Raw genomic sequence first — 451,195 nt, 5'->3', positions numbered from 1 at the left:
CAGCTCCTGGCCGTCGATGGCTTCGACGGTCCGGTCCGCGTCAGGCAGCGTGACTCACTGCCCAGCCCATCTCACCGCGTGAGGCGATGTTCCGGGCTGCGTCGACGTCGGCGTGCTCAGCGAAACCGCACGACGTACACGAGAAGGTGGCCTGGTCAGGCCGGTTGCGCTGGTCCACATGCCCACAGTGCGAGCACTGCTGTGAGGTGTAGGCCGCATCCACGACAATCACCGCCGCTCCTGCCCGGACCGCCTTGTAGGCGATGAAAGCTCCGAGCTGGTGGAAACTCCAGGAGTGCAGCGTGACCCGCTGGGGCTTGCGAAGCCGTACCCGTTCGCGGATGCCCTGGAGATCCTCCAGAGCGATCCCGCGCCCGGTGCGTTCTGCCTCGGTCACGATGCTTTTGGCGATGATGTGGTTGACATTCGCGGCGAAGCGAGCCTCGCTACGACGCCGCCGTTTCAGCAGCCGCTTGGCAGACTTGGTCTGCTTGGCCTACAGGCGGCGGCGGAGTCGGCGATTACGGTGGCGGACCGCGTTCAGGCCCTTGCCGCAATGACGGACCCATCGGAGGTGGTAGCGATGTTGGCGATACCCAGATCCACCCCCGACGAAGCCGTCCGGTTCCGATAGCGGCTGGTCGGCCACCTCGACCGTGGCATGCAGCAACCACATCCCGTCCCGGCAGATCAGATCCACTCACCGCGTCGATGGGCGGCCAGCAGTGCCAGTTGCTGCGCCGAGCCGGTGAAGGCCACCCCTTTCAGCCGCCCGGCAGTCGTCCAGATCGACACCGTCCGCGCATCATGCTGCCAGGACAGGCACCGGTCGTCATACGGCTGGGCCGCCAGCGATCGGAAGGAGATCGGCTGGGCTTCGATTTTGACCCGACGCGGCGATCCGGGCTTGCCCAGGTTCCCGGCGGCCAGGTTGGCGTGCAGGGTGCGATAGGCGTCGCACACCTTCTTGATCACATGCTGGGCGGCCAGCCCGAACTCGGCCTTGATCTGGTCGTAGGTGTGCCTGCGCAGGTCGAAGTTGCGGAAACAGTGTTGCTGGAACGCCAGTGTCGCGACCAGATTCGCCGCTCGGTTGGCGGCGTCCAGGGTGGCTTCCAGCGCCGCCGCCTGCTGCGGCGTCGGCAGGAGCTTCACCTGCACCACCAGTTTCACCATCGAACACACTAACATTAGGTCCATGTCACCGCGTTGGGAACCCAACCCCGATATCCGGCGGGACCGTCGCGTGGTTTACAGCCTGCATGCGCATTTGGTCTTCACACCCAAGTAACGGCGCAAGGTGTTCACCGACGAGATCCTGCGCCGCTGCGAAGACATCATGATCGAGGTGTGCGACAGCTTCGGTGCCACGCTGGTGGAGTTCAACGGCGAGCACGACCATGTCCACCTGCTGGTGCACTATCCGCCCAAGGTGGCGCTCTCGACTCTGGTCAACTCTCTCAAGGGCGTCTCGGCGCGGCTGCTGCGCAAGGAGTTTCCGGTCCACATCCGTCGGTATCTGTGGGACGGCCGCGTCCTGCGGCGGAGCACCCCTGTCGATCATCAAGGAGTACATCGACAACCAGAAGCGGCCAGACTGAGCTACCCACAGAGACCGGGCCTGGGGGCCCTCCCGCGCCCTCGTTTCCTCCCGGGCGCAAACGCCCGGGGTTCCACGCCAGATCACGCTGAAAACGGGCAGCCAGCGTCCGACAATCGTCGGCGGACAGGATGGGCGCGGCGGCCGAAATCTCCGCCGCCATTCCCTGCGGCGGATCCTGCTCAGCCGAGTCGCTGAGCAGGCTGGCGAGCCTGTCGGTCGCGGCCACCAGGGTCTCGTTCGTGGCGGAACCTGTTTGGGGCGGCTGGTCGGCCTCGCCGCGGGGAACATCGGCTGCGGACTTTGACGGGGAAGGCGTGGGCATCGGAGCCCCAAGGAGCGCGCGCCGCCGTCGACCGCGCCACCGCCTACGGCGTGGCGTGCGAGCTGATCAGGGGCGATCAGGTGGACGACGACAATGGGAGCCCCTGCGATGCCGAGCACCTGTATGACGTCCTGGTGTCGCTGCCCGACGAAGGCTACGAGGAACCGTCCTGCCCCGTGCACGCCGCGGTCGCGGTGCGCACCATCCCCGGCGCCACGAGCCGGCCGAACCCCACCGCCCGCTACGGAGACGGCCTCCACTCATGACCAGCGCCGAGCGAGCGGTGCGCGAGGACCAGGCGGCCACTCCGGACCACCGTGGTGGCGTGGAAGACCCGTCACCGACATCAAAGAGCCGGCGGGCCTCCACCTCGGCCCTTGGCAGCCCGACAACCAGGCGCGATGCGGAGTGCGGCACGAGCCACTAGCGCCGGTGGCCACTGTGGTGTTCCACCTCGTTGGTGACGCGGAGGCCGGGCGTTCGGACTCCGCGTCATTGAGCCTCTTCACGGATTGCAATTAAGAGGCTCCCGACACAGAACCCGAATAACCTAGGCGCTTATTCAGGCGCATTCTATTAAGAAATTAATGGTTGCCAATCATCGCTTATCGCGCTATTCTTATTCGTGCGGCAACCATGCTGACCAGGCAGTACATCAAAGATCCCCGCGCTCGCCGGTCATGTCGCAGGCCGCCGCCAAAGCCTCCAGTTCACACCCTTTGGCAGGGAGAGATTGCCATGACCACGTATCGACTTGGGCTGCCATCTGAACTGAAACGCGCACTGGAATACGCGTTGCCTCGACAGAACGGGACCTACTCGCCGACTGTTCGCGTGACGCCGCGCGACCGCACCGGGCGTAAATGTGCCGCGTGGGCGGCCGACCACTACGAGGTGCACGCCTTCTACACCACGACCGACCTCGCCTCGCTGGACCAGCTGGAGAAAGCCCTCAGCGACAGGCCAGGGGTCTACGCGACGACCCAAGTGCTGCGCAACCAAGACCGTAACGAGGTAACGAATCAGGCAGACCCCGCAACAAGCGCCTCGTTAGCATTGCACCATGTTGTCCAGTCTTGACGGGGAATACTCATCGCTTGGGCAGCGCGTACAGGCCGCTCGTGACCGCGCGTTCGTGGGGCGGGAGGAGGAACTGGGGTTCTTCCGTTCAGCGCTGGGCACGGACGCCTCCTTCGGGGTGTTGTACGTGCACGGTCCTGGCGGCATCGGCAAGTCGGCGCTGCTGCGGCGCTTCGCCACCGAGGCGGCGGCGGCCGGGCGGCGGGTGGTGACCCTGGACGGCCAGGCCGTGGACCCCTCCCCCGCCGCGTTCCAGGCCGAGGCGGGCGAGGTGCTGACGGGCGAGCGCGTGGTCCTGCTCGTCGACACCTTCGAGCGCTGCCAGGGCCTGGAGGGCTGGCTGCGCGAGCGCTTCCTGCCGGGGGTGCCGGTCGGCGCGCTGATCGTCGTGGCCGGGCGGAACCCTCCTGACCCGCTCTGGCAGGCCGATCCCGGCTGGGCGGAGGTGCTGCGGGTGCTGCCGCTGCGCCCGCTCGCGCGTCGCGAGGGGATGGCGCTGATCGAGGCCCGGGGGGTGGCGTCCGAGCTGCGCGAGCCGCTGCTCGAGTTCGCCGGCGGGCATCCGCTGGCGCTCTGCCTGGGTGCGGTGGTGGCGGCCAAGGACCAGGGGGCCCTCGCGCGCTGGACGCTGCGCCCTGACGTGGCCGAGACGCTGCTGGAGCAGCTCGTCGGCGAGGTGCCCTCGGCCGCGCACCGGCACGCGCTCGAGGTGTGCGCGCACGCCCACACGACCACCGAGGAGCTGCTGCGCGCCGCCTTGCCGCAGGACGCGGCGCCGCTGTTCGAGTGGCTGCGCAAGCTGCCGTTCATCGAAACCGGCAGGCACGGAGTGTTCCCGCACGACGTGGTCCGCGACGCGCTGGAGGCGGACCTGCGCTGGCGCGACCCCGAGGGCTACGCGGACATGCACCGCCGCATCCACTCCCATCTGGCCGAGCAGGTGCGCGTGGCCGGTGACCAGGACGCGCTCACGGCCATGGGCTCGCTGTTCTACCTGCACCGCCACGACGGGGAGACCTCGCACTTCCAGGGCTGGTGTGGCGACGGCGAGGTGCATGAGGTCGCCTTCCACCCCGACGACAGGGACCAGGTGCTGCGGATGGCGGCGGAGGCGGAGGGCGAGAGGTCCGCGGCCGACGCCGCCTTCTGGATGAGCCGGCAGCCGGAGGCGTTCTGGGTGCACCGCGACACGGAGACCGGCGAGCCGGTCGGCCTGATGTCGTGGGTGCGGGTGAGCGAGCCCGGCGCGGAGGAGCTGGCGGCGGACGTGCTGCTGCGCTCCGCGTGGGCGCACGTCCAGGCCACCGCGCCGCTGCGCCCCGGGGAGTACATCGCCCTGGCCCGCGCCTGGGTCCTGCCCGCGTACCGGGGCACCTCGCCGGCGATGGACCTCGTCCAGTGGCGCGCGGTCAGCGAGTGCCTGCGAGCGGACCAGCTGGCCTGGACGTTCATCGCGATGCGGGACCCTGACTCCTGGCGGCGCTACCTGCGCCACCACGACATGCACGACCTCGCCGTCCGCCCGCGCCGGGGCGAGGAGACGTACGGCCTGTTCGCCCACGACTGGCGGGCCACGACGGCCGAGACGTGGCTGGCGCGGATGAGCCGGCGGGCCCCTGCCGGGCCGCGGGAGGCGCCGGCCGCCGCACGGCGGCCGGACCTGGTGGTGCTGTCACGGCCCGAGTTCGACACCGCCGTACGCGAGGCGATGCGGAATTTGTCCCGCCCGGCCGCGCTCGCCGGGAACCCGCTGGCCCGCAGCAGGCTCGTCGCCGGCCACGCCGCGCCGGACCCGGCCCAGGCGCTGCGGGGACTGCTGGAACAGGCGGTGGAGCAGGTGCGGGACGATCCGCGGGCGGCCCGCTACCACCAGGCCGTGGTCACGACCTATCTGAGCCGCGTGCCCACCCAGGAGGCCGCCGCCGAGCGACTCGGCCTGCCGATCAGTACCTACCGGCGCCATCTCGCGGTCGGTCTGGAGCGGGTGGCGGAGAGTCTGTGGCATCGCGAGGTGTACGAGGCGGCGGGCCGGCCAGGCGCTTGAACAGCGGGGCGACGGGCCGTTCCACGTAGCGGTGCACGATCCAGGCGGCCAGCAACATCACCGCGACCAGCCCGGCCAGCAGCGCGTACCTGTCGACCGAATCCGCCAGCCGGTTGATCAAGATGGAGCCGACGTGGGCGTGCAGCAGGTAGAGCGGGTAGGTCAGCGCTCCCGCGGTCACCAGCCAGGGCCTGGCCAGCGGCCTGAGCAGGCGTAGCGCGATCAGCGTCATGACCAGGAAGACGGCGACCACCACCAGGGTGATCACCACGGGGTCGTACTCCACCGAGTAGCGGCGCCCGACCGCGTCGGCGTACCCGATGGCCCGGTAGACGGCGTTGCCCAGGCACAGCGGGAGGATCAGCGCGATCTGCCAGTTCAGCCCGAACGCGTGCAGCAGGTACAGCGCCATCCCGGCGATGAAGTAGTGCGAGAACTCCGACTGCAGCACCAGGTCAGCGATCGGCGGCAGCAGCCCGGCCTCAAACAGGAAGGTCAGGGCGAGCCAGCCCCACATCCCGGCCAGGACCCGGTTCTTGGTCATCCCGACGAAGGTCAGGACGGCGATGAGGAAGTAGAACCGCATCTCCGCCCAGAGCGTCCAGTAGACGACGTCGACGTTGGCCACGTTCGGCACGGCCTGGAACATGGTCAGGTTGACCAGCACCTGACCCGCCGAGATGTCGAACATGCCGGCGCCGAGCGTCACCGTGACCAGCGTGGTGACGGCGATCCCCACCCAGTACGCCGGGTAGAGCCGTGCCAGCCTGGACACGGCGAACCGGCGGGGGCTCCTGCCCCACGCGCTCATCAGCACCACGAACCCGCTGATCAGGAAGAACAGGTCCACGCCGAGATAGCCGTACTGCGTCCAGCCCGCCATCTCGGGGTACGCCACGGTGGTGATCTTGCCCGCCGGCGCCGAGAAGGTGTAGTGGAACAGCACCACGCACAGCGCGGCCACCAGCCGTAATCCGTCGAGCTCGTACAGCCTGTCGCTTCGCCGGCGTTTGCTGACGTACGTCCTTGTTCTCCCCCTGATCACGTGGGCCAGGATGGTACCGATCGGCGCTCGGTTCCCAGTCCGTTCCGCTGTCATTCAGCGCTCACATCGCGCAGCGGTTTGCTCACTTTGAGACCGTTTGTGCGAGGAGGTTCAGCACCCGCCGGGGGAATCGGCGGCGCCTGGTCAGTGTGAGCGTCTACGGGCGGTCAGCGCTCTTGATAGGTGGTGTGGTCGAAAGTGGCCCGGCAGCCCTCACCCGCGATGTCCTGCACCCACAGGCCCACGAAGGCGCCGGTGAAGCCGAAGGCGCGGACCAGGCCGCCGATGACCTCGTCGGCGTGCTCGTCGGACAGGATCGTGGCGTCCAGGTCCGCGGGGACCGCCCGCAGGCCGCCGCCCGCGTCGTAGGAGAAGCGCAGGACGGGCCCGTCCAGCTCCGCCCTGAGCGTGACGCGCCCGCGGACCCCGGCGTCGGTGAACACCACCGTGCGGGCCTTCCACGCTAATCAGTCATGAAACTTTCACCGTTGTTTGACAGCGGGAAAGCGCTTACCTATGTTCTGGTTGTTCGCTCACACGTATGCCATTCACGTACGTGGACGAGTGCTCGCTGGGGGGACGCCGAGTCGCGGGTCGAACAGACCCGCCTGGTCCAGCAAGGAGCTCAATCGTGCGACAGAGAATCAACGGCAGGACGGTCGCGGTCATCGCCGCCGCCGTCGCCATGACGGGGACGGCCGTGGCCGGCGTCTCCGTCGCCTCAGCCGCTTCGGCCGCTCCCGCGCCGGGAGCGTACACCGTGGTGAACAACGGCAGCGGGTTGTGCCTCACCGTGCCGGGAGGAAGCTCGTCCGACGGCGTGCAGCTCACGCAGAGCGGGTGCGGCGGCGCGGCGCAGACCTTCAACGTGGTCGCCGACGGCGGCGGCTACCTGCTCAAGCCCGCCCACAGCGGCAGGTGTGCGGGCGTGAAGGACGCCAGCACCTCCGCGGGCAAGGCCGTCCAGCAGGAGGGCTGCTCCGGGGCGGCCTCCCAGAGGTGGAACCTCACCGAGTCGGGATCCGCCTACCGCGTGGTCAACGCCAACGGCGGCAAGTGCCTCAACATCAAGGACAACTCCACCTCCGCCGGCGCCCTGGTGCAGACGAACTCCTGTGACTCGGTGGCGACCAAGCAGTGGCGGCTCGTCCCCTCAGGCTCCCAGCCGACGGACCCGCCGACGACGCCGCCGCCGGGCAACCCGACCGGCCTGGTCGGCTGGGCCACGCAGGGCGGCGGCACCTCGGGCGGCGGCAACGCCTCGCCCGTCACGGTCACCAGCGCCTCCGCGCTGACCAGCGCGCTGTCCGGGACGAACGCGGCCGTGGTCCGGGTGTCCGGCACGATCTCCTGCTCCGGCCTGATCCGCGTCGGCTCGAACAAGACCCTGCTGGGCAACACCGGCGCGACGATCGCGGGCTGCGGGCTCAACATCGCCGAGGCCTCCAACGTGATCGTCCGCAACCTGTCCTTCAGGGGCTGGAACGACGACGCCATCAACGTGCAGTACTCGACCCGCGTGTGGATCGACCACAACTCCTTCAGTGACGGCTACGACGGCGCCGTGGACGTCAAGCGCGCCAGCGACTACGTCACGATCTCCTGGAACAGGGTGTCGAACCACGACAAGACCATGCTGCTGGGCCACGACGACGGCAACGGCAGCGAGGACCGTGGGCACCTGCGGGTGACCTACCACCACAACTGGTTCGACGGCACCAACCAGCGCCACCCGCGGGTCCGCTTCGGCAACCCGGTGCACGTCTACAACAACCTCTACTCCAGCGTCGGCGGCTACGGCGTCGCCTCCACCGAAGGCGCGGGCGTCCTGGTCGAGGGCAACTACTTCGAGAACACCGACGACCCCTACCACCTCGGTGAGGGCGACTCCGGGCCGGGCACCCTGGTGGCCCGCAACAACCACTTCGTCAACTCCGGCACGGGCCAGACGGGCGGCAGCGTCGCCTCCATCCCGTACTCCTACTCGCTCGACGGCGCCTCCAGCGTCAAGTCCATCGTGACGGCGGGAGCCGGCGCCGGCCGGATCTCCGTCTGACCTGAACCGCCCCCGGTGACCGGGCCCCCGCCAGGGCCCGGTCATCGGCATGGCGCGTCACCTCGGGCAGAGCATCCCGATGCCGCAGACGACCACGAGCCGCCCCGGGGTGACGCACTTGAGCGTGTACGGTTTCCCGGTCGGCAGGGTGAACAGCGTCAGCGGCGCGTCGTCGGGCACGCATCCGCCGAGGTCCCTGATCGTCTGCCCGCCGGGAATGCCGGGCATCTCGCCGGACCCGTCCAGCACGAGCCAGCCGAGCGGGACGACGACCGCCGATGCGGACTTCCCACCGCCGGGCGGGCGGCCCATCACCCGCGCGCCGGCCTTCGCGGCGAGGGCGGGAAACCGCGATCCGGTCCCGTCGTGGGAGTGGCGGTCGTGGGAGTGGGGCCCGTGCGAGTGGAGCGCGTGCGAGTGGAGCGGCGTGGGGAGCTTCGCGGGGCGGTCGCCGTACTCGTGTGCCTTGGCCCGCATCGTGAGAGCCTCCTGCGCGGGGCGGCAGGCCGGCGGGTCGGTGCGGGACCTGAGCAGACCGAGAGTGGTCAGCAGGAGGAAGAGGGCGGCGATGACGCTCGACGCCTCGTCCGCTGACGCCGGGCCTCTCGCGACGAACGTGACGATCAGATAGACAAGCGCGCCGAGGGCCAGGGCGCTGGATATGACTTTCCTCGTACGGATGGACTTCCTGTTGTCGGGCATCCCTGGGCCTCGGCTTCTCTCGATATCCGGTCGCTCGTGAGAGCTTGTGTGTGGTTGTGACGCCGCTATTCCGGGTTTCGCCGACTGCCTCGCTGTCACGATTCCGCAACGTTGAAAATTCTACGAGTAATGGCCGAGGGTATTTGAGGATATTTCGGATTTGGGGATGAAAAGTCGGGGTCGACTTGCGTGGTCATATGCCATTTCTTTACCGAGTGGCTGCTACGCCAAAGGCAGGCCGCGCCGTCCTGGGGGGACGGATGACGTACGGCGGGGTGTTGTCCCGGGGGCTCCAGCACATCGGATCGGGCGCGGAAAACCGGCGGGATGGTGGAGTGCTCCCGCCACCTCGGCCGCACTGCTTGTGATCTTGACCGATTTCTCCAGTCCGACCTCGATGAACGTGCGCGCACCGAATCCCGCCGGGATCAACCCCCCGATCCCCATGCGCCATCATCGGCTCCGCCGCGATACGGCCATGAGGTCAAACTGGCGGCAATTCCGCGCCCCTCAAAGGACAGATCCGATGCGCGCGCCATAGGCGGCTCCATGGCATTCGAGGGCGGTGCACCCGAATCGCCCTGAGTTGGCGGGTAATGCCGGCCCCTCCCGAAAGCCGGAGTCGATCTACTCCCGCGTCGACTGGCGGATCGCGCCGGGCGAGCGATACGCCGGCGGCCGATCGCGGGCCACCCGTAGCCCCTGCGCCGTGTGGGCATGCGCGAAAGGTGGCGGCGGGTCCAGCCGCTTACCGTATCGGGCCGTTCATCAAGAATCTCACGTCACGAGCTGAATGCTATTCATAAAACTTCACTGCGGGATTGGCAGAAGAATAGCGCCGACTACGGCGAGCATGAGAAGCGTAGCTCCATGTGATGAAGAACTCCGTGTTCATTCCCGCGGAAATCGCCAGAGCAATCAGACCGGACCTCGTCTTTTGCCTCCGCCAGATGTCTGCCTCCATCCCTCCCTCATAACGTGAATGTGATCGCGACTTCGGCCTCGCCGGAGTTCAAGACCCGCAAGGAGTGTCCGATCATGGTCAACCTCAAGCTCAAGAGTTCTCTTACCGCGGGCGCCTTGGTGCTCTCGGCCTTCGTCGCCCCAGCGGCGATCTCGGTTGGGCCCGCCAACGCCCAGCCCATGGCCCAGAAGTCCGCTACACAGACGGTCGACTATCCGCTGCACCCCTGCAGGTTCCACAAGAACCCCCCGCGGTGCCGCGCTAGAGGCCACGGCGGCGGACACGGCAACATCCGCATCACCAACCAGCAGCAGCAGCAACAGCAGCAGCAGCAACAGCAGCAACAGCAGCAGCAGCAGCAGCAACAGCAGCAACAGCAACAGCAGCAACAGCAACAGCAGCAACAGCAACAGCAACAGCAGCAGCAACAGCAACAGCAACAGCAGCAACAGCAACAGCAACAGCAGAACTAAGAACAACGTCGAAGGTGGCGGGCTGACCAACCCGCAGTAGCGAGCAGCCTGCCATCTGCGCCGCCCGGCTCGCGAAGGGCCGGAGTGTTCTGAGATGAGCCCGCGCCAGTGGGTCAGGGGGCCGCACCGATACCCGGTGACGGCCCTTCGGGCTGTCCGGGAAGGATCATGACCGGCGGACGCGAGTGGACTTCACTTCGTGGCGTCCACCGAAGCGCGGGCACTGTGCCGGTGCGGGTGACCGGGGGCGCAACCGGCCGCGCCCAGGCTGTCGGCGCGCTTCGACCCCGTACCCGCGGCCACGGAAGCACCGTGAACGTGAAGCTTCGTCCCTATGGCGCCGTCTGCCGAAGAGGTCCGGTCTGATCACCCTGGTGTAAGGGGCGCGTTCCCGGTCGTCACGACCGGGTATGGGACGACCGTAACCAGCAGAAAGGGATCGCTGATGAGCGGCATCGGGGACTGGGCGAAGAAGGCCGAAGATCTGGCCAAGGAGCATCCGGACCAGGCCGACCAGGCGGCCGACCGCGCGGAGCGACTCGCCAACGAGCGGACGGGCGGCAAGTACGAGGAGCAGATCGGCAAGGGGGCGGACGCGGCCCAGCGCCGCTACGGCGGCGGTGAGGACGAGCAGCAGCAAGCCGAGCAGGCCGGTGAGCAGAGCGCCGACCAGGGCGGCGGCCAGGGCGGCGAGCAGGGCGGCGGAGGCCAGGGCGGCGAGGGCTGACGGCACCCGGCTCCCTCCTCCCCACGGCCCAGCCTCGGCCGTGACACCGGGGAACTCAGTTGACGGAGGCCGGCGCCGGGGCCGGCGCCTGCACTCTGCCCTGGTACGGGTCGGCGCGGCTGAGCGCGCTGCGGCTGATGTCGGTCACGGCGGCGTCGGTGAACTCGTCGCCGAGCGGGATGCCCAGGGCGGCGAACAGGTCGCGGGCCTCGGCCACGGTGGGCGTGGCGCTCAGCGGTGTCGCCCGCTCCACCGGCAGCAGCCTCGTCTGGTCCAGGCTGGTTTCCAGCTCCACGCTCCAGGAGTTGTAGTGCGGGCTGTCGCGCGGGATGGCCAGCCCGGGAAACTCGGGCCCGCGCTGGGTGATCACCAGGTTGTGCGAGGTGAGGTCGAGCCGGAACAGCGAGATCGTGTCCGACAATCCGATCTTCAGATCCAGCAACTGGCTGTTGCGCTGCCGGTACCAGCAGGCGGCCAGGATCGTCGCGTACACGTCCTTACGGGTCCCGAGCGTGGTCCAGGACTTCTCCTCCGAGCCGTCGTCGGACAGGTTGCAGTGCAGTGCCGTGTATCGGGCGCACAACAGCTCGTCGGTGGGGTCCAGAAGTTCGAGCAGGAAGCGGAGCCTGCTGCGGGTGCGCTTGGCCCGCTCGATGCACTCGGGCAGGGTGACGGCCCTGATGTAGGTGCCCGTGCCGCCCTTGAACAGCCACAGGTTGCTGCCCGCCCGCGCCTCGGCCAGTAAGCGCGAGATTGCCGCCCCGTTGAGCGACTTCACCGAATCTCCACTGGACAGCAACCGCCACATCGCGTCGGTGGTGTGCGACAGGCCGGCGATCTGACCGGCCGTACGCGCCTGCCTGGACCTGTCCCTGATCCACACGAACGCCAGTAGGGCCAGCACCGGCAGGATGAGCTTGTCGGACTGGCCGTCCTGGAGCACCTCCAGCAGGTCGAGCACGCTCACGGCCGCGGCGACGAGGAGTACGACGCCGAGATCCAGGTTGGACAGTGCGGTGCGTAGCCGTTGCAACACGATCGCCATGATTGTCGTTTAACGGCTCCCACGCCGGGCGTCAAGCGATTGCCCGGGATCAAGCGGCGTATCCGCGCGAATTCACGAATCGGCGACGTCACGTATCTATGTCGAGGTCACCGCCTCTGAAGAGTTGACATCGTCGACGAGCGAAGGTGATCACGATGGCCGGCAACAACGGCGTCGACTACCTTTTCACCACGCAGCACCCGCTGGGCCCCATCGGCATCTCCGACTCGGTGAGCACGCCCGTGCTGAAGGCCCTGTACGACACCCGCGTCCAGTTGCACCTGCGGTCGGAGAGCAACCCGCCGACCTTCATCGTGGGCCGGCGCGGCTCGGGGAAGACGGCGCTGCTGCTGTCGCGGGAGTTGAAGCCCAAGAACCTGTCCGTACGGCTCAGCGCGCAGGGTGTCTTCTCCGGGATGCAGTCGGCGACCCGGCGGATCGGCCAGTCGATGATCCTCCCGGTGGAGGGCGTGGCCCAGCTGTGGGAGATGTTGCTGTGGGCGCCGATCATCACCCGTCTGGTCCTGTCCGACCCGCCGCACAAGGACGATCCGCCGCGCGCGTTCCAGATCCTGTGGGAGGAGACGGCGACGCTGCGCCGGGAGGTGAACGGCTCCGCCCGGCCGGACGACGACGCGCTGGACTTCGCCATGCTGCGGTTGATCGAACACGTGGACCACAGCGGCGTCGTGCCGAGCCTGGGGACTCTCCGGCGCGGCTTCAGGCTGGCGGACCGGCCCTGGAGCCAGGTGATCGAAGCGGCGCGAGAGGTCATCAAGGCCCGGGGCACCCCTGTCTTCGTGCTGATCGACTCCCTTGAGCACATCGGCGAGCACGTCGACGACATCAGAAGCATCCTGCAGGGCCTCTTCCACCTGGTCGGCCAGCTCGGGATGCGCATCGGCCCGTCCCACGTGCGCATCCAGTGCTGCTTCCCCAGCGAGCTGTGGCCGATGCTGGACCGCGTCTCCGCCAATCCCATCAAGGACTTCAGCGGCCGGATGGTGCTGCGGTGGCACTGGCAGGACCTGCTCAGCGCGGTGGGCATGCGGCTGCGCATGTTCCTCGAACGGCACTACCCGGAGGAGGCCAGGGGCATCGGCGCGGACGACCACGAGAGGCTGCTCGCGCGCGTGCTCCCGCCGAGCCTGGTCAGTGCGGGCGGGGTCCCGGAGAACACGGTGGCGTACATCCTCCGGCACACGCAGCTCCTGCCTCGCCAGGTGCTCTACATCTTCAACGAGGCGCTGCACACGGCGATCGCGAGGACCGGCTGCCCGCGCATCCGCGTCGACGACGTCCTGGTGGCGGTCGCGGAGGCCGAGGCCACGCTCTGTCCCGAGGTCTTCTCGGCGCACAACTTCCGCCACCCCCACGCGCACGACGTCGCCCGGCGCCTCATCCCGCACCTGCCGTTCCGGTTCGACGACGGCTATCTGCACCGCATGTTCAACCAGGCGGGCATCAGGAAGGAGTTCGGCCTCGACTACGTGCACACCCGCGAGATGCTCACCGACGTGGGAATCCTCGGCCGGTTCGTGAGCGAGACCGAGCGCTATCTCCGCGCGGAGTTCGTGTACGCCGCGGAGGGCCAGATGATCCTTTCCCCCGACGAGCAGTACTGCCTGCATCCGCTGTTCGTCCGGCAGTACAACAGCCGGGACGCCCTGCCGTCGGCCTCGGCCGTCAAGCCGGTCTACCCGTCGGGCACACCGGAGCGAATGATATGACCATCCCGCCGCGCACTTCCCGCTACCGGTACGTCGCCGCCGCCGGTGACGGCCACGACGAGATCGGCATCGCGCTGTCGGGCGGCGGCGTCAGGGCCGCCTGTCTCGGCCTCGGGGCACTCCAGGTCGCTGAAGAGTCCGGCGTGCTCGCCCGCACCGGCTACGTCTCGGCCGTCTCCGGCGGCAGCTACACCGCCACGGCCTTCCTCACGGCGCGAGCGCAGAGGCGGCGGAACCGGTGGCCCGAAGGGGCGGTGCCGCCGTGGAGCCGAGGCTCGCCCGAGGAGGAGCACCTGCGCAGAAACCTCCGTTATCTGGGGGAGGACGCGTCCGACCACTTCCTGGCCCTGTCGCGCTATCTGCTCACCCTGCTGGTGAACCTGGTGCCGATCGCCGCCGTCATCGTCCTGGCGGGATGCGCGCTCGGCGCCGCCTATGGCGCGTTTCACCTCCTCACGCCCGGCGGCGACGTGCTCCATGCCCGCCTGGTCGAGCAGCGGTGGATCGCCGTGGCCGGCGTCGCGGTGGCGGGCGTGCTGCTGGAGGCGCGGTTCGGCTGGGCGGAACGCCTGTCCCGGCGGGTGATCCTCGCCCTGGTGGCCGCGTTGGCGCTGCCGGACGCCGTGGCCCTCACCACCCGGCTCCTCGACGCCAGCACGTTCGACTCGTCGGCGGGCGTGCGACTGGCCGGGCTGGTCGTCCTGCTGGCCGCCGTCGCCATCGGAGTGTTCCGATCGCAGTGGAGCTTCTCGTCCAGCCCGATCCGCCAGGTGCTCCTGAGGCTCCTCCGCCTGCTGTTCTCGGCGTCCATGGCCGCGGTCCTGGTGCTGCCCCTGCTGCTCATGATCGGGCAGGCCAGCCAGTTGCCCCCTGCCACGACGGCCGTGGTCGCCGCCGTGGCGGCCCTGCTCCTGCTGCTCTTCGCGCTGACCGTGCACGCCAACCGCACCTCGCTCCACCACACGTACTCGCGCCGCCTCGACCGCGCCTATCTGGTGCGGACCGGTGACGACGGCATGGCGCCGGTGCGCCTCTCGCAGGTGACGCTCGCGGACACGCACGCCGAAGGGCTGCCCCGCCTGCTCGTGTGCGCCTCGGTCAACCTGCGCGCGGTCGAGTCCGCCGAAGGCGAGGGCTGCGCGTCTTTCGTCTTCTCGGCGGACTACGTGGGCAGTGCCGCCATCGGCGAGGCCTCGCCCGACGTCGCGCAGTCGCTGAAGGCGGCGACCCTGGTGGCCGCCTCGGGAGCCGCCGTCGCGCCCAACATGGGCCGCTACACCGGCCAGGCCAGCCGGATCGCCCTGGCGCTGACCAACCTGAGGCTGGGCCTCTGGCTGCCGAACCCCGTGTTCACGCGCCCGCCGAACCGGCTGGAGGAGCACCTGCCCCGCCGGCTGGTCGACGGCTGGTACGAGCCCGGCCCCCTGTCCACCTGGCGTGAGACGGTCGGCGACCTGTCCGCACGGCACCGTTACGTCTTCATCTCCGACGGCGGGCACTGGGACAACTCCGGCGTCGTCGAACTCCTGCGGCGGCGCTGCCGCACCGTCTTCGCCGTGGACGCCTCCGTGGACGAGCACCGCGTGGGGAACCTGCTGCGCCTGATCGCCCTGGCACGGGCCGAGCTCGGGATCGAGTTCGACGCGGACGGTCGGCTGCTGGACTCCCGCGCCCCGGTCGTGAAGATCAGGTTCAGCTACCCGGACGACACCCGGGACAGCCTCGCGGGCTGCCTCATCCTGCTGCGCACCCACATCGCCGTGGACATGCCGAGCGACCTCGTCGCGCTGGACATGGACCGGGCGGCCTTTCCGCGCCACTCGACGCTCAACCAGTTCCTGTGCGCGCGGGACGTCGACGCGTACATCGCCCTGGGGCGCTGGCTCTTCCAGCGCGGGCTCGACGCGGCGGACCTGCTCCCGGCGAGAACGCAGGCCGCGTAGGGCGGTGTCACCCGTCGTGGTTCGCCGGCCGCCAGGCCATCCAGTCGATGCGGACCCGCTCGCGCCGTGCCGGATCCACCTTCACCGGCACCACCGCGCCGGGCACCACCATCCCCATCGGGATGCGCGGCAGCGACTGCCGGTGCACGACCCGGTAGGCGGGCCCGTCGGCGGGTTGCACGGCCAGGCCGAAGCCGACGACGGGCTGACCGTTGACGGTCATGCCGGTGTCGCTCATCGTCTCGATCACCGCCTGCGCGGGCAGGCCGGTGGCCAGCAGTCGCCGGGCGTTCCGCGACATGATCAGGAACGGCAGCCCGACACATGCCAGGATCAGCGTCGTCCCGCCGATGATCAGCACCGCCATCAGGATGCCCTGCCCCATGCCCACCGCTGCTCCCGGTCTTCTCCGAGTGAATGTTCTCGGAAGCAGTTGTAGCCACCGGCCATTGCACGCCGCTTGATCGCCGATTGCACGACTTTCCGGCGGATCAGGGCAGGGCGGGATTCATCGGGTGGCGTACGAGCCGCGCTTGCAGTGGCTGTCACCACCCACCCGGAACGTCCAGTTCGGGGCGCGGAAGGCGTGCCGGTCGCCGACCAGGCAGCGCCGGGCGTACTTGTCGCCCCGCGAGTCCGTGCCCGCTCCGGCGCGACGCACATCGTCCGTCGCGCTCATGATGTCGTCCCACTCGCCGCCCCGGGTGAACATGTTCCACTCGGTCTCGGCCGCCCTTTCGGAAACCTCCCCGATCACGCCGCTGTCGTTGAGGTCGATCTCCTTGCGCAGGAAGGTCAGCATGCAGCGGCCGGTGCGTTCGCGGTTGCCGCCGTTCTGGGCGGCGCAGAGGTCGCGCAGCTGCCAGGCGATCTGGTAGGTCGGCTTCTCGTAGATGTAGATGCGCACCCTGCGCACCGTGTAGTCCACTTCGAACTGGCGATCCTTCTTGATGACGCAGCCGCCAGCGGAGATCACCACGGCGGTCGCCAGAAGGACCGATCCGCAGAGTCTCCCCAGTCTTGCGAGTGGCACCATGTGACTCGCCTCGCTTGATCGGAATGCCTCGGTCGTGCGTTGCCGGTGGAGCGCCCCCCATTATTCGCTCTGACCACGTCCGGTCAAGAGCCGGTCAGGGGACTGTGACGGATCGCAGGGTGACCTGGCCGAGGAGCGGGTTCAGCAGGTCGGCCTGCGACTGGCCGGCAGGGACGATCACGTCGAGGGCCTTGGGGACGCCGCCCGGGTCGGACGCGCAGAGCGGGGCTGTCCCGCCGGGGGCGCAGACGCCGAACTGGTACGGCTCCGGCGTGGCGGTGAAGCCCCTGGCCTGGTCGGCGCTGAAGCCGTCCTGGCCGGTGAGCACCACCGCGAAGCGCCAACCAGGCCCCGGGCTGCCGAAGGCGGCCCTGGGCAGCGCGATGGTGATGGTGCGGGTGGCGCCGGACGCGCGGACCGCGGCGCCGGCCCGGGCGGTGCCGGCGGCGGTCACCCAGACGGGGGCGGCGAAGCCCTGCGCCTCCACCCGCTGCGTCCAGGCGTCCTGCTCGGCGATGCGGTAGTTGCGCTGGGGGAAGGCCGGCTCGGTCGAGCGCTGCGCCACGGCCGGGTCCTGGACGTAGACGTCGAGGAGTTGGGCGCCCATCTGGTTGCCGAACGTGGGCGTGAGGTCGCGCAGCTCGGCGCGCAGGTAGACGGTGGTGGCGTCGGTGATGACCTGGAACCTGCGCAGGTCGAAGGCGCCCGGCTGGAAGTCGGCGGCCGTCGGGTAGGCGTAGGTCCCGGGGCCGTCGTCGTCGCCGTCGGGATCGGCGACGTCGAGCACGGTCGTGGCTCCGGCGATGTCGCCGACGACGGTGCGCCTGGCGTACGCGGTGCGGCCGCCGGCGGTGGCGGTCACGGTGAGCGCGACCTCGCCGAACGAGACCGGCGCCTCGGCGGTGAAGGCGCCGGTGGAGCCGGCCCGCACCGAGATCAGCTGGGCGGGGGCGCCGGTGTCGGTGGGGGCGGCCGCGATGTCGACGCGGGCGCCGGGCGTGGTGGTGCCTTCGACGGTGACCGAGGCGCCGGTGGGGGTGGCGCCGTCGGCGGGGGCGGTCACGGTGAGCGGCGCGGCCTGCGGCATGCCGTGGTCGGCGTAGCGGCGCCGGACGAGGTCGGGCTGTTCGAGCGGGCGGCCGGCGGCCAGCGACAGGATGAGCCGCACCTGCTGGGCCTGGGCCCAGGACAGCGGTGACGCCGAGCCGGTGGGCCCGCCGGTCCGCAGGCCGATCGAGGCGGTGGCCGGGTCGGCGCCGTAGGGGGAGGCGGGCAGGTCCGGGTTCTCCCAGGCCTGCTCGGGGATCAGGCCGGTGCCCGAGGACATGGCGTGCATCGCCGCCAGCAGCGATCCGGCGGTGCGGGGGTCGCGGGTCTGCAGGGCGTGCTCGGCCCGCTCGCCGGACAGGACGGGCCACAGGTGGCCGGAGCCGGAGTTCGTGGTGGGCCACGGGCTGCCCGACGGCGCGCAGGAGGTGGGGTCGGGCTCGTAACACTCGCCGTAGCCGTCCTCGGTGCCCCCGGTGTCGGAGCCGTAGCGGTACCAGCCGGGCCCGTTCGGAGTCGTACGGCGCAGCACGCGGTCCACGACGGGCAGGCTGGCGAGCACGTCGGGGTCGTCGGGAGGCAGGATGCCGAGCCGGGTGAGCTCCAGGAAGCCCGCGTCCACCACCCGGCGCTGGTCCTCGGTCGGGCCGCCGTTGCCGAGGTTGTAGGAGGTGGCCGCGTCGGGGTCGCCGGCACGTGACAGACGCAGGAAGTAGCGGGGGGCGTACGGGCCGGTCGTGGTGACCGTCCAGGCCTTGACCGAGCGGGCGAAGTGGTCGGCGGTGGCCCGGTAGAGCCTGGCCCGGCCCTGGTCGCCCTGCCCGGCCGCGATCTCCGCGCCCGCGACGAGGCCGGCGATCTCGGCGGCGATCGTGGAGGGGGAGTGGCCCGACTGCTCCTCCCAGCGCTCGACGCCGAAGGCCGGCCCGTGCGCCACCAGGAAGTCGGCCGCCGCGCGCACCCGCTCCCAGAGCTCGCCGCCGAGCCCGGACTGGTAGGCCATGAGAATCGGGTACGCGGTCTCGTCGAGCTGGTCGCCGCCGGAGTCGGGGGCGAGCCTGCCGTTGAGCAGGGAGTTGCGCGGCATCCGGCCGTCGGGCAGCTGCTGGCGTTCCAGCAGGAAGCGGGTCGTGGCGCGGGCGGTCGCCAGATCCCCGGCGGTGAGGAAGGCGGTGAACGTCTCGTAGAGGTCGCGGGCGAACACCTCGCGGTAGGACCCGAAGTAGACCGCCTTGCCGCCGATCTCGGTGCCCGCGCCGACCGCCTGACCCCACGGGCTGCCGAGCGAGGCGACGACGGCCCCGGGGAACGTCTTGTCCTCGCTGGCCTTCAGCACGTTCGCCGAGAGCCGGTAGCGGTCGCCCAGCGGGCCGGGCGGCCTGCGCAACCCGGCGTCGTAGGCGGCCCAGCCGGCCTCGTACCGGGCGCGGGTGGCCGCGAACGGGTGGCCGGCGGCCTCGCCCGCGGTGCGCAGCGCGGCGGCCGCGGTGCGGCCGAAGCCGAGCGCGAACGTCACCTCGCCCCGCCCGTCGAGCGGCAGCCGGGCCGTGGCGACCACGTTGCCGTCCGGGGCGGAGGTGTACGGGGTCAGCGCCCGGTCGGCGTCGAGCTGGGCGGCGCCGTCGCCTGGCGTGCCCGCGTAGGCGACGCTCGCCTCCGGCAGCCGCCGCTCCGCGCGCAGCGCCAGATGGGTGGGGACGGCGTAGTCGCGGTTGGGCGCGGAGGTTTCGGTGTTCGGGTCGGAGATCACCGGGGCGCCGGTCTGACCGTCGACCACGCCGCTGTCGGCGCCGCCGTTGGCCGGGCCGCCACCGCCGTTGCCGTTCACGCTCGCGTCCAGCCGCACGTACAGGCGCAGCCCGGCGGGCCGCAGGCGGGTGCGCACCACCACCGCGTCCCTGCCCGGGTCGGTGAGGTAGGTGGTGGTCAGCTCGTAGCGGCCGTTCCTGCTGGTGGAGGTGACGGTGCAGGTCATCCCGGAGCGGTCGGTGCGCACGGTGTAGGTGGTGTCGCGGGACTGCAGCTCGGTGAACGTGCTGCCGTCGGTGACGGCGAACTGCATGGTCTCGACGTTGGTGTTGTCGATGGTCGGCTCGTACACGTCGGACAGGACGCCGCCCGCGACGGTGTACCAGACCTTGGAGGTCCTGCCGGTCGCCGTGCCCACGCAGTCCTTGCGCGCCAGGCCGAAGTGCGAGGGGGCGCCCGGCCCCGATGGCGCGGGCGCCGCGCCCAGCGCGGGCGCGGCGGGGACCCCGGCCAGCGCGGCGGCGACGAGCAGGGCGAGTGCGAACTGTCGAACCGTGGACATGCGAAGCTCCCTGGGAACCGCACGCGCCCCGTCATCGTGCACCTCGTTGCAGAGAAGACCAGCCCCGCCTCCCTGTCAACCCCGGTGACTCCCCGGGCGGCCTCAGCGGCCCGCCGGGGTGATGCCGGAGATCTGCTCGGCGAGCGCGGCCAGACGCGCCAGCGAGGAGGCCGCGGCGGCGTCCGGGACGGCGACGATGACGTGGTCGATGCCCGCCTCGGCGAGCTCGCCGCAGCGCTGGACGCTCTCGCCGACGCTCTGCCCGTCGGGGACGCGCATGTGCAGCGTCTTCTCGATCTCCTCGTACGGCCTGCCGGCGCGCTCGCAGTGCGCCCGCAGCACGCCGAGCTTGTGCCCGATGTCGGCGCCGTACAGGAGGTTGCAGGCGTCGGCGTGCTCGGCGACGAGGCGCAGCGTCTTCTTCTCGCCGCTGCCGCCGATCAGGATCCGCGGGCGTGCCTGCGGCGAGTTGAGGGTCCGCCCCAGCCGGTAGTGCCTGCCCTCGTACGGCCCGTCCTGCTCGCTCCACATCCGCTTGGCGATCAGCAGCGTCTCCTCCAGCCGCTCGAACCGCTCGGCCGTCGGAGGGAAGGGGAGGCCGAGCCCGCGGGCCTCCTCCTCGTGCCAGCCGGCGCCGATGCCGAGCACGGCCCGGCCGCCGGAGAGCGCGTCAAGGGTGCTGACCTGCTTCACCAGCAGGCCGGGCGGGCGGTAGACGGCGCCGGTGACGAGGGCGCCCAGGGTGACGCGGCCGGTGAGGGCGGCGGCGTAGGACAGCGCGCCGTACGCCTCCAGCATCGGCTCCTCCGCGGCGCCGAAGTTGGGGATCTGGAAGAAGTGGTCCATGACCCACAGGCTGTGCAGCCCCGCCTCGTCGGCGCCGCGGGCGACGTCCGCGAACCTTCCGGCGATGGCGGCGTCGCCGCCGGGCCAGGTGAAGCTGGGGCAGGTCAGGCCGAGTTTCATCGAGTGCTCCTCAAGGGGGTGCCGTTGACGTGCGGGCATGAAAAAACCCTCTCGGCCGGATTTCTGCATCCACGGCCGAGAGGGCAAGGTATGAACTGATTATCTCATGGTCTTGGAGGCGGTTCCCCGCGCCAGGAGTGGCCAGAACATTACGTAATCGAAACATCACTCCGGGTATCGATCACTGTGGACGAAATGATCGAATCACAGGAGGACGCCATGTACCGACACGCCGTCACCGCACTCGCCGTCACCGCCACCAGCATGCTGCTGATGACCGGGCCCGTGGCCGCCGAGCCGCTCCGGGACGACCTCCGATGCACCATGCACACCCTCGACCCCGGCTGGGCGCCCGCCTGGCCGGCGATCGACGCCCTCGGCATCAGGGAGGCCCTCGAGCGGTCGTCCGGCACGGTTCGGGTGTGCGTGGGCTCCTCGACGGGACAGACGCTCGAACGCCTCGGCATCACTACGGACCTGCCCGGCCGCTGAGCGCACTCCACGTGCTGCCGGACGACGGCGCGCAGCGCGGGTTCGCGTCGCAGGCCGCACCCGCGCTGGACCGGCTCGTCACGGCGGCTGGATCCTTTGGTGACCCATGACGGGACGAAGGTTCGACGCGGGCGCGAGGAGGCGGCACCTAACGTCGCGAGCATGACCGACACCCGTACCCCGCCCACCACCGCTCGCGTCCACGAGGTGGACGCGCTGCGCGGCTTCGCGCTGGCGGGCATCCTCGTGGCGAACATCGGCTTCCTCGCCGACCCCGCGCACACGCTGGAGATTGCCAAGTCGGCACCCGACGGACCGGTGGCCTTCGTCGTGACCGCCCTGTTCCTGACCAAGTTCTACGTCATCTTCTCGTTCCTGTTCGGCTACTCGTTCACACTCCAGATGCGCGCCGCGGACAGGGAGGGAGCCGACGTCGGAGCCCGCACCTTACGCCGGTGCCTGGCGCTGATCGCGCTCGGCGTCGTCCACGGGCTCCTGTTCTGGGTCGGCGACATCCTCACCCTGTACGGCGCGCTGGGCCTGATCCTGATGGCCCTGCGGAACATCAGGCCCAGGACGGCCGTCATCACCGGCTCGGTCATCGTCGCCGTCCTGACCGTGGTCTGGTCGCTCCTGGCCCTGCTGACCACCCTCGACCCCGCCGCCTCCCAGGCGGCCGTGGTGGACCCGGCGGCGGGCGCCCGTGCGCTGGCACTGGCGACCGGCGGACCGCTGGACTTCCTCAGGCTCCAGCTGGAGCTGTACCCGACGCTCGCGGGGTCGGTCTGGCTCTTCCAGGGACCGACGGCCATGGCGATGTTCCTGTTCGGGCTGGCGGCGGGCAAGAGCAGGCTCCTGGAGGAGCCCGAGCGTTGGTCCCGCCTGCTTCCCCGCGTCCAGTGGCTGGGCTTCGGCATCGGCGTCCCGGCCGGCGTCTTCTACGCCTGGACGGCCGGCGCTCCCGGAGCCCTGGAGTCCGCGGGCATCGCGCTGAACACCGTCACCTCGCTGGCGCTCGCCGCCGCCTACGTGGCCACCCTGCTGCGGGCGGTCAGGCGCTTCCCCGCCGTCGGGCGGGCCCTCGCACCGGCGGGCCGGGCGGCCGCCTCCAACTACATCGGGCAGTCGGTGCTCGCCTGCCTCGTCTTCACCGGCTACGGCCTCGCCCTGGCCGGCAGCCTGCCGCCGATCGCCGTGATGGGCATCGCCGCCGCGGTCTACACGCTCCTGCTGTGGCTCAGCGCCCGATGGCTGCGCACCCACCGTCACGGGCCCGTGGAGTACGTGCTGCGCCGTGTGACGAACGGGGCCCCTCCCGCGCCGAGGACGCCCGGCGCGACGCGCTGACCCGCGGCAGGTGTTAGCCCAGGATGATCCTGGGCACCAAGCCGCCATGACACCTCCCGCTGTAGTGCGCAGGCTCGTGGTGATGGGCAACCCGGCGGCCGGCGGCGTCGACGGGCGGACGCGCGAGACCGTCCTCGACGCGCTGGCGGACGAGGCCGACGTGCTGTCCTGCGATGTGGAGCGGCCCGGCGACATGGAGCGCGTCCTGGGCGAGCACGCCGACCGGGTGCCGGTCGTCCTCGGCGGTGACGGCACGGTGCACGCGGTGGTGACCGCGCTGCTGGCAAGGGATGAGCTCGCCACCCGGCCGATCGGGCTGGTCCCGCTGGGCACCGGCAACGACCTGGCGCGCGCCCTCGGCATCCCGCTGGACCCGCGCGAGGCGGCGCTGGCCGTGGCGCGCGGCCGGGAGCGGACGCTGGACCTGATCATGGACGGCGAGGGCGGGGTCGTCGTCAACGCCGTGCACGTGGGTGTCGGCGCCCGCGCCTCTGAGCAGGCGGCCGCGCTCAAGCCGGTGCTGCGCCGGGCCGCCTACGCGGTGGGCGCCATGATCGCCGGGCTGCGCAGCCGGGGGTGGCGGCTGCGCGTGCAGGTGGACAACGAGCTCATCAGCGACGGCCGCAGGCGGATCCTCATGGTGGGCGTCGGCAACGGCGTCTCGATCGGCGGCGGGACCCCGCTGGCCCCCCGCGCGCGGCCTGACGACGGCCTGGCGGACGTCGTGGTCTCCTTCGCCGTGTCACCGCTGGCGCGGCTCGCGTTCGGAGTGCGGCTGCGGAGCGGCAAGCACCCCGAACGCGGAGACGTCCTCACCGTCAGGGGCAGCACGATCACCGTCGAGGGCGAGCCCGCCCCGGCGAACGCCGACGGCGAGCTCTCCCCGCCCGCTCCCCGCCGCACGTGGACGCTGCACCCCGCCGCCTGGCGTGTCATCGTGCCGGACGCGGAGCCCCAGGCGACGCCCGGCTGACGCCTTACAGCGGCGCCCGCGGTCCCAGGAGAGTTAATGCCGACGCAACCTCCCCGATCACCATGCGGTAACAGTCCGTAGCCAGACTGCACCGCATGAGCGATGCACCCTACGGGCACCACCTGCAGCGTCACGTGCGTTCCTGGCGGAGGGAGATCCTGGAGCTCGCCGCGCTGTTCTTCGCGGTGGGCGTGGCGCACCTCCTGGCCACCCTCCTCGGACACCAGCAGCCGGGCCCCGTCGTGCTGGTCGGACTCGGCGTGGCCCTGATCACCGGCGCCGCGATCCACAAGCGGCTCGGCCTGCGCAGGCCCCGGCGGGCCGCGCCCATGCCGGTCGGCGGCGGCAGCGGGGCGCCGATGGCCCTGTGGCGCATCCGGATGAGGGTGGTGGAACGCCCGGGCCGCCTGGCGGCGGTGGCGGCCGCGTTCGGCCGCCTGCGCTGCAACATCCTGGCCCTGCACATAGCCCCGACCGGCGGCAGCGCCATCACCCCGGCCGGCTGCGACGCCCTGGACGAGTTCGTCATCGAGGCGCCCAGGGACCTGGCTCTCGGCGTGCTGGGCGCCGCCCTGTCCGGGGCCGGCGGGCACGACGTGGTCATCGTCCCGGCGCACGTCAAGGACCTGACCGATCCGGCGGTGCAGGCGCTGGTGCTGGCGCAGCGGGTCGGCGCCGATCCCGACCGGCTGCCCGAGGCCATGGCCGAGCTGCTGCGCGTATCCGAGATCGAATGGCGGCGTCCCGGCGACACCGTGGACGAGGGCGCCGAGCTCAACACCACCATGGTGATCTCCGTGAACCCGGACCGGGCCTTGCTGCTCAGACGGCGCGGGCTGCCCTTCACCCCCACCGAGGCGGCCAGGGCGGCGGCCCTCACCGCCGCCGCCAGGCACGCCCGCTACAGCGCCGCCTGATCCCGAAAGATCACCGCGCCCCCTGGCAACCGGCCATCCGATGGATCAGAGTGGATACCGCCCGCCATCCATCCGGGGAAACCACTCAGGGGGTCACGTGCACGAGTCGACGGCGCTGCCGCTCTACATGCGGAGGACGGGGTTCGATCCGGCTCCGGAGCTGGGAGCCCTGCGCGAAGACGAGCAGATCAGTCGCATCAGCACGCCGTTCGGCGTGGACGCCTGGCTGGTGACCCGCCACGCGGACGTGCGCGCGGTGCTGGGCGACGCCGAGCGGTTCAAGATCGCCCAGCGGGGCATCGGGCAGCTGCCGGGGGCGCCGGAGATGACCGAGGAGGAGCTCGCCGCGCTGCGGGCGGGCAACCTGCTCGGCTGCGACCCGCCCGAGCACACCCGGCTGCGCCGGATGCTGACGCCGGAGTTCACGATCCGCCGGATGCGCCGGCTGGAGCCGCGGATCAACGACATCGTGCGCGAGCACCTGGACGCGATGGAGAGCGCAGGCTCGCCCGCGGACCTGGTGAGCTCCTTCGCGCTGCCGATCCCGTCGCTGGTCATCTGCGAGTTGCTGGGCGTGCCGTACGCGGACCGGGCGGGCTTCCAGCATCGCACCACCCGCATGCTCGACATGTCGGCGCCGATCGAGGAGCGGGTGGGGCTGCAGCTGGAGTCGCGCGCCTACATGGCCGAGCTGGTGGCCCGCCAGCGGGCCGAGCCCGGCGAGGACCTGCTCGGCATGCTGGTGCGCGAGCACGGCGACGACCTGTCGACGAACGAGCTCATCGGCATCGGTGGCCTGCTGCTGCTCGCCGGGCACGAGACGACCTCCAACATGCTCTCGCTGGGCACGCTGGCCCTGCTGCGCCACCCCGGCCAGCTGGAGCTCCTCAGGAAGGAGCCCGAGCGGGTCGACGCCGCGATCGAGGAGCTGCTGCGCTGGCTGAGCATCGTCCACTCCGGCACCTTCAAGGTGACCACCACCGAGGTCGAGCTCGCCGGGCGCACGCTCGGGCCGGGCGAGCTGGTGGCGTGCGCGCTCCCGGCCGCCAACCGCGACCCGAGGCTCCTGCCCGACCCGGACAGGCTGGACCTCACCCGAGGCGAGCCCGGCCACGTGGCCTTCGGCCACGGCGTGCACCACTGCCTGGGCGCGCCGCTGGCCCGGATGGAGATGCGGATCGCGTTCCCGGCGCTGCTCCAGCGCTTCCCGGGGCTGCGCACGACGGAAAGCGAGCCGCAGTTCCGCTCGTTCAACATCGTGTACGGCCTGGCGACGCTGGAGGTGGCCTGGTAGACCGGGCGATACGACGCGGTGGACTCGCGCCGGACGCCGGCTTCGGCGTGCTCGTGGCCGGAGTCCGCGACGCCCTGACGGCCTCTGTCACGACCCCTGGTCCGGCGCCGGGGTGATGGGAAAGTTGTGGCGGAAGACATTGGCCGGGTCGTACACCGCCTTGATGCGCCGGAGCCGCTCCAGGGTGGCAGGCGGGAACGCCTTGGCCAGCAGCGTGTCGTCGGCGTGGGTCTCGAAGCTGAGGTAGACGGCGTCCACGCCGAGCCGCTCCCACGCCCGCTCGGCGCGTTCCCGGCGCGACTCGCGCAGCACCACGTTCAGGGAGAAGTTCTGGGTGCGATGGGCGTAGGCGGTGGCGTCGGGGGCGGTGTCGTTGACCGCGCCGCCGACCGAGCGCACCTGGATCATGGTGACGTCGCCGTCGGCGAACATGGTGGCCAGCAGCGTGGCGGTGGCGCCGTCGAGGTGGCCGACCAGCGCGGAGTGGGTGCGGAGCAGCGACTGGCCGTGGTGGGCGTTGTGGTGTGGTGCGACGATCGCCGCGTACGGGGTGAGCTGGGCCTGCTGCTGCAGCACAGGCCCCAGCTGCAGGAACGGCTCCAGCGCCGCGACGGCGGCGTCGGCGTCGTCGCCGGCCCACGTGACCAGGGTCTGCGCCAGCGCGGATGCGCCGGCCTGACCGGGGAACACCGTCAGGAACGCCGTCAGCGGTCGCGGGCTCTCCTCGACCAGGCGTCCCCACTTCTCCAGGAAGGCGGCGGTGTCGGAGGCGTCGTGCACGAAGGCGGCGAAGACGACATCGCTCACCTCGGCGGCCTCGATGTCGAAGGAGGTGACGACGCCCATGTTGCCGCCCGCGCCGCGCAGCGCCCAGAACAGGTCCGGGTGGCTGCCGGCGTCGGCGCGGACGATCCTGCCGTCGGCCAGCACCACCTCGGCGGCCCGGACATGGTCGAGGGTCAGCCCGTAGGAGCGGGCCAGGAAGCCCTGCCCGCCGGCGGTCGCCAGGCCGCCCACGCCCACGTCGCCGTAGTCGCCGGAGCTGATGGCCAGCCCGTGCGGCGCCAGCGCCTGCGCCACGTCTCCCCAGCGGGCGCCGGCGCCGACGCGCACCAGCCGCCGCTCGCGGTCGATCACCTCGACGCCGTCGATCGCGCCGACGTCGACGACGATGCCGCCGTCGTTGGTGGAGCGCCCGCTGATGCCGTGCCCGCCGCTGCGCACCGACAGCGGTACGTCCTGCGTACGAGCGAACGTCAGAGCCTCGGCCACCTGCTCGGGCGTGGTGACACGGAGCACCAGGCCGGGGGAGCCGCGCCAGATGTAGGACGAGCGCACGCTCTCGTACGCGCGGTCGCCGGGCTCGACCGCGACGGCGGCCAGTGAGGCGGGAAGCGTGTCGTAGTCGATGCCCGGCCGGCGCAGCGCGAGCGCGCGAGCCGGGCGCGCCGTCCCGGCCGCGGTGCCGGTCGCGGTGCCGGTCGCGGTGCCGGTCGCGGTGCCGGTCGCGGTGCCGGGCGAGCTCTGGGGGCGGACGCGCTCGGCGGCGACGGCCTCGCGCAGCGCGGGGGCGACCTCCTGGGCGAAGGTCTGGATGGCCCGCGGGTCGTCGGAGCCGAGGATGAAGGTGGAGACGCCGTCCTGCAGCACGAAGGGCAGCAACTGCTCCGCCCAGGTGGCCATCGGGCCCTGCGGCAGCTCGCCCCCCATGATGTTGAGCAGGCGTCGGATCTCGCGCGGGTCGCGCCCCGCCTCGGCGGCAGCCTCATCAATGATCTTGTTGCCCGCGCCGATGTCCTCGGGACGGGCGTAGCCGAGGCTCGGCAGCCATCCGTCGGCCTTCGCGCCGACCAGGCGCAGCATGCGCGGCTTGTACGCGCCGAGCCAGATCGGCACCTCGTGCGCGGGGGCGGGGCCGCGCTTGGCTCCCCTGACGGAGTAGTAGGCTCCGTCGACCTTCAGCACGCCGCGCTCATCGGCGTCCCACACACCGCGGATCACGTCGATGGCCTCGCCCAGCGCGTCCACCGCCTGGCCGGGGGTGAGCCGCCGGCCGCCCATCGCCTCGATCGCGTCCCAGAACCCGCCTGCTCCCAGGCCGAGCTCGATCCGCCCGCCGGACAGCAGGTCCAGGCTGGCCACCGACCGGGCCAGCACGGCGGGGGGCCGCAGCGGCAGGTTGATCACGTTGCCTGACAGGTGGATGCGCTCGGTCCTGGCGGCCACCCAGCTCAGCAGCGTCCAGGTGTCCAGGAAGCCCGGCTGGTAGGGGTGGTCCTGGAAGGTGACCAGATCCAGCCCGGCCTCCTCGCTCATGCGGGCGAGCTCGACGGCCAGGTCGGGCCGGCGGTTCTGCGGGGTGATGAACGACCCGAACCGCAGATCGTGGCCATAGTCGGGCATGGGGGTCCTCCGGCAGAGATGGTAGATATGTCAACCATAACCCCTTTGGGTGATGCGTCAACCAAGTAGGTGACATATCAACAATTGGTGACGTACGCTGCGAAGATGACCCACCACCGACCGGCTACCCCGCCCCCTTCAGCGCGACGGGCCCCCACCGCGGCCCCCGAGGTGCTGGGCGCGCAGGGTGCGGCCGCCGTCCCGCGACCTGCGGAGCTGGACGCCTGGCGGCGTCACACCACCGTCCACGCGCAGCTCGCGGCTCACCTCGCCCGCGAGCTCACCCGCGCCACCGGCCTCTCCGAGGCCGACCACCAGATCCTCGACGCGCTGCTGGACGCGCCGAGCAACCGGATGCGGGCGCTGGAGCTGCGCTGGACCCTGCAGTGGGAGAAGAGCCGCCTGTCCCACCAGGTGGCCAGGATGGCCGCGCGCGGCCTGCTCGAACGCGTCGCCTGCACCAAGGACGGGCGGGGCGCGGACATCTCGCTCACGGCCGCCGGCCGGGAGGCCGCCGCCCGCGCGCGGGAGGTCAGGGAGGAGTCCGTACGCCGCCTCGTCCTGGAGTCCCTCGGCCCGGAGCGCCTGGCCCGCCTCGCCGAGGCCGCCGACCTGCTGGCGGAGCGGCTCGACCGCGCGGCCGAGGGAGACCCGGCCTGCCAGGAGGCCCGCGCGGCCCTCTACGGCGACGAAGGCGGGTGACAGACCGCGCACGTGCGCGCGGGCCGGACAGGACGGGACACAGGTGAGCCGGGGACGCAGGGCGGCTCCTGCGTCGTGGGCGCGAAAGTGTCGGTGGGCTCATGTTGAATCGTCGTCATGGAGACGGATGCGCGCGGTGGGCTGTTCTGGGATGTGCAGGCCGGGCACGTTCCGCCGCCGCCTGCCGCCGAGACGCTCGGCTGGGAGCTGGTGGCGGTGGACCCTGACAAGGGCACCATCGAGGTGGCGTTCGAGGCGAGCGATCGCTTCACCAATCCGGTGGGCGTGATCCAGGGCGGGTTCCTCGCCGCGATGCTCGACGACACGCTGGGCCCCGCGCTGGTGGCGACCTTGCCCGCGGGCCGGTTCGCGCCCACCCTGGACCTGCACGTCCAGTTCCTGCGCCCGGCCAGGCCAGGCAGGCTCGTGGGCCGGGGCAGGGTGGTCAGGCGCGGCAGGCAGGTGTGCTTCATGGCCGGCGAGCTGCTGGGCCCCGACGGCGAGCCCGTGGCCGTGGCGACCGCGACGGCGCACATCCAGGAGATCCGCTAGCGCAGGCCCAGCTCGGCCGCGGCCGGCATCAGGGCCGACGTGACGTTCTCGGCCCCGGTTGCGCGGGCCGCGAATCGCCGGCGTGGACTCGGCCGACGACGGGCTGTCTCCTCGGCGGACGGGACGAGTCGCGTTCGCTCGTGAACGATTCGCCTCAAGGTCACCCGGCTGCTCTCCGAACGGGGAATCAAGGTGTCACCGGCGTGCGTCGAGCCTGACGAGACGCTCGGGCTGGAGTTCGCGACGACCACTCAGGCGGGCAGATCCGTGGGCGTCCATCGACGGCACGGTGTACTCGTCGAAGACGCCCCCGTAGATCGGCGCGGCGAAGGCGGGGCGGGTGGCGGCGTCGTATCCCGTCGCGGCGTGGATCGTGAGCAGCCCGCCCGCGGAGAAGCCCGTCATGCCGACGCGCCCCGGGTCGACGCCCCAGGCGGAGGCTCGCTCGCGGACGGCCCGGAGCGCCTGTAAGCCGTCGTCCCTGGCCACGCGCGACTGCGCCTTGACGGCGTCCATGATGCGGGACGACGACGCCAGGCGCCTGAACGGTCACGAGACCTTCCTCCAGGAGATCCCGGCCGCCAGGATGGTCAGGCTGGATCGCCTCCTGCGCGGAGTCCTCCCACAGCGGGATGATCTCATTCATGCCTGCTTCCTCCGGTCAGGTGTGGACGAGGGTCACTGTCCCCGCCTCGCCGTCGACGATGACCTGCTGACCGTTCCGCAGCCGCTCGGTCGCCGCGCCGGTGCCGAGCACGGCCGGGATGCCGTACTCGCGCGCCACGATCGAGCTGTGGCTGAGCGGGCCGCCGACATCGGTGACGACCGCGGACGCGAGCGCGAACAGGGGCGTCCACGCGGGGGTGGTGATCCGCGCGACCAGCACGTCTCCCTGGCGCATCTGCGCGAACTCGTCGGAGCCGTGGATGATCCGCACGGGGGCGCTGACCCGTCCGGGGCTGCCGGGCACGCCCTTGATGACGTCGGCGGATCCGTCGTCGCGGTGCCCGGGCAGCAGCCGGGAGAAGTCGATGCCCAGGATCTTCATGCCGCCGCCGTCCGGGAGCGCGTGCGGCGGCGCGACGGCTCGCTGCGCCCGCCACGTGGCCCTGCGCTCGGCCACGACGGCGCGCCAGTCCACCGGGGTACGGCCCGCGGAGTCCAGCGCCTCGGCCGCGTCCTCCAGCTCGTCCATCCGCAGCCAGAACACGTCGTCCTCATCGGCGACCGCCTCCGCGACGACGAGCCGCCGGCCGATCTCGTGCAGCGCGCGGCGTGCGGCCGGCCAGCCCAGACCCACGTCGGCCAGGGCGTCCTCGCGTAGCGGCGCCATCTTCTGCGCCCAGCGCAGCACCCATCGGGCGAACGCCGTCCGCAGGCCGCGGCGGGTGTGCAGCCGGCGTGTGGCCAGCTCACGCTGCTCCCGTGCCGCCCGTTGCCGCTCATGGGGGTCGGGCGCCTCGCCGGTCAGGTAGAAGCGCACCGTCCGCAGCAGCGGCGCCGGATCCTCCACCGGCAGCGGCTTGGCGAAGTCGAGGTCGTACACCGTGTCGCCGAACTCGGCCAGGTGTGCGGCGAACCGGCCGGCGAACTCCTCCGGTTCCTCCACCGGGCCGTGCGCCACCCGCTCGGCCAGCCCGGGCTGTTCGCGCCCCCAGCGTGCCAGATCGTAGAGGGACTTGTCCGCCCGCATCGGCTTGCTGTCGAAACCCAGCAGGAACGTCAGCGCCGGCGGGTCTCCCGGGCGCCTGACGAGCTTGTACACCGAGGTGAAGAGCGACTCGCTGATGTAGGCGGCGGGCAGGACGCCGCCCTGGACGGCCGCGTAGTAGCGGGCCGCCTCCTCGACGATCTCGCGGGCTCCCGCGAACAGTTCGCCCGCCGGCGCGGATCCCGTGTCGACCGCACCCCGCCTGGCAGCGACATCCGCGTAGGCCGCGTGGGCTCGCTCCCACCGCTGCGCCGCGGCGCGCAGCCCCCGGGGCAGCGTGACGATCAGGAACAGCGGCTGCGCCACCATCATCCGGGCCAGCATGCCGGGCGTGTAGGTGATGTTGTAGTAGGCGTACCCGCCGATGACGGCGAACGGCTCCTCGAAGTACGGCAGGCCGATGCTCTTGTACCCCTCCACGGTGGCTCGCTTCCAGGCGCCGAGGCCCAGCGTGGCGAAGAGCGGGGAGAGCGGTTCCGGCAGCAGCTCCGTGACGCTGCCCCGCACGTACCGGCCCTTCGGGTCGGGCAGCTCCCACGCGGGCGCGGGGCCGGGCAGGGCGGTGATGGGACGTGCCTGGAGGATGTGCAGGCGGCCGTCGTGCCTGGCCCATTCGATGTCCATCGGCCGGTCGTACAGCTCCTCGATCGCGACGGCGAGGCGGGCGAGCTCGGCCGCCTGCGGCGCATCGAGGACCGGCCGCTCGCGCAGCTCCGCGGGCACCGGCTCCTCGCGGGTTCCGGCAGGCGTGCGGACCGTCATGACCTGCTTGTCGCTGATCTCCTGCCGGACGATCGAGCCGTCGGCCTTCGCGACGACGATCGTGTCGGGGGTGACCTGCCCGCCGACGACCGACTCGCCCAACCCCCAGGCCGCGTTGACCATCACCCGGTCGCGGGCGCCGGTCAGCGGGTCGGCGGTGAAGAGCACGCCGGCCGCGTCGGCCGGCACCAGCTCCTGGACCACGACCGCCAGGCCGAGGTCGCCGGAGTCGATCCCCTGACGTGCGCGGTAGCCGATGGCGCGGGCCGTCCACAAGGACGCCCAGCAGCGCTTCACCGCATCCAGGACCGGGGAGCGGCCGCGGATGTTGAGGTAGGTCTCCTGCTGCCCCGCGAAGGACATCTCCGGCAGGTCCTCCGCGGTCGCGGAGGACCGGACGGCCACCGCGAGGTCGCCGCCCAGCTCGGCGTAGGCGGCGCCGACAGCCTGCGCCACCTCGTCCGGCACGGGCTGCTCGGCGAAGAGCGCGGCGATCTTCTCGGCCGCGCTTTCGCAGGTCTCGGGCCGGTCGGGGGAGGCTGCCGCGGCGATCTCGACGATGCGCTCCCGCAGGCCGTGCGCGGCGACGAAGTGGCGGTAGGCGGCCGTCGTCACGTGGAAGCCCGGCGGCACCGGCAGCCCGGCCGCGGCCAGGCGCGCCAGCGAGGCGCCCTTGCCCCCGGCCCGCTCCAAGGTGGCGCGGGCGTCGTCCAGGGCTAATACGAGAGGCTCGTCCATCATGATCGCTCACCTTCCTGTCGGCTCAGCGCGGCGGAGAGAGCGGTGCGAACCTCGTCCAATCCGCCCAGCAGTACGGCCCTGCCGTTCGCGAGGTCGGCGCCGTCCGGCGGCGCCAGGGCGCGGTCGAGCAGGTCCGCCAGCGTCTCCAGCAGCTCGTCCGACGTCGGCTGATCGGGGTCGGCCTGCGCCGCCCGCTCTGCCACGAAGGTGCGCCGCAGGGCCGGGGTGAGCGCGTCGAGGATGAACGCCACGGCTCGGATGTCGACGTCCCGGCGCATGGTGCCCGCCTGCTGCATCATCTGGAGGAACCCGCGCATGCCGAAGGTGCTCGGCCGCCTCCCGAACAGGTTCGCGGGCTTGCGGAGGTACTTGCCGAAGACCTCCGGGTCTCTCGCGGCGATCGCGGAGGTCAGCGGCAGCGTCTTCAGCACGTGGACCATCGCCCGGTAGACGCTGGCCACGTCGCCGCCGCGCGGATCGGCCTCCACCTGCTCGCGCCAGGTCTCGACGTAGCGGTCCAGCTCGCGGACCAGGACCGCCTCGACCAGCTCGTCCTTGGACTTGAAGTGCAGGTAGACCAGCCCTCGGTGGAGGGCTACGGCCTCGGCGACGTCGCCCATCGTCAGCTTGTTGTAGCCGAGGCGGAGCAGCAGGTCGGCCGTCGCGTCCAGGATCGCCTGCTCGCGTTCGTGCTCGTTGACGACCATTTTGTCATTTTGACATGACTCGATAATTTGTCAAACGGCACGGCGCGGGTGCCGGTCTCACTGCGCGGATGGGTTCCCCGCCGGTGGGGGGACCATCGTCCGGAGGAGGAGCGTCGCGGTGTCGTCGGTGCGATGTTGGACGGCGGACGCCGGGCCGATGAGAGTTTCGGCGAGATCCTGCAGGGGCTGGTCGGCATGCCGGGTGAGGCGTGCGGCGAGCTCCGCGATGGCGTCGCCGATGTCGACGCCCGGTGTTTCGACGAGGCCGTCCGTGTAGAGGATCAGGAGGCTGTCGGGCGGCAGGGGGTGCTCGGTGGTCGGATACTCGGCGTTGGAATCGATGCCGAGCAGCAGGCCCGGAGGTGAGTCGACGATGCGGGCCTGCTCGCCGGGGGAGCGGAGCAGGGGAGGGGGGTGGCCGGCGCTGGCCACGCACATGGTGTGCCGGCGCAGGTCGAGACTGATGTACAGGCAACTCGTGAACCGGTTGGGAGCCAGGTCGATGATCAGCCGGTTGGCGTGGTGGAGGACCTCCCCTGGCGACGAGCCCGCGCGCGCGTAGGCCTGGATGGCCGTACGTACCTGTCCCATGAGGGCGGCGGCCGTGATGTCGTGGCCCTGGACGTCCCCGATGACGGCCGCGGCGACCGAGTCATCCAGCTGGATGAGGTCGAAGAAGTCGCCGCCGATGTCCATGCCGTGCGTGGCGGGCAGATAGCATGCGGCCACCTCCAGACCCGGGATCTCGGGCAGCTCGCGGGGGAGCAGGCTGCTCTGCAGAGTCTGCGCGAACTGGTGCTTGACGTCATACAGGTGGGCGCGCTCGAGCGCCTGGGCGGCCAGCCCGGCCAGCGAGGTGAGCGTGGCGCGCTCGTCGATGGTGAAGTGGTGGGGGCGGTCGAAGGCGAGCGTCAACGTGCCCATGGGCCTGCCGGACGTGATCAGCGGCAGGAAGGCCCAGGCGGACATGTTGTCGTAGCGGATCGCGTCCGGCCAGGACTGCTTCATCTCGTGCCAGGTGGCGAAGAACAGGGATTTGCCGGTGTCCATGGGGATAGTGCTGGGTGTCGGCGCGGACACCGGTCGGCCGTCGAAGTGGTCGATGCTCTCCTGGCTGTAGCCGCGCGCGCCGACGACCCGCATCCGCCCGCCCTCGGCGTGCAGGACGGCTATCGCCTGGACGTTGAAGACGGGCATGACCTGGTCGGCGACGATGTCGATCACTTCCTGCACGGTGGCGGCCTGGCTGAGGGCCGTCGTGAGATGCAGCATGTCGTGGAGCCCGCTTGACCCGTTCCGCCTGTCCGCGCTCGCGAGCGGATCCGGCATCAGGTGCCCCGGATCGCGGGCCATCGTGCTCGGAGTGACGCGGACGCTGATGCCGAAGGGCGCGGGATAGAGCTGGAAGGCCAGCCACTGCCCGTCGGGACGCTCGGCCGTGAAACTGGTGACCTCGTGACTGATGACCGCGGCGCGGTAGCGATCTTCGCAGACCGGCTTGTTCAGCCACGGGAGATATTCCCATGGGCGCTCGCCCAGCAGTTCGGACGCGTCGTCGTCGAGGAGTTCGGCGGCCGGCGCGGTGAGGAAGGTGATGCGGCCGTCGACGTCCATCGCGAAGTAGCCCTCGGGCAGGCCGTTGAGGCAGTCAAGTGCGGCCATGCCCGCGTCGGGGTCGACCTGCCGGCTCCGGTACGGAGACAGGATGCGGGGCCGGTCCCGAGGCCTCAGGGGGCGCCCCATCTGATCCGCCTCCTCCAGAACAGCGGCCATCCGCCGGCAGGTTCGCTGGATGACGTCGAGCTTGTGCTGGGTGAGCTGGGGGGTGTGCTCCCCCGGCCACAGCAGCAGCAGCGCGCCCCAGTCGGTGGAGCCGGTGTGGATCGGGGCGGCCGCGGCCGAGAAATGGTAGGGGACGACGAGAGCCGCTCCCGGAAAACTGCGGGCCAGGTCCTCCTGGTCCGCCAGCCACACCAGACGCCGCTCGCGCACCGCCACGGCCACCGGAACGCTGCCGTTACCCCTGACTCTCGCCCAGGCCCGGGCGATCATGGTCGGGAATCCCAGCTCCGCCTCCATGACCAGGAGTTCCCTGTCCTCGCCGAGCAGATAGAGCGCGCCGATGTGCGCTCCGGCGTCGTTGATGGCCTCGATCAGCAGGTCATGCAGGTCTGCCACATCTCGCTTCGGAGCTGCGAACGCAGCGGTCTCGCGCCGCACGCGCTAACTCGCCTCGCTTCCGACACAAGACCGGACTGAACCCCCAAAGACACTCATAAAGGAAGAATACGCATGGACATTAATAGAGAGGCATTCCGTAGGTTATAGCGGACTCAAGCCCTTTATGCCCAGGGCCGCCGACGTCCCGTTCCAGAACGCAAGCGGAGGTGCCCACCGCTTCGGGGATGACCGTCCGCAGTCGAGCGGCCCAGGCCCGCGCGAGCCTGGGCCGCCCTCGTGCGGGCGTCAGCCCAGGCCGTCGCGCATCGCGGTGATCAGCTCGCCGTTGGCGGTGTCACCGCTGAGTTCCCAGAAGAACGCGCCCCCCAGGCCCTGGTTCTTCGAGTAGCCCATCTTGCCGCCGATCGTGCTCGGCGTGTCGTAGCTCCACCACTGGTTGCCGCAGTGGGCGTACGCGGTGCCCGCGACGGTGCCGGTGGCGGGGCAGCGGGTCTTGAGCACCTTGTAGTCCTCGTTGCCCTGCTCGTAGGTGCCCGGCGCCGGCCCCGTCGCCGTACCGCCCGGCGCGGACTGGGTGACCCCGGTCCAGCCCCGGCCGTAGAAGCCGATGCCGAGCAGCAGCTTGCTCGCCGGAACACCCTTGCTCTTGAGCTTCTGGATGGCGTTGTCGGAGTAGAAGCCCGCGGTCGGGATGCCGCTGTAGGAGGTGAGCGGCGAGTGCGGGGCGGTCGGGCCCTGCGCCGCCCACGCGCCGAAGAAGTCGTAGGTCATCACGTTGTACCAGTCGAGGTGCTGCGCCGCGCCGCCGTAGTCGGCCGCGTCGATCTTGCCGCCGCTGGTGCCGTCCGCGGTGATCGCGGCGGTGACCAGGTTGCCGGAGCCGAAGCGGGTGCGCAGCGCCGACATGAGGTTCCGGAACGCGGCCGGGCCGCTGGTGTCGCAGGACAGGCCGCAGGCGTTCGGGTACTCCCAGTCGATGTCGATGCCGTCGAAGACGTCCGCCCAGCGCGGGTCCTCCACCAGGCGGTAGCAGGACTCGGCGAAGGCCGCCGGGTTCTGCGCGGCCTGGCCGAAGCCGCCGGACCAGGTCCAGCCACCGAAGGAGAACAGCACCTTGAGGTTCGGGTACTTCTGCTTGAGCTTGCGGAGCTGATTGAAGTTGCCGCGCAGCGCGCCCGCGTCCCAGGTGTCGGCGACGCCGTCCACGCTCTCCGCCGCGCTGTAGAAACGGTCATAGTCGGCGTAGCTGTCGCCGATCGCGCACTGGCCGTTCTGTACGTTGCCGAAGGCGTAGTTGATGTGTGTCAGCTTGGCCGCGGAGCCGCTCGTGTCGATGTTCTTGACGTGATAGGCGCGCTGGTAGACGCCCCACTGGACGAAGTAGCCGAGGACCTTGTTCCCGCCCCCTCCTCCGCCGCCGGTGGTGGTGGCGGTGGTGGCGGTGCTGTTGGCGGAGCGGTTGCCGGCGGCGTCGCGGGCGCGGACGGTGTAGGTGTAGGCGGTGTTGGCGTTCAGGCCGGTGTCGGTGTGGGTGGTGCCGGTGACGGTGGTGATGAGGGTGCCGCCGCGGTAGATCTCGTAGCCGGTGACGCCGACGTTGTCGGTGGAGGCGTTCCAGGCGAGTGAGACGCTGCTGGCGGTGACGTCGGTGGAGCGCAGGTTGCCGGGGACCGAGGGCGCGGTGGTGTCGCCGCCTCCGCCGCCGGTGGTGGTGGCGGTGGTGGCGGTGCTGTTGGCGGAGCGGTTGCCGGCGGCGTCGCGGGCGCGGACGGTGTAGGTGTAGGCGGTGTTGGCGTTCAGGCCGGTGTCGGTGTGGGTGGTGCCGGTGACGGTGGTGATGAGGGTGCCGCCGCGGTAGATCTCGTAGCCGGTGACGCCGACGTTGTCGGTGGAGGCGTTCCAGGCGAGTGAGACGCTGCTGGCGGTGACGTCGGTGGAGCGCAGGTTGCCGGGGACCGAGGGCGCGGTGGTGTCGCCGCCTCCGCCGCCGGTGGGCTGCCAGAGCGCCGGGACGTTGGGCGGCTCCCAGCCGGGCTGCGAGGTGTGGCTCTGGCGGCACTCGTACTCGACGCCGTTGTAGGTGACGCGGGTGCCCGTCGGGTAGGCGGTCCACGGGGCCCAGGCGGCGAAGGCGGCCACGGAGGCTGTGGACGTGGCGCCGTACGCGCCGGGTGGGACGGTGACCGCCGCGGTGAGCGGCAGGAGTAACGCCGCCAGGCCTGCGAGGACCTTGCTCAGGATGGTGTGTCTCATGGCTGCTCCGGCATCCGGTTGGGGGGTGTGGGGGGTGGGATGGGAGACGTGCGAAACAACTCTTAGGAAAGTTTCCTTTTAGTTGTACCCTCGACCGTAACCGCTGCCTTTGACAGCGTCAATGAGCCGGCGGCGGCGCGTGCCGGTCGGGGGATCTCAAGGTGCAAGGTGCCGTCAAACGGGCGTGTCCGTGGCCCATGGGACGAACGGCCTGGTAGAAGGTGGACCCCGGAGGTGGCGGGGAGAGGTGTGGGGGAGTAGGCCGGAGCCCGGGCGGGTCATCCTGTCGACCTGGATATTCGTGGTCGCGCTCGTCGCCGTCACCGTGGTCGTGGTCTGGCTCGACGCCACCCTGGGCACGGCGGTGGGGCTGGTGCCGCTGCTGATCTTCCTACCGGCGATCGTCGCGGCGCTGGGGACGGTGACACAGACGGTCATCGCGTCGGTGTGGGTGCTCCTCGTGGTGGCCGCGTCCGCCGCCTACCTCGGAGGCGCCGGCCTGAGCGAGAACCTGGGCGCGATCGGATTCACGGCCGCGTTCGGGGTGCTGAGCGCGTTGGGGTGCCGCTACCGGATCCGCCGCGAGGAGGAGATCCACCGGCTGCGCTCGGCGGCCGCCGCCCTTCAGCGCCAGATCGTGCGCCCGCTGCCGCTGCGCACCGGGGAGGTGATCGTGGACGGCCTCTACCAGCCGGTGGAGGAGGACACCATGGTCGGCGGCGACATGTACGAGGTGACGGCGTCCCCGTACGGGACCCGGGTGCTCATCGCCGACGTGCAGGGCAAAGGGCTGCCGGCCATCGGGACCGCGTTCGCCGTCCTCGGCGCGTTCAGGGAGGCGGCCTACAGGGAGAGCACGCTCGCCGGCGTCGTGGACGCGCTGGAGGTCGCCGTGGTCAGGCACAACTCGATCGCCCAGCACACGGGCGAGCCCGAGCGCTTCGTCACCGCGCTCGTGCTCGACATCGGCCCCGGGCAGGGGGTCCAGGCGGTCAACTGCGGGCACATCGAGCCGTACCTGCTCTACGACAGCCACGCCGGGCAGGTGAGCCTCGGCGAGCCCGGAGTGCCGCTCGGCCTGGCCGGGCTATCCGCGGAGCCGCGCGCCGGCGCCTGGTTCGCGTTCCCGCCGATGGGAACGCTCCTGCTGTGCACCGACGGCGTCACCGAGGCCCGCGCTCCCGGCGGGTCCTTCTATCCGTTGGAGGAACGGCTGCGCGGATGGGCCGACGTCCCGGCCGGCAGGCTCGCCGGGACATTGAGCGCCGACCTGCGGGAATGGACGGGAGACACCCCGCCGGACGACATCGCCGTCCTCATTCTGCACAGGACTCAGCCCGTCACGGCGCCCGAGCACCTTGGCGCGCACGCCTACGATCCCGGGCCGTAACAGGGCCCGGAACCGCGGCGGGCTCGACGAGCTCATGGATCGACGCTCGTCGTCACATCCGCGCCACGCATGCGCCGAGCCTTCGACGCCCCAGGGCCGCGAGGGCCTCAAAGCTTGAAGAGCTTGGGGTAGGGGGCGATGATGCGATGCGTCTCGGTGCCGAAGTCGACGAGCACGGCGATGTCCTCTTCGACTCCGATGACCAGGCCGAGCCCGTACTTGTCGTGGCTGACCTTGTCCTGCACTACGAACTGGGTAAGTGGTGGCGGGGGCACCTCGGGAACGTTGAAGGGACTTCCTGGCAGGGGGCGCCGGGCTGCGGCTCTTCTGGGTTTCACTGCTTCTAGTATGCTCCCACTTCGCCACAAGTTTGGCCTGAGGGTGTCTACGGTGCGGCTGCTTTCTTGTGACTCTCCTGGGTAGGAGGGTCGCATGACGAAGCTCATGGAGAAGGTGCGCGCGTACATGCGCAGCCCGCAAGGTAAGCAGAATATCGAGAAGGCCAAGCGGATGGCCAGCGACCCGCAGAACCAGCAGAAGGCGCGGCGCTTCCTGGACAAGTTCCGCTCTCGGCGTCACTGACCCCGCCCACACCCCTCAGACCCGCTCTGACTTGGGCTTTCTCTTCTTGTGACAGGTACTCGGCGGTGCCAGACTGGACCTGACGAGGGGGGACGTCATGATCGAGGTCAAGAGCATCGACAAGCCGGACGAGCGCCGGGACTTCCCGATGGGTCACCTGGAGGTGTGCGAGCTCAGCGGGCTCAGCTTCGGCGTCGCCACGTTCGAGCCCGGCTGGCGCTGGTCGGAGTCGGTCAAGCCGATCGCGGGCACTGAGTCCTGCATGGTCCACCACAACGGATTCGTCGTCAGGGGCCGCCTGCACATCCGGATGGACGACGGCACCGAAGCCGAGGTCGGCCCCGGCGAGGTCTTCGTGGCCCCGCCAGGACACGACGCCTGGGTCGTCGGCGACGAGCAGGCCCTGGTGTTCGACTTCGCGGGCGGCGCCGCCGAGTACGCCAAGGCCAAGGAGTCCTAGAGACACGCACGCCGCCGGGATCGCCGCCGCCACCCTGGCGACGTGCGCTCATTTCGGTGCGTCGAGATCCACCACGATCGGCGCGTGGTCGGACGGGCCCTTGCCCTTGCGCGCCTCGCGATCCACATATGCCGAGCGGACGCTGCCGGCGACACCGGCGCCCGCGTAGACGAGGTCGATCCGCATGCCCTTGTTCTGATGGAACATCCCCGCGCGGTAGTCCCAGTACGTGAACGGATGCGGCCCCTTCATGGGCTTCGGCACGACGTCGTGCAGCCCGAGTGCCCTCAGCCCGGCCAGAGCCTGGCGTTCGGCGGGCGTGACGTGGGTGGAGCCGACGAACAGGCTCGGATCCCACACGTCGGCGTCGGTCGGCGCCACGTTGTAGTCGCCGCAGGCCACCAGCGCGCGCCCCTCCCTCAGCTCGGCTGCCAGCGCCCGCGTGAACGCCTCGAACCAGGCCAGCTTGTAGGCGTAGTGCGGCGAGTCCACCGTGCGCCCGTTCGGCGCGTACAGCGACCACACCCGCAGCCCGCCGCAGGTCGCGCCGATCGCGCGCGGCTCGGGCGCCGCGCCGGAGGCTCCGTTCAGCGCGTCGAACCCCGGCTCGCCGGGGAAGCCGAGGGCCACCTCGCCCAGCCCCACCCTGGACAGCACCGCGACGCCGTTCCACCGGCCGTCGCCGTGGGCGGCGGCGCTGTAGCCGAGCTCGCCGACCTCCTGAGAGGGGAACTTCGCGGCGGCGCACTTGGTCTCCTGAAGGCAGACGACGTCCGGCTCCGCCTCGGCCAGCCAGTCGAGCAGCCGGGGCAGCCGTGCCTTCACCGAGTTCACGTTCCAGGTCGCCAGGCGCATCCCCCCAGCCTGCCCCATGGCGCCCGTCACGCACCTGATCCGCGAGTGACCGGCCGGACCGGCTGACACGAAGACGCCCGCACCACCGGGGTGCGGGCGCCTTAGGGTGACCGACTCCTAGCTCTTGGCCTCCGCCGGGGCGTGCCCGTGCGTGGCCGCGGTGCGCGCGGCGCCCGTGGCCGCCGTGGCCGCGGTGCCGATCGTGCCGGTGTCGAAGGCGTAGGTCGCCACCAGGGTCGCGACCGCGTCGGAGTTCACGTCCAGCGCCTTAGCGCTGATGTTCTTGATGGTGTCGCAGGCGCTGTGGTAGCAGGGGTCGAGGGGGATGCCCGCGGTGCCTCCGAAGATCGCGGCCTCCGCCTCGGTCTTGAGCACCTCGGCGCCGGTGAACAGGCCGCCCGCCGGTATGCCGGCGGCGATGAACGCCCCGTAGTCCGAGCGGCCGGTGAACGCGGTCGCCGTGAACGGCAGGCCGCGACCGGCGTAGAACTTCTCGAAGTCCTCCTCGATCTGCGCCGAGCCCTCCGGCCCGGCGGTGCCGAAGGCGTCACCGTCGCCGTCGTAGATGCCGAAGGTGTAGTTCGGCGAGGCGATCATGTCGAAGTTCAGGTAGAGGGTGATCTTCTCTCGCTCCTCGGCGGACAGCGAGTCCACGTAGTGCTGCGAGCCGAGCAGGCCGAACTCCTCGGCGCCCCAGAAGGCGAAGCGCACCTGGTTCTTCGGCTTGGTCTTGGCGAACTGGAGTGCCACCTCCAGGATGCCGGCGCTGCCCGAGCCGTTGTCGTTGATGCCCGGCCCCTCCTGGACGCTGTCCAGGTGCGCGCCGGCCATGACGACGTTGTTCGGGTCGCCCTTCCTGCTCTCGGCGATCACGTTGTACGTGGTCCTGGTCTCGGAGATCGGGTCCCAGTTCATCGTGACGGAGGTGCCCGCCGCGGCCGCGAGGTCCTGGCCGACGGCGAAGCTGGTGAAGAACGACGGGATCGTCACGCCGGGGCCGCCGAGCACCGGGTTCAGGTCGACCTCGGTGCGGCCCTCCTGGCCCTCGTTGAACACGATCGCGCCGGAGGCTCCCGCGGCCATGGCGTTGTCCACCTTGACGCGGAAGTTGCAGGTGCCGCGCTGCATGAGGGCGACACGGCCGGCCACGAACCCCTCGAAGTCGCTCGCCTCACAGCCCGAGGTGGAGCTGTTCGGCGCGCCGGGCGGCAGCACCAGGTCCACTGCCTGGATCTGGCCGCTCACCGAACCCGCCGGCGAGTCGCCCATGGCGACGTAGTCGCTGAAGAAGCCGTACGTGTACGTCTTGGGATCCGGGCTGGTCCGCTGGAGCGCCGGCGGGGTGCGATACCCCTCGAACAGGAACTCGAACGGCTGGACGGTCACCTTGTACCCGACGGCCCTTAGCCTCCAGGCCACATAGTCCCGGGAGGCGTCGAAGCCCCGGGTGCCGGACACGCGGGTCCCGTCGTGGGCGTTCGCGATGGCCTGGAACACCTTGAGGTGCGTGTTGACGTTCTTGCCCGAGACGGCCTTGACCAGCTTGCGGACGGAGTCGTGGTTCGGGTGGGCGCTTGCCGTGCCGGTGAAGGCGCCACTGGACAGCGCCAGAGCGGCGACGACCGCGCCGAGCACGCCCTTACGGAGGCGGGAACGCATGATTGCTCCTCGGAACATGGGGGGTGACCCGGGTCAAAGTGCGCGCGTTCCCCGAACGTATTGATAAATCCGGCACTTCAGAAAGACGAGGGATGTCTCTGTTGCGTCACGGACTCGGAACGTCCGTGGTGGGGCGGAAATCCGGCGAACTTCTCATCCAAATGCCGGCTTCCTCCGAACCATCGGAGAAAGCCGGTTGTCCAACTTCTTGGAACGGTCCCGGCGACGCGGGACCGGCAGGGGGACAGGGCGCACCGGGGGCGGTGCACGAGGGGGATCGATGAGAAGCGGCGTGCGGCCGCGCCCTCTGGCGCGGCACGGATCACAGCGTGGATCAGAGCACGGGGCACAGCGTGGATCGGAGCACGGATCAGAGCACGGGGCAGCGGGTGGACCAGGGAGGCCGGGATCCGGGGATGGATCAGGCCGAGGGGCCGGCGGGGGAGCAGGCAGGGGATCAAGGCGAGGGCTGGTGCTGGTGATGGCCGGCCTGATGGCCGCGGCATGCGGCACTGGCCAGGCACCCGGCACCACCTCGACACCCGGCACCACCCGAACGGCGGACTCCGCCGCGGACGGCCGGGCGGCGTTCCAGGCGAGTCCGGAGGCGGTCGGCACGGCCCTCGACGCGGCGCGGAACCCGTCCGGAGCGATATCTCAAGCGACGTCCCCAGCGACGTCCCCAGCGATGTCCCCAGCGACGTCGAAGGCGGTGTCCACAGCGGTGTCCGATGCGCTGGGCGGGTCCGCCGCGGTCGACTGCCGCCGGGTCAAGTGCGTGGCCCTCACCTTCGACGACGGTCCGGGGCCGTACACCGGCCCGCTGCTGCGCCGGCTCGCGGCCCACCGCGCCCGCGCCACCTTCTTCGTCGTGGGCCGGAACGCAGCCGCGAACCCGGGCCTCCTGCGGCGTGCCGTCGCGGCAGGGCACGAGATCGGCAGTCACACCTGGTCGCACCGCGACCTGACCACGCTGCCCGCGGCCGAGGTTCGGGCCGAGCTGGCCCGCACCGACCGAGCGGTCAAGGCGGCGACCGGTCTGGTGCCCAAGCTGGTCCGGCCGCCGTACGGAGCGCTCAACACCGCCGTCCGGCTGCAGACGTCACGGCCCATGGTCCTGTGGAGCGCCGACACCCTGGACTGGAAGTACCGGGACAGCGCCAGAGTGGCACGCAGGGCCATCAACGGGGCGCGCCCCGGCGGCATCCTCCTGTTCCACGACATCCACCCGACCACCGTGCAGGCGATCCCGGCCGTGCTGAAGACTCTGTCCGCGCGCGGCTACCGTTTCGTCACCGTCAGCCGGCTGTTCGGCGGCAGGACGCCGCGGCTCGCCTACAGCGCGACGGTCCCCGGCACGGCGAAGACCTGAGCCTCACACCTCAGGCGGCGTGTCCCGGGTCCACGAGCCGAGCACCAGCAGCGTCTTGGTGCCGGTGACGTCGCCGGCGCGGCGCAACCGGTCGATGACCTGCTGCAGGTGGCCGAGGTCGCGCACCCGGACGTGGATGAGCGCGTCCGGGTCGCCCGCGATCGTGAACACCTCCTGCACCTCCGGCACGCCGGCCGTGGTGCGGACGATGTCGCTGACCGGGGTGGTACCGGGGTAGCGCAGCTCGGTGAAGGCCTCGATGCCCCAGCCGAGCCTGGCGTAGTCGATCTGGACCGTGAACCCGGTGATCACGCCGATGTCGCGCAGCCGGTCCACGCGCCGCTTGACGGCGGCCACCGACAGGCCCACCTTGTCCGCCATCTCGGAGAAGGTCCTGCGTCCGTCCTCGCGCAGGAGCCGCAGCACGTGATGATCGATCTCGTCCACGTCCGGCATGCCAAACCCTCCTATGCGCCGCAAAACATCTCGGCTATTCATGCCACAGTCTCAAAAACTTTGCGTCTTTGTCCGATCTGGTCGTCTGATACTTGCGCATCGCCGTGCCGCGTTGCTGTGCTGGGGTCCCCCCACGAAGCCAGGAGGTTCGCGTGAGCGTGACTCCCGTGTCGCTGGACGACCGCTACACGGCCACCGACGGCCGCGTGCTGATGTCCGGAATCCAGGCCCTGGTCCGCCTGACCCTGGAGCAGCGCCGCCTCGACGAGCGGCGCGGCCTCGACACCCGGGTCTTCGTCTCCGGCTATCAGGGCTCCCCGCTGGGCGGGGTCGACCTGGAGATGGGCCGGGCGGCGCGCTTCCTCGACCCCGCCGGAGTGGTGTTCCAGCCCGGCCTCAACGAGGAGCTGGCCGCCACCTCCGTCGCCGGCACCCAGCTGCTCGGCCAGCTCCCCGGCAAGCGCCACGACGGGGTGACGGGCTTCTGGTACGGCAAGAACCCGGGCCTGGACCGGGCCGCCGACGCCATCCGGCACGGCAACGTGGCCGGCACCGCCGCGCTCGGCGGAGCCGTGGCGTGGATCGGCGACGACCCGGGCAGCAAGTCCTCGACCGTGCCCAGCTCCTGCGAGCCGATGTGCCAGAGCCTGTCCATGCCGCTGCTCGCGCCCGGCTCGGTGGCGGAGATCATCGAGTTCGGGCTGCACGCGGTGGCCCTGTCACGCGCCACCGGCCTGTGGACCGGCCTGAAGATCGTCGCGGACATCGCGGACGCGTCGGCCACCGTGGATCTCGGCCCGCTGGGTGACGGCGTCCCGCTGCCCGGCCACGCCGACCGCGGCGCGTCCCCGGTCCTGGTCGGCCCGGCCTCGCTGGACGCCGAGCACGACATGCTCACCCGCAGGCTCGACCTGGCCCGCGCCTACGCCCGCGCGCACGGACTCAACCGGGTGATCTCCACCGCGCCGCAGGCCACCCTGGGCATCCTGGCCTCCGGCACCGGCTTCGCCGTGGTCCTGCGGGCGCTGGCCGACCTCGGCCTGGACGAGCCCGCGATGGACGCGCTCGGGCTGAGGCTGATCAGGCTCGCCATGCCGTTCCCGCTCGACGCCGGAGACCTGGCCGCCATGACCGGCGACCTCGACCGGGTCCTCGTCGTGGAGGACAAGGTGCCGTTCCTGGAGGGTCAGCTGAAGCAGGCACTCTACGGCGGGCCGCGCACCCCCGTCGTGAGCGGCCGCGACCTGCTCACCGCCCGCGGCACCCTCGGCGCCGAGGACGTGGCCAAGGCACTGGCCGCCTGCGTCGGCGCCGACCGCCTGCCCCGCCAGGCCGTCCAGCTGTCACCCGCCAAGCCCGCCCGCCGCATGCTGCCGATGGTGGCCGCGCGGACCCCGTACTTCTGCTCAGGTTGCCCGCACAACTCCTCCACCCGCACCGCGGACAGCACGCTGGTCGGCGTCGGGATCGGCTGCCACGCCATGATCGCGCTGGACGGCGACGGGCGCGGCACCCAGGTCGGCATCACCCAGATGGGCGGCGAAGGCGCTCAGTGGATCGGCCTGACGAGCTTCACCGGCGACCGTCACTTCGTGCAGAACCTCGGCGACGGCACCTTCCACCACTCCGGCTCGCTCGCGGTCCGGGCCGCCGTCGCCGCCGGGGTGCCGATCACGTACAAGCTGCTCTACAACGACGCCGTGGCCATGACCGGCGGCCAGCGTGCCGAAGGCCGCCTGGACGTGCCCGCGCTGACGCGGGCACTGGCAGTCGAGGGGGTACGGCGCATCATCGTCACGACCCCCGAGCCGGAGACGTACCGGGGGGTCCGGCTCGCGGAGATCGCCACCGTGCGGCACCGCGACGACCTCGCCGAGGCCGAGCGGGAACTCGCCGAGCTGGACGGGGTGACCGTGCTCATCCACGACGACCGGTGCGCGGCCGAGGAGCGGCGGCTGCGCAAGCGCGGCAAACTGCCCACTCCGGTGGCCAAGGTCGTGGTGAACGAGCGCGTCTGCGAAGGTTGCGGCGACTGCGGCGAGGCCTCCACGTGCCTGTCGGTGCAGCCCGTCGAGACCGAGTACGGCCGCAAGACCCGCATCCACCAGGCGTCCTGCAACTCCGACCTGAGCTGCCTCAAGGGCGACTGCCCGTCGTTCCTGCTCGTCGAGCCCGGCACCCGGCGCGCGCGCCCGGTGCCAGAGCTGCCCAGCGCGTTGCCCGTCGAACTGCCCGAGCCCGTCAGCAGGCTGGACGCGGACTCGACGCTCATCAGGATGCCCGGCATCGGCGGCACCGGTGTCGTCACCGTCTCGCAGATCCTGCAGATGGCCGCCCACCTCGACGGCCTGCACGCGGCCGGGCTGGAGCAGACGGGGCTGGCGCAGAAGGGCGGCCCGGTGGTCAGCGACGTGCGCGTCTCGCGGCGGCCGGTCGCCGGCTCGGTGCGCGCCTCCCTGGGCACCGCCGACGTGCTGATCGGCTTCGACCTGCTCGGCGCCGCCGCCGACGGCAACCTGGCCGTCGCCTCGCCCGCCCGCACCGTCGCCGTCGTCAACACCTCCGTAGTCCCCACCGCCGCGATGGTGACCGGCCGCGCCGCCATGCCGGGCTCGCCCGCCGACGCGATCGTGCGCGTCGAGTCGGCCACCCGGGGCGCCGACAACCTCTACCTCGACGCCCACAGCCTGTCCGAGGCGCTCTTCGCCGACCACATGCCGGCCAACATGCTGCTGGTCGGCGCGGCCTACCAGCACGGCTGCCTGCCTGTCTCGGCCGACTCCATCGAGGAGGCGATCCGGCTCAACAGGGCCGCCGTCGAGCAGAACCTCAGCGCCTTCCGCTGGGGCCGCGCCGTCGTGGTCGACCGCCAGGCCGTGCTCGACGCCGTCACCCCGGACGCGACGCGGGCCGAACCGGCCGGGCTGGAGGAGGCGGTGGCCATCCGCACCGCCGACCTGACCGGCTACCAGAACGCCGCCTACGCGCGTACGTACGCCGAGGATGTGAGCCACGTGACGGCGCTCGCCGCCGAACGCGCGGGACAGGAGGCCGGGACCCGGATCGCCCTCGCCTACGCCAGGAGCCTGCACCGGCTCATGGCCTACAAGGACGAGTACGAGGTCGCCCGGCTGCACCTGGACCCGCAGGAGCAGGCCAGGCGGGAGCGCGAGTTCGGGGCCGACGCCGTGGTGTCGGTGCTGCTGCACCCGCCGGTGCTGCGGGCCATGGGCATGAAGCGCAAGATCAGGCTGCGCCGCTCGGCCGGGGTGCTCTTCCGCGGGCTGCGCGCCGCCCGGGTGCTGCGCGGCACCGCGCTGGACGTGTTCGGCTACGCGAGGGTACGCCGGGTCGAGCGCGAGCTGGTCACCGAATACGGTGATCTGATGCGCGACGCACTCACCAGGCTCACCCCCGGCACCGCCGACGCGGTCGCCGAGCTCGCGGCCCTGCCGGAGCAGATCCGCGGGTATGAGGACATCAAGCTCGCCCGCGTCGCCGAGTGGCGCGAGCGGGCCGGGGCCGCACTCGCGCGCCTGGACGAACCCGCCGCGCACCCCGCCTGACCCCGCCCGAGGAGTGACCGTGACCGTTGATCGCCTGCTGCCCGGCCAGGACGCCGAGGACCTCATCGAGCTGACCCGTGAGATCGCCGACAAGGAGCTCGCGCGCCGGGTCGACGAGCACGAGCGCGCCGAGACCTACCCCGAGGGCCTGTTCGCGACCCTGGGCGCGGCCGGGCTGCTCGGCCTGCCGTACCCGGAGGAGCTCGGCGGCGGCGGCCAGCCGTACGAGGTCTACCTGCAGGTGATCGAGGAACTGGCCGCGCGGTGGGCGGCCGTGGCGGTCGCGACCAGCGTGCACACCCTGGCCTGCTTCCCGGTGGCCACCTATGGCACGCCCGAGCAGCGCGAACGCTGGCTGCCCGACATGCTCGCCGGGCGGCTCGTCGGCGGCTACAGCCTGTCGGAGCCGCAGGCGGGCTCCGACGCCGCGGCGCTCACCTGCAAGGCCGAACGGGTCGAGAACGGCTACCGCGTCACCGGCGCCAAGGCGTGGATCACCCACGGCGGCAAGGCCGACTTCTACGCCCTGTTCGCCCGCACCGGAGAGGGCAGCCGCGGCGTCTCCTGCTTCCTGGCCCCCGGCGCCGCCGATGGCCTCACGTTCGGCCGGCCCGAGGAGAAGATGGGCCTGCACGCGATCCCCACCACCAGCGCCCACTGGGAGGGCGCGATCATCGACGCCGACCGGCTGCTCGGCGAGGAGGGGCAGGGGTTGCAGATCGCGTTCAGCGCCCTGGACTCCGGCAGGCTCGGCATCGCCGCCTGCGCCACCGGCCTCGCCCAGGCCGCGCTCGACGAGGCGGTCGCCTACGCCAAGGAACGCCGTACGTTCGGCAAGAAGATCATCGACCATCAGGGGCTGGGCTTCCTGCTCGCGGACATGGCCGCCGGCGTCGACTGCGCCCGCGCCACCTACCTGGACGCGGCCCGCCGCCGCGACGCCGGCCTGCCCTACAGCAGGCAGGCCAGCGTGGCCAAGCTGGTGGCCACCGACACCGCGATGAAGGTCACCACCGACGCGGTGCAGGTCTTCGGCGGCTACGGGTACACGCGGGAGTTCAGGGTCGAGCGCTACATGCGCGAGGCCAAGATCATGCAGATCTTCGAGGGTACGAACCAGATTCAGCGGCTCGTCATCAGCCGCCACCTCGCCAAGTAGCGTCTGACTATGTGAAAAGCCCGCTTGCCTGTGTGCCAGGGGGCGGGGTGTCCTTGAAGATCGATTGATCACTGTTCCGTCCCGGTTCCGTGACCGGCCTGGACCACGGCGCTTCCCGCTTGGCCAGGCGCTCCAGGGAAAGCACGTCGGAGGCGATTCGGCGTTTGCGGCCACCACCCAGAGGTAAAGGCTCCCCTATACTTGAGGCGTGCAGGACGAGTGGAGCATCTATGTCACCGACGAGGTTGATGCCTGGATCAGCAGCCTTGATCCAGGGTCGCATCGGCTCGTCATCGATGCGCTCGATCGGCTCGCGGAGAACGGTCCAGCGCTGGGCAGGCCACTCGTGGGCAAGGTGAACGGCTCGCGCATCGCCAACCTGAAGGAACTGCGCCCCCGGTCCACCCGACGTAGCGCACTTCGACTGCTGTTCGTCTTCGACCCAAGACGGGACGCCATCATCCTTGTCGCCGCAGACAAGATCGAGGCGAGCCCCAGCGACCCTAACCGCTGGTATGAGGAGGCCGTACCGCACGCGGAGGGGCTGTACGAAAATTACCTGAAGGAGCGCGCAGAAGCGGAGGGGCAGAACCAATGACGACATTCAAGAAGTGGAACCGCGCCAAGCATGTTGAGCAGGCCGGAGGGGAGGAAGCCCTTGCCGAGACCCGGCGCATGGTCGACGATTTCATCGATGCTTGGCAGCTCGCCCAGCGCCGCAAGAGCGCCGCTCTGACGCAGAACGAGGTGGCTGCCTCGATGGGTGTGACGAAGGCGCGTGTCTCGCAGATCGAACGTGGTGAAGTCTCGTCAGTGGATGTGGTCGCCCGCTATGTGGAGGCCATCGGCGGGCATCTTGAGCTCACCGCCAGCTTCCCTGGTGGCACCTACCGGCTACACGCCGGCAGGATGAGGAAGACGTGTAAGCGCCACTTCAAGTTCCTGGGCTCGCGTACCAAGCCGCGCACCACTGACGCCTGATAGCTAGCCCAGCGAAGGAACCGGTCGGCCGGCACAGCCATGTCCAGGCTTTGATGCGGCCGGACGCTATGTACCGGGCCACCCACACGTCCAACTCCATTTGAAACGCGGCCAGATTTCAAACGGACAGGCATCATCGCTGGCAGCCGGTGCACGATCGCGTTTATCCCGGCAGATCCGATCGAACAACACCACACCGCCATGGCCGAACCGCGCGGTGAACTGCTTACCGTTATCCGTCAGCACCTCAACCGGCGCCCCGAACGCCCGCAGCGCCTCCACGAAGGCCAGACACACCGCCCGGCCGGTGGCCCGCACCACCGCCTTGGCGATCACGCAAAACCGGGAATGGTCATCGACGCCGGTGACCACCTTCACCTCACGCTCATCGGCCAGCAACACCCCGCCGACGATGTCCAGCTGCCATAACTCCATCGGCGCCTCACGCTGCCAGCGCCGATAGCCCCGCTTGCGCCGCCCCGCCCCCGGCTCGATCAGCCCGTGACGCACCAGCGCCCGATACACCCCCATCCGCGACGGCGGCGGATCCACCCCGCGCAGGCCGGCCTCATGCGCCAACCGGACCGGACCCCACCGCGGATGCTGACGCCGCAGCTCACACACCAGCACCTCCACCTGCGCACTCATCTGCGACGGAAACGAATGCGGCCGCCGCGAGCGATCCACCAGAGCGCCCAGCCCCGACTCCCGATAACGCGACACCCAGCCCGACAACGTCTGCCGCGCCACCCCGACTTCACGGGCGACCTCGGTCACCGAACCGCCGGCCAGCACCGCCAGCACAGCCCGATGCCGCTGCTCAACCACGGACATATCCACCAGGGCCAATCCCGGCCTCCCTGGGCGCGGCCCATAACCCGCGGACGACATGGCTGAGGTCGCGCGAAGGTTGACGACAACCGTGACGACAACGTGGGCCACCACGGACGCACGATGGCAGCCTCACACCACCGCTGACCTCGTTCGAGGGTACGGGCGCCAGGGCGCTCGGTCCGTCTGAAAAGCGGACGGTTGTGCTGGTCGCGGAGGAGGTTATCTCCGCATGAAAGGGACGTCGTAGGCAGGCGACTGGCCGTTCATCAACTCGGTTAGGTCACCATCGGTGAGTGCGAAGTCGAAGGTCTTGCCTGCTTGCCGCGGATCCCAGCCGTGACAGAGCGCCATGCGTACGGTCGCCGTCACAAGCGCCGGCCGAATGGTGATCGTCCGCTCTCCCCACCACGCGTCCGGCCGGGAGCAGGGAAGCGACGCCAGGAGTACGCGACCCGGCGCATCGGCTAGTTCCACCGCGAACGTCATCGGGCCCCAACTGTTCCCCTGGCAGTACGTAGGCCTACGACGGACGCGCCAGCGGAAGATGGTGCCGTCGACGGTGATGAACCGGGAACCCTTCTTCGGGATCGCCATGAAGCAACCTCCTGCTCTGTTCCGTCGCCGTTCCGTGGGATGGCCGAGAGCAGCGAGAAACGACGAGAGCCAGCCGCAACCGTAACCCCTGCTCAGGCTCTTGATCGACAGGTTTCTGCAGGTGGCCACGGAGAGTATCGGAGAACATGCAGATCTTCGAGGGCACCAATCAGATCCAGCGCCTGGTCATCAGTAGGCATCTGGCCAAGTAGCTCCTGACGTGCGGAAGCTCTGCCTGCTCGTCAAGATCGGAGTCCGCGCCGACGGCCGCAGAGAACTCATCGCGCTGGCCGACGGCCATCGCGAGTCGATCGAGTCGTGGGCCGACCTGCTGCGCTCGGCGTGGCATGCGCGCCCCGGTGCCGGCCGTCGGCGACGGGGCGTTGGGGTTCGGGGGCGCGCTGCGGGAAGTGTTTCCCGAGGCCCGGAAGCGGAGATGCTGGTTTCACAAGATCGCGAACGCGCTCTCGGCGCTGCCGAAATCGGCGCACCCTCGGCCAAGAAGCACCTGGCCGAGATCTGGAACGCCGAGGACGAGACCTGGCAGCATCTGCGCACCACCAACCCGATCGCGTCCACCTTCGCCACGGGCCGGCATCGCACCAAGGTCACCAAAGGGCGGTCCCGAGCCGCCGGCCTGGCCATGGCCTTCAAAACTCATTGAGTCCGCCCAGGCCCGCTGGCGCGCGGTCAACGCACCCCACCTCGTCGCCCTCGTCCGCGCCGGAGCCCGCCTCGAACGAGGCGTCCTCGTTGAACGCGAGCCGGCGACCGCCGCCTGACGTACGGTGCTCAACAGAGACACCGTGAGAGAGGCAGCAATGGACCAAGGCACCCGCGGCGAACTCATCAGTCGGCTGGCCGAGGCGATCAGATCCGTCACGACCGCGCACCCGCTGCGGGTCGCCATCGACGGGCCGCCCGCCGCCGGCAAGACCACGCTGGCCGACGAGCTCGCCGTCGTCCTGCGCGCGCAGAACCGCGACGTCATCCGCGCGACCATCGACGACTTCCTCTTCCCCCGTGCACAGCGCTACCGACGCGGCCAGTACTCGGCCGAAGGCTGCTACTTCGACGCCCACGACCACGCCGCGCTGTGCCGGGTCCTGCTCGATCCGCTGGGCCCAGGCGGAGACCGAAGGTTCCAACACACGGTCTACGACAGAGACACCGACACCCCATCGTCCCCGCCGGCCACGACCGCCCCCGCAGACGCCGTACTGCTCTTCGACGGCGTCTTCCTCCTGCGCCCAGAACTCATCGACCGGTGGGACCTGCGGATCTTCGTGTCCGTCCCATTCGAGCAGACGGTAGATCGCGCCCGGGACCGAGGCGCAGCGCTGGCCGGATCCACCGCCGAAATCGAACGGTCCTGGCGCAACCGCTATATCCCCTCCCAACAGCTCTACTTCGCCACAGCCCGCCCAACCGACCACGCCGACATCATCGTGTACAACGATCAGCTCCAACGGCCGACCTGGGAAGTCCGACCACCCTCATCGATGCACATGATCTGACAATTGCTCCGCATACCCACCCTTAGCCGTCATGACGTGACGTCCACTTTCCGACAGACTGGTCATGTGATCAGCGCCGCCAAGGGCCTCGTGAGCAGCGGTATCTCCAGTACGTTCGACTGCTGGCTGGCGTTCACCGACATCACCACAGTGCGCCAGTCGTACGGTGGCGACGTCATGAAACGCAGGTAAGGAAGGCAGACTCAATGGCCACGCTCAGGACCAGCCTGAGGAGTAGAGCACTCGCAGTGGTTTGCGTCTCACTGGTAGTTGCGGGATGCAGCACGTCGGAGTGGCGGAAAGTCAAGAACGTGACGCTGTCACCCGATGGGAGGACGCTGACCATGCAGGTTGTGTTCAGCCGCCCTTCTTCGAGTCCCGAGCCGTGCGAGCGTGTGGCCGACACCATGGTGGAAGAATCCGCATCCACGGTCGTCATCGGTGTCCTGGTAGAGGAGGACATCTGTGATCGGCCGTGGCCTTGGGAAGAGCCGACGTACAGCTTGTTGATCGGATACCAGCATCCAGTAGAACTCCGGCTGAAGGCACCACTGGGCGACCGGGCGGTAGTGAATACCGCAACCGAGAAACCTGTCGCGGTCACTGTGCAGTCCGGATAGGCGTGACGGTCATGCAAGTGGCAGGCCCGCGGTTCGCCGCGGGCCTGCCAGGTATCTGGCATCGGCGATTTACCCACCCTCGCTACCTTCAACAAACGATCGTTTTATGAAGGGCCTTGAGAACCGCTGCCGACCGCGATCGTGACTTCTGTCTGGACGCGTCCGTTGTAGGACGTGGTTGATTGAGTCGCCGGTCACTGTGCAGGCGAGGTCTCTTGACGGAAGTGCGTCGTGGAGTTTTCCTATCTTCATAGGAAAATAGAACTGGAGTGGGCGATGTTCGCGTTCCGTCTGGAGAGTCACTCCGGTGTCCCGCCTTACCTGCAGCTGGTTCACCAGGTCCGGCAGGCACTGCTTCTGGGCTATCTGCGGCAGGGCGATCAGCTGCCGCGCATCCGCGAGGCGGTCGAGCAGCTGGCCATCAACCCCAACACGGTGTCCAAGGCCTACCAGCAGCTGGAGCAGGAGGGCCTGGTGACCCCCAGGCCGGGTCTGGGCACCTTCGTCACCGGCGCCCCGCGGGTGACGGTGACGCCGGCCCTCTACACGGCCCTGCGCCGCGACCTGGAGAGATGGCTGCGCGGCGCCTACGCGGTGGGCCTTGACCAGGAGGCGGTCACCGCCCTTTTCTCGACCGCCCGCCGCGAGCTGGGCGAGGAGGAGGTTGTGGCGTGAACCCCCTGCTGGAGACCGTACGGCTCGGCAAGCGCTACCGGTCGGCCTGGGCGCTGCGCGACTGCAACCTCTCGCTGCCGGCAGGGCGGGTGATCGCGCTCGTCGGCCCGAACGGCGCGGGCAAGACGACGCTCCTGCGGCTGGTCACGGGGCTGCTGCGGCCCACCGAGGGCACGGTCGCGGTCTTCGGCGAGCCAGCGGTCCCCGCCTCCCCACTGACCGGCTTTGTCGCCCAGGACCACCCCCTCTATCAGCGCTTCAGCGTCCGCGACCTGCTGCGGATGGGGCACGCGCTCAACGTCGGCTGGGATCAGCACCTGGCCGAACGGCGACTCGCGGGCCTGGGCATTCCGCTCGAGCGCCGCGCGGGGACGCTCTCCGGTGGCCAGCAGGCCCAGGTCGCCCTCACCCTAGCCCTGGCGAAGCGGCCGAAACTGCTGGTCCTGGACGAGCCGGTGGCCAGCCTCGACCCGCTGGCCCGGCGCGAGTTCATGGCCGGCCTGATGGCGTCCGTGGCGGAGGAGGAGCTCACGGTGCTGCTGTCCTCCCACGTGGTGGCCGAACTGGAACGGGTCTGCGACTACCTCGTCGTGATCACCGGCGGCCGGGTCAAGATCGCGGGCGACATCGACGACCTGCTCGCCGCGCACCGGGTGCTGACCGGCCCCTGCTCGGCGCAGGTCCCGCTGACCGGCGTGGTCCACGCCACCCGCGGCGACCGGCACGCCCACCTGGTGCTCCGCACCGGCGGCGGCCCGATCCTGCCCGGCTGGGAAGCCCACCCGATCGGTCTGGAAGAGCTCGTCCTGTCCTACCTGCAAAGCGAGGAGCCATGATCTGGCTCACCTGGCGCCAGCATCGGGGCGAGGTCATCGGCGTCGCCACCCTGCTCGGCGTGCTCGGCGTCCTCGCGCTGGTCACCGGGATCCCCATGCGCGCCGCCGACGCGCCCTGCCTGCAGGCGACCGAGGCGTGCGAGCACACCTTTCGAACCTTCCGCGAGCAGTACGGCGTGCTGCCCCTGGAAATCGCCACATGGCTGCAGATCGTGGCCGTCCTGGCGGGCGTTCTGATCGGCGCGCCCCTGCTGGCCCGCGAGTACGAGCACGGCACCTGGCAGCTGGCCTGGACCCAGGGCGTGTCGCGGACCCGGTGGCTGAGTGTCAAGCTCATCCTCGTCCTGGGGTTCATGGCGGCGGCCGGGCTGGTGCTCAGCCTGGTGATGGGATGGTGGCTCGATCCGGTGATCCCGGTGGGATTCCATCCCGACCGGTTCAACTTCGCGGCGCCGGTCTATCCCAGTTACATCCTGCTGGCCGTGGCGATGGGCGTGTTCTTCGGGGCGTTCATCCGACGGACCGTCCCCGCCATGGCCGCGACGTTCGCCGTATTCCTCCCGCTGCGGCTGGGCGTCGAATCCGGGCTGCGGCCCTCCTACCGTGCGCCGCTATCGGGGGATAGCGGCGGCTGGGCCAGCGGTAACTGGGTGCTGGAGCGGCTGTTCGTGGACTCGGCGGGCCGGCCGCTCACCCGGTCCGCGGAGGAGCAGCTGCTCAACCTAGCCAGCGATGGAGACCTCGAGGCGGTCGCGCGGCGGCTCGGTTTCCGGCAGTCCACCACCTACCACCCGGCCAGCCGGTTCTGGGAGTTCCAGTTCATCGAAGCAGCGATCTTCGGTGGGCTGGCCCTCGCCCTGACCGCCCTGATCGTGTGGCGAGTCCGCCGCGGCTGAGCGAGGTAAACGCCAGAATTGACTGGTCAGCGCACCAGCTGGTCGAGCACCTCGGCTGGAACCGATGCTACTTCTCATCGACATTTCTGGCCCGCGAACACCACAGGCGCTGTCCAGACTGACCGTCAAGCGCTGCTACTACTCGCCGACGAAATCACACCGACCGGGAGCCGAAGTCGTACACGACGTACTGGGCACACGTGTATCTGAGCCGGGAGCGCGCCCAGGCCGGAGTCGAGCTCTTCGCTGAGCGCGGCGGTCATGGTGCGGTGCGGTGGGAGGAACACTCGCCGGTGTTGTACGCCTACTCAGTCACCGACACCAGGCAACTGCTCTACCGGGTGGTCCCGCTGACAGTGCGCCAGGACAACGATCCCGAGCCGTGACGTGCTGTTCCGCGCCGCAGGTCGCCAGCCCTGGAAGTGACCTGCGGCTCCGCTCACGCCCGGCTGGCTGGTTGCCTGTCGGCGGCCGGGGGCCGGGGACACGCAATGTGAACAGCCCATATGACCCTGAGTAAAAGAGGCACGCGGCTTGAGCTGGGGATTATCTCGAACGTGCGTGCCAATGCCCTAGCTGTAGGGCATCATTGGCCTGCGGACTACTACATGTTGTGGTTCGTGCAGTCCCAGCGGTGACGTTCTGCGACCGTGTAGCGGTTCAGGGCCGAACCGGGCTGGTGTTTGGAAGGAGTTCCACACTTGACCCAACTCCGCTCGACTTCCGCAGCAGCACAGGACCGCCGCCTGGTGCAGACGGCCGTCAAGGGCCCGACTGCCGACTCCCAGGACGCCGTCTTCCTGCCCATGGAACACGACGCCGCCCAAGAGTTCCGCCGGGAGCACTCCGGCATGGATTCCTGGTGCGGGACGGTCAACGGGTGCGGGCGCCAGCTCTTCACCCGCATCAGCGGCGAGAAGATCCCGCACTTCTTTCACCGGGGCGAGAGCGAGGCGCAGTGCCGCCGAGCGCAGAAGAACCGGGCCGGCTCGACCGGTCGAATTGCTGTACAGCGACCGGGTGCTACAACCGCGCCTTACGTGATCATACGGCGGCGACCCGCATTCACCGCTTCACCAGTGGAAACCCCGCTTCCCTGTGCGGGGCGGCGGGGTTCGCTGTCTTGAGATCGTCCGCGCCGTCAAGCACCTCCTGGAGCTTGGCGGGTGTCCTCCTCCGCGTCGGCCGGGTCTGTCGGATGCGCCGGATCGGCGGCCTGTTCGTGCGAGGCCGGCACCAGGATCTCTTCGGTGTCCTTGTTACGAGTCACCCAGAGGTAGACCAGCGCGCCGACGAACAGCACGATCGAGGTCCACTGGTTGATCCGCAGTCCCAGGAACGTCACCGCGTGGTCCACCCCGCCGACCGGGTCGATCCGCAGTCCCTCGATCCAGAACCGCCCCAGCGTGTAGCCGGCGACGTAGAGGGCGAACAGGCGGCCGTGGCGCAGCGTGAACCGCCTGCCGGCCAGGATCAGCGCGACACCGAGCGCCACGGTCCACAGCGACTCGTACAGGAACGTCGGGTGGTAGAGCACGCCCGGCTCGCCCCCGTGCGCCTGGTCGATCTCCAGGCCCCACGGCAACGTGGTCGGACTGCCGTACAGCTCCTGGTTGAACCAGTTGCCCCAGCGGGCGATCGCCTGCCCGAACGCGATGCCGGGTGCGACCGTGTCGGCCACGACGCTGAGGGACAGTCCCCGGCGGCGGCAGGCCAGCCACACGCCAACGCCTCCCAGAGCGACCGCGCCCCAGATGCTGAGCCCGCCTTCCCAGATGAACAGCGCCTGGTAGGGCTCCTTGATCGCGCGCGGGCCGAAGTAGGTCTGCCAGTCGACGATGACGTGGTAGAGGCGGGCGCCGATCAGGCCGAAGATCACCGCAGGAACCGCGATGTCGTTGATCGTGCCTTTCTCGCCGCCCCGGGCGCGCCAGCGGCGCTCGCTGAGCCAGATGCCGACGACGATTCCGACAATGAAGCACAATGCGTAAGCCCGGATCGGGATGAATCCGAGATGCCAGACGCCCTCGGAAGGGCTGGGAATCAAGGCGAGGGGCATGTCGGTGACGGTATCGGATGCGAGCATGCTTTACCGCGTGCGTGACCTGATTGTGCGATTCCCGCATGCTCGGGCTCGGGCGGGTGACGGTGGCCAGAAACGAATATGTCAATCACACGGCCCAAGTGTTCCGCTACGAACCGATGCAGAACGGAACGTTGCTTCTCGGCAAGCATCACGCGCCGGGTGAACTTCAACCGCCGTCTGCTCCCGCTCGCCAAGGAACGTGCCGCCGAGGGCGATCTGGTCTCGCGAAGCCTGGTCGCGCAGACCCGGCCTCACCGCTGGGTCAACGCCAAGGGCTGGTTCTACAGCACGGGGCGCCTGTGGACCGCCGGCCTGCCCAAGGGGAAGACGTGGGCGCGGCGCGGCAGGAGCAGCGCTGGAGCCACCGCCTTCGGGGAGCAGATCATCAACATCTTCGAGACCGCGACGCTCAAGGCGCTGCTTGCCGATGCCGATGAAAGGAAGTACGACCTGCCGAATCCCTCTGCCAAAACCGCCGATCTCAAGCGGACCGGATTCTACAAAGGAACCACCACGTTCGCCGAACTGTACGGGCTCTCACCCACATTCCGTAAGGTGGCTGGGAAACGACCAGACGCGAGTTACGCGAAAACGGTCGTGAGATGGTACATCGCCTTCGACAGGCGAGGTCTCCCCTTCCAGGTCAGCTCGGACTGGAGCACCCAGGGACAGAGAAAGCCGCACAGTGAGGCAGGCGCCGCCACCGAAATCCAGGCCTGGGGTCCAGCCACGATCATCGCGGAACCCGGACCGGGTCAGGTCGCCGTCGTTCGCGCTCCCGCCGGGGGCCTGCCCGAGTTCGACGACATGGTGGAAGTGATCAAGGCAGAGGCTCCGACGGGGACCAGGCAGTGAGGGTCTTACGCAACCCCGGCCGGCAGTCCTTGCTCGTGCTCGTCCGCCTGCGTGAAGGCGAGACGCGGGGGCATTCTGCGCCGGCTGGAGGCCACCGGCGTGATAGGCGTCGCCGACGAGGTGGGGCCAGGTCACGGAGGCGTCAGGAGGTTGCGGACCGCCGTCGGCCACCGTTTGTCCCAGTGCTCGCCGTACGTACGCCGGTAATCCGCGTCGATGATGTTCTCGCGGACGGCGGCGCGGCCGGCCCGGTCGCCGAGGCTGTGCTGCTCCTCCGCCGTCAGCGGACGCTGGTGTGCCTGCGTCCGGGCGTCGTTCTCCTGCCTGACCGCGTCGTTGTAGGCCCAACGGTAATCGGTTTCGATGACCTGCTGCCCCCGGGCGGCCGCCAGTTGCTCGCGCATCTCGGATGCCTTCACCTCCCCTTCGACCTCCTCGTCGATGGACGCGTCGATGAACGCCTCGCGTCCCATCAGGATCGGGTCGGGGCCGCCCTGGTTGCGGGCGTGGTTCACCTCGTGGATGAAGGTCTCGGCGAGTTCCTCCGGCGATCGGCCTGACACGCCGATCCGCAGGACGTCGAGGTTGTCCTGGAAGTCGCCGAGCCCGACGAGGTCCGGGGAGTCGTTCAGGTCGCCGCCCTGGAAGAGCACCGTGATGCCGTGGTCCCGCACCCAGGCGAGCGCCTCCCGGCCGGCCGGGGTCTCGCTCAGCACCTCCTCGGTCTTCCGGCGCGCCTCCTCGTCGGAGGCAGCGAGCCCGTAGTGCCTCCAGTAGCCGCTGGCCGGCAGTCCGACGAACGCCACGGGCGCCGCGATACGTAACAGCGAGAGGGTGGCCATGGCCCGGCGCAGGGTCCCCTTGACCACGTCGAGGACATGGTGGCGGACCTGCGTGAGCATGCTCTGCAGCGCCTTCCTGATGCCCACCAGCCGGGAGGCCCACATGAAGTACCCCACGGGGCCGGAGACCAGGGCGGCGATCGCCGACACGACGAGCGTCGCCAGCATGAAGAGGACGACGGCCTTCCATGCCACCCTGAGGACGACGACGGCCATGGTGCCGGCGCCGGTGAGCAGCGCGGCGTCGCTTCCCGCCGCGAGATGCTGTTTGGGCCCGTCCTCGTCGTCCCACATCTTCTTGAACGCCGCGACGTCAGCGCCTCGGTTGGCCGACCACACTCGCTGAACCGCCGGCTCGATCCGGCCGGCCCCCTTGCGCAGCTCGACGCCGAGGTCGACCCAGGCCCTCCCGCTCCGCATCCGGGTGTCCTCGTCGTCGTCGGGCCACGGGGCGACATCCTTGATGAAGCCGTACATCTTCGCCAGATCAGCGGGCAGTTCCAACGCCGGTCACACTCTCGCGGCAGGGGGCAGGACGGGCACCGCGGCCTCGGCGGCATCGCCGGCCAGCCTGTGGGTGCGGGAGGATACGGTGACGCCATCAGCGATGCCGGCCAACCTCTGCACCAGAGACTCGTACGCCTGCGACGCCTGCTCGACGAAGCCCGCGTACTCCAGGTCGAAGTCGTCGCCAGGTGCCTGGACGTCGCTCACGGGATGGCCGGGTGCCGCGGCGAGCGTCTGCCTGAACAGCCCGTCCAGCGTGTCGACCGTCTTCAGGATGTCGTTCGAGGCCGTACGCAGGCTGTCGTGGTCGACCGCCAGGACACGGCCGTCAACACTGTCGTCAGGATGAGGCACGAATCTGATCTTATCGGTTTAGGGGTGGCCGAAACAGGCGTATCAAGGTTCACTGCCCCTTGCCGGGTGGCCCGGAGACGGGCATACGCATCAACGGACCTGTGAGTAACAGTGCCTCCGAGGAGCCCGCAGGAGCTCGCAGCGAAGTGATCCACCGACCGCGGCCAACGCCGTGGGGGCCGCGGACGGTGGGTTCTGCTCACCTCCGTTTGGGAACGCCTCCGCACAGGTAGGTGGACTCCTCCAGCAACTGCGGTGTCATCGTGATCCCGGTGAGGCGCTCGGCCAGGACGAACGCCGGCCCTTCGTGGGGGTCGGCGGAGCCCATCCGCCATGGCGACCCGGAGAACGCGCCGTGTGGGTCGGCCGCGGCAGGTAGAGGCGCTCGGCGCGCATCCATAATCGGTCGGGGCCGGACTGTTCGCCGGTCGCTGCGGCGACGTCGTGAGGTCCAGGCCGGGACGGACCACCGTACGGGGCCGCCCCCGGCCTACTGGCCATTGGTTCTCTTACCCGGGCGGCTGCCGCCTCTGTGAAGTTCAGCAGGGCGCGGCGGGCCTTTCCCTCCGGTCCGCCTCATCGGCGGCGAGTGGGATTTCCTCGGTAAGTTTCAGCGCGGCGGACGCGAGTTCGCCCAAGGGCGACTCATCCCGGGCCGCGATGAACGCCTGGCTTCGCACGGTCTTCCTGCTCGCGGTGCCAGGATCGTCTTGCCCGCCCTCTGGGGGTGCCTTTGTGGAGCTGCGGGCAGCGTCATCAGTATGAATGGTGGAAAGCGGGCAAAGGTCATCATCGGCACCGTCTTCGCCGGCTCGGCCCTGCTTACGGGCTGCGGAAGCGTCGACACTCAGTCCAGTGCCGTCAAGGCAGTGCCCGCAGTGGGCGCCATCCCCGGCCTCATGTCACCGTCAGGGCCACCCGGCGGAATGGCGAGCATCGAGAAGGCCGGCACCGCGGCCCTGAACTCCGTCGAGGGCTCCACACTGCTCTCGCTCCAGTCGGAGAACGACGGCAAGCTCTGGGGGGTTCAGCTGGCCGGACCCGACGGCACGGAGCGGCTGCTGGAAGTGGACGCGTCAGGAAAGGTGGTCTCCGACCCCAGGGTCAAGGACACCGGCACGGACGAGAAGTCCAGGGTCATGGGCATCATCAAGGACTCCAAGCTCACCTACAAGGACGCGGCGCAGAAGGTGCAGTCCTCGGTGCCGGAGGGCAAGATCACCCATCTGAGCCAGGACAGGTACGGCAACGACCTGCTCGTCTGGGATGCCGACGTCGTCACTCCGGATGGCACCTGGCACGGGGTCAAGGTCGACGCCAAGGACGGCACCGTGACCAAGAACGGATAGAGGAGCACCCCGAACGGCGATGAGAACACAGAGAGCCCCTGGGCCGAGGTCCGAAGGGCTCCTGTGAAACCCGTGCTAGTGAGCCGCCTCGTACTTCTCCACCACGGTGGCGGCGATGCGGCCCCGCTCGCTCACTGCTAGGCCGTTCTCCTTCGCCCATCTGCGGATGTCGGCAGACTGCTCCCGGCTCATGGCTCTTGTCCGGCCGCTGACGGCTGCGCGCCGGCCGCGGCCGGCGCGCTCGGCACGCACCGCGCGGGCCTTGTTGATGAAGGGGGCGAGTGCCTTCTCCAACTTGTCCCTGTTCTTGCCCGACAGGTCGATCTCGTAGTCCGTGCCGTCGATAGCGAACGACGTGGTCTTCTCAGCCTCGCTGCCGTCGATGTCGTCAATGAAAATCTCTTGGATCTGCTTAGCCATGCTGGTGCTCCGAATGCATTAGGTTGCTGCGGGTACTGTAGCGCCTTTCCAAGGCGCGTCAAATCATCAAGAGTTTCTTGCCCTCGAAACGAAAGGCCCGAACTGTCTCCTAGTCATGAAATCGCTTACCCGGGAGTCGACTTTCGGGGCGCGCCGCCATGGCGAACTGCGCCGGACCGTGGCCCGAGATCAATAGGGGGGTGGTGTACGGCGTCGCCCGTGGGGGACGGCACCGGCGCTGACCAGGAGTCTTCGGCCGTCACGGGCAAGTCGGCGAGTGGCCGGAAGACCTTCCGCCCCCGGCGCTGACTTCGGCTCTCGAAGGTCCGTTGCCCACCAAGCCGCGGCGTGCTGTCCGTAGATCTGGGGACAAAGCCGATTGCGCATGCGGAACTGCGCGCGGGATGGCGAGAACAACTCGGCGGCCACGTGAGTCGCCCCTTCTTGCTCCTGTCGCCGGAGCCTTTGTTCTCGATCATTTCTCTGGCGGTCGTATGCGAGAACGCCATTTGGTAACGAGCCGCCGTCACTCTCCCGGGGGCCGGATGCCCGAGGCGGCGCGGGCGAGGCAACCCGCGACAAGCGCGTTCCCGATCGGGTGGCACTCGCGACGTGACGGCCCTTCCCCGGTCACCATCCGTACGTGATGATCAGGTCCACGACCTGACGACGAAAGGGGACGGACGATGGCGGACGGCACGCGTGGTGATCTCGTGGTGGACATGTCGGTGTCCACGGACGGGTACGTGATCGCGCCGGGGACGGCCTTGAGCGGCGGCCGCGGGCACAGGTGTTCGCGGACCGCGACCGCCATGAGCCTCACCTACCGGGTGCGCGGCCGGTGAACGCCATGTGGGAGACGGTTCCCCGGCTGCTCGCGGAGAACCGCTACGCCGTGCTCGGCACCGCCGACCGCCACGGGCTGCCCTGGGCCACTCCCGTGTTCTTCGCCGCACACGCCACCGACCACATCGTGTGGGTGTCGGCGCCGGACAGCAGGCACTCGCGCAACCTCGCCGAACGCCCCGAGCTGGCGATCACGGTGTTCGACTCCCACGCGCCGGTCGGCGGTGCCGAGGCGCTCTATCTCGAGGCGGTCGCCGGGCCCGCCGACGATGCCGGTGCGGCCCTCGCACTGCTCAATGCCCGTCTGCCCGCCGGCCGCGAGCTCACCGGCGACGACCTCGCGCCTTCCGGACGGCTGCTGGCCTACCGCGCCGACGTGTCGCGGCACTTCGTCCTGATCCGGGGCCGGGACCCGCGGTTCGACAACGTCACCGACGCGCGGCTTCTCGTCACACCCGGCAGTCCAGCCGATTAGCCTGCTCGGGCCGCCCGGCGGCCGGGGCCTCGGCCGCCGGACGGGCATGCCTGACGGGCGCCGTGCCGGGAGGGCGGCCACCCTTCCCATGGATTCGTGACCTTCTTGTGATCTTAATGAGGTGCGAGGGCTCGTTTTTTGGGGCATTCTTGATATCGAAGTCCAGCAGAGGGCTTCTGCCTCACGTTGCACGTGGCGTGCCTCTGCCTGGGCTTTTTTCCATGGGCGGGCCGCCTGCGAAATATTTGGAGCATCACATGGCCGTCCTGGATCTCGCACTCGAGCAGATGACCGCAGAAGAGCTTCTGGCCGAGATGGTCAAGCCGGAGACCTCCCAGCTGCTGCAGGCACGTATCCGTGAGCGCCTGGTGGAGATGTACGACGGCCTCGTGGCCGACGTCACCCGCCGCTACCGCTACCGCGGCGAAGCCATCGAGGACCTGCGCCAGGCCGCGTACGTCGGCCTGATGAAGGCCATCAACGGCTTCGACGCCGAGCTCGGTCACGAGTTCCGCGGCTACGCCATGATCACCATGATCGGTGAGGTCAAGCGCCACTTCCGCGACCGCACCTGGGCCATCAGGGTCCCGCGCGTCTATCAGGAACGCCGCATCGAGCTCAACAAGGCCACCTCCGAGCTGACGCAGACGCTCGGACACTCGCCGACCGTCGCCGACCTGGCGGCCAAGATGGGCATCTCCCAAGAGGACGTGCTCCTCACCCTCGAAGCGTCCACCGCCTACAGCGCGCTGTCCCTGGACGCGCCCGTCGGCGACGGCGAGGACGCCGCCGAGCTGAGCGACTTCCTGCCGGCCCAGGACGAGTCGCTGGACACCATGCTCGACAGGCACGCCGTCAAGCCGCTCATCGACGCCCTGCCGACCAGGGAGAAGAACATCCTGCTGATGCGCTTCTACGGCAACATGACCCAGGCCGAGATCGCCGCCGAGTTCGGCATCTCGCAGATGCACGTCTCGCGCATCCTGCGCTCCGTGCTCACCAAGCTGCGGACCTCGCTGTCGGACTGACCCGGAACAGCCTGGAGGACGCCTCCTGACCGGTGAGCCGGTCAGGAGCCGTCCACCGCCAGGGGCCGTGCGCGACCTCCTCCGGCGACGACGCGCGGGATGCCGGTGGGCCCCGCCCCGGCGGCCATCATGGCCCAAGAAGCCGCCACCGCGAGCGTCCAAGACTCTCGGCTGTCAAGGCCGCCGAACGGGTCACCCCCGAGCAGGCCGCCGAGCTCCGGCCGATCGTCGCGGAGATGCGCGCCGCCGTCGAGGCCAACGACCTCGACCGGTATTCCGACCTGAACGCGGCGCTGCATGGCAAGGTGCGCGAGATCGCCGCCCATCGCACCTCGGCGTCGATCATCGAACGGCTGGGGGCGCAGGTGGTGCGGCACCAGTTCAGGGCCCGGCAGGCCGGACGGCCCGCGGTGTCGCTGCCGCAGCACGAGCTGATCGTCGCAGGCGACCCGCAGGCGGCCCAGACGGCCATGCATCAGCACCTGCGCAGCGTCGCCAGGGCCCTGGAGGCGACCAGCGGCTGACCCCCGCTCATCGGTGCCGCTCCATGCCTCGACCGGTGGTTGCCCCTGCTCATCGGCGACGCTCCGCGCCTCGATCGATGCCGTGCTCTGCCCGCGGGGATTGCGGATGAAAGCGTTGACAATCGCGGCGCCGCGATCCTAGCGTCGGCGCGTGACCTCGGCGAAGGAGCCTCGATGACGTCCGCTCCTACCTTGCTGGTAGTCAGTGCCCACGCGGGCGACTTCGTCTGGCGGGCGGGTGGCGCGATCGCGCTCGCGGGTCTGCGCGGTGAGCGTGCCAAGGTGGTGTGCCTCAGCTTCGGCGAACGAGGTGAGTCGGCGCGGGCGTGGCGTGCGGGGCGCACGCTGGACGAGATCAAGGCGATGCGCCGCGAGGAGGCGGAGAGCGCCGCCGCGACGCTCGGCGCCGAGATCGAGTTCATGGACGCCGGCGACTATCCGCTGGTGGAGAGCTCCGCGCTGGTGGACCGGCTGGTCCGGGTCTATCGGGAGATCCAGCCGACCGTGGTGCTGACGCATCCGCTCGCGGACCCGTACAACGGGGATCATCCCGCGGCGGCCCGTATGGCGCTGCAGGCGCGCGTACTGGCGCAGGCCGCCGGCTACGACGCGCCGGGCGAGCCGCTCGGCGCGCCACCCGTGTTCTTCTTCGAGCCGCACCAGCCCGAGCAGTGCGACTTCAAGCCGGAGGTGCTGCTCGACATCACCGAGGTCTTCGGCGCCAAGCGGGCGGCGATGGAGTGCCTGCGTGCCCAGCAGCACATGTGGGACTACTACACCGACCTGGCCAAGCGGCGTGGGGTGCAACTCCGCCGAAACGCGGGGCCCAATCTCGGCCTGCCGCACGACACGATGGCGGAGGCGTACATGCGGCCGTACCCGCAGGTCACCGATGTGCTCGCGTGAAGGCCGCGCCCGCGTGACGAGGTAAGCCCTTTCCCGGGAGCCGTTTCGGTGGAAAAGCAGCGGGCATAAGCGCCCACACGGAGCGCCAGTTTTCCGCCCGAACGAGACAGCTCGCCGTGAACTCGACATCCCACCTCATCACCGCCGACGAACTGCGCGGCCTCGCGCAGGACGTCCTCGCCGCGGCCGGCACACCCTCCGAGACGGCCGCGTTGGTCGCCGCGTCCCTGGTCGACGCGGACCTGGCCGGGCACGGCTCGCACGGGGTCCGGCGGCTGACGCCGTACCTCGACCTGATCGAGTCGGGCATGATCGTGCCGGCGGCTCGCCCGGAGGTCGTGTCCCGCCGCGGAGCCACCGCCGTCGTGTCGGGGCGGTGCGGTTTCGGGCAGGCCGCCGCCCGCCTGGCCGCCGCCGAGGCGGCCGACCTCGCGGCCGCCCACGGCGTGGGCGTGGTGGCCATCAGCGAGTGCAACCATGTCGGCCGGCTCGGCGAGTACGCCGAGACGCTGGCCCGGCAGGGACTGATCGCGCAGATCGCCGGCAACGCGGACCCGACCGTGGCCCCGTACGGCGGGAGCCGGAGGATGCTCGGCACCAACCCCATGGCCTGGGCCGCGCCACGGGCGGGCGGCGCGGCCGTGGTCATGGACTGGGCGACCGCCGCCATGGCCGAGGGCAAGCTGGCCCTGCTGCGCGCCGCCGGCGAGGCGGCGCCCGAAGGCGTGCTCGTGGACGCCGGAGGGCAGGCTTCCACCGACCCCGCGGACTTCTACCGGGGCGGGGCGCTGCTGCCGTTCGGCGGGCACAAGGGCTACGGCCTGAGCGTGCTCGTCGAGTTGGTCGGCGGGCTGCTCACGGGAACCGGCGTGGCCTGCTCGCCGGCCTACGACGGCACGTTCGGCACAGTGATCACCGCGCTCGACGTCTCGGCGTTCGTCCCCCTGGACTCCTACGTCGCCCAGGCCGAGTCCTTCTGCCGGGCGCTGCGCGAGTCCGGCCCCGGCGTGGTCGTGCCGGGGGAGCCCGAGGCGGAGTCGCGCCGGACGCGGCTGGCGGAGGGGATCCCGGTGCCGATCGCGGTGTGGGCCGGACTGGCCGGGCTGGCATCAAGACTCGGCGTTCCGTGGCCCGACTCGTCCCCGGGAGGTTAGATGGCCGCCACACCCGAGCTGAAGCGCGTCGTTCTGGGCGCGCTCGTCGGCACTGCACTGGAATGGTATGACTTCTTCATCTACGGAACCGCCGCCGCCCTGGTGTTCAACCAGCTCTTCTTCACCGACGCCGATCCGGCCGCGGGCACGATCGCCGCATTCGCCACCTTCGGCGTGGGCTTCGTGGTCCGGCCGTTCGGCGGTGTCCTGTTCGGTCACCTCGGCGACAGGATCGGCCGCCGCTCCACGCTGATCATCACCACCGTGATCATGGGGGTTTCCACGGGGCTGATCGGCCTGCTGCCCACCTATCCCGCCATCGGGGTGTGGGCGCCGATCCTGCTCACGCTGCTGCGGGTCTGCCAGGGCCTGGGCGCGGGCGCGGAGTTCGGGGGCGCGGCGACGCTGCTGGCCGAGCACGCCCCGCAGAGCAGGCGCGGCTACTACGCCTCCTTCGCCCAGACCGGCGTGCAGATCGGCCTGGTGCTCGGCACGTCGGCGTTCCTGCTCGTGCAGCTGCTGCCCGAGCCGGACGTCACCTCCTGGGGCTGGCGGGTGCCGTTCCTGATGAGCTTCGCGCTCATCGGGGTGGCGCTGTACGTGCGACTGCGGGTCGCCGAGTCGCCGGTGTTCAGGGAGATGGAGCGCAGCCGCGAGATCGTCAAGCTGCCGATCAGGGACGCGCTCGCCCGCTACCCGCGCAGCTTCCTCGTCGGCGTCGGCGCGCACATCTGCGACACCGCGGTCGTCTACACGCTGGCCACGTTCAGCGTCGCCTACGCCACCGCCGAGCTCGGCCTGAGCAGCCACACCGCGCTGCTCGGCGTGATCTTCTTCGGGCTGACCGTCATCGTGCTGCAGCCGGTCTACGGCGCGCTGTCGGACCGGATCGGCCGTCGCCCGCTCAACCTCTTCAGCGTGGTGTTCGTGGCGGCGTTCGCCTACCCGTACTTCCTCCTGGTCGACACCGGCGTGCCCTGGGTGGTGTGGCTGGCCATGATGATCATGGGAGCGGGCGGCTTCGCCCCCCAGGTGGCCGTGCAGCCGGTGTTCTACGCCGAGCTGTTCGGCGCGCGGGTCCGCTACACGGGGTTCGCCGCCTCCCGGGAGGTGGGCGCCGCGCTCGCCGGCTTCTCGCCGCTGATCGGCGCGGCGCTCGCGGCCCGGCTGGACGGCGAGCCGTGGCTGGTCGCGGCGTTCCTGATCGGCACCGCGGTGATCTCGTTCGCGGCGTTCTACGCCTCGCGCGAGACCAAGGACATGGACATCGCGGCCCTCGACCCGTCGCAGCGGCGAATGGTGGAGGACTAGAGCCCTTGGAGGGACGTATGGACATGCGGGGGAAGGTGGCCGTGGTCACCGGCGGCGGCACCGGCATCGGCGCGGCCGTCGCAGAGAGCCTGGCCAGAAAGGGCGCGGCGGCGGTCGTGGTCAACTACTCGCGTTCGGCCGGGGAGGCCGAGGAGACCGTCGGCCGCCTGAGGAGCCTGGGCTGCAAGGCCGAGGCGGTGGCCGCGGACGTGTCGGACGACGCCGCCGTGCGCCGGCTGGCCGAGCGGGTCCGTGCCGACTACGGCGGAGCGGACCTGCTGGTGTGCAACGCGGGGATGACCAGGTGGGTCCCGTTCCCCGACCTGGAGGCGCTCACCGACGAGGTGTGGGAGCAGGTCCTGAACGTCAACCTGATGGGCGCCTTCTACTGCGCCCGCGCCTTCGCGCCCGACCTGCGGGCCGCGCGCGGCGCGATCGTCAACGTCGCCTCCATCGCCGGGCACCGCGCCATCGGCTCGTCGCTCGCCTACGGCGTGAGCAAGGCGGCCCTGCTCCAGCTCACCCGCGGCCTGGCCGTCGCGCTCGCGCCCGAGGTCAGGGTCAACGCCGTGTCGCCCGGCACGGTGGAGACCCGCTGGCACGTGGACCGCCTGGGCGAGCAGGGGTTCGCCGACATGACCGCGAAGGAACAGACCAGGGTGCCGCTGCGCCGCACGGCGCAGCCCGAGCACATCGCCCAGATGGTCACCGCGCTGCTGGAGGCCGACATGGTGACGGGGGAGACTCTCATCGGCGACGGCGGAAAGCACCTGGCCTACTGATGCGGCTCTCGCGCCGGGCCCTGGCCGCCGTACCCGAGGCGGCCAGGCCCCGGCTCGGCCCGGCCGGGCTGCGCACCGGCCTGGTCCACCTGGGCATCGGCGCCTTCCACCGCGCCCACCAGGCGGTCTACACCGAGGACGCCGGCGATCCGGCCTTCGGCGTGTGCGGGGTCACCATGCGCAGCATGGCCGCCGCCGAGCTGCTCGGGCCGCAGGACCACCTCTACTCGGTACTCGAACGCGACGGCGAGCACGCCTCGATCCGCGTGATCGGCGTGCTGACCGAGGTTGTCGGCCCGGAGACCGGGATCATCAGGATCGCCGACCCGGCGGTCCGCGTGATCACCATGACCGTGACCGAGCCCGGCTACCGCCACGACCCCGCCACGGGGCGGCTGCGCGCGAGCGACCCCGAGGTGGCGGCGGACCTGGCGGGACGGCCGCCGCTGACCGCCGTGGGGCGGCTGGTCGCGGGGCTGCGAGCCCGCCGCGCCGCCGACGCCGGGCCGGTCACCGTCATGAGCTGCGACAACCTGGTGGGCGGCGGGAGGCTGCTGGCCGGGCTGGTGGCCGAGCACTGCCGGCTCGGCCGCGAGGAGGACCTGCTCGCCTGGATCGGATCGAACGTCGCCTTCCCGTCCTCCATGGTGGACCGGATCGTGCCCGCCGCCACCGCCGCGGACAGGGCCGCCGCCTCCCGGCTGCTCGGCGTGGCGGACCGGGCGGCGCTGGCCACCGAGCCGTTCCGGCAGTGGGTGATCGAGGACTCCTTCGCCGCCGGCCGGCCGCCCTGGGAGCAGGCGGGGGCGGTCGTCGTGGGCGACGTCGCGCCGTACGAGACCATGAAGTTGCGCCTGCTCAACGGGGTCCACTCGCTGCTGGGCCACCTCGGCGTGCTCGCCGGGCTCGGCACGGTCGACGAGGCGGTGGCCCGTCCCGACCTCGCCGAGGTGGCACGCCGCTACCTGGAGTACGACGCCGCGCCCACCGTCGGCCCGCCGCCCGGCGTGGACCTGGCCGCCTACCGCGTCCGGCTGCTGTCCCGCCTGGCCAACCCGGCGCTGCGCCACCCGCTCGCGCAGATAGCGGCCGACGGCACGCACAAGCTGCCGCAGCGGCTGCTCCCGGTGATCCGCGCCCGCCTCGCCCGGGGCGCCGAGCCCCGCTGGGCGGCGCTCGGGGTGGCGGCCTGGATGCGGTGCGTCTCGGCCGGACACGCCGACGACGGCGCGCCGCTGCCCGTCACGGACCCGGCGGCTGAGCGGCTGCGCATGCCGCAGGCCCCGCCGGCACAGGTGGTGGACCGGCTGCTGGGCCTGCTCGGGCGGGATCTGCCGGACTCGGGAGAGCTGCGCGCGCTGCTGGTGGACTGGCTCGCCCGGCTGGCCGCCGACGGCGCCCTCGCGACCGTCCGTGCGGCCGTCTGCGAGCAGCCACGCCCGTGAGCGGGTGCTACGGCAGGGTTTGACGAGGAGGTCCGGCGATTTTCTTCATACAGAAGAAAATTCTGACGAAATGCTCCTGGAGATCTGGACGGGCTGCTTTACCTGGGTCACAATCCGATCGTCAATTGAAGATCGTGGAGATGCCGCACGAGCGCGAGCCCGCGCGGCGTCCCAGCTCGGGACGGCGAGGGCGGATGCACGTAGCTCGTGGGCTGGTCGTAGTGATGTTGGCGGTCGCGATGGCGGCGACGCCTATCGATCATCCGGATGCCGTCGCCGCAGCGCGACAATCGGAGCCGGTCCCAGAGCAGCAGGGTGGGGAACCCACCGAGGCGTCGGCTCTCGCCGCCGCCCGTCGCACCAGGCAGCAGGTCGAGGTGGACGCGCTGCGCACCGAGACGCGCCAGGTGTTCGCCAGGCCGGACGGCACTCTCGTACTCGAGCAGCATGTGCGCCCCGTCCGCGTGCGCCAGCAGGGCCGGTGGGTGAACGTCGACCCGACGCTGCGGCCGCGGCCCGACGGCTCGATCGCGCCCGTCGCGACGGCGGTCGACCTGAGCTTCTCGGGCGGCGGCGACGGTTCGCCGCTCGCCCGCATGGCGCGCGGCGGCAAGGCGCTGGAGCTGGGCTGGCAGGGCACGCTGCCCAAGCCGGTGCTGGCCGGCGACACCGCCACCTACGCCGAGGTGCTGCCGGGTGTGGACCTCCAGGTCAAGGCGGACGTGGACGGCTTCTCCCACCTCCTGGTCGTCAAGACCCGCGAGGCGGCCGCGAACAAGGCGCTGACCGAGCTGAACTACCCGCTGTCGACCAGAAACCTGAGGATGAAGTCCACCAAGGGCGGCAACCTCGAAGCCGTCGACGGGAACGGCGGGACGGTCTTCACGGCCTCGCCGCCGTTGATGTGGGACTCCTCCGGCGCTCCGGCCGCGCGGACGCTCGCCGCCGAGGAGGTCGCTCCGCCGGATGCCCGCAACGAGCTGATGGGCGTGGAGCTCGCCGGGAAGCAGCTCAGGCTCAAGCCGCACCGCGGCATGCTGGAGGACCCGGGCACGCGCTTCCCGGTCTACATCGACCCGTTCTTCTCGGCGGCCCGCGGCTCGTGGACGGCCGTCTGGAACATCCACCCGACCTCCAACTTCCTGAACGCCAGCGACATCGCCCGGGTGGGGAAGGTCGACAGCCAGAAGAACCGGTCGTTCTTCCAGATGAACACCGGCTCGACCATCCACGGCAAGCAGATCATCAACGCGACGCTGCGCACGTACGAGACGTGGTCCTACTCGTGCAGCGCGCGCAAGGTAGAGGCCTGGGCGACCAACACGATCAGCAAGAGCACCACCTGGAACAACCAGCCCGCGTGGGTGAGGCTCCTCGACACGAAGAACGTGGCCAAGGGCTGGGGGAGCTCCTGCCTGCCGGGCGGGGTCGAGTTCAACGTCACCTCGCAGGTCGTGGACGCCGCCGCGAAGAAGTGGCCGAACATCACGATCGGGCTCAGGGCCACGAGCGAGACGGACAACTACGGCTGGAAGAAGTTCAAGAACAATCCCAGCCTGGTGATCGAGTACAACTCGCTGCCCACCGCGCCGGTCGCCGCGGACGCCTGGTCGGACCCGGGAGGCGGCTGCGTCTCGGGCGACGCCCGGCCGATCGTCAGCAGCCCGACCCCCAAGCTCTGGGCCAGGCTGCGTGACGCCGACAACTCGGTCAAGGGCCGGTTCGAGTGGTGGAACGCCGAGACGAAGGTCGGCGAGTACGTCACAGCGCTGGGTTCGACCGGCAGCGCCTACCCCGCGGTCGTCCCGGCGGGCGCCTTCGCCGACGGCTCGGTGATCCGCTGGCGGGTCCGGGCGGAGGACGGCAGGGCCTCCAGCGCGTGGAGCCCGTGGTGCGAGGCGTCCGTCGACGCCTCCGCGCCGGGCATCGAGCCGGGTGTCACCTCGCCCGAATACGCCGAGAACGGCTGGAACGACGGCGTCGGCAGGGCCGGCTCCTTCACCTTCACCTCCAACGGCGTCGCCGACATCGCCTCCTACGTCTACGGGCTGGACACCACGCCGAAGCAGGAGGTGGCGGCAGGCGGCGCGGACGGGTCGGCGACGATCCGGCTCACCCCGCGCCACGACGGCCCGAACGTGCTGTCGGTGCGCGCCAAGGACCGAGCGGGGCACCAGGGGCCGATCCGCTCGTATGTGTTCAACGTCAACAGCGGCAGCGGGCCCGACGGGCACTGGGCGCTCGACGACGGGCAGGGCACGGTGGCCGTCGACCGGGCGGGCACCCGTCACGCGACCTTGCAGGGCGCGGCCTCCTGGGCCTCCGGAAGGACCGGCCCGGGACTGCGGTTCGCCGGCGGGCACGCGCAGACCGGCGGGCCCGTCGTGTCCACCCTGCACAACTTCACGGTGGCCGCCTGGGTGCGGCTGACCAGCGTCACCGCGGCGGCTACCGCGGTCGGCCAGGACGGCGGCCGGGCGGGCGGCTTCGCCCTGCAGTACTCCAAGGCGGACAACCGCTGGGCGTTGAGCCGGGCGACCGCGGACGCGGACGGGGCGCCGTCCGTGCGGGCGCTGTCGGCGGCCGCGCCGAAGCTCGGCGAGTGGACACATCTCGCCGGCGTCTATGACGCCGCCGCGAGGGACCTGTCCCTGTACGTCAACGGCCGCCGGGAGTCGGCGGTCGCGTTCACCCAGCCGTGGGAGGCGTCCGGGCCGCTGGCGATCGGCAGGGGGAAGGCCGCTGGAGCGGGGGCCGAGTTCTGGTCCGGTGACGTCGACGACGTCCGCGTGCACGGCCGGGCGATGTTCGACGACGAGGTCGCCGACCTGGTGAACAGCGCCGCGACGCTGGTCGGGCACTGGAAGCTGGACGAGGACGGCGGTGTGAGCGCCGCCGACTCCTCCGGCCGGGCCACGCCGGCGACGGTGGCCGGTGGCGCGCTCTGGAGCGACGCCTGGCTGGACGGCGGGCTCGCGCTCGACGGCGTCGACGGCCACGCCCAGACCTCCGCCCCGGCGGTCAACACCTCAGCCGGGTTCACCGTCTCCGCCTGGACGCAGCTCGACTACCTGCCCACCCGCGACGCCGCCGTCGTCTCCCAGGTGGGCAGCAGGGCCGGCGGCTTCCAGCTCGGCTACGACAAGGAGAAGGGGCGGTGGGCCCTCGGGATGGCCACCGCCGACACCGACACCGCCGCGGTGGCGCGGACGCGTTCCGACGCCGTCCCCGCGCCGTTCGAGTGGGCCCATGTGGCGGGGGTCTACGACCCCCTGCAGGGCGAGCTGCGCGTGTACGTCAACGGCGGGCTGTCGGAGAGCACCATCACAGACCACGTGAGCGCGTGGAACGCCATCGGCCCGCTGCAACTGGGCCGGACCAAGACCGCGGGCGTCTTCACCGGCTACTGGCCGGGGACCGTCGACGACGTTCGCACATACGACGGCGTGCTCAGCGCCGAGCGGATCTCCCAACTAGCCGCCCAGTAATCCCCCCACCCCCCACTGGGAGAAATTCATGGATTCGCCAGAGTTAGATCCCCCGGAGACCTACTGGAATCGTTTTCAGTCGCCTGTCCGAGAGTCGCCGTGGCCCCGGCGGCTGGCGACGATGCTGGCCGTCATCGTGGTGGTGCCGCTGGTGCAGGCCCTGCCCGCGACGGCCGCCCCGCGCACGGCCCCGGAGGTGCAGAAGGAGACCCCGGTCCGCGGCCAGCCGGTCAAGATGCTGCCCAAGGCGGCCGATCCGGCGGAGAAACAGGCCTGGAAGGCGCCACCGGGCGTCGCCTGGCCGAAACCGCAGGCCGTCGAGTTGGGCGGCGCGCAGGCCAGGACCCTGAGCGCGGACTTCCCCGTACGCCTGGCCGAGCAGAAGGGGGTGAAGGCGGCGGAGTCCGGCCCGGTCCGCGTCGAGCTGCTCGACAGTGCGAAGCTGCTCGGCCTGGCCATGCGGGTGTCGCCCGGGCAGGGAGTGGCCGCCAAGGGCGGCACCACCCGGCTGGAGATCGACTACTCCGCCTTCCGGCATGCCTTCGGCGGCGACTACGGCGCCAGGCTGCGGATGGTGCGCCTGGAAGAGTGCGCGCTCACCGCCGCCGCGACGGCCTGCCCGCAACCGGAGCCGGTACCCTCCGACAACGACGCCAAGGCCGGCACGCTCACCGCCGACGTCGCGCTGTCCGGGCTGTACGCGCTGGCCGCGGCGCCTTCCGGACCGTCGGGAGACCACGCGGCGACCTCCCTCGCCCCGTCGGCGAGCTGGAGCGTCGGCGCCCAGTCCGGCGACTTCACCTGGAGCTACGACATACGCGTGCCGCCCGCGCTGGGTGGCGAGGAGCCTGAGCTGTCGCTCGGCTACTCCTCCCAGAGCGTGGACGGCCGCACCGCCTCGACCAACAACCAGCCGTCCTGGGCGGGCGAGGGCTTCGAGCTGAACCCCGGCGGCTACATCGAGCGGCGCTACAAGTCCTGCATGCTCGACGGCAAGAAGACCGGCGACCTGTGCTGGGACCAGGAGAACGCCACGCTGTCCCTCGGCGGCTCGGCCGTCGAGCTGGTCAAGGACGCCACGACCAAGCAGTGGCGGCCCAAGCGCGATGACGGAACCCGCGTCGAGTACCTCAAGGGCGCCGTCAACGGAGACAACGACGGCGAGTACTGGCGCGTCACCGCCGACGACGGCACCCAGTACACCTTCGGGCTCAACCGCCTGCCCGGATGGGCCACGGGCAAGCCGGAGACCAGGTCCACCTGGACCGCGCCGGTGTTCGGCAACAACAGCGGCGAGCCCTGCTACTCCAGCACCCCGGCCAACGCCTGGTGCCAGCAGGCCTACCGGTGGAACCTCGACCTGTCCGTCGACACCCACGGCAACGCCACCACCTACTGGTACGCCACCGAGAAGAACTTCTACGGGCGCAACATGAAGCCCGAGCTCGGCACCGAGTACGTGCGCGGCGGCCACCTCACCCGCATCGACTACGGCTACCTGAAGGGCGAGCTGTTCACCCGGTCGCCGGCGGCCCGCGTCGTCCTGGACGTCGCCGAGCGGTGCGTGCCCAGCGGGGCCATCACCTGCGCCGCCGACCAGCTCAAGAAGGAGACCGCGAGCCACTGGCCCGACGTCCCCTTCGACCAGATCTGCAACTCGGGCGAGAAGTGCACCAACCGGCTGTCGCCGACCTTCTTCTCGCGCAAGCGGCTGGCCAAGGTCACCACCCAGATCCTGAACACCGACACGGCCAAGTGCTCCGGCCAGCCGTACTGCGCCGTCGACTCCTGGACGCTGGGGCACTCCTTCCCGGCGACGGGCGACGGCCTCAGCCCCTCGCTGTGGCTGGCCTCCCTCCAGCAGAGCGGCCACGTGGGCGGCACCCTCACCCTGCCCAAGATCACATTCGCCGGGACCCAGCTCCCCAACCGGGTCGACTCGGACGAGGGCCGCGCGCCGCTGGTGAAGTGGCGGGTCCAGTCGGTGCACAACGAGACCGGCGGCGAGCTGCGGGTCAACTACGCCCCGGCCGACTGCAAGCCGGGAGACGTGCCGGCCGCCGACCGCAACGCCCGCCTCTGCTTCCCGCAGCGATGGGCGCCGGAGAACGAGGGCGAGGTCACGGACTGGTTCCACAAGTACCTGGTCAAGCAGACGGTGGAGATCGACCGGGTCGCCGCGTCGCCCTCGGTGATCACCGACTACGAGTATCTGGACGGCGCGGCCTGGCACTACGCCGACAACATCCTGGTCAAGCCCGAGCACCGCACCTGGTCGGACTGGCGCGGGTTCGGCCGGGTCCGGATCCGGGAGGGCGACGGTCAGGACACCAAGCGGACCCTCACCGAGTTCAGGTACTTCCGCGGGATGAACGGCGACCGCCTGGCCGACGGCTCCAAGCGCAGCGCGCAGGTCGAGGACAGCGAGGGCCGCAAGCTCGACGACCACGACCAGTTCGCCGGATTCGAGCGTGAGGAGATCCTCTACAACGGCGACGGCGGCGCGATCGCGGCCGCGACGACCGAGGAGCCGTGGTCGCTCAAGACGGCCGAGTCCACCCAGGGCGGGGTCACCAAGACCGCGCACATCGTCGAGCCCAAGTCCATGGTCACCCGCACCGCCCTGGACGGCGGCAAGTGGCGGCGCACCGGAGAGGAGCGCGGCTACGACGAGTACGGCCTGCTCAGCCAGATCGACGACAAGGGCGACCTGACGACGGCGGACGACGACCAGTGCACCCGCTACACCTACGCCCGCAACGGGACCGCCTGGATGCTGGACTACGCCAGCAGGATCCAGAAGGTCGCCACGGGATGCGCCACCGGCGCGGCGAAGCTGGCCGCCGAGACCGTCATCTCCGACGAGCGGGTGCACTACGACGGAAAGCCGTACGGCGAGGCGCCCGTCAGGGGCGACGTCACCACGGTCCAGGAACTCGTGTCCGGCGACGGCTCGACCGTCAACGACGCGGTCCGTACCTACGACACCTACGGCCGGGTGATCACCGAGACCGACGCGGTGGGCACCCAGGTCACCACCGCCTACTCGCCCGCCTCGGGCGCCCCGGCGACCGAGGTCAGGGAGACCAACCCGCTCGGGCACGTGGACCGCACGTTCCTCGAACCGGCCTGGGGCGAGCCCGTGGCCGAGATCGACGCCAACAACCGGCGCGCCGACATGGAGTACGACGCGCTCGGCCGCCTGGTCAAGGTGTGGCAGAGCGACCGCAGCAAGGCGGCCGGGCAGTCGCCGAGCACGGAGTACTCCTACGTGACGCGCACCGACGGCCCCAGCGTCGTCACCTCCAAGACGCTGCGGGCGGACGGCGGCTACACCGTCAGCCACGAGCTGTTCGACGGCCTGTCGCGGCCCCGCCAGACCCAGGAGCCGGCACCGCGCGACGACCAGACGCAGGATCCCGCGCTGCGGGACGGGCGTACCGTCACCGACACCTTCTACAACTCGCTCGGCGAGGTGGCCAAGAACAACGGCGGCTACTTCAGCCCGGGCGAGCCGTCCACCACGCTGCTCGGCGTGGCCGACACCGACGTCCCCAGCCAGATCGCCGCCGTCTACGACGGGACCGGTGAGCTGACCGCCCAGGTTCTCAAGGTCAAGGGCGCCGAGAAGTGGCGCGTCACGGCCGAGACCAAGGGCGACCGGGTGGACATCACCGCCCCGCCCGGAGGCACCGCCACCACCCGCATCGGCGACGCCGAGGACCGGCTCGTCGAGCTGCGGCAGTACAAGGCGGCCACGCCGACAGGCGAGTACGAGGCGACCAAGTACGCCTACGACCACGCCGGCCGGCTGGCCAGCGTGACCGACCACGCGGGCAACGTGTGGCGCTACGCCTACGACATGCGCGACCGGGAGATCAGGACCGAGGACCCGGACAAGGGCGTCACGACGTTCACCTACAACGACGCCGACGAGATCGCCACCACCACCGACGCGCGCGGCAAGACCCTGGCGTACGTCTACGACGACCTGGGCCGCAAGCGGGAGCTGCGCGAGGGCTCCACGAGCGGCACCCTGCTCGCCGAGTGGAAGTACGACGCGCTGGCCAAGGGACACCTGAACGCCAGCATCCGCTACGTGGACGGCCAGGCGTACAAGGCGGAGATCAACGCGATCGACGCCGAGTACCGCACCCTCCGGCAGACCGTCACCGTCCCCGCGCGGGAAGGCAAGCTGGCCGGGTCGTACGTGCTCAACACCCGCTACACCCTCGACGACCAGGTCCAGTCCGTGAGCTTCCCGGCTGCGGGCGGGCTGGCGGAGGAGTCGGTCGTCTACACCCACGACGAGCTCAGCCAGCCGGTCAAGGTGACCGGCCTGTCGTCGTACGTCACCGCGACCCGCTACTCCAAGATGGGCGAGACGCTCCAGCACGAGCTGAGCACGGGCGGGAAGAAGGCCTGGCTCACCTACACCCACGACGAGAGCACCCGCCGGCTGTCCCGGACCCGGCTGGACCGGGACGGCGCCCCGTCGGCCGACCTGGACCTCAACTACACCTACGACCCGGCCGGCAACATCACCAGGATCACCGACCTGGGCGGCGGCCAGTCGCAGGACACCCAGTGCTTCACCTACGACCATCTGCGCCGCCTGACCTCGGCGTGGACGGCCACCGACGCCTGCGCGAGCGGCACACCGCAGTCGGACAAGATCGGCGGCGTCGCCCCGTACGCGACGAGCTACGCCTACGACTCCACCGGCAACAGGACGAAGGAGACACAGCACGCGTGGGGCGGGCGCGCGGAGTCCGTACGCTCCTACACCTATCCCAAGCCCGGCGAGAAGCAGCCGCACGCGGTCCAGACGGCCGGGGCGGACGCCTTCGGCTACGACGAGGTGGGCAACACCACCCGGCGCAAGATCGGGACCGCCGACCAGACCCTGGTCTGGGACGTCGAGGGCAACCTCGCGTCGGTGACCGAGGCGGGCAAGGTCACGTCGTTCGTGTACGACGCCGACGGCGACCGGCTCATCCGCAAGACGCCGACGGACGCGACGCTCTACATCGACGACATGGAGCTGCGGCTCGACTACGCCAAGGACGTCGTCGAGTGCACCCGCTACTACACCATCGGCGGCGAGCCGGTGGCGGTGCGCACGCCGGACAACGAGGTGTACTTCCTGGCCTCCGACCACCAGGGCACCGCGCAGGCGGCGGTCAAGGCGAGCAACGGTGACCTGGCCGTACGCAGGACGACGCCGTTCGGCCAGGATCGCGGCACGGCGCCGGCGTGGTGGCCGGGCCAGCGCGGCTTCGTCGGCGGCGGGCAGGACGCGACCACCGGGCTCGTCCACCTCGGCGCCCGCGAGTACGACGCGCGCAACGGGCGGTTCCTGTCCGTCGACCCCGTCATCGACGAGGCCGATCCGCAACAGCTCAACGGCTACGCCTACGCCAACAACAGCCCCGTCAGCATGAGCGACCCGGACGGGCAGCTCGTCTGGTTCGTGGTCGGGATCGCGGCCAGGATCGCGGCCCGGGCGATAGCCAAGAGGCTCGCCCAGGCGGCGGCCAGGCGGGCCGCCCTCGCGCTGGCCAGGAAGCGGGCCGCCGCGCTGGCCAGGCGGAAGGCGGCGGAGCTGGCCAAGCGCAGGGCCATCGCCAAGGCCAAGAAGAAGGCCGCGGAGCTGGCCAAGAGGAAGAAGGCCGAGCTGGCCAAGCGCAAGAAGGCCGAGGAGGCGAAGAAGAAGGCCGAGGAGGCCAGGAAGAAGGCGGCGGAGGCGGCGCGCAAGCGCAGGGCCGCGGCTGCCGCGCGTCAGGCCAGGAAATCCGCGAGAAAGGCCCGGGCGGCCGCGAGCAGGGCACGGAGCAGACGCGTCGGCCGGGCCCCGACCAGGGCGGTCCGCCAACGGCCCGCACACCGGCCGACCAGCCACCGGGCGGCCCAGCGTCAGTCGCCGCCCAAGACCGGCCGCGCACCTGTGAGGCAGGGGCAGGTGTACGGCAACAACGGCCAGGTGCAGCAGACCAGATCCGTCACCGTGTACCGCGACGGGAGGATGTATCCGGACGGGCGCCCGCCCTCCGGCATGCCGCGGCCGAACGGGTCGGGCCAGGGCGTCAAGAAGGACTACAAGCCTGAGGCCCTGGAGCCGCCCGAGACGAGGTCGGGCACGATCGCCAACACCGGGTTCAGCAGCGTCCGGTGGTTCGACAAGAGCGGGCTGGACGACTTCCTAGGAGGCTTCTTCTAGCGCCGCCCGGCACGCCGGCGCGGGGCCTCGGCCCCGCGCCGGCGCGTGTTGGGTCTTGTCCGTTCGGTCAAGTCGGCTTTCAATGATCTCCATACCACTGCCCTAGGAGGAGCCGATGCGCGGCTTGCGTGCGGGCGTAGTCGTCCTGACGATGGTTCTCACGACATTCCTGATGTCGGGCCCCTCCATCCCGGAGGTCGCCGGCCCGGCCGATCCGGAGCCGGTCTCGCTGGTCACGCTCTCGGTGCCGGACCAGGCGGCGATGGAGCGGCTGGTCGCCTCCGGCGCCGACCTCACCGAGCGGGTGCGGTCGCAGCCGGACGGGAGCATCCAGGTCGACGCCGTCGTCACCGCGACCCAGCTCACCGCGCTCCGGCAGTTGGGCGCGACCCTGGCGGCCGAAACGCCGCAACGCCGCCGGACCCCGCCGGCCACCGCGGCGAAGGACCAGATCGTCGTCGAGCGGGCGGTCTGGTTCAAGTCGCGCGACGGATACTTCCTGTCCGTGGAGGCGTCCAGCAACGCCGGGGCCGCCGCCACGCTCAGCGTGACCTGGAAGGGCAGGCACGGATCCACCGGCCAGGTGGCGATGGTGCCGTACGTCGACGCGGGGGCGTACCTGGGCCACCAGCTCAGCACGCCGGTGCCGGCGGAGAGCCAGCCGCAGTGGGTCACCATCACCTCGGCCGGCGGCGGCAAGGCGGAGGCCCGCGTCAAGGAGTGGCCCGACGGCGAGCGGCCGGACCGCAACCGTCCCGGCTACCAGAAGGACTTCGTCAGCCAGTACATGCCTCCCGGGCAGCTCAACGACCGCGTCAAGGCGCTGCACCAGCGCTTCCCCTCGCTCACCGACATCATCGAGCTGCCGAACCTGACCAACGGCTACCGGCGGCACGCCCAGGCCCTGATCGGCACCCCGCCAGGCGCCGCCGTCGTGGTCACCTCCACCGCCTACGGCTCCGAGGGCGGCAACGACCTGTCCGTCGAACTCGTCACCCCCGGCGCGCCCGGCCGGGAGCTGCAGGTGACGGTGAACGGCAAGCAGATCACCGTCAGCCTGGCCACCGACGGCTCCGGCGCCCCCACCAGCACCGCGGCCCAGGTCGTCGCGGCGATCAACGCGACCGCGGGCACCGGCGTCACCGCCTCGACCTACCGGGCCGACGCGGGAGCCGGCGTCATGGCGCCCGCGCCGCTCGCCCAGCTCAGCGACTTCCTCCAGGCGCCGGCCGACGTCTCCCGCGCGCCCATGCGGGTGCTGGCCCTGCGCATCGGCACGCACCGCGACGGCTCGCGGACCGGCGTGCTCGCCTACGCCCAGGAACACGCCAGGGAGTGGGTGACGCCACTGGTCACCATCGAGGCGGCCGAGCGGCTGCTGCGCAACTATCAGCGCGACCCGGCGACGCGCAGGCTGCTGCAGCGCACGGACATCTTCATCGTGCCGACGGTCAACCCCGACGGCGCCAACTACAGCTTCTACGACTTCAACTCCCAGCGTAAGAACATGACCAACCACTGCCCCGCCCAGCAGTCCGACCCGGCGCTGCGCAACACCTGGGGCGTGGACGTCAACCGCAACTACGCCGTCGGATCGCTGTCCGACGGCTACTTCGGCGCCTCCGCCAACTGTCAGAGCGGCACCTTCGCCGGCCCGGCCGAGCATTCCGAGCCCGAGAGCCGCAACGTCGTCTGGCTGGCGCAGAAGTACCGCAACATCAAGTTCGCGATGAACGTGCACAGCTACGGCGGCTACTTCATGTGGCCGCCGGGAGCCTACAAGCTCGACGGCCGCGTCACCCTGCCCCGGCCCACGGCCCAGCAGGAGGCGTACTTCCTGCGCTCGGCCCGCACGATCGAGGAGGCCATCGCCGCCGAGCGCGGCACCGTCACCTGGCCGCAGCAGACGGGCCCGGTGACCGACGTCCTCTACTCGGCCGCGGGCAACTCCGCCGACGAGCTCTGGTACGACTTCGGCATCTTCGGATGGGACTTCGAGGTCGGCAGCGACCTGTGGAACCCCGAGACGCAGGCGTGGGAGGGAGTGGGCTTCCAGCCGCCGTTCAGCGAGGGGCACGAGGAGGCGATGGAGTTCGCCTCCGGCCTCATCTCGCTGATCGGCGTCGCGGCCGACTATCGGGACCGCTAGCCGGCGGGTGCCCCGAGATATTCGGCGATCGCGGCGGTCGCCGGGATGACCGTGGGCAGCGGCGGGCGGCTGAAGTAGCCCGGCTTGTGGGTGCGCAGCAGCAGCTCGCCGCTGCGCTCCCACTGGAAGCCCTTCCTGTTGAGCAGCCCGGCGAACACCTCGCCCGCCTTCGCGAGGTCCCGGGCGGCCAGCCGCTGGATCGGCACCGGCGAGACCTCCTCGCCGCGGAGGTAGGTGGACAGCAGCTCGCGGTAGTCGCGCTTGACGACCAGGCGCGGATCGGCGAACAGCTCCTCCAGCCTGCCGAAGTCCGCGTAGAAGCCGAGCCCGCCGACCTCGTCGAAGATCAGCGCCACGGTCTCGGCCGACGTCACCCGCTCGGGCAGCTCCAGCGGCTGCGGCGCGGGCCCGCCGAGCCGGGCCGCCTGGTGCGCCAGATAGCCCCGCATCGCCAGGGCGACGTCGTCGCCGAGCAGGACCGCCAGATCGGCGCCGAAGTAGCCGACGAAGCATCGCCGCTGCGCCCGCTGCAGCTCGCGGGCCTCCTCCAGCAGCACGGGGTTGCGGAAGACCCAGTCCGGATGCTCCAGCGCGATGCGGGCGGCCACGGGCGCCAGCGTGTCGCCCGCCTCGGCGGGGTGCACCGCCGGGGTGCCGCTGATCAGCCAGTCCGCGCCGAGCGGGATCAGCCTGCCGACGACGTACATGCCCGGTGCGAGCGGCTCGAAGGCGCTCTCGCCGAGGTTGGAGAAGGCCCGGTAGACCAGCTCGTCGACGAGGTTGAACAGCAGCACCGCCCCTCCGTCGACCACGCGCACCTCGAAGACGCCCTCCACCACGGTCTTCCAGCTCAGCAGCAGCTCGACGTCGGCCCGGTCGAGCCCCGCCCGCTCGGCCACGAAGCGGTCCACGACCGTCTCGCCGGAGGGCAGCCGGTGCTGGTGGGCGAAGAAGTCGACGGGCAGGAACGCGGCGGCCTCGTCGGCGGGCGGGCCGCCCGCGTAGAACCGGCCGAGCACGGTGCTCAACTCGGCCCCGAACCTGCCCGACGTGGCGAAGTGGACCAGCTCTGCCTTGAGCTCCACGGCCCGCGCTAGCTTGCTCATCATCACTCCTCGTGTCCGGAGTGACACTATCCGTCCGAGCTGCGCTCGCGGAGCGGTTCGCTCGATGTCGCCTGCCGGGTCACCTGTTGAGCGCGGAGTGGCGGCGGCTGTAGGCGAAGTAGATGATCAGGCCGAGCACGAACCAGGCGGCGAAGCGGAGCCAGGTCAGCGGGTCCAGGAAGGTGATCAGCCAGATCGAGAAGATCACGCCGATGGCCGGCACCACCGGCATGCCGGGCGTGCGGAACTGCCGGGGCAGGTCCGGCTGGCGATAGCGGAGCACGATCACGGCCACGCACACCACCACGAAGGCCAGCAGGATCCCGATGTTGGTCAGCTCGGCCGCCTCCCGGATGGGCAGGAACCCGGCGATCACCGCCGAGGCGATGCCGACGATCCAGGTGACGCGCGAGGGCACCCGCCGGACGGGATGCAGCTTGGCGAACCACAGCGGCAGCAGCCCGTCCCTGCTCATGGAGAACCACACCCGGGTGACACCGAGCATGAAGGTGAACATCACGGTCAGGATGCCGATGATGGCGCCCACGGCGATCACCGACGCGAGCCCTGACAGCCCGACCGACGCGAAGGCCGAGGAGAACCCGCTCTCCGGGTCGATCTCCCGGTAGTTCTGCATGCCGGTGAGCACGAGCGTGGCGAGCACGTACAGGATCATCGAGATGACCAGCGAGTACATGATGGCCCTGGGCATGTGCCGCATGGCGTCCTTGGACTCCTCGGCGGCGGTGCTCATCGCGTCGTAGCCGAAGACGGCGAAGAACACGGTGGCGGCGCCGGTGATGGCCCCGCCGACGCCGAAGGGGAAGAACGGCGTGTAGTTGGCCGTGTTGATGTAGAAGAAGCCGACCACGATCACCAGCAGCACCACGGCGACCTTGATGCCGACCACGATGGTCTCGAACCTGGCCGCGGTCCGGATGCCGAGGTTCAGCAGGAAGGCGATCAGCAGGCACAGCACCACTGCGAACAGGTCCACCACGTGCCCCTCGCCGGTGCCGGGCGCGCCGAGCATCCAGGCGGGCAGGGCGAAGCCCAGCTCCTGCACCAGGAAGCCGAAGTAGCCGGAGATGCCGATGCCCACGACCGCGACGATGGCGGTGTACTCCAGCAGCAGGTCCCAGCCGATGAACCAGCCCACGATCTCCCCGAGGACCGCGTAGCCGTAGGTGTAGGCCGACCCCGCCTTCGGGATCATGCCGGCGAACTCGGCGTAGGAGAAGGCCGCCGCCGCGCTCGCCACCCCGGCGATGAGGAACGACACCAGGACGGCCGGCCCCGCCGTCTGGTTGGCGACCGCGCCGGCCAGGGCGAAGATGCCCGCGCCGATGATGCCGCCGATGCCGATCGCGGTGAGCTGCCACAGTCCGAGCGTGCGTGACAGCTCGCCCTCGTGCTCCGCCGCGATCTGTTCCACCGGCTTGCGGCGGAATATGCCCCCTGAAGAAGCCACCACAGCCTCCTGACACCCCGTTGATTCCAGACCAGGCCCTTTCCCACCTGCGGCTTTCCTATGCGGAGGAAGGTGCTCGGCGTGACGCCTTGATCACGCTCCGATGCGGCCTTAGCCTCGTGCTGCCGGTGATCGGATGCGCTCAGATGGGGGATGGCCCATGTCAAGGACCGGGATCTCGTTGGCGGTGGCCGTCCTCGTGGCGGCCGCGCTCACGCCGGCCACCACGGCTCTGTCCCGGACGGCTCGCGGCGCGGTGGCGTGCCCGCTGGTGTTCGGGCACGGCGGCTACCCGAAGGATCCCGGCGCCACCACGAAGGACCAGATCCGCCAGGCCAACAACCCCCGGGCCGTCAACGACATGCGGGCGTGGGGCGCCGACGGGGTCGAAGCGGACGTCCAGCTCACCCGCAACGGCACCAAGGCGGTGATGTGGCACAACATCACCACCAACGGCCTCACCGGCGGCAACCGCAAGATCACCGACCTGTGGTGGACGGCCGGCGCCGACAACCTCAGTGCCCGGCGGATCTCCCGCGGCCCCTACTCCGGCGAGCGCGTGCACACCCTGCGCGAGTGGCTGGACCACGTCAGGTTCACCGGCCTCATCGCCCTGCTGGAGATCAAGCCCCAGGCCAGGGCCGCGCTCAGCAGTGCCGCCCACGGGGCGGCCGCCTGGCGGGAGATCTCGGCCCCGATCCTCGAACGGCAGGCCTCCCAGCGGATCATGGTCTACTCGACGGACGCGTGGATCCAGGGCGAGCTCGACAGGCGCCACCCGGCGCTGCTCAAGGGCCCGGCCGCCAGATGGGCCGACAGCGCCGCCTGGGACGAGCCGGCACCCGACTGGAGCCTCAACGTGGCGCGCTGGCAGAGCGTGCTGGGCCAGGCGCCACCGAGCGTGATGACCAACTACACCGCCGACTACCGGCGCTGGCTGAGCGGCAGGTGCACCTGAGCGGGCACGTGTGAAACCCCGCCTCGGTGGTAGCGAGTAAGACGAGGACCCACACGGGGACAGGGGGACACCATGGCCCAGCTCCTGACCGACGACGAGGTCGACACCGCGCTGGTGGCTCTGGAGGGCTGGCGGCACGTCGACGACGCCCTGGTCCGGGACATCCCGATCACCCCGGACAACTACCGCTGGCTGAGCGAGGCGGTGATGAACGAGGCCAAGGCCCTCGACCACCACCCCGACATCGAGCGCACCGGCGGGGGCATCCGCTTCCGCCTGTCCACCCACAGCGCGGGCGGGGTGACGGACAAGGACGTCGAGCTGGCCGCGCACATCGACCAGGTCGTCGACGGCGCCGCCCGGGACCGCGGCTGACGCTCTCGTCAGGCCAGCACCCTGACGATGCCGGTGAACAGGCGTGGCATGGCCCGCGCCGCGGGCACCACCAGCCGGGCGGTGCCGGGACGGCGGGCGGCCTGCACCAGCGCTCCCGTCAGCAGCCGGTGCGTCCGAGACAGCCGCTGCCACGCGCCCTCGTAGTCCTGCGGCCGATCCCGGCTCAGGCACCGGGCCAGGATCTCGGCCGAGCGCACGGCGAGCGAGACGCCCTCGCCGGTGAGCGCGTCCACGTAACCGGCGGCGTCGCCGACCAGCAGCACCCGCCCCGCGCGCCGCGCCCGGACATGCTGGCGCAGCGGCCCGGCGCCCAGCACCGGGGTGACGGCAGGGCCGCGCAGGCGCTCCGACAGGCCGCGGAACGCGCTCAGGTGCTCCTCGAAGCCGCGCCGCACCGAACTCAGGACCGCCACCCCGACCAGGTCGTCCCCCACCGGCGTGACGTACGCCTCGCCGCTGCCCGACCAGTGCACCTCGACGAAGTCGGTCCACGGCGCGATCCGGTAGTGCCGGCGCTGGCCGTACCGTCGCACCCCGCGCGCGGGCAGGTCGAGCCCGAGCGAGCGGCGCAGCGGCGAGTGCAGGCCGTCGGCGGCGACCAGCCAGCGCGCCCGCAGCCCGGCCGCCGTCACGCTCCGGCCGTCCTGCACGGCCTGGGTGACGCGGCCGGTGATCGTCTTGACGCCGAGCTCGGCGGCGCGCTGGGAGAGCGCGGCGTGCAGGAGCGTGCGGCGCACGCCGAGTCCCGGTTCGCGCCGGAAGGTGGCCCGCGCCTCGCGAACCTCGTCGAGGTAGTGGATGCCGCGCAGCGGGTGGCCCGGGACCGTCACGCCGATCGCCGCCAGCGCCGCGACGCCGCCCGGCATGATCCCCTCGCCGCACGCCTTGTCCACGGGGGTGGCGCGCGGCTCGACGACGACCGCCTCCATCCCGACCAGCGCCGCGTGGATGGCGGTGGCCAGGCCCGCGGGGCCGCCTCCCGCGACGAGAACGTCGATCACGGCCCGGTGGCCAGGCTGAGCGCCGCGTTCTCGCAGCGGATGCGCACCACCAGCAGCGCGGCGTTGAGCACCGTGAACACCAGCGCGGTGACCCAGGCGGTGTGCGTCAGCGGCAGCGCGAACCCCTCCACCACCACCGCCACGTAGTTGGGGTGGCGCAGCCAGCGCAGGCGGTAGGGGCCGCCGGTCACCAGCGGCAGGCCGGGCACCACGATGACCTGCGTGTTCCAGCGCGGGCCGAGCGCGGTGATGCACCACCAGCGCAGCGCCTGGGCGGCGACGACCAGCGCGAGCATCGGCCAGCCGAGCCAGGGCAGGAACGGCCTGTCCGCCAGGGCGACCTCCAGCGGCGCGCCGATCAGCAGGCCGGTGTGCAGGGCCACCATCCACGGATAGTGGCCCTGGCCGGTCACCACACCGCCCCGCGCCATGCTCCACGCGGCGTTGCGGCGGGCGACGACCAGCTCGGCGAGCCGTTCCAGGCCGACGAGCAGGACGAGGACGAGATACCAGGTCATGGGGCGGTCACCAGCGCAACAGGACGAGTTCGGAGCAGAAACCGGGGCCCATCGCGATGAGCAGCCCCCAGGTGCCCGGCTCGGGCGGCCGGGTCGCGAGCGTCTCGCCCAGCACGTGCAGGACCGACGCCGACGACAGGTTGCCGTTGTCGGCCAGCGAGCGCCAGGTGACGTCCAGCGCCCCGGCCGGCAGGTCGAGGACGTCCGACACGGCCTCCAGCACCTTCGGGCCGCCGGGATGGCACACCCACGCCGTCACCTCATCCGCGGCCACGCCGTGGTCGGCCAGGAAGCCGTGCACGTCGTCGGCCAGATACTGCCGCACGACCGAGGGGACGCTCGCGTCCAGCAGCACCCGGAATCCGCTGTCGCCGACCTGCCAGCCCATGACGTGCTCGGAGCCGGGATAGAGGTGCCCGCGCGTGGCCACCACGGTGGGGCCGCGCCGCATGCGGCCGTCACCGCAGGCCACCACCGCCGCGGAGCCGTCACCGAACAGCGCGCTGGCGACCAGGTTGGCCGGTGACGAGTCGCCGCGCTGCACGGTCAGCGAGCACAGCTCCACCGACAGCAGCACGGCCACATGGTCGGGCCAGCCGCGCAGATAGTCGTGCACCCTGGCGATGCCTGCGGCCCCCGCGACGCACCCCAGGCCGAAGATGGGCAGCCGTTTGACGTCGGGCCGCAGGCCCAGCGCGGCGGCCAGCCGGGCGTCGATCGACGGCGCCGCGATGCCGGTCACCGAGGTGAACATGATCATGTCCACGTCCTCCGGGGCGAACCCGGCCGCGTCCAGGGCGGCCTTGACGCTTTCGATCCCGAGCTCCACCGCGGTGGAGACGAAGGCGTCGTTGGCCGCGCCGAAACCGTTGAGCTTGTCGTAGCGCTCGATCGGCAGGGCGAGGTTGCGGTACTCGACGCGGGCACTGCGGTGCAGGCGGTCGAGCAGGCGCCGGTCGGTGCCCTCCGGAAGGCAGATGCGCGCAGCCATGTCGGTGAGCTGGGACTGCGCGTACCGGTTAGGAGGGAACGCGCAGCGGACTGCGGCGATATGGCTCACGGGGGCTCCCAGCGCAATTAGCCGACAACTCTCACTCCCCGCACGCTTCCCATCCACAAGGTCGCTTAAGCCACGGGCGGCGCGTGAGTATTCGCAGCAGCGCTCGCCGTGCCTACGATCGTTGCTGTGACCGACACGGGATACCGGCCCGCCCATCTGCTCGCCGACTTCGGCCGGACGATCGGCGGCCTGGCACGCGGCTGCCATCCGGGCCCGACCGTCGCGGTCACCGCCCTGGTCACCGCGCTGGCCGCCGCGGCCGGGCGTGACACGGCCGGATGCGCCCTGGTGGCCGCCGCGGTCCTGGCCGGGCAGCTGTCGATCGGCTGGTGCAACGACGCGGTCGACGCCGGGCGCGACGCGGCGGCCGGGCGCACGGCCAAGCCGATCGTGGCGGGCACGGTGAGCGCGCGCACCGTGTGGATCGCCGCGGCCGTCGCGCTGGCGTGCTGCGTGCCGCTGTCCCTCGCCTCCGGCCCCCTCGCGGGCGGCGTCCACCTGGTGGGGGTGCTGGCCGCCTGGGGCTACGACTTCGGGCTGAAGGCCACGGTCCTGTCGTGGGCGCCCTACGCGGTCGGGTTCGGCAGCCTGCCCGCCTTCGTGACGCTGGGACTGCCGGGCGCGCCGTGGCCGGCGTGGTGGGCGGTCCTGGCGGCGGCGCTGCTGGGAGTGGGCGCGCACCTGGCGAACGTGCTGCCCGACATCGCGGGCGACCTGGCCACCGGCGTGCGCGGGCTGCCGCAGCGGCTCGGCGCGGCTCGCGTCAGGGCGCTGATCCCGGTGCCGTTGCTGGCCGCCACCTGCCTGCTCGTGTTCGGCCGCGCGGAGCCCGGGGCCGCCGGCTGGACGGCGCTGGCCGCCGCCTCGGTCCTGGCGGCCGCGGGGGTGCTGCTGGCGGGCAGGTCGTCGCGGGCGCCGTTCGTGACGGCCGTCGCCGTGGCCGCCGTCGACGTGATCCTGCTGCTGGCCAACGGCGCCTCGCTCACCGCCTGAGACCGTGCAGGGTGTCGCGCAGCCACCGCGCCCCGACCGCGAGCGCCAGCGGCGGCGGCACCGTGCCGGCCCCCAGCCCCACCTCCACCAGCAGGTCGAACACCTCCTTGCGGTGTGCGGCGGTACCGATCGCCGCGTCGATGAACCCCGTCGACTGGGCCAGGCGGGCCAGCACGTCGGTGGTGCGCAGATGCCGGCCGAGGGCCCGGCGCAGCTTGCGCCGGTAGAGCGGCAGCGGGTCGTCCGGCGCCTCGACGGCCGACTCGCCGGCGAGCCGCCCCGACAGCAGCGCGTAGTAGATGCCCTCGCCGGTGAGCGGGTTGATCAGGCTCGCCGCGTCCCCGGCGAGCATCACCCGCCCCGCGCCCGGCCGTGGCCGGCCCGTCGACAGCGGCAGGTGATGGGCGCGCAGGTCGCGGGCGGGCAGGTCGGGCAGCAGCTCGGCGAGCCTGCCGTGCAGCACCTGTCGTCCCGGTGAGCCGGTGGCGTGCAGCCGGGGCAGCAGCATCCCGAAACCGACGTTGGCGGTCCCGTCACCGATCGGGAACGACCACGCGTAGGCCGGCCAGCCTGCCTTCTGCATGGCGATGAGCTGGACGTCGTCGGCCTCCGGCACGTCGGCGTAGCCGCGCACCGCGATGGCGGTGTGCCGGGAGGCGCTGGCGGGCAGGCCGATCAGCCGCCGCGCCGCCGAGTTGGCCCCGTCGGCGGCGACCACGGCGCGGGCCCGCAGCCGCCCGTCGATGACGACCACCGGCCCGTGCGGGTCGAGCGCCTTGACCCGGTGGCGGCGCACCTCCACGCCCCTGGCCCGCGCGGCCTCGACCAGCCGGGCGTCGAACACCATCCTCGGCACGACGTGGTTGGGCCGCGACACGTCGGCCGAGACCCGGACGCCGCTGGGGGAGACGACCGACAGGCGGGGCGTGGGCCGGTAGTCGTCGATCAGGCCGGGCACCCCCAGCCGGGCGAGCTCGTCACGCCCGTGCGCCGCGATGCCGTCGCCGCAGGCCTTGTCACGGGGGAAGTCCGCCTTGTCCAGCAGCAGCACGCGCAGGCCGGGCCGCAGCTGCAGGGCGCGCAGCGCCGCCGCCGAGCCCGCCGGCCCGGCGCCCACGACCACCAGATCCCACACGTCGTCCATGGCAAGGACTGTGCCACGCGGGACTCCGGCGAAAACGCCTCGCGCCGCAGCGGTATGGCGTCGATCACCCTCGATGTGCGGAGCAGTGCGCCACGCCGTCGCGGCAGCAGCCGTCGTGTACTACCATCCGTTTCACGGCGGTTGTTCTCCCGCCGGACCTCCTGAGCGGGTCCCCACGCGACCCGCCGACCGCGGAGGCAAAGGGGACGTACGAGCCTCGAGCACAGCAGTCCGCAGGCCGGCGATCTTCCGCGGCCGCCCGAGGCTGCGGGCGTGGGCCGGGCCGGGGCGAAGGCCGCCAGGAGAGTCGCCATGACCAGCAAGAAGCAGCTCAAGGCCCGCATCCGCGAGCGGATGGCCAAGACGGGCGAGAGCTACACCACGGCCCGCACCCACATCGTGGGACGGGCCGCCACCCCTTCGGACGCGGGCTGGCGATTCGCCGGTGGCCGCAGCCCGGCCAGCGCCGCCATCACCTCCATCCTGGTCAACCAGGGCGTGACCGTCAGCGAGCCGCTGGTGTTCCTGGCGGGAGGCGGCATCGGCGCCGGGTACATCCTCTGGGAGTTCAGGCACGACCACAGCCGCCACGTGGTCATGGGCTTCAGCAACCAGTGGCAGTACTACCACCGCTCGATGGACAGGACGCTCACCCGCCTCGGCGTGCCGTTCGAGCAGCACACCACGGGCGGAGCCAAGGCCGCCGCAGCCAGGCTCGCCGCCGAGCTGGACGCCGGGCGGCCGTGCGTGATCCTGCCCGACCGCTATCACCTCGGCTACTGGGGACTGCCCGCCACCCTGGACGGGCACGGCGGCCATCCCGTGGTCGCCTACAGGCGTGACGAGAGCGGCGTCTACCTCGACGACCGGGGGCACGCGGCGATCCACATCCCGCACGGCACCCTCGACGCCGCGCGTGCCCGGGTCGGCTCGTACAAGAACGTGCTGCACGTGCTGGGCGAGGCCACCCTGGACGAGGCGGCGCTCGCGGGCGCCGCGCGGGACGGGCTCCGCGACTGCGCCGAGCACCTGTCGTCGCCGTCGGACTCGTTCTCGCTGCCCGCCTGGCGCAAATGGGCGCGGCTGCTCGTCGACACCCGACATGCCAAGGCGTGGTCGAAGGTCTTCGCGGACGGGCGCGGCCTGACCGGCGCGCTGCTGTCCATCTGGGAGGGCGCCGAGCCGGTGGGCATGGACGGCGGCAACCTGCGCGACCTGTTCGCCGACGGCCTGGACGAGTCCGCCGACCTGCTGTCCGAACCAGGCCTGGCCGAGCTGGCGGGGCGATTCCGGGAGATCCACTCCATGTGGCACGACCTCGCCGAGGCCGCGCTGCCGGCGGACGTCCCGGAGTTCGCCCGGATCCGCGACCTGACAGCGGAGATCAAGGAGGGGGTCATGGCGGACGGCACCGCGGCCGCCGGCCGCACGGCAGAAGCCGCCGGCACGCTGTGGCGGGTACGCGCCGCCGCCGACGCCTCCTTCCCCGCGGGCGATCCGGCCACCCTCTTCGCCGACCTCGGCAAGCGGATGGGCGCCATCTACGAGGCGGAGCGCGCCGCGATCGCACGGCTGGCGACCCTGACGCGGTAGCCCCTGGGCGCCGCCGGGCGCGGGAGCGCCCGGCGGTGTCACGTGCCGGCGAAGCCGTCCAGCTCGCGGATGGCCTGCTCGATGTCCGCGGGCAGGCCCTGACGCAGCAACTTCGCATACAGCCCGTCACCCGCCGCCGCGCCGCGCAAGATGTCGTCGACTCGGGCGCCCATGCGTGCCTGGATCTCCCTGATGATCATCGTGAGGTCCCCGCCCCACCCGTACGCGTCGAGGAACAGCCGCAGCCACCTGGCGGAGCGCGTCCTCCAGCCGGGTCCACGCGGGCCACACCAGGCGCTCGCCCATGGTCTCGCCCTCCAGATGGGTGAGCACCTCGCGGCGCCGGACCGTCGCGCCCACGCGGACCGCGCCTCCGTCGTTGCCCCCTTCGAGCCGGCTCTCCACCGCCCACCGCCCATCTCCGCCACCCGGCCCGACATTCCACCCGGGCCCGCGGAAAGTCCAGCCATCGTCGGCCTGGCGCGGCGGAAGCGGACGAACGTCAAGGCCGGGGAGAGCACGCCTCGCGCCGGTCATGCGCGCGGGCGCCGATCGTGGGGGCCCGGAGTGATCCCCGCCGCCACCCGACGGCGGCGGGGAGCCGAGTCACTGCACCATGATCTTGCTGAGCGACACGAAGCCGCCGAGGTTCCCGGGCGTGCCGGCGGCGGTCGTGGAGGTGAGGTTGACGGTCAGGTCGTACGTCCCCGCCGTCAGCTGGCCCTGCATCGGCACGCCGGCGGTGTAGGCGCCGGTGCCGGGGGTGAAGGCGACCTCGATCGGAGTGGCCGGGTGTGTGGTCTCCCCGCCTCCCTGGCGATCGGCGACCACCTGCACGTGCCACTTCCCGGTGAGCCACGCGATCAGCTCGCCGGTGAGTTCCCAGGTCACGTCGATCTTCCAGGCGTCGCCCGCGCGGACGATCGTGGCCGGCTGCGCGCCGGGATCGACGACGTCGGCGCTGAGGGCGCCGGTGAGCTGGTCGGCGGGTACTTTGAGAGGCTGGAACTGGCCGGTTGTCGCCATGGTTGCGCTCCTTCGTGAAGAACGGACAGGAGGAAGGAGGCGCCGGCGGGCCGCCAGATACATCGAGGGCGCGAGGTTCAGCCCGCGCCGAAGCAGGTGAACGTCGACAGTTCACCCTCGGCCGCGGCCGCCAGCGCCGCGGCAGGCGGCTCTCCTGAGCTGAGCCGCAGGTGGTAGGCGGTCATCACGGTGGCGGCGACCTCGTCGGGGACGCGCGTCAGGCTCGACACGACGGTGGAGCTGCCGCTGTAGAGCAGCGCGGCGGTGAATCCGAGCACTTCGTCGCCGGGCCGGACCAGGGCCTGTCCCGCGTCGCACGCCGACAGGACGACGTGCCCCGGCGCTCGTTCCAGCCCCTGGATGTCGTAGGCCATGAGCGGCCCGTCGCCCAGATCCAGCCTGGAGAACAGCACGTTGTCCCGCTCGTGGTGACCGTGCGCGGCCAGGTGCGCGAGCGGCGCGCCGTCCAGCAGGCCCAGGGTCGCCTCCACCGTGGCCTGTTCGCCGGTGAGGCTGCGGCCGGCCGGATACAGCCGGGCGATCTGCTCGATCTCGGACCTGGCGTGGATCAGCCCGGGGCCCGCGACCAGCACCGGCACGCCCGCACCGGCGACGCGGCGGCCGCGCTGGGCGCTGAGCCACGCCAGCGCGGAGGGGGCGACCACGAGCGGCCGCCCGCGCAGACCGGGCAGCAGCCCCCAGGGGACGGCGGACATGGCCATGGTCGGCACGATCACCAGCGGCCGCCTGTCCCCGATCAGGGCGCTGACGGGGGCGATCAGCGCGTCGTTCAACGTGGCCATCTGGGTGCGCACGGACGCCTCGATCACCTGCCGCAGCCTGGCCGGCCGGGTCCGCCCGGCCAGCACGCCCAGGTCGGCGCCGAGCCGCCTGGTCGCCTCCGCCACGAGCTCGTACGGACCCAGCGGCTGGAGCCGGACCGTGCCGTCGCGCAGGACGAGGGCGAGCACCCGGCCGTCCACGCAGAGCAGGCTGACCATCACCAGCCCGGCGCTGTCCAGCTCGGCTTCGACCTGTGCCGTGGTGGCCGCCGCGGTGCCGCCGTCCGCTCCGGACTGCTGCCAGCTCTTCTCCTTGATGAGCCGTTCGAGCTGCCGGCAGCGCTCTCGCAGCACGGGGTGGCGGCGGCTCTCCTCCGGGTGGGTGCGGATGCGCTGCCGCAGGTGCCGCAACTCGACGAGCGCCTCGACGGTCTGCTCGTCGTGGGCGGGCCGTACCCGCCGGTGCCGGAACGCCTGCGCTCGCGACCGCTCCGACCATCGGAAGACCAGCCGGGGCGAGCCGTTCGCGAGCGCGGCCGACATGCCGGTGCGGGCCAGCTCGGCGCCGAGCGCCGCCACCCCCGTCTGGAGGTCGAGGCTGCCCATCCGGGTCCGGTGGGTGCGAATCAGGGCCAGCCCGCCGCGCAGCCGCTCCAGCCCCTGGCCGCGCCGCCCCGCCGCGATGGCGCGCTCCGCCTCGGTGAGGTGGTGCATCAGGCGCAGTTCGAGCGGGATCCGGCGCCGGGAGCCCGCCGGCGCCTGGCCTGCCCCGCCGGCCGCCAGCCTGCAACGGGCCGCGACGAGGGCCGCCATTTCGGCCTCGTCGCGCAGACCGAGGCCGGCCAGCCTGGCCGCCAGCTCGTCCGCCCTGCCGGCCAGGCCGGGCCGACCGGCGGCGAAGTCGCATCTGAGCAGCATGAGTTCCGCGCTGGCCAGCCAGGACGTGGTCCTCCTACGCCGGAACCCGCCTGCCGCCCTGCGCGCCCAGGCACGCGCCTCCGCCATCTCTCCCGCGTCGAACGCGGCTCGTGCCCGGGCGAGCTCCGCCTCCGCGTAGTCCTGGACGAGCCGCTGGCGGCGGAACAGCGTCAGGTTCTCGTCCAAGATGCGGCCCGCCTCCGCGCACAGCCCGGCCGCCAGCAGCGCCCGCGCCTGGTCCAGCGCGAGCACGGGCAGGAATCCCGGGATCACCCTGGTGTACTGCTCCCGCACCTGGGCGAAGACGGCCAGCGCGGCGGGGATGTCGCCCAGCAGGAAGTCGCAGTAGCCATGGTTGTGCAGTGCCTTGGCCGCGATGATCTCCTGGCCGAGCCCGGTCGCGAGCTCCCTGCTGCGCCGCGCGTCGTCCCTGGCGAGGCCCACCCGGCCGGTCGACAGGTGGATGACCGTCCGGTTGAGCAGGATCCTGGCCAGCTCGACCCTGTCCTGGTCGGCCAGGAGCGGCACGGCCAGGTCGAGCTGATCGAGAGCCTCCAGCTGCCTGCCGAGCCGCAGGAGCACGAGCCCGCGCTGGGCGTGGACGTATCCGAGACCGCTGCCGGGCATCCGGCGCTGGGCCACGTCGAGCAGGTCGAGGCCGGCCTCGCTGTGCCCCTGCTCGGCTTCGGCGTGCGCCAGGCTGGTCAGCACCCTGGCCAGCAGCATGTCGGGCTCTCCGGCGGGCCGGTCCGGCTGCCAGCCGAGCACGGCCAGGCTTCGCCTCAGGCGGCGCGCGGCCACGGCCGGGCGTCCCGCCGAGGTCGCGGCGACGGCCTCCAGACGCAGCGTGTCCGCGCGGGCGCGTCGCGCGGCGTCGTCTGTGTCCACGCCCACCAATGTCCGCCATCACCGCTCGCCTGCAAAGGTCACAGGTCGATGGAGGGCGTCACCGCCAGCGCCGCGTCGTCCGCGCCCCGCACGACGAACTGGGCCAGCCCCTGGCTCACGCCGTCGAAGGCGAACCTGCCCTGATCGTCGGCCCTGGCCGTGCTGGACGCCGCCGCCGTGCGCAGCTCGACCCGGTGACCGGCGGGCGGGGCCAGCCAGCCGTCGATCCTGATGGCGCCGCCGTCCAGCGGAGTGACGTCGATCATGATGGTGAGGTTGTCGCTGTCGAAGGTGATGGTGCGGCTGCGCTCCCCGCCGCGGACTCCGGCGAGCTGTTCCTCCTCTTCGAAGACCCGGAACACGTCGAAGGCGTCGGAGTCGACCGCCAGGGCGAACCGGATGTTCGCCACCAGGTCGGCGGGAACGGGATCCACTTGGGAGTAGAGCCGGTTGATCTCGTCCAGCAGGAGGATGTCCTCCAGGTCGAGGGGCGCGGAGTCCGCGCCGTCTTCCGACGGTGTCATGGCGAGCTCCACTGGGGGTCCTGGCTCAGCTGGGCACGGAGCTTGGTCAGGCAGCGACCCCTGGTCGGGCCGATGCTGCCCTTCGGCATGCCGAGCGCCGCCGCCACCGCGTCGTAGTCGGGACGCCGGACGAACGCGATGATCCGCAGCAGGTCGCGGCAGCGCCGCGGCAGCCGCTCGACCGCCGTCCACAGCGCCCGCCGCCGCTCGTCCAGCACGACCGCCTCGTCCGGCTGGTCCTCGGGGTCCGGGATCTCGTCGAGCAGCTCGCTTCCCGGCAGGTCCTCCCGGTTGCCGCCCGAGCTCACCCGCCACGCCTCCCTGCGTGCCGCGGTGATCAGCCATTCGATGAGCGCCCCGGGTGACCTGATGGAATGCAGGTGGCGGACCAGGGTCAACCACGTGGTCTGCACGACGTCCTGGGCAAGGTGGTAGTCGAGGCCCTGCGCGCGGACCGCGTGCCACAGCATGGGCGTCAGCTCGGCCACGATCTCGTCCAGCGCCTCCCGCCGGCCGCCGGCCGCCTGTTCGAGCAGGGTGGCCAGCCGGGACCGCCGTTCGGAGCCCCGGCTGGAGACGGGCACGCTGCCCGGCGACACGTCGGTCACGACCCGCCGTCCCTGAAATCGCTCTGCATGCTCTCTACGACCGTTCTCGCTCGTTTCACCGCCTCCTGCGGGCTGGGCCGGTCGTGCGTGAGCGTCCCCGTCTCCATCAGGCGCCTGGCGATCTCCGCCGCCACGACGGGGGTGGCGAAGGACGTGCCGTGCCAGACTCCCCACCCGGAGTGGAAGTTGTCGGCGTCCAGCGACGATCTCTCCGGTGACTTCTCGACGGCCCCCGCGGGAACGACGATGTCCGCGCCGAACGATCCGTTCAGATCGCGCGGCAGGGTGCTGACCACCATGGCGCCGCCGGCGAACCACTCGACCCAGCTGTTGTAGTTGCTGAACGTCTCCGCCCGATCGCCGAGCTCCACGTGCCGCCCTCAGCGGAGCAGGGACCGTACGGCCTGTTCAGAGCGGCCGACCACCGCCGTCCCGTCGTCGGCCGTGATGATCGGCCGCTGGATCAGGACCGGGTTCGCCGCCAGCGCGTCGATCCAGCGGTCGCGGTCGTCGCGTGGCCAGGCGTCCATGCCGAGCTCGGCGGCCCTGGGCTCGCCGGTCCGGGTGATGTCCCACGGTTCGAGGCCCAGCCTGGCCAGCACCGCACGGATCTCGCCGCCGGTCGGCGGGTCGTCCAGGTAGCGGCGCACGGTGTAGGCGGCGGCCTCGGCGTCGAGGATCGACAGGGCCGAGCGGCACTTCGAGCAGTCCGGGTTGATCCAGATCTCCATGGCTTCCATCGTTCCCTACGGGCCGCTCAGCCCAGGCCCAGGGCGGTGATCAGGACGAGGACGAGCGTGGCGACGGCGAACAGGCCGTGGCCTACGACGGCCACGACCGGAATGCCTCGTTCGGGCGGCGTGGGCGCTGTGGCGGCGCGGGCCCGGTAGGACGGGATCCAGCGGGCCAGCATGACGAAGCCCAGCAGGGCGACCGGCAGCAGGATGACCAGTGCGGCCCAGGCCAGCGCGGGTGCGCCGACGACGAGGTAGGCGATCCATACGAGCAGGCCGGTGGCGGCGAGCAGGAAGTGCCCGAAGATCACCGGAGGGGGGAACCGGGTGGGGGCGCTCTCCTCGCGGCGGAGCCCGCCCCGGGAGATCCAGACGCCCAGCATGTAGAAGCCGCCGAGGGCGGCGAGTACCCAGGTGACGAGCGCGGCGATGTCCATGGTGTGCCTCTCTTCGTGATGCGGCGAGTCGTGGTCAGGCGCCGAAGCCCTTGGCCTGGGTGGCCTCGTCGGCGACCCGCACGCCGTAGCGGTAGGCGAGTTTCCCGCCCAGGGACCCCGAGACGGCCAGCGCGGCCAGGCTGATCGCCGACAGGGCGAGCGGGCCCCAGCCGACCGGCTCGGACGGCTCGCCGCCGGAGGCGCGCCAGGCCCAGGAGACTCCGTACGCGACGGTGATCGCCAGGTTCAGGCTCAGGTGCGCCAGTCCCGTGCGGAACGCCGCGGTGCCGGGCTGGATGCCGAGGAAGTCGAGAAAGCCGGTCATGGCCGCCGCCACGGCTCCGATCACTCCTACCGCGATCAGCCAGACCGAGCCCTTGACCAGGAAGGCGGAATCGTCGACGACGTGGGAGGCGACGTCGAAGACCAGGCTGGTGACCCAGGCGCCGATCGGCACGGTCACCAGGATCGGATGCAGCGGATGCCCGTACGGCCCGGCGAGGACCGTCGTCGGACGCTTGGCGCGATGCAGCGGACCAGACATGGGCCCACCTCCCTATTTCACTAACGAGTCTTAGTGAAATAGGGGAAGTCCGTCAATACCCAGGGGTTCAGCCCATGAGATTGGGTGTTAACCTCGACGGTATGTCCGAGCATGACGCCACCGTCGAAGCCGTCGCGGCGCTCGGCGACGACCTCCGGCGCCGCATGTACGACTTCATCCGGCGCTCGGACCGGCCGGTGACGCGGGACGAGGCGGCGCAGAGCGTGGGCATCTCCCGCAAGCTCGCGGCCTTCCACCTCGACAAGCTGGTCACGGTGGGGCTGCTGTCGGCCGGCTACGCCCAGCCGCCCGGCCTGCGCCGGGTGGGCCGCGCGCCCAAGGTCTACGAGCCCACCGACCTGCAGGTCCGGCTCAGCATCCCGCCGCGCGAGCACGGCCTGCTCGCCGACATCCTGCTGCAGGCCGTACGAGCGCAGAGCCCCGGAGAGAGCGGCCGGGACGCCGCCCTCCGGGTGGCCGCCGAGCGCGGCCAGAGCCTCGGCCGGGCCGAGCGCGAGCAGCTCAAACCCGGCCGGCTCGGCGCCGAGCGGGCCCTGACCTGCGCCGGGCAGATGCTCGAACGCCACGGCTTCGAGCCCGCACGCGCCACCCCGACCCTGATGCGGCTGCGCAACTGCCCGTTCCACCCGATGGCCGCCAGGGACCCCGACCTGGTCTGCGGGATCAACCACGCCTTCCTGTCCGGCTTCCTCGACGGCCTGGGCGCCACCACGCTGGACGCCACCCTGGCCCCGCGACCGGGCGCGTGCTGCGTCGAGCTCGGCCGGAGGTAGGGACCCTGCTGCTAGCGCGCGGTCTGCAGAAACTCCCGCAGGGTGACCGGCGGACGCCCGCCGATGCGTTCGATGCTCTCGGTGACCCCGTAGAGCGGGTGGTGGCCGGCCCCGATGAAGCGGAAGATCGCCCACAGGTGGGACAGGTGCTCGACGGCGTACGGATCGCGGTAGATCTCCAGCGCCCGCGCCTCCCACTCCTCGGGCGGCAGATCCACGTACGCCACGCCCATGGCGTCGGCCACCTCGCCGATGCTCGCCATCTGCCCCGTCACCAGGCACACCGGATCGGCCGGCCCGGGATCCAGCAGGAGTCCGGCCGCCACCCGGGCGACGTCGGCCGCCGCGACGAGCGGGATCAGCGTGTCCCCGGAGCCCAGCGGGAGGGCCAGCTCGCGGCGGTCCCCGGCGGCGGCCGCCACGACGGCCAGGTTCTCGAAGAACACCGCCGCCCGCAGGTGCACCGCGCCCACCCCGGCCCAGTCGAAGACCTGCTCAGACACCCAGTGCCGGCGCATCCGCGGCGTGCCCGCCTCCGGGGAGGCGTCGAGCTGCGACACCTCGACGACGCGCTCCACGCCTTCCTCCCGGGCCGCGGCCGCGAACGCGCCCGTGGCGTCCAGCAGGCCGGCCGTCACCGGGTAGGTGAAGAAGGCCCGCCGGACACCCCGTACGGCGGGCCGCACCGAGGAGATCTCACGCAGGTCGCCGACGACCACCTCCGCTCCGAGCTTGCGCAGCTCCTCGGCCCGGTGGTCGTCGGAGTGCACGAAGGCGCGCACCGCCTCGCCGCGCTCCAGCAGCAGGTCCACGACCGTCCGGCCGGTCGATCCCTGCGGCCCTCCGGCCGCGCCCGTGACGAGGATCATCGCTCCGCCCTTCCTGGCAGGTTGACGGTGAAGAGCCCGAGCCGTTCCAGGTCGCGCAGGTACGGCTCGGCGGGGAATGCCTCGGCCGGGCTGAAGACGCCGGCGTTCTCGGGACCCCGGCCGTCGGCCAGGCGGACGGCGGCCTCCACCGAGGCGATCGCGCTGGCCCGCCACAGGTCGTGCCCGCTCACCTGACCCGCGGCGCCGCCCTCGGCGGTGATCGCCTGGACGGCCACGGTGAAGTCGGACCCGGCCCTGGTGGCGGCGTCGACGTGCTCACTGGTGAACGCCTGCTCCTCCTCGAAGGTGTGCGCGGTGAGCTGGGCCTCCACCCGCCGGGCCCGGACGTGGCGGGGGATGGTCACGACGTCGGAGGAGGGGATGGGGGCGATCATCGTGCGCGGGCCGAGGGGTGGCGGGAAGGGGAAGACGGCGTTGCGCGGCTCGACGTAGCCGACCTGGAAGGCGCCGTCGGTGTAGGTGATCCGGCGGGTGTCGGCGAACAGCAGCTCCGCGGTCCTCCTGGCCCCGGTGGTCAGCCGCCATCCGGTCACCGCGTAGGCGACGGTCACCCGGTCGACGCCGGTCAGGCCGCCGGCCACGGCTCCGGCCAGCAGGTCGCCCAGGCCGCCGTAGAAGCTCATCGCGGTGATCATGACGATGCCGGCGCGCTCGGCCCGCTCGGGCATGGCGTCGAACATCCATGCGGTGTGGTGCTGCTCCAGGCCGTGGTCGACGTAGTGGCAGCCGGCGTCGGCGGCTGCCTGGGCGACGGGCCGGCCGGTCTCGGTGAAGGGGCCGGCGCAGTGGACCAGGGCGGACGCCTGCTCCGCGAGCGTGCGCAGCGCCGCATGGTCGTCCAGGGCGGCCTGGTGGACCCGGGCTCCGCCGAGCTCGTCGGCGAGCGCTTTGAGCGCCCCACCGTCGCGGCCGGCCAGGATGACCTCCCGGCCGCGGGCTCGCAGCTCGGCTGCGACCAGGCGTCCGGTGTGGCCGGTGGCGCCGTAGATGGCGATGGGTGGTGATGACACGACTCACCTCGATGTTCCATACTGTCGGTATGTAACTTGTCTTCGAAGTTATATACTGCGAGTATGTAAGTCAATGGGGGACCGATGAGCCGCCGCACCCAGACCGAGCGCTCGGACACGACCACCGCGCTGCTGACCGGCGCCGCGCAGCGGCTGTTCGGCGGCAACGGCTACGCGGCCACTTCGATCGACGCGGTCGCCGCGGCCGCCGGGGTCACCAAAGGAGCCGTCTATCACCACTTCGACGGCAAGCAGGCGCTGTTCCGGGCGGTGTTCGTGGGCGAACTGGAGGAGATCGCCGCCACGCTGGAGCGGGTCGCCTTCGAGGAGAGCGACTCGTGGTCAGCCCTGCGCCGCGGCTGCCGCACCTTCCTGGAGCACTGCCTGGACCCCGGTTTCCGGCAGATCGTCCTCCTGGACGGGCCGTCCGTCCTCGGCTGGGAGACTGTCCGCGAGATCGAGTACGGTCACACGCTGCGCGTGCTCCTCGACGGGATGCGCCTGGCACACGCGGAGGGCCTGGTCGCCGACGGCAACCTGCCCGCCCGCGCCCAACTGGTCTTCGGCGCCCTGTGCGAAGGAGGAATGCTGCTGGCCAGGTCGGCCGATCCGGCGGCCGACCTGCCCGAGATCGCCGCGGAGGCGGATCGCCTGCTGAGCTCGCTGCTGGTCTAGATCCGGCTCCGGGGAGTGCGGGTCATGTCCGCCAGACGACGTACGAGATCCGCAGCGGCGCGTCGCCCACCGGAACGGCGCGGGGATCGCGCAGCGGTTGTACGACAGTAAGGGCCGGGAGTACGAAGCCAGTTCGGAGGCGGCCATTTATCTGGACGAGTCGAAAAGCCTCTACGAGAGGATCAACCCTGGTAACTCGGTGAAGGGCGTCGTGCTCTACGACGTGCCGAAGGGGACGCGGCCGGCTCGTATCGAGTTGCACGACTCGATTTTCTCCGAGGGGGTCAGGGTGAACCTCCGTTGGAAGGGCGCGAGGCCGGGTCACACCGAAGGAGCCCGTCAGCGCAGGCTCCACCAGAGGGCCACCTTGCCGAGCTGCGCGGCAGGCCCCTCGGCGAGGACGCGTACGGTCTCGCCGTCGAGGCCGGCCATGACCAGCCGGGAGGTCCTGGCGCCGGTGACCGTGGCGAGGAAGTGGCGGTCGTCCAGCCAGCCGTTGAACGTCGTGCCGTCCGCCAGCGGGACGACGGCCTTCCTGGCGCCGGTGACGGCGTCCCACAGGCAGACGTCCCGGGACGTCTCGGTGCAGGTGGTGGCGAACACCGTGCCGGCTCTCGTCGTGCTGACGCTCGCCTTGACCAGGGTGCCCTTGTCCCGGAACGAGCGCAGCACCGAGCCGTCCAGGCCGACGAACCTGATCGTGCCGTCCCGCCCCTGGGTCATCAGCGTCGAGGCGTCCGCTCCCCACAGGTATCCGCTCTCGCCGCCGAAGTCCGTACGGCGCGTTCGCACGGACTTGGTCGCCGGATCGACGGTCACGAACCCGAGGGTCTCCCCGGACTCCTCGCTCCTCCAGAGCGTCAGGAGCAGGGAGGCGCCGTCGGCGGACCAGGCCATGGTCGGCGTGTCGCCGGGCTTGTCCGCGGTGCGGAGCTCCACGTCCTCGCCGGTGGCGCGGGTGACGAGCCTGAGCGTGTTGTAGTCGCTGCGGGCCAGGTTGGTGGAGGACGTGGCGGCCACGTACAGGCCGCGTGGCGACACCACGGGCGTCTGGAAGTTGCCGAAGTAGGTGAATTCACCGGTCCTGGGATCGCGGACGTAGGCGGGGAAGCCCGCATCCGGCTCGACCCCTCCGTAGGCGGAGGTGACCCAGAGCGGATCGGCGGGATTCTCGTGCACCTTGATCTTCGTGCCGGGGATCGTCGCCGTCGTCGTGGCGGTCGAGCTCATCGGCCGCCGGCTCGGCTCGGCGCTCTGCGGGGTGGCGGGCGGGCCGGACACCGGGGGATCGGCCGTACGTCCCAGGTGGATCGCGACGGCCGCACCCACCAGCAGGACCGCGGCGGCGCCCGCGGCGATCGGCCAGAGCCGTCGCGCCCGCCGGGCGGGCGGCACGGTGGTCACGGCGGGGGGTGCGGCGGACCTGCTGCCTTCGGCGAGCAGCCGCTGCGGCTGGACCGGATGCCCCAGCAGCGTGAGCAGCGCGGCGGACGCCGCCGGCCGGGCGGCGGGATCCTTGGCCAGGCAGCCGGCCACCACCTCGCGCAGGTCGCCGCGCAGGTCGCCGAGCTCGGGTTCGGCGGTCAGGACGCGGTTGAGCAGAGCGGGCAGGTCGCCGGAGCCGAAGGGCGGGGCGCCGGTCGCGGCGCAGACGACCGTGGCTGCCCAGGAGAACAGGTCGGCGGGCGGCCCGCCGCCACCCGCGAACTGCTCGGGCGCCATGTACGGTGGCGTGCCCGTCAGGTCGTCCTGTGGCTCCGCGGTGTCGAGCGCGCGCGAGATGCCGAAGTCGATCACCCGCGGGCCCTCCCGGCCGAGCAGGACGTTGCCCGGTTTGAAGTCCCGGTGCACGACGCCCGCCTGATGGATGGCGGCGAGCGCGGTCAGGCTGCCGATCGCCAGGCGGCGCAGCTCCGCCTGCCGCAGCGGGCCACGCTCGGCGAGCACCCGGGCGAGGGAGGGCCCGTCGACGAACTCGCTGATGACGTACGGCACGCCGTCGAGCTCGCCGGTCGCCAGCACGCTCGCCGTGCAGAACGCCTTGACCCGCCGCGCCAGCTCGATCTCCTTGGTGAACCCGGCCCGGGCGTCCGCCTCCAGCGCGCGCGTCAGCACCTTGATCGCGACCCGCTCGCCGCCCGGCGACTCGCCCAGGTAGACGACGCCCTGGCCGCCCTCGCCGAGCCTGCCCACCACGCGGTACGACGCGACCTGGGCGGGATCGTCCCGGAGGAGCGGCCGGGGGTCCACCGTCATGGCGCCTTGGCCGCGAACTGCCGGCGGCTGAGGTCCATGGCGACGTCCGCGATCACCCGCTGGGTCTTGCCCAGGAAGTCCACGACCTTGATCTCGGCCCTGCCCTTCTTCTTGGCGGGCTCCTCGATCAGCACGTGGTCGTCGCTGAACCAGCCGAGCAGACGGGCCCCGTCGTCGATGCCCTCGATGGTGGCCTTGCGGTCGCCGCTGACCGTGTCCCAGACGCACACGTCATCGCCGTTCGGGCAGAGCGTGATGAACTGCTTGCCGGAGGGGGAGTACCAGTCGACGTCGCGGGGGGTGCCCACCCAGTGCCTGCTGTGGATCACCTTTCCTGACATGTCGTAGGTGTCGATGCCGCGTCTCTTGCTGCTGCTGAAACCCCGGGCGATCGATCCGTCGGGGGCGAAGGTGAAGGGCAGGCTGGCCGCGTCCTCGTACTGCGTGAGCACGACCGTGGCCTTGCGCGCGGCCACGTCGACGACGGCGTAGCCGGTGATCCGCTCCCGCTTCTTGTCCATGACCGACATCAGCAGTCGCCGGCCGTCTCGCGACCAGGTGGGGAACCAGGTCTCCTCAGGTTTCCTGACCGTGAGGACGCTGAAGGTCTCCCCGGTGGTGATGTTGTGGAAGCGCACCGAGTCCATGTCGGAGTTCTGGAACTTCAGCCACGGGTTGAGCGCCGCCCACGTGCCGTCCGGTGAGACGCGGGGCTCCTCGGCCAGGCCGATCTCCCTGAACCGGCCGGTCCGGTCTCTGGCGAACGTCTTGAACGGCCTCTTCGCCTGGAGGTAGGCGGCCAGCCGGACGGGATCGGCGGCGTTCTCGTGCAACGTGGCGCCGATGTCGGCGAGCTCGACCTCGCCGTCCGCCTTGGGCGCGACGCTCGCCATCGGCGCGGTCGTGGTGGAGGGCGTGACCTGGGGTGCGGCGGTGATGACCGAGCCGCTCGCGGTCGAGCCGGTGGGGGAGGGGCGGGTCGCGGACGGGCCGGCCGCCAGGATCCGCTCCGGGCCGAGCGTGTAGACGCCGGTGCCCGCCAGCAGTGCCCCGGCGGCGAACGCCGCCACGGCGATCAGCACGCCGCGGCCCCGCCGCACGGGCGGGCCGGGCGGCTCCTGCGCCACCGGCGGCGGGACGTACGGCGGCGGGGCGGCGGGCGGGAGCAGCCGGCCGGTCAGGAAGCGGGTCTCACCGACCAGCCGCAGCAGCACGTCGCTGGACGTGGGTCGCCGCGCCGGGTCCTTGGCCAGGCACGTCACGATCAGGCTCTGAAGGTCTCCCAGGTCGGGCAGGTCGGGCTCGGCGTTGGCGATCCGGTTGACGGTGCTCGCCATGGAGCCGCCGTCGAAGGGGGAGGCGCCCGTCGCGGCGGACACCACGGTCGCGGCCCACGAGAACACGTCCGCCGGCGGCGCGGGCTCGGCGCCGGCGAGCCGTTCAGGCGCGGTGAACGCGGGCACCTCCACCCGGCGGGTCGTCGTCTCCGCGGTGGCCGCCATCGCGCGGGCGACACCGACGTTGATCACCCTGGGCCCGTCGGGGCCGAGCACCACATTGCCCGGCCGGACGTCCCCGTGCACGGTTCGCGCCTGGTGGATGGCCACCAGCGCGGTCACCGTCCCGACCGCGAGCCGGTGCAGCGCCGCGCCCCGCAGCCGGGTGCCCTCCGCGGTGACCGCCTCCAGCGTGGGGCCGTCGATGTACTCGCTCACCACGTACGGCCGGCCGTCCATCGTCCCTGACCCGAGCATCTGGGCCGAGCAGAAGGCGGAGACGTCCTGGATGGGCTCGATCAGCTTCAGGAACCGTTCCCGGTCGACGTGCGGGTGCAGCAGCTTCACCACGACCGGCTCGCCCGCGGTCCCCGGCTCCGCTTCGGGGTGCTCCCCGACGAAGACGTCCGGGCCCAGCCGGCCGACAAGACGGTACGATCCCACATGGGTGGGATCTCCCTCGCGCAGTGGTTCGAACTCCGGCATCCCGGTTTCTCCTCCCGGCGCTTCCCCGGACCGTAGATCACCAATTATGGGTACATAGCGGGTCGAGGTGTATGGCCTTTCGTGCCACGAGGTGCTGGCAGGCTGGTGGCCATGCGATTCGGGGTGCGCCAGTTCGAGCTGGCCTTGATGCATCGGATGCGCGACCTCAACGCGCAGCGGGTGGAGGACGCGCTCCACGACCTCGGCGCGTCCCGGGCCGAGGTGCGCGCCGCGCACACCCAGTGGACGCGGATGGCCCACTCGGTCAGGGCCCCGAAAGGGCTGGCGGCGCTGCGGACGATCCTCGGCCCGCCGCCGTACCGGGGGACGCAACCGTTCGGGAGTCTGACCTGCGACGTGGCTCGCTGGGTGCTGCCGTCCTGGCCGGAGCTGGAGTTCGAGGCGCTGCTCGGCCCCGGCGGCGAGGTCTGGAACCAGTGGTTCGTCCGCCCGGGCGGCAGCAGGACGCTGACCTTCGCGGAGCTGACTCCCTGGAAGTGCGTCGTCGCCGATGTCGGCACGAGTTTCCCCGGAGCCTCCCAGTGCGAGGGCCTGGCCCCGCACCACTGGGCGGTCGACTTCGTCCACGACGGCACGGCCCGCCGCGCCCTCTTCGTGTACGGGCTCTACCAGCGGCTCGACCCGGAGCCTCCGGTCAGACGGTGACGAAGTCCGCGATGACCACCGTGGCGTCCTCCTTCGGCTCCACGGCGGCCATCTCGTCGTACAACCTGTCCAGGCAGACGGCGGGGGAGGACCCGTCGGTGAGGAGCTCCGTCAGGCGCGGCACGCCGATGGCCCGGGTGACTCCGTCCGTGACGATCACGACGCGGTCGCCGGCGCGCAGCGGCACGGTGCCGATGTGGGGATCGAGGGCGGACGCCAGGCCGATTCCGCGCAGCGACGTGCCGTCGTCGAAGGTGTGCGCGGTGGTGAGCGGCCGGGGCTTCGCGCCTTTCGGGCAGTGCCAGATGGCGCCGTCCCCGACGTGCGCGAAGCGCAGGCACGGGCGCTCGCCCGGCTCAAGGATGATCAGGTCCAGGGTGCTGACCAGGCCGGACATCGCCGGGGTGCTCGCGGCGGCGGTGCGCACGGCGCGGTGCGCCGCCTGGGCGCAGCCGTCCATGTCCGCCTCCCGCCGCACCGTGTGCTGCGGCCGGGCGGCGACCACGGCGCCCAGCGCCAGGGCGGCGGCAGCCTGGCCGAGATCCCTGCCGCCCGCGCCGTCGGCCGTCGCGATCAGCCGCTCCTGGATGACGTACGCGTCGGACGGCTGGCCGTGCGAGCCCTCGTACGTGCCGCCCACCGCCACCAGCCGCGGCCGCGCCGTCGGCAGCCCGGGCGGCCAGGCCCCGCGCCGGCCGTGCACCGCCATCGCCGACAGGCAGCTGATCAGGATCGTGACCACGATGAAGGTCATGAGCCCCCCTTTCGTCGCGTTCATCGCGACACCTGACCAGTGAACGCCCCTGCGCGGCGATGCGACTGACGGCCGATCGACCGTCATGCCGCGCGGGCCGCGGGCGGCCAGGGTGTGGAACTGCGGTGAACACCGCAGGAGAGCCGGCCCGAGGGAAACAGCCATGCGACCCATGACCCCGTCCGCCGACACGACCGCAAGCCCTGCTGTGTGCGCTATCGTGAGCCCCGTCCTGGGCTCTCATCGCGGGCGGACGGCGCATGGCTCAGCTCGGCTCCACGCGTTACGACTCGGCGGCCAGGCAGTTGGAATCAGCCGTCGCGCGCACCGCTGCGGCCACGCGCGGCGTGATGGGCCTGGTGGCGGCCGTCGCCGCGATCCTTGGCGCCGTCGTGCCGGTCTCCCTTCTGTGGCTGGCGCCCATGCTGGCGCTCGACCTCGCGTTGACCGCGCTGTTCCTCCGCCTCGCCTGGCGCGGGAGGCCGCTGCGCACCGGGCTGGTGGCCGGTGATGCGGCCGTCACCGTCGCGCTGTGCCTCGCGCAGCGCCACCTCGTGGCAGGAGAGGCGCTCGAAGGCGGGGCGAGCTGGATCGCAGGGCTGGTCACGATGAGCATCATCCTGTCCGGCGTCGCCTGGACGCCCAGGGTCGCGATCCCGGCCGGGCTGGTCGTCGCGGGGGCGTACCTGGCGGGGACGCGGCTCGCGGCCCCGCACCTGGACGTGTACGGCGCCCTGGGGATCCATCTCGTGCAGATCGTCTCGATCACGGTGCTGATGACGCTGCTGCGCCGCTCCGCCGCCTCGGCGGACGCCTTCCTGAGGCGGAGCGCCCGCGCCCAGATCGGGCTCATGGTGGAGCGGCTGCGCCGCGAGGACGAGCTGAACCAGGTCGGCAGCATCCACGAGACGTCGCTGCACACCCTGACGATGGTCGGCCTGGGCACCTATGACAGGCCGTCGCCCACCCTGCGCGCCCAGGTGGCCAAGGACCTGGCTGCGCTGGAGAAGCTGCGCGACACGCCCGGCGCCGACTCCGCCCCCATCGCCCTGGACATCCTGCTGGAGGAGGTGGCCGGGCGGGCGACAGGCCTGGAGGTCCGCAGGAACCTGACGCCGGAGACGGTCCCCGGTGACGTCGCCGAGCGTTTCGCCCGCGCCGTCACCGAGGCGCTGGCGAACATCGCCCTGCATGCCGGCGTGCGCGAGGCCGAACTGGTCTCCAGCAGGCGCGCCGGCGAGATCCGGGTGGAGATAGCGGACGAGGGCGGCGGGTTCGACCAGGACCGGCTGCCGCCGGACCGGTTCGGCGTGCGCGGATCGATACTCGACACGATGCGCTCCCTGCCGAACGGCGGCGCCGAGATCTCCTCCGGCGGCCAGGGCACCCGGGTGAGCTTGTGGTGGCGGCCGTGACCGACGACATCGAGCAGGTGGCGCAGCGCTACATCCGCTACACCGCGATCGGCGCCGTGGTGATCACCGTCGCCTGGCACCTCGGCTACGACCTCACCGTCACGATCACCGGCTGGCCCGACTTCCGCTGGCCGGAGGCGGCGGCGGTGGCCTGGATCGCGCACGCCGCGATAGCGGCGATCGCCGCGGTGTCGCTGGTGCGCACCTCGCACGGGCCGGCCAGGGTACGGGAGCTCGTCGTCGCCGCGCTGGCCGTGGACGTCGCGGTGATCCTGGCCTGCCACCCCGCGGACCTGCTCGGCCCCATCGACTGGGGCTGGGGATCGGTGGGCTGGCTCGGTGTGGTCCTGCTGTGGAACCGGCCCCGCTGGCGGGCCGAGCTGATCGCCTTCCTCGCCGCCAACGCCGCCATCATGCTGGCGGCGATGACCGTGACCGGCACGCTCGACCGCGTCTCCGTCGCCAAGTACCTGGTGGTCATCGCCGGCGGTGCCACCCTGCAGCTCGGGTACATGGCGGGCTGCCACACCCTGCGCTCCCGCGCCGAGGACGCCGTGCTGCTGGCCCGCAGGCTCACCGCCGACGAGGGCTGGCGGGAGTCCGCCCGCGGGATCCACGCCGACCGGATCCGCCGCTACACCGCGATCCGCGAGGTGGCGGAGTCGCTGCTCCAGCAGCTCGCCGACGGCGCCGACCCGGGCGATCCGCGGGTGCGCGAGGACTGCACGGCGGGGGCCATGCGGCTGCGCCGCCTCATCACCGAGCGGGAGGACCTGCCCGACGAGCTCGTGTCGGCGCTGCGCGAGCGCATCGACGCGGCCGAGCGGCGCAAGGTCCTGGTGACGGTGCCGCCGTTCGGGACGAACCTGCCCGCCCTGCCGGAGGGCGTACGGGAGGACCTGCTCCGAGCGCCGATCCTCGCGCTGGACGGCGCCAAGTCGCGGGCCCGGGTCACCGTGTCCGCGATGTCCGCCATGGTGAGCGTGGCCGTCGTGGCCGACAACGACGACCTGCCCATCAGCGCGACCCCGGTACGCGAGTCCAGCGGGGTCGTCGTCACCTATCAGCGGCAGGAAGGGGAGGTATGGGTCAACAGCATCTGGCAGGACGGGTGACGGTCGCCCTGGTGGAGGACCACCAGGTGGTGGTGGACGGCGTCAGGTCGTGGTTCGGCCCGCCGGGGCCGGTGGAGCTGGTCGCCCATGGGCCCACCGTCGAGTCCGTCCTCGGCACGGACGCCGACGTGCTGCTGCTCGATCTCAACCTCAACGGCACCATGATCATCGACCGGGTCGCCGAGCTGTGCGGGGCCGGGCAGCGGGTCGTCGTCTTCTCCGAGCACGAGGAGCCCGAGACGGTGCGCGTGGTGCTGGACGCGGGGGCGTCGGCGTTCATCGGCAAGGGCCGGGCGACGCGGGAGTCCTGCCTGGAGACCATCCTGGAGGTGGCCGCCGACCGGCCGAGCGTGACGCCGCCGATGGCACAGGCGATCGCGACGGACGAGAGCCCGCACCGGCCGCAGCTGTCGGACAAGGAGCGGGCCGCGCTGCTGTTCTGGTTCCAGTCCATGTCCAAGGCGTCGGTGGCGGCGCGGATGGGGATCAAGGAGCGGACCGTGCGCCAGTACATCGACCGGGCCCGGATCAAGTACGCCGCGGCCGGGCGGCCGGCACCCACCAAGGAGAAGCTGCTCATCTGCGCCATCCAGGACGGGCTCATCAGTCCCGACGAGGTGACCGTCTACACGTCTCTGGCCGCCGAGGTCAGCGACGAGGCCACATCGCGTTGAAGCGCTCCGACGTGGCCCGGTAGGCCTGCTCCTCGACCGGATCGATGTCGACCAGGCGCAGCGGGACGAGCTCGTCGCGCCCGCCGGAGGCGTACAGCCGCCCGGCATGCCAGGCCGCGGCCGCGCGCTGACCCTGGGTGGGGGCCAGCGCCTGCCACAGCCGCCGCGACGCGGCCAGCGCCACGCCGTCCGCGAGGGGGCCGGGCAGCACCGCTCCGCGGCATTCGGCTTCCCGCAGGATCAGCAGCAACTCCTCCAGCCGCGCCATCGCCTGCGCCAGGTCCTCTCCGAGATCGGGCACCAGGACCGCGCGGGGGCCGAAGTCGATCATGCGGCGGCCTTGCGCGGGGGCGTCACAACCGTGACCCCACGCCGCCCCCGGCACGCCGGGCGGCCACCTCGAAGAGCAGATCCTCCTGCCCGGGGCGGCAGACGAGCTGCAGCCCGACCGGCAGCCCGCCGACCGTCCCGGCGGGCACGGTGAGCGCGGGCAGGCCGACCACGTTCCACGGGCTGGTCAGCGCGAGCAGGGCGGCGCGGACGCCGACGGGCTCGCCGTCCACCTCCGTCTCGCGCAGGCCGAGGAGCGGGGCGGTGATCGGCACGGCCGGCAGCGCGAGCACGTCATGCCGGTCGAACAGAGCACGGACGGCCTCCGCGAGCCGGGGGCGCTCGCTCGTCGCCCGGACGTACCGCCATCCGGGCAGCAGCGCGGCGGCGCGCAGGCGTTCGAGCACCTCCGGATCGAACAGCTCGGGGGCCTCGGCCAGGCGCGCGGCGTGCACGGCCGCCGTCTCGCAGCTCTGGATGGTGAGGTACGTCTCCCGCATGTCCTCGGCGACCCCCGGAGGGAGGTGAAGCTCCTCCAGCGGCCCGATCGCCGCGGCCACGACGTGGGTCACCCGCGGGTCGCAGGGGCCGAACCCGGCGGGATCGAGCCAGGCCACCCGCGCCGGGCGGGCGTCCTCACCCGTGCCGGCGATCTCTCCCGTGCCGGCCGCGGTCAGGCAGCGGTAGGCGAGCAGGCAGTCCCGCTCGTCGCCGGCGAGGACGCCGACGTGGTCGAAGCTCTGCGACAGGGGGAAGACGCCGTCCACCGGGATCGCGCCGTACGCGGGCTTGAAGCCGGCGACCCCGCACAGCGCGGCGGGGATGCGCACCGAGCCGCCGGTGTCGGTGCCGAGCGCCAGCGGGACCAGCCCCGCCGCGACGGCCGCCGCGCTGCCGCCGCTGGAGCCGCCCGACATGCGCGCCGGGTCCCACGGGTTGCGCGACGGGCCGTTGGCGGAGCGGTCGCCGGTGGGGCCGTAGGCGAACTCGTGGGTCGTGGTCTTGCCGACGATGACCGCGCCGGCCCGGCGCAGCCGCGCCACGCACTCGGCGTCGGCGGCGGGGACGTGGCCGGCGAAGTGCCGCGACCCCATGGTGGCGGGCATGCCGGCAACCATGATCAGGTCCTTCACCGCGACCGGCACGCCGTGCAGCGGCCCCCGGTCGGTGCCGCCGGCCAGCTCCGCGTCAGCCTGGCGCGCCGCGGCCAGCGCCGCGCCGGGGTCGACGGTCACGAACGCGTTGAGCGCCGGATCGGGCTCGGCGATGGCGCCGAGCGCCTGCTCGGTCAGCGTGGTGGCCGTAGCGCGCCCCGCACGCAGCTCACCTGCGAGCTCGGTGATGGTGCGGCCGGCGAAGGGGCCCGGGGGGATCGGCGGCATGGTGTGCTAGCCCGGCTCGGGCAGGTGCTCCTGAGCCCAGCGCGCGATCTGCTCCAGCGCCGGCATGAGGGCCTGGCCGGCATCGGTCAGCGCGTAGGAGACCGAGACGGGCGGCCCCGCGTCCACGGCGCGCACGATCAAACCCTGCCTGGCCAGCTCCGCCAGGCGATCGGACAGCACGGAGTCGCTGACCCCGTCGATCGCCCGGGACAGCTCCCGGAAGCCGGCCGGCCCCGACTTGAGGCTCCCGAGCACGACGCCGCTCCAGCGCTTGCCGAGGAGGGAGAAGGCCCGTGTCAGCGCGGCGTCACCGCGCGCGCATTCGTCCACCTCGGTGCGGGGGGAGGTTGTGGCCATGCCTGCACACTAGCAGATTCACTGTCGCTTTGATTTTCGAAGTGCCTATGATAAATGTTGCAGCACTTAGATTACTAGCGAGGAGCTCTCATGATCGAAAGTGCTGGCCCGCGCCCGAGGGTCGTGGTTCTGGGCGGCGGATACGGCGGGTTCAAGGTGGCCAAGGGGCTCGACGACGTCGCCGACGTGACGCTCGTCGACCCCTCCGACGCGTTCATGCACAACGTCGCGGCGTGGCGTGCGCTTGTGGAGCCGGAGTGGCTTGACCGGATCTTCATGCCCTACAGCCGGCTCCTGGCCAACGGGCGCTTCCTGCGCGACAGCGCCGTGTCCGTCGAAGGGCGGAAGGTCACCCTCGCCTCGGGCGCCGAGCTCGAGCCCGACTACCTGATCCTGGCCACCGGATCGTCCTACCCCTTCCCCGCGAAGGTCGACGAGCCGGACATCGCGACCGCCCGGGCCAGGTTCCGGGAAGCGCACGAGGTCCTCGTCGACGCCCAGCGGGTGCTCCTGATCGGCGCCGGCCCGGCAGGCCTCGAACTCGCCGGCGAGATCAAGGCGTTCTACCCCGGCAAGCACGTCACCCTCGCCGACGTCGCACCGGACATCCTGCCCGGCCCGTACGACCAGGCGCTGCGCGACGAGCTCCGCCGCCAGCTCGACGAGCTCGGCGTCGAGCTCAAGCTCGGCAGCCCGCTGCGCGAGCTGCCGAGCGCGCCCCCGGCCACCGCCGCCCCGATCGCGATCGCCACCGAGGCGGGCGACAAGCTGACCGCCGATGTCTGGTATCGCTGCTTCGGCGTCACGCCCCACACCGGCTACCTGCGCGGCTCGCTCGCCGACGCGCGCGACGCCAAGGGCTACGTCCGCGTCGACGAGTACCTGCGCGTCCGGGGCCAGGACCGCGTCTTCGCCATCGGCGACATCGCCGACGCCGACCGCAACATGGCCGCCTTCGCGGGCTCGCAGGCCGACCTCCTGGCCGCCAACATCAGCGCGCTGATCACCGGGGAGGGGGAGCCCGCCGCCTACGAGCGGTGGCCCACCTTGATCGTCGTCCCGCTCGGCCCCGAGGGCGGCGCCGGCCAGCTCCCCGGCCAGGACGCCATCGCCGGCCCCGATGTCGTCGCCGACCTCAAGGGCCGGGCTCTGCTGGTCGATTCCAACGCCGAGCTGTTCGACGCCCCCGAGGCCGGCTAGAGGAGCTCGTCGATCGTGATGGGCAGCGAGCGGATCCGCCTGCCCGTCGCGTGGTGGACGGCGTTGGCGATGGCCGCAGCCATGCCGACGAGGCCGATCTCGCCGACGCCCTTCACCCCGATGGGGTTGTACCGGTCGGGCGTGCCGACGAAGATCACCTCCAGGTCGGGCACGTCGGCGTTGACGGGGATCAGGTAGTCGCCGAAGGTCGCGTTGGCGATCCGCCCGGTTCCCGCGTCGGTGACCGTCTCCTCGAACATGGCCATGCCGATGCCGCCGACCGTGCCGCCGATGATCTGGCTGGTGGCGGTCTTCTCGTTCAGGATCCGGCCGCCGTCGATCACCGACACGACCCTGGCCACCCGGAGCAGGCCGAGCTCGGGATCGATGCGGACCTCCACGAACCTGGCGCCGAAGGAGCCCGCGGGCGCCATCCCGACCTCCTCGGGCTCGGGCGGGGCGCTGGCCCCGTCGGCGGTCAGCTCCGCCAGCCCGTGCGCGGCGAGGATGCCGGTGAAGGACTCACCGCGCTCCGGCGTACCCGAACGGTGGATGCGCCCACCGGCGACGGTGACGTCGCCGACGGCGCACCCCGCGAGAGGCGAGGTGGGATCGTCGGCGACCGTGTCCAGGAACGCCCCGACGAGGTTGCGGCAGGCCGCGTGCACGGCGCTGCCCAGCGCCGCGGTGAGCCCGGACCCGCCCGCCTGGGCTCCCGGCGGCATGTCGGTGTCACCGAGATCGAAGGTCACGTACTCCGGATCCAGCCCGAGCAGCTCGGCCGACAGTTGCGTCATCACCGTGTACGTGCCCGTGCCGATGTCGGTCACGGCGCTGCGCACCAGTGCCGTCCCGTCCTTGCGCAGGGTCGCCCGCGCCTGGCAGGGCGCCTGATACCAGAAGAAGGAGATCCCGGCCAGGCCGTACCCGACCAGCCAGTCGCCGTCGCGCATCGAACCTGGCAGCGGCGTGCGGCGCGACCAGCCGAACCGCTCGGCGCCGACCTCGAAGCACTCGCGCAGGGCCTTGCTCGACCACGGCAGGCCGAGCTGCGGGTGGTTCTCGGCGTAGTTGCGCAGCCGCAGCTCCAGCGGGTCGATGCCGAGGGCGTAGGACAGCTCGTCCATGGCCGACTCCAGCGCGAAGTTCCCCTGCGCCTCGCCCGGCGCCCGCATCGAGTTGACCCACGGGATGTTGAGCCGCACCTGCCGGTCACGGGTGGAGACGTCCGGGCACGCGTACGCCGTGGCCGACCCCGAGGCGCACGCTTCGAGGTTGTTGCCCTCCATCTGCAGGGTGGAGACGCTCTCGTGGTCGAGCGCGACCAGTCGGCCGTCACGGGTGGCCCCGAGCTTGACCTGCTGCGTCGTGGCCGGGCGGTGCCCGATGCCGGTGAACATCTCCGGGCGGGTCAGCACGAGTTTCACCGGCCGCAGCACGGTACGCGCGGCCAGCGCCGTCAGCGTGACGTGCGGCCACAGGCGCAGTCCGGCGCCGAAGCCGCCGCCGACGAAGGGCGCCAGCACCCGTACGGCGCTCTCCGGGATCCCGAAGATCCGGGACAGGGACGAGCGCAGGGAGGTGGGCCACTGGGTCGAGTCGTGCACGGTGAGGGTGTCGCCCTCCCACACGGCGACGGTGGCGAACAGGCCGAGCGGGTTGTTGGTGTTCTCGGCGGTGGTGTAGGTCGCCTCGACGGTGACCTCCGCGGCGGCCAGTGCGGCCTGCGCGTCGCCGCGCCGGTTGTCCATGCCCCACGGATCGTTGATCCACTCCGCCCGGGGGTCGTGGATGTCCATGACCGGGTCGGCGGGCTCGTACTCCGCGGTGATCTGCCGGGCCGCGGCCGTCGCCTGCTCCGGGGTGCCGGCCACCACCACGGCCAGATACTGGCCGTAGTGCAGGATCCGGTCATCCTGCAACGGCGGCGGCGGCGTGGACAGGAGCGATTCGCCGCCCTGCTCGAGCGTGGGCGCGTTCTCGTGGGTGATGACGGCCAGCACGCCGGGCGCCGCCCGGGCCGCACGGGTGTCGAGCCGGCTGATCCGCCCGGCCGCGATGGTGCTGCGCACGAGCGCGGCGTGTGCCAGGTTCGGGAAGCTCACGTCGTTGGGATAGTGCGCGGTGCCGGTGACCTTCAGCGGGCCGTCCACCCGGTCCATTCCCGCGCCGATCACTTTGGCCTGCTCGACCAGTGTCATGACGCTCCTCCCGCGGCGATCCGCAGGGCGCGCACCAGGGTGCGCTTGGCCAGCTCGACCTTGAAGGCGGTGCCCGGCACGGTGAACGGGTCCCGCACCGCAGCCTCGGCAGCCGCCGCGAAGCTCTCCTGGCCGGCCGGGGCGCCGAGGAGTATCTCCTCGGCCGCGTCGGCGCGCCAGGGGATCGTCCCGACTCCGCCCAGTGCGACGCGGGCCGCGCCGATCACACCGTCCTCCAGCCGCAGGGCCACGGCCGCGGAGGCGAGCGCGAACTCGTAGGAGACCCGGTCGCGGACCTTGAGGTAGGTCGAGCGGGTGCCCGCCGGGAGCAGCGGGATCTCCACCGCGGTGATCAGCTCGCCGTGCGCCAGCACGTTCTCCACGTCCGGCCTGTCGCCGGGAGTGAGGTAGAACTCCGTCAGCGGGACGGTCCGCCCGCCGTCGTGGCCCAGCAGGTGGACGACCGCGTCCAGCGCCACGAGCGGCACCGCCATGTCGGAGGCGTGCGTGGCGATGCACCGCTCACTCGCGCCCAGGATGGCGTGCATCCGGGCGGCCCCTGTCACCGCGGCGCACCCCGTGCCGGGGCGGCGCTTGTTGCACGCGGGGACCGTCGGGTCGCGGAAGTAGCGGCAGCGGGTCCGCTGGAGCAGGTTGCCGCCGATGGTCGCCATGTTCCGTAGCTGGACGGAGGCGCCCGCCAGCAGCGCCTCGCGCAGGAAGGGCGCCCGCTCGGTCACGGCCGGGTCCGCGGCCAGCTCCTCCATCGTGACCAGCGCGCCCACCCGCAACGTGTCGCCGCCGCCGGTGATGCCGCCCAGCGGCAACCGGGTGATGTCGATCAGCCGTTCGGGCTCCAGGACCCCGTCCTTCATCAGATCCAGCTGGGTCGTGCCGCCCGCGAGATAGGAGGCGGCCGGATCGGCGGTCACCGCCGCCACCGCCTGGTCGACCTCGGCGGGCTGGACGTAGACGAACTCACGCATCGCCGCCTCCCGCGACCTCGCGGATGGCCGCGACGATGTTCGGATAGGCGCCGCACCGGCACAGGTTGCCGCTCATGAACTCGCGGATGTCGGTGTCCGACCCGGCACGGCCCTCCGCCATCAGGCACACGGCCGACATGATCTGGCCGGAGGTGCAGTAACCGCACTGGAAGGCGTCGTGGCGGACGAACGCCTCCTGCACCGGGTGCAGGCCGCCATCGGCTGACAGGCCTTCGACGGTGGTGATCGCGCGGCCCTCGCACTGCGCGGCGAGTGTCAGGCAGGACAGGATCCGCTTGCCGTCCGCCATCACGGTGCAAGCGCCACAGGCGCCCTGGTCGCAGCCCTTCTTGGTGCCCGTCAGGTCCAGCGCGTCACGCAGCGCGTCCAGAAGCGTCACGCGTGCGTCGACGTCGAGCCGGTGTTCGATGCCGTTGACGTTCAGAGTCACCGAGACCGTTGGCACGTGATCGTGAACCGCCTGTGGTGAGCGAGCCATGAACCCCCCGTTTCCGGTCCGCGACCAGCGTCGCGGCCTCTCCCGGGGGGAGCCGGCTTGTACCGCTCAACCCTAGCAACTTGTCCGGAACGCGCGAGATGTGCCTGGCCTGGTCACGGCGCCGGCCAGTGCAGGCCGCGGTCGGCGCGCAGCAGGACGAGCTGACCGTCGCCGGTGTACGCGGCGGACGACACCCCCGGGTACGTCTTCAGCGTCCGGCCGCCTCCATCGACCAGTTCCGCGCCGCCGCCGTGCGCTATGACGAAACGATCGCGGACCGGGTCCGCCCTGACGTGCGCCTCCGCCCGCACCTCCCGAGCCCACGTCTGTGCCCCGGTGCCGTCGACGCCCCGGACGGCCGTGAACGGCGTGCCCCGCTCGTCCTTCCAGCGGGCGATGAGCACGGCGCTGCCCCTGCCGGCCGCGCATTCTGCGGCCACCTCCAGATCTGTCCTGATCGGTACGGCCCGGCCACGCCCCGAGAGCAGCCGGGGCGCGTCCCCCACCAGCACGGCCCTCTCACCGCCGGCGGCCGTGCAGGCCCCCCAGGTCCGCCCGGCGCGCAGCCCGCCCGGCAGCCGCCGCCAGCCGCGCCGGTCGTGCCGGAACCAGAGCACCTCGTCCCCGGCCACCGCGAGCGCGGTCGTGCCGCCCGGGTCCTCGCTCCAGACCACCTCGGCCGCGTCGTCCACCGGCACCCCCGCCGGTTCGCCGTCCGGCCGGATCAGCCGGAGCCGCCCCGCCCCGCCGGCGGGTCCTTCGGCGATCACGGCGTCCCGGGAGGTGCGGGCCGACAGGACCCGGCGGACCGACGAGGTGGACGGGGCGGAGGTGGACGGGGCAGTGGTGGACGGGGCGGCGGCGAACGGCCTGGGGCCCGCCGGGGTCGCATGCCAGGGGCGAGGGTCCGGCCCCGTCCAGGCGCCCGAGAAGACCGCGTCCGGGCAGCGCGCCAGGCAGACGGGCACCGCGCCACTGTGGAAGGCGGCCCGGTCCTGCCATACCTGCCGGCCGGTCCTGGTGAGCCCGAAGAACGACTCCGCCGCCGTATCGAGCACCACCACCCCCTCGGCGGACGCGGCGACCAGCACCGGCGCGATCTCGGGCACCGGCGGCGGTGGGGCGGTGGCACAGGCGGTGGCCGCCAGCGCGGCGCCCAGCAGGATGATCGTGATCCTTGACATCGGGACCTCCTCGACAGGCCGGATGCCGGGCCCGCGGGCCCGGCATCCGTCCACGATCAGATGCTGTTGGTACGGCCGGAGCAGCTCGGGTCCTGGCCGCGGCGGTCGAAGATGAACTTGAAGTCCGCGTGCACCTTGGCCCGGCGCGGGACCGCCTCGTTCAACGAGATCCCGCCGGAGCCCTTCTTGATGTTGTCCCCCGACACCCAGCGCCAGAGCGTCCTGTCGGCCCGGCCCTTGAGGTCCTCGCGGATGCGCAGGGTGACGTTGTTCCTGTTCCGGAGCCCGGGACCGGCCAGATACCAGTTCATCCGGTTGAAGATGTCGTTGCGGCCCCTGGTGTAGTAGTAGGCCTTGAGGTTGCCGTAGTTGCCGCGGGCGGCCCGGCAGCCGCCGCTCAGGTTCGCCATCGCCACACCTGCGGAGGTGGTGCCGGCGTCCGTGGCCGCGCCGGCGGTGGCCGAGCCGCCGGCGACCGTCAGGCCCCCGAGTGCGACCATCGCCACGGTGCCCGCGGTGATCATGTGCCTTCGCATCACTGTGCCGTTCCTTCCGGATCTCGTCCCGCTGTTTGCGGGGCTGTCGAGATCCAGGTCTAACGGCCGGATTATTGTTCGGCAGGCCCCCTCACCTGAGAAAACAAAAAACCACCGCAGACTGTGCTCAACGCGATGATGTACGGCGCAAGACCCGGAAAGGGCCGAAAGCAGGGCGGGGTCCTGGGCTTCCACCCGTTCCAGGACATGTCCGGGAACGGCGTCGCACCCCTCAGCCGATGCGGGTGGCGGTGGCCGAAGCCTGGCCGGGGTAGTCGGCGCCGGGGACGGGCGCGACCGTCGAGCTCGTGCACGGCTCTGTTCGCGGAGCGCAGTCGTGGTAGTCGCCGGGCGCGGCGGGGGAGGCGGGCGCCTGGCAGGGGGCGGCGGATCGGCGACGTTCCTGAGCTGTTCACCGCAACGTCAGGAATTGAACACGATCAGCGCATGGATCGTCACGGGTTATGAGCATCCGCGCTGAATCCTGCCCGGGGGGCGCGCCGCCCGGGCAGGATTCGGATCATGGGACTTCCGGCAGCGGCAGCCGGGTCACAGGTCGGTGGCGATGATCCGCTCGATGTTCCGTTCGGCGAGCGCCGTGATGGTGACGAACGGGTTGACCGTGGCGTTGCCGGGGATCAGCGAGCCGTCGATGACGTACAGGCCCGGATAGGCCGTCAGGCGGCCGTAGTTGTCGGTGGCCTTGTTCAGCACCGCGCCGCCGAGCGGGTGGTAGGTGAGGTGGTCGCCCCAGATCTTGTAGACGCCGAACAGGTCCGTCCGGTAGATCGTCCCCTCCTTCGCGTTGATCTTGTCGAAGATCGTCTTGGCCATCGTGATGGACGGCTGCTTCCAGGAGGTCTGCCAGTTCAGGTCGACCCTGCCCGTCGCGGCGTTCCAGGAGAACTGGGCGCGGTTCGGGTTCCGGGTGATCGACAGGTAGAACGAGGCGAAGGTCTCGATTCCGGTGGGCAGCGGCGCGACCTCGGCGAACGCGCCGCCCGCGGCCCAGTTGTCGATGCCGGAGCAGGGGATGGTCGACTGCTGGCTGCCCGTCGGGTCCCACAGGTGGTTGGCCCGGCCGCACATGACGTTGCCGTTGTCGCCCCAGCCCTTGCCGATCTCGTTGTTCAGGGCGGGCAGCGCGCCGGTGGCCTTCAGCTTGACCAGCAGCTTGCTGGTGCCGACGCTGCCGGCGGCGAAGAACACCCGGTCCGCGGTCACGGTCTTGGTGGCCGTGGTGTCGCCGGTGGTGTTGAGCTGCGCGATGACGACCGTGTAGCGCCCGCCCGACGCCGGGGCGACCGAGGTGACCTGGTGCAGCGCCGAGATGGTGACCCTGCCGGTGGCCATGGCCTGGGCGAGGTACGTCTTCTGCAGGGACTTCTTGCCGTGGTTGTTGCCGTAGAGGATCTCGCCGGCCAGCGCCGACTTGGTGGCGGTGCCGGCCGCCTCCCGCTTCATGTAGTCCCAGTCGTACACGTCGGGCACGAAGACGAACGGGAAGCCGGACCGCTGGGCGTGCTTACGGCCGACCCGCGAGTACTGGTAGTAGGGGGTGGACTCGAACCAGGCCGGGTCGATGGTGCCGACGCCGAGCCCGGCGTTGGCGCGCGGGTAGTAGGCGGCGTACATCTCGTCGGCGTTCACCGACGGGAGGACGGCGGCGAAGTTCTCGCGCTTGGGGGTGACCGCCATGCCGCCGTTGACCAGCGAACCGCCGCCGACGCCGCGGCCCTGGTAGACCGTGATGCCGCCGAACTCCTCGGCGTCCAGGACGCCGGTGTAGCGGGGGATGTTCCTGTCGATGGGGAAGCCGAGGAAGTAGTTGAGCGGCGCCTTGGTCCTGGTGCGCAGCCAGTAGGAGCGCTGGTCCGGCGCCAGGGTGCTGCAGAAGATCTTGCCGTCGGAGCCGGGGGTGTCCCAGGCCATGCCCATCTCGATCATGTGTACGTCGACGCCGGCCTGGGCGAGACGCAGGGCGGCGACGGCGCCGCCGTATCCGGTGCCGATCACCAGTGCCGGGACGTGGGCGCCGGAGGCGATGGGGCCGGCCGCGGCCCGGGCCGCGTCGGCGCGGCCCGTGAGGGCGACGAGTCCCAGAATGGAACCGGTTCCGGTGATCAGTCCGCGGCGCGAGATACCTACGGGGACGGGGGGATTGTCACTCATGCGATCTTCCTCACTCTGGACGAAATGAGAACGGGTTCTGCATGTTGCTCGCGCCATGAGTCACTAACGAATCAGGTCCGGTGGAACGGTCAGCTGGAGGGTGAGGAACCGCTGGGCAGCTTGCACACGGTGTCGAGGCCCAGCACATGGTTGAGCCTGCCGAACGCCAGCCAGGAGCCGATGCTCATGCTCAGCTCCACGATCTCGAGCTGGGTGTAGTGAGCGGTCATTCGTGTCCAGAACTCGTCGTCCAGCCCGTGATGATCGAGGGCGTACCGCTCGGCGTACTCGGCGGCCAGCCGAGTGCGGTCGTCGAAGGCATCGCTGGTCCGCCACCCGGCCACCGCGTCGGCGAACTCCTCCTCGACCCGCTGGCCATCCCGTTCGGTCCGCCAGTCGAGGCAGAAGGCGCAGCCGTTGATCTGCGCGATCCGCAGTCGCGCGGCCTCGAACTCGCGGAGCCCGAGAGTCGTGTGGGCGTACACCGCCAGGGAGAACTTCGAGGCGGCGATCCCGATGCCGGGGACCATCTCGCCCCACACGTACTCGATCGCGTCCTTGCCCTCGGGGATGTCGATGTTCATGGCCGCTTCCCTCCGAGTCTGCCGACCGCGGGGCGCAGCGGGACGTCGAGCGCGTCGTAGAGCCCGGGCTCGGCGTCCACGAGCCAGCCGATGGCGCTCACCAGCCGGGCGACCGCGGTGGCGTTCCCGCCCGCGGACCGGTTGCCGCCCTCGTCGGTGGCCTCGACCGTGACCTCGATGCGCGGGCGGCCTTCGATGATCACCCGGTGCGCCCCGTCGCCGTCGGGCGGGGCCGGCCAGTCCGGCGCGCAGGACGGGTGGATGCGGGTGACGTGCTCGATGACGATGCGGGGCTCGCCCTCGACGATGCCCTGCACCTCGAAGCGCACCGCCCCCTGGGTGCCGGCCACGAACTCGCCCATCGACCGGGTGGTCACCGTGCTCTCGAGCGGGCGCCGGTCCACGGTCTCGCGGATCTCGTCCAGCTCGACGCCGAGCGCTCTGGCCATCAGCCGCACCTGCCCGCCCCACACCATGGTCGGGACCGTGGGCGCGATCATCGGCGGCTCGTAGTCCATCGGCTGGCCCATGCCGACCAGGTAGCGGACGGAGTCGGGCTGGTCGTAGGTGGTGTAGTCGAAGATCTCCTGGCAGCGGATCACGTCCACGACGGTGCCGAGCCCGCTGATCAGCAGCGGCAGCACGTCGTTGCCCCAGCCGGGGTCGACGCCGGAGACGAACAGCGAGCCACCGCCGTCCGCGATGGCGGCGAGCACCGGCTCCCGCAGCTCCTTCGGGGCGTTGAGCTGGTCGTAGAGCGCGTACAGGGAAGGGGTGACGACCACGGCGCCGACCCGGATCGCCCTGATGACGTCGGCGAGCGCCTCGTCGGGGCGGATGTCGCCGGACGCCGCGTACACCACGGCCCGGGGGCCGGTGGCGAGCACCGCGTCGATGTCGTCGGTCGCCGTGACCCCCAGATCGTGGCCGAGCTCACCGAGCTCGCCCGCGTCGCGGCCGACCTTGTCAGGGTTGTGGACGAGCACGGCGGCGAGTTTCAGTGCCGGGTGGGCTTCGACGGCACGGATGGCCGCGCGGCCGATGTTGCCGGTACCCCAGACAACCGTGGGCATCATGGCCGGAGCGTAGCAAGCGCTTGGTTTGGTGTACAGGGTCTTCACAGGTCGGGATCACCACTTTTGCGGACCGGGTGTACCCCCAGGTCGTCTCGGGTGGCCGATAGGGTGGCGGCGATGCTCTCGCGCCGGGCGAGAGCGTGGCGGTGGGGCCGCCATCCCCGGGTCGCCGAGGTGAGGCGCGGCCGGCGCGCCGCCGACGGTCCCTGCCGGAGTCCTGGTAGGAGGGGCGTGTGCGAGAGCCCGTCGACGCCGACGTGGACCTGAGGGTTCCGGCTGATCGGGCCGAGTTGCGGCCGAGCGCCTGGCCGGTGCTCGGCGCCATCTCCGCAGGAGGCGTGCTCGGGGCGCTGGCCCGCCACGGGGTCTCGGTGGCGTTGCCGCACCAGCCCGGCGCGTTCGCCTGGTCGACCTTCCTGGTCAACGTCTCGGGATGTCTGCTGATCGGCGTGCTCATGGTGCTGGTCGGCGAGGTGTGGACCGGTCGGCGGCTGCTGCGGCCGTTCCTGGGGGTCGGGGTGCTGGGCGGCTACACCACCTTCTCCACCTACGCCGTCGACGTCCAGCAGGCGATGGCCGCCGGCCGGGCCGGGGCCGCGCTCGCCTATCTGGCCGCCACGCTGGTCGCCGCCATGCTGGCGGTGTGGGCGGGAGCGAGCCTCACCGCCCGGGCCGTCGGAGCCGTCCGCGCGCGAAGGCGGCGGCCGGCCGCGGATGGGGGAGACGGGTGACCGTGCTGCTCGTCGCCGTCGGCGCCGCCATCGGTGCGCCGCTGCGCTATCTGACCGACCGGCTCGTCCAGTCCCGCCACGACTCGATGTTCCCCTGGGGCACCCTGACGGTGAACGTGGCCGGGTCACTGCTGCTGGGGCTGCTGGCCGGCCTGCCCGCCGATCCGGCGCTGACCGCGCTCGCCGGCACCGGCTTCTGCGGGGCGCTCACCACCTACTCCACCTTCAGCTACGAGACCCTGCGGCTGGCCCAGGAGGGCGCCCGCTTCTACGCGTTCGCCAACGTCGTCGTGGGTGTCGTCGGCGGGCTCGGCGCCGCCATGACCGGCCTGCTCCTGGCCGCGGCCATCACCGCCTGACTGGGACACCGGTCTGTCATGGTTTGGGCGGAGCCAGGTGGGTGACTACCGTACTTATGATCATCCGAACTTGGCGAGGATGGACCCGCGCGTCCGACGCCGAAGCGTACGAGGCCTACCTGATGCGCACCGGGTTCGCCGAATACACCGCCACGCCCGGCAACCGTGGCGCCTACTTCACCCGGCGGGAGGCGGGCGACCGGACCGAGTTCTTCCTGATCTCCCTGTGGGAGTCGTGGGAGGCCGTCGAGGCGTTCGCCGGCACGCCGGTGTCCACGGCCGTCTTCTATCCCGAGGACGACGACTACCTCGTCGACAAGGAGCTGACCGTGGACCACTACGAGGTGTTCGCCCGCACCTGACGCCGCCCGGGGCTCAGCCCAGGCCGGCGCCGATCGCCGTCATGATCGGGATGGACAGGACCGTGGTCAGCAGGACGGCACTGCGGGCCAGCCGCCTGCCGGTGTCGTAGTTCACCGCGTAGACGTAGATGTTCTGCGCGGTCGGAAGCGCGGCGAACAGGGTGGCGGCCAGCAGCGCCGTTCCGTCCAGGCCCAGCAGGAAGCGGGCGGTCACGTACGCGATCACCGGCTGGACGAAGGCCTTGAGCACCACCGCGAGGACGATGTCCCTGCCGACGCCGTCCTCCTCGGCAGGCGTGGCCGCCCGGCGGGAGCCGTACAGGCTGAGACCGTACGCCAGCAGCGCGACAGGCACGGCCGCGCCGCCGAGCAGGTCGATCGGGCGCATCACCAGGACCGGGAGGCGCACCTCGGTGAGCGCGCACGCGAGCCCGAGCAGCGTGGCGACCGTGAGCGGGTTGCGCAGCGGGCGCACCAGCGCCGCCCGCATCGACCGGCCTCCCTTGTCGAGGATCAGGAAGGCGATCGGCGTGATCACCACCAGCTGGAAGAGCAGGATCGGGGCCACGAGGGCGCCGTCGCCGAGCACGTACATCGCGATGGGCACGCCGAGATTGCCGGCGTTGACGTAGGACGAGGCGAGCGCGCCGATCGTCGCCTCCCGGCGGTTCCGCCGCCACACCAGCATCGCCACCAGGACGAACACCACCTGGGTGCACGCCACCGCGACGACCTCGGTCAGCAGCACCGGCGAGAACAGCACGCCCAGGTCCGCCCTGGACACGGTGGCGAACATCAGGGCGGGCGTCGCGACGAAGAACGCCAGCCGCGAAAGGACCAGTTCGTCGGCGGCGCGCAGCAGTCCCGTCATGCCGATGAGGTAGCCGAGCAGCGCGACGGACACCAGAGCGGCGAACGCCGCGACAACCCCCGACACCTGCTGACCTCCCAATTCGGGCATTCAGGAGCGTATCGGGTCCGGTCTCGGACCGTGACGGGGCATCCCGTATCCGGTGATCTCGCCACGTACATGATCTTCGTCGGGTACGCTCCGTCGCCTGTCCCAACTGGAGGAGCGCTCGCGATGAAGAACACGACCCGTGGCCGCGGCGTCATGGCCGCTCTCGTCCTGACCGCCGTGACGGCGGCCTGCACCACGACCGCCGAGCCGCCGGCGAAGCGGGCCCTGGAGAAGACGACCATCAAGGTGGGCGTCGTGGCGAGCGCCGACGCCGCCCCGCTGTTCATCGCCCAGCGCAAGGGCTACTTCGCGCAGGAGGGCCTGACGGTCGAGCCGGTGGTCTTGCAGGGCGCCGCCGTGGCGGCGCCGGAGGTCCTGAAAGGCGGGCTGGACCTCGGGCAGACCGACTACGTCGTCAACTTCCTGGCCAGCTCGCGCGGCATGGACATGAAGATCGTCGGGAACCTGTACCGGGCCGGCCAGGACACCTTCGCTCTCATGGTCGAAGCGGATTCCCCCATCCGGTCCCTGGCCGATCTCAAGGGCAAGGAGATCGCGGTCAACACGCTCAACAGCCTCGGCACGCTCATCCTGGAGGACTCCGGTTTGAAGACGCGCGACGTCAGGCTCATCGAGATGCCCTACCCCGACATGGAGGCCCGGCTGACCGGCCGGGAGATCGACGCCGCACTGGTGGCCGAGCCGTTCGTCACCATGGGCGAGCAGCATGGCAGCGTGCGCGAACTCGCCGGCACCGTCTCCAGCCGGATCAAGGACCTGCCGGTCGGCGGCTGGATGGCGGCCGGCGGGTGGAGCAGGACCAACCCCGGGACGCTGGCGGCCTTCCAGCGGGCGATCGAGAAGGCCCAGCGCGTCGCCGCGAGCGACCGCAAGGAGGTCGAGGCGGTGCTGCCGACGTACCTGAAGATCGACGCCGGCACGGCGGCGAAGACCTCCCTCGGGGCCTACCCCGCCGGCCCGGACCCCCAAGGGCTCCAGCGGGTCGCCGACATCGTGCACGAGCACGGATACGTCGACGCCCCCGTGGACATCCGGAGCCTCACGGGCTGACCGGCCCTCGATGCGGTGGAGCGGGGCGGTGCCGTGGCGAAAATACGATGGCCGACGGGCACCACGCCGCCACTCGGCGCACCAGGGCCCGGCAGCGGAGAGAGGCACCATGGCGGCGGAGTTCGAGCTCGACGACTACATCCTCGTGCAGGACGGCAGGGTTCTCGAGATCTTCCACCGCGACGTGTCGGAGAGCACGCGCTTTCACGTGGCGTTCGTCGGGATCGACGTGCAGCCGCGCGGCGAGGAGTACAAGGTCCGCATCGGTCGCAGGCACGGGGAGGACATGATCGTCGACGGCATCCGGCTGACCATGGACCAGGAGCGGTTCGCGAGGTTCCGCGAGTTCATCGCCGGAGCCATCGCGGCCCGTGACCTGACCGGCTGAGACTCACGAGATGGCGGCCGTCCGCCGGGAGAGCCCGGCGGACGGCCGCACGCGCGGGTCAGCACCTGTTGATCTGCGAGTTCACCAGGGTGATGGCGCGGATGACGATGTTGGAGCCGCAGGGGTTCTCGGTGATGACGGAGTTCGTCAGCGTGAGGTTCTGCAGGGTGATGTTCGCTGACACGGGGAACTCGCTGCGAGAGGCGATGCGCACGTCGGATCCGTTCACGCTGCCGCTCTGGGCGGCGATCGTGACGTTGTAGCAGTTCTCGATCAGGATGGAGTTGCTGCCCGTCTGCGCGATGTCCACGCGGTCGATGACGGCGCCGCCGCTCTCCGAGACGCAGAAGACCCCGCGGCCGCCTCCTCGCGCGATGACGTTGCCGACCCGGACGTTGGTCGGGTAGGCGCTGCCGATCCGGCCGTTGCGGTTGGCCATCCGGAACGCCGCGTAGCCGGTGCCCGTCCCGGCGCCCTGGGCGTCGACCGTGCCGACGGTGGCGTTGATCGTGTCGTTGAACAGCAGCCCGGACTCGCCGGTGTTGCGGGCGGTGACCGTGCCGATGGTGATCCCGTCCACGCCGTACGTCTCGACGCCGTGGCTGCCGCCGCCGGAGGCGTAGACGCTGTCGATGCGCACGTTGCGGGTCCGTACGTTGCGGTTGCTGTGGTTGTCGATGCGGATGCCGAGCCCGGCCGAGCCGAGCCGCAGGTCGATCTGCCCCAGCGTGATGTTGGTGCCGTTGCGCACGAAGACCCCGAAGTAGGGCGAGCCGGTCAGGTTGAGCCGGGTCACCTCGACGTCCGTGACGTTCTGCGCGCGCACGGCCGCGTTGTTGGCGCTGATCGTGCCGGTCACGTTGATCGTGCCGCACACTTCGAGCGTCGTGTAGCTGGGCAGGTCGAGCGACTGGTTGGCGTTCATCGAGCCCGAGCCGCGGACGATCACCTTCTGCTTGGCGGTGCGGCCGGAGGTGAGGCTGCCGACGGCCCGGCGCATGGCCTCGATCATGCTGCTGCCGGTGTAGAGGGGGGTGCTCCCGTTCCTGGCGGTCCACGTTCCGCCGTTCAGCACCGCTTCGGCGTTGAAGGAGCCGTTGCCGCACTCGCCCGGGGTGGACCCGCCGTTCAGCTTGACCAGCTGCCACTGCTGGTTGGCGCCGCCCAGGTCGTCCCACTGGGAGATCCGCGCGCCGTCGGCGGTGGACCACTCCCACACCTCCAGCGCCTTGCCGCTGTGCCGGTTGATCAGCCGTACGTGTCCGCCGTCGGAGTCGGCCAGCCGGAACTGCTGGTTGGCGCCGTTCGCGTCGCTCCACTGCACTACTTCGGCCCCGCCCTCGGTGGACCACTCGTAGATGTCCAGCACCTTGCCGCTGTGCCGGGATCTGAGCCGGTAGTAGCCGTCGCCGGAGCTGACGAACTGCCACTGCTGCGCGTTGCCGTCGTTGCGGGCCCACTGCACGATGGGCGCGGCGTCGGCGGTGGCGAAGTTGTACAGGTCCAGGGCTTTGCCGCTGTGCCTGTTGACCAGGACGTACCAGGCATTGGTGTCCACGGTCGCCGCCTGCGCCGCCGGCGGCTGCGCGACGACGGCGCCCGTCATGGCCAGGAGCGCGGCGGCCAGCACGGCGAGCAGCCGGCGCCATCGGCTCGCATGGGGTGGGGAAGTCAAGGCACTCTCCTTAGGTAAGCGCTTTCCCGACCGCCGGGCCTCCGTCGTCCTGGAAATTAGTTGGGGGTATGGCCAAACTCGCGGCGGGATCGTCCCTGCTGCAGCCTTGATGACACGGTCAAGATCCGCCGTCAAGTCGCACGTGGACTCGCGCCTGCCGACCTGCGGAGTCGCATGAAACGTTCACGCACGGCGCTACTCGGCTCCCGCGGGGACGCGGCGGTGCCGTGAGCTCGCGGCGGCGGACGCGGGCCCGGCCAACGTGGCGAGCAGCAGCAGGAGAGCCGACTGGCCGAGCATGCCGGGCGCGAGCGGCGGTGCGCTGCCCACGGTCTTGGTCAACGCCTGCCAGTACCCTGCGATGCCCGGGTCGGGCGAGCCCATGGCGACATTGGCCGAGACGTGCGCGTACACCCCGAAGGCGGACGCCAGCAGCACCACCACCGCGATCACCCGCACCGCGGTGATCAGCCCGGGGGAGTCCCTGAGCAGCAGGAGAAGGACGGCGACGGCGAGCAGCGCGAGCGCGACCCACGGGATCAGCTGCTGCGGGCTGCGCCAGTGCCGCTCGGCGAAGAGCTCGAACGCGGCGCCGAGGATGCCGACCGCCGTCAGTGCGGCCAGCGCGCGCCGCATGAACACCGCGTTCATGGCGTGACCGTCGCGAGTGTCACATTCATCGTCACTGCTTCCACTTCGTCTCGGAATGTACGGGCCTGCGACGCCCATGGTCGCCGGGCGGTGTGAAAGCGATCTCTGTGAAAGATGAATGTCAGCTGAGAAGTGCGGCCTGTCCGTATCCGTCGAATGGGCTCTGCGCATCACCCGCTGAGATATTTCCATGTATACCCAGTAGGAAATATTGACTTTGTCTCCACGGGCTCGTAGGTTCGATCACATGAGCCAGGGCCTCTACCTGACCAGGCGCCCGCACGTGGACTTCGGCCACGTCGCCAGCGCACAGTGTCGCTGATCACGAACAGAGCAGTTCTCCGTCCTGGCGTGGCCGAAGGAGCCCATGCCCCCATGCCTCCTCCAGAGGACCCATTCGTGATCAAGATCAGACATGTCCTTCTCGCCGTGCTCCTGGCCGCCGTCGCGGCCGGTTGCGGCTCGGCCCAAGGATCCACCGGTACAGAGGTGAAGGAGCTGCGCTATCAGGGCAGCGTCGGCGCCGTCACCTACCCCGAGCTCGCCGAGGATCTCGGCTACCTCGGCGACCTCGAACTGAAGTGGTTCGGCAACACCACATCGGGGCCGCAGGACATCCAGTCGGCCGCGACCGGTCAGACCGACTTCGGCGGCGCGTTCGACGGCGCCATCATCAAGCTCAGGGCGGCCAAGGCCCCCATCAAGGCCGTCATCGGCTACTACGGCTCCGACGAGGAGTCGTTCATCGGCTACTACGTGAGCGAGGGCAGTCCGATCAGGACGGCCCGCGACCTCATCGGCAAGAAGATCGGCGTCAACACCCTCGGCGCGCACCACGAGGCCGTCATCAAGGAGTACCTGAAGCGGGAGGGGCTGACCCCGGCGGAGATCGAGCAGGTCCAGCTCGTGGTGACCCCGCCGGTCAGCACCGAGCAGGCGCTGCGCCAGGGACAACTCGACGTCGCCGGGCTCGGCGGGGTCCTCAAGGACAAGGCCCTGGAGCGGGGCGGGCTGCGGCCGCTGTTCACCGACATCGGGCTGCTCGGCCCGTTCACCGCCGGATCCATCGTGCTGCGCGAGGACTTCATCGCTGCCAACCCCACCACGACCAGGACGTTCGTGGCCGCACTCGGCAAGGCCATCGAGTGGGCGCAGACCCGTCCCCGCGAGGAGGTCGTCGCCAGGTTCGAGCAGATCATCGCCAAGCGCGGCCGCAAGGAGAGCGCGGACACGGTCCGTTACTGGAAGAGCACCGGCATCGCCGGCAAGGGCGGCGTCATAGCCGACCGGGAGTTCCAGACGTGGATCGACTGGCTCCAGCGCGAGGGCGAGATCCGGCCCGGCCAGGTCAAGCCGGCCGATCTCTACACCAACGAGTACAACCCCTATGCCGGCGGGAGCGGGTCATGAGTGTCAAGATCGATATCAGGAACGTGCGCAAGGAGTTCCGGATCAGGGACACCCGCGAGCCGTTCACCGCGCTGGCCGGCACCGACCTCGACGTGCGCGAGGGGGAGTTCCTCACGCTGGTGGGGCCGAGCGGCTGCGGCAAGTCCACGCTGCTCGACCTGATCGGCGGGCTGACCGAGCCGTCCGGCGGCGAGATCCTCATCGACGGGATGCCCGTCTCCGGCCCGGGGCTCGACCGGGGGGTCGTCTTCCAGCAGTACGCGCTGTTCCCGTGGCGCACGGCCCGCGCCAACGTCGAGTTCGGGCTGGAGGCCAAGGGCGTGCCGCGGGCCGAGCGCGCCGAACGGGCCCGGCACCACCTGGACCTCGTGGGCCTCGGCGGGTTCGAGGAACGCTACCCGCACGAGCTGTCCGGCGGCATGCGCCAGCGGGTGGCGATCGCCCGCAGCCTGGCGTTCGACCCGGACGTGCTGCTGATGGACGAGCCGTTCGCCGCGCTGGACGCGCAGCCCCGCGAGTCCCTGCAGGAGGAGCTGCTGCGCATCTGGGAGAAGACCGGCAAGACCGTCGTCTTCATCACGCACGGCATCGACGAGGCCGTCTACCTCGGCCAGCGGGTCGCGGTGATGACCTCCAGGCCCGGCCGGATCAAGGAGATCGTCGAGGTGGACTTCGACACCCGCGAGGGTGACCTGCGGGCCGCCCCGGCCTTCGGCGAGTACCGCCACCACGTGTGGACGCTGCTGCGCGACGAGGTCGCCGCGGCCCGGGAGCAGGAGCGGAAGGTGGCGGTCGGCCATGGCTGACGAGCGACGCGGCGCGATGCTCACCACCCGCGAGCCTGACGAGCTGCCCGGCGACGTGCACTGGTACGACCTGCCGGAGGACGAACCGGAGCCCGAGGAGGTCGCGGCGCCGCGCGGAAGGCGTTTGAGAGCCGCCGGCCGCGTGTTCACCAGATCCGCGGCGATCCTGCTGCTGCTGGCCGCCTGGGAGGTGCTGCCCCGGCTCGGCGTCGTCGACCCGGTGTTCGTGCCGCCGCTGTCGGAGAACCTGGCCGCCGGCGCCGACCTGCTGGTCAGCGGCCGCCTGCCCGAGGACCTCCAGGCGTCCCTGGTCCGTTCACTGTCCGGGTTCGCGCTGGCCCTCCTGCTGGCCATCCCGCTCGGCCTGCTGATCGGCTGGTACCGGCCGATGGCCGACGCCCTCACCCCGCTGCTGGAGGTGTTCCGCAACACCTCGGCGGTGGCGCTGCTGCCGGTGTTCACGCTGATCCTCGGCATCGGCGAGACCACGAAGGTCACGTTCGTGCTGTACGCGTGCTCCTGGCCGATCCTGCTCAACACCATCAGCGGGGTGAGGACCGTCGAGCCGCTGCTCATCAAGTCGGCCAGGTCCATGGGGCTCAAGCCGTACCGGCTCTTCCAGAAGGTGATCCTGCCCGCGTCCGTCCCCGCGATCTTCACCGGTGTGCGGCTGGCCGGCGCGTACTCGATCCTCGTCCTGCTGTTCGCCGAGATGGTCGGCGCCAAGGCGGGCCTCGGCTACCTCATCCTGGACGCCCAGTCCAACTTCCGCATCCCCGACATGTACGCCGGGATCATCACGATCTCCGCGCTCGGCCTGCTGTTCAACCTGCTCCTGATCGGCGTCGAACGCCGCTTCTCCACCTGGAGGACCACATGACGAGGAAGCTTCACCTCAATGCCTTCCTGATGGGGGTCGGCCATCACGAGGCCGCGTGGCGGCACCCCCTGACCGAGCCCGCCCGCGTCACCGACGTCCGCCACTACCAGGAGCTCGCCAGGATCGCCGAGCTCGGCAAGCTCGACTCGGTCTTCCTCGCCGACGGCGTGGCCCTGCGCGGCGACGTCCGGCACAACGCGCTCGGCGGGCTGGAGCCGCTCACCCTGCTGTCCGCCCTGGCCGCCGTGACCGACCACATCGGCCTGATCGCCACCGTGTCGACCACGTACAACGAGCCGTTCCACGTGGCCCGCAAGTTCGCCTCGCTCGACCACATCAGCGGCGGCCGGGCCGGCTGGAACATCGTCACCTCCGCCAGCGAGGCCGAAGCGCACAACTTCGGCCTCGAACTGCCCGCGCACGCAGCCCGCTACCGCAGGGCCACCGAGTTCCTGGAGGTCGTGGGCAAGCTGTGGGACAGCTGGGAGGACGACGCGATCGTGGGCGACCGCGCGCTCGGCCACTACGCCGACGCCCGCAAGATCCACCCGGTCGAGCACGCGGGAGAGCACTTCGCGGTCCGTGGCCCGCTGAACGCGCCCCGATCGCCGCAGGGGCACCCACTGCTGGTCCAGGCGGGCTCGTCGGAGGACGGCAAGGAGTTCGCCGCCCGCTACGCCGAGGCGGTCTTCACCGCCCAGCAGACGCTGGAGGAGGGGCAGGAGTTCTACACCGACATCAAGCGCCGCCTGGCCCGTTACGGCCGCGAGCCCGGCGAGCTGCTCGTGCTGCCGGGCATCTCACCGATCATCGGCTCCACCGAGCGGGAGGCGCTCCGCCTGGAGAAGGAGCTCGAAGAGCTCATCATCCCCGCGTACGGCCTCACCCAGCTCTCCCACATGACCGGCATCGAGCTGACCGAGGACGACCTGGACCGGCCGTTGCCCGAGGTGCCGGTCGAGACCGAGGGCGCGCAGAGCCGCCGCAAGCTCGTCGTCGACCTGGCCCGGCGCGAGAACCTCACCGTCAGGCAGTTGCTCAACCGCCTGGCCGGAGGGCGCGGCCACCGCGTGGTGGCCGGCACCCCCGAGCGGATCGCCGACGAGATCCAGGAGTGGTTCGAGACCGGCGCCGCCGACGGCTTCAACATCATGCCGCCGATCCTGCCCGGCGGCCTGGCCGACTTCGTGGCCCACGTCGTGCCGGAGCTGCAGGTCAGGGGCCTGTTCCGGCACGAGTACGAGGGCCGCACGCTGCGCGAGAACTACGGGCTGGCCAGGCCCGGCTCCCGCTACGCCGGCGCCGAGCTGGTGGAGGTGGCCCGGCGGCACCTCGGGTGCATCAGCAGTCTTTCGACTACCGACACAAGGATGGTGCACCAGTGAGCATCGTCACGCTGGTCGGCAACCCGCGCGAGGGCTCCAGGACCAGGGCCGTCGCCGTCGCGGCCGCCGAAGCCGTCGGTAGCCGGGTCGGGTACGAGGGGCCGTACGACGCCGTCGACCTGTCGGCGCTCGGGCCGCACGTGCTCTCTCCCACCCCGTCGGCCGACGTGGAGGTGGCGCTGGAGCTGGTCACCGAGGCGAGCGTGCTGGTGGTGGCCAGCCCCACGTACAAGGGCACCTACACCGGCCTGCTCAAGGCGTTCCTGGACCGGCTGCGCCCTGACGCGCTGGCCGGGAGGGTGGCGCTGCCGCTGCTGGTCATGGGGGACCCGGCCCACTCCCTGGCCGTCGAGGTGCACCTGCGGCCCCTGCTGGTGGAGCTGGGCGCCACCGTGCCCACCCCCGGCCTGGCCGTGCTCGAGTCCCAGATCCCGCGCCTGGAGGAGGTCCTGGCCGCCTGGGCCGTCCGGGTGGCTCCCCAGGTGGCCTCGGTTCTCGGGGCGGGGGTGACCTCGTAGCGGAGCCCTGACCCGGGTGCACGTCACCTCGCCGAGTCCGCCCGCCTGGGGCCGTCTGCCCAGGCGGGCGAACTGCTGGAACGGGTCCAGCTCGGAGCCGCGCGGATGTGAGGCGGGCGAGGCCTCCCGAGGCCCCGCCCGCTCGCCTGGGGCCGTCAGGCGACGACGAGGTGATCGGTGAAGCCGGGGTTGACGAACAGCGCCCGCTCGCCGGTCTCGGGATGGACCCGCACCACCGGCACAGAGCGCGCTCGCCTGCCGTCTCAGGTCGACGTGGAGGCGAGCCACCAGAAGCTCGCTGCTCTTCATGCTTAGATCTTCCGCAAAATTCCCCACAATTACAATAGGAAATACAGGTATTTATGGTCTGTCAGCCGATGCGGAGCGGAAGCGCGCGCGGGCCGCGGACCTGGCCGGTGGACCAGGTCACCGCCGCCGGATCGGCCAGGCCGAACACCGGGAACCGCTCAAGCCACACCTCAAGAGCGATCCGGAGCTCCATGCGAGCCAGGTGCGAGCCCACGCAGCGGTGGATCCCGAGGCCGAACGCGGCGTGCCGGTTGACCTCGCGGTCGATGACCACCTCGCCCGCCCGGTCGAACTGCGCCGAGTCACGGTTGGCCGCCGGGAACGACAGCAGCACCCAGTCGTCGGCCTTCATCTCGACGCCGCGCCAGCGCATGTCCTCCTTCACCAGCCGCGCCATCGTGACCGGCGCGTACGCCCGCAGGAGCTCCTCCATCGCGGTCGGCAGCAGCGCCGGCTCGGCGACCAGGCGCTCGCGGTCACCCGGGGTCTTCGCCAGGTGCCACAGCGAGGCGCCGATCGCGCTCCAGGTCGTGTCGATGCCGGCGATGAGCAGCAGCGCCATCGTGCCGGCCACGTGCGACGGCGCCAGCTTGTTGCCGTAGAGCTCGGCGTCGACGAGGTAGGTCGTGAGGTCGTCGCGCGGGTTGTCGACGTGGTCGCGGATCTGCGCGAGCAGGTAGTCGAACAGCTCCGTCATCCGCGCCACACGCTCGTCCGGCGGCAGGTTGACGCCTTCGAGCACGTTCTCGATGAAGGTGCGGAAGCGTGGTCCGTCCTCGGGCGGGAAGCCGAGCATGCCGGCGATGACCCGCGCCGGGATGTGCTGCGCGTAGTCGCGGGCGGCGTCGACGACATCGCGCCCGTCGAGCTCGTCGATGAGCGAGTGGCACAGCGCTCGGGTCGCCGGCTCCAGCCTGCCGACCGCGTTCTTGGTGAAGGCGGGCAGCAGCAGCTTGCGCGCGTCGTGGTGGAACGGCGGGTCGGAGGAGATCGGCGGGGTGCCGCCCACCGGCGCCAGCTCGCGTGGCGGCCGGAAGTTGCTCATGATGATCGACCGCGAGGAGAAGTGCTCGGTGTCGTAGGCGATCGCCGCGACGTCCTCGTAGAGGGTCGGTAACCACCCGCCGCCGAACCGGTCGGTGTGCGCGATCGGGCAGCGCTGCCGCAGGTCGTCCTGGATGCGGTAGGGGTCGGCGGCCCACTCGGGTTCGAGGTGGGAGAAGTCGCTGGCCCAGTCCGAGACCGGGCCGGTGATGATCTCGCTGCGCGTGCCGAGGGCCTGGTCGTCCTCCGACTCCCGGAAGTCCTCGGTGAAGCGGTCGTCGACGGCCATGTCACGCCTCCTTGGGGATGTTGATCGGTGCTTTCCTCTGTGCGTCGATGTCGGCGGGAGCGAGGCCGGTGACCAGGCGGGTGAGCAGCGCCGACCACTCCCCGTCGTCGACCGCGTGCAGGTCGGGGGTGACCAGAGCGCTGCCCATGGCGAGCAGGAGGCAGAAGTGGACGAGCGCGTTCGGGGACACCGCCGGGTCGAGCTCGCCGTCGGCCTGGCCGAGCCGCACGACCTCGGCGATCCAGTCGGCGCGCTCACCGACGTAGTCGCGCATCGGCCCGGCGACGTCCTCGTCGCGCCGGGCGGCGACCAGCGCCTCGACGATGAGGTAGCCACAGGGATCGCGGCGGCGGGGGAGCCGGCGGCCGATGAACAGCAGCAGATCTGTGATCGGCTGGTCGTGGTCGGTGGCGAACAGGTCGGCGAGCAGCCGCCGGCCGTGCGTGCGCAGCGCGGCCACGAGCAGGTCCGCCTTCGAGCCGAAGTGCGAATAGAGCGCGCCGTTGCTCACGCCCGCGGCCGAGGCGATGTCGGCGACGCGCGTGCCGTCGTAGCCGCGTGCGGCGAAGGCGTCGGCGGCCGCGCGCAGCAGCCGCTCACGAGTCTCGGCGGCGGTGACGCCTGCGATTCGCCCCATATGCGAATTAAAAGATTGTTCATTTGATTCGTCAAGAGCGTTCTTCGCCTCGGATACCCTGCATGGGTATATTGGGTCTGTCGAACAGGAGGAGCGGGAGATGTCCGAGCACCACGGCGGCCACGGCGAGCACCATGCGCCGGGGAAGGCGACCTGGGGCATGGCCGCCTCGGCGACGCTGCACTGCCTCACCGGATGCGCCATCGGGGAGGTGCTCGGCCTGGTGATCGCCACGGCCCTGGGGTGGGCCACCGTGCCGTCCATCGCCCTGGCCGTCGTGCTGGCGTTCTTCTTCGGCTATCTGCTCACCCTGATCCCGCTGCGGCGGGCCGGGGTGGACTGGCGCCGCGCCATCAGGCTGGCGCTGGCCGCGGACACGGTGTCGATCCTCGTGATGGAGATCGTGGACAACGGCGTGATGCTGGTCGTGCCCGGGGCCATGGACGCGGGGCTCGCCTCGGCCCTGTTCTGGGGTGCGCTGGCCTTCTCCCTGCTGGTGGCCTTCCTGGTCACCGCCCCGGTCAACAAGTGGATCATGGGCAGGGGCAAGGGGCACGCCGTCATCCACGCCTACCATCACTGAGCCTGCTGTCCTGTTTGCACTCTTTATCCCGTTTTGGTATCTTTGGGGCATTCTGCAGCGAACCGTCTACACATTCGTTGCCTTTTCATTGCCCGGACCGCGCGTCTGCCGAGGTCTCCTCGCAGACCGGCGCGCGGCCGCCTAGTCCGCATCTCGCGGAGCCGGGGACCCAATCTCTTGGGGTGAATCGGACGCCGCCGCGCCCGTAGGGCACTTTCCAGCCCGAACCCGTCAGCTAACCCGGTAGGCGGCATGGAAGCAAGGAGCAAGCCCTTCATGCCCAAGCACCTCGCCAACCGCCTGAGTCACGCCTTGGTCGGCGCCGCCCTCGCCGCGGGCGCCGTGACCGCCGGCACCGGCGCCGCACAGGCCGCCCCCCAGTCCGTGCCCGCCGTCTCGCCCGCCGTCTCGCCCGCCGTCCCGTCCGCCGTCCCGTCCGCCGTGAGCGCCCCGGCGGTGCGCGCCCCCGCCGCCTACCTGGTCGACGCCACGACCGGCCAGGTCCAGTTCAGCAAGCAGGCAGACCTCCGCAGGCCGGTGGCCAGCATCACCAAGGTGATGACCGCCTACACCGTGCTGAAGCAGGCCAAGCCGACGGACGAGGTCGAGGTCACGCCGGCGGATGTGCGCTACGCCTCCAAGGGCGGCGCCTCGATCGCCTACCTGCGTGCCGGGGACCGGCTCACCGTCAAGGACCTGCTGTACGCCCTGATGCTGCCGTCGGGCGCGGACGCCGCCCACGCGCTCGCCCGCACGTACGGCCCGGGAGTCGACACGTTCGTCGACAAGATGAACGCCACCGCGCGCGAGCTCGGCATGAAGGACACGCTGTACGTCAACGCCGACGGGATGCCCACCTACGGCGGCGGCTACTCCACCGCGCGCGACCAGGTGCGGCTCGCCCAGGCGGCGCTGGACGACGCCACGATCAAGAAGATCACCTCCACCCGCTACCACTCCGTCCCCCAGACGGCGGAGCACCGCGCCTACTCGTGGCAGAACACCAACCGCCTGCTCGGCACGGAGGGCGCCATCGGCGTGAAGACCGGCCACACCCGCGCCGCCGGCTACACCCTCGCCTTCGCCGCCGACCGTGACGGCGACCGGCTGGTCGGCGTCATCCTCGGGGAGACGAGCTCCAGCCGCCGCTTCGAGAGCGCTCAGGCGCTCCTCGACTGGGCGGCGGCCAGCAGGCAGCGCTGACGGCGGCGCGGTCCCCTTCGGCGCGGTCCTTCTGCTGCGCGTCCCCATCGGGGAGCATGGGCAAGCATGACCATCCGCTACGAGCCGGCCATCGATCTGGACCGGGTCATCGCGATCGACATGCACACCCACATCGAGACCGACCATGACCGCCGGCACTTCGCGCTGGACGACGAGCTGCTGGCGGCGTCGGCGAAGTACTTCCGGTCGGACGACGACCGCACCCCCACCGTCGACGAGGTGGCGGCCTACTACCGCGAGCGGCGGCTGGCCGCCGTGGTCTTCACCGTGGACGCCTCGACCGGCATGAACCACCCCGCGCTGTCCAGCGAGGAGATCGCCGAACGCGCAGCCGGGCACGCCGACGTGCTCATCCCCTTCGGATCCGTCGACCCCCTACGCGGCCCCGCCGCCGTCGGTCAGGCCCGGCGGCTCGCCGAGGAGTACGGGGTCCGCGGCTTCAAGTTCCACCCCAGCCTCCAGGCGTTCGAACCGAACGATCAGGCCCACTACCCGTTGTACGCGGCGCTGGAGGAGCTGGGCGTCATCGCGCTGTTCCACACCGGCCAGACCGGGATCGGCGGCGGGCTGCCGGGAGGGCGTGGCATCAAGCTCCGCTATTCGGACCCGATGCTGCTGGACGACGTCGCCGCCGACTTCCCCGGACTTGACATCGTCATGGCGCATCCCTCCGTGCCCTGGGTCGACTCGGCGATCTCCATCGCGACCCACAAGTCCAACGTCTACATCGACCTCAGCGGCTGGTCCCCGAAGTATTTCCCGCCCCAGCTCGTGCGCCAGGCGGGCTCCCTGCTCAGGCACAAGGTGCTGTTCGGTTCCGACTTCCCCGTGCTCAGCCCGGACCGATGGATGGCCGCCTTCGCCGACCTCGATCTCAAGGACGAGGTCCGCCCGCTGATCATGAAGGAGAACGCGGCCCGGCTGCTCCGGCTCTGATACGCCCTCGGAACACGGACGGGCCGGCTCACAGGTCGTCCGAGCCGCCCGTGCCCCACCAGCCGCGACGGGCGGCGAGCAGGCCGGCCTGGAAGCGGGTGCGCGCGCCGAGCCTGTCCATCAGCTCGCTGACCCGCCGGTGCACCGTACGCAGGCTCACCCCGAGCTGGCGCGCGACGGCCTCGTCCTTGAGCCCGGCCGCCAGCAGCGTGAACAGCTCCGGATCCGGCAGATCCGCCTGGCCGGAGGAGGGGGCGGCAGGCAGCGGCAGCGCCGATCGCCACAGCACCTCGAAGAGCGAGACCAGCGCGTCGAGCAGAGACGAGGAGTGCACAATGACCGCGCTGTCCGCGTGCGCCGCCGCATCGGTACTCAGCGGCAGGATCGCGGTCCCCCTGCACGACCCGCGCCACGCCGCTCACCTCACCCGCGGGTGAGCTGCGCGGGCTGGGCACGGACCGGCGTCACGGCGACCACCTGCGGGTGGCCGACGGCGCCGGGCAACTGTACGACTCGCGCGACGGCGGGCGCACGTGGCGGCCCGTCGGCGTGCCCGCCTGGCCGCAGAGCGAGACCCTCATGATCTACACCGCGGTCTTCGACCCGTACGACCTGGACCACGTGGTGCTCGGAGGGTCGGACACCGGCGCTCGCGTCACCTTCGACGGCGGGCGCACATGGGCCGCCGCCACCGGACTGAGCGCGAGCGGCGGCAGGACCAACGTGTTCAGTGCCGTGATCTCCCCGGCCGCGCCGAACGTCGTGTACGCGATGGGGCTCGACCTCGCGGAGCTGGAGGCGGGCGTGCCGTCCGGCGGCTGGCACCTCTACAGGTCGCACGACGGGGGCCGGCGCTTCACCCCCGTGGTCGACCAGGGCGGCGACATCACCCTGCCCAACGGGCCGCTGCTCGCCGCGCACCCGACGGACCCCGGCGTGCTGTATTTCGTGTGGGGAACCGGGTGGTCGGGGATCGGCACAAACATCTACACCTACGACTCCCGTCGCGACCGGGTCACCACGAGGCACAACTCCTACGACCGGGTCACCGCCATCGCCTTCAACCCCTCGGCGCCCCGGGTCATGTACGTGGGGGTGGCCGAGGAGGTGTAGCCACGCCAGGGAGCGTGGTCAGCCGCGGCCCATCTGGTCGGCCGGGGGAGAGGTGCTCCACGGTGACGCCCGTCTCGGTGAACGTGCGCGTCACCGTGCCCGAGGTGTAGACCCACAGGATCCGCAGCGGAGTCCGCCCGACATTGCGGAACAGGTGCGGGATGGGCGAGGGGATGTACGTGGTGTCGAAGCGTCCCAGCCGGGTCACGGCGAGGCGGGCTTCGTCAAGGAGCTCCGGCGGCTGCTGCGCGTCGAGCACGGCGTGCCGCCGGAGCGCCTGTCCATCTCGGGTTACTGGCGAGCGGGTGAGGACGAGGACCGCTGGCAGGTCACCAATCGCGACTGGAGCCGCCAGGTCGAGGCGGAGCAGGAAGCGGTGTGAACCGCGTGCGCGGCCACGGAGACGGTCACGCGTAGGCCTTCACTTCCAGCAGCCCGACCGATCCCTGGCCGCTCTGCAACACGGCTCGCAGCCTGGTCGTGTCCACGCCGGCGAACGAGACACGGTTGTAGGTGTTGACCGCGGTCGGATAGCTGCCGGGGATGTCCACGTAGGCGGTGCCGTTCCAGTACTGCAACTTCCATGACGCCGGTACGCGCACCCCGCCGTTGTCATCGAAGAAGTAGACCTCGGCCGAGCTGATCCGCTGGGCGGCCGGCCAGGTCAGCTGCGCCCACTGCGAACCGGTCTGGGGCCAGGTGCCCCATCGGGGGTTGGTGGTGTCGTTGGAGCCGGGCGGGTCGATGCCGTCGTTCACCGCGGCCACGGACTCCCACGGCGAGGTGTAGGACGCGGAAGGGGTCGCGGCCGTGGCCAGGTTGGTGCTCGGGACGCCCCCTACGGAGAGCTGGAAGGTCCTGGTGACCGGGGTGCTCAGCCTGTCGTAGTCCCTCAGCTCGACGGTGAAGCCGAAGGTGCCGGCCGTGGTGGGCGTGCCGGTGATCGCGCCGGTGAAGCGATCGAGGCTGAGTCCGCCGGGCAGCGAGCCCGATGTCACCCTCCAGTCGTAGAAGGGGACTCCGCCCCTGGCCGCCAGCGTCTGCTGGTAGGCGACGCCCGGCGCCGCCTGGGGCAGGGAGGTGGTGGTGATGGACGGCCTGAGGAACGGCGTCAGGTTGCGGTTCAGCGTCCATCCCGCGTTCTCGGCCACCAGCAGGGCGAGCTTCGTGAGCATCCATCTGCGGGTCGGGAACATGTGGTTCCAGCCGCCGCTCTGCCCGCTGATGCGGTCCCAGGAGCGCTGGTCGCCGGGAATGTGGTAGCCACCGGTGTCGAGGGGAACGGGGTAGCCCTGGTAGGCGATGACGTCGGGGTCGTTGCCGCCGTTGGCCACGTAGTTGCGCATTCCGGCCCAGTCGGAGTGGTAGGCGACGGCATGACCGTACTCGTGCATGACCAGCCCGTGCACGTCGAGAACGGAGCCCTGGATCTCCGTCCTGTACCAGTCCTCGTCGGCCAGAGAGGTGAAGAGCTGCTTTCCCGCCTCGTCGTATTCGAAGATCATCGAGGTGGACCGGTGGAGCGGGCCCGCGACCTGCTGGCCGTTTCGGGTGTGGTATCTGCCGTTCGCCGCGGGATAACCGGTGGAATAGGGCGTCTGAATGCCTCTGAAGAACACGTACATGCCGTTGTACGCGGTGTTGTTGGTGACCGAGATGGTGTTCTGCCAGTCGTTGCCGGGGAGGTGGTTCGTCTCCGCGCCGGCCGCCACGGTGTCGAAGGGCTGGAGGTCGAAGAACCTGAACCAGTCCTTGACCGCCTCTTCCGCCGTGGTCCTGAAGGCCGGGTCGGTGAAGTAGCCGGTGATGTTGTCGTGGCGGTAGTCGAAGGTGACCGGAACGGCCGGCTGGAGAGCGGTCCGTTCGTCCTGCTGGACCCTGATGGGCATGGACTGCTCGGTCGTGGCGCCGGTCGACTCCCGGACGGTCATCCTCAGGGTGTGGAGCTCGTCCACGCCCGGACCGCGTTTGGAATGAATGGCCAGGCGGAAGACCTTCTGCTCGGCGGCGTTGGCGAAGGTCAGCGTCTTCGTCGCGCCGGTGGCGGTGAGCCGGCTGGGCAGGTCCATCATCAGGCGGGACGTGCCCTCGGCCTTGAGGTCGATGGTCACGGGATAGCGCGCGTCCGCCGGGGGCCTGACGGTGAGCTCGGCGTACGGATTGGCGAGGTAGCCCTGCCAGTCCACCAGCTTGACGCCGTAGCCGTTGACGTTCCGGCCGAACATGTCGATGACCTGCGCCGGAAGCGCGGCATGCGCCGGCCGGACGATGACGCACAAGGAGATCAGCATGACGGCCGCGATGGCGAGTCGTTTCACGTACAGCACCTTTCTCTCGTCGAAGACGGGGGCGTGCCCGAGCGGGCACGCCCCTCCAGCGCGTCAGGTTCCGTAGGCCTTGACCTCCAGGAGGCCGACGGAACTGGTGCCGGTGCCGGTCAGCAGCACCCGCAACCGGGTGGTGCTGGTGGCGGTGAAAGTGACGGTGTTGTAGGCGTTCTTGGTCAGCGTGTACGCGCTCGCGCCGGGCACGTCCACGTACGCGCTGCCGTTCCAGTACTGCAGCCTCCACGACGCCGGCATGTCGATGCCCTGGTCGTCGTCGAAGAAGTACACCTCGGCCCGGTTCACGGTGCGGGCCGAGGACCAGGTCAGATCCATCCACTGCTGGCCGGTCTCCGGCCAGCAGCCCCAGCGCGGGTTGGCGGTGTCGTTCGACGACGTCGGGTCGATCCCGTCGTTGACGGCGGCCACGCTCTCCCAGGCTGAGGTGTACGACGCCGACGGCGTGGCCGACTGCGCCAGGTTGGCGGGCGGCTGGACCCCGCCCCGGTTGTGGATCTTGATTTCGGTGAGCCCGGTCCTGGCGCCGGAGGCGGCCGTGGCCAGCACGCGCACGCGCTGCGCGGTGACGGCCGGGAACCGCACCACGTTGTAGTTGGCCCGCGGCGTCGCCGGCGACTTGGCCTGGCTCGGCGCGCTGACCCACGCGCTGCCGTTGTGGTACTGGATGTCGTACGAGGCCGGCGCCCGGTAGGTGCCGCTCGCCGGGCGGCTGTCCTTGAAGTAGAGCCGCACCTCGTTCAGCGTGCGGGCCGAGCCGAGGTTCAGCTCGTACCAGTCCTGACCCGCGGTGGTGCCGCCCCAGAACGGCTCGTTGATCGGGAACCCGTCGACGGCGCCCGCGGTGTTGCTGCCGGAGGCCGTCGTGGAGGCCGTGGCGGTGGCGCCGGTGGCGAGGTTGGCGAGGCCGGCGGTCAGATCGACGCCTGCCTTGGCGAGCATGTCGACCATGCGGGCGCCGGTGTGGCTCACCTGGGCCGGTGCCTGCAGGCCTGAGACGGCCACGTGGTGGGTGACCGTGCCGGTGGTGGTGACGGCGCCGGTGGCCGGGTCCCAGGTGAACGGCACCAGCGACGACACCGTGGCCGCCCGGCTGCCGTTGACGTAGATCGAGTAGCCCTCGGGCACGCCGGGGTAGCGCACCACGCCGTCGGCCGGGTCGTCCCAGACGATGGTCAGGTCGGCGTTGCGGTAGCGCAGGTTGTTGACGGTGAAGTGGGTCCAGCCGATGCCGATGGGGGAGAGCTCCACCTTGGCGTCGTTGCGCGGCCGCAGCCCGGCGACGTCCTCGATGACGGTCCAGTTGCCGCTGCCCAGGATGTTGTGGTGGATCCAGGAGCGGTAGGCGATCGAGGAGCCGTTCCAGTCGGCCCAGAACTCGTTGGCGTCCGGCCACTGCGTGTTGCCGCCGACGTACTGCGCCCAGACGTTCCAGTAGAGCAGCTTCTTGTAGTCGGTCGCGCTCATCCACTCGTTCGGGTAGTCGCGCAGCACCTTGGAGTAGAGCCGGAACTGGACGGTGGAGTTGATGGTCGAGAAGTTGTTGGAGCCGGGGTTGCCGGCGGCTGCCGCGGCCGCCTTGTCCACCTGGTTGGCGGTGTAGAAGGGGAAGATCGGGTAGTGCGCCGGGTCGTCGTAGAGGCGCAGGGCCTGCCGGTAGGCGGCCGTGTTCGGGATCGCGCCGACCGCGAACGGGTAGTAGTTGTTGATCTCCTTCCACGGCACCCATTCGTTCGTGGACTTGAGGCGGTGCTCGAAGAGCTGGCGGCCCGGGTTCCACAGCACGCCGACGATCGCGTTCTGGATCTGGGTGGCGAGCGTGCGCATCTCGGTGGCCTTGGCCGTGTTGCCGATCGCCTCGTAGGCCTGGGCGGCGGCGAGCGCGCCGCTGTACTGGTAGGCGGCCTCGGCCCGGTCCATCCGGCCGTTCTTCCAGTGGAAGGAGACGGCGTCGGCGTCGTTGCCGGTCAGGGCGCCCCAGTCGTACTCGATGAGCTTGTTGTTGTCGGTGTCGTAGTACGCGAGCTGGCCCTTGACGTCCTGCTCGGCGTAGCGGGCCAGGTTGCCGGCGATGGCCGGCTGGCCGCCGTGCAACTGGTAGCTCTTCCAGGCGGCCTCGGCGATGTACTGGGTGTAGCTGTTGGACCAGTTCTCCGGGTCGCCGGGATTGTCGAGGAAGCGGCCGTTCTTGGAGGTCTGGCCGACGCTCAGCCAGTCGCCGTAGGCGTAGATCGGGTCACGCAGGTACTTGAGGTCGTCGATGTGCATGGGCTGGGTCAGCGCGATCGCGTTGTTGTAGCCCAGGACGCCCTCGGTCGAGGTGGGGAACTGGAACGTCTGCCCGGGGATGTCCGCGTCCAGGTGATTGAAGCGCATCAGCCACCAGCGGTAGTAGATGTTCTTCTTGATGGCCGGCTCGGGCACGTCGATGTAGGGGACGTTCTCGGCCCACCAGCGGTTGTACGCGCGCACGTGGGTGGCGAACGCGGTAGCGGCCGAGTAGCCGGCGTAGGCGTCGTACTCCGTGCGGGAGGCCGGGATCTCATTGGTGACGAAGCCCATGACGACCTTGACCGTCGCCGTGGCGCCGGCGGCGATCGTGACCGAGCGATTGAGGCCGCCGCTGGAGACCGTGCAGCCGTCGCAGGTGAGCCTCGGGTAGAGCGTGGTCAGATTGTTGTAGGCGTTGACCTGACCGGTCAGCTCGCTGCCGCTGCCCGATGCGGCGTAGGGCGAGGTGGCGCGCACCTGCAGCGTCGTCGAGCCGGAGCCGCCGTTGGTGATGGCCAGGTTGGCCACGGCCACGTTGTTGTCGGTGATGAACTTCGTCTGGTTGACGGTGATCGAGCCGCTGGTGTGCCGGCTCTTCCAGTGGCTGGGGGCCTGCCAGCGGGAGCTCACCTGCTCGGTGAACGTGCCGGGCGTGACGGCGACGGTGAAGGCGTTGTTGTTGCTGATGCTCTCCCAGTACGCGGCCTGCCCGGCGAACCCGAGCGTGCCCGGCGTGTGCGTCTTCATGAACAGCGCCCGGCCGCGCGACATGAGCCAGGTGCCCGCCGGGTCGTTGCCGGGACGGGCCAGCAGCCGGTCCATCCAGAAATCCGTGCCGGAGCTCTCGGCGTCGTAGATGGCCCGCATCATGTCGCCGGTCGTGTACGCCCCGGGCGGCGCCGGGACGGCGGGGCCGTTGAAGGTCGGGAAGCCGATGGTCTGGTCCGCGTGCGCCGGCGCGCCGGCGGCGAGTAAGCCCGCGACGAGCAGCAGGGCCATGACGATTCTTCTCATGCCAGTGCCATCCATTCGAGGACGCCGGTGGAGTGGGTGGGCTTGGAGGTGATGTTCAGCCGCAGGCGCGTGGTGCTGACCGCGGGGAACGTCGAGACGTTGTACGTGTGCGCGGCCACGCCGCACCCGCCCGGCAGGTTCACGTACGCGGTGCCGTTCCAGTACTGGAGCTGGCAGGAGGCCGGCAGGTCGATGCCCAGGTCGTCGTCGAACCAGTAGGTGGCGACCCTGGAGACGCTCCTGGCCGTGGGCCAGCGGTATTCGAGCCACTCGGTGCCCCGGTGGTCCCAGTTGCCGTAGGCGCCGTGGCTGTGGTCGGCGGAGCTGGTGGGCACGTACCCGTCGTTGACGGCGGCGAGGGTCTCCCACGGGGAGACGTACGACGTCGAGGCGGTGGCGCTGGTGGCGTGGTTCGTGCCGGCCGGTGGCTGGCCGCCGCCGCTGCCGCCGGTCTGCACGACCTTCTGCATCGTGCCGTCGGCGTTGAAGTAGAGCTTGTCGACGGTGACCGAGCGGCGGAAGTTGCCCCCGCCGGGGCTGTTCGCGTTGTGGTAGACCATGTACCACTGCCCCTTGAACTCGACGATCGCCGGGTGGTTGGTGGTCGAGGTGACCTGGTCGAGGACGACCCCGCGGTGGGTCCACGGGCCCAGCGGGTTGCTCGCCGTGGCATAGCGGATGCACGCGTATCCGGGCGCGGAGCAGGCCGAGTCGTTGGCCGCGTAGGCGAGGTAGTAGACCCCGGCGCGCTTGAACATCCAGGGGGCCTCCCAGAAGTTCGTCACGCCGCTCGGGGTGATCACCGAGCCGACGGTCGAGGTCATGCCGGCGTTGAGCCTGACGGCGCGCAGGCCGTAGTAGGAGCCCCAGTACATGTAGACCTGGCCGTCGTCATCGGTGAAGACGGTCGGATCGATGTTGAGCGGCGAGCTGCCGGGGGTGCTGTCGCTGATCAGCGGGCCGCCCTTGGCGTCGGTGAACGGGCCGAGCGGGCTGTTGCCGACGGCCACGCCGATGTCCATCCAGCCGGCGCCGTTGCCGTTGACGGGGACGTACCAGTAGTAGCGCCCGTCGGCGCCGCGCTCGACCTCGCCGGCCCAGGCGTCGGCGCCCGCCCAGGAGAAGTTGGACAGGGAGAGCCTGGCGCCCTGGTCGGTGAAGGTGGTGGCGTCGGATGAGGTGAAGACGTGCCAGTCGCGCATGACGAAGTTGGTGCCGCCGGGCGGGGCCTCGTCATGGCCGGTGTACAGGTAGAGGGTGTCACCTGCGACCAGCGCGGCCGGGTCGGCCGTGTAGATCGCGGTAGTGATCGGCGGCCCCGCGAGTGCGGGCCGGGCGCTGCTGAGGAGGAGCATGAGGGCCGCGGCTACGGCCGATAACCACCGTTTCTTCATGAGGGCTCCCTGATTCTGTTAGCGCTAACATCTCCGGGCGGGAGATGGTTTTGACCGATTTCTAGTGCTGTGTCTCTTCTGTCGATCGCCGGCTGGGGCGCCCAGGTGTCGGCTCGCGGCGTAAGGCAGATCTAAAAGGTTTTCGGAAGCAAAACTCAGGTGTTGAGCTCTGTCAAGAGTCCCTTGACCACGCAACGTGGCAGCGTAGGGGAATGATCGGCGCAAATGAGCTCACCGCACGATCTATAACATTGTCATAACGAAGAAAAGGTTTTCGAAAACTGGGCCACCAAGGGCCGTTGGGCAACCTGCGCAACTGTTTTCCCGGTGCGGCCTCGCGGGACACGGCTATTGACCCGGTGATGTATCACATCCTACATTGCGACTGAGAAAACCTATTCTCAGCTTCTAGGAGCACGATGTCTGAGTTCGGTGACCGCGTCCGCGGTCCCCTCGCACCTTCCGCCGGGGCGCAGCGCCCGCTGAGCGTCGACGACGTCGACATCGAGGGAGGTCCGCTGGGGCGCTGGCAGCGGATCAATCGGGACGCCAGCATCCCGCTCGGCCTGGACCGGATGGAGCGGTCGGGGGCGGTGCCCAACCTGAGGCTGGCCGCGGGTGAGGGGAGCGGGTCCTTCCGGGGCTACCGTTTCCAGGACTCGGACCTGTACAAGCAGCTGGAGGCGGTCGCCTGGGAGCACTGCCGGCAGCCCGGCGACGCCTACCGCGCCTTCATCGACGAGTCGGCCGCGCTGCTGTCCCGGGCGCAGCGCCCGGACGGTTATCTGAACTCGCACTACCAGACGGTGAAGCCGGACAAGATCTTCGCCGAGCTCGAGTACAGCCACGAGATGTACTGCGCCGGCCACCTGTTCCAGGCGGCGGTGGCCGCGGCGAGGGCGGGTTGCGGCGACGCGCTCCTGGCCGTCGCCCGCCGGTTCGCCGACCTCCTGGTAAACAGGTTTCTCACCGGCGGCGACGACGGCATCGACGGGCACGCCGAGGTCGAGACGGCCCTGGTCGAGCTCTACCGGCTCACCCAGGAGCGGTCCTACCTGGAGCTCGCGCGCAAGCTGGTCGACAACCGGGGCAAGGGGCTCATCGCCGACAGCGGCATGGGTCCGCTCTACGCCCAGGACCACCTGCCGGTCCGTGAGGCCGACACCGCGGTCGGGCATGCCGTGCGCCAGCTCTACCTGGAAGCGGGCATCGTCGACCTCTATCTGGAGACGGGCGACGAGTCGCTGCTGGAGTGCTCGGTGGGCCGCTGGGAGGACATGGTCGCCACCAAGACCTCCATCACCGGCGGCCACGGCTCGCGACACGACGGTGAGGCGTTCGGCGAGCGTTACGAGCTCCCGCCCGACCGCTCCTACAACGAGAGCTGCGCGGCCATCGCGAGCATCCACTGGAACTGGCGGTTGCTGCTCGCCACCGGTCAGGGCCGCTACGCCGACCTGATCGAGCGCACCCTCTACAACGCGTTCGCCGCGTCCACGTCCGCCGACGGCACCCGGTTCTTCTACGTGAACCCCCTGCAGCGCCGCGCCGACCTGTTCGAGGACGCCTACCTGGGCCGGCGCCGGGAGTGGTTCGCGTGCGCCTGCTGCCCGCCGAACATCATGCGGCTGGTCTCCTCGCTCGGCCACTACGTCGCCACCACCGATGCCGAGGGGCTGTCGGTGCACCAGTACGTGCCGGGAATTATCCGGGCCGGCGGCGTCACGCTCGCCGTCGAGACCGACTACCCGTGGGACGGGCGCGTGCGGTTCACCGTGCGGAGCGCGCCGGGCACCGAATGGACGCTCAAACTGCGCGTGCCCGCCTGGAGCGCTTCCGGGGAACTCATCCCGAACGCGGACGGATACGCCGAGATCCGCCGCGCCTGGAAGCCGGGCGACACCTACGTTCTCGACCTGGACATGTCACCCCGGCTGACCCTGCCGCACCGCAGGATCGACGCGCTGCGAGGGTGCGCGGCCATCGAGCGCGGCCCGCTCGTCTACTGCTTCGAGCAGGCCGACCAGGACGCCGACATCGAGGACCTGGCGCTCACTCCGGGCACGCGGCTGCGTGCCGTCGAGCGCGATCTGCCCGGCATCGGCAGGACCGTGCAGATCGAGGCGGACGCCGTCCGGCTGCCCGCCGCACCACCGCACGGCCTGCCCTACGCCACCGCCCCCACCGACCTCCCGGCCGGCACCCCCGCCACCGCCACGGCCGTCCCCTACCACCAGTGGGACAACCGCGACGGCGGCGTCATGCGGGTCTGGATACCCCTCGCGTAAGGAAGACGCACATGAAGAGAAGAGACCTGTTCAGGATGGGTGGGCTGGCCGCCCTGGGCGCGGCCGCGGCGGCCTGTGGCTCGGGGGGCGAGACCAAGGCGGCTCGGCAGCTGCAGTTCATGTACTGGGGCTCCACGTTCGAGAAGACGGCCGTCGAGAAGATGCTCCAGGCCTTCGAGCAGCAGAAGCCGGGGATCGACGTCAAGCCGCTCTTCACCCCCGACGAGTACGACGTCAAGCTCAACACCCTGGTGGCCGGCGGCCGGATGCCGGACCTCGGCTACGTGCCGATGTCGATGTCGTTCCGGCTGGCCGAGCAGGGCAAGCTGGTCAACCTCTTCCCGTACCTGAAGAAGTATCCGCAGCTCGCCGGCTATCTGCCGGACGCCTACCTGTGGTACGGGCCGGACAAGCTGCACGGGGTCTCCACCGCGAACGAGATCGAGCTGCTGTGGTACAGCAAGGCGGCGATCGCCGAGGCGGGCATCACGCCACCGCCGGCGGTGGCCGCCTCGGCCTGGTCGTGGGACCAGCTCGTGGAGAACGCCTACAAGCTGACCATCGATCAGAACGGCAGGCATCCCGACGAGTCCGGGTTCGACCCCAAGCAGGTCCGGCAGTTCGGCATCTCCATCAGCGTCACCTACGCGGCGGCGTGGTACGGGTTCTTACGCAGCAACGGCGCCGACTTCGCCGACGAGGCGGGCAGGAAGTGCCTGCTGGACAGCCCCGAGGCGATCCGGGTGTTCCAGAACCTGCAGGACCTGGTGTACAAGCACCGCGTCGCCCCCGGCCCCGGCCAGCTCGCCGCGACCGGCGACGACGTGCCGGGGACCAACATCCTGCTCAAGACCAAGCGGGTGGCCATGGTGGTCGACGGGCACTGGGCGCTGCTCGACATGAACGCGAGCAAGGTCGACTACGGCATCGGCGTGCTGCCGAAGTACGGCGAGCCCTTCACCACCTCGCAGGTGGCGGGCGCGTCCTCGGTGTTCGCCGGGACCAAGCACGTGGAGGAGGCGGTGGAGCTGTTCGCCTTCCACATCGACCCGCGCCACGTCGACCTGTACGAGCAGGGGCTGTGGATGCCCCAGGAGAAGAAGTACTACGAGGACCAGGCGGCCATCGACTCCTGGACCAAGAACGACGGCCATCCGCCGGAGTTCAGGACGGCCGTCGTCGACTACGCGCGCGAGCATGGCGTGCCCGACCTGCGCAACCGGGTGAAGAACCTCTCGGCGATCTCCAGCGACGTCCTCACCCCCGCCCTGCAGGAGATCGAGTCCGGCAAGCAGCCCGCCGCCGCGATCCTCAAGGCGGTCACCCCGAAGATCACCGGCATGCTGCAGGGCTGGCACCACACCCAGGAGATGTGAGATGCCCGGCATGTCCGGCCAGCGCCGCATGGAGCGGCGCTGGGGCCTGCTCATGGCGGTCCCCGCCATCCTCGGATTCGCGATCTTCACGGCCGGTCCGATGGTCGCCTCCTTCGCGTTCAGCCTGACGGACTGGCAGGTCGGCGGCACGCCCTCGTTCGTGGGGCTGAGCAACTACACCGAGATGGCCGGCGACGAGCTGTTCTGGAAGTCGCTCGGCGCCACCACCTACTACACGCTCGGCGCGGTCCCGCTCGTCCTGATCGTGTCCTTCGCGGTCGCCATGCTGCTCAACCAGAAGGTGCGCGGCCTGCCCCTGTGGCGGACCATCTTCTACCTGCCGACGCTCGTGCCGGCGATCGCCAACGTGGTCCTGTGGATCTGGATCTTCAATCCCGACTTCGGGCTGCTCAACTCGCTGCTGCGCCAGGCCGGGCTGCCGACCGGACAGTGGATCTACGACGAGGCGACGGCCATCCCGTCGCTGATCATCATGAGCACGTGGGGCTTCGGCAACACCATGGTGATCTTCCTGGCCGGCCTGCAGGGAGTGCCGAGACACCTGTACGAGGCCGTGTCGATCGACGGCGGCGGCCCGCTGCGGCGCTTCTGGCATGTGACGCTGCCCATGATGACGCCGACCATCTTCTACAACCTGGTGGTCGGCGTGGTCGGCACGTTCCAGGTGTTCAACCAGGCATATGTGATGACCGAGGGCGGACCGAACAACGCCACCCTCTTCTACGTCTACTACCTGTTCCGCAAGGCTTTCAGAGAGAGCGAGATGGGCTACGCCAGCGCGCTCGCCTGGGTGCTCTTCATGATCATTATGGTGATCACGTTCCTGATGTTCAGGAACGCCCGCCGCTGGGTCTACTACGAGATGGCAGGTGCCCGATGACCGCTGTCACGGCGCCGCCGCGCGAGCCGCGCACCGGGCGCGTCGCTCCCACGGCGGGTCTGCGCCGGCCGCGGAGGTACGGCAAGGCGCTGCTGTATCTCGCGCTCGTCGCCGGGGCCGTGCCGACCCTGCTGCCCTTCGTCTGGCTGGTGCGCAGCGCGCTGATGCAGGACGCCCAGATGTTCGTCGCGCCGCCCGAGTGGATCCCTTCGCCGGTCCAGTGGTCCAACTTCGGTGAGGCGCTCACCGCTCAGCCGTTCTGGCTGTACTTCGTCAACACGGTGGTCATCGCCGTCATCAGCGTGCTGGGGACGGTGCTCACCTGCTCGATCGCCGCCTTCAGCTTCTCCCGGCTGCGCTGGCGGGGCCGGAACATCGCCTTCGCGGTCCTGCTGAGCGGGGTGATGCTCCCGTACGCCGTGACACTCATCCCGACCTTCGTCATGTGGCAGGAGCTCGGCGCGCTCGACTCCATCATCCCGCTCACCGTGCCGAGCTGGTTCGCCGGAGCGGGAGGCGGGGTGTTCAACGTCTTCCTGCTGCGTCAGTTCTTCCTGACGATCCCGTTCGAGCTGGACGAGGCCGCCTACATCGACGGGGCGTCGCCGTGGCGGGTCTTCTGGACGATCGTCATGCCGCTGTCGAAGCCGGCGATCGTCGTGGTGACCATCTTCACCTTCATCGGAACCTGGAACGACTTCCTCGGGCCGCTGCTCTATCTCAACGACGAGGAGAAATACACGCTCTCCCTCGGTCTGGCCTCGTTCCAGAGCATCTTCATCACCCAGTGGGGCTATCTGATGGCCGCCTCCGCCGCCGTCATCGTCCCGATCATCGCGCTGTTCTTCTTCCTGCAGCGCTACTTCATCGAAGGCGTCACCCTCACCGGCGTCAAGAACTGAGCCCGCGGCTCAGGTGCTGCGTCTGGTCGAGGCGCGCGGAACCAGGGTGGCGGGCACGGTCAGCACGCCGCCCGCGGTCGGCCTGCCGGCGATGGCGTCGAGCAGATGGCGGGCGGCGATGCGGCCGATCTCGCCGAGGTTCATGTCGACGGTGGTCAGCGGCGGGCGGCAGCCGAGTGCCATCGGCTCCCAGTTGTCGAAGCCGACCAGAGCCACGTCGTCGGGGACTCTCCTGCCTCGCTCGCGCAGCGTCTCGGCGACCCCACGAGCGATCTGGTCGCTGCCGCAGAAGATCGCGTCCACCTCGGGAGCGGCGTGCAGGAGGATGTCGGCCCCCTGGCGCCCCCATTCTTCGCTCCACTGGCCGAAGAGGATCTCGCCGGCGGGTTCCCGGCCCGCCTCGGCGAGCGCGGTGTGCAGGCCGATCGCCCGCTCGCGTGCCGCCTGGAACCCTTCGGGGCCGGTGATGTGCCCGATGCGGGTGCGGCCGGTCGCCAGCAGGTGGCGGGTGGCGAGGGCCCCGCCGCCCTGGTCGTCGGGGATGATGGAGAAGTCCGACTCGTCGGTGGACTGGGTCATCGCGTAGACGACCGGGACCGGCAGGCGGCGGCCTATGCTCGGGCGCGGCTCGGTGCGGCGGCCGGTGACGATGATCCCCTCGACGCGCCGGGCGAGCAGCCGCTCCAGATAGTGGCGCTCCCTGATGGGATCGTCCCTGGTGTCGCAGAGGAACACCGAGATCTGCCCGGAGCCCAGGGCGTCCTCCGCGCCCAGCATCACCGGGATGCTGAACCGTCCGTAGCTGTCGCTCGTGACGAGGCCGACCGCGTGGGTCCTGCCTGCCAGCAGTCCCTGGGCCAGGGGATTGGGCCGGAAACCGAGACGTTCGGCGGCGGCGAACACCCGGTCGCGGGTCTCGTCCCGCATCCGGCCGCGGCCGTTCAGCGCCTTGGACGCGGTGCCGATGGAGACGGCCGCGGCGGCCGCGACGTCCCTGATCGTGGCCGGTTTCGCCGCCTGCTCCGAAGGGTCGGCCAATCGTCGGTCCTTTCCCGCCGGCTTCAGGGTGAAGCACACGAGCAGCTCAACACCAGTGCTGTATGACACCCTATATCTCGTTTGCGCAAACCTATTCCCCGCAGTTCGGCGGCCCTGGACGAATTAACTCTATATAGATAGAGTTAATTTATGACCCGTTCCAGACGGCCGTCCGCGCAGACGGTGGCGGTGATGCTCACCCTTGCCGAGCGGCCTGCCGAATGGCGCCACGGCTACGAACTGTGCCGTCAGCTCGGCATCAAGGCCGGCTCGATGTATCCGATCCTCATCCGGCTCGCCGATCGGGGCCTGCTCGAAACCTCCTGGGAGAGCGAGCCCCCCGCCGGCCGCCCGCCCCGGCACCTCTACCGGCTCACCGGCCCCGGCCTGCAGATGGCCGGCGCCCTGGCCGCGCCGGCCGATCCCGTGCCGGCGCGCCCACGACTGGACCCGCTGGCGGGGAGCGCGTGATGGGCGAAGGACCCTACCCGACGGTCATCGGCATCGCGGTGGTCTTCCTGCTGTTCGCGCCCTCGCGGCCTGGTTCGCGGTCGGCTACGTCCTGCCTGAGATGCGCGTCTTCGCGCTGACCTTCACCGCGCTGCTCGGCCTGGCCGCGGTGTGGACGATGGCGCGCGCGCAGCCCGTCGTCCGGCGTACCCCGTACGCGCTGATCGTGGCCGGCGTGGTGGGATGCGTCGCGCTCGCCGTGTACCTCGTCCTGGTCGAGCGGACCGCGGCGATCGCCCTCGGAGCCGGCGACGAGATCCTTTTCGCCGTCGTGCTGGCCGCGTGCGCGGCGGTGGCGCTCATGCCGCCCCGCTGGCTGATCGCCGACCGCCCGTCGCTGTGGTTCGGCCTCGGCGGCGCGCTGGCCCTCGGGCTCGCGCTGGCGGGGGAGGCCGTCCGCGGCGGCGACACCACCCAGGGCGTCGCGCTCTTCCTCCTCCTCGGCCCGCCGGCGATCCTCTTCACCTGCTCGGCCATCGCCGCGACGGCCGGCCGGTCGGTCCGCGCCGGACTCCAGGCCGCCGTGTGGGCGACGGTGGCGGGCACCCTGGTGCTGTTCGTCGTGGGCGTGTTCGCCTGGCTGTACGTGAGCCACACCTACGGGCGGACGCTCCTGGACGGAGAATCGCTCAAGCATCTGCCCGACGGCATGAGCCTCACCGAATCCATCTGGTTGCTGACCATCCTGCCCCTGTGGGGCCTGCCCTTCGGCCTCCTCGGCGCGACCTGGCGCCACCGCCGCCACACCGGATTCCCGGCACCGGAGCCGGCGCGCGGCAGCTGAGACGCCGATTCCCCGGGGTCGCGCCCTGTGGCAGAGTCGCGGCATGACGCGGCCTTCCATCTTCGAGTTCGCGGGCGGCGAGCAGGCGTTCCTGGCCTTGGCCGCCGCCCACCACCGGCGATGCCTGCTCGACCCGGTGCTGAACCACCCGTTCTCCCGGGGCACGCATCCCGAGCACGTGCGGCGGCTGGCCGGCTACTGGGGTGAGGTGTTCGGCGGGCCCGGCGGCTGTTCGGGGACCGGCGACGATCATTCGGCGATGCTCCGCCTCCATGCGGGCAACGGCATGGAGGACGACCTGGGAAAACGTTTCCTTGACTGCTTCCTGGGGGCGATCGACGACGCCGGGCTGCCCGGCGATCCGGACCTGCGCGCCGCCCTGCGCGCGTACATGACGTGGGCCGTGCGGGAGGTGCTCTCCTACTCGCCGCACGACGCCCGGGTCCCGACCGGCCTGCCGGTGCCGCGCTGGTCCTGGGACGGGCTCGAAGGGGGGCGTTGAGAATGCCTGGCATCGAGTTGCGCAACGTCTTCCAGGTCACCGCCCCGCCGTCCGCGGTGCTCGCCCATCTGAGCGAGCCGTCCAGCTATGTCGGCCTGTCGCCGCTGGTGGTCGCGGTGCGGGAGGTGCGGCGCGAGCCCGGCCAGACCCGGTTCGTGTCGGTGGAGCGGTTCCGGTTCTTCGGCTTTCTCAGATACGACAACCTGATCGAGGTGACGCTCCGTCCCACCGGGGAGGGCGTCGAGGGGGAGGTGGACAGTCCGGGCGGGGTGCGGCTCGGCTACCGGTTCGGGCTGGCCGCCCACGGTGCGGGGACGCGGGTCGAGGACGTCCTGACGGTGCATGCGACGTTCGGCCCGGTCCTGCGGTACGCCGCCCGCAAGGCGCGGGAGGTCCAGCTCGCCCGCGCGGGCGTCCTCGCGGACCGCGCCCGCACCCTGTGAAAGGGGTCCCACCGCCAGGCCTGCTCGCCGGCGGTCGAGCCGTCAGTACGGCTCGCGCCGCCGTGAGACGTGCCACCTCGTCACCGTCGGAGTCGCCGCCTGAGACCGCGTCGGCCCATGCAGCCGAGGACGCTCGCGCTCTCCTCGGCCTCCGCCGAGAGCGGGTGGATCCAGGTCATCGGTGTAGCCTGTCCGCGTGTCGAACCTGCCCCAGCCGACCAGCACGGACTTGCTGGTGTTGCACACCCTTCGCTGCGTCGGGTTCACCAGCCTCGCCCGGGTCTCCGAGGCTGCCGGACTCTCCGAGTCCGACGTCGAATCCGAGCTGATCGATCTCGCCGTGGCGGGTCTCGTCACGCACGTGTCGGGCGACTTCGGCGGATGGGGCCTCACCGAGGCAGGGCATGCCGCCGATGCCGAGCGGATCTCCGACGAGCTGGACACGGCCGGCGCCCGGGCGGCGGTGACGGCCGCCTTCGACGAGTTCCTCGTGCTCAACCCGGAGCTGCTCGATCTGTGCGGGGCCTGGCAGCTGCGATCCGTCGACGGTGTAGCGACGCTCAACGACCACACGGACTCGGCCTACGATTCCCGGGTCCTGGACCGGCTCACCGACCTCCACCGGCGTGCCGATGCCGTCTGCGCGGACCTGGCCGCGGTGGTGCTCCGGTTCGAGCGGTATCGGATGCGGCTCACCGGCGCGCTCATACGCGCCAGGTCCGGGGCGCTCGACTACGTGACGGACAGCACCGCCTCCTACCACAGCGTGTGGTTCCAGCTTCACGAAGACCTGCTCGTCACCCTGGGCATCCCGCGACACTGACGCGTCCCGGCGCGCGACGTCCCTCATGAAGCGGTCGCCACCGCGTAGGCGGCGCCCCGGCCCTGGGCGTCGGCGAAGATCCTGCCCGCCCGGACGCGCACCGCGGCCTCGGTGGCGTCGTCGACGTCCGCGAGGCCGACGGCCGACGCGATGGCGGCGCGGTCGTCGAGGACGAGCTGGAGCCCCGGCCAGGCGTCCGGCGCGGACACCCGTCGCAGGCTCTCCACCAGGTCGCCGACCCTGAGCCGCACCAGACGACCGATCTCGGCGGGATCGCTCGTCACCACGGCCACGGTGATCCGGTCGCCGGGCCGGGCGGCGCGGACCGCCTCCTCGGCGGCCTCCAGCCGGCCGGCGCCGAGCACCGCGATCACCCCGTCGGCGTCGAATCCGGCCTCCCGATCGTTGATCAGATCCGGCAACTCCGGCGGCGGCTCCCAGGCGCGCCGGACAGGTCGGGCGGGAGCGACGAAGGGCAGGTGCGGCGGGTCCCACGTGTCGGCGAGATCGAGGCCGACCAGGTGCCGGCAGGCGCATGCCACGTCGAAGGGGTCACCGAATCCGGGCGCCGTGTCCGCCAGGTGGCCGGCTCCGCTCAGCAGCGTGAGGACCAGCTCGGCCAGCCGGACCCGCCGCGTGTCGTGCGGCGGGTGCGACTCCAGCGCGAGCCCGAGCAGCAGCGCCTCCAGTCTGGTGACCTGCGCCAGCGCGGTGCGACCCGGCTCGTCGTCGAACACCCCGGCCAGCGAGCGCAGCTGCAGCTTGCCGCCGGCGGGCGTGTCGCCGGTCAAGGGCAGCCGTTCGAGCCAGACCCGCGCGAACGCGCTCACCGTCTCTGCGAGGCCGGGTGGCGACTGGGCCTCAGCCACGTCCGGGTGCTCGATCGAGTCGACCAGGACCGCCAGGTAGAGGGCGCGCTTGCTCGGGAAGTTCGAGTAGACCGCGCCACGGGTCAGCTCGGCCCGCTCCGCGATCCGGTCGACCTTGGCGTCGGCGTATCCGCGCTGGGCGAACTCCTCCTGCGCTGCGGCCAGCACGGCCGCTCGGGTGCGTTCCTGCTGCTGTGCGCGGGTCAGCCTGGCCATGGGCGCCCTTCCGATCGGCATTCAGATGTTCTTATCATCTGAATGATACAGGGTTGTGACCTTCGGGCTCGCTTGCCTCCCGCGGTTGGAGGCTGGCATCCTTCGTCGCATGATCGAGAGAATCGAGTCCGCCGTCCGCCGGTGAGCGAGACGACCGAGCCCCAGCCGCTCGGACCCCAGATCACCCTCTTCGACCACGCACTGCGCCTGCACCGCCAGAGCCCGGACGCGCCCCTCGCCCGCGAGGGCGAGCCGTATCCCGACGAAGACCCGCACCGCCGCCGGACCGGTCCGCGGACGCCGGAGGATCCACGGTCCCAGGGCGCGGACGTGGCCGCCGTCCTGGACGCGCACTTCGCCGGTGACGCACCGCCCAGCGAGCTCGCCGACGCCTTCCACGACGTCCACGTCCCGATCCAGCACAACGAGCACATCGCCGCCGCGGCTCTGCGCGCGGACCGGCAGCGGGTCCAGCGGACCGGCCGATGGCTGGTCCGGCACGGCACCGACCGGTGCTCGGTCATCGTGGGGCTGGCGCTGCTGGCCGCCGACTGGGCCGAGGAGGACACCGAGCTGATCCGGACGATCGGGCTGCTGTCCAACCGCTTCGGCCCGCTGGCAGCCAAGGCCCTGCGCCGCCGGGGCGGCGGCGAGGCGCTGTTGTGGCTGGCCCAGAGGGTGGCCGGCTGGGGCCGGGTCTACGTCGTCGAGGAGCTCTGCGGGTGGGGCCTGAGCGACGCGGCGCGCGCGTGGCTGCTGCGTCATTCCTGCGACGGCCACTTCCTCAACGGCTACTTCGCGGGCAAGGTCGCCACGGCCGCTCACCTGCACGAGGCGATCATCGGTCCGGACGTCGACGACGCCCTGGTCGACCACACCAGCCGGCTGCTGGGGTCCATGGCCGACTGCGCCGGGATGGGCCTGACCCTGGCGGGCTACCCGCCGGCCCGCGCGGTCCTGGAGGCGCACGCCGGTCACCTCGCCCGCCAGAGCCCGACCGTGGGCAGGTACGTCAGCGCCGCGGTGCTCGCCGATCGGCTGGCGAGCAATCCGCCGGAGCGGGCCGGCTGCACCTCCGGGCAACGCGATCGCCTCGTGCGGCACTACCTCGCGGTGCTCGACAGTGAGCAGTGGTGCCGGACGGCGCGGGCGGACCTCGACCGGGACGACGACTTCCACGCCTGGGTGGCCGCCGACGTGGCGGCGCGGCTGCGGCTTCGGGCCTTCACAGGGGGGAGACGTGAGCCGCACCCGCCGTCCGATCACGGGCCGTGATAGGGAGGCCGCCCCTGTGGCCATGGCTCGCGCCTGCCTCTGTTGCGCGTCAGGCCCCAGCCGATGAGCAGCCCGAAGCCGACGACGAGGGCCACGAGTGCGGGCACGCGCAGAAACTTCCGGATGAACTCGCACCGAGACACCGTCGAGATGCCGTTTCCGAGGAAGGGCTCGACCGGGTCGTCACCGGAGGGGATGAAGCTCGATCCGCACCGCTGGTCCTGGGCGGTCAGCGGCATGAAGCCGGCTCCCAGCCCCAGGGCGAGCGCGAGCAACGCCAGGACGAGCAGTACGCGGGGCAGTGACAACAGGGCCTCCGGAACGGGAGCGGCGGTGCGGCTACCTGGTCACATCCTCCCGTCCGAGAGGTGCTCCTGGAACAGCCCTCCGCATCGGGAAACCGGGCTGCCCCGACGCCGCCTCCTGGCGTTGATCATCGTGGCCGGATGGGGCCGGGGGCGTCCGGACGGCCTGGCTGACGCCGGTCGGGCGGGCGCGGTCCGCAAATGTGTTGGCACGGTACCGGTTCACGTCTAGTCACCTAACTCACTAGTACGTACATTAGAGAGTCATGTCCCCCGTACCGGCCCTCAACAGGCCCTACCCACCCTGGTCGGCACTCCGCGAGCCGTGTCCCGCTCCGGCCGTACCCGCTGAAAGGAAGAACTGATGGCCTCGTTCCTGACCGGGTTGATCGGCTCGGGCATCGGCCCCTCGCTGAGCCCGCCGTTGCACGAGCGGGAGGCCGCTCACCACGGGCTGCACTACGTCTACCGGCTGCTCGACACCGACCGCCTCGGGCTGGACGTGGGGGAGCTGGTACGCACCGCCCGCCGCTTCGGCTACGACGGGCTCAACATCACCCACCCGTGCAAGCAGAGCGTCATCCCGCATCTGGACGACCTGTCGCCGGACGCCCGCATGCTGGGGGCGGTCAACACGGTGGTCTTCGACGGCGAGCGCGCCACCGGCCACAACACCGACTGGACGGGCTTCGCCGAGTCGTTCGCCCGGGGGCTGCCCGACGCTCCTACCCGCCGGGTCGTTCAGCTCGGCGCCGGGGGAGCGGGGGCGGCGGTCGCCCACGCGCTGCTCACCCTGGGCGCCGATCGGATCACCGTGGTCGATGAGGACCTGGCGCGCGCCGCCGCCCTGGCCGCGGAGCTGAGCGGGCGTTTCGGCCCCGGGCGCGCGCGGCACGCGACCCCCGCGGAGCTGCCCGAGCTGCTGGCCGAGGCCGACGGCCTGGCGCACGCGACCCCGACAGGGATGGCCCATCATCCGGGACTGCCGCTGCCCGCGTCGCTGCTGCATCCGGGCCTGTGGGTGGCCGACATCGTCTACCGGCCACTGGAGACGGAGCTGCTGAAGCAGGCGCGGGCACTGGGCTGCCGGACGCTGGACGGCGGCGGCATGGTCGTCTTCCAGGCCGTGCACGCCTTCCGCCTGTTCACCGGCCGGGAGCCGGACGCCGAGCGGATGCTCGCCCACTTGACCGACCTCGTGGCCGTCTGAAGGAGGAGCCGTGCGTAAGTCCATCGCCACCGTCTCGGTGAGCGGCACGCTGACCGAGAAGCTCGCGGCCATCGCCACCGCCGGGTTCGACGGGGTGGAGATCTTCGACAACGACCTGCTGACCTGTCCGCTGCCGCCGGAGCGCATCCGGGAACAGGCTGCCGACCTGGGCTTGTCGATCGATCTCTACCAGCCGTTCCGCGACTTCGAGGCGGTGCCCGCCGACCTGCTCGCGCGCAACCTGCGCCGGGCGGAGCGCAAGTTCGAGGTCATGGAGCGGCTGGGCGCGGACCTGCTGCTGGTCTGCTCGAACGTCTCGCCGCACGCGATCGGCGACGACGAGCTGGCCGCCGCGCAGCTGCGGATGCTGGCCGAGCGGGCCGCCCAGCATGGCGTGCGCATCGCGTACGAGGCTCTCGCGTGGGGGCGGCACGTCGACGAGTATCTGCACGCCTGGCGGATCGTCCGCATGGCGGACCACCCCAGCCTGGGCGTCTGCTTGGACAGCTTCCACATCCTGTCGCGCGGCTCCGACCCGATCGGCATCGAGGCGATCCCCGGCGAGAAGATCTTCTTCCTGCAACTGGCGGACGCGCCGTTGCTGGCCATGGACGTGCTGCAGTGGAGCCGGCACTACCGCTGCTTCCCCGGCCAGGGCGGCTTCGACGTGGCCGGGCTGGTCGGCCACGTGCTCAACGCGGGGTATGCCGGGCCGCTGTCGCTGGAGGTGTTCAACGACCACTTCCGGCAGGCCGACACCGGGCGCACCGCACGTGACGGCATGCGCTCGCTCATCGCTCTGGAGGCCTCCCTGGGCGGCGGCGCGCATCCGGCGATCCCGACCGGGTTCGCCTTCGCCGAGCTGGCCGACACCGGGGCGCTCGGCGAGGTGCTGGGCGCGCTCGGCTTCGCCCGCACCGGGACCCATCCCACGAAACCGGTCGAGCTGTGGGAGCAGGGCGGCGCACGGCTGCTGCTGAACGCCACCGGCACGACCCCCGCGCTGGTGGCGATCGGGCTGGACAGTCCCGACCCGGCGGGCGCGGTCAAGCACGCCGAGTCGCTGCTGTCGCCCGTCCTGCCGCGCGAGCGCGCGCCGGAGGAGGCGCCCCTGGACGCGGTGGCCGCCCCGGACGGAACCGAGATCTTCTTCAGCCACAGCGCCTGGCTGTCCGACTTCGCGCCGGACCGGCGGATCCCGGGGGAGGTCACCGGCATCGACCATGTGGCGCTGACGCAGCCGTGGCACCACTTCGACGAGGCGGCGCTGTTCTACCGCAGTGTGCTCGGTCTGCGCCCGCAGGAGAGCCTGGAGCTGCCCGACCCGTACGGGCTGCTGCGCAGCAAGGCCATGTCGGCGCCCGACGGGGTGGTCCGCATGGTGCTGAACATCGCCCAGGTCGGCGGCGGCGACGTCCCGTGGCAGCATGTCGCGCTGGCCTGCGACGACATCATGGCCGTGGCCCGCAGGCTGCGCGAGGAGCATCCCGACCTGCTCCTGCCCGTCCCCGCCAACTACTACGACGACCTGGAGGCCCGCCACGAGGTCGATCCCGAGCTGCGCCGCCTCGGCGTGCTGTACGACCGGGACGAGCAGGGCGGCGAGTTCCTGCACCTGTACACGGTCACCGTGGGGCGCGTCTTCTTCGAGCTCGTCCAGCGGATCGGCGGATACGAGGGCTACGGCGCCGTCAACGCCCCCATCCGGCTCGCCGTACAGCATGCGCGCAGTAACTAAGATGACCGCGTGACCATCCCCGCCTCCTCCCACCCCGGTGCCGCCGACCGCCGGCGGGACGCCGACCGCACCAAGGCGGAGATCCTTGAGGTGGCGCAGCAGGAGTTCGCGCGCCACGGATACGCGGGCGCGCGGGTGGACGAGATCGCCGCCCGCATGCGCACCACCAAACGGATGATCTACTACTACTTCGGGAGCAAGGAGCGGCTCTACATCGCCGTGCTGGAGAAGGCCTACGCCGAGGTCCGCGAGGTCGAGCGCACGGTCGACGTGCAGCACCTGGCCCCGGTCGAGGCCATCCGCACGCTGGCCGAGCTGACCTTCGACCACCACGACGCGCACCGCGACTTCATCAAGCTCGTCGCGATCGAGAACGTCCACCAGGCCGAGCACATCCGCAAGTCCGAGGTGCTGGCCAACCTGGGCACGCCGGTGCTCGACGTCATCTCGCGCATCCTCGACGCCGGGCAGGCGTCCGGCGACTTCGTGACCGAGGCCGACGCGATCGACGTGCACATGATGATCAGCGCGTTCTGCTTCTTCCGGGTGGCCAACCAGCACACGTTCGGCGCGCTGTTCGGGCGTGACATGACCGCGCCCGAGCACCGCGCCAGGCTCCGCCTGATGGTGGGCGAGATGATCGTCGCCTACCTGCGCGGCGAGGGCTCCCGGAGCTGATCACCGGAGGCGAGGTAACCGATCGGCAACAGCCTTGTAATGTACGAACCAGTGAGTTAGTTTCCTGTCACTGTGCTACCCCCCACTTCCCCCGTGAGGAGCATATCGTGACGGTGCAGGGCAAACCTCGTAAAGCGGCCATTGCGGCATGGATCGGTAGTGCTTTGGAGTACTACGACTTCTTCATCTATGGCACCGCGGCCGCGCTGGTCTTCAGCAAGATCTTCTTCCCGTCCAGTTCGCCCGCGACCGGAACGCTCCTGGCGCTGGCCACCTTCGGCGTCGGCTACCTGGCCAGGCCGGTGGGCGCGTTCGTACTCGGCCACGTGGGCGACAAGTTCGGCCGCAAGAAGGTCCTGGTCACCACCCTGGTCATGATGGGCGCCTCGACCTTCCTCGTCGGCTGCCTGCCCACCTACGACCAGGTCGGCCTGCTCGCGCCGATCATGCTCGTCGTGCTGCGCCTGCTGCAGGGCTTCTCCGTGTCGGGGGAGCAGGCGGGAGCCAACTCCATGACGCTGGAGCACGCCCCCGAGCAGCGCCGGGCCTACTACACCAGCTTCACGCTCAACGGCACCCAGGCCGGCCAGATCATCGCCACCGCCATCTTCCTGCCGATCGCCGCGCTGCCCGAGGAGGACCTGCTCAGCTGGGGCTGGCGGGTGCCGTTCTGGCTGAGCATCGCGGTGGCCGTGGTCGGCCTGGTCATCCGGCGCACGCTGGAGGAGACGCCCGCCTTCGAGCAGGAGGTGGCCACCGACACCGTGGCGAAGATGCCGCTGGCCGTGCTCTTCCGCGAGCAGTGGCGCGACGTGCTCCGGGTGGTCGTGGCCGCGGTCATCGCCTCGGTCAGCACGATCTTCACCGTCCACGGCCTGTCCTACGCCGTCAACACCATGGGGCTGGAACGCGGGCCGATGCTGTGGGTGGGCGTCCTCGCCAACGTCGCGGCGGTGATCACCATCCCGCTGTGGGGCCGGCTGTCGGACCGGGTCGGCCGCAAGCCGATCTTCGTCGGCGGGTCGCTCGGCTGCGCGGCGCTGATGTTCGCCTACCTGTGGTCGATCTCCATCGGCAGCTACGCCCTGATCTTCGTGACCGGCATCGTGATGTTCGGCATCGTGCACAGCGCCACCAGCGGCGTCTGGCCCTCCTTCTACGGCGAGATGTTCACCACCAGGGTCCGGCTGTCGGGCATGGCGATCGGCACCCAGATCGGCTTCGCCATCGCCGGGTTCGCGCCGACCGTCGCGACCGCGGTGGCCGGCACGGGCCAGGAGAGCTGGCTCGGCGTCTCCCTCATCACCGCGGTGCTGTGCCTGGTCAACGTGGCCGCCGTGGCGACCGCCAAGGAGACCTACAAGGTGCCGACGGAGCAGCTCGGCCGCAAGGCGCCGGTGACGGCGTGACCGACTTCCGCGTGTACGCCATCCGGTACGCCGAGCGCGACGCCCGGCGCGGTGAGCACTTCCACGGCTACGACTCCCGGGGAGGGGAGCCGCATCCCACGGCCTACTACGTCTGGCTGGCCGTCGGCGACGAGCACACCGTCGTCATCGACACCGGCATCAGCCGGGCCCGCGCCGAGCGGGCCGAGGGGCTGCGTTACCTCGCCTCCCCGGTGGAGGCGCTGGCCCGGCTGGGCGTGACGGCGGACTCCGTCGGCCACGTGGTGCTGACCCACCTGCACTACGACCACACCGGCACGGCCAGGGAGTTCACCGCCGCCCGCTACGTCCTGCAGCAGGCCGAGCTCGACTACTGGACCGGCCCCTGGGCCCGGCGCATCGCGGGTGAGAGATGGCTGCTGAACGAGGAGGACCTCGCGCACCTGCAGGCCGCCCGCGCGGACGGCCGCATGCTCGTGGCCGACGGCGACGCCTGCGTGGTCCCCGGCGTGAGCGTGCACCTGGTCGGCGGCCACACCGCCGGCATGCAGGTGGTCTGCGTCCGCACCGCCCGCGGTCACGTCGTGCTGGCCTCCGACGCCAGCCACTTCTACGACAACATCGAAGGCGACCGCCCGTTCCCGATCCTGCACAGCATGACCGGCATGTACGGGGCCTTCGACCGGATCAAGGAGCTGGCCGACGGGCCCCACCTGGTGGTCGCCGGCCACGACCCGGAGGTCCTCGACCGGTTCCCGCTGCTGGAGCCCGACGTCGCCGTGATCGCGGGCTAGCCCGGCAGGACCTCGATCTTGCCGGTGGGCCGGGGGCTGTGGCTGTCGTTGAAGAAGTACTCGCCCGGCTTGGTGAAGGTGTACTGGAAGGACTCGCCCGGCTTCAGCCTGATGTCGAACAATCCCTCGAAGAACTGGGTGGCGCCGTGGACGTGCACGTTGTCCGCGGGGTTGACGAAGGTGACCGTGGTGCCCGCGGGGACGCGCAGGTGGGTCGGCGCCATGGCGTTCACGGCCGTGGACTCGACCGTGCCCACCTGCCCGTCGGCGTAGACGCGGGCGAGCACGACGGTGTTGTTCACGGCGCTGCCGTCCACCGGGCCGCCGGAGACGGGCCGCCGGACGACCGGCGCGGGCGGGGTGGCGGCCGGCGGCACGGTGCCGCCGAGCTTGAAGACCCACAGGTGGTCGCCCCGAGGGGCCGAGTTGCCGTACGGGATGCCGGTGCCGCCCGCGTACACCGCGATGTACTGCTCCCCGTCGATCTCGTAGGCGATGGGGCTGCTGCTAACGGCGGCCCCGGTCTGCCAGCGCCACAGCTCGCGCCCGTCGCGGGCGTCCAGGCAGAGCAGGTTGCCGTCGGGCTGGCCGATGAACAGCAGGTCGGAGGCGGTGGTGAGGATGCCGTTTCCGTGCGCCAGCGAGTACGGCAGGTTCTTCTTCCAGCGGACCCGGTTGGTGCTCGGGTCGACCGCCACGACGCCGCCCGTCTGATACTCGCCGGGCGGCCGCAGCCCGTTGGACGACTCGGTCAGCGAGTGCGCCGCGGCCACGTAGCCGAAGCCCGTGTACACCAGCCGGGTGCTGTGGCTGTAGGACTGGTGGTTCCAGTCGGCACCGCCGCCGTGCCCGGGGATGGTGAGGATGGGCTCGTCCCAGTGCGGGGTGTACAGCGAGCCGATCGTGTAGTTGGGGACGGCCCGGTGCGGGGCGCCCGGGATGTCCGTGCCGAGCGGCTGCCACACCGGCTTGAGCTCGGTCCAGCCGCCCTGGCGCGGGAAGGGCTGGGTGGGCCAGGTCTTCTGCCGGGGCTCCTGCGGCACGGGCACCTCGTCGATGCCCAGCGGGGCCGAGCCGTCGGTGCGGTCGAGGATGTAGTACATGCCCGTCTTGCTGCCGTACACGACGAGCTTGCGCGTCCGGCCGCGGACGCGCGCGTCGACCAGGACGGGAGCCATGACGTTGTCCATGTCCCAGATGTCATGGTGGATCGACTGGAAGTGCCAGCGGTAGGCGCCGGTTTTGAGGTCCATCGCGACGATCGAGTTGGCGAACAGGTTCTGGCCGCCGCGCTCGGAGCCGTCCTGGGAGGAGCGGCTGCCCCGGGCGTTGCCGAAGGTCCAGTAGACGAGTCCGAGGTCGGCGTCGATGGCGCAGTGCATCCACGGCGTCGCCCCGCCGGTCTGCCAGGACTCGCCCTCCCAGGTGTCGTTGCCGAACTCACCGGGGCCCGGGATGCCCCAGAAGTGCCAGAGCAGGTCGCCGGTCCCGGCGTCGAAGGCGAGCGCGGCGCCGCGCGGGCCGTCGTTGGTGCCGCAGTAGAGCATGCCGTCGTGGTAGGTGACCGCGACCTTCTCCAGGTTGCCGTAGCCGTTGTGCTGCCGCTCCCAGATCACCTGACCGGTCTTCTGGTCGAGGGCGATCAGCCAGTTCTCGTTGGCGCAGGTGAATACCCTGCCCGCGCCGACCGCCACGCCCCGCCTGGTGACAGCGCCGCGGGTCTGCTCGTACTTCCACCTGGTGGCGCCGGTACGGCCGTCCACCGCGACGACGTTGCCCAGCGCCGACTCGACGTAGAGCACGCCGTCCACGGCCACGGCCGTGCTCTGGCTGTTGCCCGCCATGAGTCCGCCCTCGATGTGGTTGACCCAGGCACCTCTCAGCCGCCTGATGTTGCCGCGGTGCAGGCCGCGCAGGCCGCTGTAGTTCTGGTTCGCCAGGTTTCCGCCGATCTTGGGGAAGTCGCGGCCGGACCGGCCGGTCGTGGCGGCCGCCGCCTCCGCGGTGCCGGAGAGCGCGACAGCGGCGACGGCACCCATGAGTAACTCTCGTCGACGAACCATGACCATCTCCCTCACAAGTCCACCAGGTGGACGGTTGAATCCGGCTGATGGACGCACCTTAGATCGTGTATCGGTGCACGTCAATGGACCTTTCAGTCCACCAGGCGGACCTCAATGGGTCGTCACAGGCCGAGGTAGATGCGCCGGACCTGAGGGTTGTCGCGCAGCTCGGCCGAGGTGCCCGTGGCCGCGATCTCGCCGTTCTCCATGACCAGGCAGGTGCTGGTGACGTCGAAGGTGAGCTTGGCGTTCTGCTCGACGAGCAGGATGGCCAGGCCGTCGGCGTTGAGCCGGTTGAGCACCCCGGCGATCTCGGCGACGAGGATCGGCGACAGGCCCATGGACGGCTCGTCCAGCAGCATCACCTTGGGCCGGCACATCAGCGCCCGGCCCACCGCCAGCATCTGCTGCTGGCCGCCGGACAACGCCCCGGCCAGCCGGAGACGCATCTCGGACAGGACGGGGAACAGGTCGTACACCTCGTCGATGGGGGTGTGTTTCCAGCTGCTCGTGTAGGCGCCGAGCAGGAGGTTCTTCTCGACGCTGAGGCCGGGGAAGACGTGCCTGCCCTCCGGGACGTAGCCGATGCCGTGCCGCACCAGGGTGTGCGCGGGCGCGCGGAGCAGGTCGTGCTCGCCGAAGCGGATGGCGGTGGCCCGGCGCGGGGCGAGGCCCATGACGGCCTTGAGCGTGGACGTCTTGCCCGCGCCGTTGGCGCCGATGATGCCGAGCGACTGGCCCGGCTCCACGGTGAAGGACACGTCATGTGCCGCCCGGACGCCGCCGTAGTGAACCGACAGGCCTTCCACGGTCAGTGTCGTCATCGGGTCGCCTCCTCGATGGCGGCCTCGGCGGCGGCCTCGGTGGGTGCCGTCATCGAGTCGCCGAGATAGGCGGCGACCACGTCCGGATGCACGGCCACCTCGGCCGGTGGGCCGTCGGCGATGACCTTGCCACCTGACAGCACGGTGACCTGCTCGCACAGTGACATGACCAGCCCCATGTTGTGCTCGATGATGACGACGGTGACGCCGGAGTCCCTGATGGACCGGACGATCTCGCCGAGCTGGCGCACCTCCTCCCCGTTGAGGCCGGCGGCGGGCTCGTCGAGCAGCAGCAGGGTGGGGGACATGGCCATGGCGCGGGCCAGCTCGATGCGGCGCTGGATCCCGTACGGGAGCGAGCGCGGCTCGGCGCCGGCGACGTCGGCGAGCCCGAAGCGCTCGATCAGCTCCTCGGCCCGCGCGCGCAGCCGCCGCTCGTAGCCCAGCACCTTCCACGGCAGGATCGGATAGCGCCAGATCCAGGCCGTCCGGGTACGGTCCAGGCCGACCAGGATGTTCTCGCGCACGCTGAGGTCCTCGAACAGGCGCAGGTTCTGGAAGGTCCTGGCTACGCCTCGCTGGGACAGCCGGTACGGCGCCTCCCCGGTGACATCGTGGCCGCCCAGCAGCACCGACCCCTGGGTGGCCGTGTAGAAGCCGCTGATCACGTTGAACAGCGTGGTCTTGCCCGAGCCGTTCGGGCCGACGATGCCGCGGATCTGTCCCGTGGGCACGGTGAGGGAGACCGTGTCGAGCGCGATCAGGCCCTTGAACCGCTTCGTGACGTTCCTGACGTCCAGCGCGTCCCCCTCCGCGGCGGCAGGCGCGCTGTCGTAGGGCAGGAACGGGCCGAGCTGGGCGCGTGAGCCGCTGCCGCGCCGGCGCAGCAGCAGCCGGAGCTGTTCGGGCAGGCCCGCCAGGCCCTTGGGCGCGAACACCACCACGAGCACGACCACGAGGCCGTAGCCGAGCTGGGCGTAGCCGGAGGCGTCCAGCAGCGCCTCCCTGACCATGGCCAGCCCGATGGCGCCGATGACGCAGCCGACGATGCTCGCCCGGCCGCCGATGATCACCATGGCGAGCAGGAGGAACATGTTCGCGATGTTGAACGACTCCGGCGCGACGAAGCGGATGAGCCCGGCGTACAGCACGCCCGCGACACCGCCGTACAGGCCGGACAGCACGAAGGCGGTCATGCGCAGCAGCGGGATCTCCGCCCCCAGCGCGCCCGCGGCGAGGTCGTCGTCGCGCATGGCGCGCAGCCTGCGTCCCAGCGGCGAGCGGGTGACGAACAGCGCGAACGCCAGCGAGACGACGAAGACGAGCAGCTCGACGTAGTAGAAGAGGTAGCCGCTGGACAGGTCGATGCCGAACATCGGCGGTACCGGGATGTCGCTGATGCCTTCGGCCCGGCCGGCGATGGTGGAGTTGGTGACCCAGTTGGTGAAGGCCAGCGCCAGGCCGAGCGTGACGATGCCCAGATAGTGCGACTGCATGCGCAGCGCGGGGATGCCGACCAGGATGCCGAACACCACGGCCGCCACCACCGCCAGCACCGCGGCCGTCCAGAAGCCGAGGCCGGCCTGCGTGGTGAGGATGGCGACGGTGTAGGCGCCGACGCCGAAGAAGGCGACCTGGGCCAGGTTGATCTGCCCGGCCACGCCCATGGTCAGGCCGAGGCCGATGGCCAGGATGGCGAAGATGATGGCGACGTCGATGACATGGATGGAGTAGCCGCCCAGGCCGTAGGGGAGCAGCCAGGCGGCCAGGGCCACGGGGACGAGCCAGGCCAGACGTTTCATGCGCGGTTCACCGTGGCCTCTCCGAAGATGCCGGTCGGGCGGATCATGACCACCAGGGCGAAGACCAGGAACGTGACCAGCTCCGAATACTCCTGGAAGTTGCCGGCCGCGAAGGAGTCGAGCAGCCCGAAGGCCAGGCCGCCGACGATCGCGCCCGGCATGCTGCCGAACCCGCCGAGCATGGCGGCGGCGAAACCCTTGATGCCCAGCGTCCCGCCCATCGTCGGGTTGACGTACAGCATCGGCCCGATCAGGCTGCCCGCCAGCGCGGCCAGGCCCGCGCCGATGGCGAAGGCCAGGGCGTTGCTGCGGCCGACGTGGATGCCGACCGCGGTGGCCGCCTGGTGGTCCATGGCGACCGCCTGCATGGCCGCGCCCCGCTTGGTGCGCTGCAGGAACAGCGCCAGCAGACCTGTCGCGGCGGCGGCGATGGCGATCACCATCAGGCTGTAGGTGGGGATGCGCACGCCGGCGAGGTCGATCGGCGCGGTCGCGACCGGGGAGGGCACCGCGTGGCCGGTGGCTCCCCAGACGAGCACCGCCCCCGCCTCCAGGACGGCGCCGAAGCCGATCGTGCCGATCAGCATCAGGGTGAAGTCCTTGTTCTCCAGCGGGCGCAGGAACCGCTCGATCACCAGGCCGATGAGGCCGGTGACCACGATGGCCACGACGATCGCGACCGCGAACGGGAGCTGCGTGGCCAGGTAGAACGTGGAGGCGGCGTACGCGCCGATCATCACGACGCTGCCATGGGCGAAGTTGACCAGGCCCATGGTGCGGTAGACGATCGAGAAACCCATCGCCACCAGCGCGTACACCGCCCCGAACGTTATCCCGCCGATCAGGGTCTGAAGGAATACCTGCACGTCAGCTCGCGGCCTCGGGAACGACCTTGCCGTCCTTGACCAGGCCGATCTTGGTCTCGTGGATGCCGACGCCGTTGGCGTCGTAGTTGTAGTTGCCCAGCAGCCCGGCGCGCTTGACGCCGCGGATGGCGTCGGCCAGCTTCTGCCCGCCTTCGCCCTTGGTCTGCTTGAGCGCCTCGATGAGAATCGACGCGCCGTCGTAGGCCTTGGCGACGTGCATGCGGGCCTCCTCGTTGTAGGCGGCCTTGTACTTGGCGGCGAAGGCCTTGATCTCCTCGCTGGCGTCGTTGCTCAGGTACGGCGAGCTGACCGCGGAGCCCTCGGCGTTCTCCTGTCCTGCAGTGGCGGCGTACACGTCGGTGCCCATGGGAGCGCCGCCGGCGAAGATCGCCTTGATGCCGAGCTCGCGCGACTGCTTGGCGATCAGCCCGGACTGGACCTCCTCGGCGCCGATGAACAGCACCTCCGGGTCCTCCTCGCGGATCTTGGCGAGGTTGGAGTTGAAGTCCTTCTGGTCGGGGGTGACGATCTCGTCCGCGACCGGGGTGACGTTCCTCGACTTGAGCGCGGCCAGGAAGGCGTCGTGCTCGCCGCTGCCGTAGGCGCCGTTGTTGCTGATCAGGGCGATCTTCTTGTGTCCCTTGTCGTCCACCAGGTACTGCGCCAGCGTCTCGTCGAAGGTGACACTGGTCGGCGCGTTGAGGAACAGGAACGGGCTCTTCAGGTCGGCGAGCTTGGGCGACTGGCCCGAGGTGATGTTCGGGATCTTGGCGTCCTTGAGGATGGGCGCCATGGCCAGGGTCACGGCGCTCTCCGCGGTGCCGAGCATGGCGACGTAGCCCTCGCTGGAGATCTTCCTGGCCACGTTGGTGCCGACGGTGGGGTCGCCCTGGCTGTCGAAGAGGTCGAGCTTGATCTGCCGCCCGCCGATGCCGCCGGCCTTGTTGGCCTCGTCGATGGCGAGCTTGACGCCCTTGTGCTCCCATTGGCCGAGCGAGCTGAGCTGGCCACTCTGGGCGTTCACGTTGGCGATCTTGATGGGTCCGGTGGCGCCGGCTCCGGACTCGGCCTGCTGGCCGGGAGGGGCGCAGGCGGCGAGGGCTATCAACGCCGCTGCGGCGATGGAGAATCTCGCGAAAAACACGGTTCACCTCGTGGGGGGATAGGTGATGCCTAATTCACGGACTAGTACGTTCGTTATAACGTCAGGATGAAGTGGAGGGAATATCAAACGTGCAACGTTTCCGCCGGATCAGTCGACGAAGATTCCCTGGTAGATGTCCTTGATGTTCCAGTGGCCGGGGGTGGGGACCGGTTCGTTCACCATCGGGACGTCGATCACAGCGGGACGCCGGGTCGCGACGGCCGCGCGTAGAGCCACGCCGAGCTCGGCGGGGGTGGTGACGGTGTGGCCGTCGGCGCCGCACGCCTCGGCGAACGCGGCGAAGTCGGGGCTGTAGGGCCGCCCGGCAGGATCGGTGAAGTCGCAGCCGTGGCTACGGCCGAAGTGGGCGGACTGCAGGTCGGAGATGGTCCCGTGGGACCTGTTGTTCATCACGACGAAGACGACGGGCGCGCCCTGCTCGACCGCGAGGGGCACGGCCGGGAGCTGTGCGCTCATGCCGCCGTCGCCGACGAGCGCGACCACGGTCGCGCCGGGCCGGGCGAGCTGGACACCCACGGCGGCGGCGGGCCCGAAGCCCATGGTGGAGGCGCCGCCCGGGGTGATGAACCGGCCATCGGGCGGCAGCTCGTAGCACTGGGCGACGCCGTTCTTGTTCCAGCCGACGTCGGTGACCAGGATCGCGTCGGCGGGGATCGAGGAGCGCAGGTCGGCCAGGATGCGCTCGGGCCGCAGGGGGAAGTCGTCACTGCGGCCGCGCTCCGCACTCGCCGCGAACAGCTCCGACCTGGCCTCGAAGATCTGCTTGCGCAGCTCGGGCCGGCTGCGCGGCGCGTGGGCCGCGGCGGCGCCGGCCAGGGCCTCGACGGCGAGTCCCACGTCGGCGACCGCGCCGATCTCCGCCGGATAGTTGCGGCCGATCTCGGCCGGGTCGATGTCGATCTGGATGAGCGTGCTCGCGGAGAAGTCCCAGGTGAAGCGGGAGTCCCAGGAGCTGGCGTCCGTCTCGGCGAAGCGCGTGGCGAGGGCCAGCACGACGTCGGACTCGCGCGCGTAGGTGTTCGTCAGGTCCAGCCCCCAGAAGCCGGTCATGCCCAGCACCAGGGGGTGGGCGTCCGGGACGGTGCCCTTGGCCATGAGCGAGTGGGCTATCGGGATGTCCAGGTGCTCGGCCAGCGAGATCAGGGCCTCGGCGTCCTCCCGCAGGCCGCCGCCGACGTAGATCAGCGGCCGCTCGGCGGCGGCCAGCTTCGCCGCGATGAGCTCCGCGGTGGCCTCGGGCAGGCCGGGGGGCGCCGCGTGGCTGATCGCCGGAGAGGGGGCGGCGGGCCGGGAGAAGACGTCCATCGGCACGTTGACCAGCACCGCCCCGGGACGGCCGGAGGTCGCCGTCCAGAACGCGCGCTCCACGGCCCGGCCCAGGTCCTGCGACCGTTGCACGTTCCAGACCCGTTTGGCGAAGGGGCGGAAGATCGACGCCTGGTCGGCGTCGGCGTGCAGGTTCACCTCCTGGTGCGGGTGGCGGCCGTGGAAGTAGGAGGGGATGTCCCCGGAGATCACCACCAGGGGCACCGAGTCGAGCGCGGCGGTCATGACGCCGGTGGCGGCGTTGGTCAGGCCCGGTCCGACGTGGACCAGCAGCACGCCGGGTTTGCCGGACAGGCGGGCGTAGCCGTCGGCGGCGTGCGCGGCGGCCTGCTCGTGGCGGGCGATGACGAACCGGATGCGGCTGCCGGCCAGCGCGTCGAGCACCGCGATGTTCGTGTGCCCGCAGGTGCCGAAGACGTACTCGACGCCGAGTTCCTCCAGTTGCGCGACGAGCGCGTGGGCGGCCGTGGTCATCGCTCTCCCCAGATGGTCAGCCCTTTGAGCATGAGGGTCTTGGTCACGGTGAAGTCCTCGATCATCCAGCGGGGCGACTCCCGGCCGATGCCGGAGTCCTTCACGCCCCCGAAGGGGACGTGGTCGAGGCGGAAGTTGGAGGAGCCGTTGACGACGAGGCCGCCGACCTCCAGCTCGCGCCAGGCGGTCACGATGCGGCGCACGTCGTGGGTGAACAGCCCGGCCTGCAGTCCGTACGTGCTGCGGTTGCACTCCGTGAGGACCTCGTCGAAGTCGTCGTAGGGGAGTACGGCGACCAGCGCGCCGAAGACCTCCTCGCGGACGACCTTGGCGTCGCGCGGTGGCGCGACGACGACGGTGGGGGCCATGACCGATCCGGTGCGGCCGCCGCCCGTGGTGACGGTGGCGCCCGCCCTGGCCGCCTCGGCGCTCCAGCGGACCACCCGCTCGGCGGCGTCGTCGTCCACCATGGAGCCGACGTCGGTCGCCGGGTCCATCGGGTCGCCCACGATCAGCGCCTTCACCTCGGCGGTCAGCGCGTCGGCGAACTCGTCGAACCGGCTCCGCTGGACGTAGACGCGCTGGACCGAGATGCAACTCTGGCCCGAATTGCTGTAGCCGGTGCGGGCGCACGCGCGCGCCGCCTCGGCGATGTCGGCGTCCTCGCAGACGATGGTCGCGGCGTTGCCGCCGAGCTCCAGCAGCACCCGTTTCGGCCCGGCGGCGTGGGCGACGGCATGTCCGGCCGTGACGCCGCCGGTGAAGCTCACCACGGCGATCTCCGGAGCGGCACATAGCCGTGCTCCCACGTCGCCGCCCCCGTGCAGGATCTGCACCGCCTCAACCGGCATCCCCGCGTCGAGGAGCAGCTCGACCAGCGCCGTGGAGACGGCCGGGGCCTGGGGCGGAGGCTTGACGATCGTGGTGTTGCCCGCGGCGAACGACGCGGCGAGCTTGTGCGCCAGCAGGTTCGCGGGCGCGTTGAACGGCGTGATCGCCAGCACGGGCCCGGCGGGGGCGCGCTGGGTGAGCGCGGTGTTGCCGACGCCGCGGGCCCAGCCCGCCACCGGCAGCACCTCGCCGCCGATCGCCCTTGCCTCGGCCGCTGCGACGGACAGGGTGTCGGCCACCCGCAACACCTCGCCGCGCCCGTCCTTGAGCGGTTTGCCCAGCTCGACCGCCAGCAGGCGGGCCAGCTCGTCGCCGCGTGCGGTGATCGCGGTGGCGGCGCGTTCCAGGATGCCGGCACGCGTGGCGGGGGCCAGTCGTGCGACGTCCTTGGCCGCCTGCCTGGCGTAGGTGAGTGCCGCTGTGATGTCGTGATCCTGTGCGGTTCGCGCCCGGCTGACGGGCTGCCGTAAGAAGGGGCCGATGCGTTCGGTGTGCGGGCCTTCGGTCACCCACTCGCCGGCGACCAGGCACGCCGCTTCGTGGATTGCGTTCATGGTGGCTCCCAGTGATCCGCCCAGCGGTTCTGATAAACCGCACTGTGGATTGCCTCACGGTATGAGGGGCGCGAACGTTCTGGCAAGAGGGCAATCCAATCCGCTTGATGGAGCATATGGACCGCCAAGCGGACTCGGTGTTAGCGTACGAACCGCAGCAGGCAGACCTTCGACCCACTAGCGAGGACCCGTGAGCTCGAACATTCCCGCAGCGCCCGGGGACAGTGGTGGCGTGCGCAGCGTCCAGCGGGCGTTCGACATCCTGTCGCTGCTCACCGAGGATCGGCGGACGCTGACGATCCGGGAGGTCGTCGACGAGACGGGACTGGCCAAGACCACGGCGCTGCGCCTGCTGCAGACCCTGGAGCACATGGGGCTGCTGTGGTCCACGCCGAAGGGATACGCGGCGGGCCCGGCCCTGTGGCGCTGGGCGCACCTGGCCCGCTCGGCGTGGGAGCTGCCGCCCGAGACCGTCCAGCTCATGCGCGAGCTGGGCGCGCGTCATCGGGAGACCGTCAACCTCTACGTCGCCAGGGACGTGCACCGCATCTGCATCGCCCAGCAGGAGAGCCCGCAGCCGCTCCGCCACGTCGTGCGGGTCGGCGACGAGCTGCCCCTGTGGGCGGGCGCTTCCTCGAAGGTCCTGCTCAAGGACGCCCCGCCGCGGCTGCTCGCGCGGGTGGCACGTTCCGCTCCGCACGGCGAGGCGCACCTGGCGACGCTGCGGGAGTGGATCGACCAGGCGGCTCGCGACGGTTACGCGGTCAGCCACGGCGAGCGCGAGCCCGGCCTCTCGGCCGTCGCCGTCCCGGTGACCAGCGGCTCGCGGGCGACCGTGGCGGCGCTGACACTGAGCGGCCCGACGGTCCGCTTCACCGCGGACCGCGTCCAGGAATTCGCCGCGGACCTGCGCGAGGCAGCCAAGCGCATGTCGGAGCGCGGGTTCGACCATCCGCTGACTTGACTCTATGGAGCGTGAATGCAGCAGTTGCCACTGGACGGCGTCAAGGTCGTGGACCTGACCAACGTTCTGGCCGGGCCGTACTGCAGTTACCAGCTCATGCTGTTCGGCGCCGACGTGGTCAAGGTCGAGATGCCCGGCGCCGGGGATCTCGCCCGGCGCCTCGGCTCCGACCCTGAGCTCAACCAGGAGCGTATGGGCGCCTCCTTCCTGGCCCAGAACGCCGGCAAGAAGTCGGTCGAGCTCGACCTGAAGGACCCGGCGGGCCGGGCCGCCTTCGAGTCCATGGTCTCCGGCGCCGACGTGCTGCTGGAGAACTTCAGAGCGGGGGTGCTGGCCAGGCTCGGCTACGACTGGGACCGTCTGCGCGCGCTCAACCCGCGCCTGGTGTACTGCGCGATCTCGGGCTTCGGCCAGAGCGGTCCGATGAGCAAGGCGCCCGCCTACGACCAGATCATCCAGGGCTTGTCCGGCATGATGAGCGTCACCGGCACCCCCGACACCGTCCCGTTGCGGGTCGGGTTCCCCATCTGCGACACGGTCGGCGGGCTGATGGCCGCGCTGGCGATCTCCGCCGCCCTGGCCGGGCGGCACCGGAGCGGGCGTGGCTGCTTCCTGGACCTGTCCATGCTGGAGGCGTCCATCTCCGCGATGGGCTGGACCGTTTCCAACTACCTGATCAGCGGCGACGAGCCGGAGCCGATGGGCGACCAGAACGCCACCGCCGCCCCCTCGGGCACGTTCGAGACGGCCGACGGGCCGCTGAACATCGCCGCCAACCAGCAGGGCCAGTTCGAGACGCTGTGCCGCGTCATCGGGCGGCCGGACCTGCCCGCCGATCCCAGGTTCGCCGAGCGCGAGTCGCGCAAGCGACACCGCCAGGCCCTCAACCACGAGCTCAACCAGGCGCTGCGCGCCAAGACCGCGCGGGAGTGGGAGGAGATGCTCTCCGCCGGGGGCGTGCCCGCCGCCCGCATCCTCACCGTCGCGCAGGCGCTCGAGCTCGACCAGCTGCGCAGTCGCGGCTTCCTGGCGGAGGTGCCGTTCGCGGGGGCCGGCGATCGCCACGTCACCGTCGTCGGGAACGGCGTCGTCGTCGACGGCGAGGCCCTGCGCCCGCACGGGCCGGCGCCGCTGCTCGGCCAGCACAACGAGGACTTCGGGGTCGCGTCGTGAGCGAGGCGGCCGACTGGTGGGCGACGGCGGTGTCGCGAATCGAGCCGGATGTCGTGGAGTTGCGGGGCCGGCCGATCCAGGACCTCATCGGCCGGATCGGCCTCGCCGAGATGATCTGGCTCATGCTCCGCGGCGACCTGCCGGACCCGCGCCAGGCGGCGTTGCTGGAGGCGGCGCTGGTCTCCTCGGTCGACCACGGCCCGCACGCGCCGTCCATCGCCGCCGCTCGGATGGCCATCACCTGCGGGCTGGGACTCAACAACGCCGTCGCCACCGGCGTGAACCTGCTCGGCGACGTGCACGGGGGCGCCGGCGAGCAGTGCGTCGAACTGCTGGAGGAGGTCGCGCGCGACGGTGACGCGGCCGCGGTGGTGGCCCGATGGCGGGCCCGCGACAAGTACCTGCCCGGCTTCGGGCACCGCTTCCACTCCCACGACCCGCGCCGTGACCCGCTGCTCGGCCTGGTCGCCGAAGCGGTGGCGGCGGGCGTGGTCGAGGGCGAGCACCTGAGGGCGGCGCTGGCGGTGGAGGAGCTGATCGCGCCGGTGCCGATGAACATCGACGGCGCGACCGCGGTCGTCTACGCGGAGCTCGGCTTCGCCGCCCCGCTGGCACGCGGGCTGTTCGTGCTCAGCCGGAGCGTCGGGATCCTGGCGCACGCGTGGGAGGAGGCCGGTCAGGGACGGCGGAACAAGGGCCCGATGCCGCCGTCGATCCTGCCGACCTGGCTGTAGAGACCGTGATCCATCCCGGGGACGAGACCCTTGTTCCCGCGAGGATCCGTGGTTACGCTCAAACCTCATCATGGACCGACCGGTCCGCCTAGCGGACCGCAGTGCGAGGTGTCCCATGCGTAGCAAGCTGTCCATCGCCGCCGCCGCCGGAGCGGCTGCCCTCCTGCTCACCACCACCGCCCCCAGCTCGGCGGCCCAGCCTTCGGGCGCGCAGCAGCTCGGCGAGCCCGACTACGGCGTCTGCCGCGGCACCGACCCCCGCTGCTATCACGACTGGGGCAACTTCGATCCGGCCAAGGGATACCGGCTGCTCGTCTTCAGCCGTACGGCCGGCCCCCGCCACGCCCACCTCGGCACCCCGCTCGGCCCCGGCCTGAACCCGCCGCTCAACGACGACAACGTCGCCGTGAAGTCCGTGCTGGAGCTGGGCCAGGCCAACGGCTTCGCGGTCGACTACACCGAGGACGTCACCCAGCTGTCCTCGGCCGGACGGCTGCTGCCGTACAACGCCGTGATGTTCCTCAGCACCACCCGCGACACGCTCGACGACGCCGCCCAGACGGCGCTGCGGCAGTACATCCGGGCCGGCGGCGGCTTCGTCGGCGTGCACAACGCCTTCGGCACCGAGTACAACTGGCCCTGGTACGAGGGCCTGCTCGGCAACGCCAACTTCTACGACCACAGCGCCAACCAGCCCGGCACCGTCGTGACCGTCAACCGGCGCGACGTCTCCACCCAGGGATTACCCAGGCGGTGGGCCTTCTCCGACGAGTGGTACAACCTCGTCCCCTATCCCACCCGCGTCCGCGTGCTGGCCGAGGTGGACGAGAGCACGCTGGCCCGAGGCGTGCGCGGCAACCTCGGCCACCCGGGACACGGCGACCACCATCCGGTGAGCTGGTGCCACTACTACGACGGCGGCAAGGCGTGGCTCACCACCCTCGGCCATGACGTCAAGGCGTGGACCGGCGAGCCGATGGAGGGCGACCAGCACTTCGTCCAGCACCTGGTCGGCGGCGTCAAGTCCGTGCTCGGCATGGAGCCCTTCTGCCGCTGATCAGCACGTGTGCGAGTCCCGGCGCCCGAGCCAGCGCAGCGACTCCAGCCGGTCGGTCACCTGGCCGAACCGGTAGAACAACCGCGGCGGGACGTGCGGGAGCAGCCGGGAGTGCCGCTGGCCGAGGAGCGTGAACAGCTGGATCGGCGGCAGGTCGATGTAGCGCGGGATGTTCTCGTACCACCGGGCGCTGTAGCGGGCCGCTCTCTGGGGACGCCGGATCGCCGATTTGGCGTCCCGCTCGTAGCGGGCGAGGGCGGCCTCAAGGCTCGGGTCCCCGTGCAGCGCCTCGACCAGGATGGCGGCGTCCCCCAGCGCGAGGGCGGTGCCCGCGCCGATGGAGTAGTGCGTGGTGTGCGCGGCGTCCCCGATCAGGACGAGGTTGTCGCGGTGCCATCTCCGGTTGGTCAGGGTCCGGAAGTTCAGCCAGTGCGCGCTGCCGTCGGACTGCTCCCGGCCGATCAGCGGGTGCCCGTCCAGCATGTCGGCGAAGAGCTTCTCCAGCAGGGCCAGGCTGTCGGCCTCGTTCGCCTGGTGGAGCCCGAGCCCCTCCCAGGTGGCGGGGGCGCACTCGACGACGCAGGTGCTGTGCTGCTTGCCGAATCCGTAGCCGTAGCACCAGATCCAGCCGTGCGCGGTCTCCACGAAGGCGAAGGTGAAGGAGTCGAAGATCCGGGTGGTGCCGAGCCACATGTAGATGTTCCGCCCGACCGCGACCTCGGTGCCGAAGTGGCCGGCATGGCGCTCGCGCAGCACGCTGCCGACGCCGTCGCCGGCCACGACGAGGTCGGCGTCGGCCAGCTCCTCCTCGTAGGCGATCTCGCGCTCGAACTCGACGCGCACGCCGAGGGAGCGGGCCCGCTCGGTGAGGATGGCGAGCAGGTCGTGCCGGCCGATGCCGAACCCCGCCTCCCCGTTCTCGACCGTCACCGTCGCGCGGTCGTGGACGTGCACCACCCAGCTGTCCCAGCGGACGGAGGTCTCGCTGATGGCACGCGCGGACTCGGGGTCGATGCTGTGGAGATTGCTGAGCATCTCATCCCAGAAGGTCACCCCCCAGCCGTACGTCGACCCGGCCGGGTTCCGCTCGTAGACGGTGATGTCATGGGACGGGTCCACCCGCTTCATCAGGACCGAGAAGTACAGGCTGGCGGGTCCGCCACCGACGCAGGCGACCTTCACAGGAACTCCCAATGCGACACAAGGTAAACGATCTGTCACATAGAGTAACAGGAGGCGAGGAGGTCGCCCTCCTGGGTCGTCAGTCACGAAACAGCCAAATTTCCGCGTATCCGAGTCAGTGGCTCACGGTCACCACGATCTTGCCGAACTGGTTGCCCGACTCCATGTGCTGGTGCGCCCGGACGATCTCCTCCAGCGGGAACAGGCGATCCACCACCGGCCGGAAGGCCCCGCTGCGCAGGCCCGAGGCGACGAACGCCGCGGCGCGGCGCATCCTCTGCGGGTCCCCGGTGATCTCGTGCACCTTGTACGTGCGCATGCTCACTGCGGGCATGCCCAGGTCGAACCCCGGATAGGGCGTCGGCTGCCCGCTCTGCGCACCCCATAGGAACAGCGTCCCGCCGGCGGCCACGGCTGCGGCCAGGCGCGCAACGCCCGGTCCGGCGACGGCGTCGAGGACGTACTCGGCGCCCCTGCCGCCGGTCAGCGCCAGCACCCGCGCGGTCACGTCCTCCTCGTCCGAGACGATCACCTCGGCCGCGCCCTCCTCGATCAGCCGCTGCTTCTTGGCACGGGTGCGGGTGATGGCGATCGGCGTGGCCCCGACGCGGTTGGCCGCGTGGATCGCGGCCAGGCCGACGCTGCTGGAGGCCGCGTTCAGCACCACCGTGTCGCCCGCCCGCATCCCGCCCACCTCGACCATCGCGCCGTAAGCCGTGAGGTAGGGCATCCACACCGCCGCCCCGGACACCGCGTCCACCCCTTCGGGGCGCGGCAGGAGCGCCGTCGCCGGCGCGATCGCCCGTTCGGCGTACATGCCGTAGTCGTTCTGCGAGAAGAAGCCCGGCACGACGCTGACCGCCTGCCCCTCCTCGAACCCGGCCACCTGCGGGCCCAGTGCCTCGATCACCCCGGCGGCCTCGTAGCCGAGCCTGGCGGGCAGCCGCTTGACCGGCTCGATGTACCGGCCGCCGCGGAACAGCGCCTCGGCCCTGTTGATCCCGATCGCGTCCACCCGGATCCGCACCTCGCCCGGTCCCGGCTCGCCTGTCTCCAGGTCCTCCAGCCGCATCACCTCGGGCCCGCCGACCTCGTGGAACCGCACCGTCCTTGCCATGACACCGTCCTCCGCTCGCGTTGACGCGGTCCACTGTGCATCAAAGTACGACTGCCGTCAAACTTTGATGAGTGTCGTACCATTGGGGTCATGGGACGCACGCCGCCGCATCCAGAGGTGTCACAGTTCGGCCTCCAGCAGGTGCTGGAGGCCCTCGTCGATCCGGTGCGCCGGAGCATCGTCACGCAGCTCGACGCCGCCGGTGCGGACATCAAGTGCGGCGCCTTCGACATGGCGGTGAGCAAGTCCACCGCCACGCACCACTTCAAGGTGCTGCGCGAGGCCGGCCTGATCCGGCAGCACTACGTCGGGACCTCGCGGATGAACACCCTGCGCCGCGCCGAGATGGACGAGGCGTTCCCCGGTCTGCTCGACGCCCTCACCTCGCCCCAGGCCCAGGCGCGCTGACCACGTCCAGGCGCTCGCCCGGGTGTCAGCTGGTGCGGACGTCCACGTCCGAGCGTGCGGAGCCCTTCCCGTCGCCGGCCGCGTCCCCGGCGGGTCGCAGCAGGCTCACCAGGGGACCGGTGAGCGCCGTCGTCACGACGGCCATCACCACCATGAGGGAGTAAAGGCGGTCGTCGAGCACGCCGAGCTCCAGGCCGACGCCCAGCACCACGAGCTCGGTCAGGCCGCGCGTGTTCAGCAGCGCGCCGAGCGTCGCGGCCCCGCGAGCGTCGAGGCCGCCGACGCGGGCTCCGGCGTACGCGCCGGCGAACTTGGCGAGCACCGCCACGGCGAGGATGACGGCCAGCTCTCCGAGGTCCGAGGAGGTCAGCTCGGACAGGTCGATCCTCAGCCCGGCCATCACGAAGTACACGGGGAGCAGGAGCATGCCGCACAGGGGCTCCACCCGCTCCAGCACCCCCTCGCGCAGGCGGCCGCCCCCGCTCCTGGGCATGAGGGCGCCGAACAGGAACGCGCCGAAGATGTAGTGCAGGCCGAGCCACTCAGTGAAGGCGGCCGACAGCAGGAGCCCGCCCAGCACGACGGCGAAGAAGGACCTGCTGCCGCCCGGCTCCTCCCGGGCGCGGACCTCGCCGGCCCGGCGCAGCAGCGGGCGCACGACCGTGACCATCACGATGACGTACGGCACGAGCAGCAGCAGCCACCAGTGGAAGCGCGCGCCCGTGGCGAGGGCGACCACCAGCGCGAGCAGCGTCCAGGCGAGCAGGTCGCAGACGGCCGCGCAGGTGAGCGCCGTGGTGCCCAGCCGCGTGTGGGTCATGCCGCGGTCGGCGATGATCCTGGCCAGCACCGGGAAGGCCGTCACGGACATCGCCACCGCGAAGAAGAGCACGAAGGCGGCGGGCGGGCCCTTCTGGTGGGAGGCGAGCAGGGTCGCCGCCAGCAGGGCGCCGAGGGCCATCGGCAACGCCGTCGAGAACAGCGACGTCCACAGGGTGACGCGACCGCCGTCACGCAGGGAACCGAGGTCCAACTCCATGCCGACGACGAACATGAACAGCGCCACGCCGACCCCGGCGAGCGCGCTCAGCAGCGGTCGCACGTCGGCGGGGAAGATGACGCCCGCGAGATGGTCGCCGAACAGCGTGGGGCCGAGCAGGACCCCGGCGACGATCTCGCCGACCACCGCGGGCTGGCCGAGCTTCTGGGCCAGGGCGCCCATGACGCGCGCCAGGATCAGGATCAGCGCGAGATCCAGCAGCAGGATGTGCATGGGCATGACGTCAGCGCCGCTCGCGACTGGTTTCCGGGAACGCGGACCTGTTCGTCATCGCAGACCTCAGCAGATGTCGTGGGGGTAAGGAGTTTAGCCACGCCGGTCCGCCCTGGATGCGCCCAGGTAGGCGCCGCCCGTGCCGTTCTCCAGCGTGGTGGCCATGACCACCCAGCCCGTCGAGGGGTCGGCGGACGAGAGCTCCTCGAAGACGGCGATCAGCTCCCTCGGGGACAACTCGGCGCCGCCGATCGGCGCGGGGACCCAGATGCTGAAAAGTCCGGCCTTGTGCAGGGCGTCCACGACGGGCGTCGTGAGCCTGCCCTGCGCCTCGGCCGTGTCCGCCTCGCGCTCGATCAGTGGGCGCAGCTCGCGGGCTCGGTCCAGCAGGGCGGAGCCGGCGGTGTGCAGGCGGGGCGTAGCGCTCATTCCAGATGCTCCTGTTCGTGATCGTCGGCGTGCTCCTCCTCCGTCAGATCACGTAAGTGCCGCGTTGTCCAGAGCCGGTGGCCGTCGGAAGCCCGGGCGGGGGTGGCCCGGCGGACCCGCATTTATCGGGAGCTTTCTCTATGTGTAATTACGACGATCCAGCTGTGGCGCCTGTTAATGCGCGATCAGGTGGAATCAGCGACCTCCCTACCGTAATCCGACCCTAAACCTGGGGACGGCATCCACATCACCAACGGACGATCAACGAAATCTTGCGTGACCACGGAGGAAACCAGCCCGTCTCATTCTCGATTTCTGGGAGGCCTGAAGCTACGATCAAGGCTTTGTTGAAGGATTGTTCGCGTATTACGTGGGAAAAACCCTGCTCCCCGTCTATATGAAGGCAAATTGCCCACAAGGTGACTATCAGCTCTTTAGGTGGATTGAATGGGCCAGTCGATGGCTGGTCGAGTGATTAGTCTGACTATTTCCGGAGAATTAGTGGCTCTTAGTGTTAGGGAAGAGGGCCGGGTCGATCGGCGGGCGGGACACCAGAGGTCGAGACTCTGGAGGGCTGTCCAGCCACTTGGCCTGGTCGGCATCGACCTGGTGTGCATGGCGTTCGCCGCGGCCAACGCAGGGCAGCACGTACCACGAGTCGCACTCGCGGCGATCCTGGTCATCACGCTCAACAGCGCGGGCCGCGTGTACGCGCCGCGAGTCCCGGCCTCCAGCCTGGACCGCGGCTTCTGGCTCGCCGGATCCGGGGTCGTGGCCCTCCTGGCCGCTTTCTGGGGGACGGCGTCGCCCACCGTGGTCGCGCTGTGCGCGTCGCTCTTCACCTTTCTCGCCCTGTGCGGCAGGAGCCTGGTGTGTTCCGCGGTCCGCAGGGCACGCCAGCGCGGAAGCTCCGTGCCCGCCCTGGTGATCGGCGCGGAGGCGCATGGTCAGAGGCTGGCGACGAGCCTGCTCGCCCATCCGGAGTACGGCCTGCGTCCGGTGGGCTTCCTGGACGAGATGGCGGGCGAGAGCAGGTGCCTGCCCATTCTCGGCAGGCTCGGCGACATCGCGCACATCGTCCCGACCTACGGGGTGCGCGCGGTGATCATCGCCGGGCAGGGACAGCAGTCGACCGCGCGGACGGCGCGGGCGCTGGGATGCGAGGTGTTCCTCGCGCCCGACCCCGGCGAACTGATCGTGGACTTCGTCACGCTGCGCGAGCACGTGCACAGCTTCCCGCTGCTGCGCATGCGTCCCGACGCGCAGAGCAGCGCCGCCTGGCCGCTGAAGCGGGCGCTCGACATCACGGTCGCGTTGACCGGCCTCATCCTCGCCGCGCCGCTCCTCGCGATCTGCGCAGTGATCATCCGCTGGAAGGTGGGCGCGGGGCCGCTCTTCAGGCAGAGGCGCGTGGGCTACAGGGGGGAGCCGATCGAGCTGATCAAGCTCCGGACGATGAAGCCCGCGGACGCGCACGAGTCCGCGATGCTGTGGAGCATCGCGCACGACAGCCGGGTCGGCCCCGCGGCCAGATTGATGCGCCGGACGTCGGTCGACGAGCTTCCGCAGCTGTGGAACGTGCTCAAGGGAGAGATGAGCATCACCGGGCCCCGGCCCGAACGCCCGCACTTCGTCCAGGAGTTCTCCCGGACCATTCCCGGCTACGGCCAGCGGCATCGGATGCCGGTCGGGATCACCGGCTGGGCCCAGATCCACGGCCTGCGCGGCGACACGTCGATCGAGGACCGCGCCCGGTTCGACAACTACTACATCGACGGATGGACCTTCCGCTCCGACGTCAAGATCATGATGCGGACCCTGTGGTCCCTGCTCCGGTTGGGCGGAAGCTAGACGTGGGCGCGCTCCATCCCCGGCCCAGCCTGGCGGCGGCCGGCATCGTGGTCCTGACCTGCCTGCCGGCGGGGCGTGCGGACGTCTCCGCCGGCACGCACGCGACAGCCGCCGACGTCGCCTCGATCCTGCTGGTCGTCGTCGCGCTCGCCGTCCTGCTGACGACGGCGCGGGCGGTCAGGCTGCCCGCCCGCGCGCTGGTGCTCGCACCTGTCGCGGGCGTGGTCGGCATCGCGGCGCTGACCTCCTCCGACCCGCTGGTGAGCCTGCCGGGCTACGTCAGGTACGTGCAGGTGTTCGTGCTCATCCCGCTGGCGGTGATGGTGACGGTCCGGGATCGCACCGACACCCTGATCGTCGGCGGCGCGCTGGTGGGGGCGGCCGGCCTGCAGGGGCTGGTCGGCTGCGTCCAGGTGCTCACCGGCACCGGCGCGTCGTACGCGGGCGAGCCGGTGCGGGCCGTCGGCACGTTCGGTTCGCTCGACGTGATGGGCATGGCGAGCGTGGTCAGCTACGGGGCGATCATCCTGCTGGCCGCCGGCCTGACCCTGCGGGGTGCAGCGCGCACCGCCGCGCTCGCGGGCGCTGCCCTGCTCTGCGTCCCGCTCGCCCTGTCGCTGAGCCGCGGCGCCTGGCTCGCCCTGCTGTGCGCCTCGCTGGTCGTGCTCTTCCTGCACAGCCGAGTGCTGGCCGCCCGGGTGGTCCTCGTCGGCGCCACGGCGGCGATCGTGCTGGCCTGCGGCCTGGGCACGGGGCCGGACGTGCTGGGGCGGCGGCTGGCCTCGATCGGCTCCGCCGTGACGCAGCCCGACCAGTCCCTGAGCGACCGTTACAGCCTGTGGCGCACCGCGGCGGACATGTGGCTGGACCACCCGCTGACCGGCGCCGGCCCGCGCATGTTCGCCCAGTTGCGCGACACCTACGCGCCCATCGAGCTGTCGTCCGCCAGCGACACCGACGACCCGGTGAACGGCTTCCGGCGCCAGCCCCTGCTCTCCCCGCACAACATGTTCCTGCTGACGCTCAGCGAGCAGGGCCTGCTCGGGCTGGCGGCGTTCTGCGGCTACCTGGGGTCCATGGCGTGGTGGGCGGTCCGGGGAGCCTCTCTCGCGGCGGCCGGGCTGGTGACCTGGCAGATCGTCGACTTCGCCTACAGCGACATCGGCGGTGCTCCGACCCTGGTCATGTCCGTCGCCCTGGGGCTCGTCCTGTCGCTCGTCGCCCGGCCCGAGGCGATGGCGCCGGGCATTCCGGTCACCGCCGGCCGCGGGGGAGCGCGATGACGACGGCCACCTCGCCCGCGGTCAAGGCCGTCAGCGTCACCGCCCTGCTCATGGGGCTCGGCTCGCTGCTCGGTTTCGTCCGCGATCTGCTGCTGGGCACGACGTTCGGCGCCGACGCCGGTACCGACGCGTTCCTCGTCGCCTGGACGATCCCGGAGACCGCCGCGCCCCTGCTGATCGAGGGAGCGATGGCCTTCGTGCTGATCCCTCTGTTCAGCCGGGCGATGGAGGCGGGCGACGACCTGCGGGACCTGGTGTCGTCGACGTTGCCGTACCTGTTCCTCACGCTCGCGGCGTTGAGCGCGGTGACCGCCGCGAGCGCGCCGTGGCTGGTCGGCCTGCTCGCGCCCGGCATCGCGCGGGCCGACCTCGCCACCGACTGCATGCGGGTGGCCTCGGTCACGATCCTGACGTTCGGGCTGGCGGGATATCTGAGCGCGGCGCTGCGTACGCGACAGGTGTTCGCGCCGCCGGCCGCCATCTACCTCGCCTACAACCTGGGAGTCGTCGCCTGCATGTGGGCCCTGCGAGAGCAGGGCGCGTACGGAGCCGCGGTCGGGGTGGCCGCGGGAGGCGTGGGCATGGTGCTCGTCCAGGCCCCGGCGTTCGTCCGGCTCTACGGGCCGCTGCGCCGGCCCGCGCGCGCCGTGCCGCTGCCCTGGGCCGTGTTCATGCCGGTCGCCGTCTTCACGCTCGCGCGCCAGTGCCAGGTCTTCGTCGAGAGGTTCGTCGGCTCGTCGCTGGCCGAGGGGTCGATCTCGCACCTCAACTACGCGCAGAAGATCGCTCAGGTGCCGATGACGCTGTCCCTGATCGTGGCGACCGTGAGCTTCCCGCACCTCGCCCGCGCCGTCGCCGCCGGTGACAGGGCGCAGGTGCGCCGCAGGATGGCCGACGACCTGGTCACCGCCTCCGCCATCGTGCTGCTGGCCACCGCGGTGCTGCTGGTCTGCGCTCCGGACGTCGTGGCCGTGCTGCTGGAGTACGGCGCGTTCACCGAGGCCGACACCGCCGCCACCGCGCAGATCATGCGGATCTACTCGCTGGGGCTGCTCGGCCAGGCAGTGGTCGGGGTCGCGTGCCGGGTGTTCTTCTGCGGTGCCCGCGCCTCCTGGTACCCGGCCCTCGCGATGGCCGCCGGGCTGGCCATGACGGCCGTGCTCGCGAGGCCCTCGTGGGGGGTCACCGGGATCGCCGCGGCGAACGCGGCCGGGATCACGCTGACCGCCGCGATGCTGCTGGTCGGACTGCGGGGACGGGCCGTCGCCCTGCCACTGCGCGCGGCCGCCCTTCCTCTCGGCGTCCCGCTCCTGGCCGCCACGGCCGCCACCGGCGTGGGCTGGGGAACGCGGTCGCTGCTGGCGGGCCTGCCCCAGCCGATCGCCCTGGCTCTGGCCGGCGCCGCGATGGCCGCTGCCTTCGCCGTCGTCGCGGCCCTCATGGGGGCCAGGATCCCTCTCACCGAAACCACCAGGATCACTCACCTGATCAGGATGCGAGGTCGTGCGTGACAGCCATGCCGCTGGTGCTCATGTACCACTCCGTGGACAAATGCGAAAGCGATCCGTTTCGCATCACGGTCTCCCCTGACCGCTTCGCCTGGCAGCTGAGCTGGCTGGCCCGCCACGGCCTGACCGGCGTCTCGATGCGCGAGCTCCTGCGCGCCAGGGCCGGGGGGACCGCCCGCGGCCTGGTCGGGCTCACCTTCGACGACGGCTACGAAGACTTCCTCGGCGAGGTCGTGCCCGCCCTGCACAGGCATCGGTTCACGGCGACGGTCTTCGTGGTGTCCGGCCTGCTCGGCGAGCACAACAGCTGGGACCCCGGCGCCCCGCGCAAGCCGCTCATGGACGCCGACGGTGTGCGGTGGGCCGCGAGGCAGGGCATGGAGGTCGGCTCGCACTCGGCCGGGCACCGCTCGCTGACCGGCCTGAGCGAGGACGCGCTCTGGCACGAGGTCGCCACCAGCAGGACGGCGCTGGAGGACGTGCTCGGCGGCGAGGTGAGCGGGTTCTGCTACCCGTACGGGCACGCCGCCGCCCGCGAGGTGGCCGCCGTCCGCCGGGCGGGCTACGGCTACGCCTGCGCGATCTGGAAATCCGGGCTCAGCGGCACGCACGCGCTGCCCCGTACCTACGTCGGCGACCGGGACGGCGCGCTACGGCTGCGCGCGAAGCGGGCCCGCCACAGGATCCGGTGGGGCAGGTGAGAGTTCTGCATGTCATCACCGGCCTGGCGGCGGGTGGCGCGGAGCAGCAGCTGCGAGTGCTGCTGCCGCACCTGCGGGCTCGCTGTGACGTCGCCGTGCTCACCGGTCGCGGGGTGGTGGCGGACGCCATCGAGCGCACCGGCGTCCCTGTCCACCACGTCGGCATGCGCGGGAACAGGGATCTGCGAGCTGTCGGACGGCTCGCCCGGCTCATGCGGAAGCACCGCTACGACGTGGTGCACACCCATCTGTACCGCGCCTGCGTGTACGGCCGGCTGGCGGCACGGCTGGCGAACGTCCCGGCGATCGTGGCGACCGAGCACTCGATAGGGCACGAGCACATCGAGGGGCGCCGCCTCACCCGCCCGATCAGGGCGCTGTACCTGGCCAGCGAGCTGCTCGGACACCTGACCGTGGCCGTCTCGCCGACGGCGGCCGACCGGTTGTCGCGCTGGGGCGTCCCGCGCTCGCGCATCGTGGTGATCCCCAACGGCGTCGACGGCGCGGAGTTCCGCTTCGACGCGGCACTGCGCCGGCGCACCCGGACTCGGCTGGGCGTGGCCGAGAACACGTTCGTGATCGGCGGTGTCGGCCGGCTGGAGCCGGGCAAGCGCTTCGAGTCGCTGGTGGAGGCGATGCCGGCGCTCGAACACGCGGTCCTCCTCCTGGTCGGCACCGGTTCCTGCGAGCAGCGGCTGCGGCAGCTGGCCCGCGCGGTGGGAGCCGAGCACCGGGTGATCTTCGCCGGAGAGTCCACCGACGTGCGCGCCATGCTGGCGGCGATGGACGTGCTGGCCGCGCCCTCGGCGGAAGAGACGTTCGGCATGGCGGTCGTCGAGGCGCTCGCCTCCGGCCTGCCCGCCCTGTACGACGCCTGCCCGGCCATCGAGGACCTGCCGCCGGGCTCGGCGCCGGGGGCACGGCGCGTGGCGCCGGACCGGTTCGCCGCGGAGCTGTCCGCGCTCGCCGCCCGCCCACCCGGCCGGCTGCCCCCGCCCGAGGCCGTCCACCTCTACGACATCCGCCGGCAGGCGGACCGGCTGGAGTCGCTCTATCTGCGCCTGCTGGGCGCCGCACCCACGGAGGAACAACGATGACCTGGACAGGGACCCGCATCACGGGCCTGCTCTCGCGATGGTGGCTTCCGCTGTCACTGACGCTCGGCACGGCGGGCGGGGCCGCGTACAGCCTGGCCACGGACGCCGTCTACGCCGCTGACGCCTACGTCGTGGTGGTGGCGGGCGGCGACCCGGCGCAGGCGGCCGACTTCGCCGCCGCGTACGCCCGGATCTCCGCCCACCCTGGCCTTCTCACCAGCGACGAGGCCGAGCAGGACAGCCTCAGCGTGGCCGCCTCGCCCGACGCTCCGCTGGTGCGCCTCACGTCCGTGGCGGCCACCCCCGGGGAGGCCGCCGATCGCGCCAACCGGGCCGCCGCCGCGCTGATCAACTACGCCAACGTCCACGCCGCGGACACCCGCGTGCGGCTGGCCTCCTTCGCCGGCGCGTCCTCCTCGATCCGTCCCTCGTCCCCCGTGCCGCTGATCAGCGTGGCCATCGGCGGCTGCGGGGCCGTCCTCGTGGCCGGCCTCGTCCGCCTGGCGGCACCGCGGCCCCGCCACCAGGTGCGGCGCGAGCCGGCGGTCGCGCTGAGCGGGGCGAACGCGTGAGCGCCGCACCCTCACGGACCTCGAACGCCGGGCTCACGCTGCGCGTGGTCCGGAAAGGCGAGGATCTGGCCGCGCTGTCGGCGGACTGGGCGGACCTCTACTCCCGCAGCTCGGTCGCCACGCCGTTCCAGTCGCATGGCTGGCTGGCCTCCTGGTGGCGGGCCTACGGGACGCCGGGGCGGTTGCGCGTGTTCCTGGCGCACCGGGACGGGCGGCTGGTCGCGGCCGCGCCGCTCAGGCTGGAGTACAGGCTGGGCTGCCGGGTGCTGACCCCCGTCGGCGGAGGGCAGTCCGACTTCACCGACATCGTGGCGGACGCTTCCGAGGTGGACGCGGGTCTGCGCGAGCTGCGAGCCGGGATGCTCGCGCAGCCGGGCTGGGATGTGATCGACCTGCCCGAGGCGCGCCCCGGCGCGACGATCCGCCGGCTGGCCGAGCTCTGGGGCGGCGGGGCCTGGACCCTGCCCGCCTCCACCTGCCTCCAGATGCCCGGGCAGCCCATCGAGCAGATGATGGCCGGGTTCGAGAGCCGGCGGGCGCGCCGGCTGCGGTCGGCGCTGCGCAAGCTCGACGCGATGGACGTGTCGACGGCCGTGGTCGAGGCGGACCGGGCCGAGCAGTCGATGGCCGAGCTGCTGCGGTTGCACGCCCTGCAGTGGGAGAGCCGGGGGATCAACACGCAGCACACCCAGCCGCGGTTCATGGACCATCTGGCGAGGGCCGCGAAGTCGCTGGTGGCGGCCGACCAGGCGAGGCTGATGGAGTACCGGGTGAGCGGGCGGCTGGTGGCCTGTGACTTCACGCTGGTCGGCAAGGACTTCGTAGGGGGCTACCTGTACGGGGCTCACCCCGATCTGCGAGCCGAGGCCGACGTTCTCACGATGCTGCTGCGGAACAACCTGGCGATGACCCACCGGCTCGGCAAGCCCGTGCTCAGCCTGCTGCGGGGCGACGAGCCGTACAAGGCGAAGTTCGGCTGCGAGGCGGTCGTCAACCAGCGGGTGATGCTCGGACGCGGCGCCCGCGCCGCCGCCTACGCCGCCACCGCCGGGGCCCGCGCGGCGAGCCGCGAGCTGCTCAAGCGGCGCTGCCCCCGACTGGCGGAGAGGCTCGCGGCATGGCGTTGACCCCGAGCGTCCTCCATGTCACCCAGCCGGTGGACGGCGGCGTCGGGGCGTACGTCGCCATGGCCGCCGCCGACCAGGCACGGCGGGGCTGGCGGGTCGCGGTCGCGTGCCCCCCGTCCGGTCCGCTGGCCGGTGAGCTGGCCGGCCTGGGCGTGCCCTGCCTGGCCTGGGCGGCCACCCGCTCACCGGGGCCTTCCGACGTCGCTCAGGCGAGGCGGCTGTCGCGGATCGTGCGGGAGTTCGGCCCCGACGTGGTGCACCTGCACTCGTCCAAGGCCGGGCTGGCGGGCCGGGCCGCGATCAGGGGGCGGGTGCCCACGCTCTTCCAGCCGCACGGCTGGTCCTGGCTGGCCGCCCGGGGGCCGGCCGCCGCCGCGGCGCTGGGCTGGGAGCGGCTGGCCGCGCGCTGGGCCTCCCGGGTGGTCTGCGTGGGCGAGGGCGAAGCCGCGCTGGCCAGGAGGTACGGCGTTCCCGCCGATCTCGTGGTGGTGCGCAACGGCGTGGACCTGCGCCGCTTCAGAGCCGCCGGCCCGGAGGAGCGGGCGGCGGCCCGGGCCCGCCACGGCATCGCCGAGCGGACGCCGTTGGCGGTCTGCGTCGGCAGGGTAACCCGCCAGAAGGGCCAGGACGTGTTGCTCTCGGCGTGGCAGCGGATCGCCGGACGTGACAGCTCGGCCCGGCTCGCCGTCGTCGGCGACGGCCCCATGCTCGGCGCACTGCGGTCGCTCGCCGTGCCCCGCGTTCACTTCGCCGGCGGTGTCACCGACGTGCGGTCCTGGTACGTCGCGGCGGACGTGGTGGTGCTGCCCTCCCGCTGGGAGGGGTTGCCGTTCACGGCGCTGGAGGCGCTCGCCTCGGGACGGTCCCTGGTCGCCTCCGGGGTGCCCGGCATCTCCGAGCTGGTGGCCGGGGGAGTCGGCGCGGTCGTCCCGCCGGAAGACCCGGCGGCGCTGGCCGAGGCACTGCTGCTCAGGCTCGGGCAACCCGCGCTGGCCGCCGCCGAGGGGGCGGCCGCCGCGGCGCTGGCGGGGGCGTTCGACGTGGACCGGTCGATGGACTCGCTCGCCGAGCACACGCTGGGACTGCTGGGCATGCCCACCGGCGTCGGAACGGGAGCCGGGGCCGGCGCGGGGAACGGGCGCGGGCGCAGCCGCATGCGGAAGACCGCCGACGAGCGCGGGTTCGACGAGCACTGCCAGACGCCGTGGGGACAGTAATCGGAGATCGAGTGATAGACCACGTTGTGACTGTCGATCCAGTCGAGCATCTGGTGGACGAAGGCGGGACGATCGCCGTTGCGGAACAGGCCCCACTCCGGGAAGGAGATGGCCTTGCCGCGCTGGGCCGCGAACTCGGCCTGATGCCGCAGGCCGTAAGGCTGGTCGACGTAGTCGGAGAACTGGAGCCCGGGCCCCTGGTCGTAGCTGTCCATCCCGATGATGTCGACCACGTCGTCGCCGGGATAACACTCCGGCCAGGGGATCGCGTCACGCCCGCGGTTGGGGGCGAAGTCGAAGCGGAAACGCTGACCGGGCGTCGCCCGCATGGTCGCCACGATGCGCCGCCAGTACTGCTTCCACGCCTCCGGATTGGGCGCACACCGGCTGGAGTAAGTGGTGCCGTTCATCTCCCAGCCGAGCACGATGATCGAGTCACCGGCACCCGAGGCGACCAGTTTCGTGGCGAGTTGCCGGAAGTGGTGGTCGTGGTCGCCGCGCGCGCCCTCGGCGAGCCGCCGCGACACCTCCGCGTCGGGCATCCCCGTCTCGTTCGGAGCGATCATCGGCACGTTCACCGCCAGGATCCGGCCCGGGAGGGCCGCCCGCCAGCGAATCCAGGGGTCGAGGATGAACCCGGCTCCCCTGATCCCCTCCCATCGCTCGCCCGGCAGGTAGGTCCGCCCCACGGTCACCCTGTTCCGCAGCCACGACTCGAAGGCGGCCAGGCGCCGTGGGCCGCGCCAGTCCGAGGCGAGGAAGACACCCAGCGCCGCGCCGGGTCGCGGCCGGCTGTCCGGCGTGCTGTCGACCCGGGTCGCGAGGCCGAGCCACGCCGCCACGACCGACCCCGCGGCTATCGCGAGCGACCAGTGCAGATAGCTCTTCCTCGCCAGCATCGAACATCCCCAATTGTTGCCTTTCTCGAGTCCTATACCCCAGGTAGCGGCAAGCCGGATATCCGACTCGCGACTTGCCTGATTCATGGTTATCGCGAAGGAGTAGGGCGTAAATCATGCTCGATCGCACCATTCCGGCGCTCGTGCTGCGGCTGGACTCCAATGTCTTCCACCACGGGACGCTCGGCGCCATCCGCTCCCTCGGCAGGGCCGGGGTCGAGGTACACGGGCTGGTCGAGGGGAGACACGCGCCGACGTATCGCTCCAAATACCTGGCACGGATGCACACACGGCCACGCGGCCGGGACATCGTCCGGGCCCTCACGCAGGTCGCGGGCAGCATCGGGCGCAAGGCCGTCCTGCTGGCGCTCGACGACGAGGGGGCCATCGCCGTCGCGGAGCACGCGGCCGAACTGCGCCCCTACTACCTCATGCCCGACCAGACGCCCGGCCTGCCCCGCACCCTCGCTGACAAGCGCCTGCTGTACCAGCTGTGCGCCACGCTCGGCATCGCCCAGCCGGAGACCCGCTTGATCACCGGAGAGCGCGACGCCGAGGCCGCCGTCGCCGACCTCGGACTGCCGCTGGTCGCCAAGTGGGCACAGCCCTGGCTCCTGCCCGCCGGCACCGGGTTGCGCAACACCAGCCTGGTGCACAGGCCCCAACAGGTGGCCCGCCTGCTGCGGCACGCCGCCGGGAGCGACCTGCTGTTCCAGCGGTTCGTGCCCGGCGGCCCCCACGCGGACTGGTTCTTCCACGGCTACTTCGACGAGAACTCGCGCTGCCTGTACGGCGGGGCAGGACGTAAGGAGCGCGCCTATCCCGCGGGCGCGGGCCTCACCACCTACGGCCGGTGGCTGCCCAACCCCGTCGTGGAGGCCACCGTTCGTGAGCTGGCGGCGACAGTGGGATACCGCGGTGTCCTGGACATCGACTTCCGCCACGACCCGGTGAAGGACGCCTACCACCTGCTGGACTTCAATCCGCGGCTCGGCGCCCAGTTCCGGCTGTTCAGCGACAGCATGGGCCTGGACGTGGTGCGGGCCGCGCATCTGCATCTCTCCGGCAGGCAGGCGGTGCGGGGACGGGCCGATCACGGCCGGACATACGTGGTGGAGAACTACGACCTCCTCGCCGCGGGGCCGCGAACCCTGCGCGCCCTGTGCGCGGCAGACGAGTTCGCCTGGCTTTCGGCCGACGACCTCCGGCCCTTCGTGGCGATGGCCGGACAGACGATGAAGCGCTGCCTTACCCGGGCGGGAAACAACTGGAGGAAATGTGCGCACCCCGGTGATTGACGTGGCGATCGTGGGCGCGGGTCCGTACGGGCTCTCCGTGGCGGCCCACGCGCTGGGCGCCGGACTGGACGTCCGGGTGTTCGGCAAGCCGATGCGAGCGTGGGAACAGCACATGCCGCGGGGCATGCTGCTGAAATCCGAGCCGGACGCGTCCCATCTCGGTGACCCGGACGGGCGCTACGGCCTCGACGCCTTCCACCGCTACGCGTACGGAGAGCCGGTGCCCGTGGACAGGTTCGCGGCCTACGGCAAGTGGTTCCGCGCGAGAGCGGTGGGCCAGGCTCTCGACGAGTCGGAGGTGACGGCCGTCGACACCGAGGGCGGACTGTTCGCGCTCTCGCTGTCGTCGGGGGAGTCCGTGCTGGCCAGGACCACCGTGCTCGCCCTGGGCTTCCTGCCGTTCGCCCACCGGCCGGGCGTCGTGGCCGCGCTGCCGCCCTCGGCGTGTACGCACAGCTCCGACCACCACGAGCTGAGCGCCTTCGCGGGCCGGGACGTGACCGTGCTGGGCGCGGGACAGTCGGCGCTGGAGACCGCGACCCTGCTGGCGGAGGCGGGGGCGGGGGTCCGGATCGTGGCGCGGGCGGGCGCGCTGGCCTGGAACGACGTCCCCGTGCACCGACGCTCGATCATGTCCCGCGTCCGGGCGCCCCGCTCCAGCCTCGGCAGCGGCTGGCCCTCCGTGGCCTGGTCACGCCTGCCCGGCGCGGTCAGATACCTGCCGGAGCAGGCCCGCAGGCACATCGTCCGCACCACCCTCGGCCCCGCCGGATCGTGGTGGCTGAGGGAGCGTTTCGACGGCGCCGTCGCGGTGAACCTGGGCACGCGGCTGACGGCCTGCGAGCAGCGCGACGGGATCCGGCTGCATCTGAAGGACGCCTCGGGGGCGGTCACCACGCTGGACACCGAGCACGTGATCGCGGCGACCGGCTACCGGGTCGACGTGGCGAGGATCGAGATCCTCGGAGAGCACCTGCGGCGGCAGGTCGCCTCCTCGGGACCCGCCCCGCGGCTCAGCCGCGGCTTCGAGACGTCCGTCACCGGTCTCTACCTGGTCGGGCTGGCGGCCGCGGCGACGTTCGGACCGGCCATGCGGTTCGTGTGCGGCTGCGACTTCGCGGCCCGCCGCGTGACCGCGGGCCTCGTCGGCCGCCTGCGCGGACCACGACGAGCCACGAGACCGACGGCGTCCTGACCTTCCTGCGGATCCGGCAGACAGACAGCAACCTAGTGGGGGAGAAACATGGTTCTTCGCGGGATATTGGCCTGCGCGACCACGGCATTCATCAGCGTCCCGGGGACCGTTTGCCTCGCGCACGCCGGCGACGCGTCATCGTCGTTCACCAACTCGGCCACGTCGGCCACGGGCCGGGCTCCGTCCGGCGTGACGGTGACGGTGCGCAAGACGATGATCGGAACGGCGCGTGTCGCCTCCGCCTCGGTGTCGCCCGCCAACCCGGCGGCGCCGGCCGACGAGTATCTCGCCCCGGCCAACGCCAAGGCGACGGCGGGAATCGTCGACCTCTACGAGGACTTCGCGGTGACGCCCGGCGCCTGGAGTGACGTCGCCACGCTGACGTTCACGTTCTCCAGGCCGGTACGCGACCCGCGTCTGCACGTGTTCGGCACCGGTGGCGCGTCGGGAAAGTCCGCGACCCGCCGCGACGACTACTGGCCCGCCATCGACCTGGTCGGCGGGTCTCCGGTCAAGCCGGCCTTCTCGCAGGCGGCGGGTTTCCCCGGTTTCCGCGTCACGGCCGGTTCGATCGAGCCGGTACGGGTCTATCCCGCCCGGTCCACCACCTGCGGCGTGGTCTACACCTGCGGCACGGCCAAGGTGAACGGCACCGTCACCGAGTTCACCGTCAAGCTGAGGGCCCTCAACGTCCGCTACGGCAAGGGCGGGCCGACGCCGCAGCTGTGGGCCGCCTTCAAGCTGTCGCTGGCCGAGGACGGCTCCGACGCGCCCGCCTCGTACGGCGCGGCCTCCCACGCGATCACCGACTCCTACCTGGGACGGTCCGTGAGCGCGGACCACCTCGACGCGGTGAGCATGACACCGCGCGGGCTGCCCGCCGGCACGGACGACGACGACGCGGTGGGCGACCCGCAGGCGCGGATCAAGGGCAGCGGCCGCACCTACAGGCTGGCGGTGCCCGTGAGGTCCGGCTCGCCGTCGAACGTCGCCGGCTGGATCGACTTCGACCGCGACGGCCGTTTCGACGCCGACGAGCGGGCGACGGCGGCGGTGGCGAGGGGGGCCACCGCCGCCACGCTGAGCTGGACCGTCCGGCGGAGGCCGCGCACAGGCCCCAGCTGGATGCGGCTCCGCCTGGCCGCCGGCGCCGAGGCGGTGGCCTCACCGACGGGATGGGCGGACAGCGGGGAGGCCGAGGATCACCGGATCCGGCTCTTCCGCGGTCCCGGCGGCACGGCCAGGCTCATGGACTGATCTCGCCGATCACGGCGCGACGGACGGCCTCAGGCGCCGGTCGTGCACCAGCCAGATGGCCCGCTCCAGGTCAGGGGTCAGATAGCGGTCCTCGCCCAGGGGCGCGACGTACCTCCTGATCTCCGCCAGGAGGGTACGCGTGACGGCGCCGAGCGGCAGGCCCGACATCTGCCGCGCGATGAGGTCGATGCCCTGGGCCGCCATCATGTACTGGACCGCCAGGACGGTTTCGAGCCGGTCGAGGTTCTCGTGCAGGTGCCGGACCGAGGCCATCGCCATCGTGTTGTGGTCCTCCTGCCCGTCCTTGACCGGCCGCGACAGCGTCCCCACAGGCATGGCCCTGACCTGCATCTCCGGGATCAGCGCCGCGGCCACCGTCTGCACCTGCACCATGCCGGAGTTCAGTCCGACCGTCCCACCGGCGAGGTTCGCCGGCAGGCCGTAGCTCCACCTGGGCGACAGCAGCCGCCCCGAGAGTTCCTGCGACAGCACCCCGACGTCGGTGATCTCGGCGTTCAGGGTGTCGGCGAGATGCCCCATGACGGAGCCGTCCCAGTTGCCGCCCATCACGAATTCGTACCCCCGCCCCCGATCACGCTTGAAGACGAGCGGGTTGGAGGTCGAGGAGTTGGCCTCACGTACCAGGGTCCTGCGCGCGTCGGCGAGCACGTGCCGCAGGCCGGCCATGATGTGCGGCGCAGCCCGCACCGACACCGCGTCCTGGACCCGCGGATGGTAGTTCGCCGGGTCGAGGCGCTTGCGGCCCTCCTCCGTCATCCAGCCCGAGCCCGCCACCATCGCGCGCAGCCGCGCGGCGATCGCGTTCTCCTCGGGGATGTGGCGTTCCCGGTGGGTACGCGCGTCGAGCGAGCCCCGCTCGGCTCTGGTCGCCTCCATGAACAGGGCGAACGCGCCCTCCGCCTGGTCGGCGAGGACCGTGGCCCGGTGCACGGCGTCCATCAGCGTGGCCGCCAGGACGGTGCTGCCGCTGATGATCGGCAGCGCCTCGCCGGCCTGGAAGGCGAAGTCCCTGGGCAGCCCGGCCTTCGGCAGCATCTCGGAGGCGGGTCCCTCTTCACCCCTGTAGCGCACCGGCGCGTCCTCGCCGAGCGCCGCCAGCCCGGCCGCCGCCTGCGGCTGCAGGTCGCCGGTGCCGAGCGAGCCGATCTGCGGCATCCGCGGCACGACCCCGGCGTTGACCATGGCCAGCAGCCTCTGGGGCACCTCGGGCCGCACCCCGACCTTTCCCCGGGCCATCTGGTTCGCCTTGAGGATCATGGCCAGCCTGACCACGTTGTCAGGCAGGGGCTCGCCGACGCCCGCCGCGTGGGAGCGCAGGACGTTGCGCTGGAACCGTTCCGCCTGCTCGGGCGACAGCGGGCGGTCCTTCAGCGGACCGAGTGCCTGGTTCCAGCCGTAGACCCGCTGGTTCTCCAGGGCCGCCAGCGCTCCCGCCCGCGCCCTGTCCATGGTGGCCCGTGCGTCCGCTGCGAGCCGCGCGGAGACGGGACGGCCCCCGAGGATCGCGAAGGCGTCCCGCAGGGAGAGCGAGTCACCGTCCAGCACCAGGTCCAGCACCGGAGGCGCGGCGGCCGGCCTGATGGGGGCCGGCTCGGGAGCGGCCACCGCCTGCCCCGGCACGCACAGTGCGGCGAGCAGACCGACACCGGCGGCCAATCGTCCTACGTGGGTGGTCAACGTGGTTCCCCCGGTCTCGAGACGAAGATCAATACCGCTCCGTTATAGGCATGGGGGAAAGACGCGCCGAGGATGGCTCAACACCGGCGGGAGGAGTGTTGACCTGGTCTCGACCGGTCCTATGGCAGGCCGCTCACTTCATCCGGTCTCGCACGGGTTCGGGTATTCGGGAATCCGGAGCACGAACCGGGCACCGGTGGCGGAATCCTCGATGGTGAGCGTGCCGTCGTGGGCCGACGCGATCTCGCGGGCGATCGCCAGCCCGAGCCCGGTGCCGCCGGCGTCGCGGTTGCGTGAGTCGTCCAGGCGGGCGAACCGCTGGAAGACGATCTCGCGTTGTTCGCGCGCGATGCCGGCGCCGTCGTCGAGGACCTCCAGCACGGCCTGCCCGTCCTGCTGCAGCACCGTCACGACGATCTGCGTCTCGGCGTGCCGCTCGGCGTTGTCCAGCAGATTCGTCAGCAGGCGGGCCAGTTGCAACCGGTCGCCCATGACGACCGCGCTTTCCTTCAGGTCGGTGACGACGCGCTTGGCGCGGGACCTGGCGGTCTCGGTGACGACCAGCTCGCTCAGGTCCACGGGCTCGCGGTTGCTCGGGGCGCCCGCGTCCAGCTTGGTCAGCGCGAGCAGGTCTGTGACGATGGCCTGGAGCCGGTCGAGGCTGGCGAGCACCTCGGCGTTCGTCTCCACCCAGTCGGTGTCCTCGGGGTGGAGCATGGCCTCCTCGACCTGGGCGCGCATCGCGGTGATCGGGCTGCGCAGGTCATGTGAGGCGTCGCCGGCGAACCTGCGCTGCTGCTCCATCGCGGCCTCCTGCTGCCGCATCGCCGTCTCCAGTCGCTCCAGCGTCTTGTTGGCGGTGTCGGCCAGGGTCCTGATCTCGTCGTCGCTCTCCGGCACGGGGACGCGCATCCCGCCGCCGCCGGCGGTGATCTCGGCCAGCCTCCTGGTGATGCTGCTGACGGGCGCGAGCGTCCTGGCCACGACGCGTGACACCCCGACCCAGGTCAGCGCGACCAGCGATGCCGTCACACAGATCTGAAACAGGATCACATGCGGGCTGACGTACCAGGGCACGGTCGCGTCGAAGGCGTAGATGGTCCAGGTGCCGTCCGGCTGGTAGGCGCGCAGCGCGACCACGATCTCGCACCGGGCGGGAAAGGCGGGCAGGTCGCAGAGCTCCGCGACGTCGTTGGCCTGGTCCGGGTCCGGGATGGCCGTCGTCTGGCGGGGCGCGCCGGCCAGGTTCCGCGTCCAGGAGGTCGAACGTCCGGCGGGGTCGACCACCTGCATGCCGTCGAGCCCGCTCCCGTCCAGCAGCGGGGGCAATTCGTCCCGCTTGACCATGAGGAGCACGCGCAGGGCCTTGCTGGACACCTCGTGCGCCAGGATGTCGGCGGCCTCGTCCCGGATGCCGTACAACACGAACGCGCTGACCACGATGTTCAGCAGCAACATGGCGATGCTGGCGAGCAGTGCCAGCCGCGTCCGCAGTGACCGGCGCAACCGTGTCTTCACCCGACTCCCCCCGGCGATCAGAAGATCACGGTTGTGGCACTCGCCGCTAACTTAGGGAGATTCCTCGATAAATGCGGTTACGCAGGATTGAATGCGTAGATTCTTCGCTTCATTGCCAGCTGAGCGCGCCCACGGCTTTCGCGGCTGCCATGCCGCGCCCGACGTAGAGCTCGGCGAGGTCCATGAGCCAGGGCGTGACGGCGGCCTCGTCGTCGACCATGAGCCGCACCAGTAAAGGGTCTGCTCGGCGATCCAGGCGGTGATGCGGCGGGTCCAAACCTCCTGGAAGCCGGTCGTGGCGAGTGGCTCGGGCGGCAGGCAGGCTTCCAGTACGGCCCGCGCGTAGGCGAGGGTCTCCTCGTCCTCCTTCTCCGAGGTCCAGACGAAGCCGTTGTCCCACGGGTACGGGTAGGCCCGCAACACCTCCGGCAGCAGCGGAGTTTCGTCGGCGGCGGTCACTTGACTCCCGGGTGTTCCATCGCGCCCTTCGGATCGTTCATCTTGCCGGAGTCCAGCGCCCCCGCCTTCTTCCGGTCCGTCCGGTAGCCGTCGAAGATCCTGTGCCGGCCGAGGTCCACCGGTGGGATCAGGCGGAGAGGCCGCGGAGTTTGGCGCGGAGGGCGCGCCGGGCCACCGGGCCGAGGTCGTCGATCACCTCGGTCAGCAGCGCCAGGCGTTCGAGTGCGTCGAGCGCCGCCCGCGCGCCGGCGGGGTCCGCGCCCTCGAACAGCTCCAGGCCGATGAAGGCGGCCGCGACCAGGCGGGCCAGGCCCGGGACGTCGGCCGGCTCGGCGACGGGCGATCCGGACAGCAGCCGGTCCAGGGTTCGCTCCAGCGCGTCGATCCACAGGTGCAGCGCGGCCGAGGTGGTCTCGGCCAGCGCCGGGTCCGCCTGCGCTCCGGCCAGGACCTGGGCGAGCACGGTGACGTTGCCGGCGGCGCGCTCCTCGGCGTGCAGGCCGCGGCCCAGGTCGAGCAGCTCGCGCAGGCTCCCGACCTGGTCCATGCGGGTCAGGAACGGCCCGACCCTGGCCTCGGTGGCCGCCAGGCACGCCTGTTTGAGCAGCTCGGGCACGCTGCCGAAGTGGTAGAACACCAGCGCCTGGTTGACGCCCGCGGTGGCGGCGATCGTGCGCGCGGAGGTGCCGGTGATGCCGCGTTCGCGAAGCGTCTCGATCGCACCGTCGATCAGGCGCTGTCGGGTGTCGGCCATGCCGACCATCATCGGGCACACAGGTACGGGCGCGAGAGCGTCAGGGCGGTCGCGGTGACGATCATGCCGATGAGGACCGGCGCGAGATGCCAGAGGTCGAGGTACCCGATGGCCAGGTGGGCGACGACGGCGGGCGCGAACCCGGCGACGGCGGCGAGGGCCAGCGTCCACCACACCCACGACTCGCCGCGCCGCCATCCCCAGGCGCTGAGCAGCGTGATCGCCAAGGCGGCCGCCATCAGCGCGCCGCCGAACCCCGCCCTGTCATGCGAGATGAACGGCAGCAGCCGCGCGCCGGCCGCCCGCAGCGTGTCCGGCCCGGCGCCCAGGAACTCCAGATCGCTGGCGACGAAGACGCTCGTGAGGCCGACGGCCGACACGGCCACGCCGCCGGCGAACAGCCCGATCCCGGTGATCACCATGAGGAGCTGGCCGGTGAGCGCCCGGCGGCGGTCGCGTTCGGCCCCTTCCGGGCGGGGCGTCCAGCGGGGCCGGTCCGGCGGCCTCCGGACCGCGGCCAGGAACATGGGGAAGAGCACGGCGGTCAGCGCCGTGTGGAGCGGTTCCACGTACCCGTGGGCGAAGAGGTAGAGCACGGCGGTGAACCCGACGCACCCGGAGACCAGGTAGGCCTCGCGCGCCCACGGCCACCCTCGGCGCGCGCCCCCGGCGGCGAGGCCGGCATACAGGACGCCGATGGCCACCATCGTGCCCGCCAGCGTGATCCGGTCGTGGCGCAGGAAGTGGACCAGGTGGTGGTTGACGGAGTGCAGCGCCTCGGTGTCCATGCCGAGGAAGGCGCGGTCGTACCAGAGGAGCACCGGCCCGAGCGTGACCGCGGCGGCGAGGAGCCCGGCGGTCGCGATGACGGCGCCGACCATCAGCCCCCACCACCAGGCGGGCCACCGGCGAGGATCGCGGCCGACGTCTCGCGGCGAGAGGGCGGGCGCGGTGGGCGTCGCCGTCTCCATCACCCGCCCGAACCATCCGGGCCCCGCCTCGATCAGCAGGGCCGGCGTGGCGAGCACGGCCTTGGCGGGATCGGCGAGGGCACGGGCCGCCAGGTCCACCGACGCCGATACGGGACGGACGAGGTCCGGCCCGTCGCCGCCGCTCGCCGGCAGGACCGCGTCGACGTGCGGGGCCAGGGCGGCGGCCACGGCCGGATCCTCCGTCCGCACCAGCACCGGTGCCCGCCTGCCCGCCGCCGCCTCGCGTACCAGCGGCACGTCCGCGAGGCCGACCGGCTCCACCAGGATCAGCCCGGCTCCCAGCGGCGGCAGTGCCCGTACGGCGTCCCGCGCCACGCCGGGCGGCACCGCCGCGCCCAACCGGCTGCGGACCGCGATCCCGCCCACCGTCCCCGCCAGGTGCGGCGGCAGGTGCCGGTGCCCGAGCAGCCGCGCGACCGCCCACCCGCCGCCGGGCAGCGACCCCGTCCAGGCCAGCACTCGCAGCGCGGCCCGCCGGGACCGCCGCACGCCCAGCAGCGCCCCCGCGATCCCCCGCAGCGGCTGGTACGTCCAGTCAGGCATCCGTCCCCGCCCTTTCACCCGTCACCCGATCCGGTGCGGCATGACGCACCCACCCCTTTTGAGCGACTGCTCAAATGCACGATAGGCCGAGTTGAGCGATCGCTCAACTCCATGGTCGCCTCCGTCGCGGATCTCGCCGGCTGTGACCGGTGAAGCGTTCGCAGGCGCGTTCCCGCCGTGCCTGCCTAGGGTGGGCGTGTGTCTGTTCGTACCTGGGTGGCCGCGGTGTTCACCGATGAGGAAGCGTCGTCCCCGGCCGGCTCCGGCGTGCTCGTCGCCGACGGACAGGTGCTGACCAGCGCGCACGTGGTCCCACAGGACGGGCCGTGCTGGGTGCGGTTCCCCCTGTCGGACGATGCCTTCACCATGTTCCGGGCCGAGTGCGGCGGCAGGCGCGACGAGATCGAGGCCGACGTGGCGCTCCTCGCCCTGGACCGGCCGCAGCCGCCGGATGTGGACCCGGCGCCACTGGCCCGGGTGAAGGACGCGGCCCTGCTGGGCACCCGCTGGTCGGCACACGGGTTTCCGCAGGGCGGATCCTTCGCCACCCAGGCGGCGGGCACGGTGGGCGCACAGGCCGCCTACGGGTGGGTGGCGCTCCACACCGATTCGCGCCACCCGCTCGCCCAGGGCTTCAGCGGCTGCGGGCTGTGGCTCTTCTATGATGGGGCGCCTAGCAAAGGGGTACTGCGCGGGGCCACCACGCGGCCATAGGCAAACATGCAACAGGAATATGCGCTTACTGTTAATATACCCCCAAACGGAATCAGCAAAATGATTGGCGATTCTGTGAAAGATGCTATCGACTCTTCTTTTTGCCGTTCAATCAGGTGATCTCGGCAAGAATAAATCAACTACCTGCGATTTTCTTCCGCCAAACGTCCCCGCCCAGGCCACCTGACGGACGTTAGCCCCCGCAGGACTCGAAGCTGATCGAATCAGACAGGATCGTGTAGGACTCCCTGGTCGTGACCTTCTTCGTGACGGTATCGACCTGCAGGACACGCACCTGGGTAGGCGCGGTGTCCTTCTTGTGGTGGGCATGAATGGTGACCTGGGCCAGGCCCGTCCAGGCGACCGTGTGAAGAACGCCCTTGACACGGACTGGTACGCGCGTCGTGATCCGGCCGGACGTGAGGTCATAGACGACGATGGTCACGTGGCCGTGCTGGTGGGTCACCACCGCCGCGGTCGTGCCGTCCGCGGCCAATGCGTAGGGCCCCACGTCATAGTCCTCACCCAGGGGCTTACGGTGCAGCAGTTCCCCCCTCGGCCCGAAGACGTACAGATCGGCGATGAAGTGATCGTCGTTTCTCCGCTGGGCCATCAGCTCACCGCCATCGCCGCTGAAGCCCAAGAGCTCCACGTCCCAGGGCGCCGTCCAGAGCAGGTTGCCGCTCGTCGTGTCGTACACCCGGGTGGGTTCCTTTCGCTCCTCGTAGTAGACGACCGCCAGACGCGTGCCGTCCTGCGACAGCATCAGCGTCACGTCATCCATCCCGAAGCCCGCGGGCAGCAGGTCGGCGGCCATGGCATGGGCCTTTCCTCCGCCGACCTCCCGGACGACCAGCCTGTTGTCGGACTTCCTGAAGTACGCAACGTGCCGGCCGTCGCCGCTGACCTCGATCGGCGCGACGCTCTGCTTCAGCCGCTTCCCTTTGCCGTCCAGCGGTGCGATCCGGGCGTCCGCCAATTCCCGTCGTTCACCCCCGTGCATGACGAGCCGCCATTTTCCGCATGGGCTCGGCGGCCACTGGCCCGGACGCGAGCACCCCCGTGCCGAGGCGTATTTGATCGTGTCCGCGTGGCGCCTCCCGTCCGGGTGACCCGCAGGTCCGTTGTGGCCCACCGTGTTCACGTGGCTCGCCGTGCCTGCGCTCCGGGGTGTCCCGGTGTGCCGCACCGCGTCCGCGTGCCGTACCGGATTGGCGTGTGTGCCGGCGGCGCTCCCGAAAGTAGCGACGGCCAGAACAGCAAGCACGATGGCCATGGTTCTCGGTCTCATCGGACCTCCCGAGTCATCGGATCCTTCGTATGGACTCCGCTCGGTTAGAGTGCCGATCGCTTCTGGGAGTTCAAATACAGACAATGCTTGCGTATCGGGAGAGAAGCACCTGCCCTACGCGAGCAACTACGTACTAGACGTCGTCTGCTCGACGACGTAGCGGTGTTTGCCCAGGCCGGAGCCGTGTTCGGTGCCGCGGCGGGCGATCAGCGGGCGGATTTGCAGCTCACGGACCAGGCGACGGTACTTGTCGTGGTCGTAGCCGCGATCGGCGAGTACGGCATCGGGGCGTTGGCGTGGTCGGCCGCGCTTGCCGCGGACCTTGGGGATGGCATGCAGCAGCGGCAGAAGCTGGGTGACATCGTTGCGGTTGCCGCCGGTCAAGCTGATCGCGAGCGGGATGCCGGTGGCGTCGGTGATCAGGTGGTGTTTGCTGCCGGCTCGTCCTCGATCGACCGGGGACGGCCCTGTCTGGCCCCCCTTTTACTGCTCTGATGTGGGAAGAGTCCACCGCGGCGCGGGAGAAGTCGAGAGCATCGGCAGCGCGTAAGCGGTCCAGCAACACCTCGTGCAAGCGCTGCCACACCCCGACCTTGTTCCACTCGGCCAGGCGCCGCCAGCCGATCATCGAGCCGTTCGCGCCCCGGATGCCGGAACCGACGCTGGTGCTGGGGCAGCAACGGCTCGATCACCGCCCACAACTCGTCACTGACCTCCCACGGCTTCGCCCGCGCCACCCTGGCCCCTCTCGCTTGGCTACAGCGAGAGATCAAAGCACAACAGAGATCATTCTGTTAGAGCCTCTAATTTAGGCGCCCGCGGGGGGCGCCTCCAAAAGGGGGATTCCGGATTCCGGCGGGCCGGAGCGAGAGCCCGTACGAGCTGATGCGGAGGCTGGTCCACCCGTTCCGCATGCCGTTCTCGCGGGGCCACGGGGCCATGATCACGGCGCCGGCCGGCGCGGCCCCGGCGGGTGGCAGCTCTGCCGTCGAACATCCTCCTCTCGTGCGGCCGGAAGTCTGTGTACGTGATATAGCCTATTAACCGTGTATGTCGTACAGAGTAGGCTGTACATAATGAGGAGGCCGTCATGGAGATCCGTACTTTCGCAGAGAGTGACCGCGCCGAGCTGCGCGAGCTGTTCGGGCGCGTGGGCGAGGGCGCTCCCACGGAGTCGCTGTGGGGGCACGTGGACTCCGAGGCGGCCGTCTACCTGAACCCCTACATGGAGCTGGAGCCGGACTCGCTCTTCGTCGCCGTCGCCGGGGGCGCTCTGGTGGGCTACCTGACGGGATGCCTCGACAGTGCGGCGTTCCCCGGGGAGGGCGAGCGCATGGAGAAGGCGATGCGGACCTACCGGCTGGTCTTCCGGCCCAGGCCCGCGGCCTTCTTCGCGCGCAGCTTGGCCGATCTGGCGTGGGCCGCGGTCCGCAGGGAGCCCGGCGTCGGCGAGTTCGCCGACGCCAGGTGGCCCGCGCACCTGCACATCAACGTGGCGCCCGAGGCGCGGGGGACCGGCGCCGCCGACGGGCTGATGAGCCGGTGGCTTGACCGGCTCAGGAAGGCCGGATCTCCCGGCTGCCACCTGCAGACCCTGGTCGAGAACGCCCGGGCGGTGCGGTTCTTCGAGCGCATGGGCTTCGCCGAGCACGGCCCGGCACCGCTGGTGCCCGGCCTCCGGTACGGCGGCGGGCGGGTGCACCAGCGGACGATGGTCTGGAGCGCCGGCCGCGCTCCTGGGGAGGCCGCCGAGGCCGGAGCGCGGACGTCCGCCTAGCGTCATCAAGCCCGGGGCGCACCGCCACCGGACACCCCGCGGGGCGGCGAGGGACGGACCGTCATGGAGTACCTCTGGCAGATCCTGCTCCCGCGCGGCGGCCCGGGCTGATCCGCCGCTGGTCGGCCGGGGCGCCGGCGTCTCGTCCCGGTGGCTCACCGCCGCCCGGGACGGCGCGTGTCCGGGGGGAACCTCTGAGGGACGGCGCGTGTTCGAGAGAGGCAGGTCGGGCCCGAGGCCGGATCTGCCCGATCCCCCGTACGTCCGCTACGAGTCCGCCTGCCAGCCTCCGCGTGCCAAGTCCGCCACGGCGGCAGCCTGGGCGTGGCCCGCGCGAGCGGCAGGGGCGCGGCGGGCGGGGTCCAGCAGGCGGGTTCCGATCACCTTCCTGGTGGCCTGGTCCGGTGTGATGACCACCACCTGGGAGGCGCCGAGCCTGGCGCGCTGCTGCTCGACGGACTCCACCGGGCCGCCGGCGCGTGTCACCGGTGCCAGAGCCACCACATTGCTGCAGTCCTCGGCCAGGTCCAGGTTCACCGGTGAACGTATCCCGCCGTCCGTGTAGCGGCGCCCGCCGATGGTGATCGGCGGGCGCACACCCGGGCCGGAGCTGCTGGCCGCGACCGCCCTGAGCAGGTCGGCCCCCGAGGCGGCGTCGAACACCGTGAACTCGCCGGACGCCGTGTCCACGGCGGTGATGAGCAGCCGGCGAGCGGGCCACTCCGTCGCCTTCCCGAGCCATCCCGCCACGGTGCGCAGCCGCTCCTCCTCCGGAGAGGTCTTGGCGTTCAGCGCCGTCCGGCACATGCGCTCCCTGAACGCCTGCCCGTCCGTACCGGCGCGTATCGACGCCCAGGCGAGCTTGAGCACGGCCAGCGTGGCCCCTCGGGGAGCTGTCTCGCCCGCGACCGGCGCGAGCTGGGCTTCGTAGCATCGCCGGATATCGAGCCCGCACGCCAGCTGCGCGGCGACGACCGCGCCCGCCGAGGTGCCGATCACCACGTCGGCGGTGGAGAGATCGACGCCGTGCTCGGCCAGACCGGCCAGCATGCCGAGTTCCCAGGCGATCCCCGTGACGCCGCCTCCGCCGAGTACCAATGCCCGCCGCATGCCCCCATTCTTCAGAATGATCGCCGTGTTGAACATCTCGCACGTTGCCATTTCTCGCCGCGAGACCGCGGGCATCGGGACGGTGGAACTGCTTTCACCAGGCGCTCCATCCCGTCGGGCAGGCCGATGCGCCCGGCGGGACAGAGCTGGACGAGACCCCGGGTGGACGAGGTGAGCGTCAGTGCCACCTCCAGGGGTCACACCGCCCACCTGGAGGTATACGGCGCAACCGCTGAGTGTGACGTCTCCGGGCGCATTTTGCCGATTGTCGTGACGCCAAAGTGGTGTCATTATGACGTCATGGACCTTGGGCCGTATGTCGATCAACTCCGCCGCGAACTCGCCATCGCCGCCGGGGCGGGCGGCGAGGAAGCTCGCGCCCTGGCCGAGCGGCTCGCCGCGGCGCTCGAGTCGGCCACCCGGCTCGCCCTGCTGGAGGCGCTGTCCGCCGCCGCTGACGAGATCACCCGCGACCTCGCTCCGGGCTCGGTCGAGGTGCGTCTGCGCGGACGCGACCCCGCTTTCGTCGTGACGCCATCACCGGTCGGCCAGTCGTTCGAGGACGCGGGGGAGACGGGGTGGGCCGAGCGCCCGCCCGCCCCGCCGCCACCGCCGGACACCGACGAGGGCGGCACGTCGCGGATCTCGCTCCGGGTCCCCGAGCACCTCAAGCCGCGCATCGAGGGGGCGGCCACCCGAGACGGGCTCTCGGTCAACGCCTGGCTCGTCCGCGCCGTGTCCGCCGCGCTCGACCCCGGCGACCCGGATCGCCGTTCCGGCCGGCGCGCGGCCACGCAGGCCGGCAACCGTCACACCGGCTGGGTGCGCTGATGACCACCCGAGTCCATCGAGCCCAAGAGGAGGGGGCGGCCATGCCGACCTTCACCACCCCCGAACCCGTCTTCGCCGTCATCGGCCTTCCGGCCGCCAACGTCCGGATCAACGCGAGCGATCGCGCCGACACCGTCGTGGAGGTACGCCCGAGCGACGAGTCCAACGACGCCGACGTGCACTCCGCCGAGCACATCCAGGTGGAGTACGCGAGCGGCAGGCTCCTGCTGAAGACGGCCGCCGACCGGGGCGCGTCGACGTCCGGCCGGAGCCTCTCGTTCGACAGGCTCATGGAGTCGCCCGCGAACTGGGCGCGCTCGCTGTTCGGCTGGCGCGGCTCGGTCGAGGTGACGGTCGAGTTGCCGGCCGGCTCCCGCGTCGACGCGAGCAGCGCGGCGAGTCTCCACTGCCGGGGCCGCCTCGGAGAGGTGAATCTCACCACCTCCTACGGCGACATCCGGGTCGAGCAGGCCGGCAGGCTGCGGGTGAAGACGGGGACCGGCGACATCTCGGTCACCCGCTCGGTCGGCCACGCCGAGGTCATCACGACCCACGGCAACATCCGCGTCGGTGAGATCGACGGCACGGCGTTGGTCAAGACCGCCCACGGCGCCGTCAGCCTCGGTGCGGTGACCGGCGAGCTGCGGCTCAACTCCGCCTACGGCGACGTCGCCGTCGACCGCGCCCTGGCCGACGTGACGGCCAAGACCGCCTACGGCAGCCTCCGGATCGGCGAGGCCGTGTCCGGCTCGGTCGTCCTGGAGACCACCGGCGGCGGCCTCGACCTCGGCCTCCGTGAGGGCACCGCCGCCTGGCTGGACGTGAGCTCGCAGTACGGCACCGTCGACGTCTCCCTGGACGCCTGCGACGGCCCCGCGCAGTCCGACGAGACCGTCGAGGTGCGGGTCCACACCACCTTCGGCGCCATCGTGATCCACCGTTCGTGACAACAAGGAGAGTTCGATGCCAGACGCGATTGTGGCCAAGGGCTTGGTCAAGAAGTACGGCGACGTCGTCGCCCTCGACGGGATGGACCTGTCGGTCCCCGAGGGGACGGTGTTCGGGCTGCTTGGCCCGAACGGCGCCGGAAAGACGACCACCGTGCGCATCCTGACCACGCTGCTGAAGCCGGACGCCGGCCAGGCCACCGTGGCCGGGTTCGACGTCGTCCGCGACGCGCAGCGGCTGCGCACCCACATCGGCGCGTCCGGCCAGTACGCCGCCGTCGACGACCACCTCACCGGCGCCGAGAACCTGGAAATGGTCGGCCGCCTCTACCACCTGGGTGTCAAGCCCGCCAAGCGGCGTGCCCGCGAGCTGCTGGAGCGTTTCGACCTGACCGAGGCGGGCGACCGCCCGGTGCAGGGCTACTCGGGAGGCATGCGCCGCCGGCTGGACCTGGCCGGCGCGCTGGTCGCCAACCCACCGGTGCTGTTCCTCGATGAGCCCACGACCGGCCTCGACCCTCGGGCCAGGATCAGTCTGTGGGACGTCATCTCCGAGCTCGTCACGGCGGGGACGACGGTGCTGCTCACCACCCAGTACATGGAGGAGGCCGACCGGCTCGCCGACCGCATCGCGGTGGTCGACCACGGTCACGTGATCGCGCTCGGCACCGCCGACGAGCTCAAGGCCCAGGTGGGCGGCGACCGGATCGAGCTGTCTGTGACGAGCGCGGCGGACCTGGAGGCCGTCAGGCGGACACTGGCGCCGATGGCCGTCGGGGACATGCAGACCGACACCACCGGCCTCCGGGTGACGATCCCCGTCACCGGTGGCGCGGCCGCGCTGACGACGGCCCTCGGCCGCCTGACCGCGGAGCGGATCACCGTACGCGATGCCGGACTGCGCCGGCCGACCCTGGACGACGTGTTCCTCACCCTCACGGGACACGAGGCCGACGAGAAGATCAAGGAGACCGCTCGATGAGCACCCTGCAGATGGCGATCGCCGACAGCATGACGATCACCAAGCGCAACGCGTTGAAGATCAAGCGAGCACCCGACCTGCTGGGCGGCGTGGTCCTGCTGCCGATCGTGTTCGTGCTGCTGTTCACCTACGTCTTCGGCAGCATGATCGAGCTGCCCGGCATGTCGTACGCGGAGTACATGCTCCCCGGCATCTTCGTCATGACGATCACCACGAGCGCCCAGATCACCGGCTACACCCTCACTCTGGACCTCCAGAAGGGCATCTTCGACCGGTTCCGCACCCTGCCGATGTCCCCCTCGGCGGTGCTCACCGGCCAGACCTTCAGCGATCTGATCGTCAATGTGACCAGCATCGTCACGATGGCGCTGGTCGGGCTGCTCGTCGGGTGGCGCATCCACACCTCGCCGCTCGAAGCGGCCCTGGGATTCGCGTTGCTGCTGCTGTTCGCCTACGCCTTCTCCTGGGTGACGGCGACGGTCGCGCTGGCCCTGCGCACGCCGGAGGTGTTCAACAACATCGCCACCCTCGTGTCGCTCCCCCTGGTCTTCCTGTCCAACGCCTTCGTCGACAGCGCCCGCCTGCCCGGGCCGCTGCAGGTGATCGCCGAATGGAGTCCGGTCTCCACGCTCATCCAGGCCGCACGCGAGCTGTTCGGCAACACCAGTCCGGCCATGCCCGTGCCCAGCGCCTGGCCGCTGCAGCACGCGGTGCCGGCGTCGCTGCTGTGGTCGCTCCTGCTCCTGGTGGTGTTCGTGCCGCTGGCCAGGCGGCTGTACAAGAGAGCCGTCAGCCAATGACCCCGCTTTCCGACACCGATCGCGACACCGCCGTTCACCGGCTTCAGGAGGCGTTCGCGCAAGGGCGGCTCAGCTCCGGCGACATGGAGGAGCGGCTCGAACGGGCGCTCACCGCCACATCACACGGCGAGCTGGAGCCGGCCCTCGCCGGGCTGCCGGACGACGTCGTCGAGCTCAGGTCCACGGGCGGGCGCTTCCTCCGGGTGGGCGACTGGCGGGTCCCGCGCATGCTGCGGATCGACTCCGTCTACGGCAAGGTCCGGCTCGACCTGTCCCAGGCCACGATCGAACATCCTGTGATCCACATCGAGCTCCGGCTCGCGTACGGCTCCGCGACCGTCGTCCTGCCGCCGGGCGCGAGCGCGGACGCCGACGGTGCGCGGACCCTCTGGGGCAGGGCGACCTGCAGAGTGCCGCAGCGTTCGGGGAGGCCGCACATCCGGATCTCCGGCGAGCTGGGTTACGGCAGCCTGATGATCCGCTACCCGAGAGCCTGGGCTCGCTGAGCCACGGCTGTGGCAGCAAAGGCCCGTAGACCCGGCCTTGGCCTTAACCGGACGGCGAACTGCGGTATTGCCCGTTGTGGGTGATGCGTCCACCCAGTGGAACACGTCGAGGTCCGCCGGGTGCGAATGCACGCTCCCGGCAATCCATCGACGCTCTGGGGGTCCACTGATGCCCTACGTATCCACACGCGACGACACGCGGATCTTCTTCTATGACTGGGGCAGCGGCTCGCCGGTCCTCTTCATACACGGCTGGCCGCTCAACGCCGACGCCTGGCACGACCAGATGAAGATGGTGGTCGACAACGGCTTCCGAGCGATCGCGCACGACCGGCGCGGGCACGGCCGCTCCGGTCAGCCCTGGGACGGCTACGACTTCGACACCTTCGCCGACGACCTCAACGACCTCGTCACGACCGTCGACCTGCACGACATCACGCTGGTGGCCCACTCGATGGGCGGCGGCGAACTGGCCCGTTACATCGGCCGGCACGGCACGTCCCGCCTGAGCAAGGCCGTGCTGCTGTCGGCGGTCCCGCCGCTGATGCTCAAGACCGACGCCAACCCCGAAGGAACGCCACAGGAGGTGTTCGACAAGCTCAAGGCCGGCATCCTCGCCGAGCGCTCGCAGTTCTGGCATGACAGCGCGGACGCGTTCTTCGGCGCCAACCGCCCGGGCAACAAGGTGACGCAGGGCAACAAGGACGCCTTCTGGCTCATGGCCATGGCCGAGAACATCCAGGCGGGTGTGGCCTGCGTGGACGCGTTCTCCTCCACCGACTTCACCGAGGACCTCAAGAAGTTCGACATCCCGACCCTCATCGTCCACGGCGACGACGACCAGATCGTGCCCATCGCGGCGTCCGGCGAGAAATCTTCCAAGATCGTGCAGAACTCCACCTACAAGGTGTACCAAGGAGGCTCCCACGGCATCGCCCTCGTCTCCGGTTACAAGGAGAAGTTCAACGCCGACCTGCTGGAGTTCCTGCGCAGCTGATCGGCTCCACGAACGGGCCCGGGGCGACCGTGCGCGCCCGCTGAACATGGAGTAGGGCCGCGATCACCGATCGCGGCCCGCTCCTCGTTCGCGGCGTTACTTGTTGACGTGCCTGTAGAGGAACACGGCGGCCTTCTTCAGCTGGAGGGAGGTCGCCTTGCCGGTGCGGTGCCTCTCCGCGGCGACGATCGCCTGCTTCAGCGTGGTCTTCCCGTGCACCTTGGCCGAGCCGTTGTGGACCCCGTGGGCGTAGTTCAGCCACGCGGCCAGCAGCTCGCGGTCCAGCAGCGCCTTGGCGGCCTTGCCTCTGAAGCCGAGGATCTTGTACGCCTTGGCGAGCGTGGTGGCGTCGGCCAGCTCGGGGAAGACCTTGCTGCCGTTCTGGGCGATCGCGATGTAGCACGACAGCCTCTGGTCGGTCAGCGAGCCCTTGCCCCGCAGCATCTCCTTGGCCCAGGCTTTGGCGCTCCGCGGCTTGGCGCCCTTGCCCCGCTCGCAGTAGTCGGGCGTGGGCACCGGCGCCGGCTCGAAGTCCGTGCCGGGGTCCGTCGGGCCGGTCGACGGGGTCGGCGTCGCGGTCGGGCTCGGCGTGGGGGTGCCGGAGGGGGTGCTCGTCGCGGTGGGCGTGGCGGTCGGGGGGGGGGGCGGGGTCGGGTCCGCGACATACGGCACCGCCTTGCCGACGTCGATCCGCTTGGTGGTGACCGAGGCGCCCGCGCTGGTGTACGTGATGCCCTTACCGGTGGTCTGCAGCTTCTCCACGAGCTTGTCCATCGGCACGTTCGGGTACGCCTGACGCATCAGGGCCAGTGCCCCGGTGACGTGCGGAGCGGACATCGAGGTGCCGTTACGCGGGTCGTACCGGTTGTTCGGCACCGAGGAGTCGATGCCCATGCCGGGAGCGAAGAAGTCGAGCAGCGTGCCCCGGTTGCCGAAGGAGGCCACGGCGTCGGCGTCGTCGGTGGCGCCGACCGCGATCGCCCGGGAGATGCAGGCGGGGCTGGAGACGCCGTCGGCGAAGCTGTTGTTGCCCGAGGCGACCACCGTGGCGACACCGAACTGCTGCAGCCAGACGATCTCCGGCCGGAGCGCTCCGTAACTGGGGTCGGAGTCGCAGTGCTTGGTCTGCTTCGGGCCACCGCCCAGGCTCAGGTTGGCCGCGACGATCTTGTAGCCGGCGTGGACGCTGTCGACGTACTGCAGCGCCAGCTTCTGGTCGGAGGTGTAACTGAGGAAGCACGGGGCGCTGACGCCCATCTCACCGCAGATGGGACCGTTGAAGCGGGTGAAGACCTGGATGGGCAGGATGCCCGCCGCCGGTGCGACGCCGTTGGAAGGGGCGTTGCCGGTCTTCTTGCCCGCCGCGATGCCGGCCACGTGGCTGCCGTGGGCGCACCTGTTCGTCCCCTGGACCACGCACGCGGGGGTCTCGGCGTCGGCCGCGCCGGAGCCTGTCTGGACCGGCTGGCCGTTGGGGCAGAGCGACACGGCCTGGACGGCGGGGTCGCTGTCGACCGTGGAGAAGCACGCCTCGTTCACGATCCGCCCGGCGAAGAACGGATGGTCGCGGTCGATGCCCGTGTCGATGATGGCGACCGTGGCGCCCTTCCCGGTCCATCCCGTCTTGTTGGCCCGGTCCGAGCCGATCAGTTTGGTGCTGACGTCGAGCGAGGCCGCGCTCAGCTCGTCCTTGTAGATGGCCTTGATCCGGTCGTCGGTCTTGAGCTGGTCGAGGGTGGCCTGGTCCAGGGAGGCGACCAGGAACTCCTTGGAGCTCGTCCGGTCGATGACCTTGGTCGTGGCCGAGGCCTGCTCGGCGGCGTCGGCCACGGCCGCGAGGCTCGTGCCGTTCCGGAGCTCGATGATCGCGCGAACCTTCCGGCCGCTCTCGACCTCGGCCGCGAGGCTCCTGGCGACGGCGGGATCGTCGACGGCCGCCTGGGCGGGCGAGGCGGCCACGGCGCCCGTCAACGTGGTGGCGAGCAGGGAAGCGCTCGCCAGTAGAGACCGTAGTCTCACGGGTCCTCCGGGGGGAACGGGCCCGTCTCTGCCGGACGGGCTCTGAGGAAGGGGAACGGACATCAGCGGGCATATGGCTGACCAGGTGCAGAGGCGCAGTTGGTCATGCCTCGTGCCGATGCTTACCAAGATCCCCGTTGCGTGAGGACCAAGGATAGATCGTTACGGGAGTGATCAGTGGGATTGAGGTGGTTCCGTGATGTGGTGATCCCGTCGGCCACATGACACCTGGACCGCCCTGATGCCGGCGCGCATCCGGATATCGAAGGCCAGGGCCGGTGCGAGGGAGCGCACGCCTGAGGTTCCGGGAAACAATCGCCCGATATTGTGCGGTTCATGGCTCCACCTCCCCTCCTGCGTCTGCGCCTGCTGGGCGGGTTCGCGGCCGACCGGCCCGGCAGCGCGCCCTCGGTGGACAGGTGGCGGAGGCCGAGCGCGAAGACCCTGGTGAAGCTGCTGGCCGTCGCCCCGGGGCACCGGCTGCACCGGGACCAGATCATGGACGTCTGCTGGCCCGAGTCCGACGCGGAGGCCGCGGTCAGAAGCCTGCGGGTGGCGCTGCACGCCGCCAGGCACACCCTCGAACCCGAGCTGCCCGCCCGTACGCCTTCCTCCTACCTGCTCAGTGAGGGCGGTCTGCTCCTGCTCCACCCCGAGCTCGTCGAGGTGGACCTCGACCACGTCATGGCGCTGGCCGGCGCGGCGCTGGCGGGCGGCGGCCTGGCGGCCCTGGAGGAGGCGCGCGAGCACCTGGCCGCCGAGCTGCTCCCCGAGGACCGCTACGCCGAGTGGGCGGCCCCGAGCAGGGAGGCGCTCGACGTGCTGGGGCGCCGGGTGGTGCTCGCGCTGGCCGCCGCCGCGGTCGCCGGCGGGGCGGCGGGGCGCGCGGTCGAGGTGCTCGGCCCCGTGCTGGACCGCGACCCCGCCGCCGAGGACGCGCACCGCGCGATGACGCTCCTCGGCCCCGGGCAGCCAGCCGCCGCGCCACTCGTGCTGATCAGCGGCGAGGCGGGCGTGGGCAAGACGCGCCTGGTGACCGAGGCGGCCCGCAGGCACGCCGCCTCGGGCGCGCTCGTGCTGTGGGGAGCCGGGCACGAGGCGGAGGGCCACACTCCTTACGGCGCCTGGGTGGAGGCGCTCGACGGGTACCTGGCCGACAGGCCCGCCGCCGAGCGGGCGGCCGCCGGCTCGCAGTATCCCGAACTGGCCGCGCTGCTCCCTTCGCTCGGCCTGATCCCGCCGGGGGACGGCGATCACGAGCGGGAGCGGGCGCGGATCTTCGGCGCGGTCGCCGCCCTGCTGACGGACCTGTCCGCACGCCCGCTGCTGGTGGTGCTCGACGAGCTGCACGCCGCCGACACCGGGTCCGCGCAGCTTCTCTACCACCTGGCCCGATCCACCGGCGAGCGGCCATGGCGGTTCCTCGCGACCTGGCGGGAGGAGGACCTGCCGGTCGACGACGGGCGGCGGCACGCGCTGGAGGCCGTGCTCAAGCACGGTCTGGCGCAGCGCCTGGAGCTGATGCGCCTGGGAGGCCAAGATCCGCAACCCCCGCGGCGAGGGCTTCGTCTCCCTGCGTGCGAAGGCGGCCGACGAGGCCGGCAACACCGTGGTCCAGACGATCACCCGCGCCTACGGCGTGCGCTGATCCGCCAGGCAGGAAAGGGAAGGCCGTCTCCTCCGGAGGCGGCCTTCTCCGCGTGACGGCGTGCGGGTGGGACCGGTGTCAATCGCGTACGCCGCCGGGCTTGTCGACCAGCACGCACTCGGCCACGGGCCCGGCGGAAACCCGATCGCTGATCCCGGCCGAGAGGTAGTGGCCCCCGGTCTCCTGACCGATGAGGAACTCCAGCACCGCCGTCTGCCCGGGACGGACCACCGACGGATCGATCCGGAATCCCGCTCCCGCGTCCTCCTCCTCGGCGCTCTGCGGCCGGGCCAGCCGCACACCGGGCACCCAGGTGGCGCTGCGCGGCTGCGGTGAGCAGCGCTTGCCGGCGGGGATGTAGTCCACGATCACGTTGAACCCGCGCTCGCGCAGGTCGGCCTGCAGGCCCTTGGCGTCGCGCGCTTCGTAGATCTTGATGGTGATGGTCCCGTCGGGGTTGCCGGCCACGGTGTAGGCGGAGGCGGGCGGCGCACCGCCGAGCAGGGCGGGCAGGGCGACCGCGCCGGCCACGGCGGCGGTCAGCACGGCGGCCAGGACGGCGGGGCGCGGCAGCCGGCGGCGCGGCCGGTGCTGGATCTCGGTCATGACGAACTCCTTGAGCAGCCGGTGGCGGCCCGGGGGAAGGTCGTGCTCGACCGGGGGCGGCAGCAACCTGGCGAGCTCGTCCCGTTCGTTCATCGCCCGTTCCTCCTCGGAAGCCGGACCGCGGGGTCGCGGTCACCTGCTACCTGTCGCCGGGGCGCGGCCGGTTCCCCGGCGAGTTTCCTGCGCGCCCGCGACAGCCGTGACTTGACCGTGCCCACCGGTATGCCCAGGGCCTCGGCGGTCGCGGCGTAGTCGAGCCCGGCCCACACGCAGAGCGCGATCACGTCCTGCTCCGGGCGGCGCAGCGTGCCGAAGGCCGCCCGCGCCGCCGCGACCTTCTCCGCGTCCACCATCCGCTGCACGAGTTCCTCGCTGAAGTCCGGCTCCGCCTCGCCCCGGGGCAGCCGGGCCAGCGCCGCCTGGTGGCGTCGCGCGGCGCGGCGCAGGTTGCGGGCGACGTTGGTGGCGATGCCGAGCACCCAGGGGCGCAGCGATCCGCCGTCGGCGTCGATCCGGTGGCGCAGCCGCCAGGCCTCCAGAAAGGTCAGCGAGACCACGTCCTCGGCGGCCGACCAGTCCCCGATCAGGCGAAAGGCATGGTTGTAGACCGTCCGGGCCGACTCGTCGTAGAGCTGCTCGAACGCCGCCTGGTCGCCGTCACGCAGCCGGGCCCGCATCGACATGTCCATACACAGCCACTGTCCGGCCGGCCACGCGGGTTCCGCCAGTCACCGGGGGCGCGGCGTTGAGTCAGCTCAGGGCGGCCGGGGCGGGGTCGCGGCGGAGGGCGGCCTCCAGCCCGTCCAGGAGGGCGCGGAGGCCGTACTCGAAGGTGTGCTCGGGCGCGGCGTTGTAGTCGGCCGACGGCGTGTCCAGGCGGGTGCGCAGGCGCGGGAAGTCCATGGCGACGGCGCGCGCCTTGCCCATGACGTCCTGGATCACCTCTTCGGGGTTCTTGCCGGTACGGCTCAGCCTCTTGGAGAGCGAGTCGAGGGCGGCCATGCCGAGCACGTTGCCGAGCACGTAGGTGAAGACGGCTGCCGCCGCCCGGTCGGCCGCCACGCCCTGGAAGCCGGCCGCCTCGAACACGGCCAGGTTGTGGTCGTCGTGGCGGGCCTTGCCTGGACCGTAGAAGAGATAGGAGCCGAAGGCCTGGACGAGCCATGGGTGCCTGCTGAGCATGGCGTGCAGGCTGCCGGCCATCGTCGTCGCCGCCGTCCGCCAGTCCACGGCGGCGGGATCGGGCAGCTCGACCTCGTGCCAGACGTGGTCACCCGCGAGCAGGACGAGGTCGTCCTTGTTCTTGACGTGCCAGTAGACGGCCGTGGCGACCGTCCCGAGCCGTTTGCCGAGGCTGCGCATGTTCAGGCCGTCCAGGCCCTCCTCGTCAAGCAGTTCGACAGCGGTCTGGACGATCTGGTCCCGGGTCAGGGTGTCGCGTGGCATGGCCTCCACGATAGGACACAGGAAGGGTCTTGCACAAAGTTCAGGAGATGGCTTGCACTTAGTTCAAGCAAGCTCTACAGTTCTCTTGTACTTAGTTCAAGCAGCCGTCCGGCGCCCAGCCGAGGCGGGCGAGTAAGGAAAAAGAGAAAGTCATGTCACAGGAGACGCTGTCCGAGTTCGTCGAGGCGACGGCCACGAAGTTCGGCATCCCCGGTGTTGCCGTCGGGGTTTGGGTGGACGGTCAGGAGATCTACGCGTGCCACGGTGTGACGAGCGTCGACAACCCGCTGCCCGTCGACCGGGAGACGCTGTTCATACTGGGCTCGGTCACCAAGACCTACACCGCGACCGCGCTGATGCGCCTGGTCGCGGAGGGGCGGGTCGAGCTGGACGCGCCGGTGCGCCGCTACGTTCCCGAGTTCACGCTCACGGACCGGCGGGCAGCGGACGAGATCACCGTGCAGCACCTGCTCAACCACACCGCCGGGCTGGACTGGGGGATCATCGCCGACACCGGCGAGGGGGACGACGCGCTGGCCGCCTATGTCGCGAAGATGGCCGACCTGGAGCCGATCGCGCCCCCCGGCACCCGGGCCTCCTACAGTCAGGCGGGCTACAACCTGGCCGGGCGGATCATCGAGAAGGTCACGGGCCTGACCTACGAACGGGCCGTCGCCTCGCTGGTCTTCGAGCCCGTGGGCCTGTCGCAGAGCTTCTTCGCCCGCGATGACGTCATGACCCGGCGCTTCGCCGTGGGGCACAATCTCGACGAGGACGGGGTCCTGTCCATCGCGCGGCCGTGGCGGCACTGGCGCGCCGACAACCCCGGCGGCGGCCTCGCGTCCACGTTGACCGACCAGCTTCGCTGGGCCCGCTTCCACCTCGGCGACGGCCTCGCCGAAAGCGGCGCCCGCGTCCTGCCGGCCGAGGCGCTCCACCGGATGAAGGACCCGACGGTCGCGTTGCGGGCCAGCAACCTCGGCGACGCCATCGGTGTCGCCTGGTTCCTGCGCGACGTGGACGGCGTGCGCACCGCCGGGCACGGCGGCTCGGCCAACGGCCAGTTCGCCGAGCTGCTCACCGTGCCCGAACGAGACTTCGCCGTCGTCGCGATGTCCAACGCCGGCCCCGACGGCATCCCCTTCAACCAGGCTGTCGTCCGCTGGGCACTGCGGACCTACCTCGGCGTCGTCGACCGGGACCCGGAGCCGATGCCCTACGACGAGGCGCGCGCCCGGGAGGTCGCCGGGCGCTACGAGAACGACGCGATGACGATGACCATCGGCTCGGACGGGTCCGGGCTGAGGCTGGAGGTGCTGATCAAGCCGGAGATCCGCGCGTCGGCGGACATGGAACTGCCCCAGGACCACGCCCCGTTCGATCTCGGCCTGCTGCCCGGCGACACGGACGAGTACATCCTCACCAGCGGCGCCTTCACCGGTCAGCGCGGCTACTTCACCCGCGACGACGGCGGCGCGGTCGCGGGCGTCGATCTCGCCGGCCGGCTGTTCAACCGGGTGCCGCCGGCCTCCGAGTGAAGCGCCAGGCAGACGCTCTCCCGCGCGTTCAGGCGCCGAGGCATGCGGCGGCGGCCACCACGTCATCGACAGCAGGGCGATGTGGTCGTCCGCCACCGTCCACCCGCTCTACAACGGCTTCACGCGCCGGCTCCCACGCCCGTGGGAGCCGGCGCACCTGCGTCAGCGTTCGCTGGACGCCGCGCGGTAGTGCAGGTCCTGCACGTACGGCGTCGAGGTGATCGCGTACGGCGAGACCACCTTCGCCACCGGGGTGGAGCTTCTCGACACGGTGGCCGAAGCGGTGCCCGCCTTCAACGGGAACGTCTTGGCGGACACTCCGGCGGGCGCGTCATAGCTCTGCGTCGTGCCGCCGATCGTGACGGACACCTTGCCCGCCGCGGTGAGCATGCTGAGCACCTCGACCGTGTCACGGGCCGCCGTGCTGCCGCCGCGCAGCTTCATGAGCTTGGTCTGCGCGTACGTCGGCTGGGCCGCGACCGGCTGGATCCTGTGGGTGAGGTACGCCGTGTCGTTGGTGATCTTCGGGCAGTCCAGCTTGTAGCACGTCAGGTAGTAGGCGTTGATGTCCAGATAGGTCCAGCCCGCGTTCCTGGAGGGGGCGAACTGGGTGTTCTCCGAGTAGTCGTTCCAGGTGGTGAGCTGAACCCAGTCCGCCTTGCCGTCGATCGCGCCCTTCCAGGAGGCCCGGAGGTTCTCGGTGTTGCCGGCCTCGTCGAAGATTCCCTGGTTGGGGCGCTCGTCCTGGACGGACACCGGCTGCATCCAGATCTTGTCCATGCTGTGGGCGCGGTCGATGTTGGCGCCCAGGTTGGCGTTGCCCGCGGGGTTGCGGTTGCCCCAGTTCGAGAAGCCGTAGCTGATCGAGGCGAAGGCGTCGCGGTACTTGTTGAAGTCGAGGAAGCAGGGAACCAGGGCGACCTTGATCCCGTGCGCCGTCTCCATGGTCTCCATCCAGTCGGACCACCAGGCGGCGGTCCGGCCTTCGGCCTTGAACGGGGCGACGACCAGGCGGTTGTCGGCGAGCCGGTAGACCGACTTCGACGCGGCCAGCTTGGCCATGGCCGTGGCGAGGGTGGCGCTGTCCACCGAGGCCAGGCCGTTCGTGTCCGGCATGAGCACGATCTTGAAGCCGGGGTCGACGGCCTCGGCGGCCTTGATGAGATTCTGCACCCGCGTCCAGTGCGCGCTGGTCACGGAGAGGATGTCGACGGTGAAGCCGTCCAGTCCCGCGGCGATGGCCTGCTTCACCTCGGTCTTGAAGTCCGCCACCGCGTAGTCGCCGGTGATCGGGGCGCGTCCCGTCGGCCGGTCGCGGAGCAGCCCGCCGTACGCGGCGTGCTTGCCGCTCTCGCCTTCCGGCTTGAGGTAGTTCCTGGCGTAGTAGTCGTTCGCCGGGGCCTGGTTGTCCAGCGAGAGCGGGTACGGGGTGAAGTAGTGCGCGAACACCTTCTTGCCCGAGGCCCGCAGTGCCGCCGTGCCGGGCAGGGTGAAGGGCAGCGGCCCGTCGGTCTGCTCGCCCCCGGTCCCCTCGGTGTAGGTGACCGTGAGCTTCGGACCGCGGTTGCCGGTCTCGCGTGAGGACATCAGGACGGTCGTGGTGGCGGCTGTCCCGGTGAGGGCGAAGGCGTAGGTGCCGTCGCCCTTGACGGACGACGAGACGTCCAGCCTGGCCGTCGTGCCGGCCGTGAAGCCGGTGTGCGAGGCGACGGCGGTCTCGCCGACCGTCGGCCGGGTGTTCCAGGTGGTGGCGGCCTCGGTCCAGGTGCCCGTCACCTGACGGGCGGAGACGGTCGTGTCGGTCGTCCTGGCCGAGACGACGTCCAGAGTGACCTTGACGTCCCCGGCGTCCTCGGGGATGCCGCTGACCTTGAAGCGGGTCAGGGCGATGCGCTGCCCCGCGGCGGCGCCGCCGCAACTGGAGCCGCAGACGCTCATCCACGTCGCGGTGGCGAAGCTCTTGGCGGGCTCGGCCTGGCTGATGAACACATCCTCCGCGGCGGCGAAGGTCACGCTGACCGGGGCGACGGCGGACGCCTGCGTGGGGGCGACGGCGACGGTGCCCAGCGTGGTGAGGGCCGCCATCGCCGCCAGTAGCGTCCGATATCGGTTGACCATGGAACTCCCTTGGCTCTCGTACGGTTCCGAGGAGGCGGAGCCGTCTTGCGTGGACAAGGATGTAGCAAGATCAAGCGACTGTTCCCGGCTTTTGGATAAATCGCCTATTTGGAACGTTGTCAATTTTTTCGGATACGGCAGTGGCGCAACGGACATGCGCTCGTCGACGGCCCGCACCCGCACGTGGGCGCGCCCGTTCGACGGGCGGGATCATCGGGTTCGCCACAGTGCCGAACGATCCTCGCGGCCGCAGCGGTAGGCGCCCAGCGCGTAGACCTCGCGGGTGCCGGGACGCAGCACCAGACGCGCTCCGTGCGCCGTGCATCCGTCGGAGTCCGGCAGCCGGCCGCGGGTCCAGCGTCCGCCCGACAGATGCCAGAGCTCGCCGACGCTGGTCGCCGTCCACATCCCTCCCGAGCCGTCGGGCTCGGCCTGCTCGAACCATCTGCTCTGGTCCCCCGAGGTGGGCACCGGCCCCCAGTGGCAGCGCCACGACCCGCCGTTCCAGTGCAGCGCCAGCGGGCGGAAGTCCATCTCCTCGTCCTCGCCGGTCGCCACCAGCATCGCGGCCGCGCCGACCACCCACACGTCGGCGGGGCCCAGCACCGCCACGTCCTTGATCGTCAGGAGGGTATCGATGACCTTCCTGCCGCCAGCCAGGGCGCCCTTGGCCGGGTCGTCCAGTGCGGGCATGCCGATCTCCTGCCAGCCGGTTCCCTTCCAGCGCAGCATCCCCATACGGAACCCGTCGCGGCCCCGGAATCCGACCGCCCAGAACTCGTCGCCCCGGCCGGCCAGCGCCGACTCGCCCTGAGCCGGAACGCTCAGGCGCTGGGCCGGGAGCCGGTAGGACCGCCAGGCCGAGCCGTTCCAGCGCAGCGCCTGCCTGCCGTACCTCAGCCACGGCCCGTGCGCGTTCACGGAATGGGAGGAGGAGGCGATGGGGAAGATCTCACTGCGCCACCGGCCCTTGTCGAGGGTGTGGACGAACAATCCAGGTCCGGAGGAGTTGTGGGCGTACTGCGGCCTGCCGAAGACGCTTACCCGCCGGGCCGACGTCACGGCCAATTCCTCCACGTCATAGGGATTGGAGTTGCGGTCGAGCGGCCCTTGGACCGGCACCGGTGGGATGTCGAAGGTCTTCCAGGCCGAACCGTCCCAGCGGCGTAAGTGGCTGGGCACGCTCCGAATCCTGTTGATGTGCAGGGTCCAGATCGTCCCGTCGGGGGTGGCGGCCACCTGCAGCGGCTCGGCGTGGGTGTCGTCCTTCTCGATGGCGAGCGGCTTCCACCTCGACGTCTTCTCGACGGCCCGGAAATCGTCGGTACGCCGCGGCGGCTGGCGACAGGAGGTGGGCTCAGCCGGAACGGGCCTGAGCGCCGGGGTTCTCACCGCTCGGAGCGACAAGGTCGGGGCCGCTATCGGCCGGGGGGAGCCGGCGGTGGGCACCCCGCCGGGGGAGGGACGTGCGCTTGCCCCGGTCGGGGGCCGAGTGCCGGCCGGGGGCCTGGTTTCGGTCGGGGGGCCGGCGTCGATCGGCGGAGCCGAACATCCACCCAAGGCCAGGACCAGCGCACCTAACACCAGTGATGAGCCCATCACTGGCTTTTCGCCGTGGGACGAGATCATTCCTGGGATTTTCGCATATGAATGGTCCTACATGGCATGTCGCTATGTTTCGCCACTGCCGTCGCAAGAAAGGCAAGCACGGCGAAGTCATTCCGTCGGCGACTCCACGTACGTATTGCGGCGCCATTCACCGCTCGCCAGGCCGGCGCGCACGACACCTTCCCGACTACACGATCCTTCCGTGTCAGCGGTTGATCGGCGCCAGGGCGGACATGTCGATGTGCAGCAGGGTGGGGCCGGGGCGGGCCACGGCGGCGGCGAACTCGGTGTCGAAGCTCGCCGGATCGGCGATCCGGCGCCCCGGGACTCCGAACGACGCGGCGAGCGCGGTGAAGTCGGGCGTGGCCAGGTCCACGTCGTGCGCCGCGCCGCCGTACGAGTCGCGGATGATCTCCCGCAGCACGCCGTAGCCCTGGTCGTCGAAGAGACAGACGATCACGTGGGCGCCGGACTGCAGGGCGGCGGCCAGCTCGCCGACGCTCAGCATGAAGCCGCCGTCACCCTGGATGAGGACCGCCGGAGCGCCGGAACCCAGGGCGGCGCCGATGGCGAGAGGCAGGCCGGGACCGATGCCGGCGGCCGTGGGACGGATGGAGGTGCGGGGGGCGAGCACGGGCAGGACGCGGTCACCCCAGACGTAGGCGGGCACGGTCGCGTCCCGGACCACGACGCCGTCGCGGGGGAGGTGGCGGCGGATCGAGGCACAGATCGCCTCGTGATCGGGCCCCATCTGCGCCCCGATCGCGGCCCGCGCGGCGGCCAGCGCCTCCCGGCCCTCGGCGAGATACGCGGTCCGGTCCTGCCGGTGGGCGGTGAGATGGCCGGTGATCTGGCTCAGGCCGAGGGCGGCGTCGCCGACGAGCGGGAGGCGCGCGGGGTAGTTCAGCCCGATCACGGAGGGGTCGGCGTCGAGGTGCACGAGATTCGCGGGCAGCCGCAGCCGCCAGGAGTCGGTGGGATACATCTGGAACCGGGTGCCGACGGCCAGCAGCAGGTCGGCCGACTCGACGTACGAGCGGAGCGGCTCGACCGCCGGGTAGCAGCCCAGGCAGAGCGGATGGTCCTCGGGCAGGGCGCCGCGCCCTTCCCGCGAGGTCACCACCGGAACCTGTGCGGCCTCGGCCAGCTCGGCGAGGGCGGAGGCCGCTCCCGAGCCGGTGACGCCGCCGCCCGCCCAGATCAGCGGACGGCGCGCGGCCAAAAGTGACCGTGCCGTCTCGACCGCGCCCGCGTCGTCGATCGGATCGCGGGCGATCACCGGCGGCTCCGGCCGCAGGGCGGGAGCCGACGCCCGTTGCAGGTCGATCGGCAGCTCGAGGGCCACCGGGCGAGGCCGTCCGGTCATCGCCTCACCGGCCAGCCTGAGCACCTCGGCGCCGATGTCCGCGGCCCGCCGGGGCACGGACACCGACCGGCAGACGGCGCGCAGCATGTCGGACTGGTTCTCGGCCTCGTGGATGTAGCCGCGTCCCCGGCCGAGGTAGGCGGTCTCCACCTGGCCGGTGATCAGCAGCACCCGGGAGGAGGCGAAGGACGCCTCGAACAGTCCGCCCATCGCGTTCGCCGTGCCCGGCCCGGTGCTGACCACGGCGACGCCCAGCTCGCCGGTCGCCCTGGCGTACCCGTCGGCGGCGTGGACGGCGCCCTGCTCGTGCCGCATGGTCACGATCGAGGTCGTCCCCCTGGCCCGCAACGCCCGCAGGACCGGCAGGTTGTGAATGCTGGCGATCGCGAAGACCCGCCGCACGCCGAGCGCGTCCAGCGCGGCGGCCACCTGGTCGGCCCCCGTCTCCGCTGCGTCAGTGCCGGTGCCTGCCGCTGGGCCGCTCTCTGTGGCGGATGGAGCATGCAATGTCACGAAATTTCCTCAGAAAGGGGCATCTGGATGGCCTTGAGCTCGGTGAACTCCTCGATTCCGTAGAGTCCCTTCTCTCGGCCGATGCCGGACTGCTTGTACCCCCCGAAGGGGGCCACCGGGTTGAACGGCCCGCCGTTCACGCTCACCTGCCCGGTCCGCAGCCGCCGCGCGACCTCCAGCGCCCGCTCGACGTCGCCCGACCAGACCGCCCCGGACAGTCCGTACGGCGTGCCGTCGGCGATCCGCACGGCGTCGTCGTCCCCGTCGTACGGGATGATGACCAGCACCGGGCCGAAGATCTCCTGCTGGGCGATCGCCATCTGGGGATCGACGCGGGTGAAGACCGTGGGCCGCACGTAGAAGCCGCGATCGAGCCCCTGCGGCGCGCCGGGGCCGCCCGTGACCGCCACGGCCCCCGCGGCGGCGCCCGCCACGATGTGGCCGTTCACTCGGTCCCGCTGCCGCGCGCTGATCACCGGCCCGAGGTCGGCGGCCTGATCGTCGCGGTGCCCGGGCCGGGCGGCGGACAGCGCCGCGGCGGCGCACTCCTCCGCCTCGGACAGCCGGGACCTGGGGACCAGCAGCCGGGTGAGTGCGGTGCACGTCTGCCCGCTGTTCACGATGACCGTCCGCGCGCAGTGCGCCACCGCCGCCGGCACGTCGGCGTCGTCGAGCAGGATCGAGGCCGACTTGCCGCCGAGTTCGAGCAGCGCCCGGCTCACCGAGGCGGCGGCCAGCGCGGCCACCTGCCGTCCGACCTCGGTGGAGCCGGTGAAGGAGACGACGTCCACGCCGGGATGGCCGGCGAGCGCCCGGCCCGCCTCCGGCCCGGTGCCCGGCAGCACCCGCAGCACCCCCTCGGGCAGCCCGGCAGCCGCCAGCGCCTCGGCGAGCAGGAAGGCGTCGAGCGGGGTGAGCTCGCTCGGCTTGAGCAGCACCGGGCAGCCCGCCGCGAGGGCCGGGGCCACCTTGTTCACGCTCTGCATCAGCGGGTAGTTCCAGGGCGCGATGGCGGCGACCACTCCCGCGGGCTCGCGCCGTACATAGGAGTTGCCCACCACCTCCTCCACCGTCATCCGCTCGGCCGCGTCCGCGGTCGAGCGCAGCGTGCCGAGAGCCGAGGCGAGCTGCACCGCGGGCACCAGGTGCCGCGGCAGGCCCAGCGGCATGGTGACGGCCTCGACCAGCTCCCGCTCGCGCCGGGCGAGCTCGTCGGCGGCGCGGCGGAGCACCTGGGCGCGCTCGGCCACCGGTACCCGGCTCCAGGTCGCCCCGGCCTCGGCGGCCGCGGCGACGGCGGCGTCGACGTCGGCCGCGGTGGCGGCCGGAACCTCGGCGAAGGGCTGCTCGGTGCAGGGGTCGACCAGGGTCAGGCTTTCCACTTGGCGGCCTCCTGCTCCACGGCCTTGACGTCGAAGTCGTTGTACTTGTCCGCCAGGCTGTAGTCGAACAGGCCGCTGGACTGCACGTCGATCGACTTCGGGACCATGCCGTGCTCGGCGAAGGCGTCGATCGTCCGTTGCACCTCGGCGTCGTCGATCACGCCGTACTTCTTGGTGGAGCCGGGCCCGCCGGTGATGTCCAGGCGCAGCTTGAGGATCTTCACCGCCTGCTCCAGCGCCTTCTCCTCGGGAACGTCGGAGGCGGGCTTCGCCTGCGGGAACTGCTTCCAGTGCAGCTTGATCGCGGCCTCCAGGTTCTTCTGGGAGAAGATCATCGACTTGTAGAAGGCACGGACCATCCCGGCCACCCGCTCCGGCTTCTCCTTGATGGAGCTCTTGCGCACGACCAGCGCGGAGGTGCCCGTCATGTCGTTCAGCGGGCTGGGGACGTCGCGCATCGTGGTGCCGAGCAGATCGCCGATGACGACGTTCGGCCCGTCCCAGCCGGCGTAGGCGTCGACCTGCCCCTTGCGCAGCGCGTCGGCGGCCTGGGCGCCGAGCCCGACGGGGAGATACTGGGCCCCGCTCTCCGGATCGACCCCGGCCTCCTTCAGCACCCCCTTGGCGAACAGCGTGGACACGCCCGCCATCGAGTTGGAGCCGATGGTCCTGCCCTTGAGGTCGGCGGCCGTCTTCACCGCGCTGTCCTGCGGGACGACCACCCGGAAGATGCTGCCGTTGGTGAGGGCGACGACGGCGATCCCCGGATCCTTCCCGTAGGCCGTCACGGCGGCGTTGAGAGAGGCGTAGGTCATGAACGCCTGCCCGGTGGCCACCGACTGGATCGCCGTCGGGGCGCTGTCGACCGGCTGGATGGTCACGTCCAGCCGCTCGGCCTTGAAATAGCCCATCTCGATGGGCACGGCGGTGTAGGAAGCGGTGGTCGCGGTCAGCGCCTTGTCGGGCACGGTGAAGACGATCGAGCCGCCGGCCGTGTCCGAGCCGCCGCATGCCGTCAGGCCGGCGCCGAGCGCCACGGTGAGCGCGGCGGCGCCCAGTCGCCGGAAGCCGGCGGAGATCTTGCTCATGGGGGACTCCAATGTGCTGTTCGGGGGGGTTATCGCGCCCGGCGGACCAGGCGTTCGGCGAGGGACAGCACTCCGTAGATCAACAGTCCGAAGACGGACAGAGCGATGAGCATCGCGTAGGTGGCCGCGACCTCTCCGGTCACGGTGTACTGCGCGATGGCGTAGCCCACGCCTTCCCGCGCGGCGACGAACTCGCCGACGATCGCGCCGATGAGCGCGAGCACCGCCGCGCTGTTCAGAGCGGGGAAGATGAAGGCCAGGGAGTTGGGGATGCGCAGGTAGTAGAGCTCCTGCCAGCGGCTGGCCCGCAGCGCGCGAAACAGGTGGACCTCGTCGTCGCTGACCTCGGTCAGCCCCGCGATCGTGTTGGTCAGCACGGGGAAGAAGGCGAGCAGCGCCGCCAGCGTCACCTTGGGGGCCAGTCCGTAGCCCATGGCCGCGACGATGAGCGGGGCGATGGCGACCTTCGGGAAGGTCTGCGAGGCGAGGATGAAGGGGTAGACGGCGTTGCGCAGGATCGGCGAGAAGGCGAAGACCGAGCCGATCAGCACGGCCGCGACCACGGCGAGGGCGAAACCGAGCAGCGTCTCCTGAACGGTCGCCGCCAGGTTCGGCCACAGCGAGCCGTCCGCGATGAGACCGAACAGGACCCGCACGACCTCGCCCGGCGGCACGAGGATGAGCGGCGAGACGAGCCCGGAGGTCGCCGTAAGCTGCCAGCCCGCGAGGAGCGCGACGAAGATCAGGACGGCCAGCGCGGCCGACTTCAGCCCCGCGCCGTCCGGTCGCCGCCGCAGCGCGCCGCCGCCCTGGTCGAGCGCGCCGAGGGAGGACAGGTCCGCATCCCGCTTCCCGGGCGTCGTCTGGGTCGTCATCGCCCGCCTCCCTTCGCCTCGTCCAGAACGGCTCGCACGTGCCTGATCGCCTCGTAGAACTCCGGGTCGTCGCGTAGCTCACGCCCGCGTGGCCGGGGGAGCGGCACGGGGACGGTCGCGTGCACCCTGCCGGGCCTGGCGCTCATGACCACGATCCGGTCGGAGAGGAACACCGCCTCGGAGATGCTGTGGGTGACGAACACGACGGTCTTGGGCTCGCGCTGCCACATGTTCAGCAACTCGTCGTTGAGGTCCTCGCGGGTGAACTCGTCCAGCGCTCCGAACGGCTCGTCCATCAGCAGCAGCGAGGGCCGGTTGACCAGCGAACGGGCGATGGACACCCGCTGCTCCATGCCGCCGGAAAGCTCGCGCGGATAGTGCTTCTCGAATCCGGCCAGCCCCATCATCCGCAGCAGCTCCCTGGCGTACTGCTTGCTCTCCGGCCGGCGGTCGCCGTCGATGACGAGGGGCAGGCACACGTTGTCGAGCACCGTGCGCCAGCGCAGCAGCGTCGGCTTCTGGAACGCCACGCCGACCTGCGGCAGCGGCTCGGTGACCGGCGTGCCGTCCACGCTGACGGTGCCCGTGGTGGGCTCGAGCAGGCCCGCGACGAGTTTCAGCAGGGTCGACTTGCCGCACCCGCTCGGGCCGATCAGGGAGACGAACTCCCCGGGCGCGATGTCGAGGTCGGCGCTCTCCAGTGCCTGTACGGTGCTGCCGCGGCGGGTGAACGCCTTGGACACGTCGCGGATGCCGATGGCCGCCGGGCGCGGTGCCGCGTCCCGGCCGGTCGGCTGCCCGGTCGCGATCGCCATCTGTCACTCCTCGCTGGTCGGGGGATGGGCGGGCAGCACCTGGCGGTAGAACCGGAGCCAGTTGCCGCCCATGACGGCCGCCACTTCCGTGGGATCGAAACCGCGCCGCGTGAGGGCCTCGGCGAGGCCGGGGAACGCTGTGGTGTCGGGGAACCACTCCAGCGGCGGCTGTTTGCCGGGATTGGCGGCCGAGCCCGCGCCGTACTGCGTCGTCCGGGTCCACCGGCCCTGGCGCATCCACCGCAGGTCGGCGTCCACGACCTTCCTGCCGAGATCGCTGCCGATCCCGACGTGGTCGAGGCCGATCAGATCGACCGTGCGGGCCACCATCTCCGCCCACGCGTCGGCGCTCGCCGCGTACTCCCCGCTGATGTTGCGGTAGCCGGAGACCCCGAGCACGCCGCCGCGCGCGGCCAGCGCCTTGAGCAGCGCGTCGGACTTGTTGCGGGCGTGGGGGACCAGCGAGGCCGGGTTGGCGTGGGTGATCGCGACCGGCGCCGCCGAGTGCTCGACCGCCTCGATGCTGGTACGTTCCCCGACGTGGGACAGGTCGATGACCATGCCCACCCGGTTCATCTCGCCGACGACCTCCCGGCCGTACCGGGTGAGCCCGGCGTCCTCCAGGTCGTAGCAGCTCGCGCCCACGTCGTTCTGGATGTTGTAGGTGAGCTGGGCGACGCGCACGCCGAGGTCGGCGAACAGCTCCACGTAGCCGATCCGGCCGGCCAGGAACGAGCTGTTCTGGAATCCCAGCAGCAGCGCGGTGCGGCCGCCGGCGTGGATCGCCTCGATCTCGGCCGCGGTCGTGGCGACCCGGACGAGGTCGTCGTTGGCCCGTACGAGGGCGCGCCAGGCGACCAGCGCGTCCATCGATTCCAGGCCGTCCTCCCAGAAGCCGCACGTGACGGTGACGCAGCCGAGCCCGCCCGCACGTAGCTCCTGGAAGATCTCCCTGTCGAAGTTGCTGCACTCCAGGCCGTCTATGAACATCACGGATTCACCGCCATATAGTCGATGTCGGCGTCGGGTTCGGCGCCTGCCGTATCGAGGGTCGCCCCCGCGTGACTGCGCGAGATCGGCGTGTCCTCGGTGAGCGCGTCGTTGGAGCGGTGGTAGAGGCGCCACCACAGCGCCGCCTCGACCGTCAGCCCCTCGTGTACGGCGCGCGCCAGGTGCTCGGGAAGGCCGTCGGCCACCGGCCCGTGCGTCACCGTGATGACCGGGGTGCGGTCGTCGCCACCGACCTCGATCGCCGCGCCGTACGGCCGCGCCGCGTGGGGCAGCACCGCCAGCAGGTGCGGCGCGCTCACCCCGTGCAGCGTCAGCTTCGCCGTGCCGTGCTCGTGCAGCAACGCCACGCCGAGGTCGATCAGCGCGGGCGTCACGTACGGCGCCGGCATGCCGTGCGCCTCGACGACCGTCCGGTCGTGCAGGGAGGGCGGCAGCCAGGAGCGGGCAGGCCCGGAATCGAGGAAGTCCAGTCCGCCGAGGCCCAGCGCCTCCGCCTCCACGATCACTTCGCGGACGGACGGGACCATGCCTTTCGGCACGCCGAGCAGCAGGAGCATCCGCTCGGCGAGCACCCTGGTCTCGCGCAGGCTGACCGTGAGCACGGCTGTCATGAGCTCGCCTCCTTCGGCCGCCCGGAGAGCACCTGATTGATCTCCGCGACCGCGTCCTGCAGCGCGTGGATGCCCTTGTCCCTGTCGAACCGGCTGCTCGGACCGGCGATGCTGAGCGCGCCCACGCACTGGGCGTGCACGTCGAAGACGGGGGCCGCGATGCCCAGCACGCCCTCCAGCCAGCGGCCCTCGGAGGTGGCGTAGCCACGCTCGCGCACTCCGGCGAGCTCCTCCTCGGGGGGCAGGTCGGCGCCCAGTTCGCGCAGCTCGGCGAGCTGGCGCTCGGTCGCGTAGGCGAGCAGGACCTGCCCGGAAGCGCTGCGGCTGATCGGCATCTGGGCCTCGGCGCGCAGGTCCACCTGCAGCGGGCGGCCCGGTTCGAGTCGCTGGATTATCGTCGCGGTGCCGCGCTCGAGGATCGCCAGCGACACGGCCTCTCTGATCTCGTCGACCAGCCGCTCCATGACCGGCAGCACCCGCTCGCCCAGCCCCGCCTGACGCAGGGCCGACTGCCCGATGCGGGCCGGGCGCAGGGTCAACCGGTAGGAGCCGTCGTCGAGCTGCTCCATCCAGCCTGCCGCCACGAGGGTCACGAGCTGCTGGTGGACGGCGGCGCGGGAAAGGCCGAGGTTCCTGGCCAGTTCGGCCACGCGCACCGAGCGCGGCGCCTCGGCGACGACTTCCAGCATCTTCAGGCATTTGATCGCGGTGCTCAGCGGTTGGGTGCGTGGTCCGCTTTGATCGCTCAAAGGAATACCCCGTCATGAATATAAGGACGATGTATGAATAAAACTGACACTATGGGGAGGTTGATGACCGTTACAAGGGGTTACGATCCTTTAATCCCAATTTAGGGGGACTTTTCAGACTTCAGGTTCGGCCGGGTGCCACCAGGCGCCGGGATCGGCGGTGGACAGTTCGTCCCGGGGCGGCGCTCCCTGGAAGATGAGCCCGCGCAGGGTCCGGTCCAGGAAGTCCTTGGTGCGGTCGAGGCCGTAGAAGGCCGCGTTGGCCAGCCGGATGATCTGGACGGGCACGAAGCCGAGGTCGAGCATGTCCATCCGGGGCAGCGCGTAGGTCTGCCCGCGCAGCGCCTGGAGCCGCTCGACGGCGGCACGCTCCTCGGGGTGGTCGAACAGGACCCGCCCGACCCGCGTCGAGGATCCGTAGCCCGACAGCAGCCGGGCCAGCCGCCGCACATCTCCCGGCACGTCGGAGGACAGGTCGAACCCGCCGGGAAACTGCTCACGCGGCCCCGAGCGCGGCTCCTCCGCCGCCCGCGACTTGTACCAGACCCGCCTGCGTCTCGCCTCCTCGGTGAGCGGCAGGTCCAGCGCCCAGCCGTAGACGCCGCGCAGCACGGACGACAGCTCGCCCACCGTCATCCCCGGCTCGCCGACCAGCGCCTCATCCACGATCAGCCGCCTGGCCAGGTCGTCGGTCTCCGGGGGAAGCAGCTCCATCAGCAACGCGTCCAGGATCTCCTCCGTCTCCGCCGTCACCGTGCCGGCGACGGCCGCGCGAAGCGCCTCGAACGGCAGCGCGGGCCTCTCGCCGCGCACCGTCCCGGCGTCCCGCAGCTCGCGGGCGAGCTCCCGTACGGTGCGCAGCTCCCCGGCCAGGCGCGGCCCGTCGGGAAAGGCGCGGTAACGCATGGGGTCCTGCTCGCGGTAGACGACGGCGCGGTCGAGCAGGCGGACCAGCGTGCCGTACGCCGGATCGCCCGCCACGGGAACGAGCGCGCGGGCGCGGGCCAGCCCCTCCTCGCGCACGCTCAGCCAGCGGTGGACCAGGCGGGGATGGTTGGCGATGAACAGCACCAGCCCGAGCGCGGAGCCGTTGCCGAGCCCGAGGTGCCGCTTGATCGCCGGATCCAGCGGCACGGCCCCCGGCGCGGCCGCCCGCGCGAGATGCTCGCAGAGGTCGAAGCCGAACTCCCGCATGAGATACGCGGTGAGCATCTGCGCGTGGTACGGCACGGCGAGCGGGTGGTCCTCACCGTACGACAGGAAGGTGCGGGTGCCGAAGGTGCCGTTGGCGTCCAGCCCCGTGTTGCGCATGAGGTAGCCGACCTCCCGCAGCGCCGCGAGATCCGGCTGGCGGCCCGCGGCCAGCGCCTCCACCGCGTGACCGAACGCGCGCAGGCTCCGGTTGGACCGGCACCACACCAGGGTCCCCGGAGCGGCCCGGCCCGCGTACAGCTTGGGCAGTTGCGCGCGCGTCCACTCGATCCGGTCCGCGTCGGCCTCGCCTTCGAGCAGCGCGCCCACCATGTCCCAGCTCTGCCCGATGATGCGCGGCGTCCGGTCGATGTGGCTCGGCTCGGAGCTGAAGGCGACGAAGGACAGCGTGCCCGCGTGGGTCCGCACCCGGTAGACCGCCGTCCCGGCGCCCCGGTCGTCCAGGTCGAGCCGGTCGAGCGTGACCGACCACCCCTGGGTGAGCATCGCCGTCAGCAGCGAGCGGCTCGCGCTGAAGCGGGACGGCTGGAGCGCGGCGAGCCGTTCGGGACGCATGAGCGACGAGGGGTCGCGGGGGCGGATCGTCAGCGGTACGTCGCTCATATCTTCCTTGTCATGATATATAGGACGGTGTTTGATTTATCATGACACTATGAGACCGGCCGGGAGTTCGGCAAGGGGTCTACGGCCGCCACCTGCTCACGGACCACCAGGGTGATCAGCCCCGCACGCCGGATGGAGTGGGCTCAGCCGGCGATCCTCGGTGGCGGGTCCTGTGGTCCAGGGCGCGTCCACCGTGGGCGGGGTGAGTTCGCCGCCCCGATATCCTCAGTGAGCTGACGCCGAAGTTCGCGGAAGAATCCGGGACACCTCACCACCGGCATCACCGCCTTCTTCTTCGCGGTGCCCGTTGCCTTACTGTTTCTGCAGAATGTCAGCCGACGCCAGGTGATGCTGGAATTCCGGCGAGTTCATGTTCTGTGGGATCTGGGCGAAGACCTGAAAATTCTTGACGACGCCGCCAAGAACCTCAAAAGGCGTACGTCGTGCTGGAGAAGCGCGAACGCCACGGTTCACTGGCGAACACGAGCCCCTGGTCGGTTCTGTTGAGGCGGACAGGACCCAGCTGCTCGAGCTCATCGTGGACGTGGTCGGCGGCGTGGATGAAGTATCCGTTTCCGATGTCCGGAAGCGAGACCTCATGGATCACTCGGTAGAAGACCGTGAGGGCGCGCGGCAGCGACTGCCGGGGCGGCGAACCTTCGCCGGCTTCGATGATCAGGTTGTCGCCGGGGGGATGGCCGTAGGTGTTCTCGAAGCCGGTCATTAACGGCTTCAAGGCGCGGTCGATCTCGCCGCGCCAGGAGGCCGGCCAGGCCGTGCCGAGGACGTCTGCGCTCACGGATGAGGTTTCCGGCAGGAGGGCACTACTGGACGGCGCCGGACTGGGTGAGCAGGTTCTCGTACCAGGGGGCGTAGGGGTGATCGGTCGCCGGGTGGTTGGCCAGCGGGGTCGTCGCCATGTCCGCCCTGTCGAAGCCCCAGCCGCGGACCAGCCGCCCAGATCGCCGCGCTGACGTGATGAAGGCGGACTCGGTCGCCGGTGCGGCGTAGAACAGGGCGTCCTGCTGCAGCTCCGCGGCATCGCCCTTCTGGAACTCGGCGAAGGCGATCTGCGGATAGCGGATGCGGTCGCCGGTGAAGCGGTCGGTGTCAACGCGCAGGGTCTGTGCCGGTGTCGGGCCGTCGGCTCCGGTCCACACGCGCACGCTCGCCGTGCCGCGGGTCGAGGCGGTCTTGTCGAAGCGGGCGTCGGAGGTCTTCGCGTTCCCGCTCCACGAAACCGTCGACGCGCCGGTGTTCAACAGACCGTCCCACGCCCAGTTCTGGCTGTTGCTCTGGCTGCGGTGGATCTCGCGCAGTTGGGTGCCTGCCGCGTTCGTGAACGCGACCGTCGGCAGGACGCCGTTGTCGTACTGGCGGCTGGGGGACCAGCTGATCTCGCCGTCCGCGTGGAGACGCCCGACGCGGTACCAGAGCGTGGTCGCGTTCTGGGACTGGTGAACCTCGACCACGTCGCCGTTGTCGTTCAGCGCGACAGCGGGCGTCCTGCCGGTGTCGTACCTCCCATGGCGGAGCCAGGTCACCCGACCGTCGGCGTACCTGCCGGTCCAGTACCAGAGCACGCCAGAGCCGGAGTCGTGCACCTCCACGACCTGCCCGTTCGCGTTGAGCGCGACCGCCGGGTCGCGGCCGATGTCGCGTCTGTACTCCGCGCGGCTCTTGCCGTTGCCGGAGAGCAGGGCCAGTACACGGCCGCGCAGCGTGTCCAGCGACGGCGGGCTCGCCGGGTAGTCCTCGGCCGTCAGCAGCCGCGGCCCGAAGGCGGAAACGAGCTCCTGGTTGAGCGCGGCCAGGTTGCCGGCGGCGAACGACGGGTTGTCGGTCAAATCGTCCTTGAGGTCGAGCATGACGACGAGCGGGGCGGCGGCCGGATGCTGCTCGGACCACGTGTCGATCACGTTCAGCCAGTCGCGCAGCAGGTTCGAGGCGGGGTTGCCGGAGTGGTCGACCTGATCACCGGGCGAGTCGTGGCCGATGGCGTAGTCGTGCGCCGTGGCGTACCCGTTGTCATGGACGTCGAGCTCGATGAAGCGAACGCCGTGGTCGAGCTGGTAGGTGATGGAGTTCCGGGCGCCGTCGATGTTGCCGGAATAGCTGTTGTGCGTGGCGCGGAAGATCGCCGACGGTAACGGCACGTCCGTGTCGGCCCGGGCGTTTCCGCTGACCAGCAGCACGGACGCGGCCACGGCGAGCACGGACAGCAGAGCCCTTGAACGGGTCATTCTCGGATCCTCGCGTCGGGGGGACGGTGGCGTGAACCGCTGAACTCGTTGTCGAACGACTCCTGGACGTACGCTCATGATCCGGATGTATCGATGATCTGTCCAGCGTCGCCGAGGCACACGAGATCGAGGCCTTTCCGGCCGTACTGCCGGCCGTACTGCCGGCAAGGCCTCGCTTACGACGAGACCGCTCTCCGTGGCCTAGGGAAGCTGTCCGCGCACCCATCGCGGGTCGGGGTTGACGTGCGCCCGGCCCGCCACCACCACCGTCGGCACGGTCTCGTCGCCACCGGTGACGGCCCGCACCGCCGCCGCGCCCGCCGGGTCGCGCCAGATGTCGACCCAGTGCAGCCGGCGGGCCTCGCGGCCCAACCTGATCCGCAGCCGCAGGCAGTACGTGCAGCCCGCCCGCCAGTAGACGATCGGCCGGCCGTCGGCCGCGCTGCGGCGTTGTGCCTCCGCCGCACCGATCGACCTCGGGAACGCCAGCGGCGAGAACAGTCCGGCGAGCGGCACCAACACCAGCAGGTATACGGCGGCGGAGCCCGGGGACCCCGCGGCGATCTGCGCGCCCGCACCGAACAATCCGACCAGCAGGAGCGATATCGGCAACAAGAAGGCGCGGGTCATGAGGGCACAGGCTACCGATGGCGCTGGCCCGGCGGCCGCCCGGGTGAGGCCCGAGGGCGGGCGCAGGGTCATGTGAGGGACACGAACCATCGTCCCGCCGCTTTCCAGCGCTCGGCCACGGGGAATCCGGACCGGGCGGCGAGGAGGTCGATGTCGTCGATCGAGACCGTCGCCCAGGTGAACCAGCCGCTCGCGTGCCCGGCATGGCGAAGCCGTACGGTGTGCACCTCGCTCGGTGATCCCGGCGGGGAGAGCTCGGCGATCACCGTTCCGCCCGGCCTGAGCAGCTTGCGCAGGCGGCGAAGGAGGGCCCCGGGGTCGCCGCCGATGCCGATGTTGCCGTCGGCCAGGAGCGCCTCGGCCCACCGCCCGGTTCCCGGAAGGGGTTCGAAGACGCATCTGCGCAGCGCGAGGCCGCCCGCGCGGCGGGTCAGCTCGACGGCCAGGGGGCTGATGTCGATGCCCAGGACGGGGACCCCCGTCCGGGTGAGCGCCACGGTCAGCCTTCCGGGGCCCGAACCGACGTCGAGGGTGGGCCCGCCGCACCGGGGCAGGATGTGCTCGTCGCCCTCGATGTGCCGGAGCCAGCGTTCCGCGGAGAGCGGCCGGGCTCGGCCATCGGCATATTCGATGTCTACGCTTTCCCCTTTCAGAGAATTCTCGTAGAACGCGCCGATCATGCGGCTCTTCCATTGCTGAAGGAGTTGGGAATGGTCGGGCCATTACCGATGATCATGCTGCGACGTTACCGTGGCAGGCCGTTGCAGATCCTTAACATAAGATTACGTACCGTATCTCCGCGGACCCGAACTGGTCATTTCTCGGAATGCCGTCATCCTTTCGTAAGAGAAGGGGCGCCGATGCCGGGTTAGCGTCGGCCCATGGAGATCGACGTGGTGCTGCCCTGCCTGAATGAGGAGGCGGCTCTGCCCTGGGTGCTCGGGCGGATGCCGCCCGGATTCCGCCCCATCGTGGTCGACAACGGCTCGACCGACGGATCCGCCGAGGTCGCGGCCGGACTCGGCGCCAGGGTGGTGGCGGAGCCCCGGCCCGGATTCGGCGCCGCGTGCCATGCGGGGCTGATGGCCGCGACAGCGGACGTGGTGTGCTTCATGGACGCCGACGCGTCACTCGATCCCGGGCAGTTGCCGCGGGTCGCCGGGCAGGTCCTGGCGGGTGAGGCCGATCTGGTCCTTGGTCGCAGGATCCTCCGGCCGGGCGCGTCCTGGCCGGTGCACGCCCGGCTCGGCAACGCCGTACTGGCCCGGAAGCTGCGCCGCCGCACCGGCGCCGACCTGCATGACCTCGGACCGATGCGGGCGTGCCTGCGTGCCGGGCTGCTGAGGCTGGGGCTGGCGGACCGCCGCTTCGGCTATCCCCTGGAGATGGTGCTGCGCGCCGGTGCGGCGGGCTGGCGGATCGCCGAGGTCGAGGTGGACTACCTGGCCCGCGCGGGGCGGTCGAAGGTGACCGGCACGGCGCGCGGCACGCTACGGGCGATCAGCGACATGCGCCGGGTCATGGCCGACGAGAGCGGCACCAGGTGAGCCCTGACCCCGGCGCGCACATCCTGGTGATCGCCAAGGAGCCCGTGCCGGGGAAGGTGAAGACCCGCCTGACGCCGCCCTGCACTCCGCACGAGGCCGCCGCGCTGGCCGGCGCCGCGCTGGAGGACACGCTGCGGACGGTCGCGCGGGTCCCGGCGGCACACCGCGTCATCGCTCTCGACGGGATTCCGGGGCCGTGGCTTCCCCCTGGCTTCACCGTCCTTCCGCAGCGTGGCGGCGGCCTGGACGAACGGCTCGCCGCCGCCTTCGACGACGCCCACCGGATCTCGCCCGCCCCGATCGTGCTCATCGGCATGGACACCCCGCAGGTCTCCGCCGGCCTGCTGGCGGACGCCGTGAAGAGTCTCGGCACCCACGACGCGGTGTTCGGCCCCGCGACGGACGGCGGCTTCTGGCTGCTCGGACTGCGCGACCCCGACCCCGGCCTGCTGCTCGGCGTGCCGATGTCCGAGCCGACCACGGGAGAGATCCAGCTGAACAGGCTGAGAGAGGCCGGGCTGAGCGTGGCCCGCATGCCTCACCTGACCGATGTGGACACCATGGCGGACGCCGTCGAGGTGGCGGCGCTGGCTCCGCGCTCCCGCTTCGCCGCCGCGCTCGCCGGAACGGCGGTACTGCGATGAATCCTCCGCACGAGATGAAGGTGCTGGTCACCGGCGCTGCCGGGTTCATCGGGAGCCACGTGACGCAGGCTCTGGAGTCGGCCGGACACGAGGTGGTCCGGCTCGACCTCAGGACCGGCGACGATGTACGCGACCCCGCGGCGCTCGATCGGTCGCTGGCGGGTGCCGGCGTCGTGGTGCACCAAGCGGCCAAGGTCGGGCTCGGCGTGAACGTGGCGGACCTGCCGGACTACGCCTCGGTCAACGTGTACGGCACGGCTGTGCTGCTCGCCGCGATGGCGCGGCACGAGATCGGACGGCTGGTGCTTGCCTCCTCCATGGTCGTCTACGGCGAGGGCGCCTACGACTGTCCGCGGCACGGCCGGGTGCGGCCCGCACCCCGCTCCGCCGCCGCCCTGGCACGCGGGCTCTTCGAACCCCGATGCCCCCGGTGCGACTCCGAGCTGGCCTTCGCCACCATCGACGAGGACGCGCCGGCGGATCCGCGCAACGCCTACGCCACCAGCAAGCTGGCGCAGGAGCATCTGGCCGCCAACTGGGCGCGCGAGACCGGCGGCACGGCCGTCGCCTTGCGCTACCACAACGTGTACGGGCCCAGGATGCCCAGGGACACGCCGTACTCCGGGGTCGCGGCGATCTTCCGGTCCGCGCTGGAGGCCGGGCGCGCCCCCCGGGTGTTCGAGGACGGCGGGCAGCTGCGGGATTTCGTGCACGTGCGCGATGTGGCCGGCGCGAACGTCGCGGCCCTCGCCGGCGGCCGGCCGGGCGCGCTCGCGGCCTACAACATCGCCAGCGGACAACCGCACAGCGTCGGCGACATGGCCGTGGCACTGGCCGCGCGGCATGGCGGCCCCGAGCCGGTCGTCACGGGGGAGTACCGGCTGGGCGACGTCCGCCACATCGTGGCGGCACCGCACAGGGCCGAGGCGGAGCTCGGCTTCCGCGCCCAGATCGGCTTCGACGAGGGGATGAGGGAGTTCGCCACCGCACCACTGGCGTGCCCGGCGTGACGGGCCGCGCGGTGGGAACGGCCGTCCTGCTGGGCGCCCTGGTCTGCACCCTCGCGCTGGCCCTCGGCCGGGACGGCGTGCCCACAGCTGGCCTGTTGTGGCCGTACGCGCTGGCGTGGGTGTTCTTCGGCGCGGCGGCGTGGGCCGTGCGCGGGCTGCCGCGACGCCGGGCGATGTGCCTGGTGATCGCCGGCGGGATCGCGGTGACCGGCACGGGCCTCCTCGCGCCGCCCGCCACCAGCACCGACTCCTACCGCTACGCCTGGGACGGACGGGTCCACGCCGCGGGCTTGTCGCCCTACGACCACGCCCCGGACGCGGCCGCGCTGGCGCCGCTGCGTGACAGCTGGCTCTTCCCCCGCGAGGACGGCTGCCGGGGGCCCGGTCGCTATCCGATCCCCTCCGGCGACCGCGTCCCATCGTGCACGCGGATCAACCGCCCCGGCGTGCACACGATCTATCCGCCCCTGGCCGAGGCGTACTTCCTCCTCGTGCACGTGCTCTCGCCCGAGGGGGCACGGCACAAGCCGCTGCAGCTCGGCGGGGCGCTGCTGGCGTTGGCGACGTCGGCCGCTCTGCTGATCGCGCTCAGCCGCCGGGCCGGGACCCGGGACCTGGCCCCGGCCTACACCGCCTGTTACGCGTGGTGTCCAGCCGTCCCGCTCGAACTGGTGAACAACGCGCACGTCGACGCGCTCGGCGTCCTGCTCGCGGTCATAGCCCTGACCGTCACGAACAGGCACCGGATCGTCGGCGGCACGCTGCTCGGGGCGGCGACGGCGGTCAAGCTGCTGCCCGCCGTCACCGTCCCCGGGGCGCTCTCGGGGATCCTGGCCGCAGGCGGGAAGACGCCGGCGCGACGGCTGCTCGACGCCCTGGCGGTCCTCGGTCCCGCCGCCCTCGTGGTGGTGCTCGCCTACCTCCCGTACGTGGTCGCCTCGCGCGGCTCGGTCCTCGGCTACTTCTTCGGGTATCTGAACGAGGAGGGCTACGACGACGCCGGCGCCGGGGACCGTTACGCGCTGCTGCGGCTGTTCATTCCCGACTCGTGGGCGTTCCCCGCTGCCCTCCTCATCCTCGGGCTCGCGCTTCTCCACGTGCTCCGCCGTGGCGACCCGGACCGGCCGTGGCGCGGCGCCCTGGAGGTGACCGGGGTCGCGTTCCTCGTGTTCACGCCCGGATACTCCTGGTACGCCGTGCTGGTCGTCGCGCTGGTAGCCCTCGACGGCCGGTGGGAGTGGCTCGGCGTCCCGCTGGCGAGCGGCGTGGCATACCTCGGCGCCGGCGCCGACTCCGGGACCATCGCCTACGCCCTCGCCGCGCTTGCCGTGTCAGGCGGGCTCGTCGCGCGCGGCGCGTTCCGCACCCGCAGCGTGTACACCGCTTCCGGGACCGCGAAGGGCACCAAGCTGATCGACAGCCATCGTCCGAGGTAGGGAGTGGTGCCCACCGCTGTCGCGTGCCTTCCGGATCAGTTTCCGCGCGTCTCCTCACCGCCGGGGCACCCGAGGAGAGCCGCCGCGAGCATGGCGGCAAGCCACTCCTCGTACTCGGCCTCACTCCACTCGCACACCTCGGTCAGCTTCTCGAAGTTCTCGGTCGAGGTGAGGACGTAGATCTGCTCGGCGGCTCTGGCCGGGGGGAGACCCGGGCGCAGCGCTCCGAGGGCATGGAGATGCTCGGCCGGTCCGCGGCTCCCCGCGAGTCTTTCCTGCTCGATGCCGGCCAGCACGTCCTGCAGCCCGGCGTCGGCCGGGGACGCGGAGGCCGCCGCGCGCAGGACGCGGTGCACGGGCTTGATGCGTCGGAGGATCGCGGTGGCCATTGCGGCGAACCCGGCCAAAGCGCGTACCGGGTCCCGTTCGGCGATGATCGCCTGGACCTCGGGCCGGTCGCTCTGTCGCACGGCCCGCGCGTCCCCGGCCAGCGTGATGTCGTAGACGAGCTTCGCCAGCGCGGGTTTGCCGCCGGGGCAGGACGTATACAGCGTCTGGACGGCCACGCCGGCCTCGCGCGCGACTTCGGCCATGGTGGTGTCGGCGTACCCCTTGCCGACCATCAACTCCCGGGCCGCTGTCGCGATCTTCAGTCGCGTGGTCTGGGCGTGCTCCTGGCGCAGGCCGCTGGAGTAAGGACGTCGCTTCCTCTGCTCGGTCATCGGGAACCATGCTCCCAGAAGACATTGACTAGAGATGTCTCTAATGAAACTGTGTGGATCCAATCAAATGTAGCCTGTCAGGGAAAGGCGCCTGGTGTCTCTGACCCTCACCGTGTCCAGAACGGTCGCGCTGTTGCTGGTCGGCGTGTACGCCGGCGGCGTCGTCTTCGTCGTGATCGCCCCGTCCGTAAGCCGGCTCCCGGGATCCGCGTACGTCAGGTACTGGCAGGCGCTCAACGTCGACTACGGCCGTGGCATGCCGCCCATGCTGTTGACCGGCATCGCCGTGCTGCTCGTCGTGGCGGTCCTGTCGTGGAGCCGCGGATGGCTCGTCTTCGGCTTGACCGTGGCAGCCCTGATCCTGGTCATCCTCACGGTCGTCCTCACCCTGGCGGGCATGGAGCCTCTCAACCGGACCGCGAACACCTGGGATCCCGACCGGCTGCCCGCCGGCTGGCAGGAGATCCGGCAGCAGTGGTTCAACCTGCACCTCGTCCGGACCGCGCTCGCCCTGGCGGCGTTCGCGTGCCTGATCGTCGCCCAGGGCGCCGACCGAAGCCAGGAGCTCCTGACGCGCTGAGACGAAAGGGCGCCGGTCGCGGATGCCCTCGCCTCGAGGTCGGAGCTGTAGGCTGCCTACATATAGATGTGTAGGCTGTCTACTTTTCAAGCTCTTGTCTGGAGGCGCGCGTTCAGCCGGTGGCGCTCAGGTGGCGGACGCGGACGGTGTTGCGGACCGGCTCGTCGTGCTCGTCGGTGTATTCGGCGACCTTGGCGTAGCCGTGCTCGTCGTAGATGCGCCCCAGCTCGGGGCTGCCTGCCCAGTGGTCCAGCGCCAGTGCTGGGGCATGGTGCGCTCTGGCGAGGCGCTCGGCCTCCTCCAGCAGGGCCGTGCCGACACCGTGGCCGCCGGGACCGCGATCGGTCATCACGGTGTGGATGAACAGTGATCCGTCGGGCACGGTGGCCGCGGGGATCCGAGGGGGAGTCATGGGCGCCGCGGCCAGCATCCCGACGCATCGGCCGTTGCGTTCGGCCAGGGTGATGACGCCTTGGCGGGTCCAGTCGGTGACTCGGCCGGGGAAACCGGGGATGCGGGAGAACGGCACGGTTCCCCACTGCTCCGGACGGCCCTCGTCGCCCCCGTCACCCGCGTCTCCTCGGCCGAGGAGGCCGTCAAGCTGGCCGCCGCCAGCGAGTACGGCCTGTCCCTCGGCATCGTCATCCGCGACGTCATGCACGGCCTGGCCGTCGCCGAGCAGATCCCCACCGGCATCGTCCACATCAACGACCAGACCGTGAACGACGAGGCCAACGCCCCCTTCGGCGGTGTGCGCGCCTCCGGCACCGGCTCCCGCTTCGGCGGCGCCACGGCGAACATCGAGGCGTTCACCGAGACCCGCTGGATCACCATGCGCGGCGAACCCCCGCGCTACCCCTTCTGACGAGTCCGGGCCGGCGGGCCGGCAGCAGTGTGGCGTGGCGGTCGTGGGCCGCCACGCCACAGGCCGCAGGTCAGCTCGCGCTGCAGGAGACCGTCGGCCAGGTCCGGTTGCCGTTGTGCTGGATCGTCACACCCCAGTTGTCGCCGTTGCCGTTGGGCCTGGCGGTCAGCACCTGGGCACTGGGGTAGCCGGCGCTGATGTTCCAGGTGGACATGATCCTCGCCGGTGACGGCACGTTCATCGTCACGGTCCAGTTGCTCGAGCCGCTGACCGAGACGTTGAGGTTGTACCGGTCGCTCCACTGCTGACCCGCGGACAGCGACGCGGTGCAGCCGCCGGGGTTGCCGCCGCCGGGGTCGCCGCCGCCGGGGGAGCCGCCCACCGTGATGTTAGAGCTCCCACTGCTTTGATATCCCTCTGTGGCGAGAATCATGTAGTCATGACTGCCCAGACTCATTCCATTGCGGGCCCATGCGTCGAAGTGGTTGCCGGAGGTTATGGTGCCGCCGGTTTTCTTCGACTGCCGGACGCTCCAATACTGATTGAACGTTCTGGTGCCTTCGATGGAGGGGGCGTTGTATCGCGTCGTCTGGTAGATGTCGTACGTACCGCCATCGCTGGTGACCGTGCCCTTGTACGTTCCCGTGGGCCGGTAGGTTCCCCAGTTGTCGACGATGTAGTACTCCACCAGCGGGTTTCTCGTCCACCCATAGAGGGTCAGATACGAGTTGCCGGACGGATTGAAGCTGCCGGAGTAATTCACGGTCCTGCGCCCGCCGGGGTTCCAGCCCTTGCCGGCGACGAAATTCCCGGTGTTGCGCCATGAGGTGCTGTAATTGCCGCCGGATCCCAGCTCCATGGAGACCGACCCGGGACTGTCGGTCCAGAACGAATAGAAATAGCCGTTGTTGGTGCCGGTCTGGTTGGAGGTGATGGGGGCCGCGTGGGCGGTGCCGGGCATCATCGTGGTGGCCGCGACCAGCGTTACGACGCAGGCACGGCCGATGAGCGTCCTGATGCGGCCGCGTCCGCGGCTCTCCGGGTGGGCGGGGGCGTCGTTCATGTCCGTGCTTCCTTCCCGTGAAGGCCGGCGGGGACCAGGCGTCATGCGGTCGACGAGGACCGTGTCGCGGCGGGGTGACCCCGGTTCGACAAGGTTGAGGTCTGTCTGAACGAAACTATCGGCGCCTTGTCGAAAGTATCGGACCGGCAGCGTCAGGCTGTCAACGATCCTCGTCAGGCTGTGCACCTCTCCTCGGTCAGGAGCCCCTGCGATGGCGTTGACCCTGGCCACTTGCAATGCGCCGGCCGACCGCGCGGGAGTGGGCAGTGAAAGTTTCAAGAACAAGCCGAAACATGTCGCGGTCGGTCTGCGAACGCACGGCATCCCGGAGACGGCCTCGATGAAGGAGGTCTACGAGCTCAAGGGGTCGGGGATGACCTGGGAAGAGTTCCAGACGCAGCTCGCGAGCACGACCCACCCGCGACGGGTCATGACGCTCGCCGAGGTGGCCGACGTCGCGGTGTTCATGGCTTCCGATAAGGCGAGCGGGATGACGGGCACCACCGTCAACCTGGCCATGGGCGACCTGGATGACCAGCGGGGGAGCGATGTCCCGAGCCGGCCGGCGGGGTCAGGCGGGCTGCCTGGCCGCCGTGCGCGCGGCCATCCGCCGTTCGAACCACAGCGAGGTGAACGGCGGCACCGCGCACGCCAGGCCCAGCACCACCGCGCCGCGGCTCCAGCCCGCCTCCCGCGCCGAGAGCACCACCCCGGCCGCGTACAGCACGAACATCGCCCCGTGGACCGGGCCGAACACCTTCACTCCGAGCTCGCCGGTCGCGGTCACGTACTTGAAGAACATCCCGACCAGCAGCCCCGCCCACGAACACGCCTCGGCCACTGCCACGACCCGGAACCAGCGCAGCATGCTTCACCCTTTCACCCGAATACCGCGCGTACTCTACAGGCTGTAGAGGACGGCGCGGGAAGAGGGGCCGGGGCGACTCCACGCTCTCCAGCCGCCGGCGGCCGGGTCATCCAGGCGATCAGCGACCTCGTGATCGACCTGGAGGACCCGGCTGCCGGGCGCCCGATCGGCGCTCGCCCGTCACCCCTGCGGCAGGCGCGGGAGTGACCCGGTGTCGGTGTCGAGCAGGGCGCCAGGCGATCGACGTGTCACGGGTTGCCGGACCGGCAGACCGGGGAGGTGCGGAACTCGACGGCCGCCCCGGTGGCGTCGGAAATCACCGCTCGGATGTCAGACGTGAAGGTGGGCTGGCAGCCGATCCCCACGAAAGTGCGGTCGTTGAACGCCGGCACCTGGCCGCCGTTGACGAACCAGCGGATGGCGACCGGCGCGGTCGCGCCGCTGAAGGCGACCGAGCAGAGGAACCGCCGGGCGAGCCCCTCGCAGCTGCCGCCGTCCAGGGTCAGGGCCATCATGGTCGCCGAACCGGCCGTCGCGGATGAAGGCTTCAGCCGATGTAGTCATCGAACGTGAGTGACATCCGGTGCTCGCTCGACGGCAGTGCGGGCACCATCAGCACGTCACGCTCGCCGTTCCCGCCGCGCGGTGCGGACACCACGGCGATCGGCCGCCGGCTCGCGGGGAGGAAGGCGTCCATCCCGGTCAGGAACGGCTGGCTGAAGAACTGCGGGATCGGCGCGGTGAGGTCGGTGACGCCGTCCACGCCGGCGTCGTAGGCGAAGATCCCGATCGCCCGCTTGGTCCGCGGCGTGTTCGCCGGGTTCAGCAGTTCGAGCCCGTTGACGCGCAGGGAGTCGCCTGCCGCGCCCTGGTCGCCCCACCACTCCTTCTGCCGGTTGATGACCAGGTTGGCATGGCGGGGACTGGTTTCCATCAGGGCTCCGACGCCCTCGCCGGGCCGGCTCGTCAGCAGCCGCACCAGCGCGTCGGAGCGCCGGAACGGCTGGAAGTACAGGTGGTGCACGGACGTGGGGCTCCAGACGACGGCGAACTCGTAGTGCGCGCGGCCCTGCGCCCTGAACGGCCCCCACGACCCGTCGGGACCGATCCGGAAGACCGCCGCGGGCTTCTTGGTCTTCCGCGTTCCGGTGCGCGGGTCCAGCCTGAAGATCTCGACCCGGGTCCCGTCGGCTCCCACGTTGCTCGGGAACAACAGCGCGCGCCCTGACAGCGACACGTGCCCGCGTTCCTCGACGACGGCCGTCGTGCGCGGTGGCCGTCCGGTGAAGAACTCGAAGAACTCCGCGAAGGTCTCAGCCGACGTGACGACCTGCGTGTGGGACTGGTCGGGGAACCGTACGTTCTCGGCTCCGCCCACCTGCCGTGCGGCCGAGCCCTCGCCCCACACCGCGAGCGTGGGAACAGCACCTGGCGGATCCGCCGAACTGGCCCCGTCCAGGTTGACGTAGTGCGCGACCCTCGCCGCCCGGTCCGGAGAGCTCCGGAGGTACTCCTGCATCAGGCCGGTCCCCAGCGAGTGGGCCAGCAGGTCGATCCTGTCCGCGCCCGACCGCGCCAGCAGCCGGCTGATCCGCTCGTCCAGCCCGGTGTAGACCTGCTCCCGCGTGTTGGTCTGGAACAGCGAGTCGTACTCGTGGGCCTCGATCAGGCCCATCCGGTACCCGTTGCTCGTCAGCCGCCGCGCCTGTGTCTCGAACTGGCTGCCGGAGCCGCTGAACCCATGGACGAAGACCACCGGCCGGTGGTCGCCTGTCCGTGCCCATGCGGTAGGCGTCATCAGCACGCACGCCGTCAGGACCGCCGACACCGCCGACAACGAGGCGATGAGCCGTCGCAGCTTCATACCCACTCCTCCGACCGAGGAGAACATTGCTCTGGTCTGCCGACAGCGTCGGCCCTCACGGCCCTCCCGTCAACACGCCGCCAACTTGTCGTATGAATCCCGCACTTGTATGATGACTGAAGATCTGGTTCGCCGACCCTTTGGACCGCCATGCCCGCCGACAGCATCCGCCACGTCTCGCTCTCCTCCGTCACGCTTCCGCTGGACGTCCCCGTCAGCGACGCCAAGGTCCTCACCGGGCGGCAGAAGCCCATGACCGAGATCGCCTTCCTGTTCGCCGAGATCGCGACGGAGGAGGGCCACCGCGGGACCGGCTTCAGCTACTCCAAGAGGGCGGGCGGCCCCGCCCAGTACGCCCACGCGAAGGAGGTCGGCGCGAACCTGCTCGGCCAGGACCCCTCCGACATCGGCAAGGTCTACGACTCGCTGCTCTGGGCGGGCGCGTCGGTGGGCCGCTCGGGCGTGGCCACCCAGGCCCTGGCCGCGGTCGACGTCGCCCTCTGGGACCTCAAGGCCAGGCGCGCCGGGCTGCCCCTCGCCAAGCTCCTGGGCGCCTACCGCGACTCGGTCAGGACGTACAACACCTCCGGCGGCTTCCTGCACGCGCCGATCGAGGAAGTGAAGGCGCGTGCGACCCGGTCGCTCCAGGACGGCATCGGCGGCATCAAGATCAAGGTCGGTCAGCCCGACCTGAAGGAGGACCTGAGGCGTCTGGCCGCCGTCCGTGAGCATCTCGGCGACGACGTGCCGCTCATGGTGGACGCCAACCAGCAGTGGGATCGGGCGACGGCGCTGCGGTTCGGGCGCGCCGTGGAGGAGTACGGCCTGGTCTGGATCGAGGAGCCGCTGGACGCCTACGACGCCGAGGGCCACGCGCAGCTCGCCGCCGCGCTCGACACCCCCATCGCCACCGGCGAGATGCTCACCAGCGTGGCCGAGCACGTCCGCCTCATCGAGGCCCGCGCCGCCGACGTCATCCAGCCGGACGCCCCGCGTGTCGGTGGCATCACCCCCTTCCTCCGCCTGGCCACCCTCGCCGACCACGCGGGCCTCCAACTGGCCCCGCACTTCGCCATGGAGATCCACCTCCACCTGGCCGCCGCCTATCCGCGCGAGCCGTGGGTCGAGCACTTCGAATGGCTCAACCCCCTGTTCGACGAGCGGCTCGAGACCCGCGACGGCCGCATGCTCGTCCCCGACCGCCCCGGTCTCGGCTTCACCCTCAGCGAGCAGTGCCGCGCGTGGACCGTGGACAGCGTCGAATTCGGCAAGGCGTGACCCACGTCAAGGAGATCGCCCGGCTCCTGCTGGGCGAGGACCCCTCCGACATCGGGAGGATCTACGACAGGCTGCTCTGGGCGGGCGCGTCGGTAGGCAGGTCCGGCGTGGCGACCCAGGCGATCGCCTCGGTGGACACCGCGCTCTGGGACGTCAGGGCCAGGCGCGCCGGGCTGCCCCTCGCCAAGCTCCTGGGCGCCTACCGCGACTCGGTCAGGACGTACAACACCTCCGGCGGCTACCTCCAGGCCCCGATCGACGAGGTCAAGGAGAAGGCCTGGCGCTCCCTCCAGGACGGCATCGGCGGCATCAAGATCAAGGTCGGTCAGCCCGACCTGAAGGAGGACCTGAGGCGTCTGGCCGCCGTCCGTGAGCATCTCGGCGACGACGTGCCGCCGGCTTCATCCAGCCCGACGTGCCCCGCGTGGGCGGCATCACGCCCTATCTCAAGGTCGCGGCGCTGGCCGACCACGCGAACCTGCAGGTGGCGCCGCACTTCGTGATGGAGATCCACCTCCACCTGGCGGCGGCTTTCCCGCGTGAGTCCTGGGTCGAGCACATCGAGTGGCTCTCGCCGTTGTTCGACGAGCGGCTCACGATCGAGGGCGGGCGCATGCGCGTGCCCGACCGTCCGGGGCTCGGCCTCAGCCTGGCCGGGCAGGCCAGGGTCTGGCGGCTCGACGACGTCGAGTTCCGGGCCGCGGCCAGGTAGATTGTCCCCCGTGCCGTCAGACCAGAGGCTCGATCGCGACACCGGGCGCGGGCTCGCGCATGAGCTCGTCGAGCGGCTGAAGGCGCGCATCCTGGCCGGCGAGATCACGCCTGGCCAGAAGCTGCCGACGGAGTCCTCGCTCGTCGAGGAGTTCGGCGTGAGCCGCACGGTGGTCCGCGAGGCCATCTCGCGGCTCCAGGCGGCCGGCCTCGTCGAGACCTTCCAGGGCCGGGGCTCGTTCGTGCTGGCCCTGCCGGCGTCCACGGCCTTCTCCGTGGAGGCCTCGGGGATCCGCACGCACCGCGACGTCCTCGACATGATCGACTTCCGGATCGGCGTCGAGTCGGAGTCGGCGGGCCTGGCCGCCGAGCGCCGGACCGACCTGCAGCTCAGGGCCATCGAGCGCGCCCTGGTCGACCTGGGGCGCTCCAGTGAGCATCCCGGCGACGCCGTCGAGGCCGACTTCCAGTTCCACCTCAAGATCGCGCTCGCCTCGGGCAACCGCTTCTACTCCGAACTGCTGGCGTCGTTCGGCCCGATGGTGATCATGCTGCCGCGCACGCGGCTGGAGCCCGCGTACACGGTCTCGAACGCCACCCACCTCACCCGGGTGACGCTGGAGCACGAGAACGTCTACCGCGCCATCGCCGACCAGGACGCCGCGGCGGCGCGCGCCGCGATGCGGGTGCATCTGTCCAACTCGCGCGCCCGCCTGCAGCAGGCCCCCTAGCGGCGCTACCAGCGCGCCGTGTTGGGGGTGAAGTCCGGCACCACGGTCCGCATGTACGCCGTGTCCTCGCGGCCGCGCTGCCCGCACGTGACGTACTGCTCGTGCAGGGCGGCCAGGGCGTCCTCGTCGAGCTCGACCCCGAGTCCGGGACCGGTCGGGACGGCCACGCTCCCGTCGCGGAACTCCAGCGCCCCCGGCTTGACGACCTCCTCGCTCTTCCACGGATAGTGCGTGTCGCAGGCGTAGGTGAGGTTCGGGGTCGCGGCCGCCAGGTGGGTCATCGCCGCGAGGCTCACGCCGAGGTGGGAGTTGGAGTGCATCGACAAGCCCATGCCGAACGTCTCGCAGACGCCGCCCAGCAGCGCCGAGCGCCGCAGGCCGCCCCACAGGTGGTGGTCGGACAGGACGACCTGCACGGCGTCGGCGGCGACGGCGGGCGGGAGGTGGTCGAAGCAGATGACGCACATGTTCGTGGCCAGGGGCAGCTCGGTGTGCCGGGCGACCTCGGCCATGCCGTCGATGCCGGGAGTCGGATCCTCCAGGTACTCCAGAGCGCCGGCCAGCCGGTGCGCGACCTTGATCGAGGTGTCGACCGTCCAGGCGCAGTTGGGGTCGATGCGCAGGGCGCGATCGGGGAAGGCCGCGGCCAGCGCCTCGATCGTCTCGATCTCGTGGGCGGGATCGAAGACGCCGCCCTTGAGCTTGATGGCGGTGAAGCCGAAGTCGGCGACCATCCGGCGGGCCTGGGCGACCATCTGCTCGGGCGTGACGCCCTCGCCCCAGGAGTCGTCCTCGTGGCCGGGGTGGCCGGCCCACTTGTAGAACAGGTAGGCCGAATAGGGCACGCGGTCGCGTACCGCGCCGCCGAGCAGGTCGCTCACCGGCCGGCCGAGCGCCTTGCCCTGCAGGTCCAGCAGCGCCACTTCGAAGGGCGAGGCCACGGTGTCGACGGCGCTGGAGAGGTCGAGCATGCCGCCGAAGCTCGCGCCCGCGCCGCCGCTGGAGGCGCCGAGCGTCTCCTCGACGACGCGGCGCAGCCCGTTGAGGTCGAACACGTCCAGGCCGGGCAGGGCGGCGGCGACGGCCGCGAGGCGGTCGAGGTGCGCCTGGTCGGCGTACGTCTCTCCCAGCCCCGCCAGCCCGGAGTCGGTGTGCACCTGGACGATCGCGCGCAGCACGAAGGGCTGGTGCACGCCGACGACGTTGAGCAGGGGTGGGTCGCGGAAGGCGACGGGGGTGACCGTGACCCGGCTGATCCGGCCGGCGCCGCGGTCGCTCACCTGGCCGCCTTGACGCTGAGGACGGGAACGCGGGCCTCCATGAGGATCCGCTGGGCCTCGCTGCCGAGGATGAACTTGCCCACCAGCGAGCGGTGCCGCAGCCCGATGACGATGAGGCCGGCGCCGGTCTCCTCGACGAGGTCCTCGAAGGTCTGGAACAGGTCGTCGTCGTGCAGCGGCTGGCGCACCTCGGCGTCCACGCCCGCGGCGCGTGCGCGTTCGAGCAGCGCGGCGCTCGCCGCGTCGTCGATCTTGTGCTCGTCGACGACGGCGCCGCGGCGCGGGGAGTTCACGATGATCACGCGCTCCCGGCGCAGCGCGCCTTCGCGCAGTCCCGCGTCGACAGCGGCCTCGCCCTCGGGCGTGGGCAGGTAACCGACGAGGATCGTCATGGCGTCTTCTCCTCAACTGGCTCTTCCGCGCGATCGGCGGAGGTCTTGCGGCGCACGGCCTTGCGGATCAGTGGCAGCGCGGCGACGAGCACGATCAGGGCGAACACCGTTCCCGAGATCGGGCGGGTGATGAAGCCGGTCGGGTCGCCGCCGAAGATGAGCAGCGCCTGGCGCGCGGAGTTCTCGATCATCGGGCCGAGGACGAACGCGAGGACCAGCGGCCCCGGCTCGAAGCCGAGCTTCTTCATGAGGTAGCCGAGCACGCCGAAGACGATGACCAGGAAGATGTCGTAGACCTGGTTGTTCACGGTGTACGCGCCGAGCAGGGTGATGAGCACCGTGATCGGGGCCAGGATCGCGGGGCGGACGCGCAGGATCCGCACGAAGACGCCGACCATCGGGATGCTCATGATGAGCAGCAGGATGTTGCCGATGTACATCGAGTTGATGACGCCCCAGAAGACGTCGGGGTGCTCGGTGACGAGCTGCGGCCCCGGCTGGATGCCCTGGATGAGCAGCGCGCCGAACATGAGCGCCATCGTCGCGTTCGCCGGGATGCCGAGCGTCAGCAGCGGGATGAACGACGACGTGGCGGCGGCGTTGTTGGCGGTCTCCGGCGCGGCCACGCCCTCGATGGCGCCTCTTCCGAAGCGTTCCGGCTGCTTGGCGCGCCGCTTCTCCAGCGCGTACGCCGCAAGGGAGGAAAGCGTCGCGCCGCCGCCCGGCAGGACGCCCAGGACGAAGCCGATGACCGAGCCGCGCCCGATCGCGCCCTTGGCCTGGCCGAGGTCCTTGCGGGAGGGCCACACATTGCCGACCTTGGCGGGCGCGTGCACCTGGTTGTGCCGTTCCTCCAGGTTGTAGAGGATCTCGCTGAGACCGAACAGGCCCATGGCGATGGGGATGAAGTCGATGCCCTCGGCGAGGTTCAGGCTGTCGAAGGTGAACCGCTCGGCGCCGGTGAAGGTGTCGCGGCCCACGGTCGCGATGAGCAGCCCGACGCAGGCGGCGATGATCGCCTTGAGCTTGTTGCCGTTGCCCACCGAGGAGATCAGCAGGACGCCGAGGATGCCCAGCGCGGCGTACTCCGGCGGCCCGAAGTCGAGGGCGAAGCCGGCGACGACCGGAGCCAGAAGCGTCAGGCCGATGATCGAAACGGTGCCGCCGATGAAGGAGCCGATGGCCGCGATGCCGAGGGCGGTGCCCGCCCTGCCCTGTTTGGCCAGCGCGAAGCCGTCGAAGACGGTCACCACCGAGGACGCCTCGCCTGGGAGGCGGAGCAGGACCGAGGTGATGGTCCCGCCGTACTGGGCGCCGTAGAAGATGCCCGCCAGCATGATGATCGCCGGGACCGGCCCGATGCCGTACGTGATCGGCAGCAGGATGGCGATCGTCGCACCGGGGCCGAGCCCGGGGAGCACGCCGATGAGCATGCCGATGATGACGCCGGCCAGGCAGTAGAGCAGGTTGGCCGGCTCAAGCACGACGCTGAAGCCGTTGAGGATCGGAGAGATGTCCATGTGGCTTTCTCAGATGAGGCGCGGGAGCGGAATCTGGAGCAGCACGACGAAGAGCACGTAGAACGCTGCCACTGTGGCGACGCTGATCACGATGGAGGAGCGCCACGATTCCTTGCCCAGCCAGCGCAGCCAGACGAACACGAGGAGCAGTGAGGGGATCTCGAAGCCGATCACCGGGAGCAGCGCGGCGAGCAGGACGAGTGTCACCACGCCGACCGTGGTGAGCAGGCTCGCCTTCGAGAACCGCTCGGCGTCCTCCAGGCCGCGGCCGGTGACGACGAGCACCGCCGACAGCACGATGATGACCACGCTGATGGCGAACGGCCACAGGCCGGGCCCCGGCTGAGTGAGACGTCCGAGCCCGAGCGCGTAGGATCCGATCGCCCCGAAGACGCCGACGGCGAGAGCCACCAGGGCCGCCGTGATCTGGGAGATGGGGCCCGCGTGCGGCGGCCGCCCCTCTTCCAGCTCCGCCTGGAGCCGGTCGGCGTCGATGACGTCTCCGAGCGGATCAGGCGACCTGGCAGGGTCGGACATGGACATGCTCACTCCTTGGTGGGGCGGACGGGGCGGAGGCGGGGGCCTCCGCCGCCGCTATCCGGCCAGGCTGATCCCGAACTCGGCCAGCTGCTCTTTGTACGTGGTGGTGTCGCTCTGCAGAGCGCTGAGCACCTCCTGGGGGGAGACCTCCATCGGCGTGAGCGAGTTGTTCTCGTTGAACTTCTTGTACTCCGGGGTGGCGAACGTCTTCTTGGCGGCTTCCAGCAGTCGCGCCTTGACGTCTTCCGGCGTGCCCTTGGGCGCGGTCAGGAACCGGTACTGCGTCACCAGGACGTCGAACCCCTGCTCCTTGGCCGTCTTCACGTCGGGCAGGAAGGGGATGCGCTTTTCGGAGAAGACCGCGAGCGGGACGAGCTTACCCGCCTTGATGTTCTCGATCGCCTCGCCGATCTGCATGGTCGAGACGTCGACCTGGTTGCCGAGCAGGGCGGTCAGGTTGGGGGCGCCACCGTCGAAGGGCACCGCCGTCGCCTCGATCCCGGCCGTCTTGAACGTCAGCGCGGAGGCCAGCTGGGCGCCCGTGCCGACACCGGTCGTGCCGTAGCGGATCGTCTTGCCCGCCTTCTCCATGTCCTTGATGGAGGTGAACCCGGACGCGGGGTTGGTCGCCATGACGTAGTCGTCGCGCGAGACGCCGGTGATGACGTCGAACGAGTCGATCTTCGTAGCCTCTGCGGGGGACACCGTGAGCGGCGTGATCGTGAAGAGCGAGGCGTTCTGCACGGCGACCTTGTAACCGTCGGCGGGCGCGCTCTGGAGCTCCTTGGCGTTGAGCGCGCCGTTGGCGCCGGGCTTGTTGAGGACCGGCGCGGAGACGCCGAGCTCCTTGGCCATGCCCTGGGCCAGCGAGCGGGTGATGAGGTCGGTCGAGCCGCCCGCGGAGGCGCCGACGCTGAACTCGATGTTGCCGGTCGGGTATTTCCCGTCGCCGCCGCCGGAAGAGGTCGTCTTGACACCACCGCACGCCGTCAGCGCGATCGCGGCGGCGGCGCCGAGGACGCCCGCGAGGATGCGGCGGGGGGCTGTCCGAGATGTCGGCATGGACTTCTCCTTCATGCGGGCGCTGTGCCGCGCGTGGTCTGCTATGAAGTGGCGGCTGGTGTTGCGTGATGGTTGCCGCAAAGTTTCGCTCGTGGTCTCCGGAGACTAAGTACCAGATCGATGCCTGTCCAAGCTCAATTCGGTATTAAGTGATACTCTTTGGGCATCATGCTAACACTGGATCAGGTCCGGGCATTCGTGGCGGTCGCCGAGGAACTGCATTTCGGACGTGCCGCTGATCGGCTGCGCATGACGCAGCCGCCGCTGAGCCGTCACATCCAGAAGCTGGAGCGCACGATCGGCGTGACCCTGCTCGAACGCGACAACCGCCGCGTCGTCCTGACCGACGCCGGACGTGGCTTCCTGGAAGACGCCCGGCGCATGCTCACGCTCGTCGACACCGCGGGTGACAGGGCGCGCCGGATCGCGGGCGGCGCCACGGGCACGGTGCGCCTCGGCTTCACCGCCGTATCGGCCATCAGCATGCTCGGCGTCCTCCTGCGCCGGCTGACCGATGAGGTGCCGGAGATCGACGTCATCCTCCACGAGCGGGTGACCGCCGGGCAGGTCGACGGCATCCTCCGCGGCGAGCTCGACCTGGGCCTGGCACGCCCGCCCTTCGACATCGTCACGCTCGGCTCCCGGCTCGCCTTCCGCGAGCCGCTGTACGCCGTGGTCCCCGTCGGCCATCCCCTGGCCGGCCTCGACCGGCCACTCACGCCGGACGACTTCAACAACCTGCCGGTCATCAGCTACAACCCGGTCCAGTCGCGCTACTTCCACGAGCTCACCGTCCGATTCCTCGCCAACGCACACGCCAGGATCGAGCAGCAGGTGCACCAGATCCTCACCGCCGTGCTCCTCGTGGCGGCCCGGCGGGGAGTGGCGCTGGTGCCCGCCAGCGCCCGGTCGCTCGGCATCGAGGGCGTCGTCTTCTGCCGCCTGACACGCGGCGGCGGCGACCCGCTGGACCGTGACGGCGTCGCGGGGGAGCCGGTCGAACTGCACGTCATCTGGGACCGCGACTCGACCAATCCCGCCCTCTGGCGCGTGCTCGACCTGCTTCCCGGCATCGGCGCCTGATGGCCGCCTCCGGCCTGTGATGCTCTCCGGGTATCACCGGATGCAGAATCGCACTTGGACAGGAATCACCCCTTCTTCCTAGGCTGGCGAGCGACAGACGTTACCGGCGGCGAGGGACCATCCCACGGCCGCGTGTGAAGCAAAGGACCGGCATGCCCGACTTCTCGCCACAGGAACTCGCCTCGCAGCTCAAGAGCGGCCTGCTGTCTTTCCCCGTCACCCATTTCACCGAGGACCTGCAGTTCGACGAGGCGGGCTATCGCGACCACCTGTCCTGGCTGAGCGAATACCCGGTGGCCGGGCTGTTCGCCGCGGGAGGCACCGGTGAGGGCTTCTCGCTGACCGGCGAGGAGATCGACCGGGTGCTGCGGGCGGCGGTCGACGAGGTGAACGGCAGGCTGCCGGTCGTGGCACCCGCCACGGGCGGCACCGCGAACGCCGTCGAGCAGGCCAAGGCCGCCGAGGCCGCCGGCGCCGACGGCCTGCTGCTCATGCCCCCCTACCTGACCGAGGCAGGCCAGGAGGGCCTGGTCGACCACATCAGCGCGGTCTGCCAGGCCACCGACCTGGGCGTCATCGTCTACAGCCGCGCCAACGCGATCCTGACCGACCGCTCCGTGGAGGCCCTGGCCGACCGGAACGAGACCTTCGTCGGGTTCAAGGACGGCGTCGGCGACATCGAGAGCCTCACGCGCATCTACGCCGCCGTCGGTGACCGCCTGGCCTACATCGGCGGCCTGCCCACCGCCGAGACCTTCGCGCTGCCGCTGCTCCAGCTCGGCATGAGCACCTACTCCTCGGCGATCTTCAACTTCGTCCCGGAGTTCGCGCTCGACTTCTACGCCGACGTCCGGGCCCAGAACCGCGAGGCGGTCTACCGCCGACTCAGGGAGTTCGTGATTCCGTACCTGGACATCCGGGACCGCACGAAGGGATACGCCGTGTCGATCGTCAAGGCGGGCCTGAAGGCCGTCGGACGACCGGCCGGACCGGTGCGGCCGCCGCTGCAGAACCTGACCGACGGCGAGCTGGCCGAGCTGACCACCCTCATCAACAAGATCAGCTGAGCCCATGTCCCCGACCATCGAAAACGTCGAGGTCGTCCCGGTCGCCGGATACGACAGCATGCTGCTCAACCTCAGCGGCGCGCATGGGCCGTTCTTCACCCGCAACATCGTCATCACCACCGACTCCGACGGACGCACCGGCCTCGGCGAGGTGCCAGGCGGCGAGGCGATCCGCCGGACCGTCGAGGAGGCCGGCGCGCTGCTGCGAGGCAAGCCGGTCGCCCGGTTCCGCAGCCTGCTGCGGTCGGTGGCGGCCCGCTTCGCCGACCGGGACGCCGGCGGGCGCGGTGCCCAGACCTTCGACCTGCGCACCACCGTGCACGCGGTCACCGGCCTGGAGTCCACCCTGCTCGACCTGCACGGACAGCACCTCGGCGTGCCCGTGGCCGAGCTGCTCGGCGAGGGCCGGCAGCGTGACCGGGTGCCGATGCTGGGCTACCTGTTCTACGTCGGAGACCCGGCCAGGACCGACCTGCCCTACCTCGTCGACGACGCCGGCGACGACCGCTGGTCCCAGCTGCGCCGCAGGGAAGCCCTCACGCCCGACGCGGTGGTCGCGCTGGCCGAGGCGGCCAGGGAGCGCTACGGCTTCACCGACTTCAAGCTCAAGGGTGGGGTGCTGGCCGGCGAGGAGGAGGTCGAAGCGGTCAAGGCGCTGGCCCGAAGGTTCCCGGACGCGCGCATCACCCTGGACCCCAACGGCGGCTGGCTGCTCGCCGACGCCGTCCGGTTGTGCCGCGGGCTGGGCGGCGTCCTGGCCTACGCCGAGGACCCCTGCGGTGCCGAGGGCCGATTCTCCGGCCGGGAGACGATGGCCGAGTTCAGGCGGGCCACCGGCCTGCCCACCGCCACCAACATGATCGCCACGGACTGGCGCGAGATGGCGCACGCCATCCGGGCCGGCGCCGTCGACATCCCGCTCGCCGACCCGCACTTCTGGACCATGGCCGGATCCGTCCGCGTAGCCCAGCTCTGCCATGACTTCGGCCTGACGTGGGGGTCGCACTCCAACAACCACTTCGACATCTCGCTCGCGATGTTCACGCACGTCGGAGCGGCCGCTCCGGGCGAGATCACCGCGCTGGACACGCACTGGATCTGGCAGGACGGCCAGGCGCTCACGACCACGCCGTTCCAGATCACCGACGGCGGGATCGACGTGCCGGTCACGCCCGGGCTCGGTGTCGAGCTCGACCGCGCGGCCCTCGCCGAGGCCCACGAGCTCTACCTCCGCCACGGTCTCGGTGCCCGCGACGACTCCGTCGCCATGCAGTATCTGGTCAAGGACTGGGTGTTCGCCCCCAAGCGGCCCTGCCTCGTCCGCTGAGCCAGACTGTGAGCCTCATCTGAGGCCTGAGCGCATGAATGCGTATTTATCCTCACTCCCCTAGGTGAACCCCGCGAAGGAGACAGCCGTACCAGGCCGTGAGACCACCGAAAGGGTAATCATGAACATGCGCACCCTCATCGTCCCCGGCCTGCCCGTCGCCGCCGCACTGATCGCCACCTCACTCAGCCCGATCTCCGCGCAGGCCACCACCCCCGTCTATCTCGCCGCGGCGCTCAACGGCGCGAACGAGGTGCCCGCCCAGGGGATGAAGGTCGGTGACCGGGACGGCAGCGCCATCGCGGTGTTCCGGATCCATGGCAGCCGGGTCGACTACGCCGTCCGGTGGAACAGACTGGCGGCGCCCGGCGGGTTCCACATCCACCGCGGCCGACAGGGCGAGAACGGCGACGTCAAGGTCCCGTTCTTCGGCCAGGCACTGCCGCCCACGCTCCACGCGGTCAAGGGCACGGTCGTGGTCAAGGACCTCGACCTGCTCGGCCGCATCGTCAACAACCCCGGCAACTGGTACGCCAACCTGCACAACGCCGAGTTCGGCGGCGGCGCCGTACGGGCTCAGCTGTACCGGGTCCGCCCGGTGGCGCTGGAGTCGGTGCTGGCGCACGGGTTCGGCACCACGCTCACCACGCGGGCCGACGGGCGGCAGGAGGTGGCGGCGCCCGGCACGAAGGTCGGCGACCGGGACGGGCGCGCCGGAGTGCTGGTGCAGCCGGAGGGCGGCCGCGTCTGGTTCGCCGCCGCGTGGAAGCGGATCGGGGCCCCGGTCGGCGCGCACATCCACCGCGCCCCGAAAGGCAGGAACGGACCCGTGGTCGTGCCCTTCTTCGCCGCGGAAAAGGGCCTGCCGAAGGGCGTCAACGGCGTCGCCGGCAGCGTGACCACCCCTGCCGAGGTGGGCCGCCGCATCTGGAAGAACCCGAAGAACTGGTACGTGAACCTGCACACCGCCCAGTTCCCCGGCGGCGCGATACGCGGCCAGCTCTACCGGGGCGACTGGTAGGACGCCCGGCCCACGCGCTGCCTGTCCTACGCGTTCCGGGGGTTGTGACCGGATGTCGGGAAATCTCGGACTGCCACGATGGTAAGGCTCCTTATATTCGGATCGTGAACCCTTCTGAGATCCGTACGGTAACGACCGAGGCCGAGCTCCGGGAGATCGTGAAAGAGCCGCCGCAGACCATCTGGGACAAGGACATCGCCCGGATCGACGAGCACGCGCGCACGATCATCGCCCACTCGCCGTTCGTGCTGCTGGCGACCTCCAACTCGGACGGAACCTGTGACGTCTCGCCCCGAGGGGACCCCGCCGGGTCGGTGCTGGTCCTCGACGACCACCGGCTGGTGCTCGCCGACCGTCCCGGCAACCAGCGGCTCGACAGTCTCCGCAACATGCTGCGCAACCCCCACGTCGGGCTGCTGTTCATCGTGCCGGGGATGAACGAAACCCTCCGGATGAACGGCCGCGCGACGCTCGTGTCGGACGCGCCGTTCTTCGACGACCTGGTGGTCAAGGGCAAGCGGCCGCGGCTGGGCGTCCTCATCGACGTCGAAGAGCTGTACATGCACTGCGCGAAGGCGTTCCTGCGCTCGTCCCTGTGGAAGCCCGAGACCTGGCCGGACCGCAAGAGCCTGCCCACGCTCGGACGGATCGCCAAGGACCAGATGGGCATCAAGGGGGTTCCCGCGAAGGTGATCGACGCGGGGCTCGCCATGGACGCCAAGATGAACCAGTACTGAGATCCGGTTCGCCAGGTGCTGCCCGGCGCCCTTCAGCGTGATCTGGCGTGCGCCGCCGACGCCACCTTCCGCCAGGTCCCCGGGCTGGCGGACACGTCGTGGACGTCGTTCCAGTCCTCCAACTATCCCGACCGGTACATCCGGCACTGGAACTACCTGCTGCGCCTCGACCCCATCACCGACGCGCAGGGCCGTGGCGACGCCACGTTCCGCGCGACGGTACCTTCTCCCTGACAGGCTCCTTGTGGACGTCAGCCGACGACCCGGCTACCCGGCCGATGCTTCGATCAGCGGCATAGGCAGGGCCCCGGCAAGGTCGTGACCGGTGTCCTGCTCGACCCGATCCACGCGCTCGCCGAGGCACCTGCGGCGCACCGTTCGCACCGGAGCGTCCCTCACCCGGCCGTAGAAGCTCCTGCGGCGCCGAACCACTTGGCCAGCGCGACCCCGAGCGTCTGCTGATCCTCGCCGACCCACGCGACGTGCCCGTCCGGCCGAAGCAGTACCGCCGGCACGTCCAGCTCTTCGCTGATGTCGGCGACGTGGTCGACCCGGTCGGCCCAGCCGTCCACCGAAAGCCGCCCCGTCTGGTCGAGCAGCAGCCCGCTGCCGGTGCGCATCAGCTCGAACAGGCGCCCTTGCTTCAGCTGGACGTCGCGCAGCCGCCGCCCGAGCAGGGCATGGCCCTCACCGAAGTCGTACCGGATGCCGATCGCCGTGATCTTCTCGATCAGGAACCGGTTGACGTCGTTGAAGTCCATCAGCTGCGCCAACAACCGCCGAACCGCCTGCGGCCCGGGCTCGTTGGTCGTCAGCTGCATCTGTGCACGGGTGTTGTCCAGCACGTCGGCGGCCACCGGATGCCGCTCGGACTCGTAGCTGTCCAGCAGGTCGTCCGGCGCCCAGCCGTTGACGGCCGCCGCCAGCTTCCAACCCAGGTTGAACGAGTCCTGGATCCCGAGATTGAGCCCCTGCCCACCCATCGGCGGGTGGACGTGCGCGGCGTCCCCGGCCAGAAACACCCGTCCGACCCGGTAGCGCTCGGCCTGGCGGGTGGCGTCGCCGAAGCGCGACAGCCAGCGGGGGGAGTGCACGCCGAAGTCGGTGTCGGCGTACTTGCGCAGTTGTTGCTTGAACTCCTCGAGCGTCGGCGGCACCGAACGGTCTTCGACCACGCCCTCCGCCGGCACGACCGCCCGGAACACCCCCGTCTTGCCCGACGGCCCGATCCCGAACCGCTTCTCGGTCTTGCGCACCTCGGTCATCACTTCGGTGATGTCGTCCGGGGACGCCGTCACCTCCATCTCGCCCAGCAGCGTGTCGATTTTCGACGGCTCGCCGGGGAATCCGACTCCGAGCAGTTTCCGAACCGTGCTGCGCCCGCCGTCGCAGCCGACGACAAACCGCGCCCGCAACGGCGTTGCAGTTCCATTTCCAAGGTGGACGGTCACGCCGTCGTCGTCCTGCTCCAGCCCGACCACCGCACAGCCGCGCCGGATCTCGGCTCCGACTTCGGCCGCGTGCTCGGCGAGCAGCTGGTCGGTGAGCGTCTGCGGAATGCCGAGCACGTATCCGTGGGCGGTGTCCAGCCCGGTGGGAGCGGGCTTTTCGATGCCCGCGAAGAATCCCCGGACGTCGCCGGGACGGATCGGGTACTGCTTGCCGTTCTCGAGGAACCGCTCCAACAGCCCCCGCTGATCCATCACCTCGATACTGCGCACGTGCAGCCCGAGCGACCGCACGAACGGCGGCAGCTCGGGCTCCTTCTCCAGCACGAGCACGTTGACGTCCTGCAGACGCAATTCGCTCGCCAGCATCATGCCGGTCGGCCCGCCGCCGGCGATGATCACATCGAACATGCATGCCCCCCTGGTGTGCCGATTCTTGCGCTCGGCCGACGATTGTGCGCCACGACCGGGGTCTTGCCGCAAGCCCGGGGGTGCGGTATAGGTTCAAAGTGTTCGGAGGGTACCGATGGCGGCCACCTCCCTTCTCAGAACCGTGCTTGCCACTCGTCGCGGCACACCTGGCCGGTTTCACATCGCTTTTCCGGCGGCTTCATTGCAGTTCATGCCGGACTTTCGGGCTGGAGACCGGCCTTGCCGATATGAGCTTGGCATTCCGTACGGCACTCTTATCTGTCTGCGTCGCCGCGGCTTGGGACAGGGCGGCGACCAGCGCCGCGGTCGCGGGAGGATCGGGCGGGTCGCCGTAGGTGGCGGCGTAGATGCGGCGGGGCGGGACCGGGAGAGGGGTGGCGGTGATCGCCGGGTGACGGTGGGCCAGCAGCGCCAGCCCCGGGATGGTGGTGACCCCCATGCCGGCGGCCACCAGACTCTGCATGACGACCATGTCGTCGGTGGTGTAGGCCAGTTGGGGGGAGAAGCCCGCCTGCTGGCACATCTCCACGAGGTGGTTGCGGCATCTCTCGCAACCGGCGACCCATGGGGTGTCCTTGTGCTCGGCGAGGGTGACGCCCCCGCCGGTCGTGAGCAGGAAGAGCGGGTCGTCGAGTAGGTGGAGCAGGCGGACGCCGTCCTCTTCGGGAGCCGTCTCGTCGTACCGGAAGATCAGGGCGACGTCGATGCGGCCTGCCCGTAAAAGCTGCAGCGCGTCCTCAGGATGGGTGTCGGCCAGGCCGAGTGCGAGGCCGGGGTGCTGCTGGGCGAGGACAGCGGCGGCCTGCGGCACCAGCGAGCTCATGACGGAGCTGAAACCGGCCAGCCTGACCCGCCCGGCGTTCAGGCCGACGAGCGTGGAAAGCTCCGCCGTAGCCGAGTCGACCCTACCGATGATCTCCGCCGCCCGGTCTGCGAGCAGGCGACCCGCCTCGGTGAGCCGGATCCCCCGGCCGACCCGCTGGATCAGCCTGGCGCCGGTCTGAGCCTCGAGCCTGGACAGGTGATGGCTGACGGACGGCTGGGCGTAGTGCAGTTCCCTGGCGGCCGCGGTTATCGACCCGTGTCGCCGGACGGCATCAAGCACGCGAAGCTGGGCGATGCTCACCATTCATAGAGTTTATCCATGATTGAGCGAAAATTTTGACATTAGACCTATGAATGGTTCTCCGTCAGGCTCAGGGCATGACCACGACGCCCGCTCGACCAGAGAGGACAAGGCGATGATGGCCTTCGCGATAGCGGCACTGGTACTGATCATGATGCCGGGGCCGGACCAGGCCCTAATCACTCGGAACGCCCTGGTCGGCGGCAGATATGGCGGCCTGCTGACCATGGTCGGCGGTGTTCTCGGCCTGACCGTGCATGCCGGCGCCGCCGCGCTGGGGCTGGCGGCGCTGCTGCTGGCCTCGACCACCGCGTTCACCGTGCTCAAGATCGTCGGCGCGGTCTACCTGCTCTGGCTCGCCCTGCAGATGCTGCGATCGGCGGCCCGGTCCAGGCGTCAGCCACCGGCGGATCAGCCAGTCGCGATGCCGCAGCGCCGGTCGGCGTACCTGCGCCAGGGTTTCCTGTCCAACGCGCTCAACCCGAAGGTGGCGCTGTTCTTCGTCACCTTCCTGCCCCAGTTCCTGTCCGTCGGCACCGGCTCGCCGCAGGCCGAGGCCCTGCTGCTCTCGGCGATCTTCGCTCTGCTCTACCTCGCCTGGTTCGGCCTGTACATCGCCGCAGTCGACAGGCTGGGCAGATGGCTGCGCCGGCCGAAGGTGCAGGCTCGGATCGAGCAGATCACCGGCCTGGCCCTGCTCAGCGTGGCTGTCCGGCTGGCGATCGCCTCCCGGTGACGCACACACGATCCTCAGACACATTCACTTTCTCTATGGCATTGCCCGATTCTCGGCATTAGACCTGATGACTTCCAGGTCACATGCTTTCTCCATGGCGACTTCGTCCTTTCCGGTCTCGCGGAACTTGTGGCGAGCATTCAGAGACTCCGTTGAGCAGTCGCCGTCATCGCCGACGGAGGTCCAGCGCCGCAGAAGGGATCTCGCCAGGTAGACGTTCATGGCGAGGCCGGGCGCGGAATACGCGACCGCGTAGCAGGAAGACCCCCGATCGAGTGTCAGCAAGCCTGCCGACACCGACCCACGACACAACCAGAAAAGGGACCATGACGATGCTGGAGAAGAAGGTCGCCGTCATCTACGGCGGCGGAGGCGTCATAGGCAGCGCGATCGCGCGCGTGTTCGCGCGGGAAGGCGCCCAGGTCTTCCTCGCGGGGCGTACACATGCCCGGATCGACCAGGTGGCGAAGAGCATTGCCAGAAACGGCGGCCAGGCGGACGCGACGGTGGCCGACGCCGCGGATGAGCACGACGTAAGTCGCCACCTGGACGAGGTCGTCGGCCGGGCCGGGCGGCTCGACATCCTCGTGAACGCGGTCGGCATTCCCCATGTGCAAGGTCCGCCGCTCGCCGAACTCAAGACCGACGAATTCATGGCCCCGGTCCTCGGGCACCTACGCACGTTGTTCATCACCACCCGGGCCGCCGCTCCTTACCTGGCGGCCAACCGCTCGGGCGTTGTCCTCACGTTGTCCACCCCCGGTGCCCGGCTGACGGGACGCGGTTTTCTGGGCAACGGAGTGGCATCGGCCGCAGTCGAGGCCTTCTCCCGCATCATGGCAGGTGAGCTCGGCCCCGACGGAGTGCGGGTGGTGTGCATCCGGCCGCACGCGATGCCGGAGTCGCTGGGCGGATCGCACCTCACCGCAGCGTTCGCAGGGATGGCGGAGCGCGCCGGCACGACGGCGGAGGCATGGCTGGCCGGCGTCGCGGCTCAGGGTACTTTGCTCGGGTACCTGCCGACCCCCGACGACGTGGCCGAGTACGCGGCGTTCGCCGCTTCGGACCGCGCCCGGACGATGACGGGGGCAATCGCCAACCTGACTTCCGGATCCGTCGTCGACTAGCGCATCGGAATGGCGTTGGGGTCTTCCCCGGCACGGCGTTGACGGGCGGGGACCCGGCTGAAGATCGCAAACCTCTCCGACGTCAAGCCCAGGCACAGCGACAGCGACGGGCGGCCGCCTGTCACATTCGAATGTCAGACGATCGAGAAAGGTCAGCCTCATCGGCCCTGCTGAGGGCCGCTGTTACGGAGGACCGTCTCCACGGATTGACACTCGCGTAGGTGAGTCGCATCAATGAGGCCCGGCCCAGACGCGTCGCCGTCACGTACGTTCGAAGCAGGGGCGAGTTTACGTAGATGATGCGCCAAGGGGGACCATGCGCCATTTATTGGTGTTGATCTGTGCACTTTGTACGCTGCCGCTTGCCTGCGGCGCGCCCGCGCAGGCGGCGACCGCCGACGATGCGATCTACACGCTTCCCGGGACCGCCGTGCTCGCGGAGGTCGGCGCGGACGGCCGGGTCAAGGTCACCGAGAAGCACACCTTCACCTGGCGGCAGCCGGGGCACAGGGCCTACCTCGACATCCCGCTGTCCTCGGGGATGCGGGCTGAGGACATTTCGGTCAGCGAGGGGGACACCGCCTACCGCCGCGGCCCTGACGTCGCCGTAGACGGGGACCGCCCGGCCGGCACGTACGGCACGCGCTGCTGCGACGCCGAGCAGCAGCGCGTGACCTGGTACTTCTCCGCCGGCCCCGGCTCCACCCGCACCTTCACCGTCCGCTACACCCTGCGCGGAGCAGTCACCGCCTACCGCGACCAGGCGTTCCTCAGCCTGCCGGTGTGGGGCGAAGACTGGCCGCAGACGCTCGACCTGCTCCAGGTCGAGGTACGGCTGCCGCTCGGCCGCGGCCCGGGCGCGGGCGTCCTGGAAAGCGCCAAGGAGCCCGCGCTCACCGTCGACGCGACCACGCGCACGGCCACCATGACCGAACGCCGCATCGCCCCAGGCCAGGCGCGCACCGTCGAGCTGGCCTTTCCGCGCGGCCTGCTCGACAAGAATCCCGCCGGGGCCCACGTGGAGTCCGGCAGCGGCGGCTCCCGCCTCGCCGGACTGCGCACCGCCCAGTCCGACACCTTGGCCTGGGTATTGATCATCATCATGATGGTTGGCGTTCTCGGCCTGATGCTGTGGGGTCTCGTCGACCATCTGATGAAGCGTCGCCGTCCTTCCCGCTCCTCGGGCGCCGGGTCCCGCTCCTCCGGGAGCTCGTACGGCGGCTACTCGGGCAGCGGCTACTCGAGCGGCTACTACGGCGGCAGCGGTGGGAGCAGCAGCGGAGGAGGCGGGGGTGGCGCCTGCTGAGCGGCCCGGCGCGAGAGCTCGGGTGCCGGATCACGCTCCGTCGGGTGTTGAGCGCCGGTCGAACGCACCCCGTCGAGGCATCGGAGGAGGCACTGAAACGGTGGAGGATGCTCACCAGTCCGGCATCGCCGACAAGCTCGGCATCGAGCCGGGAATGGTCATCCAACGGCAAGGTCGGGGGAAGGACGTCGATGACGGCGTTCGGGCCGCCGTCGAGGAACGGATCGGCGGCGATCTGCTGGACGAGAGTGCCGATGTGATCGTCGACGTCGTGTTGCTGCGCTGGCGTGCGGGCGACGGTGACCTGGTGGACACCCTCATGGACGCGATGGGCACCCTCGCGGAGTACGGCGCGATCTGGGTTCTGACCCCGGAGGCCGGCCGGGACGGGCATGTCGAGCCCAGCGACGTCGCCGAGGCTGTACCGACCGCGGGACTCGTCCAGACCTCCAGCGTGAGCCTCGGCGACGACTGGTTGGCGACCAGACTGACATTGCCGCCCTGGCGGGAGACCAGGCGCTGAGATCGTCTTCGGGGCCTCTCCTGCGACTACGGTCCCGACACCGGGCGGATCGTCAACGGGCCAAGCGGAGATCCCGCTCGGGGGATCGGCGATGTCCAGGTGCCTCAAAAGGCCGGCCCAGGAGGAGGCGTTCCTCTCGGTGGCTGCCGCTGCTCCGCTGGTGACGCAGATATCTGATGTCATCAGTAAATGTCCGGCTAATGGCCGGACGCTGCCCTGGATGCGGCCCGGCTGATAGGCGATTCTTTTCGATAAGGAAGGTCGGATTTGCCCAGATCTGCCTGATCTGGAGCGAAGCGAGCCATGCCCCGGGGATGAGGAGCAGCACCTGGAAATACTCCACCCCGTGCACGTATCGCATGCTCCACCTCGACGTCGGCCGCCTCAGCCACACCGTGTACCTGCTGGCCGCCGCGCTCAGGCTCGGCGTTACCTTCACCGCGGCAATCCGCGATGAGGCACTGGAAGACCTGCTGGGGATCGACGCCGCTCACGAATGGGTGATGGGCCGCTCGGTGATTGGCGCGCTGAAACACACGACCACAATCAGTCACACCGAGTATTCACAGGGGCGGTACGTTGCTGGGAAAGGGCCAGGCACACGACCGCGTCACCTATGCGGACATCTTCGGCGAGCGCGAGTTTCGCGCGCTGTTCGTCAGCCGGGCGCTGTCCACCATCGGCGACTACGTCGCCCGAGCGGCGTTGGTCATCACGGTCTTCGCCGAAACCGGGTCCGTGGCTCTCATGGGCTTCACCTTTGCCCTGACCACTCTGCCGGACCTCATCGGCGGCCCGATGCTGGCCGGTCTGGCAGACCGGTTTCCCCGGCGTGCTGTCATGGTGGTCGCTGACCTCGGACGAGCGCTCCTCCTGCTGCTCATGGCGATCCCGGGGCTGCCACTGTCCGGCCTGTGGGCATTGCTTTTCGTAATCCGGCTGCTGGACTCACCGTTCAACAGCGCCTACATGTCCACTATGGCCGTGGTATTGCCGGGGAAGCGGCTCGTGAAAGGGGCCGCGGTCACACAGCTGGTCAACCACGTCGCCTACACGGTCGGCTACGGCGCCGGGGGCGTGATCGTCGCGCTTACCGGACTGTCCGTGGTCCTGGTGTCCAATGCCGCCACCTTCGCCCTGTCTGGCCTGGTAATCCTGCTGGGGATGCAGGTCCGCCCGGCGACTGCTCGCGCCGGTTCCTCGTCTTCCTGGCTTGGCGCCACGCTTGTCGCGATCCGCTACATCACCGCCCACCCGCGGCTCCGATTGATCATGCTGTTTCCGTTCCCCATCGCCACCACACTCGTATGCGCGACGCTTGCGCCGCCCTATACGGCGCAGGTCGATCACGGGCCGACGGCCGCCGGCCTACTGATGGCTGCCGGTCCCGCCGGCATCGTCGTCGGGCTCTGGATCTTGCCCCTGCTCATACCCGACCAGCGCGCGCGGCACGTCGTGGTCCTGTCCATCACCAGCTGCGCACCACTGATGCTGTTCGTCGCCGTGCCCGGGGTGGTGGTCGCGGCGGCGCTGATCGTGATCTCCGGAATCGCTTTGTACTTCTGGATCCCGCTCGCCGCCGAGTTCACGCAAGCCATTCCCGACGACATGCGCGGACAGGCCGTGGGACTGCTCACGACGGCGATGCGTGTCACTCAGGGCACCGCCATTCTGATATTCGGACTCACCGCCCAGAACGCGATGTCATCCACGGTGATCGCGGCGTCCGGAGCGATCGGAACGGTCATGGTGGCCGTCTTGTCCGCGGCATGGATACGGGCGAGCAGGCCCGCGACGATCTCGGTGGCATCGCAGACCACTCCGTCCGACGGCGACGCGGGCCGGTAATCCCGCCGCGCCACGAGCGTCAGCTCTGGACAAGTCGTCCGTCGTGTGTCCGTGAACTGCAGGGGAGGCTGCGAGGTACCCAGCAGATTCCGGACAGTCGGCTACATAAGCTGACAGAAGTCTGGAAGAGGTAGGTACGTGACGAGGCGTCGCAGGCAGTTCTCGCCGGAGTTCAAGGATGAGGCCATCCGCATGGTGCTGAAGGGCCAGGACGCGCTCGCAGTCGAGCCCTGACACCTACGCCTGCGGGAGGCGGCGTGGTTCCATGCCGAGCGCGCCGTCCTGGGCGCTGTCCGCCATCGGGCGATAGTGGACGGTCTCCGCTCGCAGGCCGTCCAACTCGCCTCCGCCACGGCGAAAGATGACGAGCCAGTGCAAATCAGCTGTTGAGTGAGGTGCAGCCGCCAGAGGACTTCGCCGGAGCCGGGACACCTCGCGAGCCTTGTCAGGCAAGAAGCTGCATGGCGATGATGCCGATGCCGAGCGTGAAGTCCAAAACGGCGCAGAATTCCGTGAGGGAGCGGGTGACGACTCTGTTGGCTCTCCAGAGAATGACGTCGAGGGTGGCGTGGCCGATGAGGGCCGCAGCGACGAGGTAGCCGCCGAGGGCGGGCGACAGGGACACTGCGGCCACGGCGGCTGCGCCGAAGACGAGCATGGCGGGAGCCTGCGCGGCGGTCAGGCGGCGCCGGCGCAGAAGGCCGCCGGCCACGGCGAGGACCAAGAGGGTGACGGCGCTGGCCACATAGGCAGGCCACGGATTGATGTCGAGCTGTTCCAGGCCGATCATCGCGACCACGGAGGCGGCCCACATGATCCAGGCGGCACCAGGCTTGGCGAGAATGGCGGTGGCCAGGTAGAGCAGGGCGGCCAGAAACACCACAGCCGCCTGGCTGCGGCCGTCATCCAACTCTGCGAAGGAAACACCGGTGATGGCCAGTCCGAGCCAGGTGGGCCACCGGTGCGCAATCGCCGCGAGGACGCCGGCCTGGGCGGTGACCGTGCTTGCCGGCGGAACTGATCCATGAACCATGTCGTGCAGTATCGAGCAGCGGAAAACGTCTTTCCAGGGCGGCAGCCGGACATCGGACGGACATGACGGACCCTGACAGCTACCCGAAAAACAGGTAGGAAATATTGATTTGGCCCGAGGTGTGCCTATCCGACGGCCCTGGCGGCACCGCACCGCTCCTGTATGAGGCGACGCGTGGGGTCAGAAGCCGATCGGCTCGCGTACCAGGACGATCGTGGCGCGGTCCGGCAAGGCCTCCCGCTCCGCGATGAGGATCAGCGGAAGTAGGGACTTTCCCTGCCTTGGTCATGGGGAGACAACCAGTTCCGGCGGGCGGTCAGGGAGCGGCGTTTCCTGCGGGACGGGGTGCGCGCGCCAAGGTGATCGGCAGGCGTCCTCGTACGCAGGCCGGGGGCATCCGGCCACGACCAGCGCCAGCCCCAGCAGGCCGACGAGCGCGACTGTGATGACGATGGAGTCCATGGGGCCCTCTCGAACCACGGCCGGCCTACGGCCTGAGCACGTCGGGAAGCTGGCTGCGCTGCTCGATGTTCAGCTTGCGATAGATCCGGTGCAGGTGGCTGTGGATCGTCCGGACCGACAGATGCAGGCGCACGGCGATCTCCCGGTCGGACAGTCCGCGAGAGGCGAACGCGGCGACCTCGTACTCCCTCCGCGTGAGGATCGCAGGAGGGGAGCGGACGCCCGGAGTGCGGGCGCCTTCGCAGGCCGCGAACAGGTCTTCGAAGCGCGCCGACGATGCCAGGGCCGACCCGAGCCGGCCCTCGGCCCGATGGATCAGCGCCGCGGCGGCCGCCGCCTCGGCCGCCCACAGCGTGCAGCCGGTGGCGGCGGCCTGCCCCGAAACGCCGTCGAGGGCGGGCGCGTCCCGGCGGGCCAGGGCCGCGGCGTTCCCGGCCATGAGCGACTGGAGAGCGCTCTGGCTCGTCGAGGCCAGACGCTGAAGATCTTCGACAACCGTGGCGGCGGCGCCCAGCCGCGCGGCTTCGTGCAGCACCCACGAGGCCATCAGCATCGAACCGACCTGTTCCAGCCCCGCGGCCTGCCTGCGGGCGAGATCCACCGCCGCGGTGAGATCTCCTGCGGCGTACCGGGCCCAGACGGAACCGCTCCGGCGCGGCGCCGCGAAGCCTTCGGGAAGGGCCGCACGCAGCCGCTCGGTCATCTCGCGGGCCCGCTCCGCCTCGCCAAGCAGGGACTCGGCCTCGGCCAGCGCGTCCAGACCCCACATCTGGGGGTTCGCCGGAATGCCGTGGATCGGCATCACGGCGAGAGCCTCCCGCAACCACCGGCGGGCGGTGGCCGGGCGACCGGACAGCAGGAAGACCTGCCCGAGATCGTGCGCCCAATAGGCGCGCCACGTCGCGGCCCGTCCCGCCGCCTCCCCTTCCAGCGCGGAAAGGCCGAGCTCGATCGCCTCCGCGATCTGCCCGTCCAGTGCCAGGGCCTGCAAGAGGGCCATGCGGATGAACTCCGCACGCGGGCCGTCATCGGCCTCCAGCGCGGCATGGGCGAGGTCGATCGCGTCCCGGGTCCGTCCCGCGCAGGCGAGCGCCCGCACCTGCGAGACGGCGAGCCAGGAACGCACCTCGCGATCGGCCGGATGGCGGAGAAGAATCCGATCTCCGACCTCCACCGACTCGCGCATGTGCCCGACCGCGAACGCCTGCGCCGCCTGGCCTGTCTCCAGCCGCAGCCGGATCCGCGGGTCGGCCGTCGTGTGCGCGGCCGACGACATCGTCTGCCGCGCCTCGTCGATCTGGCCGCGGATCAGGTGGACGCGTGCCCGTGCCGAGAGCGCCTGGACGCGTGCGGCGTCGTCCGGCGCGGCCGCCTCCAGTTCACGAGCCAGTTCGAGAGCCCGATCCGCCTTTCCGAGGTAGGGCAGCTCGGCGACCAGCGCCAGCCGGGACTCGAATGATCCGTCGGCGTCGACCGCGGCGTGGAGCAGGCGCGCGGCGAGCTGGTGATCCAGCCCGTCGGACGCCTCCCTCGCCGCATCGCGGAGCAGCCCGGCATCGGCAGGGACACCCGCTTCCACTCTCCACACCGCGATCCTGACCCGGTCGCGCCGACGGCGAGCTCCGGTGGCCTCGACCGCGTCGGCGAGCCGCCGGCGATGCTCGCGGGCCCGCAGTGGGGGAAGCGTGGCTCGCAGCGCCTCGCCGTACAGGGGATGGACGAGCGCGACGAGCTGGCGCCGCCGGTCCGGGAGTGCGGTGAGCAGACGCTCGGCCTCGAGTGCCGCGATCACGTCGGTGTCGAGCAAGCGTTCCAGGATCGCCGCGCCGACCGGCTCGGCGAGGGCCACGAGCTCGGCCGCGGCCCGGACGGCGGGAGCGAGCCGGTCGAGACGCGCGGCGATCGCCGCAGGCAGGCCGGCGGTTTCGAAGATCGGCTGAAGGAGTCGCCAGACGCCGTCCGTCTCGGTGAAGGTCGCGGCCTCGACGAGCTCGCGCAGGAGGAGCGGATTGCCGCCGCTCAGCCGCAGGAGGAGGGCGGGCAGCGCCGACTCCGCCTGCCCGCCGAGCGCGGCGGAGAGCACTTCGGCGATCTCGCCTTCGGTCAGCCCTTCCAGCGCTATGCGGTCGAGGTCACGCCACCACTCGTCGGGCTCCCGTACGGCCATCACCACGGGGACCGAGGCGCCGCCGAGAAGATGCCGCGCCAGAGCGGCGGACGCCGGATCGAGCAGGTGGGCGTCGTCGATCACCAGCGCCCCCGAGCCCGCGACGCGGGCGGCCGCCGCCGTGAGCATGCGGGTGAGTTCACCGTCGGCCGCCGGGGGAGGGAGCAGGTGGGCGAAAGGCAGCAGCGGGATCCCACCCGGCGTGGCGAAGACCCAGTTCACCGGGAATCCGGCGGCTTCGGCTCTGGTTCGGGCCTCGGAGAGCAGCCGGCTCTTGCCGATCCCGGCCTGCCCGGTGACCACCACGCCGGGTCCCGCCCGCCCGGTCATCACCGCCACGATGCGATCGAGCTCGCGCTCACGGCCCACCAGCGGCCAGGTGTTCATAGCGGGAGGGTACTGCGCATGCCTTATCCGGAAAATGCAGTAATCCACTACTGATGCGACGGCCCCTGGTCCGCCTCACCGTGGTCTCATGACGTACGACGTTGTCATCGTGGGTGCGGGAGTGGCCGGGTGCACGGCCGCGATCCTGTACGGCAGAGCGGGCCTGCGGGTCGCGCTGATCGAGAAGCACCACAACATCTCGACGCACAAGGTCCTCTGCGGGCATTTCGTGCTCGCGGGCACGCAGCCGATGCTGCGGCGAACCGGCCTCTGGGAGGCCATGGTTGAGGCGGGCGCGGTGACCGGGCACATCTCGCGCTGGACCGCCGCCGGCTGGTTCGTGCCGGAGCCCGGCCTTCCCCAGCCCATCAGCCTGCGCAGGGAGAAGCTGGATCCGCTCCTGCGGACGATCGCGGCCGGGACACCGGGTGTCGATCTCATGCTGGGGCGTACCGTGACGGGCCTGCTGGAATCCGGCGGGCGAGTCGCCGGCGTGCGTGTCGGCGACGAGGAGATCCACGCGCGGCTGGTCGTCGGGGCCGACGGCCACAGATCCCCCGTGGCCCGGCTCGCAGGAGTCACGGAGGACGTCGCGCCGAACGAGCGTTTCGGCTGGTGGGCGTACTATCGCGGAGTCATCTCCGGCGGGCCCGGCGGGAACCAGATCTGGTCCCTGGACCCGGACGTCGGCATCCTCATCCGCACCGACGACGACCTGCACATGCTGGTGGCGTTCCCCGCGAAGGCGCGGCTCGGCAGCTTCCAGGCGGACCGGGCGGCCGCGCTGGAGCGGTTCATCGCCTCGCTTCCCGACGCGCCGGACCTGTCCTCGGCGGAGCGGGTCTCCAAGGTGATCGGCACGAACGACTACCCGTGCATCAGGCGCGATCCCGCTCCGCGCCCCGGACTGGTGCTGGTGGGAGACGCGGCCATCACCGGCGACCCGACACCGGCCGTCGGCTGCGGCTGGGCGTTCCGCGCGGCCGAGTGGCTGGTGGAATCGACGGCGCCGGCGCTGCGTGACGGCTCCGACCCGGCCGCGGGGGTCGCGGGCTATCGGCGAGCACTCCGTTTCGTCGAGGCGCATGATCGGCTCGGCCGCCAGGACGCCCGCGCGAGGCCGGCGAACCGGGTGCAGAGACTGATCACGAAAGCTGCCATGCGCGACCCTGAACTCGGCCGCCGCGTCTACCTGTTCTCGATGCGCGCCATCCCCGTGAGCGCGATGGTCAACGCTGGGACCGTCCTTCGGGCCCTACGGGCGGTCATGCGGCGGTGAGACGTAAGGCGCGGGTATCGCGCGTACACATCCGGCCGGAGCCATCCGACGGCCCATGATGGGACAGGTCAGACCCAGTGCTGCCCAGGGCTGCCGGTGTGGGCCCACTGGATGGCATGGGCCCCGTTCTCGGTACTGCTGGCCCCGATCGACAGGTACTTCCCGGTCCCCACGTTCCGGATGTAGCCGTCCTCGCTGATCTCCCAGCGCTGAGAATTTGAGTTGAGGCAGTCCCACTGAATGGCGTGAGCCCCATTCTCGGTAGTGCCGTTCCCGATCGCCAGGCACTTCCGGCTGTTGGCGTTGATGATTTTGCGGTCGGCATTGATGTACCAGAGCTGGCCTTCGCTGCCGGTGTATTCCCATTGGATGGCATGGGCGCCGTTCTCGGTGCTGCTTGCGCCGATGGCCAGGTACTTGTCGCTGCCGAAGTTGCGAATTCGATAGTAGCCGGGCGCCGGATCGGAGGTGAGCTCCCGGACGCCGGTGGCCGCGATGACAGGCGTGCCGAGCATCGGCACGAGAACGCCGACCGCACCCACGGCCGCCAAGGAAGCAATGAATGCACGAATCATGTTCGCCACCCCCGTCGAATCCGACCGCCGTACGTGGCGACCACCGGCATCACAGACCTTGAAGATCGTACTCGTCGGCCCACCGAAGAAACAGTCCCCGGCAGTGGCCACCAGGTCTGCCCGTACCCGCGCCGACCGTTGCCGTGGCGGTTTCGGCCAAATACTCGATGAACAGGGCTATTTCCCGGTCCTTCGTTTCGCGGCTGGGATTGCTCCGGGATCGTGTCACCACGCCGCCTTGACCGGACAATCTCGCGTGTGCTTCAATCCATGATCCGCCTAATTGAACGATTTTGTGGCGAGCCATTGGTTGCGAGTTCCGTGTGCCATTCGGGATCGGAGATGCCGTCGTGGAATTCGGTCGTCGAGACGCCTTCAAGCTCGGAACCGCCGCAGGTGCCGCATTGCTGGGCGGCGGCATCGCCCAGGCGGCTCCCGCGGCATCCGCGATCCGGCGGGCGGTCGGACCCGTCAACCCCTATCCCGGGGGCGAGGACAGCACCGTCGTCGCCCTGCGCCACGCGCTGGACGACGCCGCCAACGGCATCGCCGGGCTGGCCGGACGCGACGACCAGGGGCGGATCATCGTCCGCACCAGGGCCGGCCATCGCCACGTGCTGAGGGCCAACCTGATCGTCCCGGGCAACACCCACCTCGACGCGACGGACGCCCGCTTCGTCGCCAACTTCGTGTCGTCGGGCACCTCCAAGACGATGGTGCTCAACTACGTGCCCAGCGCGACGACCGGTGGATACGGTGCACCAGGCAACATCAGGATCACCGGCGGCTCCTGGGATCCGATCTGGCAGTATCTCCAGAACGGCGCCACGGCGCCTGCGATGAACGTCATCACGATGCAGCACACGTCCAACGTCGAGCTGGTCGGCATCACGATCTACAACGTCAAGTGGTGGCACGCCATCGAGCTCAACGCCGTGCGGAACGCCACCGTACGGGGCTGCAACCTGTTGGGCTGGATCGTGTCCCCGGAGCACGCGGACAAGCTCTGGCACGGCGAGGCCATCCAGCTCGACCTGGCCGGTAGCGCCAACACCTGGGCGGGCGCGAGGGACAACACACCCTGCACCAACATCCGCATCGTCGACAACGGGTGCGACAAGTCGGGATCACAGGGCTCCTGGGGCGCCCTCGTCGGATCTCACACGGCTGTTCCCAACGTCCGGCACTCTCGGGTCTGGATCGAGACCAACGTGGTCACCAATGCCATCTGGGATGCGATCACGCCGTTCAACACGGAGGTCCTGTACATCCGCGGCAACCAGATCACCGACTGCCACGGCGGGGTGTACGTCCGAGCCGCCAACTCCGGGGTCAACCCGCTGACCACCGTGGAGATCACCGGGAACACGGTGGGCCCGCTTCGCCCGAACTCCGAGGGCCAGACCAGGCGGGGGATCGGGCTCGCCGCGTACACCCAGGACGCCCCTGTCAGCGACATCCTGGTCAGCGGCAACATGGCTCCCTCGTTCGTCTACAACAACCGGCAGTGGATGAGCTTCCGCCAGCCGCCGCAGACGAGCTGACAGATCCGCCGGTTGTACCGCGGACGTGATGGTGCGCCCGGTTGATTCCGATCAACCGAGTATCGGGATCGAGCGCTGGACAGCACTTCGCTCGGCATGATCACAATATGGCGCTGTTCGATTCCTTCTCCGCACGGAGGCGTACGTGATCAAACGAAGTATTACGGGGTTGTCAGCCTCCATCGTCCTACTTGTCAGTATTGGCATTCCGGGCGCGGCGGCAGACGACCGATCCGCAGGCTCCACCCACCCTGGGCCGGTCTACGCGACGGTCACCGACAAGAGCGGGAAGCTCTCCCTCCAGACGTTCGGGCGTCCGGACGGGAAGGACATGGTGTTCCGGATCTCCGGATCGGTGTACGCGAACATCGAGGGCAACAGCCTGGATCCGGCGATGCGGCACGGCCAGAAACTTTTCAACATCGACGGTTACAACATCCGGCGGCTGTATCGGGTCCCTGAGACGAACCAGCTCTACCAGCTCTCCCGGGAGATCGTCTTCTACACCGATCCGGCGGATCCGAAGCGCATCCTGCGCGAGTGGAAGAACCCGATCGACGGCAAGATCTACCCGGTCGTCCCCATCAACAACGACGCGGTCAACTTCGGCCCGTTCACGATCACCTCCTCCTACGCAGGTCCGCCGCTGCAACCACTGCACGACGAGACCGTGTGGACCAGCGACATCGGCGTACGCGCGAACTTCGGCAGCACGCTCGGCGAGCGGTTCGGCCTGACCGGCGGGGTGTACGCCGCGCAGGAGATGTTCGACTTCTCCGTCGACAACCGGGAGGTGGCTGCCCGCACCGGGTCCGACGTCCCGGCCGGCGCGATGAAGACGAAGATCAGCTGGGCGCGGACCAGTCCGTGGGCGCCGTTCATGTGCCTTGCGGAGACCGAGGTGCGCGGCCAGCTCACCTACCACGCCCGCAGCTGGTCGCTGGGCTCCTACGCCGACATCGAGCCGTGGCTGCGGGCCGAGGTCGAGGCGAGCCACCCGCTGTTCAAGGCCGCCCCCAGCGCGCCGGGACCGAGCGAGAACTCCTGGACGTCGTTCTACAACAAGCAGCTCGGCGGGGGCGCGACCACCTGGGCAGGCTGGTGCGCCGCCCACGGCCGCTCGTGAACGTCCGCGACCGGTCACCGGCCGGGCCGAGCGGCCGCTCGGCCCGGCCGCCGGTCGCGGCGGAGCTGCGCACGGGACGGCCCGGTCAGGCCACGGGGTGCGGATTGACACGGGATCGGGCGGCCATCAGGTGATCGATGAGCGCCAGCAGCACATCGCGCCCTGCCGTCCGGTCGCGTGCGTCACAGAGCACCAGTGGCACCTGCGGATCGAGATCGAGTGCCCCTCGGATCTCCTCCTGCGTCCGGTCCCGGACACCATGGAAGCAGTTGACGCCGACGACGAAGGGGATGCCGCGGCTCTCGAAGAAGTCGATCGACGCGAAGCTCACATCCAATCGGCGGGTGTCGACCAGGACGACCGCGCCCATCGCCCCGTTGACAAGGTCGTTCCACATGAACCAGAAGCGTTCCTGTCCGGGGGTGCCGAACAGGTAGAGCACGAGTTCGCTGTTGACGGTGATGCGGCCGAAGTCCAGCGCGACGGTAGTGGTGGACTTGCCGTTCACCCCGTCCAGATCGTCGACGCCGACGCTGGCATGGGTCAGATACTCCTCAGTACGCAGTGGAGCCACTTCGCTCACCGCGCCGACCAGAGTCGTCTTCCCGACGCCGAAACCACCGGCGACAAGAATCTTCACCGCCAGGGGAGCAGCGTCCCCATGGTCAGAGTTCGCGTAACCCATCCCGCACCGCCTCAAGGATTGCCATATCGGGAAAGCCGCCGGACTGGGCGAAAGCCAGTGGTGGCCGGGCCCGCATCTGACCCGACTCGATCAAATCGCCGATGAGAATCTTGGTCACTGACACCGGGAGGTTCAACGCGGAGGCGACTTCGGCCACCGCCAGGGGCCGCCTGCACAGAGCGAGGATGACGCGGTGCTCCGGCTGCATTCTCCTCAAGCCGCGTCCAGTTTCGGGGAAGACTCCGGAAATCGCCGTCACCAGGGTGATCAGCGTAAAGTCGTCCCGCTCTGGAGCGGTTCGTCCCCCAGTGATCGTATAGGGACGGACAAGGGGCTCGTCGGCGCTATCTTCCTCGAAGCCCTCTGTCCAGTGCTTCATCCGTGTCTCCCCCTGTCATCAGCCTGCGGGGTACGCGCATCGGTTCCCAGCTTCTGTCCGACCTGCTGGATCAGGGTGTGCATCGCGACGCTCATCAGTTCGGCGTCGACCTCCTGGGACGCGACCACGGCCAGATGCGTGCCCCGGCCCGCAGCTGTGACGAACAGCCACAGATCAGCCATCTCGATGATGACCTGGTGGACCGGCCCACCGCTGAAGAGCTGCCCGACACCGCGGGCCAGGCTCTGCTGGCCGGTGGCGATCGCGGCCAGGCGTTCGGCATCCGAGCGTTCGATGGCCCGGGACCGGCTGATCACCAGGCCGTCGTCGGACAGCACGATGGCGTGCCGGGTGCCCGCGACCCGATCGACCAGGCCGTCCAGAAGCCAGTCCAGGTCTCTGTTGGTGGCGGTGGTGCGCTGCGTCATCATCGATCTTCCGTCGTAGGGGAACCGAGCTCGAGAGATCCGCTCGGCCGGGGCTGGAAGGCGTCCTCACCGCTCCGGCGCCTGCGAGACTGCCTCTGAAAGGCGCCGATCGTGGCACTGGAGCGGGTGGGCTGGTCGCGTGCGGCCCGGGTCTCCTGGACGGCCCGTTCCTCCCTGTCCGCCGGGACTTTGAGCTCCGCGGCCAGATTGGCCTGGCGCACCCGCTGGGGCAGCGGCCGGCGGTCGGACGACGGCGGTGCCTCGTCCCCGTCCGGCGATCCAGCGGGTGCTGTCGCGTGCGCCATCGAGCGTCCTCTGGAGCGAGTCGGCAACTGCCCTTCCTCGTGAGGCGGGCGGGGATCGGCCGTACCTTCCCGCGGGCGAGGTCGCGGACCGGAGGCGTCATGGGGGACCTCCTCGGGGAGCGCGGCCGGCCCGGGTACCGCACCGGGGGAGTCCACCACCAGCGGTTCCGGGAGCAGCACGATGACACGGGTGCCGCCGAAGGCCGACGACCGCAGTTCCACCTGGAGGCCCAGGCTCGCGGAGAGCCGAGCGACCACGTAGAGGCCGAGACGCACATCGTCGGCGTGGGTCATCACGTCGAGCTGCGGCGGCGACCGCAACAGGGCGTTGGCGGCGGCGTACTGCTCGGGTTCCATGCCCAGGCCGCGGTCCTCGATCTCCACGGCGACGCCCCGGCTGACCGATGTGGCCCGCACCTCGACGGGGGTCAGCGGTTTGGAGAAGGTGGTGGCGTTCTCCATGAGCTCCGCCAGGACATGGACCAGCGGTCCCACCGCGCGCTCCGCTATCCAGGGTTCGCCCTCGACGTCGATCGAGATCCGGCGGTAATCCTGAACCTCGCCTTGCGCGGCGCGCAGTACATCGAGCAGGTGTACTGGCTTGCGCCAGCGGCGCTGCGGCTGCCCGCCGCTGAGGATCACCAGGTTCTCCTCGTAACGGCGCAGCCGGGCGGTGAGGTGGTCCAGGTCGAACAGGCCCTCCAGCACCTGCGGGTCCTCGTGCTTACGCTCCAGTTCGTCCAGCTTCTTCAGCTGCAAGCCGATGAGAATCTGGGTGCGGCGGGCGATGCGCTGGAGCATGCGCTGGAAGCCGCGGTGCTGTTCGGCCTGCCGCACAGCGGTGAGGACGGCGCTGCGGCTGGCCATGTTGAGGGCCTGCCCGAGCTCGCCGAGCTCGTCGGGGGTGGGCTCGACCATGCGCACCTCCGCGTCCACGTCGACGTCCTCGCCGCGCTCCAACCGCGCGACCACGTCGGGCAGCCGCTCCTGAAGCGCCTGGGCATCCTGGCGCAGGTGCAGGATGCGCCGGCGAAGAACAGAGGTGAGCCGCCAGCTGGCGAAGATCACCAGGCCCAAGGCGAGCAAGCCCACGGTGGAGATACTGACCAAGACCGTGAAAATCATGTCGGCGTGGCCGTAGCCGATCCTGGCGACATTCTCGAATCGGAGGCTGAGAAGCTGCCGCAGTTGCGCGGTGACCGTATCCACCGAGGAGCGCCATTCGGCGCTGTCGTCGCGGAGTGTCACCTGATCGCCCGCGGAGCCGCTCCCGGAGGTGATCAACCGCCCTTCCAGAGCGGCCATGGTGTCCCACGCCTTGCCGACCGTCATCTTCGCGTACGGGGTCTCGTTGCCTGTGAGGCTGGGAACGACCCGGGACTGCATGAGGTGTTTCCTGGTGCCGATGGCGTCGGAGACAAGGCCGTACTCATTCCTCGTCAGACGCCCCGTCTCCCAGCCGCGAGCCAGAACGGCGTCTTCGCGGCCGATCATGTAGACGACCCAGTAAAGGTCGACCAGTGTCTTCGCCTCACGGTTCACCTGGCCCTCGTCGGTATTGCCGAGGGCGGTCAATACGCCGAGGTCTGACTCGAGGACGCCACTGTAGTAGTCGAACGCATGCTGCGCGCTGGACCAACCGGCGTCCACCGCCCGGCGCTGCTGATCGAGGAGGCCGAGGCTGCGTTCGGTCTGGGAGATGGCGTCGGTGAGTCCCGCCTGGCCGCCGGTGGCGTCCAGGGCTGTCAGGGGACGGAAGGCGGTCACGGCCTGGTCGGTCACGGAGCGCTGCTCGGCAAGCTTGCCGCGGGCGGTGCCACCGGGGTCGGCCAGCATCTCCGCGGTGAGCCGTCGCTCCTGATCAAGGCTGAAGAACAGGTCGGCCGCAGGTCTGCCCACGGTAGCGGTGGCCAGATCCATCTGGACCTTCTCCGCCTGCCACTGGGTGGCCAGTTGGGACATGCCCGAAGCCAACAGCGGGGTAAAAGTCACGCTCGGCACGAATACGACAATGAGCAGCACAGTACGCAATGGCAGTCGGCGGACACCGGCCAGTCGCCGCGACCTGCCGCTGGTTGACCCCGCTGACCCGGTCCCGTCGTTCATGGTCTCCGTCCGTCGTCGCCAGACCCTGCCCAATTTAGCCACGTGCAGGACACTCTCCTCGCCGATCGGTGATTCCATGATGAATTGCCACATGCGCGATTGGTGCCCGATAGTAGCCATACGGCAGTTGTGTCGAAAGCTCCCGTAGATAATCCGTGGATCGAGGATTCAAGCTCCGGCCGCCCTACCGCGCCGACCTGTGGTTTGTCGCGAATCTGTAGTCGTGCGGACGAACTTCGCCTTCCGCCCGCTGTGGCGCGCCAATGTCAGAACCGTCGATTGTGGGTGCCGGTCGCCGATCCGCTGCGGCAACTTTGTGGCCAGGCAGGGCATCTAACAGGCCGTGGGAGCGCTTATCGCTGGAGATCCGCAGCACATCGGGGAGTACTGGCTCGCGGGGCGGCTCGGCTCCGGCGGCCAGGGCGTGGTGTACGACGCCTACGATCGTGAGGGGCACAGGGTCGCGCTGAAGGTGCTCCACGTGCCCGGCAACCAGGCGAGCCGGGATCGCTTCGCCAAGGAGGCGGTGGCCGCCGGCCGGGTGGCCTCGTTCTGCACGGCCAGGGTGCTGGCCTGCGACCTGTCGGGTAGCAGACCGTACATCGCCAGCGAGTACGTGCCGGGGCCGAGTCTGCGCCGGGCGGTCAACCAGGGACGCAGGTTCACCGGGGACGACCTGCACCGGCTGGCCACCGCGATCGCCACCGCGCTGACCGCCGTGCACGACGCGGGGGTGATCCACCGGGACCTCAAGCCGGACAACGTGCTGCTCGGCGTCGACGGTCCGCGGGTGATCGACTTCGGCATCGCGCGAACCGTGGACATGTCGCTGACCAAGACAGGTGAGGTGTCCGGAACACCCAGCTACATGGCGCCCGAGGTGTTCACCGGGCAGCGGGCGGGCGCGCCCGCCGACGTCTTCGCCTGGGGTGCGGTCATGGTGTTCGCCTCCACGGGCGAGGATCCGTTCAGAGCCGACCATCTGGGCGGGGTCATGCACCGGGTGCTGTCGGCGCAGCCCGACCTCAGCGGGCTGCCGCCGCGGCTGGCCCCGTTGGTGGCCGCCGCCATGGACAAGGCCCCTGAGGCGCGTCCCACGGCCCGCGCCCTGCTTCTGTCGCTGGTCAGCGGCAACGGCAAGGACACGCGCGGGCTGCTGTCCGCGGGCAGTCATGCGGCCAGGGGCGTGCACGGGCCCGACGTGGACGACCCGGCCCTCGGCACGATCGCCGAGGACGCCTACGGCGCGCTCACCCCTGACGAGCGGGAGCTGGCCGCCGAGGTCTTCCTGCGCATGGTGGCGGTCACCGACGACGGGCACGAGACCGTCCGCTGGGCGCTGAAGGAGGAGCTGCTGGCCGGCCGCTCGGAGCGGGAGGCCCGGGCCGTCGAGCGTATCTTGCAGGCCTTCTCCTACCTGGTGACGCAGAAGGGGGACGCGGTGGCGCTGTCGCGACCAGCCCTGTTGCGCGCGTGGCCGCGGCTGCGGGTGTGGGTGGACGCTGATCGTGACGGGCTCGCCGTACTGAGCCAGATCAGCAACGCGGCGCGCCAATGGGTCGAGAACGGGCGCAAGGACGGCGACGTGCTGCAGGGCAGCCGCCTGGACCACGCGCTGACCTGGGCCGCCACCGGGCGCAGGCACATCACGCTGACCCCGCGGGAACGTGACTTCCTCGCCGCGGGCACCGAGCTGACCAGCAAGCGCATCCGCCGCAGGCGGCTGACCACGGTCGCGCTCGCCGGGCTTCTGACGGTGGCGCTGGCGGCGGGAAGCCTCGCGGTGCTGCGGAGCGGGCAGGTGGCCGAGCAGAGCAGCCTGGTCGCCCGGCAACGCGACCACGCTGTGGGACGGCAGGTCGCGGCCGAGGCCGACAAGCTGCGCACCACCGACCCGGCCAGGGCGATGCTGCTCAGCGTGGCCGGCTGGCGGTTGGCCCCGGGCGCCGACACCAGGCAGAACCTGATGAGCTCGCTGACGATGCCGGAGAGCACGGCCTTCCGCGACCCGGGCGCCAAAGGGGTCTCCGCGGCCGCGGCGGCGGTCGACGGGCGGACGCGGGTCATCGCCGGCGAGGACGGGGTGCGGGTCTACGACGTCCCTTCACGGCGGCAGACGAAGTTCTGGAAGTGGCCGAGCGGGCTCGGCGCGCTGCCGAGGGCGGCCGCGCTCAGCGCGAGCGGCAGGACACTGGTGATCGTCAGCAGGAACATGGCGTACTCCTGGGACACCATGACGGGCGAGAAGCTGTACGAGCACCGCGTGGGAGAGGGCACCCCGGGCGTGCACGTCGTCTTCGACGGGCACGAGAGCCTGGTCGCGGTGATGCGGGAAAACTCACTGGAGTTCTTGTGGGACACCAGGACGGGCAGGTCCTACAGTCCGGAGCTGGAGGCGGACCATGCCCCGGCGATCGCGCCTTCCGGCGCCTACATCGCGGGCATCGGGCCCAACCAGGGCGGGCTGAAGGTGCTCCGCCTTCCTGACCTCACCGTGGACGCCCGGATACCGAAGAAGTGCGGCACCGTGGTGGCGTTCACGCCGGACAGCCGGCGGCTGCTCTGCGCGGACGGCGACATCAAGGCATGGGACCTGGATACCGCCACGGAACTGTCCGACAAGGATCGGCCGTTCTGGCAGGAGTCAGCCTCGGAGGCCTTCAGCAACGCGCGCATGCGGGTCAGCCGCGACGGCGGTGGGATTCTGGCCGTCGAAGGAAGAACGCTCCACCTGTGGGACGCCGATAAGGGCGACGAGCTCTACACCTACCAGGCGGAGGGCGAGCCCGACGAGGCCTGGCTGGACCCGGACGGCAAGACCATCCGCTATCTGCAGGAAGGCTCGATCATCACCATCGACCTCGGCTCCCGCGTCTCCTCCAGCAGGCTGCCGAAAGGACACGGGGTCAAAGCGTTCAGCCAGGACGGCCGCTTGATCGCCGGCACGGAAGACTTCGGGCTCATCCGCGTCTGGGATGGGCGCCGCCTGGGCGTACCGATGTCCGGCAGCAAGGGCACCAGCGGCGAGCTGTTCGATCCGGCGGGCAAGAGGCTGGCCGCCACCGGCGAGGACTCGGCGGTCCACGTCTGGGACGTGGCCACGGGCAAGCGGCTCTGGCGCCATCCGGTTCCCGGCCTGCAGTTCGTGCTGTCGAAGGCGTTCACCCCGGACGGCGGCAAGCTCGTGCTCTCGCTGAAGGAGCTGAGCGAGCGGGACGCGCGTAACGAGCTGATCGTGCTGGCCGCCGACAGTGGCCGGGTGCTCGCCCGGCACACCCTCGACACCGTCACGGGGGCCATCGTCTCGACCCGCGACGGCACGGCGGTGGTGAGCAGCACAGGCAAGGTGTTCGACCTGAACAGCGGCAAGGTCGTCGGCTCCGGCTTCAATGGGACGGGGGAGGCCGTCGCGGTCAGCCCGACAGCGCCACTCCTGGCCCTCGGCTCGGGCACGGTGGAGCTGTGGGACATCGCGAAGGGCGTCGAGCTGCCTCCCGCCCTGCGCGTGGCGAGCAACGCCCAGGTCGAAGCCGTGCAGTTCAGTCATGACGGCGCTCTTCTGGCTCTGATCAGCAGGGCGACCGGTGAGACGTTCGACGACGTCTACACCGCCCAGATCTGGGACGTCGGCTCACGGCAGAGGCTCGGCTCCTTCCCCATCCGGTTCTTCGACCTGCTGGCGTTCAGCGCCGACGACCGAACGCTGTACGTGTCGGGCAGTCGCTCGGGGATCATCACTCAGATCCCGGTCGGCGGCGACCGCGTCGCCGAGCTCGTGTGCAAGCGCGCAGGTCGCAGGATGAGCTCACAGGAGTGGAGTCAGTATCTGAAGGGTGTGCCCTACCGCAGCGTCTGCCCGACCTTGTAGGACCTGGGGAGATCTCACCGTTCCCCACCGAGCACATCATGCGCTCCGGCGAATATCGACCCACGGGTCAGCGGTCGTGGTGATCCAGGATCGGGTAATGGGCTGGCTGGTGGCCCGGTCGTGTCATGGAGCAGCAACTATCCAGTCCCCGCTCGTTGCGTACATGAAAATCAAGCTCAGGGCGGTCGGAGGAGGTCATTGGCTGAGGTGCTCCTTCAGCGTGGCGAAGGGGCCGTCCCAGTCGCGGGCCAGTGCGGCGAGGAACTGCTGCGCGACCTGCATCGGCGCGGAGCGCAGCCGGTAGCGTACGCGGCGCCGCTCTCCGGGTTCCGCCGTGACCAGGCCGGCCTCGGACAGCAAGGCCAGGTGTTTGGCGATCGCCTGCCGCGTGATGGGCAGCCGATCGGCCAAGTCCGTGGCCGTCGCCGGACCTTGCGAGGTGAGCATGGCCAGGATGGCGCGCCGACTCGGGTCGGCCAGAGCGATGAAGACACGCTCGGCGATCGCCTCCATCTGCTCGGCATGAGGCGGCGTCGGGTCTGCGTCAGGTGGCATCGAGGTAGTCGCGCAGTTCGCCCAGTTCACTGGCCCACCCTTCGGTGTGGGAGTCGTACGCCTTGCTGTAGACCTCCCCCGACAGCTGGGCGAACCCGGTCTCGACCACCCTCAGTCGCGTGCCTGCGCCGACCGGTACGAGCGTGAACTCGACATAGGTACGGCGCGGATCGTCCTCGGGCAGCCCGAAGATCTGCCAGGTGAAGCCGAACACCGTCGGCTGCTCCACTCGTTCCACCCGCATGTCGACCGTGAATCCGTGGCTCCACCTCATTCGGGCAGCCCCACCAGGGCGTAGGTCGATCGTCACCTCGTGGCCGAACCAGGCGGCCAGACCTTCGGCCGTGGTGAGTGCTGCCCACACTCTGTCCGGCGGTTGCGCGACTTCCATGGTCCGCTCGATGCGATCAGGAAAACCCATGGCAACCTCCCCCTGAGTGGCAATCAGCCGGCTGCCACCGTATGGCAACCAGCTGATTGCGTCAAGAGATGTCCTCGGCGGGCTGGTTCGACGCTGCCGTGACTCGCGCGGCCGTGCGGTGCCCGTCCCGCGGGCGCAGTCCGTACCAGATGAAGATCACGCTGGCGAGTGTTACGACGACGTTCACGCTCAGCGCGAGATGGATGCCGGTCAGCTCAACGCTCTGCGTCGCGGCGACCGTGCTCAGGACGGGAATGCCGACGGTGATGGCCACCTGCTGAGTCATCGAGGTCAGGCCCGTGGCAAGGCCCTGTTCCTCGTCCGGCAGACCCGAGGTCCCGGTCACCGTATACGCAACGATGCAGGTCACATGCCCGAAGAAGCCAATGAACAGCGCGGGGATCAGGATCGCGAGCGCCATGGGGTCGGCGCTCATGAACACCAGCGGGAGAGTTGCCAGTCCTTGTACGGACAGCCCCACGGTCAGGACCCTGCGACTGCCGAAGCGTCCGATGAAGCGCCCGGCGATCACACCTGCGGCCACCGCCGCCAAGCCCGGCACACCGAAGATCAGGCCGGTGGTCAGCGGGGACAGCTTCAGGACGTTGTGCAGGTAGATCGTCGTCAGAAAGATCATGGCAGGCTCCATGGTGAAGATCACGAGCCCCGCATAGTTGCCCCATTTGACCGTGGGCCGTCTGAGGATGCGTACCGAAGCGAGCGGCGCGGGCGAGCGCAGCTCGATCATCCAGAAAGCGGCCAGCAGGAGCACGCCGACGACTGCGGGGGGAATGCTCTTCTCGATGACCGCGTAGATCACCATCAGCAGGCCGCCGGTCACGGTCACGGCTCCCGGCAAGTCCAGCTTCGACCGTCCCGGCAGCCTGCTCTCGTCGATCAGGAAAGGGGTTACCAGCAGGATGGCCACGGCGACCGGGACATTGATGAAGAACGCGGCCCGCCAGCTCAGCAGGCCGACGAGGGTGCCGCCGACCAGCGCGCCGACGGTGAAGCCGCCCGACAGCAAAGCGCCGTTGAGTCCGAGTGCGCGGGCGCGCATCGGGCCTTCCGGGAACATGGTGGTGAGCAGCGACATCGCCGCCGGGATTGTCATCGCGGTGGCCAGGCCCTGCAGTACGCGGGCGGTGAGGAGCATCTCGGGGTTGGTCGCGAAGCCGCCGAGCAACGAAGCCCCGACGAGCAGGGCCATGGCCGACATGAACAGCTTGCGACGGCCGAACAGATCCGCCATTCGGCCGCACAGGAGCGTGAAGCCGGCGGCGGGCAGCGCGTACGCGGAGGTGATCCAGGGCAGCCCGGTCCGCCCCAGCCCGACGCCCGCGCCGACCTCCGGCAGCGCGACGTTCAGGATCGAGAAGTCGACCGACAGCATGAACCCCGCGCCGAGCAGCACGAACAGGATCAACTGCTGCCTGCCGCCGAAGCGAGGCGGCGCGGGGGTGTCGATGGCGAGAGAGGGGATACCCATGACGGCCTCCAAATCGAGTAGCAACCTACAGGTTGCTACTTTATGGCAACCGTCCAGTTGCTTCAAGAGGTGGATGTCATCGGCATTCCCTCGAGCTGGCTGGCGGGGACCGTGACCGCGTCGAGGTCGTCAACGGCGATCGTGCACATGGTGGGGCGGGGGAGGTGGTGTGGGAATCATGACACCAGCAGCCCAGCACGAGTACGAGAAGGTCTACGAGGAAGGACTTGCGGCCCTTCCCCTGCCCGCGCGCGGGCACATCGACAAGAACAACCGGCCCGACCAGGCCAGGTTCGCCTGCACGTCGTGCGGCTTCGCTGAGCACGCCGACGTCAACGCAGCTCGTAACATCGCCTCACGCGGTGTCACAAGCTGGGCAGTGAGTCACGCTGCCTGACGCGGACCAAACCGTCGAAACCACCGACGGCGAGGAACTGCAAGCTCAGCCCTTCAGAGCTGAGAAGCTGACGGTGCTTCCCCCGGTGATCGCGGGGAAGCACCCTTTCACCGGGTCACAGCCAGCGCGGGCAGTTGTAGAAGCCCCAGCTGGGGTTGTAGCACAGGCTGATGATGAACGGCGCGCCGTCCTCGTAGTAGACCTTGCCGTGTTCCCAGTTGTCCTCGCCGTACCAGTCCTTGTACGAGGCGTCGTAGGGCTCCCTCGGCTGGGCGTTGGCGGGAGTGGACATCGTCGCGCCGAGCAGACCCGCCGCGGACAAGCCGATCATCACAGCAGCCAGACGCTTCCTGGTGCGAGATAGTGTGGACGTCACGTTTCTCCTTGTCGATGGTGGTTCCCTGGGAAACGACTCTCGCAAAGCCGAAGGCATGGATCATCCGCTGACAGGATGAGTCGTGATCGCCTGTACGGGGGAGCCGCCCTCACCCATCGGGCGGAGACCGCGGGTGCGTGATTCGCAGAGATGGCCAGCCGGCGCGGACAATCCACCGGGGTCGTCCACGCCCGCGAGGTCGCGGACGAGCAGGTCATCGCTGACGCCCGCATGGCAGTCCAGACTGCGAGGTCCGCGCGGCCAGAGATGTTGAGCGCGGCATTGATGTCAGTCAGCGATCGCGTGCCGCTGGTTGGCGGGCTATCGGCACGTCCGCTGCGAGGGCAGCGCCCTCGTGGTCCGGCGCCGTACCCAGCACCCCCGGAAAGATCCGTCATCGTGCGTCGCGAATCCCGAGGATGTACGTCGCGGTAAGCGCAACGGCACGGTCCTCATCATGTATCAGATCCGCGAGGGCTTGTGACGCTATGGTTCCGGGGATATCCGCGAGCGCCTGTGTCAGCCGTCGACGTGCAGACGATTCAACGCTGCCGTGGCTGAGGCGATCAACAAGCCTGGTAGCGATCTGATCCGCCAACGCGGAACGACTCGCCAGCGTGCTCAGGGCATCGGCTGCATCGACGTCATTCGCTCCCTCGGCGACCATGTCCACGAGCGTCGGGACCGCGTCGGCCAGTCCACGTGCCCCGAGCGCCAGAGCCGCATACCTGCGGACCACGATGTCGGGGTTGGCGAGGGCGTCCTGTAGCAGTGCGGTCGCCTCACCGTTCGGAATCTCGACGATGGACTGGACGGCACGTCTGCGCACCTCGGCTACTGGTGAGCCGAGGCCCTCCGCCAGCAGTGCCAAGCCGTCATCGCCCGATTGCGCCAAAGCCCATCGAAGGGCTCCGGCGACGTTCGGGTCCGTTTCGCTCAGCGCTGCCTCGACCAGTACTTCCACCGGCACCGGAACCTCTTCGACTGAGGACAAGGCCGCGCGCTGTCGCTTGCCGGCGCTCTTTGACCCCAACGCCTGCAGGAGCGCGACGACCCGAAGGACATCCTCCCAGCCGGCGGGTTCTACGGCGTCGATCCGACGCAGTCGGGTGAGCAACTCCGTTTCAGCCGCGATGCGTTCTCGCGTCTGGCGGATGAGGTCGTCGACGAGCTCCGAGGGCGTGAAGCCGGGATCATCGAGCGCGCGCCGGACTTCACGCAGCGACAGCCCCAATGACCGCAGGCTCTCGATATGGAAGATTCGCCGAAGGTCCTCGCTGGAGTACTCCCGATAGCCTGCGCCGCTACGGCCCGTCGGCCGCACCAGGCCGAGCGAGTCGTAATGCCTGAGCATGCGGGCGCTGACCCCGGACCGTCGTGCCACATCACCGATCAACACGGCCCATCACTCCTCTTTGCTGGTGCTGCCGAGGGCTACGACGCGCTTGGCCTCCTCGATCGCGAACTCGAATCCGGCATCCGGGTCGCGCAACAGCCGTGCCGTGGCGATCGCGTGCGCGCGCACGCGCGGGTCGAGATCCGTCATCGCGACGCTCAGCGTGGGCACAATCGCCTCACCGAGCGCCACCAGCGCCCGGCTGAGGCTCAGCTGCATCTCACGTTCGCCGCGCCCGAGCTGTGTCGACAACACTGCGGCCAACTCGGGCTCTGCACCTTCGGGCACGAGCACGGCCGCTGCTCGCCAGGCGCTCCGCGCCACCTCATCGTCGGCGTCGGACAGAAGCGCCCGTGTGATCGCCGGCCACGCCTGTCGATCCCCGATCTTGGACAGCGTGTGCAGCGCCTGGCTCCGTGCCTGCGCACACTCCGAGCGGAGTTCCTTGAGAAGCTCCGGAACCGTCATGGATGCCGAGTGGCGGGTGAGTGCCCACGTCAGCATGTCGCGCACGTGAAATTCGGGCTCGATCGCGCATCGCTCGATGAGCTTGTCGATGAACCGCGGGTCAGGGGTCGTACCGACCGCCATCGCCGCCCGCAGCCGCACTGACGAGCGGCTGTCCTCCAGCCCCTGGAAAGCTCGGATCGTATCCGTGTCCTGTTTCCGCATGGTCATCGGGACCACCTCCTTGGCGACAGTGAAGACCTTGTCACCGTGTCAAGGTCAAGCGGGGTCACGCCGCGAGATCACCAGGCACCCTGGCCCCACGCCCTGGTCGGATGCGCGGTCACGCCGGCCAGGTGCGGTCGCCGGGTGCCGTGCTCGAGGAAGACCATCCGGTGACCCCCTGTCAGGGTGAGCCGGCCGCCTCCCACACCGCTTCGGGTGTCAGCGGCATGTCCAGGTGATCGACCTCCAGGGCGTCGCACACGGCGTTCACGACGGCCGGTGGGATGCCGATGCACCCGGCCTCGCCCGCTCCCTTGGCCCCCAGCGGGGTGTTGGGGTTGGGGGTGGCCGTCTCGATCAACGTCACCGGCGGCATGTCGGCGGCGGTCGGGATCAGATAGTCCAGGAGGGTCCGCGCGTACGGCATGCCGTCCGCTCCGAGGACCGCCTGCTCGGAGACGAGCTCCCCGAGGTCGATCCCGGGCTCGGGGTCGCCGCCGAGGTCGCCCTCCAGGCCGGGTCGCAGGTCGGCCACTCTCCGCGCGCCGCCCCTGACGAGGTCGTGATCCTCCCGCCGCGGTAGATGCTTGGACTCCCCCCGCCTTCGGTACTAACCTGCAATATCGAATTCCCGGGATGGGTGGTATGAAACGGGCACAATTCGACTATGTGGCGCCCTCCTCCGTGGAGGAGGTGGTGGCGGTGCTGGGGGAGCGCGGGCCGGAGAGCAAGGTGCTGGCAGGCGGTCAGAGCCTGCTCATCGAGCTGCGCTACCGGACCTCGCGCCCTGGTTCCGCGGCCCGTTCGCCACCGTCTGCAGGCCGGCGCCCTGGCCGCCGATCCCGGGCTCGGCCACGACGGGAAGCGCCTGGACGAGGTGCTCGCCTCCAACCTGTGCCGCTGCACCGGCTACGCAGGCATCCGCCGCGCCGCGCTACGGGCCGCCCGATCACCGTCCGCCTGAGGGCACTCCTGACGCCTTCGCCGGCGGGTTCACGTACGGGCGTCTCATCGGGCGGCGGGCGTCGTGGGGCCGAGTCTGGTGTCCAGGCCGTCCAGGATGCGCTCGACCCCGTAGCTGAAGTTCTCCTCGCGGATCTGCTGCGGATCCTCGCTCTGCCGTGCGGCGTATCCGTCCCGCAGGCGCGGGTGGTCCCGCACGGCCTGTTCGGCGGCGGGCCGCAGGCTCTCCGCCCATGCCTGTTCGCTCTGGCCGCTGCGGGCGACCATGGACAGGTAGGCCGCCTCGCTGGTGGTCATCCCGATGACGTAGGCGATCAGGGTGTTCATGGCCTGATCGGCCTCGCCGGGATCGAAGCCCGCCGCCTGGAACAGGGCGAGCATGCGCTCCGACTGCCGGATCAGGTTCGGCCCGAGATAGGCGAGCCCGACCTGGCCGAGCACGGAGGCGATCCAGGGATGCCGCAGGACCATCGCCCGGAGACTGTGGGCGCAGGCGGCGACGCCCGCCCGCCAGCCCGCCGGGTCGTCGGCGCCGGGCACCCCCATCTCGCCGTAGATCTCATCCACGACCAGCTCGATCAGCTCGTCCTTGTTGGCCACGTGCCGGTAGAGGGAGGTGGCCCCGGCGCCCAGCCGGGTTCCGAGGCTGCGCATGCTCAGGGCCTCGATGCCCTCGGCGTCCAGGAGCCGGATGGCCTCGGACACGATCCGATCGCGGCTCAGTGCCGGTTGCTCTCGCTTTGCGCGAGGGCGGGCCCAAACCGAAGGGATGGGCTGCTTCTCGGCTGCCATGCGCGTCTCCTCTTCGCTCCGGAGCCATCGTAGCGTACGGTGTGCGCACATTGCGTACGGTGCCGAGTACTGGTCATCAAGAACATGGTCCTGACCCGGGTCCAGATCGGCAACCGGCATGCCAGCGTCGGCTCCGCGCTCAACGACACCCTCCAGCAGGCGGGGCCGCGCTCGGCATCGCCACCCGCGTGAGCCGACCGGCGTCGAGGACGTCGGTGGCGAAGGGGTAGGAGGTGTCGAACAGCGCGATTTCGCCGGCCTCCAGGCAGGAGTCGTCGCTACGCTGCTCCAGCCGTACGGGACTCTCGTGAACCAGGAGGAACGGAAGCCGCGGGACTCCGTTCGAGGGTGAATCCAGGAGGTTCCGTTCGGGTGATCGCACACCGCCTCTACGCTCTCCGCCACCGTCCAAGGGTCCACAACCCTGACCCGGCCGCAAGACCGACGACGAGCGTCGGCGCCGCCTGACGGGCCTGCGCTCACCGGCCTGCCAGGCGGGTGCCCAATGGCGTCAGCGGCTGTCGGCCAGGCTGTGCACGGGGTGTTCGCCTTCGGTCTGGAGGCGGTACTCGTGGCCGGACTTGGCCCGGTTCTCGTCGATGATCCGCTCGGACGGCGCCTTCTCGCCGCCCATGAGGGCTTCCTGCATCTTCTCGAAGCGCTCGTGGGCCTCCTGCACGTACCCGGTGCCCAGCGTGGTGTAGTCGATCTGGGTGCCGAGCAGTTCACGCAGGTAGGCCTTGTTCGGCTCGAACGTGACCGGGGCGGGCAGTTCGGGAGCGCACACCTGCTCCGGGTCGCGGCCGTCGTGCCGCTTGAACAGCTCGGCGGCGAGGCGCAGGTGCTCCAGCTCCATGTTGAGGTGAAGCTCCCAGATGTTCTTCACCTTGGGATCGGACTCGGTCTCCATGAACGAGTGGTACAGGTAGCACTCGTTGTACTCGTGGTTGAGCAGCATCTCCCACCAGCTCTCGCCCGGGTCGACGAGCGACTCGTAGTGGGTGACGTGCTCTTCCTCGATGAGGCCGATCTCCTGGTAGAGCTGCCGGGCGATGGGCTCCATGTAGGTGGGGCCGACGTTCATGTAGAAGTTCATGGTCTGCTGCTCGGCGGCCATGATGGTCAGCGCGTGCAGCTTGCTGATCGGTGCGGCGGAGCTCTTGTCGTAGGGCTCACGCACGTTGTCGACCGGGTTGCGGTGGTGCAGGTAGGTGGGGCGGCCGGGCATGACCTCGGTGAGGTCGTCGACGATCTTCTGGGCCTTGCGGTGCTCGATCATCTCGTACAGGTTGGCGTACCTGTAGAGGTGGTCGAAGTCCTCCAGCACCCCGAACTGGTAGGCCTGCTTCAGATAGGCGTCCGGCTCCATCCGGGCCACCCAGGCGGTCAGGTCGACGGCGACCTGCTCGTAGGCGATCGTCGTCTCCAGCACCGAGGCCAGGCCGGGCAGCAGCCAGTTGACCACCTTCTGCTGCTGCGCCTCGATGTAGCGCACCCGGGCGAGCTGCTGCTTGAGCTCCAGATCCGGGCAGTGGCGGGCGAGCTGGTGACTGAACAGGATCGCCTCGACCTCGATGCCGTTCATCGCGATGATCCGGCACCGCGTGTACGGGTCGGCGTGATCGGGATCGATCGGCGTGACGTTCAGCTCGCGCCAGTTGCGTAGCTGCTTGTCCAGCGGGATGCCCCGCTCCCGTAGTGGGTTGAAGGTCATGTTCCTGCGCTCCTTCGCGCTGGTCCAAGATGTGCGGCCTGCCCGCCCTACCCGAGGCTTCCCGGCTCAATCTCTGCGCGCTCCCGCCCAAGGGTCCGGACTCGGTAAGGATCTCGGCCGGCCTTCACCGCCAAGGCGTATGCCCTTCCTCGGTGGGTAGGCCACGCCCGGACCTGAGGAGGAATCGCCATGACCGCTCAGAAGACGGCGCCGGAGAAGATGGATGAAACGGACGTCATCGACCTGCTGCTGGCCCAGCACGCGATGATCAGGGACCTGTTCGACGAGGTCGAGCAGGCACCGGCCGACAAGCGCGGAGAGGCGTTCAGCCGGCTGGTCCGGCTGCTGGCCGTGCATGAGACGGCCGAGGAGGAGATCGTCCATCCCTACGCCCGCCGCGCGATCGACGGTGGCGACGCTGTGGTGGAGGATCGGCTCGCCGAGGAGAACGAGGCCAAGGAACTGCTGATGCGGATGGACGAGGCCGGCCCTGAGGCCTCCGACTTCGCGCGGAACCTGGCGATGCTGCGCGCCGCGGTCGAGGCGCACGCGCGCAGCGAGGAGCGTTACGAGTTCACCCAGCTGCGCGGCCACACCAGCGAGGCCGAGCGACGCGGCATGGCCGCCGGGGTCAAGGCCGCCGAGGCGATGGCGCCCACGCACCCGCATCCGGGCACCGAGTCGGCCACGAAGAACCTGCTGGTCGGCACGCCGGTCGCGATGATGGACCGGGCCCGCGACGTGATCCGCCAGGCCATGGGCAAGAATCCCTGACCATCATGGCCACCCGAACGGGAATCGGGCTGCCGGGCACCATCCTGGGGGTCGGGCTGGGCGGTTTCGTCGACGGCATCCTGCTGCACCAGCTCCTGCAGTGGCACCACATGCTGAGCAGCACCGACACCGACAACGTCGGCGTGCGGTACTACCCGGTGGACACCCTGCCGGGGCTGCGGATGAACACGCTGTGGGACGGGCTGTTCCACACTTTCACCTGGCTGGCGGTGCTGATCGGGCTCGGCCTGCTCTACTCCCGTGTCACCGCCTCCCGCGGCCGGGTGTGGCGGTCGCGGACTCTCTGGGGCTGGATTCTCGTCGGCTGGGGCCTGTTCAACCTGGTGGAGGGCGTGATCGACCACCACCTGCTGGGCATCCACCACGTCCGCACGGGGCCTGACCAGCTCTGGTGGGACCTGGGCTTCCTGCTCCTGGGCGCGCTTCTCGTCGTCGGCGGATGGATCCTGCAGCGCACCGGCGGAGAGCTCGAACTGTGCCGGGCCGACGAGCAGGCGGCGTGATGGCCCACGACGGCCACGGGAGCGCGGCACCGGCCCTGCTGCTGATCGCCCTGGTCGCGGCCGGCTACCTGGCGCTGGCTGTGCGCCCGAGGTTCAGAAGGTGGAGCCGGTGGCGCGCGGCGGCGTTCCTGACTGGTCTCGCTCTGCTGGCGGCTGCCACGGCGGGACCGGTCGCCGCGCTGGCGGCGATCGACTTCCGCGGTCATATGCTGCAGCACCTGCTCATCGGCATGCTGGCGCCGCTGTTCCTGGTGCTCGGTGCGCCGATGACCTTGCTGCTGCGCTCGCTACCCGCCGCCCGCGCCCGCCGCCTCGGCGCGTTGCTACGCGGTCGTGCCGCGCATCTCCTCGCCAATCCGGTCACCGCGCTGGTGCTGAGTGTGGGCGGGATGGTGGTCCTGTACTGCACTCCGCTCTACCGGCACACCATGACGAACGGCTGGCTGCACGCGGCGGTCCACGCGCATTTCCTGTTCTCCGGCTACCTGTTCGCGTGGGTGATCGCCGGGCCGGACCCCGCGCCCCGCCGCCCGCCGGTGCCGGCACGCCTGGTGGTGCTGGGGGTGGCGATCGCGGTGCACGCCGGGCTGTCGCAGCTCATGTACGCCGGGATCGGGGTGGACGTGGCCGTGCCGGAGGACCAGCGGCGCGGCGCGGCCGAGATCATGTACTACGGCGGCGATCTCGCCGAGCTGCTGCTGGCCGTGGCCCTGGTGGCCGGCTGGCGGCCCGACAGAAGGGTGCGGCGGGGCCCCGGTCCTGACGGTCGCGCGCCTGTGGGCTCCACATGCCCTCAGCTGTCGGAACCAGGGGCTCACGTCCCTGGCGGTCGGACGCCAGGGTGAGGTTGCTCCCGGTATCGCGCCTTCGGGGCCGCGCTCCTGACATCCGTGCCTCGCGGAGGTCCTGCGCCGGCTGCGACTCCTCGTGCGTCGGCGGTCCCTGCCCTTCTGGGCGATCATGCCCTAGGCTGTCCAGCCATCGGCGTCGGCGTAGTCCGTTTTGCGGCCGAGCATGTTCTTGACGTGCCCGGGATCGCAGGCCGGCGTCACCGGAATGGACCGGCAGTCGACGTCCGGCGCGGCACGACTCCGCTTCACCCGCTGTTCTCCTTCGCGTGCGAAGGTAACGCCGCGCACGGCGTCGGCATCAGAAAGAAGGTGACCGCGTGTCCCAGCCCCCCATGGCCTCCGCCCCGGGGCGGACTCCCGCGTGGCGCTATGCCATCGGGATGTTCGGCACATCCATCCCGATCAACATGATCAAGGGATCGATGATCCTCTTCTACGTCGACATCCTCGGGCTCGACGTGCGCGCCTACGGCGTGGTCATGGTGATCTACGCGATCATCGACGCGATCGACAACCCGCTGCTCGGCCACCTCTCCGACCGCACCCGAAGCCGGTTCGGCCGGCGCCGGCCGTGGCTGCTCGTCGGCGCGCCGATGCTCGCGGCCTGCATGATCGCGTTCTTCTCCGCGCCGACCTCTCTGGAGGGCATCGGCCTGCTCATCTGGTTCGCGGTGTTCGCGATCCTGTGCGAGGCGTTCGACTCGATGCTCAACGCGAACTACGGCGCGCTGCTCCCCGAGCTGTACCCGCAGGAGCGCGACCGCGCCGTTGCCAACGGTCTGCGCCAGGGCTTCCAGCTCGTGGCGCTGGTGATCTCGCTCGCGGTCACCCCGCTGCTCACGACGAACGTGTTCGGCACCGAGGAGTCCACCCAAGGCTTCCAGATCACAGCGATCATCTATGGCGCGATCGCGCTCGTCGTGATCGTGTTCATGGCGCTCGGCGTGCGCGAGAGTCCGCGCTACTCCACGCGCGAGCGGCCGCGGCTGCTGCCCAGCGTCTGGTCGATCGTGCGCAACCGGATGTTCTGGACGGTCGGGCTCACCGGCGCCTGCTACGGGGTGGCCATGGCGCTCGTACTCTCGGGCATCCAGCTGTACGTCCGCTACTCGCTCGGGCTCCCGGTCGGGAACGCGCTCTACCTTCAGGGCATCGTCATCCTCGTCTCGGCGGGCGGCCTCGTGGTGTGGACGCGCGTCGTCGCACGCCGCGGCGCCCTGTGGACCTGGCGGCTCGCCTTCGCGATCCTCGCGGCCAGCTTCGCGGCCCTGTTCTTCGCCACCGACCTCCTCACCGCGATCGCCGCGGGGGTGCTCGTCGGGGCCGGGTGGTCGGGAATGCTCGCGACGAACGACCTCATCGTCGCGCGTGTGCTGGACGCCGACGCGGCGCGCAACGGTGAGCACCGCGAAGGACTCTTCCTGTCCGCGTTCGGCTTCTTCGGCCGGCTCAACGGGATCGTGACCGGACTCGCGCTCACCTCGCTGGGCGTGTTCTTCGGCTACAACTCGGGCGACGACCCCGGCGCCGACCCCGGGCTGGCGTTCCGGGTGTACTTATGCGTGTACCCGTTCGTGCTGACGACGATCGGCGCGATCGCGGCGCGACTCGTCTCGGTACCGATCGAGTCGCCGCCTGAGGCGGCCGAGCCGGTCGAGCCGGTCGAGCCGCCCCCTGGTCCCGTGGACGAGTCCGCCGTGGAGCGCCCCCGATGACCCGCCGCGTCGTGATCACGGCCGACGATCTCGGCCGGGAACCGGGGACGACGGAGGTCATCGTCGAGCTGCTCGCCGAGGGACATGTCACCGCGACGACGCTCATCTGCGTCTCGCCGGAGGCGGAGCAGGCCGCGAACCAGGTCTGGAAGCTCGGCGTCGTGCCGCGGCTGCACGTGACGCTCACGAGCGAGCGCGGGCTCCCGCGCTGGCGGCCCCTCGACGGCGCGGCGAGCCTCGTCGACCCGGACGGAGCGCTCAGCGACGATCCCATGGCTCTCGGAGCCCGCGGCGAGGCCCCGGATGTCATGCGGGAGGCGGACGCGCAGCTGCACTGGATGCGCGACCGGGGCCCGATGCCCGAGGCGGCCGACTCCCACGCCGGCACCCTCTACGGCCTGCACGGCAGATCGTGGCTCGCCGAGGCGCTTGAGTGGTGTGCCCGCCACGGCCTCGCCTTCCGGCTGCCCCGTGACCCGGAGCCGTACGTCGGCGGGCCGCTCCCGCCGCAGCTCGCGGCGGCGCACGAGCGCGCCGTCGCCCTCGCGGACGCCCTGGGCGTGTCCATCCCGCAGACGATCGCTACCAACCGGCGCACGGCGCACGAGCTCGGTGCCTACGAGCGACTCCGGGACGACTACCTCCGCCGGCTCGCGGCCCTCCCCGAGGGCACGAGCGAGTTGTTCCTGCACCCGTCCCGCGAGGACGCGGTCACGGGACCGGACGGCATCGTGCGCACCTGGGAGACGCGGCTCCTGCGTGACCCGGCGTGGCACAAGGCTCTGGAGAGCGAGGGCGTCGAGGTCGTCGGAGGCTGGTGGACCTGACCCATGAGCTGGTCCTACTGACCACCGAGGTCACTCGCGCTCGACCCTTCGCAGCCCGTGCGTGGGCGTCCACCACTCGACGACGAGCAACGTGGCCTCGCCGTTGAGGTGGGTGTGCACGACCTCGGCGATGTCGGCGTGAAAGCGGTCGCCGTCCGGTCTCTCGGTGATCGGTCCGGCGGCGATCGCCCGGCCGGAGATCTTCGCCTCGCCCGGCCACTGCGCCTCGGAGCCCTCGATCGGGTCGACCGTGGCGCTGTGCAGGGCGAAACGCGGATCCCGACGGAGATCCGCGCCCTTGCGCGCGTTCGGCATCGAGCCGAAGACCAGTTCGCCGTCCTCGAAGACCGTCTCGATCCCGGAGATCCGCGGCGACCCGTCGGCTCGCACGGTGGCGATCGTCTTGTGTCTGTGGGCGTCGAACAGCGCTCGCACGCGCCGCGCGAACTCCGGCTCCGCCTGTTCGACCTGCTGCCACGCCGTCATACGCCCATGATCGCACCGATGACCGCGCAGAGCACCCCCACGGTGGACGGTTCGACTGCCATCCGACGTGAGGCGTCGCCGGCCCCCGCAAGGGCCGGCGACGAGCATCATCGAGAGATCTCGTACGGGATGATCTCCGCGAGAGCGGAGGCCCCGCCCATGCCGTAGTCCACCCGCAGCCTCACGTATCTGGCCGAGACGCCCTTCATGTCGACGTCGTTCGGCGCCGTCATGCGCGGCCACTCGACCCGCTCGACGTCCCTGAACGCCGTCCCGTCGTCGCTCACCTGCACCACACCCTTGAGGACGGTGCCGTTCATGTCGTAGCGCAGTTTGGGCTGGAACCGGACCGCGGACAGCTCCCGGAGCCGCCCGAGGTCGACCGTGATGAAGTGCGGCTGCGGCGCGATCTCGGGGTAGTCGGAGTGGTAGTCGGTCGTGAGGTCGCCGTCGACCGCCCTGGCGGGGTCGCCGGCGCCGGGCTTGAAGGTGGTCGCCGTCGCGCTGAGCTCGGCCGGGGGGACCCGGGTGCCGGCCGGGGTAGGAGGCCAGACCCCGGGGGCGTTCTCGGGCTCATCGGTGACGATCGGCCGGTCGGGTCCCGTCCCCTTGCCGCGGATCACCACGTCGGTGACGACCGCGCCGTGATCGGAGTAGAACGGGTAGGGCTGGTCGAGTCCGCTGTCCCGGTGACGGGGGAGACGACGGTCGTCCGTGCGGGAGCCGAGCACGCGGACGTCCTCGCCGCGCGCGAAGACATAGTCGATGCGGGCGGGCGCCGAGCGGAAGCCGCTGAGCGTGCTCCAGGTGCGGCCGGGGTAGCGTCCGGCGTTGGGGTTGGCGTAGCGGAAGGTGTCGGTGAAGCCCGCGTCGGTGAACATCTTGGTGAGCGGCCACGGCAGCACCATGCCCGCATGCCCGCGCGCGTTCGCGAACTGCTCGGTCCAGTCCAGGTGCGACCAGGCGTTGAGGTCCCCGCCCATGAGCACCGGGGCGTCGTCATCGCCGATGAGGGACGGCAGCGCCTTGTCCAGGATGGCCTTGCCCATGGCGACGCGGCGGTAGTTGTCGTCGTCGAGGAGTTGCTGGTCGGTCTTCGTCCGGGGCATGCCGTAGAGGTTCTGCACGGCCGCCTCGTGGCCGTCCCAGTTGGCGGAGAGGTCGTGCCAGGTCCACATGCTGAACGCGTGGACGTGCCGGCCGTCCGGCAGGCCCAGCCGGGCGCCGCCGAGGTTGAACGAGGTGATGTCCGCGTCGGCGTAGCGCGGGTAGACCTTCTCGACCTTGAGCTTCGTGTACAGCCACAGGTTGTCGCCGTTGACGCTGTAGTCCTCCGGCTGGGTGAGCTGAACGCCGGAAAACCGCTTGTCCGCCGGCCGTCCGGCGTTCAGCCCGTCAAGAATCTTCGTGCCGGATCCGTACCCCTCGATCACGAACAGGACGTCCGGATCGACCTCGTTGAGGTACTCGATCATCTGCTGGAGGTTCTCGCCGGTCTTCTCCTGGCCGTTGATCGTGCCGCCGACGTAAAGGTTCCACGTCATCAGCCGGAGCGGCGTGCCCACCTGCTTCGACGGCAGGGACTTGACGGTGGCGTCGACCGTCACCTGATGCTCGGGCAGCAGGAAGGGACGGGTTCGGGCGCTCCCCGTACTGCTGTAGATGGTCTCCCGCGCCCACACCTGGTCACCGCTCCTGACGGTGGCGGTGAACTCCTCCACCCGGTTCGGGCTCGGCTTCCCGGTCCACACCACCGTGCAGGTACGACCGCCCCGGTCCGAGTCGCATTCCATCCGGTGCGAGGGCGACTGGGCCCCGAGTCCGGCAGCGATCGCGGGTGCCGGGACCAGTAGTCCGGCGAGGGCGAGAACGACGGCCAGAGGGGGAGCTGATCTACGCATGAGCTGACCTTTCACTGAAGGGCGCCGAGCGTGCGGTCGGCGGTGTGCGGGTGGTTCTGACGAGGCGGGACACCGCGGTGGGAAGGTGCGGCCGGAAGGGTTGTCAGGCGAGGCGCTGGGGGGCGGCGGGGCGGGAGATCGAGCCTTCCGGTGAGAAGAACCGCTCGTCCACGCGGTCCAGCGCCAGGCAGGCGGCGCCCAGGGCGACGCACTCCTCGCCGAGCGTCGAGGGCCTGATCTCGGGAACGCGCAGGCAGTGCGGTTCGAGCGCGCGGCGCAGCGCGGGCAGCAGGACGTCGGCCGAGCGGGAGAAGCCGCCGCCCAGCACGACCAGCTCGGGGTCCAGGGTGAGGACCATGGCGGCGGTGCCGAGCGCGAGGTGGTGGGCGTAGGCCTCGACGGCGGCCAGGGCGTCGGCGTCGCCACCGCGCGCGGCCCCGAAGACGAGCCCGGCGGCGGCGTCGGGCGCGGCGTCACCGGCCGCAGGGGAGGTCTCGAGGTAGCCCGCCATGGCGCGCCAGCCGGTGATCTCCATGAGGCCGACCTCCCCGGTGGCGCCGCTGAAGCCGTGGTGCAGCTGCCCGTTGATGATGAGCGCGGCGCCGGGCCGCCGCCCGACGTGCAGGTAGACCAGGTCGCGAACACCCGCCGCCACCCCGAGCCGCTGCTCGGCCAGGGCGGCGAGCTTGCTGTCGTTCTCGATGGTGATCGGGCACGGCAGGCGCTGCCCGATGTGGCCGAGCAGGTCGACGCCGGCCCAGTCCGGCAGCGCCTGGACCCGGGTGACCAGCCCCTCCCTGTCGACGACGCCGGTGCTCCCGGCGGCCACGCCCCACAGGTCGAGCGGGGTCAGCCCGGCGGCGACGAGCGCAGCCTCGACCGCCCTGCTCACCGCCTCCAGCCGGTCGTGCCGGGGGGTGCGCTGGTCCACGGCGATCCGCCCGCTCGCGACGGTACGGCCGGCGAGGTCGGTGACCATGGCCAGGACCTTGTTGACCCCTATGTCGATGCCGAGCACGTGCCCGGCGTCGGCGCGGAAGCGGTAGCGTTTGGCCGGCCTGCCCATGCCGCCCGTGGTCGGCTCGACCTCGGCGATCCAGCCGCGTTCGTGCAGGTCGGTGATGACGTCCACGATTGAGCCACGCGAGAGACCGGTCTCGGCGGCCAGCTCGGTGAGCGTCAGCGGGCCGCGGGCGCTCCGCAGGGCGCGGATGCTGCTGAGCGAGTTCAGCTGGCGCAGCCGCTGAAGATCCCCACCGCTGACCTGCACGGGATGACTCCTCACTATTGATGGACTCCTGATTATGTACGGCCGACCCTGCCGCCGCTAGTAGGACATTTCCGGAAAACAGGTCTTGACCGCAAGGCTTTGCCTATGAGTATCTATGGACTCCACAATAAGTCGGGGAGTTCATGCAATGACAGTGACCATCGCGGTCGTCGGGGCGGGAGCCCGCGGCCAGGTCTACGCCAGGGCGGCCACGGCCGGCGGCCGGGCGCGGGTCGTGGCCGTGGCCGACCCGGACCCGGAGCGGCGGGCCAGACTGGCGGCCGAGCACGGCCTGCCGGAGCAGGCATGCTTCACTGGATGGGCCGATCTCGCCGCCGAGCCGAAGCTGGCCGACGCCGTGGTCATCGCCACCCAGGACCGGCTGCACGTCGAGCCCGCCGTGGCCTTCGCCGACCTGGGTTACGCCATCCTGCTGGAGAAGCCGATGGCCCCCACCGAGCCGGAAGCCCGCAGGATCGTCGAGGCCGTCGAGCGCAACGGCGTCGTCTTCGCCGTCGGTCACGTGCTGCGCTACACCCCCTACACCAGGGCGCTCAAGGCGCTGCTGGGCAGCGGACGCCTGGGCACGATCTCCAGCGTCCAGCACCTGGAGCCGGTGGGCTGGTGGCACCAGGCGCACTCCTTCGTGCGGGGCGCCTGGCGCAACGCCGCCGAGTCGGGGCCGATGCTGCTGACCAAGTCCTGCCACGACATCGACTGGCTGCTGCACGTCATCGAGGACGAGCCGGTCAGCGTGGCCTCCTTCGGCTCGCTGACCCACTTCCGCCCGGAGAACCGGCCGGAGGGCGCGGGCGACCGCTGCGTCAGCTGCGCGGTCGAGGGAAGCTGCCCGTACTCCGCCAAGCGCCTCTACCTGGACTGCCTCGGCGACCCGGCCCAGGAGTTCTGGCCACTCGGCGCGGTCACCTCCGACGCCACGGCCGAAGGCGTCACGCACGCGCTGGAGACCGGCCCCTACGGGCGCTGCGTCTACGACTGCGACAACGACGTGGTGGACCAGCAGGTGGTGATGCTGGAGTTCAGGCGGGGCGCGACCGCGTCGTTCACGATGACCGCCTTCACCCCGTTGGAGCACCGCAAGACCAGGATCTTCGGCTCGCACGGCTTCGCCGAGGGCGACGGCCGGACGATCAGGGTCGTGGACTTCGCCCCCGGAGCCCCCGGAGCCGAGGAGACGATCGACACCGCGACGAGCGCGGGGGCGTCGCTGGCCGACGGCCACGGCGGCGGAGACCTGGGCCTCACCCTGGCCTTCCTCGACGCCGTCGAGGCCGGCGACCAGGCGCCGCTCGGCGCGGACGCGGCCGCCGCGCTGGCCGGGCACCTCGTCGTGTGGGCCGCCGAGCGGGCCCGCGAGACCCGGACGGTGCTGGCCCTGTGACGACGATCCCGCTTCCCGCCGGCCTCGTCCCGGGCGAAGGGCAGTTCACCTTCACCTCCGGCACCCCGCTGACCGCCGACCCGGCGCTGTCCAGAGCCGCGGCCTGGCTGCGCGGGACCCTACTCCCGGCCACCGGCCTGCAGCTGCCGGAGGGCACCGGCGGGGTCGAGATCCGCCGCGTCGAAGGGCTCGGCCCGGAGGAGTACCGCCTCACCGCCACGGCCGACTCCGTGCTGATCGAGGCCACCGGGCCGGCCGGCGCCTTCTACGGGGCCCAGACGTTACGCCAGCTCCTGGACCCGGCGGCGTTCCGTGCGGGCCGTACGGGGGAGCGGGTGTGGAGCGTCCCGGCGGTGCGCGTGGCCGACGCGCCCAGGTACGGCTGGCGAGGCTGCCTCATCGACGTGGCCAGGCACTTCCTGCCGAAGAACGACCTGTTGCGGTACATCGACCTGCTGGCCGCGCACAAGCTCAACGTCCTGCACCTGCACCTGACCGACGACCAGGGCTGGCGGCTGGAGATCAGGAAGTACCCGAGGCTCACCGAGGTCGGCGCGTGGCGGCGCGAGTCGCCGGTGGGCTCTATCGTGCACCGGACGTTCGACGGCCGCCCGCACGGCGGCTACTACACCCAGGACGACATCAGGGAGATCGTCGCCTACGCGGCCGACCGGTTCGTCACGGTCGTCCCCGAGGTGGACCTGCCCGGTCACACCCAGGCCGCCATCGCCGCCTATCCGGAGCTGGGCAATCTCGCCACCCCGCTGGACGTGCGCACCGAGTGGGGCGTGGGCCAGAACGTGCTCAACGTCTCCGACGAGACCATCGCCTTCTTCACCGACGTCCTGGACGAGGTGCTCGAACTCTTCCCCGGCGAGTACGTCTGCGTCGGCGGTGACGAGGTGCCCAAGACGCAGTGGAACGAGAGCGTCCCGGCCAAGGAGCGCATCCGCGAGCTGGGCCTGCGTGACGCCGACGAGCTGCAGACCTGGTTCATGCGGCACTTCACCGATTACCTGCTGGCCCGCGGGCGCAGGCCGCTCGCCTGGGACGAGCTCATGGAGGGCGGCCTGCCGGAGGGTGTCACCGTCGCCGCCTGGCGGGGCGGGAAGTGCGCCGCGCTGGCCGCGAGGTCAGGGCACGAGGTGGTGGTCTCGCCGTTCGCCGAGACCTACCTGGACTTCCGCCAGGCCGAAGGTGGCGGCGAGCCGGTGCCGATCGGCAGCGTGACCTCGCTGAACGCGGTGCACGCCTTCGACCCCGTCCCCGGCGGCCTCACCGAGGAGGAGCGCGGCCGAGTGCTCGGCGCGCAGGCGGCGCTGTGGACCGAGCACATCGACTCGCCCCGGCTCCTCGACTACATGGCCTTCCCCCGCCTGGCCGCTTTCGCCGAGGCGGTCTGGAGCGGCGAGCGCGACTTCGAGGACTTCCTCGGGCGGCTCGCCGTACACGAAAAGCGGCTCGACGCGCTGGGCGTGGAGTATCGCCCAGCCGCCGGCCCGCACCCCTGGCAGCGCCGCCCCGACGCGCCCGGCAATCCCCGGAGCAGGGCCGAGATCGACGGCAAGCTCGCCGCCTGGACCGCGAACCTGCGGTTCTGACACCCCCTTGGAGACACCCATGCGTATTCGACTTCCTCTGGCCGGGCTGCTCGGCCTCGCCGTCCTTGCCGCAGGCTGCGGCTCCTCCGGCGAGCCCGCCGCCTCCGGCAAGGTCACCATCAGCTACGCCATCTGGGACAAGAACGACCAGGCCAGCGCCGAGAAGATCATCGGCGAGTTCCAGAGGGCCTATCCGAACGTCACGGTCAAGCTGCAGATCACCCCGTGGGACCAGTACTGGACGAAGCTCCAGACGGTCGCGTCCGGAGGCGAGGCCCCCGACGTCTTCTGGATGAACAGCCTCAACGTCCGCATGTACGCCAAGGGCGGCATCATCGCCCCGCTTGACGAGTCCAAGGTCGCCGGTCTGCCCGAGGCGGTCGTCGACGGCTACCGCCATGACGGCAAGCTGTACGGCCTGCCGTTCAGCGTGAGCATCCCGGCGCTCTGGTACGACAAGAAGATCTTCGACGCGGCCGGCGTGAAGTACCCGACCGCCGACTGGACCTGGGACGACGTCAAGGCCGCCGCCAAGAAGCTGACCGACCCGGCCAAGAAGCAGTTCGGCATCCTCGCCCCGATGCTGGACCAGGTCGGCTTCTACAACACGATGATCCAGGCCGGCGGCCATGTGATCTCGGCGGACGGCAGGAAGAGCGGCTTCGACGAGCCCGGCTCCATCCAGGGCCTGGAGTTCTGGACCGGCCTGATCAAGGACGAGGTCGCGCCCGTCGCGGAGGTCTACGCCGACACCGACATCATCCAGCTCTTCCAGTCCGGCAAGTTCGGCATGCAGTACGGCGGCGTCTGGTTCGCCTCCACCTACTGGGCCAACTCCGAGGCCCGTGAGCGGATCGACGTGGCTCCGCTGCCCAAGGGGCCCGCGCAGGAGGCCGCCATCCTGCTCGGCCTGGCCAACGCCGTCTCGGCCAGGAGCGAGCACCCTGAGGAGTCGGCGGCGTTCGCCGAGTTCGTCACCTCCGCGGAGGCCCAGAAGATCATCAGTGACAGCGGGGGCGGTGCCCTCTCGCTCCGCCCGGACACACAGGAAGGCTGGTACAAGGCCTTCCCCTCCTTCCACCTGAAGGAGACGGTCGACGCTTCCCTGCCGCACGGCGTGCCGTACCCGGTGTCGATGAACACCGCGCAGTGGCAGGACGTGCAGAACAAGCTGCTCGTCGACGCCTGGTCGGGCAAGCGGCCGGTGGCCGACGCCGCCAAGGAGATCGCCACGCAGATGAACGAGATCCTGGCCAAGGAGTAACTGATGCACTCCAAGCGCGAGTGGGCGTGGGGCTACCTGCTCATCACCCCGATGGCGCTGGGGCTGGCCGTCTTCTACCTGTGGCCCATCGCCCAGACCCTGTACCTCAGCTTCACCGAGTCGGGCGTCTTCGGCGGGCAGACCTGGGTGGGGACGGCCAACTTCACCGACCTGTTCGGTGACGAGGAGATGATCGGCGCGCTCGGCAACACCCTGCTCTACGCGGTGCTGGTGCTGGTGGGCGTGCCGCTGTCCATCGCCATCGCGGCCCTGCTCAACGTGCCGGGGCTGCGCGGACTGAGCGTCTACCGGACGCTGTACTTCCTCCCCGTCGTCACCATGCCCGCGGCGGTGGGCTTGACCTGGCGCTACCTGTTCAACGGCGAATTCGGCGCGATCAATTTCCTCCTCGGGAAGCTGGGGATCGACGGGCCGTACTGGGTGGGCGATCCCGACGTCGTCATCTACGCGATCGCCGTCGTCGGGATCTGGAGCTCGATCGGCTACAACGCCGTGCTGTTCCTGGCGGGGCTGCAGGGCATTCCTCGCCAGTACTACGAGGCGGCCTCGATGGACGGCGCCGGGCGGCTGCGGCAGTTCTTCCGCATCACGCTCCCGCTGCTCACACCGACCACGTTCTTCGTCATGGTGATCACGATGATCAACGCGTTGCAGGTCTTCGACCTGGTCTATCTCATGGTCGACCGAAACAGTCCGGCGTTGAGCGGCAGCCGCACGATCGTCTACCTCTTCTACGAGACGGGCTTCGTGCAGAACCAGCGAGGGCTCGCCGCGGCGATCGCGGTGCTGCTGCTCGGGCTGATCTTCGTGCTGACCGCGATCCAGTTCAGACTGCAGAAGAAGTGGGTGCACTATGAGTAGGCCCAGGACATGGCCGGCCCACGTGGTGCTGGCCGCGGGCGCGCTGGTGATGCTCGCGCCCTTCGCCTGGCAGATCGTCGTCTCGCTGCAGACGTTGCCCGACTCCCTGCGGATGCCGCCGAAGTTCACGCCCTCGTGGCAGTGGTCGAACTTCGTCGACATCTTCCGCTCGGTGCCGCTGGCCAGGCAGTTCCTCAACACGGTCGTGGTCACCGCGGCGGTCACCGCCGGGCAGCTGCTGCTGTGCTCGCTCGCCGCCTTCGCCTTCGCCCGGCTGCGCTTTCCCGGCAGGGGCGCCATCTTCATGGTCTTCCTGGCCATGCTCATGGTCCCCGGTGAGCTGTTCATCATCCCGCGCTACGAGATCATGGCGGGGCTCGGCTGGCTCAACACGCTGCAGGCACTGATCGCGCCCGGCGTCTTCGGGGCCTTCGGCACGTTCCTGCTCAGGCAGTTCTTCCTCACCCTGCCCAAGGAGCTGGACGAGGCCGCGCGGCTCGACGGGGCCAACCCCTGGCAGATCTACTGGCACATCATGCTGCCGCTGGTCAGGCCGGGCCTGCTGGCGCTCGGGCTGCTGACCGTCATGTGGTCGTGGAGCAGCCTGCTCTGGCCGCTGGTGGTCAACACCGACCCGGAGATGATGACGCTCTCCGCCGGGCTCGCCTCGCTGCGCGGGCAGTTCCTGACCAACTACCCGATCCTGTTCGCCGGGTCGATCGTGGCCACGCTGCCCGTGATCGCTCTCTTCGTGGTCATGCAACGGCAGCTCATCGCCGGCATCGCCTTCACCGGCTCGAAGGGCTGACCGCTCGCCCCCCACGTGATCGGGATCGCCCCCTCCCACATCGAGATTCGCGCTCCGCACGCATCTCCTCCATCCGTGTGCCGCTGGTGCCGCACCTGGCCGGATCTGGCCCTGATCTCGATCTCGATCACCACGATCTGGATGACGCTCGGCTACAACGTCCTCGTGCTCTCCGCAGGGGTCGGCGCGATTCCCGCCGAAGTGGTGGAGGCCGCCAGGCTCGACGGCGCGACCGGGTGGCGGCTGCACAGCCGGATCACCATCCCCATGCTGTCCCCGCAGCTCTTCTTCCTCATCGTGATCTCCACGATCCACGCGCTGCAGAGCTTCGGGCAGATCCACATCCTCACCAAGGGCGGTCTCGACGGGGCCACCTCCACGCTCGTCTATTGGATCTACGAGAAGGCCTTCAGCTACGGATCCTCGGACTTCGGTACGGCCAGCGCCGCGGCGATCGTCCTCCTGGTGATCGTGCTGGTCTGCACGGGCATTCAGTTCGGTGTGCTGGAAAGGAAAGTTCACTACCGATGAGCAACTCCTCTTCAGTCACGAGCAAGATCATTGTCTATCTCGTGCTCATCGTGTGCGCCCTTCCGGTGGTCTTCCCGCTCTACTACGCCTTCGTCGGCGGCATCATGACGCCGGGCGATCTGTCCAGCTATCCGCCGAAGCTCGTGCCGACGGCGATCGACCTGGGCAACTTCTCCTCGGCGCTCGAGACGATCCCGCTGGCCAGGCAGTACCTCAACTCGGCGATCCAGACCGGCATCGTCACCCTCTGCCAGCTCCTGTCGAGCGTCCTGGCCGCCTACGCGTTCGCGTTCCTGCGGATGTGGGCCAAGACGGTTATGTTCGCGCTATTCATGGTGACGCTCATGGTGCCGTGGGAAGCGATCATCCTGCCCAACTACCTGCTGATCTCGGACCTGGGCCTGACCAAGGGGCCGCTCACCTATCTCGGGCTCACCCTGCCCTTCCTGGCCCACGCCTTCGGCACGTTCCTGCTGCGGCAGTCGTTCCTGCAGTTCCCGACCGAGGTGCGCGATGCCGCGGTGATGGACGGATGCGGCCATCTGCGGTTCCTGTGGCGGATCCTTCTCCCGCTGTCGAAACCGGCCATCGCCGCAGTCGGCGTCTACGTGTTCATGACCACGGGAGGGTCTCCACGTCGGTCGGCCGCACCTTCTGGTACTCGAGGTTGTCGGGGCTGATCGGCCACGCCTTGGTGAGGCCTCCGCCGGCCCACAGCAGGTCCGCGCCGGCGTTGCCGAGGATCGAGCCCGGGTCGCCGCCCGCGGCGTAGTAGCGGTCGACCGGTCCCGCGTCGATCATGGTGGCCGAGGCGGACTCTCCCCAGACGAAGGAGGTCGGGAAGAACAGGTCGGCCAGCACCGAGACGGCCCAGAACCCGCTCGGGTCGCCGTCGGCCGCCGCCAGCCAGGCGTCGAGCATCGCCGGTGCGTTGAGAGGCGCGGCGGCTTCCGTGGAGTTGACCAGCCCGAGCAGCGTCGCGGCGCGGACGTTGCCGTTCTTGATGGGCAGGAATCCCCAGCGGTCCGGCAGGTGGGCCGCGGTGGCCTTCAGGGAGGCCGCGAGGTCGCCGGTGCGTGCGGCGCACCCGCCGTCCTGGGCACACAGCTCGGCGTAGTGGGAGAGCTGGTCGTCGGTGATCCCGGGATCCCACAGGAAGTGGCCCGGCGGGTTCACGCCGATCATCACCGAGCGGTGGATCGACCCGGGATGACGCCAGGCGTAGATCATCGCTATGCGGGTTCCCGCGCTCGTGCTGATCAGGTTGATCCGCTGGTAGCCGAGGGCCGCGCGTGCCGTCTCCAGATCCTCGACGCGCTGGGGCAGTGAGTAGCCGTCGAGGTCGACGCCGTCCCCGGTCAGCCGCCTGGAGCAGCTGGTGTACGCCCGGGACACGCGGCGCGACGACTCCGGTCCGGCGAGGTCGGCCGAGTGCCGCAGCGCCGAGGTCACCTCGGGGCAGTCGAGGACCGTCGACCCGTCGATGCCCCGGTACCCCACCAGGACGACGTCGTGCCGCTCGGTCAGGCGGCTCGCTTCCTTGAAGGACATGTTCGACGCGCCGGGGCCGCCGCCGAGCCGGAAGATCGGCTCGGCCGGGTTGCGGCCGGTGGCCCGGATGCGGGTCACCGACAGCGCGATCAGGCGGGAGCCGGGAACGCGGTGGTTCTCCGGGACCACCAGCGTGCCACAGTCGGCGGGGAGGGCTCCGGCTTCGGTGTCGGCCCTCGAAGACCAGCGCCACGCCTACGTGCTCGGTATCGAGTCTGGAAGGGGCAGACCCCCGGCGCATGGAGGCCACCCGGTGTATCCGGGGGAGGGACCACCCCCCGAACCCGTGCTGTCGCCAGGTCGCGGGTACAGCCTTTCGGTCCCATGGGGAGGCGGTACGAAGGGGCCGAGCACGGCATGATGATCACTCGTGCTGTTCGCCGGGACCGGGCCTTTCTCGCCGCCGACTCACCGTCGCAATAGTCCCCCCCACCCGGCGACATATGATCCTTTTATCTGCTGTTTGCCCGATTGTCGGAAGGCTTCCATGACCCACCCCCTCGGTCGGCGGTCCGCCCTGCTGGGCACCGCGGCCGCGGCCGGACTCGCCCTGTGGGACAGACCGGCCGAGGCGATCGGCACCGCCGCGTTCGACGCCGCGCGTGAGCGGTGGGCGAGCCTGCTGACCGGCGGGTCGTACAACGCCGCCTCCACCGACAAGACGCAGGCGATCGAGGGCTCGGCCAACGCGGTGCTGCGCAAGCTGAAGCCCGCCCCCGGCCGTCCGAGCCTGTGGCCCGACCTGCCGCTTGAGGATCCACGGACGGGCAACTTCAACCGCGCCTACAACCGCATGCGCACACTGGCGCTTGGCTGGGCCACGCCCGGCACCGCCATGCACCGGGACGGGCAGGTCGCCGAGACCGCGGTCAGGGCGCTGGACTTCCTGTACGAGCACGCCTACCACGAGGGGCTCGACCGGCGAGACAGCAACTGGTTCTGGTGGGAGATCGGCGTCCCCCGCTCGCTGACCGACACCTGCGCCCTGCTGTACGACGGCCTGCCCAAGGACCGCCTCGAGCGCTGGCTGCGCCCAGTGCGCCGCTGGTGCCCCACCCCAGAGCGGCGCGTCAGCCACCCCGGCGTCGTCGAGACCGGCGCCAACCGGGCGGGCAAGGCCATGGCGGTGGCGATGCGCGGAGTGCTCACCCACGACGCCCGCCTCGTCAAGCGGGCCAGGGAAGCGGTCTCCGACCTGCTGCGGCCGACCGGGGGCCCGGGCGACGGCTTCTACCGTGACGGGTCGTTCATCCAGCACGACGTGTACCCCTACACCGGCAGCTACGGCGTGGACTATCTGGAAAGCGTGGCCAAGCTGATCGCCATGCTCGCGCGGTCACCATGGGAGATCACTCGAATCGGGAACGTCTACGACCTCGTGGATCGCTCGTTCACACCGTTCATCTTCGACGGGCTGATCATGGACTGCGTACGCGGCCGGCAGATCTCGGTACAGGGGCACCGTGACTACCACTCGGGGCAGAAGGCGGTCGAGGCCATCCTCACCCTGCTGGAGGCGGCACCCGAGCGCTATGCCCAGCGCTGGCGACCGCTGGTGAAGGGCTGGCTCACCCGCAACGAGGCCATCCCCTACGACACGCTCGCACCGCTGGCGAGCATCGCGAGGGCCAACGCCCTGCTGGAGGACCCGTCGGTGCCGGTCGGCCCGCGCACGACGGGCACGTACGTCTTCGCCGACATGGACCGGGTCGTGCACCGCCGTCCCACCTGGGCCTACGCGATCGCGATGAGTTCGGAGCGCATCGGCGCGGTTGAGGCCATGAACCGGGAGAACCTCCACGGCTGGTACACCGGCGACGGCATGACCTACCTCTACACCGGCGACCTCACCCACTGGAACGATGACCTGTGGCCCACGATCGACCCGTACCGGCTGCCGGGCACGACGGTCGACACCCGCAGACGCGCCGATCTCCCGCACGGCAAGCGTCGCCTGCCACCCACCCCGTGGGCGGGCGGCGTGGCACTCGACGGCGAGTACGGCGTGGCGGCCATGAAGCTGATCGCCGACGGCTCCTCGCTGCGGGCCAAGAAGGCGTGGTTCCTGCTCGATGACGCGGTGATCGCTCTCGGCACCGGCATCGCCGCCTCCGATGGCCGCCACATCGAGACCATCGTGGAGAACCGCAACACCCACGACCGGCATCCGCCGCTGACCCGGGGCGACGGCTGGGTCCACCTGTCCGGTGTGGCCGGTTACGCGATGCTGGACGATGTCGACGTGAAGGTGATCCGCAAGAAACGCACCGGCCGCTGGCGCGACATCGACAAGGGTGCCACCACCGGAGGCGACAAGGCCTCCGTCACCAGGCACTACACGACGATCCTCATCGACCACGGCGTCGATCCGCGCAAGGCGCGCTACGCCTATGCCGTACTGCCCGACGCCTCCATCGCGCAGACGGCGGCCTACGACGGGCGGATCGAGATCCTCGCCAACTCCGGAGCGGTGCAGGCCATTGCCCGCGATGGCGTGCTCGCCGCCGTCTTCTGGCGCGCGGGGACCGTCGAGACCGCGGATGGGCGGCTCGCCGCCGACGGCCCGTGCACGCTGCTGATCCGGCGCGACAGCACGCTGGTACGGCTCGCGGTCTCCGACCCGTCCAGGACCGCCGACGAGGTGAAGATCACGCTGCCCTGGGCGGTGAAATCGGTCAAGGAAAGCGACCGCAGCGTGCGCAGGGCCAAGAGCGCGGTCAAGGTGGAAGTCGGTGGCAGCCGCGGGCACGCCCACACCGCGGTGGTACGCATCTGAACCTTCGAGGCACGCGGCGGTTGGGCACGAGATCGACGATCATGCCACGTCATTTCAGGCCGCCGAGGAAGGTCTTGGCCACCTTCGTCAGGGCCGGCTGCGCGACTGCCGACTCGAAGAAAGGTGCCCGGTAGCCGGCGGCGTCGACGAGGCCGCCTCCGGTCGTTGTCCCCCGGAAGGTGGCCTCGACCGTCCGGTTACCGACCAGGACCTTGATGAGGATCTCCATCATGGGGGGCGCGCTCTTGTCGTAGCGCTTGGTGGTGCTGGACACCACGACGAATGCCTTCTCGCCGAGCCCGGAGAGCTCCTGGCGGGGTTCGTAGTCAATGTGGAGGCGATCGTCGGTGAGGCCGCCCTTGTCGTGGTAGCGGTCGTACTTCTTGGCATCGCGATCGAACTGGAACGTCGACCCGGTGTCGCCGTCCCCCCAGCCAACCACGCGGATGTCCAGTTGACCGCCGCGCGTGGTGAACTCCTGTCCAGGCCGGTGTTTGACGACCTCTTTGACCGACCAGGTGCAGGTGGTCTGCTTGACGCTGCCGTCACTGGTGCTGACGGACGGTCCGTCGGCGGCGGGGAAGAACGCCGACTCGATCTGTTCGGCGGTGACGACGCCACAGGGCCCGGTGAGCTTCACCTTGTCGGCACTCTTGGTCATTTCCGCGGTGATGAGCTCGGCGACCTTCCCGGCCGCGGCCCGCGTCTCGTCGCCGGAGGGGTATCTGGTGCCGGTCCGGTTGTCGCCGCCATAGGTGACCTTGATCAGCCAGGGCCCCTGCCGGACGAACACCTCCGCTTTGAGGCCGCTCATCCCGATCGAGGTCTGGTTGTAAGAGGCGTCGCCATACTCCAGCGCCCTAAGCTCGCCGAACGCCGAACCTGAGGTCCTGCCGTCGATCCGCTTGCCGTCCCGGACGTTGACTCGCCGCTCGTGCGACTTCTTGTCCGTGTCGAAGCGGTCCGTGGCGTGTTCGACTGCGCTTTGCGTCTCTGCGCTCTTGGCTGCCACGGAGATGCTCAGCACGCGATGGCCGAGGACGCCGTTGCCGACGTCCATCTTGCTGTTCGTCCAACTACAGGCCGCCCGCTTCTCGGTGTCGGTGGCGGCCCCAGTGGATGCGTCCTTCCCGCCGTATTCGGCATCGGCGACCAGGCTCTTACGGAGATCGTCCGGTACGGCAGCGCAGAGCTGGTCGCCGGTGATCGCCCGGAGTTTCACCGCCTCGGTTGTCTTCGCCGCCGTGGACGACCGGACCGCATCGCCCCGGCCGGAGGTCGGCTCAGCGGGCGGGCTGGCTTCGTCACGGCCCAGGAGCAGCCAGCCCCCCGCCAGCCCGCCGATCAGGACGACGCTGAGCACGATGACGACGGCGATCAGCGGCCCCTTCTTCCCGCGTCCGTTGCCGTTTCGCTGGGGAGGTGACCACTGCCCTCCGGGGCCGCCCTGCGGGTGGGGCGGCGGCCCGCTGGGACCGGGAGGCCACCGTACGTCCGGTCCTGTCCCGCCTGGTGCAGGTCTGCCCTGTGCGGGGGGTGGAAAGCCGCCGGGAGGCCAGGCCTGCGCGCCGTGCCGCGCACCCGGATATCCGGGCGCGCCAGATCCGTGGGATGGCGGGTAAGGGGTGGACATCGGCGAACCTCCAGAGCGGGCGAGCCTGCCGCCCCTGACATGGCAGGCATACGGTAGGAGCGCATGCTCCGCCCCTTGCGCCCCCGGATGCGAGCCTACGGACGGCGGGAACGCAGGCGTGTCAGGTGAACGCCCCTCACCGTGATCACGGTCCGGCCGATCGTTGCCTAGGAACGCGGCGACGATTACCGGCTGGTGTGGTGGATCGAGGCCGACAGCCCTGCCCAAATCCAGGCTGGCCTGGCAGGTCTGACTCGGGCGCCGGTGGCGGGTGTGGATTCGGTCGCCGCCGAGCTGGCCGCCACGGAGGAAGCCGTCGCTTGGGCCCTGGCCTGGCTGAGCAGCCACACCGGCTGGCTACTGCTCTTCGACAACGTCGAAGAGGCTGCCCATATCGAAGCGCATCTGGCCCGAGTCCGACTCGGCAGACTCCTCCATGAGTACGCGCATGCCGCTTGAACTGCATGGATGTAGTTTCGGCGGCGCAGTCCTGCTTGTGGCAGGCCCGGCATCGACAAGTGATCGGCGGTCCACCTGTGACCTGGCCACCTGCCTCGCCGATCGCGCCAGGCGCCACAAGCGACAGGAAGGTCAGCCAGTGGCCCGACGCGGTGTCACCAGGCCCACTTCGTAGGCCAGGGCCACCACATGGGCCCGGCTGGACAGGTTGAGTTTGGTCATGGCCCGGTTGAGGTGAGTCTTCACTGTCGCAGGGCTTAGGTGCAAGTGCAGGGCGATCTCATCGTTGGACAGAGTCTGCCCGACCAGTGTGAGGATCTGCAGCTCACGTGAGGTCAGGACGGACAGGTGAGGCGAGGAGTCGTACGGCGAAGAAGGTAGCGCGGGCGTGAAGGCTTCGATGAGCCGCCTGGTGCTCGTCGGCGAGAGTAGAACGTCACCGGCGGCGACGGTTTCGATGGCAGCCAGCAGGCGGCTGGCGGGGGTTTGTTTGAGCAGGAAGCCGCTGGCGCCGGCGCGTAGCGCGTGATAGACGTACTCGTCGATGTCGAAGGTCGTGACGACAAGAACCCGTGGCCGATCCGGTCTGGTGGCCTCGGTCAGGATTCGCCGGGTGGCCTTGATGCCGTCCAGCCCCGGCATGCAAATGTCCATCAAGATCACATGGGGTCGGGTGGAAGCTGCCAGCTGGACCGCCTGGTGACCGTCGGCGGCCTCGCCGACCACATCGAAGCCCGGGGCGGCGCGTAACAGGGCGACCAGCCCCGCCCGCACCAGGTCTTGGTCGTCGGCGACAAGCACTGAGATCATCGTTGCCCATCAGTCTCCAGGGTGCGGGGTTTGCAGAGGCACGCATGCGGTGACCCGGAAGCCCCCTTCAGGAGAAGGGCCTGCACTCATCGTGCCCTGGTACAGCTTGACGCGTTCGCTTATCCCAAGCAATCCGTGACCCGGAATGACCGGCGTCTCTGTCACCGGTTCGCAGCGCTTAGGTCCCGCGTCGATGATCTGGACTGTGACCGCGTCGCTGGCGTATCCAATAAGGATCTGGACTTGAGTGGGCGCGGCGTGCTTGAGGACGTTCGTCAGCCCTTCCTGGATGATCCGGTAGAGGCACAGCTCCAGGCCTGGCGGTAGGGGCTTCGGATCGCCGATCACTGTCATCTCCGCGCTGACGCCCGCAGTGCCAACGCGTTCCATCAGAGCCGCCAGGTCCTGCAGCCCAGGAGCGGCGTCGTAGGCTGCGGGAGTCGAGTCGTCAGTCCCGATTCGTAAGATCGACAGCAAGCGTTGCATCTCGCCCAGGGCCTCGCGACTGGTGTCGGAGATGGTGGCCAGGGCGGTGCCCACGGTTGCCGGATCGGTTGTGAGCACGTACTGGCCCAACTCGGCCTGAATGGAAATCACTGACAGGTGGTGGGCGACCACATCGTGGAGCTCACGGGCGATCCGCACCCGCTCACGGGCCGCCGCCAGCTTGGCGGTGCTGTCGCGCTCCAGCCGAAGCTTGTGAGTCAGTTCGCGCAGCCGTCCCGTGAGCTCTGCCTGTCGCCGATTGCGTTGGGCGAGCAACCGCACAACCAGCCCGAACACCACCACGAAACCGCACACGACCAAGGCCCTGGCCAGCACCGACCAAAGCGCTGCCCAGGGCGTTTGCATGGCCGTGGCGTACGCCCACGCGCAGGTGGTCAGCACGCTCGCGGCCAGGCAGTATCGCAGCGGTCGATGGACGGCCACAGAGTAGAGGGCCACCAGCGAGCTCAGACTGTTCTGACCGGGGTGGTAACCCATTGCGTGATAAATCAGCCCTGCTACGCAGCACACCACGACCACTGCCAAGGGCCACCGCCGGCGAAAGGTCAATGGAAGGTTGGCTGCCGCGATCAACAGCAGAGCTCCGGTGTCGGGCGGCCGGGTGTCCGGCTGCTGTTCGGTCCACGCCCAGGCAGCGCTGGTCAGGGTGAATGTCACGGCGAGCGCTCCGTCGACGATGCGGGGATCGACGGAGCCGAGTTGCAGCCAGAGCCGGTTCATCCACATTCGCGCATGTTAGCCGCACACCTTCCCCCTGCCAGCACCAAAATCATCCGAGCGGGTCTGGCCACCCGGGCAACGCAAAGCCACCTCCCCGCGACGCCTGGGACGCTCACTTTTCGCAGCTGACCAGTGACCAGGGCAGCCTTCCTCGGCACCGAGGGAAGAGGTCAGGCTTAGGAGCGTGAGAGATCGTCGGCAGCAGAGCGGCGAAAGCGTTCGCGATGGTCAAATGGGCCGGGAGAAGGAGCAGGGATCGTGATGCCGCGCTTGCTTTCATCCTGACTGCCAGACCTCGCGGACGCCCCGCGAAGCCCCGCCCGGTTATGACCTGGGCGGATGAATTATCGGCAGGCGGACTGCCGGATGGCGCTGGCGCCGGCGGCCCGCCGCCACCCGCGATCCACCCGCCGCCAGGACGGCCTGACCAGCCGAAACCTCAGGTGATGCATCACCGAAGCCCCCTCGCGGTCACCCCGGTCTATCGCACATCCGGACCCACACAGAACACCGAACAAGCCGCGACCGAGTGCGTCCCACGCCTGATGCAGCCCTCACCTGTAGAATCAGCTCTTGTAGAGGAATCGGGCCGGAAACAATCATCGCGAAGGCGAAGCCGGAGATGATTAGAATTGGTCACCCCGGCAGCGTTTCAATTCTACCGGGGTCCCGTGAGTGATTGAATCTAGAAATAACAAGTGTCCGTGTCTCCGCCAACCCGCTTGTAGCTGGGGAGAACATAGACATCCACGTCATAGAGGAAGGCCTTGTCCTCTGGAAATCCTATCGTCAGAGTGGGCCCTGACGAACTCCAGTTGCCTTGGCTTGTGGACACTACTGACGCATCTCGACCTGCGACATAGTCTCCGTCGTAGTAGATTGCGTGGGTTATGTAGTAGGATTTCTTGTTTCCGTATCCAGACCCCTTCGCGGTGCCTTTCACGTAGAAGTTGACATCGTTGCACGTGACGTTTGCGGTTGTTGACGCGGCATGACTCACCCCTGGAGTCGCCAGCACGGCCGAGCAACAAAGAGTGAGTGATGCCGCAGCGCGAGCCAGCGTCACACGGTGCCGGCGCCAGCTAGGCCGCCGGCGCCCGTGCACCTCATTACCAGGCCGGGCTGGTGTAGTTTCCGAATTACCCATCGGCTCCATTCCTCGAGTAAGGCCAGTCACCTGCTCGTGCAGAGGCCATTGATTTGACGGGACATATCAAATGAGCGCGTAGAAATGCGCTTGACAGTCCCGCAATTTTGGCTCCGGACGCGAAGACCGAGTACAAATACCGGGATTCGACATGCATCAATTTACCCCAAGGAGATGTCAGGCTCTATACCGCGTAGATTGACCTTTCCTGCACCTACAGTGGTAGGCGGGTCTGCAACTTCTGCGGTATCTGGTAACGGGTTGATGGGGTTGCCCTAAGTCGCGCCAGCATGATCAACGTGTATTCGTCCACGCCGCGACCGCCGCCGGTGATGGTCTGGACGCCGTCCCACACGTTCGCCTTCCTCGCCGAGGCTGCCGCCCCCCTGTGGGTGCCGGAAACTCGGCCTTCAGGACTGACCTGGGGGTTTGGCATTTCAGCGCTGGCAGGCATGATCGCTTCCATGGCGCTGTGACTGGTTTATCTGATCTTCGTTCGGCTCTCGAGCTGGGCGGTGCTGCTGGGGCGCTCGCAGAGGTCGAAGGATGCGGAGATTCTGCTCCTGAGACATCAGCACTCGGTGTTGCGTCGGCAGGTGGCAAGGCCTCGGCCGTCGTGAGCGGATCGGGCGGTGATCAGTGCGCTGGCGCGCCTGCTGTGTCCGGCCGGTCGTCGGCGGTTGTTCGTGACGTCGGGTACGCTGCGGCGCTGGCACGCCGCTCTGGTGCGGCGGCGCTGGACCTTCAAGAGCGGCGCCCAGGGGCGGCCGCCCACCCGCGCCTCCATCCGGACCTTGGCGCTCCGTCTGGCCCGGGGGGATCCGCTGTGGGGTTGCCGGCGGATCGCCGGGGGAACTCGCCGCTCTGGGCTATCGGGTTGGCGACTCCACCGTGTGGCTCATCTTGAAGAGGGCCGGTATCGATCCAGCGCCGCGACGCTCGGGACCGACCTGGGGCGCCCGGCTCCGCTGGATCACTGTGCCGTAGATCGCCCGCTCCCGCCGACCGTCGATCAGCGATCCCATGGCGGGCTGTCGCCCATCTTCTCGTAGTAGCGGGCCAGATGGGCCTTGACTCTGCCGACCTCCTCCGTGGGGATGTCGATGCCGCCACGGGCGCCCTGCATGACGTTGCCGGCGGCCATGATGGCCCGTGGCACGGCCTTGAGCCGGTTGTCGATGACGTCGGCGATCAGGAGCTTGTAACTGGTGAAGTTGTCGGGCTTGTCGCCGTTGTACCAGACGTGGGCATCGCGGTAAGCGGCGTCCGGCTCGTCCTCGGCGTTGGCCCAGTCCCGTACCCGCTTGTCAGCGGCGTCGCCATCCCACGGGCGGTCACGGTCGGCAAGCGGCAGATCCTGGAACCTCGTAACGGTCATGGCATGGCCGTCTACCCTGGCTGACCCCAGTAAACGGCAGGCCAAGCCATGGCGAACCACATGAGTAGACGAACGAGAGGGCGACTCGGCGGATCGGTTGACGGCGATGCGGAGGGTGATGAGGCTGCACCGCAGGAAGGGCCAGCCGCGTCTTTCTCATGCTTGCCATCATGGACCTCTTCTGGGGATGATCTGCTGATCTTCGGATACGCCCCACATTGACGGCATTTGGGGGATGGCTGGCTGATTCACCGGTGACTGTGTGGGTAGACGACGCCCACCTGACTACCAGGAGGACTCATGTCGGCCGAAGAGACAGGCCAGGTCACCGGAACCAAAGACAAGGACTACAACATCCTCTGGTTCACCGAGGCATGCTTGAGCAACGTCCTGCGTCTGGAGACCTACGCCCAAGACGCTGAGCGCGAAGGAGACCGGGAACTCGCGGACTTCTTCAGGCGCGCGCAGGCAGAAAGCCGCAAGGGAGCCGAGCAGGCGAAGGAGCTTCTCAAGAAACGCCTCACCAGCTAAGCGGGAGACACGCCCGTATGCGGTCCGGTTGGTGCCGTGCGGCATCGCCAAGAAAGCAGCCTACAAGGGAACCCGTCGGCACCAACGGCTGCTGCAGCCGCTCGGCACTGATCGGATCAACGGCCAGACCTTTTCCAGATATGCAACCGGCTGACAGGGAGGGTGGCAAGACCGGCGGAGGCCGTAGCTCTCCAGTGGCTTACAAGCTCTCGGCCAGCCTCCGAGCCGCGACCTGTACGATGTCCCACGCGGTGGCGAACGGCGGCGCGTAGGACAAGTCGGACCAGGCTAAGTCATCAACGGTCGCGCCGTGCCACAACGCGGTGGCAACGGTGTCGATGCGTTTGCCCGCGCCACGCCCGCCGACGATCTGCGCGCCCATCAGCCGATGATCCGACGGCGCTGCCAGCAACTTCACCGCGACCGGGTCGGCCTCGCTCATGTAGCCGCTGGCCGTGCTGCCTTCGGTGACCAGGGACGTCACCTCGATGCCGGCGGTGGCCGCTTCACGCTCATTCAGGCCGGTGCGGGCGATCTCCAAGTAGGTCGTGCCCGCAGCGAATCGGGTGATCGCGGTGCCCAGCACGCCGCCGAACCGCAGCGCGCCTGGTGTGACGAGGTTCGTGCCGACGATCCGGCCCTGTTTGTTGGCATGGGTGCCGAGCGGCATGTACGTCCACGTGTCGGTGAGCCGATGCCGGGTCTCGCAGCAATCACCGGCGGCCCAGATCCCGTCGGCCAGGCTCCCGTCCGGCTCGGGTCGCAAACCGCCACTTGGGCCGCTCGGCAACTTGTCGAGGTCAAGGTAACCGGTGTTCGGTGTGATCCCCAGTGCCAGCACGACCAGGTCCGCCGGATAGAGCTCGCCTTCCGCTGTGTACACGCCACGCACCCGTCCGTCCGCAACGTCCAGTCGCACGACCGGTGAGCCGACCACGACCCGGACTCCTGCCTCGTGCATCCCCTTCTCGATTCGAGCGGACAGGTCGGGGTCCAGGGAACTCATCACCCGAGTGCGGGTGATCACGGTGACCTCGTAGCCACGCCTCCTGGCGGCCTCGGCCATCTCGACGCCGATGTAGCCGCCACCCGCGACAACCACCCGGCCACTGCCCTCGGGCAGTCCCGCGAGCAGGTCCAACCAGACAGCGCCGTCGGTGAGCGTTTTGACCGGCGCGACGCCGGCATACCGTTGCCCGGTACTGGGATCGATGGCCCAGTCCCGCACCACGGCCGACGCACCGGTCGCGATCACCAGCTCGTCGTAGCCCAGCACCTGCTCACCGTTGGCATCCTGGTAGGTGACGGTGCGGGCCTGCCGGTCGATCCCGGTCGCGGTGGCGCCGAGCCGCAGGTCGATCCCGGCTGCCCGGTGCTCCTCGGCGGTGCGGGCCACCAGGTTGTGGCCGCTGGACACGTCTCCGGCGACCCAGTAGGGGATGCCACAGGCGGAGTACGACGTATCGCCGGTCGCCTCCAGCGCGGTCACAGCCAGCTTGGTCCCGGCCGCTGCGGCCGTCCGGATCGCCTGGTGCGCGGCACTCATCCCTGCTGCATCGGCTCCGATGACCAGCAGACGGGTGGCGCTCACCGAGTCACGTCAATCGAGGCCATGGCTCGGAGCCTACCCAGCTCTGGACGGAGACGTAGCCCTCGCGAGAAGCAGTGAGCTGGCCTGAGGCGATGCAGATCACGTAGCGCGGTGATCGAAGCGTCGTCGTGGCCGGTGACCAGCCAGGCGTCGTGGCCGACCCGCGTGCGAATGCGGTCGGGCATCACATCGATCGCGGCCGCGTCCGCGGAGATCAGGCCGACCCCGGGTCCACCTCCACGGTGCGCCGGGCCGGGATCTACCGGGGGGCCTGTGCCGTCGGCCGTGGCGATCGGCCTGTCGATCTGGAGATCACCCGGGTGTGCTGTTCCCGCTCGCTGGCGAGTTGTGGAGCCCACACAGGTTCCCCACCCGGAGCGGCCGCGGGCTCCTCGCGGTAGAAGATGTCGATGTCGACCTCCTCACCGCCCATGACCACCGTGTCCCACACGTCGCTGATGACCAGGATGCGCAGGGTCTCAGCCGACAGCCGGCCGAGGTGGGCTCGCAGGGAGGCATCGTCGGGCAGGCCGGAGACGCGCTGCGACAGACGGCCCCGGACGAGCCCGAGCCGGTCCATCAGCGTGTCGATGTCCGCCGCGACCTGCGCGTCGGAACTCGGAGCGGCCTGCGCGTCGGCACAGCCCTTGGCGATGTTGTCCTTGATGGCACGGGTGACGCCGTCCTCGTCGGACGTGACCATCGCCTGCCAGGCACGGCTCTTGTGCCGGTACTGGAGCATCGCCATGGCCGCCTCGTGGCGGATGAAGTCCGCGTCGCGGAAGGCTCGCCCGCGCCAGGCCTGGCTGAGCGACCGGGCCAGAGAGATGACCGAGGCCAGCCCGCTGTTGAGTCCGCGACCCGGCCAGAAGTGGATGGCGTTGGCGGCGTCGCCGAGCAGGAAGCCGTAGGTGCCCGGGGTGGTGGACGTCGGGGCGTGCAGGCGCGCGGTGAAGCGCGGCCGCTGCACCATGTCGAGCCGGAAGGCGGTGACGGCGCTGAGGTTGTACTCGGCCACGCCGAACATCGCCAGCCCTTCCTGCACCCGCCGCCACAGGGGAGACCCCTTGATCAGAGCGGGCAGGAACAGGGTGCCGTGGGTGGAGCAGTGGAAGTCGCCGTGGTCGGTACGGCCCATCATGCACGGGCTGGCGGCGACACACTCCTCGAACACGCGACGGACGGGATCGATGCCGACGACCTCCTCGGCCTCCTCGTCGGTGAGTCGCATGTTGAGGAAACCCTCGCCGCCCAGGGCGTTGAGCAGGTAGCGGTTCTGGGCCACGGTCAGCAGGACCGACATGGCGTCAGGCAGGTCGGACTTGACGCGTAAGCCCAGCACGACATCCTGCAGGTGCTTGCCGTTCAGGGAGTAGATCGAGCTGTCGGCGGTGCCGAACTTGCCGGTGAAATGCTCCCGCGTGCGCGAACGGCCACCCTCGCAGATGGCGAGCACATGATCCTGCTTCGCGCTGTCGCCATGCTCGTCGGGATTGAAGCGGGTGGGGACGAGCCGGATGCGGTCGAACTTCTCGCCGGCCATCTCCAGGAGCGTGTCCTCGATGTAGGCGATGCGGAGGTTGCGCGGGGCGTGTCCTCGGATGGAGTCGGGGCCGGGCGGCCACATCTCGGAGTACGCCCCGGGCTCGAACAGCCGAGCCTGCACCGGGCCGGGGAGGTTCAGGTACTGGCGGCTCTGGACCGTGACGACCTGCTGGCGCCGTACGTTGCCCTGCTCTTGCCCCTTCCACGCGACCCGAGAACCGTCCTGGGTCCAGCGGCCGTCGTAGACGGTGACGGCGACCCGTGGGCCCATGAGGTGCTCCAGGAGGAGCGCGAGGCTCAGCCCGACGGGCCCACCGCCGGAAACGGTCACCCGGAGTACCGGTCCCGGGCCGACCGGCGGGGCGGATCCGCTCGCCTGCGGCAGTGGGGATGCACCGTAGACCGTCGCGTCGTCGTCGGAGGGCAGGAAGCGGAACTGCTCGTCGCCGATCGTGATCAGGTCGCCCGGTTGGAGCCCGTGTGAGGTGACGCGCTTGCCGTTGACCATCGTTCCGTTGCGGCTTCCCAGGTCGTGCAGGATGTACTGCCCGGCCTCGTGGCGTATCTCTGCGTGGCGGCGCGAAGCTCGTCCGCTGGAGATCACCACGCTGCAGTCTTGCCTGCGGCCGAAGGTGGTCGGCGTGTCACCGAGCGGGAAGCGGCGGTCGGTGAGGGGGCCGTCGTGTCCGACGATGACAGGGGGCATGATGCCTTCCTTATCGTGACAAGAGATCTGGTCATCGATGAGTCCAAGTCCATCATGTGCGACCAATAGCAGCCACATAAGAGAAAAGTACGCGTATCGGCTCAGCTGGCGATGTGTGTCCCAGCATTGCGGATCGCCTCGATTTCACCCGGTCGGGGATGCCGACCGTTGGCCCGATGTGCTCTTCGTCGAACCCGCGATTTTCGAGCGTTCCGCATGCGTGGGTGCCGGATATTGGGTCTCCTCATGCGACCTTGATGTCGGCGTCGACCGGATCGGGTAGCGCCCGCAGCGGTCTGGCCTGCTTCAGGGCCGAGTGCTTCCTGGATATGGACGCGATCCGCAGCTCGTCTCCCGTGGTGTTTCGGCTTCTGTAATTGCTGATGGTCAGGGTGTTTGTGCGAGAGCGCCGCCAACCACAGGCGATCGGCCGGCTCGTAAGGCCGCTCCCGCCGCGTGAAACCTCAGGTGGGGCTCGCCTGTACGCAGTCGAGGCCGGCGTCCTGGAGGATCGTACGGATGCTGTCCAGCGCGGAGGGGTCGTCCACCGGGAGCTTCGGCCTGCGCGGGTACCCGCCGCTCTCTCCCAGTAGGTTCATGGCCGCCTTCAGGGTCGCCTGCATGCCGCCGAAGGCCCAGTTGTAGCCGTCGGCGCGCTCCCCGGCGAGCCCGGCCATCAGCTTCTCGAAGCGGCCGGCGATCGCGTGCGCCCGGGTCACGTCGTCGCTCCAGGCGGCCTCGAAGAAACCCGGCATGTCGGCGCCGAGCAGCATGCCGCTGCCGAAGTGCCCGTCGCCTCCGTACCCGCCGCGGATCAGCGCGACGCCCACCCTGTTGAGCATGTTGCCGAAGACGCGCAAGGTCGAGCCCACGGCCTCGATGGTCTGGATGAACTCCCACATGCTCGGCACGCTCTGCTTGATCGCCACCACGGTCGGGATCTCGGCGAGGCCGGCGATCTCGTGCAGGCTGATGTGGTGCCCGTTGTCCTGCGGGAAGTTGTACAGCCATGCGGGGATCGGCGCCGCGCCGAAGACCTCGCGGTAGTAGGTCTCCAATTCCACGGCAGTCGGTCGGGCCAGCGGCGGCGGGGCCGCCAGCACCGACGTCGCGCCCACCCGCGCGGCATGCTCGACCAGCGCGGCGGCGTCGTCGGCCCGCGAGCACGTGACGCCGACGACGGTCGGGACCCGCCCGGCCACCGCCTCCACCGCGATCTCGGCGACCCTCCGGCGCTCGTCAAGGGTCTGGCTGAACCACTCTCCGGTGCTGCCGTTCACACAGATGCCGTGGACGCCCTGCTCCACCGACCTGTTGACGACGGCTCTCAGAGCCTTCTCGTCCAACGCGCCCTCGCAGGTGAAGGGCGTGATCGCCGCTGACCAATAGCCTCTCCAGGAGACGTCGTTCCGGTCCATCAGGTCGTCCTCCTCGTGGGCCCGGTCGTCTCCGGGCGTCTGTCGACCGTCAGGCGGCCGGATTGGAGGACCGCGTGGATGGCGTCCTCGTTCTGCAGCACGGTGATGTCGTCGGCGGGTGATCCGTCGAGGATCAGCAGGTCGGCCAGGTAGCCTTCGGCGATCGTGCCGAGGTCGTCGCCGCGTCCGATGATCTGCGCGTTGACGGCCGTGGCGGCGCGGACGGCGCCCAGCGGCCCCATCACCCGCGCCTGGAGTTCAAGCTCCAGCGCCTTGCGCGGCTGGTGCCGGCCGAGCGCGTCGGATCCGGAGCCGATGCGGACGCCGGCGTCCATCGCGATGCGCAGGGACGTGAACGCGGAGTCCAGGACGGTGTCGATCTGCTCGACCTGGTGCGGCGTCATGCCCATGGCGATCCCGTCCTTGGACAGGAGCTGGAACGTGGCGATCGTGGGGACGAGGTAGGTTCCCTTGTCCGCCATCAGCTTCGCGGCCGCCTCGTCCAGCAGGTTGCCGTGCTCGATCGAGCGGACTCCGGCCTCGACCGCGTTCGCGATGGAGCCGGGGTTGTACGCGTGCGCGATGACGTGCTTGCCACGGGCCCGGGCCTCGTAGACGATCGCGGCGAGTTCCTCCCGGGTGAACTGGGTGTCGGTCACGTCGTCGCCGTGCGAGGCGCACCCGCCGCTCGCCATGACCTTGACCTGGTCAGCTCCGGCGCGCAGCACTTCGCGGGCGGCCCACCGCACCTGCTCGACGCCGTCGGCCACGACCCCGGTCCACACCAGACCGTCGAACATCACGACGGGCTCCCGCTCGTGCCGTCGGCGGAAGTCGGAGTGCCCGCCGGTCTGGCTGAGGGGGCCGTTGGAGACGAGCATCCGCGGGCCGGGCGCCATGCCGCTCTCGGCCGCGAGCCGGAAGCCGGAGTCGGTGTATCCGGCGTCGCGGACGGTGGTGAACCCGTGCCGCAGGGTCGACTCCATCTCCCGGAACACGGCTGCGGCGTACAGGGCGCGCGGCCCGTCCAGCAGCTTGTCGAGGTAGTCGACGGCGCCCAGGTGCGCGTGCGCGTCGATCATCCCGGGCATGACGGTCCGGTCGGCGCAGTCCAGGACGCCGGCGTCGCCGCACGTGGCGTCCCCGCTGCCGACGGCGACGATGCGGCCGTCCTCGACGCGGATCCACGAGTCCGGGACGGGGTCGCGGCCGGTCCCGTCGATCAGTGTGGCGTGGATCAGGTAGTTGACGGTCATGACACTCCAGGCGAGGGGAGGGGGAAGGTCTCCGCAGGCAGATCGCCCCCGAGGTAGAGGGCTCCCAGGCGGGGGTCGTCCAGCAGATGCGAGGCGGCGCCTTCCAGCGCCACGCTCCCGGTCTCCAGGACGTAGCAGCGGTCGGAGTGCGCGAGGGCCTGGCGCGCATTCTGTTCGACGAGCAGGATGCTGATCCCGCTGTCCTTCAGCCGGCCGACGATCTCGAACACCTGGTCGGCGGCGAGCGGGGACAGGGCGGCCGAGGGCTCGTCGAGCAGCAGCACCGCCGGGCGCCGTACCAGCGCCATGGCGAGTGCCAGCAGCTGCCGCTCGCCGCCGGACAGCAGCGCCGCCGACTTGCCGGGGATGTCGGCGAGCTGGGGGATGTCGTTCAGCACCTCGGCGACGCGGGCTTCGGTCGCCGCCCGCGACCATCGCCGGGGCGCCATGACGAGGAGGTTCTCCCGGATCGACAGGCTGGGGAAGGTGTTCCTCACCTGCGGTACGTATCCGAGGGCGGCGCGGCCGCCGTCGGACACGCTGCCGGATGGCACGGCCGCGCCGCCGATGCGAACCTCCCCCTTCGTCCACGGGAGGAGACCCGCGATGACCTTCAGGCAGGTCGACTTGCCGGCGCCGTTCGGCCCGATCACGCAGACCACCTCGGCGTCGCGCACGGTGAGCGACAGGTCGTCGAGTATGCGGTTGCCGCCGTAGCCGGCGTCCACGCCGACCACGTCGAGAACGGTCATGAGGTGCCTCCCAGGTAGGCCTCCAGCACTTGGGGATCCCGTCTGATCACCTCGGGTGTGCCGTGGACGAGCTCCCTGCCCTGGGCCAGGACGTGCACATAGTCGCAGTGCTTCATGACGAACTCCATGTTGTGCTCGATCACGCCGACGGCGACGCCGCCGGCCACGACCGCGTGCATCTTGGCGGCGATCGTTCTGGCCAGGGCGGGGTTCACGCCCGCCATCGGCTCGTCGAGCAGCAGCACGCGGGGCTTGCGCATCAGGGCCCGGCCGATCTCCAGCAACTTCCGCTGGCCGCCGGACAGGGCGTCGGAGCGGTTGTCGAGGACGGACGCGAGGCCCATGAACTCGGCCGTCTCCCGGGCCAGGCCGATCAGCTCCCGCAGCTCGGCCGCGTGCGCCCGCGACCGGAACGCCATCGCCAGCGCCCGGACGGCCGACGGCCGCGAGCCCGCGACCACCAGGTTCTCCAGCGTGGTGAGCTGGTCGAACATGCGGGGCGTCTGGAAGGTCCGTGCGATGCCGGCCGTGGCGGCCCGGTGCGGGGAGACCTTCGGCACCGGCCGGCCGTTCACCCGGACCGTCCCGGAGTCGCACGTGACGAATCCGGTGATGCAGTCGAACAGGGTCGTCTTGCCCGCACCGTTGGGGCCGATGAGCCCGGTCAGCCGCTCCTTCGGCAACGTCAGGCTGACGTCGTGGAGCACGCGGAGCCCGCCGAAGCGGACGGATACGTTCTGCGCCTCAAGCATCGCTGACCGGCACCCCCTTGGTGGCGGGCGCCGGCTGCGTCACCGAGGCGTCCGCATCGTCGCGCAGGTGGTGGCGTGACCTCATGGGCAGCAGCCCCTCCGGCCGGAACTTCATGGTGATGATCAGGATCAGGCCGATGGCGATCCAGCGCAGCGAGGCGAACTGGGTGTCGGTGAAGGCCGTGATCCCGAAGTCGCTCAAGAACCTGGTGAGCTCGAAGACGGCGGCGATCGCGGCGGCGCCGAGCCAGGCGCCGGCGTGGCTGGCGCCGCCGATGATGATCCCGGCCCAGATGTAGAACGTCACGCGGGGGTCGAACTGCTCGGCGGAGACAAAGCCGACCCAGTGCGCGTAGCAGGCGCCGGTGAGCGCGGCCAGGGCCGACCCCCAGACCAGCACCATCGTCTTGAACGCGGCGACGTTGCGGCCGAGCATGGCCGCAGCCGGCTCGTCCTCCCTGACGCTCGACAGGTTCAGGCCGAGCAGCCCCCGGGTGACGATGCTGGACATGACGTAGGTGACCGCGAGCAGGGCGGCCGCTACCCCGAGCCAGATGCCGGCGAAGAGGTCCGGGGCCAGGTCGCCGAACGGCCGGGGCACGCCGGTCAGCCCGCCCGGCCCGCCGGTCACCTCAAGGTTCTGCAGGAGCACCCGCAGAGCCTCGGCGAAACCGATGGTGACGATCGCCAGGTAGTGGGAGGTCAGCCGGGCGGCGATCCAGCCGAGCGGCAGCGCGGCCAGGCCGCCGAGCGCGGTCGCGAGGGGAATGGACAGCGCCAGGCTCATCCCGCCGATCGACAGCAGCGCGGTGGCGTACGCGCCGACGCCGAAGAACGCGACGTGCCCGAAGTTGATGATGCCGGTGCGCCCCACCTGGATGTTCAGCGACAGCCCGAGGGCGCCGTACATCAGGGCGATCGTGGCGATGGCCGGAAGGTAGGTGGTCATACGCGCACCGCCTTGCCCAGCAGGCCCTGCGGTCGCACCAGGAGCAGCAGGGTGAGGACGAGGAAGGCGAAGATCGGTTTGAAGACGGCCGGCATGGCCAGGGTGAACAGCTCCATGCCGACGCCCACGACCACCCCGCCGAGGATCGCGCCGCCGAAGCTGCCGAGCCCGCCGAGGATCGCCGCCGCGAACGACGGGAGCAGCAGGTTCCAGCCCATGAGCGGGCTCAGCTGGGACTTGACGCCGTAGCAGATGCCGGCGACGGCGGCCAGCGCCCCGGCCGCGCCCCACGCCAGCATGAGGGTGCGGTTCTCGGAGATCCGCGCGACGCGGGCCAGCGGCTTGTCGTCCGACAACGCGCGCATCTCCCTGCCGATCCTGGTCCGCCTGACGACGGTGGCGACGACGGCCATGGTGGCGAGTGCCACCAGGCTCGTGTACGCCGCCACCCGGCTGACGTAGAGGCCACCGACGGAGAACTCGCCCGTGACGCCGAAGTCATAGGCCCTCAGCGAGTTCCCCCAGAAGAAGGAGACCGTGTAGTCCAGTACGAACTCCAGCCCGATCGTCACGATGAGCAGCGTCATCAGCGGTGCCGTCCGGAACGGCCTGATGACGATCAGGTAGCCGAGCATCCCGAGGACGAACGCGCTCAGCACGCCCGCCCCGATCGCGAGGTACCAGGTGCCGACGAGCGGGCCGAAGGCGTACGCCGCGTAGGCGCCCGCGGTGACCAGACCGCCCTGGCTGACGTTGGGAAATCGTTGGACGGCGTAGACGAGGGAGATGCCCAGCGCCGTCAGACCGATCAGCATGCCGTCGGTCACGCCGTTGATGAGTGCTTGCAGCACGGGAACCACCATTCATCGCCGAGCTATCGGTCAGGGCAGGGTGAACTCTTTGACCAGTTCGATCTCTCCGGCCTTGACCCGGTAGATGCCGTAGCCGGACAGCTGGTCGCCCTTGGCGTCGAATTCGAGGTCGCTGGAGGCGCCCTGGTAGTCGATGTCCTCACCCTTCTGGAGCGCCGCGATGCCGTCGGCGTAGCTGCCGACCACGGTTCCGGGCGCCGATGTGACCTTGGCCACGGCCGCGGTGAGCTCACCACCCTTCGTGCATGTGCACGCCGCCATCGCCAGGGCGACGACGAGCGCGGAGTCGTAGGCGTAGAAGGCGAAGGTGTCGCTGGCGAGCAGGGTGCGGCCGGTGTCGGCCTGGAAGGTCCGCCGCAGGTGCTCGTACGCCGCGCCGTCGACGTTGGGCGCCGCGTCGACGGAATAGAGCCCTTCCGCCGCGTCGTTCCCGAGCGCGTCCAACAATCCCTGATTCACCGACCATCCGACGGACAGCCACGTGCCTTTCTCGAGTGAATTCTGCGCGTCTTTCATCATCGCCGCGAGCTCCGGCGTATATCCCACGTTGACGATGACGTCGGCTTTCTTGCCGATCGCCCGGCGTACCTCGCTGGTATAGCCGCTCTGGTTCGGCGGATAGGTGATGGAGTCGACCACGTCGCCGCCGGCAGCCTCGAAGGCCTGCTGGAAGCTCTGGACGATGGTCAGGCCGCTGGGGTCGTTACGCGACATGGCCACGGCGCTCTTCCAGCCCTGTTCCCGTACCGCCTGCGCGATCGCCGAACCGGTGTACTTGCCCGGCGGGTAGAAGCGCCAGACGAGGTTGTCGTCCTTGAGGTCGGTGACGCCGGCGGCGCCCGCCGCGGTCGTGAGCAACGTGCCGCTCTGGATCACCATCGGAGCTATGGCCAGGGTCTCGGCGCTCGACCAGACGCCCATGATGGCGGCCGAGCGGTTGATGTTGATCAGCTTCTGAGCGGCCCGGGTCGCGGCGTCCGGGTCGGTCTGGGAGTCCTCGATGTGCAGCTTGAGGCTCCGGCCCATCGGCGGGTTCTCGTTGATCTCAGCGACCGCGATCTTCAGCGCCGATTCGATGTCCGGACCGTAGACCGCCCCGCCGCCGGACAGCGGAACCAGCCCGCCGACGTCGATGACATTGCTGGCGGACGAATCGCCGTTCTTGCTCGCACCGCACGCCGTCATGGCCACGACCATCCCGGCAAGAGCGACCCACGTGAGCGATGCGCGGATTCTCGTCGTGCATTTCATCGCTTCCTCCTGATCGGCTCGTCCGCCCTTGTCTGAGTCGTGAATTTTCGGGCGCGACGAACGCCCGGACATTCGAAGGCGTGGTGGCGCACCGATATCGCGGGCGAATTCGCGGAAGACTTGCCGTGACACTACTTGAGCGGTGCGGCGAGAAAGATGCTGAAATGCTGAGGTTCGATGCCGTGGAGGCTATCGGTCGCGGCCTGCCTGCACGGGCACCGGCGCCGCGCGGCGGAGGAGATGCACGAGGTCATCCCGGGCACTGTTGCGTTCGCCTCGCCTGGAGGCCATGAGAATGCTCGACTTCGCGGGGCTGCCGTGCAATCCGACGAACGCGACGCCGTCGCGGGGCAGCTTGGCCATCTCGCTGGACACCAGGGCCACCCCTTCGCCGCCGGCGACGAGGGCCAGCAGCATCAGCGTGTTCTGCACCAGGTGCTTGACCATGGGCGTGAAGCCGGCTGTCGCGCAGCCGCTCAGCATGGCATTGATCATGCCCTGCCCGATCCTGCCCTCGTAGGCGATGAACGGCTCGCCCGCCAGTACGGCGAGGTCGATCTCGGCCTCGTGGGCGAGCCGGTGATGAGCGGGCAGGGCGGCGACGAAGACGTCGGAGCACACGGCCTCGAATTCCAGCCACGGGTCGACGTTGCCCGGGGCGCGCAGCAGGCCGCAGTCGATGCCCCCCTCGTGCAGAGCGGCGATCTGGTCGCGCGTGTCCATCGGATACAACCGCAATTCCATCCGAGCGTGCAGCAGGACGAACTGGCGCAGCACGCGCGGCAGCAGTTCCACGGCCAGCGGCTCCACGTACGCCATGGAGAGCTGTCCGCAGATGCCGCCCTCGGTCGATCTCGCCAGCTCTATCGCGCGCTCCAGCCGGGCGACCACGATGTCGATCTCGGCCAGGAACGTCTCGCCCGCCGGTGTGAGCTCCACGTTGCGCGAGTTCCGTCGCAGGAGCTGGACGCCGAGAGCGTTCTCAAGGGCCTGGATGTGGCGGGTGAGGGGCGGTTGGGTGCTGTGGAGCCGTGCGGCCGCCCGTCCGAAGTGCAACTCCCTGGCCACAGCCTGGAAGGCCCGCAGTTGCTGAACGGTCGGATCCTTAGCCATCACGGCATTGAAACCGCCACTCGTGACATCCGTCAATGATCTGGCCGATGAGACGCTTGCCCCATGGTCGTCGCCAAGGCACTGCACGTTCTCGGCCGGAGCCTGGATCCGGACGGCGTGCTGCTCCCCCCACAGGACCTCTCCCGATACGAGCTCAGCCCCAACAACCTCAAGGGCCGGGCGGCCGGCGTGATCCGGCCCCGCACGGTGGAAGACGTGCGCACGGTGCTCGGCGTCTGCCGCGAGCACCGCCTGCGCGTGGTCGCGCAGGGCGCCAACTCGGGCCTGGTCGGCAGCGGCCTGCCCGACTCGACCAGCACCCAGGCGGTGCTGTCGACCGAGCGCATGCGGGACGTGTTCGAGATCGACGCGGACGGGCGGACGCTCACGGCGTCGGCCGGCTGGACGCTTGACGAGATGAGTTCGGCGGCAGCTTCTTCGCCGAGCACGGGATCGGGCCGAAGAACGCCGACGCCTATGCCACCTACGTGCCGCAGCCGGTCCGCGAGCTCGACCCGTACGGGATCCTCGGCTGGCGCGTCCCATGACCGGTCAAGAACGAGGGTGCGCCCACAGCCACCCGGGATCGAGCGCGGCCACCGACGGACACCCCATCAGGCACATCGTCCGGATGATCTGGGAGCGCAGCAGTTCCAGGACGTGCGCGACCCCGGCTTCGCCCGCGATGGCCAGCCCCCACACGACCGGTCGGCCCACCAGCACCGCCCGCGCCCCGAGCGCGAGCGCCTTCACCACGTCGCCGCCGCGGCGGACACCGCTGTCGAGCAGCACCGCCGCGCGCCCCCCGACCGCGGCCACCACCTCGGGCAGCGCATCGATCGTGGCCGGCACGCCGTCCAGCTGACGCCCGCCGTGGTTCGACACCACGACGGCGTCGGCGCCGAGATCGACCGCCCGCCGGGCGTCGTCCCCGGTCATCACGCCCTTGACCACGAGGCCGCCGGCCCAGGTCTCGCGGATCCGCTCGACGTCCCGCCAGGTGGGGGAGAAGGACTCGGCTCCTCCGCGGGCCATCTCGGTGAGCGACATCGCCCTCCCGTCGCTGCCGAACCGAGCGGTGTTGGGCAGTTCGAACGGCATGCCGTCGCGCCAGAACCGGAACGCCCACCCGGGCCGCCGGATCATCTGCGGGCCGAGCCGCAGGGCGGTCCCGGCGTTGATCCGCAGGTCGTAGCTGAACCCGTTACGGAAGTCCCGCTCCCGGTTGCCGGCGATGCCGGTGTCCATCGTCACCACCAGCGCCTCGTAGCCCGCCGCCCGCGCGCCTTCGACCAGCGACTCCATCCCGGCCCGGTCGGAGAACCTGTAGAGCTGGAACCACTTCGGCCCGTCGGAGGCCGCGATGTCCTCGAGCGAGTGTCCGCTCCCCGACGGCACGACCGGGACCACGCCGGCCCGTGCCGCCGCCCGCGTGACCGCCAGGTCGCCGTCCGGATGGACGAGCCGCATGCCGCCGCACGGGGCGGTCAGCACGGGCATCGACAGCGTGGTCCCGAGCACCTCCGTCTTCAGCCCCGGCCTCGGCACCCACACGCCCGTGCGCGGCCGCAGCAAGAGCCGCCGCAGCCGCTCGCCGTTGAGCCGCATGGTCAGCTCGTCGTCCGCGCCGCCGTCGACGTAGTCGAACAGCAGCCTCGGCAGGACCTTCCGCGCGCGGTCGCGCGCGTCCTCGTAGCTGAGCACTCCGGCGAGACGGCGCTGCTGAGCGGGCTTTCCGAGAGGCATACGGAGATCCTAGGCACACCGCTGTGCAGGACCATTGCCATTCGCAGCGGGATCGATGCCTGGGCACGTCCGCCGCCGGAACCCGTCGAGCAGGTGCTGAACCCGGCGACGAACGCCGGAACGCACCCGCCGTACCGCCAGGGAAACACAACGGCTAATCGGGATATCACCCTGCCACCGGTCAAGGGCCGCTGGAGACTGAACAACCTCGGAGGAGGCGTTTCAGGGATCAGGCAGCGACGGTCGAACCGCGTATTACAAGTTCGGTGGCGAGTTCGATGTGGTGGGACTCGATTTTCTCACCGGCGGCCAGGCGCAGTGCGGTGCGCAGGGCGATGACGCCCATCTCGCGCAGCGGCTGGCGTACGGTGGTCAGCTGCGGCGAGGTCATGGTGGCGATCTCGGTGTCGTCGAAGCCGACGACGCTGAGGTCTTCGGGGATGCGCAGGCCGCGGGCCCTGGCGGCCTGTATGGCGCCCATGGCACTCTCGTCGCCGGCGGCGAAGATGGCCGTTGGCGCGGGATGCAGGTCGAGCAGGGCGGCTCCCTCTTTGATCCCGTCGGGATAGCAAAAGCCCGAAGTGCGGACGTACTCGTTGGGCACGGGCACGCCCGCGGCCTCCATGGCGGCGCGGTAGCCATGCATGCGTGCTTGGTTGGTGGTTGAAGTCGCGGGGCCGCCGAGATAGGCGATGCGGCGATGGCCGAGGTCCAGTAAGTGCTGTGTAGCGGACAGACCGCCGGTGAAGTTGGTGGAGCCGATGCTGGTCCCGGGGATGTCGGGCAGGTTCAGCGGATCGATGACAACCACCGGGAGGCGGGCCTGGGACAGGGCGGCGAGCTGGGCCGAGGTCGGCACACTCATGAGGGTGATCATCGCTCGACGCCCAGCGGCGACCAGGTCGCGAGCCCAGGAGACGCCCTCGCCGGCCAGGTCTTTCGGATAGGTGACGACGACCGCGACGCCCAACTCGGCTCCGGCCTCGACTGTGCCCTTGATGACCTCGGTGGAGTACGCACACAGATCGTCCACCCACATCTCCACCGTGGCCGTCACCTGCGTTTGGTCCCGGCGTGAGGAGAGCGGCACGTAGCCCTGTTCCAACAGCAGAGACTGCACCAGCGAACGAGTGGCCGGCGCGACGTCAGGGCGGCCGTTGAGCACCTTGGACACAGTGGCCACGGACACACCAGCCGAGGCGGCGACGGTGGCCAGCGTGGTACGCCCAAGTTTGCTCGGCACCGATTCCTCCTTTACGCCCGACATCTACCTTAAGGTTTGACCAGCCGGGATGGCCCAGGAATCAGCGATCGAATCCGCAGCCGTCGATGGCGTCGACGCAGCACAGGCGATGGCCGTGGTAGCTGCCAACATTCCGGCTGTTCCCCGCCGCTCGAACGCGCACGAGCAGTCATTGAGCAACCATGGGTCAGCGATGCGGCCGACCGGCGGTGTAACGCACCCGCGCCACCGCCTCCCGCAGGCTCAGCTCCCGGCGGTACCCGCCGGGCCGATGGGCAGGGCCTGGGTCTCCCCGTCGACGGCGGGTTGCTCGTACCAGAGCGTCAGATCATCAGGGGTGTGAGCCATGGAGGCCATGGTCCCGCCCGCGGATCGGACGCTGCCTGACCTCACCCCCCTGCGACTGGGCGCTGTCCCCGGGGCGGTCCGGCCGGAGGATCCAGCGTTGCGCGGCGCTGCCGTCGCACGCCTGCATCCGCGCTTGGGTGTCCGGGCCGATGGCGTGCAGGCACTTGCCGGTCCCGCTGTTGACGAGTGAGCCGTTGGCGCGACGTTCCCAGGTCCTGTTCGGGTGCGCGGGCACACACGCCGCCGGCTGCGGGATGGCGTAATCGCCCTCCACCATGCACACGTTGAGATCTTGCGTCCACTGGATGGTCTTGTCCGGATTGAAGGTCCAGTGGCTCTCGTAGTAGCAGGAATGCAGGCGAACGCGACTGTCGACGTATGCGCATTGATCAGGGTAGGCGGCGGAAACCAGGCGACCGGTGGGGTAGCTGGCGGAATCCCACAGTTTGGTGGTCCCGTCGTAGATCGCGACGTTGCCTGCGTCCTCACATACCAGTCTGGCGGCGGGGTGGCCGTGGGTCTTGCTGGACCACAGAGAGTCGCCGTTCTCGTCGTCCACCACGAGGTTGCCGTCGTTCTGGAAGCGCACCGTCCAGTCGTCGGCGGCGCCGTACAGCTCGCGTGGCGATCGCCAGCCGTCGGAGCTCTTCAGGACGCCGTCGTCGACTTCCAGGTAGGTGGCGCGGTCGGCGCTCAGGCAGAAGTACGTCGGGTGGAACGGGTCACTCTGCACGCTCGTGACCTGGAACTGCGAGCCGGCGTGCAGGGCCGGAGCGGTGCCCGATTGCCACACCGGGGTCGAGCCGTCGTAGATGGTGGCGCCGCCGTCGCTCTCACACACCAGGCGGGCGTTCGGGTGACCCGAGGTCCCGGTGGACCAGACGCCCTTGCCGGTGCTGTCATAGACCACGAGATTCCCGTCGCTCTGGAAGCGCAGTCCCGCCACTCCCAGCCAGTTGCTGACGAAGAGCTGGCCGCGCTGCGTTCCGCCCTCATGCGTGACGTTGCTTCTCAAGGACGGCCTGCCGCCGCCGGCGACCAGTTGGGCCTTGCCGTTGGAGCTGTAACACAGGTTCACCGTCCGGCCGCGGTAGTCCACGTTGTCTCTGGCCCAGATCTCGGGGTTGGTGGTCGTGGTGGCCACCCAGGCGCCGAGGTCGTCGACCCGGGTTTCGGTGGCGCCCTGGCGGGTCTCGGTCTCCTTGTAGCAGCCGTTCTGCCAGGACGTGTGATGGATGCCGACGAGCTCCACCCGGTCGTCGGCATCCCGGAACGCCGCCCCGCCGGCGTCGCCCTTGCAGATGGCCGCTCCCGGGCTGTCGGGTACGAGTGTCAGCCGGGTGTCCTCGACGCCGCCGACGGTGAACGTGGCGGTGTGCAGCCTGTCGGGCACCCATGCGGTCCCCGTCCGGCCGAACCCGGTGACCCTCAGCCGCTCACCGGCGCGCGGCGGCGTGGTGGCGATCTCCACCGGGCGGACGGCCGCCCAGGAGGTGACCTCGGCGAGCACGAGGTCACGCTCCGGGTGCGGGACGAGGTCGATCACGCCTGGCCAGGCAGAGTGCTCGGCCGCCGCGAGGTCGATGTTCCCCCAGATCACCGAGGTGTCCGTGGCGGGCGGTCCCGCCGCGGCCGGCCGGCCGGCTGCGGCGAAGCAGGACTTGGCGGTGAGCACCCACAGCGGATGGACCATGGCGCCGCTGCAGACGCGCCGGTCGCCGATCTGCACTCTGACGGTGAATCGGTAGTCGTCAGGGTCGGCCGGGCTTCCGACGATCGCCGTGGCGGGCGCGCCGGCGGCCCCCACCATCACGACCGCCGCCAGGAGCGCCGCCAGGACGGCGCCGAGACGCCGGCACGGCGAGTTCTGCACGCTCACCACCATTTCTCCTGTCCCGCGCGCAGCTCGACGAGGGTTTCCGGGGGATTCTCGGGATCGACGCCTTCGCCGACCGGAGTCCATTCACCAGGCCTGATGTCGTACGTTTTGGTCTGATCGTCAACGGTCAACGTCGCCTGCTGGGTGGCGGTGGCCGTCCCCTTGATCACGTACACGTCGGGGATTCTCAGGACGACGAAAGAATTGAGGGCGGGTTCCAGGGTGGCCGAGTCGAGAGCGAAAGCCGGCCAGATGCGCACCTGGAAACAGATGTATCCCTTCTCGGCGCTGTACAGCTGAATGGTGCCGGGGGCGCCGCAGTCGGCGAGCGTTATCAGGCCGTTGCCGGAAATCAGCGTGATCCCGCGTTCGGCCAAGATGCGCTCGGCATCCGGGTAGGCGCCTTCCTCGATGATTCCCGGCTGGGTGTCCGAAGCCGAGACACCCGCGCGGGCCACGGCCACCTTCGATGTGTCGGGTACGGCCCTCGCCGCGGCGGGGGCGGTCAGGGCCACCACCCATAACGGCGCCGCCATGGCGGCGAGCACGCGGAATCGGCGCAACTCCATGCATCATCTCTTTCACTCTGCCGTTCACAGACCTTCGGGGATCACTCGGGCGGGGACGCGATCGACGTCGGGGAAGCGGGGATCGCCCTCATCGAGGAGCGTCATCATCAGATCGGCGGGCCACGGCGAACCGGTCGCCTGATCGGGGTGGTCGCCGGCGCGGCACAGCAGCCCGCCGCCGAGCCGTTCGCAGCCGGCGCCCCGGTGCGGTCCGACATGAGGGAGGTAGGGGCCGGCGAACCAGGCCAGCCACATCGGGTACGGCGGCAGGCCGGACCAGCGGTCTCGGCAGACCGGGCTCGTGCGCGTCTCCGTCTCCCCGTCACTCTGCAGGGAGCCGCCGCCGTACCTCCATCCCCGTTCCACGCCGGCCTGCCCGTAGAAGGCGCCGGTGACCCGCGCGATGTGCGCGAAGGCGGCCACGAGCTCGTCGCGCCACCGCTGATCGGACAGCACCCGCAGGTCGAAGATCAGCGACAGCCGGGCCACCGGGTGGTCCAGAGGCGGTTCGTCTCCCACCACCCAAGGAGTGAACGCCTCACCCACCGCCGAGGCGGAGCCCGCCAGGCACGGGCGGACGGCCTTCCAGTACAGGCCGCCGGACTCCGATCTCCACGCCTGGACGAAGCCTGCGTCTCCGTCGTCGGACAGCTGGTGCCGGAGCGGTTCGTAGGCGCCGAACCGCCGTGGGAGCGCCTCCGGAATCCAGGCGCGCAACGCTGCGAGCAACGACCCCGGCAGCTCCCCGCGGAGGTCTTCACGCCGTACGAACCACTCCAGGCCGAGGGTGTCGATCCGCTGCGCGGCCGGCGGCTTGAAGCGCCGGGCGGTCCGCGGCCAGATCGGCCACTCGTCGTCCTGCCGGTCGTGGACCACCCCTCCGGACAGCTCGGCCAGCCTGCGGGCCACCTTCCTGGCGAAGGTGACGGCGGCCCGGCTGTGGTCCTCGACGGTGAACTCGTACCGCACCTTCACCCCGACGGCGGCCGCGGCGACGTCGTCGGGCAGGTCCTCGCGTTCGAGGCTGAACGGCCCTTCGATCACGAAGGCGTGCGCCGGCTCGCCGCGCACCAGGCGGTCGACCACGGCGCCCGTCCGCATCACCTGGATCAGGCCGCCCGCGTCGGCCACCAGAGCCGACAGGCGCTCCGGTGCGACGGCGTACGCGCCGTAGACCTCGAGATCGTAACTCATCGGACGATCCTCACGGAATTATCTTGTGAAGGATGATCTCTCCGGCGGCTATCTTCTGCTTCAGCGGTTCGGCAAGCCTCGTCCCGGTTCCCGTTCGGACATAGAGGTGCAGCACGAGGCCCTCGTTCTTCGCGATCGCCAGATAGTCCTTGAGCTGCGACGAAAGATACTGGTAAGCGACGTTCTTGCTTTCCGCGATGAAGCTGCCCTTGACGTAGAAATCCGGGATGCGGGGCTTCTTGGTGACGGGCCCCGTCAGGGTCAGCGTGTTCTTCGGGATTCCGCCGGTCGCGGCGCTGACGGCGGCTTCGCCGGCCTGTCCGAGGGCGCAGTACTTCGCACCGCCGGACCAGGCGACGTAGCCCGCGGTGCCGTGGACGGTGAGGGTGTAGACCTTCCGGTCCACGGTCCACGGATGAGTGGCCGTGGCGGTGACGTAATGGCCCGTGAGCCGCAGGTCCCCGGCGTCCGGCCGGCGTGCCGCGTGATCTGCCCCGAACGAGTGCTCACCGGGAGCCTGGACGGCTCCCCCGGCTCCGGCGGCGGGCTTCGCGGATTCCCGCTCACTGGTTCCGGCGGCGCTGCCGTTGCCTTGTACGGGACCGCAGGGGTCGCGCAGCATCCCGAAGACGTTGTTGATGTGCGGCCGGATGCGCTGCAGGAATTCCTGTGCCGAGGCGACCGAGCGGCGGAACGGCCCCAGGCCGTCGACGATGCGCCAGATCGCCCGGCCGATCTCCGGGATGTCGTCGACATGACGCAGCAGGGTGATCGGTCCCACGAGGGTCAGCGCGGTGAACAGGCATCCGACGAGGTCACCTCGGGTGACGCACGCCTCGAGGTCGTTCCACCCGATGACCTCAAGGACGATCTCGCCGCCGACGGAGACGATGAAGTCCTCGATGGTCTTGCCGGCCTGGGCCTTGTCGTCGCGGTATTGGGCGGCGAGCGCCGGATCATCCGCTTCGAGGACGTCTTCGTCGGTGCGGATCTCGCTGTAGTCGACGTCCGGATCCACGCCTCCGGCGTTGGGCAGGCCGCCGTCGTAGCCCTCCTGCCGCTGCCTGTCCTCCTGCCGGCGCCGCTCCGCGGCGTACGCGGCGGCGTCCGCCGCGGCCATGGCCGCCGCCGCCGCGTCCTCGCCGGCCTGGATGGCATCGGCCCTGGCGCGGGCCGCCGCCGCGTACGCTTCGTCGGCGTATGCCCGGGCCTGGTTGGCTGACGCGGCCGCCTGGGCGGCCGAGGCGGCGGCCTCTCGCGCCGATGCCTGCGCGCGGGCCGCCGCTTCGCGGGCGGTGTGCGCCGACTGGGCCGCCTGGTCGGCGGAGGCTTGGGCCTGGTCGGCGTACATCTGGGCGTGGTCGGCGTATCCCTCGGCCTGCCTGGCGTACGTCCTGGCCTGTTCGGCATAGCGCTCGGCCTCGTCGGCGGCGTTCCTGGCGATCGCGGCCTGCCGCTTGGCTTCTGCGGCGCTCTCCTGGGCCAGGGCGGCGGTGCGGGCGATGTTGGCCAGGTAGGTGGCCATCTCCGACTCGTGGGCGGCGGCGTCGGCGTCGCGCTGGCGGGCCTCGTGCTGCTCGACCTCCAGAAACTCCCGCAGGTATCTGGCAGGTCCGGACAGCGCCGCCTGGGCCGCGGCGTTCAGCTCCGGCCCGGCGCCGGTCAGCATCTGGACGATCAGCAGCCGGTCGTCGTGCTCGCGTGCGACGTGCTGCCCCGTCTGCAGGAAGTCACGCAGCGCCTGAACCGTGCCGGCCGTCAGGGCCTCGTCAGCGGCTCTCCTGACCTTCGGCCCGCCGGCGTCCCTGATGCGGGTGACCTCGGCGCGGTTGTCGTCCAGCTGGACCGCGTGCTGGCCGGTGTTCAGGAACTCCTTCACTCCGGCGTGGTCGCCCTGACCCGCCTGCGTCGCCGCGTTCCGCAGCGCGGGCTGGTCGGTGGTCGCGATGATGTGGTCGAGGCTGGCGCGGTCGTCGTGCTCGATCGCGGTGTCGACGGCCTCGCGGACGAACGCGATGACGTCGTCCTCGCCGTAGATCAGCGCGTCCTCGGCGGCGGCCCGCACGTAGGAGCCGCCCGAGTCCATCAGCGCGACGGCGGCCCGGCGGCCGTTCGCCACTACGGTGGCGCGCGGGGTGCCGGGCACGCGTGCCTCGGCCAGCAGCCGCGCGGCTTCGGCCTGGAGCCGTTCGGCCTGGCCCGCCTGCCATCCGGCTCTGGCCCTGCGGGCGTTCTCGGCCGCGAGAGCGTCCTCCGCGTCGGCGACGTTGCGCGCCTGCTGCGCTGCCAGGCGCGCCTCGTCGGCCTGGAGGGCGACCTCGTGCACCTGGACGGCGCCGTCGGCGTAGCCCTTCGCGGCCAGGGCGGCGGCTTCGGCCTCCGCGGCGTGCCGCTCGGCCACGTCGGCGTGGCCGTCGGCCTCACCGGCGTGGTCGGCAGCGTCCTCGGCCGCATCACCTGCCGCCTCGGCGTGCCGGGCCGCGTCCTCGGCCCACCCCTTGGCCTCGTTGGCGGCGTCGGCCGCCGTACGGGCTAGGGCCTGGGCTCGGTTCGCCGCGGCGATCGCGGCGTTGGCCCGGCGCTGGGCGTAGGCGGCGGCCTGGCGGGCGGCCTCGGCGCTCGCCCCGGCCTCCTCCGCGTAGTGCCCCGCCTGATCGGCGAATCCCGCTGCGCCGTTGGCGTTCGCACCGGCGCTGGCGGCGGCCGCCGCCGCCTGACCGGCCGCGGTCGCCGCCTGTGCGGCGTTCTGCGCGGCCTGGCCCGCCTCGCGAGCCCCCCGCGCCGCGTCCCGGGCTTGTTCGGCGGCGCGCCGTGCGGCGCTCGCCTGCCCGGCGTCCGCGTGCGCGGCCTGGGCCGCCCGGTTGGCGTTGGCCGCGGCCTGTCCGGCCAGGGAGGCCGCGGTGGCGGCCCGGCTCGCGGCGTCGGCCGCCAGCCGGGCCGCGTAGTTGGCCTCGTCCGCCGCGTCCAGTGCCGTTTCGGCCGCCTCGGCCGCGCGCCGGGCGGCATCGGCCGCACGGCCCGCCGCTTGGGCGGCCTTGTCCGCCGAGTCCTTGGCCGCATCGGTCTCGCGTGCGGCTCGCTCCGTGGCCTCCTTGGCCAGGCCGGCCGCCAGGATGGCGCGGTCGGCGGCGTCCTCGGCGGCCTGGGTGTGCAGTGCCGCGCGCTCCCCGGCCTGCTCGGCGAGATCGGCCAGCTGCGCGACGGAGATCACCTCGGCGTCGCGGGCGGCGGCGACCTCGTATCCTTGCCGGATGAACTCGCGGACGTCCTCGATCGTCCCGTCGAGCGCCCGCTGAGCGGCGGCCTTGACCTTGGGGCCGCCCGTAGTCATCAGCTCGGTGGTCTTGTCCCGGTCGTCCTCGTCCTGGGCGGCCTGGTGGCCGGTTTCCAGGAACCGCGCCTGCGCCTCCGCGTCACCGTCCAGCGCGCGTCGGGCAGCGGCCTTGACCTCGGGCCCGCCCGCCTCCATGATCTGCGTGATGCGGACGCGGACGTCCGCTTGCCAGGCGGTCTTCCACCCGGTGTCGAGGAACGCGCGCATGGAGTCGGCGCCCTCGGCCAGCGCGGCCTCGGCGGCGGCTCGCGTGTTGGGTCCGCCGACCCCCAGCACCTGGCTGACGCCGGCGCGTAAGTCCGTCTCGGCGGCGGCGTCCCGCCCGGTGGCGAGGAACTCGCGCAGCAAGTCGTCGCTGCCCAGCAGCGCGGCCTCGGCGGCTCTGGCGACCTCGGGCCCGCCGGTCTTCATCACCTCGACAGTGGTGCGGCGCCCGGCCACCACCTCGGCGTCGGCTCCGGTACGTAAGCCGGCCGACGCAGCGGCAGCGCCGGAATCCAGCCCGGCCAATAAGGCGGCGGCGGTGATGGCGGCGACGAGACCCCGCCAGGTGAAAGCGCGCACGGTGATCATCTCCTCAGGCCGCTGACCAACGGGGAAACAGGTGCGGGGCCGGATGGCCGCGGCCCGCCGCTTGCCTGGGGACAGCTCGTCGCGACCGCATGGTCCCTCCTCAGAGGAGCAGTGAACGTAGGGGACATGCGGTGAGAGGCTCGGTGAAGGGCGACGCAGCACCGCACCGGCGCACCATAAGCGTCGCCGTCTTCATGCCTGCTTCAGCTTGGCTTCACCGCAGATCAGCGGCGTTTCCCCGGGATGGATGAGGGGCATATGCGGCATTCTCGAGATCCGCTCGTCCGGTCGATACCGCGTGCCCCGGCATGCGCCGATGTCCGGTCAATGTCCCCAGCACGTCCTGGTGTGGTCCCCACCCACCGTGGAGAGTGAGAGGCGATGCGACGCTCCTGGGGGATGATTGCGGATGATCGGAGTACGGCAGGACGCCGTTCATGTCCGTTCCGTGGACGGCAGGCTCCGGGTCGCTTTGCTGGGGCCGTTCGAGGTACGGCGGGCCGCGGCCCCGGTCGAGCTGGGCACGAACCGGTTGAGGACCCTCTTGGCGATCCTCGCCATGTGCGCCGGCGAAACCGTCACCGTTGCGGATCTGGTCACGGCGATATGGGCGGACGACCCCCCGGTCAGCCCCCGTCGCAGCGTGCAGACCTACGTCGCCCGGCTGCGCCAGGAACTGGGAACGGAAGCGATCAGCACGATGCCGTCCGGCTACCGGCTGGAGGCGGAGCCCGACCAGGTCGACGCGCTGCGGTTCCGCAGGCTCCTGTCGGAAGCGGCGCGATCGCGCGGCTCGGAGGCGGAGCGGCGGGCGCTGGAGGAGGCGCTCGCCCTGTGGCGGGGCAGGCCGTTCGAGGGCATCGATTCCGACGTGCTGCACTCCCGCAAGGCGCTCCGCCTGGTGGAGCTCCATCTGTCCGCCGTGGAGCGGCGGATCGACCTGAGCCTGGCGGAGGGACGCGCAGACGAGCTGATCGCGGACGTTCAGGACCTCGCGGCGGGGCACCCGCATCGCGAGCCGCTCTGGGAACGTCTGCTGCTCATGCTCGACCGCAGCGGCAGGCGAGCCGAAGCGCTGATGACGTACGAGCGGCTCAGGCGCCGCCTCAGCATCGACCTGGGCATCGACCCCTCTCCCGAGCTGCGGCGCATCCACGCCACCCTGCTCGTGGGCGATCCCCGCTGAGACACCCGGTGCCGGTCACTCGCCGGGAGGGGGCCGATCGCGCGCCCACCCGTCGCCGGCGCTGTCTGGCGGGGTCAGGAAATCCTGGAGCTCGCGGTGCCGGAACTGGTAGGTGGCGCCGCTGACACGGAGCAGCCGGGCCTCGCAGGCCCAGCCGAGGAAGGTCCACAGCCGCAGCGGAAGCAGGCCGCGCGTCGCCGCGACGACCAGGCCGATCATGGTGCGGGCCCAGGCGATCGCGCCGAAGGCCAGGCCGAAGGTCACGCCGCCGGTGAGCGCGCACACCAGCGACGTGGCGACGTCGCGGTTCATGACGAACACCAGGAAGGCGGCGACGCCGCCAGTGAGTCCGAAGGCCATCCCGATCACCGGGTTGCGGTGCAGCGCCTCCTGCGGGTGGGCCAGCTCCGCGTCCCTGCTCCAGCCGCCAGTGGCGATCTTGAAGACGACCCCCAGCGCGAAGGCCAGCGCGAAAGCCGCGGCGACCCCCGCGGTCAGCGGCAGCGGCCCGGCGTCGGCCAGCCGCAGCGGCGGCAGCCCGGTGAGCGCGCCGCACAGCCCGAAACCCAGCAGGGTGAAGGGTTCGGCGCGGATCGCCTCGGACACGGACATCCGCCCGGCTCCCCGCCGACCGGCCGCGGTCAGTCCGATGACCGCACCCAGCACCAGTCCTCCGGTTCCGCCGGCGGCGACGGCGAAGCCGGGACCGAACACCCTTCCCCCGGTCAGCACGAGCCCGGCCAGGCCGCCGAGCACCCCCACAGGCACGCCCGCCAGGGCGCCCAGCAGGCCGCCGATCACCCGGCGCCGGCGAGGGACGTCGGTCCGCCCACCGGCGGCGGCCGGCCAGGGCGACAGCGACAGGCCGGTGGCGATGGCCACCCAGCCTGCCATGAGAGCCAGGGTGAGGATCTCCGTGCCCGCTTGCCCGCGCGGGCCGCCGGGGCCGTCGACCGCCGAGCCCGTCCAGAACGCCAGCATCGCGATGACCGCGAGAATCACACAGCCCAGGCTGTGCAGCGCACGGACCCGGCGCCGGCCGCCGATCGGCCACAGCAGATGCGGGACGACGTCGATCGCGGTCAGGCCGGGCGGCGGCCGGTCCATCTCGCCGCTGCGGGCGCCCTGCCAGCGGAGGTGCGCCGCCAGGTGCACGAGCCACGACCGGACCTGGTCCGGCCGGTACGGGTTGCCGTGGGCGGTGCGCGGTGTCAGGTCGATCGCCGCCGGCACGTACGCCTCCAGGAGCCTCCCGGCGATCAGCGTCGCTGCTTCACCGGGGTCGGCGTCCGGGTCGGCGCGCAGCAACTCGGCCGGGTCGGCGCCGGACTCCACGGCGGTCACGGTCAGCAGCAGCCGCCACGGGGTGGCCAGCGCTGCGTGCACGGCCTTGCCCGCCGGTCCGGACAGTGCCGTCCGGATGTCCTCGCGGTGCCCGCCGCAACGATGGCCCTCCGGCCAGCGGGCGTCCAGGTACGCGCCGATCTGCTCGGCGGTCAGGTTGTGCAGGTGGATCCGGGCGGCGTGGTCGAGCCCGGCCCCCACTTCGCTCAGCTCGGCGTAGCGATCGGCGCGGCAGGTCACGACGACCGCGCCCGGCCGCCGTCCGGAGAGATCGCTGTACCGGTTGAGCTCGGCCAGCAGCCCGATCGCCCGGCGCGGCGGGCCCGGCGACGGCTCGGGGTCCAGCTCGTCCAGTCCGTCGACCACCGGCAGCACCCGGCGATCCTGCACCAGCCGCCGCGCGTCCCCGGCGGCGAGCCCGAAGTCGTGCGCCAGCTGCTCGGCCAGCCAGGGTTCGAACGGCCTGCCCAAGGTCCATCGGGCCGCGTTCAGCCGCACCGGCACCAGCTGACCGTGACCGGGCCGCCCGCCCGCGACCAGCACGGGCTCCAGCAGTTGCAGCACCAGCTCGATGGCGAGCACCGTCTTGCCCGCCCCCGACTCGCCGACGACCAGCATGCGCCGGGGGCGCAGGTCGCCGAAGAACCGGCCGATCGAGAGCAGGTCGTGCGCCACCTCGCCCGCCGTGTCGTACCGGCCGAAGGAGAGCGGCGCGACGTCGTACCCGGCGAGCAGCCCTCTGCGTGCCCTGTCCTCCTCCCGGACCACGCGCCGTGCCAGCAGCCCGGCCGCGGGGTCCGGCTCGGGGGCGCCGACGGTCTCCGCGGGAGCCGCGGGCGGCTCGGGCGGGCGGGGGGCCGATTCGGCCAGGGCCGTCCTGGTCGCCCGCCAGCGTTCGAGCTCGCCGTAGATCAGCTCGGGCGGATAGTCGCAGTAGTGGAAGCAAGCGGTGACGAAGGCCCTGACGAAATCCCACCGCGGCAGCCTGTCGATCTGCCGCAGGACATGGGAGGTGGTGCTCTTCGGCAACGCGTCGACCTTGGCCCCGTCGGAGGCCGCGGTCTGGCCGCCGAGTGAGCGCAGCCTGCTCAAGGACGGCTCGCCCGCCCACTGCCTGAGCCGGACCAGGGAAAGCACGAAGTCCTGCACGCTTCCGGCCTCGGCCGGATCGGGCGGGCGCGGACGCTCCGCGGTCATCCGTTCCCCTCCCGCGCCAGCGACCACTTGAACGCCGCCCTGACGCGCCGCGGCCACCGGCCGTCCAGGCACCGGCCCTCCAGCGTCTGAACGTGCCGCGACTCCATCAGGAAGTCGCGCGCCTCATCGGCCTCGACCAGCTCGCGGCCGACCGCGATGGGCACGAACCCGTGCCGGGGAATGTAGACCCATCGGCCGCGATCCCAGTCATACGGGTCGAACCAGCGGTGCCGGACCGTGCCGGACACGCGCACCTCCGGTCCGTTCCTGGTCAGGACGAACGAGCCGCGCGAGCGCAGCAGGCTCATCCTGCTGACGTAGAACAACTCCGTGCCGATGAACGCGTTGATCCGGGCGTCCCAGTGATCGTGCAGCCAGCTCGACCCGCCGTCGCGCACCAGCCTCGCCTCCCGGGCCAGCTGCCGTTCGAACCGCCGCTGGTTCCTGCGCTCCGCCTTCCTGATCACCTTGAACGAGCGCAGCCACCGGGCCGGCATCGTCCTCGACGCGCCCGCGCCGTCCATGAAGTGCCGCAGGAAGTCGGACGCGATCGGGTGGATCTCGCGGCCGCCGTCGACGATCGAACGGAACAACGCGACCAGCTCCGGGACGGGCTTGCCCGTCCGGCGCCGTAAACCTCGCAGGAACATGGGCACTCTCTCGACGATGGGGATCACGGGCACGTCCGGCGGTACTCTTCCCCGGGCACGTGGCTCTCCCATTCCTCTCGGTCGAGGGAGCGGCCCGCGTTGGCGCAGGCCGCCGCCAGCAGGTCGGCGGGCCTGCCCGCGTTCCACAGCCGCGCGGTCTCGTCGCCGCCCACCGTGGCGACGACCGTCCCGTCCCGGCTGTAGGCGACGGCGGTGATGCCCTGGCTGTGGCCGGTCATGGGGTTGCCGAGCTGCCGGTTGACCCGCAGGTCCCACAGCCGCACGTTGTCGCCCATGGAGCCGGTGGCGAGGGTCCGGCCGTCCGGGCTGAACGCGAGCGCGGTGGGTGCGCCGTCTCCGCCGATCAGGGCCATGCCGGCCGGCCGGCGGCGCGCCAGGTCCCACAACCGGACTGAGTCGTCGACGGCGGTGAAGGCCAGAGTCCGGCCGTCAGGACTGAACTCCAGGTCGTTGATGAACCCGCCGGCGGTCGCGGGCGGCGAGTCGGGGATCTCTCGGCGGCCGGCCACGTCGAAGAAACGCACCCGGTTGTCGTAACCGGCGCTCGCGAGGGTCCTGCCGTCAGGGCTGATCGCCAGCCCCGTGATGATCTCGGTGTGGCGGGGGACACGGATGCGCGGCCCCGTCTCCCTGTGACGCGCGACGTCCCAGAACGCGATGGCCTCGTCCTGCTGGACGGCGACGAACCTGCCGTCCGGGCTGAGCGCGGCCACGCCCGTGAGCGTCCTGTCATGGGCGATCTCGCGGCGGCCCGCGACGTCCCAGAGCCGCAGGCCGTCCGAGCTGGACGTCACGAGCTTCCGCCCGTCGGGGGTGAACTCGATCATGGCCACGGGGCGGCGGGCGCCGCGGGGCTTCAGTGGAGGGCCGGCGGGCCGCTGGGTGGCCACGTCCCACAGCTGGATCCCGGGATCCTTCTCGCCTGCCACGCCCGTGGCCAGGGTCCGTCCGTCGGGGCTCAGCGCCACGTCCGCCCGTGCCGGCATGGAGGTCCCGATCTGCAGGTGGGTCCGCGGGTCTGCCAGCCGTACCACGCCGTCGCCGCCGGCGGCGGCGAGCAGCTTGCCGTCCGGGCTGAACGCCACGCGCTCGACAGGGGAGACGTTGACGGCGAGCGCGAGCACCGGCTGCCGGCCGGCCGTGTCCCACAGAACGGTGCGGCCGGTGGGTCCGGCGGTGGCGAGTCGGGTGCCGTCCGGGCTGAAGACGATCGCGTTGAAGCCGGCGTTGCGGTCCCTGATCACGCCCGTCTGCCTGCCCGTGGCCACATCCCACAATCGGGCGGTCTTGTCCCAGCTCACCGTCGCGAGGGTGCGGCCGTCCGGGCTGAAGGCGACGTCCACGACGCTGTTTGCGTGCCCGGTGAGCGGTGCGCCGCGCGGCCGGGACGCGGCGCTGTCCCAGAGCCGGGTGGTTCCGTCCTTGCTCGCCGTGGCGATGGTCTTCCCGTCCCGGCTGAACGCCACCACGAAGATCCTTCTTGAGCGGTCGATCCCGTGGTCGGGGCGGCCGATGGGAGCCCCGTGCGGACGGCGGGTGGCCGTGTCCCACTGCTGGACGACGCCGTCGATGCTGCCGGTCACGAGGGTTTTCCCGTCGGGGTTGTAGGCGATGGCCGACACTACCGCCTCGTGCCGCAGCGGGGCGCCCAGCTCGCGCCGCGTGGCCACGTCGTAGAACCGGACGTCGGCGAGACACGCCGTGGCCAGCGTGCGGCCGTCGGGGCTGAAGGCCAGCCGGACGTCCGAGCACTCGTACTTCGGCCGGGTGACCGGGGCGCCGAGCTGCCGCCGCGACGCGGTGTCCCAGAGCCGCGCGGTGCCGTCAGCGCTCCCGGTCGCGATGGTCGAGCCGTCGGGGCTGAACGCCAGCGCCGTGACCCCCCGCGTGTGCCCGGTGAGGGTCCCCCGGCCGGTCCTGGTCGCCGCGTACAGCAGGCGGTTGCGCGCCTCGTCGGTGGGCGCGATGCGCCACGCGGTCACCGCCAGCATCGAGGACAGCTGCGAGTCGCCGGTGACCTCGCTCTGCGCGGCGAGCTGGCGGGAGATCGCACGCGCGCGCTGCAGATCGGCCTCGTCCGCCGCCCTGACAGCGGCTCCGGCCGCGACGAGGGCGAGCGCCGACAGCGCCGCTAGGCCGCCCATGACGAGACGCCGGCGGTGGCCCGCTCGCCGCGCCTCCCGCCTGGACGCCGCGATGAAGCGCTCCGCGGTGGGACCTGGCGGCGGGAAGCTGTCGGGGTCGCGGTCCCAGCGGGGCCTGCTGTCCTGGACGGCCAGCAGCCGCGCGCCACGGTAGAGGAAGGCGGGGTCGCGGTGGTGCTCGTCCCACAGCGCGGCGGCGTCCAGGAGCCGGTCGTAAACCGTCTGCGCGGCGAGGTCCGGCTCAAGCCACTGCCGCAGGGTGGGCCAGGCTGTCAGGAGCGCGTCGTGCGCGATCTCGCAGGTGTCCTCGTGCAGGGTGAGCAGTCGCCGGCCGGCGAACGCCGACAGCAGCCTCGCGGCCCGCTCCCGCCCCTCGGCCGAGCGCGCGGACGCGGCGGCCTCCAGCTCGGCCCGGGTCGCCCGGCGCCGCGCCACCCGGCCTCCCGAGGTGATCACCGTCATCCGCCGGAAGAACCTGAGCGCGGCCTTGCGATCCTCCGGCGGCAGCCGCGCCAGGATCTCGTCGGCCGTACGCCGCACGGAGTCGCGGACCCTGCCGGATTCCTCGTAACCCCGGACGGTCAGCGTGCCGTTCTCGCGTTTGTCCCAGGTGTTGCGCAGCGCCTGCGAGAGCAGGGGCAGGGCCCCGACCTCGTAGCGATCGCCGGTCACCCGGCCGGTGGGCAGCTCGCCCAGAATGAGCTCCACCAGCCCCGGTTCGAGCTCCAGGCCGGCCGCGGCCGCCGGGCCGGTGATGGCCAGCCGCAGGTCCGGCTCCGTCAGCGGCTCGACGATGACCTGACCGTCCTGGATAGCCTCGGCGAACTGCGGGTAGGCGGCGCAACGTTCCCAGTGGTCCGCGCGCACCCCGATGATCACTCCGGCGCCGTCCGGGCCCTCGGTCATGGCGTGCAGGGCCCGGACGAACGCCTGGCGCTCCCGCTCGTCGGCCACCAGGGTGAACAGCTCCTCGAACTGGTCGACCACCAGGATGAGGCGGCCGGCCGGTGCGACGACCGCCCGCGGGTCGTCCCGTAATCGCTCGTCCACAGTTTCCACGCGCCCGCCGAACGTCCGCGCCCACGCTTCGGCGAGTGCGCGGAACGGCCTGGCGGTGGGCGTGATGAGCAGGCGCGGCCAGCGCTGTGATCCGGCGATCGGCAGCATCCCGTTCGCGAGTGCCGGCATCAGTCCCGCCCGCAGCAACGACGACTTGCCCACGCCGGAGGCGCCCGAGACCAGCAAGATGGAGCCGTGCTCCGCCAGTCGCCGTCCCAGGCGGTCCACGAGGCTGCCGGTCGCCCGCGTACGCCCGAAGAACAGCTCGGCCTTCCCGCTCTCGTACGGCACCAGCCCTTGATAGGGGCACACGTCGTGCGGGTGGTCGCCCTCCTTCCGCTCGCCCATGGCGCTCATTCTGGCCAACGCCGCCGGTCCCATCAATCAGGTTTGGGCGGGAAGTCGGGCTTGTCCGGCCCGTCTGATTCCGTGCGAGTTCGTCCGACCGGTGGCCCGAACAGCGGAGACGCGGGTTCGATGGTCGTACTTGTCCGCCGGCCAGGCCGACGACGAGAACGGGGGTGGCGGAGGGGTGGGGAATCACGGTGCCGGGGGGTCCTTGGGCCCGCTGCTGCGCGGGTGGCGGGAGCGGGCGCTGCTGACCCAGGAGCAACTCGCCGAACGGGCCGGTCTCAACGTCAGGACCGTGCGCCGGCTGGAGGCCGGCGGGCCCCGGCGACCGCGCACCGCGTCGATCGTGATGCTGGCGACGGCGCTGGGCCTGGACGGCGCGGAGCGGGCGACGCTGAGCGCCGTCGCACGCGGCCACCCGGCTCCCGCCGGGCGTGACGATCCCGCGGCGGTGGGTTCGCCGCCGGTGATCGCTCCCCGGCAGCTGCCCGCCGACGTCTCCGCGCTGGCCGGACGGAGGCCCGAACTCGCGATCGTGGAAGGGCACCGGAGCGGGAACACGGTGCCCGTCGTCTGCGTCAGCGGCATGGCGGGGGTGGGCAAGACGGCGCTGGCCGTACACGCCGCCCACCGGCTCGCGCCGGAGTACCCCGACGGGCAGCTCTTCGTGAACCTGCACGGACACGCTCCGGACACGGCGCCGGTCGAACCGGACGCCGCCCTCGCCCGCCTGCTGCGCACGCTCGGCGTTCCCGGCGAGCACATCCCCTGGCATCTCGATGACCGCGCCGCGCTGTACCGCAGCGTGCTGGCCGGCCGCAAGGTCCTGATCGTCCTGGACGACGCCGCCGATGAAGGCCAGATCCATCCGTTGCTGCCCGCCGGCCGGGAGTGCCGGGTGATCGTCACCAGCCGCCGACGGCTGAGCGGCCCCGGCGACGCCCGGAGCCTGTCGCTGAACGTCCTGCCGGTGACGGACGCGGTCGCCCTGTTCGCCCGCGTGGCCGGCCGGGGGCGCATCGCGGGCGCACCGGCGGACATCCTGGCCGAGGTCGTGCGGCGGTGCGGGCTGCTCCCCCTCGCCATCCGCATCGCGGCCGCCCGGCTGCGCGCGCACCCCGCTTGGAGCGTGCGACATCTGCTCGACCGGCTGGCCGGCGACCGGCTGGCCGAGCTGGCGGCCGGACGGCACAGCGTCGCCGCCGCCCTGGACCTGTCCTACGAACGGCTGCCGGCCGAGCCGCGACAGGCGTACCGGCTGCTCGGCGCGTACGTCCGCGCCGACTTCGGCCTGCACGCGGCCGCGGCCCTGCTCGGCACGACCACGATCGAGGCGAGGCGGCTGCTGGACCAGCTCCTGGACGCCCAGCTCCTGCAGGAGCGCGCCCCCGGTCGGTACCGGCTCCACGACCTGGTCAGCGACCATGCCTCGGCGCTGGGCGCAGCCACGCACGGCGGGCAACTCCTCAGGCCGTTGACCTCGTGAACTCCCCGGCACACGAGCGATCGGCACCTGGCGTCACATACGGCAAGAGGGGCCGCTCTGTCTGGCCGCGGTCACGCGCATCTCGCCTGGTCATCAGAGCGTCCGGCAAGGCACGCTCGCGCGGTTGCTCCAGCGCCGGATCGGCCCGGCCGTCAGGTGGCGGTCTTGCGGCAGACGGTGCCCGGTGGGGTGGCGATCGTAGACTCACGGTGACCATGATGAAGGGAGGGTGCCCGTGGCCCCTCCCTTCATCGCTCAGACAGTGCCCGAAGCGTGCTCGTCAGGATCGAACCCGTCAGGATCCAGAAGGTACTGGAAATTCCTGCTCGTAATCTTGAGCACAGCGGGATCATGAAAGGGCTCAGGCCAGATCTGTAGGCGGTGAACCAGTGCTCCCGCGTGATCGTCCAGACCTGTGACATGGAACCTGATGCGGTATGGTCCGGGACCGGCCGGTAGTGGGGTGAGGTCGTGGGTCCTGGGCTCATCCCAGTCCCACTCGAGCAGAGCGATCCGGCCCGACAGGGACTCGAAACTGATCTCCACGGCGTCTTCATGGCCTTCGAGGTCGGCGCCCGGATCCCGATCGGCCACGACCACCGTGATGGGCACTTCCCCCATGTCGATGCCCATGTTCAGGGTGGCAAGGCCGGGTGTCACGCGGATGACGCCCACTGAAGAGGTGGGCGAGTCTTCGGAATCGCCTGACACATCTCCGTCCAGTAGTTCGTCCGCAAGGTAGACCTGCCCGTACCACACCTTGACCATTAATCGGCTGGTATCGATGGCGAACGGCTCTTCGCTGTCCATGCGGGCAAGGATAGAAAGCGACTTGACGGCGAAGCACCTGGTGCTCGTGATGGCCGCGGCAGCTCTGCGCCTGCCAAAGATTCCATCCATGCAGGTCAATCGGCATGTGAGTACTCGTGGAGGACTCCGCCGAGCCGGTCTCGTCGGCGTACGTTCAGGTCGATGATTCGCGTCGGATCCGTGATCGGATCGGGGACGGTGCGCAGCGGGGCTGCTTGGTCCAGGGCTTGAAGGGCTCGGTGCTGGTTGTAGAACCGTTCGTACTCGCGCAGGGCGTGCCGCAGGTGGCGTTCGTTCCATAGGAGGCAGCGGTCGAGGAACTCGCGGCGGCACGACTGCACCCACCGCTCCATGATCGAGTTCATCCGCGGCATCCGGATACCGGTGCGCACCGTCTTGATGCCGGCCTCGGCGAGGATCTCATCCATGAGCGCCGGGAGCTTCCCATCCCTGTCTCGGATCAGAAAGCGCCCGGCATCCCGCATCGTCCAGGTTCCTTATCGCCTGGATGACCCAGCTCGCGCTCGGATGAGCGGTGGTGCCCAACACGCCGACGCGCCTGGTGGCATGCTCGATGATGGCCAGGATGTACTGACGCTTGCCGTTCAGGGTGATGGTCTCGATGAAATCGCAGGCCAGTAGGGCGTCGGCTTGGGGGCGCACGATGTCGGCCCACGTGGTGGAAGCCCGCTCGGGCGCCAGATCGAGGCCGTCCTGCTTGAGGATTTCCCACACCGTGGACGGGGGCGATCTTGATGCCGAGTGTGGTGAGCTCTCCGTGGACCCGCCGGTAGCCCCAGCCGGGGTTCTCCCGAACCAGACGCAGGATGAGAGCGCGGATGGAGCGGAGCGTGGGCGGGCGCCCGGGCCGCTTCGGCCGGCAGGTACGGGCATGACGCCGTTTCAGCAGATCGCGGTGCCAGCACAGGACCGTGTCCGGCCGGACAGGAAGCCGCAGCCGGCGCAGGACCTCGCGGGGCAGCGATGTCAGGAGAGCGGCGAGAAAGGCCCGGTCCTCAGGCGCGAATCCGGTGTCGGCGCCGAGTTGCCGTTCAAGGGCGGTGATCTGGTGGCGCAGGGGCGAGGATCTCGGCGTCCTTGTCCCGATCGCCCACGGGCAGCAATCGCAGGGCGGCGGCGTGTTCGCGATGGTGAGGAGTACGGCCGTTCATCGTGCCGCACTTGGTTCCGTCTCCTGGGTGCTTCCTGTTCTGCACCCCGTTCAGAGCCTTCAGGGAACAGTTTCCTTGAGCGTAACTAGCACCCTGCTTGGTTGAGGCGAACGGGTATTCGTCGCATTGATTGCCCATGCCGATGGGCAGCTTATCCGGCCTTGTCGGACTGGGGTGCCCCGATCTTTCCGGACACGGGCCCAAGTAGGGTTTGCGTGATACCCGGAAGGCAAGGTAGTGGCGAAGAAGCCGAGGCAGTACTCTCCCGAATTGCGGGCCGAAGTCGTTAAGTATGTCCTGGACGACGAGCACACATGTGCACAGGCTGCCCGCTCTTTTAACCTGGTCGCCGAAACAATCCGCAACTGGGTGAACGCCGAAAAAGAGAAGCGTAAGGGAAACACTCCAGAAGTACGCGATGCAGTCGATCGGGCCCAGCTCGCAGAGCTGGAGCGCAAAGTCAAGGAGCTTGAGGCGGAGAACTCGTTCCTGAAAAAAGCGGCGGCCTACTTCGCAAAGGAGCAAGGGTGAGCGCGAAGTTCGCACTCATCGACGCGGAGCGGGCCAATTTTGAGATCAAGATGATGTGCCGGCTGCTCGACGTTTCCACCTCCGGCTTCTACGAATGGCAGGATCGTCCATTATCGGACCGAGCGCTCCGACGCGAGGCGCTCAAAGTCCGCATCGACGAGGAGTTCGCCAAGTCCGACCGCACCTACGGCTACCGGCGCGTCCACGCCGAACTCGGGCGTGCCGGCATCAAGATCGACGACGAGACGGTGCGCGACCTGATGCGTGAGATGGGCCTTGTTCCCGTGCAGGTCAAGAAGCGCAGGAGCCTCACAGTCGCCGACAAGGACGCCGGGTCGATCCCCGACCTGGTCAGGCGCGACTTCACCGCCGAGGTGCCGGGAGCCAAGATGATCGGCGACATCACACAGATCGACACCGGTGAGGGGCCGTTATTCTTGGCTACGGTGATCGACTGTTTCTCGAAATCCGTGATCGGCTGGTCGGTCGACACGCGCTACCCGGCACGCTTGGTCAGCGCGGCAATCGACATGGCCGCTGGACGGGTCGCTCTCCCCAAAGATGCTATTTTCCATTCGGATAGGGGTAGCCAGTACACGTCGATAGAATTTGGTGAGACGCTCGACAAGTATAAGATTCGCAGGTCGGTGGGAAGGACAGGGATTTGCTTCGACAACGCGATGGCGGAATCTTTCTTCGGGAAGCTGAAGACCGAGATGGTCCACCATCGAGTGTTCGCTACACGAGCTGAAGCACGGCGCGCGCTTATCCAATACATCGAAGGCTTCTATAATCCGCGGCGACTTCATTCAGGGCTTGGTTATCGACCGCCGCTCGAAGTCCTCGATGAATGGTCCGATAATCAGTCGGTTGCGTGATAGAGTCGACCATATAGTTCATTTGGGACGTGTCCGGAAAACGCCGGGCTCCTCAGACGTCGGTACGCGTCCGGCATATAGTACTTGCAGTAATTGATGTAGACCCTGTGCTGGTTCTCGTCTTTTTCCTCTTGGGTATTACCTGGGATCAGCCAGTGCATCTCTTCAGGTCTTCCCACGTCCATATGCATCTCGATCATCGAGAAGTGCTTCCTGTTCTGGGTGTTGGTGACGCCGGGTGTTCCACGTGTCAGCGGCTTGGCCGCGGCGTTGGGCTGGCCCGTGGAATCGAACTCGGACGCGGCCCAGTTACCGGGAATCGCCTTGTTCTGTGGCGTCGAGCCGGTATATCGCGAAGGTGGAAGCTCAGGAGGCCGGCAGCACCGCCAAATTCCTGAAACGGGACCGGGACGCCAAGTTCACCGCGGCTTTCGACGCGGTGCTGGCCGATGCTGGAGTACGCATTTGTCAAGAGCGGGGTTCGGATGCCGCGGATGAACTCCATCATGGAGCGCTGGATCCAGACCTGCCGGCGCGAACTGCTGGACCGGACCTTGACCTGGAACGACCACCACCTCCGCCACGCGCTGCGTGAGTTCGAGGCCTTCTACAACGAGCACCGGCCGCACCGTGCTCTCAGGCAGGCGGCTCCGCTTCGATCACTTCCGGATCCCGACATCGGCCCCGGTGGAATAGCACCGCTCGACATCCGCCGACATGATCGACTTGGTGGTGTACTGAAGGAGTACCGGCATGCCGCCTGACCTGGCCGGATGATTAATCGGCACCCGCACCGTCGCGCGAGAAGCGCGGCGGGCCTCTCTTCACGGAGGCTGAGCGACCATCAGCGGTCACGACGCTGGCGGGACCTCTGGCGGCGAAATGGCCTCGCTGGTGTACCGGTAGACGGGTATGAAAGCGCCCAAGCAGGTCAGGAGCACCATACAGATCAAGACGGGCCAGAACGTCCAAGCGTTGAACCAGCGAAATCCCAACGCCAGAACAGCCACTACCTCTCCAATCACAAACGTCCAGAAGATCGCAACGGACGTCAGCCCCCACCGCATCCGGGCGACCTCAGCCGGATGATCCGGCTGAGTAACGTAACCCCCCACCCCGAACCGCCGTCTGTTCTCTTCTTCCAGCTGTCTCCGCAGGTCCATGACCGCGCGTCCGTGTGCTCGCAGCAAGAACCCGACTTCCACCACCAGGGCAATCAGGATCGTCGGCATCACCTGGGCGGCCGTGGCATAGAACGCTTCTGAACCCATAACAGGTGTTCGTAGTCACACCGCTCGGCGTTCCATCTGGGAGCTGTCAGGCCCTGGTGACGCAAGGGGGTTACGCCACGGCGTCGTGCTCCCCGACCACTTGCGCCGGGTCAAGGTCGGTGCGGGGGCGGAGGTGCCGGACGGCGTGCCGGTGTCTCCCGGCGTCGGTGGCCGTGTCAGCCAGGATCTCCACCACCAGGTCGGGCTGTACCTGGATGAAGGTGATCGGGTCGCTTTCACCGTACGGACTGGACGCCCAGCCTGGCGGGAGTGTCGCCGGCCACGGGTGTCCGTCGTGCGCGGGGGGTGAGCAGGGGCGCGATCTCGACGGCGGCCTGCGCGCTGAGCTGGATGGTGCGGCCGACGACGCGAAGCCGTCCCGCATCGTCGTAGCGGCCGAGCAGCAGCCCGCTCGACCGCCGTGGGCTGCCGACGAACCCTCCGACGACCGCGTCCGAGCTGGTCCTCCGTTTGAGCTTCTGTGGGGGTGGATTGAGTGTCGTGCACTGTCGTGCTGGTGCGGAGTTCATGTGGGTGTGCGACAGCTTCTGTAGGGGTTGGAGCATTGGTGTGGGCTGTCGGTTTACGCTGGCCGCTTCCTGATGGAGGTGGTTCGTGCGAGCGTTCCCGGTGTGCTTGCCGACTGGTGTTCGGTACTGGACGGTGCTCGACGATGGCTTGGAGGTGCACGGGCCAGCGGATCGGTTCTTGCAGCACGTCCGGTTCGGTATGGGGCGGGCGGAGAGCACGACGCAGGCGTACGCCACGGGGGTGGCGCTGTATCTGGTGTGTGGTGCGAAGGGACCGGGCGCGACTGGCGGGTCGCGATGGAGGGCCTCGGCGGCTTTATGGTGTGGTTGAGGTACGCACCGGGCCCGGCGTCAGCTGGTGCGGCAACCTAGAAGAATCAACGCGGTGCTGCTGGCGGTAGGGGAGTTCGTCAAGTACGCCGTGGTGCCTTCCACGATGAGCTCGCGAATGAACTCGGCCAGCGCGGCGAAGATGTCAGCCGGGTGTACTCCGTGGTCTGACCCAGGTCGGGCCACTGCTTAACGCTCACCCGCAGTGACAACGCCGGATTCGTACGCCAGGACCACCGCCTGAACCCGGTCGCGCAGCCCGAGCTTGGTCAGGATGCGCCCCACGTGGGTCTTGACCGTGGTCTCGGACAGGAACAGCTCGGCCCCGATCTCGGCGTTGGACGCGCCTCCTGCCAGGCTGAGGAAGACTTCACGCTCGCGCTCAGTGAGCACCTTGAGCACGGCGTCCGGGTCGGTGTCGGCCTTCGCGACGAGCCGCCCGATGAGCCGCCGGGTAGTGGCGGGCGCGATGATCGAGTCGCCCCGGTGCACGTGCCGGATCGCAGCGATGATCTCCTCTCCTGGCGCGTCCTTCAGCATGAACCCGCTCGCACCGGCCCGTAGCGCGGCCAGGGCGTGCTCGTCGAGGTCGAACGTGGTCAACACCAGCACCTTCGGCGGGTCGTTCAGCCGCTGGATCTCCCGGGTGGCTGTGACACCGTCCATTCGGGGCATGCGGATGTCCATCACCACCACGTCGACGCGCCGTGACTCCAACGCCTTCAGGGCCGACAGGCCGTCAGCGGCCTCGGCGACCAGCTCCATGTCGGGCTGGGACGTGATGACCATGGTCAGGCCGTTGCGCAGCAGCTCCTGATCGTCGACGATCATGATCTTGATGATGGGAGGCTCCTCGGCTCATAGGGCAGGGTGGCCGACAGTTCGAAGCCGGCGCCGGGGCGTCTGCCGGCCTCCAGGGTGCCTCCCACCATGCTGAGCCGTTCGCGCATCCCGCTCAGCCCGACGCCGGCCCCTTCGGCAGGCGGCCCGTCGCCATCGTTCGTGATGGTGATGTGCAGTCCGTCCGGGCGCCACGCCAGCGTCAGGTCGGCCGCGGCCGTCGCCCCCGCATGCTTGATCACGTTGGTCAGCCCCTCTTGGATGACGCGATAGGCGGTCAGGTCGGCGGCGGGGCGCAGCGGCCGGGCGTCCCCGACCTCTTGTACGGCGACGCGTACGCCCGTATCGCGCATATGGTCGAGCAGGTCGGACAGGTCGCCGAGGCCGGGTTGCGGAGTGGTGCCGCCGTCGGCGCGCAGCACGCCCAGGAGCCCGCGCATGTCGCGCAGGGCCTCGCGCCCGACCCCGGCGATGGTGGCGAACACACCCGCCCCGGGCGAGTCCGGATCGGACAGCCGACCACCCTCCGCCTGGCTGACCATGACGGCGAGCGAGTGGGACACCACGTCGTGCATTTCGCGGCTGATGCGGTCGCGCTCTGCCCGCGCCGCCTCCTTCCGCTCCCGCGCACGGTCGGCTTCGGCACGCTCGGCCTTCGCTCTGAGCTCGGACAGGAACAACCCCCGCATCCGGCTGAGGCGGCCCAGCGACCACAGGCACGCCACCACGGCGACCAGGCCGACCGACAGCCCGATCCGCCACGCGACCAGCTCGTAGGAACCCGACGAGCCACCCCACGAGGCCGGATTCCACAGACGCGCCAGGAGCAGGCCCACACCCGCCAGGGCGACCGCCAGGCAGATTAGGCCGGGCAGCAGGTCGAGCCGGCCGGACGCCGTGTAGAGCAACAGCCCGAAGACCAGTGTGCTCGGCAGCAGCACCGCCGGATAGTAGGCGCCGCCCGGGTCGTGCAGGGGCGGCAGCGCCACCAGCAGCAGCATCGCCGCTGCGGCCAGGCCATACGCCACCAGCGGGCGCAGCCGACGCGGAACGACGCAACCATGCAGCACCAGCAGGCCGAGACCCGCGAGCAGGCGGAGCGACAGGGGACTGTCCGAGGCCCGGAGCAGGCCCAACGAGACCAGGCCGAGCGGCAGGACGAGCAGGACGGCGAGCACGGCATCGGCGCTCACCCGATGCCGGTTGAGAAGGGAGTCCACCGCGGCGCCGGTAGACCGGGACTCTCGCACGTCCACCATTATGGTCGGCGTGCGTGAGCGGAGTGCCGACGGCGTGAGAGGTAGGCCAGCGCGGCCACCGCCAGGGCCACCCCCCACAGCGGCCACAACATCTCCGGCAGCCAGGCACCCAGCTCGTCGGCAGCGCCCGCCGGGCCAACCTGCTCGCCGGTGAGTTTCTTGCGCACGTACATCAGTCCGGCGGAGGTGATGGGGAGGGAGACGGCCAGAGCCGAGTAAGCCGGGAATCGCGCCGGAATCGGACGCCCGCGCAGGAATGGCACCCAGCGCGGCCAGATCTCACCCCACGGCCGGACCAAGCCGAAGGTCAGGACCGCGCCGAGGAGACCGAGCGTGCTGAGACCGGCGCCGATCGGGGTGATCTCGGCGATATCGGCCAGGAATTGGTCGCTGATGCCGACGGGCACGCCCAGGAGCCAGCCGAAACGGGTGACGGCGTAGACGACGGGGACGGCGACCGCGACAGCCGTCGCGTACTGCCCGATCCGTAGCGCGCCGGCGGCGCTGCCGGGCCGCCCTGGCCCTCCGATCAGCGCGCGTGTCCCCAAAAGCATCAGGCTGACGCCGGACGCCATCAGGATGAGCAGGTTGACGCTCGGCCACGTCAGCATGGTTGCGATCATCGAGAATTCGGCCTGGCCGGCGAGCGCGGCGGCCAGCATCACCGGCAGGTAGCCGGCGGTCATCATGATGCGCACGTCGGGCAGGAGGACCGCCAGGCCGACTCCGGCCACGACGGCCACGACGGCGGGGGCCCGGTTGAGCGGGCCTCTGGCGGCGAGCCCGGCGACGACGCCGGCCACCAGCGCCGACATCGCCAGCACGCCTCCGCCGGCCGCCGCCGGAAGAGGATCGAGCAGGGTGTTGCCCGCCCCCGTACGGCCGGCTTCGAACGGATATCCGGGCCCTCCGAAAGCCCAGAGCAGGCCGAGGACCAGATAACTCACCGACCAGACGACGATGATCAGGACCGGCACGATCGTCCGGCGGCTTCTTGGAGGAGAGGTGTTCACCCGGCCCAATCTGCCGCCGCGGCGATGGCCCGCACATCGTCACCGGGTCTCGCCCGCCTCCTCCGGAGGTCGCGACGGCGTAGTCCCAGCGGAGGACCTCTCAGCCGCGGTGAGCTCGGGATGACACTCGACCGCCCAGCCGGCGAGGGCGGGCCGGGGCTCCCGCGGGTGGTTGGACGGCGTGCGGCAGGAGTGGCCGTTTCCGAATTGCTCGTTGGTTACGGCTCCGCAGTGGGGCGAACGGCATCACCCGCCGCCGCCGGGGGCCTGTGGCGGGCGGCGGCAGGGCGAGGATCTGACGGCGGGTTCCGAGAGGGGCGGGCCGGTGAGTGCCGATCGATGGTAGACCGCAGCGTGCTGTTCGGCCGACCAGCCGCAGCCATCGCGGCAGCACCCCGGCCATGACCACGAAGAACAGCAGCACGATGGCGAACCGCAGCAGCTCCTCGGGCAGCTCGAACCACCACTGGTACGGCAGCGGCAGCCGGTACAGCAGATCGAAGGCGACGCTCAGGTACAGGGCCGCCCGCAGCAGCCCGATCGCCCTCCTCCTGCATCGACGCTCACAACTCCAGCAGCAACCAGACGATCACCCGCCGGCTGCCAATCCGCGACTGGACCATCCGGCAGGACCTTCAGAATCCCTGAAATCTCATCAATACCTGGAGACGGAGCACCAGCCCGTAGCCCTGATCCTGGGACTGGAGCGACCGAAGAAGCCGAGCTGAACTCGAGGGTTCTGACTTAGTTCATGCGATCGGCAACATCGACATCCTGTTCGACACGCTCGGCGGCGACGTAGGTTCGGTCGTGGTCAGGTTTGGCGCGAGCTCAGCGTTGCGCACAACGTGTCGATCTCCTCGTCGGTGTTGTAGTAGTGCACCGATGCCCGCACCACCGCAGGGAGGTTGCGTGCGCCCAGGTCGTAGCGGGCAGAGGTGATCCCTGAGACGCTGGTGTTGATGCCGGCTGTGGTGAGACGGCGGTGGACGTCTGCGGCGGGAACGCCGTCGACGGTGAAGGTGACAATTCCGCACAGGCGCCGGCCTCGATCCTGGACGGTCACTGCGGGCAACTGGGCGAGCTGGGCCCGGAGCCGTGTGGCCAGAGCGGTGACCCGTTCCTCGATCGCTTCGATGCCCCAGTCCAGGGCGTAGCCCACCGCGACGCCGAGGCCGATCTTGGCCGCGTAGTTGGCCTCCCAGTTTTCGAACCGGCGCGCGTCGGGTCGGATGTCGTAGGTCTGTGCGTCGGTCCAGGTGGCGGCGTGCAGGTCGAGGAAGGGCGGCTCCATCGTTTCGACGAGCCGGTCGGAGACGTAGAGGAAGCCGGTGCCGCGCGGCCCGCGCAGGAACTTGCGGCCGGTGGCTGACAGCATGTCGCAGCCGATGTCCTGCACGTTGACGGGCAGCTGCCCGACGGACTGGCAGGCGTCGAGCAGGAACGGGACACCGGCGGCGCGGGTCAGCCGGCCGATCTCGGCTGCGGGGTTGACCAGGCCGCTCTGGGTGGGGACGTGGGTGACGGCGACGAGCTTGACGTCGTCGTCCAGGCGCCGCTGCAAGTCTTTGACCGACAGTTGGCCGTGCTCGTCGTCGTCGACCACCTCGATGTGGGCGCCGGTGCGGCGGGCGACCTGGAGGAAGGCGATGACGTTGCTGGCGTACTCGGCGCGGGAGGTCAGGATACGGTCGCCGGGCCCGAAGCGCATCGCGTAGAAGGCCATGTCCCAGGCGCGGGTGGCGTTTTCAACCACGGCGACCTCGTGCGGGCGGCAACCGATCAGGCGGGCGATCGACTCATAGACGGCGTTCACCTTGGGGGCCGCGGCTGCGGCGGCCTCGTAGCCGCCAAGCCGCGCCTCCATCTGCAGGTGATCGATGACGGCGTCGAGCACCGGAGCTGGAGCAAGTGCCGCGCCGGCGTTGTTGAGATGCACGACCTCGGCGCACCCGAGAGTGTCGTCGCGGGCGCGGGCCACGTCCACTGGTATCGGCATGGCATTCCTGTTCGCGTTCGTCGTAGTGAGGTGGCGGCGAGGTTCAGGGCAGTCGCGGGCCGGCGTCCCGCTGGGCGGCGAGCCAGGCCTCCACCTCCTCGGCCCGCCGTGGCAGGCCGGCAGAGAGGTTGACCGCGCCCTCGGCAGTGACCAGGATGTCGTCCTCCAGCCGGATGCCGACTCCGCGGAGCTCGGCCGGAACCAGGTCGTCCTCGGGCTGGAAGTACAATCCCGGTTCGACGGTCAGCACGTTGCCCTCGCTGAGTTCGCCCTCTCGGTAGCGGTCTGGGCGGGCTGCGGCGCAGTCGTGCACGTCGATGCCGAGCATGTGGCCGAAGCTGTGTAGCGTCCAGCGCCGGTAGAGCATGGAGGCGGGATCCATCGCCTCGTCGGCGCTTACCCGCAGCACGCCCAGCTCCACTAGGCCCTCGGCGAGCGCACGCATGCAGGTGAGGTGGACGTCGGCGAACTTCACGCCTGGTTTGATGGCCTCCATACCGGCCTGCTGGGAGGCGTAGACGATGTCGTAGACCTCGCGCTGGAGCGGGGAGAAGGTTCCCGAGACGGGCAGGGTACGGGTCACGTCGGCGGTGTAGAGGTGGTTGTTCTCCACGCCCATGTCCATTAGCAGCAGCTGGCCGGGCACGGTGAGGCCGTCGTTGCGCTTCCAGCACAAGATCGTGGCGTGCGAGCCGGCGCAGACGATCGAGCCGTATCCGACGTCGTTGCCGTCGTGGCGGGCGCGCAGGCCGAAGACGCCTTCGATGAGGCGCTCGGACACGCCGCGGTCGGCCGGCACCACGCGGGCGACGTCTTCGAAGCCGCGGACGGTGGCGTCGATCGCGTCCTGCAACTGGGCGAGCTCCCAATCGTCTTTGACGAGCTTCAGTTCGGAAATCGCCGCAGCGAGCTCGCGGTCGCGGTCGCCCGTGGTGGGCACGGCCGTGTCGACCCGGGGGTCCAAGCCGCGCAGCACGCGGGTGCGGCCCTGCGCGCAGCCGGCCAGGACGGTGTCGAGATCGGCGAGCGGGGCCGTGTCGATGCCCAGTTCGGCCGTTTTCTCCGCCAGGGTACGACGGCGGCCGGCCCACAGCTCGCCATCCCTGTCACGGAAGAACTCATCAGTCTCCCGCGAGGAGCGCTGCCTCGTGTACAGGAGGGCGTCATGGCCGTCGCCACGCGACCGCAGGATCAGTACGCCGTCCGGATCGTGATCGCCGGTGAGGTAGGCGAAGTCGCTTCCCGGGCGAAAGGGGTAGAGCGTGTTGTTGGCTCGCACCTTGGTCGGCCCGGTGGGGATGATGAGCGTTTCTCCGGGGAAGGCGCCAGACAGCGTCGCGCGGCGTCGCGCGTAGTGGGTCACCGCTGGCCGGGGTCGTACCTCGATCGGATGGTCCGACCACCCGGCCCGCATGAACTCCAGCAGCTTCTGCGGGTAGTCCGGGTCGTGCGAGGCCGTACGCGCGGTCGCGAACCGGCTCACTCCTTGGTTCGACATCAATACCTCCGTCTTGCGTGCCCACCTCCGTGAGCCGCGATCAGTATGTACTATTGCATTAGATTCGCAACAGCAAAAGATCAGCATCAAGTCGGCCTCCCGGGGAGGATCTGGACCGAGTGGGCGCCATTGCCGAGCGTTGGTGAGAAGTGCGCCTCCGTGTAGGGGGAGCCACCGGAGTACGGCTGGCATGGGCCGCCGAGCGGCAGGGAGGTCTCGGACACAGATTTTTCGGACGGCATTCGTGCAGGTGGGCCCGCCGTCCTAGAACCTGTATATGTCTGGACAGCGAGTGGCCGGCAGTGCAACGTCCCAGGCCAGTGGCTCGGCGGCCCGAACTTCCGTATTCCGGTGTCACCCGCTTTCGAGAGGTGCTTGCTTAGGAAGCATAGAAGCTCAACCATAGTTGAGGTCAACTTGAGGATTCTGCAGTTGACCTCAACTCTCCCTGGAGGCCCTGGCCGCTGTCGCGGGCCATGGCCGGGAGTCCGCGTAGTCGTGCTGGAAGGTGTTGGTAGAGCGTGGGTCGCTCGTGCAGGCGGGAGCGCCATCGAGGTCTTGGCCGAGACCGACCGGCTGGATGAGCCACTGGAGCGGGCGAGGACCGGTTGTGGGGTGGCCGGTCCTGCTGCTCTGCTCGTCGGTGCCCCTGCGCGCAGATGTTGATCCGCCGCTCGTGGATCGCGGCGATACCCATGATCAGAAATTGAATGGGAGTACCGAGCGTCCTGACCCAACGGATCTTGAACAGAGCATCATGACCGAGACGGTGGAGCACCGCTGGAGCCGGCGAACGCGATCCGCATCGGCTACGCCCGGATCTCCGCCCGCCGCACCGAGCGGCCCAAGCTCACCGCGGCCCTGGACAGCATGAAGGCGGGCGACACGCTGGTCTTCCTGGAAGACGAGCTCGCGCCGCGCGGCATTTGGCATCCGGATGTTCCGGCGGAAGCATGATTTCGATCCTACGGCTGCAAGGGTGGGAAGTCTGGTCCGGAGAAAGCACCTCGTCATGGCATGACCGGCGGGCCGGCTTGTTCGGCCAGGCGGTTCAGTGCACTCCGGCCAGGAGTTCCGCGCCCCAGGCCAGGCCATTGGCGTTGCCATAGGTGAACACCCCGCGCACGGCGCCGGGCAGCAGCGCACGCGCCCGCCCGGCGGCTCCCTCCGCGATCCGGATGGCCAACCGGTGGCCCGCGATCAGGTCCTCGACGATCGGCTCGGGGTAGAGCAGCAGATGAGACAGTGTCTGCATCCGATCCAGAGCCTCGTCGGCACGCTCCAGTTCACCCCTGCGCAGGTGCACCTCGGCGAGGGTGCTCAGGAGGGTGGCGGCCAGCCGTCGCTGGCCTCGTTCGCGCTGGTGGCACGGCTGGTCGTGGTGTCCCCGCTGTGCTGGCTGGCGACTGTGAGGAGGGTCTGGACGAAGGCGTGCCCGCGCTGATCAGCGAGAGGACTTCCTGCCATGCGACGGTCGCCGGACCTCGCGGGATGGGCTTGCCCGCGGGAGTGTGGCTGGGAAGGTGGAAGTCCAGCCAGTACTGCGGCGGACCGATGATCGTGATCAGCTGAACGTGCGCGAGATCTTCGAGCGATACGGATGAGCGTCCGGCGAAGGGGTGGCCGGCTGGGACGACGAGGGCACGGGGGATGGAGAAGACGGTGGGCCCGGTGGTGATGCCGGGTTCGTCGGCCGGGAGTTCGGTGAGCTGGAGGTCGAGTTCGCGCGCACGCAGCGGCGCGAATCCCACGTGGAGCGGCAACTCCTGGATCTGGATGTCGCAGTCGGGGTGGCGGGCTTTGAACGCGTCGGCGGCCTTGACGATGAGGTTGCCGCACCACGCGGCGGAGAATCCCACGCGCAGCGTACCGGTGATGCCGCGGCCGACCGCGGCGGCCTTGGCGATCGCCTCCTGGATCTGCCGGTAGCCGGGGAGCAGGTCGTCGCGGAACTGCCGTCCGGCCGGGGTGAGGCTCACCTGTCGGCTGGTGCGCTCGAACAGCGCGGCGCCGAGGCCGCGGTGGCCAGTCCCTCGTGAGTGCCTTCTGGATGAGCTCGCGGATGAACTCGGCGAGCGCGGCGAAGACATGGAAGACGAGCCGACCGCCGGCGGTGGTGGTGTCCAGCGCCTCGTGCAAGGAACGGAAGCCGACGCCGCGCTTGCGCAGCCCGGCCACGATGGAGATGAGGTCCTGCAGGGAGCGGCCCAGCCGGTCCAGCGAGGGCACCACGAGGGTGTCGCCGGGGCGCAGGTAGTCCAGCGCTTTCCACAGCTCCTCGCGCTCGGCGGTCTTGCCGGACTTCTTGTCGGCGAAGATGCGGAGACAGCCCGCCGTGGTGAGGGCTGCTAGCTGGCGACGCGGGCGTAGCCGATGAGCGCTCCCAAGGGGCCTGTGGGTTCGGCCGCCAGCGGGTTCTCGCCGAGAGATCCCTCCAGCAGCGGGCCTTCGGGAAGCGCGAGGTTCTTGGCCGTGGTATTCACCACGAACCGCCGCCGGGGCCAGCATGGTGACGGTCACCTTGAGCGGCTCATCAGGGGAGGTCTGGCTGCCGCGACCATAGACGGCCTGGGTGACCAGCCATCGGCCGATGCACCCCTGGCAGAACCGGCGAGGCGGGCGGCCCGGCGTCCACGACGGTGGTTCTAGCGCCTCCTCCACGATTTCGAAGTCGGCGTCCATCTCGCGGCACAAAGATGCAGTCGTTACGGGCGTGGGGGTAGGGCAGCACGGGCTTGGCGAGGGGCTCCTGACCCGAAAGTGTAGAGAAAAGGGTGTTGACGTACTTGCTGAACACCCCGACTTCTCAACACGTTTTCAACAGGCCGCGAAGGCGGGAGGGATGGTTCCGAGCCCGTCCGGCGTGGGTTTGAGAATCGATCGTTTGTTGAAGGCTGTTGAAGAAGGCGAGGATCGAAAGGCCTCCTTGCCCAGTCAAGTGGCCGGCCCGCGCTCACGGGCCGGCCACTTGGACGCATCGTGCTACTTCGACTGCAGGCTGACTGCAACAGGTTCCCCGGTTGCGGTATTAGCCACTGACCGGTTGCCCAGTGGTGCCTTCAGCCGGAGTTCTACTGGATGCTGGTATCCGATCAACAAGTTGTACGTCGGCTCTTCCCAAGGCCAAGTCCATGGCCGATCACAGATGTCCTTCTCCACGAGGACACCGATGACCACCGTGGACCCGGTCTCCTTCACGGTGGTGTCGGCCACGCGCTCGCATGGTTCAGGGTCCGATGGGGGGGCGGCTGAACAGGAGCTCCACGGTCAGCGTCCGCCCATCGGGCGACAGCGTCACGTTGTTGACGTCCTGCCATTGCGACGTGCTGCATCCCGCCAAGGCCAGCGTGACGCACGCCACTGCGAGCGCTCTGCCCACCATGCTGGTCCTGCACATGGCCATGGGGCGCTCCGCCTCACTTGCGTTTCATGACGTCGCCACCGTACGCCGCTCGCACGGTGGTGGTTTCTCGCGTGAAAGACGGACCCACTTTCGGGTGGATCCTGGCCCCATTCGGTGATCTTCGACGGTGCCGGTTCGCGTGAGAAGTGGCCCCACTTAGCGATCGTGGACGCCTTGATCACGCACGAGACTTGGCCCCACCTGAGTAAGATCCCACTTCGAGGGTTGAGTCCGTCTGCGGACTCGGGGACTGCCGTCCCCGAACCCCTGCAGGGCGTGAACATCGCCGGCCCAGCGGGTGCGCGGGCTCAGCTCAGCATCCATCCCCATGAGAACGTCACTGACGGGATAGATCGCGATGGCGGACCAGAGAACGAGCATTGACTACCGCCACTAGAGCGCGCGCCACTCATCTTCGATGATGCTGAACAGCTCGGAGTCTCGCCAACCGTCACGAATCAACGCGGTGTGGCGATGCCGCCCTTCCCAGCTCATGCCGAGCTTACTGAGTACTCGAGCCGATCCAACATTACGCGGGTCACAGGTGGCATAGATCCGGTGAAGGCCAACCTCCTCAAACCCTCGTCTGAGGAGCTCATGCCCGATCGCGGTTCCCACCCCTTGGCCCCACCTGTGCGGGTGAACAACATAGGTGATCTCGCCTTGGCGTTGTCCTCGACTCCGGACATGCAACTCACCCATGCCAACCACGTCGCCGTCGATCCGCGCTGCATACGGAAACCGCAGCTGAAGCGCCTGCGACCACGCCTCGACCGCAGCTGTCACGAACGTGCGAGTCTGCTCCTCAGTATTCGGACCCCAGGTCTGGAAGCTGCAGACCTCGGCGAGAGAAGCCCAGGAATGGACAGCCTGCCAGTCTCCGAGTTCGATCTTGCTCAAAGTCACCGATTGCACCACAAGCCGATCTTGCCAGTCGCGCTCGGCACCGAGCTATACGTTCGAAAACAGGCACCCGCGCACCGAACAACGGGTTGACCGCCGTCAGCTGTGGGTGGACTGCTGGGCCTCGGTCTGAGCGAGCCGGTAGGAGCGCGTGCCGGTGTCGATGATGGCGGCGTTGAAGGTGAGGCGGTCGACGATCGCGGCGCAGAGCCGCGGCTCGGTGAAGGTCTTGGTCCAGCCAGCGAAGGATTCGTTGGAGGCAATGGCGACGCTGGCGCGTTCTTCTCGTTCGGTGAGGATCTGAAACAGCAGGGTGGCGCCGCGTTCGTCGAGTTTCATGTAGCCGAGTTCATCCAGCTATGCGGATATCCGCATAGATCCAGACATAGCAAGTCGTAGCGGCCGTAGCGGGCGATGGTTTTGCCCAGGACAAGGTCGTCGGCTGCTTCGACGAGTTCGTTGACCAGGGATGCGGCCAGGACGTACTTGACTCGGTAGCCGGCCATGGCGGCTTCGGCACCCAGGGCGATGAGCAGGTGGGACTTGCCGGTGCCCGAGTCGCCGATCAGACAGAGCGGGTTGCCCCCGCGGATCCATTCGCATTTGGCCAGAGTGTGGATCACGGCGGGTTCGACGTTGGGGTTGGCCTCGAAGTCGAAGTCGGTCAGCCACTTCTCGCGGGGAAAGCCGGCGGCCTTGATCCGCCGTTCGGCGCGGCGGCGTTGGCGGTCTTCGCACTCAGCCATGAGAAGTTCGGCGAGGAAGCCGCGGTAGGTGAGCTGCTCGCGTTCAGCGGCGTCGGCGATTCCGATGAATTGCTGGCGCAAGGTGGGCAGGCGCAGCATCCGGCAGGCCTGGTCGATGGCGGCCTCGGCGGCGGGCTCGGTCGATCCGCGCTGGTGGCTGATTCGCGGTTGCTGAGCGCTGGAACTGCTCATGAGGACTCTCCTGTCTGTGGTGGGCGAGAGCGGCGCAGCAGCTGGTCGTAGGCGGCAACCGAAGGCAGAGGGCGCGTGTCGGGCGGCAGACCTGTCAGCTTCTTGTGAGTCAGAGAGACGATGTTGTCGGGCAGTTCGACGATGCGGCTGGCGGGCTTGCCCGCGGCCTGATCGTGGGATGGCTGAGGGTCGGCCTCGGCCGCATTGCGGGCTTCGATCGCGACCACGTCCGCAGAGAGGGCGCCGACCTGCAAAGCGGCGGTGATGCCGGCGACCACATGCTCATGCGCCATGGTCCGATGCAGGAGCAGCACCTGGATGAGTTCGCGGGTGCCGTTGGCGTCCCCGTGTGCTTCGCGGACTCGTGACCACCATGCGTCGTGGACGGGAGTGAACTTCCCGGCTTGCCGGGCTTGCTCCAGCGCTGTTGAGCCAGGCAATGCGCCGGGCTTGCGGATCAGGACTTCCAGATAGTGATCTAGGTCCAGACGGCAGGAGTTCTTGGCGATCAACCGTTCATGCCGGGCGATGAGGTTCCGGTCGGAGAACACCAGTAGCTCGCTCGATCGCAGCAGCACCTTCACCTGCTGTCCGATGAACGCCACCGGTACGGAGTAGCGGTTGGTGCGGACGTTGATCTGTGATCTGCGGTCGACAAGCGGGTAGATCGTCCGGCCGGTCTCGAAGTGCTCGGCAGGCAGCGGCCCCAGCAGCGGCCGTTCCAATGCGAAGTACTCGGCCACCGACCGTGCCGTGCGCCGATCCGGCGTAGATCGTCTTCGGCGTCCCAGCGCTCGATGAGCTCGTTGAGTTCGGCGATCGAGTCGACCTGCGGGACGGGGACTAACCGGTTGCGGCGGAACCGACCGACCTCACCCTCCACGCTGCCCTTCTCGTGAGCGCCCTCTTTGCCTGGCCGGCAGTAGAACGCTTCTAGACCGTAGTGCGAACGAAAGACCGTCCAGCGCTCGTTTTCCACCCGGGCTCGGGAGAACCCCAGGACTTGCGCGACCGCGGCCTTCAGGTTGTCGTAGCGGACCTTGCCCGTCGGCACTCCACCGAGCGCACGCTGAAGGCGTGCACGTGTCCTTCCAAGAAGGCTTCCTGCCCGCACGACGGCAGCGTGCGGCGCCGGCAGCTGCCAGGCCGACCACGTCGGCGGGTCCTCGGGGGGCGCCGGTCTCCCCGGCGGCTTCTGCCGCGGCCTTCAGCAGGCGGGCGGCCAGTTCCGTAAATGCCAGCAGGTCCGGGCCAGGTGCCGGGCGGCTGGTGTCGCGTACCAGCGGGTGCAGCCGCGCGACCGGCAGCGCGTCCAGCCCGGCCGCGGAGTGCCAAGTTAACTTGACACTTCCTCCCGTCGCCGGTCATCGCTGGCTGCGGCGGGGATGGCGTTGTCGATGAGGACGGCGGCGATGGCGGCGGCGGCGGGGAAGGCGTCGGCGTTGAGGACCCGGGTGCGGGCCGCGGCGCCGTCGATGAGCAGCGCGAGCTGCTCGCCGAGCTGTTCAGGGTCGGCGGCGCCGGCTTCGCGGGCGGTGTCGGCGAGCCGCGCGGCGACGGCTTTCTTGTAGTCGCGTGCGTACTGGGATGCGGGGTGCTGGGGGTCGTGGAGTTCGACGGCGGCGGCGATGTAGGGGCACAGGGGGGTGGTGGGGGGGATGTCGAAGGCGGCGAGGAGCCGTTCGCGGGGCGTGAGGTCGGTGCGGTCGAACACGCCGGACAGAACGGAGGGGTCGAACCGGCGCAGGTACTCGGCGACGAGTTCGTCCTTGCCGGTGAAGTGCTGGTAGGCCGTGCGCTTGGACACCTGGGCCACCGCGCAAAGCTCGTCCATGCCGGTGCGGTTGATGCCCTGCTCGCGAAACAGCTGCTGGGACGCGCTGAGGATGCGCTCGCGGGCGCCCCGGCCGCGGCGGCGGCCCTGGGGGCCCTTCTCCAACTCCGTCACGGGTCCATGGTACCCCAGCTGGGTAACGACCGGTGTACATAGTTTGCGTGCCGGCCGCCCGCCCGATACCGTAAGCACACAGGGCGGTGTACATAACGCCGTCATCCCAGGTGTATACGGCACCACCGACCTAAAGGAGCAACATGGGAAAGCTTGACGGCAAGGTAGCGGTCATCACCGGCGGCACCACCGGCATGGGCGCTGGCCGGCGCGAAGCTGTTCGTCGACGAGGGAGCGCACGTCTTCATCACCGGGCGCCGCCGGAACGCCCTGGACGAGGCCGTGAAGCAGATCGGCCGCAACGTCACCGGCGTCCAGGGCGACGCCGCCGACCTGGACGACCTGGATCGCCTGTACGACACCGTCAAGCGGGAGAAGGGCAGCCTCGACGTGCTGTGGGCCAGCGCAGGCGGGGGCGAGCCCGCCCCGCTCGGCGAGATCACCGAGGCCCAGTTCGACACCTGGTTCGGGCTCAATGCCCGCGGCACCCTGTTCACCGTCCAGAAGGCCCTCCCGCTCTTCAACGACGGCGGCTCCATCCTCATGACCGGCTCCAACGCCTCCCTCGGCGCCTTCCCCGGCTGGAGCGTCTACGCCGGCAGCAAGGCCGTCCAGCAGGCCTGGGCCCGCGTCTGGCTCAACGAGCTCAAGGGCCGCCGCATCCGCGTCAACGTCCTGACCCCCGGCCAGGTCGCCACCGCCAAGCAGGAAGAACTCTTCGACGAGGCCACCAAGCGCCAGTTCGAGTCCCTCATCCCCCGCGGCCAGATGGGCCGCCCCGACGAAATCGCCGCCGCCGCCCTCTTCCTCGCCTCTGACGACTCCAGCTACGTCAACGGCATGGAACTCGTCGCCGACGGCGGCACCACCGCCATCTGAATCGAACAACCACAACCAGGGCAGGACATCTCATGAGCAACATCAGCATCATCGGCACCGGGAACATGGCCCGCACCATCGGAGCGCGGGCGATAGCGGGCGGCAACACCGTCGAGGTCATGGGCCGCGATCAGTCCAAGGCCGCTGGCCTGGCCAAGGCTCTCGGCTGCGGCGCCACGACGGGAGAATGGGGTACCGCCCCGGCCGGGGACATCGTCATCGTGGCCCTGTTGTACGACGGCGTCGTGCCGGTCGTCGCCCAGTACGGAGACGCTCTGGCAGGCAAGGTCATCGTCGACATCAGCAATCCCTTCAACTCCACGTTCGACGGGCTAGCCCACCGCGAGGAGACCTCGATCGCGCAGGAAGTCGCCAAGGCGGCCCCGGCCAGCGCCAGCGTGGTGAAGGGGTTCAACACCATCTTCCGCCATGTCCTGGAGAAGGGCCGGCCCGACGTCTTCATCGCTGGCGATAATGCGCAGGCCAAGGCAAGTGTGGAAGCGTTCATCGAGAGCCTCGGACTACGCCCGCTGGACGTCGGCGGCCTGAAAATGGCGCACTGGCTGGAAGGAGCGGGCGTGGTCACGGTGGGCCTCGCCAACCACGGGGTGGGGAACTTGGACTTCGCCCTCAGCATCACCGAACTTCCCGTCTGAGCAAACGGTTGACGGATCACCGAAAGGACTCGCCCATGAAGCTTGGTTTCACACTTCCCACAGTCGGGTTACCAGCAGCGCCGCTGGCCTGAGCGCGTTCTGCCGCGGGATCGCGGACCTTGGCTACGACACGCTGTGGGTCGGCGATCGCCTGGTCCAGCCAGTCGATATGCATAGCATCTATCCGGGCAAAGAGCAGCCGTACCCGCCGCAGATGAAGCGTTACCTCGACCCGGTGCTGCTGTGGACCGTCGCCGCGACGGCGACCAGCCGGGTGCGGCTGAATGCCAGCACGCTCAGCACCTTCTACTACGAGCCGACGCACCTGGCCCGGATGCGACCACGCTCGACGTGCTCAGCGACGGCCGTCTCGAGGTCGGCGTGGGACTCGGGTGGATGAAGGGACGAGCACGACCGCCATGGGCTGCTCACGTGAAGGGCGGCGAGCACTCCTGCAGCTTGGCGTTAGTTGTGCAGTGGTGTCTTCCCCCAAGCCGTCGAACTGCGAAGTGGGTGGTCGGCCGTAGCCCGGGGAGTCCCGGGCCAACCTGAGTGGTCGTGCACAGGACTTCGGACATCCGTGCAGACGACTTCGAAAACCGACACCGGCCGTTGATCGCGTTTTATGCGTCCTCACCTGTGAAACACGGCCTGCCCAAACACGGGCCAGCCGAGCTGAGCACAGACCCCGACCTACGGCGCAGTCCTTAAGGAGGACGTGCGCTACCTCGGCGACATCATGACCCGCGTGCGCGACCACATGCGCGCGCAGCCGCCCCGCTCGGCGGCCCCGCGCAAGCGCCGTACCCGGTCAGAGACCTAGCACGGCCTCGAGGTCGTCGATGGCCGCCAGGGACTGGGCGAGCTGCTCGCGTTCTGCCTCGGTCAGGGTGAGGGCGCGCGCCCGGGCCAGGGCGTGCCCGGCGGCGGCGTGGTCCTTGGCGCGGACGGCGAGCTCGGCCCGGTAGACCAGCGCCTCCAGCAGCTCGGCCGCCGACGCGGTGTCCTTGTCCCGCTCCAGGGCGCCGTCCAGGATCTCGGCCGCCCGCTCGTGATTGCCGTTGGAGTCGCCCATCACGACCGCCCGGTTCAGCGAGGTGGTGAGCCTGCTCGTGGCCTCCTCCTCCGGCAGGGGGCGGGCGGCCATGAAGCGGATCCAGTTGCCGCCGGGGTCGATGACGGCGAAGCCGGAGTGGTTGCCGTCGTTCTTCCGCCTGCGCGGCCGGGTCATCCGGGGGATGCCGGAGACCAGGAGCTTGCCGTGCGCCGCGCGCATGCCCGCGGCGAACGCCTCGAACAGCTCTCCGGTGTCCGGCACGACGATCACGCAGGTCCCGTAGGAGTCTTCGGGCTTGAACGCCTCCGGCATGCCGAAGAAGCCCAGCTGGAAATCCTCGCGCTTGAGCAACACGTACGGGTTCGGCCGGACCTGGTAGTAGATCCGGCGGAAACCGAGCATCGTGTAGAAGTCGACCATCTCGTCGATGGAGCGGCAGGGAAGCAGCGGTATGGCGATCTCGTTGGCCATCGGGGGAACTCCTATTCGCCGGTCATGGTGAACGCGCCCTCTTCCAGGCGGCGGATCATCCGGTCGGTCCACTGGGCCCCGGCGTCGGCGGTGCCCAGCCACAGGGACAGCACCTCGCCCACCGGACCCCAGGTCGCCAGATCCGTGCCCTCGGGCAGGTACGCGGTGATGCTCGCGCGCCACTCGCGCATGGCGCGGGCCCGCTCGCGCAGCAACTCCAGGGCCCGCTCCCGGGGAAGGTCCTCGATGAGGCCGACAGCGGCGCCCAGCACGTCCAGGCTCGGCTCGCGGTCGGCCAGCGCCTGACCCAGCAGGGCGAGGTACTCCCGCTCGCCCTCCTGGGTCAGCTCGTACTCGATCCGCGGCGGCCCCCCGGCCTCGGAGGCGACCGTCTCGTGCGTCACCAGCAGGCCCTGACCGGCCATGCTCTTGAGCGCGTGATAGACCGAGCCCGAGGTGGCGGTCGACCACTCGTGCGCGCCCCACGACTCCAGATCCGCGCGGACCTGGTAGCCGTGGGCGCGCCCGCGCCTGCGCAGCGCGCCCAGGACCAGCAGCCGTACCGGCTTCATCGAACCCTCCCGATCTTCGCTAGCCAAATTTGGCTAGCTGCTACCGGGAGCTTACCGCACTAACGTGGAGGAAATCGGCGTAGCGGCCGCTGCGGCGTACCAGCTCCTCGTGATCACCCTCCTCGACGACCCGGCCACCGTCCAGGAAGGCGATGCGGTCGGCGCGCTGGACCGTCCGCATCCGGTGGGCCACCATCACCACCGTCCGGCCGGCCATCAGGCGCTCGATCCGCCCTACGGGTGACGCCCCGAAGTGACCGCCTGGCGCGGGATCGCGCCAGGTCGAGGTGGCCGTTCCGGTGCCCGGCCGCCGCGGAGGGAAGTCCTGCACGCTAATCGGAATGGGTGGCCATGCACTCTTGGCCAGCATCGGCCCGCGCAGCCGCGTACGGGCGTGTTTGTGCCGGTTCTATCGGTCACCCGATCAGGGCTCCCTATTTGGCACAGAAACCACCAAAGGATGCCCTAAAAGGCCAGGGTCTGCTCCGGCTCAGGCGTCTCGTTGCGCGATCACGAGCCCTGCCGCACCATAATGGATCATGGGACGGAAACCACCGCGGCGGTCGCCACTCCTCCACAGACAGCCCCGCGTCTTCGCGCGCCCCCGGCCGCGCCGGCGGTTACGCCACAAGCTCACCTCGGTCCAGCTCTGGGCAGCCATCGCGGGCATCATCGGCAGCCTCGCAGCCGTACCTGCGCTCATCATCTCCATGAACGCCCTGAAGATCAGCGAGGGACAACGAGCCGACGCCCTGAAGATCAGCGAGAAGCAACAGGCCGAGGCGCGACAGGCGAAAGCAGCGACCGACCTAGCCAACGAGACCGCGTTCGCCCAGCGTGTCACCTTAGAGCCGGACGACATCACATCGATCATCCTGTCTGGCGGAACGTTCACCATCACGAACGCAAACACACTCTCCACCGAAGTCCAGACCCGGATTTGGTTCTCTAAAGCCGCTGGCCCGGACGCGTACCGGATGGCGACATTCGCCGCACCAGCATGCAGCCAAACGACCTATCGCATCGGGCCCACAGAGCGAGAGGTCCTCAAAGTCACCGACATCGATAATCTCGAGGACAGCAGCACGCTCACGAGCATTGCCGTCTACAACCCAATCGGTCAGCGCTTGTGGTCCACCGGCATGTCAGGCATCCCCTTGAAACCGGAGGACCTGAGTGAATTCGGCAGTATGAATTCACCCCTCTTCGAAAACCCGACCACACGACGCGCCCTCACGGGATGCGTGTGATCAACCCGCCTCGTCCGTCACCCGGTCCATCGCCTCCGCCTCGCTGACCTGCTCAGACCCTCCGTTCTACGCTCAACGGCCTTATGAGCCTCCATCAGACCCGGAGCGGTTCAACCGGCTTCAACCCGGTTGGCCGAGCCCTTGTTCTTGCGGGCCAGGGCCCGCTGAGCCGCGGTCAGCTTGCGCCGGTCTCGGCGCTCGTGACCCTGAAAGCGGGGGAGTCTCCACACTCAAACAGAACCGATGAAGGTTGTCGCGAGGGCTTCGGAAGCGCGCGCGACGAGGGCGACGTCGGCGCCGACGAGCACGAAGCGCGCCCCGGCGGCCGCGTAGGCGCGCGCCATTTGCGGGTCGAAGGCGTTGACGCCGACAGGCTTGCCCGCAGCGGCGACGCCGTCGAAGGTGCGATGAACGGCGGCGATGACGTCGGGGTGCGTCTGTTGCCCCAGCAGGCCCATGGAGGCGGCGAGGTCGCTCGGACCGACGAAGACGCCGTCGATGCCGGGGGTCGCCGCGATCGCATCCGCTCCTGCGGCGCCCTCGGTCGTCTCGATCTGCACGAACACGGAGACGTGGTCGGCGGCATTCCGCAGGTAGCCGTCGACGCGATTCCAGCGAGCGGAGCGGGCGAGGGCGCTGCCGACGCCGCGACGACCCGCGGGCGGGTACTGGGCGGCCTCTGCGACGGCCTGAGCCTCGTCGGGTGTCGAGATCATCGGCACGAGGATGTTCTGGGCGCCGAGGTCGAGGACCTGCTTGATCGTCACGGGGTCGGCGGTGGGGACGCGCACGACAGGCGTGACGGGGTATGCCGAGACGGCGTACAGCTGCGCGAGCGTGGACTCGAGGCCGTTCGGGGCGTGCTCCATGTCGATGAGCACCCAGTCGAGGCCCGAGCCCGCCATGATCTCGGCCATGACGGGGGAGCCGGAGCACACCCATCCGCCGAACAGCGGGCGATCAGCTGCGGCAAGACGGTCGCGGAGGGTCGGGTTCAGACAAAGCGGCATGAGATGGTCCCCATCGGTCCGTAGTCGGCCAGCACGGTGTCGCCCTTCTCAACCCATAGGGGACGGGTGAAGGAGCCGGCGAGGATGATCTCGCCGGCCTCCAGGCGATCGCCGTGCCGGTGCGTCTTGTTCGCGAGCCACGCGACCCCCGACGCGGGGTGGTTCAGGACCGCGGCGGCGACGCCCGTCTCCTCGATCGCCTCGTTGCGGTAGAGGAGAGCCGACACCCACCGCAGATCGACCGCATCGGGGCTCGCCGGATTGCCTCCGAGCACGAGCCCGCCATAGGCGGCGTTGTCGGAAATAGTGTCGACGATGGTGCGGCCCTCAAGCTCGATGCGGGAGTTGAGCACCTCAAGGGCGGGCGTGACGTACTCCGTCGCGCGCATGACGTCGAACAGCGTGCAGTGCGGGCCCTCCAGCGGCTCCTGCAGGACGAAGGCGAGTTCGACCTCGATGCGGACGTTGGAGAAGCGGTCGTGCGGGATGTGCGCGCCGTTCTCCCACACGGTGTCGTCGAACATGACGCCGTAGTCGGGTTCCGTGATGCCGGTCGCGGCTTGCATGGCACGTGAGGTGAGCCCGATCTTGCGGCCGACGAGGCGACGCCCGCCTGTGAGGTTCTTCTCCTTCCACACCCTCTGGATGGCGTAGGAGTCCTCGACCGTGGCCTCGGGGAACCGCGCGGTGATGCGGGGTATGACCCCGCGAGTCCGCTCCGCCTCCGCGAGTTCCTCCGCGAGGGACGTGATGATGTCTTCCGTCAGCATGATGACTCTTCCGTCTAGAGCTGGTGGCCCAGCTTGTACTCGGGCGTCTCCTCGGCGTCGTCCTTGCGGGTGTAGGAGAAGCCGTCGGCGCCGATCGTGACCGCCATCTCGCTCGCGTCGGTGCGGGCGACGACGGGCTGCGGGTTGCCGTCGAGATCCAGTACGAGCGAGGCCTCGGTGTACCAGCTGGGTACGACGGGATTGCCCCACCAGTCGCGGCGCTGGTTGTCGTGCACGTCCCACGTGACGACGGGGTTGTCGGGGTCGCCCGTGTAGTAGTCCTGGGTGTAGATCTCGACGCGGTGGCCGTCGGGGTCGCGCAGGTAGAGGTAGAACGCGTTCGAGACGCCGTGGCGGCCGGGGCCGCGCTCGATGGCGTCGGAGCGGCGCAGCGCACCGAGCTTGTCGCAGATGGCCAGGATGTTGTGCTTCTCGTGCGTGGCGAAGGCGACGTGGTGCATGCGGGGACCGTCGCCGCCCGTGGCCGCGGTGTCGTGGACGGTGGGCTTGCGGCGCATCCATGCGGCGTAGACGACGCCATCGGAGTCCTGGATGTCCTCCGTGACGCGGAACCCGAGGTCCTGGTAGTGGCGGACCGCCTTGGGCACGTCGGGCGTGACCTGGTTGAAGTGGTCGAGGCGCACGAGGGCGCCGGGTGTGTGGAGGTCGTACCGCCAGGCGAGGCGCTCGACGTGTTCGACGGCGTGGAAGAACTCGTACGGGAAGCCGAGCGGGTCCTCTACGCGCACGGAGTCACCGATGCCCTTGACGAAGCCGTCCTCCCGGCGCTGGACGCGGCATCCCAGCTCCGTGTAGAAGTCGACGGCCTTGTCGAGGTCTTCGGGGGTGCGGACTCGGTAGGAGAACGCCGCGACGGCGGCGACGGGCCCCTTGCGCAGCACGAGGTTGTGGTGGATGAACTCCTCCAGCGAGCGCAGGTAGATGGTTTCGGCGTCCTCCTCCGTGACGGTCAGGCCCAGCACGTCGACGTAGAACTCGCGAGAGGCGGCGAGATCGGTGACGACGAGTTCCATGTAGGCGCAGCGCAGGATGTCGGGCGCGGGGGAGGAGGGCGTGCGGACGGGATTGTCCGCGTGGATGGGCGCCTCTTCCGTGACGTAGAAGCCGGAGGAGGTCGGGGTACGGTCGTTGACGGTCATGTCAGCGTCCTTGCTGTCGTGATGGGGTGGCAGACACCTCGGTCGTCGAGTCGTGCTGCTCTTACTTGCCGAAGGTGGGGTTGTGGACCTCGCCCAGCGTGATGTGCACGGCCTGCTGGTCGGTGTAGAAGTCGACCGAGCGGTAGCCGCCCTCGTGTCCGAGGCCCGACGATTTGACGCCGCCGAAGGGCGTTCGCAGGTCGCGGACGTTGTTGGAGTTGAGCCACACCATGCCCGCCTCGATGGCTTGTGCGAAGTTGTGGGCGCGCTTGAGGTCGTTCGTCCAGACGTAGGCGGCGAGACCGTATTTCGTGGCGTTCGCAAGCGCGAGCGCCTCTTCGTCGGTGTCGAAGGGCGTGATCGCGACGACGGGGCCGAAGATCTCCTCCTGGAAGATGCGGGCGTCGGAGGGGACGTCGGCGAACACGGTCGGGGCGACGAAGTTGCCGACCTCGAAGTTCTCGGGGCGTCCGCCTCCGGCTACCAGGCGGCCTTCGCTCTTCCCGATCTCGACGTAGCTCATGACCTTCTCGAAGTGCTCGGGGTGCACCAGTGCGCCGACCTCGGTTGCGGGGTCGTGCGGGTAGCCGACCTTCACGCGCTTGGCCTGCGCCGCGTACCGCTCGACGAACTCGTCGTACACCTCGCGCTGGACGAGGATGCGGCTACCGGCCGTGCAGCGCTCCCCGTTGAGCGAGAAGACACCGAAGATGGTCGCGTCGATCGCGGCGTCGAGGTCGGCGTCGGCGAAGACGACGGCGGGCGACTTGCCGCCGAGCTCCATCGACAGGCCCTTGAGGTAGGGGGCGGCGTTGCCGAAGATGATCTGCCCCGTGCGGCTCTCGCCTGTGAACGAGATGAGCGGCACGTCGGGGTGCTTCACGAGCGCGTCGCCGGCCTCCTCCCCGAGGCCGTTGACGAGGTTGAAGACACCCTGGGGAAGCCCCGCCTCCTCGAAGATCCCCGCCCACAGCGACGCCGACAGCGGTGTGAACTCGGCCGGCTTGAGCACGACGGTGTTGCCCGTCGCGAGCGCGGGGCCGAGCTTCCAGCTCTCCAGCATGAAGGGCGTGTTCCACGGCGTGATGAGTCCCGCGACGCCGATCGGCTTACGGTTGACGTAGTTGATCTGGCGGCCGGGGACCTTGAAGGTGTCATCGGCCTGCGCGACGACCAGGTCGGCGAAGAACCGGAAGTTCTCGGCCGCGCGGCGCGCCTGGCCGAGCGCCTGCTTGATCGGCAGGCCCGAGTCGAACGACTCGAGCTCGGCGAGGCGGGCGTCGCTGGATTCGACGATGTCGGCGATGCGGTGCAGTACGCGCGAGCGCTCGCGCGGCAGCATGCGCGGCCACGGGCCTTGCGTGAACGCACGACGGGCCGCGGTGACCGCGCGGTCGATGTCGGCCTTCTTACCGGCCGCGGCCCGCACGTACACCTCGTTCGAGACGGGTTCGAGCACCTCGAACGTGTCACCGTCGAGCGAGTCGACGAATTCGCCGTCGATGTAGTGCTGGATGCGCGCGGGCAGGCCGGTGGGGACGTGCCGGGCGGAGGTCGTGGTGTCGGTCATCTGCTTTCCACTTCAGAGGCGATGTGGGATGGGACGGTGGAGCTGCTCAGCCGCGGTCATCAGCGCCCTGCCTCGTACTTCGCGCGCCAATCCGCGTTCATGGGGAACAGACCGTCGACGGGGTGACCTGCGGCGACCTGCTCGGCGATCCACGCGTCCTCGTTCTCCTGAGCGAGTGCGGCGTCGGCCACCTCCTCGGCGATCGCTGGGGGGATCACGATGACCCCGTCGTCGTCGCCCACGATGATGTCGCCGGGCTGGACCGTGGCGCCGCCGCACGCGATCGTGAGGTCGGTGTCCCACGGCACGTGCTTGCGCCCGAGCACGGCGGGGTGTGGTCCCTGGCTGAAGACGGGGAGGTCGATGCCGGCGACCGTCGCATGGTCGCGCACGCCGCCGTCGGTGACGACACCCGCCGCCCCGCGTGCGAGAGCGCGGAGGGTGAGCACGTCGCCGAGGGTGCCCGAGCCGCGTTCTCCGCGCGCCTCGATGACGATGACCTCGCCCTCCCGCACGACGTCGAACGCTCGCTTCTGCGCGTTGTAACCGCCGCCGTGGCTTCGGAACAGGTCTTCGCGGTTCGGAACGAAGCGCAGCGTCTTCGCGACGCCGACGAGCTTGGTGCCCGGCCGGGTTGCGTGCACGCCATCGATCGAGACGTTGTCGAGGCCGCGCTTGCGCAGCTGCTGCGACAGTCCGGCGACGGGCGTCTTGAGCAGCTTGTCACGCAGCGCAGGAGAGAGGGCCGGGGCGGTGGGCGCAGCGGGGAGCCCCGCCGCCTCGCGCGAGCCCCACGCCTGCTCGCGCTGGAGGTCGTCGACCGAGGGAAGCGAGCCGATGGCGGGATCGAAGCCGCCAGGACCGTCGATCACGCGGCTCGTCAGCTTGCCCGAGCTCGGTCCACCCGCCATGTGCGGCGCATCGACCTCGACCTCGACGATGTCTCCGGGGGTGGCCACCGACGCGCCGGCCGGAGTGCCGGTGAGGATGATGTCGCCGGTTTCGAGGGTGAGGTGCTGGGAGAGGTCGGCGATGATCTGGGAGAACGGGAAGATGAGGTCAACGGTTTCGCTGTCCTGTACGAGCCGGCCGTTGAGCCATGTCCGTACGCGCAGCGCGGTGGGGTCGACAGCACGCGCGTCGATGAGCTGCGGGCCGACGGGTGTGTAGCCGTCGCGACCCTTGTTACGCACGTTCGACCCCTTGTCGTTGGCGCGCAGGTCGTACAGCCCCCAGTCGTTCGATGCCGTCACCCATGCCACGTGACTCCAGGCCTCGGCGGGGCAGACGCCTCGCGCGGGCGAACCGATGACCAGGGCGATCTCGCCCTCGAAGGCGAGCAGCTCCGTGCCCTCGGGACGCTCGACCGCGTCGCCCGAGGCGCCCAGGGAGCTTGACGGCTTGAGGAAATACGAAGGAGCCGCAGGGCGGCGGCCGCGCTGCGCCGCGCGCGAGTCGTAGCTGAGGTGGACGGCAATGATCTTCCCCGGCGTGCTGGGAAGGCAACCGTGTGCAGGTGAGGTGCTCATCGTGCGGCCTTTGCTGGAGGTGGCGAGGGAATGTCGGCGCCCGACTCGCCGCGCGCATGGGTTACGGCCCCGAGCCGAGCGGCGAAGGCGGCGACATCCGAGGGCAGCGTCGTTCCTCGCCACGCCACGTGCTGATCGCGGCGGACGATCACGAAGGGCGTCGTGTACGCGGAGTCCTCAACACCGTCGGGAAGCCTGACCACGGTGATGGGAAGGCCGGTGGCGCGTGCCTCCTGCGCCCAGTCCTCCGCGGCGTCGAAGTGATCGAGCGCCACGAGGGTGTACCACGGACCGAGAAGGTCATAGAGCGACGAACCGTCCGGGAGCCAGTGATGGGGGAGGCGGCAACCCGGGACCGTGGAGGGCGTGTAGGTGCCCATCGTGTACTCCGGTGCCGGGCCGTCCGCAACGATGATGGGGCTGTTCGCGTAGCTGTATCCGAAGTTGAGGCCCGCGGCCGCGAACTGCTGGACGTTCAGGTCGTAGGCGAGCTTCCCGAACGCCTCGCGGGCCGCGTTCCCTTCGGGGCCGTCCGCCTCAAGGTCGGCGGGCACATCGGTATCCGAGATCTTCCGCAGGTGGGACATCGCGAAGCGGGACACCTGATCCGTGATCGGCCGGCGTTCGGCCTCGTAGGCGTCCAGGATCGACTCCTCCGCCCAGCCGGCGATCACAGCGCTCAGGAGCCACGACAGATTGAGGCCGTCGGCGATTCCGGCATTCATCCCGTATCCGCCATAAGGCACCCAAAGATGAGCGGCGTCACCAGCGATGAACATGCGGCCTTCGCGGAATTTGTCTGCCAGGAGACGACGGGCGATCCAGTCTTCGCGGGAGACGAGCTCGTAGGACTGGTCGTCGGTGAGTCCGAGGATGTCGCGAATCGCACGGTCGCGGTCGACCTTCCCGCGCTCGGCTTCCTCGGGACTCAGGTACGTGTGGATCAGGAACGTCTCGACGCCGTCGATGGAGTAGACATGACCGTTCCTGCGGCTGTTGTAGACGTAGTAGCCCCACGCCTTCCCCGCCGACATGTGCTCGTACAGGTCCGGCATCCTGATGCACGTCGACTGGACATGCTGCAGGACAGGGTCACCGTGGAACGTGGACCCGATGGTCTTCCGCACGAGCGAGCGGCCACCGTCGGCACCGATGAGATAACGACCGCGAAGAGCCGTTCGCTCCTTCGAGCCCACCGGGGCGATTTCCACCGTCACGCCGTCCTCGTCCTGACAGACCGCGACGGCCCTGACCTCGTTGCGAAGACTCACCTTCTCCAGGGCAGCCACGTGCTCCTCGAGAACCGGCTCAAGAAACTGCTGGTTCACCCGATGCGCCGGCTCGGCGACCGCCCAGGTGGTGTCGGCGCCCTGCCCGGTTCCGTCGCGACGTGCGGAAGCGGAAGGGATCGGGATGCGACCGAACTCGATGCCCGTCACCGAAGTGAGGAAGGCGACGTCCTGCGGATGGTCGCAGGGCAGACCGGCCGAGCGAACCGTGTCAGCGAGCCCGAAGCGGCGAAACGCCTCCATCGTGCGAGCGGACACGTGATTGCACTTGACGTTCGGGGGGGCGAGGTAGGGGTTCTCCTCGATGACGATCGCCGAGACTCCGCGCGAGTCCAGATCCATCGCGGCCACCAGGCCGACAGGTCCTCCGCCGACGATGATGACATCGGCGTCGTAGGTGGCGGAGTTGGTCACTGCAGGGGACTCCTATCGGTCAGCGGATCGTGGTGAGATCGCGCTTGTTGCTTTCCGGGATGATGAACAGCGCAATGGCGCAGAGGATGAGGGCAGCGATCCACACCCCGCTGAGCAGGGGAAGCCCTCCGGACGAGGAGGCGAGGGAGCTGGCGATGATCGGGGTGAACCCGGCACCGATCGCCGATGCTCCCTGGAACGCGAGCGATGAGCCCGTGAAGCGCACCGCCGTCGGGAAGAGCTCGGCAAGGAAGGCTGCGAGCGGGCCGAGGATGACCCCCTGGATGCCCTGTCCCACGATGACGGCGATCAAGAATGACCAGTTGTCGCCAGAGTCCACCAGCAGCAGAAGCGGGTAGGCGAACAGGATGGCTGCGATGATTCCGACAGCGATGACCGGACGACGTCCGAACCTGTCGCTGAGCCGGGCGGAGACAACGGTGAGCAGGAACAGCGCGACCGCGGAGGCCACCTTCGCGTTGAGCGCGAAGGTCGGGTCGACTCCCTGAGCGGTTGCCCGGCTGAGTCCCCACACGCTGGCCATGCCGGAGATCGTCAGCTGGGACATCGCGACGAGCGCACCGAGGATGAGAACCTTCGGCGACTTCGCGAGGACATCGAGGAGCGGGACACGGCGCTGTTCAGCTTCGCGGTCGAAGCTGCGGAAGAGCGGACTTTCGACGACCTTGAGGCGGACGATCATGCCGATGAGCACGAGGACGACGCTCAGGAGGAACGGAACGCGCCAGCCCCACGCCAAGAACTGCTCTTTCGGCATGAGGGAGAACAGACCGAGGACCCCGGCGGACAGGATCGAGCCGGCAGGCGCGCCGAGGTTGGCGAACGATGCCGCGAATCCGCGCTTACCGCCGGGAGCGTGTTCCAATGCGATCAGCATGGCTCCGCCCCATTCGCCACCGACGGCGAAGCCCTGGATCACCCTGAGCGCGATGAGAATCAACGGAGCGGCGACGCCGATCTGGTCGTACGTGGGAAGCAGGCCGATGAGAGCGGTGGCAACGCCCATCATCAGCATCGTGGTGACGAGAACGCCTTTGCGCCCGAGCTTGTCGCCGAAATGCCCGAAGACGATGCCGCCAAGGGGGCGCGCGACGTATCCCGCGGCGAGGGTTCCAAACGATGCGATCGTGGCGATGCCGGGGTCGAGCGAGGCGAAGAAGACCTGCGCGAAGACAAGCGCGGACGCGCTCGCGTACAGCAGGAAGTCGTAGAACTCGATCGCACTGCCGAGGAAGCTCGACGCGAGAATCCGCCGCATCTGCGGTGTGCGTAGTGTCTCTTGTGAGACCGCCCCGGCGTGGGGGGCGGCCGGTGTTTTGGCACTCATCGTCGCATTCCCTGGTAACGGGGTCCGGGCGCTCTGTGACGAACCCTCGATTGATGGAACCTCACGAGTGTGCGTGAGCTGGCCAAATTAGGCAATGACAACTATCATGATTGATAGTTTAAGGAGGCTGAAGTGAACGGAACGTCGGCGCTCTCGCTCCGGCAGCTGCAGTACTTCTGCGCCGTCGTCGAGAGCGGGTCGATCACCGAGGCGGCGAGAATGCTGCACGTGTCCCCCGGCGGGGTCTCTCTCGCCATAACGCAACTCGAGGAGCTCCTCGACGTCCAGCTCACGCTACGTACGCGGGGCAAAGGCGTTGAGATCACCGATGCCGGGCGAAGCGTCTACGAAACCGCGCGGGTGATCGCCTCCTGCGTCGATGACATCCAGGAGCTGGCCGGAACCATCCGCGGGGAACTGAGGGGCCCGCTGCGGGTCGGGATTTTCACGACTCTGTCCCCCTGGTTGTTCCCGCACATGGCGGAGTACTTCGCGGAGCAGCACCCTGCGATCGACCTCCAGTTGGAGGAAGGAGCATCGGTGGCGCTCCAGACTCTCCTGGTCGAGGGAAGGCTGGATGCCGCCCTGCTGTACGAGAACCACATCGCCTCCGAGGTCGATGTTCAGCGTCTGGCTCCCGTTCGACTGCAGCTGGCCGTCTCGCCGAGTCATCCGCTGGCCGACCAGGACAAGGTCTCGCTCAGCGCCCTGGGTGACGAGTACGCCGTTCTTCTCGCGATGCGCCCGGCCACTGATCACGTCGAGGAGATCCTGCGCAACGCCGGCATCACACCTCGCGTGCGCTGGCGAAGCGCGAACGTCGAGACGATTCGCTCGCTCGTCGCGCGAGGCCTCGGCTACACGATCATCATGGGTCGTCCCCACGGCGACCTGACGTACGACGGTAAGCCGATCGTGTACCGCCCCATCGCGGATGAGATCCCCGCCAACCACGTCGTACTCGCCACTGCGCCTGGCGCACGGCGCACTGCCCGGGTGGACGCGCTGCGGGCCTACTGCCGTGAAGCAGTCGCAGGGCATTTCGTCTCGCTTGACGGGACACCCGTGAGCAAAACCGGCACGCTCTGAGAGTCGGATCGTCCTGATCGTTCCGCCCAGGCGCCGCCAGGTGCCGGTACGCGGGCCTGTGGGGTGCCATAACTCATCACGCCATCTGACCTGACCTTCTATCCTCGGCACTCGTGTTCCTACGCCTCCTGTACTTGCTGATGGTCCGGCTACAACGAACATCGGCCACACCGGACGCTCAGACAGGCAGTCCCCTCCGACCGCTGCCCGAGCCGAGCACCATCCCAGCCGAGATCACGCCACCGGCAACTACAACGCCTACTGGCACGAGCGCAACTGCCGCAGTGGTGGGCGGCCAGTTCTCCAAGTGGTGGGCCAAGCTGCCCCGCGCCGTGCAGCGCAAGGCGTGGGTGACGCAGTACGGGCACCTCGACCCGTTCTGGGCCCGCCGCGAGGTGTGGGTCGACACCCTGCACAAGTGGTTCGACCACGAACTGATGGGCGTCTCCAACGGCATCATGCACCGGCCGGCCGTTGATGTGCAGCTCGGCCCGGACCGGTGGATCACCCAGGCCGACTGGCCCGGACCGACCCGGACGACGACCCTGCGGCCGCAACGCCGCTGAAGACCGCGATGCGGCTGTCCGGAACGCCGTCGGTGAGCCTGCGCCTCACGCTGGACAAGCCGACCGCCAACCTGGGCGTCCTGCTCGTCGACTACGGCCAGGACCCGCATCAACTACCGCGACCAGAGCACGGCCGACGACGACGGCTGCTACCTCAGGGCCGGCGACAACACGGCGACCTCCGGCGTCAACGTGGTCACCCGAGGAATCCTGGACGCGCAGAACCACAAGTCGCTGAGCCGCTCGAAACCGCTGACGCCCGGCAAGCACCGGGACCGACGCCGAACCCGGCACCGGGGCCAAGGTCACCATCGACCTGGCCGGCACCTCGATCTCGCTGCCGGTGGTCACCAGCACGACCATCAAGTAAAGCGCAAGATCGACATTCGCGTACGGTCGCGGCCGGGGTGGTCGCGACCGTACGCATGACGTCTCGGGCGCCCTGTGCCAGGCGATCACCTGACGGCGCGGGTGGTTGCCCGGACGTACCAGGGACACCACCGCGTTCTCCCAGGGAGCGGCGGAAGATGGGCGTACGAGTGTTGAGGGGATGACCGGCACCGGGCCGCCATGCCGGATCGATCATTCGAAAATCGACCTCTTCTCGTGTCAACCTCGGCGGTCGCCGGAGGGGTGTAGACGGTATGGCTCACGACTTCTCCGCCTTCGTACGGCACCGCGGCGCGCATCACCTGCGCACGGCGGTCCTGCTCACCGGCGACTGGCACGCGGCCGAGGACCTGCTGCAGAGCTGCCTGGTCAAGCTGTACCGGTCCTGGCCCCGCCTGGACACGGCCACCGACCCGGACGCCTATCTGCGGCGGATCCTGGTCAACACCCATCGCTCCTGGTGGCGGGTGAGCTGGCGAAGGGAGACGCCGAGCGACAGCATGCCCGAGCCGGCAGCGGGCCAGGACGACCCGGTCCTGGCCCTGGCCGTGCGGCAGGCTCTCAAGGTCCTGCCGCCACGCCAGCGGCTGGCCCTGGTGCTGCGCTACTTCGAGGACCTGCCCCAGGCGCAGGTGGCCGAGCTCATGGGCTGCTCGGTCGGCAGCGTCAAGACGCACACCCATCGGGGCGTGCGCAGGCTGCGCGAAGTGCTCGGCGAAGAGCTGGTCCCCGAGATCACCGAAATGGAGGCAAAACGATGAATCGAGCAACGGAAGATGCGCTCAGGTCACTGCTGCGTACGGCCAGCGCCGACGGCCCCGAACACGTCGAGTTCGCGGTGTCGGCGCGGCGTCGCAGGGTGCTCGTGCCGTCCCTGGCGGCCCTGCTCACGGCCGGCGTGGTGGCGGTCGTCACGATGATGGGCGCCACGAGCTCGGCGCAGGCGGTGGTCGCGGAGGCGGCCCAGCGCACGGCGTCCGAGAGCTTCCGGGTGACGGGCACCTCCGACTCGCCGGAGAAGTCCATGAAGTCGACCGGCTACTTCGACCCGACGGCCCGCACCGGCAGGACGGTGGTCGAGGGCACCGGCCGGGAGACCCGCTTCGTCGGCGACCACGTCTACCAGTACGACGGTGTGACGTGGACGGTCGAGCCCAGGGTCGACGACCAGCCCATCCACAAGCTGGCCTACACCGACCCGCAGGCCGCGCTTGAGCAACTGCGGGAGGCCAGCAACGTGCAGGAGCAGGGCCCCGCTCACGGCGAAGGCTGGACCGGCACGCGCTACAGCTTCGAGGTGGCCTACCCTGACTCCAAGGGACCCGTCACCGAGATGACCGGCACCGTGGACATCGACGAGCAGGGCCGGATCCGGCACATGGACATGCAGGTCGGAGACAGCCACAACGTGGCCGACTACTTCGACTTCAGGGCGAGTGAGGAAGTCGTCGCTCCGGCGGACGCGCAGCCCGTACCGGAGGGGAAGCGTCACTGACCGCGGGGCCGTCACGGTTGCAGCGAGAACCACTGCAACCGTGATGGCATGGATGCTCTACAGGTGGTCAACTCGGCAGATGGCCGGTCGCGCCTCGCCCGTTGCCTCATGACGACCCGGAGCGCCCGGAGCCACGCCCGGCGAAACTCACCGTCAGTTCGAGTCCGCCTCCCGGCTGAGGCCGAGCGGTGACGGTGGCGTCGTGGGCGCGGGCGATCGAGGCGACGATCGACAGGCCCAGGCCGATGCCGTCCGCTGACCGGGTGCGGAACGGCTCGAACAGCTCGTCGAGCTGTTCGGGGGGCCCCGACAGCCACCACCCGGCGACCACCGACACGGCGGTGAGCGCGACGATCGTGACCGCGGTGACCTCCCACTGGAACCGCAGCACCAGGTCGGGCAGATTCTGGATGTTCTCCAGCACCAGGCCCCGCGGCTTCGGCGCGCCCGGCGGCAGCGGGCCGAACTGGATCATGGACACCTGATCCTGGAGCATGTTCCGAAGCAACAGGTTCACCGTGACCAGCAGAATTGTCGAGGTGATCAAGAACAGGCCGGCGTACAGGGCGGTCAGCCGGGTCCTCACAAGCGGTAGCCGACGCCGGGCACGGTCTGGACGATCACCGGGTCGCCGAGCTTGGCCCGCAGCTTGCTGACCGTGGCCCGCACGACCGTCGTGAACGGATCGGTGTCCTCCTCCCAGGCCTGGTCAAGGAGCTGCTCGGCGCTGACCACCGTTCCCCTCGCGCGCATCAGCACCTCCAGGACGGCGTACTCCTTGAGGGACAACGCCAGGTAGCGCCCGTCACGGAAGGCCTGCCGGCGTGGTCCGTCCAGGACGATCCCATGCCGCTCCAGCACCGGGGGCAGCGGCGCCTGGCTGCGCCGACCCAGCGCCCGCACCCGGGCGACCAGCTCGGCGTAGTCGAAGGGCTTGGGCAGGTAGTCGTCGGCCCCCAGCCCGAGCCCTGCCACCCTTTCCGGCACCGAGGCCGCCGCGGTCAGCATCAGAATGCCGGTGCGTGCCCCGGCCTGGGCGAGGCGGCGGCAGACGACGTCTCCGTGCACCCCGGGCAGATCGCGATCTAGCACCAGCACGTCGTAGGGGCGCTCGGCCAGCGACCTGAGTGCCGCCGCGCCGTCGTAGACGACGTCGACCGCCATCGCCTGCATGCGCAGCCCGTCGGCCACCAGATCGGCCAGAAACCGCTCGTCCTCAGCCACCAGAACCCGCATGGGCAAGGGATATCCGGCAGGCCATAACAGGAGCGTTAACGTTCGCGGGCACGCTCACCTGACGCTCCGCCTGCCAGCCTCACCGCCATGAAGAACCTTCTCCTGGCCGCCGCGGCCTTGCTGATCGCCTCTACCGGCCTGACCCCGGCTGCGGCGAGCGCGGCCCCGGCGCCGTGCGCCCCCTTCGTGAAACCCACCTCTCCCAGCAAGCCTCCCGCCGAGCCGCCGCTCGCGCCGACCACCGTCGACACGCTCAAGCAGGCCTACGACTGCATCTTCACCTATTACTACGGCGGCCCCCGGCTGGACGACCGGGTCCTGCTGGCAGCCGCTTTCGCCGGACTCACCCAGGAGCTGCAGCGCCGCGGCAAGGACCATCCGGCTGCCACCATGCCGCCGCTCACCGGGAACCGGGAAGCCGACTGGACCGCGTTCGCCGCCGTCTACGAGCGGGTGACCGTCGGTGCGGACGCCGCTGTGCGCCAGGCGCTCGCGGCCGCCACCATGCGGGTCATGGTGGCGGCGCTTGACGACAACCACGCGGCCTGGGAACGGCAGGAGGCCCCGGCCGAGCCGAAACCCGAATCCAAGCCGACGGACAAACCCACGGGCAAGCCGAAGGACAAGGACGGGCCCCGGCGTTTCGTGTTCTACGGAATCGGCATCGCGGGGCTGTCCTCGCGCCCGGATGACCCAGCCGCGCGAGGGCCGCTGTTCGTCACCTCGCTGATCCCCGCGAGCCCCGCTGAACGGCAGGGTGTACGGCCCGGCGACGTGATCGTCTCGATCAACGGGGTGCCCCCGTTCATCAACGGCGCGCTCATCCCGCAGGTCCTGGAGCCGTTCGTCGCCGAAAACCCCAATCCGGTACGGCTGGCGCTGCGCCGCCCATCCACCGGCAAGGTCCGGACCGTGAAGATCAAGCCGGGCCGCGTGGAGGGCGTCGAACCGGCTGTGACGGCCAAACGGCTCGACGGAGGTATCGGCTACGTCAAGGTGCCCGCCTTCTCCTCCGGCGTGGCCGACCGGACGCTACGCGCCATCGCCGGACTGGGCAGCCTGAAGGGGCTCGTCCTGGACCTGCGCGGCAACGGCGGAGGCTCGCCCCGCGAGGTCACCCGGCTGCTGGGCACCTTCGCGCACGGCAAGGTCACCAGCTACTTCTGCGATGTGGCCGGCGCCTGCACCCCCAACCGCACCGACGACAGCGTCCCGCTGCTGAAGCTTCCGCTGGCCGTACTGACTGACCGTGACTGCGCCTCGGCCTGCGACGACTTCAGCGCCGCGGTCAAGGACCTGCGCCTGGGCACCCTGGTCGGCACCTGGACCGCCGGGCTGGTCTCCGGCCCCGGCGAGCCATACCCCCTCCAGGACGGCAGCGTGCTGCTGCTGCCCAGGCAGCATCACCTGGGGCCGAACAGGGAACTGATCAACACCATCGGCGTCGCCGTCGATCATTACGCCCCGATGACAGCCGAGGCCCTGTCAGCCGGACGCGACCCCGGCCTGACCAAGGCTCTGCAGCTGCTGGGCTAGAGCTTGCCGGTGGCTATTTCACGATGCCGGCATGCCGCCTGACCTGGACGGATGAATAATCGGCACCCGCAAGGCTGGCCCATGCGTGACCGCGCCGCGGCGAGGCGAATTCGGCGAGCTGCGGCTTCCATCCGGTCGATGGGCTGGCGGCCGACCGGACCTCACCGCCGTCGCCGCCACCATGGAACTCATCACGGCCCGCTGCGCCGCGTCCTGGGCATCACGGCCTGGCCCGAGCCTTCACCACCGCCCCCTGGTGGCCCGCGGTCGAAGGCAGTGGGCGCCTTGCGGGCTTACGTTGCGGTCGTGGCCCGCTCCGTCGGTGACGACGTGGGCGAAGCTGTCATCGAGACCTGCGATGAGTTAGCTCCCGGGTAGACGGTCGCGTCGCCGTCGTCGCGCCTTCCGGCTGTCGATGAGGGGGTGGGCTGATGTGGTTGTCAGGTCAGGGAGACCAGCGCCTCGTCGAGGGCTTCGTACAAGGGCAGGACCTTGGCCAGGCCGGTGATCCACATAACTTTGGAGCGGGCGGAGTCGACGCCGATGAGAGCGAAGGGTTCATCGGCGGCCTGGCTGTCCTGCCAGTGGCGAATGATCAGTCCCAGGGCGCCCGAGTCCATGAACGTGACCCCGGACAGGTCGAGGATCACCGACAGGCCCGCCAGAGACAGGTAATCGGCGAACTGCTTGCGGGTGGTGGCATCCAGCAGCCCTTCCACGGTGATCACGGTGACCTCGCCGGCGAAGGACGACGTCAGGCGCAACGACGCAGGCTCCGGGCCCTGGTCGACAGGCATCAGCACCACATCATCACTGGGTCATCACGGCGTCATCGTACGTCGTGTCAAATAGGGCGGAACGTCGGCGGATGTCTCTGTTCAGAATCGAACCGGCCACGGCCAACACGCAGGCCCGATACATGGACCCCGACACACGGACCCGACCCGCAGAGGATCGTCCGGCCACCGCCTTGCCTGGGTCAAGCGGATACCGGGAAAAGGTTCATGGTCAAGGTCAGCCGGGAGCCGGAGCAGCTCTGGTCGAGATGGACCTGGTCGCACAGATGCTGGATCACCCACAAGCCGAACCCATGGGTGCCGTGCGGGTCGACCTTGGCGGCGGCCAGATGGTCGCGGGTCAGCCGGCCTGCGGTGTCCTTGATCTCCACGATGACGGCGCCGGGGCGGGTGCGGGCGGTCAGAGTGCCGGCGGCGCCGCCGTGGTCGAGCACGTTGGTGACCGCCTCGTTGACCGCGAGCACAAGATCGTCTAATCGCTCCCCGCGCAGTCCGGCCTGTCGGGCATAGGCGCGCACCAGGCTGCGAGGCTGCTCGAGGTCGGTCGTGATGCGGCAGCGGGCCACGCTGCCGGCCCTCACCACGGCCAGCTCGGCAGGGCGGAAGACCGGATCGGCCATACGCCTTTCCCGCTCGTCCCGCGGCGGACTACCAGACGACACATATCAGACCCCCGGCACGGACCCTGACACCCGTACCCCTGTGTTGCCTGGGGATCACGGATGCGCCCCGGGATGGGGCGGCCGGGGTTACGCTGCCCCGAAACCGCCGCAGATAGCATGGCGGGCGCGGCACTCACCATACGAGTAAGCTCCGCTCGCTCTGCCACTCTCTGACGGATTCTTCATCGCGTCTCACGCCCGGGAGAGGCTTGCGAGCAGGCGCCGCCGCCGGGAACCGCCGGCCAGGACCACCCTGTACCTGAGCCAGCCAGCCGCCGCTCCCGAACCGAGACCCCCACCGGCACTCAATCGCTCACCCTGACCCTGGCCCAGGGGCGGGCGATGGCGGCAGGAAGCCCTATCGCGGTCTTCATCTGCAGGAGCTGACGACCCGCGTCCAGGAGGTACACGACGAGCGGTTCGCCAGCTGGGCGATGCCTGGCGCGCGCATCGATCCCGCGTCAGGGTGGTGTGGTGCGGGAGGCCCTTGTTCAGGAAGCGGTTCTGATCATGGACGCCGGCGCCGATGAGCGGGCGCCGGGCGCGGCCGTCACCGTCGCGCTGTGCGGGCACTGGGAGCATCCCGGGCCGTGCCCGTTGGCGCCGCATCACACGCATGTCGAGCGCGTCGGCGAACAGGTCCACCTGCGCGTCCTGTTCGCCGCCGATCCTCAGGTCGAGCACGAGGTGAGGCGGCGCATCGAGCGCGCTCTGCGAGAGGGCCGGTTGGTGGGTCCAGACGGCGTCCTGACGCGCTGGAGACTCCAGCAAACCCGGCCCGCGGATGTCACCCCCATCGAGGCTGAGCACGCCGACCGCCTGACACTGAGCTGAATACGCTCGACAGCCAGACGGCCGGCGCCCACCCTTGCGGTATCGCGGGGGTGGAAGCGTGCGGTGCGTGTGCGAAGAATTCGAGGCCTTCCTCCACGGCGGTGGCAAGCAGTTGGGCCGCCAGTCCGCCCAAGGTCAGCGGTGCGCTCACACGCGCAGTGCGTCCCGTGCCGGCAAGTCCGGCCCCATTACGGTGTGGTGCGTCGCCCTGGGCCGCATCCACGCCCGAGCGATCATCAACGTGTGTGTCAGCGACACCACACCGATCATCGAACTGCCTGAGGACACCCGCACCGTGCGACGGACCACCACCCAACCCGTCCGCAGCGCCGCCGGAACCCGGACCGAAGCGCTGCCTAGCCCGAGCGGTGCGCTGAACGTCATAGCCAGTCGCGTTTGCGGAAGGCGAGATATAGGCCGAGAGAGGCGGCGACGATGATGATGGCGGAGGTCCAGAAGCCGATCGGCTGCTCGGAGCCCGGGTAGGGCACGTTCTGGCCGTAGAAGCCGGTGATCATGGTGGGGACGGCGATGATGGCGGCCCAGCCGGTCAGCTTCTTCATGATGTCGTTGAGCCGGTAGCCCTGTTGAGCCAGGTGGGTCTCGCGGATGTTGCTGACCAGGTCTCGTAGCGAGTCGGCCCATTCGGCCACGCGCAGGACGTGGTCGTAGACGTCTTGGTAGTAGGGGGCCATGGCGGGTTCGACCACGTGCAGGTCGCGCCGCAGCAGGCTGTTGACGACCTCGCGCATGGGCAGCGCGCCGCGGCGGAAGGCCACCAGGCTTTTTCGCAGGGCGAAGGTGTGGCGTTGCAGGTGGCGGCTGGGCTGGCCGTCGAACAGGTCGCTTTCCAGCGCTTCGATCTGGTCGTCCAGGGCTTGGATAACCTCGAAGTGGCCGTCCACGACGACGTCCAGCAGCCCGTGCAGCAGGAAGCCGACGCCGTGCTTGGCCAGGTCACGGCTGGCGTCCCAGCGGCGGGTCACCTCGCCGATGTCGAAGGCGTCGTTGGCGCGCACGGTGACCAGGGCGGTGCGGGTGACGAAGATGTTGATCTCGGTGGAGGCAAGCTGCCCGGTGTCGGCGTCCAGCCGCTCGCCGTAGACGGTCAGGAACAGGTGGCTGTCGTAGACGTCCAGCTTGGGCCGCTGGCGATCGTGCAGTACGTCTTCGACGGCCAGTTTGTGCAGGCCGAGTTCCTCGCTGATCACGGCGAGTTCTTCGGGGCTGGGTGAGCACAGGTCGAACCAGACGGCACAAGAGGGGTCGGCCACGTGATCGGAGACGTCGGCCACCGGGAAGCCCTCGGCCTCCAGCACGCCGTGGCGGTACAGACGGGTACGAGACATGCACGGCAGCGTAAAGCCTCACCCGCGGGTCTTGGCTGGGCGGGGACGGGCGGGGCGCGGCCGGGCTGGCTTGATCGGCGTCAGCAGCGACAGGGCGGCCAGCGTGAATGCCGGGAGCAGAGCCCAGCGCAGGAACAGGTAGCCCACCTCCTGGGTCTTGGTCATGGTGCCGAGCGAGCTGCCGATGCTCTCATACACCTCATCCAGGGAGCTGGCGGACGGGGCGTCGTAGGCGCGTCCGGCGCTGCCCTCGGCCAGCTCGCGCAGCGTCGCGGCGTTCGGCGGGACCGGAAGCTGCCGGCCGTCGATCTCCACGGTGCCGTCCGGGGTGCCGAAGGCGATGGTGGAGACCGGCACCTTGCTGCGGGCCGCTTCCTGCGTCGCCTCGCTCACGCTGCGGCCGGAGGTGTTGTCGCCGTCCGACAGCAGCACGATGGCTGATGGCGGCGGGTCGCTGACCGCTTGCTGGTCGAAGGAGCGGATCGCGTCCAGGCCGGAGAAGACAGCCTCGCCGATGGCTGTGCCCGGCGCCGGTTGGAGCGCGTCGATCGCCCGCACGACCGCCTCGCGCTCCACCGTGGGCGAGACGAGCACCGCAGCCGAGCGGGCGAAGGAGACCAGGGCGACGTTGAAGCGCTCGGGCAGCTGGGTGACGAACGCCTTGGCCGAGGTTTTGGCCGCCGCCAGCCGGGACGGCGGGATGTCGGTGGCGACCATGGACAGCGACACGTCGATGGCCACGATGATGGTGGCCCGGTCCCGGGGCACTTGCACCGCGGTGGCCGGGCGGGCGGCCGCCAGCACGAGCAGCCCCATCACCAGGGTGAACAACACCGCCGCGGCATGCCGCGCCCAGCCCGCCCGGCTGGGCGCGATCAGGTCGAGCAGCCGCAGATCGGTGAAGCGGGCCGCGTAGCGGGGCCGCAGCAGCTGGGCGATGACGTAGCCGGCCACCCCGGCGGCCAGCACGACGAACGCCCACAGCCAGCCGGCGGCTTGGAAGGTCACCTATCCCCCCGGGGGACCCATCGAGGCATGTGCAGACATGTCGGCATCTACCCGAACGCGCTGCCCGGCATGCGCAGTCAGCAGTGCCCCCTTCCCGGCCGCAGGACTGCGTTGTGCGATATCTTGGGCGTGTTCTTCCGGATTCGGCCGGACCGGCCCGAGGGCGAGGAGTCGATGGACCCGCGCGGTCGCCGCTCTGCTCGACCGTTCGAGGGCCAGGTGGTGGACGCGGCCGTCTACCAGCGTGGGCAGCGCGTCGACAGCCCGTCCACCCCCGCCGAGGTCCGCCAGCGGCTGGCCCGCCAGCCGGACGTGATGGGCTGGATCGGCCTGTTCCAGCCCGATGAGGCGCAGCTGGCCGCGCTCGGTGAGGACTTCGGCCTGCACGAGCTGGCGATCGAGGACGCCGTAGTCGCCCACCAGCGGCCCAAGCTGGAACGCTACGGCGAGACGCTGTTCGTGGTGCTGCGCGCCGCCCGCTACGACGACGCCGCCGAACAGGTGGAGTTCGGCGAGATCCACCTGTTCGTTGGCCCCGACTTCGTGTTGACCGTCCGGCACGGCAACGCCCCCACACTGCACCCGGTACGCGAGCGCATGGAAACCGACCCCGGGCTGCTGGCCCGCGGCCCCGAAGCCGTGCTGTACGCGGTGCTCGACCACGTCGTCGACGGCTATGCCCCCGTCATCGGCGGATTACAGAACGACATCGACGAGATCGAGACCCAGATGTTCGGCGGCGACCCCGGCGTCTCCCGCCGCATCTACGAGCTGTCGCGCGAGGTGATCGAGTTCCAGCGGGCCACCCGCCCGCTGCTGACCATCCTGAACGGCCTCACCGCTGGCTTCGCCAAGTACGGCACCGACGAAGAACTCCAGCGCTACCTGCGTGACGTGGCCGACCACGCCACCACCGTGGCCGAAAGAGTGGACGGCTTCCGCCAGATGCTCGCCGACATCTTGACCGTCAATTCCACCCTCGTCTCCCAGGCCCAGAACGAGGAGATGAAGCACATGACCCAGGCCAGCCTCGCCCAGAACGAGGAGATCAAGAAGATCTCCTCCTGGGCCGCCATCCTGTTCGCCCCCACCCTCATCGGCACCGTCTACGGCATGAACTTCGAATCGCCCGGCATGCCCGAACTGCGCTGGAGCTATGGCTACCCCTTCGCCCTCACCCTGATGGTGCTCACCTGCCTCGGCCTGTATCTGATATTCAAACGCCGCGACTGGCTCTGATCACGCCCCAGGACGACGGATCTCGTTCAGCGCCTCAGTTGTGCGCCGTCGCCCTGGTGGCCGTTATGGGCGCGCTCACCCTGGTGCTCACCACCGCAGGCCTGACTCGCTGAGGCTCAGGGCGCTGCTTGAGGCCTTTGACCGTACCGGCCCTGCCGTCTTCAGCAGTGGCGGTCGTGTCTGCGCCCGAAGAAGCTGCTTACGGTGGACCTTCTGGACAGGGTTTCGTGGCCGCCGGAACCCCGGCCCCCTGCCCGGTCGTTCAAGCGAGTGGCTCAATCCATTTGAGGCGGGAGAACAGCCGTGGTCTTCAAACGGATGATCAGTGCCTTTGGCGCCGACGCGCCCTCGATGGACACCATCCTGGCCACGCCACGGACGCAGCCTGGCGGCACGCTGGCCGGTGAAGTCCGGCTGAAGGGCGGCGACGTCGACGCCGGCCTCGAAGGTGTCGCCCTCGTGCTGGTCGCGCGGGTGGAGCCGGCGCAGGCGGGAGCCGGTGAGCAGAGCGGGTTCGAGGAGTTTCTGCACGCTCAGATCTCGGGCCCTTCCCTCCTTCGTCGGGGCGAGGAACGGGTGATCGGGTTTCAGATCATGGTCCCGTGGGAGACGCCGATCAGCGAGATCGGGGGCCGGCATCTGACCGGGCCGGCGTTGGGAGTGCGTACCGAAGTCGCCGGCGCTACGGCGGTCGAGCAAGGCGATCTGGACATGGTCGTCGTCAAGCCCGCGCCTTCGCAGCTACGCGTCCTGCAGGCCTTCCCCCAACTCGGCTTCTACTTCAAGGGCACTGTCCTGGAGATGGGCCGGCTGAACGGCGTGCATCAGGACTTGCCGTTCTACCAAAGGATCGAGTTCTATCCCCCCTACCATCATGCCGGTGCCGTACACGAGGTGGAGCTGGCGTTCGTCTCGAGTCGGTCCGGGTTGGCAGTGGTCTTGAAAGCGGATCAGCATTCTGCTCGCCATCCTTCTGGCGGTGCCATCGGCCGCTTCGAGATGAGTCATGAGGAAGCGCTGCATACCGACTGGCCCAGTGAGGTCGACCGCTGGTTGATGGGCCTGACTCACGCCCGCGGTCAGCAACACGAGCAGCAGCACCGCGGCGAACCAGGCTACGGGCGATAACCGGCATCCGAGCGCTGGTTCACGCTTCGCGAGGCGCGCCTGGCCGTAGCGCCGGCCCGGGCAGGTCAGGCCGTGGGAACCAGGCGGGGGAGCAGGCCGAACAGCGCGATGGCGAGCCCGGCCAGGGTCCATACGGCGGGTAGCTGGGCCAGAGCGGCGCCCAGCACAAGGGGGACTCGCTCGGCGGCGTCGCCGCTGGTGGCGCCGTAGGCCAGGCCGAGTGTCAGCCCGAGAACGACCAGGACGAAGGCCAGACCGAGCAGGATGAAGGCCAGGTGGCTCGCCGCCCAGCCGAGACGGCCACCCCGACGACCAGGATCGGCTCTCGTCGCCGTCGTCGCCGTGATCACCTTGGCCTAGCCGCACCGCAGCGGGTGACTCGGGCGAGGCCGGAGGTCGGCTGGACGGCAGTGCCGTGTGGCGTCGAGGCGTGGGCGAAGACTGCGATGTCGTCTATGGCGTTGTCGTGTCAGGAAACTACGCCCCTTGATGATTTCTTGACAGCTGGGCGTGCTTCGTCCGCGTCATCCTTGGAGGGGGCGCGTTGGACGGCTCGGTAACCGCCTGACCAGAGGGAGGTCATCTTTGACGCGTGGGGACGGCTTGGCGGTGCTCGGTCTGGGGCGCTTCGGCGGCTCGCTCGCGCTCCACCTGGCCATGGAAGATGGGAACGTCCTCGGGGTCGACAAGGATCCTGAGGTCGTCCGGTCATTGGCCGATAGCCTCGACCGGCTCGTCGTGGCGGACACGACTGATCTGGAAGTGTTGCGGCGCCTGGGGGTGGCCGGCTTCAGGCAGGTGGTGGTGGCCATCGGGCAGGATGTCGCAGCGAGCGTCCTTACCACCTCCTTGCTCGCCGAGCTCGAGATCCAGGAGATCTGGGCCAGGGCCGCGACTCCTCGCCACGCAAGAATCCTCGAGCGTGTCGGCGCTCACCGTGTCGTGCTGCCTCAGCAGCGCATGGGGGAACTGCTTGCTCGGGAGATGAGCGGTCGGTCGCCTCGGCGCCAAGACAACGTATGAATGCGCGCTTTGTTCATCAGAGTCGCGTAGGTATCGCACTCATGCCCAACAAATGTCCTGATAGTGGAAATAGCGCATTCAGGAGGCCCGGACAGTGCATACCGAAAATTCCCTCATTACATCGCAGGATAGGCGAGCCATAGGCGTGGGGATGGAGCAATTCCATCATCCACGGCCGGTCGGCCTCGGAATCGGAAGCCGCACGCACCCAACGCCGCAGCGTAGGCGGCTCATGGCGCAACTCGGCGGGCGTGTCCTGGAGATCGGCGCGGGCGATGGTCTCAAGCTCACCTGTTATCCACCCGGCGTGGACGAGATCCTCCTCGTCGAGCCGGACCCCTTCCTGCGGGCGGCGGCGAAGGCGGTAGCCGCCGATCTGCCAACCCCTGTCCACCTTCTCGACGGCGGTCTGACGCGGCTGCCGAGCCCCGACGGCTCCTGTGATGTCGTTGTCTGCTCCCTCATCCTGTGCTGCTCCTCCCGGCTCGCCGAGACGTTCCAGGAGATACGGCGGGTGCTGCGGGCGGGCGGTGAGCTGCGCTTCTATGAGCACCAGAGGTCGAGCAGGTGGCCGATCGCGTTGTTGAGCGGTCTGGCGACCCCCATCTGGTCGCGCGCCGCGGGCGGCTGCCATCCCGCTCGCGACATCCTCGGCGCGATGGAGCGGGCGGGGTTCGGCGTCGGGAGTTCGGAGCGGTTCGCCTTCCGCGGCTTCGATCATGTCCTGGGCGTCGCCCGGCCCCGCTGACACACTGCAGTCTCGCTGCTCCACGGCCTGCAGACCCACCGTGAACAGATCGAGCACGGTCCCCGCGTGAAGCATCCGTGAGGGCGGGTGATGTGCCCTGGCCGGTGTGGACTACGTCTCGACGCTGGGCTACCAGCCAGGATCGCCGGGGCTGATCAATCCGGTGCCGCGTGCCTGCTCGATACGGCCGGAGCGGTGGGGCTGTTGGTGCCGCGATGTGCCGCGTACGAATCGCGTCAAGATTCACGCTATGGCCGTATGGACTCTGTCAAGAACGGCAAAACGACCCAATTTCGGAGATTTCCTAGGTCTGTAGCCGCTCGCCCTGGGCGGTTAATCAGGTGTTCCGAATTGAGGAGTGGGGATGGCTGACGTCATCTTCGTCGCCCTGACGATCGCGATCTTCGTGGTCTTCGGGCTGATTGTTAGGGCGGTGGAGCGTCTGTGAGCGCGATCAACGCCACCGGTCTGGTGGTCGTCGTGGCCTTGGTGATCTTCATGGTCGCCGCCCTGCTGTTTCCGGAGCGCTTCTGATGAGCACGACCGCAGCAGGGATGATCTTCGTTGTCTGCCTGATCGCCGCGCTGGCCCTGGTCCACAAGCCGCTCGGCGACTACATGTACCGCGTCTATACCAGCGTCCGGCACACCGTGGTCGAGCGGGGCGTCTACCGGCTGCTTGGCGTGCGGGCCGACGCCGAGCAGAGCTGGGGCGTGTACGCGCGCAGCCTGCTGGCGTTCTCGGTGATCTCGATCCTGGTCGTGTACGGCATCCAGCGGCTGCAGGACAGGCTGCCGCTGAGCCTGGGCATGGCGCCGGTGACCGACCACATCGCCTGGAACACCGCGATCAGCTTCGTCACCAACACCAACTGGCAGGCCTACTCGGGTGAGTCCACGATGGGTCACCTGACCCAGATGGCGGCGCTGGCGGTGCAGAACTTCGTGTCGGCGTCGGTGGGCATGGCGGTGGCGGTCGCGCTGGTACGCGGTTTCGCCCGGCGCAAGGCTGAGACGATCGGCAACTTCTGGGTCGACCTGGTGCGCGGCAGCATCCGGATCCTGCTGCCGATCGCGTTCGTCGGCGCGCTGGTGCTGGTCGCGGGCGGGCTGATCCAGAACCTGTCCGGTGGGCTCGAGGTCGCCACGCTGACCGGCGGCAGCCAGCACGTCACCGGCGGCCCGGTCGCCTCGCAGGAGGTGATCAAGGAGCTGGGCACCAACGGCGGCGGCTTCTACAACGTCAACTCCGCGCACCCGTTCGAGAACGCCACGAGCTGGACGAACTGGTTCGAGATCTTCCTGATCCTGCTGATTCCGTTCGCGCTGCCCAGGACGTTCGGCAAGATGGTCGGCCAGGTCCGGCAGGGGTATGCGATCCTCGCCGTGATGGCCACTCTCGCGCTGGCCGGCGTGCTGCTCACGAACGTGTTCGAGCTGTCCGGCAACGCCACGGTGCCGCAGGCGGTGGGCGCGGCCATGGAGGGCAAGGAGATGCGGTTCGGCGTCTCGAACTCGGCTACCTTCGGTGCCGCGACCACGCTGACCAGTACCGGCGCGGTGAACTCCTTCCATGACTCCTACACGCCGTTCGGCGGCATGATGACGATGTTCAACATGATGCTGGGCGAGGTCGCGCCGGGTGGGGTCGGCGCGGGCCTGTACGGCATGCTCATCCTCGCGGTGATCACCGTCTTCGTGGCCGGTCTGATGGTCGGCCGCACCCCGGAATATCTGGGCAAGAAGATCGGCGCTCGCGAGATCAAACTCGCCTCCATGTACTTCCTGGTCACCCCGATGCTGGTGCTGATCGGCACCGCGTTCGCGATGGGCTCGGCGCAGCAGCGCGCGAGCATGCTCAACTCGGGGCCGCACGGCTTGTCGGAGGTCCTGTACGCCTTCACCAGCGCCTCCAACAACAACGGCTCGGCGTTCGCCGGCCTGACCGTCAATACCCCGTGGTATGACGTGGCGCTCGGTCTGTGCATGGTGTTCGGCCGGTTCCTGCCGATCATCTTGGTGCTGGCGCTGGCCGGGTCGCTGGCCCGCCAGTCGCCCGTGCCCGAGGGCGCCGGCACGCTGCCGACGCACCGGCCGCAGTTCGTCGGCATGGTCGTCGGCGTGACGATCATCTTGGTCGCCCTCACCTTCCTCCCGGCGCTCGCGCTCGGGCCCATCGCAGAAGGACTGTCCTGATATGTCAACCCCAGTCGTCGAAGCGTCTCCTGCGTCGAAGCGGAACGGTCGCGTGGGCGGGGGTCTGCTGGATCCCAAGCAGCTGGTCGTGTCACTGCCGGGCGCGTTGCGAAAGCTCAACCCCGCCACGCTGTGGCGCAACCCCGTCATGCTGATCGTGGAGGTCGGCGCGGTGTTCACCACCGTGCTGGCGGTCTTGAACCCGTCGTTCTTCGCCTGGGCGATCGTGGTGTGGCTGTGGCTGACCGTGATCTTCGCCAACCTGGCCGAAGCCGTCGCCGAGGGGCGTGGCAAGGCGCAGGCGGCCACGCTGCGCAAGGCCAAGACCGGCACCCAGGCGCGCCGGCTGAAGAGCCGGACCTCCCCCGATTGGGACGTGATCGGCGCGGCCGAGCTCAAGCAGGGCGACTTCGTGATCGTCGAGGCGGGGGAGACCATTCCCGGTGACGGCGACGTGATCGAGGGGATCGCGTCGGTGGACGAGTCGGCCATCACCGGCGAGTCCGCGCCGGTCATCCGCGAGTCCGGTGGCGACCGGTCCGCGGTGACCGGCGGCACCCGGGTGCTCTCCGACCAGATCATCGTCCAGATCACGCAGAAGCCCGGCGAGAGCTTCATCGACCGGATGATCGCCCTGGTCGAGGGGGCGAACCGGCAGAAGACGCCGAACGAGATCGCGCTGAACATCCTGCTGGCGGCCCTGACGGTCATCTTCCTGGTCGCCACCGCCACCATGCAGCCGCTGGCCATCTACGCCAAGCTGATCAACCCGGGCGTGCCGGACTCGCTCGCGCTGGACGCCGACGGTGTCACCGGCGTGGTGCTGGTCTCGCTGCTGGTCTGCCTGATCCCGACCACGATCGGCGCGCTGCTGTCGGCCATCGGCATCGCCGGCATGGACCGCCTGGTGCAGCGCAACGTGCTCGCCATGTCCGGCCGCGCGGTCGAGGCGGCCGGGGATGTGTCCACGCTGCTGCTGGACAAGACCGGCACGATCACGCTCGGCAACCGGCAGGCGGCCGAGTTCATGCCCGCGGCCGGAGTCACCGAGCAGGAGTTGGCCGAGGCGGCGCAGCTGTCGAGCCTGGCCGACGAGACGCCCGAGGGCCGCTCGATCGTGGTGTTCGCCAAGGAACGCTACGGCCTGCGCGAGCGGGAGATCCACGGCGCCGAGTGGGTGCCGTTCACCGCCCAGACCCGCATGTCGGGTGTCAATCTGGAGGACCGTGAGGTCCGCAAGGGAGCCGCCACGGCGGTGATGAAGTGGGTGCGCGATGCCGGCGGTCACCCGACCGACGATGTCGGCCACATCGTGGACGGCGTCTCGGGCTCCGGCGGCACCCCGCTGGTGGTGGCGGACAAGGGCCGCGTGCTGGGCGTGATCCACCTGAAGGACGTGGTCAAGCAGGGCATGCGGGAGCGGTTTGACGAGATGCGCCGGATGGGCATCCGCACCGTGATGATCACCGGCGACAACCCGCTGACCGCCAGGGCCATCGCCGACGAGGCCGGGGTGGACGACTTCCTGGCCGAGGCCACTCCCGAGGACAAGCTGGCGCTGATCAGGAAGGAGCAGGAGGGCGGCCGGCTGGTCGCGATGACCGGCGACGGCACCAACGACGCCCCCGCCCTGGCCCAGTCCGACGTCGGCGTGGCGATGAACACCGGCACCTCGGCCGCCAAGGAGGCCGGGAACATGGTCGACCTCGACTCCAACCCGACCAAGCTCATCGAGATCGTGGAGATCGGCAAGCAGCTGCTCATCACCCGGGGCGCGCTGACCACGTTCTCCATCGCCAACGACATCGCCAAGTACTTCGCGATCATTCCCGCGATGTTCGCGGCCGTCTACCCGGGCCTGGACGCGCTCAACCTCATGCGCCTGGCCAGCCCGCAGTCCGCCATCCTGGCCGCGGTCATCTTCAACGCGATCATCATCATCGCGCTGATCCCGCTGGCCCTGCGCGGGGTGCGCTACCGGCCGGCCAGCGCCTCCAAGCTGCTGTCACGCAACCTGTACCTCTACGGCCTGGGCGGCATCATCGCGCCGTTCGTCGGCATCAAAATCATCGACCTGCTCATCCAGTTCCTGCCGGGGATGTCATAAATGGAACGCCTGCCAAGCTGGCTGCGCCAGCACCTCGCCGCGCTCCGTGCGGTCGTCGTCCTGACCGCGTTGCTCGGCCTGATCTACCCGCTGGTCACCACAGGCATCGCCCAGGCGCTGTTCAACGGCAACGCCAACGGCTCGATCGTCCAGTCCGGCGGCAAGGACGTAGGAAGCGCGATCATCGGCCAGTCCTTCACCGACAAAGACGGCAACCCGGTCGCCAAGTACTTCCAGTCCCGGCCCTCGGCGGCCGGTGACGGCTACGACCCGACCTCCACCAGCGCCAGCAACCTGGGCCCCGAGGACATCGTGGACACGCTGCCGGTGCCCGGCGCCAAGGACGAGCAAGGCAATCCGGACCAGGGCCGCCAGTCGCTGCTCACCCAGGTGTGCGCCCGCTCCAAGGCGATCGGCGAGCTGGAAGGCGTCAGCGGCGCCCGCCCGTACTGCACCCCCGACGGGGTCGGCGCCGTGCTGAAGGTCTTCCCCGACCACGCCGTCAGCGTCAACCAGGCCTGCCCCGCCACCCCCTTCACCGCCACCTACCAGGGGCTGAAGGTGGAGTGCGGCAAGCCGGGCGAGGACTACGCGACCGGCCGGACCATCCCGGTCAAGGGGAACGCGGAAACCCCCGCCGTCCCGGCTGACGCGGTGACGGCCAGCGGCTCCGGCCTGGACCCGCACATCTCCATCGCCTACGCCGACCTGCAGGCGCCCCGCGTCGCCAGGGAACGCGGCCTGCCCACCGACCAGGTGAAGGCGCTGATCGGCGAGCACACCACCGGCCGGGCGCTCGGCTTCATGGGCGAACCCGCCGTCAACGTGCTCGAACTCAACCTGGCGCTCGACGGTGCACGAACGAAGTGAGTGCACGAACATGCACGGGAGTCTGCTCATGAGACCGATGAAGGAGGCCTCGTGAGCAGGGGCCGGCTGCGGGTCTACCTCGGGGCGGCCCCCGGGGTGGGCAAGACGTACGCGATGCTGGGCGAGGGCCGCCGCGGGCTGGAGCGTGGCCGGGACGTGGTCGTGGGTTTCGTCGAGACCCACGGCCGCGCCCGGACCGCCGCCCTGCTGGAGGGCATGGAGCTCATCCCGCGCAAGACGATCGTCTACCGGGGCGCCACCTTCACCGAGCTGGACGTGGACGCGGTCATCGAACGGGCGCCCAAGGTCGCGCTGATCGACGAGCTGGCTCACACCAACGTGCCGGGCTCGAAGAACGTCAAGCGCTGGCAGGACATCGACGAGGTCCTGGACGCGGGCATCGATGTGATCTCCACGGTGAACATCCAGCACCTGGAGTCGGTCAACGACGTCGTCCAGGAGATCACCGGCGTGCCGCAGCGCGAGACCGTGCCGGATCAGGTGGTGCGGCGGGCGGACCAGGTCGAGCTGGTCGACATGGCGCCGGAGGCGCTGCGCCGCCGTATGGCCCACGGCAACATCTACGCTCCCGTGAAGGTCGATGCGGCCCTGTCGAACTACTTCCGCGTCGGCAATCTGACCGCATTGCGTGAGCTGGCGCTGCTCTGGGTCGCGGGAAAGGTCGACGATCAGCTCGATCGCTATCGCGCCGACCACGGCATCGCCACGACCTGGGAGGCCCGCGAACGTGTCGTGGTCGCCCTGACCGGCGGCCCTGAGGGAGACACGCTGGTACGCAGGGCAGCCCGCATCGCCGACCGCACCAAGGGAGCCGACCTACTCGCGGTGCACGTGACCAGCGCCGACGGGCTGGCCGGGGCCGATCCGGCCAGCTTGACCCGCCAGCGCACGCTGGTCGAGGACATGGGCGGCACCTACCACCAGGTCGTCGGCGACGACATCCCGCGCGCGCTGCTCGACTTCGCCCGTGGCGTCAACGCCACCCAACTCGTCCTCGGCGCCTCCAGAAGGGGCCGGTTCGCCCAGGTCTTCTCCCGAGGCGTCGGGGTGGAGACCACAGCCCGATCGGGCTCCATCGACGTCCACATGATCACACACGACGAGGCCAAGAGGGGGCGCAGGAGGCCGGCGCACTCGCGCGCCGCGCTGACCCGCGCGCGCCGGCTGAGCGGCTGGGTGCTGGCGGTGGCCGGGATGCCGGCGTTGACGGCCGCGCTGTCGCCGTTCCGCGACGTGCTGTCGCTGCCGAGCGAGATCCTGATCTTCCTCTGCCTGACCGTCGGTGTGGCGCTGGCAGGCGGCATGTGGCCGGCCATCACCGCGGCAGTGGGCGGATCCCTGCTGCTCAACTGGTACTTCACGCCGCCGGTCGGCGAATTCACCATCAACGATCCGGAGAACTTGTTCGCCCTGGTGGTGTTCGTACTGGTCGCGGCCGCGGTCAGCACCATCGTGGACATCGCGGCTCGCCACACCAGGCAGGCGGCCCGCGCGAGCGCGGACGCAGAGTTGCTGTCCACGCTGGCCGGGCACGTCCTGCGCGGCCAGGCCGCCGTGCCCTCCCTGCTGGAACGCATGCGCGAGACGTTCGGCCTGACCTCGGCCACCCTGCTCGAACGCCGGCCTGAGGCCGCTCGTACCCCCGTCGACCAGTCGGATCCGGACGCCTGGCGGATCGTGGCCACCTCCGGCGGCGCTCCGTCCACCTGCCCGGGCCAGGCCGACACCGACGTGGTCATCGACGACGACATGATCCTGGCCGCCCACGGCGGCCCGCTGGACGCCGCCGACCGTACGGTGCTGGAGGCGTTCGCCGCCGAGGCCGCCGTCGCCCTCCGCCAGGAACGTCTCCAGCAGGCGGCCGAACAGGCCCGCCCGCTTGCCGAGGCCGACAAGATGCGCACCGCGTTGCTCGCCGCCGTCAGCCACGACCTGCGCACCCCGCTGGCCTCGGCCAAGGCCGCCGTCGAAAGCCTGGGCAACACCGAGGTCGCCTGGAGCGAGCAGGACCGCGCCGAGTTGCTGGCCACCGCGGAGGAATCCCTGGACATGCTGGATCGTCTGGTCGCGAACCTGCTCGACATGAGCCGTCTGCAGGCAGGGGTGCTCGGCGTCACCCGGCAACCGATCGCTTTGGAGGAGGTCGTCCCGCGCGCCATCGACGACCTCGGCCCGCTACGCGACCGGATCGAGGGTGACATCTCCACCGAGCTGCCCGAGATCCTCGCCGATCCGGTCCTGCTGGAGCGCGTGCTGGTCAACCTCATGTCCAATGCGGTCCGTTACAGCCCGCCGGACAAAACGGTGCTGATCACCGCGAGCTGGCACGGCGACCACATGGAGATCCGCGTGATGGACCGCGGCCCGGGCATCCCGCCCGAGGCCCACGACCGTGTCTTCCAGCCGTTCCAGCGGCTCGGCGACCGCGACAACCACTCCGGCGTCGGCCTCGGCCTCGCTCTGTCACGCGGGCTGACCGAGGCCATGGGCGGCACGCTCGTACCGGAAGAGACACCAGGGGGAGGTCTCACCATGATCCTCACATTGTCCATTTCGACCCGGGCATTGACGTCGTGACCCGCATCCTCGTCGTCGACGACGAACCGCAGATCCTTCGCGCGCTGCGCGTCAACCTGGTCGCCCGCCACTACGAGGTAGCCGTCGCCGCAGACGGTGCCGCGGCCCTGCGCACCGTCGTCGATACCTCCCCGGACCTGGTCATACTCGACCTTGGCCTGCCGGATCTGGACGGTGTGGACGTCATCCATGGCCTGCGCGGCTGGAGCAGCATCCCGATCATCGTGCTGTCCGGTCGGGCCGGCAACCAGGACAAGATCGAAGCCCTGGACGCCGGCGCCGACGACTACGTGACCAAGCCGTTCGGCATCGGCGAGCTGCTGGCCCGGGTGCGGGCCGTGAGCCGCCGCGCGTCCATCCAGGAGGCCGAGCTGGCGAGCATCCAGTTCGGCGACCATGTCATCGACCTTACGAACAAGACGGTCTCCGGGGATGTGCATCTCACCCCCACCGAGTGGCACATCCTGGACCTGCTGCTTCGCCACCCCGGCAAGCTGATCAGCCAGCGTCAGATCCTCACCGAGGTGTGGGGTGAGAGATTCGTCAAGGAGACGCACTATCTGCGCCAATACATGGCTCAGATCCGCCGCAAGCTCGAACACGACCCGGCCCGCCCTGCCCATCTGATCACCGAAGCCGGCATGGGTTACCGCTTCACACCGTGACCCCGCCCTGGAGGCGAGCCTGACGGCCTTGGTCGGCACAGAGACCGGGCCGGACAGCTGACGCGAATGTGAATGCCGTGAATCACGGAAAACGGCGGCCGTACTTTCCGCGTAGTTATTTGCGCTCTTGACGCCAGAGCTGCGTATAGACCGCCAGCGAGGTCGCTCACCCGGGCCACCATGGTGATGAAATTTCCCATTCAGGAGCATTGTGCAATGTCTAGTGTGAAAACTCCCCCTGCCGTCAAGGAGCCCGCGGATACCGGTGAGCGGCATCGGCTGTCCGTAATCGGCGGGCTGGCCGCGTTGTCGCTGGACGCGATGGCATCGGTGGCCTACGGGCCCGAAGCGATCGTCCTGGTTCTCGCTCTCGCGGGCGGGGCCGGGCTGGGGTTCACCATTCCGGTCACGCTGTCCATCGCCGCGCTGCTGGCGGTGCTGACCTTCTCCTACCGGCAGGTCATCGCCACCTTCCCCGAGGGCGGCGGCGCGTACGGGGTGGCCAAGACCTATCTGGGGCGCCGGGCCGGCCTGGTCGCGGGCGCCTCGCTGGTCATCGACTACGTGCTCAACGTCGCGGTCTCGGTCGCCGCCGGGGTCGCCGCGCTCACCTCCGCCTTCCCGGAGCTGCTGCCGTACACGGTGTGGATCTGCCTGGCCGTGCTGGCCCTGGTGACCGCGATCAACCTGCGCGGCATCGCGCACAGCGCCCGCGCGTTCATCGCCCCCACCGCCCTCTACGTCGGCGCGATCTTGCTCGTCATCGTGGCCGGGCTGATCCGCGACGAACCCGCCGTCGACGTCTCGCACCAGGTGGGCGGCCTGCAAACGGTGGGTGTTCTGCTGCTGTTGAAGGCGTTCGCGAACGGCTGCGCGTCGCTGACCGGCGTGGAGGCCATCGCCAACGCCGTCCCGTCTTTCAAAAGGCCCCGGGTACGGCGGGCGCAGCGGGCCGAGGTCGCGCTCGGCGGCCTGCTGGCTGTGATGCTGCTGGGCATCGCCGCGCTGATCGGGAAGTTCGCGATCGCCCCGGTCGACGGGGTGACCGTGCTGGCGCAGGTCACGCAGGCGTCGCTGGGCGATGGGCCGCTGTTCTACCTGGTGCAGTTCGCCACCGTGGTGCTGCTGGCGCTGGCCGCCAACACCTCCTTCGGAGGGCTGCCGGTGCTGGCCCAGCTGCTGGCCCGCGACAACAACCTGCCCCACTTCTTCGCCCTGCGCGCCGACCGGCAGGTGCACCGCTACGGCATCGCCTTCCTGACCGTCACCAGCGGCCTGCTGCTCATCGTGGCCGGCGGCGACATGAACCTGCTGGTGCCGCTGTTCGCGATCGGGGTGTTCGTCGGGTTCACGCTGTCGCAGGCCGGCATGGTCTGGCACTGGCTGGCGGACCGGCCGGCCGGATGGCGGTGGCGGGCTCTGCTGAACGGGTTCGGCGCCCTGCTCACGTTCGTGGCCGCGATCGTGGTGACAGTGTCGAAGTTCGGCGAGGGCGGCTGGCTGATCGTGGTGGCGCTGCCGCTGCTGGTGGCGGGCATGGAATGGGTCAACCGCTCCTACGCGCGGATCGGTGCACGGCTCGAGCTGGGCACAACCCCGATGCCGCCGCGGCCGCGCCGCTCGCTGGTGGTGGTGCCCGTGCACGCCGTCACCCGGCTGACCGGGGACGCGCTGTCGGCCGCGCTGTCTCTCGGCGACCGGGTGGTGGCCGTGAACATCAGCCATCCGGAGGATGAGCGGCAAGCGCGGGCGTTCGTCGAGGACTGGGAACGGTGGGATCCGGGCGTGGAGCTGGTTCAGCTCTTCGACGCCCACCGGCGCCTCGATCAGCCGCTGCTCACCTACCTCGCGCAGGTGCCCGAGCAGCACGTCTTCGTGCTCATCGCCGAGGTCGAGCCCGAGCACGCCTGGCAGCGGATGCTGCAGAACCAGCGCGGAGCCGTCCTGGCCAGGGCCCTGCGCCGCCGTACTGACGCGGTGGTGTGCCGGATGCGATTCCGCGTCTCATGAGACCCACGGGGAGTGGATGTGGGCTGCCCGCGGTAACCGGCCGCGCGGCCTCGCCCTTCTCATCGCTCTGCTGTCCGGGCTGCCGGCGGCGGCCTCCGGCTGGCGGAGGGGCGCCTCACGCACGGTCCGGCGGTGCAGCGCCCTCAGGAAGGCGTCCGCGTGCGCCTCGTCCACCACCCGGGCGAGCCGAGCGACAGGGCGGGCAGGAATTTGAGCAGCGCCAGGATCAGTGCGGCACCCGTTGCCAGGGTCACGAAGTTGATTCCCTGGGTGCGCAGGGGGCCGGCAGTCGCCGCCACGGGCTCCTGCCGCATCATCCGCCCGGCCAGAGCCAGGACGAACCCGCCAGACCGCCGGTCCCCGGCAGACCCTGCGGCCACTCCCTCGGCGGCGCGATCGCCCTGGCCTGCGACTCGCCCCGGATCGCGGCCCGGGTCCTGATCTCCACCGGCGGCCTGACCCGCCTGCAGGTCGGCCCCGCGATGCTCGCCGCGACCATGCTCTGGATGGCGCGCCCCTCCCAGGCCCACAGTGCGGCCCTGCTGCGCCGGTTCGTCGCCCCCGACAGCACCCCACCCGCCACGCTCATCGACTGGTACACCCTCGTCGCGCGCCACTGCCGCTCCAGCCTCGCGCCACCCGCCCTGCGACCCGAGACGCTGCAGCGGTGCCGATCCGTGCCCTGCCTGGTGGCCACCGGCGAACACGACGCCTTCCTCCCGCCCCGGCGACTGCGCCCGGCAGCCCAGCGCCACCTGGCCACCTCACTACGCGTCATCCCCGCCACCGGACACCTCGTCACCGACGAACAACCCCAGCAGATCACCGCCCTCCTCGATGAGATCTCGGCCCTCTTGACGGGGCCACAATCAGCCGCGTGAGCCGATCCGCCTCCCGCACGCCGACGCGGGTGCCCTGACTGGGCCACGGGCCCTCGGGTCGCTCGCGGAAGGCGTCGGTTGAAGAGGTCACCAGCCCCCGGACGTAGCGGGCCAGATCGGCGTAGGAAACTGGGCAATGGGTCCGCCCGCACGCCACCGCCCGAGGGCACTCCCATGGTGGCGGGCCGGCCGCGAGTCTGTCGTGCCTACACCGCGAGGTTCCTGCGGCGGAACAGCGCCAGCCCGGCCGTTGTCAGGGCGGCGGCCACGATGACCAGCGCTGCGAGCGGTCCGGCGGTGACTTCAGCCGCGGGGATCGGCGGCACGTGGCTGAACGGCGACAGGTCGCGTACCGCCTCGGGCAGTCCGAACACCTCTCCGAGTAGCCCGCAGACGATGCTCGCCACGAGTCCTGCCCAGGCGAGCGGGACGGTCAGCCGGGGCAGCAGGCCGAAGACGAGCACGACGAAGCCGGCCAAGGTCAGCGCGGCGGGCAGCTGCGCCAGCCCGGCGCCGATCAGCGGGCCCACGCCGGTAACGCCGCCGACTGCCACATCGGCCACCCCCATGCCCGCGCCGGCCAGCACCAGCAGCGCGGTCGCGCCGATCACCGCGCATGCCAGGTGTGCGGTCACCCAGCGGATCCGGCCCACCGCGGTGGCCAGCACGGCTTCGACCTGTCCGCCGGCCTCCTCCGAACGCAGCCGCAGCAGCGCCTGGACGACGAAACCTGCTGCCAGCACGCCGTACACGTTCATCATCGCCGCGTAGAAGGTGTCGGCCAGGTCGGCGACGCCGGTGCCGGCGAGCTGGTCAAGCATCTTGGTGACGCCCGGGTTGCCGGTCATCGCCTCGTTGACGGCCTTGCCGAGCGTGCCGATCCCCAGCCCGAACAGCGCACTGCCGATCAGCCAGCCGAACGTGGCGCCACGGTTGAGTCGCCATGCCAGCCCGAGCGGGCTCAGCAGTGAGCGGGCGGCCACCGCCGGCCCCGGCCTGTCGGGAATCAGGCCGGCGCCGAAATCGCGGCGATCGACCAGGGCGAAGGCCCCGGCCACGCACGCCGCCAGCAGCGCGAGCGGCAGGGCGAGCACCCACCAGACCTCCTCGCCGAACGGGCGCGCCTGCGTGCCCCATCCGATGGGAGACACCCACGACGGCCAGGCGCTGGTCACCTGGATGCCGTCCGGCGCCCGCTCACCGAGCGCGTCGCCGATACCGCGGATGAGGTAGGCCACGCCGACGGCTGTCGCGGCGAACGCGTTGGCCCCGCGCGCGCTCTGGAACAGCTGGGCGGCGACCGCGGCCAGCCCCGCGAAGGCCAGGCCGGTGGCCGCCGTCGCCGCGCCGAACGCCAGCGCGCCGTCGGCGGGCAGGTCAGCGCCCAGGAGGGTGCCGGTCAACGCCGCCCCGAGCAGCAGGTTGGCTCCGGAGACCACGACGAGGGCGGCGGTGAGGCCGGCGAACCTGCCCACGCTTCCCGCGCCGAGCATCTCGGCCCGGCCGTTCTCCTCGTTCTGCCTGGTGTGCCGGACGATCGCGAAGGTGCTCATGAGCCCGGCCAGCACCATCATGAACGCGAAGTTGCGGAAGTTCACCAGTGCGCCCAGGTCGGCGCCGACGGGTGTGCCGCGCATGAGCAGGACGGCCGGGCTGGTGCCGGCGCCCTTGAGCGCGGTGATCCGGCCGGCCTCGTCGGGGAACTCGTCGGCCACCGCCGCGGCTCCGGCCGCTAACAGCAGCACCGAACCGGCGATCCAGATCGGCAACTGGACGCGGTCACGCCGTAGGGCCAGCCGGATCAGCCGGCCGGTGCCTGTGTAGGCGCTCATCGGCCGGCGCCGATCATGGTCGCGTCGCCGTAGTGGCGCATGAACAGCTCCTCCAGCGTCGGCGGGTGGCTGGTCAGTGCCTGGACGTCGAAGTCGGCCAGATGACGCAGCACGCCGGGGAGTTGCGCCGAGTCCACGTCGAACCGGGCCCTCGTGCCGTCGGCCACCAGGTCGTGGACTCCGGGCAGGCCGGCCAGCCCGGTGACCGGCTCGGTCGCCTCCACGGTGAGCGAGGTCCTGGTCAGGTGGCGGAGCTGGGCGAGAGTGCCGGATTCGACGGTAACGCCGTCACGGATGATGCTGACTCCCGAGCAGAGGGCTTCCACCTCGGAGAAGATGTGGCTGGACAGCAGCACGGTCGCCCCGCGGGTGCTCACCTCGCGGACGGTCTGCTGGAAGGCCGCCTCCATCAGCGGGTCCAGGCCGGAGGTGGGCTCGTCCAGGACGTACAGCTCAACGTCGGAGGCGAAAGCGGCGACCAACGCCACCTTTTGCCTGTTGCCCTTGGAATAGGTGCGGCAGCGCTTGGTCGGATCCAGCTGGAAGCGCTCCAGCAGCTCGGCGCGGCGGGCTTTGTCCAGCCCTCCGCGCAGGTCGCCGAACAGGTCGATGGACTCGCCCCCGGTCAGGTTCGGCCACAGGCTCACATCGCCGGGCACGTAGGCCAGCCTTTTGTGCAGGGCGACCGCGTCACGCCACGGGTCGCCGCCCAGCAAGCGCACCTGTCCCGCGTCGGCCCGCAGCAGGCCGAGCAGCACGCGGATGGTGGTCGTCTTGCCCGCGCCGTTGGGGCCCAGAAAGCCGTGCACCTCGCCGGTGCCGACCGTGAGATCCAGGCCGTTCAGGGCATGGGTGGTGCCGAACGTCTTGACCAGACCGGACACCGAAATGGCGTCAGTCATCGTGACTCTCCTTCAGGGGATGTGCGCTCGGCCTCGTCGAGGGCGGACAGGATCCGGCCCGCGTCCTCAAGGCTGAGCATGGGGTGCGAATAGAGGTCGACGAGTCCCCGGGCGAGCAGGCGGTCGCCGTGCGGACTGAACACGTCGACGCCCATCGCCCGTGACAGGTGCTCATGCAGGATTCCGACAGACAAGGCCATGGCCGTGACGAGGGCCGCGCGGATCTCGACGTCAACGGCGGGGGGATCCGGCCGGCTCTGGTCCGCTTCGTGCAGCCAGGGCACGGTCAGCCGGGCGAGCTCGTCGAACAGAGCACCCGCAGAGCCCTCGGCCAGAGCCCGCAGCATGTAGCGGCGCTGGGGAGCGGGGACGGAGCGGGCAGCGAGCACCGCGTCCAGACCACCGGAGGCGAGGCCGGCTCTCGCCTGATCGTTGCTCCAGCGGATCATCTTGACCAGGTGCTCGTCGCAGGCCTCACGCAGGCCTTGTTTGGAGCGGAAGTGATGCCGCACCAGGCCGGGCGACACCCCGGCGGTCTCGGCGATGCCGCGCAGGGATGCCCGCTCGTAGCCGAGTTCGCCGAAGTGCCGCATGGCCGCGTCTCTGATGCGCGCCCGCGCTGTCAGGTCCTCGGGAGCCGCAGCTATGGTCACGTCGCCACTCCTATTCGTGCGTATAGCCTACTGCTGTCTTGTGTCAAGAAACTATATGTACGCGTAATGATGTACGGCTGGTCGATGCACCAGTGCTGCGCAGGCGGCCTATGGTCCTGGGCCCCCATGCCCGTCACCGCGGCGAGGAAGTCGTTAATCGCCCGGGTGCCGGGTCTCCACTGATCTTCACCGACATCTGATCTACAGCGGTCGAGTTGCCCGTACGGGGTGGACACCGACTCCAGCAGGGTGCCGCGCGTGCCGACCAAGGAGGCGAGCCGGTCGCCGGGCTCCTGGGCGCCGACCTTAAGCGAGCGCTCAAAAGACACCCGCTTCATCGCCGAGCAGGCGAGGTGCGAGCGGTTGGTGCAGCGCGCCTTCGAGAAGATCCGCGCCGGTGATTATCTGATCAGCGATCCGTCAGGAAGGCCAGCGCGTCGGGGGCGAACCGCTTGTCGGTAAAGGTGCTGCTGTGGCTGCGGCCCGAGTAGATGACCAGCTGTGCGTCGGGGATGCCGGCCACCGTCTGCCTGGCCAGGTCCAGCGGGTAGACGACGTCCTTCTCGCCGTGGATGAGCAGCGTTGCCGCTTTGATGTCGGCCAGTCGCCCGCGCAGGTCGAAGCCGTCCTCGGCGTTGAGTACGGTCGCCGCGTCCGTGTGGTCCTTCGCGCCGTCCGACAACCACAGCAGCCCAGAGAGCAGCCACCGCCCGATCGGTGACTCGGTGACGACCTCGTCCAGCGCCGGGCTGGGGCGCTTACCCTGGCGCACCCTGTCGATATACGCCCCCTGGGCCCGCTTGCCGACTGGGCCGAGGGCGGCCGCCGTGCCGCCGAGAACCAGCCGATCCACCAGGTCGGGATGGTCAGCGGCGACTTGGAGGGCGATCGACCCGCCGGTGGATATGCCGAGCACGTTGGCCGGCCCCTTGATCGCCCCGGCATAGAGGGCAGCCAGTTCGGCCATGGTCGTGGTCGGCGGCAGGCCCGGCGGGCGGTTGAGCAGGTTGACGGCGAAGTGCTCGGTGAATGGCTTGATCAGCCGCATGGTGGACCAGAGGGCGAGTCCCTTCGGGCTGGCGGCCTCGGGGGTGAAGAGCAGCACGAACAGGGGAGGGCCGTCGCCGATCGTCAGATTCAGCATGGGGTGATGCCTTCCGTTACAGCGTCGATCAGGCGGTCCATGACCGCCGGGTAGATGTCGGGCCCCAGGTGCTCGGCGTGCAGCGGAGTGTTCGTCCGGCGCCGCACCGAGGACCCCACGCTGGAGAGCGTGATCGCCCTGATCACCCCCTATCTGGCCTACGTCCTGGCCGAGGCCGCGCACGGCTCGGGCGTGACGGCGGTGGTGGCCTCGGTGATCTTCGGCGTCAAACACCACCAGCTCACCAACTCCGGGATCCGGCTGCAGTTGTCTGCGGTGTACGGAACGGTGATCTTCGTTCTGGAGAGCGTCGTCTTCAGCCTCATCGGATTGCAACTGCCCAGCCAGATCCGCCAGCTCAGCGACGACAAACAGCCATGGCTGGTGGCCGTCGTGGCCATCGTGATCGTCCTGGTGCCCGCCTTCTCCTGAAGGGGTGGGCGGCGGGCTCGCTCACGAGCAGCGATCAGGTCGCCCGCACCCGCCCGGCCTACCCCTCGGCTATTCAGTGTTGCTAGATACCGGTAGTCAGTGTTACTTTGTACCGGTAGTCAGCAACATTGAGTAGCTGAAAGGGGGTGTTCCATGGGCAAGCAGGTGACGGAGATGCTCAAGGGAACGCTGGAGGGCATCGTCCTGGCGATCCTCTCCGGCCGGCCCGCGTATGGCTACGAGATCACGGCGTGGCTGCGCGATCAGGGCTTCTCCGACATCGCCGAGGGCACTGTCTACGCGCTGCTGGTCAGGATCGAGCGGCGCGGTCTCGTCGACGTGGAGAAGGTCCCGTCGGAGAAGGGGCCGCCGCGCAAGGTGTATTCCCTGAACGCTCAGGGACGGGAGTACCTCGAAGAGTTCTGGAGGACCTGGAGCTTCCTCACTGAACGGCTCGAAAAGCTCCGCGAAGGAGGCAAGTAGCCATGGACGCAGGGACGAACGAGCCGAAGAGCCGCTACCGGCAGTACCTGGAGGTAGTCACCGGGCCGCTCGAGGACAAGAGGCGCTGGCGGCAGTACAAGGCGCGTATCAAAGCGCTTCCCGACAACTATCGCACCGCAGCCGAAGCGCTGGAGCGGTACCTGATGCACTTCGGCCCGGGGGACGGCGCCGACGCGGCTTCGATGTACGACGACCTTGCCGATCTGTTCGAGCAGAGCGCGGCGGACGGAACCACGATCCGCGAGATCTTCGGGGAGGACCCCGTGGAGTTCGTCGAGGCGTTCGTTCAGAACTACTCGGTGGGGCGGTACATCAGCCGGGAGCGGAACCGATTCACCAACGCCATCGAACGCGCCGCCGGCGAAGACACCGGAAACGAAGAGAGGACCGTCTGATGACGACACCACAACCCCCTGTGATCCACGTGCAGGGCCTGAAGAAGGCGTACAAGACGCTGGAGGTGCTGCGCGGCGTGGACTTCGCCGTGGCACGGGGCAGCATCTTCGCCCTGCTCGGCTCGAACGGGGCGGGCAAGACCACGGTCGTGAAGATCCTTTCCACGCTGCTCAAGGCCGACGCGGGGAGCGCCAGCGTCAACGGATTAGACGTCGCCACGCAGGCTGCGGACGTGCGCGAGGCCATCAGCCTCACCGGCCAGTTCGCCGCCGTGGACGAGATCCTCAGCGGGCGGGAGAACCTCGTGCTGGTCGCCCGGTTGCGGCACCTCAAGGATCCGGGCAAGATCGCCGATGACCTGCTCGCGCGTTTCTCGCTGACCGACGCCGGCGGGCGCAGGGTGTCGACGTATTCGGGCGGCATGCGCCGCCGCCTGGACATCGCGATGAGCCTCATCGGCGAGCCGCCGGTGATCTTCCTCGACGAGCCGACGACCGGGCTCGACCCCCAGGGGCGCATCGAGGTGTGGCAGGCCGTCAAGGATCTCGCCGGCCGGGGCACGACGGTGCTGCTCACGACGCAGTATCTGGACGAGGCCGAGCAGCTCGCCGACCGGATCGCGATCCTGCACCAGGGCCGGATCATCGTCAACGGCACCCTGGCCGAGCTCAAGCAGCTGCTTCCGCCCGCCAAGGTCGAATACATCGAAAAGCAGCCCACCCTAGAGGACGTCTTCCTCACCCTCGTCGGTGCCGATGGCGCCGATGGCGCCGATGGCACGGACGGCGACGCCGGCAAGACCCGCATCTCGGCACAGACAAGTCAGGAATCACGATGAGCAAGCATTTCTTCGGCGACACCGCCGTCCTGCTGGGACGGTCCCTGCGCCACATCAGCCGCAGCCCGGACACCATCATCACGACCGCGATCATGCCGATCGCCATGATGCTGATGTTCGTCTACGTGTTCGGCGGCGCGATCAAGACAGGGTCGGATTCGTATGTGAACTACATGCTGCCCGGCATCCTGCTCATCACGGTCGCCTCGGGCATCGCCTACACCGCCTTCCGGCTCTTCACCGACATGACGAGCGGCATCTTCGAGCGCTTCCAGTCCATGCCGACCGCGCGCTCGTCTGTGCTTTGGGCGCACGTGCTGACCTCGCTGATCGCCAATTCGATCTCGCTCGTGGTCGTCGTGGGCGTCGCCCTGTTGATGGGCTTCCGCTCCGGGGCAGGTGTGCTGGCGTGGCTCGCGGTCGCCGGCGTCCTGATCCTGTTCACCCTGGCGCTGACGTGGATCGCCATCATCCCCGGTCTTACGGCGAAGTCCGTGGAAGGCGCGAGCGCGTTCTCCTACCCGCTCATCTTCCTGCCGTTCCTCAGCTCGGCCTTCGTGCCCACCGACACCATGCCCGGCCCGGTGCGCGTCTTCGCCGAATATCAGCCGGTGACCTCCATCGTCAACGCCATCCGCGACCTGTTCACCCAGCAGCCGGTCGGCACCGACATCTGGATCGCCCTGGCCTGGTGTGCCGGCATCCTCATCGTCGCCTACGCCTTCGCCATGAACACCTACCGCCGCAAGATCTCCTAGGCCGTGTCGACGGAGTCTGTCTTGCTCCAGATCAGCGTGGCAGCACCAACACGCACTATCGCGAAATGAGGAACGGCTATGAATGAATCCCCCCACACCCTCACGACGATGCCGACGGCGCGTCAGCCCGGCTGCCCCTTCGACCCGCCCAAGGAGCTGATCGAGGCCCGCGAGCACAGCCCGATCAGCCGCTTGCCCTTCCCCGACGGACACCAGGGCTGGCTGATCACCGGCTACGACCTGGTCCGGTCGGTCCTGGCCGACCCGCGGTTCAGCTCACGCAAGGAGCTCATGCGCCACCACCCCCTGGTCGACTACGGCGACATCGAGGTCCCTGCGGCGCCGCCCGGCGAATTCCTCCTCATGGACGAGCCGCAGCACAGCCGCTACCGCAAACCGCTGGTGGGCAAGTTCACCGTCCGGCGAATGCGACTGCTCACCGAGCGCGTCGAACAGATCACCGCCGAGCACCTGGACGCGATGGAGAAGGCCGGGCCGTCGGCGGACCTGGTGACCGCCTTCGCCAAGCCCATCCCCGCCATCGTCATCTGTGAGCTGCTGGGCGTGCCGTACGAAGACCGGGGCTCCTTCCAGGAGCACATCGACAAGTTCCTCGGCGGCGAGGTCAGCGACGAGGAACTGATCGCGGCCTACACCGCGACCCAGACCTACCTCGCCCAGCTGGTGGCCGCCAAACGCGCCAACCCCACCGACGACCTGCTCAGCGACCTGCTCGACAGCGACCTGACCGACGAGGAACTGCGCGGCATCGCCCTGATCCTGCTGGCCGCCGGGTTCGACACCACCGCCAACATGCTGGCGCTGGGCACCTTCGCGCTGCTGCAGAACCCCGAGCAGCTGGCGGCGCTGCGCGCCGAGCCCGCGCTCACCGACCAGGCCGTGGAGGAGCTGCTGCGGTATCTGAGCGTCGCCAAGCAGTTCGTGAGGGTCGCGCTGGAGGACGTCGAGCTGGGCGGCCAGAGCGTCAAGGCCGGCTCGACGGTCATCCTGTCTCTCAACACCGCCAACCGCGACCCCGAACGCTTCACCGACCCCCACGTGCTCGACCTGCGCAGGCAGGACGGCGGGCACCTGGCCTTCAGCCACGGCATCCACCAGTGCCTGGGCCAGCAGCTGGCCCGCGTCGAGATGCGGGTCGCCCTCCCCGCACTGCTCAACCGCTTCCCCACCCTGCGCCTGGCCGTCCCCGCCGACGAGGTCGCCCTGCGCCCGGAGACCGCCGACATCTACGGGGTCAAGAGCCTCCCGATCACCTGGGACGCCTGACCGCGAGCCGGAGCTGGGCAGGTCGGGCACCACCAGGACGGCTCTCGACCATCCGCGCGTCCCCATCGCCAAGCCAGCTCGCTCTCCCCGGCCGACGCCCACCGCCGGGCATCGCGCGGTGATCAAACCAGCCCCACCGTGCCGAACCGTGCCCGGCGGTTTCTACCGCACGGCGCTGCCCGCTGGCACTCGAGCCGCATCAAAGCCAAGGCCGGTCGCACCCTCACCATGCGCCCGCACCACGACGAGCTTGCCGCTGCCCGTCGGCGCACTCGCCGCCACCTCCGCGCGCTCCACCAGCCGCCGCTGATCGCGCTGATCTGGCCGGCACACCCGCACTGACAAGCGAAAACGCTTCATAGTGCCACCACGACCTTGCCATGCCGCCTTCTTGGCGCGCCATGACGATGCCACTGAGAGCAGTAACCAGCCCAAAAGGAAGGCACATGTCCAACTCCCCACGGCGAGGATTCCTCGCCGCAGTCGCACTCGCGATCCCGCTCGTGATCGCCGCTGCTCCCGCCGCGTCCGCGACGGCGAAGCCGGAGATCAAAGTCTCCGGCGGGCTGACGCAGCCCGTCTTCTCCTACCCCGACGCCATCCGTGAGCACGTCCGGGTGCAGTCGTCGGTGGACAGCGACGGCGACGGCAAAAAGGATCTGGTCCGGGTGGACATCATCCGGCCGAAGGAGTCCGGCTCCGGGCTCAAGGTCCCAGTGATCATGCAGGAGAGCCCGTACTACGACGATCCGGGCGTCGGCTACGAGATCGAGAAGAAGACCTACGACGCGGACGGGAACGTGACCAAGTTCCCGATGTACTTCGACAACTACTTCGTGCCCCGCGGCTACGCGTTCGTGTCCGTCGACATGATCGGCACCAGGCTGTCCGACGGCTGCCCGACCTCCTACGGCGCCTCCGACGTGCTCGGTGGCAAGGCGGTCGTCGACTGGCTGAACGGTCGCGCGAACGCCTACGACGACCACGGCGCCCCGGTCAAGGCCACCTGGACCACCGGCAGCACCGGAATGATCGGCCACTCCTACGAGGGAGCGCTCGGCGCCGCCGGCACCGGCGTGCGGGGCCTGGAGACGATCGTCAACATCTCCGGCTACACCAGCGGCTACGAGAACTCGCGCAACAACGGCACCATCACCTGGTTCAAGGGCGCGGCGTCCTGGCAGTCCAAGCGGGTCGACAAGGACCCGGACGAGAAATGCGCGGCCGTGCGCGAGAAACTACTCGAAGACTCCGACGACGCCACCGGCAACTACAACGCCTACTGGCACGAACGCAACTACCGGGATGGGTCGATCTCCAAGGCGCGCAACATCCGCGCCAGCGTCTTCTCGGTGGTGGGCATGCAGGACCGCAACGTGGTGGGCAGCCAGTTCTCCAAGTGGTGGGCCAAGCTGCCCAGCGACATCCAGCGCAAGGCGTGGGTGACGCAGTACGGGCACCTCGACCCGTTCTGGGCCCGCCGCCAGGTGTGGGTCGACACGCTGCACCAGTGGTTCGACCACGAACTGATGGGCGTCTCCAACGACATCATGCGCCGGCCGCGCGTCGACGTGCAGCTCGGCCCGGACCGCTGGATCACCCAGGCCGACTGGCCCGCCGCCGCGGCACGAACGACGACCCTGCGGCCGCAACAGGACGGCTCCCTGGGCCGCAAGCCCTCGACCGGCACCGGCAGCTACCTCGACACCGCCCAGACCGAGATCGCGATGGCCGACTACCCCGCCACCACCAACCCCAACCGGCTGGCCTTCCTGACCCCGCCGCTGAAGACCGCGATGCGGCTGTCCGGAACGCCGTCGGTGAGCCTGCGCCTCACGCTGGACAAGCCGACCGCCAACCTGGGCGTCCTGCTCGTCGACTACGGTACCGACACCCGCATCAACTACCGGGAACGCGGCGCCACGGCCGCGGAAGGCCTCAAGTTCACCGGCGGCGAAGACTGTGTCGGCCAGAGCACGGCCGACGACGACGGCTGCTACCTCAGGGCCGGCGACAACACGGCGACCTCCGGCTCCAACGTGGTCACCCGAGGAATCCTGGACGCGCAGAACCACAAGTCGCTGAGCCGCTCGAAACCGCTGACGCCCGGCAAGCCGTACCGGATCACCTGGGAGATGCTGCCGCTGGACTACGAGTTCAAGGCGGGGCACCGGCTGGGCCTGGTGCTGACCGGAACCAATGACGACTTCAACCTCGACGAGGCCGGCACCGGCACCGGCACCGACGCCGAACCCGGCACCGGGGCCAAGGTCACCATCGACCTGGCCGGCACCTCGATCTCGCTGCCGGTGGTCACCAGCACGACCATCAAGTAAAGCGCAAGATCGACATTCGCGTACGGTCGCGGCCGGGGTGGTCGCGACCGTACGCATGACGTCTCGGGTGCCCTGTGCCGGCACCTGCCACCAAGCCGGACACGAAATGCTTCCAGCATGACCTCGACCTGCGACTCCGCCGATGGCTGCCGCCCACCGGGGCGGGCGTGAGCCGGTCCTTGCGCTCACCCGGATCGACCCGCGGCTCGCTGAAGCAATGCCGCCGCAGCCCAGAGGCGCGGCATTCGAAACTCACCGTCATCTCCCGCTGCGGCATCGACCGCAGCACGGCCATGCTCAGCCAGACCGGCTCGCGCACCTCACCGGTCAGGCATACCAGACCGTTCGTCCCCAGCTCGATCGGCGTGGGCTCCACAGGGCGCCTCCTCGCCTGACAACCGCCTGATCGGGCCCATGCCCCGCGCCGATCCGGATCACACTCACTTGCAAGGCATCGTCCCAATACCCCTAGCAGATGCGGAAGCAGTTAGCCATATAGTGCCGCGTATGAGCTCTCAGCTATTGATTACGTCCCGGCCAGCCGTCACAGTGGCACTCTCATAGACATCAGAGGCCCCCGGGCTGTCGGGAAAGGCGGACCGGGACAGGCGGTGGGCACGGCCAGCCTGTGCAGGCGGGAACCTGCACATCCACCGGCCAGCGCCCACCCCTACACACCCTGCCGATCGCATTCCACCAGGCCTGTGCGCAGGCCAGGTGGAATGCTGGGGCAGGACGTCCGGGGCTGGTCCGACGGTCCCGGACGTTCCTGCCTCTTCATGACAGCGGCCACGACATACTGGGTCTGGCTCACTTTCCGTGATCAGTAGCCGTGCAGGACACGGACGCGGAGCAGGTCGGGGTTGGCTCGCCCGTACATGATCCGTTTGATCATCTTGATCCGGTTCGCGTTGCCTTCCACCGCGCCGGAGCTGTAGGGCAGGGTGAGCCCGGCCTTGACGGCAGCCCAGTCGCGGCGAAGGCCGGCGACGAAGTGGCGCAGTTCCCGTGCCGGGCTGGCCTCCGCTCGTGCCGCCCAGTCTTCAGGTCCTGTTCTCCGCGACGGTGCGATCGTTATCTTGGGTTTTGAGCGAACCTGCTGGTCAGCGGCATGAAGGCCATGCCCAGGGCGTGTCTGGGTCAAGCAGAAGAGCGCTTCAAGATCGCCCAGGTGCCCCACCCAGCTTGGCTCTCCACTGTTGTCCAGGAGCCGGGCAGGCAGGTGGCGATGTCGGTGCTGGGGATATAGAGCGGTCCGTCCTCGCCGAGCAGGTTGATCCAGACGACGGCGCCGGCGGGGTGAGGATGCGGTCGAGCTCGCGGGGGAAGCAGAAGGCGTCGACCAGGACGGCCGCGTTGACGGTTCGGTCCCGCACCGGGAGCTGTGAGGCGTCGCAGCAGATCCGGTGGCCAGGGATGGGTGGTGCGTGAGCCAGCATGGTGTGCGACAGGTCGGCTGAGATGACGCGGTCGAAGTGCGTGGCCAGCAGGGGGTGATCTGGCCGGTGCCCGATCCGATCTCCAGGCAGGTGCCGCCGGGTGGCAGGCCGCCGCGGTGCAGGGCGTCGGTGACGGGGTCGAAGTGGCCCACGCTGTGCTCGGTGTTCCAGGTGGCCGCCTGCTCGTCGAACAACGCCGTGACCGCGCGGGCCAGGTCCGGTGTCCAGGCCTGGCCGGCGGCGATCTGCCTGGCCAGGTCCTGTAAGCCGCTCACGTCGCCGAGCTCGGGTTTGCCCGCGGGCGCGGGGTGCAGCGCGGGCAGGCGGCGGACGGTCATCTGCGGGCCTTTCCGAGGTCGGCGGCGCGGGTCTGGTCTGGTGGGCGGGGGTCAGTGGGCGGCGAAGAAGTCGAGCACGAGCGGGGTGATCTGGTCGCCGGCCTCGATGGCGCCGCCGTGGGCGTGGCCGGTGATCTCGGCGAAGGTGCCGTTCGGCATGGCGGCGGCGGCCGCGCGGCCGGTGCGGGGAGGGAACATCAGGTCGTGTTCGAGCGCGAGCACCAGGATGGGCTGGGACAGTTGGGGCCAGCGGGCGGCGTGCTCGACGTCGAGCATCCATTGGATGCAGGCCAGGTACTGGCCGCGGTCGCCCGGGGTGTCCCAGGTCTTGGCGCGAATCAGTTCGGCCCACTGGGCGACGGGGGTGTCGTCGTCGCGCAGCACGTGGGCGGGCAGCGCGTTCATCAGGTTCTCGGCAACGTAGAACTCCTCGGGGACGGGTCCGGCGGCCAGCAGGGCGCGCATCGCGGTGAACCAGGCCCGCTGGTAGGCGGTCGTCGCTCCGGCGCAGCCGAGTAGCACCGCCGCCCGGACCAGGTCGGGGCGGGTCAGCGCGAGCTGCTCGGCGACGAATCCGCCCTGCGACAGCCCCAGGATGCGCACGCTCTCCCAGCCCAGGTGCTTGAGCACGCCGGCGGTGTCGTCGGCCAGCTCGGCGATGGAGTAGGCGCCGGGCGGCGCGGCGGACTCGCCGCTGCCGCGCGCGTCCAGGGTGGCGACCCGGTAGCCGACCGCGACGAGAGCGGGCAACTGCATCAGCTGCCAGACTCCGCGCGGCATGCTGGTGCCGCCGAGCAGCAGGACCGGCTCGCCATCGGCCGGGCCGTGCAGGTCGTAGGCCATCTCCAGCCCGCCGACGTCCACCGTTGCCATCGCGCACCTCCGTGAAAAGGATCTTGCCGATCTCAACGACCGGAGGGAGCCGGACGTCCCCGTTCACGTCCCCGGGGTTCGCCGTCGTCCCACTCGGGCGCGCCCGGGGTTGGCGTTATGCGGCGCTGAGGAGCGCGGCCAGGTCGGCGGGCAGCGGCATCGGCTGGGTGAGGCTGACCCGGGCGCGGCCGGTGTTGCCTTCGGGGTAGCGGCCCAAAGCAGAGCCAGGGGCGGCGACGATGATGCGGATGACCTGGCCGAAGGCTTCGCGCCGGTCGCGCTGGCGGACGGCGAGGGTGAACATGGCCAGGTGGTTGGCCGTGTGTGGCCAGGGCCAGGGCTGGGAGATGATGTGCGCGCGTTCCAGGTGCCGCCAGCGCGCCTCGGGATCGGTGGTGGTGCGGGCGGCGCGCATCTCGGCGCGGTAGGCGGCCCGCACCCGCGCGGGCATCGGACGGCCGATCATCGCTGGTCCTCCTGCGTGTCCTTCTGGGTCGGTGAGCAGCAGCCGTCCGCGCAGCCGTCAGCCTCGGACGAGGCGCCGGACACGGTGCTGTCGGGGACAGGGCTGCCGGAGAGGGGGCTGTCCGAGAGGGCGGAGGGAGCGGCGCAGCAGGCGTCCCCGCGCCAGGCTTCGCGGCCTTCCTTGACCGCGACGGCCGCGATGACCAGCGCGGCGATCGGGTCGGCCCAGGACCAGCCGAACAGGCTGTTGAGCGCCAGCCCGACCAGCAGCACGCCGGACAGGTAGGTGCAGAGCAGGGTCTGCTTGGAGTCGGCCACCGCGCTGGCGGAGCCGAGTTCGCGGCCGGCGCGGCGCTGCGCGGCCGACAGGAACGGCATGATGACCAGCGACGCCGCGGCCAGGATGAGGCCGGGGGTGGAGTGTTCGGCCTCGCCGCCGCCGAGCAGGGCGCGGACGGCGTCGAAGGTGACATAGGCGGCCAGCGCGAAGAACGAGATCGCGATGACGCGCAGCGCGGTCTTCTCGCGGGCTTCGTGGTCGGTGGCGGAGAACTGCCAGGCCACCGCGGCGGCGGAGGCGACCTCGACGATGGAGTCCAGGCCGAAGCCGACCAAGGCGGCGGAAGAGGCGATGGTGCCGGCGGTGATGGCGACCGCTGCTTCGATCACGTTGTAGGTGATGGTCGCGGCGACCAGCAGCCGGATGCGGCGCTGCAGTAAGGCGCGCCGGTCCGGCGCGGGCAGGTTCAGCGTGGTCACGATCTCGCCTTCCTCGTGGCGTTCTTCTCGCCGGGCGGGGCGTCGAGCTGGGCGAGGTCGTGGTCGAGCTCGGCCTGCAGCGCGCTGTGCGCGTCGGCCGCGCCGTGCTGGGTGCCGTGCTGGGTGCCGTGGCCGGGGCAGAGCACCACGGCGTGGCCGGTGGCGGCCAGCAGATGTTCAGCGGAGGCCAGCAGGTCCATCAGCTCAGGCCGGGTCAGGGAGTAGAAGGACTGCCGGCCTTCGGCGCGGTAGTCGACCAGGTCGCAGTCGCGCAGGCAGGCCAGGTGCTTGGACACCGTGGACTGGGCCAGGCCGAGCTCGGCGGTCAGGTCCACCACCCGGGCCTCGCCCCGGGCCAGCCGGGCCACGATGCGCAGCCGGGTCTCATCGGCCAGGGAATGGAACAGCGCCGCCGCCGGGGAGATGCCGGCGGCGATGTCGGCGCTGACGCACCGACCCCCATCAGAATCAATCGCCATATGACGATGATAATCCGATATTGGCATGTATTGGCAAGGGGGTGTGCGAGGCCGAGCGTGGAGCAGTGGCCCCTCTCAGGCGAGCAGGCCCAGGGTTTCGGGTGCCTCCCAGGCGGGCCTGTCGTTAAGGAAGCTGTCACCAGGTACACCCGAGCGCGTTGAGCCTGGTCAGTGAGGTCTTCATCGCCTACTTACGGATCTTTCCTGGAATCCGAGACGAGCGTGATCGTCTACGGCCAGTATTGATCCGGTTTCGGGGGTTGTCCGCAGCGGTCAGGTGACCGCCAGCCCGCGAGAAAGCCGGATGCGACGTGGCGCGTGTCGTCGATGAAGAGGAGTTGGTCGGGAACTGGTCGCTCCTCGATGAGGAGATGCAACTGCTGGCAGGGCGGCGAGGGCCGACGAAATTAGGCTTCGCGCTGATGCTCAAGTTCCACCAGCTGCACGGTCGGTTCCCCCGCGGTCGGGCCGAACTGCCCGACTGCGCCACTCCCGGCTGACCCACCTGGGCGAGGACGGCTGGTCATCCTCCATGCTCATGGCTCTGTCCGGCCATCGGAACCTGCGCTCCCTCGGCATCTACGTCCAGCCCAGCACCGACGCCGTCGCCGCTGTACTCGCCGAACACGACCCCGGACGCCGACGCCACTGACCAGTTGCCTCTTCCGGAAGCGAGCGCTCAAGGGGTGCAGCCAAGGTACGGCGGAAACCGGCAATAGGCGGGTAGCGGGGCCAGTAGTGGGTGCGGGTTTGGGCTACTGGCCCGCGCGGCGTTGGAGTACCTGAGCCTGGAGGCGGTCGTGGAGCTCGGCTTCCTCGGGTGTTTCCGGCTCGCTGCGCTGCCGGATCGGGGCGGGCTTGGGTCGCAGCGTCACGCGGTCGTTCGCGGCGGTCTGTTCGGCTGCCGCCTCGGCTTCGGCAAATGCCCGGTAGAGCGAGGCGACGGACGGCGGCTTGCCCTACCCTCGACGGCATCGTGCTCGACACCAGCGACGACATGTGCGGCGAACTGATCTTCACCGTGTTCGCCGCCATCGCCAAGTTCCAATGTCAGCAGATCGTCAAAGGCACCCGCGAAGGCCTCGACGCCGCCCGCGCCCGAGGCCGCGTCGGCGGCCGTCCTCGCGCTCTGACCTCCGAACAGATCGCCGACGCCCGCATCCTGCTCGGCGCCGGACAAACCCGAACCGCCGTCGCCGCCAAGCTGCGCGTCTCCCGATGGACACTCAGCCGCGCCCTCGACACCGCGTCCCGCTGACGGCCGCCACCGGGTGCCAACGCTTGACCGCAGCGGACAGCCCCAGCCCCATGCGCGGATCGCAGAAGAGGACGGTCTAGTTGTCGCCTCGGTGTCCGTCGCGGACCACCGCTAACCCGCCGATCCGGGTCGTGATGCCCGCCGGCCCGCGTCGGGCCGAAGCGAGCACGCTGGCCGGTCGACCGAGGGTGTCACCCTGCTCCACCTCGATCGCGACCGTCTGTGCCCCTGTCGTGTCGAGCAGGTGGGCGGCCAGGCAGCCGGTGCTGTTGGCGTTGGCGACGTCCTCGTCGACACCGATCGCCGGCGCGAACATCCGCGCCGCACCCGGTCGGTCGCCCACCGGCGGTACGTACACGAAACAGCCGAGGAGCCCGTACCGCTGGCACGCCGCTGTCAGCCTGCCGAGGTGTGGGTGGACTCGGAGCAGCGCCGACCGGTGGTGGACCGGTACCAGCATGCGTGGCGCGCCGGGCGCGGCGATCCGTGGCGCGTCGGTCGGATGCGGATCGTCCGCGGTGAGCCCGAGCGCGGCGACGATCGCGGCGCGCTCGTCCGGCGCCGGGTGACGCAGCGCGACGAGGCCCTGGTCGAACCACACCTCGATGCCGGCGGGGCGGCGGATCGCGACGGTGTCGAACGTGCGCCCGCCGGCGTGTTGGCGGTCGTTCAGCTCGCCCAGCGCGGTGCGGGTCAACCGGACGGCCTGCGCGGCAACGGTGCCATGGCCGCAGCCGGACAGTTCGGCGGTGGCGGTGAAGAACCGGACCGGCCGGCCACCGTCCGGCGTCCGCCCCGGGCCGAGGAACGCCGCGTGCGAGGTGCCGGCCGCAGCAGCGACCGCACGCCGGTCCGCGTCCGTCGCCGCCGGGTCGTCGTCGGTGACGGCCGTGGGGCTACCGCCCCGGCCGTCGCGCCGCACGCACGCATCAACCACCGTGACATCCGGCCAGGACATCGGCCCACCTTTGACGCTCAACGAACCGGCAACCGCGAACGGCGTCCGCCGATAGCCGGACCTGGCCGCAACGGCCGACCGAACGCGTCCCGGAGCATACCGTCCTGCCTCAGCCGGTGCCGTCCTGCACCGGATAGTGGATGATGACCGCACCGCCGGTGGCGTGCGTATCAGGTGACGGATGCTCAGCGATGGCTGGGCCCGCCGGTCAGTCGATGCCTTCGATGATGCGGAAGTCGCGCTCGACGCCGTCGGGGAGGGCCACCAGCGCCTTCTGGTATGCCTCGCTCTCGTATGCCGCGACGGCCTGTTCAAAGCTGTCGAACTCGATCAGAACGACGCGTTGCGTGATTCCGGCCTCGTGGGCGACGACTCGACCGCCACGGGACAGGAGGCGCCCGCCCCCAGCCTGGACAGCCGGACGGGCCAGCTTGTCGTAGGCAGTCAGCCTCTCAGGGTCGGAAATGGCGGGGTAGACACTGACCCAGTAGCCCTTAGCCATGGAAACCTCCTGTGTTCGGCCGGACACGTCCGACTTCGAATTGACACTCAGATCGATCGATCACGGCGACGGGTACTGCGGTCAGTTGACTCGTCATATGCGCAGGTTAGGGCTTGATGTGCGGTCGAGGGAAAGACCGGTACGGGATAGACTCAGAACGGATCGTTATCAATCGGCAGGGAGGGTACGTGGCGCCGGATACGGTGAGCCTGCGGTACTTCCTGGTGCTGGCGCAGGAGTTGAACTTCACCCGCGCGGCCGCACGGATCGGTATCGCACAGCCCGCACTCAGCGCCCGGATGCGCCGATTGGAGGCGGAACTCGGTACGGCCCTGCTGGTCCGCAACACGCGTAGCGTCGTATTGACCACGGCTGGTGCGGCTTTGGCGGAGTCCGCGCCGCCCGCGCTGGCGGCGCTGGACCGGGCATGGGACACCGCCCGGAGCGCGGCGGCCGGTGAACTGGGCACGCTGCGCATCGGATACAGCCTCAGCGCCGGGGCCGAGACGGCACCGGCCCTGGTGGACAGGCTGATTCGCGGCAACAGCGGACTCGAGGTCGGCGCGGTCCCGATGGCGACACCGGAGATCTCCCCCGCGGTCGCCGACGGCCGCATCGATGCCGGGATCACCCGCGGTGAACAGCCGGGCCGTGGCGTGCGCCGGTTCCCGCTGCGGCGTATGCGCATCGGGGTCCAGCTGGCGCAGCACCATCCGCTGGCCGAACACCCGGAGATCGAGATCGCCGACGCGGCCGCGTATCCGCTGCGACTCCCGGACCGCGCGGCCAACCCCGTGATCCACGATCAGCTGTCCGCACTGTTCCGAGACACCCGACCACACCCCCGATTCCACACGCCCGCAGTCTCTTTCGACATGTCTCAGCGCGACCTGCGCGACGGGGTCACCCTCGCCCCGGCCGGAGAAGCCGCGGTCACGGCTTCACCGGCCGGTCTCACCTGGCGACCGCTGCGGGGCGCGCCCAGCCTGACGATCCACCTGGTCCTCCCACGCGAGCAGTCGCCACTACACCGCCGCATCCGTGCCGTCGCCAAAACCCTGGCGCACGAGCTGCACTGGCTGCCGGACTGACGCGCAAGAGGTCAAGCGAGACGGACGTCTGCGGTGGCGAGGCCGAAGACCTTGCGCCCGGCGGACTTCGCGGTGATGACGACGACGGCGCTCTTGCTGAATGTCCGACACGACCTCGCTACGCCGGCGGATCAGCATCCGATGATGGCCCCGGGTCCGGTCCGAGCCGTACACCGCGGCGACGTCCTCGCCCAGCCCGAGATCTCGGCGAATGTGGGCCACCACTGCCTCCGGGACGTCATCCAGCCGGGGAAATAGCCCATCCGGTTGAAGCACTTCAGCTGCACCATCAGTGCCAGCAGGTGGTTGTCCGACCGCACCTGCCCACTCGCCCACGCGATCTCCTCCGTCTGCGGCGTGTAGAACACGTGCAACTCCCGGGCCGACAGGAACCGCTTGAACCGCGGATACGCGGTCCGCTCGATCGACGTCACGCCACAACCCCAGACCCGTAAATATCAATCCATACGGATCGAGGAACGTACCAAAAGATCAACTACGCCGAGGGCTGAGATCGATCACATCCGGGAACCCCTGCCCTCACCAGCGCAAACCCGAGGGCCGCTCAGCCTATTGCCGGTTTCCGCCGTACCTTGGCTGCACCCCCTCAAGGCCTCTCTACCTGGGCTAACTCCACTCGGTGACAGCTTCCTTTACGACAGGCCGAACCGGTCAGCCTGGCTCGCCAGGTGGTTCGCTGAGTCCTGTCACCTCAGGAGGGTGCGCCAGCGGTCGGCCGATTCCATGATGTCCAGGCTGACGCGTTCCAGGTATGCCGCTGTCTTGGCCAGCCGTTGCCCGACGGGGCTGTCGAGCCCGTAGGTCTCGGCCGCCGTCATCGTGGCGCGCGCCGACTCGAGTGTCTGCCGCTCGCTGGTCATGATCGCGTGGTACCAGGCGTCGTCGTCGATCACGTAGATGTCGCGCCGGCGCCGCGGGTCGCGCTCGCGCCGGACGAATCCCTGCTGGAGCAGGAAGTTCACGGCCACGGAGACGGAGGCCGGGCTGACGTTCAGCCGGCGGGTCAGGTCGGCGGCGGTGCGTCTGCCGTCCTCCGACAGCATCAGGTCGCGGTGCACGCGTGCGGTTATCCTCGGCATCCCCGCTCTGACCGCCCTTTCCAGGAGATCCTCTTCCATCAGGCCGTCCGGCGGTGTGTCCGCGCGCGGGGGTGTCGGTGTGCCGCGCCGTGCCCGCTGGATCGTCGCCTGGTGTGCCTGCTGGGGCCGGTAGTCGGTGGGGCCGCCGTTGCGTGCGATCTCCCGGGTGATCGTCGAGGTCGGCCGGTCGAGCCGCCGGGCGATCTCCCCGTAGGAGAGCTTGTCGGACAATCCGGACGCGATGCGCTCGCGCTCCTGCTGGGTCAGTCGTCCTCCTGGCATGCCGCCAGTGTTGTCTTCGCCGCCAGCCATTGCAACACGGTCTTGCATTCGAGCTCAGCGTCATTGCTCCAATTTGTGGCCATTCACCTGGGAGAAACGCTTTTTCGCGATTGACAGCATTCCGAATGCAACCTAGCTTTCGACCTGCACCAAACACGTACTATCGCGAAACGAGGAACGGCCATGAATGAATCCCTCCCCACCGCCAAGAACACCAGGGCCCGGACACCGAAGGCGCTCCGGCCGGTGGCGGTCACGGCACTGGCGGCCACGCTGCTGGCCGGGGCGGCCACACCCGCTTCGGCCACCGCGGACAGCGGGGCCGCACCGAAGGCCGCTGTCGGACAGGGCCGCCCGGAACTGCAGAAGGCCATCCAGGCGATCGTCGACGCCGGTTTCCTCGGCGTGCAGACGCGCGTCAACGATGAGCAGGGCGAGTGGGTCGGCAGCGCCGGGCGGCGCAAGCTCGGCACGAGCGCGAAGCCGGCGACCAACGGGCTGTTCCGGATCGGCAGCAGCACCAAGACCTTCATCGCGACGGTGGTGCTGCAACTGGTGGCCGACGGCGACCTCGGCCTGGACGAACCGGTGGCCGACCACCTGCCCGAGTTCAAGCTGGACCGGAAGATCACCGTGCGGATGCTGCTGCAGCACACCAGCGGGCTGTACAACTACACCGGCGAGTTCCGCCCCGACGGATCGGTCGAGCCGGGCATCCCCTCAGGGGGCAAGGAATGGGCGGACGCCCGGTTCAAGACCTACCAGCCGGAGGAGCTGGTGCGGTTCGGGTTGTCCAGGCCGGCGCGGTTCGAGCCGGGGACGAGCTGGAGCTACTCCAACACCGGCTACACGCTGGCACAGCTACTGATCGAGAAGGTCACCGGCCAGTCGATCACCGAGGCGATGAAGCAGCGCATCCTGGACCCGCTCAAACTGCGAGGCACGGTGGTGCCGGGCACCACGGACCTCCCCAAGCCGCACGCCCACGGCTACTTCCGCTACCAGGACGCCGCCGAAAAGTGGAAGGTGATCGACGTCACCCGCCAGAACCCCTCCATGGCGGCCGGCGCCGGCGACATGATCTCCACCACCAAGGACCTCCACACCTTCTACTCCGCGCTGAACAGCGGCAAGCTCGTGCCGGCCAAGCTGCTGGCCGAGATGCGCAAGCCGCACCCGAAGAGCGCCGGCCCCTTCGGCGGCTACGGCCTCGGGACATACGTGCAGGACCTGGACCTGGGCCCGGGCTGCGGCACCGTCCTGCATCACAACGGCAGCACCGCGGGGGGCTACGTGGCGGCGATGTACAGCACCCCCGACGGCAAGAAGACCTGGACCGCCTCCATCACCTACGGAGACACCGCCCCCGACCTGGCAGCCTTCGCGAAGGCCCGGGACAACCTCCTCAAGCAGGTGTTCTGCGACGGGCAGGCCGGGCCGGCCGACAAGGCCAAGCCGGCCCGGTAGACGAGGCCGAGCCCTCTTGGACCCGCACCCCTTGAAGAGGGGCCCGTTGCAGTCGTGCATCAGGTAGAGCGCGAAGCAGGCCACGCCGAACTCGCCGAGCGCGGCGGTCATCTCAAGGTTCGCCGCCTGACCGTGCCTTCATACGCAGCGGCCACATGTGACGGCGGAAGTCCTCCATGACGCGCTCGGCGATCTGTTCTGGGGATTCGGTGCCGCGCTCGCCGTGCCGCCAGGGTCAAAGCTGACGGCGACGAACCCTGCCTCGGCCAGCTGCCAGAATGGGCAGGTACTCCTCCTTGGTTGAGGTCAGGTGCGGCAGCCACAACGCCAGCGGAGCCCGGGAGCGCCGCGGCTCGGGCTCGACCCACGCCACGGGGATCTCCTTGACCAGCGTTCTGGCCACCTCACCGGCCCGGAAGGTGGTCGTCATCGGGCACTCCTCAGCGTGGTGGTGGCCGACTTGACGGTCTCGGCCAGGACGTCGTCGAGCGGGGCGGGTTTGAGGTCGAGTTCGCGTTCCGTCCGGGTGGAGTCCAGGACGTGCGGCTGCTGGTAGAGGTAACGCATCTCGGGAATCTCCGCCATGATCGGGTCGGTTTGGCCCAGCCGTTGCAGCTCCTCCTTCGACATGACGCTCAGCGCCGGTGCTGCCGTCCCGGCGATCTCGGCGAGCCGCGCGGTCAGCGTCCGGATCGACAGGTCGGAGGTGGACGGCACGTGCCAGGCGCGGCCGAACGCCCCGTCGTACCGGCTGGCGGCGACCAACGTGTGCGCCACATCACCGGTGTGGCTCCAACTGTGCGGCACGTCGAGATCACCGGGATAGGACACCGGCTGCCCGGCCAGCACCGCGGGAACGACCAGCATGGTGTAGAGCGAGGCGGCACCCGCGCCGAGGTATTCGCTGGCGCGCACTTCCGTGACGCGGACCCGGCCCGCCTGGTGGGCGGCCAGCGCGTCGATCCACATCTGCGCGCGGACCTGGCCCTTCACGGTCGTGGCCGCCATTGGCAGCGCCTCGGTGATGGGGCCGTCGACAGCCCCATAGCCGTAGGTGTTGCCCAGCATGATGTAGTCCGCGTCGGTCCGTTCCGCGGCCGACAGCAACGCCCCGGCCAGGGGCGGCCACTCGGCGGGCCACTGGTCATAGGGCGGCATCGCGCAGTTGAACAGGGCGGTCGCGCCCTTCGCCGCCTCCACCAGGGCCTCGACGTTCCTGGCGTCGACCGCCACCCGTTCGATGCGCGGATGATCCGGTCCGGCACCGCGCCGCGACACCACGCGCACGCGTTCCCCCGACTCGGCCAGCAGGCGCGCCACGGCACTTCCGGTGGGGCCGGCCCCCACCACGACATGCAACGACAAGAGAGTCTCCAAATCACCAAGGTCACGGACGGCGGCTGGCCGCCCGGAAGACAACCGTAGGATCGACCACCGCGACGAACCATGGCCGATGCTCTGCAATTCATGTCCGAACGTCTGAAGGAGATGGCGTTAAGGTGCTTCTGTGGACATGCTTAGCGACGTGCTCACCGCCATGCGCGGCGGCCGGCCTCACGCGGCGCGCACCCGCGCCCGAGCTCCCTGGGGAGTGCGCTTCCCGCCCGGGGATGGGGCGGGCTGCCACGTGATCCTGCAGGGCTCCTGCTGGCTGATGCCAGCCAACGGCACACCGCAGGCGCTGAACGTCGGAGACGTGGTCTTCCTCCCGGGAGTGACCGGCTACGCCTTGGCCGACCATCCCGACAGCCCGGTGGTGGAGTTCCGGCCGCGCCCCGACGACGGCGACGCCCCGCTCGACCAAGTACGCATCGACGGCGCCGGCCCCACCGCCACGCTGCTGTGCGCCGCCTACTACTTCGACCACGACCGAACCCATCCCCTGCTCGACGAACTGCCCGAGATCATCCGATTGCCGGCCGAGGTCGGCCGGCATACCTCCCTGCGAGCCACCGTCGAGCTCCTCGGCCGCGAACTGGCCACCCCGCAGGCCGGGACCACCGCGATCCTGACCTCGCTCATCGACATGCTGCTGCTGTTCATCCTGCGGGCCTGGCTCGACGAGCAAGCGGCCCGCACCCCCACCGGATGGGCCGCGATCTTCAACGACCCCGCCATGATGTCGGCGCTGCGTGCCATCCACACCCACCCCGAACGGTCCTGGACCGTCGAGGAACTCGCCGCCCTGGCCGGAATGTCCCGGGCCACCTTCGCCAAGCGGTTCGCCACCCTTGCGGGCCGCCCACCCCTGACCTACCTCACCTGGTGGCGCATGACGACCGCCGCCAGGCTCCTGCGCGAAGGCGACGCACCCCTGCGCGGCATCGCCGAACAAACCGGCTACACCTCGGAGTTCGCCTTCGCCAAGGCCTTCAAACGCCAGTACGGCCAAGCCCCAGGCCAGTACCGAAGGCAGACCCCGGGCACCGACGGGCAAGAACGACCTCGCCCCGACAGGGGCTCTGCGTATCTATTGACGTCTTCGAGCCGGTGATTCCCGACGAGGGCTGAGCGCCCCGCTCCGCCGTACCCCGTGTGACAAGTACGGCGGAGCGGCCTGAGGCGGCGTCCAGCGAGTCCAGTCAGGCAACGGGGGCCAGTCCTTCTTCCTAGGCCATCCGACCCGGCCCCAGCGCATTCGCCAACGGCACCAACGGCTGGGCGATCAAGCGGCCAGCTCGACGTCGGCGAAGTCGACCCCCTTCAGCAGGGGATCGAACGGATCCGGCCGATGACGTAGCTCGTCGGTGGCGTACGCGCCGAAGCGGCTGATATGGGCCCGCAGGTACGGGGCGATCTGGCCGAGCTGGTCGGCAGTGATGCTCCAGCCCTCGGCGACCAACTGCCGCACGACGTCGGAGATGTCCAGCGCGTTGTGGAAGACGACCAGGTTGGCCAGCAGCGTGTTGAACTTGATCAGTTTCTCCTGCTCTTCGGGGTCGTTGGCGGCCAGCACCCCGCCGAAGCCGAGCCACTTGGAGAACCCGTTGTAGGACTCGACCTTGTTGGTCGCCGCGGTGACCCGGGCCCGCAACGCCGGGTCGGCCAGATACCGCAGCAGGGCGACGGTACGTACGCTGCGGCCGGCCTCCCGGAACGCCTTGTAGATGCGGTTCTTGCGGGAGTTGTACCGCAGGCGTCGCATCAGCGTGGCCGAGCTCAGCCGGCCCTCGCTGATGGAGATGGCCACCTGCATCAGGTCGATCCAGTGCTTGTCGATCAGCTTCCAGTCGATGACGTTGCGGCCGCTCTCGCCGAACAGCTGGTCGATGTGCGGGTAGACGATCTTCTCCGAGGCGCGGAAGAAGATCAGGTCCTTGAAGTTGCGGATGCGCGGCATCAGGTCGAACCCGAACAAGGTGGCCAGGGTGAAGACCGGGAAGTTCTGGCCTTGGGTGTCGGCGTGCACGGTGGAGGGCTGGGTGTCGGAGGCATTCGCCAGCTGCCCCTCGATCAGGTGCACCGCCTCCCACACCCCGCACGGGATGAAGCGGGAGAAGAGCGCGACGTAGGTGTCGGAGATGTAGTGGTGGGCGATGCCGCCAAATCCTCCGTATCGGATGCTGGTCTCGGCCAGGAGATTATCGATGTAGGTGTCCACCTGGGTGCCGTCGGCGGCCACCGTGCTGCCATCCCCCCATGCCTGGACCACGTCCAGTTCGGCGAAGGCGTTGACCACATCGGCGATGGCGGCGTTCAGCTTCTTCAGGGTGATGTGCCGGTTGCGGACCATGGACAGCTCGTGGGCGGTGACGCCCGCGATGTGCTTGGCAGCCTCGTACGGGCCGATGTTGATGCCGCCGGTGAACACGGCCAGCGAGTACCGCCCCAGCTTGTCCTTGATCTTGGGGTCGGAGCCGGAGGCCGGACCGAAGTGGCGTTCGATCTCGGCCGCCAGCCGTTCGGCCTCGGCATCGCTGCCCTTACCGCGGCGGCGCTTGAGGGTGGGCACACCACCCTCGTCGATGACCAGGTCGGCGTTGTCGAGGTAGCCGGCGTCCAGGATGCGCGGCCGCACTCAAATGGGCGTCCTTGAGGTGGGCGACAAACCGTCAGGCGTATCGGGCAGCCCGACCTTCTCGCAGAACGCCGCCAGCCGTGGCTGGCACTCTTCCCAGGGCAGCAGGTGCGCGCTCCAGTCGGCGTACTCGTTCGAGCCGAGCACGGCCACATCCCCGGTGCGCAGTTCCTCAGCCAGGTAGCAGAACACCATCGCCTCGAAGTGCCGGCGCGCCACCATGCCGGGGCGGCGCCGGTCGGTCCTTCTTGAAGAACCGGTACACCGGCACCTCGTGCGCGTCGCCGTGGAAGGCGGCCACCTCCTCGATGTCGGCCAGCTGCGCGGCGAACCCGCCGGCCTGCTCCACCGCCGCCCGCACCGCCTGCACGCTGTGGGTCTGCACCACGAGCGCCGACAGCATCTCGCCCAGCGCCTGGACCTGCCTGGCGCCCGCCCCGCACGAGATCATCGCCTCCATCGCCCGCGCCACCGCCTCGACCCCGGCGGCCGAGGTCTCGCTGCCAGGGTCGAGACGTTCCAGCACCTGACGGTAGGTGCCGATCAGCCGCTCGCTGGTCGCGCGCCACAACGGCAGTCCGTCGGGTGCCGACAGGGCTTGGAGGTTGCCGGCGTGCTGGTGGGCCTTGCCGGAGTACCAGGCGTCGATGGGTTCGCCCTTGACGCTGAGGGTCTGCTCGGCGCAGCGATCGATGGGGATCAGGGTGCCATCGAGGATCACGTATGCCAGTCCTTCGGCTTGGGCGCGCTCGAGGGCTTCGTGCAGATCAGGGGCTTGAGCTGCGAGGACTTCGATGCCCTCGTGGAGGTAGCGGTAGGCGGTGGCTCGGGAGATGCGATGGTCACGGCCGAGCTTGGGGACATCGTGCTCGCCGCGGAACCAGCGCACCACCATGACCGCCTGCCGGAAAGGGCTCAAGGCTCGGCTGCCTTTCGGGGCAGGGCCTCGGCATAGTGGCATTGAAGGATGTTATGTCCGGTTCGCGGGATGACGGGCGCGAGGCGGGCCGGGTAAGTAAGCAGGCACGATCTTCGAGATCATGAGGTTCTCTACGCCAAATGATCAGAGAAGGCCGTGCCTGCCCCCTCATCATTGCCGATCAACCCTGTCCTGGACCAACTCGCCGAAGCGGCCTGCGACTGCAGGCCCGTCGTAGTCGCCGAGTACGCCAGCCTGCTGGATCAGCTACGACTGGTTCCCGATCCACGCGATCGACGCGGGATTCGACATGCGCTGGCTTCGATCCTGGCAGTGGCCGCGGCGGCGGTCCTGGCCGGAGCGCGGTCCTTTACCGCGATCGGTGAATGGATCGCTGATGCCCCGGTCCAGGTCCAGGCCGCATTGGAGGTCAGACGCGACCCCATGATCGGAGCTCATCGGCCACCACACGAGGCGACGATCCGCCGGTTGCTGGAGGTCGTCGACGCCGACCTGTTCGATGCGATCCTCAACACGTGGCTGACCGGCCGCCTGCGGACGCAGGCCGAGAACGCCCCGAAAACAAGCTCCACTACATCCGCGACGTCACCTACGGCGAAGACCACTCCCAAGCCCGCACCGGCAACGCACCCCGCAACATGAACCCCAGGTCGGATAGGGTGAGAGATGGTAAGGCGCCCGGGGCTCGAACCCGGAACCTACGGATTGAAAGCCGACGGGTTCAATGCCATCCGGTGCCGCGACGTGCCATCTCGTGCCGTTCTGTCGACCGGCGTCCCCGTGGGTCTGCCGGGTGATGCCACCGCGTGCCGGGCCGTACCGGGCACACGCGAGCAACCACCGAGCAAACATGGATTCCTTGACCGTTGCCCGTGTCCAAGGCGGTTCGGGTGACCTGCATGGTGCGGTCGCCGACGTCGGCCACCCGCCTCCGCCTCCGCGTCCTATGACCGGTCGGGTGGTCGGAAGGAATCCCGCCTCCCGACCACTGACGAAACATCGTGAGCCGCTTCATCTCATTGTCGATCCGTCGGTGCGGTGCGGCAATGTACACAGTCGCCCGTGCGCCGGTAGTAGTACGCAAGGGCCGCAAGACCGAGCGAGACGCCCCAGACGAGAAACGACGGGATGGGCAGGCCGAAGATCGGTCCCATTCGATAGCCTTCGATTTCAAGGGTCAGGCCGTTGGCGACGAACTCGGGCAGGCCGCGCGCCCAGGACAGGCCGACAGCGGTGACGCCGACCGCCGCAAGGCCCGCGAACGCCACAGGAAAGGCCACCGGGACAGGACGGCCGGCGAGCCCGAGAACCCAGCCCGGCCACACCTCTCCCCAGCGTCGCACCAGCCCTACGGTCAGGACGGAGCCGGCGGCGCACATTCCGACAAGGGCGAGTTCCATGCCCTTGGCGCCTGCTCCGCCGTTGGCGGATTCCATCTGCCGCAGGAACTCCGGGGGAACGCCGAGGGGAAGGTCCAGCACCCAGGCCAGCCGTACCAGCGCATAACCCCAGGGCGCGGCGGCGGCGAGATACGTGAGCATCCGGCCCCGGCGTAGCAACCATGCTTCCGCCCGTCCCCTGCCGCCCTCGGCCCCGCGACCGCAGTGGGCGCACGCCGATCTGCTCGCTCGCTGATAGGCCAGCGTGGCGCCGGCCCAGAGGAAGCCTCCGACCATGAGGATGAGGAAGTTCACCATCGGCCAGTCCATCTTGTCGAGCATCAGGAAGATGAGCGGGAACAGCACGACGGTGAGCGCGCGGATCTCGGGCAGCACCAGCACCAGGAGCGCGGCCAGGCCCCAACCGAAGAGGAGCAGGATCGCCCGCGGTCGTTTCGCCTGCTTGGACATCGCCCAGCCGGCGACCATGCCTGCCGCCCCGAGCGCGGCCATGATCGCACCAGTGACCGGCGCCGTCGCCTCGGCCAGCAGTGTTCCCTGGCCTGCGGCGTTGACGTCGCCGGCGCCGAAAGGGAAACCCGTACCGCCCAGCGCCCAGAACACGCCGAGAACAGCGTAGATCGCTGACCAGAGCCATGCGGCGCGGATGGTCCATATCGGCCACCGGCTCCATAACGACACCGGTGTTCGCTGGGTGATGGCCATGCTCGGGGCTCCTCTGCCGCCGGTGACATTTCAGGCCAGGATGCTCCCGGCTGAAGGCCTGGCACATCCTCCGTCACGGGGAGGCGCATCCCCTCAGGGGGGAGGCTCCGCGACTTCAGCGCCGGTCTACTCGACGTGTCCCGTCTCCCATGCCCAAGCCGCCAGCTCGACGCGGTTCCGCGCGCCCAGTTTGCGCTGGACGCTCTGTACGTGGGTCTTCACCGTGCTGGGTGCGATGACCATGGACCGGGCTATCTCATCATTGGACTGTCCACGCGCCAGCAGGCTGAGTACCTGCTTTTCCCGCTCGGTCAGAGGTTCACCGGTGAAGGTCTCGGCGGTGCCGGTTCTCCGGGCCAGGTGCCGCAGGAGCCGCACGGTGATCGAAGGGCTGACGAGGGCGTCACCGGCCATCGCTGCGTGCAGGGCTTCGATCAGAAGAGCCGGGCCGCTGTGTTTGAGCACGTAGCCGGAGGCGCCGTTCCGAAGAGCCGCGTAGACGTAGTCGTCGCTGTCGAACGAGGTGAGGATCACCACCCGCAGGGACTGCTGGGAGAGCAGCTTCGTGACCTCGATGCCGTCCAGGCGGGGCATCTCGATGTCGAGAAGGACGATGTCGGGACGGAGCCGCCGGGCCGACTCCACCGCCTCCACCCCGTCGGCGGCCTCGCCCGCAATGATGACCCCGTGGCTCTCCAGGATCATCCGCAGACCTGTACGAACGATTTTGTGATCGTCGGCGATGAGGACGCGTATCTCCGGCTCAGTCATCGGGCAGCAGTGTATCGACCGGGATTTCGGCCACCACCTGCCATCCGCCGCAGGCGAGGGGAGCGGCGGCGAATTGCCCGCCGAGCGACCTGACGCGTTCCTCCAGGGCGGAAAGGCCCAGCCGGGTGGTGGAGGTGTGAGCGGGGGTGCTGCTTCCCGGCCCGTTGATGACGCTGGTCGTCACGTTCGTACCGGTACCGACGACCTTCACCTCGACGGACCCGGCATCAGGAGCGTGCCGGCGGACGTTGGACAGCGACTCGATCACGATCCTGGCGAGCGTCGTACCCAGTCGCCTGGGCAACCTCTCTGCCAGCCCTGGTTCCAGCTGGAGCGTGGCGGGTACGGTGCCCAGTGCGGCGAAGTCCTCGACGACCCGGGGGAGATCTCCGAGGCCGGGCAGCCCCTCGTCCGTCGCGGCACCGTCGTCCAACTCGTGCAGCGCTCTGACCGTGGTGCTCAGCGAGGCCAGGGCTCGCTGGCCGGTCAGCTCGATGTGGCGCAGCGTTTCCCTTTCCCGGCCGGATGCGACCTGGCCCACTTGCGCGTGGATGACCATCTCTCCGAGGTCATGTGCGATGAAGTCGTGCAGGTCTCTGGCGAGGTTCAGCCGCTGGGCACGCCGAGCGCCGATCACCGATCGCACGCGCTCGGAGTCCAGCCAGCGCAGGTGCATCCCGATCACCACCGCCCCGGCCGCGCCGAGCCCCCAGAACGCGCACAGTCCCGCGGCTTCCAGCAGCGACGGGGCCGGGACCACACGCAGGATGAGTAACGACTCGGCCAGGCCGCTCACGAGCCCGGCGGCCACAGCCCGCCGTACCGGCGTGTTCCTGACCGTGACGATCATCATCAGCAGGAGGGCGAGCGTCTCCATGTACGCCCAGGCGCCCGCCCCGTCGCCGTACCGGTGAGCATGAAGGACGCTCACGCTCGCTGAGGCGGGTGCGATCACCGACAGGATGAGGGCGGCTCGGTGCCGAACTGAGCGCAGCGCGATGACCACTGCGGCCGCCGAGCACGTCACCACGGCCGACGCGATGGCCACCGGCGATGCGTCCGGTGTGATGAGCCGACCTGCGAGCGCACATACGATCAGCGCCGCGGCGATCGTGGCTACCCGCGTCCGTGTGGTCCAGTGCACCTTACGAGCCTACGGGCGGACCCTTCCCATGAGCAGTGGTGTGCCGTTTCAGAAGTCGTTACAGGGCGTCTGACCTGTAGGTCACCTTCTTGATCGGCTCGGCGTTGACCGGGGGCGTGCCCGGAAGGCAGGCAAGCGGCCTGCCGCTGCATGCGCTGCCCGTCGTGGCTGAGGGGGTTCTCAGCGTTCCTCAGTGAAATCAACGGTGCGGTGGAGCAGGCTTCCAAGGTCTTCTTCTCCAGCCCGCGGCCGCTCGTTCCTCGGCGCCACGGATCTCGGCCTGCCCGACGCCACGTGGCCGGGCGCGGCCGTATTGCTCTGCCCAGGCACACGTGCCTGCAGCTGCAGGCGGAGGTGCGCCATCCCGACGGCTTCACCTGCCACAGCCCGTTCACAGTGGTGTGCCGCGACAACTGACCCTCCCACCGTGAAGCTATCCCGGCGGCCCGAGAAGATGACGGAATCAGCTTCATGGGGTTGACGGAGTGTGGCGATCCCCTCATCATCCGGTTACTGGTCGTCGAGGCTGAGGAGACACGATGACCGAGCCACGCCGCGACGACCCGCTTGTTCTGGATGTCCGACGAGATGTCGCACGAGTTGACGGGGTCATGAGCCGGATTCTTGCCGATTCGGCGGCCTCGCAGGAATTCATCCGCGCTCCCAATGTGGTCCTGGCAAGGTATGGCCTGCATCCGGAAACCTCGCCGGAGATCCACGATCGTGTCAACAGCATCTTCTACGCGGTCCTGACGAACACCGAACTGCTCAACCTCGTGGCCGAGAATCTCTCTGGCTACGATGCTCGGGCCGATGAGAACGAGCCGATACTGCAGGCCGCGCTCCGGCGCGGGGAAATAGAGAACTCCGTCGAGCTCGACATGGCCGCCGTAGAGCACATCTTGAGCTCGCCAGACTTCATGCGACGCTCTTTCACCGTGACCCTCAACGATCTGAGCGATCGCGGTCTGCTCGTCGGGACCTACAGCCGTGAACAGATCAGCGACTACGTGGAAAGACTCGTCCAGGCCATCGTGGAGCGAAGGCCAGTGGCCGAGCATCCCGTGCTGGAGGCATGGGACGACAACTACGGGGTGGGCAAGGAGTTCGGCGTCGGCTTCTTCGAGGTCGCGCCGCCGATCACCGTCGCGGTTCCGGTGGAGGCGTTCGCCGAACTCACCGTCTACAACCACATCTACTCCTACACCCACCAGGTGATCGACAGAGCGACCACGCAGGCGCTGCGCGGCGACCCCGAGGCGGCCCGCCACCTTGTCACCACCGGTGCGATGATTCGGTTCGCGGGCGAGGTGATCGCGCATGCCCAGACCCTCGACCAGCTCTGAACAGCCAGACGACCGACCGACTGGGCGGCTGCTTCAGCCGGAAGTCGTGACGATTCTGGGAACGTACAAATGCACGGCTCGCTGTGAGAACTGCTGTTTCGACAGCAACCCGTTTTTGACGGAGCGACTGAGCCTGCCGGAGATTCTCCAGTTCATTCAGGAGGCCGCAGAGCTGCCCACCTGCAAGATGGTGGTGTTCTCCGGCGGGGAGTGTTTCCTGCTGGGTGATGACCTGGTTACGGCGGTGGCATACGCGACGAGCCTGGGAATGATCACCAGGTGCGTGACCAACGGGTTCTGGGCGAAGCACCCAGAACACGGCAGGACACGGCTCGAACCACTGGTGCGCGCGGGCCTGAAAGAGCTCAACCTCAGCACCGGCGACTATCACCAGCGCTGGGTCAGCCAGGACACGGTGGTCAACGCGGCGTGCCTGGCCACAGACTTCGGACTGCCCACCGTGATCATGGTGGAGCTCCAGCGCGAGCGGCGGGTCACGGCGGCGGATATCGCCGGCGACCCCCGGATGGCCGGGCGGCTGAAGCGGGACAACCCGAGCCTACGCATCCTGGAGTCGCCTTGGATGCCGATGGACCACAACGACATCATCGAGCAGTCGGAGAACCGGATGCTCAGCCAGCGCACCCTGCACATGCGGGGCGGATGCACATCCGTGCTCAACACAGTCGTGATCACCCCGCATCGCCGGTTCGGGTTCTGCTGCGGCCTGTCGCGTGAGAAGATCCCAGAGCTCAATGCGGACTGGGCGCCAGGCACGTTCAATGACCTTGTCGAGGCCGGCAACGCCGACTTCATGAAGATCTGGCTGTGGGTTGACGGGCCAGACCGCATTCTGGCTTGGGCGGCCACCAAGGATTCACGCATCGAATGGGAGAACCGCTACTCCCACCACTGCCAGACCTGTCTGGCTCTGTTCTCCGACCAGTACATCCGCGACGTGATTCGCGAGCACTACCGCGAGCGGGTGCAAGACGTGCTGTTCCGCTACACGATGCGGCTACGCGAGCAGCAGGGATTCGACACTCACCTGGCGCCCTGACATCCTCGCCTGGACTTGTGCGATCGGCCTGGGGCGCGGTATCGCAGCACCAAGGCGCGAATGGTGGGCCGGATCGGTGGTCGTCCCGGGCCGTGCTTGAGGTAGCTCCAGCGTCGCTTCACCGGGTCGGCGTGCCAGCGCAGGAGCGGCCGCGGTGTGACGAACAGGTGGCCTCGGCGGCGTCGGGACAGGAGCCGCGCCAGCGCGGAAATGACCGCCCGGTCCGCCCACGACGGCCGGGGAGCGGCGACCTGGCGGCGGAGCACAGCCAGCTGATGCCGCAGTACCAGGCGAGGTCGGGCTGTCGTCCGCTTACCGGATCTACGGCGTCGCAGATACGTCGTAGCAAGGACATTTGCCGCACGTTCAGGGCCGCCCATCGCTGCATACCTTCAGAGCAACGAAGCCGGCGGCGAGCTCCTGCAGACGAGGGCCGCAGAGCAGGACCGTGCCCTTGTGAGTGGAGGCGAGTCCTAGAAAAGCCACGATGCCAGCTCGCTCGGACTCCGGGATGTCCAGCCACTTGATCAGTGTCCACAGAACAGTTTGGCGGTGGGCTGTGGCCAGCGACGTGAACGCGGTTGCCAGGGGGATGCTGCTGGGGTCGCTCTTCAGAGCCGCGCGGTGGAGGCGGACCAGAGCCCTTTCTGGAGCTTGCTCGCCGAAGGTGCCACCGCACACCTCAGCGACCAGGTCGATGCGCTCCTGGGAGGGGTTGTTCGAGAGCCAGTTGTACAGGCGCCCGCGGATGTACGATCCGAATCTTGGATCGATCGCCGCCTTTGAGAGGGCCTGAGCGAGAGACGACCGCCGTTGCATGAGGAGCGCGTCTCGAAGTTTGTTGATGATCGCCTTGTCTCGGAAGAGGAGCGTCAGGTCCAGGAGTGCGTCGACGACTCGCCCAGCGTCGTCCGCTGGGAGGGCGGCTGCCTGCTCTACGGCCCATTCGGTCAGCAGGTCTCGGTGGAGCTCGCATTCGTCCCACAGGTGCCGGCGCACGGCAGTGGCCAGGCCGTGGCACTCGGGAGCCAGCTGCACCCTGTCCCGCTCGGAAATACGGTTTCGTGCTCTGAACTGGGATTCTGCTGCATGATCAGGGCAGTGGCTGCGACCAGCGCGAGGTGCTGTTGTCGCTTGTCTACCGGTTGGTGAGGTGCTTGTTCGGCCTGCTTGTGGTGCTGGTCCGCTCTGATCTGTCCAAGGACGTTGAGCTGCTGGTGCTCCGTCACGAGAACCAGGTCCTCCGCCGCCAGCTCGGTGGCCGGCTGCGGTGGGGTCGCGCCGACCGGCTCTGGCTTGCGGCGTCTCGACTGGTCCGCCGCGGCCGGTGGGCGGAGGTGTTCCCGGTCAACCCGGCGACGATCTTACCCTGGCATCGTGACCTCGTAGCGCGGAAGTGGTCCTTCACCGACCGGCGAGGTCCGGGACGGCCCGGCACGCGTCGGCCGGTCAAGGCGCTGATTGTTCAGATGGCGCGGGAGAACCCGACCTGGGGGCATCGGCGGATCCAGGGCGAGTTGGCGCGCCTGGGTTACCCGCTCGCGGCGTCCACGGATCGAGCACGGCGCCCGGAGACTGCACCTGGCCGGCGTGACCGCGCACCCGACCGGGGCATGGGCGGTGCAGCAGGTCCGCAACGTGGTGATGGGCCTGGGGGAGCGCGTAGCCGGACTACGGTTCTTGATCCACGATCGAGATCCGCTCTTCACCTCCGCCTTCAGGGAGGTCGTCACAGCTGAAGGGCTGCGGATCATCACCACTCTGGCGCGGACGCCGAGGATGAACGCCATCTGCGAGCGAGTCATTTGATCCACCTCGCGTCGATCAACAACCTGACCAAGCGCATAACGGACGAAACAACCGCAACCTGGCGAGACGCCTACTAGTAGTGCTTTGTTAGGTCAGCCTTTTGTGGCTGGTCGAGCGGGCTGGCTGGCGGTTCGATGCGGGGGTGACCCCGGAACAGCTTGTTGATGTCCGCGAGCAGGTGGAGATGTTCGCCGCCGAGGTGTTCCGCCCATTGACCCGCTCGGACCAACGGGCCAAGGCCGCCGCCTATCTGCGAGGACTGCCGTGGACATGCTTGATGAGCTGGCAGGTTGGGGGCGGAAGGCGCCGGTGGTGGGCGCTGATGCCGGATACGGCGACAACGCTCACCTGCGCGCCGCGCTGGACGAGCGCGGTCTGTCCTACGTGGTGCAGGTCAAGGGTGCGGTCACCGCCCACCGGGCCGATGCTGTAGTGCAGCTGCCTGCCTACGGCGGGCTCGGCCCGCGACCCCGGCTCGCGTTATCGCAGCACGCCCGTCAGCCTGCGTGAACACGTGCTGGCCGCTGGACGCGCCGCGGCGCAGACACTCACCTGGCGGGCCGGTTCGAAAGGTGATCTGACCTCGCAGTTCGTGATCCTCACGGTCCGGGTGGCCGGCCGCAGACCCCGCCTGGGCGATGACGGCACGCTGCCGGTCAGTCTCCTGATCGCGCAGTGGCCCCACGAGGAGTACGAACCGATCAAGTACTGGCTGTCCAACCTGCCCGTCCGCACGGCACCTGCTGACCTGGTCATCCTGGCCAAGATCCGCTGGCGGATCGAGCACGACTACCGCGAATTGAAGACCGCCTTGGGCCTGGACCACTTCGAGGG

At 70.0% G+C, this 451,195-nt stretch carries 419 protein-coding genes, 15 pseudogenes and 1 riboswitch; of the genes and pseudogenes, 208 read left to right on the top strand and 226 right to left on the bottom strand.

Annotated elements, in window-relative coordinates; genetic code table 11:
* Positions 1–40: 40 nt before the first annotated feature.
* Positions 41–1,176 (bottom strand): annotated as a pseudogene (locus tag V5E28_RS02150) (RNA-guided endonuclease InsQ/TnpB family protein).
* 22 nt (positions 1,177–1,198) lie between these two features.
* Between V5E28_RS02150 and tnpA the strand changes: the two are divergent.
* From tnpA to V5E28_RS02130, 4 genes and pseudogenes are all read left to right on the top strand, one after another.
* Positions 1,199–1,601 (top strand): annotated as a pseudogene (gene tnpA, locus V5E28_RS02145) (IS200/IS605 family transposase).
* A 302-nt stretch (positions 1,602–1,903) separates the two neighbouring features.
* A complete protein-coding gene (locus V5E28_RS02140) occupies positions 1,904–2,191 on the top strand; it encodes a hypothetical protein (RefSeq protein ID WP_336204402.1) in 288 nt (95 codons plus the stop codon).
* 472 nt (positions 2,192–2,663) lie between these two features.
* Positions 2,664–3,005: a hypothetical protein gene (locus V5E28_RS02135; protein WP_336204400.1), complete on the top strand. Its 342-nt coding sequence runs from the start codon at positions 2,664–2,666 to the stop codon at positions 3,003–3,005.
* Entirely contained in the window at positions 2,989–5,049 is a 2,061-nt protein-coding gene (locus tag V5E28_RS02130) for an AAA family ATPase (RefSeq protein WP_336204398.1), read from the top strand. The genes V5E28_RS02135 and V5E28_RS02130 overlap by 17 nt, the downstream gene beginning before the upstream one ends.
* Here V5E28_RS02130 and V5E28_RS02125 read toward each other — a convergent pair.
* Together V5E28_RS02125 and V5E28_RS02120 are read right to left on the bottom strand one after the other, a co-directional pair.
* Positions 4,949–6,094: an acyltransferase family protein gene (locus tag V5E28_RS02125; RefSeq protein ID WP_336204396.1), complete on the bottom strand. Its 1,146-nt coding sequence runs from the start codon at positions 6,092–6,094 to the stop codon at positions 4,949–4,951. The two genes, V5E28_RS02130 and V5E28_RS02125, sit on opposite strands and share 101 nt — an antisense overlap.
* Before the next feature lie 167 nt (positions 6,095–6,261).
* On the bottom strand, positions 6,262–6,540 hold the full coding sequence (locus V5E28_RS02120) for a hypothetical protein (protein ID WP_336204394.1): 279 nt from the start codon (positions 6,538–6,540) through the stop codon (positions 6,262–6,264).
* Positions 6,541–6,725: 185 nt separating this feature from the next.
* Between V5E28_RS02120 and V5E28_RS02115 the strand changes: the two genes are divergently transcribed.
* A complete protein-coding gene (locus tag V5E28_RS02115; protein ID WP_336204392.1) occupies positions 6,726–8,150 on the top strand; it encodes a pectate lyase family protein in 1,425 nt (474 codons plus the stop codon).
* A 57-nt stretch (positions 8,151–8,207) separates the two neighbouring features.
* Here the strand turns inward: V5E28_RS02115 and V5E28_RS02110 are convergent, their stop codons facing one another.
* Positions 8,208–8,852, bottom strand: a complete 645-nt coding sequence (locus V5E28_RS02110) for a hypothetical protein (RefSeq protein WP_336204390.1) — start codon at positions 8,850–8,852, stop codon at positions 8,208–8,210.
* A 978-nt stretch (positions 8,853–9,830) separates the two neighbouring features.
* Here V5E28_RS02110 and V5E28_RS02105 point away from each other — a divergent pair.
* Positions 9,831–10,289 carry a hypothetical protein gene (locus V5E28_RS02105; RefSeq protein ID WP_336204389.1) on the top strand — a complete coding sequence of 153 codons (459 nt, stop codon included), beginning with the start codon at positions 9,831–9,833 and terminating at the stop codon, positions 10,287–10,289.
* Positions 10,290–10,734: 445 nt separating this feature from the next.
* Positions 10,735–11,016 (top strand): antitoxin, encoded by a 282-nt coding sequence (locus tag V5E28_RS02100; protein ID WP_336204387.1) that lies wholly within the window; start codon positions 10,735–10,737, stop codon positions 11,014–11,016.
* Positions 11,017–11,071: 55 nt separating this feature from the next.
* Here the strand turns inward: V5E28_RS02100 and V5E28_RS02095 are convergent, their stop codons facing one another.
* The gene (locus V5E28_RS02095) at positions 11,072–12,061 is read right to left on the bottom strand and encodes a hypothetical protein (protein WP_336204385.1); all 990 of its coding nucleotides are present in this window, start codon (positions 12,059–12,061) and stop codon (positions 11,072–11,074) included.
* A gap of 155 nt (positions 12,062–12,216) precedes the next feature.
* Between V5E28_RS02095 and V5E28_RS02090 the strand changes: the two genes are divergently transcribed.
* Both V5E28_RS02090 and V5E28_RS02085 read left to right on the top strand, forming a co-directional pair.
* Positions 12,217–13,791 (top strand): P-loop ATPase, Sll1717 family, encoded by a 1,575-nt coding sequence (locus V5E28_RS02090; protein WP_336204383.1) that lies wholly within the window; start codon positions 12,217–12,219, stop codon positions 13,789–13,791.
* A complete protein-coding gene (locus V5E28_RS02085; RefSeq protein ID WP_336204381.1) occupies positions 13,788–15,734 on the top strand; it encodes a hypothetical protein in 1,947 nt (648 codons plus the stop codon). Before V5E28_RS02090 ends, V5E28_RS02085 begins: the two co-directional genes overlap by 4 nt.
* A 7-nt stretch (positions 15,735–15,741) precedes the next feature.
* Here V5E28_RS02085 and V5E28_RS02080 read toward each other — a convergent pair whose 3' ends face one another.
* From V5E28_RS02080 to V5E28_RS02065, 4 genes are all read right to left on the bottom strand, one after another.
* On the bottom strand, positions 15,742–16,125 hold the full coding sequence (locus tag V5E28_RS02080) for a hypothetical protein (RefSeq protein ID WP_336204379.1): 384 nt from the start codon (positions 16,123–16,125) through the stop codon (positions 15,742–15,744).
* Positions 16,126–16,242: 117 nt separating this feature from the next.
* Positions 16,243–16,713: a hypothetical protein gene (locus V5E28_RS02075; protein WP_336204377.1), complete on the bottom strand. Its 471-nt coding sequence runs from the start codon at positions 16,711–16,713 to the stop codon at positions 16,243–16,245.
* 151 nt (positions 16,714–16,864) lie between these two features.
* The gene (locus V5E28_RS02070) at positions 16,865–20,128 is read right to left on the bottom strand and encodes a glucodextranase DOMON-like domain-containing protein (RefSeq protein WP_336204375.1); all 3,264 of its coding nucleotides are present in this window, start codon (positions 20,126–20,128) and stop codon (positions 16,865–16,867) included.
* A 102-nt stretch (positions 20,129–20,230) separates the two neighbouring features.
* The gene (locus V5E28_RS02065) at positions 20,231–21,094 is read right to left on the bottom strand and encodes an LLM class F420-dependent oxidoreductase (RefSeq protein ID WP_336204373.1); all 864 of its coding nucleotides are present in this window, start codon (positions 21,092–21,094) and stop codon (positions 20,231–20,233) included.
* Positions 21,095–21,313: 219 nt separating this feature from the next.
* Here V5E28_RS02065 and V5E28_RS02060 point away from each other — a divergent pair, with 219 nt between their 5' ends.
* The 5 genes from V5E28_RS02060 to V5E28_RS02040 all read left to right on the top strand — a co-directional run bounded on the left by V5E28_RS02060 (position 21,314) and on the right by V5E28_RS02040 (position 26,117).
* Positions 21,314–21,586 (top strand): hypothetical protein, encoded by a 273-nt coding sequence (locus V5E28_RS02060; RefSeq protein WP_336204371.1) that lies wholly within the window; start codon positions 21,314–21,316, stop codon positions 21,584–21,586.
* Positions 21,587–21,748: 162 nt separating this feature from the next.
* Entirely contained in the window at positions 21,749–22,933 is a 1,185-nt protein-coding gene (locus tag V5E28_RS02055) for a DUF418 domain-containing protein (protein ID WP_336204369.1), read from the top strand.
* A 46-nt stretch (positions 22,934–22,979) separates the two neighbouring features.
* Positions 22,980–23,906: a diacylglycerol/lipid kinase family protein gene (locus tag V5E28_RS02050; RefSeq protein ID WP_336204367.1), complete on the top strand. Its 927-nt coding sequence runs from the start codon at positions 22,980–22,982 to the stop codon at positions 23,904–23,906.
* Between the two features lie 95 nt (positions 23,907–24,001).
* The gene (locus V5E28_RS02045; protein ID WP_336204365.1) at positions 24,002–24,823 is read left to right on the top strand and encodes a hypothetical protein; all 822 of its coding nucleotides are present in this window, start codon (positions 24,002–24,004) and stop codon (positions 24,821–24,823) included.
* 97 nt (positions 24,824–24,920) lie between these two features.
* Complete coding sequence (locus V5E28_RS02040) at positions 24,921–26,117, top strand: cytochrome P450 (protein ID WP_336204363.1); 1,197 nt, start codon at positions 24,921–24,923, stop codon at positions 26,115–26,117.
* Positions 26,118–26,204: 87 nt separating this feature from the next.
* On the opposite strand, the gene V5E28_RS02035 is transcribed toward V5E28_RS02040, so the two are convergent.
* On the bottom strand, positions 26,205–28,520 hold the full coding sequence (locus tag V5E28_RS02035; protein WP_336204361.1) for an LLM class flavin-dependent oxidoreductase: 2,316 nt from the start codon (positions 28,518–28,520) through the stop codon (positions 26,205–26,207).
* Between the two features lie 105 nt (positions 28,521–28,625).
* On the opposite strand from V5E28_RS02035, the gene V5E28_RS02030 reads away from it, so the two are divergent.
* Both V5E28_RS02030 and V5E28_RS02025 read left to right on the top strand, forming a co-directional pair.
* The gene (locus tag V5E28_RS02030; RefSeq protein ID WP_336204359.1) at positions 28,626–29,222 is read left to right on the top strand and encodes a MarR family winged helix-turn-helix transcriptional regulator; all 597 of its coding nucleotides are present in this window, start codon (positions 28,626–28,628) and stop codon (positions 29,220–29,222) included.
* Between the two features lie 117 nt (positions 29,223–29,339).
* Positions 29,340–29,774, top strand: coding sequence for a PaaI family thioesterase (locus tag V5E28_RS02025; RefSeq protein WP_336204357.1), 435 nt, complete (start codon positions 29,340–29,342; stop codon positions 29,772–29,774).
* Positions 29,775–29,969: 195 nt separating this feature from the next.
* Here V5E28_RS02025 and V5E28_RS02020 read toward each other — a convergent pair whose 3' ends face one another.
* The 5 genes from V5E28_RS02020 to V5E28_RS02000 form a co-directional block, all read right to left on the bottom strand.
* Positions 29,970–30,290: an alpha/beta hydrolase gene (locus V5E28_RS02020; protein ID WP_336204355.1), complete on the bottom strand. Its 321-nt coding sequence runs from the start codon at positions 30,288–30,290 to the stop codon at positions 29,970–29,972.
* Positions 30,291–30,435: 145 nt separating this feature from the next.
* On the bottom strand, positions 30,436–32,988 hold the full coding sequence (locus V5E28_RS02015) for a PEP/pyruvate-binding domain-containing protein (RefSeq protein WP_336204352.1): 2,553 nt from the start codon (positions 32,986–32,988) through the stop codon (positions 30,436–30,438).
* Complete coding sequence (locus V5E28_RS02010; protein WP_336204350.1) at positions 32,985–33,695, bottom strand: TetR/AcrR family transcriptional regulator; 711 nt, start codon at positions 33,693–33,695, stop codon at positions 32,985–32,987. Before V5E28_RS02010 ends, V5E28_RS02015 begins: the two co-directional genes overlap by 4 nt.
* Positions 33,696–33,752: 57 nt before the next feature.
* Positions 33,753–35,873, bottom strand: coding sequence for a SpoIIE family protein phosphatase (locus V5E28_RS02005; RefSeq protein WP_336204348.1), 2,121 nt, complete (start codon positions 35,871–35,873; stop codon positions 33,753–33,755).
* 288 nt (positions 35,874–36,161) lie between these two features.
* Entirely contained in the window at positions 36,162–38,129 is a 1,968-nt protein-coding gene (locus tag V5E28_RS02000) for a glycosyl hydrolase family 18 protein (protein WP_336204347.1), read from the bottom strand.
* Between the two features lie 247 nt (positions 38,130–38,376).
* Here V5E28_RS02000 and V5E28_RS01995 point away from each other — a divergent pair, with 247 nt between their 5' ends.
* Entirely contained in the window at positions 38,377–39,519 is a 1,143-nt protein-coding gene (locus V5E28_RS01995) for a PP2C family protein-serine/threonine phosphatase (protein WP_336204345.1), read from the top strand.
* 107 nt (positions 39,520–39,626) lie between these two features.
* Here V5E28_RS01995 and V5E28_RS01990 read toward each other — a convergent pair whose 3' ends face one another.
* Positions 39,627–39,764, bottom strand: coding sequence for a hypothetical protein (locus tag V5E28_RS01990; protein WP_336204344.1), 138 nt, complete (start codon positions 39,762–39,764; stop codon positions 39,627–39,629).
* Positions 39,765–39,951: 187 nt separating this feature from the next.
* Between V5E28_RS01990 and V5E28_RS01985 the strand changes: the two genes are divergently transcribed.
* Both V5E28_RS01985 and V5E28_RS01980 read left to right on the top strand, forming a co-directional pair.
* Entirely contained in the window at positions 39,952–40,101 is a 150-nt protein-coding gene (locus V5E28_RS01985) for a hypothetical protein (RefSeq protein WP_336204342.1), read from the top strand.
* A 97-nt stretch (positions 40,102–40,198) separates the two neighbouring features.
* Positions 40,199–40,561, top strand: coding sequence for a cupin domain-containing protein (locus V5E28_RS01980; RefSeq protein WP_336204340.1), 363 nt, complete (start codon positions 40,199–40,201; stop codon positions 40,559–40,561).
* A 48-nt stretch (positions 40,562–40,609) separates the two neighbouring features.
* Here the strand turns inward: V5E28_RS01980 and V5E28_RS01975 are convergent, their stop codons facing one another.
* Both V5E28_RS01975 and V5E28_RS01970 read right to left on the bottom strand, forming a co-directional pair.
* Positions 40,610–41,416 carry an exodeoxyribonuclease III gene (locus tag V5E28_RS01975; RefSeq protein WP_336204338.1) on the bottom strand — a complete coding sequence of 269 codons (807 nt, stop codon included), beginning with the start codon at positions 41,414–41,416 and terminating at the stop codon, positions 40,610–40,612.
* Between the two features lie 117 nt (positions 41,417–41,533).
* Positions 41,534–43,075, bottom strand: a complete 1,542-nt coding sequence (locus V5E28_RS01970; protein ID WP_336204336.1) for a M28 family metallopeptidase — start codon at positions 43,073–43,075, stop codon at positions 41,534–41,536.
* A gap of 724 nt (positions 43,076–43,799) precedes the next feature.
* Here V5E28_RS01970 and V5E28_RS01965 point away from each other — a divergent pair.
* Positions 43,800–44,447 (top strand): polysaccharide deacetylase family protein, encoded by a 648-nt coding sequence (locus tag V5E28_RS01965; RefSeq protein ID WP_336204334.1) that lies wholly within the window; start codon positions 43,800–43,802, stop codon positions 44,445–44,447.
* 3 nt (positions 44,448–44,450) lie between these two features.
* Here V5E28_RS01965 and V5E28_RS01960 read toward each other — a convergent pair whose 3' ends face one another.
* On the bottom strand, positions 44,451–44,903 hold the full coding sequence (locus tag V5E28_RS01960) for an Lrp/AsnC family transcriptional regulator (protein ID WP_336204332.1): 453 nt from the start codon (positions 44,901–44,903) through the stop codon (positions 44,451–44,453).
* Positions 44,904–45,055: 152 nt separating this feature from the next.
* Between V5E28_RS01960 and V5E28_RS01955 the strand changes: the two genes are divergently transcribed.
* The 4 genes from V5E28_RS01955 to V5E28_RS01940 all read left to right on the top strand — a co-directional run bounded on the left by V5E28_RS01955 (position 45,056) and on the right by V5E28_RS01940 (position 50,609).
* Complete coding sequence (locus tag V5E28_RS01955; protein ID WP_336204330.1) at positions 45,056–48,469, top strand: indolepyruvate ferredoxin oxidoreductase family protein; 3,414 nt, start codon at positions 45,056–45,058, stop codon at positions 48,467–48,469.
* Between the two features lie 19 nt (positions 48,470–48,488).
* Positions 48,489–49,628: an acyl-CoA dehydrogenase family protein gene (locus V5E28_RS01950; RefSeq protein WP_336204328.1), complete on the top strand. Its 1,140-nt coding sequence runs from the start codon at positions 48,489–48,491 to the stop codon at positions 49,626–49,628.
* A 208-nt stretch (positions 49,629–49,836) separates the two neighbouring features.
* A complete protein-coding gene (locus V5E28_RS01945; protein ID WP_336204327.1) occupies positions 49,837–50,226 on the top strand; it encodes a type II toxin-antitoxin system RelE/ParE family toxin in 390 nt (129 codons plus the stop codon).
* Positions 50,223–50,609, top strand: a complete 387-nt coding sequence (locus V5E28_RS01940) for a helix-turn-helix domain-containing protein (RefSeq protein WP_336204326.1) — start codon at positions 50,223–50,225, stop codon at positions 50,607–50,609. Before V5E28_RS01945 ends, V5E28_RS01940 begins: the two co-directional genes overlap by 4 nt.
* A gap of 14 nt (positions 50,610–50,623) precedes the next feature.
* Here V5E28_RS01940 and V5E28_RS01935 read toward each other — a convergent pair.
* Positions 50,624–51,443: pseudogene (locus tag V5E28_RS01935) on the bottom strand (helix-turn-helix domain-containing protein); the annotation flags it as partial.
* Between the two features lie 219 nt (positions 51,444–51,662).
* Complete coding sequence (locus V5E28_RS01930; RefSeq protein WP_336204324.1) at positions 51,663–52,037, bottom strand: hypothetical protein; 375 nt, start codon at positions 52,035–52,037, stop codon at positions 51,663–51,665.
* Positions 52,038–52,242: 205 nt separating this feature from the next.
* Between V5E28_RS01930 and V5E28_RS01925 the strand changes: the two are divergent.
* The 9 genes and pseudogenes from V5E28_RS01925 to V5E28_RS01885 all read left to right on the top strand — a co-directional run.
* A pseudogene (locus V5E28_RS01925) lies at positions 52,243–52,819 on the top strand (transposase); the annotation flags it as partial.
* A 39-nt stretch (positions 52,820–52,858) separates the two neighbouring features.
* A complete protein-coding gene (locus V5E28_RS01920; protein ID WP_336204323.1) occupies positions 52,859–53,554 on the top strand; it encodes a cytidylate kinase family protein in 696 nt (231 codons plus the stop codon).
* 66 nt (positions 53,555–53,620) lie between these two features.
* On the top strand, positions 53,621–53,746 hold the full coding sequence (locus V5E28_RS01915; protein ID WP_336204321.1) for a hypothetical protein: 126 nt from the start codon (positions 53,621–53,623) through the stop codon (positions 53,744–53,746).
* Between the two features lie 119 nt (positions 53,747–53,865).
* Entirely contained in the window at positions 53,866–54,174 is a 309-nt protein-coding gene (locus V5E28_RS01910) for a hypothetical protein (protein ID WP_336204318.1), read from the top strand.
* Positions 54,175–54,450: 276 nt separating this feature from the next.
* Positions 54,451–54,849, top strand: coding sequence for a GntR family transcriptional regulator (locus V5E28_RS01905; RefSeq protein WP_336204316.1), 399 nt, complete (start codon positions 54,451–54,453; stop codon positions 54,847–54,849).
* The gene (locus V5E28_RS01900; RefSeq protein WP_336204314.1) at positions 54,846–55,685 is read left to right on the top strand and encodes an ABC transporter ATP-binding protein; all 840 of its coding nucleotides are present in this window, start codon (positions 54,846–54,848) and stop codon (positions 55,683–55,685) included. Before V5E28_RS01905 ends, V5E28_RS01900 begins: the two co-directional genes overlap by 4 nt.
* Positions 55,682–56,581, top strand: a complete 900-nt coding sequence (locus V5E28_RS01895; RefSeq protein WP_336204311.1) for an ABC transporter permease — start codon at positions 55,682–55,684, stop codon at positions 56,579–56,581. The genes V5E28_RS01900 and V5E28_RS01895 overlap by 4 nt, the downstream gene beginning before the upstream one ends.
* Before the next feature lie 200 nt (positions 56,582–56,781).
* Positions 56,782–56,967, top strand: coding sequence for a hypothetical protein (locus tag V5E28_RS01890; RefSeq protein ID WP_336204309.1), 186 nt, complete (start codon positions 56,782–56,784; stop codon positions 56,965–56,967).
* 315 nt (positions 56,968–57,282) lie between these two features.
* On the top strand, positions 57,283–57,708 hold the full coding sequence (locus V5E28_RS01885) for a hypothetical protein (RefSeq protein ID WP_336204307.1): 426 nt from the start codon (positions 57,283–57,285) through the stop codon (positions 57,706–57,708).
* Positions 57,709–57,722: 14 nt separating this feature from the next.
* Here the strand turns inward: V5E28_RS01885 and lgt are convergent, their stop codons facing one another.
* Positions 57,723–58,640: a prolipoprotein diacylglyceryl transferase gene (gene lgt / locus V5E28_RS01880; RefSeq protein ID WP_336204305.1), complete on the bottom strand. Its 918-nt coding sequence runs from the start codon at positions 58,638–58,640 to the stop codon at positions 57,723–57,725.
* Positions 58,641–58,826: 186 nt separating this feature from the next.
* Here lgt and V5E28_RS01875 point away from each other — a divergent pair, with 186 nt between their 5' ends.
* Positions 58,827–59,522, top strand: a complete 696-nt coding sequence (locus V5E28_RS01875) for a hypothetical protein (protein WP_336204303.1) — start codon at positions 58,827–58,829, stop codon at positions 59,520–59,522.
* A 131-nt stretch (positions 59,523–59,653) separates the two neighbouring features.
* Here the strand turns inward: V5E28_RS01875 and V5E28_RS01870 are convergent, their stop codons facing one another.
* The 3 genes from V5E28_RS01870 to V5E28_RS01860 form a co-directional block, all read right to left on the bottom strand.
* Positions 59,654–60,868 carry a hypothetical protein gene (locus V5E28_RS01870; protein WP_336204301.1) on the bottom strand — a complete coding sequence of 405 codons (1,215 nt, stop codon included), beginning with the start codon at positions 60,866–60,868 and terminating at the stop codon, positions 59,654–59,656.
* A 6-nt stretch (positions 60,869–60,874) separates the two neighbouring features.
* Positions 60,875–61,225: a hypothetical protein gene (locus V5E28_RS01865; protein WP_336204300.1), complete on the bottom strand. Its 351-nt coding sequence runs from the start codon at positions 61,223–61,225 to the stop codon at positions 60,875–60,877.
* 199 nt (positions 61,226–61,424) lie between these two features.
* The gene (locus V5E28_RS01860) at positions 61,425–61,553 is read right to left on the bottom strand and encodes a DUF6461 domain-containing protein (protein ID WP_336204298.1); all 129 of its coding nucleotides are present in this window, start codon (positions 61,551–61,553) and stop codon (positions 61,425–61,427) included.
* Positions 61,554–61,986: 433 nt separating this feature from the next.
* Between V5E28_RS01860 and V5E28_RS01855 the strand changes: the two genes are divergently transcribed.
* The gene (locus V5E28_RS01855) at positions 61,987–62,574 is read left to right on the top strand and encodes a PepSY domain-containing protein (RefSeq protein WP_336204297.1); all 588 of its coding nucleotides are present in this window, start codon (positions 61,987–61,989) and stop codon (positions 62,572–62,574) included.
* Positions 62,575–62,649: 75 nt separating this feature from the next.
* On the opposite strand, the gene V5E28_RS01850 is transcribed toward V5E28_RS01855, so the two are convergent.
* Positions 62,650–62,994 carry a histone-like nucleoid-structuring protein Lsr2 gene (locus V5E28_RS01850; protein ID WP_336204295.1) on the bottom strand — a complete coding sequence of 115 codons (345 nt, stop codon included), beginning with the start codon at positions 62,992–62,994 and terminating at the stop codon, positions 62,650–62,652.
* Positions 62,995–63,680: 686 nt separating this feature from the next.
* Between V5E28_RS01850 and V5E28_RS01845 the strand changes: the two genes are divergently transcribed.
* From V5E28_RS01845 to V5E28_RS01790, 12 genes are all read left to right on the top strand, one after another.
* Complete coding sequence (locus tag V5E28_RS01845) at positions 63,681–63,839, top strand: hypothetical protein (RefSeq protein WP_336204293.1); 159 nt, start codon at positions 63,681–63,683, stop codon at positions 63,837–63,839.
* A 5-nt stretch (positions 63,840–63,844) separates the two neighbouring features.
* Positions 63,845–64,315, top strand: coding sequence for a pyridoxamine 5'-phosphate oxidase family protein (locus V5E28_RS01840; RefSeq protein ID WP_336204908.1), 471 nt, complete (start codon positions 63,845–63,847; stop codon positions 64,313–64,315).
* Between the two features lie 257 nt (positions 64,316–64,572).
* Positions 64,573–65,343, top strand: coding sequence for a SigB/SigF/SigG family RNA polymerase sigma factor (locus V5E28_RS01835; protein WP_336204291.1), 771 nt, complete (start codon positions 64,573–64,575; stop codon positions 65,341–65,343).
* Between the two features lie 32 nt (positions 65,344–65,375).
* Positions 65,376–65,867, top strand: a complete 492-nt coding sequence (locus tag V5E28_RS01830; RefSeq protein WP_336204289.1) for an FCD domain-containing protein — start codon at positions 65,376–65,378, stop codon at positions 65,865–65,867.
* Positions 65,868–66,041: 174 nt separating this feature from the next.
* Positions 66,042–66,773 carry a PIG-L deacetylase family protein gene (locus tag V5E28_RS01825; protein ID WP_336204287.1) on the top strand — a complete coding sequence of 244 codons (732 nt, stop codon included), beginning with the start codon at positions 66,042–66,044 and terminating at the stop codon, positions 66,771–66,773.
* 116 nt (positions 66,774–66,889) lie between these two features.
* Positions 66,890–67,927 (top strand): Ldh family oxidoreductase, encoded by a 1,038-nt coding sequence (locus V5E28_RS01820; protein WP_336204285.1) that lies wholly within the window; start codon positions 66,890–66,892, stop codon positions 67,925–67,927.
* On the top strand, positions 67,928–69,238 hold the full coding sequence (locus tag V5E28_RS01815; protein ID WP_336204283.1) for an MFS transporter: 1,311 nt from the start codon (positions 67,928–67,930) through the stop codon (positions 69,236–69,238).
* A gap of 17 nt (positions 69,239–69,255) precedes the next feature.
* Complete coding sequence (locus tag V5E28_RS01810) at positions 69,256–70,020, top strand: SDR family NAD(P)-dependent oxidoreductase (RefSeq protein WP_336204281.1); 765 nt, start codon at positions 69,256–69,258, stop codon at positions 70,018–70,020.
* On the top strand, positions 70,020–71,465 hold the full coding sequence (locus V5E28_RS01805) for a mannitol dehydrogenase family protein (RefSeq protein WP_336204280.1): 1,446 nt from the start codon (positions 70,020–70,022) through the stop codon (positions 71,463–71,465). Before V5E28_RS01810 ends, V5E28_RS01805 begins: the two co-directional genes overlap by 1 nt.
* Before the next feature lie 194 nt (positions 71,466–71,659).
* On the top strand, positions 71,660–74,953 hold the full coding sequence (locus V5E28_RS01800; protein ID WP_336204278.1) for a LamG-like jellyroll fold domain-containing protein: 3,294 nt from the start codon (positions 71,660–71,662) through the stop codon (positions 74,951–74,953).
* 28 nt (positions 74,954–74,981) lie between these two features.
* Positions 74,982–81,173, top strand: coding sequence for an RHS repeat domain-containing protein (locus tag V5E28_RS01795; RefSeq protein ID WP_336204276.1), 6,192 nt, complete (start codon positions 74,982–74,984; stop codon positions 81,171–81,173).
* A 115-nt stretch (positions 81,174–81,288) separates the two neighbouring features.
* Positions 81,289–83,322 (top strand): M14 family zinc carboxypeptidase, encoded by a 2,034-nt coding sequence (locus tag V5E28_RS01790; protein ID WP_336204274.1) that lies wholly within the window; start codon positions 81,289–81,291, stop codon positions 83,320–83,322.
* Here V5E28_RS01790 and V5E28_RS01785 read toward each other — a convergent pair.
* Both V5E28_RS01785 and V5E28_RS01780 read right to left on the bottom strand, forming a co-directional pair.
* The gene (locus V5E28_RS01785) at positions 83,319–84,428 is read right to left on the bottom strand and encodes a hypothetical protein (protein ID WP_336204273.1); all 1,110 of its coding nucleotides are present in this window, start codon (positions 84,426–84,428) and stop codon (positions 83,319–83,321) included. The genes V5E28_RS01790 and V5E28_RS01785 overlap by 4 nt on opposite strands.
* A 79-nt stretch (positions 84,429–84,507) precedes the next feature.
* On the bottom strand, positions 84,508–85,899 hold the full coding sequence (locus V5E28_RS01780; protein WP_336204271.1) for an amino acid permease: 1,392 nt from the start codon (positions 85,897–85,899) through the stop codon (positions 84,508–84,510).
* A 160-nt stretch (positions 85,900–86,059) separates the two neighbouring features.
* Between V5E28_RS01780 and V5E28_RS01775 the strand changes: the two genes are divergently transcribed.
* The gene (locus tag V5E28_RS01775; RefSeq protein ID WP_336204268.1) at positions 86,060–86,857 is read left to right on the top strand and encodes a glycerophosphodiester phosphodiesterase; all 798 of its coding nucleotides are present in this window, start codon (positions 86,060–86,062) and stop codon (positions 86,855–86,857) included.
* Positions 86,858–86,929: 72 nt separating this feature from the next.
* The gene (locus tag V5E28_RS01770) at positions 86,930–87,232 is read left to right on the top strand and encodes a 4a-hydroxytetrahydrobiopterin dehydratase (RefSeq protein ID WP_336204266.1); all 303 of its coding nucleotides are present in this window, start codon (positions 86,930–86,932) and stop codon (positions 87,230–87,232) included.
* 8 nt (positions 87,233–87,240) lie between these two features.
* On the opposite strand, the gene V5E28_RS01765 is transcribed toward V5E28_RS01770, so the two are convergent.
* Genes V5E28_RS01765 through V5E28_RS01755 form a run of 3 tightly spaced genes read right to left on the bottom strand, consistent with a single transcriptional unit; the run spans position 87,241 to position 89,832 of the window.
* On the bottom strand, positions 87,241–88,254 hold the full coding sequence (locus tag V5E28_RS01765; RefSeq protein WP_336204264.1) for an NAD(P)/FAD-dependent oxidoreductase: 1,014 nt from the start codon (positions 88,252–88,254) through the stop codon (positions 87,241–87,243).
* The gene (locus tag V5E28_RS01760; RefSeq protein WP_336204262.1) at positions 88,251–88,772 is read right to left on the bottom strand and encodes an isoprenylcysteine carboxyl methyltransferase family protein; all 522 of its coding nucleotides are present in this window, start codon (positions 88,770–88,772) and stop codon (positions 88,251–88,253) included. Before V5E28_RS01760 ends, V5E28_RS01765 begins: the two co-directional genes overlap by 4 nt.
* A gap of 7 nt (positions 88,773–88,779) precedes the next feature.
* Positions 88,780–89,832 (bottom strand): type III polyketide synthase, encoded by a 1,053-nt coding sequence (locus V5E28_RS01755; protein ID WP_336204260.1) that lies wholly within the window; start codon positions 89,830–89,832, stop codon positions 88,780–88,782.
* Positions 89,833–89,958: 126 nt separating this feature from the next.
* On the opposite strand from V5E28_RS01755, the gene V5E28_RS01750 reads away from it, so the two are divergent.
* On the top strand, positions 89,959–90,825 hold the full coding sequence (locus V5E28_RS01750; protein WP_336204258.1) for a UbiA family prenyltransferase: 867 nt from the start codon (positions 89,959–89,961) through the stop codon (positions 90,823–90,825).
* Here V5E28_RS01750 and V5E28_RS01745 read toward each other — a convergent pair.
* Complete coding sequence (locus V5E28_RS01745) at positions 90,815–91,969, bottom strand: NAD(P)/FAD-dependent oxidoreductase (RefSeq protein ID WP_336204256.1); 1,155 nt, start codon at positions 91,967–91,969, stop codon at positions 90,815–90,817. The genes V5E28_RS01750 and V5E28_RS01745 overlap by 11 nt on opposite strands.
* A gap of 312 nt (positions 91,970–92,281) precedes the next feature.
* Between V5E28_RS01745 and V5E28_RS01740 the strand changes: the two genes are divergently transcribed.
* Positions 92,282–93,562 (top strand): BtrH N-terminal domain-containing protein, encoded by a 1,281-nt coding sequence (locus V5E28_RS01740; protein ID WP_336204254.1) that lies wholly within the window; start codon positions 92,282–92,284, stop codon positions 93,560–93,562.
* Between the two features lie 38 nt (positions 93,563–93,600).
* Here the strand turns inward: V5E28_RS01740 and V5E28_RS01735 are convergent, their stop codons facing one another.
* The 9 genes from V5E28_RS01735 to V5E28_RS01695 form a co-directional block, all read right to left on the bottom strand.
* On the bottom strand, positions 93,601–93,762 hold the full coding sequence (locus V5E28_RS01735; RefSeq protein WP_336204251.1) for a hypothetical protein: 162 nt from the start codon (positions 93,760–93,762) through the stop codon (positions 93,601–93,603).
* Positions 93,763–94,168: 406 nt separating this feature from the next.
* Entirely contained in the window at positions 94,169–94,588 is a 420-nt protein-coding gene (locus V5E28_RS01730; RefSeq protein WP_336204249.1) for a hypothetical protein, read from the bottom strand.
* 77 nt (positions 94,589–94,665) lie between these two features.
* Complete coding sequence (locus V5E28_RS01725; RefSeq protein WP_336204248.1) at positions 94,666–97,176, bottom strand: CHAT domain-containing protein; 2,511 nt, start codon at positions 97,174–97,176, stop codon at positions 94,666–94,668.
* Positions 97,177–97,214: 38 nt separating this feature from the next.
* Positions 97,215–97,700, bottom strand: coding sequence for a hypothetical protein (locus V5E28_RS01720; protein ID WP_336204246.1), 486 nt, complete (start codon positions 97,698–97,700; stop codon positions 97,215–97,217).
* On the bottom strand, positions 97,697–98,308 hold the full coding sequence (locus tag V5E28_RS01715; protein ID WP_336204244.1) for an RNA polymerase sigma factor: 612 nt from the start codon (positions 98,306–98,308) through the stop codon (positions 97,697–97,699). The genes V5E28_RS01720 and V5E28_RS01715 overlap by 4 nt, the downstream gene beginning before the upstream one ends.
* The gene (locus V5E28_RS01710) at positions 98,305–98,679 is read right to left on the bottom strand and encodes a hypothetical protein (protein WP_336204240.1); all 375 of its coding nucleotides are present in this window, start codon (positions 98,677–98,679) and stop codon (positions 98,305–98,307) included. Before V5E28_RS01710 ends, V5E28_RS01715 begins: the two co-directional genes overlap by 4 nt.
* A gap of 9 nt (positions 98,680–98,688) precedes the next feature.
* Positions 98,689–99,039 carry an arsenate reductase family protein gene (locus tag V5E28_RS01705; RefSeq protein WP_336204238.1) on the bottom strand — a complete coding sequence of 117 codons (351 nt, stop codon included), beginning with the start codon at positions 99,037–99,039 and terminating at the stop codon, positions 98,689–98,691.
* A gap of 26 nt (positions 99,040–99,065) precedes the next feature.
* The gene (locus V5E28_RS01700) at positions 99,066–99,479 is read right to left on the bottom strand and encodes a hypothetical protein (protein WP_336204236.1); all 414 of its coding nucleotides are present in this window, start codon (positions 99,477–99,479) and stop codon (positions 99,066–99,068) included.
* 34 nt (positions 99,480–99,513) lie between these two features.
* On the bottom strand, positions 99,514–100,023 hold the full coding sequence (locus V5E28_RS01695) for a DUF2231 domain-containing protein (RefSeq protein WP_336204234.1): 510 nt from the start codon (positions 100,021–100,023) through the stop codon (positions 99,514–99,516).
* A 101-nt stretch (positions 100,024–100,124) separates the two neighbouring features.
* Between V5E28_RS01695 and V5E28_RS01690 the strand changes: the two genes are divergently transcribed.
* Complete coding sequence (locus tag V5E28_RS01690; protein WP_336204231.1) at positions 100,125–100,817, top strand: helix-turn-helix transcriptional regulator; 693 nt, start codon at positions 100,125–100,127, stop codon at positions 100,815–100,817.
* An 11-nt stretch (positions 100,818–100,828) separates the two neighbouring features.
* Here V5E28_RS01690 and V5E28_RS01685 read toward each other — a convergent pair whose 3' ends face one another.
* Both V5E28_RS01685 and V5E28_RS01680 read right to left on the bottom strand, forming a co-directional pair.
* Entirely contained in the window at positions 100,829–101,686 is an 858-nt protein-coding gene (locus V5E28_RS01685) for an NAD(P)H-binding protein (protein ID WP_336204228.1), read from the bottom strand.
* Entirely contained in the window at positions 101,683–102,717 is a 1,035-nt protein-coding gene (locus tag V5E28_RS01680; RefSeq protein WP_336204226.1) for a saccharopine dehydrogenase NADP-binding domain-containing protein, read from the bottom strand. The genes V5E28_RS01685 and V5E28_RS01680 overlap by 4 nt, the downstream gene beginning before the upstream one ends.
* A gap of 84 nt (positions 102,718–102,801) precedes the next feature.
* On the opposite strand from V5E28_RS01680, the gene V5E28_RS01675 reads away from it, so the two are divergent.
* On the top strand, positions 102,802–103,392 hold the full coding sequence (locus V5E28_RS01675) for a TetR/AcrR family transcriptional regulator (RefSeq protein ID WP_336204224.1): 591 nt from the start codon (positions 102,802–102,804) through the stop codon (positions 103,390–103,392).
* 97 nt (positions 103,393–103,489) lie between these two features.
* Positions 103,490–103,663 (top strand): annotated as a pseudogene (locus tag V5E28_RS49425) (DUF4352 domain-containing protein); the annotation flags it as partial.
* A 68-nt stretch (positions 103,664–103,731) separates the two neighbouring features.
* Here the strand turns inward: V5E28_RS49425 and V5E28_RS01670 are convergent.
* Entirely contained in the window at positions 103,732–105,648 is a 1,917-nt protein-coding gene (locus tag V5E28_RS01670; protein ID WP_336204221.1) for a serine/threonine-protein kinase, read from the bottom strand.
* The gene (locus tag V5E28_RS01665) at positions 105,645–107,630 is read right to left on the bottom strand and encodes a serine/threonine protein kinase (protein WP_336204220.1); all 1,986 of its coding nucleotides are present in this window, start codon (positions 107,628–107,630) and stop codon (positions 105,645–105,647) included. The genes V5E28_RS01670 and V5E28_RS01665 overlap by 4 nt, the downstream gene beginning before the upstream one ends.
* 111 nt (positions 107,631–107,741) lie before the next feature.
* Here V5E28_RS01665 and V5E28_RS01660 point away from each other — a divergent pair, with 111 nt between their 5' ends.
* On the top strand, positions 107,742–108,296 hold the full coding sequence (locus tag V5E28_RS01660; protein WP_336204218.1) for a hypothetical protein: 555 nt from the start codon (positions 107,742–107,744) through the stop codon (positions 108,294–108,296).
* On the opposite strand, the gene V5E28_RS01655 is transcribed toward V5E28_RS01660, so the two are convergent.
* Positions 108,286–109,050 (bottom strand): PP2C family protein-serine/threonine phosphatase, encoded by a 765-nt coding sequence (locus V5E28_RS01655; RefSeq protein ID WP_336204216.1) that lies wholly within the window; start codon positions 109,048–109,050, stop codon positions 108,286–108,288. The genes V5E28_RS01660 and V5E28_RS01655 overlap by 11 nt on opposite strands.
* Positions 109,051–109,310: 260 nt before the next feature.
* On the opposite strand from V5E28_RS01655, the gene V5E28_RS01650 reads away from it, so the two are divergent.
* From V5E28_RS01650 to V5E28_RS01640, 3 genes are read left to right on the top strand one after another with little or no spacing between them, the layout of a single operon-like run.
* The gene (locus tag V5E28_RS01650) at positions 109,311–110,465 is read left to right on the top strand and encodes a sensor histidine kinase (protein WP_336204214.1); all 1,155 of its coding nucleotides are present in this window, start codon (positions 109,311–109,313) and stop codon (positions 110,463–110,465) included.
* Positions 110,462–111,580, top strand: a complete 1,119-nt coding sequence (locus tag V5E28_RS01645; protein WP_336204212.1) for a hypothetical protein — start codon at positions 110,462–110,464, stop codon at positions 111,578–111,580. The genes V5E28_RS01650 and V5E28_RS01645 overlap by 4 nt, the downstream gene beginning before the upstream one ends.
* A complete protein-coding gene (locus V5E28_RS01640) occupies positions 111,550–112,254 on the top strand; it encodes a response regulator (protein ID WP_336204209.1) in 705 nt (234 codons plus the stop codon). Before V5E28_RS01645 ends, V5E28_RS01640 begins: the two co-directional genes overlap by 31 nt.
* On the opposite strand, the gene V5E28_RS01635 is transcribed toward V5E28_RS01640, so the two are convergent.
* The 3 genes from V5E28_RS01635 to V5E28_RS01625 are packed head-to-tail and all read right to left on the bottom strand — an operon-like array spanning position 112,229 to position 114,323.
* Positions 112,229–112,585, bottom strand: a complete 357-nt coding sequence (locus V5E28_RS01635) for a hypothetical protein (RefSeq protein ID WP_336204207.1) — start codon at positions 112,583–112,585, stop codon at positions 112,229–112,231. The two genes, V5E28_RS01640 and V5E28_RS01635, sit on opposite strands and share 26 nt — an antisense overlap.
* A gap of 22 nt (positions 112,586–112,607) precedes the next feature.
* Positions 112,608–113,966 carry an amidase gene (locus V5E28_RS01630; RefSeq protein ID WP_336204205.1) on the bottom strand — a complete coding sequence of 453 codons (1,359 nt, stop codon included), beginning with the start codon at positions 113,964–113,966 and terminating at the stop codon, positions 112,608–112,610.
* A 6-nt stretch (positions 113,967–113,972) separates the two neighbouring features.
* Positions 113,973–114,323 carry a winged helix-turn-helix transcriptional regulator gene (locus V5E28_RS01625; RefSeq protein ID WP_336204203.1) on the bottom strand — a complete coding sequence of 117 codons (351 nt, stop codon included), beginning with the start codon at positions 114,321–114,323 and terminating at the stop codon, positions 113,973–113,975.
* Positions 114,324–114,413: 90 nt separating this feature from the next.
* Between V5E28_RS01625 and V5E28_RS01620 the strand changes: the two genes are divergently transcribed.
* Positions 114,414–115,523 (top strand): NAD(P)/FAD-dependent oxidoreductase, encoded by a 1,110-nt coding sequence (locus V5E28_RS01620; RefSeq protein ID WP_336204201.1) that lies wholly within the window; start codon positions 114,414–114,416, stop codon positions 115,521–115,523.
* On the opposite strand, the gene V5E28_RS01615 is transcribed toward V5E28_RS01620, so the two are convergent.
* The 8 genes from V5E28_RS01615 to V5E28_RS01580 form a co-directional block, all read right to left on the bottom strand.
* A complete protein-coding gene (locus tag V5E28_RS01615; RefSeq protein ID WP_336204199.1) occupies positions 115,520–117,724 on the bottom strand; it encodes a xanthine dehydrogenase family protein molybdopterin-binding subunit in 2,205 nt (734 codons plus the stop codon). The two genes, V5E28_RS01620 and V5E28_RS01615, sit on opposite strands and share 4 nt — an antisense overlap.
* The gene (locus V5E28_RS01610) at positions 117,721–118,710 is read right to left on the bottom strand and encodes an FAD binding domain-containing protein (protein WP_336204197.1); all 990 of its coding nucleotides are present in this window, start codon (positions 118,708–118,710) and stop codon (positions 117,721–117,723) included. The genes V5E28_RS01615 and V5E28_RS01610 overlap by 4 nt, the downstream gene beginning before the upstream one ends.
* On the bottom strand, positions 118,703–119,209 hold the full coding sequence (locus V5E28_RS01605; protein ID WP_336204196.1) for a (2Fe-2S)-binding protein: 507 nt from the start codon (positions 119,207–119,209) through the stop codon (positions 118,703–118,705). The genes V5E28_RS01610 and V5E28_RS01605 overlap by 8 nt, the downstream gene beginning before the upstream one ends.
* Before the next feature lie 113 nt (positions 119,210–119,322).
* Positions 119,323–120,393 carry a hypothetical protein gene (locus tag V5E28_RS01600; RefSeq protein WP_336204195.1) on the bottom strand — a complete coding sequence of 357 codons (1,071 nt, stop codon included), beginning with the start codon at positions 120,391–120,393 and terminating at the stop codon, positions 119,323–119,325.
* A gap of 56 nt (positions 120,394–120,449) precedes the next feature.
* On the bottom strand, positions 120,450–120,929 hold the full coding sequence (locus V5E28_RS01595) for a hypothetical protein (RefSeq protein ID WP_336204194.1): 480 nt from the start codon (positions 120,927–120,929) through the stop codon (positions 120,450–120,452).
* Between the two features lie 549 nt (positions 120,930–121,478).
* Complete coding sequence (locus V5E28_RS01590; protein WP_336204192.1) at positions 121,479–123,101, bottom strand: GMC oxidoreductase; 1,623 nt, start codon at positions 123,099–123,101, stop codon at positions 121,479–121,481.
* Between the two features lie 89 nt (positions 123,102–123,190).
* Positions 123,191–123,685 (bottom strand): carboxymuconolactone decarboxylase family protein, encoded by a 495-nt coding sequence (locus V5E28_RS01585; protein ID WP_336204191.1) that lies wholly within the window; start codon positions 123,683–123,685, stop codon positions 123,191–123,193.
* The gene (locus V5E28_RS01580; RefSeq protein WP_336204189.1) at positions 123,682–124,761 is read right to left on the bottom strand and encodes an NAD(P)H-dependent amine dehydrogenase family protein; all 1,080 of its coding nucleotides are present in this window, start codon (positions 124,759–124,761) and stop codon (positions 123,682–123,684) included. The genes V5E28_RS01585 and V5E28_RS01580 overlap by 4 nt, the downstream gene beginning before the upstream one ends.
* Before the next feature lie 233 nt (positions 124,762–124,994).
* Here V5E28_RS01580 and V5E28_RS01575 point away from each other — a divergent pair, with 233 nt between their 5' ends.
* From V5E28_RS01575 to V5E28_RS01565, 3 genes are read left to right on the top strand one after another with little or no spacing between them, the layout of a single operon-like run.
* A complete protein-coding gene (locus tag V5E28_RS01575; protein WP_336204186.1) occupies positions 124,995–125,492 on the top strand; it encodes a fluoride efflux transporter FluC in 498 nt (165 codons plus the stop codon).
* Positions 125,489–125,851, top strand: a complete 363-nt coding sequence (gene crcB / locus V5E28_RS01570) for a fluoride efflux transporter CrcB (RefSeq protein WP_336204184.1) — start codon at positions 125,489–125,491, stop codon at positions 125,849–125,851. Before V5E28_RS01575 ends, crcB begins: the two co-directional genes overlap by 4 nt.
* 41 nt (positions 125,852–125,892) lie before the next feature.
* Positions 125,893–126,213 (top strand): antibiotic biosynthesis monooxygenase, encoded by a 321-nt coding sequence (locus tag V5E28_RS01565; protein WP_336204182.1) that lies wholly within the window; start codon positions 125,893–125,895, stop codon positions 126,211–126,213.
* 13 nt (positions 126,214–126,226) lie between these two features.
* Here the strand turns inward: V5E28_RS01565 and V5E28_RS01560 are convergent, their stop codons facing one another.
* Positions 126,227–127,174, bottom strand: a complete 948-nt coding sequence (locus V5E28_RS01560; protein ID WP_336204180.1) for an AEC family transporter — start codon at positions 127,172–127,174, stop codon at positions 126,227–126,229.
* A 123-nt stretch (positions 127,175–127,297) separates the two neighbouring features.
* Here V5E28_RS01560 and V5E28_RS01555 point away from each other — a divergent pair, with 123 nt between their 5' ends.
* Together V5E28_RS01555 and V5E28_RS01550 are read left to right on the top strand one after the other, a co-directional pair.
* Positions 127,298–128,245: an ABC transporter substrate-binding protein gene (locus V5E28_RS01555; RefSeq protein ID WP_336204178.1), complete on the top strand. Its 948-nt coding sequence runs from the start codon at positions 127,298–127,300 to the stop codon at positions 128,243–128,245.
* Positions 128,246–128,354: 109 nt separating this feature from the next.
* Positions 128,355–128,633, top strand: a complete 279-nt coding sequence (locus V5E28_RS01550) for a hypothetical protein (protein ID WP_336204176.1) — start codon at positions 128,355–128,357, stop codon at positions 128,631–128,633.
* A 58-nt stretch (positions 128,634–128,691) separates the two neighbouring features.
* Here V5E28_RS01550 and V5E28_RS01545 read toward each other — a convergent pair whose 3' ends face one another.
* Together V5E28_RS01545 and V5E28_RS01540 are read right to left on the bottom strand one after the other, a co-directional pair.
* On the bottom strand, positions 128,692–130,239 hold the full coding sequence (locus tag V5E28_RS01545; protein WP_336204907.1) for an RICIN domain-containing protein: 1,548 nt from the start codon (positions 130,237–130,239) through the stop codon (positions 128,692–128,694).
* Positions 130,240–130,503: 264 nt separating this feature from the next.
* On the bottom strand, positions 130,504–130,959 hold the full coding sequence (locus V5E28_RS01540; RefSeq protein ID WP_336204175.1) for a hypothetical protein: 456 nt from the start codon (positions 130,957–130,959) through the stop codon (positions 130,504–130,506).
* Positions 130,960–131,358: 399 nt separating this feature from the next.
* Here V5E28_RS01540 and V5E28_RS01535 point away from each other — a divergent pair, with 399 nt between their 5' ends.
* From V5E28_RS01535 to V5E28_RS01515, 5 genes are read left to right on the top strand one after another with little or no spacing between them, the layout of a single operon-like run.
* Entirely contained in the window at positions 131,359–132,369 is a 1,011-nt protein-coding gene (locus V5E28_RS01535; protein ID WP_336204173.1) for an ABC transporter substrate-binding protein, read from the top strand.
* Positions 132,366–133,175 carry an ABC transporter ATP-binding protein gene (locus tag V5E28_RS01530; RefSeq protein WP_336204171.1) on the top strand — a complete coding sequence of 270 codons (810 nt, stop codon included), beginning with the start codon at positions 132,366–132,368 and terminating at the stop codon, positions 133,173–133,175. The genes V5E28_RS01535 and V5E28_RS01530 overlap by 4 nt, the downstream gene beginning before the upstream one ends.
* Positions 133,168–134,055, top strand: a complete 888-nt coding sequence (locus tag V5E28_RS01525; RefSeq protein ID WP_336204169.1) for an ABC transporter permease — start codon at positions 133,168–133,170, stop codon at positions 134,053–134,055. Before V5E28_RS01530 ends, V5E28_RS01525 begins: the two co-directional genes overlap by 8 nt.
* The gene (locus tag V5E28_RS01520; protein WP_336204167.1) at positions 134,052–135,440 is read left to right on the top strand and encodes an LLM class flavin-dependent oxidoreductase; all 1,389 of its coding nucleotides are present in this window, start codon (positions 134,052–134,054) and stop codon (positions 135,438–135,440) included. The genes V5E28_RS01525 and V5E28_RS01520 overlap by 4 nt, the downstream gene beginning before the upstream one ends.
* On the top strand, positions 135,437–135,958 hold the full coding sequence (locus tag V5E28_RS01515; protein WP_336204166.1) for an NADPH-dependent FMN reductase: 522 nt from the start codon (positions 135,437–135,439) through the stop codon (positions 135,956–135,958). Before V5E28_RS01520 ends, V5E28_RS01515 begins: the two co-directional genes overlap by 4 nt.
* A 370-nt stretch (positions 135,959–136,328) precedes the next feature.
* Here the strand turns inward: V5E28_RS01515 and V5E28_RS01510 are convergent, their stop codons facing one another.
* Both V5E28_RS01510 and V5E28_RS01505 read right to left on the bottom strand, forming a co-directional pair.
* Positions 136,329–137,600, bottom strand: coding sequence for a cytochrome P450 (locus V5E28_RS01510; protein WP_336204165.1), 1,272 nt, complete (start codon positions 137,598–137,600; stop codon positions 136,329–136,331).
* Between the two features lies 1 nt (position 137,601).
* Positions 137,602–138,237 carry a TetR/AcrR family transcriptional regulator gene (locus V5E28_RS01505; protein WP_336204163.1) on the bottom strand — a complete coding sequence of 212 codons (636 nt, stop codon included), beginning with the start codon at positions 138,235–138,237 and terminating at the stop codon, positions 137,602–137,604.
* Between the two features lie 100 nt (positions 138,238–138,337).
* On the opposite strand from V5E28_RS01505, the gene V5E28_RS01500 reads away from it, so the two are divergent.
* From V5E28_RS01500 to V5E28_RS01490, 3 genes are all read left to right on the top strand, one after another.
* A complete protein-coding gene (locus V5E28_RS01500) occupies positions 138,338–138,820 on the top strand; it encodes a DUF4396 domain-containing protein (protein ID WP_336204161.1) in 483 nt (160 codons plus the stop codon).
* A 128-nt stretch (positions 138,821–138,948) separates the two neighbouring features.
* Positions 138,949–139,085, top strand: a riboswitch (cyclic di-AMP (ydaO/yuaA leader).
* Positions 139,086–139,096: 11 nt separating this feature from the next.
* Positions 139,097–140,023 carry a D-alanyl-D-alanine carboxypeptidase family protein gene (locus tag V5E28_RS01495; RefSeq protein WP_336204159.1) on the top strand — a complete coding sequence of 309 codons (927 nt, stop codon included), beginning with the start codon at positions 139,097–139,099 and terminating at the stop codon, positions 140,021–140,023.
* Positions 140,024–140,089: 66 nt separating this feature from the next.
* Positions 140,090–140,980 (top strand): amidohydrolase family protein, encoded by an 891-nt coding sequence (locus tag V5E28_RS01490; RefSeq protein WP_442945747.1) that lies wholly within the window; start codon positions 140,090–140,092, stop codon positions 140,978–140,980.
* Between the two features lie 28 nt (positions 140,981–141,008).
* On the opposite strand, the gene V5E28_RS01485 is transcribed toward V5E28_RS01490, so the two are convergent.
* Positions 141,009–141,314, bottom strand: coding sequence for a response regulator transcription factor (locus tag V5E28_RS01485; RefSeq protein ID WP_336204157.1), 306 nt, complete (start codon positions 141,312–141,314; stop codon positions 141,009–141,011).
* A 149-nt stretch (positions 141,315–141,463) separates the two neighbouring features.
* Here V5E28_RS01485 and V5E28_RS01480 point away from each other — a divergent pair, with 149 nt between their 5' ends.
* Together V5E28_RS01480 and V5E28_RS01475 are read left to right on the top strand one after the other, a co-directional pair.
* A complete protein-coding gene (locus V5E28_RS01480; protein ID WP_336204155.1) occupies positions 141,464–142,093 on the top strand; it encodes a WD40/YVTN/BNR-like repeat-containing protein in 630 nt (209 codons plus the stop codon).
* Between the two features lie 205 nt (positions 142,094–142,298).
* A pseudogene (locus V5E28_RS01475) lies at positions 142,299–142,475 on the top strand (SIP domain-containing protein); the annotation flags it as partial.
* Between the two features lie 25 nt (positions 142,476–142,500).
* Here the strand turns inward: V5E28_RS01475 and V5E28_RS01470 are convergent.
* The 3 genes from V5E28_RS01470 to V5E28_RS01460 all read right to left on the bottom strand — a co-directional run bounded on the left by V5E28_RS01470 (position 142,501) and on the right by V5E28_RS01460 (position 149,114).
* A complete protein-coding gene (locus V5E28_RS01470; protein WP_336204153.1) occupies positions 142,501–144,411 on the bottom strand; it encodes an Ig domain-containing protein in 1,911 nt (636 codons plus the stop codon).
* A gap of 63 nt (positions 144,412–144,474) precedes the next feature.
* On the bottom strand, positions 144,475–147,720 hold the full coding sequence (locus V5E28_RS01465; RefSeq protein ID WP_336204152.1) for a discoidin domain-containing protein: 3,246 nt from the start codon (positions 147,718–147,720) through the stop codon (positions 144,475–144,477).
* Entirely contained in the window at positions 147,717–149,114 is a 1,398-nt protein-coding gene (locus V5E28_RS01460; protein ID WP_336204151.1) for a glycoside hydrolase family 43 protein, read from the bottom strand. The genes V5E28_RS01465 and V5E28_RS01460 overlap by 4 nt, the downstream gene beginning before the upstream one ends.
* Before the next feature lie 419 nt (positions 149,115–149,533).
* Between V5E28_RS01460 and V5E28_RS01455 the strand changes: the two genes are divergently transcribed.
* From V5E28_RS01455 to V5E28_RS01440, 4 genes are read left to right on the top strand one after another with little or no spacing between them, the layout of a single operon-like run.
* Positions 149,534–151,402 (top strand): glycoside hydrolase family 127 protein, encoded by a 1,869-nt coding sequence (locus V5E28_RS01455; protein WP_336204149.1) that lies wholly within the window; start codon positions 149,534–149,536, stop codon positions 151,400–151,402.
* Positions 151,403–151,413: 11 nt separating this feature from the next.
* Positions 151,414–152,778, top strand: coding sequence for an ABC transporter substrate-binding protein (locus tag V5E28_RS01450; protein WP_336204146.1), 1,365 nt, complete (start codon positions 151,414–151,416; stop codon positions 152,776–152,778).
* A gap of 1 nt (position 152,779) precedes the next feature.
* Entirely contained in the window at positions 152,780–153,679 is a 900-nt protein-coding gene (locus tag V5E28_RS01445) for a carbohydrate ABC transporter permease (protein WP_336204144.1), read from the top strand.
* Positions 153,676–154,581 carry a carbohydrate ABC transporter permease gene (locus V5E28_RS01440; protein ID WP_336204143.1) on the top strand — a complete coding sequence of 302 codons (906 nt, stop codon included), beginning with the start codon at positions 153,676–153,678 and terminating at the stop codon, positions 154,579–154,581. Before V5E28_RS01445 ends, V5E28_RS01440 begins: the two co-directional genes overlap by 4 nt.
* Before the next feature lie 9 nt (positions 154,582–154,590).
* On the opposite strand, the gene V5E28_RS01435 is transcribed toward V5E28_RS01440, so the two are convergent.
* Positions 154,591–155,619, bottom strand: a complete 1,029-nt coding sequence (locus V5E28_RS01435) for a LacI family DNA-binding transcriptional regulator (protein WP_336204141.1) — start codon at positions 155,617–155,619, stop codon at positions 154,591–154,593.
* Between the two features lie 150 nt (positions 155,620–155,769).
* On the opposite strand from V5E28_RS01435, the gene V5E28_RS01430 reads away from it, so the two are divergent.
* The 5 genes from V5E28_RS01430 (at position 155,770) to V5E28_RS01410 (ending at position 158,681) form a co-directional block, all read left to right on the top strand.
* Positions 155,770–156,090 carry a PadR family transcriptional regulator gene (locus V5E28_RS01430; RefSeq protein WP_336204139.1) on the top strand — a complete coding sequence of 107 codons (321 nt, stop codon included), beginning with the start codon at positions 155,770–155,772 and terminating at the stop codon, positions 156,088–156,090.
* A 100-nt stretch (positions 156,091–156,190) separates the two neighbouring features.
* A complete protein-coding gene (locus tag V5E28_RS01425; RefSeq protein WP_336204138.1) occupies positions 156,191–156,913 on the top strand; it encodes a hypothetical protein in 723 nt (240 codons plus the stop codon).
* Between the two features lie 43 nt (positions 156,914–156,956).
* Complete coding sequence (locus V5E28_RS01420) at positions 156,957–157,415, top strand: globin domain-containing protein (protein WP_336204136.1); 459 nt, start codon at positions 156,957–156,959, stop codon at positions 157,413–157,415.
* A gap of 2 nt (positions 157,416–157,417) precedes the next feature.
* Entirely contained in the window at positions 157,418–157,858 is a 441-nt protein-coding gene (locus V5E28_RS01415) for an SRPBCC family protein (RefSeq protein WP_336204134.1), read from the top strand.
* A gap of 196 nt (positions 157,859–158,054) precedes the next feature.
* Positions 158,055–158,681 (top strand): transcriptional regulator, encoded by a 627-nt coding sequence (locus V5E28_RS01410; protein WP_336204132.1) that lies wholly within the window; start codon positions 158,055–158,057, stop codon positions 158,679–158,681.
* Positions 158,682–158,704: 23 nt separating this feature from the next.
* Here V5E28_RS01410 and V5E28_RS01405 read toward each other — a convergent pair whose 3' ends face one another.
* Complete coding sequence (locus V5E28_RS01405; RefSeq protein WP_336204129.1) at positions 158,705–159,787, bottom strand: TetR/AcrR family transcriptional regulator; 1,083 nt, start codon at positions 159,785–159,787, stop codon at positions 158,705–158,707.
* Between the two features lie 120 nt (positions 159,788–159,907).
* Between V5E28_RS01405 and V5E28_RS01400 the strand changes: the two genes are divergently transcribed.
* Positions 159,908–161,041, top strand: a complete 1,134-nt coding sequence (locus V5E28_RS01400; protein ID WP_336204126.1) for a hypothetical protein — start codon at positions 159,908–159,910, stop codon at positions 161,039–161,041.
* On the opposite strand, the gene V5E28_RS01395 is transcribed toward V5E28_RS01400, so the two are convergent.
* Positions 161,029–161,349, bottom strand: coding sequence for a hypothetical protein (locus tag V5E28_RS01395; RefSeq protein ID WP_336204124.1), 321 nt, complete (start codon positions 161,347–161,349; stop codon positions 161,029–161,031). The genes V5E28_RS01400 and V5E28_RS01395 overlap by 13 nt on opposite strands.
* A gap of 361 nt (positions 161,350–161,710) precedes the next feature.
* On the opposite strand from V5E28_RS01395, the gene V5E28_RS01390 reads away from it, so the two are divergent.
* The 5 genes from V5E28_RS01390 (at position 161,711) to V5E28_RS01370 (ending at position 167,154) form a co-directional block, all read left to right on the top strand.
* Positions 161,711–162,556 carry a shikimate dehydrogenase gene (locus tag V5E28_RS01390; RefSeq protein WP_336204123.1) on the top strand — a complete coding sequence of 282 codons (846 nt, stop codon included), beginning with the start codon at positions 161,711–161,713 and terminating at the stop codon, positions 162,554–162,556.
* A gap of 10 nt (positions 162,557–162,566) precedes the next feature.
* Positions 162,567–164,294, top strand: a complete 1,728-nt coding sequence (locus V5E28_RS01385; protein ID WP_336204121.1) for a bifunctional sugar phosphate isomerase/epimerase/4-hydroxyphenylpyruvate dioxygenase family protein — start codon at positions 162,567–162,569, stop codon at positions 164,292–164,294.
* A 9-nt stretch (positions 164,295–164,303) separates the two neighbouring features.
* Positions 164,304–164,972, top strand: a complete 669-nt coding sequence (locus tag V5E28_RS01380; protein ID WP_336204119.1) for a TetR/AcrR family transcriptional regulator — start codon at positions 164,304–164,306, stop codon at positions 164,970–164,972.
* A gap of 107 nt (positions 164,973–165,079) precedes the next feature.
* Positions 165,080–166,381, top strand: a complete 1,302-nt coding sequence (locus V5E28_RS01375; protein WP_336204117.1) for an MFS transporter — start codon at positions 165,080–165,082, stop codon at positions 166,379–166,381.
* Complete coding sequence (locus V5E28_RS01370) at positions 166,378–167,154, top strand: N-acyl homoserine lactonase family protein (RefSeq protein ID WP_336204116.1); 777 nt, start codon at positions 166,378–166,380, stop codon at positions 167,152–167,154. The genes V5E28_RS01375 and V5E28_RS01370 overlap by 4 nt, the downstream gene beginning before the upstream one ends.
* Here the strand turns inward: V5E28_RS01370 and V5E28_RS01365 are convergent.
* The 7 genes from V5E28_RS01365 to V5E28_RS01335 all read right to left on the bottom strand — a co-directional run bounded on the left by V5E28_RS01365 (position 167,151) and on the right by V5E28_RS01335 (position 177,119).
* On the bottom strand, positions 167,151–169,217 hold the full coding sequence (locus V5E28_RS01365) for an outer membrane protein assembly factor BamB family protein (RefSeq protein WP_336204113.1): 2,067 nt from the start codon (positions 169,215–169,217) through the stop codon (positions 167,151–167,153). The genes V5E28_RS01370 and V5E28_RS01365 overlap by 4 nt on opposite strands.
* Positions 169,218–169,339: 122 nt before the next feature.
* Positions 169,340–170,041, bottom strand: coding sequence for an ABC transporter ATP-binding protein (locus tag V5E28_RS01360; protein WP_336204112.1), 702 nt, complete (start codon positions 170,039–170,041; stop codon positions 169,340–169,342).
* The gene (locus V5E28_RS01355) at positions 170,038–171,843 is read right to left on the bottom strand and encodes a branched-chain amino acid ABC transporter ATP-binding protein/permease (RefSeq protein WP_336204111.1); all 1,806 of its coding nucleotides are present in this window, start codon (positions 171,841–171,843) and stop codon (positions 170,038–170,040) included. Before V5E28_RS01355 ends, V5E28_RS01360 begins: the two co-directional genes overlap by 4 nt.
* Positions 171,840–172,709, bottom strand: coding sequence for a branched-chain amino acid ABC transporter permease (locus V5E28_RS01350; RefSeq protein WP_336204110.1), 870 nt, complete (start codon positions 172,707–172,709; stop codon positions 171,840–171,842). Before V5E28_RS01350 ends, V5E28_RS01355 begins: the two co-directional genes overlap by 4 nt.
* 1 nt (position 172,710) lies before the next feature.
* Entirely contained in the window at positions 172,711–173,853 is a 1,143-nt protein-coding gene (locus V5E28_RS01345; protein WP_336204109.1) for an ABC transporter substrate-binding protein, read from the bottom strand.
* Positions 173,854–173,961: 108 nt separating this feature from the next.
* Positions 173,962–175,674, bottom strand: coding sequence for a thiamine pyrophosphate-binding protein (locus V5E28_RS01340; protein ID WP_336204108.1), 1,713 nt, complete (start codon positions 175,672–175,674; stop codon positions 173,962–173,964).
* The gene (locus V5E28_RS01335; RefSeq protein ID WP_336204107.1) at positions 175,671–177,119 is read right to left on the bottom strand and encodes an aldehyde dehydrogenase family protein; all 1,449 of its coding nucleotides are present in this window, start codon (positions 177,117–177,119) and stop codon (positions 175,671–175,673) included. The genes V5E28_RS01340 and V5E28_RS01335 overlap by 4 nt, the downstream gene beginning before the upstream one ends.
* Before the next feature lie 232 nt (positions 177,120–177,351).
* Here V5E28_RS01335 and V5E28_RS01330 point away from each other — a divergent pair, with 232 nt between their 5' ends.
* From V5E28_RS01330 to V5E28_RS01315, 4 genes are all read left to right on the top strand, one after another.
* Positions 177,352–178,083, top strand: coding sequence for an IclR family transcriptional regulator (locus tag V5E28_RS01330; RefSeq protein ID WP_336204105.1), 732 nt, complete (start codon positions 177,352–177,354; stop codon positions 178,081–178,083).
* 15 nt (positions 178,084–178,098) lie between these two features.
* Entirely contained in the window at positions 178,099–179,256 is a 1,158-nt protein-coding gene (locus V5E28_RS01325; protein WP_336204103.1) for a CaiB/BaiF CoA transferase family protein, read from the top strand.
* On the top strand, positions 179,253–179,990 hold the full coding sequence (locus V5E28_RS01320) for a citryl-CoA lyase (protein WP_336204101.1): 738 nt from the start codon (positions 179,253–179,255) through the stop codon (positions 179,988–179,990). The genes V5E28_RS01325 and V5E28_RS01320 overlap by 4 nt, the downstream gene beginning before the upstream one ends.
* A 115-nt stretch (positions 179,991–180,105) precedes the next feature.
* Positions 180,106–181,047 (top strand): ThuA domain-containing protein, encoded by a 942-nt coding sequence (locus V5E28_RS01315; RefSeq protein ID WP_336204100.1) that lies wholly within the window; start codon positions 180,106–180,108, stop codon positions 181,045–181,047.
* On the opposite strand, the gene V5E28_RS01310 is transcribed toward V5E28_RS01315, so the two are convergent.
* The gene (locus V5E28_RS01310; protein WP_336204099.1) at positions 181,048–182,229 is read right to left on the bottom strand and encodes an FAD-dependent monooxygenase; all 1,182 of its coding nucleotides are present in this window, start codon (positions 182,227–182,229) and stop codon (positions 181,048–181,050) included.
* A gap of 115 nt (positions 182,230–182,344) precedes the next feature.
* The gene (locus V5E28_RS01305) at positions 182,345–183,346 is read right to left on the bottom strand and encodes a zinc-dependent alcohol dehydrogenase family protein (protein ID WP_336204097.1); all 1,002 of its coding nucleotides are present in this window, start codon (positions 183,344–183,346) and stop codon (positions 182,345–182,347) included.
* A 90-nt stretch (positions 183,347–183,436) separates the two neighbouring features.
* Between V5E28_RS01305 and V5E28_RS01300 the strand changes: the two genes are divergently transcribed.
* Positions 183,437–183,754 (top strand): ArsR/SmtB family transcription factor, encoded by a 318-nt coding sequence (locus tag V5E28_RS01300; RefSeq protein WP_336204095.1) that lies wholly within the window; start codon positions 183,437–183,439, stop codon positions 183,752–183,754.
* A gap of 25 nt (positions 183,755–183,779) precedes the next feature.
* Here V5E28_RS01300 and V5E28_RS01295 read toward each other — a convergent pair whose 3' ends face one another.
* Positions 183,780–185,033: a cation:proton antiporter gene (locus V5E28_RS01295; RefSeq protein WP_336204093.1), complete on the bottom strand. Its 1,254-nt coding sequence runs from the start codon at positions 185,031–185,033 to the stop codon at positions 183,780–183,782.
* An 87-nt stretch (positions 185,034–185,120) separates the two neighbouring features.
* A complete protein-coding gene (locus V5E28_RS01290; RefSeq protein ID WP_336204091.1) occupies positions 185,121–185,456 on the bottom strand; it encodes an acyl-CoA dehydrogenase family protein in 336 nt (111 codons plus the stop codon).
* Positions 185,457–186,071: 615 nt separating this feature from the next.
* Here V5E28_RS01290 and V5E28_RS01285 point away from each other — a divergent pair.
* The 8 genes from V5E28_RS01285 to V5E28_RS01250 are packed head-to-tail and all read left to right on the top strand — an operon-like array spanning position 186,072 to position 194,812.
* Positions 186,072–187,307 (top strand): sugar transferase, encoded by a 1,236-nt coding sequence (locus V5E28_RS01285; protein ID WP_336204089.1) that lies wholly within the window; start codon positions 186,072–186,074, stop codon positions 187,305–187,307.
* Positions 187,308–187,309: 2 nt separating this feature from the next.
* Complete coding sequence (locus tag V5E28_RS01280) at positions 187,310–188,590, top strand: O-antigen ligase family protein (protein ID WP_336204087.1); 1,281 nt, start codon at positions 187,310–187,312, stop codon at positions 188,588–188,590.
* Positions 188,587–190,101, top strand: a complete 1,515-nt coding sequence (gene murJ / locus V5E28_RS01275; RefSeq protein WP_336204086.1) for a murein biosynthesis integral membrane protein MurJ — start codon at positions 188,587–188,589, stop codon at positions 190,099–190,101. The genes V5E28_RS01280 and murJ overlap by 4 nt, the downstream gene beginning before the upstream one ends.
* Before the next feature lie 5 nt (positions 190,102–190,106).
* On the top strand, positions 190,107–190,799 hold the full coding sequence (locus V5E28_RS01270; RefSeq protein ID WP_336204905.1) for a polysaccharide deacetylase family protein: 693 nt from the start codon (positions 190,107–190,109) through the stop codon (positions 190,797–190,799).
* A complete protein-coding gene (locus tag V5E28_RS01265; RefSeq protein WP_336204084.1) occupies positions 190,796–191,896 on the top strand; it encodes a glycosyltransferase in 1,101 nt (366 codons plus the stop codon). Before V5E28_RS01270 ends, V5E28_RS01265 begins: the two co-directional genes overlap by 4 nt.
* A complete protein-coding gene (locus V5E28_RS01260) occupies positions 191,893–192,468 on the top strand; it encodes a hypothetical protein (RefSeq protein WP_336204082.1) in 576 nt (191 codons plus the stop codon). The genes V5E28_RS01265 and V5E28_RS01260 overlap by 4 nt, the downstream gene beginning before the upstream one ends.
* Positions 192,465–193,595 (top strand): GNAT family N-acetyltransferase, encoded by a 1,131-nt coding sequence (locus tag V5E28_RS01255; RefSeq protein WP_336204079.1) that lies wholly within the window; start codon positions 192,465–192,467, stop codon positions 193,593–193,595. Before V5E28_RS01260 ends, V5E28_RS01255 begins: the two co-directional genes overlap by 4 nt.
* Positions 193,586–194,812: a glycosyltransferase gene (locus V5E28_RS01250; RefSeq protein WP_336204076.1), complete on the top strand. Its 1,227-nt coding sequence runs from the start codon at positions 193,586–193,588 to the stop codon at positions 194,810–194,812. Before V5E28_RS01255 ends, V5E28_RS01250 begins: the two co-directional genes overlap by 10 nt.
* 209 nt (positions 194,813–195,021) lie before the next feature.
* On the opposite strand, the pseudogene V5E28_RS49420 reads toward V5E28_RS01250, so the two are convergent.
* Positions 195,022–195,222: pseudogene (locus V5E28_RS49420) on the bottom strand (glycosyl hydrolase); the annotation flags it as partial.
* Between V5E28_RS49420 and V5E28_RS01245 the strand changes: the two are divergent.
* From V5E28_RS01245 to V5E28_RS01235, 3 genes are all read left to right on the top strand, one after another.
* Entirely contained in the window at positions 195,212–195,490 is a 279-nt protein-coding gene (locus V5E28_RS01245) for a hypothetical protein (RefSeq protein ID WP_336204075.1), read from the top strand. The pseudogene V5E28_RS49420 and the gene V5E28_RS01245 sit on opposite strands and share 11 nt — an antisense overlap.
* A gap of 337 nt (positions 195,491–195,827) precedes the next feature.
* Positions 195,828–197,009 (top strand): carboxylate--amine ligase, encoded by a 1,182-nt coding sequence (locus V5E28_RS01240; protein WP_336204073.1) that lies wholly within the window; start codon positions 195,828–195,830, stop codon positions 197,007–197,009.
* Complete coding sequence (locus V5E28_RS01235; RefSeq protein WP_336204071.1) at positions 196,990–198,204, top strand: NAD(P)-binding domain-containing protein; 1,215 nt, start codon at positions 196,990–196,992, stop codon at positions 198,202–198,204. Before V5E28_RS01240 ends, V5E28_RS01235 begins: the two co-directional genes overlap by 20 nt.
* 32 nt (positions 198,205–198,236) lie before the next feature.
* On the opposite strand, the gene V5E28_RS01230 is transcribed toward V5E28_RS01235, so the two are convergent.
* Positions 198,237–198,413 carry a hypothetical protein gene (locus V5E28_RS01230; protein ID WP_336204069.1) on the bottom strand — a complete coding sequence of 59 codons (177 nt, stop codon included), beginning with the start codon at positions 198,411–198,413 and terminating at the stop codon, positions 198,237–198,239.
* A 4-nt stretch (positions 198,414–198,417) separates the two neighbouring features.
* Between V5E28_RS01230 and V5E28_RS01225 the strand changes: the two genes are divergently transcribed.
* Positions 198,418–199,461, top strand: coding sequence for a GEVED domain-containing protein (locus V5E28_RS01225; protein WP_336204067.1), 1,044 nt, complete (start codon positions 198,418–198,420; stop codon positions 199,459–199,461).
* Positions 199,462–199,470: 9 nt separating this feature from the next.
* Here V5E28_RS01225 and V5E28_RS01220 read toward each other — a convergent pair whose 3' ends face one another.
* The 5 genes from V5E28_RS01220 to V5E28_RS01200 all read right to left on the bottom strand — a co-directional run bounded on the left by V5E28_RS01220 (position 199,471) and on the right by V5E28_RS01200 (position 205,425).
* Positions 199,471–201,159, bottom strand: coding sequence for an HAL/PAL/TAL family ammonia-lyase (locus V5E28_RS01220; protein ID WP_336204066.1), 1,689 nt, complete (start codon positions 201,157–201,159; stop codon positions 199,471–199,473).
* A gap of 138 nt (positions 201,160–201,297) precedes the next feature.
* Complete coding sequence (locus V5E28_RS01215) at positions 201,298–202,677, bottom strand: sensor histidine kinase (RefSeq protein ID WP_336204064.1); 1,380 nt, start codon at positions 202,675–202,677, stop codon at positions 201,298–201,300.
* A 455-nt stretch (positions 202,678–203,132) separates the two neighbouring features.
* On the bottom strand, positions 203,133–203,255 hold the full coding sequence (locus V5E28_RS01210) for a hypothetical protein (protein WP_336204061.1): 123 nt from the start codon (positions 203,253–203,255) through the stop codon (positions 203,133–203,135).
* Between the two features lie 8 nt (positions 203,256–203,263).
* Complete coding sequence (locus V5E28_RS01205; RefSeq protein WP_336204059.1) at positions 203,264–203,890, bottom strand: TetR/AcrR family transcriptional regulator; 627 nt, start codon at positions 203,888–203,890, stop codon at positions 203,264–203,266.
* Between the two features lie 8 nt (positions 203,891–203,898).
* A complete protein-coding gene (locus V5E28_RS01200; protein ID WP_336204056.1) occupies positions 203,899–205,425 on the bottom strand; it encodes a hypothetical protein in 1,527 nt (508 codons plus the stop codon).
* A gap of 198 nt (positions 205,426–205,623) precedes the next feature.
* Between V5E28_RS01200 and V5E28_RS01195 the strand changes: the two genes are divergently transcribed.
* Entirely contained in the window at positions 205,624–206,139 is a 516-nt protein-coding gene (locus V5E28_RS01195; RefSeq protein WP_336204055.1) for a S1 family peptidase, read from the top strand.
* A gap of 193 nt (positions 206,140–206,332) precedes the next feature.
* Here the strand turns inward: V5E28_RS01195 and V5E28_RS01190 are convergent, their stop codons facing one another.
* Together V5E28_RS01190 and V5E28_RS01185 are read right to left on the bottom strand one after the other, a co-directional pair.
* Complete coding sequence (locus tag V5E28_RS01190) at positions 206,333–207,415, bottom strand: hypothetical protein (protein ID WP_336204053.1); 1,083 nt, start codon at positions 207,413–207,415, stop codon at positions 206,333–206,335.
* A 156-nt stretch (positions 207,416–207,571) separates the two neighbouring features.
* A pseudogene (locus V5E28_RS01185) lies at positions 207,572–208,167 on the bottom strand (IS5 family transposase); the annotation flags it as partial.
* 353 nt (positions 208,168–208,520) lie between these two features.
* Between V5E28_RS01185 and V5E28_RS01180 the strand changes: the two are divergent.
* On the top strand, positions 208,521–209,207 hold the full coding sequence (locus V5E28_RS01180; protein ID WP_336204052.1) for a GNAT family N-acetyltransferase: 687 nt from the start codon (positions 208,521–208,523) through the stop codon (positions 209,205–209,207).
* 267 nt (positions 209,208–209,474) lie between these two features.
* Here V5E28_RS01180 and V5E28_RS01175 read toward each other — a convergent pair whose 3' ends face one another.
* Positions 209,475–210,317 (bottom strand): patatin-like phospholipase family protein, encoded by an 843-nt coding sequence (locus tag V5E28_RS01175; RefSeq protein ID WP_336204049.1) that lies wholly within the window; start codon positions 210,315–210,317, stop codon positions 209,475–209,477.
* A gap of 300 nt (positions 210,318–210,617) precedes the next feature.
* On the opposite strand from V5E28_RS01175, the gene V5E28_RS01170 reads away from it, so the two are divergent.
* The 6 genes from V5E28_RS01170 (at position 210,618) to V5E28_RS01145 (ending at position 215,380) form a co-directional block, all read left to right on the top strand.
* The gene (locus V5E28_RS01170) at positions 210,618–211,148 is read left to right on the top strand and encodes a hypothetical protein (RefSeq protein WP_336204048.1); all 531 of its coding nucleotides are present in this window, start codon (positions 210,618–210,620) and stop codon (positions 211,146–211,148) included.
* Entirely contained in the window at positions 211,148–212,095 is a 948-nt protein-coding gene (locus tag V5E28_RS01165; RefSeq protein WP_336204046.1) for a DUF4097 family beta strand repeat-containing protein, read from the top strand. The genes V5E28_RS01170 and V5E28_RS01165 overlap by 1 nt, the downstream gene beginning before the upstream one ends.
* 16 nt (positions 212,096–212,111) lie before the next feature.
* Entirely contained in the window at positions 212,112–213,077 is a 966-nt protein-coding gene (locus V5E28_RS01160; RefSeq protein ID WP_336204044.1) for an ATP-binding cassette domain-containing protein, read from the top strand.
* Entirely contained in the window at positions 213,074–213,877 is an 804-nt protein-coding gene (locus V5E28_RS01155) for an ABC transporter permease (protein WP_336204043.1), read from the top strand. Before V5E28_RS01160 ends, V5E28_RS01155 begins: the two co-directional genes overlap by 4 nt.
* Entirely contained in the window at positions 213,874–214,383 is a 510-nt protein-coding gene (locus V5E28_RS01150; RefSeq protein WP_336204041.1) for a DUF1707 SHOCT-like domain-containing protein, read from the top strand. The genes V5E28_RS01155 and V5E28_RS01150 overlap by 4 nt, the downstream gene beginning before the upstream one ends.
* A gap of 169 nt (positions 214,384–214,552) precedes the next feature.
* Positions 214,553–215,380 (top strand): alpha/beta fold hydrolase, encoded by an 828-nt coding sequence (locus V5E28_RS01145; protein ID WP_336204040.1) that lies wholly within the window; start codon positions 214,553–214,555, stop codon positions 215,378–215,380.
* Positions 215,381–215,476: 96 nt separating this feature from the next.
* Here the strand turns inward: V5E28_RS01145 and V5E28_RS01140 are convergent, their stop codons facing one another.
* A complete protein-coding gene (locus V5E28_RS01140; protein ID WP_336204039.1) occupies positions 215,477–217,399 on the bottom strand; it encodes a S8 family peptidase in 1,923 nt (640 codons plus the stop codon).
* A gap of 336 nt (positions 217,400–217,735) precedes the next feature.
* Between V5E28_RS01140 and V5E28_RS01135 the strand changes: the two genes are divergently transcribed.
* Positions 217,736–219,103, top strand: a complete 1,368-nt coding sequence (locus V5E28_RS01135) for an AAA family ATPase (RefSeq protein ID WP_336204037.1) — start codon at positions 217,736–217,738, stop codon at positions 219,101–219,103.
* Positions 219,104–219,125: 22 nt separating this feature from the next.
* Here V5E28_RS01135 and V5E28_RS01130 read toward each other — a convergent pair whose 3' ends face one another.
* From V5E28_RS01130 to V5E28_RS01120, 3 genes are all read right to left on the bottom strand, one after another.
* Positions 219,126–219,746 (bottom strand): hypothetical protein, encoded by a 621-nt coding sequence (locus V5E28_RS01130; protein WP_336204036.1) that lies wholly within the window; start codon positions 219,744–219,746, stop codon positions 219,126–219,128.
* The gene (locus V5E28_RS01125) at positions 219,743–220,342 is read right to left on the bottom strand and encodes an RNA polymerase sigma factor (RefSeq protein ID WP_336204035.1); all 600 of its coding nucleotides are present in this window, start codon (positions 220,340–220,342) and stop codon (positions 219,743–219,745) included. Before V5E28_RS01125 ends, V5E28_RS01130 begins: the two co-directional genes overlap by 4 nt.
* A 61-nt stretch (positions 220,343–220,403) precedes the next feature.
* Entirely contained in the window at positions 220,404–221,099 is a 696-nt protein-coding gene (locus V5E28_RS01120; RefSeq protein ID WP_336204034.1) for a TetR/AcrR family transcriptional regulator, read from the bottom strand.
* 152 nt (positions 221,100–221,251) lie between these two features.
* Between V5E28_RS01120 and V5E28_RS01115 the strand changes: the two genes are divergently transcribed.
* Positions 221,252–222,637, top strand: a complete 1,386-nt coding sequence (locus V5E28_RS01115; protein ID WP_336204032.1) for a serine hydrolase domain-containing protein — start codon at positions 221,252–221,254, stop codon at positions 222,635–222,637.
* Between the two features lie 162 nt (positions 222,638–222,799).
* Here V5E28_RS01115 and V5E28_RS01110 read toward each other — a convergent pair whose 3' ends face one another.
* The 15 genes from V5E28_RS01110 to V5E28_RS01040 form a co-directional block, all read right to left on the bottom strand.
* Positions 222,800–224,755, bottom strand: coding sequence for an endo-1,3-alpha-glucanase family glycosylhydrolase (locus V5E28_RS01110; protein ID WP_336204031.1), 1,956 nt, complete (start codon positions 224,753–224,755; stop codon positions 222,800–222,802).
* A gap of 210 nt (positions 224,756–224,965) precedes the next feature.
* Positions 224,966–226,147 (bottom strand): hypothetical protein, encoded by a 1,182-nt coding sequence (locus V5E28_RS01105; protein WP_336204030.1) that lies wholly within the window; start codon positions 226,145–226,147, stop codon positions 224,966–224,968.
* 421 nt (positions 226,148–226,568) lie between these two features.
* The gene (locus V5E28_RS01100; protein ID WP_336204027.1) at positions 226,569–228,242 is read right to left on the bottom strand and encodes a thiamine pyrophosphate-binding protein; all 1,674 of its coding nucleotides are present in this window, start codon (positions 228,240–228,242) and stop codon (positions 226,569–226,571) included.
* Positions 228,239–229,624, bottom strand: a complete 1,386-nt coding sequence (locus V5E28_RS01095) for an aldehyde dehydrogenase family protein (RefSeq protein ID WP_336204026.1) — start codon at positions 229,622–229,624, stop codon at positions 228,239–228,241. Before V5E28_RS01095 ends, V5E28_RS01100 begins: the two co-directional genes overlap by 4 nt.
* The gene (locus V5E28_RS01090; protein ID WP_336204025.1) at positions 229,612–230,712 is read right to left on the bottom strand and encodes an ABC transporter substrate-binding protein; all 1,101 of its coding nucleotides are present in this window, start codon (positions 230,710–230,712) and stop codon (positions 229,612–229,614) included. Before V5E28_RS01090 ends, V5E28_RS01095 begins: the two co-directional genes overlap by 13 nt.
* Positions 230,713–230,741: 29 nt before the next feature.
* On the bottom strand, positions 230,742–231,587 hold the full coding sequence (locus V5E28_RS01085; RefSeq protein ID WP_336204023.1) for an ABC transporter permease: 846 nt from the start codon (positions 231,585–231,587) through the stop codon (positions 230,742–230,744).
* A complete protein-coding gene (locus tag V5E28_RS01080) occupies positions 231,584–232,402 on the bottom strand; it encodes an ABC transporter ATP-binding protein (protein ID WP_336204022.1) in 819 nt (272 codons plus the stop codon). Before V5E28_RS01080 ends, V5E28_RS01085 begins: the two co-directional genes overlap by 4 nt.
* A 3-nt stretch (positions 232,403–232,405) precedes the next feature.
* The gene (locus V5E28_RS01075; RefSeq protein WP_336204904.1) at positions 232,406–233,392 is read right to left on the bottom strand and encodes a dipeptidase; all 987 of its coding nucleotides are present in this window, start codon (positions 233,390–233,392) and stop codon (positions 232,406–232,408) included.
* Positions 233,392–234,024, bottom strand: coding sequence for a hypothetical protein (locus tag V5E28_RS01070; protein ID WP_336204021.1), 633 nt, complete (start codon positions 234,022–234,024; stop codon positions 233,392–233,394). Before V5E28_RS01070 ends, V5E28_RS01075 begins: the two co-directional genes overlap by 1 nt.
* Entirely contained in the window at positions 234,021–234,713 is a 693-nt protein-coding gene (locus V5E28_RS01065) for an IclR family transcriptional regulator (protein ID WP_336204020.1), read from the bottom strand. The genes V5E28_RS01070 and V5E28_RS01065 overlap by 4 nt, the downstream gene beginning before the upstream one ends.
* A gap of 174 nt (positions 234,714–234,887) precedes the next feature.
* On the bottom strand, positions 234,888–236,588 hold the full coding sequence (locus tag V5E28_RS01060) for a hypothetical protein (protein WP_336204018.1): 1,701 nt from the start codon (positions 236,586–236,588) through the stop codon (positions 234,888–234,890).
* 427 nt (positions 236,589–237,015) lie between these two features.
* Positions 237,016–237,387 (bottom strand): hypothetical protein, encoded by a 372-nt coding sequence (locus V5E28_RS01055; protein ID WP_336204017.1) that lies wholly within the window; start codon positions 237,385–237,387, stop codon positions 237,016–237,018.
* Between the two features lie 25 nt (positions 237,388–237,412).
* On the bottom strand, positions 237,413–238,831 hold the full coding sequence (locus V5E28_RS01050; protein WP_336204015.1) for a hypothetical protein: 1,419 nt from the start codon (positions 238,829–238,831) through the stop codon (positions 237,413–237,415).
* Positions 238,832–239,032: 201 nt separating this feature from the next.
* On the bottom strand, positions 239,033–239,461 hold the full coding sequence (locus V5E28_RS01045; protein ID WP_336204014.1) for a glutaredoxin domain-containing protein: 429 nt from the start codon (positions 239,459–239,461) through the stop codon (positions 239,033–239,035).
* Between the two features lie 68 nt (positions 239,462–239,529).
* Positions 239,530–240,141: a class I SAM-dependent methyltransferase gene (locus V5E28_RS01040; protein WP_336204013.1), complete on the bottom strand. Its 612-nt coding sequence runs from the start codon at positions 240,139–240,141 to the stop codon at positions 239,530–239,532.
* Between the two features lie 201 nt (positions 240,142–240,342).
* On the opposite strand from V5E28_RS01040, the gene V5E28_RS01035 reads away from it, so the two are divergent.
* From V5E28_RS01035 to V5E28_RS01020, 4 genes are read left to right on the top strand one after another with little or no spacing between them, the layout of a single operon-like run.
* Positions 240,343–241,008, top strand: a complete 666-nt coding sequence (locus V5E28_RS01035) for a glycosyltransferase family 2 protein (protein WP_336204011.1) — start codon at positions 240,343–240,345, stop codon at positions 241,006–241,008.
* Positions 241,005–241,652, top strand: a complete 648-nt coding sequence (locus tag V5E28_RS01030; protein ID WP_336204010.1) for a TIGR04282 family arsenosugar biosynthesis glycosyltransferase — start codon at positions 241,005–241,007, stop codon at positions 241,650–241,652. The genes V5E28_RS01035 and V5E28_RS01030 overlap by 4 nt, the downstream gene beginning before the upstream one ends.
* Positions 241,653–241,666: 14 nt before the next feature.
* On the top strand, positions 241,667–242,662 hold the full coding sequence (locus V5E28_RS01025) for an NAD-dependent epimerase/dehydratase family protein (RefSeq protein ID WP_442945760.1): 996 nt from the start codon (positions 241,667–241,669) through the stop codon (positions 242,660–242,662).
* Positions 242,659–244,098: a glycosyltransferase 87 family protein gene (locus V5E28_RS01020; protein WP_336204007.1), complete on the top strand. Its 1,440-nt coding sequence runs from the start codon at positions 242,659–242,661 to the stop codon at positions 244,096–244,098. The genes V5E28_RS01025 and V5E28_RS01020 overlap by 4 nt, the downstream gene beginning before the upstream one ends.
* Before the next feature lie 35 nt (positions 244,099–244,133).
* Here the strand turns inward: V5E28_RS01020 and V5E28_RS01015 are convergent, their stop codons facing one another.
* Complete coding sequence (locus V5E28_RS01015) at positions 244,134–244,820, bottom strand: TetR/AcrR family transcriptional regulator (RefSeq protein WP_336204005.1); 687 nt, start codon at positions 244,818–244,820, stop codon at positions 244,134–244,136.
* 94 nt (positions 244,821–244,914) lie between these two features.
* On the opposite strand from V5E28_RS01015, the gene V5E28_RS01010 reads away from it, so the two are divergent.
* Positions 244,915–245,400, top strand: a complete 486-nt coding sequence (locus V5E28_RS01010) for a DUF1772 domain-containing protein (RefSeq protein ID WP_336204004.1) — start codon at positions 244,915–244,917, stop codon at positions 245,398–245,400.
* A gap of 112 nt (positions 245,401–245,512) precedes the next feature.
* Here V5E28_RS01010 and V5E28_RS01005 read toward each other — a convergent pair whose 3' ends face one another.
* Entirely contained in the window at positions 245,513–245,929 is a 417-nt protein-coding gene (locus tag V5E28_RS01005; protein WP_336204002.1) for a GNAT family N-acetyltransferase, read from the bottom strand.
* A 27-nt stretch (positions 245,930–245,956) separates the two neighbouring features.
* Between V5E28_RS01005 and V5E28_RS01000 the strand changes: the two are divergent.
* A pseudogene (locus tag V5E28_RS01000) lies at positions 245,957–246,265 on the top strand (aldehyde dehydrogenase family protein); the annotation flags it as partial.
* 70 nt (positions 246,266–246,335) lie between these two features.
* On the opposite strand, the gene V5E28_RS00995 reads toward V5E28_RS01000, so the two are convergent.
* From V5E28_RS00995 to V5E28_RS00980, 4 genes are all read right to left on the bottom strand, one after another.
* Positions 246,336–247,328, bottom strand: a complete 993-nt coding sequence (locus V5E28_RS00995) for a glycoside hydrolase family 11 protein (protein ID WP_336204000.1) — start codon at positions 247,326–247,328, stop codon at positions 246,336–246,338.
* Between the two features lie 571 nt (positions 247,329–247,899).
* Positions 247,900–248,196, bottom strand: a complete 297-nt coding sequence (locus V5E28_RS00990) for a DUF3817 domain-containing protein (protein WP_336203998.1) — start codon at positions 248,194–248,196, stop codon at positions 247,900–247,902.
* A gap of 248 nt (positions 248,197–248,444) precedes the next feature.
* Positions 248,445–248,711, bottom strand: a complete 267-nt coding sequence (locus V5E28_RS00985; protein ID WP_336203997.1) for a hypothetical protein — start codon at positions 248,709–248,711, stop codon at positions 248,445–248,447.
* 32 nt (positions 248,712–248,743) lie between these two features.
* Positions 248,744–250,060 (bottom strand): alpha/beta fold hydrolase, encoded by a 1,317-nt coding sequence (locus V5E28_RS00980; RefSeq protein ID WP_336203995.1) that lies wholly within the window; start codon positions 250,058–250,060, stop codon positions 248,744–248,746.
* 150 nt (positions 250,061–250,210) lie between these two features.
* Between V5E28_RS00980 and V5E28_RS00975 the strand changes: the two genes are divergently transcribed.
* The 4 genes from V5E28_RS00975 to V5E28_RS00960 are packed head-to-tail and all read left to right on the top strand — an operon-like array spanning position 250,211 to position 252,780.
* Positions 250,211–251,338 (top strand): L-talarate/galactarate dehydratase, encoded by a 1,128-nt coding sequence (locus tag V5E28_RS00975; protein ID WP_336203993.1) that lies wholly within the window; start codon positions 250,211–250,213, stop codon positions 251,336–251,338.
* Positions 251,335–251,841, top strand: a complete 507-nt coding sequence (locus V5E28_RS00970) for a hypothetical protein (RefSeq protein WP_336203991.1) — start codon at positions 251,335–251,337, stop codon at positions 251,839–251,841. Before V5E28_RS00975 ends, V5E28_RS00970 begins: the two co-directional genes overlap by 4 nt.
* Complete coding sequence (locus V5E28_RS00965) at positions 251,754–252,050, top strand: enolase C-terminal domain-like protein (RefSeq protein WP_336203990.1); 297 nt, start codon at positions 251,754–251,756, stop codon at positions 252,048–252,050. Before V5E28_RS00970 ends, V5E28_RS00965 begins: the two co-directional genes overlap by 88 nt.
* 10 nt (positions 252,051–252,060) lie before the next feature.
* Positions 252,061–252,780 (top strand): FadR/GntR family transcriptional regulator, encoded by a 720-nt coding sequence (locus V5E28_RS00960; RefSeq protein WP_336203989.1) that lies wholly within the window; start codon positions 252,061–252,063, stop codon positions 252,778–252,780.
* 5 nt (positions 252,781–252,785) lie between these two features.
* On the opposite strand, the gene V5E28_RS00955 is transcribed toward V5E28_RS00960, so the two are convergent.
* The 5 genes from V5E28_RS00955 to V5E28_RS00935 are packed head-to-tail and all read right to left on the bottom strand — an operon-like array spanning position 252,786 to position 257,574.
* A complete protein-coding gene (locus V5E28_RS00955) occupies positions 252,786–254,060 on the bottom strand; it encodes a glucarate dehydratase family protein (RefSeq protein WP_336203988.1) in 1,275 nt (424 codons plus the stop codon).
* Entirely contained in the window at positions 254,057–254,452 is a 396-nt protein-coding gene (locus V5E28_RS00950; RefSeq protein WP_336203986.1) for a universal stress protein, read from the bottom strand. Before V5E28_RS00950 ends, V5E28_RS00955 begins: the two co-directional genes overlap by 4 nt.
* Positions 254,449–255,972, bottom strand: a complete 1,524-nt coding sequence (locus V5E28_RS00945) for a tripartite tricarboxylate transporter permease (protein WP_336203985.1) — start codon at positions 255,970–255,972, stop codon at positions 254,449–254,451. Before V5E28_RS00945 ends, V5E28_RS00950 begins: the two co-directional genes overlap by 4 nt.
* Before the next feature lie 9 nt (positions 255,973–255,981).
* On the bottom strand, positions 255,982–256,515 hold the full coding sequence (locus V5E28_RS00940) for a tripartite tricarboxylate transporter TctB family protein (protein ID WP_336203983.1): 534 nt from the start codon (positions 256,513–256,515) through the stop codon (positions 255,982–255,984).
* 51 nt (positions 256,516–256,566) lie between these two features.
* Positions 256,567–257,574: a tripartite tricarboxylate transporter substrate binding protein gene (locus tag V5E28_RS00935; RefSeq protein WP_336203981.1), complete on the bottom strand. Its 1,008-nt coding sequence runs from the start codon at positions 257,572–257,574 to the stop codon at positions 256,567–256,569.
* 168 nt (positions 257,575–257,742) lie between these two features.
* On the opposite strand from V5E28_RS00935, the gene V5E28_RS00930 reads away from it, so the two are divergent.
* The 6 genes from V5E28_RS00930 (at position 257,743) to V5E28_RS00905 (ending at position 263,043) form a co-directional block, all read left to right on the top strand.
* On the top strand, positions 257,743–258,657 hold the full coding sequence (locus V5E28_RS00930) for a LysR family transcriptional regulator (protein ID WP_336203979.1): 915 nt from the start codon (positions 257,743–257,745) through the stop codon (positions 258,655–258,657).
* A 152-nt stretch (positions 258,658–258,809) separates the two neighbouring features.
* A complete protein-coding gene (kdgD, locus tag V5E28_RS00925; protein WP_336203977.1) occupies positions 258,810–259,724 on the top strand; it encodes a 5-dehydro-4-deoxyglucarate dehydratase in 915 nt (304 codons plus the stop codon).
* Positions 259,725–259,728: 4 nt separating this feature from the next.
* A complete protein-coding gene (locus tag V5E28_RS00920; protein ID WP_336203975.1) occupies positions 259,729–261,051 on the top strand; it encodes an enolase C-terminal domain-like protein in 1,323 nt (440 codons plus the stop codon).
* Positions 261,052–261,172: 121 nt separating this feature from the next.
* Positions 261,173–262,072 carry a CHRD domain-containing protein gene (locus V5E28_RS00915; protein WP_336203974.1) on the top strand — a complete coding sequence of 300 codons (900 nt, stop codon included), beginning with the start codon at positions 261,173–261,175 and terminating at the stop codon, positions 262,070–262,072.
* 104 nt (positions 262,073–262,176) lie between these two features.
* A complete protein-coding gene (locus V5E28_RS00910) occupies positions 262,177–262,809 on the top strand; it encodes a pyridoxamine 5'-phosphate oxidase family protein (RefSeq protein WP_336203972.1) in 633 nt (210 codons plus the stop codon).
* Positions 262,810–262,824: 15 nt separating this feature from the next.
* Positions 262,825–263,043, top strand: coding sequence for an AbfB domain-containing protein (locus V5E28_RS00905; RefSeq protein ID WP_336203971.1), 219 nt, complete (start codon positions 262,825–262,827; stop codon positions 263,041–263,043).
* Between the two features lie 161 nt (positions 263,044–263,204).
* On the opposite strand, the gene rox is transcribed toward V5E28_RS00905, so the two are convergent.
* Together rox and V5E28_RS00895 are read right to left on the bottom strand one after the other, a co-directional pair.
* Positions 263,205–264,668 carry a rifampin monooxygenase gene (gene rox / locus V5E28_RS00900; protein ID WP_336203970.1) on the bottom strand — a complete coding sequence of 488 codons (1,464 nt, stop codon included), beginning with the start codon at positions 264,666–264,668 and terminating at the stop codon, positions 263,205–263,207.
* A gap of 199 nt (positions 264,669–264,867) precedes the next feature.
* Complete coding sequence (locus V5E28_RS00895; protein ID WP_336203969.1) at positions 264,868–265,818, bottom strand: LysR family transcriptional regulator; 951 nt, start codon at positions 265,816–265,818, stop codon at positions 264,868–264,870.
* 112 nt (positions 265,819–265,930) lie between these two features.
* On the opposite strand from V5E28_RS00895, the gene V5E28_RS00890 reads away from it, so the two are divergent.
* From V5E28_RS00890 to V5E28_RS00870, 6 genes and pseudogenes are all read left to right on the top strand, one after another.
* The gene (locus V5E28_RS00890) at positions 265,931–266,551 is read left to right on the top strand and encodes a LysE family translocator (RefSeq protein ID WP_336203967.1); all 621 of its coding nucleotides are present in this window, start codon (positions 265,931–265,933) and stop codon (positions 266,549–266,551) included.
* Between the two features lie 326 nt (positions 266,552–266,877).
* Positions 266,878–267,678: an SDR family NAD(P)-dependent oxidoreductase gene (locus V5E28_RS00885; protein ID WP_336203966.1), complete on the top strand. Its 801-nt coding sequence runs from the start codon at positions 266,878–266,880 to the stop codon at positions 267,676–267,678.
* A gap of 331 nt (positions 267,679–268,009) precedes the next feature.
* On the top strand, positions 268,010–268,984 hold the full coding sequence (locus V5E28_RS00880) for a DUF2207 domain-containing protein (protein WP_336203965.1): 975 nt from the start codon (positions 268,010–268,012) through the stop codon (positions 268,982–268,984).
* Between the two features lie 100 nt (positions 268,985–269,084).
* Entirely contained in the window at positions 269,085–269,507 is a 423-nt protein-coding gene (locus tag V5E28_RS00875; RefSeq protein ID WP_336203964.1) for a DUF3052 domain-containing protein, read from the top strand.
* Positions 269,508–269,683: 176 nt separating this feature from the next.
* Positions 269,684–270,004 (top strand): annotated as a pseudogene (locus V5E28_RS49415) (nitroreductase family protein); the annotation flags it as partial.
* 82 nt (positions 270,005–270,086) lie between these two features.
* Positions 270,087–271,355 carry an MFS transporter gene (locus V5E28_RS00870; protein WP_336203962.1) on the top strand — a complete coding sequence of 423 codons (1,269 nt, stop codon included), beginning with the start codon at positions 270,087–270,089 and terminating at the stop codon, positions 271,353–271,355.
* A 445-nt stretch (positions 271,356–271,800) separates the two neighbouring features.
* Here V5E28_RS00870 and V5E28_RS00865 read toward each other — a convergent pair whose 3' ends face one another.
* The 3 genes from V5E28_RS00865 to V5E28_RS00855 form a co-directional block, all read right to left on the bottom strand.
* Positions 271,801–272,388 carry a hypothetical protein gene (locus V5E28_RS00865; protein ID WP_336203961.1) on the bottom strand — a complete coding sequence of 196 codons (588 nt, stop codon included), beginning with the start codon at positions 272,386–272,388 and terminating at the stop codon, positions 271,801–271,803.
* Between the two features lie 285 nt (positions 272,389–272,673).
* Complete coding sequence (locus V5E28_RS00860) at positions 272,674–272,850, bottom strand: hypothetical protein (RefSeq protein WP_336203960.1); 177 nt, start codon at positions 272,848–272,850, stop codon at positions 272,674–272,676.
* A gap of 25 nt (positions 272,851–272,875) precedes the next feature.
* Positions 272,876–275,404, bottom strand: a complete 2,529-nt coding sequence (locus tag V5E28_RS00855) for a LuxR C-terminal-related transcriptional regulator (RefSeq protein ID WP_336203959.1) — start codon at positions 275,402–275,404, stop codon at positions 272,876–272,878.
* An 88-nt stretch (positions 275,405–275,492) separates the two neighbouring features.
* On the opposite strand from V5E28_RS00855, the gene V5E28_RS00850 reads away from it, so the two are divergent.
* On the top strand, positions 275,493–276,683 hold the full coding sequence (locus V5E28_RS00850) for an NAD(P)/FAD-dependent oxidoreductase (RefSeq protein WP_336203958.1): 1,191 nt from the start codon (positions 275,493–275,495) through the stop codon (positions 276,681–276,683).
* Between the two features lie 68 nt (positions 276,684–276,751).
* On the opposite strand, the gene V5E28_RS00845 is transcribed toward V5E28_RS00850, so the two are convergent.
* Positions 276,752–277,258, bottom strand: a complete 507-nt coding sequence (locus V5E28_RS00845) for an RICIN domain-containing protein (RefSeq protein ID WP_336203956.1) — start codon at positions 277,256–277,258, stop codon at positions 276,752–276,754.
* Positions 277,259–277,608: 350 nt separating this feature from the next.
* Between V5E28_RS00845 and V5E28_RS00840 the strand changes: the two genes are divergently transcribed.
* Both V5E28_RS00840 and V5E28_RS00835 read left to right on the top strand, forming a co-directional pair.
* A complete protein-coding gene (locus V5E28_RS00840; protein WP_336203955.1) occupies positions 277,609–278,802 on the top strand; it encodes a hypothetical protein in 1,194 nt (397 codons plus the stop codon).
* A 169-nt stretch (positions 278,803–278,971) separates the two neighbouring features.
* Positions 278,972–279,928, top strand: coding sequence for a DUF1838 family protein (locus tag V5E28_RS00835; protein ID WP_336203954.1), 957 nt, complete (start codon positions 278,972–278,974; stop codon positions 279,926–279,928).
* An 85-nt stretch (positions 279,929–280,013) separates the two neighbouring features.
* On the opposite strand, the gene V5E28_RS00830 is transcribed toward V5E28_RS00835, so the two are convergent.
* From V5E28_RS00830 to V5E28_RS00815, 4 genes are read right to left on the bottom strand one after another with little or no spacing between them, the layout of a single operon-like run.
* On the bottom strand, positions 280,014–280,613 hold the full coding sequence (locus V5E28_RS00830) for a GTP-binding protein (RefSeq protein ID WP_336203953.1): 600 nt from the start codon (positions 280,611–280,613) through the stop codon (positions 280,014–280,016).
* A complete protein-coding gene (locus V5E28_RS00825) occupies positions 280,594–280,992 on the bottom strand; it encodes a DUF742 domain-containing protein (protein ID WP_336203952.1) in 399 nt (132 codons plus the stop codon). Before V5E28_RS00825 ends, V5E28_RS00830 begins: the two co-directional genes overlap by 20 nt.
* Positions 280,989–281,420 carry a roadblock/LC7 domain-containing protein gene (locus V5E28_RS00820; protein ID WP_336204903.1) on the bottom strand — a complete coding sequence of 144 codons (432 nt, stop codon included), beginning with the start codon at positions 281,418–281,420 and terminating at the stop codon, positions 280,989–280,991. Before V5E28_RS00820 ends, V5E28_RS00825 begins: the two co-directional genes overlap by 4 nt.
* A complete protein-coding gene (locus V5E28_RS00815) occupies positions 281,420–283,687 on the bottom strand; it encodes a sensor histidine kinase (protein WP_336203950.1) in 2,268 nt (755 codons plus the stop codon). Before V5E28_RS00815 ends, V5E28_RS00820 begins: the two co-directional genes overlap by 1 nt.
* Positions 283,688–284,174: 487 nt before the next feature.
* On the opposite strand from V5E28_RS00815, the gene V5E28_RS00810 reads away from it, so the two are divergent.
* Complete coding sequence (locus V5E28_RS00810) at positions 284,175–287,699, top strand: WD40 repeat domain-containing serine/threonine-protein kinase (protein WP_336203948.1); 3,525 nt, start codon at positions 284,175–284,177, stop codon at positions 287,697–287,699.
* 195 nt (positions 287,700–287,894) lie between these two features.
* Here V5E28_RS00810 and V5E28_RS00805 read toward each other — a convergent pair whose 3' ends face one another.
* From V5E28_RS00805 to V5E28_RS00795, 3 genes are all read right to left on the bottom strand, one after another.
* Positions 287,895–288,212, bottom strand: coding sequence for an ArsR/SmtB family transcription factor (locus tag V5E28_RS00805; RefSeq protein WP_336203945.1), 318 nt, complete (start codon positions 288,210–288,212; stop codon positions 287,895–287,897).
* A gap of 31 nt (positions 288,213–288,243) precedes the next feature.
* Positions 288,244–288,675: an SRPBCC domain-containing protein gene (locus tag V5E28_RS00800; RefSeq protein ID WP_336203944.1), complete on the bottom strand. Its 432-nt coding sequence runs from the start codon at positions 288,673–288,675 to the stop codon at positions 288,244–288,246.
* A 61-nt stretch (positions 288,676–288,736) separates the two neighbouring features.
* On the bottom strand, positions 288,737–290,230 hold the full coding sequence (locus V5E28_RS00795) for an MFS transporter (protein WP_336203943.1): 1,494 nt from the start codon (positions 290,228–290,230) through the stop codon (positions 288,737–288,739).
* 112 nt (positions 290,231–290,342) lie between these two features.
* On the opposite strand from V5E28_RS00795, the gene V5E28_RS00790 reads away from it, so the two are divergent.
* On the top strand, positions 290,343–290,561 hold the full coding sequence (locus V5E28_RS00790; RefSeq protein ID WP_442945746.1) for a zinc ribbon domain-containing protein: 219 nt from the start codon (positions 290,343–290,345) through the stop codon (positions 290,559–290,561).
* A 115-nt stretch (positions 290,562–290,676) separates the two neighbouring features.
* Here V5E28_RS00790 and V5E28_RS00785 read toward each other — a convergent pair whose 3' ends face one another.
* The 6 genes from V5E28_RS00785 to V5E28_RS00760 all read right to left on the bottom strand — a co-directional run bounded on the left by V5E28_RS00785 (position 290,677) and on the right by V5E28_RS00760 (position 296,474).
* Entirely contained in the window at positions 290,677–290,892 is a 216-nt protein-coding gene (locus V5E28_RS00785) for a hypothetical protein (protein ID WP_336203941.1), read from the bottom strand.
* 439 nt (positions 290,893–291,331) lie between these two features.
* Positions 291,332–292,336: a HEAT repeat domain-containing protein gene (locus V5E28_RS00780; protein ID WP_336203940.1), complete on the bottom strand. Its 1,005-nt coding sequence runs from the start codon at positions 292,334–292,336 to the stop codon at positions 291,332–291,334.
* 6 nt (positions 292,337–292,342) lie between these two features.
* On the bottom strand, positions 292,343–293,011 hold the full coding sequence (locus V5E28_RS00775) for a HEAT repeat domain-containing protein (protein ID WP_336203938.1): 669 nt from the start codon (positions 293,009–293,011) through the stop codon (positions 292,343–292,345).
* A gap of 175 nt (positions 293,012–293,186) precedes the next feature.
* Positions 293,187–293,540: a hypothetical protein gene (locus V5E28_RS00770; protein WP_336203937.1), complete on the bottom strand. Its 354-nt coding sequence runs from the start codon at positions 293,538–293,540 to the stop codon at positions 293,187–293,189.
* A gap of 473 nt (positions 293,541–294,013) precedes the next feature.
* Positions 294,014–294,673 (bottom strand): TetR/AcrR family transcriptional regulator, encoded by a 660-nt coding sequence (locus V5E28_RS00765; protein WP_336203936.1) that lies wholly within the window; start codon positions 294,671–294,673, stop codon positions 294,014–294,016.
* Between the two features lie 598 nt (positions 294,674–295,271).
* A complete protein-coding gene (locus V5E28_RS00760) occupies positions 295,272–296,474 on the bottom strand; it encodes a hypothetical protein (RefSeq protein WP_336203934.1) in 1,203 nt (400 codons plus the stop codon).
* Between the two features lie 189 nt (positions 296,475–296,663).
* Here V5E28_RS00760 and V5E28_RS00755 point away from each other — a divergent pair, with 189 nt between their 5' ends.
* The 3 genes from V5E28_RS00755 to V5E28_RS00745 are packed head-to-tail and all read left to right on the top strand — an operon-like array spanning position 296,664 to position 298,617.
* Positions 296,664–297,248 (top strand): hemerythrin domain-containing protein, encoded by a 585-nt coding sequence (locus V5E28_RS00755; RefSeq protein ID WP_336203931.1) that lies wholly within the window; start codon positions 296,664–296,666, stop codon positions 297,246–297,248.
* 5 nt (positions 297,249–297,253) lie between these two features.
* Entirely contained in the window at positions 297,254–297,772 is a 519-nt protein-coding gene (locus V5E28_RS00750; protein WP_336203929.1) for a DUF2243 domain-containing protein, read from the top strand.
* The gene (locus V5E28_RS00745; protein WP_336204902.1) at positions 297,772–298,617 is read left to right on the top strand and encodes a cytochrome c oxidase assembly protein; all 846 of its coding nucleotides are present in this window, start codon (positions 297,772–297,774) and stop codon (positions 298,615–298,617) included. The genes V5E28_RS00750 and V5E28_RS00745 overlap by 1 nt, the downstream gene beginning before the upstream one ends.
* A 120-nt stretch (positions 298,618–298,737) precedes the next feature.
* Here V5E28_RS00745 and V5E28_RS00740 read toward each other — a convergent pair whose 3' ends face one another.
* Positions 298,738–298,872, bottom strand: a complete 135-nt coding sequence (locus tag V5E28_RS00740; protein WP_336203928.1) for a hypothetical protein — start codon at positions 298,870–298,872, stop codon at positions 298,738–298,740.
* Between the two features lie 68 nt (positions 298,873–298,940).
* Here V5E28_RS00740 and V5E28_RS00735 point away from each other — a divergent pair, with 68 nt between their 5' ends.
* Complete coding sequence (locus V5E28_RS00735) at positions 298,941–300,338, top strand: MFS transporter (RefSeq protein ID WP_336203926.1); 1,398 nt, start codon at positions 298,941–298,943, stop codon at positions 300,336–300,338.
* The gene (locus V5E28_RS00730) at positions 300,335–301,165 is read left to right on the top strand and encodes a carbohydrate deacetylase (RefSeq protein ID WP_336203924.1); all 831 of its coding nucleotides are present in this window, start codon (positions 300,335–300,337) and stop codon (positions 301,163–301,165) included. The genes V5E28_RS00735 and V5E28_RS00730 overlap by 4 nt, the downstream gene beginning before the upstream one ends.
* Positions 301,166–301,195: 30 nt before the next feature.
* On the opposite strand, the gene V5E28_RS00725 is transcribed toward V5E28_RS00730, so the two are convergent.
* The 3 genes from V5E28_RS00725 to V5E28_RS00715 form a co-directional block, all read right to left on the bottom strand.
* Positions 301,196–301,651 (bottom strand): pyridoxamine 5'-phosphate oxidase family protein, encoded by a 456-nt coding sequence (locus V5E28_RS00725; RefSeq protein ID WP_336203923.1) that lies wholly within the window; start codon positions 301,649–301,651, stop codon positions 301,196–301,198.
* A 107-nt stretch (positions 301,652–301,758) separates the two neighbouring features.
* A complete protein-coding gene (locus V5E28_RS00720; RefSeq protein WP_336203921.1) occupies positions 301,759–303,552 on the bottom strand; it encodes an endonuclease/exonuclease/phosphatase family protein in 1,794 nt (597 codons plus the stop codon).
* 103 nt (positions 303,553–303,655) lie between these two features.
* Entirely contained in the window at positions 303,656–304,822 is a 1,167-nt protein-coding gene (locus V5E28_RS00715) for an ROK family transcriptional regulator (protein WP_336203919.1), read from the bottom strand.
* Between the two features lie 148 nt (positions 304,823–304,970).
* On the opposite strand from V5E28_RS00715, the gene V5E28_RS00710 reads away from it, so the two are divergent.
* The 7 genes from V5E28_RS00710 to V5E28_RS00680 all read left to right on the top strand — a co-directional run bounded on the left by V5E28_RS00710 (position 304,971) and on the right by V5E28_RS00680 (position 311,990).
* Complete coding sequence (locus V5E28_RS00710; RefSeq protein ID WP_336203918.1) at positions 304,971–306,224, top strand: Gfo/Idh/MocA family protein; 1,254 nt, start codon at positions 304,971–304,973, stop codon at positions 306,222–306,224.
* A complete protein-coding gene (locus V5E28_RS00705) occupies positions 306,221–307,825 on the top strand; it encodes a beta-N-acetylhexosaminidase (protein ID WP_336203916.1) in 1,605 nt (534 codons plus the stop codon). The genes V5E28_RS00710 and V5E28_RS00705 overlap by 4 nt, the downstream gene beginning before the upstream one ends.
* A gap of 19 nt (positions 307,826–307,844) precedes the next feature.
* Positions 307,845–309,089, top strand: a complete 1,245-nt coding sequence (locus tag V5E28_RS00700; protein ID WP_336203914.1) for an ABC transporter substrate-binding protein — start codon at positions 307,845–307,847, stop codon at positions 309,087–309,089.
* A gap of 3 nt (positions 309,090–309,092) precedes the next feature.
* Complete coding sequence (locus tag V5E28_RS00695) at positions 309,093–309,971, top strand: carbohydrate ABC transporter permease (RefSeq protein WP_336203912.1); 879 nt, start codon at positions 309,093–309,095, stop codon at positions 309,969–309,971.
* The gene (locus V5E28_RS00690) at positions 309,964–310,779 is read left to right on the top strand and encodes a carbohydrate ABC transporter permease (RefSeq protein WP_336203910.1); all 816 of its coding nucleotides are present in this window, start codon (positions 309,964–309,966) and stop codon (positions 310,777–310,779) included. Before V5E28_RS00695 ends, V5E28_RS00690 begins: the two co-directional genes overlap by 8 nt.
* Positions 310,780–310,854: 75 nt before the next feature.
* Positions 310,855–311,310, top strand: a complete 456-nt coding sequence (locus V5E28_RS00685) for a carbohydrate ABC transporter permease (protein ID WP_336203908.1) — start codon at positions 310,855–310,857, stop codon at positions 311,308–311,310.
* The gene (locus V5E28_RS00680; RefSeq protein WP_336203906.1) at positions 311,307–311,990 is read left to right on the top strand and encodes a carbohydrate ABC transporter permease; all 684 of its coding nucleotides are present in this window, start codon (positions 311,307–311,309) and stop codon (positions 311,988–311,990) included. The genes V5E28_RS00685 and V5E28_RS00680 overlap by 4 nt, the downstream gene beginning before the upstream one ends.
* Here V5E28_RS00680 and V5E28_RS00675 read toward each other — a convergent pair.
* Positions 311,923–312,990, bottom strand: coding sequence for an alpha/beta hydrolase (locus tag V5E28_RS00675; protein WP_336203904.1), 1,068 nt, complete (start codon positions 312,988–312,990; stop codon positions 311,923–311,925). The genes V5E28_RS00680 and V5E28_RS00675 overlap by 68 nt on opposite strands.
* Positions 312,991–313,348: 358 nt before the next feature.
* On the opposite strand from V5E28_RS00675, the gene V5E28_RS00670 reads away from it, so the two are divergent.
* Positions 313,349–315,637 carry a polysaccharide lyase 8 family protein gene (locus tag V5E28_RS00670; protein ID WP_336203903.1) on the top strand — a complete coding sequence of 763 codons (2,289 nt, stop codon included), beginning with the start codon at positions 313,349–313,351 and terminating at the stop codon, positions 315,635–315,637.
* Between the two features lie 49 nt (positions 315,638–315,686).
* Here the strand turns inward: V5E28_RS00670 and V5E28_RS00665 are convergent, their stop codons facing one another.
* Positions 315,687–316,697: a hypothetical protein gene (locus V5E28_RS00665; protein WP_336203902.1), complete on the bottom strand. Its 1,011-nt coding sequence runs from the start codon at positions 316,695–316,697 to the stop codon at positions 315,687–315,689.
* Between the two features lie 768 nt (positions 316,698–317,465).
* Here V5E28_RS00665 and V5E28_RS00660 point away from each other — a divergent pair.
* Positions 317,466–317,729, top strand: coding sequence for a hypothetical protein (locus V5E28_RS00660; protein WP_336203901.1), 264 nt, complete (start codon positions 317,466–317,468; stop codon positions 317,727–317,729).
* Positions 317,730–317,861: 132 nt separating this feature from the next.
* On the opposite strand, the gene V5E28_RS00655 is transcribed toward V5E28_RS00660, so the two are convergent.
* Complete coding sequence (locus V5E28_RS00655; RefSeq protein WP_336203900.1) at positions 317,862–318,539, bottom strand: response regulator transcription factor; 678 nt, start codon at positions 318,537–318,539, stop codon at positions 317,862–317,864.
* Positions 318,540–318,548: 9 nt separating this feature from the next.
* Positions 318,549–319,772 (bottom strand): sensor histidine kinase, encoded by a 1,224-nt coding sequence (locus tag V5E28_RS00650; protein WP_336203897.1) that lies wholly within the window; start codon positions 319,770–319,772, stop codon positions 318,549–318,551.
* Between the two features lie 1,431 nt (positions 319,773–321,203).
* Between V5E28_RS00650 and V5E28_RS00645 the strand changes: the two genes are divergently transcribed.
* A complete protein-coding gene (locus tag V5E28_RS00645; protein ID WP_336203895.1) occupies positions 321,204–321,389 on the top strand; it encodes a hypothetical protein in 186 nt (61 codons plus the stop codon).
* A gap of 536 nt (positions 321,390–321,925) precedes the next feature.
* On the opposite strand, the gene V5E28_RS00640 is transcribed toward V5E28_RS00645, so the two are convergent.
* Complete coding sequence (locus V5E28_RS00640; RefSeq protein WP_336203893.1) at positions 321,926–322,291, bottom strand: hypothetical protein; 366 nt, start codon at positions 322,289–322,291, stop codon at positions 321,926–321,928.
* Positions 322,292–322,591: 300 nt separating this feature from the next.
* On the opposite strand from V5E28_RS00640, the gene V5E28_RS00635 reads away from it, so the two are divergent.
* Positions 322,592–322,822: a hypothetical protein gene (locus V5E28_RS00635; RefSeq protein WP_336203891.1), complete on the top strand. Its 231-nt coding sequence runs from the start codon at positions 322,592–322,594 to the stop codon at positions 322,820–322,822.
* A gap of 199 nt (positions 322,823–323,021) precedes the next feature.
* Here the strand turns inward: V5E28_RS00635 and V5E28_RS00630 are convergent, their stop codons facing one another.
* The 10 genes from V5E28_RS00630 to V5E28_RS00585 form a co-directional block, all read right to left on the bottom strand.
* Positions 323,022–324,413 (bottom strand): FAD-dependent oxidoreductase, encoded by a 1,392-nt coding sequence (locus V5E28_RS00630; protein WP_336203889.1) that lies wholly within the window; start codon positions 324,411–324,413, stop codon positions 323,022–323,024.
* Positions 324,414–324,672: 259 nt separating this feature from the next.
* On the bottom strand, positions 324,673–326,664 hold the full coding sequence (locus V5E28_RS00625; protein WP_336203887.1) for an FHA domain-containing protein: 1,992 nt from the start codon (positions 326,662–326,664) through the stop codon (positions 324,673–324,675).
* A 464-nt stretch (positions 326,665–327,128) separates the two neighbouring features.
* Entirely contained in the window at positions 327,129–328,082 is a 954-nt protein-coding gene (locus tag V5E28_RS00620; protein ID WP_336203885.1) for a dihydrodipicolinate synthase family protein, read from the bottom strand.
* A complete protein-coding gene (locus V5E28_RS00615; protein WP_336203883.1) occupies positions 328,082–329,338 on the bottom strand; it encodes a metal-dependent hydrolase family protein in 1,257 nt (418 codons plus the stop codon). The genes V5E28_RS00620 and V5E28_RS00615 overlap by 1 nt, the downstream gene beginning before the upstream one ends.
* Positions 329,335–330,090, bottom strand: coding sequence for an ABC transporter ATP-binding protein (locus tag V5E28_RS00610; RefSeq protein WP_336203881.1), 756 nt, complete (start codon positions 330,088–330,090; stop codon positions 329,335–329,337). The genes V5E28_RS00615 and V5E28_RS00610 overlap by 4 nt, the downstream gene beginning before the upstream one ends.
* Positions 330,087–330,842, bottom strand: a complete 756-nt coding sequence (locus V5E28_RS00605; protein ID WP_336203878.1) for an ABC transporter ATP-binding protein — start codon at positions 330,840–330,842, stop codon at positions 330,087–330,089. The genes V5E28_RS00610 and V5E28_RS00605 overlap by 4 nt, the downstream gene beginning before the upstream one ends.
* Positions 330,835–331,791: a branched-chain amino acid ABC transporter permease gene (locus tag V5E28_RS00600; RefSeq protein WP_336203876.1), complete on the bottom strand. Its 957-nt coding sequence runs from the start codon at positions 331,789–331,791 to the stop codon at positions 330,835–330,837. The genes V5E28_RS00605 and V5E28_RS00600 overlap by 8 nt, the downstream gene beginning before the upstream one ends.
* Complete coding sequence (locus V5E28_RS00595; RefSeq protein WP_336203875.1) at positions 331,788–332,642, bottom strand: branched-chain amino acid ABC transporter permease; 855 nt, start codon at positions 332,640–332,642, stop codon at positions 331,788–331,790. Before V5E28_RS00595 ends, V5E28_RS00600 begins: the two co-directional genes overlap by 4 nt.
* Before the next feature lie 30 nt (positions 332,643–332,672).
* The gene (locus V5E28_RS00590; RefSeq protein WP_336203872.1) at positions 332,673–334,046 is read right to left on the bottom strand and encodes an ABC transporter substrate-binding protein; all 1,374 of its coding nucleotides are present in this window, start codon (positions 334,044–334,046) and stop codon (positions 332,673–332,675) included.
* A gap of 57 nt (positions 334,047–334,103) precedes the next feature.
* Positions 334,104–335,027 carry a LysR family transcriptional regulator gene (locus V5E28_RS00585; RefSeq protein ID WP_336203871.1) on the bottom strand — a complete coding sequence of 308 codons (924 nt, stop codon included), beginning with the start codon at positions 335,025–335,027 and terminating at the stop codon, positions 334,104–334,106.
* A gap of 63 nt (positions 335,028–335,090) precedes the next feature.
* On the opposite strand from V5E28_RS00585, the pseudogene V5E28_RS49410 reads away from it, so the two are divergent.
* Positions 335,091–335,450 (top strand): annotated as a pseudogene (locus V5E28_RS49410) (FAD-binding oxidoreductase); the annotation flags it as partial.
* Positions 335,451–335,579: 129 nt separating this feature from the next.
* On the opposite strand, the gene V5E28_RS00580 reads toward V5E28_RS49410, so the two are convergent.
* From V5E28_RS00580 to V5E28_RS00555, 6 genes are all read right to left on the bottom strand, one after another.
* Entirely contained in the window at positions 335,580–336,773 is a 1,194-nt protein-coding gene (locus tag V5E28_RS00580) for an alpha-hydroxy acid oxidase (protein ID WP_336203869.1), read from the bottom strand.
* Positions 336,774–337,002: 229 nt separating this feature from the next.
* Positions 337,003–338,016: a LacI family DNA-binding transcriptional regulator gene (locus V5E28_RS00575; RefSeq protein WP_336203867.1), complete on the bottom strand. Its 1,014-nt coding sequence runs from the start codon at positions 338,014–338,016 to the stop codon at positions 337,003–337,005.
* Between the two features lie 331 nt (positions 338,017–338,347).
* Entirely contained in the window at positions 338,348–340,243 is a 1,896-nt protein-coding gene (locus V5E28_RS00570; protein WP_336203864.1) for a trypsin-like serine protease, read from the bottom strand.
* Entirely contained in the window at positions 340,240–340,812 is a 573-nt protein-coding gene (locus V5E28_RS00565) for a hypothetical protein (RefSeq protein WP_336203862.1), read from the bottom strand. Before V5E28_RS00565 ends, V5E28_RS00570 begins: the two co-directional genes overlap by 4 nt.
* Before the next feature lie 24 nt (positions 340,813–340,836).
* A complete protein-coding gene (locus V5E28_RS00560; RefSeq protein ID WP_336203861.1) occupies positions 340,837–342,006 on the bottom strand; it encodes a hypothetical protein in 1,170 nt (389 codons plus the stop codon).
* Between the two features lie 10 nt (positions 342,007–342,016).
* Positions 342,017–345,913 (bottom strand): putative toxin, encoded by a 3,897-nt coding sequence (locus V5E28_RS00555; RefSeq protein WP_336203859.1) that lies wholly within the window; start codon positions 345,911–345,913, stop codon positions 342,017–342,019.
* Between the two features lie 409 nt (positions 345,914–346,322).
* Here V5E28_RS00555 and V5E28_RS00550 point away from each other — a divergent pair, with 409 nt between their 5' ends.
* The gene (locus V5E28_RS00550) at positions 346,323–347,099 is read left to right on the top strand and encodes an AfsR/SARP family transcriptional regulator (protein WP_336203857.1); all 777 of its coding nucleotides are present in this window, start codon (positions 346,323–346,325) and stop codon (positions 347,097–347,099) included.
* A gap of 15 nt (positions 347,100–347,114) precedes the next feature.
* On the opposite strand, the gene V5E28_RS00545 is transcribed toward V5E28_RS00550, so the two are convergent.
* The 3 genes from V5E28_RS00545 to V5E28_RS00535 are packed head-to-tail and all read right to left on the bottom strand — an operon-like array spanning position 347,115 to position 353,862.
* Positions 347,115–349,640 (bottom strand): NACHT domain-containing protein, encoded by a 2,526-nt coding sequence (locus V5E28_RS00545; protein WP_336203855.1) that lies wholly within the window; start codon positions 349,638–349,640, stop codon positions 347,115–347,117.
* The gene (locus tag V5E28_RS00540; protein ID WP_336203852.1) at positions 349,637–350,290 is read right to left on the bottom strand and encodes a hypothetical protein; all 654 of its coding nucleotides are present in this window, start codon (positions 350,288–350,290) and stop codon (positions 349,637–349,639) included. The genes V5E28_RS00545 and V5E28_RS00540 overlap by 4 nt, the downstream gene beginning before the upstream one ends.
* A 23-nt stretch (positions 350,291–350,313) precedes the next feature.
* Entirely contained in the window at positions 350,314–353,862 is a 3,549-nt protein-coding gene (locus tag V5E28_RS00535) for an NACHT and WD repeat domain-containing protein (protein ID WP_336203851.1), read from the bottom strand.
* Positions 353,863–354,073: 211 nt separating this feature from the next.
* Here V5E28_RS00535 and V5E28_RS00530 point away from each other — a divergent pair, with 211 nt between their 5' ends.
* Complete coding sequence (locus tag V5E28_RS00530; RefSeq protein WP_336203849.1) at positions 354,074–355,351, top strand: ATP-binding protein; 1,278 nt, start codon at positions 354,074–354,076, stop codon at positions 355,349–355,351.
* 255 nt (positions 355,352–355,606) lie between these two features.
* Here V5E28_RS00530 and V5E28_RS00525 read toward each other — a convergent pair whose 3' ends face one another.
* The 4 genes from V5E28_RS00525 to V5E28_RS49405 all read right to left on the bottom strand — a co-directional run bounded on the left by V5E28_RS00525 (position 355,607) and on the right by V5E28_RS49405 (position 357,471).
* Entirely contained in the window at positions 355,607–356,161 is a 555-nt protein-coding gene (locus V5E28_RS00525) for a hypothetical protein (RefSeq protein WP_336203847.1), read from the bottom strand.
* 95 nt (positions 356,162–356,256) lie between these two features.
* Positions 356,257–356,589: an integrase core domain-containing protein gene (locus V5E28_RS00520; protein ID WP_336203845.1), complete on the bottom strand. Its 333-nt coding sequence runs from the start codon at positions 356,587–356,589 to the stop codon at positions 356,257–356,259.
* Positions 356,582–356,896 (bottom strand): hypothetical protein, encoded by a 315-nt coding sequence (locus V5E28_RS00515; protein ID WP_336203844.1) that lies wholly within the window; start codon positions 356,894–356,896, stop codon positions 356,582–356,584. The genes V5E28_RS00520 and V5E28_RS00515 overlap by 8 nt, the downstream gene beginning before the upstream one ends.
* Positions 356,897–357,213: 317 nt before the next feature.
* Positions 357,214–357,471 (bottom strand): NucA/NucB deoxyribonuclease domain-containing protein, encoded by a 258-nt coding sequence (locus V5E28_RS49405; RefSeq protein ID WP_442945745.1) that lies wholly within the window; start codon positions 357,469–357,471, stop codon positions 357,214–357,216.
* Between the two features lie 99 nt (positions 357,472–357,570).
* Here V5E28_RS49405 and V5E28_RS00510 point away from each other — a divergent pair, with 99 nt between their 5' ends.
* From V5E28_RS00510 to V5E28_RS00500, 3 genes are all read left to right on the top strand, one after another.
* Positions 357,571–357,864: a transposase gene (locus V5E28_RS00510; RefSeq protein ID WP_336203842.1), complete on the top strand. Its 294-nt coding sequence runs from the start codon at positions 357,571–357,573 to the stop codon at positions 357,862–357,864.
* Entirely contained in the window at positions 357,861–358,742 is an 882-nt protein-coding gene (locus tag V5E28_RS00505; RefSeq protein WP_336203841.1) for an IS3 family transposase, read from the top strand. Before V5E28_RS00510 ends, V5E28_RS00505 begins: the two co-directional genes overlap by 4 nt.
* A gap of 449 nt (positions 358,743–359,191) precedes the next feature.
* Positions 359,192–359,506: an integrase core domain-containing protein gene (locus V5E28_RS00500; protein WP_336203839.1), complete on the top strand. Its 315-nt coding sequence runs from the start codon at positions 359,192–359,194 to the stop codon at positions 359,504–359,506.
* A gap of 87 nt (positions 359,507–359,593) precedes the next feature.
* On the opposite strand, the gene V5E28_RS00495 is transcribed toward V5E28_RS00500, so the two are convergent.
* The 5 genes from V5E28_RS00495 to V5E28_RS00475 all read right to left on the bottom strand — a co-directional run bounded on the left by V5E28_RS00495 (position 359,594) and on the right by V5E28_RS00475 (position 363,985).
* Positions 359,594–360,013 (bottom strand): hypothetical protein, encoded by a 420-nt coding sequence (locus tag V5E28_RS00495; RefSeq protein WP_336203837.1) that lies wholly within the window; start codon positions 360,011–360,013, stop codon positions 359,594–359,596.
* A gap of 236 nt (positions 360,014–360,249) precedes the next feature.
* Entirely contained in the window at positions 360,250–360,579 is a 330-nt protein-coding gene (locus V5E28_RS00490; protein ID WP_336203836.1) for a hypothetical protein, read from the bottom strand.
* Positions 360,580–361,062: 483 nt separating this feature from the next.
* A complete protein-coding gene (locus V5E28_RS00485) occupies positions 361,063–361,704 on the bottom strand; it encodes a response regulator transcription factor (RefSeq protein ID WP_336203835.1) in 642 nt (213 codons plus the stop codon).
* Positions 361,701–362,963, bottom strand: a complete 1,263-nt coding sequence (locus V5E28_RS00480; RefSeq protein WP_336203834.1) for a sensor histidine kinase — start codon at positions 362,961–362,963, stop codon at positions 361,701–361,703. Before V5E28_RS00480 ends, V5E28_RS00485 begins: the two co-directional genes overlap by 4 nt.
* A gap of 8 nt (positions 362,964–362,971) precedes the next feature.
* Entirely contained in the window at positions 362,972–363,985 is a 1,014-nt protein-coding gene (locus tag V5E28_RS00475) for a hypothetical protein (protein WP_336203832.1), read from the bottom strand.
* 401 nt (positions 363,986–364,386) lie between these two features.
* On the opposite strand from V5E28_RS00475, the gene V5E28_RS00470 reads away from it, so the two are divergent.
* A complete protein-coding gene (locus tag V5E28_RS00470; protein WP_336203830.1) occupies positions 364,387–364,713 on the top strand; it encodes a hypothetical protein in 327 nt (108 codons plus the stop codon).
* 86 nt (positions 364,714–364,799) lie between these two features.
* Here V5E28_RS00470 and V5E28_RS00465 read toward each other — a convergent pair whose 3' ends face one another.
* The 12 genes and pseudogenes from V5E28_RS00465 to V5E28_RS00410 all read right to left on the bottom strand — a co-directional run bounded on the left by V5E28_RS00465 (position 364,800) and on the right by V5E28_RS00410 (position 374,674).
* Positions 364,800–365,984, bottom strand: a complete 1,185-nt coding sequence (locus V5E28_RS00465) for an aminotransferase class V-fold PLP-dependent enzyme (protein WP_336203829.1) — start codon at positions 365,982–365,984, stop codon at positions 364,800–364,802.
* A 43-nt stretch (positions 365,985–366,027) separates the two neighbouring features.
* A complete protein-coding gene (locus V5E28_RS00460) occupies positions 366,028–367,482 on the bottom strand; it encodes an aminopeptidase P family protein (protein WP_336203826.1) in 1,455 nt (484 codons plus the stop codon).
* Between the two features lie 1,051 nt (positions 367,483–368,533).
* Entirely contained in the window at positions 368,534–368,788 is a 255-nt protein-coding gene (locus V5E28_RS00455) for a hypothetical protein (RefSeq protein ID WP_336203825.1), read from the bottom strand.
* The gene (locus V5E28_RS00450) at positions 368,769–369,461 is read right to left on the bottom strand and encodes a LysR family transcriptional regulator (RefSeq protein WP_336203823.1); all 693 of its coding nucleotides are present in this window, start codon (positions 369,459–369,461) and stop codon (positions 368,769–368,771) included. Before V5E28_RS00450 ends, V5E28_RS00455 begins: the two co-directional genes overlap by 20 nt.
* 121 nt (positions 369,462–369,582) lie before the next feature.
* Positions 369,583–369,801 (bottom strand): annotated as a pseudogene (locus V5E28_RS00445) (recombinase family protein); the annotation flags it as partial.
* Between the two features lie 29 nt (positions 369,802–369,830).
* Complete coding sequence (locus tag V5E28_RS00440) at positions 369,831–369,965, bottom strand: hypothetical protein (RefSeq protein WP_336203822.1); 135 nt, start codon at positions 369,963–369,965, stop codon at positions 369,831–369,833.
* Positions 369,966–370,708: 743 nt separating this feature from the next.
* Positions 370,709–370,885 (bottom strand): hypothetical protein, encoded by a 177-nt coding sequence (locus V5E28_RS00435; RefSeq protein ID WP_336203820.1) that lies wholly within the window; start codon positions 370,883–370,885, stop codon positions 370,709–370,711.
* Between the two features lie 393 nt (positions 370,886–371,278).
* Entirely contained in the window at positions 371,279–371,785 is a 507-nt protein-coding gene (locus V5E28_RS00430; protein WP_336203819.1) for a GNAT family N-acetyltransferase, read from the bottom strand.
* Positions 371,786–371,887: 102 nt separating this feature from the next.
* Positions 371,888–372,127, bottom strand: a complete 240-nt coding sequence (locus tag V5E28_RS00425; protein ID WP_336203818.1) for an ATP-binding protein — start codon at positions 372,125–372,127, stop codon at positions 371,888–371,890.
* Entirely contained in the window at positions 372,124–372,726 is a 603-nt protein-coding gene (locus V5E28_RS00420; protein WP_336203816.1) for an ATP-binding protein, read from the bottom strand. The genes V5E28_RS00425 and V5E28_RS00420 overlap by 4 nt, the downstream gene beginning before the upstream one ends.
* The gene (locus V5E28_RS00415; protein ID WP_336203815.1) at positions 372,723–373,469 is read right to left on the bottom strand and encodes a Mu transposase domain-containing protein; all 747 of its coding nucleotides are present in this window, start codon (positions 373,467–373,469) and stop codon (positions 372,723–372,725) included. Before V5E28_RS00415 ends, V5E28_RS00420 begins: the two co-directional genes overlap by 4 nt.
* A gap of 593 nt (positions 373,470–374,062) precedes the next feature.
* A complete protein-coding gene (locus tag V5E28_RS00410) occupies positions 374,063–374,674 on the bottom strand; it encodes a TetR/AcrR family transcriptional regulator (RefSeq protein WP_336203813.1) in 612 nt (203 codons plus the stop codon).
* Between the two features lie 201 nt (positions 374,675–374,875).
* Here V5E28_RS00410 and V5E28_RS00405 point away from each other — a divergent pair, with 201 nt between their 5' ends.
* From V5E28_RS00405 to V5E28_RS00395, 3 genes are all read left to right on the top strand, one after another.
* Positions 374,876–375,553 (top strand): SDR family NAD(P)-dependent oxidoreductase, encoded by a 678-nt coding sequence (locus V5E28_RS00405; RefSeq protein ID WP_336204901.1) that lies wholly within the window; start codon positions 374,876–374,878, stop codon positions 375,551–375,553.
* A gap of 32 nt (positions 375,554–375,585) precedes the next feature.
* A complete protein-coding gene (locus V5E28_RS00400; RefSeq protein ID WP_336203810.1) occupies positions 375,586–376,209 on the top strand; it encodes an NADPH-dependent F420 reductase in 624 nt (207 codons plus the stop codon).
* An 88-nt stretch (positions 376,210–376,297) separates the two neighbouring features.
* Entirely contained in the window at positions 376,298–376,609 is a 312-nt protein-coding gene (locus V5E28_RS00395; RefSeq protein WP_442945759.1) for a hypothetical protein, read from the top strand.
* A gap of 411 nt (positions 376,610–377,020) precedes the next feature.
* On the opposite strand, the gene V5E28_RS00390 is transcribed toward V5E28_RS00395, so the two are convergent.
* Together V5E28_RS00390 and V5E28_RS00385 are read right to left on the bottom strand one after the other, a co-directional pair.
* Positions 377,021–377,737 (bottom strand): VOC family protein, encoded by a 717-nt coding sequence (locus V5E28_RS00390; RefSeq protein WP_336203809.1) that lies wholly within the window; start codon positions 377,735–377,737, stop codon positions 377,021–377,023.
* An 11-nt stretch (positions 377,738–377,748) separates the two neighbouring features.
* Positions 377,749–378,309, bottom strand: coding sequence for a PadR family transcriptional regulator (locus tag V5E28_RS00385; RefSeq protein WP_336203808.1), 561 nt, complete (start codon positions 378,307–378,309; stop codon positions 377,749–377,751).
* Positions 378,310–378,373: 64 nt separating this feature from the next.
* On the opposite strand from V5E28_RS00385, the gene V5E28_RS00380 reads away from it, so the two are divergent.
* Together V5E28_RS00380 and V5E28_RS00375 are read left to right on the top strand one after the other, a co-directional pair.
* On the top strand, positions 378,374–378,553 hold the full coding sequence (locus V5E28_RS00380; RefSeq protein ID WP_336203806.1) for a hypothetical protein: 180 nt from the start codon (positions 378,374–378,376) through the stop codon (positions 378,551–378,553).
* 466 nt (positions 378,554–379,019) lie between these two features.
* The gene (locus tag V5E28_RS00375; protein ID WP_336203803.1) at positions 379,020–379,559 is read left to right on the top strand and encodes a hypothetical protein; all 540 of its coding nucleotides are present in this window, start codon (positions 379,020–379,022) and stop codon (positions 379,557–379,559) included.
* A gap of 230 nt (positions 379,560–379,789) precedes the next feature.
* On the opposite strand, the gene V5E28_RS00370 is transcribed toward V5E28_RS00375, so the two are convergent.
* The 7 genes from V5E28_RS00370 to V5E28_RS00340 all read right to left on the bottom strand — a co-directional run bounded on the left by V5E28_RS00370 (position 379,790) and on the right by V5E28_RS00340 (position 388,580).
* Positions 379,790–380,569 carry an HpcH/HpaI aldolase family protein gene (locus V5E28_RS00370; protein ID WP_336203802.1) on the bottom strand — a complete coding sequence of 260 codons (780 nt, stop codon included), beginning with the start codon at positions 380,567–380,569 and terminating at the stop codon, positions 379,790–379,792.
* On the bottom strand, positions 380,554–381,339 hold the full coding sequence (gene hpaH / locus V5E28_RS00365) for a 2-oxo-hept-4-ene-1,7-dioate hydratase (protein WP_336203800.1): 786 nt from the start codon (positions 381,337–381,339) through the stop codon (positions 380,554–380,556). The genes V5E28_RS00370 and hpaH overlap by 16 nt, the downstream gene beginning before the upstream one ends.
* A gap of 14 nt (positions 381,340–381,353) precedes the next feature.
* Positions 381,354–382,499, bottom strand: coding sequence for a 3,4-dihydroxyphenylacetate 2,3-dioxygenase (gene hpaD / locus V5E28_RS00360; protein WP_336203799.1), 1,146 nt, complete (start codon positions 382,497–382,499; stop codon positions 381,354–381,356).
* A 61-nt stretch (positions 382,500–382,560) separates the two neighbouring features.
* Positions 382,561–384,069, bottom strand: a complete 1,509-nt coding sequence (gene hpaE / locus V5E28_RS00355; RefSeq protein WP_336203797.1) for a 5-carboxymethyl-2-hydroxymuconate semialdehyde dehydrogenase — start codon at positions 384,067–384,069, stop codon at positions 382,561–382,563.
* Positions 384,070–384,128: 59 nt separating this feature from the next.
* On the bottom strand, positions 384,129–385,598 hold the full coding sequence (locus V5E28_RS00350) for a fumarylacetoacetate hydrolase family protein (protein WP_336203795.1): 1,470 nt from the start codon (positions 385,596–385,598) through the stop codon (positions 384,129–384,131).
* Entirely contained in the window at positions 385,595–387,301 is a 1,707-nt protein-coding gene (locus V5E28_RS00345; protein WP_336203793.1) for an FAD-dependent monooxygenase, read from the bottom strand. Before V5E28_RS00345 ends, V5E28_RS00350 begins: the two co-directional genes overlap by 4 nt.
* Before the next feature lie 19 nt (positions 387,302–387,320).
* A complete protein-coding gene (locus V5E28_RS00340) occupies positions 387,321–388,580 on the bottom strand; it encodes an MFS transporter (protein ID WP_336203791.1) in 1,260 nt (419 codons plus the stop codon).
* Positions 388,581–388,781: 201 nt separating this feature from the next.
* Between V5E28_RS00340 and V5E28_RS00335 the strand changes: the two genes are divergently transcribed.
* From V5E28_RS00335 to V5E28_RS00320, 5 genes are all read left to right on the top strand, one after another.
* On the top strand, positions 388,782–389,738 hold the full coding sequence (locus V5E28_RS00335; RefSeq protein WP_336203790.1) for a LysR family transcriptional regulator: 957 nt from the start codon (positions 388,782–388,784) through the stop codon (positions 389,736–389,738).
* A 284-nt stretch (positions 389,739–390,022) separates the two neighbouring features.
* On the top strand, positions 390,023–390,304 hold the full coding sequence (locus V5E28_RS00330; protein ID WP_336203788.1) for a hypothetical protein: 282 nt from the start codon (positions 390,023–390,025) through the stop codon (positions 390,302–390,304).
* Positions 390,305–390,312: 8 nt separating this feature from the next.
* Positions 390,313–390,858, top strand: coding sequence for a hypothetical protein (locus V5E28_RS49400; RefSeq protein WP_442945744.1), 546 nt, complete (start codon positions 390,313–390,315; stop codon positions 390,856–390,858).
* A 90-nt stretch (positions 390,859–390,948) separates the two neighbouring features.
* Entirely contained in the window at positions 390,949–391,455 is a 507-nt protein-coding gene (locus V5E28_RS00325) for a SigE family RNA polymerase sigma factor (RefSeq protein WP_336203786.1), read from the top strand.
* Entirely contained in the window at positions 391,452–392,189 is a 738-nt protein-coding gene (locus tag V5E28_RS00320; RefSeq protein WP_336203784.1) for a hypothetical protein, read from the top strand. Before V5E28_RS00325 ends, V5E28_RS00320 begins: the two co-directional genes overlap by 4 nt.
* A gap of 106 nt (positions 392,190–392,295) precedes the next feature.
* Here V5E28_RS00320 and V5E28_RS00315 read toward each other — a convergent pair whose 3' ends face one another.
* Entirely contained in the window at positions 392,296–392,775 is a 480-nt protein-coding gene (locus V5E28_RS00315; protein WP_336203783.1) for an ATP-binding protein, read from the bottom strand.
* Complete coding sequence (locus tag V5E28_RS00310) at positions 392,772–393,425, bottom strand: response regulator transcription factor (RefSeq protein WP_336203781.1); 654 nt, start codon at positions 393,423–393,425, stop codon at positions 392,772–392,774. Before V5E28_RS00310 ends, V5E28_RS00315 begins: the two co-directional genes overlap by 4 nt.
* An 87-nt stretch (positions 393,426–393,512) precedes the next feature.
* Between V5E28_RS00310 and V5E28_RS00305 the strand changes: the two genes are divergently transcribed.
* Positions 393,513–394,961: a S41 family peptidase gene (locus V5E28_RS00305; RefSeq protein ID WP_336203779.1), complete on the top strand. Its 1,449-nt coding sequence runs from the start codon at positions 393,513–393,515 to the stop codon at positions 394,959–394,961.
* Positions 394,962–395,401: 440 nt separating this feature from the next.
* Here V5E28_RS00305 and V5E28_RS00300 read toward each other — a convergent pair whose 3' ends face one another.
* Both V5E28_RS00300 and V5E28_RS00295 read right to left on the bottom strand, forming a co-directional pair.
* The gene (locus V5E28_RS00300; RefSeq protein WP_336203777.1) at positions 395,402–395,758 is read right to left on the bottom strand and encodes an STAS domain-containing protein; all 357 of its coding nucleotides are present in this window, start codon (positions 395,756–395,758) and stop codon (positions 395,402–395,404) included.
* 182 nt (positions 395,759–395,940) lie between these two features.
* Entirely contained in the window at positions 395,941–396,378 is a 438-nt protein-coding gene (locus tag V5E28_RS00295) for an ATP-binding protein (protein ID WP_336203775.1), read from the bottom strand.
* Positions 396,379–396,891: 513 nt separating this feature from the next.
* Here V5E28_RS00295 and V5E28_RS00290 point away from each other — a divergent pair.
* On the top strand, positions 396,892–397,254 hold the full coding sequence (locus V5E28_RS00290) for a hypothetical protein (RefSeq protein WP_336203773.1): 363 nt from the start codon (positions 396,892–396,894) through the stop codon (positions 397,252–397,254).
* A gap of 380 nt (positions 397,255–397,634) precedes the next feature.
* Here the strand turns inward: V5E28_RS00290 and V5E28_RS00285 are convergent, their stop codons facing one another.
* Together V5E28_RS00285 and V5E28_RS00280 are read right to left on the bottom strand one after the other, a co-directional pair.
* Positions 397,635–398,603: a magnesium transporter CorA family protein gene (locus tag V5E28_RS00285; protein ID WP_336203771.1), complete on the bottom strand. Its 969-nt coding sequence runs from the start codon at positions 398,601–398,603 to the stop codon at positions 397,635–397,637.
* Between the two features lie 18 nt (positions 398,604–398,621).
* Complete coding sequence (locus tag V5E28_RS00280; protein ID WP_336203769.1) at positions 398,622–399,611, bottom strand: VWA domain-containing protein; 990 nt, start codon at positions 399,609–399,611, stop codon at positions 398,622–398,624.
* Between the two features lie 174 nt (positions 399,612–399,785).
* Between V5E28_RS00280 and V5E28_RS00275 the strand changes: the two genes are divergently transcribed.
* Together V5E28_RS00275 and V5E28_RS00270 are read left to right on the top strand one after the other, a co-directional pair.
* Positions 399,786–400,850: a magnesium and cobalt transport protein CorA gene (locus V5E28_RS00275; RefSeq protein WP_442945758.1), complete on the top strand. Its 1,065-nt coding sequence runs from the start codon at positions 399,786–399,788 to the stop codon at positions 400,848–400,850.
* A 303-nt stretch (positions 400,851–401,153) separates the two neighbouring features.
* On the top strand, positions 401,154–401,978 hold the full coding sequence (locus V5E28_RS00270; protein ID WP_336203765.1) for a sporulation protein: 825 nt from the start codon (positions 401,154–401,156) through the stop codon (positions 401,976–401,978).
* A 65-nt stretch (positions 401,979–402,043) separates the two neighbouring features.
* On the opposite strand, the gene V5E28_RS00265 is transcribed toward V5E28_RS00270, so the two are convergent.
* Positions 402,044–402,328 carry a hypothetical protein gene (locus V5E28_RS00265; protein ID WP_336203763.1) on the bottom strand — a complete coding sequence of 95 codons (285 nt, stop codon included), beginning with the start codon at positions 402,326–402,328 and terminating at the stop codon, positions 402,044–402,046.
* A gap of 259 nt (positions 402,329–402,587) precedes the next feature.
* On the opposite strand from V5E28_RS00265, the gene V5E28_RS00260 reads away from it, so the two are divergent.
* From V5E28_RS00260 to V5E28_RS00220, 9 genes are all read left to right on the top strand, one after another.
* Positions 402,588–403,001 carry a potassium channel family protein gene (locus V5E28_RS00260; RefSeq protein WP_336204900.1) on the top strand — a complete coding sequence of 138 codons (414 nt, stop codon included), beginning with the start codon at positions 402,588–402,590 and terminating at the stop codon, positions 402,999–403,001.
* A gap of 232 nt (positions 403,002–403,233) precedes the next feature.
* Entirely contained in the window at positions 403,234–403,749 is a 516-nt protein-coding gene (locus tag V5E28_RS00255) for a class I SAM-dependent methyltransferase (protein ID WP_336203762.1), read from the top strand.
* Positions 403,750–404,193: 444 nt separating this feature from the next.
* Positions 404,194–404,283, top strand: a complete 90-nt coding sequence (kdpF, locus tag V5E28_RS00250) for a K(+)-transporting ATPase subunit F (protein ID WP_336203760.1) — start codon at positions 404,194–404,196, stop codon at positions 404,281–404,283.
* Positions 404,283–405,944 (top strand): potassium-transporting ATPase subunit KdpA, encoded by a 1,662-nt coding sequence (kdpA, locus tag V5E28_RS00245; protein WP_336203757.1) that lies wholly within the window; start codon positions 404,283–404,285, stop codon positions 405,942–405,944. Before kdpF ends, kdpA begins: the two co-directional genes overlap by 1 nt.
* A gap of 1 nt (position 405,945) precedes the next feature.
* Positions 405,946–408,051, top strand: a complete 2,106-nt coding sequence (kdpB, locus tag V5E28_RS00240; RefSeq protein WP_336203755.1) for a potassium-transporting ATPase subunit KdpB — start codon at positions 405,946–405,948, stop codon at positions 408,049–408,051.
* The gene (locus tag V5E28_RS00235; protein ID WP_336203753.1) at positions 408,052–408,921 is read left to right on the top strand and encodes a potassium-transporting ATPase subunit C; all 870 of its coding nucleotides are present in this window, start codon (positions 408,052–408,054) and stop codon (positions 408,919–408,921) included.
* A gap of 51 nt (positions 408,922–408,972) precedes the next feature.
* Entirely contained in the window at positions 408,973–411,519 is a 2,547-nt protein-coding gene (locus tag V5E28_RS00230; protein ID WP_336203752.1) for a sensor histidine kinase KdpD, read from the top strand.
* A complete protein-coding gene (locus tag V5E28_RS00225) occupies positions 411,516–412,184 on the top strand; it encodes a response regulator (protein WP_336203750.1) in 669 nt (222 codons plus the stop codon). Before V5E28_RS00230 ends, V5E28_RS00225 begins: the two co-directional genes overlap by 4 nt.
* A 225-nt stretch (positions 412,185–412,409) precedes the next feature.
* Positions 412,410–414,194: an APC family permease gene (locus V5E28_RS00220; protein WP_336203749.1), complete on the top strand. Its 1,785-nt coding sequence runs from the start codon at positions 412,410–412,412 to the stop codon at positions 414,192–414,194.
* Between the two features lie 143 nt (positions 414,195–414,337).
* Here the strand turns inward: V5E28_RS00220 and V5E28_RS00215 are convergent, their stop codons facing one another.
* Positions 414,338–414,508, bottom strand: coding sequence for a potassium-transporting ATPase subunit KdpA (locus V5E28_RS00215; protein WP_336204899.1), 171 nt, complete (start codon positions 414,506–414,508; stop codon positions 414,338–414,340).
* On the opposite strand from V5E28_RS00215, the gene V5E28_RS00210 reads away from it, so the two are divergent.
* The gene (locus V5E28_RS00210; RefSeq protein ID WP_336204898.1) at positions 414,461–415,075 is read left to right on the top strand and encodes an alpha/beta fold hydrolase; all 615 of its coding nucleotides are present in this window, start codon (positions 414,461–414,463) and stop codon (positions 415,073–415,075) included. The two genes, V5E28_RS00215 and V5E28_RS00210, sit on opposite strands and share 48 nt — an antisense overlap.
* 206 nt (positions 415,076–415,281) lie before the next feature.
* Here V5E28_RS00210 and V5E28_RS00205 read toward each other — a convergent pair whose 3' ends face one another.
* The 4 genes from V5E28_RS00205 to V5E28_RS00190 all read right to left on the bottom strand — a co-directional run bounded on the left by V5E28_RS00205 (position 415,282) and on the right by V5E28_RS00190 (position 419,606).
* Entirely contained in the window at positions 415,282–416,907 is a 1,626-nt protein-coding gene (locus V5E28_RS00205) for an ABC transporter permease (RefSeq protein ID WP_336203747.1), read from the bottom strand.
* Positions 416,904–417,809, bottom strand: coding sequence for an ABC transporter ATP-binding protein (locus V5E28_RS00200; RefSeq protein WP_336203746.1), 906 nt, complete (start codon positions 417,807–417,809; stop codon positions 416,904–416,906). Before V5E28_RS00200 ends, V5E28_RS00205 begins: the two co-directional genes overlap by 4 nt.
* Positions 417,806–418,462, bottom strand: a complete 657-nt coding sequence (locus V5E28_RS00195) for a TetR/AcrR family transcriptional regulator (RefSeq protein WP_336203745.1) — start codon at positions 418,460–418,462, stop codon at positions 417,806–417,808. Before V5E28_RS00195 ends, V5E28_RS00200 begins: the two co-directional genes overlap by 4 nt.
* A gap of 409 nt (positions 418,463–418,871) precedes the next feature.
* On the bottom strand, positions 418,872–419,606 hold the full coding sequence (locus V5E28_RS00190) for an alpha/beta fold hydrolase (protein ID WP_336203744.1): 735 nt from the start codon (positions 419,604–419,606) through the stop codon (positions 418,872–418,874).
* Positions 419,607–419,660: 54 nt separating this feature from the next.
* On the opposite strand from V5E28_RS00190, the gene V5E28_RS00185 reads away from it, so the two are divergent.
* From V5E28_RS00185 to V5E28_RS00155, 7 genes are all read left to right on the top strand, one after another.
* On the top strand, positions 419,661–420,038 hold the full coding sequence (locus V5E28_RS00185) for a cation:proton antiporter domain-containing protein (protein WP_336203743.1): 378 nt from the start codon (positions 419,661–419,663) through the stop codon (positions 420,036–420,038).
* 153 nt (positions 420,039–420,191) lie between these two features.
* A complete protein-coding gene (locus V5E28_RS00180) occupies positions 420,192–420,521 on the top strand; it encodes a PadR family transcriptional regulator (protein ID WP_336203742.1) in 330 nt (109 codons plus the stop codon).
* A 2-nt stretch (positions 420,522–420,523) separates the two neighbouring features.
* Entirely contained in the window at positions 420,524–420,937 is a 414-nt protein-coding gene (locus tag V5E28_RS00175) for a DUF1048 domain-containing protein (RefSeq protein WP_336203740.1), read from the top strand.
* Positions 420,937–421,776, top strand: a complete 840-nt coding sequence (locus tag V5E28_RS00170; RefSeq protein WP_336203739.1) for an ABC transporter ATP-binding protein — start codon at positions 420,937–420,939, stop codon at positions 421,774–421,776. The genes V5E28_RS00175 and V5E28_RS00170 overlap by 1 nt, the downstream gene beginning before the upstream one ends.
* Positions 421,773–422,534, top strand: coding sequence for an ABC transporter permease (locus tag V5E28_RS00165; protein ID WP_336203738.1), 762 nt, complete (start codon positions 421,773–421,775; stop codon positions 422,532–422,534). The genes V5E28_RS00170 and V5E28_RS00165 overlap by 4 nt, the downstream gene beginning before the upstream one ends.
* 78 nt (positions 422,535–422,612) lie before the next feature.
* The gene (locus tag V5E28_RS00160; protein ID WP_336203737.1) at positions 422,613–423,821 is read left to right on the top strand and encodes a cytochrome P450; all 1,209 of its coding nucleotides are present in this window, start codon (positions 422,613–422,615) and stop codon (positions 423,819–423,821) included.
* Positions 423,822–424,267: 446 nt separating this feature from the next.
* Positions 424,268–426,157 (top strand): CocE/NonD family hydrolase, encoded by a 1,890-nt coding sequence (locus V5E28_RS00155; protein WP_336203736.1) that lies wholly within the window; start codon positions 424,268–424,270, stop codon positions 426,155–426,157.
* Here the strand turns inward: V5E28_RS00155 and V5E28_RS00150 are convergent.
* The 6 genes from V5E28_RS00150 to V5E28_RS00125 all read right to left on the bottom strand — a co-directional run bounded on the left by V5E28_RS00150 (position 426,150) and on the right by V5E28_RS00125 (position 430,510).
* Complete coding sequence (locus V5E28_RS00150; protein WP_336203735.1) at positions 426,150–426,533, bottom strand: hypothetical protein; 384 nt, start codon at positions 426,531–426,533, stop codon at positions 426,150–426,152. The genes V5E28_RS00155 and V5E28_RS00150 overlap by 8 nt on opposite strands.
* 447 nt (positions 426,534–426,980) lie before the next feature.
* The gene (locus V5E28_RS49395) at positions 426,981–427,337 is read right to left on the bottom strand and encodes a transposase (protein WP_442945743.1); all 357 of its coding nucleotides are present in this window, start codon (positions 427,335–427,337) and stop codon (positions 426,981–426,983) included.
* A 648-nt stretch (positions 427,338–427,985) separates the two neighbouring features.
* Positions 427,986–428,807 (bottom strand): alpha/beta fold hydrolase, encoded by an 822-nt coding sequence (locus V5E28_RS00140; RefSeq protein WP_336203732.1) that lies wholly within the window; start codon positions 428,805–428,807, stop codon positions 427,986–427,988.
* A 115-nt stretch (positions 428,808–428,922) separates the two neighbouring features.
* Positions 428,923–429,273, bottom strand: a complete 351-nt coding sequence (locus V5E28_RS00135) for a DUF3703 domain-containing protein (protein ID WP_336203731.1) — start codon at positions 429,271–429,273, stop codon at positions 428,923–428,925.
* Positions 429,270–430,031, bottom strand: a complete 762-nt coding sequence (locus tag V5E28_RS00130; protein WP_336203730.1) for a cation transporter — start codon at positions 430,029–430,031, stop codon at positions 429,270–429,272. The genes V5E28_RS00135 and V5E28_RS00130 overlap by 4 nt, the downstream gene beginning before the upstream one ends.
* Positions 430,028–430,510 carry an ArsR/SmtB family transcription factor gene (locus V5E28_RS00125; RefSeq protein ID WP_336203729.1) on the bottom strand — a complete coding sequence of 161 codons (483 nt, stop codon included), beginning with the start codon at positions 430,508–430,510 and terminating at the stop codon, positions 430,028–430,030. The genes V5E28_RS00130 and V5E28_RS00125 overlap by 4 nt, the downstream gene beginning before the upstream one ends.
* Positions 430,511–430,821: 311 nt before the next feature.
* Here V5E28_RS00125 and V5E28_RS00120 point away from each other — a divergent pair, with 311 nt between their 5' ends.
* Together V5E28_RS00120 and V5E28_RS00115 are read left to right on the top strand one after the other, a co-directional pair.
* Complete coding sequence (locus tag V5E28_RS00120; RefSeq protein WP_336203728.1) at positions 430,822–431,010, top strand: DUF4158 domain-containing protein; 189 nt, start codon at positions 430,822–430,824, stop codon at positions 431,008–431,010.
* A 476-nt stretch (positions 431,011–431,486) separates the two neighbouring features.
* Positions 431,487–431,768 carry a recombinase family protein gene (locus V5E28_RS00115; protein ID WP_336203727.1) on the top strand — a complete coding sequence of 94 codons (282 nt, stop codon included), beginning with the start codon at positions 431,487–431,489 and terminating at the stop codon, positions 431,766–431,768.
* Positions 431,769–431,844: 76 nt separating this feature from the next.
* Here the strand turns inward: V5E28_RS00115 and V5E28_RS00110 are convergent, their stop codons facing one another.
* Both V5E28_RS00110 and V5E28_RS00105 read right to left on the bottom strand, forming a co-directional pair.
* A complete protein-coding gene (locus tag V5E28_RS00110) occupies positions 431,845–432,726 on the bottom strand; it encodes a PhzF family phenazine biosynthesis protein (protein WP_336203726.1) in 882 nt (293 codons plus the stop codon).
* Positions 432,727–432,934: 208 nt separating this feature from the next.
* Complete coding sequence (locus V5E28_RS00105) at positions 432,935–433,228, bottom strand: DUF1330 domain-containing protein (protein ID WP_336203725.1); 294 nt, start codon at positions 433,226–433,228, stop codon at positions 432,935–432,937.
* Positions 433,229–433,416: 188 nt separating this feature from the next.
* Between V5E28_RS00105 and V5E28_RS00100 the strand changes: the two genes are divergently transcribed.
* Positions 433,417–434,319, top strand: coding sequence for a LysR family transcriptional regulator (locus tag V5E28_RS00100; RefSeq protein ID WP_336203724.1), 903 nt, complete (start codon positions 433,417–433,419; stop codon positions 434,317–434,319).
* Positions 434,320–434,450: 131 nt separating this feature from the next.
* Here V5E28_RS00100 and V5E28_RS00095 read toward each other — a convergent pair whose 3' ends face one another.
* Both V5E28_RS00095 and V5E28_RS00090 read right to left on the bottom strand, forming a co-directional pair.
* Positions 434,451–434,753, bottom strand: a complete 303-nt coding sequence (locus V5E28_RS00095; RefSeq protein WP_336203723.1) for a DUF4158 domain-containing protein — start codon at positions 434,751–434,753, stop codon at positions 434,451–434,453.
* A gap of 273 nt (positions 434,754–435,026) precedes the next feature.
* Positions 435,027–435,701: a helix-turn-helix domain-containing protein gene (locus V5E28_RS00090; protein ID WP_336203722.1), complete on the bottom strand. Its 675-nt coding sequence runs from the start codon at positions 435,699–435,701 to the stop codon at positions 435,027–435,029.
* Positions 435,702–435,884: 183 nt separating this feature from the next.
* Here V5E28_RS00090 and V5E28_RS00085 point away from each other — a divergent pair, with 183 nt between their 5' ends.
* Positions 435,885–437,168, top strand: a complete 1,284-nt coding sequence (locus V5E28_RS00085) for a serine hydrolase domain-containing protein (RefSeq protein WP_336203721.1) — start codon at positions 435,885–435,887, stop codon at positions 437,166–437,168.
* Positions 437,169–437,403: 235 nt separating this feature from the next.
* Here V5E28_RS00085 and V5E28_RS00080 read toward each other — a convergent pair whose 3' ends face one another.
* Both V5E28_RS00080 and V5E28_RS00075 read right to left on the bottom strand, forming a co-directional pair.
* The gene (locus V5E28_RS00080) at positions 437,404–437,598 is read right to left on the bottom strand and encodes a hypothetical protein (protein ID WP_336203720.1); all 195 of its coding nucleotides are present in this window, start codon (positions 437,596–437,598) and stop codon (positions 437,404–437,406) included.
* Entirely contained in the window at positions 437,595–438,533 is a 939-nt protein-coding gene (locus V5E28_RS00075; RefSeq protein WP_336203719.1) for an NAD-dependent epimerase/dehydratase family protein, read from the bottom strand. The genes V5E28_RS00080 and V5E28_RS00075 overlap by 4 nt, the downstream gene beginning before the upstream one ends.
* A gap of 148 nt (positions 438,534–438,681) precedes the next feature.
* Between V5E28_RS00075 and V5E28_RS00070 the strand changes: the two genes are divergently transcribed.
* A complete protein-coding gene (locus tag V5E28_RS00070) occupies positions 438,682–439,662 on the top strand; it encodes an AraC family transcriptional regulator (RefSeq protein WP_336204897.1) in 981 nt (326 codons plus the stop codon).
* A gap of 171 nt (positions 439,663–439,833) precedes the next feature.
* On the opposite strand, the pseudogene V5E28_RS00065 reads toward V5E28_RS00070, so the two are convergent.
* Positions 439,834–441,541 (bottom strand): annotated as a pseudogene (locus V5E28_RS00065) (transposase); the annotation flags it as partial.
* A 738-nt stretch (positions 441,542–442,279) separates the two neighbouring features.
* On the opposite strand from V5E28_RS00065, the gene V5E28_RS00050 reads away from it, so the two are divergent.
* The gene (locus V5E28_RS00050; RefSeq protein WP_336203715.1) at positions 442,280–442,768 is read left to right on the top strand and encodes a transposase family protein; all 489 of its coding nucleotides are present in this window, start codon (positions 442,280–442,282) and stop codon (positions 442,766–442,768) included.
* A gap of 374 nt (positions 442,769–443,142) precedes the next feature.
* Here the strand turns inward: V5E28_RS00050 and V5E28_RS00045 are convergent, their stop codons facing one another.
* The 3 genes from V5E28_RS00045 to V5E28_RS00035 all read right to left on the bottom strand — a co-directional run bounded on the left by V5E28_RS00045 (position 443,143) and on the right by V5E28_RS00035 (position 446,146).
* Positions 443,143–444,231: a hypothetical protein gene (locus V5E28_RS00045; RefSeq protein WP_336203714.1), complete on the bottom strand. Its 1,089-nt coding sequence runs from the start codon at positions 444,229–444,231 to the stop codon at positions 443,143–443,145.
* A gap of 126 nt (positions 444,232–444,357) precedes the next feature.
* On the bottom strand, positions 444,358–445,002 hold the full coding sequence (locus V5E28_RS00040; protein WP_336203713.1) for a response regulator transcription factor: 645 nt from the start codon (positions 445,000–445,002) through the stop codon (positions 444,358–444,360).
* Positions 444,995–446,146: a sensor histidine kinase gene (locus tag V5E28_RS00035; protein ID WP_336203712.1), complete on the bottom strand. Its 1,152-nt coding sequence runs from the start codon at positions 446,144–446,146 to the stop codon at positions 444,995–444,997. Before V5E28_RS00035 ends, V5E28_RS00040 begins: the two co-directional genes overlap by 8 nt.
* A 539-nt stretch (positions 446,147–446,685) precedes the next feature.
* Here V5E28_RS00035 and V5E28_RS00030 point away from each other — a divergent pair.
* Together V5E28_RS00030 and V5E28_RS00025 are read left to right on the top strand one after the other, a co-directional pair.
* Positions 446,686–447,492: a hypothetical protein gene (locus V5E28_RS00030; protein WP_336203711.1), complete on the top strand. Its 807-nt coding sequence runs from the start codon at positions 446,686–446,688 to the stop codon at positions 447,490–447,492.
* A 46-nt stretch (positions 447,493–447,538) separates the two neighbouring features.
* Positions 447,539–448,552: a radical SAM protein gene (locus tag V5E28_RS00025; protein WP_336203710.1), complete on the top strand. Its 1,014-nt coding sequence runs from the start codon at positions 447,539–447,541 to the stop codon at positions 448,550–448,552.
* 366 nt (positions 448,553–448,918) lie between these two features.
* Here the strand turns inward: V5E28_RS00025 and V5E28_RS00020 are convergent, their stop codons facing one another.
* Entirely contained in the window at positions 448,919–449,551 is a 633-nt protein-coding gene (locus tag V5E28_RS00020) for a hypothetical protein (RefSeq protein ID WP_336203708.1), read from the bottom strand.
* A gap of 591 nt (positions 449,552–450,142) precedes the next feature.
* Between V5E28_RS00020 and V5E28_RS00015 the strand changes: the two genes are divergently transcribed.
* The 3 genes and pseudogenes from V5E28_RS00015 to V5E28_RS49385 form a co-directional block, all read left to right on the top strand.
* The gene (locus tag V5E28_RS00015; RefSeq protein WP_336203706.1) at positions 450,143–450,361 is read left to right on the top strand and encodes a hypothetical protein; all 219 of its coding nucleotides are present in this window, start codon (positions 450,143–450,145) and stop codon (positions 450,359–450,361) included.
* Positions 450,325–450,438: pseudogene (locus V5E28_RS49390) on the top strand (IS5/IS1182 family transposase); the annotation flags it as partial. The gene V5E28_RS00015 and the pseudogene V5E28_RS49390, both read left to right, overlap by 37 nt.
* Before the next feature lie 148 nt (positions 450,439–450,586).
* A pseudogene (locus tag V5E28_RS49385) lies at positions 450,587–451,195 on the top strand (transposase); the annotation flags it as partial.

The organism is Nonomuraea sp. LPB2021202275-12-8 (assembly GCF_037044575.1).
Classification (GTDB): Bacteria; Actinomycetota; Actinomycetes; order Streptosporangiales; family Streptosporangiaceae; genus Nonomuraea.
Note: the sequence above shows the minus strand (reverse complement) of the source record. Positions and strands in the feature narration are given on the sequence as shown.

Bases quoted from the DNA above. Each gene is read 5' to 3' on its own strand.
- V5E28_RS00665 (WP_336203902.1), bottom strand. From the start codon at position 316,697: ATGGACGTCGGCAACGGCGTCCTCGGCCATCGCGTGCTGAGCATCTCC.
- V5E28_RS00745 (WP_336204902.1), top strand. From the start codon at position 297,772: ATGGCCCACGACGGCCACGGGAGCGCGGCACCGGCCCTGCTGCTGATC.
- V5E28_RS00155 (WP_336203736.1), top strand. From the start codon at position 424,268: ATGTCCAACTCCCCACGGCGAGGATTCCTCGCCGCAGTCGCACTCGCG.
- V5E28_RS01250 (WP_336204076.1), top strand. From the start codon at position 193,586: ATGGCGTTGACCCCGAGCGTCCTCCATGTCACCCAGCCGGTGGACGGC.
- V5E28_RS00500 (WP_336203839.1), top strand. From the start codon at position 359,192: ATGCTGGAGTACGCATTTGTCAAGAGCGGGGTTCGGATGCCGCGGATG.
- V5E28_RS00550 (WP_336203857.1), top strand. From the start codon at position 346,323: ATGATCGGAGTACGGCAGGACGCCGTTCATGTCCGTTCCGTGGACGGC.
- V5E28_RS00890 (WP_336203967.1), top strand. From the start codon at position 265,931: ATGATGGCCTTCGCGATAGCGGCACTGGTACTGATCATGATGCCGGGG.
- V5E28_RS02045 (WP_336204365.1), top strand. From the start codon at position 24,002: ATGAGCGATGCACCCTACGGGCACCACCTGCAGCGTCACGTGCGTTCC.
- V5E28_RS01465 (WP_336204152.1), bottom strand. From the start codon at position 147,720: ATGAGAAGAATCGTCATGGCCCTGCTGCTCGTCGCGGGCTTACTCGCC.
- V5E28_RS02025 (WP_336204357.1), top strand. From the start codon at position 29,340: ATGGAGACGGATGCGCGCGGTGGGCTGTTCTGGGATGTGCAGGCCGGG.
- V5E28_RS01740 (WP_336204254.1), top strand. From the start codon at position 92,282: ATGACCAGCAAGAAGCAGCTCAAGGCCCGCATCCGCGAGCGGATGGCC.
- V5E28_RS00850 (WP_336203958.1), top strand. From the start codon at position 275,493: ATGACGTACGACGTTGTCATCGTGGGTGCGGGAGTGGCCGGGTGCACG.
- V5E28_RS00435 (WP_336203820.1), bottom strand. From the start codon at position 370,885: ATGGCCATGTGCAGGACCAGCATGGTGGGCAGAGCGCTCGCAGTGGCG.
- V5E28_RS01200 (WP_336204056.1), bottom strand. From the start codon at position 205,425: ATGCCTGACTGGACGTACCAGCCGCTGCGGGGGATCGCGGGGGCGCTG.
- V5E28_RS01500 (WP_336204161.1), top strand. From the start codon at position 138,338: ATGTCCGAGCACCACGGCGGCCACGGCGAGCACCATGCGCCGGGGAAG.
- V5E28_RS00635 (WP_336203891.1), top strand. From the start codon at position 322,592: ATGTCGGCCGAAGAGACAGGCCAGGTCACCGGAACCAAAGACAAGGAC.
- V5E28_RS00695 (WP_336203912.1), top strand. From the start codon at position 309,093: ATGCACTCCAAGCGCGAGTGGGCGTGGGGCTACCTGCTCATCACCCCG.
- V5E28_RS01145 (WP_336204040.1), top strand. From the start codon at position 214,553: ATGCCCTACGTATCCACACGCGACGACACGCGGATCTTCTTCTATGAC.
- V5E28_RS01905 (WP_336204316.1), top strand. From the start codon at position 54,451: ATGTTCGCGTTCCGTCTGGAGAGTCACTCCGGTGTCCCGCCTTACCTG.
- V5E28_RS01605 (WP_336204196.1), bottom strand. From the start codon at position 119,209: ATGGCTCGCTCACCACAGGCGGTTCACGATCACGTGCCAACGGTCTCG.
- V5E28_RS00085 (WP_336203721.1), top strand. From the start codon at position 435,885: ATGAATGAATCCCTCCCCACCGCCAAGAACACCAGGGCCCGGACACCG.
- V5E28_RS00090 (WP_336203722.1), bottom strand. From the start codon at position 435,701: ATGCCAGGAGGACGACTGACCCAGCAGGAGCGCGAGCGCATCGCGTCC.
- V5E28_RS01285 (WP_336204089.1), top strand. From the start codon at position 186,072: ATGGCGTTCGCCGCGGCCAACGCAGGGCAGCACGTACCACGAGTCGCA.
- V5E28_RS00700 (WP_336203914.1), top strand. From the start codon at position 307,845: ATGCGTATTCGACTTCCTCTGGCCGGGCTGCTCGGCCTCGCCGTCCTT.
- V5E28_RS00125 (WP_336203729.1), bottom strand. From the start codon at position 430,510: ATGGCGATTGATTCTGATGGGGGTCGGTGCGTCAGCGCCGACATCGCC.
- V5E28_RS02090 (WP_336204383.1), top strand. From the start codon at position 12,217: ATGGCCGGCAACAACGGCGTCGACTACCTTTTCACCACGCAGCACCCG.
- V5E28_RS01855 (WP_336204297.1), top strand. From the start codon at position 61,987: ATGAATGGTGGAAAGCGGGCAAAGGTCATCATCGGCACCGTCTTCGCC.
- V5E28_RS00830 (WP_336203953.1), bottom strand. From the start codon at position 280,613: ATGGGTTACGCGAACTCTGACCATGGGGACGCTGCTCCCCTGGCGGTG.
- V5E28_RS01495 (WP_336204159.1), top strand. From the start codon at position 139,097: ATGCCCAAGCACCTCGCCAACCGCCTGAGTCACGCCTTGGTCGGCGCC.
- V5E28_RS01420 (WP_336204136.1), top strand. From the start codon at position 156,957: ATGACGCGGCCTTCCATCTTCGAGTTCGCGGGCGGCGAGCAGGCGTTC.
- V5E28_RS00525 (WP_336203847.1), bottom strand. From the start codon at position 356,161: ATGGACAGCGAAGAGCCGTTCGCCATCGATACCAGCCGATTAATGGTC.
- V5E28_RS01135 (WP_336204037.1), top strand. From the start codon at position 217,736: ATGGCTCCACCTCCCCTCCTGCGTCTGCGCCTGCTGGGCGGGTTCGCG.
- V5E28_RS00560 (WP_336203861.1), bottom strand. From the start codon at position 342,006: ATGAGTTACGATCTCGAGGTCTACGGCGCGTACGCCGTCGCACCGGAG.
- V5E28_RS01460 (WP_336204151.1), bottom strand. From the start codon at position 149,114: ATGAAGAAACGGTGGTTATCGGCCGTAGCCGCGGCCCTCATGCTCCTC.
- V5E28_RS01635 (WP_336204207.1), bottom strand. From the start codon at position 112,585: ATGATCGACTTCGGCCCCCGCGCGGTCCTGGTGCCCGATCTCGGAGAG.
- V5E28_RS01650 (WP_336204214.1), top strand. From the start codon at position 109,311: ATGGCTCAGCTCGGCTCCACGCGTTACGACTCGGCGGCCAGGCAGTTG.
- V5E28_RS01295 (WP_336204093.1), bottom strand. From the start codon at position 185,033: ATGCCCATGCACATCCTGCTGCTGGATCTCGCGCTGATCCTGATCCTG.
- V5E28_RS01845 (WP_336204293.1), top strand. From the start codon at position 63,681: ATGGCGGACGGCACGCGTGGTGATCTCGTGGTGGACATGTCGGTGTCC.
- V5E28_RS01355 (WP_336204111.1), bottom strand. From the start codon at position 171,843: ATGAAACGTCTGGCCTGGCTCGTCCCCGTGGCCCTGGCCGCCTGGCTG.
- V5E28_RS00815 (WP_336203950.1), bottom strand. From the start codon at position 283,687: ATGTCCCAACTGGCCACCCAGTGGCAGGCGGAGAAGGTCCAGATGGAT.
- V5E28_RS01590 (WP_336204192.1), bottom strand. From the start codon at position 123,101: ATGAGTGACAATCCCCCCGTCCCCGTAGGTATCTCGCGCCGCGGACTG.
- V5E28_RS01490 (WP_442945747.1), top strand. From the start codon at position 140,090: ATGACCATCCGCTACGAGCCGGCCATCGATCTGGACCGGGTCATCGCG.
- V5E28_RS00585 (WP_336203871.1), bottom strand. From the start codon at position 335,027: ATGGCTAAGGATCCGACCGTTCAGCAACTGCGGGCCTTCCAGGCTGTG.
- V5E28_RS00400 (WP_336203810.1), top strand. From the start codon at position 375,586: ATGAGCAACATCAGCATCATCGGCACCGGGAACATGGCCCGCACCATC.
- V5E28_RS01670 (WP_336204221.1), bottom strand. From the start codon at position 105,648: ATGACGGTGGACCCCCGGCCGCTCCTCCGGGACGATCCCGCCCAGGTC.
- V5E28_RS01225 (WP_336204067.1), top strand. From the start codon at position 198,418: ATGATCGGAACGGCGCGTGTCGCCTCCGCCTCGGTGTCGCCCGCCAAC.
- V5E28_RS02130 (WP_336204398.1), top strand. From the start codon at position 2,989: ATGTTGTCCAGTCTTGACGGGGAATACTCATCGCTTGGGCAGCGCGTA.
- V5E28_RS01325 (WP_336204103.1), top strand. From the start codon at position 178,099: ATGCAGCAGTTGCCACTGGACGGCGTCAAGGTCGTGGACCTGACCAAC.
- V5E28_RS00460 (WP_336203826.1), bottom strand. From the start codon at position 367,482: ATGTCGAACCAAGGAGTGAGCCGGTTCGCGACCGCGCGTACGGCCTCG.
- V5E28_RS00730 (WP_336203924.1), top strand. From the start codon at position 300,335: ATGACCCGCCGCGTCGTGATCACGGCCGACGATCTCGGCCGGGAACCG.
- V5E28_RS00235 (WP_336203753.1), top strand. From the start codon at position 408,052: ATGGAACGCCTGCCAAGCTGGCTGCGCCAGCACCTCGCCGCGCTCCGT.
- V5E28_RS01445 (WP_336204144.1), top strand. From the start codon at position 152,780: ATGCCCGGCATGTCCGGCCAGCGCCGCATGGAGCGGCGCTGGGGCCTG.
- V5E28_RS01940 (WP_336204326.1), top strand. From the start codon at position 50,223: ATGACGACATTCAAGAAGTGGAACCGCGCCAAGCATGTTGAGCAGGCC.
- V5E28_RS00215 (WP_336204899.1), bottom strand. From the start codon at position 414,508: ATGCGGCAGGAGCCCGTGGCGGCGACTGCCGGCCCCCTGCGCACCCAG.
- V5E28_RS01300 (WP_336204095.1), top strand. From the start codon at position 183,437: ATGGGACGCACGCCGCCGCATCCAGAGGTGTCACAGTTCGGCCTCCAG.
- V5E28_RS01240 (WP_336204073.1), top strand. From the start codon at position 195,828: ATGCTCGATCGCACCATTCCGGCGCTCGTGCTGCGGCTGGACTCCAAT.
- V5E28_RS01545 (WP_336204907.1), bottom strand. From the start codon at position 130,239: ATGACGGGCGCCGTCGTCGCGCAGCCGCCGGCGGCGCAGGCGGCGACC.
- V5E28_RS01580 (WP_336204189.1), bottom strand. From the start codon at position 124,761: ATGATGCCCACGGTTGTCTGGGGTACCGGCAACATCGGCCGCGCGGCC.
- V5E28_RS01270 (WP_336204905.1), top strand. From the start codon at position 190,107: ATGCCGCTGGTGCTCATGTACCACTCCGTGGACAAATGCGAAAGCGAT.
- V5E28_RS01775 (WP_336204268.1), top strand. From the start codon at position 86,060: ATGTCAAGGACCGGGATCTCGTTGGCGGTGGCCGTCCTCGTGGCGGCC.
- V5E28_RS01260 (WP_336204082.1), top strand. From the start codon at position 191,893: ATGACCTGGACAGGGACCCGCATCACGGGCCTGCTCTCGCGATGGTGG.
- V5E28_RS01800 (WP_336204278.1), top strand. From the start codon at position 71,660: ATGCACGTAGCTCGTGGGCTGGTCGTAGTGATGTTGGCGGTCGCGATG.
- V5E28_RS00045 (WP_336203714.1), bottom strand. From the start codon at position 444,231: ATGGCCATCACCCAGCGAACACCGGTGTCGTTATGGAGCCGGTGGCCG.
- V5E28_RS01155 (WP_336204043.1), top strand. From the start codon at position 213,074: ATGAGCACCCTGCAGATGGCGATCGCCGACAGCATGACGATCACCAAG.
- V5E28_RS01835 (WP_336204291.1), top strand. From the start codon at position 64,573: ATGGCCGTCCTGGATCTCGCACTCGAGCAGATGACCGCAGAAGAGCTT.
- V5E28_RS01110 (WP_336204031.1), bottom strand. From the start codon at position 224,755: ATGGTCAACCGATATCGGACGCTACTGGCGGCGATGGCGGCCCTCACC.
- V5E28_RS01080 (WP_336204022.1), bottom strand. From the start codon at position 232,402: ATGGCGATCGCGACCGGGCAGCCGACCGGCCGGGACGCGGCACCGCGC.
- V5E28_RS01730 (WP_336204249.1), bottom strand. From the start codon at position 94,588: ATGGCGACAACCGGCCAGTTCCAGCCTCTCAAAGTACCCGCCGACCAG.
- V5E28_RS01555 (WP_336204178.1), top strand. From the start codon at position 127,298: ATGAAGAACACGACCCGTGGCCGCGGCGTCATGGCCGCTCTCGTCCTG.
- V5E28_RS02135 (WP_336204400.1), top strand. From the start codon at position 2,664: ATGACCACGTATCGACTTGGGCTGCCATCTGAACTGAAACGCGCACTG.
- V5E28_RS01785 (WP_336204273.1), bottom strand. From the start codon at position 84,428: ATGAGCAAGCTAGCGCGGGCCGTGGAGCTCAAGGCAGAGCTGGTCCAC.
- V5E28_RS00800 (WP_336203944.1), bottom strand. From the start codon at position 288,675: ATGGGTTTTCCTGATCGCATCGAGCGGACCATGGAAGTCGCGCAACCG.
- V5E28_RS01860 (WP_336204298.1), bottom strand. From the start codon at position 61,553: ATGGGCTCCGCCGACCCCCACGAAGGGCCGGCGTTCGTCCTGGCCGAG.
- V5E28_RS00775 (WP_336203938.1), bottom strand. From the start codon at position 293,011: ATGACCATGCGGAAACAGGACACGGATACGATCCGAGCTTTCCAGGGG.
- hpaE (WP_336203797.1), bottom strand. From the start codon at position 384,069: ATGACCGACACCACGACCTCCGCCCGGCACGTCCCCACCGGCCTGCCC.
- V5E28_RS01085 (WP_336204023.1), bottom strand. From the start codon at position 231,587: ATGACGACCCAGACGACGCCCGGGAAGCGGGATGCGGACCTGTCCTCC.
- V5E28_RS00390 (WP_336203809.1), bottom strand. From the start codon at position 377,737: ATGGCCAACGAGATCGCCATACCGCTGCTTCCCTGCCGCTCCATCGAC.
- V5E28_RS01305 (WP_336204097.1), bottom strand. From the start codon at position 183,346: ATGGCAAGGACGGTGCGGTTCCACGAGGTCGGCGGGCCCGAGGTGATG.
- V5E28_RS00825 (WP_336203952.1), bottom strand. From the start codon at position 280,992: ATGAAGCACTGGACAGAGGGCTTCGAGGAAGATAGCGCCGACGAGCCC.
- V5E28_RS00080 (WP_336203720.1), bottom strand. From the start codon at position 437,598: ATGACGACCACCTTCCGGGCCGGTGAGGTGGCCAGAACGCTGGTCAAG.
- V5E28_RS00255 (WP_336203762.1), top strand. From the start codon at position 403,234: ATGGCGCAACTCGGCGGGCGTGTCCTGGAGATCGGCGCGGGCGATGGT.
- V5E28_RS01585 (WP_336204191.1), bottom strand. From the start codon at position 123,685: ATGAACATCGACATCCCCGAGGGCAAGGACGCGATCGAGTACGTGTGG.
- V5E28_RS01115 (WP_336204032.1), top strand. From the start codon at position 221,252: ATGTCACAGGAGACGCTGTCCGAGTTCGTCGAGGCGACGGCCACGAAG.
- V5E28_RS49400 (WP_442945744.1), top strand. From the start codon at position 390,313: ATGCGGCTGTCCGGAACGCCGTCGGTGAGCCTGCGCCTCACGCTGGAC.
- V5E28_RS00300 (WP_336203777.1), bottom strand. From the start codon at position 395,758: ATGCCTGTCGACCAGGGCCCGGAGCCTGCGTCGTTGCGCCTGACGTCG.
- V5E28_RS00940 (WP_336203983.1), bottom strand. From the start codon at position 256,515: ATGTCCATGTCCGACCCTGCCAGGTCGCCTGATCCGCTCGGAGACGTC.
- V5E28_RS02100 (WP_336204387.1), top strand. From the start codon at position 10,735: ATGAGCGGCATCGGGGACTGGGCGAAGAAGGCCGAAGATCTGGCCAAG.
- V5E28_RS00995 (WP_336204000.1), bottom strand. From the start codon at position 247,328: ATGAACGACGCCCCCGCCCACCCGGAGAGCCGCGGACGCGGCCGCATC.
- V5E28_RS02095 (WP_336204385.1), bottom strand. From the start codon at position 12,061: ATGGCGATCGTGTTGCAACGGCTACGCACCGCACTGTCCAACCTGGAT.
- V5E28_RS00600 (WP_336203876.1), bottom strand. From the start codon at position 331,791: ATGACCACCTACCTTCCGGCCATCGCCACGATCGCCCTGATGTACGGC.
- V5E28_RS01770 (WP_336204266.1), top strand. From the start codon at position 86,930: ATGGCCCAGCTCCTGACCGACGACGAGGTCGACACCGCGCTGGTGGCT.
- V5E28_RS00180 (WP_336203742.1), top strand. From the start codon at position 420,192: ATGGGCAAGCAGGTGACGGAGATGCTCAAGGGAACGCTGGAGGGCATC.
- V5E28_RS00620 (WP_336203885.1), bottom strand. From the start codon at position 328,082: ATGGACCGGAACGACGTCTCCTGGAGAGGCTATTGGTCAGCGGCGATC.
- V5E28_RS00625 (WP_336203887.1), bottom strand. From the start codon at position 326,664: ATGCCCCCTGTCATCGTCGGACACGACGGCCCCCTCACCGACCGCCGC.
- V5E28_RS00350 (WP_336203795.1), bottom strand. From the start codon at position 385,598: ATGAGCACCTCACCTGCACACGGTTGCCTTCCCAGCACGCCGGGGAAG.
- V5E28_RS01630 (WP_336204205.1), bottom strand. From the start codon at position 113,966: ATGCCGCCGATCCCCCCGGGCCCCTTCGCCGGCCGCACCATCACCGAG.
- V5E28_RS00310 (WP_336203781.1), bottom strand. From the start codon at position 393,425: ATGCGGGTTCTGGTGGCTGAGGACGAGCGGTTTCTGGCCGATCTGGTG.
- hpaH (WP_336203800.1), bottom strand. From the start codon at position 381,339: ATGCTGACGGAAGACATCATCACGTCCCTCGCGGAGGAACTCGCGGAG.
- V5E28_RS00975 (WP_336203993.1), top strand. From the start codon at position 250,211: ATGCCCGCCGACAGCATCCGCCACGTCTCGCTCTCCTCCGTCACGCTT.
- V5E28_RS00185 (WP_336203743.1), top strand. From the start codon at position 419,661: ATGTCGGGCCCCAGGTGCTCGGCGTGCAGCGGAGTGTTCGTCCGGCGC.
- V5E28_RS00980 (WP_336203995.1), bottom strand. From the start codon at position 250,060: ATGAAGCTGCGACGGCTCATCGCCTCGTTGTCGGCGGTGTCGGCGGTC.
- V5E28_RS00040 (WP_336203713.1), bottom strand. From the start codon at position 445,002: ATGACTGAGCCGGAGATACGCGTCCTCATCGCCGACGATCACAAAATC.
- V5E28_RS01040 (WP_336204013.1), bottom strand. From the start codon at position 240,141: ATGATCGGCGCGTTCTACGAGAATTCTCTGAAAGGGGAAAGCGTAGAC.
- V5E28_RS01660 (WP_336204218.1), top strand. From the start codon at position 107,742: ATGCGATTCGGGGTGCGCCAGTTCGAGCTGGCCTTGATGCATCGGATG.
- V5E28_RS00915 (WP_336203974.1), top strand. From the start codon at position 261,173: ATGAACATGCGCACCCTCATCGTCCCCGGCCTGCCCGTCGCCGCCGCA.
- V5E28_RS01015 (WP_336204005.1), bottom strand. From the start codon at position 244,820: ATGACCGAGCAGAGGAAGCGACGTCCTTACTCCAGCGGCCTGCGCCAG.
- V5E28_RS01170 (WP_336204048.1), top strand. From the start codon at position 210,618: ATGGACCTTGGGCCGTATGTCGATCAACTCCGCCGCGAACTCGCCATC.
- V5E28_RS00640 (WP_336203893.1), bottom strand. From the start codon at position 322,291: ATGACCGTTACGAGGTTCCAGGATCTGCCGCTTGCCGACCGTGACCGC.
- V5E28_RS00670 (WP_336203903.1), top strand. From the start codon at position 313,349: ATGACCCACCCCCTCGGTCGGCGGTCCGCCCTGCTGGGCACCGCGGCC.
- V5E28_RS00320 (WP_336203784.1), top strand. From the start codon at position 391,452: ATGAATCGAGCAACGGAAGATGCGCTCAGGTCACTGCTGCGTACGGCC.
- V5E28_RS01640 (WP_336204209.1), top strand. From the start codon at position 111,550: ATGGGTCAACAGCATCTGGCAGGACGGGTGACGGTCGCCCTGGTGGAG.
- V5E28_RS01360 (WP_336204112.1), bottom strand. From the start codon at position 170,041: ATGACGACACTGACCGTGGAAGGCCTGTCGGTTCACTACGGCGGCGTC.
- V5E28_RS01815 (WP_336204283.1), top strand. From the start codon at position 67,928: ATGGCCGCCACACCCGAGCTGAAGCGCGTCGTTCTGGGCGCGCTCGTC.
- V5E28_RS01160 (WP_336204044.1), top strand. From the start codon at position 212,112: ATGCCAGACGCGATTGTGGCCAAGGGCTTGGTCAAGAAGTACGGCGAC.
- V5E28_RS01455 (WP_336204149.1), top strand. From the start codon at position 149,534: ATGTCTGAGTTCGGTGACCGCGTCCGCGGTCCCCTCGCACCTTCCGCC.
- V5E28_RS00720 (WP_336203921.1), bottom strand. From the start codon at position 303,552: ATGCGTAGATCAGCTCCCCCTCTGGCCGTCGTTCTCGCCCTCGCCGGA.
- V5E28_RS01620 (WP_336204201.1), top strand. From the start codon at position 114,414: ATGATCGAAAGTGCTGGCCCGCGCCCGAGGGTCGTGGTTCTGGGCGGC.
- V5E28_RS49405 (WP_442945745.1), bottom strand. From the start codon at position 357,471: ATGGGCAATCAATGCGACGAATACCCGTTCGCCTCAACCAAGCAGGGT.
- V5E28_RS00285 (WP_336203771.1), bottom strand. From the start codon at position 398,603: ATGTCTCGTACCCGTCTGTACCGCCACGGCGTGCTGGAGGCCGAGGGC.
- V5E28_RS01150 (WP_336204041.1), top strand. From the start codon at position 213,874: ATGACCCCGCTTTCCGACACCGATCGCGACACCGCCGTTCACCGGCTT.
- V5E28_RS01540 (WP_336204175.1), bottom strand. From the start codon at position 130,959: ATGAACGCGGTGTTCATGCGGCGCGCGCTGGCCGCACTGACGGCGGTC.
- V5E28_RS01405 (WP_336204129.1), bottom strand. From the start codon at position 159,787: ATGCCGATCGGAAGGGCGCCCATGGCCAGGCTGACCCGCGCACAGCAG.
- V5E28_RS00820 (WP_336204903.1), bottom strand. From the start codon at position 281,420: ATGACGCAGCGCACCACCGCCACCAACAGAGACCTGGACTGGCTTCTG.
- V5E28_RS01440 (WP_336204143.1), top strand. From the start codon at position 153,676: ATGACCGCTGTCACGGCGCCGCCGCGCGAGCCGCGCACCGGGCGCGTC.
- V5E28_RS00275 (WP_442945758.1), top strand. From the start codon at position 399,786: ATGGACCCGCGCGGTCGCCGCTCTGCTCGACCGTTCGAGGGCCAGGTG.
- V5E28_RS01760 (WP_336204262.1), bottom strand. From the start codon at position 88,772: ATGACCTGGTATCTCGTCCTCGTCCTGCTCGTCGGCCTGGAACGGCTC.
- V5E28_RS01690 (WP_336204231.1), top strand. From the start codon at position 100,125: ATGTCCGAGCATGACGCCACCGTCGAAGCCGTCGCGGCGCTCGGCGAC.
- V5E28_RS02000 (WP_336204347.1), bottom strand. From the start codon at position 38,129: ATGAGACACACCATCCTGAGCAAGGTCCTCGCAGGCCTGGCGGCGTTA.
- V5E28_RS01600 (WP_336204195.1), bottom strand. From the start codon at position 120,393: ATGTCAAGGATCACGATCATCCTGCTGGGCGCCGCGCTGGCGGCCACC.
- V5E28_RS01975 (WP_336204338.1), bottom strand. From the start codon at position 41,416: ATGCGCCTGGCGACCTGGAACGTGAACTCGGTGAAGGCACGGCTGCCC.
- V5E28_RS00495 (WP_336203837.1), bottom strand. From the start codon at position 360,013: ATGGGTTCAGAAGCGTTCTATGCCACGGCCGCCCAGGTGATGCCGACG.
- V5E28_RS00370 (WP_336203802.1), bottom strand. From the start codon at position 380,569: ATGCCGCTTTGTCTGAACCCGACCCTCCGCGACCGTCTTGCCGCAGCT.
- V5E28_RS00950 (WP_336203986.1), bottom strand. From the start codon at position 254,452: ATGACGATCCTCGTCGGTTACCTGCCCACGCCCGAGGGCGAGGCCGCT.
- V5E28_RS01035 (WP_336204011.1), top strand. From the start codon at position 240,343: ATGGAGATCGACGTGGTGCTGCCCTGCCTGAATGAGGAGGCGGCTCTG.
- V5E28_RS01805 (WP_336204280.1), top strand. From the start codon at position 70,020: ATGCGGCTCTCGCGCCGGGCCCTGGCCGCCGTACCCGAGGCGGCCAGG.
- V5E28_RS00555 (WP_336203859.1), bottom strand. From the start codon at position 345,913: ATGATCACCGTGCGCGCTTTCACCTGGCGGGGTCTCGTCGCCGCCATC.
- V5E28_RS01970 (WP_336204336.1), bottom strand. From the start codon at position 43,075: ATGCGTTCCCGCCTCCGTAAGGGCGTGCTCGGCGCGGTCGTCGCCGCT.
- V5E28_RS00650 (WP_336203897.1), bottom strand. From the start codon at position 319,772: ATGTGGATGAACCGGCTCTGGCTGCAACTCGGCTCCGTCGATCCCCGC.
- V5E28_RS00985 (WP_336203997.1), bottom strand. From the start codon at position 248,711: ATGATGGCCCTGACCCTGGACGGCGGCAGCTGCGAGGGGCTCGCCCGG.
- V5E28_RS00855 (WP_336203959.1), bottom strand. From the start codon at position 275,404: ATGAACACCTGGCCGCTGGTGGGCCGTGAGCGCGAGCTCGATCGCATC.
- V5E28_RS00755 (WP_336203931.1), top strand. From the start codon at position 296,664: ATGACCGCTCAGAAGACGGCGCCGGAGAAGATGGATGAAACGGACGTC.
- V5E28_RS01705 (WP_336204238.1), bottom strand. From the start codon at position 99,039: ATGGAGATCTGGATCAACCCGGACTGCTCGAAGTGCCGCTCGGCCCTG.
- V5E28_RS01685 (WP_336204228.1), bottom strand. From the start codon at position 101,686: ATGATCCTCGTCACGGGCGCGGCCGGAGGGCCGCAGGGATCGACCGGC.
- V5E28_RS00140 (WP_336203732.1), bottom strand. From the start codon at position 428,807: ATGGCAACGGTGGACGTCGGCGGGCTGGAGATGGCCTACGACCTGCAC.
- V5E28_RS00690 (WP_336203910.1), top strand. From the start codon at position 309,964: ATGAGTAGGCCCAGGACATGGCCGGCCCACGTGGTGCTGGCCGCGGGC.
- V5E28_RS00930 (WP_336203979.1), top strand. From the start codon at position 257,743: ATGCTAACACTGGATCAGGTCCGGGCATTCGTGGCGGTCGCCGAGGAA.
- V5E28_RS02065 (WP_336204373.1), bottom strand. From the start codon at position 21,094: ATGAAACTCGGCCTGACCTGCCCCAGCTTCACCTGGCCCGGCGGCGAC.
- V5E28_RS00030 (WP_336203711.1), top strand. From the start codon at position 446,686: ATGACCGAGCCACGCCGCGACGACCCGCTTGTTCTGGATGTCCGACGA.
- V5E28_RS00190 (WP_336203744.1), bottom strand. From the start codon at position 419,606: ATGCTGAATCTGACGATCGGCGACGGCCCTCCCCTGTTCGTGCTGCTC.
- V5E28_RS00170 (WP_336203739.1), top strand. From the start codon at position 420,937: ATGACGACACCACAACCCCCTGTGATCCACGTGCAGGGCCTGAAGAAG.
- V5E28_RS01520 (WP_336204167.1), top strand. From the start codon at position 134,052: ATGACGAGGAAGCTTCACCTCAATGCCTTCCTGATGGGGGTCGGCCAT.
- V5E28_RS02050 (WP_336204367.1), top strand. From the start codon at position 22,980: ATGACACCTCCCGCTGTAGTGCGCAGGCTCGTGGTGATGGGCAACCCG.
- V5E28_RS01120 (WP_336204034.1), bottom strand. From the start codon at position 221,099: ATGCCACGCGACACCCTGACCCGGGACCAGATCGTCCAGACCGCTGTC.
- V5E28_RS01025 (WP_442945760.1), top strand. From the start codon at position 241,667: ATGAAGGTGCTGGTCACCGGCGCTGCCGGGTTCATCGGGAGCCACGTG.
- V5E28_RS02020 (WP_336204355.1), bottom strand. From the start codon at position 30,290: ATGGACGCCGTCAAGGCGCAGTCGCGCGTGGCCAGGGACGACGGCTTA.
- V5E28_RS01895 (WP_336204311.1), top strand. From the start codon at position 55,682: ATGATCTGGCTCACCTGGCGCCAGCATCGGGGCGAGGTCATCGGCGTC.
- V5E28_RS01675 (WP_336204224.1), top strand. From the start codon at position 102,802: ATGAGCCGCCGCACCCAGACCGAGCGCTCGGACACGACCACCGCGCTG.
- V5E28_RS01390 (WP_336204123.1), top strand. From the start codon at position 161,711: ATGGCCTCGTTCCTGACCGGGTTGATCGGCTCGGGCATCGGCCCCTCG.
- V5E28_RS02060 (WP_336204371.1), top strand. From the start codon at position 21,314: ATGTACCGACACGCCGTCACCGCACTCGCCGTCACCGCCACCAGCATG.
- V5E28_RS01070 (WP_336204021.1), bottom strand. From the start codon at position 234,024: ATGACAGCCGTGCTCACGGTCAGCCTGCGCGAGACCAGGGTGCTCGCC.
- lgt (WP_336204305.1), bottom strand. From the start codon at position 58,640: ATGCCCCTCGCCTTGATTCCCAGCCCTTCCGAGGGCGTCTGGCATCTC.
- V5E28_RS02030 (WP_336204359.1), top strand. From the start codon at position 28,626: ATGACCCACCACCGACCGGCTACCCCGCCCCCTTCAGCGCGACGGGCC.
- V5E28_RS01165 (WP_336204046.1), top strand. From the start codon at position 211,148: ATGACCACCCGAGTCCATCGAGCCCAAGAGGAGGGGGCGGCCATGCCG.
- V5E28_RS00485 (WP_336203835.1), bottom strand. From the start codon at position 361,704: ATGATCGTCGACGATCAGGAGCTGCTGCGCAACGGCCTGACCATGGTC.
- V5E28_RS00760 (WP_336203934.1), bottom strand. From the start codon at position 296,474: ATGACCTTCAACCCACTACGGGAGCGGGGCATCCCGCTGGACAAGCAG.
- V5E28_RS01825 (WP_336204287.1), top strand. From the start codon at position 66,042: ATGACGTCCGCTCCTACCTTGCTGGTAGTCAGTGCCCACGCGGGCGAC.
- V5E28_RS00945 (WP_336203985.1), bottom strand. From the start codon at position 255,972: ATGGACATCTCTCCGATCCTCAACGGCTTCAGCGTCGTGCTTGAGCCG.
- V5E28_RS01595 (WP_336204194.1), bottom strand. From the start codon at position 120,929: ATGCGAAGGCACATGATCACCGCGGGCACCGTGGCGATGGTCGCACTC.
- V5E28_RS00175 (WP_336203740.1), top strand. From the start codon at position 420,524: ATGGACGCAGGGACGAACGAGCCGAAGAGCCGCTACCGGCAGTACCTG.
- V5E28_RS00710 (WP_336203918.1), top strand. From the start codon at position 304,971: ATGACAGTGACCATCGCGGTCGTCGGGGCGGGAGCCCGCGGCCAGGTC.
- V5E28_RS01795 (WP_336204276.1), top strand. From the start codon at position 74,982: ATGGATTCGCCAGAGTTAGATCCCCCGGAGACCTACTGGAATCGTTTT.
- V5E28_RS00680 (WP_336203906.1), top strand. From the start codon at position 311,307: ATGAGCAACTCCTCTTCAGTCACGAGCAAGATCATTGTCTATCTCGTG.
- V5E28_RS01810 (WP_336204281.1), top strand. From the start codon at position 69,256: ATGGACATGCGGGGGAAGGTGGCCGTGGTCACCGGCGGCGGCACCGGC.
- V5E28_RS00725 (WP_336203923.1), bottom strand. From the start codon at position 301,651: ATGACGGCGTGGCAGCAGGTCGAACAGGCGGAGCCGGAGTTCGCGCGG.
- V5E28_RS00655 (WP_336203900.1), bottom strand. From the start codon at position 318,539: ATGATCTCAGTGCTTGTCGCCGACGACCAAGACCTGGTGCGGGCGGGG.
- V5E28_RS00375 (WP_336203803.1), top strand. From the start codon at position 379,020: ATGAACGCCCTGAAGATCAGCGAGGGACAACGAGCCGACGCCCTGAAG.
- V5E28_RS01075 (WP_336204904.1), bottom strand. From the start codon at position 233,392: ATGTTCATAGACGGCCTGGAGTGCAGCAACTTCGACAGGGAGATCTTC.
- V5E28_RS01700 (WP_336204236.1), bottom strand. From the start codon at position 99,479: ATGGACATCGCCGCGCTCGTCACCTGGGTACTCGCCGCCCTCGGCGGC.
- V5E28_RS01745 (WP_336204256.1), bottom strand. From the start codon at position 91,969: ATGGACGACGTGTGGGATCTGGTGGTCGTGGGCGCCGGGCCGGCGGGC.
- V5E28_RS00465 (WP_336203829.1), bottom strand. From the start codon at position 365,984: ATGCCGATACCAGTGGACGTGGCCCGCGCCCGCGACGACACTCTCGGG.
- V5E28_RS01850 (WP_336204295.1), bottom strand. From the start codon at position 62,994: ATGGCTAAGCAGATCCAAGAGATTTTCATTGACGACATCGACGGCAGC.
- V5E28_RS01415 (WP_336204134.1), top strand. From the start codon at position 157,418: ATGCCTGGCATCGAGTTGCGCAACGTCTTCCAGGTCACCGCCCCGCCG.
- V5E28_RS01550 (WP_336204176.1), top strand. From the start codon at position 128,355: ATGGCGGCGGAGTTCGAGCTCGACGACTACATCCTCGTGCAGGACGGC.
- V5E28_RS01125 (WP_336204035.1), bottom strand. From the start codon at position 220,342: ATGGACATGTCGATGCGGGCCCGGCTGCGTGACGGCGACCAGGCGGCG.
- V5E28_RS01510 (WP_336204165.1), bottom strand. From the start codon at position 137,600: ATGGCCGTCGACGACCGCTTCACCGAGGACTTCCGGGAGTCGGAGGAC.
- V5E28_RS01505 (WP_336204163.1), bottom strand. From the start codon at position 138,237: ATGGGGCGAATCGCAGGCGTCACCGCCGCCGAGACTCGTGAGCGGCTG.
- V5E28_RS01175 (WP_336204049.1), bottom strand. From the start codon at position 210,317: ATGCGGCGGGCATTGGTACTCGGCGGAGGCGGCGTCACGGGGATCGCC.
- V5E28_RS00645 (WP_336203895.1), top strand. From the start codon at position 321,204: ATGATCAACGTGTATTCGTCCACGCCGCGACCGCCGCCGGTGATGGTC.
- V5E28_RS01290 (WP_336204091.1), bottom strand. From the start codon at position 185,456: ATGAGCGCTACGCCCCGCCTGCACACCGCCGGCTCCGCCCTGCTGGAC.
- V5E28_RS00470 (WP_336203830.1), top strand. From the start codon at position 364,387: ATGACCACGAAGAACAGCAGCACGATGGCGAACCGCAGCAGCTCCTCG.
- V5E28_RS01425 (WP_336204138.1), top strand. From the start codon at position 156,191: ATGCGCGTCTTCGCGCTGACCTTCACCGCGCTGCTCGGCCTGGCCGCG.
- V5E28_RS01840 (WP_336204908.1), top strand. From the start codon at position 63,845: ATGTGGGAGACGGTTCCCCGGCTGCTCGCGGAGAACCGCTACGCCGTG.
- hpaD (WP_336203799.1), bottom strand. From the start codon at position 382,499: ATGACCGTCAACGACCGTACCCCGACCTCCTCCGGCTTCTACGTCACG.
- V5E28_RS00920 (WP_336203975.1), top strand. From the start codon at position 259,729: ATGTCCCCGACCATCGAAAACGTCGAGGTCGTCCCGGTCGCCGGATAC.
- V5E28_RS01450 (WP_336204146.1), top strand. From the start codon at position 151,414: ATGAAGAGAAGAGACCTGTTCAGGATGGGTGGGCTGGCCGCCCTGGGC.
- V5E28_RS01130 (WP_336204036.1), bottom strand. From the start codon at position 219,746: ATGAACGAACGGGACGAGCTCGCCAGGTTGCTGCCGCCCCCGGTCGAG.
- V5E28_RS02055 (WP_336204369.1), top strand. From the start codon at position 21,749: ATGACCGACACCCGTACCCCGCCCACCACCGCTCGCGTCCACGAGGTG.
- V5E28_RS01920 (WP_336204323.1), top strand. From the start codon at position 52,859: ATGGACCAAGGCACCCGCGGCGAACTCATCAGTCGGCTGGCCGAGGCG.
- V5E28_RS01655 (WP_336204216.1), bottom strand. From the start codon at position 109,050: ATGACCTTCATCGTGGTCACGATCCTGATCAGCTGCCTGTCGGCGATG.
- V5E28_RS01790 (WP_336204274.1), top strand. From the start codon at position 81,289: ATGCGCGGCTTGCGTGCGGGCGTAGTCGTCCTGACGATGGTTCTCACG.
- V5E28_RS00160 (WP_336203737.1), top strand. From the start codon at position 422,613: ATGAATGAATCCCCCCACACCCTCACGACGATGCCGACGGCGCGTCAG.
- V5E28_RS00325 (WP_336203786.1), top strand. From the start codon at position 390,949: ATGGCTCACGACTTCTCCGCCTTCGTACGGCACCGCGGCGCGCATCAC.
- V5E28_RS00425 (WP_336203818.1), bottom strand. From the start codon at position 372,127: ATGAAACTCGACGAACGCGGCGCCACCCTGCTGTTTCAGATCCTCACC.
- V5E28_RS00070 (WP_336204897.1), top strand. From the start codon at position 438,682: ATGCTTAGCGACGTGCTCACCGCCATGCGCGGCGGCCGGCCTCACGCG.
- V5E28_RS00580 (WP_336203869.1), bottom strand. From the start codon at position 336,773: ATGCCTCTCGGAAAGCCCGCTCAGCAGCGCCGTCTCGCCGGAGTGCTC.
- V5E28_RS00305 (WP_336203779.1), top strand. From the start codon at position 393,513: ATGAAGAACCTTCTCCTGGCCGCCGCGGCCTTGCTGATCGCCTCTACC.
- V5E28_RS00200 (WP_336203746.1), bottom strand. From the start codon at position 417,809: ATGACTGACGCCATTTCGGTGTCCGGTCTGGTCAAGACGTTCGGCACC.
- V5E28_RS00165 (WP_336203738.1), top strand. From the start codon at position 421,773: ATGAGCAAGCATTTCTTCGGCGACACCGCCGTCCTGCTGGGACGGTCC.
- V5E28_RS00935 (WP_336203981.1), bottom strand. From the start codon at position 257,574: ATGCCGACATCTCGGACAGCCCCCCGCCGCATCCTCGCGGGCGTCCTC.
- V5E28_RS01610 (WP_336204197.1), bottom strand. From the start codon at position 118,710: ATGCGTGAGTTCGTCTACGTCCAGCCCGCCGAGGTCGACCAGGCGGTG.
- V5E28_RS00340 (WP_336203791.1), bottom strand. From the start codon at position 388,580: ATGCGGCGGATTCTCGCGTCGAGCTTCCTCGGCAGTGCGATCGAGTTC.
- V5E28_RS01665 (WP_336204220.1), bottom strand. From the start codon at position 107,630: ATGCCGGAGTTCGAACCACTGCGCGAGGGAGATCCCACCCATGTGGGA.
- V5E28_RS01980 (WP_336204340.1), top strand. From the start codon at position 40,199: ATGATCGAGGTCAAGAGCATCGACAAGCCGGACGAGCGCCGGGACTTC.
- kdgD (WP_336203977.1), top strand. From the start codon at position 258,810: ATGCCCGACTTCTCGCCACAGGAACTCGCCTCGCAGCTCAAGAGCGGC.
- V5E28_RS01960 (WP_336204332.1), bottom strand. From the start codon at position 44,903: ATGCCGGACGTGGACGAGATCGATCATCACGTGCTGCGGCTCCTGCGC.
- V5E28_RS01530 (WP_336204171.1), top strand. From the start codon at position 132,366: ATGAGTGTCAAGATCGATATCAGGAACGTGCGCAAGGAGTTCCGGATC.
- V5E28_RS00110 (WP_336203726.1), bottom strand. From the start codon at position 432,726: ATGTCCTGGCCGGATGTCACGGTGGTTGATGCGTGCGTGCGGCGCGAC.
- V5E28_RS01985 (WP_336204342.1), top strand. From the start codon at position 39,952: ATGACGAAGCTCATGGAGAAGGTGCGCGCGTACATGCGCAGCCCGCAA.
- V5E28_RS01190 (WP_336204053.1), bottom strand. From the start codon at position 207,415: ATGGCCATCGTGCTTGCTGTTCTGGCCGTCGCTACTTTCGGGAGCGCC.
- kdpA (WP_336203757.1), top strand. From the start codon at position 404,283: ATGAGCACGACCGCAGCAGGGATGATCTTCGTTGTCTGCCTGATCGCC.
- V5E28_RS00205 (WP_336203747.1), bottom strand. From the start codon at position 416,907: ATGAGCGCCTACACAGGCACCGGCCGGCTGATCCGGCTGGCCCTACGG.
- V5E28_RS01205 (WP_336204059.1), bottom strand. From the start codon at position 203,890: ATGGCCGACACCCGACAGCGCCTGATCGACGGTGCGATCGAGACGCTT.
- V5E28_RS02035 (WP_336204361.1), bottom strand. From the start codon at position 28,520: ATGCCCGACTATGGCCACGATCTGCGGTTCGGGTCGTTCATCACCCCG.
- V5E28_RS00750 (WP_336203929.1), top strand. From the start codon at position 297,254: ATGGCCACCCGAACGGGAATCGGGCTGCCGGGCACCATCCTGGGGGTC.
- V5E28_RS00535 (WP_336203851.1), bottom strand. From the start codon at position 353,862: ATGGGCGAGCGGAAGGAGGGCGACCACCCGCACGACGTGTGCCCCTAT.
- V5E28_RS00565 (WP_336203862.1), bottom strand. From the start codon at position 340,812: ATGGAGTTGCGCCGATTCCGCGTGCTCGCCGCCATGGCGGCGCCGTTA.
- V5E28_RS01930 (WP_336204324.1), bottom strand. From the start codon at position 52,037: ATGGCGATCCCGAAGAAGGGTTCCCGGTTCATCACCGTCGACGGCACC.
- V5E28_RS01335 (WP_336204107.1), bottom strand. From the start codon at position 177,119: ATGAACGCAATCCACGAAGCGGCGTGCCTGGTCGCCGGCGAGTGGGTG.
- V5E28_RS01090 (WP_336204025.1), bottom strand. From the start codon at position 230,712: ATGAGCAAGATCTCCGCCGGCTTCCGGCGACTGGGCGCCGCCGCGCTC.
- V5E28_RS00895 (WP_336203969.1), bottom strand. From the start codon at position 265,818: ATGGTGAGCATCGCCCAGCTTCGCGTGCTTGATGCCGTCCGGCGACAC.
- V5E28_RS02110 (WP_336204390.1), bottom strand. From the start codon at position 8,852: ATGCCCGACAACAGGAAGTCCATCCGTACGAGGAAAGTCATATCCAGC.
- V5E28_RS01430 (WP_336204139.1), top strand. From the start codon at position 155,770: ATGACCCGTTCCAGACGGCCGTCCGCGCAGACGGTGGCGGTGATGCTC.
- V5E28_RS00135 (WP_336203731.1), bottom strand. From the start codon at position 429,273: ATGATCGGCCGTCCGATGCCCGCGCGGGTGCGGGCCGCCTACCGCGCC.
- V5E28_RS01365 (WP_336204113.1), bottom strand. From the start codon at position 169,217: ATGGTTCGTCGACGAGAGTTACTCATGGGTGCCGTCGCCGCTGTCGCG.
- murJ (WP_336204086.1), top strand. From the start codon at position 188,587: ATGACGACGGCCACCTCGCCCGCGGTCAAGGCCGTCAGCGTCACCGCC.
- V5E28_RS00790 (WP_442945746.1), top strand. From the start codon at position 290,343: ATGACACCAGCAGCCCAGCACGAGTACGAGAAGGTCTACGAGGAAGGA.
- kdpB (WP_336203755.1), top strand. From the start codon at position 405,946: ATGTCAACCCCAGTCGTCGAAGCGTCTCCTGCGTCGAAGCGGAACGGT.
- V5E28_RS00385 (WP_336203808.1), bottom strand. From the start codon at position 378,309: ATGAAGCCGGTACGGCTGCTGGTCCTGGGCGCGCTGCGCAGGCGCGGG.
- V5E28_RS00295 (WP_336203775.1), bottom strand. From the start codon at position 396,378: ATGGCCGATCCGGTCTTCCGCCCTGCCGAGCTGGCCGTGGTGAGGGCC.
- rox (WP_336203970.1), bottom strand. From the start codon at position 264,668: ATGTTCGATGTGATCATCGCCGGCGGCGGGCCGACCGGCATGATGCTG.
- V5E28_RS00545 (WP_336203855.1), bottom strand. From the start codon at position 349,640: ATGACCGCGGAGCGTCCGCGCCCGCCCGATCCGGCCGAGGCCGGAAGC.
- V5E28_RS01625 (WP_336204203.1), bottom strand. From the start codon at position 114,323: ATGGCCACAACCTCCCCCCGCACCGAGGTGGACGAATGCGCGCGCGGT.
- V5E28_RS01615 (WP_336204199.1), bottom strand. From the start codon at position 117,724: ATGACACTGGTCGAGCAGGCCAAAGTGATCGGCGCGGGAATGGACCGG.
- V5E28_RS01315 (WP_336204100.1), top strand. From the start codon at position 180,106: ATGCGTAGCAAGCTGTCCATCGCCGCCGCCGCCGGAGCGGCTGCCCTC.
- V5E28_RS00860 (WP_336203960.1), bottom strand. From the start codon at position 272,850: ATGGACTCCATCGTCATCACAGTCGCGCTCGTCGGCCTGCTGGGGCTG.
- V5E28_RS00105 (WP_336203725.1), bottom strand. From the start codon at position 433,228: ATGGCTAAGGGCTACTGGGTCAGTGTCTACCCCGCCATTTCCGACCCT.
- V5E28_RS00885 (WP_336203966.1), top strand. From the start codon at position 266,878: ATGACGATGCTGGAGAAGAAGGTCGCCGTCATCTACGGCGGCGGAGGC.
- V5E28_RS01735 (WP_336204251.1), bottom strand. From the start codon at position 93,762: ATGATCATCAGGGAGATCCAGGCACGCATGGGCGCCCGAGTCGACGAC.
- V5E28_RS01560 (WP_336204180.1), bottom strand. From the start codon at position 127,174: ATGCCCGAATTGGGAGGTCAGCAGGTGTCGGGGGTTGTCGCGGCGTTC.
- V5E28_RS00605 (WP_336203878.1), bottom strand. From the start codon at position 330,842: ATGCTTGAGGCGCAGAACGTATCCGTCCGCTTCGGCGGGCTCCGCGTG.
- V5E28_RS01050 (WP_336204015.1), bottom strand. From the start codon at position 238,831: ATGACCCGTTCAAGGGCTCTGCTGTCCGTGCTCGCCGTGGCCGCGTCC.
- V5E28_RS01695 (WP_336204234.1), bottom strand. From the start codon at position 100,023: ATGTCTGGTCCGCTGCATCGCGCCAAGCGTCCGACGACGGTCCTCGCC.
- V5E28_RS01340 (WP_336204108.1), bottom strand. From the start codon at position 175,674: ATGACCACGGCCGCCCACGCGCTCGTCGCGCAACTGGAGGAACTCGGC.
- V5E28_RS01060 (WP_336204018.1), bottom strand. From the start codon at position 236,588: ATGAGCGACGTACCGCTGACGATCCGCCCCCGCGACCCCTCGTCGCTC.
- V5E28_RS02085 (WP_336204381.1), top strand. From the start codon at position 13,788: ATGACCATCCCGCCGCGCACTTCCCGCTACCGGTACGTCGCCGCCGCC.
- V5E28_RS01045 (WP_336204014.1), bottom strand. From the start codon at position 239,461: ATGACCCGCGCCTTCTTGTTGCCGATATCGCTCCTGCTGGTCGGATTG.
- V5E28_RS00845 (WP_336203956.1), bottom strand. From the start codon at position 277,258: ATGATTCGTGCATTCATTGCTTCCTTGGCGGCCGTGGGTGCGGTCGGC.
- V5E28_RS01065 (WP_336204020.1), bottom strand. From the start codon at position 234,713: ATGCTGGAAGTCGTCGCCGAGGCGCCGCGCTCGGTGCGCGTGGCCGAA.
- V5E28_RS01525 (WP_336204169.1), top strand. From the start codon at position 133,168: ATGGCTGACGAGCGACGCGGCGCGATGCTCACCACCCGCGAGCCTGAC.
- V5E28_RS00615 (WP_336203883.1), bottom strand. From the start codon at position 329,338: ATGACCGTCAACTACCTGATCCACGCCACACTGATCGACGGGACCGGC.
- V5E28_RS01720 (WP_336204246.1), bottom strand. From the start codon at position 97,700: ATGACACCGTCGGAAGACGGCGCGGACTCCGCGCCCCTCGACCTGGAG.
- V5E28_RS00490 (WP_336203836.1), bottom strand. From the start codon at position 360,579: ATGCTCCAACCCCTACAGAAGCTGTCGCACACCCACATGAACTCCGCA.
- V5E28_RS00805 (WP_336203945.1), bottom strand. From the start codon at position 288,212: ATGGAGGCGATCGCCGAGCGTGTCTTCATCGCTCTGGCCGACCCGAGT.
- V5E28_RS01180 (WP_336204052.1), top strand. From the start codon at position 208,521: ATGGAGATCCGTACTTTCGCAGAGAGTGACCGCGCCGAGCTGCGCGAG.
- V5E28_RS00610 (WP_336203881.1), bottom strand. From the start codon at position 330,090: ATGACCGTTCTCGACGTGGTCGGCGTGGACGCCGGCTACGGCGGCAAC.
- V5E28_RS00520 (WP_336203845.1), bottom strand. From the start codon at position 356,589: ATGGATGAGATCCTCGCCGAGGCCGGCATCAAGACGGTGCGCACCGGT.
- V5E28_RS02010 (WP_336204350.1), bottom strand. From the start codon at position 33,695: ATGGTCGTCAACGAGCACGAACGCGAGCAGGCGATCCTGGACGCGACG.
- V5E28_RS00785 (WP_336203941.1), bottom strand. From the start codon at position 290,892: ATGATCGGCTTGTCCGCGGCGGGTCTGCTCGGCGCGACGATGTCCACT.
- V5E28_RS00990 (WP_336203998.1), bottom strand. From the start codon at position 248,196: ATGCTGCGCTGGTTCCGGGTCGTGGCAGTGGCCGAGGCGTGTTCGTGG.
- V5E28_RS00865 (WP_336203961.1), bottom strand. From the start codon at position 272,388: ATGGTTCATGGATCAGTTCCGCCGGCAAGCACGGTCACCGCCCAGGCC.
- V5E28_RS00420 (WP_336203816.1), bottom strand. From the start codon at position 372,726: ATGAGCAGTTCCAGCGCTCAGCAACCGCGAATCAGCCACCAGCGCGGA.
- V5E28_RS00540 (WP_336203852.1), bottom strand. From the start codon at position 350,290: ATGTTCCTGCGAGGTTTACGGCGCCGGACGGGCAAGCCCGTCCCGGAG.
- V5E28_RS02015 (WP_336204352.1), bottom strand. From the start codon at position 32,988: ATGATGGACGAGCCTCTCGTATTAGCCCTGGACGACGCCCGCGCCACC.
- V5E28_RS02070 (WP_336204375.1), bottom strand. From the start codon at position 20,128: ATGTCCACGGTTCGACAGTTCGCACTCGCCCTGCTCGTCGCCGCCGCG.